We start from the raw sequence: 357,077 nt of genomic DNA on the forward strand, positions 1-357,077 counted from the left end.
TGGCCGGTACGGATCTGATCCTGGCCGCGACCGTCGAGGCGTTGCAGCGAGCCGAGCAGGCCCAGCCGCAGGTCGTGCTGCACGTCGAGGGAGAGGCGTCCCGCCAGCATGCGGCGTCCGTACTGGCAGCCGAACCGGACGAATCCGAGGAGCGCGATGACCGCCGCGATGCCCGCGATGACGCGGGTGGCGGTGGATTGGCCACCCGAGGCGGCGTCGACCGCGACCTTGGTGAGCAGCGGGAACGCGATGTCGATGACCGCCGCCACCGCCGTCACCACCAGCGCCCCGACAGCGGTCCTGCGGTGCGCGAAGCACTCCGCGGTGAGACGTCGTACCCAGCCGCGGCGGTTGTCGGTGCCCGGTGTCGAATCCTGTGTTGCCATCGCGCTCAACGGTAGTCCGGCGCCCCGACAGCGCCGTCGGAGGCAGCGGGACCGTCGATCAGGTGATGTCGCGGCGGCGGGTGGCCCACCACCCGAGCGTGCACGACACCGCCGCCCACAGTGCCAGCGCGACCAGGGACTGCGGCCATCCCGGCGCGCCGTCGAGGGCGCCTTCGTCGACGGCGCCGAGGAAGGCGGTGACGGTGACCGATCCGGGCAGCCACTGACCGAGAGCGTCGAGTCCGAACCCGGACAGCACGAGACGCGCGACGCCCTCGCCGAGTACGTACCAGGCCACGAGTGCGACGGCACTGCCGATCGACGACGCCGTCGCCAGGGCGAGGCCGGCACCGAGCAGCGTCCACAGCGTCGACGCGAGCAGCCCGATCACGAGCACGCCGAGGATCGTCCCGTCGACCCGGAACTCGTCGGGCGCGGCGACGAGCAGAAGCGGCACGCTCACGATCTCGATGACCAGGCAGTACAGGAGCCCGAATCCGGCCGTCACCGCGAGCTTCGCGGCGACGACGCGGTCTCGTCCTCGGGTGGTGAGAAACGTGCCGGCGAAGGTGTTGTGCCGATACTCGGCGCCCGCGTTGACCGCGCCGAACAGTGCGGCGAACAGGAACACCGAGCCGAGCGCGACGAACAGGCCGATGGCGGCGACGGCGACCCCGATCTCGTCGGACTCCGATTCCGCGGCGATCGACGAGACGAGCGGCATGCTGATCGCGCCGGACAGCACACCGATCAACAGCGGTGCGAGGCCCAGTGCCCACCAGGATCGCAGTGAGGTCACCTTGCGGAATTCCGCGGTCAACAGCCTGGTCACCGCGGTCCACCGCCGTTCGTGGGGCCGAACCAGGGTTGGATCGGCGGCGGCGTCGGGGCCTGCGGGTATTCGGGCGGCGGGCCGTATCCCGGAGGTGCGCCGTAGCCGGGCGGCGGCGGGCCGTAACCCGGCGCGGCACTCGGCCCGGGCGCGGCGTACTGCCCCGACGTCATCGCCAGGAACACCTGCTCGAGGTCGACGTGCTCGGCGGCCGCGCCGAACACCGTGACGTCCGCTCCGGCAGCAACGCGGCCCACGGTGGTGGGATCGGATCCGCCGATCGCGATGCGACCGTCGGTGAGGTGCTGGATGTCGACGACTCCCGTCGCCGCGAGCGCGGTCGCGAGGCGGGCGGGGTCCGAGCACGCGACCAACAGCCGAGCCCGGTGGGCGGCGCGGAGTGCGTCCATCGAACCCTGGTGGACGAGGGTGCCGCGACTGACGATCACGACATGGTCGACCATCTGCTCGACCTCGCGCAGCAGATGGCTGGACACCAGCACGGTGCGGCCCGAGCGGGCGAAGCCGATCAGGAAGTCACGCAACCACGCGATGCCCTCGGGGTCGAGTCCGTTCGACGGCTCGTCGAGGACGAGGATCCGTGGATCGCCGAGCAGGGCGGTGGCCAGGGCCAGACGTTGGCGCATGCCGAGCGAGAAGGTGCCGGCCTTGCGGTCGGCGGCGTCGGTGAGGCCGACGAGGTGCAGCACCTGTGCGGCGCGGGCGTCCGGGACACCGATCGCCGACCCGTACACGCGCAGATGGTCGACGGCGGTGCGGCCGGGGTGCAGGCCGCGGGAGTCGAGGACCACACCGACGACGCGTGCGGGGTCCTCGATCGTGTGGAACGGAACCCCGAGGATCCGGGCGTCTCCGCCGGTCGGGCGCACCAGGCCCAGCAGCATCCGCAGGGTCGTCGTCTTCCCGGAACCGTTGGGGCCGAGAAACCCGGTGATCGATCCGAACGGGACCGCGAAGCTCAGGTCGGACACCGCCCGGACGGCCTTGAACCGTTTGCTGAGCCCGCGGGCCTCGATGGCCGGCGTTCCGAACTGCATACTCACGATTCCCCCTCGTGTCGATCGCACCCGATCGAATCACAGCGAGGGTACCGACCGGTCCGGGTCGGAGTGCCCGACCTCGGCCGGGGAGGCCGGGCACCCGGGACGACCGCGGCGACTACTTGTTCAGCAGCGCTTCCATCTGCGTGATCTCGGCCTGCTGGCTGGAGACGATCTGCTGCGCCAGCTGACGCACCTGTTCGCTCTCCCCGGTCTGCAGGATCTCCTCGGAACTGGCGACCGCACCCTGGTGGTGCGCGATCATCAACTCGAGCCACATCTTGTCGAACTCGGCACCCTTCGCGTTCTCGAGTGCCTGCATCTGGTCGGCGCTCATCATGCCGTGGCCGCCGCCCTCCATGCCCGGCATCGAGGACATCGTCGAGCCGGGAGTGGCCGGTACCGAGGTTCCGTGGTCCATCCCGTCGTGCTCGGATCCGGTCGTGGCGTCCGGCGACTGTTCGGCTTTGCTCGGTTCCGGCACGCCCCAGGCCTTGAGCCAGCCCTCCATCTGCTCGATCTCCGGCCCCTGGGCCTTCTCGATCTGATCGGCCAACGCGATGACGTCGGGGTTGCCGCTGCGGCTCGGGACGAGCTCGGCCATCTCGACGGCCTGTTCGTGGTGCGGGATCATCATCTGGACGTACTCGACGTCCGCCTGGTTGTGCGCGCCGCCCTGCTCGGCCGTGCCCGACGCGGTGGCGGAGGCGCTCGTCGTGGCGCTGGTGGTCGAGTTCTCGTCGGACGTGTCGTCGGTGCACCCTGCGACGAGGGCGACGACCGCTGCGGCGGAGCCGACGGCGACGAGCATGCGCTTGCTGTTCATGGTTTCTTCGTTCCTCACGTACTCGGTGATCGGGGTCCGGACTGCGGCCGGGACGGCGACGAGCCGCGCCGCAGTGGCCCTGTCACACCCGCAGGATGCAGAGGGACGAGAGGAATGCCGACGTGGTGCGAGCGAACGGTGGTCCACGGCCGGCCCGGCCGCCCGGTCCTGCCGCTCTGTGCAACCGGACGCGCTGCGCTCGGGCGGTCCGTAACAGCAGCCAGATCGCCAGGGTCAGGGTGGCCGCGACGAGCACGGCGAGGCAGAGGTGGAATGCCCCGTGGTCCGGAGCGTGTCCGGGGTCGCTCGGGTCGCCGGGGGCGGCCGGCGCCGAGTCGCCGCCGGGTCCCGGACCGTGATGGCTGGCCGACCCCGAGGCAGACGCCGAGTCCGCGAGCGTCCCCGTCGTCACGTGGTGCATCGCCAGCACGCCGAGGGCGAGCGCGCACAGGGCCACCAGTCGAGCGAACGTCACTCGAAGCTGGCCGGGCATGGTTCGACTGTACCGACCGGGAGGGCGGGTCACCGGGCGAGGAAGGGCAGTACCTCCGCGAGGAACTCGCTGGGACAGTCCAACTGCGGACAATGCCCGCAACTCGGAATGACGGCGACCGAGCGGTCGGTGGTGATCTGCACTCGTCGGGCCGCCCGGGCAGGGGTGAGCAGGTCGTTCTCGCCCCACAGCAGCAGCGCCGGCACGGTCAGTTCGTCGAGCATCCGGGGGATCGGGAGTTGCGCGATCTCGCGGATGACGACGGCGCCGATCGCGAGCAGATTCGCGACCTGTTGCCGCGTCGCGTAGTGCTCGGCGTACCCGGCGCGGACGGCTGCGTCGGCACGGAGGGGATGACGCAGCGCCAGACCCGCGTACACCGCGCCCATCATCTGTTGCAGGTACCGGTCGGGCAGCGGCGCGGTGAGCAGACGGGTTATCCGGTCGAGGCGTAGCTGGCTGCCGCGAGTCCACGAGCGCGGAATCCGGGTGACGCCCGGCATGTCCGACAGCACGACGTTCGCGACGAGATCCGGACGCCGCGAGGCGAAGGCGAGTGCCGCCACCGACCCGAGCGAGTTGCCGATCACGCTGACGCGTTCGGGTTCGTCGGCGACGAGATCGGCGAGGGTGTCGACGTAGCCGTCGATGAGCGGTTCGCGCCAGTACCCGGCGCTGCGCCCGAAGCCGGGCAGGTCCACGGCGAGCACCCGGTAGCGCTCGGCGAGCGTCGGGATCACCTTCTGCCACGTGCCCCCGTGGTCGGAGTACCCGTGGACGAGCACCACCGTGCGGTCTCCGGCGCCTGCGGACAGGACGTGGGGCGGGTCGGGAGTGGGATTCTCGGGAAGCACGGCGCCCGTCCTTTCCTCGGGTCCGGCCCTCGGTCTCAGCGCCGGATGACGCGGGTCTCGCTGTCGAGCGGTTCGACCACGTGCAGTCGGGCCGCGCCGCGCGCGGCGATGCCATCGTGCCACTGCGCGGGGGCGGTGCCGAACGCCTCTCGTGCATTGTCGATCACACCGCGTCCGATCGCTCGGTTTCCGGCGCCGCCGATGACGGCGCCGACGCCGGCCGGCAGGAGTTTGCCGAGGATCAGCGCGCTGCGCTTGGCGGCGTACTTGGTCACGAACTTGCGGACCAGGGAACTGTTCATCGCCTTCATCGTTCCGGGCGGAATGCGGCCCGTCACCAGGCGTGCCCAGTTGGTCGCGGTGATCCCGGTGGTCCGTTCGACGATCTCCATCCCGGACTCGCCCAGCGCCACCGCCAGCACGAGGGCGCGACGTTGCTGGTGGTCGACGGGGGAGATGCCGTGGACCGAGGCGATCGCGAGCGTCAACAGGGCCGACGCCTCGAGGAAGAACGCGGTTTCGGCGCCCACCGCGGCGATCGACGCGACCGTTCCCACCGCGGGCACCGCCGCGGCCGCGCCGACCGCGCTGCCGCTGCCGGTGACGGCGGTCAGGAACATCTTCTCCATGCGCTCGACGATCTGGGCGGGTGTCTCGTCGGGATGGGCGCGGCGAACGCGCTCGACGTACTTCGCGACTGCGGGTGCCTGCAGTCGACTCGCGTTGTCCAGGACGGAGACGATCGTCGACTCCATTCGGCTCTGCTTCTCGGCCATCGTCGGTCCTCACGTCGGGATCTGGTGTCGGCGGTCCGGTGGGTCGCCACCGACTCTATGGAAACGGACGGGACGGCCGCCGAATTCCCGGTGGAGGAGCCGGCGCCGCGGATAGGCTGGGCGGGTCCGTGACGCCGAGCGGAGGGTGGGTGTTCGTCATGGCCGGTACGACCGGGGTCTGGCCCGCGTTGCGGTACGCGGACGCCCGCGCGGCGATCGTGTTCCTCGTCGAGGCGTTCGGTTTCGAGGAGAAGGCCGTGTACGGCGAGGGCAGCCGCGTCGATCACGCCGAACTGGTGTGGCCCGGAGGCGGGGGCGTGATGCTCGGCTCGCCGCGCGAGGACTCCGTGCTCACCGATCTGCCCAGCGGTGTCGGTGCGGTGTACCTGGTCACGGACGATCCGGACGGGCTCTACGTGCGGGCTGTGGACGCCGGGGCGTCCGTCGTCGACGGTCTGCGCGACGAGGACTACGGTTCGCGCGGATTCACGTGCCGCGACCCGGAGGGCGTGTACTGGAGTTTCGGTACCTACACGGGGGAGTGAGCGGCGTCAGTCCCGCTGCGCGGTGGCCCAGTGCGACAGTGGCACAACCTCTTCCGGACGCGGCGGGTGTGGCGCCGTGCCGTTGCCGAAGGGTCGTCCGCCGAGCGACTCGCGGCCGTGCGGTTCGAGCCAGTGCGACAGGTCCGGGCCCTTCGGCACGATCTGCGTCGGGTTGATGTCGCGATGCACGATGTAGTAGTGCTGCTTGATCTGGGTGAAGTCGATCGTGTCCCCGAAACCCGGTGTCTGGAACAGATCTCGCGCGTAGTTCCACAGCACCGGCATCTCCGACAACTTGCTGCGATTGCACTTGAAGTGCCCGTGGTACACCGCGTCGAACCGGGCGAGCGTCGTGAACAACCGGACGTCCGCCTCGGTGATGGTGTCGCCCACCAGGAATCGTTGCGTCGACAGGCGCTCGGTGAGCCAGTCCAGCCGGTCGAACAGTCGGTCGTACGCGGCGTCGTAGGCGTCCTGTGATCCCGCGAAGCCACAGCGGTACACGCCGTTGTTGACGTCGCGGAACACCAGGTCCGCGACCTCGTCGATCTCGGCGCGCAGATCCTCCGGGTACAGGTCGGGCGCCCCCTCACGGTGGAATTCCTTCCACTCGGTGGACAGGTCGAGCGTGATCTGCGCGAAGTCGTTGGTGACCACCTGGCCGGTCGAGATCTCCACCATCGCCGGCACCGTGATGCCACGTGGGTAGTCGGGGAACCGGGCGAAGTAGGCGTCCTGCAATCGCGGGATCTTCAGCACCGGGTCGACACCGCCGGGATCGAGGTCGAACGTCCAGCTGCGCTCGTCGTGGGTGGGGCCGCAGATGCCCATCGACAGAACGCCTTCCAGCCCCAACAGCCGTCGGACGATGATCGCGCGGTTGGCCCACGGGCACGCGCGGGCCACGACCAGCCGGTACCTCCCGGGCTCGACCGGATAGCCGTCCCGGCCGTCCGCGGTGATCCGGGTCGTGATGTAGCGCGTGTCGCGGGTGAATTCCTCACCGGGTGCCACGAAATCGGCGCCCACGTCGGGGGCGGATGTCGGGTCCGTGTGGTCGCCGCTACCGTAGTCGCTCATCGCACATCAGCTCCGCTCCGTGTGTCGATGTTCCGTCTCACCTGGCTTCCTCACACGGTACTGGCAGTCACCGCGACAGACAGGTGGGTTCCGAGTTCCTCGTAGCCCAGACGTGCGGCCAACCGGCGCGACGCGACGTTGTCGCGGTGGGCCCGCCACTGGGGGATCAGGCCGGCGTCGAGGGCGTCGTTGGTCGCCAGCTGGGCCGCGGTCGCTCCCAGGCCGCGACGGCGGGCGAACGGCACGGTCAGCGCGCCCATGTCGGCGACGATGCCCTGCCATTCCGCGTAGCCGGCGGACGCGAGCGGCCGGTGATCGTCGTCGACGATGGTGTACCACGTGGACTTACCGGTCAGGTCGGCCTCGGCGACGTCGTCCGGCGGGCACAGGCCCTGAAGCTCGACGACGTGATCGCGTTTGTGGGAGACGAGCGGTTCCTCGACAGCGATGCTCTTGCCGAAATCGGCAGCCCAGCCCAGCTCCACGGGACCGGAACAGCGCCCGGCATGGTCCTTCGCGAGGGTGAGCAGCCCGCCCGCGTGAACCAGCTCGTCGTCGTCCTGCTGCCCGGCCCGTTCCACGGCCCAACCGGGGCCGACGAGGGCGCTCGCGCCGGCGACCGTCACGAAGCGGATCCGGTCGGCCGCCTCGTCGACCCGTACGTGACGGGTCCCCGGGTCGCCGAGAGCGCGGTCGGGAAGGCCCAGTTCCCGAGCCCACGCCAGCCGGATGATGTCGATCTGATGGCCGTCCACGCGCTCAACGGTAGTGCGTGTCCGCAGCACGCTGGCCCGGTGTCGTTCGGCGTACCGTCGAAGCAGCAAGCGGATCGAGGGAGCGTGAGTGCTCATGTCGCCCACCGCAGGTAGGAGGAGGCCGGGAAACCTGCCCTCCACGTTGACGACGTTCGTCGGGAGGCGGCGTGACGTCACCGGCGCCAAGCGCTTGCTCGCCGAGTCCCGGCTGGTGACGCTCATCGGGATCGGCGGGGTCGGCAAGACCCGCCTCGCACTGCGAGTGGCGGAGGACGTACGGCGGGACTTCCCGGACGGTGCGTGGTTCGTCGAGCTCGCCGACCTGCACGACCCGCGTCTGGTGCCCGACACGGTCGCGGCGGTGTTCGGCCTCCACGACCAGGCCGCGCAGTCGCCGTCCCATCTACTGGTCGATCACCTCGCGGACCGGAACGTCCTGCTGATCCTCGACAACTGCGAACACCTGTTGGACGCGGCCGCGAAGCTCGTCGACGAACTGCTGCGGGAATGTCCGAGGGTACGGATCGTGACCACGAGCCGGGAGCCGCTCGGCGTCGGCGGCGAGGTCGTCCTGCGTGTTGCCCCGCTGCCGGTGCCCGACCCCGACCGGCCGCCGAGCCTCGATGCGCTGCCGCGGTACGAGTCGGTGACGCTGTTCGAGGAACGCGCCCGCGCGGCCGTACCGGATTTCACGCTCACGGAAGACAACCGGGAGACGGTCGCCCGGATCTGTCACCGTCTGGACGGGCTGCCGCTCCCGATCGAACTCGCGGCTGCGCGGCTGCGGGCGCTCTCGCTCGATCAAATCCTCGACCGCCTCACCGACCGCTACCGCATCCTCACCGCGGGTAGCCGGGTGGCGCCCACCCGTCAGCAGACCCTGCGGCTGAGCGTCGACTGGAGTTACGACCTGTGTACGCGGGAGGAGCGGCGACTGTGGAGCCGGCTCGCAGTGTTCTCGGGAGGCTTCGAGCTCGACGCCGTCGAGGGTGTCTGCGTCGGTGGGCCGGGGGAGAGCAGCATGCTCGACCTGGTTGCCTCGCTCGTCGACAAGTCCATCCTCACGGTCGAGAAGTCGGCGACCGGGGTGCGCTACGGGATGCTCGAGACGCTCCGGGACTACGGGCAGGAGAAGCTCGAGGAGGCAGGTGAGTGCCGACCGGTCCGGTCCCGCCATCGCGACTGGTACCTCGGTCTCGCCGAGCGCTCGCGGGCGGAGTGGATCGGTCCCCGGCAGCCGGAGCTGATCGCCCGCCTCACCCGGGAGCGGGCCAACCTGCGCGACGCGCTCGAGTTCAGTGTCGCCGAGCCCGGCGCGGGTGAGTACGCGGTCCGGTTGGCGAACGCGCTGTATCCGTTCTGGTTCTGTCGCGGGATGCTCGGCGAGGGGCGGCACTGGTTCACGCGGGCGCTCGCCTCGTCGGATTCCGGTCCGGATCGCGCACGGATCTCGGCGCTGTGCCTGGCCAGCCAACTTGCGGGCATGCAGGAGGACTTCGTGGCGGGTGCCGCGCTGGTCGCCGAGGCCGACCGTCTCGCGTCGGCCGTCGGGGATCCGGTCGTCGACGCCATGGTCGGGCATGCTCGCGGGCGTCAGGCGCTGTACCGGGGCGAGCTGTCCGTGGCGATGGAGCTGTTCGAACAGTCCATGGGTCCGTTCCGGAGCCTGACCGATCCGCACCGGCTGATCTGGTCGTTGCAGGCACTCGGGCTCGTGGCCGGGATGGACGGGGACATCGGTCTGGCCCGAGCCTGCCACGAGGAGGTGCTCGCGATCACGAGGTCGCGTGGTGAATCGGAGTACCGCGCGCGAGCGATGTTCCTGCTGGGCCTGACACTGTGGCGACAGCGAGATCACGAGCGTGCGAGCTCCCTGGTCGCGGAGGCTCTCGCACTCACCGTCCAGGTCGACGACCGTTTCGCGGGGTCCGGGTGTCTCGAGTCGCTGGCGTGGGAGGCTGCCCGCACGCGGGACGGCGACCGGGCGGCCGTCCTCTCGGGTGCCGCGCAGTCGCTGCGGCAGACGATGGGGGTGCCGCCCGTGCTGCTGCCGACCATGCTGATGTACCACCAGGAGTGCCGGCGACAGAGCCGCAGCCTGCTCGGTGACCGTGCCTTCGAGGGTGCTCTCGCGCGTGGGGCCACGCTCGAGTTCGCCGAGGCCGCGGACTACGCGCTCGGCCGGAGCGACGCCTCCGGCCTCACCCGGCGCGAGATGGATGCGCCGACGGCACCGATGCGGATCGTGGTACCTACCGAGGAGGCGCCGGCCCTCACCCGCCGGGAACGGCAGGTCGCCGACCTCGTCGCTCGGGGTCTGACGAACCGGGAGATCTCCGAGACCCTGGTGATCTCGCAGCGGACGGCGGAGGGACACGTCGAGCGGGTGCTCGCCAAACTGGGTTTCGGGTCCCGCACCCAGATCGCTGCGTGGGTGGCCGAGCAGGGCCGGGACTGAGCGGAAACACGTAGTCGAAACGGGTAGATCGACCGTCCCGGGATTCTCGGGTTCCGAGAAGTGTGTGACGCATCGCATACCGGAAGTCGAGGTACCCGACGTGCACGACCACGCACCCGCACATCGTTCGATCGCGCCCTCCGCGGACGGAGTCGCCGAGGTTCGTCGACGCATTCGTTGGCGCGACGTCGCCGTCGACGGTCGCGCCGTCCCGTACGGCACTGCGGGTTCCGGCGCGCCGGTCGTGTTCCTGCACGGCTTCGGTCTGGCGCCGCACACCTACGGGGGCGCTGTGGAGCGCCTGGCAGCCACGGGAGTGCGCGTGTACGCGCCGGCGCTGCCCGGTTTCGGCGGCACGAACGCCCTGCCGGCGAGCAGCCACGGATTCGCCGGATACGCGGGGTGGGTCGCCCGTTTCCTCGACGCTCTCGGGATCGACGAGCCGGTCACCATGGTCGGTCATTCGTTCGGAGGAGGGGTGGCTCTAGCCTCCTCCCACGGGCTCGGTGACCGGGTGTCGGAGCTGGTGCTCGTCAACTCGGTCGGCGGCGGTGCATGGTCCCCGAGCGGAACCGTCCGCGAGATCCGGCACCGGCCGCTGTGGCGGTGGGGAGCGTCCGCGATCGCCGACGCGGTCCTGACCGGAACTCCGGCATCGGCGATCGCGTCCATCGCGAGCGCGGGTCTGCGTAACGCGGTGCGGGATCCGGCCGCGCTGTGGCGGATCGGTGAACTGGCCCGATCCGCGGATCTGCGGTCCGAGGCCGCACAGCTCGTCGACCGGGGACTGCCGACCACGCTGGTGTGGAGCAGTGGCGACACCTTCATTCCGCGCGCCAGCTTCGAGTCCCTGCGGACCGCGCTGCGGGAGCCGCCCGTCCATCGCGTCGCCGGCTGCCACGGCTGGCTGATCGGTGACCCGGACGGGTTCGGCCGGGCGATGGGGAGCGTCCTGCGGTCCACGAGGGGTGCCGCGGTCTGACGGCCTGTGCGACGCTGGGGCGATGACCGAGACAACCGGGCAGGCGTCGGGGAGTTCACGTCCCACCCGCCTCGAACGATTCACGACCGACGCCGGTGCCGAGATCGCCGTCCTCACCCTCGACCACGGGCCGCTGAACCTCTTCGATCAGGCCATGTTCGACGCCGTCGTCGCCGACATCGCGGTACTCACGGCGCACCCGCCGCGGGCGGTGCTGCTCCGGGCCGAGGGGAAGGTGGTCTCCGGGGGCGTCGACGTCCACGTGTTCGACGGGCTGACGCCGGAGCAGGGGGCCGAACTGTGGGAGTCGCTGTTCGCGCGGATCTGCCACCCGATCGAGGCGCTGCCGTGCCCGGTCGTGTTCGCGGCGCACGGACTCACCCTCACCGCGGCGTTCGAGATCGCACTGGCGTGCGACATCGTCGTCGCCGGACCGAAGTCGCGGTTCGGCCTGGTGGAGACGGTCGTCGCCCTCACCCCGTCGATGGGCGGCCCGCAGCGCCTCGCGGAGCGAGCCGGATCGGGGCGGGCCCGCGAACTGGTGATGACCGCCGACCTGTACGACGCCGCGACCCTGCGCGAATGGGGCGTCGTCAACTACGTGCACGAGAACGTCGACGCGGAGGCGCGGGCGCTGGTCGCTCGGCTCGCGGACGGCCCGACCCGTGCGCACGCCGCGACCAAGAGCATCGTCGCGGCCTGGCGGTCGGGCGGTGTCGGACACGCCGATTCGGTCACCCCCGAAGTGTCGGGGGAACTCTTCGGCACCGACGACCTGCGTCGCGCGGTGCGCAGCTTCCTGGATGTCGGGCCCGGGCACGCGACGTACGCCGGGCGATGACGCAACGCCGGCCGCGTGGTTCGCTCGCCACTTCTGTGACGGGGGTCATATAGTCGGGGCCAAACCGACTCGGTGGAGGTGGCTATGGCGTCGCTGCTCGAGTACCCGGCCGCGACGGATCCGTCGCTCGGCGACCGGATGGTGCGCCGTGCCGACGGCCTGCTGCACTACACCGGGCTCACGCCGTGCCTCACCGAGTTGCTCGACATCTGCGCGCACCGGTTCGCGGGCCGCGAGGCCGTCGTCGAGTTCGGGGGTGGTCCGCGGCTGACCTACGCCCAGTTGTGGGCGTCGGCGTCGATGGTCGCCGGCGGGTTGCTCGAGCAGGGAGTCGGCATCGGTGATCGGGTCGCGATCCGGATGCCGAACGGGGCGCGGTGGGTGCAGGCCTTCCTCGGGGTGCTGCTTGCCGGCGGCGTGCCGGTCCCGGTGCACCCGGGGCACGAGAGCTGGCAGGTCAGGCACATCCTCGACGACAGTGGCAGCCTGCTGGTGCTCGACGACGCACTGCCCAGCGGGACGCCGTTCATGGACGACGGTGCATCGCCCGGCGATTCGGCCCTGCTGTTCTACACCGGCGGGACCACGGGAACGCCGAAGGGCGTCGAACTGAGTCACGAGAACGTCCTGTCCACCGTCGAGGCGGTGATCGGGTCGTGGGGCGGCGCGGCGGACGGTGTGCGGCACGCGGTGGCGTTGCCGCTGAGTTCCGCTGCCGCGTGTGTCGCGCAGCTGCTGCCCACCCTGGTGTCCGGCGGCACGCTCGTGCTGGCGCCCGATTTCGACGCCGACCGTGTGCTGCACGCAATCGATACCGAAGGTGTGGGCAGGCTTTCGGCTCCCGCCCCGCTCTGCCGGCAGGTGGCGCGTGCCGCTTCGTCGGCGCTCGGGTCGCTCCGGTTCCTCACCCTCGACGACGAGCTGCTGTCGGCGGCCACCCTGCACCGGTTGCGTGAGCGGTTTCCCGCCGCGGAGGTCGTCTCGGGCTGGGGGATGACCGAGACCGGTGGTGCCGGTCTCGTCGTGCGGATGGGTACGGATGCGCATCGCCCCGAATCGCTCCACGGGGGAATGGAATTCGCGGTTGCGGGTACCGAGGGCGGAGTCGGCGAGCTGTGGTGCCGGGGGCCGAGCGTCATGCGCGGGTACTGGGGCGACCCCGCCGCCACCGCGCGCACGATCGCCGGTGGTTGGCTGCACACCGGCGACGTCGTGCGGGTCGGGCCGAGCGGGGACGTGCGGTTCGCGGGCCGCGCGGCCGACGCCGTCGAGATCCCGCGCGGCGTCGTCTACGGTCGCGAGATCGAGGACGTGCTTCTCGACTTCCCGGGCATCGAGGAGGCCGTCGTCGTGGGTGTCTCGACGCCGCGGGGACCCGATCTCGGGGTGGCGGTGGTGCCGGCGCCGGGCATCGTGCTCGACATCGGTGCGGTCCGGGAATACCTCGACCGCCCGCTCGGACACCGTCTGCCGCCTCGGTTGTGTGCGAGCGTGCAGCGCCTGCCGCGGGGATCGACGGGGCGTGTCGATCGCCGGTCGGTGCGTGCGTGGCTGGAAGGCTCGTGTTCCACGAAGAAGGGAAGTGTCGATGTCGGATGAGGTTCTGCTCGAGCGCCGCGATCGGGTGCTGGTCATCACGATCAACCGTCCGGAGGCCCGCAACGCGATCAACGGGGCGGTGAGCCGGGGTCTGGCAGCTGCCGTCGACGATCTGGACGCGGACGACGGCCTGTCGCTGGCCATTCTCACCGGCGCCGGCGGAAACTTCTGCGCGGGCATGGATCTCAAGGCATTCGTGGCGGGCGAGAACATCGTGGCACCGGGTAAGGGGCTCGGATTCACCGAGGCACCGCCCCGCAAACCCATCATCTCCGCTGTGGAGGGCTACGCGCTCGCGGGCGGCACCGAGTTGGTGCTCGCGACCGATCTGGTGGTGGCGTCGAGGGAGGCGCGCTTCGGCATTCCCGAGGTCAAGCGAGGGCTGGCCGCGGGCGCGGGCGGATTGCTGCGTCTGCCCCAGCGGATTCCGTACCAGAAGGCGATGGAGTACGCGCTCACCGGCGATCAGTTCACCGCCGAGGAGGCTGCCGCGTACGGGTTCGTCAACACGCTGACCGAACCCGGCGGCGCGCTCGCGGGGGCTCTTGCGCTCGCGGAACGGATCACGGTCAACGGTCCGCTCGCCGTCGCGAAGACGAAGGAGGTGCTCGTCCGGTCCGGCGAGTGGTCGGCCGACGAGGCGTTCGCCAGGCAGCTCGAGGTGATCGCGCCGGTGTTCGGTTCCGAGGACGCACGTGAGGGCGCCACCGCCTTCGCGGAGAAGCGCGCCCCAGTGTGGAAGGGGCGCTGACGGTCATGGCCACGACACCCTTTGCGGAGTTGCACATGCACATCGAGGGTGCGCTGGGGCCGGAGCTGATCTTCGCGCTGGCCGAGCGCAACCGCATGCACCTTCCGTACAGCGGGCTCGCGGACCTCGAGTCACGGTACGAGTTCACCGACCTGCAGTCGTTCCTCGATCTGTACTACGCCAACATGGCGGTGCTGCGGACCGCGGAGGACTTCGCCGACCTCACCCGCGACTACCTGCGCCGCGCCGCGGCGGCGGGGGTACGGCACGCGGAGATCTTCTTCGATCCGCAGGCGCACGTCACCCGCGGCGTCCCCCTGCAGGAGGTGCTCGACGGAATTCTCGACGCACTCGGGGCGAGTGAGCGCGAGTTCGGAGTGAGCAGCGGTCTGCTCGCCGCGTTCCTCCGTGACCAGCCCGTCCACGATGCCGAGGAGATGCTCGGTGAACTGCTGCGCCTGCGGGCGCCCCTCCTGGGCGTGGGCCTGGATTCGGCGGAGGTCGGATATCCACCGACGCTGTTCGAGGACGTGTTCGCCCGCGCCCGGTCCGAGGGCCTGCATGTGGTGGCGCACGCAGGGGAGGAGGGGCCGCCGGAATACATCTGGCAGGCACTCGACCTGCTCGGCGCCGAACGCATCGATCACGGCGTGCGATGTCTCGAGGACCCGGCGCTGGTGGCGCGCCTGGTCGACGAGGAGATCCCGCTCACGGTGTGCCCACTGTCGAACGTCCGCCTGCGGGTGGTGGATTCGATATCGGACCATCCGCTCCGCACCATGCTGCAGGCCGGCCTGCGCGTCACCGTGAACTCCGACGACCCCGCCTATTTCGGCGGCGATGTCGGCGACAACTTCGCGCAACTGCGCAGCGGCATCGGTCTCACCGATGCGGAAGTGGAGGTACTGGCCCGCAACTCCATCGAGGCGTCGTTCGCGAGCGAGGCGCGCAAGGCCGAGCTCCTGACGCCCTGACCGCACACGTGGAAGTGCCCCGGTCACAACCGTGACCGGGGCACCTCCGTCGGGTGTCAGCGTCGTCCGGTGACGAGCTTGACCAGGAACAGCAGGATGATCGCGCCGAACAGGCACGTCAAGAAGCTGAAGATCAGTCCGCCACCTTCGACGTCGAGGAAGGCGCTGAGGATGAAGCCGCCGAGCAGACCGCCGATGATGCCGACGACGATGTTGAGGATGATGCCCATCTGTTCGTCGGTCTTCATGACCTTGCTGCCGATCCAGCCGGCGAGACCGCCGATGATGATCCATCCGAGAATTCCGAGAGAGAGCATGAGCGGTCCTTTCGAGAAGAGGACGGTCCGGGCGCCCCCGACTGGCCACCCGGACCGGGATTCGTCGGGCTGCGGTTACTGCTCGGCGCGCTGACGCGCCTCCTGCGCAGAGGCCTCGGCGCGGGCCTTCTCGGCCTCGGCCTCCTTCTGCGCGACCTCGCGTTGGGCAGCTGCCTTGTCCTGCTGGGCTGCACCCTCGCGGCGGAGATCGTCCTGGCCGGTCAGTGCGCCTGCGACCTCCTTCACCTTGCCCTTGATACCTTCGACGACGCCCTCGGCGCCTTCGGCCGGTCCACTCTTGTGCTGATCGCTCATCGCGAATCCTTTCCCCTCTGGTGGTCTGTCGGTCGGGTCGATCAGCGGGCTGCGGCCGCCGCCTTCTGCTCGGTGGGCTCGCCCTCGTTCGCGAGCTGACCACCGGAGTTCTCCAGGTGCGCGCGGACGAACCACTGGAACTTCTCGAGCTCGGCCGTCTGGCCGATCAGCATGTCCTCGGTGATCGGGTCGATCTCGCCGACTGTGCGGATGGCGTTGCGGTTGTCCTCGATCAAGCCGGTGTAGACCAGGTCGAGGGCCGCGAGGTGGGCCTGCGCGCTGTCACGGCCGACCGAGTAGTCGTCCCACGAGCGATCCTTCTCGATGGCGCCCGGCGTGCCCTTGGGGGAGGCACCGAGAGCGGCGATGCGCTCCGCCGCGGCATCCGCGTACCCGCGAACCAGTTCCACCTGCGGATCGATCATCTCGTGCACACCGATGAAGTTCGGTCCCACGACGTTCCAGTGGATGTGCTTGAGCGTGAGATGCAGATCGTTGTAGGCGCTGAGCCGGTTCTGCAGAGTCTTGGCGACCTCGGAGCCCTGTTCGGCGGTCAGTCCCGGAACGGTGAAGTTCGTCATCGTCTGTCCTTTCGTCCTCTCCAGGTGTTCCCCTTCGCCGTGGGGTTCACGCATCCGAGTTGCCGGATACGAACTCTTCCTCGGTGAAGCGATGTTGTCGTTTCCAACGGTACTACAAAATCTATGTCTTGCACGGCAGATAAGTTGCCGCAGCTCGAGAGCGTAAACAAGGTCCTCGGCTGAGGGTGCCGCGCGGTGTCAGGATCGACCTGTGGATGTCGACAGGGTGGCCGACGAACTCTACGAACTCGATCCCGCCGAGTTCGTCAGGGCGCGCACCGAATGGGTCGAACGGGCGCGGGCGGAGAAGGATCGCGACGCGGCCAAGGCGGTCTCCGGGCTCAAGAAGCCGACGGTCGTCGGATGGCTGGTGAACCTGCTGGCGCGGGAGCGGCCGGACGAGATAGACGCGATCCTCTCGCTCGGGGATGCGCTGCGAACCGCGCAGCGGCGACTCGATCCCCAGGCGCTGCGCGAGCTGACCGCGCAGCGTCAGCGCCTGGTCCGGGTACTCGCCGCGCGCGCGGGTGAGCTCGCTGCACGGCGCGGTCGAAGCGTCGGGGAGGCGGCGCTGCGGGACGTCGCACAGACCCTCCATGCTGCGATGGCGGACCCGGAGCTGGCGCAGACCGTGCGGCGCGGGCGGATCCTGGGTGCGGCGAGCTACAGCGGATTCGGCCCGGCATCGCTCGAATCCGTCGGCGCGGCAGTCGATTCGGAGAAAGGTCAGGAGGTGGATGACGGAGCAGAGGACGACTCATCGGCGGCGCGTGCCGAACTCGATGTCGCCGCCCGTGCCGAACTCGATGCCGCCCGTGCGGACGAAGCGGCGGCTCGGGATGGCTCCGCTGCCCGCGACCGCGAGCATGCCCGTGCCGCGGAGGATCTGACGGCGATTACCACTCGCCTTGCAGAGCTCGATCGCGAACGGAGTCGACTCGAAGAGCAGGCCGATTTCGCCCGCCGGGCGGAGCGTGCTGCCGGCGAGGCGGCGGAAGCTGCGCGCGAGGAGCTGCGGCGAGCACTCGACCGGGTCGGGGAGGCGGAGGCTGCGGTAGAAGGGCCCTGACGCCCCACCTGTCGAGGGCGCCGTCGGTCTCACGATCGCGACGCTGCACGCGGGCCGGGCCCGAGATGCCACGAAGGCGGCCGTCCCGTTCGGGGCCGGCCGCCTTCGGAGTTCGCTGCCTGAGCTCAGATGCGTTCGTAGATGGTGGCGTTCGCGGTGCCACCGCCCTCGCACATCGTCTGGAGACCGTAGCGGCCGCCGGTGCGCTGCAGGTGGTGCACCAGCGTCGCGGCCAGACGTGCACCCGAGCCGCCCAGCGGGTGGCCGAGGGCGATCGCGCCGCCCAGTGGGTTCATCTTCTCCGACGACGCACCGGTCTCGAGCTGCCACGCCATCGGCACCGACGCGAAGGCCTCGTTGACCTCGAATGCATCGATGTCGTCGATCGACAGACCCGACTTCTTCAGCGCCAGCGCAGTCGCGGGGATCGGACCCGTCAGCATCTTGACCGGGTCGTCGCCGGCGACGACCGCGGTGTGGATGCGAGCCAGTGGCGTCAGGCCCAGCGCCTTGGCCTTCTCCGAGGTCATGACCAGCACCGCGGCGGCGCCGTCGGAAATCTGCGACGCGCTACCGGCGGTGATGACGCCGCCCTCGAGGAACGGCGACTTCAGCTGGCCGAGCTTCTCGGTGGTGGAGCCGCGGCGGATGCCCTCGTCGGCGGAGAACACGGTGCCGTCGGCGAGCGTGAAGGGCGCGATCTCGGCGTCGAAGGCGCCCGAGTCCTGCGCGGCGGCGGCGCGCTCGTGCGAGGCCACCGAGTACTCGTCGAGCTGGGCACGCGAGATGTTCCACTGCTGTGCGATCAGCTCGGAGCCGACGCCCTGGTTGAAGCGGCCATTGAAGCCGGGGGCCTCGAGCTGCGCGGCGTAGCGCTCACGCGCGGGTCCGGCGGAATCGCCCGTGCCCGGGACGTTCGACGAGCCGAGCGGAACCGCGGTCATCATCTCGACGCCGCCGGCGACGATGACGTCGGCCTGGCCCGAGATGACCGATGCGGCGGCCATCGAGATGGTCTGCTGGGACGAGCCGCACTGGCGGTCGACCGTGAGGCCCGGAACGGATTCGGGCCAGCCGGCGCCGAGGACGGCCATGCGGCCGATGTTGCCGGTCTGCATGCCGACGCTGTTGACGTTGCCCCAGTAGACGTCGTCGACGATCGCCGGATCGATGCCGGTGCGCTGGGCGATCGAGCGGAGCACGTGGGCGGACAGCTCCACTGCGTGCACGTCCGCAAGCGAGCCCTTGCGCTTGCCGATGGGGGTACGTACTGCCTCGACGATTACTGCGTCACGCATGTCGCCTCACTCTCTCCGAAGGTAAGTGGATCGAGTGTAATCAGTTCAAGAAATATGCTGATGACCGGCCGTCGGTTTGGATGGCGTGGTCAGGCAGCGACACCGGCTCGGACGAGCCGCGCAACCAGAGTGAGCACGTCGCGGTCCCGCCCCTGCGGGCCGATCACCGACAGCCCGACCGGGAGTCCGCCGTCGTATCGGACGGGCACAGTGGCCACCGGGAGCCCGGCGACGGTCGCCACCGAGATCAGCAGCCCGGTGGTCCGCAGCGTGGCGGCGAGGTGGACGCTTCCCGGATCGTCGGCAGTCGACGGCGCGACCGATCCCGTCGTCGGCAGGAGCAGCACACGCGAGCCCAGGAAGTCGCGGACGATCTGTGCAGCCGCACGCACCTCGGCAAGGCTGCGTTCGTAGGTGGACTCCGAGACCTTGGACGCGGCAAGGAAGTTCACCCGAGCCTCGTCGGTGACCGAACCGGTCGCGGTGGACACCCAGCCGCCGTACTGCTGCCACGCCTCGTACCCCTGGACCGCGGCGACCGCGTCGTACCAGTCGGGCAGCGCGGCGATGTCCAGGTCTTCCTCGGTGAGCGTCGGCAGGCCCGAGCGTTTCCACTGCCCGAGAGCGGACCGGACCGCGGGTTGGACCCCGGCGTCGGCGATCGCGACCAGCGCCGGTGAGGTGACTGCCGCGTCGATCGCAGCTTCCGGTGCGGCCGGCAGCAGGGCGTCGCCGACGGTGGTGAGTGTCGCCGCGTCGGCGCACACCCAGCCGACAGTGTCGAACGTGCGCGAGAGCGGCATCAATCCGGCGGTCGACACGGCACCGTGGGTGGCGCCGAACCCGTACAGCCCCTGGTAGGAGGCGGGGATTCGCACCGATCCCGTCGTGTCCGGGCCCAGCCCCACGGTCGCGGTGCGGCGGGCGACCGCTGCCGACGCGCCCGACGTCGCGCCGCCGGGAACCCGTCCGGTGGCCGCCGGGTTGGGGGGCGTTCCGTAGGCGGTGTTGATTCCGGAGTGTCCGAATCCGAAGCCCACCGTCTGCGCGATGCCGGTGACGGTCGCGCCCAGCGCGAGCAAGCGGGCCACACTGTCCGCGGTCGCCGTCTCCGTGGATGCCTGACCCAGCCACGCCGGGTTGCCGGCGCCGATGCGCTGTCCCTCGATCGCGAAGAGATCGGTGACCGCCACCCGTAGGCCGCCCGCGGGTCCGGAACCCGTTGCGGGAACGAGTGGATCGCCGAGGACGCGCCAGATCGACTTGTCGTCGGGGACGACGTCTCCGCCCGGAAGTGGCGGAACCCCCGGGTCCTTCGGGCCGTCTCCGCAGCCCGCGATCAGTGTGGTCCCCCCGGCGACGGCGGCCAGAGCGCCGGCCGCCCGCAGGAAGGCGCGACGATCGAGTCGTGGTGGCTCCGGTCCGGTCGGCACATCGCTCACACTAGCGATGTGCCGACCGGTAATTCGGTCGATCGGGTGGGTGTCAGGCCAGAACCTGGCGGAGGTACTCGTTGTCGAAGGTGCGTGACGGGTCGTGCTTGTCGCGCACCGTGCAGAAGTCGTCGAACCGGGCGTACGTGGGACGCAGGTCCTCCGCGGTGCGGCCGTGCATCTTGCCCCAGTGCGGACGGCCGTCGGCGGCACGCGCGATGGTCTCGACAGCGTCGAAGTAGGCGCGGTGATCGCGGCGGTGATACTGGTGCACCGCGATGTAGGCACTGTCGCGGCCGTTCGCGGTCGACATCCACACGTCGTCGCCGGGCGCGAATCGCACCTCGACGGGGAAAGCGATGTTGCACCCGGATCGGTCGAGCCAGTTCGCGATCTCCCGCAGCGTGTCCTTCACTGCCTCGACGGGCACCGCGTATTCCATCTCGCGGAAGCGCACCCGCCGTGGCGACGCGAACACGCGATAGCTGCGGTCCGTGAACTGGCGTGCGGACAGCGCCCGTGCGGAGATCTGGTTGATCTGCGGGATCGTGGCCGGGAAGGCCGTCGTCAGTCGGTTGATGCCCTCGAAGAGGGTGTTCGAGGTGAGCTCGTCGTCGAACCAGCCGCGAATCCTGCTCAGCGGTTCGAGTGCGGTGTCTCCGGGGAGCCGGGTGTTGCGTTTCGTCAGTACGCGATTGGTGTGCGGGAACCAGTAGAACTCGAAATGGTCGACGCTCTCGAGGTCGTGTTCGAGCCCGTCGAGTGTTTCGTCGAATCGGGCCGGTCCCTCGGACGCGTGCAACGCGTACGCGGAGGTGACCGCCAGATCGAGCTTGGTGATGATGCCGAGGGCGCCGAGTCCTACTCGGGCCGCCTGGTACAGCTCGGGATTCTCGGTCTCGGAGCAGTCCGCGACGGTGCCGTCGGCGAGCACGATCTGCAGTCCGCGGATCAGTGTCGCCAGGCCGCCGAAGCGGGCCCCGGTTCCGTGGGTACCGGTGCCGAGGGCGCCGGCGATCGACTGCACGTCGATGTCGCCGAGGTTGATCATCGCCAGCCCGCGGTCCCACAACTGCTCGTTGAGGCTGCGCAGGCGTGTCCCGGCGAACACGGTGGCGACCGGGCCTTCCGGCGTCTGCCGGACCGACTCGATGCCACAGATGTTGTCGAGACTGACGAGGATGCCGTCGGTGACGGCTACCCCGGTGAACGAATGGCCCGCCCCCACGGCTTTGACGCGTAATCCCTGCTCGGTTGCTTTCGCGACGAGCATGCTCAGCTCGGCCACCGATCGAGGAGTCTCGAAACGGTGTGGTGTCGACGAGTGGGTCCCCGCCCAGTTGCGCCACGTGTCCTGTGCCATTCCCGCAACTATTCACCTGGACGAGCGTCCAGGCAAATGAGACACGAAAATTCGTCTCCGGGTTTTACGATCATGGGATGTTGAATCGGCTTCCAGCGGAAGAGCGCCGCGCCCAGCTCGTCGAAGCGGCGTTGAACATTGCCGAACGGGGTGGCATTGCGGCAGTGACCATCCGTGCCGTGGCCGAGGAGGCGGGCGTCTCGCTCGGCGTGGTGCACTACTGCTTCGAGAGTAAGGAAGCGCTGGTCGCGGCAATGGCCGAGAGCCTGGTGCTGCAGCTCAGCGGTGGAATGCGTGAGTCTTTCGCGTCGGTCTGGGACGCGCAGGAGCTCAGCGGGCTCCGTGACCTGCGCGAGGTGCTCCACACGGGTCTCACCGGAATGTGGCCGCTCATAGAGGCCACGGCCGACCGCCAGTTGCTCACGTACGAGATAACCGCCTACGCGCTGCGGCACCGCGCCGCGGGCGCGCCGCTCGCCGGGAGTGTCGCGGACGAGCAGTACCGGGTCATGGACATCGAGGCCACCGTGTTCCTCGAGGAGAGCGCTCGGCGCACGGGTTGCACGTGGACCGAGCCGGTGGAGGCGATCGCGCGGTTCGCGCTCGCGGTCATCGACGGAATCGTGCTGCGCTGGCTGGTCGATCGCGACAGTGCCGCGATCCTCACCGAGCTCGACGACCTGGTTCGCATCGTCGGGAGCAAGGCCGTCGAGGAGGGCGCAGACCTGGACAATCGTTCAGGAGAGTGATCGACTGATCCGGACGCCTGCTTCCCGTGTGCCCGGCGGGACCGACGAACGGAACTGATGTGACTGCGACGATCGAGCGACTCACCGCTGCGACCGCGAGCCTGGACCCGCCCTTGGCGGCACTGGATCTCGCGACGCTGCGCACGAACGCGGACGACCTGGTTCGGCGCGCGGAGGGTACGCCGGTACGGGTCGCGAGCAAGTCGGTGCGGTGCCGCGCCGTCCTCGAGATCGCACTCGGCTCCGGTCTGACGGCGTCGGGAGGCTTCCGCGGCATCATGTCGTACTCGCTGCGCGAGGCCGTCTGGCTCGCTCGGCAGGGTGCGGAGGACGTGCTGATGGGCTACCCCACGGTGGACCGGGCCGCGCTCGCCGAACTCGGTTCCGACAGTGCGCTCCTCGACCGCATCACCCTCATGGTCGACGACGTCGACCAGCTGGACCTCGTCCGCGACGCGGTCGGCTCGGACCGGGTGCGGCCGAGGATCTGCCTCGACGTCGATGCGTCGCTGCGGCTCGGTCCCGCGCATCTCGGGGTGCGCCGGTCGCCGCTGCGGGACCCGAGCCAGGTTGCCCGCCTCGCCGCCGCCGCGGCCGATCGGGGATTCGCCGTCGTGGGGGTCATGTTCTACGAGGCTCAGATCGCCGGGCTGCCGGACACCAGCTTCGCGGTCCGGATGGTCAAGAAGTTGTCGGCTGCCGAACTGTCCACCCGGCGAACGGCAGTCGTCGATGCCGTCACCGCCGAGGTCGGCAAACTCGAGATCGTCAACAGCGGTGGCACGGGCTCGCTCGAGGTGAGCTCGGCCGATTCGGTCGTCACCGAGGTGACCGCGGGCTCCGGTCTGTACGTGCCCACACTGTTCGACCGGTACCACTCGTTCTCGCCGCGCCCGGCCATGTTCTTCGCGCTGCCCGCGGTCCGCAAGCCGACCCCGAAGATCACCACGCTGTTCGGCGGCGGCTACATCGCCTCGGGGCCTGCGGGAAAGACACGTGTGCCGGCTCCCGTGTGGCCGAGCGGACTGAAGCTGCTGCGCAACGAGGGCGCCGGCGAGGTGCAGACGCCCGTGACGGGCGCCGCCGCGGCCGAACTCGCAGTGGGGGACCGGGTGTGGTTCCGCCACGCGAAGGCAGGCGAACTGTGCGAGCGCTTCACCGAGGTCCATCTCGTGGACGAGGACGGGCGCGCGACGGCGACCCCGACCTATCGCGGTGAAGGAATGTGCTTCGGCTGACCGAGCCGCATGTCGTCGCGGTCCTCGTCCGGCTCCGGGGCCAACCGCAGGAACGCCCCCAGTTCGGCGAGGGCGGTGGGTGTGGGCGGCAGGTGGTGCGCGAACGTGCGTGAGCGCACGACGACCGCACACCACTTTCCGCGCGATACCGCGACGTTCAGCCGGTTGCGGGACAACAGGAACGACATCCCGCGTGGGGCGTCGTCCGCTGTCGACGCCGTCATCGACACGAGGACGACGGCGGCCTGACGGCCCTGGAACCTGTCGACGGTCCCGACTGGGACGTCGGGAAGCCCAGCCGCGGCGAGATACTGTCGAAGCCGCGCGACCTGCGCGTTGAACGGCGCCACAACGAGGACGTCGGCCTGGCCGAGCGGCCGGGTGCCGTCGAACGCGCTCGGGTCGGTCCACGCCCGGCCGATCAGTGCCCGGATCCGGGTGACGATCGCCGCCGATTCCTCGGGGGAATCGGTCGATCTTCCGACGTGCTCGACGATCTCGGTGTGCACTCCGGGTTCGATGCCCGCGAGGTGTCGCGCGGTCGTGACCGGTTCCTCCGAACGGAGTCGGCCGTCGTACGACAGCCGGGACACCCTTTCGCACAGCGACGGGTGCATGCGCCACGTGCGCTCCAGGAAGTAGCCGCGGTCGCGGGGTAGCGCGTCGTACCCGGCGGCGAGCCATCCGAGGGCGGACTCGTCGACCGTCTCGGGATGGGTGCCCTGGCTGACCTGCGGGAGCTGCTGCGGGTCGCCCAGGAGGAGAAGGTTCCGCGCGCACGCGCTCACCGCGATCGTGTTCGCCAGTGAGAACTGACCGGCCTCGTCGATCACCAGGAGGTCCAGGCTCCCGACCGGCACGCGGTCGGAATGGGCGAAGTCCCACGCCGTCCCGCCGATCACGCACCCGGCGGGCGCGTCGGAAACGAAGTCCGGGTATGCAGTCGCGGGGATCGTGGTCCATCGTCGGCCCTGCGCCGGACCCGCCTTCTTCGCCACCAGGGAGCCGTCGACTCCCGCGTCCACGATCGCATCGAGCATGTTCTCCACCACCGAGTGCGACTGCGCCACCACCCCGACCCGCCAGCCGTGTGCGGCGACGAGGCGAGCGACGACCCTGCCGCCGGTGAACGTCTTGCCCGTTCCGGGCGGACCCTGCACCGCGAGGTACGAGTCGTCGAGGTCGGCGAGCGCGGCGGCAATCGCTGTGGCGGCGTCGGATCCCCGGATCGTCGGCAGCGCCGAGCCGCTACGCAGGCGCGGCGGCACCCGCCGCAGGATGTCCGTTGCCGCGTTCGCGGGCAGACCGGGCAGAGCGTCCGCCGTGGCCCGCGCGAATTCCTCGATGGCGCGCTCGATCCGGACCGTCGCGATCGGATGCCCGGGCGTCAGCGCCATCGGCGTGGCGTCGAACTCGGCGTCGCCGGTGAGCAACTCCTCGATCACCACGACGTCGTCGAAGTTCGCATCCGTGCCCACCGACAGCACGACGGCCGTCGACCAGGCGCGTCCGCCGGGGCGGGCCGCGGTCTTGGCGCCCGGAACCGGAGTGTCGTACAGCGGGAACACTTCTGCGCCGGCCGTCACCGCGCTACCCGTGCGGAAGGTGCCGGTGAGCCGCACGTGCCGACGCTGCTTGCGCTGTTTCGGTGTGCTCTTGTGCCAGCTCTGTACCACCTCGGCGTCGTCCACCACCAGCACGTCGCCGGTGTCGGGCCACTCGTCCACCGGATCGTTCAAGCGGGTGAAGTGCGCCCACCAGAACGGTTTCCGTTCGCGCCGGTGATACCCGACAGCCGCTGCCGCGAGCGCCGCGGCCTGCTGGTCGGCGCTCCGTGCCGCGGCGGGGCCCTCGCCCGCGAAATCGCGCAGGGTGCGTTCGGCGGCGCTGTCCTCCTCGGGTTCGGTTGCCGTCGGCGGGGTGTCGCGCGGGCGGGGGAAGACGCCGTGTTCGGCGGCGCGGGCCAGGAGCCAGTTGCGCAGCTCGCGAGTGGAGACGCAGTCGTCCTCGTTGTAGGCACCGATCTCGCGGAGCACCTCGGCGGCCTCGCCGGACCGGCCCTGATCGCGGAGGTCGCAGTAGCGACCGTATGCGACGACCGAGTCGGCCGCGGTGGTGACGTCGTTGCCGCGCAGACGATCGCCCATGTACAGCGGTTCGAGTTTCTTGATGCTGTACGACCGTTCGCCGATCCGCAGCGACGCGCGAACGATCGGATAGAGGTCCACCAGGACGTCGTCCCGCAGCAGTTCGTCGACATCCTCCTCGCCGACCCCGTGGCGCCCGGCCAGGCGCAGCAACGCGGACTTCTCGTACGCCGCGTAGTGGTAGATGTGCATGTCGGGATGCGCGGCGCGTCGCTCCCGGACGTAGGCGAGGAAAGCCGACAGCGCTCGGCGCTCCTCGGTTCGATCGTGCGCCCAGAACGGCCGGAACAGCGGCGTGCCGCCCGCTGCGGACTCCTCGAGTACGCCGAATAGATACTCCAAACCCCAGTTCGCCGATCCCGATTCGGCCCACAACGGATCGCCCTCGAAGTCGAAGTAGATGTCGCCGGGATCGGGTGGTGGCAGCGCTGCGAGGGCGGCGGGATCGAAGACCTCGTGCTCGGTCGTTCCGGAGGTCTCCTGACGGATCTGGATCGCGGCCTGGGCCCGCAGGGCGCCGAGTGCCGCCGGCGACATGCCCGGAACCGGGGCGTCTGCGGCGGCCAGCGCGTCGATCGTCGTGACCCCGGCAGACACGAGCTTCTCCCGGGTGCTCATCCGAATCCCCGCCACCAGCAGGAGGTCTCGGCGACTGCCGACCTCGGGCGCGCACGTCTCGCACCGACCGCACGCCATATAGCGGTCGTCGCCCCACACGGCGGGAGCGTCGCCGGCCCGGTGTCGGTCGAGGATGCGCTGCAGCGCCGCCCGGCGGGCCCGGTACACCGGGAGGAGATCGGCCAGCGAGTGCACCGAGTCCGTGCCGTCGCCGAGCAACAGGTGCACCTCGGGAGCGGGAGGGATGCCCGCGGCGTCGAGCGCGTCGGCGTACGCCGCCAGTTGCAGCAGTGCGGCGACCTCGACGTGGCGGGACAGTTTGGCGTCGTACACCGTGTAGGCGGGCCCGTTCTCGTCCTCCCGGACCAGGAAGTCGCAGAACCCGAGGAACCTACCGTCGAAGAACGTGCCCTGGTGGATCACCGGGACGCCCGCGAGCGCCGCCGTGATCGTGGCGCGGTGCGCGTCGAACAGGCCGACGGCCGTGTACTCGGGGCGGGCGAGCGTCTCCACCCGTCCGTAGCGGGACTCGAAGTCGCCGAGCACCCGGCGCTCGTGCGCCGCGCCGAGTCGCGACGCGCGCTGCAGCATGGGATCGGCGCCCGGGGCCGGTGACCGGGCGGCGAACCCCAGCAGGCCGTCGAGCCGACGCAGCAGTGCGAATTCGCACGCGGCGGCCGCGGTCAGGTCCCCCGTGCTGTACACGATCGCGTCGCCCTGCAGGAACATCGCGCCCCTTCCCGGTCGGTTCGGGCGATTGTGCCACCGCACCCCGACAGGTGGGGGAGGTGTGCGCGGACGGCGAACCGTGCCGGGACAATGGACGCATGCCGTTCTTCGCCGGGGCTACCGGACAGATCCACTACCGACGCTGGCCGCTCGCCGGCGACCGCCGGCCCCGGGCCGGAGTGGTGTTCCTGCACGGGATGGGGCAGCACACCGGGCACTACCACCGGTTCGCCGCGAGGCTCGCCGACCACGACATCGAGATGTGGGGCATCGATCAGGCCGGGCACGGACTGTCGGAGGGGACGCCCGGCGCGCCCGGTGCTGTCGCCGATCTGGCGGACGACGCCGTCCGGCTGACCGGGCTCGCCGTCGACGACCGTCCCGGCCTGCCGTTGGTGGTGATGGGACACTCGCTCGGCGCCGCCGTCGCCGTCACCCTGCTGCGCCGCGAGCGCGCGCCGTTCCGGGCCGCCGTGCTGTGTGGAACACCCAGGTCCGTTGTGCAGCACCGCGGAACGTCGGACTTCGCGGATTCGGGATTCCCGGTGTTGGCCGTGCACGGCGTCGACGACAGGCTCGCGCCGATCGACGGCGTCCGCGAGTGGACGGTGGGGGTGCCGGGGCTCGAACTGCGCGAGTACGCCGACGCCGGCCACGACCTGCTGCACGAGAAGGTGCACCGCACCGTCACCGACGACGTCGCAGAATTCGTCCTCGGCGCTACCGTGGGTTGATGGATACCGCATTTCTGCTGTCCGCGTTGCGCACTCAGGGTGACCTGCTGGCGGGCACCCCGGTCGACGCCCTCGCCGAACCGGTTCCGACGGTGCCGGACTGGAGCGTCGAGCACGTGCTGCGGCACACCGGCAAGGTCCACCTGTGGGTGGCGGCAGCGCTGCGCTCCGGGCCCGAGACGCCGGTGTCGGAGATCCGGCGGATCGGCGACATGCCCCGTGGTCCGGAATGTGTCGCCGCCTATCGCACCGCGCTGGACCTGGTCCTCGACGAGTTCGATCGGCTCGGCGCCGGTCATCCGGTTCCGACGATGGTCGGCCCCGGCACCGTCGCCTGGTGGATCCGGAGACAGACCCACGAGGTGTCGATCCACCGGGTGGACGTCTCCGATGCGATCAGTGCGGGCGGCGGGCCGGACGCCCCGGCCCTCGATCCGGCCGTGGCGGCCGACGGTGTCGACGAGTGGACCACGACGTTCCTCCCTCGCCTCGGCCGCGCCGGAAAGCTCCCGGACTCGCTCGCCGGCCGCTCGATCCACCTCCACGGCACCGATGCCTCGCCCGCCGAGTGGTATCTCGCGTTCGACGGCGACTCGATCGAGGCGACCAGGGAACATCGCAAAGCCGATGTGGCGCTGCGGGGTTCGGCGCACGATCTGCTTCTGACGCTCTGGCGCCGGCGGCCGATGGACGGTCTCGACATCGTCGGCGAGGCCGCGGTCGCCCGCGCGTTGCTGGGCGCGGCCGCCCTGTAGGCCCCGCGACACGACCCGGGCCCGGACGCGACGGGAATTCGCGACCGGGCCCGGAGACCGTTGCTGCGCTTACGTGTAGATGCGCTCGATCAGCTCGGCGTGCTGCTCGTGGATGATGTTGCGCTTGAGCTTGAGGGTGGGCGTCAGCTCACCGGTCTCGACCGTGAAGTCGACCTCGAGGATCCGGTACTTCTTGATCTGCTCGGGGTTGGACACCTTCGTGTTGCCCTCGACGACGGCGGAGTCGATCTCGGCGATCAGGCCGGGATGCTTGACCAGTTCGGACATCGGCGTGTCCGCGGCCAGGCCGTTGCGTTCCTTCCAACCGGGCAGCGCTTCCGGGTCGAGGGTGATGAGCGCGCCGATGAACGGCTTCGAGTCGCCGACCACCAGACACTGGCTGATCAGCGGGTGCGCACGCAGCGCGTCCTCGAGCACCGCCGGCGCGACGTTCTTGCCGCCGGCGGTCACGATGATCTCCTTCTTGCGGCCGGTGATCGACACGTAGCCCTCGGTGTCGATCGAGCCGAGATCGCCTGTGTGGAACCAGCCGTCGCGGATCGCGTCGGCGGTGGCCTGCTCGTTGTGCCAGTAGCCGTCGAACACGACCGGCCCACGGACCAGCAGCTCCCCGTCTTCGGCGATCCTCGCGGCGTGCCCGTTGATCGGCTTGCCGACGGTCCCGACCTTCTGGTCGCGCGTGGTGTTGACCGTGATGGCAGCGCTGGTCTCGGTGAGTCCGTAGCCCTCGTACACGGGGACGCCGACGCCACGGAAGAAGTGGCCGAGGCGGGCGCCGAGGGCAGCGCCGCCGGACACCGCGCGGTCGCACTCTCCACCGAGCGCGGTCCGCAGCTTCGAGTACACGAGCTTGTCGAACAGCGCGTGCCGCAGACGCAGGCCGAGTCCGGCGCCGCCGTTGTCCTGGGCCTCGCTCCAGGCGATGGCGGTCGCGGCGGCCTTGGCGAAGATCTTGCCCTTGCCGCCGTCCTCGGCCTTCTGCTTGGCCGAGTTGTAGACCTTCTCGAACACGCGCGGCACGGACAGGATGAAGTTCGGCTTGAAGACCGCGAACTGGTCGAGCAGTGTCGTCAGGTCGGAGGTGTGCGCGACCGTCACCTTCGCGTCGAAGGCGCCGAACGAGATGGCGCGGGCGAACACGTGCGCGAGCGGCAGGAACATGAGCGTGCGCCTGCCCTCCTGCATCGCGTCGCCGAGCGCGATCTTCACGGCGGCGGACTCGGCGTAGAAGTTCGAGTGGGTCAGCTGCACGCCCTTGGGGCGGCCGGTGGTGCCGGAGGTGTAGATGAGCGTCGCGGCGGACGTCGCGCGGACCTGGTGCCGACGCTCGTGCAGCTCGTCGTCGGTGACGCCGGTGCCGCGGGTGATCAGCTCGTCGAGCGCTCCGGATTCGATCTGCAGAACCTCGCGCAGCGCGGGTGCGGCCTCGGCGACATCCTTGACGGTCTCCGCGTGGCTCGAGTTCTCGACCACGAGTAACGACGTTGCCGAGTCCTCGAGGATCCATTGGGCCTGATCCGCCGACGACGTGTCGTAGATCGCGACGGTGCAACCGCCGGCGGTCCAGATCGCGTAGTCGAGAACGACCCATTCGTAACGGGTGCCCGAGAGGATCGCGACGCGGTCGCCGAGTTCGATGCCAGACGCCATCAGGCCTTTCGCGACGGCCTTGACCTGCTGGGCGAACTCGGCGGCGGTGACGTCCACCCAGCCGCCGTTGCCGGGCTTCTTGAAGGGCACGAGGTTCGGACACTCGGCTTCGTACCGGAACACAGTGTCGGCCATGGACGCGTCTTCCGGAATGGTGAACGACTGTGGAACCGAATACTCACGCACTTTGACCCCTCCAAGAAAATGACATGATGGATGTGCATTGGATCACATTCGGAGGCGCTTTGCACTAGGTCAAGTGCCCGATTTGCCGCATTGAGTGCGCTCACCTGCGGAAATAGGTGTAACTGTAAGTCCTGCTAACTTTCTGCAGGTAGCGGGCTCGCCGCGTCAGGCGACGGTGTCGCACGCGTCCGCGTGAGCGCACTTCCAGCGCCGTACGGCGTGTTCGAGGGCCGGCGGTGCGACGCCGAGGGATGCGGCCGCCGCGGCCAGGATCTCCGGGGACGGCGCGGCGGGCCCGGCCGCGTCGGCGTCGTTCGCGAGTGCCGAACCGACGAACTCGTCGATCGCACCGGGACGCTGTGTGTGCGGTCCCCCCGCCAGCAGCATCAGGTGTTCCCACGTGGTGTCGTCGTGCGCGCCGCTGCATTCCACCCAGGCGTCGTGCAGGCGGGCACGACCGGGCTCGTCACGGGTGGCGTCGAGCAGATCCCGGACCGAGTCGATGCGCAGTGTGTGCAGTTTCTCGGCCGTCCGCTGGATCTCGGCTGCACGCAGTGGTGCCGCAGCCTCGGAGTATCGGCGCTTGTAGCTACCGATCTTTCCGGCCCACTGGTCGGAGCTGCCGGCTTCCTCGAAGGTTCGCAGTAGTTCGCGGGCGCCGTCGTCCACGGGGCCCGGGGAGTGTGCACGACGGTAGGCCCGGTACCGGTCGATCACCGTCCCGGCATCGGCGTAGCGCGATCCGGCGGCCTGGACGGACTCGATGATGCACAGTGCGAGGCTGCGCCGGTACTCGTCCGGCGGCACCCAGCCCGACGGATCGCCGAGTTGGTTCCGGCATGCACTGGCAACCGCCTGCACTTGATGTTCCGAGACGCTCACGGTTCCTCCCTGACGGAGCGGGGCCTGGCGAAACGTGTATCGCTGGGACCGCCTCGAATGTTGCACCCGTCACGTCCGCTGGTGCCGAGCGCGGGACAGCAGGTCGGTGACCTCGCGGTCGTCGAGTTGATGGAAGTCGACGTACGCCCCGCCCACCCCACCGAGGTCGGCGGGAACGAACGGGCACACCACCTCGTCCGCGGTCACCCGGAGTCGAGCCACCGCTTCGGACGACGCGACCGGCACCGCGACGACGATCCGTTCGGCGCCCTCCGCCCGCGCGGCGACACACGCTACGGCCGCCGTCGCGCCGGTCGCCATCCCGTCGTCGACGAGCACGACCGTGCGTCCCCGCAGCGGTACCCGGGGGTGACCGCCGCGCAGAACCTCGGCGCGTCGCTCCAGCTCGCGGCGTTCGTCGACCCGGACGGCGTTCACGGCCTGCGGCGTCACCCGGGACAGTCGGACGACGTCGTCGTTGATGACCTCGAAGTCGCCTTCGGCGATCGCGCCCATCGCGAGTTCCGGTTGCCAGGGGACCCCCAACTTGCGGACGAGTAGGACGTCGAGTGGTGCGGCGAGAGCCTGGGCGATCTCGAAGGCGACCGGGACACCGCCGCGGGGAAGTCCGAGCACGACGGGATCGGATCCGTGGAGGTGACCGAGCGACTCGGTCAGCGCCCGACCGGCTCTCGCTCGCGTCGCGTAGTGCATTCGCGTGCTCCGTCGAAAAGGTGTGCCCTCCTTCTCGACGATACGCCGATGCGTGGCTACGCTGTCCCGCGCAGCGGGCTTGGCCTCGAAACCCTCGCCGGCGCCGATCATTTCGCACCAGGATGGAGACATCATGCAGTTCGGCAGCTACCAGAACGAGATCTACCTCGCGGCGCTGGGAGGGCGCGTTCCCGAGTTTCCGATGGAATACGGGGCGCTGGAGGCGAGGGCCACCGCCGCGATGTCGGAGTCGCTCTTCTCGTACGTCGCGGGTGGTGCCGGTGACGAGGCCACTCAGCGCCGCAACGTCGAGTCGTTCGAGCAGTGGGGGCTGATTCCGCGCATGCTGGTGGGCGCCGAAACCCCGGACCTGGCGGTCGAGGCCTGGGGCCACACGTTCGCCTCCCCGATCTTCATGGCGCCGGTCGGCGTCATCGGACTGTGCGACCGCGACAACCACGGCGACATCGCTGTCGCCCGGGCCGCCGCACAGACGGGCGTGCCCGCGATGTTCTCGACACTCATGGAGGATCCGCTCGAGGACGTCGTCGCCCACGCCGGCGACACCCCCAGCTTCTTCCAGCTCTACACCCCCAAGAATCGGGAACTTGCCGAGAGCTTCGTCAAGCGCGCCGAGGCCGCCGGCTACCGGGGGATCACCGTCACCCTCGACACCTGGGTCCCGGGCTGGCGCCCACGCGACCTGACCACCGGCAACTTTCCGCAGCTCCGCGGTCACGTTTTGAAGAACTACACATCCGATCCGGTGTTCCGGGAGATGGTCGGCTCCGACGATCCGCAGATGACCGTGCTGCACTGGGTGCAGACCTTCGGGAACTCGCTGACCTGGACGGATCTGGAGTGGCTGCGCTCGCTGACGACGCTGCCGATCGTCCTCAAGGGAATCTCGCACCCCGAGGATGCGCGGCGGGCGATCGACGCCGGCGTCGACGGCATCTACTGCTCGAATCACGGTGGGCGGCAGGCGAACGGCGGAATCGCCGCGCTCGAGACGCTGCCGGCGGTCGTCGAGGCGTGTGACGACCGGGTTCCCGTGCTGTTCGACTCGGGTGTCCGCTCCGGCTCCGACGTCGTGAAGGCGCTCGGGCTGGGGGCCACGATGGTCGGGATCGGGCGTCCCTACGTATACGGTCTCGCGATGGGCGGAGTGCCGGGCCTCGTCCACGTCCTGCGCATGCTGCTGGCGGAGGCGGAGCTGCTCATGGGCGTCAACGGGTACCCGGACGTCGCGGCGGTGCGGGAGAACATCCGTCGTCTCGTTCCCGGAAGTCTCTAGGGCGAAGACGAATTCGGCGTCGTGGGATCGGGAAACCCGACCCCACGACGCCGTCTCGGTCGTGAGGCTACGCGGTCGAGACCAGGTTGCCGTCGATGTGCGACTGGTACGCGGGCAGGTCGAGCATGCCGTGTCCGGACAGGCCGATCACGAGCACCTCGGGCTCGGTCAGGCCGCGCGCGTACTCCGCGGCGGCGGCGATCGCGTGTGCCGACTCGGGGGCGGGCACGATGCCCTGCGTGCGCGCGAACAGCACACCGGCGTCGAAGGAATCGGTCTGGTCGACGGCCTGGCCCGTGACGTAACCGAGTTCGACGGTGTGGCTCAGTAGCGGTGCCATGCCGTGGTAGCGCAGGCCGCCGGCGTGGATCGGGTCCGGGACGAAATCCTGACCGAGCGTGTGCATCTTCAGCAGCGGCGTCAGGCCGGCGACGTCACCGTGGTCGTAGCGGTACTCGCCCTTGGTGATCGACGGGCACGCGGCCGGCTCGGCGGCGATGATCCGGGTCTGCGCCTTGCCGTGCAGCACCTCACGGATGAACGGGAACGCCAGACCGGCGAGGTTGGAACCGCCACCGGCGCAACCGAACACGACGTCGGCGTTGGCCTCTCCCGCGTTCCGCAGCTGCTCGACGGCCTCGAGCCCGATCACGGTCTGGTGCAGCACGACGTGGTTGAGCACGCTGCCCAGCGCGTAACGCGCGTCGGGATCGTTCGCGGCGACCTCGACGGCCTCGGTGACAGCCATGCCCAGCGAGCCCGGGGTGTCGGGGAAGTCGGCGAGCATCTTGCGGCCCGACTCGGTGAGCTCCGACGGGCTCGGATGCACCGTGCCGCCGTAGGTCTCCATCAGGTGCCGGCGGTACGGCTTCGACTCGTACGACGCCCGGACCTGCCACACCTCGAGATCGATACCGAACTTGGCGCACGCGAACGACAGCGCGCTGCCCCACTGACCGGCGCCCGTCTCGGTCGTGATCTTCTTCACGCCGTCCTGCGCGTTGTAGTACGCCTGCGCGACGGCGGTGTTGGTCTTGTGGCTGCCGACCGGGCTCACACCCTCGTACTTGACGTAGATCCGAGCGGGCGTCCCCAGCGCCTTCTCGAACTCGCGGGCACGGATCAGCGGGGCCGGCCGCCAGGTGCGGTAGGCCTCACGGATCGGTTCGGGGATCTCGATGTACTGCTCGGTGGTCGCTTCCTGCTCGATCAGCGCGCTCGGGAACAGTGCGGCGAGGTCGGCCGGCGTGACCGGCTCCTTGGTGCCCGGGTGCAGATGGGGCGGCGGGGCGACCGGCAGGTCCGCGACGATGTTGTACCAGTGGGTGGGGATGGGTGTCGTGTCGGACACTGCTGGTTCCTCTCGGAGAGTGGCAGGACGGTCGTCCACATTGTGATGGCGGTCATTGCCGGGTTGCACTCGGGGTCCGTCGATGCACGTAGGAGGCACTCGGATCGAAGGCCATACCATGCATCGACTAAACTGACTGGTCAAATGAGTGACACCGAGCGCGAGCCGCAGACCGACGACAATCCCATCACCTTCGCCGACCTCCAGATCGACGAACGGGTGCTGAAAGCCCTTTCCGACGTCGGCTACGAGTCGCCCTCGCCGATCCAGGCCGCGACCATCCCGACACTGCTCGAGGGCAAGGACGTCGTCGGCCTGGCCCAGACGGGTACCGGCAAGACGGCCGCGTTCGCGATTCCGATCCTGTCCCGCCTCGACGTCGACCGGAAGGTGCCGCAGGCACTGGTCCTGGCGCCGACGCGTGAGCTCGCGCTGCAGGTCGCGGAGGCGTTCGGCAAGTACTCGGCACACATCCCGGGTCTCCAGGTGCTGCCCATCTACGGCGGTCAGGCCTACGGCGTCCAGCTGTCGGGTCTGCGTCGCGGCGCCCAGATCATCGTCGGCACGCCCGGTCGCGTGATCGATCACCTGGAGAAGGGCACGCTCGACCTCTCCCATCTCGAGTACCTCGTCCTCGACGAGGCCGACGAGATGCTCAAGATGGGCTTCCAGGACGATGTCGAGCGGATCCTCGCCGACACTCCCGAGTACAAGCAGGTCGCGCTGTTCTCGGCGACCATGCCGCCGGCGATTCGCAAGATCTCCAAGCAGTACCTGCACGATCCCGTCGAGATCACCGTCAAGGCGAAGACCGCGACGGCGTCGAACATCACCCAGCGCTGGGTGCAGGTGGCACATCAGCGCAAGCTCGACGCGCTCACCCGCATCCTCGAGGTCGAGTCGTTCGAGGCGATGATCATCTTCGTCCGCACCAAGCAGGCCACCGAGGACCTCGCGGAGCGCCTGCGGGCCCGCGGATTCTCGGCCGCCGCGATCAACGGCGACATCGTGCAGGCGCAGCGTGAGCGCACGATCGGCCAGCTCAAGTCCGGTGCGCTCGACATCCTCGTCGCCACCGACGTCGCGGCCCGCGGTCTGGACGTCGACCGGATCTCGCACGTCGTCAACTACGACATCCCGCACGACAGCGAGTCGTACGTGCACCGCATCGGCCGCACCGGCCGTGCCGGCCGCACCGGCGACGCGCTGCTCTTCGTCGCACCCCGCGAGCGGCATCTGCTCAAGTCGATCGAGCGCACAACGCGGCAGCCGCTCACCGAGATGCAGTTGCCGACCGTCGAGGACGTCAACGCGCAGCGTGTCTCGAAGTTCGGCGACTCCATCACGGCGAGCCTGAACTCCGAGAATCTGGCGCTGTTCCGCAAGCTCATCGAGGACTACGAGCGCGAGCACGACGTTCCGCTCGCCGATATCGCCGCCGCGTTGGCGGTGCAGTCCCGAGACGGCGAGTCCTTCCTGATGGAGCCCGAGCCGCCGGCCCCGCCGCGCCGCGAGCGTGAGCCGCGGGAGCGGCCGGCCCGCCGATTCGACGACGGCGGTCCGAGCGGGCCGCGCGTCGGTCGCGACGGCCAGGAGTTCGCGACGTACCGCATCGCGGTCGGCAAGCGGCACAAGGTCGTGCCGGGCGCGATCGTCGGCGCGATCGCCAACGAGGGTGGGCTGCGCCGCAGCGACTTCGGGCACATCAGCATCCGTCCCGATCACAGCCTCGTCGAGCTGCCGGCGAACCTGCCGAAGGAGACGATGGAGGCGCTGCGCGCGACGCGCATCTCGGGCGTGCTGATCCAGTTGCAGCCCGACCAGGGTGCGCCGACGTCCCGCCCGTCCCGGGGCGGCCGGGACGATCGCGCGGGCGGCAAGTTCGGGCGCGACCGCGGTGACCGGGGTCAGCGCGGCGATCGGGGAGACCGCGGCGATCGGGGCGACCGGTTCCCGAAGCGGCGTCCCCGCGACTGACGCTCACCTGAAGAACGGCCTTCGGAACGGGCGCCGGCGAGTCCTCGACTCGCCGGCGCCCGTTTCTGTGAATGAGATGGATTCTGTGACGGGAGTGAAAGCTGCTCTGTAATGTGCCTCACAGTTTGCGGTCGGGGGATCCGCGCAATCTCATCAAGGAGGCACGAACGTGGCCCACCCGATTCGTCGAGGGTTGATCGCAGCTGCACTAGTCGCCGGCGCATCCGTCGGCCTGGCGGCACCCGCCGCGGCGCAACCGGACATCGTCGGCTCCATCTCCAACGCCGCCGACCTCACCGACAGCCTCGCCGACGTCGTGTCGTCCGTCGGCTCCGGAAGCAGTGGTGGCACCGGAAGTGCCAGCCTGTTCGCCGGAAGCGGCGAGATCGCGATTCCGCTCCCGATACCCAGCCCACGCGGCCTCGCGGCCCTCGCCGCGGCCACCACCCAGACCGGCAAGCCCTACCTGTGGGGAGGCAACGGCCCCGACGCGTGGGACTGCTCGGGCCTGGTCCAGTGGGCGTTCCGCACCGTCGGGATCAACCTGCCCCGCACCAGCCAGGAGATGGCCCGCTTCACCGGCGGGATGCTCGTGCCGCTCTCGGTGCTCCAGCCCGGTGACGTCATCACGATGGACACCTACGACATCGCCGGTCATGTCGGCATCTACGCCGGCAACGGCATGGTGTTCAACGCCTACGGCACCGGAGTCCCGACCGGGCTGCGGCCGTTGTCGGACTTCACGATTCACAACGTCCGACGGTTCTTCTGAGCCGGAGCGGCACAGGGCTCAGTTCAGCACCTCCGTCAGTACCGGGGTTCCGGTGTCGAACTGCGTGCGGTACAGCTGGGCGTAGCGACCGCCGTGGCCGAGGAGTTCGGTGTGGTTGCCGCGCTCGACGATTCGGCCGTCCTCGATCACCAGGATGAGGTCGGCGGCCCGGATCGTCGACAGTCGGTGCGCGATCACGACGGCGGTCCGGCCCTCGAGTGCTTCGCCGAGGGCCTCCTGGACGGCGGCCTCCGACGTCGAATCCAGGTGCGCGGTGGCCTCGTCGAGGATCACGACGCGCTGCTGGGCGAGCAACAACCGGGCGATGGTGAGCCGCTGGCGTTCGCCTCCCGACAGGCGGTAGCCGCGCTCACCGACCACGGTGTCGAGCCCGTCGGGCAGCGATTCGATCAGCTGGGTGAGCCGCGCCCGGCGGAGCACGTCCCACAGTTCGTCCTCGGTGGCTCCGGGACGGGCGAGGAGCAGGTTGGACCGCACGGACTCGTGGAACAGGTGACCGTCCTGGGTGACCATACCGACGGTGCGGCGGATCGAGTCGGACGTCAGGTCGCGGACGTCGGTGCCGGCCAGCTCGATCGCACCCGAATCGGCGTCGTAGAGACGGGGGAGCAGGCTCGCGACGGTCGACTTGCCCGCGCCGGACGACCCCACGAGTGCGACCATCTGCCCGGGTTCGATGCGGAACGAGATGTCGTGCAGGACGGTGGAGCCGCCGCGGCTGTCGAGGGTCGCGACCTCCTCGAGCGAGGCGAGGGAGACCTTGTCGGCCGCGGGGTACGCGAAGCTCACGTCCCGGAACTCCACCGCCACCGGACCGGCCGGGACCTCCACGGCGTCGGGCTTCTCGGCGATGAGGGGCTTCAGGTCGAGGATTTCGAAGACACGCTCGAAGCTGACCATCGCGCTCATGACGTCCACGCGCGCGCTGGCGAGCGATGTGAGCGGCGAGTACAGCCGGGTGAGCAGCAACGCCAGCGACACCACGGCACCGGCCTCGAGCTGACCGCGCAGCGCGTAGAACCCGCCCAGCCCGTAGACGAGTGCCAGCGCGAGCGCGGAGACGAGCGTCAGGGCGGTGACGAACACCGACTGCAGCATGGCCGTCCGCACCCCGATGTCGCGCACGCGCCGAGCCCGCACCGAGAACTCGGCGGACTCGTCGGCGGGCCGGCCGAACAGTTTGACCAGGGTGGCGCCGGGCGCCGAGAACCGCTCGGTCATCTGCGTGCTCATCACCGAGTTGTGGTTGGCGGCCTCACGGTTGAGCCGGGCCAGGCGTGCGCCCATCCGTCGGGCGGGCAAGACGAACACCGGCAGCAGGAGCAGGGACAGCAGGGTGATCTGCCATGAGATGCCGATCATCACGACGAGCGTGATCACGAGGGTCACGACGTTCCCGACGACTCCGGAGAGGGTGTCGCTGAAGGCGCGCTGCGCGCCGATCACATCGTTGTTGAGCCGGCTGACCAGGGCGCCGGTGCGGGTGCGGGTGAAGAAGGCGACCGGCATGCGTTGCACGTGGTCGAACACCGCTCGACGCAGGTCGAGGATGAGGTCCTCGCCGATGCTCGAGGAGAGCCATCGGGTGACGATCGCCAAGCCCGCCTCGACCAGCGCGATCGCCGCGATCAGCAGGGCCAGGCGCACCACCACCGAGGTCTCGTCGCCGGCCACGATCGCGTCGACGACACGGCCGGCGAGGAGCGGTGTGGCCACCGCGAGCGCGGCGGTCACGACGCTCAGCACCAGGTACCACGCGATGTGGCCCCGGTGCGGTCGCGCGTACCCCGCGACGCGACGAAGCGTCGCCCGCGAGAACGGCCGACTGTCCTGCTGCGCGTGCATCGCGTTGTACATCGCGTTCCACGCGGTGACTTCCATGCTCATGGTGTGCACCCTCCCGTCGCCCGGTCACGCTAGGACCGGGGTACGACACGACGGTAAGACCTCGACATTGGTTGAGGTCAATGGGTGCGCGGAAGCCCCAGGTCAGCGGGCGACGTCGACGACCAGGCGCGTGGGGTTGTCCAGGGTGTACACGCGGTAGTCGGCGTCCGGACGGGCCAGCCCGATCAGCGTCTGGTCCGTGCCCTCGAAGATGCCTGCGTCACGGACCTCGGTCACGATGCCGCCCGGCGCTGCCTCGAGCGGGTTGGGACCCGCGTACTCCTCGACCCCGGTCGCGTACGGCATCGACGCACCGGTGATCATGACCTGCAGGATCGCCTGACCGCTCACGGCGAGCGGCTTGCCACTGCCCTGCTGGTTGGCGGTGGAGACGATCTCGGAGCGCCAGCCCGGGGTGCCGGTTCCTCCGAACTCGAACACGACGCGGTCGAAACCGTCGTGGGTGCCGATCCTCATGTCGCTGATCGTGAGCGCCGCATCCGCGGACGCGGTACCGGTCTGGGCGTCCTGCGCGGTGGGCGCCGCGGTCAGCGTGCCCTCGTCGGCCGCCAACGGGGCGGCCTTGACCGGGGAGGACGTCGACGCGGTGATCGACGTCGAGGAGGCGGTGGGCTCCGAATCGGTACTGGAGCAGCCGGCCAGAGCGATCGCCGCGAGAGCGACGGAGGAGATTGCGAGCGTGCGGCGGGACCGAAGGTACGTCATGAGTGGCGATGGTAGGGCTGGGCTGCGACACCGTCGTGGTCCGACGCGGCGTCGTGTCCGTTTCGGTATGTGACGTCGGACGCGTTCAATCTCCGGCGAGGGCGTCGCGCAGGTAGGCGAGGTCGTCCGCGATTCCGTCCGCCGGCGTCTCGAGGATGACGGGGGCGCCGGCCGCGGACACGACAGCGGTGAGCATCGCAGGGTCGATCAGGCCCGTCGCGAGGTTCGCGTGGCGATCGCGCGCGGAGTCGAACTCGTCGCGGGAGTTGTTGAGGTGGACCAGGTCGATCCGGCCGGTGATCGCCTTGACGCGTTCGACGATGCCGAGCAGTTCCTCCCCTCCGGCCCACGCGTGGCACGTGTCGAGGCAGAACCCGGCGTCGAATTCGCCGATCGAATCCCACAGTCGGGCGATGGCGTCCAGGTGCCGGGCCATCGCGAAGTCGCCGCCCGCGGTGTTCTCCACCAGGATCGGCACGGGGAATCCGCCCTTGTCCTGCTGGCGTTCGAAGAGTTTGCGCCAGTTCGCGACTCCGGCGGCCGGGTCCTCGCCGTCGCGCACGTGGCCGCCGTGCACGACGAGGCCGACCGCGCCGATCTCCGCGGCCGCGGCGGCCTGGTCGGCGACGGCCTTGCGCGAGGGCATGCGGAGCCGGTTGTTGAGGCTCGCGACGTTGATGACGTACGACGAGTGCACGACGACGTCGATGGGGCTGGCCAGGATCCGGTCGGTCTGCGGGTGGGGTTCCGGTTTGTCCCACTTCTGGGGGTCGGTGAGGAACAGTTGGACGATGTCGGCACCTAGGTGTTCGCCGGCCCCGATGGGGTCGGCGTCCTGCCGGACGTGGGCTCCGATCCGCATGTCGTCGAGCGTAGCGGCGGAGCGGTCCCGATCAACGGGAAACGCGACCCGAGGGTCGCCCGTTCCTGGTTGTGTGTCGGTCGGCACATCGTTTACTGCGGGAGATTGAAACCACATGGGCAAGCTGGACGGAAAGGTCGCACTCATCACGGGTGCCGGTCAGGGAGTCGGTCAGGGCGTCGCTTTCGCGCTCGCGAAGGAGGGCGCGCGGATCGCGGTGTCCGGTCGGACCGAGTCCAAGCTGATCGAGACGTGCGAGCAGATCGCCGGATTCGGCGGAATCGCGGAACCGGTGGTCGCGGACGTCTCGGACGCCGACGACATCGCGCGCTCGGTCGAGACGACCATCGCGCTGTTCGGCGGTGTCGACATCCTGGTCAACAACGCCAGCCTCAACCCCCTGGGGCCGATCAACGAGTTGAAGGCGGACATCCTCGAGCGTGCGTACACCTCGGGGCCGATCGCGGCGCTGCGCACGATGCAGGCCTGCTACCCCTCCATGAAGGAGCGCGGTGGCGGGGCAATCGTGAACATGGTGTCGTCGGTCGCGGTGCGCTGGGACGCGAGCGGGTACGGCGGGTACGCGTCGGTGAAGGAAGCGGTGCGCTCGCTCACCCGTGCGGCGGCCTGCGAGTGGGGTGTCGACAACATTCGTGTCAATGCTGTTGCTCCGCACGCCATGTCGCCGGGTCTGCAGCGCTGGACCGAGGCTCGTCCGGAGGAGGCCGCGGCTTTCGTCGCGAGCATTCCGATGCGTCGCATCGGTGACCCGGAGACGGACATCGGCAACGCGGTCGCGTTCCTCGTCGGACCGGATTCGGCCTACCTGACGGGTGCGACGATTCCGCTCGACGGCGGGCAGGCGCGCTGGTCGTGACGGCGGTCAAGCGGGCGTTCGCGTTCGCCGAAGCGCTCGGTGCGGTGGACGTCGGTGGCCGGTCGGCTGTCGATGTCCACCGAGCCGGTATCTTCCGCACCAATTCCGTTGCACCGCAGTCGGACGACGTGCCGTTCCGGACCGTCGTGTGGTCGTGGGACGACGAGCCTGCCGGCGTGAGTGTGGATCCCGCTGCGGTGCTGACGCTCGCCGAGTCGGTCCGCTGGGACCGCCGCGGTCCCGCCGTAATCGGGGGTGGCATCAAGCAGGTGTGTTTCGTCGCGCGCCGCGCCGATGTCCCGCGCGCCGAGTTCGAGCGCCGCTACGCCGCGCACGCCGACATCGCGCGGGTGCACCATCCGGCGGTGAGCCGATACGTGCAGAACCTCGTCGTCGATGCCCACGGTGCGGGCGCCGGCGCGATCGAGGCGATCTCGGAACTGTGGTTCGACACCGTCGACGACTACCGCGAGCACTACTACGCGGGACCCGACAGCCCCGATGTCGTCCGAACGGACGTGGTGGACTATCTGGACTTCACCAGGGGTTTCAACGTCATGATGGAGACGCGGACCCAGTAGCGCGAACCTGCCCCGGCGCCTCCCGGTGCGTGTGATGATGAGTTCCTCACGCGCATCGGGAGGACCCGGTCATGGCTGCGGATTTCATCGGCACGGATTTCACGGGCAAGGATTTCGCCGGCAAGGTTTCGGTCGACATCAGGGACTCGACGCCGGACTGGGCGCCGTTCGCCGAGCCGCGGGCGCCCGAGGGCGCGCCCAACGTCCTGTATCTGGTGTGGGACGACACCGGGATCGGTACGTGGGACATGTACGGCGGTCTGGTCGAGATGCCGAATCTCGAGCGCATCGCCGATCGCGGGGTGCTGCTGAGCCAGTTCCACACGACGGCCCTGTGTTCCCCGACGCGGGCCGCGCTGCTGACTGGGCGGAACCCCACGTCGGTGGGCATGGCGACGGTCGAGGAGTTCACCGACGGCTTCACCAACGCGAGCGGCCGGATTCCGGCGGACTGCGCGCTGATGTCGGAGGTGCTCGGTGAGCGCGGCTGGAACACCTATGCGGTGGGCAAGTGGCACCTCACCCCGCTCGAGGAATCGAATCTGGCTGCGACGAAGCGTAATTGGCCGCTTTCGCGGGGGTTCGAGCGCTTCTACGGATTCCTCGGCGGCGAGGCCGACCAGTGGTATCCGAACCTGGTTTACGACAACCATCCGGTGGAGCCGCCGTACTCGCCGGAGGACGGATACCACCTGTCGAAGGACCTGGCGGACAAGTCGATCGAGTTCATCCGCGACTCGAAGGTGATCGCGCCGGACAAACCGTGGTTCATGTACCTGTGTCCCGGCTGCGGCCACGCACCGCACCATGTGTCGCAGGAATGGGCCGACCGATACTCGGGCCGCTTCGACATGGGCTACGAGAAGTACCGCGAGATCGTCCTGCAGAACCAGAAGGACCTGGGGCTCGTTCCGGCCGACACCGAGCTGTCGCCGATGAATCCGTACGCCGACGAGGTGAGCGCCGAGGGGCTGCCGTGGCCGCCGCTCGACACCGTCCGTCCGTGGGATTCGTTGAGCGACGATGAGAAGCGACTGTTCCGCCGGATGGCGGAGGTGTTCGCCGGCTTCCAGAGCTACACCGACGCGCAGATCGGCCGGGTCCTCGACTACCTGGAGGAATCGGGCCAACTCGACAACACGATCGTCGTGCTGCTCTCCGACAACGGTGCCAGCGGTGAGGGCGGACCCAACGGCTCGGTCAACGAGTACAAGTTCTTCAACGGCTACCCCGACGAGGTGGAGGACGGGCTCGCGAAGATCGACGAACTGGGCGGTCCCGAGACGTACAACCATTACTGCCTCGGCTGGGCGATGGCCTTCAACACCCCGTACAAGCTGTTCAAGCGGTACGCATCGCACGAGGGCGGGATCGCGGACCCGTGCCTGATCTCGTGGCCGGCCGGTATCGCGGCGCGGGGCGAGGTGCGCGACCGCTACGTGAACGTCTGCGACATCACACCCACCGTCTACGAACTCCTCGGAGTCGACCCGCCGCTGTTGGTCGGCGGCGTCCCGCAGCGGCCCCTCGAAGGGGTGAGTTTCCGTCCGATCCTCGACGATCCCGACGCGGCCACCGGCAAGGTCACCCAGTTCTACTCGATGCTCGGTACCCGCGGGATCTGGCACGACGGCTGGTTCGCGAACACGGTCCACCCCGCCGCCCCGTCGAACTGGTCCCATTTCGACGACGACCGCTGGGAGTTGTTCCACATCGAGCGCGACCGCAGTCAGGTCCACGACCTCGCGGCCGCGCGCCCCGACAAACTCGACGAGATGCGGGCGCTGTGGTTCGCGGAGGCCGACAAGTACGGCGGACTGCCGCTCAACGACCTCGACATCCTGTCGGCGTTCCTGCGCTACCGGCCGTACCTGACCGGGGCGCGGACGTCGTTCGTCTACTACCCGGACTCGGCGGTGGTCGGTCCGGGGGCCGCGCTCGAGATGCGGGGAAGGTCCTTCTCGCTGCTCGCGGAGGTGACCGTCGAGTCGGCCGACGACGTCGAGGGTGTGCTGTTCGCGCACGGCGGCCGGCTGGGCGGGCACACGTTGTTCGTGCAGGACGGCCGTCTCACGTACGTCTACAACTTCCTCGGCGAGGAGGAACAGGTCGTCGTCTCGACGGAGAAGGTGACCGCCGGCGCCCACGTCCTCGGTGTGCGATTCGAGCGGACAGGCGTGCGGGACGACCAGTTCACGCCGGACGGTGAGGTGACGCTCCACATCGACGGCCGGCCGGTGGGCTCGCGCTCCGGAGTCCGGATGCAGCCCGCGATGTTCTCGGGCGTCGGGGAGGGGATCCGGATCGGACGCGATCCCGGGCAGTCGGTGTCGGTCGCGTATCGCGCGCCGTTCCGCTTCCGGGGCGGGTCCATCGCGAAGGTCACCGCGGACGTGTCCGGCGAGCCGTACCTCGACATCGAGCGTGAGATCGCGCGGGCGTTCTCGCACGATTGACGCATTCGTCGCAGGTCGGGGTACAAGATCAGGGATGTCCCCGATGGTTTTCTGTCGTGTCCACGGGCGAGGATGGTGGGCATGCCAACCGAAACCGAGATGCCCACCGAAACCACCGCGGCCGCGCGCGCGGTCAACCTGACGAAGGTCTACGGGTCGGGGGACACCCAGGTCCATGCGCTCGCGGGCGTGTCCGCGGAGTTCGCGCGGGGGGAGTTCACCGCCATCATGGGGCCGTCCGGCTCCGGCAAGTCGACGCTCATGCACTGCCTCGCCGGTCTCGACGCTGCATCGTCGGGTGCGGTGCTGATCGGTGCGACGGATCTGACCACGCTCTCGGACAAGCAGATGACGCAGCTGCGCCGCGACCGGATCGGGTTCGTGTTCCAGGCATTCAACCTGGTGCCGACGCTCACGGCACTGGAGAACATCACGCTGCCGCTCGACATCGCCGGCCGGAAAGCCGACCAGCAGTGGCTCGACACCGTGGTCGATCGGTTGGGCCTGCGCGACCGGCTCGACCATCGTCCGGGTGAGCTGTCGGGCGGTCAGCAGCAGCGTGTGGCGTGCGCGCGGGCGCTCGCCGGGCAGCCGGAGATCATCTTCGGTGACGAGCCGACCGGCAACCTCGACTCGCGTTCGTCGGGTGAGGTGCTGTCGATCCTGCGGGCAGCGGTCGACGAGTTCGACCAGACCGTCGTGATCGTCACGCACGATCCGCGGGCGGCGAGCTTCGCCGACCGTGTCGTGTTCCTCGCGGACGGCCGGATCGTCGACGAACTGCGCGAGCCCACCGCGGAGTCGGTCCTCGACCGCATGAAGAACCTCGAGACGGTCTGACGCCATGGCTGTGACCAATTCACCGATGCGCAAGGTGTCGTTGCGCAATCTCGCCGCGCACAAGGTGCGGCTCGTCCTGACCGTGCTGTCGGTGGTGCTCGGCACCGCCTTCGTCGCGGGCTCGTTCGTGTTCACGGACACCCTGCAGAAGACGTTCGACAGCATCTTCGACGACACCGCGCAGGGCGTGGACGTCCGGGTCAGCGCCGTGGAGCAGGGTTCGAGCGGTGTCCCGATCGCCGACGTGGACGTACTCCGCTCGATCGAGGGCGTCCGTGCCGTCGCGCCGGCGGTGGACGGACAGATCGTCGTCCTGAACTCGTCCGGCAAGCCGATGCAGAACGGCGGCGCGCCGAGCATGGGCTCGTCGTACCTGCCGCCGGACCAGGCGCTCGGCGAACCGACGACGTTCGTTGCCGGGACGCCGCCGAAACAGACGGGTCAGATCGCGCTCAACCAGGGCGCGGCGACGCGGGCCGGTCTCGACGTCGGGTCGAACACCCGAGTGCTGACGATGCGCGGCTGGAACGACGTCACCGTCTCCGGCATCTACGCGCCCGACACCGACACCGGCGGCTACGTCGGTGCCCTGTTCACCGACGCCCAGGCGCGGGAGTTGTTCACCGACGGCAGCCACGTCGGCTACATCGACGTCGCCGGGTCCGGGGTGTCGCAGGACGAGTTGAGTGATCGGATCGCCGCCGCCCTGCCCGACACCAAGGTCCAGACCGGTGCCGAGGTGAAGCAGGAGACGAAGGACGAGATCGGCGAGGCTCTCAGCTTCGTCAACTACTTCCTGCTGGCGTTCGGCGCGATCGCGCTGCTGGTGGGCACGTTCATCATCTACAACACGTTCTCGATGATCGTCGCGCAGCGACTGCGTGAGTTGGCGCTGCTCCGGGCGATCGGCGCGAGCCGCAAGCAGGTGGGCCGTTCCGTGGTGTTCGAGGCGCTCGTCGTCGGCGTCATCGGCAGCGCGATCGGACTCGCGGCCGGTGTCGGACTGGCCTACGGTCTGCGCGCGCTGCTCAACGCGTTCGATCTCGGCCTGCCCGAGGGGTCGCTGCAGGTGGCGCCCCGCACCGTCGTCGTGGCGATCGTGCTCGGTGTAATCGTCACCGTCGTCAGCGCGTACGCGCCGGCCCGTCGCGCCGCGAAGGTGCCACCGGTCGCCGCGATGCGCGAGGAGTTCGCGTCCACCGGCGACACCCTGCGCGTCCGCACGTTGATCGGTGCGATCGCAGCGGTTCTCGGCGTGCTCGCGCTGGTCGTCGGCGCGCAGTCCACCGGAGGCGGTGCGGCGGCGATCGTCGGACTCGGCGCTCTCGCGCTCGTCCTCGCGGTGCTGCTCGCGGCACCGGCGCTGTCGCGTCCGATCGTCGGCGGTCTCGGTGCCGTCTTCGCCAAGCCGTTCGGTCCGGTGGGGCGTCTGGCCCGCACCAACGCGGTTCGCAACCCCAAGCGCACCGCCGCGACCGCGTTCGCCCTCACCCTCGGGCTGATGTTGGTGTCGGTGATCGGCGTGTTCGGTGCGTCGGCCAAGTCGAGCGTGAACTCCCTCGTCGACAAGGGCGTCGAGGCAGACTTCGTGCTCACCGGGCCGCAGGGCATCGGTGTGCCGGCGGGCGCAGCGGGCGCAGCGGGCCGGGTGGACGGTGTCGCCGAGGCGGTCTCCCTCCACGGGGTGGCCGCGAAGATCGACGACGACGATGTCTTCGGCACCGCGCTGAGCGGCTCCCCGGACGGTGTCCTCGACTACGCGATGAAGGAGGGCTCCGCGTCCGTCGGCGGCACCGACATGATGGTCAGCGAGACCGAGGCCGCCGACCACGGCTGGAAGATGGGCACACCCGTCACGCTCACCGATCGTGACGGCGAGCAGACGACCGTCACGGTGACCGGCATCTACGAGGACAACCAGTTGCTGGGTCCGTGGATGGTGTCGGACGAGGTGTACCGGGAGATGACGCCGGCGAACATGCGGGCCGAATGGGCCGTACTGATCAAGGCGACCCCGGGCGCGGATCTGAACGCGATGGCCACCGACCTCGCGACCGTGACCGACCCCTTCGTCGTCGTGCAGGTCCAGGACCGGGAGCAGTTCAAGGGCGCGCAGGGTCAGCAGATCGACATGCTGCTCTCGGTGCTCTACGGCCTGCTCGCACTCGCGGTCGTCATCGCGATCCTCGGCATCGTGAACACCCTCGCGCTGTCGGTGGTCGAGCGTCGCCGTGAGATCGGCATGCTCCGGGCAGTCGGTATGCAGCGTGCACAGGTGCGCCGGACCATCTACCTCGAGTCGGTACTCATCGCGGTGTTCGGCGCCCTGGTGGGCGTCGTGCTGGGCGTCGTGTTCGGGTGGGGCTTCGTGCGGACACTCGCGGATCAGGGCCTGGACCAGATCTCGGTGCCGTGGGGCCAGGTGATCGCGATGCTGATCGGTTCGGGTGTCGTGGGCGTGCTGGCGGCCCTGTGGCCTGCCTCCCGCGCCGCACGGACCAAGCCGCTCGAAGCGATCTCCGACATGTAGGCCGGCAAGGCCGGAACAGAGGACGGTACCTTCGCGGCTTCGGCGGCGAAGGTACCGTTTTCGCGTGAGCAACCTGCAAGAGATCGGTGATCGTGACGGCTGGCGCTGCTGGCTGTGCGACGAACCCGTCGACCCCGACATGTCCGTCAACGACCCGCGTGGCCCGAGTGTCGACGGCATCGCGACGGCGAAGAAGAGCAAGGCCAAGGCCGTTCAGGAACGCCTGGCGCATCGCGCGTGCAACACCAGGAAGGGTGCGGTCAAGCCCGTCGTGCCGTGGCCGGACCACCTGTTCGTGGTCGATCCGGCGCCGATCGTCGGGGTCGTGGAGCAGCTGAGCCGCAAGGGGGGTCGCGTGGCGGTGGCCCGCTGCCCCGGCGAGTCGGATGCGGAGGCTGCCGCGCAGTGGTTGGTCGACCGGTTGTCGCGCTTCGCGCCGGAGCTCGACGTGACCACTCGCATCGATGCGGGTGGCGGCGGATACCTGCTCGTTCTGGAGACTCGCTGACGCGTGCGCAAAGCCTCCTGTTTGCGTATGCCAGGAGGGTAACGTTCGCACCGAGGACCGGTCCGGATCCGTGCGCGTGGAGGTAACCATCGATGAACCTGGCGTTGACCCCGCAAGAACGTGTTTTTCGGGACGAGATGCGCACGTTCTTCCGGACGGAGATTCCGTCCGACATCCGGGAGCGGGTGGCCTCCGGTGGCACGGTGAGCCGGGACGATCTCGTCGCGACACAGCGCATCCTCAACGGCGCGGGTCTAGCGGTCCCGCACTGGCCGGTGAAGTGGGGTGGACGGGACTGGACGGCGATTCAGCGTCACATCTGGCTCGACGAGATGCAGCTCGCCGCCGTCCCGGAACCGCTCGCGTTCAACGCGAACATGGTCGGCCCCGTGATCGCGGCGTTCGGGTCCGAGGAACAGAAGGAGCGGTTCCTTCCGGCAACCGCGAACCTCGACATCTGGTGGTGCCAGGGCTTCTCGGAGCCCGGGTCGGGCTCGGATCTCGCGTCGCTGCAGACACGGGCGGTTCGTGACGGCGACGACTACATCGTCACCGGACAGAAGACGTGGACCACGCTCGCGCAGTACGCCGACTGGATCTTCTGCCTGGTGCGGACCGACCCGAACGCGCCGAAGAAGCAGGCCGGCATCTCGTTCCTGCTGATCGACCTCACCTCACCGGGCGTCACGGTCCGGCCGATCCGGCTCATCGACGGGAGCTACGAGGTCAACGAGGTGTTCTTCGACGACGTCCGGGTTCCCGCCGAGAACCTCGTGGGAGAGGAGAACGCGGGCTGGAGCTACGCCAAGTTCCTGCTCGGCAACGAGCGCACGGGCGTCACCGGCGTCGGCCGCACCAAGGTTCGGCTGGCCCGGGCCAAGGAACGTGCCGCGCAGACGCCGCTCGGATCCGGAACGCTGCTCGACGATCCGCTGTTCGCGGCGCGCGTGGCCGAGCTCGAGAACGAACTGCTCGCGCTCGAGCTGACGCAGTTGCGGGTGGTTGCCGCGTCCGCGAACGGCAAACCCGATCCGGCGTCGTCGCTGCTCAAGCTGCGCGGGTCGGAACTGCAGCAGGCCGCGACCGAACTGCTCGTCGACATCGCGGGCCCGGACTCGCTGCCCTTCGACGCGGGGGACGACATCGACTCCCCACTGTGGGCGCAGCGGGCCGCACCCACCTATCTCAACTACCGCAAGGTGTCCATCTACAGCGGGTCGAGCGAGGTGCAGCGCAGCATCATCGCGTCGTCGATCCTCGGATTGTGAGGCGGCGACATGGAATTCGATCTGGACGACGAACAGAAGCTGCTGCGCGACACGACGCGCGAGCTCCTGGGTCGCAGTTACGACCTCGAACAGCTCTCGGCGGCGAAGGGGACGCCGCGCGGCTGGCGTGACGACGTGTGGCGAATGCTCGCCGAGACCGGCCTCCTCGGGCTCGGCTTCGACGAGGTGGACGGTGGTTCCGGCGCCGGCCCGGTGGAGGTCGGGATCGTCATGACCGAGCTCGGGCGCCGGCTCGCCCCGGAACCCGTGTTGGACGCCGTGCTGCTGCCCGGTGGTGTGATCGCGGAGGTCGGCAGCGAGGCCCAGCGCCGCAAGATCCTGCCGGGCGTCGTCGGCGGCACCATTTTGCTCGCGTTCGCGCACACCGAGCCGGGGCAACGCTGGCCCTCGCTGGACGTGCGCGCCACCGCTGTGCAGCGGGGGGATTCGTGGACGATCAGCGGAACCAAGAATCCCGTACCGCACGGCGACCGCGCGGACACCGTGGTGGTGTCGGCGCTGCTGCCCGATGGCGGAGTCGGCCTGTTCCTCGTCGACGCCGACACCCCGGGCGTGACCCGGAAGTCGTACGCGACGCACGACGGGCTGCGCGGCGCGCAGATCGAACTGCGCGACGCTCCCGCCGAGCCGTTGGGGGTGGGAGGTGACGCGGTAGTCGCGATCCGGGCCGCACAGGTGCGTGCGCAGGCCGCGCTGTGCGCCGAGGCGGTGGGCGCGATGGAGGAGGCGCTGCGGCTGACTACCGAATACCTCAGGACCAGAAAGCAGTTCGGCGTTCCACTGGCGAGCTTCCAGACGCTGACGCAGCGCGCCGCGGACATGTACGTCTCGCTCGAGCTGGCGCGCAGCATGAGCCAGTACGCCACCATGTCCCTCGCCGACGGAGTGGTCGATCCGGTGGTCGCCTCGCGCGCCAAACTGCGTATCGGGCGGTCGGCGCGCCACATCGGGCAGGAGGCGATCCAGATGCACGGCGGCATCGGCATGACGGCGGAGTATTCGGTGGGCCACTACGTGTCGAGGCTGACCGCGATCGAGCACACACTCGGTTCCGCCGACGATCATCTCAGGGTGCTCGCAGCCGACGTCGCCGGCCACGACATGGTGAACGTGGCCGGGTGACACGCCCACGGAGGTAGTCAGGACCACAGGAGTACCAGGACCGCAGGGGTTACAGGACCACAGGGCGATCTCACCGAAGGGAGCTACCGATGGCGGACGGACTCGAGTTCGCGGTCCTGGGTCCTGTCACGGTGCGTCGCGACGGGAATCCGATCGTGCTCGACGCCCAGCAGCGCGCGTTGCTTGCGGCTCTCCTGGTGGCGTTCCCGCATTCCGTCGACATCGAACGACTGCGCGCCCAGGTGCGCTACACCGGTGCCGCGGCGGCCGGTGACGGGCAGGTCGGCGGGGGTCCCGACCCGCTCGTGCAGGCCCTCGAGGGCCTGCGGCAGCGGCTCGAGGCCGGCGCCGCGGAGGGTGAGCGGAATCTTGTCCGTGACGGGACCCGGGTGCAACTGCTCGTCGACCGATACGCGGTCGACTCCCAGCGGTTCGTCGACGAGGTGCGGCGCGGGGATGCGATGGTGGCGACCGCGCCGGACGCCGCCGCCGACGCGTATCGCGAAGGCTTACGTCTGTGGCGGGGCATCGCCTACGCGGGGATACCGACGACCGCCTTCTTCGAGACCGTGTTCATCGAGACCGAGGTGTTCCGGCTGACCGGTCTCCGATTCGGTGCCCGAATGTCCTTGGCCACAGCGCAACTCGACAGCGGAGCACCCGCCGCCGCCGCGGTCGAGGCGGAGGCGCTGGTGGCGGACCACCCCCTCGACGAGCGTGCGTGGGAACTGTTGGTGCTCGGACTGGCACGCTCGGGCCAGCGGGCGCACGCTCTGGCCGCGCTCCGCAGGTGTCGCGCGATCATCGACGATCGCCTCGGCTGCGAAATCGGTCCGGCTCTGAGGCGAATCGAGACCGCGATCCTGACGAACGATGCGGTGTATCTCGAAACGGCCCGGGTGTCCGAGCCACGGAAGTCTCGCGGATCGAACCTCGTCGCGCCGCGGACCCGCCTGATCGATCGCGAGCGGGACGTATCCGAGCTGATGGAACTACTCGAGACCGGGCAACTCGTCACCCTCGTCGGACCCGGCGGTGTCGGTCGAACGCGGCTCGCGGTCGAGGCCTGCCGTCGGCGTGAGAATTCCGACGGGCCGTGGGTCGTGGACCTCTCCAAAGTCAGCGACGGGGCGCTCATTCCGTCGACGATCGCGACCATGCTGGCGCTGCCCGGAATCGGGTCGGCGACTCACCTCGCCGATGTACTGGCCGCGCGCGCATGCGTGCTCGTCCTCGACAACTGCGAGCACGTCGCCGGCTACGCGGCCGACGTGGCGCGCGCGATCGTCGCCGAATGCCCGGACGTGCGGATCATCGTCACGGGTGCGGATCCGCTCGGGGTGGAGGGGGAGGCGGTGCACGTCGTGACGCCGCTCGAGGTGGACGGTGCCGCCGTCGAGCTGTTCTCCGAACGAGCCGCGGGGGTCACGGCGGGGTGGACGTTGGACTCGCACAACTCCAACGCCGTCCACACGATCTGCCGCGCAGTGGAGGGGCTGCCGCTCGCCATCGAAATCGCTGCGGCACAGCTGCGATGGATGACCGAACAGCAGATCGTCGAGCGTCTCGCCACGCATTTCACGTTGCTGCACGGCACTCCGGATCCAGCTATCGGTCCGCGGGGACGGTTGTGGGACACCATCGACTGGGCCAACCGGCTGCTGTCCGACGGGGAGGCGCGACTGCTGCGTCGGGTGTCGGTGTTCGCCGGCTCGTTCGACGCGGAGGCCGCGACTGCGGTGTGTGTATTGGGCGCACTGGATCGGGTGTCGGCGGTTCTGACGGGTCTGGTTCGGCGGGGCCTGATCCGAGTCGTTCCCGGCTCCTCGCCTCCCCGGTATCGCATGCTCGCGACGGTGCGCCGCTTCGCGCGAGAACAGGCCGACGACGCGGAATCGATCGGGATACGGGCGGCACACCGCGCCTACGTCCTCGCTCGGGTGGAGGCGATCTCGCCGCTGCTGCGCAGTGCCCGGGCCGGACAGGCGGTGGATATGCTCGCGGTCGATCAGGCCGAGCACCGTGCGGCTCTCGAGTCTGCGTTCGCAGTCGACGATGCGCACTATGCGCTCGAACTCGCGGGGCATCTCGCCTGGTTCTGGTACCGCATCGGCAACGTCGGTGAGGGCCTGCAGTTCCTGAGAACCGCACTGGATCTGGTCGCGGGGGATTGGCGGCCGCCGGAGCCGAGGGTGATGGCGCGGGCGCTCGATGGTTTGGCTTCGTTGACGTACCTCACCGGCGATGCGTCGACAGCGGAGGACTCGGTGCGACGAGGTGCCCAGTTGTGGTCGTCGATCGGTGAGATGGGCGAGGTGGCGCGCGACGAGGCGTGGCGGGCCCATTTCGTGGCCATTCAGGGCCGACCCGAGGTCGCGGTCGAAATCTGCCGCCACGCGGTGCAACTTGCGGTCGAACACGATGCGCTGTGGGCGGAGGCCGAGGGGCGGATGTTGCTCGGCATGCTGTTGCGGTCGGTGGGGGAAGTCGAAGAGGCGCGGGACGAGTTGCGGCAGGCGATTCGGATAGGCGAGCGCTGTGGCCATCGCTGGGCCGTCACGTCGTCGACCTGGGCGTTGATGAAGGCGGACGCGGACGCCGGCGACGTGGAAGGCGCCCTGTCGACGATGCGAGTGATGCGCGCCGATCTGGAGGAGGAGGGTGACGTCACGTCGTGGCTGGTGATGATCCATTCGACGGCGGCGGTGTTGGCAGCGTCCGGCCGCCCGGCGGACGGTGCTGTGTTGATGGGGGCGGTCGACGCTCTCGGCGCGCATGCAGGATTTCTGCCGGCCTGGATCGACGCGGTCGATGGGCCGATCGAGGCAGCCGTCGTTCACGACGCACTCGAGGACAAGGAATACGAGCAGTACGCAGCAATGGGCGCCCACTTGACCCGCGAAGAGGTCAACCGGTTGGTGGGTGAACTGGTGGAGGGCCCGGTCTCCGAAACTCGTCGATAACCGCCTCGTTTCGCAGACTCCGATCTGCCCCTATGCGGCGCGGGGTCCTTCTCGGCCGTGGGCGGGGATGGGTTTCTTGTAGGGGTCGACCGAGCTGGGTGGGGTGAACCACGGCTTTCGGTCGGTGCCTATGTGAACGTGCCAGTGACTGTGGTGCAGGAGTCGGTGGTGGTGCCGGCAGAGGAGGGCGAGGTTGTCGAGGTCGGTGGGTCCGCCGTCGGCCCAGTGTTTTATGTGGTGGCCTTCGCAATGTGCTGGTGGTGCTCCGCAGCCGGGGAAGGCGCAGCCGTGGTCGCGGGCTATGAGTGCGCGGCGTTGTTTCTTGGAGACGGTTCTGCTGGTGCGGCCGAGGTCGATGGGGACGCCGTCGTGCATCACTATCGGGGTGAGGTGGCAGTCGCAGGCGAGTCGGCGGGCGGTGGCGATGGTGAGTGGCCCCAAGTGCGGCATGCGTGCAACATCCTTGTCGCCGAACATGTCCGGACTGGTCTTCCGGCCGGAATCCTGGTCGTCACTCTGATCGAACTGGCCATGATCCGCCCCGGAGCGGGCAAGGTCGGCGGCGTTCACGTGCAGCGACAGGTGCGGCTTCTCTCCACCTTCGATGGGTGCGTCGCCGGAGTCGAGGTAGCGGCGCAGGATCTCGGCGAACGCGTCCGCACGTTTGTGTGCCGGGGTGCGCGCCCCGGCGGGGTCGTCGACCGGATTCCTCGGCTTGGTCAACGCAGACAAAGCTGTCAACAGCATCTCCCCGGTCACGGCATCGAGATCGCCCTTCACGGCGACGCGTCCGTTCAGGGTTTTCGAAGCGTGGAATTCGTTGCGTTCGACGTCCTCGCTGGGCGGCAGGTCGTCGGACTCGAAGATCCGCTCGAGCCTCGCGATGCAGGTGCGCACGGTCATGGTGGTCGCGGCAGGCCCAGTGGCGGCGTCCAGCAACACTTTCCGGCACGAACCCAACGCCTCGACAGGCATGCCGCGGGGTGGACTTTCACAGAACTTCCCGATCAACGCCGCATGCTCGGCCGAGACGGCGCCGTCGTTGAAGGCGTCGGCGATCTCGGGTTGCCGGCTCAGCATCCTGCCCAACGCGAGGATCCGTGCCGCGGCCGGTACTTCCAACAACGTGTTCGCAGCCAGCCACTGCTTGACGCTCCGGAACCCGAGGGTGTCGAACGACACTGCGCGCGCGTCGATTTCAGCGACGGCAACCACCCGCAGGGTGTCGAGTTGTTCCATTGCGTGGAAGATGTCGAGCGCGGTCTGCAGCAGTGTGATTTCGGGCAGCGCGCCTATGTCCTCGGGCCGCGGTGCGGTTACTGCGATGCTCGAATTGTTGAGTCCCCCCGGATTCATGATGCGAGTGTAGTTCGAACGGGTGTTCGAGTCAATGGCTCGACGGTTGGTAGACGTAGTTGCGCGAAACACCCTGCGGGGGCGTGTCGGTTGGCTACGCTGCGAACCATGCGCAGATCGAGGATCTTGGCGGCAGTGGGGGCATTTTCGACTCTGGTGGCGGTCTGGGGTGGTGGGGTCACGGCTCCTGCGCTCGCGGATGCCGCTCCGGTGCAGGCGGCTGTCGACGACTTCTATCGTGCGCCGGACGGATTCGAGTCGACGGCGCCCGGCACCATCCTTCGTGACCGGCCCGTGCAACTGGCGTCGTACTCGGCATTGCCGTTCAACGCGCAGGCATGGCAAATTCTGTATAGGACAACGGATCTCGCGGGCGCTCCTATGGCGAGTGTTACGACCGTGATCCTGCCTGCCGGTACACCTCCTCCCGGTGGGCGCCCACTGCTCTCGTATCAGATGGCCACGGACAGTATCGATCCCGGCTGTGCAGCTTCTGTCGCCATGCAGCCCGGATCCGGACTCGAGGCGTTCACCAGTCAGGGGCAGATGACCTTCGTCGGTCAGGCGCTCCAACGGGGCTGGGCTGTATCGGTTCCCGATCACGAAGGGCCCGCGCCGCGTGTGGGTACTCCACGAGAGCCCGGTTATGTAGTGCTCGACGGCATCCGGGCAGCGGAGCAGTTCGCTCCGCTCGGACTTTCCGGCGCGCAGACGCCGGTCGGATTGTGGGGCTACTCGGGCGGCGGGCTTGCATCCGCGTGGGCTGCGCAGGTGCAGCCCACCTACGCGCCCGAACTGAACGTACGAGGATTCGCTCTGGGTTCGCCGTCGCCGGATCCTGCGGCGGTCGTCCACCGTCTCAATGGAACCCCCTGGGCCGGACTGCAGACAATGGTTCTCGCGTCGACACGGGAGATATTCCCCGACGCGGGCCGTGAGATCGATGCACGCCTCACTCCGGAGGGCCGCGCGGCGTTGGCCGCTCCAGCCGATCAATGCCTGGCGTCGACGATTGCCACCAACCTCTTTCGCGACAACACCGGCTACTGGACGGTCCCGTTGACGGAACTGTTGCAGGTGCCGGCGGTTGCCGCCGCCGTCGAGGAGACCAAACTCGGCGGCACTGCACCCACGGCACCCGTGTATCTGTACAGCGGCGTCAACGACGAGATCGTTCCGATCGCCACCGTAGATCGGCTGGCCGACACGTACTGCGCGGGCGGTACACCGCTCACGTACCGCCGAGACGAGACGAGCCTGCACGCCACGCTCATCGTGACCGGCGCCGCGGACGCGCTGAACTGGCTGGGGGACAGGATCGATGGTGTGCCGAGCGCGCCGGGTTGCAACACGCAAACCCTGACCTCGACCCTGCAAGCGCCCGGCGCCGCCGAGACCTACGTGTCGTCCAATCTGGGGACGGCCGAGATCCTGATGGGCCGACCGATCGGGCCTCGATAACTGGGTGAGAGGGCGCTCAGCCGTAATAAGGCGGCTCTACGTCGGGGTCGTCGGCGACGATGTCGACCTGGGCCTCGGCCATGAGTTGGTCGATCGCGGCCGTGCCGGCGCCTATCGTGGCGAAGTGCGGGTCGATATCACACGTCACGCACCACGCGCGATCGGCCGGCCACGCGAAGGCAAGGGTCGGAGCGCCGATATCGTGCAGCAAGGCCTTCATCTGTGCGTCCCAGTCGGCGGCATCGGCAACCGTTCCGTGGAACAGGAAGTAGTCCCGGTTCGGGATCGAAATCTTCGGCATCGGATCGTCGATCGCGAAGCTGGGCCACCCGTCCCAGACGCAGAAGTGGCAGTCGTCGGGCGTGCTCGTGTGACCGGCCAGCGCGGTCAGGACGATGCCGATCTGTGCGTTGTCGGACAACGCATCCGGGCCGACGCTCACCTCGCCTTCGAGCTGTCCGGGATAGGCGGGATCGGGGATGATCCGCAAGCGCGCGTAGCTGTCGTAGCAGCGTGGTCCGCGGGCAGCGAGCCGTCGCCAGTCGTCGTCGCGCTGCTCGAGCCAGCGCGCGGCCGACAGGTCGACACACCGTGTGATGGTCATGGTGAACAGTATGAAGACCGTCAGTCGGCAACGCGGGGGATTGTCCGGCGAGATGCGGACCAGCGCGAGAAGGGAAATTCACATCCTTCCACTATCAACTTATAACGCACTGGGGGCCTTGCGGCAAGGCCCCGGGTGTGGCGCAGAATCGCTGGCCTGAGCCGGAATTCTCAGGTCGAGAATCCGTCCGGCAGGGCCGGTGTGAGCCAGTCGGGGCAGCCGGCCCGGGGAAGGTGAGGGTACGTGTCAACTCGGGAATACGAACACGAACTGCAGGACGAGCAGACATACGTGGCGGGGCTCTACTCGCGACTCGACGTCGAGCGTGCACGCGTGAAGGGCAGGTACAGCGCGACGTTGCGGAGTCCGATCGATGCCGAGAACGGCGGCACGCTGGTGGAACGGGATGCGGGCGTGCGGGCGCTGGCCAGGGAGATCACCCGGCTGGACGTCGCGGATCACGGTCTGTGTTTCGGCCGGCTGGACAGCCTCACCGGTGAGCCCTCCTACATCGGGCGTATCGGTCTGTTCGACGAAGCGAACGAATACGAGCCGCTACTGCTCGATTGGCGGGCGCCGGCGGCCCGGGCGTTCTATGTTGCCACCGCCGCGCACCCCGAGGGCATGCGCCGGCGTCGCCAGTTCCACACGCGGGGACGTGAGGTGGTCGACTTCACCGATGAGGTCCTGGGTCGCCCCGAGGGCGAGGAGCCCGGTGGCGGCGTGGATCGGGTCGACGCGGCCCTGCTCGCGGCGGTCGACGCGCCGCGGGGCGCCGGCATGCGCGACATCGTGGCGACGATCCAGGCCGAACAGGATCGGATCATCCGGCTCGACCACTCCGGGGTGCTGGTCATCGAAGGCGGCCCGGGCACGGGGAAGACCGTCGTGGCGCTGCATCGCGTCGCCTACCTGCTCTACACGCAGCGGGAACGCGTCGAGCATCACGGCGTGCTCGTCGTCGGCCCGAATCCGGCGTTCCTCAGCCACATCGACCGCGTCCTGCCGTCGTTGGGCGAGTCGAACGTGGTGTTCACGACCACCGGCGATCTCGTGCCGGGCCTGCACGTCACCGACGAGGACGCTCCCGACGTCGCCCGTTTCAAGGGGTCGCTGCGGATCCTGGAGGTGCTGGCCGCGGGAATAGCCGATCGACAGCGGCTGCCGGAGGACCCGTTGTCGATCGACCTGGCCGACGTCACGGTGCGGATCGACGCCGAGACCGCGCAGTGGGGCCGGGAGGAGGCGCGGGCGAGCGGACTCCCGCACAACGAGGCACGCGAGGTATTCCGCGACATCGTCACGTACGTGCTCACCGAGCGGGCGATCGGACGCATCGGTCGGGGCTGGCTGACGCGCGCGGATCGCGATGCGTGGGAGCGGCTGCGCGCTGATCTGCTCGCCGAACTTGCCGAGAGCGAGAAGTTCACGGCCGCGCTGGACGACCTGTGGCCGATCCTCGAGCCGGAATCGTTTCTCGCGCAGCTGTTCGCGTCACCGGAGCGGCTGCACGCGGCGGGTGCGGATCCCGCGCTGTGGCGCGCCGACGGGGACGCGTGGACGGTGTCGGACGTCCCGTTGCTCGACGAACTGGCCGATCTGCTCGGCCCCGATCCGTCGGTGGAGCGCGCTGCGGAGCGGAAGCGCAGGACCGAGGCGCAGGCCGACGCGGCGTACGCGGCAGGCGTGCTCGACCTCATGGTCGGCCGCGCGGACCACATGGACGACGACGACCACCTGTTCGCCACCGACCTGCTCCATGCCGAGGATCTGGCCGAGCGCTTCGTCGAGAGAGATACCCGTGAACTCTCGGAACGTGCTGCTGCGGACAGGAACTGGACCTACCGGCACATCGTCGTCGACGAGGCGCAGGAGTTGTCGGAGATGGACTGGCGGGTGCTGATGCGCCGCTGTCCGAGTCGGTCGTTCACGGTTGTCGGCGATCTGGCCCAGCGCCGGTCCGCGGCGGGTGCGACCTCGTGGGACGCGATGCTGGCACCGTACGTGCCGGGCCGCTGGGTCTACCGATCACTGTCGGTGAACTACCGGACCCCGGCGGAGATCATGGCCGTCGCCGCCGCGGTGCTGGCCGAGTTCGCGCAGGATGTGACGCCACCGGATTCGGTCCGCGAGTGCGGCGTGCACCCGTGGTCCCGGCGCGTCACCGCCGATGAACTCGACTCTGTCATAGCAGAATTCGTGCGCGACGAAGAGGGGCGGGAAGGGACCAGTGTCGTCATCGGGCCGCCCGACGTGCCGGGCGCGGTGGCGGCGTCGGAGACGAAGGGGCTCGAGTTCGATGCCGTCCTCGTGGTGGACCCCGATCGGATCCTCGCGGACGGTCCCCGCGGCGCCGCGGAACTCTACGTCGCGCTCACCCGTGCCACCCAACGCCTCGGAGTCGTGCATCGCGGTCCGTTGCCGAACGTTCTGGCTGGGCTCTCCCGAACCGTGCGCGCGTAGGGCGACAGCCGTTCAGGCCGGGCGCACCCACTCGAAGGCGTGTGCCTCCGAGCGGGTGCCCTCGGCGGTCCGGGACCGGTTGGGCTCGCCCAGTTCGGTGAGCATCGGCGTCGCGATGTCGACGAGGGCGGTCAGCGTCTGCGGGGTGAGCCAGTCCGGTCGCGTCGCGAACGCAATGTCCTCGGTCGACGTGTTCCCGCTTGCGCCGGGCGCGAACGGGCACCCACCGAGCCCGCCGAGCGAGCCGTCGACGACGCTCGCCCCGGCACCGATCGCCGCCAGTGTGTTCGCGACGCCGAGCCCCCACGTGTCATGGCCGTGGAACACGATGCGGCGCTGCGGAGATTCGGCTTTCACCCGAGCGACCAGTGCGGCCACCTGCGCGGGCACGGCCTGGCCGAGCGTGTCGGCCAGGACGATGTCGTCGGCGCCGTCACCGCGCGGATCGTTCGCGATCGCCAGCACGCGGTCGGCCGGCACGTCCCCCTCGAACGGGCACGTGAACGACGTCGCGATGCACAGCTGGATGCGTCCGCCCACGGCACGGGTCAGTTCGACGGCGGCCGGCATCGCGGCGAGGCTGTCGTCGGTGGACCGTCCGATGTTGGCGCGGTTGTGGGATTCGGACGCCGAGAAGCAGTACTGGAAGTTGCGGGCCCCGGCGGCCGCGGCCTTCTCGACGTGTCGGGGCGTGGCGACCCACACCCAGCAGTGATCCAGCTCGTCCGGCGTCAGCTCACCGATCAGCTCGAGAGTGTTGGCCATCGGCGGCACCAGATCGGGCCGCGCCATCGAGCCGATCTCGAGTTCGGGGACGCCGAGGGCCAGCAGCCCCCGGGCGATCTCGAGCTTGCGGTCGGTCGGCAGCACCTTGCCGGTCAGCTGAAGCCCGTCGCGCAGGGTGACGTCCCGCAGAATCGACCGGGGCGTAAGCGAGTAGCTCATCAGGACTCCGTCTCCGTGACGATGCGATCGATCTCGGCACCGGACAGTCCGAGCACGGTCGCGAGCACGTCGCGGGTGTGTTCGCCGAGATCCGGGCCGACGTGGTCGATGGGCAGTGACTTGTCGCCGATCACGGGCACGATGCCCGGGAACCCCACCGGCTGCGGTGATTCGGCGCCGGTATCGACGTCGAAGGTCTGGATCATGTTGCGTGCGTTGTACTGTTCGTCCTCGACGATGTCGGCGGCGGTGTAGATGGGCCCGGACGGGACGTGCGCGTCGTCGAGGATGCGCAGGGCCTCGTCGCGGGTGTGGCGCGACGTCCACGCGCCGATGGCGGCGTCGAGTTCGTCGCGGCGCGCCCAGCGTCCGGCGTTGGTCTGCAGGTCCGCATCCGCCGCGAGGTCGGGTCGTTCGATCGTCTCCATGTAGCGCTGGAAGATCGCGTCGCCGTTGCCGGAGATGATGATGCTGGTGCCGTCGTTGCACGGGTACGCGTTGGACGGGGCGATGCCCTCCATCCGGCCACCGACCCGTTCGCGCTTGACGCCGTAGGCGAGGTAGTCGGGAATCAGGGATTCCATCATCGACATGATCGATTCGTTGAGCGCCACGTCGATGGTTCGCTGCGACAGCGCGAGCCGCTCTCCGGCGCGAGACTGCTTCTGGTACAGCGCCATCACCGATCCGAATGCGGCGTACAGGCCCGCGATGGAGTCACCGATCGACACACCGACGCGCACCGGCGGGCGATCGGGGTCGCCGACAAGTTCGCGGAAGCCGCCGAGCGCCTCGGCGACCGCGGCGAATCCGGGGCGTTCGGCGAGCGGCCCGGTCTGCCCGAACGCGGAGATCCGGGTGATCACCAGGTCGGGGTTCACGGCGTTCAACTGCTCGGGCCCGATGCCCCACTTCTCCAGGGTGCCGGGACGGAAGTTCTCCAGCAGGACGTCGCAGTTCGCCGCGAGATCGAGGACCAGGCGGCGCCCCTCGTCCGACCGCAGGTCGAGCACGATCGACTTCTTGTTCCGGTTGATCGTGCGGTAGAGCATCGAGGTCGAGCCCGAATACAGGCGCCAGTTGCGCAGCTCGTCGCCGGTGCGGGGACGCTCGACCTTGATCACTTCGGCACCGAAGTCGGCGAGCAGCCGGCCTGCCGTGGGTGCCGCGATGTAGTTGCCCAGCTCGAGCACACGGATTCCGTCGAGGGGCCGCGTCGGGTTGTCCTGCGTCATGCCTCGATTCAAGCAGTTCCGGGTCCGCCCCGTTTTTCCCGTCCATCGGGAAGTGACATGCACAGGCGGCCGCGCCTACGGTGTGCTGAATGAGACGCAGGCCACACCTCTCGTGTGGTCTCCCGACAAACGGTTGGAGTGGATGGTGGGTCTGAGTTCGGATCGGATCGTGGTGGTCACCGGCGCGAGTCGCGGCGCGGGTAAGGGAATCGCGCTGGCGCTCGGTGAGACCGGGGCCAAGGTGTACGTCACCGGGCGGACGCAGACCGAGGGCGACGCCCCGCTGCCGGGCACGGTGTTCGCGACGGCCGAGGAGGTCACCCGCCGCGGCGGCGAGGGCGTGCCCGTCGTGCTCGACCACAGCGACGACGCGCAGGTCGCGGCGTTCTTCGAGCGTCTGCGTGAGGAGCACGGGCGCCTGGACATCCTGGTCAACAACGCGCTGGCGGTGCCGGACGAGCTGACCACGAAGGGCCCGTTCTGGGAGAAGTCGCTGGCGCTGCTCGACGTGCTGGACGTCGGCATGCGTTCGAGCTACGTCTCGAGTTACTACGCCGCGCCGCTGCTCGCCGCGAACGGTGAGGGTCTCGTCGTCAATACGTCGTCCTTCGGCGGCACCTGCTACATGCACGGTCCCGCCTACGGCGCCGGCAAGGCCGCAGTCGACAAGATGGCCCACGACATGGCGGTCGACTTCCGGCCTTTCGGCGTCGCGGTGGTCTCGCTGTGGATGGGTCTGCTCCTGACCGAGCGCACCAAGGCCGGGTTCGACGCGAACCCGGGCGCATACGACGGCCTGGCGGCAACCGCCGAGTCGGCGGAGTTCCCCGGACGGGTCATCGACGCCCTTGCCCGTGATCCCCAGTTGATGAAGCGCAGCGGCCAGGTGTTGGTCGGCGCCGAGGTCGCGGAGGAACTCGGTGTGAAGGACCTCGAGGGGAAGCAGCCGCCGTCGCACCGCCAGTTCCTCGGCAACCCGCCGTCGTTCTCGGACGCCGTCATCGACTGACGGTCGAATCGCCCGGCACCGATCGGCTGCGGACTCGTATCGGATCGGTACCGGTGCCTCGTTCCCGTCGTGTCGCTCCCACCGGGGGAGCGGCACGACAGGAAAGTGCGCTGCAGTCGATGTCGATCCGGTGAGTGCGTTCCTCGCGGGTCTGGTCGCCGCCGGTGTCGGTCTCGTCGAGTCGCACGTGCACACCACGGTCCGGGCGCTCATCGTCGCGTCGGGTCTCGGGCCTGCTGCTCAGCGCGTCCGCGCCGAGTCGCGCGGACGCCTCGAATCGCGCTGCCCGATCGGCTGACCGCGCCGAGGCGAGGTTTCTGGAACAGTGGTGGGCGGAAACCTCTCCGAGGAGGAATCATGCCCGCATCCGATTCGTTCGCGGCCGAGCGTCGGGCTCGGATCGACGAGCACGTGCGCTACTCGTGCGAGCGCGCGCGACTCGACGGCCACCATCCGCCACTCTCCGATGCGGCGGCCGTGTCGATCGCCGCCGCCCGCGTGGACGCCTCCACCCGAGAGATCCTCGGAGCGCGTCGCCGAGCGGGGCGGACCATTCCCTCGGTCGGTGGATTCGGGGAACTGCGCCTGATATCGGACGAGTACGCCCGGGTCGCGGCCAAGGCGGCGTCCCTGCGCCCGGGCCCACTCCAGTTGGCGTACCGCTATCGGGCCGCTGAACTGGGTAAACGCATCGCCGGCCTGCGATCGGCAGTGACGATGTCCGCCGCGCACTACGGCGGCGGTGTGCGGGCCATCCGTCGCGAACGGCGGGACGGGGTACACCTGGATCCGGCGCAGCGCGACGCCTTGTTCGTGGCGCTGCAGCGCACACCCGCGCCGCTACCGGTGCAGCGCCGGCAGTTGCACGACCTGCGCAATGCGATGCTCGAGTCGACCGCCGAACGTGTGGTCCGGATGTCCGAGCACACCCGGGCCGAGGACGTGGGCCGCCGCGCAGCCGAAGCGTTGGAGCATGCCGTCGAGGCCGACGACGACCGCTTCGTCGACCGCTACGACACGCTGCTGTTTCTCGCCGGGACCCTCTACGACCGCATCGAAGGAGCACCGGTCTGGCACTCCGAGCACTTCGCGATCCAGCGCGCGCAGCTGGATCTGGGGGAGGAACTCACCCAGATCGCCGTCGACACCGTGGCCCTGCACGGCATCGTCGGCGAACTCGACGGCGCACTGCTGTCCAGCCCGGAGGCGCGCGAGCACGTCCAGTCCCGTCGGGACGCGCTGGCCCCCGTGTGGGATCAGCTGGTCGTCCGGGTCGCGGCGCTCGCGCGGATCGGGGATCTGCTGGATCAGGTCGAATCCCATCTGCGCGCGTCGGAGTCGATGCGCTGGGCCACAAGTCTCGACACCCGGATCGACGAGCTCATCGCCCGCTCCGGCGATCGGGAGCTGTCCGCCGACAACACCCACCACGTGGGGGATCAGTTCGGCGGGGTCGAGGAGCTCATGGGCACGTATCGCGCGGCGCTGGGCGGGGACATCGCGGCTCTCACCTCCCGCGGAGAGGGGTAGCCGCCCGCGGCTCCGCCGGGTGTCGCCGATCGACCGTCCCGCGGAGCGGGAGAAGCGCTTCGGGCAGTCATCCTTCCTAACTTTTGCAAGTTAGTATTCCGACGTGGCCCGCCGCGGAGCGGACCACGACTGCTGTCAGCGAACGGAGTCGACATGAACCCCAGTGGAATCGAGGCGTACCGACTCGGCCGCAGCTTCGACGTCATGCCGATCCCGATGGATCCCGCGCACTGCGTCGACGTGCCTGCGGGCCCTCTTGTCTTCGTCGTCGAGTCTCGTCGGCTCACCGACGAGGCGATCAACTCGAACGCGGTCGAGCGCGGTCGCCCGGACGCGACGTACGACAGCGGCATCGACGACGGGGGCGCGTGTGTCCACGTGTTGAGCGCCGCGGACCGATCGGAGCACCTGCGGTTCGACTGCTTCGACAACGAACCGCACTACCACTACATCCGGCAGGAAGACCAGCAGAATGTCGTGGTGCGGTTCGATCAGTTCGCGGAGGGCGACGCCCGGACGTGGACCCTCGGCCGCCTGCGATCGAGGCTGCCGCACATGCTCGGGTCCCTCGGCCTGACCGAACTCGCGGACGCGGTCCGGGCCACGGATCTCGAGCCCGCGGTCGCGGAGGTGGAGCGACTGCTCGCCCGCTAGCGGGCACATGTCACCGGGTCCGACCGTCGGTGTGCCGCTGTCCGTTTGGTGCCGTTTGCATGTCAAGCTGGTCGGGTGCCGATACAGATCCCCGAGAACCCCAGGCTCGTGAACCCCGCCGAGGCCGCGGTGTGGTCCGCGTTGGCTGCTCAACTCGGTCCCGGTGATCTGCTGGTTGCCAACCAGCGTGTGACCGATCACCAGAAGGACCACGAGATCGATTTCGTCGTCGCGACCGAGGGCGGCGGGATCGTGTGCCTCGAGGTCAAGGGCGGACACATCTGGCACGACGGAACCGACTGGTTCCAGCAGCAGCGCAAGGGGCCCCGGGCGGTCCACCCGGTCCGGCAGGTGCGGGAATCGTGTTACGCACTACGCCGATTCGTCGAGGCCGATCCGCGATGGAGTCATGGACGGCTGCGGTGGGACCACATGGTGGTCTTCCCGAACACGGAGATCTCGCAGGATTTCGCGGTGGCCGACTGCCCGCGCTGGAAGGTCGTCGACCGCACCGACCTGGACCGGATCGGGGAGATGATCCGAAAGGTGGTCGCGGGTCAGCTGCTCGATCGTCCCGAGCTCACTGCCACCGGCATCGACAGCCTCGCGGACGCGTTGTCGGGCAGAGGGCTTCCGCAGCGCGACGTCGTGGCGCGGGCGATCGCCAACGAGGACGCTGCGGACGCGCTCACCGCCCAGCAGGCCGCGATCCTCGATGCGATCCGGTTGCTGCGCCGGGTCGAGGTTCGAGGTGGTGCCGGCAGCGGCAAGACCTTCCTCGCGGTGGAACAGGCACGGCGGCTCGCGAAGTCGGGGGAGCGGGTCGCGCTGATCTGTTACTCGCACGGCCTCGCGTCGTACCTCGAGCGGCTCACCGCGACGTGGCCGCGCAAGCACCGCCCGGCGTATGTCGGAGAGTTCCATGCTCTCGGCCAGCGGTGGGGTGCGCCGGTCGGCCCGGACGAGAGTATTCGCAACGACGACACCGTCAGGTTCTGGGAGCACGAACTGCCTCGTCAGATGGCGGCACTCGCCGCGGAGCTTCCGCCGGAGCAGCGATTCGACGCCGTCGTGGTCGACGAGGCGCAGGACTTCGCGGACGCGTGGTGGGAACCGTTGCTGGCTGCGCTGAGCGACGAGGACGAGGGCGGGATCTTCGTGTTCAGCGACGAGGGCCAACGTGTGTTCGACCGGCAGGGCGTGCCGCCGGTTCAACTCGTCCCGCTGGTACTCGACCAGAATCTTCGCAACACCAGACAGATCGCGGGATCGTTCACGTCGTTGGTGGGGCAGCGGATGAAGCTTCTCGGCGGCGACGGTCCGGACGTCCGCTTCGTACCCTGCGAGTCGGCCGACGCACTCGGGGTCGCCGACGACCGGATAGACGCACTGATGGACGAGGGGTGGCGCCCGGAGGACCTGGCCCTGCTGACCACCGGGAGCAGGCATCCCGAACAGGTGTCCCGGCAGCAGCAGGGCAGCGAGGAGTACTGGCAGAGTTTCTGGGACTCCGAGCAGGTCTTCTACGGGCACGTCCTCGGCTTCAAGGGGCTGGAGCGTCGCGCCGTCGTGCTGGCGGTGAACGAGGCTGTGGTGCAGGAGCGTTCGCGCGAGCGGCTGTACGTGGGGTTGTCGAGGGCTCGTGACCAGTTGGTGGTGTGCGGTGACCCCGATCTGATCACGCGCGTCGGCGGTCCCGAACTGGCTCGGCGCCTGGGCATCTGACCGCCGCGCCCGGCCCGGTGGAATGGCCCGCGGGCGCCGCGCGTCGGGGGTTCGCGGCGCCCGCGAGCCGGCTCACATCACCAGCCGCGCTCGGCGAGGCGGTGGGGCTGGGGGATGTCGTCGACGTTGATGCCGACCATGGCCTCGCCCAGGCCGCGGGAGACCTTGGCGAGCACGTCCGGGTCGTCGTGGAAGGTGGTGGCCTTGACGATCGCGGCGGCCCGCTCGGCGGGGTTGCCGGACTTGAAGATGCCCGAGCCGACGAACACGCCCTCGGCGCCGAGCTGCATCATCATCGCCGCATCGGCCGGGGTCGCGATGCCGCCGGCGGTGAACAGGGTGACGGGCAGCTTGCCGGCCTTGGCGACCTCGACGACGAGATCGTAGGGGGCCTGCAGTTCCTTGGCCGCGATGTACAGCTCGTCCTCGGGCAGCGAGGTCAGGCGGCGGATCTCCTGCCGGATCTTGCGCATGTGGGTGGTGGCGTTGGAAACGTCGCCGGTGCCGGCCTCGCCCTTCGAGCGGATCATCGCCGCACCCTCGTTGATGCGGCGCAGGGCCTCACCGAGGTTGGTGGCACCACACACGAACGGGACGGTGAAGGCGAACTTGTCGATGTGGTTCTCGTAGTCGGCCGGGGTGAGGACCTCGGACTCGTCGACGTAGTCGACACCCAGCGACTGCAGGATCTGGGCCTCGACGAAGTGGCCGATGCGGGCCTTGGCCATGACCGGGATGGAGACGGCCTCGATGATGCCGTCGATCATGTCCGGATCCGACATGCGCGAGACGCCGCCCTGGGCGCGGATGTCGGCGGGCACACGCTCGAGCGCCATGACCGCGACAGCGCCGGCGTCCTCGGCGATCTTGGCCTGCTCGGCGGTGACCACGTCCATGATGACGCCGCCCTTGAGCATCTCGGCCATGCCCCGCTTGACGCGCGCCGTGCCGACCTGGGCGAGCGACGCGACGGGGGAGGTGCCGGTGGGTGTGGTGTCGGTGTTGCTCACAGCTGATTCTTCCTTCGCTGTACTGGGGGGGTGGGAACGGTGTGTCAACGGGCCGGGGCGGCCATGCCGTCGAGGAACACCGTGATGCAGTCGTTCGAGAGCTCGTCGATCGTGTAGGGGTCGTCCGGCTTCCGCCAGTAGACGGTGAACCACACCGAGTCCCGGAGGAAGCGGTGGAACACCTTGGACGGAACGTCCTTTCGGAGGACATCGGCGTCCTTGCCGGCCTCGATGGCGTCGAGCCAGACCGTCTGGATCTCGTCCGCGATCGCGCGAGCCTCGGCGAAGTCGCGCAGGCCACGCAGATTGGGAAACTCTGCGTGGTAGACCTTGGTCGCGTCGGGGCGCGCGGCGCCCGTGGCGAGCGAGACGTCGACGATCGCCTTCAACCGCGCCCGGGGCTCGAGCTGATCGAGTTCCATCGCGCGATAGTTCGCGAGCAGATCCGAGAGGAACACCGTCACCAGTTCGGTGACGATGGCGCCCTTCGACCGGAAGTAGTGGTACAACGCGCCGGCGTTGAGGCCGACCTCGTCGCCGATCTCCCGCATCGACGTCCCAGCAATGCCACGCGCCGCGAACAGGGTGGCCGCAGCGTCGAGGATCTCGGACTTCCGGTCGTGGGGTCCCGCCACTTCAGTCCCTTCCGATTTGAACACTCATTCAACAACATTAACCGCGACGGTCGCGTCGCGTCAAAGTGATGCCGCCGCTGCTTCCTGCACCGCCGAACCTGGTGGACGGCGTATCGATTCGGATCGCAGCGCCGCGGCGGGGTGCCGTGTCCCCGTCTTGACGGCTCGCATCGCCCGACCTATATTCGCCTTGAATGAACGTTCAATACGATTTATTCGGGCATGAAGGGCGCCGCTTGACGATGCGGACCCGCGGTCGTAGTGACGCGGTGCCTGCGCGGATGTGACGCCCGCCCATGCTCTTTCCGCCCGGTTCGTGGCGCGAGGCCGCCCGGTATCCGCGCGAACCGCCCATGCGGACACCTTCCCGAAAGCGACGAGGAGATTTCATGACCAGGGTTGTCTACGCCCGCAGTGTTCACGACGAGCGCGAGATCGAGGCCTGCCTCGAGGTCCTGCGTGGTGGCCCGTTCGCGCTGAAGATCGGCAAGAACGTCGCCGAGATGGAGCGCAAGGTCGCCGACCTGTACGGCAAGAAGCTGGGCTTGATGTGCAACTCGGGCTCGTCCGCGCTGTACCTGGCGCTCGAGCTGCTGGATCTGCCGAAGGGCTCGGAAGTCATCACCTCGCCGCTGACGTTCTCGACGGATGTGTCGCCGATCGTGCGCGGTGGCTGGGTGCCGGTGTTCGTGGACGTCGAGCCCGACACCTACAACGTCGACGTCAGCAAGATCGAGGAGCTGATCACCGACAAGACCAAGGCGATCCTGGTGCCGAACCTGGCCGGCAACGCCCCCGACTGGGATGCGATCCGCGAGATCGCCGACAAGCACGATCTCAAGGTCATCGAGGATTCGTGCGACTGCATCGGCACCACCCTGCGCGGTACCAAGACCGGCTCGCGCTCGGACATCACGGTCACCAGCTTCGCGATGTCGCACATCATCACGGCTGCCGGCAACGGCGGCATGGTGTGTCTCGATGACGAGAAGCTGCGCGACAAGGGTCTGATGCTGCGCCGCTGGGGCCGCCGCTCCGAGCCGCACCTGTTCGGGTCCGAGCAGGCGAAGACCGGCCGCGTCTTCCGTGAGGACCTCGACGGCGTCGCGTACGACAACGACTTCATCTTCGACGTCCTGCCGTGGAACTTCGAACCGTCGGAGCTGGGTTCGGCCTTCGGATTGGTGCAGCTCAGCAAGCTCGAGGTCAACTACAAGCGCCGTCACCAGATCTTCGACGCGTTCAGCGCGGCATTCGGCGCCTACCCGGAGCTGTTCCGTCTGCCCAAGCCGCTGGAGGGCTTCTACACCGCGTGGCTGTGCTACCCGGTGACGATCCGTGAGGATGCCGGCTTCGCACGCGGGGATCTGCAGGAGTCGCTCGAGGGGGCGGGCATCGACACCCGCACGGTGTGGAGCGGCAACGTCACCCGGCACCCGATGATGCGTAACGTCGAGTACCGCATCCCCGAGGGCGGTCTGCCGTTCGCCGACGAGGTGTTCGAGCGGGGCATGTCGCTCGGCATGAGCCATGGCATGAGCGACGAGGAACTCGACCACGTCGTCGCGAGCATCCACGCGTTCGCCTCCAAGTTCGCGGCCGCGAAGCAGTAGCACCTCCATCTCTGCACGAGCCCCCGGCCTCCTGGCCGGGGGCTCGTGGCGTTCCGGCGAACGGCCACACTCGGTATGGAACACGGTTCTACACGCTTTCGAGTACACGTCTTGACATGTCCATGATCCGCGCTACTCTCGATGCAAGCGCATAGAACACGGTTTCAATCAAGCCGTCGATCAGGAGTGTCATAGTGACGAACGAAACCCCGTACATCCTCATCTCTGCCGACAGCCACGCCGGCGCCGATCACGCCACCTATCGCTCATACCTCGAATCGAAGTGGCACGAGGAGTTCGACGCGTGGCGCGGGAAGTACAAGAACCCCTACCGCGACCTCGTCGACGACGGCCGAACCCGCAACTGGGACAACGAGCGTCGACTGCGCGAGACGCAGGGAGACGGCACGGTCGGTGAGGTGCTCTTCCCCAACACGGTGCCTCCCTTCTTCCCGAGTGCCGCAGTGCTGGCGGGTCCGCCGCGGGCCGAGGACTTCGACAAGCGCCTCGCGGGCGTGCGGGCGCACAACCGCTGGCTGAAGGATTTCTGCAACGATGCTCCCGCCCAGCGCGCCGGTGTCGCGCAGGTGTTCCTCAACGACGTCGACGAGGCGATCAAGGACGTCGAGTGGGTCAAGGAGAACGGACTGCGCGGCGGGATCCTGCTGCCGAACCTGGCGCCGGACATCAAGTGGGTCAAGCCGCTGTACGACCCCGAGTACGACCGGCTGTGGAAGGTCTGTGAGGACCTCGGCGTTCCGGTGAACAGCCATGCCGGCACGGGCCTGCCCGACTACGGCCGCTACAAGACGTCGTCGCTGCTCTACATCAACGAGGTCGGCTTCTACTCGATGCGTCCGCTGGTGCAGATGATTCTCTCGGGCGTCTTCGAGCGGTTCCCGAAGCTCAAGTTCGCGGTGTCCGAGCAGGGCTGCGCGTGGGCGCCGGACCTGATGCGCCAGCTCGACACCGTCGATCTGCGCGTCAAGCGCACCGGGCGGATCGGCGAGCTGTTCTACAGCGAGGACGAGCAGTTGCCGTTGCGTCCGAGCGAATACTTCCGGCGCAACGTGTGGGTCGGCGTCACGATGCCGTCGGCGCAGGACATGGCCACCCGCGACACCCTCGGTGAGGGCAAGTTCATGTGGGGCAGCGACTACCCGCACAACGAGGGCACGTACCCGTTCACCCGCGAGTGCATCCGTCAGGTCATGCACGATGTGGACGAGGCCGAGCTGCGGAAGCTGTTCGCGGCGAACGCTGCCGAGCTGTACGACTTCGACCTGGACGCGCTGGCTCCGTTGGCGGCGAAGTACGGTCCGACGCCGTCCGAGGTCGCCCAGCCGCTCACCGAACTGCCGGACGAGCCGAACGACGTTCTGCTGCGCGAGTCGTTCGCCAAGCAGCTCGAGGCGGAGCTCAGCGTATGACCGGCCGTCTCCACGGACGGCGTGCGATCGTGACCGGAGCCAGTCGAGGTATCGGCGCCGGGATCGCGCAACGGCTCGCGGCCGAGGGCGCGGCCGTCGCAATCGTGGCGCGCACGGTCGACGAGCCCGATCGCGGATTCGACGGCACCCTTGCCCGGACGGCCGAGGTGATTCGCGCGGACGGGGGCACCGTGGCGATCGTCCCCGCAGCCCTGGAAGATCCCGACTCCCGTGCGCGGATCGTCCCTGAAGCCGAGAAGGCGCTGGGCGGGCCGATCGACATCCTCGTCAACAATGCTGCGGCCGCGATCTTCCAGCCGCTGCGCGACTACCCGTCCAAGCGTGCGCACCTGACGTTCGAGGTGAACGTGCATGCGCCGCTGGACCTCGCGCAGCGGGTGATCCCCGGCATGCGGGAGCGCGGCGAGGGCTGGATCGTCAACATCACCAGCGGCACCGCCCGGATCCGTCCGGTCGAGCCGCTGCCCGAGGGGGAAACCGACCTGGACGCCGACATCCACGGCACCGCGCTGTACGGCATGAGCAAGGCAGCGCAGGACCGGATGACGGCCGGTCTGGCTGCCGAGCTGAACGGCACGGGAATCCGGGTCAACGCGGTGCGCCCGCGCTCGGCGGTCGCGACCGCCGGGGCGATGTCGGTGGCGTCGAACATGGTCGGCTCGCAGTGGTTCGTTCCCGAGTCGCTCGAGGAGATGGTGGAGGCGGTGACGTGGTTGTGCGTCGCCGCGCCGCACCACACGGGCAAGGTCGAGGCGAGCCTGGACATTCTCGAGCGTGAGAAGGTCACGGTCCACGGTCTCGACGGCAGGCCTATCGCGAAGGAGCAGAACGCATGACGCCCTACGACGGCATTCCCATCGTCGACACCCATATCGGCTTCCGGGAGGCCGGCTACGACGAGTACGCGTTCATCACGCAGCAGACGAAGGACCGGGAGAGCCGCGACGAGTTCAGCATGCCGGCGCAGTACATGTTCAAGGGTGTGCCGGACGATCTCGCCACCGACGATCCGATCTCGGTGACGCTGCACCAGATGGACAAGCACGGTATCGAGATCGGCATGGTCAGCATGGCCAAGGAGTCGGGGCAGCGGGCGGTGAAGCTGTTCCCGGACCGGTTCGTCCCACAGGGCTCGGCAGTGGACCCCAACGACATCATGGGCACGCTGAACCGGATGACCCGCGAGTACGAGGAATTCGGCATCGTCTCGGTGAGTTCGTTTGCCGCGGGCACCTTCCCGCAGGTGGCGCTCAACGCGCCGCAGATGTACCCGATCTACGCGAAGTGCGTCGAACTCGACATCCCGATCTTCGCGTGCGCCGGAATCGCAGGCCCGCGAGTCCGATCAGCGGTCCAGCACGTCGAACTGATCGACGATGTGATGTTCGATTTCCCGGATCTGGTATTCGTCACGCGGCACGGCTGCGAACCGTGGGAGGATCTGGCCGTCAAACTAATGATCAAATGGCCGAACCTCTACTACTCGACATCGGCGTTCGCGCCCAAGCACTACCCGAAGGCGATCGTCGACTACGCGAACACTCGCGGCGCCGACAAGATCATCTACGCCGGGTACTTCCCTGCGGGGCTGACCCTGGACCGCATCTTCGGGGACATGCCGGGCGTGCCGTTCAAGGACGAGGTGTGGCCCAAGTTCCTGCACGAGAACGCCCGCAAGGTGCTCAAACTGAAAGGTTGATCGGACATGCCGATCGGTATCGGAGCAGATCACGACGCACTCGCCGACTCGCTCGCGCGGTTCGCGGCCCGCGAGACTCCCGTGGAACGGACCCGCGGGCAGTTCGAGAAGTTCGCGCGCGGTGATCGGCCTGCCTTCTGGGAACAGCTGGTGGGTATGGGGATTCCGTCGCTACACCTCGCCGAGGAGTACGACGGGGCGGGCGCGGGCCTGCTCGAACTCGCGGTGGCACTGGAGCAGTCCGGCTACGGGTTGATCCCCGGTCCGCTGTTGCAGACGGTCACCGCGAGCGCCGTCATCCAGTCCCACGGCACCGACGCGGCGCGCAAGGCGTTGCTTCCGCGACTGGCCGGCGGCGCCACCGCAGCGGTGGCGCTCGGGACGGGGACCGTCACCCTCGACGGTGACGGCGACGAGGTGGTCGCCGGCGGCGAGACGGTTCCGGTTCTCGGTGCTCCCGGTGCCGAGATCCTCGTTCTGGCGGGGCAGTCCGGTGAGCGTCCGGTGTGGTTCGTCGTGTCGGCGAGTGACGCGGGCGTGGAGGTCCTCGCCGAGGAGGGCGTCGACCTCACGCGGGACATCGGTCGGGTGCGACTGTCCGACACCCGGATCCCCGCGGAGAACGTCCTCGGGGCCGGCGCGGAGGAGGTCGCCGCGCTGGCCGCGGTGCTGCAGTGCGCGGAGGCCGTCGGCGTCGCGCGCTGGGCGCAGGAGACCAGTCTCGCGTACGCGAAGATCCGCGAGCAGTTCGGGCGTCCCATCGGTTCGTTCCAGGCGATCAAGCACAAGTGCGCGCAGCTGTTCATCCGGATCGAGGTGATGACCAGCGCCGTGTGGGATGCCGCGCTGGCCGCGGACAGCGGGGACCGGCAGCAGTTGGCCCTCGCGGCGGCTCGGACGGCGACGGCGGTACGCCGTGAGGCGGTCGACGTGGTGCTCGAGGCGCTCACACTGCTCGGCGGGATCGGCAACACGTGGGAGCACGACATCCACCTGTACTGGCGTCGTGTCGTGAGCCTGCTCGCGCTGGGTGGTGCGCCGGACGTCTGGGCGCGTCGGGCCGGTGAGTTGGCTCTGACGACCGAACGGGACTCGGTGCTGGGGGTGCCGGACCGTCCCGAGTTCCGGGCCGGCGTGGCGGCAACGATCGCCGAGGCCGCGGCGCTCGACGAGGCGGCCGCACGGGTCCTGCTCGCCGACCGCGGTCTGGTCGCGCCGCACTATCCCGAGCCGTACGGCCTGGGCGCCGACACCGCCGCGCAGTTGATCATCGCCGAGGAGTTCGACCGCGCGGGGATGGCCCAGCCCAGCACGGTGATCGGTGAGTGGGCGCTGCCCTCGATCCTCCAGTACGGCACCGCGGACCAGATGGAACGTCTCGTCGCTCCCACCCTGCGCGGGGAGATCGTCTGGTGCCAGTTGTTCTCGGAGCCCGGCGCGGGTTCGGATCTCGCGTCGCTGACGACCTTCGCCACCAAGGTCGACGGCGGATGGCGAATCGACGGCAACAAGGTGTGGAACTCCAAGGCGTACGAGGCGCACTGGGGCATCTGTCTGGCACGCACGGACCGGGACGCCCCCAAGCATCGGGGGATCAGTTTCTTCCTCGTCGACATGTCGGCACCCGGGGTGGAGGTTCGGCCACTGCGGGAGGCCAATGGCGACAGCATGTTCAACGAGGTCGCGTTGGACGGGGTCTTCGTTCCGGACGCCGACCTGGTGGGTGCCCCGGGCGAGGGCTGGAAGGTGGCCCGCACGACCCTCGCGAACGAGCGGGTCGCGATGGGGAACACTCCCGTTGCGGGCGGGTACCGCTTCGATCCCGTGGAGGTGGCGCGGTCGCTGGATCCCGACACCCGATACGAGGCGCTGCCCGCGCTCGGCCGGCTCACGTCGACCACCGGGGCTCTCGACGCGCTCGCGCACCGCAGTGTCCTGAAGCGGTTGTCGGGCGTCAACCCGGGCGTCGAGGCGAGTGCGCTCAAAGCCGCGTCCGCACACCACATCACCGACGCCACCGCCCAGGTGCTCGAGTGGTTCGGGCCGGAGGCGGCCGTGGGTGGCCTGGGCGTCGCCGTCGCCGGCGGTGGGCGAGCGGCCAAGGCCTACCTGGCGACGCCGAAGTTGCTGATCGGCGGCGGCACGCTCGAGATCCAGCTCAATGTCATCTCGGAGCAGATCCTCGGCCTGCCGCGGGAGCCGCGATGACCGGTCTGCTGCTGGCCGGCCGCACCGCGATCGTCACCGGAGCCAGCGAGGGTCTCGGCCGTGCCGAGGCCCTCGCGCTCGCGGAGGCCGGCGCCGACCTCGTGATCAATGCGCGCAGTGCTCGCATCGAGGACGTCGCCTCGGAGATCCGCAGTGCCGGTGGTTCCGTCGTGACGTGCGTCGGTGACATCGGTGAGCAGGCCACCGCGGATCGACTCGTCGCACTCGCGGTCGAGCGGTTCGGCCGACTCGACATCGTGGTCAACAACGCCGGCATCATTCGGGATCGCATGGTGTTCAACATGTCTGCGGACGAATGGGACGACGTGCTGCGGGTCAACCTGCGCAGCACGTTCCTCACGACGCGCGCCGCCACCGACCACTGGCGGCGCCGGGCGAAGGAGGCGGGGGCGCCGGTCTACGCGCGCATCGTCAACACCTCGTCGGAGGCGTACGCCTCGGGTCCGCCCGGTGCCGCCAATTACGCGGCGTCCAAGGCGGGCGTGGTCGCTCTGACGATGTCGACGGCGCGCGGATGCGATGCGTTCGGGGTGCGGGCCAACGCCATCTGTCCCCGGGCGCGCACAGCCATGACGAGCGACGTGTTCGGTCCGGGTCCGGAGGCCGGTGAGGATCCATTGTCCGTCGAACACGTTGCGCCGCTCGTCGTGTACCTCGCCTCGCCCGCGTCCGAGAAGGTCAACGGGCGCGTTCTGGTGGCCTACGGAGACCGGATCGACGTGATGACGGCGCCCTCGGTCGAGGCAAGCCTGAGGTCGGCATCGCGGTGGAGCCAGGACGAACTGGACGACGTCCTGGGCGGGTACCTCGCGCCGGCGTCACCGGAGCCGGAGTCGGCGGTGACGAGTTGACGATTAGGCTGCATTCGTGACCGAATCCGTGGCCGTACCGATGAGCCCCGACGACATGACCGACGCGCAGCGTGCGCGGCGGCGGCACCTTCTCGACACCGTGATCGAGATGCTCGGCGAGACGAGCCCCGACCGGATGCAGATGCGTGAGGTGTCGGAGAGGTCCGGGGTGGCCCTCGGCACGCTCTACCGGTACTTCCCCGCGAAGCAGCATCTCCTCGCCGCCGCGATGGTCGCCTGGAACGACATCCTCGCCGAACGGCTGGCGGAGGAACGCGATTCCGGTCGGCGCCGAAGTGCGCACGGATCGGTCCTCGAACGCGTCGTGGACCTGTACACGCGGCAGATGAAGGCGTTTCAGCGAGGACCGAACTTCGCGCGTCTCGAGGTCGAACTCCAGACCTCCGACGATCCGTACGTGCGCGACACACTCGACGAACGCTCCGCCGCGAACCGGAAGTTGCTGTTCGAACTGATGGAAGGCGTGCCCGCCGAGCGGGCACGCCTCGCGTCGCTGTCGATCGGCAGCACGATGCTCAACTCGCTCGTCCTGTGGACGACCGGAAGAATCGGATTTCCCGAGGCGCTGCGCAACGTCCAGGACGTGTCGCGGCTGGTACTCGAAGAACGGTGACGGCCGTCCACCCACGACGACACTGCTGGGAGGGGACCGGTCGCGCGATGCCTCGCGCGGGCGGTCCCCTCCCAGCAGATACTCCGCGCCTCTAGGCGCTCTGCCCCGTCACCTCCCGCTCGGAAGCCGCTGCCCGCCGCTCGATGTTCTCGGCGACCTCGCGCCGCCAGGCCGCGACGGGCTTGGTGGTGTCCATCTCGAACTCGAAACGGTTGGTCATGTCCGGGGTGATGTCGGCGACGTCGACGTAGAACTGCTCGTACCAGCGACGCAGCTGGTAGACCGGGCCGTCCTCCTCGCACAGCAGCGGGTTCTCGATGCGCGTCTTGTTCTTCCAGATCGCGACGTCCTGCTCGAAACCGATCGCGATGAACTTCGCCATACCGGTCGCGAGGGATTGCGCCTTCTCGCCGCTCACCGCTTCGCTCTGCCTGACCTTGATGCCGTACATGAGCACGAACTTGTCGGGTGAAACCGGGTAGTGGCAGTTGATGAGAATCGAGTCGATGTCGAAATCCGGGTAGTGGTAAGTCAACTCGTCGATCATGAAGGACGGGCCGTAGTACGCGGCCACCGAACTGTTGCCGGTCGATTCAGGCTCGCCGTCCCGGCGCGGCCGGGCCATGTCCTCGCGTCCGACACCCTCGTGGAACTGGGTGGCGATGTGGCCCTCGAAGATGTTCTCGAACTTGATCGGGAAGCCGTAGTGCACGTAGAAGAAGTGCGCCATGTCGACGACGTTGTCGATGATCTCGCGGCAGTTGGTGTCGATGGTGATCTGCTTCCACACCCAGTCGGTCCACTCCTCACCGGGAGCGGTCATGTCCGGGATGGTGACCTCCGCCGGCGGCTGGTTGCCCTCGGGGTCGTGCCAGACGAACAGCAGTCCGTCCTTCTCCATCGTGGTCCATGCGCGGGTCTTCGCGAGCGGCGGCACCCGGCGGGCGTAGGGGATGTCGGTACAGCGGCCCTTGCCGTTCCAGCGCCAGTCGTGGAACGGACACGCCACCGAGTCGCCCTTGATCTCGCCCTGGCTCAGATCGCCGCCCATGTGCCGGCAGTACGCGTCGAGGATCTTCAGATCGCCCTGGCTGTCGGCGAACACCACCAACTTGGTGCCGAACGCCTCGACCGAGTGCGGCTTCCCGTCCCTGAAATCCCCGGTGAGGCCGATGCAGTGCCAACCTCGCGCGAATCGCGTCGGAGCCTCGCCGGCCTCGATCATCCGGACTTCGCTGCTGCCTGTCGTTGGTGTCGTCATGTGGTTCCCATACGTTGGTGATACTTCCTGCAGGATCAATCGGCGAGCCCGACCACACGGTCGGTCCCGCGAATGGCGCCGGCCGCTTGTGAGTCACACATCTCTGGGTGGGATACGTCCGGTTCGGACCGATAGCGATGTGGTTGCAGGGCACTGTCACGCGAGAGCGACTCTACAGCAGAGGAATTGAAGATCACGACGACCGATAGGTCTCCGCGACTCCCGGCCCCGGCTCCCAAAGTGCTAGAACCTGCTTCTATTCAGATTCATCGACATGAGCGTATTAGGCCAGATGTCTTGCATATCTGAGCGTCCATGGTGTTCCATGTCACTGGAACGAGATTCTTTCTTTCGGCGAGGCTGCGCGAACGGCCGTCTCGCTCCCGGCCGCTTGTGCTGTTACGAGGGGTGCGGCCGTCAGCTGCGTACGGCGACCGGCAACGTCGATCGGGGCGACGTCACGACGAAGGTCGGTGCAGTCGGCCCGGTGAACAACGAGAAGTCATCACATCGAGAGGACAGATATGTTGCATCGACTGTGGCGCGGTTGGCGCTCGGTAGCTGTCGTGAGCATCGGCGCGCTGGCCTTGACGGCCTGCGCATCGGCTGACGGCCAGGATTCCGGCGATGTGTCGAACGTGAGCGGCGCGTATTCGATCGGCTACGTCGGCGATCGTGCCGACGGGGGAGACCCGGTCGACGGAGGCGTCGTGACCTACGGGTCGTACGGCTTCCCGGCGACGCTGGATCCGACGAAGACGCTGATGGCCGGATCCACGGGGGGCACCGAGCTGGCGGCGATCTACGACACGCTGGTGCGCTTCGACTTCGAGAAGTCCCAGTACGTCCCGCAGTTGGCCGCCGGTCTCAGCTCCTCCGACGAGGCGCAGACGTGGACGGTCACGCTGCGTGACGGGGCCACCTTCAGCGACGGAACGCCGGTGGACTCGGCAGCGGTGAAGTGGAGTCTCGACCGCTATGCCGCGGCCAAACGCGATGTGGCGCAGGTGTGGACGAACTCGGTCGCGAGTGTCGAGACTCCCGACGCGAAGACGGTCGTCATCCGGCTCCAGCGTCCGTGGACCGACTTCCCGGTACTGCTCGCCGCCGGACCCGGTGTGATCGTGGCGCCGAGCTCGGAGGCATCGGGCTCGTTCACGCCCATCGGTGCCGGGCCGTTCACGGTCACCCGGTTCGCGCCCAACGAGGTGCTCGAGCTCGCGCCGCGTGCCGACTACGTCGGTGGCAAGCCGCGACTGGCGGGTCTGCGTTTCGTCCCGACGGCGAACGCCCAGGGCATGTTCGAGTCGATTCGCAGCGGGGAGCTCAACGCCGGTTACCTGTACCGGAACACCGAGGTCATCGACAGCGCCATCGACTCGGGCCTCGAGGGTTACCTCGACCTGCAGGGGCTCGGCGCGATCGGAACGATCAATCAGCGCGAGGGTCGTCCGGGCGCCGATGTCCGGGTTCGTCGGGCAATCGCACTCGGTGTCGACCCGGAGGCCCTGAACCAGCGGGTGAGCGGCGGACACGGGCCCTCCGGCTCGGCGATGTTCCCGGACGGCTCGCAGTGGCACAACGAGGAAGTGCAGGGTGTCGGCTACGACCCGGACGAGGCGCGGGCGTTGCTGAGCCAGGCCAAGGCCGACGGCTACGACGGCAAGCTCACGTACGTGGCCATCAACGAGGAAGCGTCTCGGCAGGGAGCTCTCGCCGTCCAGGCCGCGCTCAATTCGATCGGATTCGACGTCGAGGTCGTGTACGCCAACAGCGTCACCGATCTGACCCGCCGTGTCTACGTCGATCGTGATTTCGACATCGCGAGAAGCGGCGCGTCCCTCATCGACGCCGCACCCCTGCTGCGGTTGTACGGGTCGCTCGGCAGCACGTCGAACAACAATGCGGCCGGCTACAACTCGCCCGAGATGGACGCGTTGTTGGTGAAGCTGCAGACCGCCGGTGACGATGACGCGAAGCAGTCGGCCATCGACGACATCCAGAAGCTCGCCGACGAGACCGTTCCGTACGCGGTGTGGGCGCCGTCCGTCGTGTATACGGCGTGGACGCCGAAGTTGCACGGCGCCAACGTCAGTATCGACAACGTCGTCCTCTTCGACGAAGCCTGGATGGAGCCGTAGCCGATCCTGACGGCCGACGGTTCGAATGCTCACAGTGTCCAAGTTTGGAGGTCTCGATGGCGCGCGTGGATCCCGCCGAGTCGACTGCCGCAACCCGGCGGAGCACCAGGGTCGCACCCTCGATGATCGAGCGAATGACGTTGATCATGGAGGTCTTCGAGGACCGATCGACTCGCCTCACGCTCGAAGAGGTGGGAATCCGGGCGGGGCTGCCTCGTTCGACGGTGCACCGAATCCTGGATCAGCTCATCGGTCTCGACTGGGTGGAGCACGCCTCGTTCGGCTACTGCCTCGGTCGGCGGGCACGCAGCTTCGGCGGCAGCATCGACGGTGAGGTCCGCGCCGCGGCAGCCCCGTTGCTGCACGAGCTGCACATGCGGACCGGCATGGTCGTGCATCTGACGGTCCTCGACGGGCCCGAGTGCGTCTACCTCGACAAGAGGGGCGGTCCCTTCGCGTCCAGCCTGCCGTCGCGTGTCGGTGGCCGCGGCCCCGCTTACGCGACGGCGGGAGGGAAGGCGATGCTCGCATGGCTCGACCCCAGGCGCGTCGACGACCTGTACGGCGAGGGGCTCGTCCGCCGCACCGACCGGACGATCACCGACATCGCAACGCTGCACCAGGAACTCAACAGGATTCGGCAACGCCGCGGCCTGGCCTTCGAAGAGGGGGAGTCGGTCCGCGGTGTCGCGTGCGTCGGCGTCTCGATCCGTGGTGGCGACGGGCCGGTCGCCGGCATCTCGCTGTGCGGGGACGCTCGGACCGCCCACCTCGAGCGTGTCGCGCCCTTGGTGGTCGATGTCGCAGAGGAGGTGTCGCGGATTCTCATCCCGGCACCGGGTGGGCCCACCCGGGGCCGGTGGGTAGCAGGCACCCACGCCGACACCTGGTCGGCGGACGCCCTGGACCGCCTGGTCTCGATCCAGACAGGCCGATGGGTCTGAACGGGCATCGGCTCCGATCGTCACGGATACCAACACTTCTCGACCACACCGAAGGAAGATCGACATGCCGGTGAACACCGTCCACGGTCCGATCGACGGCTCGCAACTGGGCCAGACCCTGATCCACGAGCACATCGTCACGGCCGACTGGTCGATGCGAATGGCGTTCGGAGAGCACTATTACGAGCACGACGTCATCGTCGACCGGGCTGTCGCGCAGTTTCTGCGTGCCAAGCAGAGCGGCGTGCGAACGGTGGTCGACGGGACTCCGGTCAACATGGGACGCGACATCGGTCTCATCCGCGAGGTGGCCGAGCGGACCGGGCTCGAGTTCATCGTGTCCAGCGGCTTCTACTATCAGGAAGAGGTCTTCCTGAACTGGCGCAGCGAGGGCGAGATCCATGCCTGGCTGAGCCGGGAGTGCGAGGAGGGCGTTTCCGGGACCGGCGTGCGACCCGGAATCATGAAGGCGGCCTGCGCGGTCGACGGCATCACCCCGACTCTCGACAGGGTCTTCCGCGCGATCGGCAGGGTCGCGGCCGAGCAGCGCCTCCCCATCTTCTGTCACCATCACATCGAGGTCGGGAACGGCGAAGCGATCCTGGATCTGTTCGAGGACTGCGGCGTCACGCCGAGCCAGGTCGTACTGGGGCACAGCGGTGACACGAACGATCTCGGGTACCTGGAGAAGATGCTCCGGCGGGGCTGCTACCTCGGCATGGATCGATTCGGCCACTGCGCGGCCGGCAACAGCCTCGCGGACCGGGTCGGCACGATCGTCGAGTTGTGTGCGCGCGGGTACGGCGACCGGCTGTTGCTGTCGCACGACCTGGCGACCTACTTCGGGGTCTTCGGCTCGTGGCAGGACTTCAAGGCCGAGGAATCAGCCGAGCCGGCAGTCGATTTCACGTTCATCAATCGTCAGGTCGTTCCGGCGCTCGAGTCTGCGGGGCTCGCGTCGGAGGCTGTGCGTGCGATGCTCGAACGCAATCCGGCAGAATTCCTGGAGGTCGACTGACCCGGTCGACCTCCAGGATCATCATTCAGAGACCCAGGGGAATCGCGGCACCGGAGATCGGGGCCGAGTCGTCCGAGAGCAGGAATGCGATCACCTTGGCGATATCGGCCGGAGCGACCCAGTTGGCTCGGTCCGAGTTCGGCATCGCCACGCGGTTGGCGGGGGTGTCGATCACACCGGGAAGCAGGGCGTTGGACCGAATGTGATCCGCCTTGTACTCGACCGCGATCGACTTGGCGAGCGCGAGGACGGCGGCCTTCGACGTGCTGTAGGCCGTGCCGCCCGGGAACGGCGCGAGCGCCGCACCCGACGACATCGACACGACGGAGCCGCCGCCGAGCGCGACGAGATGAGGAAGACCTTCGCGCAGAACCGCATACGTGGTCCGCACATTCAGATCGAGCTGGCGGTCGATGGCCTCCGCATCGGCCTCGTGGGTGCGCGGGCCCGACTCGAATCCGCCCACGAGATTGACCAGTGCCGTCAGCGGCGCGTCGGCGTCACCGGCGGCGACGGCGACGGCCGCGGAAAGCTCGGTAGGGACCGACACATTGCAGCGGACCAGTTCGAGACGGTCGTGCGCCTCCAGGCGGGAGGCCTCCGACGGCTCGATGAACGGCACCACCACGCGCCAGCCGATCGACAGCAGGTGGTTGGTGACGGCGACGCCGAGTGCGCCGGTTCCGCCGGTGACGAACGCTGTTCCAGTCATGTCGGGGTCCTCACATGTTCGGGGGTCGTGCCGGCCGAGACGCGGCAACGGCATGGCAGGGGCAGTGCACGGCCGGGCTCAGCGGTGCTCGGAGGCGACCCAGCCGTTGAAGAGGAAGTCGACGAATTCGTCGGCGAGCGTGACACCGTCCACGTCGGGGTCGCCGTCACACGTGTAGTTGGCGTTCAGCACGGAGCGGAAGGCGACGGCCGCCAATGCGACATCCATGTCGCGGAACGTGCCGTCGTCGACGCCCGCCTTGATGATCCGCTCCACAGCGTCCGCCCAACGTTGGCGCTTGACCTGCACCTCGGCGAGCTGGGCTCCGTTGAGCCGCATCCACTCCCGCTCGAACACCTTCGCGGCGTCCGGGTTGGCCATGGACCAGCGCAGGTGGATGCGGGCGAGCATGCGGAGCTTGTCGATGGCTCCGACGTCGGACGCCTCGACCAGCTGCAACGCAGCCTCGCCGCTCTCCGCGATCTCGCCGACGATCTGGTAGAGCAGGTCTTCCTTGCTCTTGATGTGGACGTACAGGCTGCCGGCGTGCACGCCGACGAGGGAACCGATGTCCCGCATCGATGTGCCGTTGTAGCCGCTCTCGGCGAACTGACGCACCGCGGCCTCACGAATCCTGGTCAGGAAGGCGGTCTTGGCGTCGCTGGGGCGATCGCTCGCCGACTCCTGATCGAGCTTCGACGGCATGTGCACGGCCCTTCTGCGACAGTGAGCGCGAATGGTCGCGCTCGGTTCCGAGGATTCCCCATCATGTCAGGTGGAGCCGGGGGCTGCAACAAGCGTTTGCTGTACCCCGTGTCGGGTCCCGGTCAGCGGATCGCGTCCACGAGCCCCCAGCCCAACGCGGTGTGTGCATCCAACCGGGCGCCCGTCACGAACAGGTGCATTGCCCGCCACCGTCCGATCCGTCGCGGAATGCTCGCCGTACCACCCGCTCCCGGGATCAGTCCCATCTCGGCCTCGGGCAGGCGGAACCACGCGTCCGCGCTCGCCACGATACGGCCCGCGAACGCCGGAATCTCGATTCCGCCGCCGACGCAGGCCCCGTGGACGCGTACCTCGATCCGCTCGGACAGTTCGTGGACGAGCAGGCCCGCACCCGCGCGGGTGCGGATCAGGTGCGCCAGTGTGAGATCGGGCGTCGTGCCGAACTCGTCGAGGTCGCCGCCCGCGCAGAACGACGGCCCGGCGCCGTCGAGCACGACGTGGGTGATCGACGGATCCGATGTGGCGACCGTCAGTGCGGTCGTGAGTGCGTCACGCAGGCGCGCGCCGTACGCGTTCCGTCGTTCGGGTCGGTTGAGCGTGATCCGCAGTTCGTCGCCGTCGCGGGCCACGAGCACGGGGTCGTACTCCGGTGGTGGAGGCAGCGGTCGCGCTCCGCGATGTTCGAGCCAGCGGGCGAACTCCGGTCCGCCGAGCAGCGTCGAGTACGCCAGCGATTCGATGTCCACGGCCGCGCGGGTATCGACGCCACCGCCGCCCCGAAGGACCTGGCGCAGGACGACCGAGGCCTGCGGGTTGGCGGCGATGCACGACGCGAAATCCTCGACGGCGCGGCCGAGGTCGGCGACCGCGACGGCAGACCGGACCGCGTCCCGGTCGGATTCGGTGTACGTGACGTCCAGTTCGTCCGCCAGAGCCCGCGAGGCGGCCGAGGGGTGGCCGGTGATGCCGAGGAGGATCCGATCGGCCTCGCGCGCCCGCCGGGCCGCGGCCGCGACCACTGCCGGGTCGTCGACCCCGTCCGAGTCGGGAGTCAGATCGACGACGATCAGCGGTGTGTCGATCTCGCCGGTGTCGCCGAGTAGCGGTGCATCGGCGGCGCCGCAGGCGAGCTCGCGGGCGGTGATGCGAGGAGGGTGGAAAGGCATTCGGTCCTCGTAGATCGAAAAGCTTTGTGCAAGTGTAGGTGCGTGGAGTGTAGAACGAGGTTCTCGATGACGGTGCCCCGGCGGTCGTCGCCGCAGGTGGACCGGGTCCGGGACTGGGCGGAGAGCGGGGTGGTGGCGCTGACCGGTCCACCGGACGGCTCGCCGGTCGTGCCACCCGGTCGGGCAGCGTCGTACGCCCGGGAACTCTCCGACTGGATCGGCGCGGCGACGGCCGGCACCGCGCACCCCGTCCGTGTCGACGGTGCCCGGTTGCTCTCCGAGCGCGCCGCGTACACGGGAGGCACTCGCGGCGGGAGCATCTCGGTGGGACGGCACTGCCGGCTACTGCCGACCGCGGACGGGTGGGCGGCGGTCTCGTGCGCGCGACCCGACGACGCCGGGTTGCTCGGCGCGCTCGTCGGTCGAGACGTCGGCGACGACCCGTGGCCCGCGGTTGCGTCGTGGCTGCGTGAGCATTCGGGCGCGGAGCTCGCACAGGGTGCCGACATGCTCGGTATCGCCGGAGGTCCGGTGGTGCGCCGCGCGCCCGCACCGGCCCCGATCGAGGGTCGCCCCCGACCGGTGGAAGGCCTGGTGGTCGTCGACTTCAGCGCGCTGTGGGCGGGGCCGCTGTGTTCGCATCTGCTCGGCGCGGCCGGGGCTCGGGTGATCAAGGTCGAGACACCGAATCGCCCGGACGGCGCGCGGTTCGGGAATCGTGGGTTCTACGATCTGCTGCACTCCGGTCACGAGTCGGTGGTTCTCGACCCGGACACCGATTCCGGGCGACGAGCCATGGCGGGCCTCGTTGCCGCGGCAGACATCGTCGTCGAGGCATCACGCCCTCGCGCACTGGAGCGGTTCGGGCTCGACGCGAGGACCGCCTGCGCCGCCGGGACCACGTGGGTGTCGATCACCGCGCGTGGGCGGGATTCGCCGGCAGTCGGATTCGGCGACGACGTCGCAGCGTCGAGCGGGCTGGTCGCGGCCGACGAAGCCGGCTGTCCGATGTTCGTCGGTGACGCCATCGCCGATCCGCTCACCGGGCTCACCGCTGCCGTCCGCGCGATGAGTGCGCCGCCGGCGGGCCCCGGTCACCTGTGGGAAATCTCGATGTCCGAGGTGGTGGCGACGACGCTCGTCGACATCGATTCGCCCTCACCCCGGGTACGCCGGCGCGGTGACAGCTGGGTGGTCGACGTCGAATCCGGTGAGGTGGAGATCGCCCCACCGCACCGACGGACCGGGTCGTTCGCCCCCGCTCCCGCTTCCGGGCGCGACACCGGCCGGGTGCTGCGCGAACTGGGAGTTCCTGCATGACGGGCGACTGCGTCGTCCGGAACGCGGAGGTGGACGGCCGGCCGGGTGTCGACGTCAGGGTAGTCGGGGGCCGGGTGGCCCAGGTGGGGCCGAATCTGCCGCGCGGCCCGGGGAACTCGATCGATGCGCGCGGCGGGGCGGTGCTGCCGGGACTCGTCGACCACCACCTGCATCTGCATGCGATGGCCGCGTCCCGGGCGTCGGTGCGGTGCGGTCCGCCGGACGTGTGCGGGCCGGAGGGGCTGGAACGAGCACTGGCCGAGGCGGTCTCGGAGCACGGCTGGGTTCGCGGCGTCGGCTATGTCGAGACCGTCGCCGGGGAACTGGACGCGGCGGGGCTGGACCGTCTCCACTCCCGCCGGCCGGTGCGGATCCAACACCGCAGCGGCGCGATGTGGATTCTCAACAGTGCGGCGATCCGCGCAGCGGGTCTGGACTCGGCCGTGCACCCCGGTGTCGAGCGCGACAGCAACGGCCGACCCACCGGGCGCGTCGTTCGTGCCGACGACCTGCTCAGGGCCCTGCTCCCGGCGACCGGTCCGCCCCCACTCGACGCCGTCGGAGCCGAACTCGCCCGCCTGGGTGTCACGGCGGTCACCGATGCCACGCCGGACCTGAGCACCGGTTCACTGAAGGCGCTCGTCGACGCGACGCGATCCGGTGACCTGCCGCAGCGGTTGCAACTGTTGGGTGCGCCGCTCACCGACATCGACGTGCACGCCGACCGGGTCACCGTGGGGCCCTACAAGATCGTGCTCGCGGACTCCGAGGTGCCCGACCTCGACCGCCTGGCCGACACGATCAGGCGGGTACACGCGGGCGGACGCGCGTTCGCGGTCCACAGTGTCAGCCGGGAGTCGCTGGCGGTCTTGCTCGCCGTCCTCGCCGACGTCGGCTGCGTTCCGGGGGACCGGATCGAGCACGCGTCCGTCGTCCCCGCGGAAGCCGTGGCCGATCTGCGTCGGCACGGACTGACGGTGGTGACCCAGCCCGGCTTCGTTGCCGATCGCGGCGAGGACTACCGGGCCCGGGTCGACGCGCGCGACCACGCCGACCTGTACCGGTGCCGCACGCTCCTGGACGGCGGCGTGCCGGTGGCATTGTCGAGTGACGCCCCCTACGGCCCACTCGATCCGTGGGTGGTGATTCGTGCCGCCGCCACCCGCACGACCGAATCGGGTGCGGTGTTCGGCGAGGGCGAGCGGATCGACGCAGCGGCGGCGCTCGCCGCCTGTCTGGCTCCGCCGGATCGGCCCGGAGGCCCGCCCCGGCGGGTCCGGCCTGGTGTCGTGGCCGACCTGGTGATTCTCGATGTACCGCTGCGCGTGATGCTCGATGCCCCCGATTCTGCTGCTGTCGGAACGGTTCTCATCGACGGCCGTGTGGTGTACGCGAGATGAGGGAGAGGTGTATGCGCTTGTTCGCGGTGTTTGACGTGGCTCACATCGGGCTGCCATAGTTGCTTGCAACAAACGTTTGCTCGGACTCTGGACCGGGCTGATCCACGCGGGCAACGACGTCGTCACCGTGTGCCCGCGAGCATCGATCTCGAATTGAACCTCAAGGAGTCAATCTCATGCAGTTGCGTGTCGGAGCAAGATTGCGAAGCACCACGTCGGTCGCCGAACTGATCGTGATCCGGGTCCCCGGACAGGACGTCGACGTCCGTTGCGACGGCGCACCGATGGTCGCACCGGAGCAGGCCGCAGATCCGGTGGGGGACACGAGCGGAGACCTCCAGCTCGGTAAGCGATACTGCAACGCCGACGGCACCGTCGAACTGCTGTGCACCAAGCCCGGAACCGGCGTGCTCACGGTCGACGGCGAGACGTTGGGTGTCAAGGCGCCCAAGGCGATGCCCGCCTCGGACTGAGGGAATCGATGAACATTCTGACACTTCTCGAGATCGCCGCCGGCGCGGACGGTGACCGAATCGCCATCGGTGACAAGCACGACGGTCTCACCTACGGTCGCCTGCTCGAGCTGGCACGCTGTTTCGCGGCCGACCGATCCGGCGCTGACGTGCACACCGTGCTGTACGGATCGACGGCGTCGCCGGCCTTCCCGATCGCACTGTTCGGTGCCGCCTGGGCCGGAATTCCCTTCGCGCCGGTCAGTTATCGGCTGGCCGACGAGCCGCTAAGCGGGCTCGTGGCGGGCCGGGCGCCGGCCCTTCTGGTCGCGGACGGCACCGTCGCCCGGATCGGTGGCCGAGTGGACGGCATCGAGACCGTGGAACCGGACGTGCTGGTCGAGAGTCTCGGCGCTGCGGTCGCGGCCGAGATCCCGCCGGCCGACCAGGACCCCGAGAGCCCGGCGGTCCTCCTGCACACCAGCGGAACCACCGGGACGCCCAAGGTCGCCATCCTGCGTCACCGACACCTGGTGTCGTACGTCCTCGGCGGCACCGAACTGTTCAGCGCGGGGCCCGACGAAGCCGCTCTCGTCAGCGTTCCGCCGTACCACATCGCCGGTGTCGCCGGCCTGCTCACGGGTCTCTACAGCGGCCGCCGGATCGTGCAGATGCCGAACTTCGACGAGCGCGAATGGGTGCGCCTCGTGCGCGAGCAGGAGATCACCCATGCGATGGTCGTGCCGACGATGCTCGCCCGCATCGTGGATGTGCTCGCCGAGGACGGGAACGGTCTGCCGTCGCTGCGCCATCTGTCCTACGGCGGCGGCCGCATGCCGCTTCCCGTCATCGAGCGCGCGCTCGAGCTGCTGCCGGAGGTCGACTTCGTCAACGGCTACGGGCTGACCGAAACATCCTCGTCCGTAGCGGTTCTCGGTCCCGCCGAGCATCGTGCCGCGATCTCGTCGCCGGATCCGGTCGTCCGGCGGCGTCTGGGGTCGGTCGGTCTTCCGGTTCCCGACGTCGAGATCGTGGTGCGCGACGACGACGGCCGTGACGTTCCGGCCGGTGGACGGGGCGAGCTGTGGGTGCGCGGCGCACAGGTGTCGGGGGAGTACTCCGGCGCCTCGCTGCTCGACGCCGACGGCTGGTTCCGGACCCGTGACGGCGGCTGGATCGACGACGGGGGATACGTCTACGTGGAGGGGCGCCTCGACGACGTCATCGTCCGCGGCGGCGAGAACCTGTCGCCGGGTGAGATCGAGGACGTGATCGGCGAGCATCCGTCGGTCGAGGACGTCGTCGTCTACGGCGTTCCGGACGACCAGTGGGGCGAGGTGGTCGTGGCGGCCGTCGTGGCGCGTCCGGACGGTGCGCTCACGGCCGACGAGATTCGCGACTGGGTGGGAGCCAGACTGCGATCGTCCCGGGTGCCGGCATTCGTCGAGTTCCGAGTGGACGTGCCGCGCAACGACCTGGGCAAGGTGCTGCGTCGCGTCCTGCGCGACGAGTTCGTGCCCATCACCGCCTGATCGAGATCGAGAGGAGCCAGAGTGCAACAGCAGAACGCACGTCAATCGTTGCTCGCCGATTTCCGGGTGGTCGACTTCACGACGGGGATCGCAGGGCCGTACTGCACCAAGATGCTCGTGGACGCCGGGGCGGACGTCGTCAAGATCGAGGCCGGACCGGACGGCGACCCACTCCGGCGTCGGGATGAAGGTGACGCTTCCGGATCGTCCGACGCCGCCCTCTTCCGGTACCTCGCAGCCGGCAAGCGATCGGTCCGGGGGACACTGCGCGACAGGCATGTCCGCGATTTCGTCGCGGGTGCGGATCTCGTGGTCGAATCCGGCGAGCTGACGGTCGCGGACATCGAGGAGGTCCGCGCGACCGTGCCCGGTGTGGACGTTTTGTCGATCACTCCGTTCGGGCGCACCGGTCCGTGGGCCGAGCTACCCGCCACCGATTTCACGCTCCAGGCCCTCGCGGGTTCGATGGCGATCCGTGGCCCCGAGGGTCGGGAACCGCTGCAGGCCGGCGGTCGACTCGGCGAGTGGATCGCCGGATCGTTCGCTGCCGCGACGGCGCTCGGCCTGCGTGTCGGTTCCCGGAGCCGTGGCCGTGGTGGCGAATGGGCCGACCTGTCGATGCTCGAATCGATGTGCACCGCAATGGCTCTCTATCACCCGGTGACGGCGACGCTGTCCGGCGCGCCGGGCCGCCGCACAGCGCGGACGGTGGAGATCCCGTCGATCGAGCACTGCCTGGACGGCTACGTCGGTTTCTGCACCATCACCGCCCAGATGTTCCAGGACTTCCTGATCATGATCGACCGGGCCGAGTTGCTGGCCGACGAGTCGATCGTCGACGTGCGGCGACGGCAGGGGCGCTACGCGGAGTTCCAGGCGATGATCGAAGCGTGGACGTCGGCCATGCCGGTCGATGCCATCGAGGAGATCGCCAGCGCGATGCGGATTCCGGTATCGCCGATCGGAACCCCGGAAACGGTCACCGAGAATCCGCACTTCGTCGAACGCGGGGTTTTCGTGGAGAACCCGGCAGGCTTCGTCCAACCGCGGCGGCCGTATCTCGTCGACTCGGTCCTGCCCGGCTCGATCGGCCCCGCGCCCCGGCTCGGAGAGCACGACGGCGCGCTGCCGTGGGCACCACGCGTGCAGCCGGACCGGCCACTCGACGAATCGGACGCCGCGCCCCTCGCCGGTGTCCGGGTCCTGGACCTCACCGCGTTCTGGGCGGGTCCTGCCGCGACGCAGGTGCTCGCCGGGATGGGCGCCGAGGTGATCAAGGTCGAGTCCGTGCAGCGACCCGACGGCATGCGTTTCACGTCGACCCGATCGCCCGGCGAGCCGGCGTGGTGGGAGGCCGGCGGCGTCTACCAGGGCGCCAACGCCGGCAAACTCGGTGTGACACTCGATCTGAGCCGCCCCGAGGGGGTCGACGTCCTGCTGGAGATGGTCCGGCACGCCGACGTCGTGATCGAGAACTTCTCTCCCCGAGTCCTCGACAACTTCGGGCTGACGTGGGACCGCATCCACCAGACGAACCCTGCCGCCGTGTTCGTGCGGATGCCGGCTTTCGGGTTGTCCGGCCCGTGGCGGGACCGCACCGGATTCGCGCAGACGATGGAGCAGGCGACGGGCCTGTCGTGGATGACGGGGTACCGCGACGGCAGTCCGATGGTCCTCAAGGGACCGTGTGACCCCGTGGCGGGATTGCACGCGGCCGTCGCGACGCTGTCGGCCCTCGAGTACGCCCGAGCGGAGGGCCGGGGGTGCTTTGTCGAGGTGCCCATGGTGGAGAGCGCGTTGAACGTCGCCGCCGAGATGGTCATCGAGTACAGCGCCTACGGGAACTCGCTGTCCCGCGACGGCAATCGCGGTCCGGTCGCCGCGCCTCAGGGCATGTATCGGTGCGCGGGCGGGGCGGACGACTGGCTTGCGCTCGCGGTCACCGAGGACGCCCACTGGGCGGCGCTCGCCGCGGTCCTGGGTCTGCCGGACACCGTGCTCGAACCCGATTTCGCCACCGCGGGCGGGCGTCGCCGGCATCACGATCGGCTCGACGAACTGCTCACCGAGTTCTGCGCGGAGCGCGACGCCGAGGAACTCGTCGGCGAACTCTCGGCCCGGGGCGTACCGGCCGCACGAGTGGTCGATCCGAGCCGGATCCTCGACAACCCGCAGGTTCGGTCCCGCGGTTTCGCGGAGAAGGTCGATCACCCGGTCTTCGGGCCGCTCGAGATCCCCGGGCTCCCGGTCGTGTTCGCAACGCGTCCGGGTCAGGCGTTCACGACGGCGGCCCCGACGTTGGGCCAGCACAACGACGAGGTGCTGACCGCGCTGGCCGGTCTGGACGCGTCCCGCCTCGGAGATCTTCACGACAGCAATGTGATCGGCGAACGCCCCCTTCATCTTTGATTCCGACAGGAGTACTCGATGTGAGTGCACATCCCTTCCGCGACGTCGCGATCGTCGCCGCCTACAACACCGAGCAGGCTCGGGTGTTGGAGGGCCACAACAGTTTCACCATCAGCCTCGAGGCTGCCCGCGGCGTCATCGCCGAATCGGGTATCGACCCGACCACGATCGACGGCGTGTACAGCAAGACCGCGCCGCAGCTCATCTACTCGCTGGGTCTGGGCCCGGTGTGGAACGCGAACAACCCGGGCGGCATCACCGGTGTGCTGCACGCGGCGAGTGTCGTGGCTGCCGGACTGTGCGAGACGGTTCTGGTGGCCGACGGCGAAGCCGGCCGGTACACCGAACGCGAGTCCACCGCACCGTGGACGCGGCCGTCCAACGAGTTCGTCGCGCCGTTCGGTCTCTACACCGCCTCGGAATTCGCGCTCATCGCGCGTCGGCACATGCACCAGCACGGCACCACGTCCGAGCAGATGGCGTCGGTGGCCGCCCGGATCCGGAACAACGGCACCGTCAACCCCGACGCGATCTACTACGGCCGCGGTCCGTTCACCGTCGACGACATCCTGACGTCGCGCATGATCGCCGATCCGTTCCACCTGCTCGACTGCGCCATGACCTCCGAGGGCGGCTGCGCGCTCATCGTCACCACCGCTGAGCGTGCGAAGGACCTGCCCGGCAAGCCCGTCTACGTCCTCGGCGGCGGCCTGGACCACATGGGTCCGTCCTATCAGCACGCCCCCAGCTGGGACCTCGGGAGCCGATCGTCGGACATCCCGAACGGGTACGTCGGGCGCCGCGCGGCCCGCAAGACGTTCGCGATGGCCGGGCTGGCCCCGTCCGATGTCGACGTGGCCGAGCTGTACGACCCGTTCTCGTTCGAGATCATCCGCCAGTTCGAGGCTTTCGGCTTCTGCGCCGACGGCGAGGGCGGCGAGTGGGTCGTCGAGAACGTCACCGGAGACGATCCGCGGCTGCCGATGACCACGGACGGCGGTCTGATGTCCTACAGCCACGGCGGCGGCATCGTGCAGCTCACCCAGCGCATCGCCCGGTCCGTGCACCAGCTCCAGGGCGTGTGCAAGACCAACCAGGTCGACGACGCCGAGGTGGTGCTGTGCAGCAACGGTGGTGCGGGCGCCTTCTTCACCGATGTACTGCTACTGGGAAGTGAGCGACCATGAGCGAGAACGCCATCGCAACCGTGCTGGCCCCGCAGCGGGCGGGGATCCCGCTGCCCGAGCCGACCGTGCTCTCGCAGCCGTTCTGGGACGGGTGCGCCCTGGGGGAGTTGCGGTACCAGCGCTGCACCGCATGCGGCCGCGCCGAATTCGATCCGAACCGCCTGTGCCGCGGCTGCGGCAGCGACGCTCTGGCGTGGCAGGTCGGGGACGGACGGGGCACCGTCTACAGCTACACGGAGGTGACCAGGCCGCAGACGCCGGCGTTCACCAGTCCCTACGTGGTAGTCATCGTCGAACTCGACGAGGGCTACCACATGGTGTCGAACATCGTCGGCTGCGCACCCGCCGACGTCCGGATCGGGATGTCCGTCGCGGTCGAGTTCCACGAGGTCGAGCACGGCGTGGTGCTGCCGTACTTCGCGCCGACCGTCGATGAGGTGAAGTGATGATCGGCAACGGCATTCCGCACGTCGCCGTCGTCACGGGCGCCAGCCGCGGCATCGGCCGGGCCATCGCGCGACGGTTCGCCGCCGACGGCATCCACGTTCTCGCAGTGTCGCGGTCGATGCGGGCCGGCGACGGCCGTCTGCAGGGCTCGCTCGAGGAGACCGTCGATCGGATTCGCGCCGACGGCGGCACCGCGGATGCCCTGGTGTTCGACCTCGGCGACCCGACCGCCGACCGCGCCTCCGTGATCGCGCACGCCGAGTCCGTATTCGGCGCGCCGGTCGACATCCTCGTCAACAACGCCGCGGCCACTCGGCACTTCGGCCAGTTGTACGGAGAAATGACCCGGGAGTCCTTCTACGACTCGGTGGAGACGAACGTGTGGGCCGGTTGGGATCTGGCGACCGCGGCCGTGCCGGGCATGCGGCAGCGGGGGGCCGGGTGGATCCTGAGTATCTCCTCGACCCAGGCGGGGCCGCGCAAGGGCCCGCCGTTCGCCCCGAACTCGACGTTCGGCGCCTGCCTGTACGGCGGCACCAAGGCCATGATCGACCGGATCACGACGGGCGCCGCGATGGACCTGTACGACGACAACATCGCGGTCAACACGCTGGCTCCGGAATACTCGATCGCGACCGAGAACGCGCTCACCGTGCCGGGTGTCACGACGGGCAACTCCGAACCGGAGGAGACCATCGCGGAGGCCGCGTTGGCGCTGTGCACCGGGGATCCGAAGGTGTTGACCGGCAAGATCACTCGCAACCTCGGCCTGTTGGTGGAACTGGAACGTCCGGTCCGCACACTGGACGGCACGGCCCTCGTCCCCGGGTGGCAGCCCGGTGACATCGATGCGACGCGGATCCGACCAGGCTATCTCTCCGCCGTCATCTGACGCTCCGCCGCGGTTCCGCGGACACCGCCCACTTCTCTTGCAACAATCGTTTGTTACAGACTTCTACAGGAGGCACGTCAATGCCACTCCAGCCTTGGATGAAGCTCGTCTCGGTCGACGACCACCTCATCGAGCACCCCACCGTGTGGGCCGACCGTCTGCCGACCAAGTTCCTCGACGCCGGCCCGCGCATCGTCGAGGAGCCGTCGCCGTCGGGTGGCGCGCCCATGCAGGTATGGAACTACCAGGGCAAGCGCTTCCCGGCGATCGGCCTCAACGCGGTCGCGGGCAAGAATCCCGAGGACTTCGGGATGGAGCCCGTCCGCTACTCGGACATGATCCCGGGCTGCTACGACCCCAAGGCGCGCCTGGCCGACATGGACCTCGACGGCGTCTGGGCGCAGACCTGCTTCCCGTCCTTCCCGCGCTTCGCGGGGGCTCTCTTCACCGTCGAGAGCACCGACATGGAGCTGGCGCTGCTGAGCGTCAAGGCCTACAACGACTACGTCCTCGACGAGTGGTGCGCGGCCGCGCCCGACCGTTTCGTTCCGGTGATCATCCTGCCGCTGTGGGACATCGCCGAGTGCGTCAGCGAGATCCACCGCACCGCCGCGAAGGGAGCCAAGGGCATCACCTTCCCGGAGGATCCGGTTCCGCTCGGGCTGCCGTCGTACTACACCGACCACTGGGATCCGGTCTTCGCTGCCGCGCAGGAGACGAGCATGCCGCTGTGCATGCACTTCGGCTCCTCCGGTCGTCCGCCGGCTACCGCGGAGGAGGCCCCGTACGCGGTCACCATCTCGCTGTACGCGACCAACATGATGTCGTCCACCTCGCACCTGCTGTTCTCGCCGGTGTTCCACAAGTTCCCGAACCTCAAGGTGGCGCTGTCCGAGGGCAACATCGGCTGGGTGCCCTACATGCTCGAGCGCATCGACGCCGTGTGGGAGCGTCACCGGCACTACCAGAACGTGGTGCAGGACGTGGTGCCGTCGACCTTGTGGTTCCGGAACATGTACGGCTGCTTCATCGACGACGACTTCGGTCTGAAGAACCGGCACGTGGTCGGCATCGACAACATCACGTGGGAGTGCGACTACCCGCATTCGGATTCGTACTGGCCCAACAGCCGCAAGCACGCCGAGTTCCGGTTCCAGGACGTGCCGGACGACGAGGTCGTCAAGATCGTCGAGACCAATGCCCGCCGGCTGTTCAACTTCTACGACGACGGGGCGAAGGCATGATCTCGCCCGATCCGTTCGGCTGGCAACAGCCGCCGATCACCCCGATGACGGCCGAGGATCGGATCGAGGCGGACGACTGGGTCGAGCAGGATCTGCTCACCCGGGACCTCGCGGCCGAACGGCTCGACGCGGTCGTCACACAGGCCACAGCGGAGCTGGCGTATCTGGAGGAGTCCGGAGCGTCGGCCCAGGCGATCGATCTGGTCCGCCGTCGCATCGCGGCTGCCGAGGCGTCCCGCGCATTCGTGGAGGAGGGCTGATCATGGCGTCCGAGGCAACCGCACTGGTACAGACGGGCCCGCGGCAGGTGCGGTTCGAGCAGTTCCCGCTTCCGGTCCTCGAGCCCGGCGCGGCGCTGCTGCGGGTGGAGGCGAACGGACTGTGCGCCAGCGACATCGACTCGTGGGAGGTGAAGCACTCGGCCTACGAACCCGGAGTGTCGCCGTTCCCGCGGATCAACGGTCACGAGATCGTCGGCATCATCGAGGACGTCGGCGGCGGTGCACGTGCGGACGGCGTCCGGGTGGGGGACCGGGTGGCGGTCAACCCGTTCCTCGGCTGCGGCCGGTGCGACGCCTGCCGGGAGGGCGCGACCATTCGATGCGTCGGGTGGCCGTTCCGCCCGAACGCGTACGGGTACATCCCCACCCGGCATGCGCCCTCGCTGTGGGGCGGCTATTCGACGCACGTCTACATCCACCCGAATGCGATCCTGCACCCGTTCCCGGAGAGCACAGACCCGCTCGATGCCACGTTGTGGAATCCGTTGGCGGCAGCGATCGACTGGGCGGTGACGACACCCGGCACGACGATCGGGACGACCATCGCGATCCTGGGTTGCGGCCAGCGTGGTTTGGCCGCCGTCGTCGCGGCGAAGGCGGCCGGCGCCGACACGATCCTCGCGACCGGATTGTCGCGGGACCGGCACAAGCTGGACCTCGCCCAGGAGTTCGGTGCCGCCGTCGTCGTCGACGTCGAGACCGAGGACCTGCGGGACGCGGCGCGCCAGGCAACCGGCGGACGCGGATTCGACGTCGTGCTCGACACGTCGCCGCACGCGACCGGCCCGTTGCTCGACGCCCTCGACATCGTCCGCACCGGTGGCACGGTGGTGTCGGCGGGACTGAAGACCCGGCCGATCGAGAACTTCCCGATCGATCTGTTGACGCTCAGGAACATCCGGTTGATCGGGTGCGGCGGGTCGAGTGTCCAGTCGTACCAACAGGCGGCGACCATCGTCGCGTCGGGCCGATTCCCGCTCAGCCGCATGCGCACTCATGTGCTCGGATTCGATCGCCTCGAGTACGGCATCGAACTACTTCGCGGCGACCGTCCCGAGGAACGGCCGATCAACATCGTGATCACGCCGACCATGAGCGGCGCCTGACCGGTCGGCTTCCGTCCCGCGCGCGAGTTCGCCTCCCGCGCGGGACGACCGTGGGTTACTCGCAGGCGATGCCGTCGTTGTCGCGATCGAGGTGCGGGGCGTATCCGGCCTGCCCGCGGTAGATCGGGGTGACCCCGGCGTTGCGTGCTTCGGTGCAGTTCTTGTATCCGGCCTGCGGACGGGGAGCCTGCGGGGCAGGCGCTGCCTGCGGAGCCGGGGCCGGAGCCGGGGCCGGGGCGGGGGCGGGGACGGAACTCGGCGCTGCGAGCGGCGGTGCCGCGACCGGAGGAAGCATCGGACCGAGCGCGTCGGCGGACCCGGTCGGGATCAGACCGACGATCTCGCGAGGCAGGAAGTCCTGGATCGTTCCGGCGCGCATGACGGGTGCCGGCGGAAGCAGAGGCTGGACAGCATCCGCGACGAACTGCGGAATCGCATTTGCGACGGCGGGCGGGAGGAAGTCGTGAACGGTCGATGCCGACGCGATTGCCGGTGCCGCGACGGAAACCGCCGCGCAGCCGACGAGTGACAGAGTGAGCGTGCGGAGACGCATGTGATCTCGATTCGACGTCGAGGCCACGGGGTACGCGACCTCGTGATGACGGGACAGGACTGTTTACCGCAGAACCTTTCAGTCGGTTTTTTCGGGGTGGCGCAGTGCGCACCCACCTCGGTGCTGTATAACTTCGGCCGTCGACCAAGAGATGCCACCGGGTCGGTGGCCGAACCCGGGGGAGCTTTCGATGAAGACATCACATGTTGCTTGCGTGCGGAGAAACAGCCGTGCGGGGGTAGCGGTCGCGCTGGGGCTCGGCGTGGCCGTCGCCGGATCGCTGGCGGCGTGCGGATCGTCTTCGGACGCGACCACGGAGGCGCGGGCAACGACTACTACCACGAGCTCCGAGCCGGCGGCATCCTTCGCGCCGCCGTCGTCGTCGAGTACGGCCCTCGTCCCGTCCACGACGCCGCCGGCCGCGTCCCCTGCGCCGGCTCCTGCCCCGACGCTCGTGCCGATGCCGAACGTGATGTGCATGAATCTCCAGGACGCGCAGAACCTCATCCAGGAGAACGGAGTCTTCTTCTCCCGCAGCGCCGATGCCTCCGGCAAGGGGCGAAATCAGGTCGTCGACTCGAACTGGATCGTGGTCGGACAGACCCCCTCCGTGGGTGCGCCGATCGGCGAGGGCGACGCCGTCCTGTCCGTCGTGAAGATCGGTGAACCCAACCCCTGCTGACCGCTTGAGCGACGCTACTGGTCGTCGAGGTCGTCGAACAGCGACGGCTGGATGGGTTCCTCGACCGGACGGGGACGCTCGGACTTGTTGTCCGGCAGTTCGTCTCGACGGGGATCCGGTGCCTCGGGGGGTGTCTCGACCGGTGCCGGTGGCGGATCGCCGACGGTGGTGGGAGGCACCGCGGCGAAGTGCAGGACGCCGCCGAAGTGTGACGCGAATTCCTCGTCGACGCCGTTGAGGAAGTCGCCGAGGTGCTCGACCATGTCCGCGAGGTGCTGCGGGACGAACGGGTCGGCGAGCATGTCGATCATCACCCGGAGTCGATCCTCGTAGAGCGCGAAGCGCAGGTACGGCCACCGGCGGTTGAGGTCGGTGACGAGTTCCGCGGCGCGGGTGCGCCCGCTGATGTCGCGTACCAGGGGCGCCCACAGCTGGATCTCGGGCGCCGCCTCGTTGGCGATCACCAGCGCGAGGGCAGCGCCGAACCGGAGCACGATGTCGCCGTCCTGATCGCGCTCGGGTTCGTGGCCGAGGATGTCGGCGACGGTCCGGGCGATCACCTCGCGTAGATGCTCGGTGTCGCGGGGACGGATGGCCAGGTACCGGTCGAGGGGAGTGGGGCGCGGCGTCGCGTCCGGAGTCTCGTCGGGCACCGGCTCGGCGTTCTCGCCGAGGTGATGCAGCCTCAGGAAGCTCGGGTGCGGGACGTCCCAGGTGTCTCGGAAGACCGCGACGACCATCGCCGCGAGCTGATCCGCCCACCGCGCCGGCTTCTCGACCAGGAGCGAAGGTTCGTCCCCGATGTCGAAGTCCTCGAACTGCAACGGCGGCTCGGCAGGCTCCGGTGCGATCCAACCCTGGGTCAGCAGCCGCGCGCGGTCGGCGCCGGACAGGCGTCGACGAGGCGGCAGCTGGAGGTCCGTCGGGATCTCGCACCGAACGACCGGGCCGTCGGAGGATGCCGTCACCCGGCACTGCACGAACGGCAGCCGTCCGTCCGCGTCATCGGTCTCCGACGTGGTCTCGAGCAACAACTGGTCGTCGACGGACGCTGCGGCGATGCGGTCGGCGAGGCGTGAACGGAAGGAACCCCAAGCGTCGTCGAGTGCGCGATCGAAGTCGTTTCCGGCAGAACTGTTCGAGAACTCGGACACAGCAATACGGTATCGCGCCCGTCGAGTGGAAATCGAAGCGGCGGTCCGAGGCCGCCCGTCCTGCCTGATCGGAGCCGAATGTCGGTTTGTCCGCGCCATCGCCTAATGTCCCGAATCGAGTTCGATACTGGGAGGTATGTAATGCGGATGGTTCGCGAGCAGAACTGCAGGAACGGTGGCAGTTCTCCTCGATCGGGTCGAGTAGGTTCGATCGCTGCGGTGGGCGCCGCCGCGATGGCGCTGGTTCTCTCGGCCGGTACCGCGACGGCGGCGGAGGCCGACGGCAGCCTGTCCGGAAGCCTGGGCAGCCTCGGTAGTGTCACCGGCAGTTCGGGCGCCGGGAGCGTCGGCGCGGGATCGTCGATCCCGGAGTCCCTGCAGGAGGACCCGGGTCCGCCGCCGGCGCTGCGCGACGACATCACGGCCGCGGCGATCGTCGGTGAGAAGTCGCTGTCGGCTCAGGCCGTCCAGCTCACGGTCGCGTCTCCGGCGCTCCGCCGCGAGGTGACGGTGCAGGTGCTGTTGCCCGCGGACCGATCCGCGCCACGGCCGACGCTGTACATGCTCGACGGAGTGAGCGCCCGCAACAACGGCAGCGGGTGGATGAGCGCGGGACTCGGTGACGCGCCGGGCTTCTTCGCCGACAAGAACGTCAATGTCGTACTGATCAACGGCGGGCGTGCCAGCCTGTACGCGGACTGGGAGCAGACCGACCCCAAGCTCGGCCTCAACCGGTGGGAGACCTACCTCACTGAGGAGCTGCCCGGTCTGATCGACGCGAAGCTGAAGACCAACGGGGTCAATGCGATTGCCGGTAACTCGATGGGCGCGCAGTCCGCCGTCATGCTCGCGCACCGCAACCCCGAGCTCTACAGCGGTGTGGCGGCGTTCAGCGGCTGCTACTCGACGAGCGACCCGCTGGGACGGCTCGTCGTGCAGACCACGGTCACCTCGCAGGGCGGAGATCCGACGAACCTGTGGTCGGATCCGGACGGCCCCGAGTGGGTGTCGCACGACTCGGTCCGCAACGCCGAACAACTGCGCGGCAAGCCGATCTACCTGTCGGTGTCGAACGGGTTGCCCGGCGAGTTCGAGGAGGGATCCGACGACGTCCGACGGCTGTACCTCGGCGGCGCGATCGAGGGGGCGACAAACGTGTGCACCCGGATCTTCCAGGCGCGTCTCGAGCAGCTCGACATCCCGGTGAAGGTCGACTACTCCGGTGCCGGCGTTCACGCCTGGGACTACTGGCGCGTCCAGTTGCCGAAGGCATGGCCGACGCTGGCGAAGGCCCTCGGCCTCTCCTGAGCCGACCCGATCAGCCGGTGACGGTCTGGACCGACAGCTGGTTCAGGCCGTCGCCTGTCTTCGAGCACCCGGTCGTCGCGTACGGGACGAAGATCGAGCCCGTGTCGTTGGGCGGGTAGACACGCAGGCCGGCGACCGGGGTGGGTGCGCACGTGTCCTCGGGGTAGTTCCGGACCTCGACCGCACGGACCATCGCGGTGGCGGTCGCGTTCGGTGCGAGTGTGACGGGTCCGGTGGTCTCTCCGGAGCGGGTCGCGGCCGCGCCCACCTGGGCGCCGTCAGCGCCACCCTGCACGTAGGAAACTCCTGGGAAGCCGTCGAGCACGCACGTGCGACCACTGACGTTGGTGAAGACGAGCGGCAGCTCGGTAGACCCGGCTGCGCCCTGCGTCTGCCCGAGGGTCAGGCGCAGCTCGCTCGCGACGCAGCCGGCCTGCTGCTGCGCGGCCGCGGTCCCCGCCGCGGTCATCGGGGTCGATGCCGCAGCGGCCTTCGTCGTGGCGGCAGCGGCGGCCGCAGTGACGGAGGTGGCGGTGCCGGCCACCGGTTCGGCGGTGCCGCTCTCGTCGCTGCCGCAGGCCGCGGTGGTGAGCACGACGGCGATGCCGACGGCCCCGAGCGAGCGGATCAGGACGGGATTTCGGGGCATCGCACGCACTCCTGGAAGTCGACGGTTCGATTCCAGTGAATATCGCACGCGGCCGCGTCCCCCGCAGATCGGCTCGCCGAACGGCCGACCGGGCGGGTCGAGATCGGACACGTGATCGTCACGCCGTGTAGCCCGCCTGTAACAGCAGCTCACCTAGCGTATACGGCGACGTATACATGGTTGGGCCGCCTGTGGTGGCCCGTGCGAGAAAGCGGCCACCGATGACGACATTCGACGCCAGCACCCCCACCGATCGCGCGCGGACGGCCCTCGTGCGCATCGCCGACAGTGCCCGCCCCGAGGTATGGATTCACGTGCGGCCCGAGTCGGACGTCCTCGCCGACGCCGCCGCGGTGGAACAGCGGCTCGCGGCGGGGGAGACGTTGCCGCTCGCCGGCACCGTCTTCGCGGTCAAGGACAACATCGACGTGGCCGGTCTGCCGACGACGGCGGCCTGTCCCGAGTTCGCCTACGTCCCCGAGGCGTCGTCGCCGGCGGTGGAACGGCTCGTCGCGGCGGGCGCGGTGCTCGTCGGCAAGACGAACCTCGACCAGTTCGCGACGGGACTCGTCGGTACCCGCAGCCCGTACGGCGTCGTCCGAGCGGCCCACCACCCGGACCGGGTGTCCGGCGGTTCGAGTTCCGGGTCCGGCGCAGCGGTGGGCCTGGGCCTGGTGGACTTCGCCCTCGGCACCGATACCGCCGGCTCGGGCCGTGTTCCGGCCGCGTTCAACGGCGTCGTCGGTATCAAGCCCACCCTCGGATTGGTGCCGACCCGGGGCGTCGTGCCGGCGTGCGCCGACTTCGACTGCGTCACCGTGCTGGCGCCGACGGTCGGCCTCGCGGGGCTCGCGATGTCGATCATGATCGGGTCCGACCCGGCCGATGCCCGTAGCCGAGCGTGGCCGGCCGACGTCGTACTCGCGGCGCCGCAGCGTGCCCGGGTCGGCGTCCCGATCGAGGCGCAACTGGGCGTGCTCTCCGAGAGTTACCGGCGCAGTTTCGCGGCCACCGTGGCTGCGGCGGAGGACGCCGGGCTCGACATCGTGCGCGTCGACATCGACCCGTTGCTCGCTGCTGCGCGCCTGCTCTACGACGGCGCGCTCGTCGCCGAGAGGTTCGACGCGGTCGGGGAGTTCGTCGTCTCCCGTCCCGATGCGGCACTCGACCCGACGGTGGCTGCCATCGTCCGAGGGTCGGCCCGGCCGTCGGCCCACGAGTTCGTCCGCGACGCCGGTGCTCTCGTTGCCGCGAAGCACTACGCCGCGGAGTTGTTCGCCGACGTGGACGTGCTGCTGCTTCCCACGACGACCGAGCATCCGCTCGTCGACGACGTGCTCGCCGATCCGGTCGAGATCAACCGGCGTCTGGGCACGTTCACCAACTTCTGCAACCTCCTCGACCTGGCGTCCGTCGCGGTGCCGGCGCCCGGCGATCCCGGCGAATCCTTCGGAGTGATGACGGTGGCGCCGGCGTTCGGCGACCAGGTCGCGCTCGACGTCGCCGCCCGGATCGTCGTCGGTGACACCGCCGTCGTCGCGCCCGGCGAGGGCATCCTGCTGGCAGTGTTCGGTGCGCACCTGCGCGGACAACCGCTGCACCACCAGTTGGAGGCGCTGGGGGCGCGCTTCGAGCGGGCCGTCGCCACCACGGACGACTACCTCATGGTGCGCCTGGATTCCGAGCCGCCCAAGCCGGGACTGGTGCGGGTGTCCGACGGTGGTGCGGGCCGGTCGCTTCCGGGCGAGTTGTACCGCATCTCGCGCGCCGGTCTCGGGTCCTTCCTGGCCGCGCTGCCGGAGCCGATGGCGCTGACGGCGATGACACTCGTCGACGGGACTCGTGCGGTGGGGTTCACCTGCACCCCCGCGGCGGCCGCGACGGGCGTGGACATCACCGAATTCGGCGGCTGGCGAGCCTTCCTCGCCGGCGTGCCCGCGTGACGCGCAGGTAACGCGGATCGGGCCTCCCGGGTGGATTCGTTAACACTGCGAACACAGCGCGGACCACACCGCGTAATCGCGTCGAACGACAGTATTCGTGAGCGGATACAGCGTCGTATACCGGCTCGCTGCAGTGCATTTCGAAAGCTCTACCCCAGGAGGCCCGCATGCCCCTTCGTCCACCCCGGTGGTTCGCCATCGTCGCCGCCGCGATAGCGGTGCTGTTCACGACGGCGTGCAGCAACATCGATTCGACCTTCGCGGCCCGGCCTGCCGGCGGCGGCGATCGAGCCGCGGTCGTCAAGATCGGGACGCTGCGGGGGCAGCCCCATCTGTTCCATCCGTTCTTCTACGAGCGGTTCGTCCCGGTGGGGACCGCGGTCGACGTGGTCGTCTTCGACAGCTCGCCGGACATCAAGAACGCGCTGGTCAGCGGTGCCATCGACTTCGGTGTCGCCGGGGTCCCCGCCTTCCTCGCCGGATCTGCTGCGGGACAGGATGTTCGACTCGTCGCGTCGGCTGCCGACGGCGGTACGGGTATCGTCGCGGCACCCGGTATCGAGTCGGTCGACGATCTGCGCGGACGGAAGGTCGGGTTCCCGCTCGGGTCGTCGCAGGAGATCCTGCTGCGGCTGACGCTCGCGCAGTTGGGACTCGACCCGGCGCGTGACGTCCAGCTGGTCAACCTTCCGTTCTCGGACATGGCCAACGCCCTCGCCACCGGCCAGATCTCGGCGTTCGCGTCCGCGGAACTCGGACCGGCGACCGCGATCGAGGCGGGCGCGCACAGTCTCGTCTCGCCGTACGACACGGCGGTGGGCCGCGTCAACATCGGTCTGGCCACCACGCAGCGGACCATCGATGCGAAACCCGAACTGGTGCAGTCGATCGTCGACACCCACGTCCGGACAGCCGAGTTCATGGACGGTGATCGCGACGCATGGCACCGGGGCGTCGTGGAGGAGTTCGGACTGAACCCCGACGTCGCGGCGACCGCGATCACGAACATCTGGCCGCGATCGGATCTGTCGGCCGACTACCGCGGCCAGGTGGCGGCGCTGGTCCGTCAGATGGTTGCGCTCGGGCAGATCCCGGTCGCACCCGACCTCGACGAGTTCGTCGACGACTCGTTCCTGAAGGAGTCCGCAGATGCCTGACGCAACCACCGTGAAGAAGAAGGCCGCCGTGCTCTACGGCCTGCCCGCGCTCGTCCTGCTCGCCGGGTTCTGGAGCCTCGGAGTCCGTTTCGGATGGACACTTCCGCTCGGCGTCCAGATGCGTTTCCTGCCACCGCCCGGCGAGGTGGCGGGCCGGATGTGGGATGTCGCGGTCGGCGGCGTCCACGACGACGCCTACAGCGGATCGCTGTGGCGCCACCTCGCCGCCAGTACCCTGCGGGTCCTCAACGGATTCCTGCTCGCGGCCGTCCTCGCGATCCCGCTGGGTGTACTGATGGGTCGGTTCGGTCCGGTGCGCCGGGCGCTCGAGACGACGGTCAACCTGGTGCGCCCCATTCCGGTCACGGCGTGGGCGCCCCTGACGCTGCTCATCATCGGCTACGGCGACCGCTCGACGATCTTCCTCATCTTCGTCGCCGCGTTCTTCCCGATCCTGCTCAACACGACGGTCGGCGTGGCACAGGTGCCGCCCCGCCTGCTCGAGGCGGCCGCGATGCTCGGCACGCCCAAGGCGAAGACGCTCTACAAGGTCGTGATTCCCAGTGCGATGCAGAGCATCACGAGTGGTCTGCGGATCGCCCTGGGTCTCTCCTGGGTCGTGCTCGTCGTCGGTGAGACCGTGGGCATCTCGACCGGTCTGGGCGCCATGATCACCCAGGCTCGCGACATGAGCCGCACCGACCTCATCATCGCGGGCATGGTCTTCATCGGACTCGCCGGCTTCGCCACCGACCGCTTCATGGGGTGGATCCTGCGGGTCGCGACCCGCGGACGTCCCGGGCTGTCCTGACCCGCAGCATGATTCCCACGACGAAAGGATCCTCACCATGTCGTACGCAGTAGCGGATGCCGGAACGAATGCTCCCGCGACGAAGGCCGCCGACATCGTCGTCCGCGATCTCGCCAAGCAGTACGGCGACGGGCCCGGTGCGGTGCAGGCGCTCGCAGGCGTCGACCTCACCATCGAATCCGGTGAGTTCGTGTGCCTGGTGGGCGCGAGCGGCTGCGGCAAGAGCACCCTGCTCCGGATGCTCGCCGGCTTCGAATCGCACAGCGGGGGAGAGCTCCTGGTGGGCGGTACCCCGGTCGCCGGGCCGGGTCCCGACCGCGGCGTCGTGTTCCAGGACTACGGGCTGTTCCCGTGGATGTCGGTGCGCGAGAACGTGGCCTACGGCCCCCGGCAGTGCGGACGCCGCCGCGCGGAGGCGAACGCCCAGGCGGACAAGTACATCCGCGCCGTGCAGCTCGAACGATTCGCCGACCAGTACCCGCACCAGCTCTCGGGCGGTATGCAGCAACGGGTGGCGATCGCGCGCGTGCTCGCGAACAACCCGGCCGTCATGCTCATGGACGAGCCGTTCGGCGCCCTCGACGCGTTGACCCGCACCACGCTGCAACACGAACTGGCACGGATCCAGCGGTCGGAGGGAACCACGGTCATCTTCGTCACGCACAGCATCGAGGAGGCGGTGTATCTGTCGGATCGGGTGGTGGTGATGACCGGCGGCGCCTCGCACGGCGTACCCGGGCACATCCGGGACGTCGTCGACATCGATCTGGGCGACGACCGCGACGTCACATCGGTGGCGTTCAATGATCTCGAACGTCGCATCGCGGCGATGGTGCACGAATCGATCCACTGACGCGAGAGGGAGGCCGAGACATGACCACCGCCGGACAATCCGCCATCGGCCTGGGGGAGAGGGTGTACCGGGAGCTGCGCGAGCAGGTGATGAGCGGCCGGCTACCCGCCCATGCGCGACTCGTCGAGGGACGCCTGTGCGAGGCGCTCGGGGTGTCGCGGACACCGCTGCGCGAGGCGCTCGTTCGGCTGCACTCAGACGGGATCGTCACGCGCCGCGACGACGGGTACTACCCCATGTTCCCCGACCTCGACAGCATCCGGGACCTGTACGAGCTACGGGTGACGCTGGAGTTGCGGGGCATCGCCCGCCATCTGGAGGAACCCGCGAACTCCGAACTCCGCTTCGACCGGCCGTTGCTCGAATCGGTTCGCCGGCGTTGGCTGGAACTGAAGGCGGACCCGCCGGAGCCGTCACCCGACATCGTCCTACTGGACCAGCAGTTCCACCTGGATCTGTCCACGGCGGCGGGCAATCCGGCGCTGACGCGCGCCCTCGCGACCGTGAACAGCCAGATCCGTCTGGTGCGGATGTACGACTACCGGACGCCGGAGCGGGTGGACGCGACGGTGACCGAGCATCTGGGGATCGTCGAGCAGATTCTGGACGGGGAGCTGGCCGGGGCGCTCGCGTCGCTGCATGCGCACGTGGGCGACTCGCTGGACGTCGTCGAACAACGGGCGGTCGGGGCCATCACCGCGCACGCGCTCCACGGTCGGCGCTGATCGCCGACGGGATCTACCCGGACAACGACCGAGCCGCCTCCACCGGCGTGACGGAAGTCACGGGTGTGGAGGCGGCTCGCGGTGTGATCGGGACGTTTCCTACTGGCGTCCCGGGGCCGCCAGACGCATCAGCAGTCGGTCGAATGCGGACCCGTCCGGGCCCAGGTCGTCGAACTGGGAAGAAGTCTCGGAAGGCGCGGCCGCCACCGCCGGGGCGAGGCTGCGCGCCAGCTCGCTGCGTCGCTGCACCGCCTCCAGGATCAGGGCGTCCAGGTCGAGGATCTCCTGCTCGAGCCGGTCGAGCATGGCCGTGTCGGCTTCTCCGGAGGACCCGGTGGCGTGGACGGCGAACGATTCGGTCTGTACGGACACATCGTCTCCTTCGGTCTCGTGCGCGCAGGGCCGCCGCTGCGACGCTGTCTGATTATTAGTCGCGGCAGCGGTCTATACGTTACGTCCGGTACACCGCCGCTGCATGGCGCGACCGTCGGCGTACAGTTGCACTGTGCAACACGAAAGAACGGTCGACCACGTGGCGGCAGTGCACGCCGAACTGGTCCAATTGGCACGCGAATTGGTCGCGGGCGGGCGCGAGTCCCAGGGCGGTCCGTCGTTCGCTCAGCATTCGGTGCTCTCGTTCGTCGCGCGCAACCCGGGTTGTCGCGCCACCGACATGTCCGACGCGTTCGGCGTCAACCGTTCGACCGTTTCGCGGCAATTGCGCGGGTGCCTGGACTCGGGGTGGGTGCGCTCCGAGGTCGGCCCGCTCCGGACCGGCTACCCGCTGCACCTGACCGATCAGGGCACCGCGGTGCTCGCGGCCGCGGACCGTAGGCGCCTGGACGAGGTCCGTGCCCGAGTCGACGGCTGGTCGCCCAACGAAATTTCCCAGTTCGCGAACATCCTGCGGCGGTTCCGCACTGCGCAGACGCCGCCGCAGCTTTCCGAGGCCTTCCACGGAGATGGAGATGACGTACATGCGTGAGTACGGCGCCGAAGCTCGATTCACCATCGGAGCAGAGGAATCGATCGTCCACACCGTTTACGAACATGCGCGCCGCAGCCCGCAGCGCGTGCTGTTCTCCCGGCCGATCGGCGACGAGTGGGTCGACGTCACCGCAACCGAGTTCGCAGACCTCGTCACCGGTGTCGCGAAGGGCCTGGTGGCTTCCGGTGTGCAGCCGGGCGATCGTGTCGTGCTGCTCTCGGCCACCCGGTTCGAGTGGACCCTGTTCGACTTCGCCATCTGGGCCGCCGGGGCGGTGTCCGTGCCGATCTACGACTCCTCCTCGCCCGAGCAGGTCGGGTGGATCGTGGAGGACTCCGGGGCGGTTCTGGCGATCGTCGAGCGGGCTCGTCACGCCGCGGGCTTCGCGGACGCCGGACCGGAACTCACCCGAGTGCTGCAGATCGAGGACCGGGCGGTCGAGAAGCTGATCGCGGAGGGTGCGGGCCTCGCCGACGACATCGTGCGGCAGCGTATCGCCGGGGTGAGCGCCGACGACCTCGCTTCGCTCGTCTACACCTCGGGAACGACGGGTCGGCCCAAGGGGTGCATCCTCACGCACCGCAACTTCCTGTCCGAGGTGCGCGGAATCCTCGTCGCGTCGATCGGCGAGGTGGCGCGGCCGGGGAACCGCATGCTCACCTTCCTTCCCCTCGCGCACGTCCTCGCCCGTGCGGTGTCGCTGGCGATGTTCGAAGCCGGCGGAATCCAGGCGCACTGGTCGAACTTCGGCACCGTCGCCGAACAGTTCCAGAGGTTCCGGCCCAACGTCATCCTGGGCGTGCCGCGGGTTTTCGAGAAGGTACGGGACAGCGCCGCGCACGCCGCGTCGAAGGGCGGTCCGATCCCGCGGGCGGTATTCGCGTTCGCGGAGTCCACGGCCATCGAGTACAGCGAATCCCTCGACGCCGGTGGTCCGTCGTTCGTCCTGAAGGCTCGTCATGCGATCGCAGATCGTCTCGTCTTCCGAAAGCTGCGCGCCGCCATGGGGAACGAGTGCTGGTGGGCGATCTCCGGCGGAGGCGCGCTCATGCCGCGGCTCGGACACTTCTTCCGCGGCGCGGGCATTCCGATCTTCGAGGGATACGGACTCACCGAGTCGACGGCGGCGCACTGCGTCAACGTGCCGGGCGAGCAGAAGATCGGAACGGTCGGCCGGCCCTTGAGCGGCAACTCGGTGCGCATCGCGTCGGACGGCGAGATCGAACTCGCGGGAGGTGTCGTCTTCGGCGGGTACTGGGGCAACGAGGAGGCGACCGCGGACGCCTTCGACGACGGCTGGATGCGAACGGGGGACCTCGGCGAGCTGGACGCCGACGGCTATCTGACCCTCACCGGACGCAAGAAGGACCTGCTGGTGACGGCAGGGGGGAAGAACGTCTCGCCCGGACCGCTCGAGGATCGGCTCCGTTCGAACGCGCTGATCTCGCAGGCCGTGGTCGTGGGCGACGGCAGGCCCTTCATCGGGGCACTGCTCACCCTCGATCCCGAACCGTTCGAGAACTGGAAGGAGACGAACGGCAAGCCTGCTTCGGCCTCCGTCGCGGACCTCGCCGACGACCCCGATCTCCGCAGCGCCCTGCAGTCCGTGGTGGACGACGCGAACACGACCGTGTCACACGCGGAGGCGATCAAGCGGTTCGCGGTCCTCCCGCGGGATCTCACGGAGGAATCCGGAGAACTCACTGCCACGCTCAAGATCAAGAGGAACGTCGTCTCCGATCGCTTCGCCGACGAGATCGCCTCGATCTATCGAGGACGCTGACGAGCCCCGACGGCCCAGCGTAGCCGGGGAAACGCGTTCCAATTGCTGCAATTCGCCCAGTCCGTCAGATTCGCACCGAGCACGCCCTCCTGACGCGCTATCGTCACGTCCGGCATGGGAGAAGAATCACCACTTCGGTCGCCTGTGTTGTGTCGCTAGGTTGACGTGAAGGGTAGTTGGGGTTGGCGTCGGAACGTGTTTCTGCAGGCTTCGTGTCCGCAGAATCGGATGTAACGGGTAGCGGATCGATCGCCGACGCGGGCGTGCTTGCCCTCTCCGCGGCGCAACGCGGAATCTGGTTCGCTCAGCACCTGATCGAATCGGTCCCGATCGCGATCGCCCAGTACATCGAGATCGCCGGTGACCTCGATGTTCATGTGCTCTCGGCGGCCGCGGTAGACAGTGCGCGCGAGTTGGGCACCGGCATGTTCCGGATCGTCGAGATCGACGGTGAGCCCTTCCAGCAGATCGACCATTCGATCAACACCCGCACCACGCACCTGGACTTCCGTGGCGAGGCCGACCCCGCCGCCGCGGCACAGGATTGGATGCGGCGCGAATACAGCACGCCCACCGATCTGCTGTCCGACAGGCTGTTCGAGTTCGCGACCCTGCGGATCGCCGACTCGCATTACTACTGGTACAACCGCATCCACCACATCGCGCTCGACGGCTTCGGCGCCATGACGTTCGTGAACCGGACCGCCGCTCGCTACACCGCGGCGGTCGTCGGCGAGACACTTGCGGACTGGAAACCCAGTGGCCTCCGCGAAATCAGCGAGGACGAGGCACGCTATCGGACCTCCACGCGGTTCGAGACGGATCGGCGGTACTGGGCCGAGCGGACGCGAGACCTGCCGCACCCGATCAGCCTCGCCGGGCGCTCCGCGGACGTCGGCCCCCATTCCCTGCGCGCCACGGGACCGTTGCCGGCCGAAGCCGAGTCGGCCATCCGGCGGCTGCTCGACTCGCACGACGGGATCACCTTCGCCGCGGTCGTGATCGCCGCGGTCGGTGCATTCCTGTCCCGGTTGACCGGTGAGGACGACGTCGTCCTCAGCCTGCCCGTGACGGCGCGGACCACTGCGAAGCTGCGACGTTCGGGGGGCATGGTCTCGAACGTCGTCCCGATCCGCCTCGACACCGGCGGTGGCGTCACGTGCGCCGAACTGTCGCGCCGGGTCCAGGTCGAACTGACCGGCGTCCTGCGGCATCAGCGCTACCGACACGAGGACATGCGACGGGACGCGGGGGCCGGCGGGGGCCGGCGAGGCTTCTTCGGCCCGGCCGTGAACGTCATGATGTTCCACGACGCGGTCCGGCTCGGACCTGATACCGGCCGACTCCACGTGCTCACCACCGGACCGGTGGAAGACCTGTCCGTCAACATCTACCCGGCAGCGGCGGGGGCCGGTGCCCACATCGACTTCGAGGCAAACCCCCACCTGTACAGCCCCGGTGATCTCACCGCGCACCACGAGCGTTTCCTCGAATTCCTCACGGCCTTCGCCGAATCGGCGGCCTCGGCGGTGGGCGAGGTCGACGTCGTGCATGCCGACGAGCGCGCCGCGCTCGTCCCGCTGCGCGGCCCGGCCGCGCCGGCGCCGCAGTTGCTGCCGGACCTCCTGCGGCTCGGAGCCGACCGTCACCCCGACAACGTGGCCGTCGCGTCGGAGTCCGGCGACATGACGTATCGAGAACTCGACGCGACGTCGAATCGGATGGCGCGGCTGCTCATCGCACGGGGCGCGGGCCCCGAGACGTTCGTCGCGATCGCGATGCCGAGATCGGCGGAGGCGCTCATCGCAGTGTGGGCGGTCGCCAAGACCGGTGCCGCGTTCGTGCCGGTCGACCCGCGACTCCCGGATGACCGGATCGTGCACATGCTCGAGGACTCCGGCGCCGGAATCGGGCTCACGTGCGTCGCCGAACGTCCGGAACTCCCCGAGGGCACCGACTGGATCGTCGTCGACGACGATGCGACTTCCGTTGCCGTCGAGTCCTTCTCGCCCGACGCCGTCACGGACGCGGACCGGGCGGCGCCCACCAGGATCGCGCACGCCGCCTACATGATCTACACGTCGGGCTCCACCGGGGTGCCCAAGGGCGTCCTGGTGACCCATGCCGGCCTGTCGGCGTTCGCGTCCGAGGCCAGGCCGGAACTGGGCGTCGGGCCGACGGCGCGTGTCCTGCGCTTCTCGTCGGCGAGTTTCGATGCCTCGGTTTTCGAGATGATCTCCGCATTCAGTGCCGGTGCGACCATGGTCGTGGCGCCCGCCGATGTCCACGGCGGCATCGAGCTGGTGGAACTGCTTCGAGCAGAGCGTGTCTCGCACATCATCTCGGCACCGACCCTGATGAACACGGTCGACCCCGAGGGCCTCGTGGATCTCGAGGCCGTTGTCGTCGGCGGCGACGTGTGCACGCCGGATCTCGTCGAGCGGTTCGGGTCCGTGTGCCGCTTCACCAACAGCTACGGCCCGACCGAGACGACGATCGTGATCACGACCGGCGATCCACTCGGTCCCGGCGACGCCATTCCGATCGGCAGACCGATCCAGGGCGCGGGGGCCCTCGTGCTCGATCGCAAACTGCGTCCCGTCCCGGTCGGTGTCGTGGGCGAGCTCTATCTCACCGGCGTCGGGCTGGCGCGCGGCTACCACCGGCGCAGCGCGCTGACTGCCGACCGGTTCGTCGCCGACCCCTTCGGGTCGCCCGGTACGCGCATGTACCGCACCGGTGACGAGGTTCGGTGGACGGCCGACCATCAGCTCGACTACGTCGGGCGTTCCGACTTCCAGGTCAAGATCCGCGGCTTCCGTATCGAGCTGGGCGAGATCGACGCCGCGCTGCTGGCGCAGACCGGCGTGAACTTCGCCGCCACGGTCGCGCACCAGCGGGCGGCGGGGCCGGTGCTCGTGTCGTACGTGCGGATGGACGCCGGGGTCGACTTCGACGCCTCCGTGCTCACCGCGGGTGTCGCCCGCATCGTGCCCGCGCACATGGTGCCCGCGGCCGTGGTCCGCCTCGATCACGTGCCCGTCACCGCCGCCGGAAAACTCGATCGCCGCGCGCTTCCGGTTCCCGAGTTCCACTCGGCGACAGCAGAGTACGCGCCGCCCACGACGCCCGTGGAGGAGCTGCTCGCGACGATGGTCGCCGAGGCCCTCGGCGTCGAGCGAGTCGGCGTGCACGACTCGTTGTTCGCGCTCGGCGGCGACAGCATCATCGCCATGCAGATCGTCTCGCGGGCGCGCGCGGCCGGTTGGAGTCTCACCGCGCGTGAGGTGTTCGAACACAAGACCGTCGCCGAGATCGCGCGCGTCGTGACGACCCTCGACGGTCCCGCGTCTGCGCTCGAGGAACTTCCGGGTGGCGGCGTCGGCGCCGTCGAACTGTCCCCCGTGATGCACGAGATGATCGGTCGTGGGGACTTTTCCGACTTCCACCAATCCGTGCTCGTCACCGCGCCCGAGGGTCTCGGAGAGACGCTCCTCGCGCGGACCGTCGGCGCGGTCGTGGACCGGCACGACGTGCTCCGCTCGCGTCTGTCCGGTACCGCTCACGGCGAACGGGTCCTGATGGTGGACGCCCCCGGTGTGATCGATCCGGAGGCTCTCGTCACCAGGGTGGCTGTCGACGTCGCCCCCGGCACCCCCGCCTTCGACGACGTCGTGATCGCCGAATGCGACCGTGCCGCACGGCGCCTGGACCCGGAAGCCGGCGTGATGCTCGCAGTGGTCTGGCTCGACGCCGGGGACCGCGGGGCACGGCTGCTCGTCGTCGCGCACCACCTCGTCGTGGACGGCGTCTCGTGGCGCATCCTGCTTCCGGACCTGGCGTCGGCGTGGCTGCAGGCGTGCGCGGGGGAGACGGTGGAGCTTCCGCCCGTCGGAACGTCGTTCCGGCGCTGGTCGCACGCGTTGCACGAGTCGGGACCCGGCGGCCGCTACCGCGACGAGCTCGATCGCTGGCGGGAATGCCTGTCCGGCACCGATCCACTGGTCGGCTCGCGGCCCCTCGACCCCGGTGTGGATCTCGTCGCCGCGTCGGCGCGCGTCCGCATCGATGTCGGAGCGGTCGTCACCGAGACGGTCCTCAATCGCCTTCCCGACGTGTACGGGTGCGGTGTCAACGACGGACTGTTGGCGGCGTTGACGATGGCGATGGTGCACTGGCGTCACGAGCAGGGGGTTCCGGAGCGCTCGGTCCTGCTGACCCTGGAAGGTCACGGACGTGAGGAGGATGCCGCGCCGGGTGCGGACCTCGCCCGCACGGTCGGCTGGTTCACCAGCGTCTTCCCCGTCCGTCTGACGCTCCCGGACGTCGACCTCGGTGACGCGTTCACCGGCGGCCCGGATGCGGGCGCGGTGATCAAGGCGATCAAGGAGCAGTCGATCGCCGTGCCGAGCCGCGGCATCGGTTTCGGTGTGCTCCGGCATCTCGATCCCGCCACCCGCGACGAACTCGCCGCGCTCCGCCGCCCGCAGATCAGCTTCAACTATCTCGGACGGCTCGCCGCGGGACCGGCGGCCGACGGCGACTTCGGCTGGCTCCCGGACCCGTCCGCCCCGGACCTGGTGGCCCGCAGCGGATCGGCGATGGCGGTCGGCGCGGCGATCGACATCAACGCGATGGTCGTCGACGGTCCCGACGGGCCGCACCTGACCGCGACGTTCGCCTACCCGACAGGAGTGCTCGGCGACGCCGAGGTCGCGGAACTGGCAGATCTGTGGCGCCGCGCGCTCGAGGGCCTCGCTGCCCATGCGGCGCTGCCCGGTGCGGGTGGCCTGACGCCGTCGGACGTCCCGCTGGTCTCGGCGACCCAGGACGGGCTCGATCGGCTGCGCCACCGTTTCCCCGGCATGCGCGACGTGTGGTCGCTGTCTCCGCTGCAGGCGGGTCTGCTGTTCCACGCGCGAATGGTCGAAGGCGACCTGGACGTCTACACCGCGCAGATCCGGATGGACCTGGCCGGTGCGGTGGACGCGGAGAGGCTGCGCTCGGCGGTGACGGGTCTGGTCGATCGCCACGCGAGCCTGCGGACCGCTTTCGTGTACGACGACGGGATTCCCGTCCAGGTGGTCGTCGACGCCGCCCCGGTGCCGTGGCGCGAGCTGGATCTGACGTCGCTGCCGGCGGCGGAGGTCGACGGCGAGGTGCAGCGGGTCCTCGACGAGGAACGGCGGGCGCGGTTCGAGATGGACCGACCGCCGCTGCTGCGCGGGCTCGTGATCCGGATCTCGACGGATCGGTACGTGCTGGCGCTGACCAACCACCACATCGTGCTCGACGGGTGGTCGATGCCGCTGCTGGTGCGGGAGCTGTTGGTGCGATACGCCTCCGGGGACGCGATCGGGCTGCCGGCGCCGCGCCCGTACCGCGACTTCCTGTCCTGGCTGTCCGAGCGAGATGTCGCGCAGTCGACCGCGGCGTGGAAGGGCGCCCTCGCCGGCATCACCGAACCGACGCTGCTGGCCCCGCCGACCGACGGCGGCACGGTGCCGGCACAACCGGTCGAGATCGACGTCCCCCTCCCCGCGCCACTCGTCGCGGGCCTCGAACGGCTCGCTCGGGCATCCGGCGTCACCGTCAACACGGTGATCCAGGCGGCCTGGGCAATCCTGCTCTCCCGCATGACCTCCCGGGACGACGTGGTCTTCGGCGCGACCGTGTCGGGTCGGCCACCGCAGTTGCCCGGTGCCGAGGACATGGTGGGTCTGTTCATCAACACCGTCCCGGTGCGGGTGACGCTCGGCGCCGACGACACCGTCGCGGAACTGCTGCCGCGGTTGCAGGCCGCGCAGTCCGCACTTCTCGACCACCACCACGTGGGGTTGGCGGACATCCAGGCCGCGGTCGGCATCGGCGACCTGTTCGACACCCTCACGGTCTTCGAGTCGTATCCCGTGGAACGTGCGGGACTCGACGAGCACACCGACATCGGCGGGATGCGCGTGCGTCGACTCAGCGGTGCCGACGCCACGCACTACCCGATCACACTCATGACGCTGCTCGATCCCGGCGTCCGGATCACACTGCGGTACCAACCCTCCCGGTTCGAGGCGCCGACCGCGACGGCACTCGCGCAGCGGCTGGGGCGGATTCTCGAGGCTGTCGTGGCCGATTCCGCCGTGCGGGTGGTCGACGTCGAGGTTCTGGCGCCGGCCGAACGCGTCCTCGTGCTCGAGACGTGGAACGCGACGACGCACGCTGTGCCGGAGTCGACGCTCGCAGACCTGTTCGCCGAACAGGTCGCCCGGACGCCCGACGCGTCCGCGGTGTCGTTCGGCAACGTCACGTTGTCGTACGCCGACTTCGACGCCCGGGTCAACCGGGTGGCGCGGTACCTCCTGCGCTCCGGGGTCGGCCCCGGGTCGGCGGTCGGGATCGCGATGACGCGCTCGCTCGACCTGCTGGTCGCGGTGTACGCAGTCGTCACCACCGGGGGCGCCTACGTCCCGATCGACCCGGAGCAGCCGGGCGAACGCATCGGCGACGTACTGGGGCAGGCGGATCCTGTTCTGGTGCTCACGGATGCGCGTGGACTCGATGCGCTCCCCGACGGTGTCGGGGTGGTCGTCGACGCGATCCCGGTCGACGACCTCGACTCGTCACCGCTCACCGCCGCAGAACTACCCGGCCCGCGGCGGTCGTCCGACATCGCCTACGTCATCTTCACCTCCGGTTCCACGGGCCGCCCCAAGGGCGTAGCGGTACCGCATGCCGGGATCGTCAATCGGCTGCAGTGGATGCAGCACGCGTACCCGCTGGACACGGCCGATGTGGTGCTGCAGAAGACCCCGGTGACGTTCGACGTCTCGGTGTGGGAGTTGTTCTGGCCGCTGCAGGTCGGCGCTCATCTCGTGATCGCGGAACCGGACGGCCATCGGAACCCGCAGTATCTCGAGCGGGCGATCCGGGACCACGGCGTCACGACGATCCACTTCGTCCCGTCGATGCTCGACGCGTACGTGGCCGGCGCGGCGATCGAGCGGTGCACGTCGCTGCGCAGGATCTTCACCAGCGGTGAGGCGCTGCCCGCGAACACCGTGGACCGCGTACACGAGCGGTGTGCTGTCGAAGTGCACAACCTGTACGGCCCGACCGAGGCGTCGGTGGACGTGACGTACCACCGCACCGTGCCGGGCTCGCGGACGGTGCCGATCGGCGCTCCGGTGTGGAACACCGAACTGTACGTGCTGGATTCACGGCTCCGCCCCGTGCCGGTGGGGGTTGCCGGGGAGCTGTACCTCGCCGGCGTCCAGCTGGCGCGCGGCTACGTCGGCCGGCCCGACCTCACCGCCGACCGGTTCGTCGCCGCCCCGTTCGGCGGTCCGGGCAGCCGGATGTACCGCACCGGCGACGTCGTCCGGTGGACCGAGGCCGGCGAGCTGGAGTACCTCGGCCGCAGTGACTTCCAGGTGAAGCTGCGCGGACAACGCATCGAACTGGGAGAGATCGAGACTGCGCTGCTCGCGCAGCGCGGGGTCGCACAGGCCGTGGTGGTGTTGCGCCGTCACCAGGTCGCGGGGGAGTACCTGGTCGGCTACGTCGTCGCGGACGAGGGTGCGGACCGGTCGGAGACCGATCTGCTCGGCGCGCTGGCCCTCGTCCTGCCCCGGTACATGGTCCCGTCGGCACTGATCGTCCTCGATGCGTTGCCCGTCACGGTGAACGGCAAGCTCGACCGGAGGGCGTTGCCGGATCCGGAGTTCGGACGGACCGGCGAGTACACCGCGCCGATCACGCCCACCGAGTACACGCTCGCGTCCATCTTCGCCGACATCCTCGATCTCGACGCCGCAGCGGTGGGCGCGGGGGACGGGTTCTTCGTCCTCGGTGGCAATTCACTGACCGCGATGCGACTCCTCGCGCGGGTCAACGAGGCGTTCGATGTGCAGGTCGGCGTGCGGGAACTCTTCGAGGCACCGACCGTGGCGGAGTTGGCCGTGGTCGTCGATGCGGCCCGCCGTGACGGCCGGGTGGTTCCGGCACTCGTGCCTGTCGAGCGTCCGACGCGGGTCCCGTTGTCGCCGGCCCAGTCCCGCATGTGGTTCCTCAATCGGTTCGATCCGGAGTCGGCCGCCTACAACGTCGCCATGGCGCTGCGGATGACGGGAGACCTGGACTCGGCGGCGCTGGTCGCGGCGGTGCGCGACATCCTCGAGCGCCACGAACCGCTGCGCACCGTGTATCCGGATTCGGCCGACGGCCCGTACCAGTGGGTGCTGTCGACCGACGAGGCGCTCGACGAACTGGCTCTCGACGAGTTGGACGACGGCGCGGCGACGGATGTCGCCGACCGTATCCGGTCCGCCGTGGCGTCCGGCTTCGACGTCACCGCCGAGATCCCGATCGAGCTGACGCTGCTTCGGGAAAGTGCCGACAGTCATGTCCTGGTCGTCGTCGTGCACCACATCAGCATCGACGGTTGGTCCATCCCGCTGCTGGCTTCCGATCTGGTGCAGGCGTATTCGGCCCGGGCGAGCGGCGCGGCGCCGGCGTGGACCCCGCTGCCCGTGCACTACGCGGACTACGCGCTGTGGAAGCGGGACGTACTGGGCGCGGACGACGACCCGCACTCGGCCGCGGGGCGACAGATCTCGTACTGGTCGGCCGAGCTGGCCGGTGTGCCGGAGCTGCTCGAGTTGCCCGCCGACCGCGTCCGTCCGGCCGCGCCGACGTTCCGTGGCCGCACCGTCGAGACTGTGATCGACGCTGCCACGTACGACGCGATGTCCGCGCTCGCCCGACGCGCGCGGGCCACGCCGTTCATGGTGCTGCACACGGCACTCGCGGTGCTGCTGGCGCGCGCCTCCGGTAGCGACGACATCACGGTCGGTACGCCGGTGGCAGGGCGCGGAGAGGCGGCGCTCGACGGGCTCGTGGGCATGTTCGTCAACACCCTGGTGCTGCGGACCTCGGTGGATGCGGCCGAATCCTTCGTCGATCTTCTCGATCGTGTGCGGGGCACGGACATCGCGGCCTACGCCCACGCCGACGTCCCGTTCGAGCAACTGGTGGAGGTCATCAGCCCGGCACGGTCCACCGCACACCATCCACTGTTCCAGGTGGTGCTGTCCCTCGAGGGGCCGCGGCCGCGGTCGATCCAACTGCCGGGCCTCGAGATTGCGGCACTCGACACGGATTTCGGAATCGCCAAGTTCGATCTCCAGGTCGACGTGACCGAGCGCGTGGACACCGACGGTGCGGCCGACGGTGCGACCGTCGCGTTCACCTACGCGTGCGACCTGTTCGACCGGTCGACCGTGGAGGCTCTCCTGCGCCGCTTCGTGCGACTCGTCGCCGAAGCGGTCGCGGATCCGGAACGTCCGGTCGGTGACCTCGAGCTCCTCGGCGTCGAGGAGCGCGCAACGCTCACGGGCGCTCCGGTCGCGCCGGTGCCGGTCCGGTTGCTGCCGGATCTGCTCGCCGACGCCGCCGCGGATCCGGCTGCCGATGCCCTCCTGTACGGCGACGTCGTGGTGTCCTACGGGGAGCTCGACGCGCGGTCCAACCGGCTGGCCCGCGTGCTGATCGGCCGCGGCGTGGGGCCGGAGTCGTTCGTCGCGGTGTCGCTGTCACGATCGATCGAGTCGGTGGTCGCGCTGTGGGCGGTCGCGCGCACGGGTGCCGCCTTCCTCCCGGTCGATCCGGCGTATCCGCCCGCGCGGATCGCGCACATGCTCGACGATTCGGGCGTCCGGATCGGAGTCACGGTCGGCTCGGCCGTCGACACGCTGCCCGGGTCGGTGGACTGGCTGGTCCTCGACGGCGCGGACGCGTCGGCGGACGTCGAGCGCTTCTCGTCGGACCCGATCGTCGACGCCGAGCGGATCGTGCCGCTGCGACCCGAGCACCCCGCGTACGCGATCTACACGTCGGGTTCGACAGGTCTACCGAAGGGCGTCGTGGTCACTCACGTCGGCCTCGCGGCCTTCGTGGCCGAGCAGCGGGATCACTACGGTGTGGTTCCCGGCTCGCGCACACTGCATTTCGCGTCGCCGAGCTTCGACGCCTCGATCCTGGAGCTGTTCCTGGCGGTCGGGGGACGGGCGGCGATGGTGGTGGTCCCCGTCGGTGTCTACGGCGGCGACGAACTGGCCGACGTGCTGCGCACGCACCGTGTCACACACGCCTTCGTGACGCCGGGTGCGCTCGCGACCGTCGATCCCGAGGGGCTGGACCGGATCGGTGTGGTCGTCGTGGGCGGCGACGCGTGTGACGACGCGCTCGTGCGCCGGTGGGCGCCCGGACGGAAGATGTTCAACGCCTACGGGCCGACCGAATCGACGGTCATGGCAACGCATCACGGCCCCATGGCCGTCGGTGAGCCGGTCCTGATCGGACGTCCGGTCCGGGGCACCGGGGTGATGGTGCTCGACGGGCGCCTGCATCCGGTCCCCGTCGGCGTGGCCGGTGAGCTGTACGTGGCCGGGCAGGGCCTGGCGCGCGGATACCACCGTCGGGCGGCGCTCACCGCGGAGCGGTTCGTCGCCGACCCCTTCGCGGGCGACGGCGCCCGGATGTACCGCACCGGCGACCTCGTCCGGTGGACCGCGTCCGGCGGACTCGAATATCTGGGCCGGACGGATTTCCAGGTCAAGGTCCGCGGCCATCGCATCGAACTGCGGGAAGTGGACGCGGTGCTGGCCTCGGACTCCTCCGTGGACCAGGCGATCACCGTCGGGTACCGCGGTGGCGGGGCCGACGCCCTCGTCTCGTACGTGGTGCCGGCGCCCGGCGCGGTGGTGGACACCCGTGCGCTCGCGGTGCACGCGCGCGGCCGACTGCCCGAGTACATGGTCCCGTCGGTCGTCACGGTCGTCGACACGATCCCCCTCACCCCGTCCGGGAAGGTGGACACGCGGGCGTTGCCCGAACCGGTGTTCCCGACCCGTGAATTCGTGCAGCCGCGCACTCGGACCGAGTCGATCGTGGCGGAGGTCTTCGCGGACGTCCTCGACATCGTCGGTGTCGGCGCACAGGACGACTTCTTCGATCTCGGCGGGAACTCGCTCAGTGCCACCCGCGTCGTCGCCCGCGTGAACACGCTGCGCGGCATCAGGATCGGAGTGCGCGATCTCTTCGAGGCGACGACCGTCGAGACGCTCGCGGCCCGGGTCGATCGAGCGGCCCGGGAGGACGCCCGCCCCGTACTGGCCGCGGGGCCTCGCCCCCAGGAGGTGCCGCTGTCGCTCGCGCAGCAGCGCATGTGGTTCCTCAACCAGTTCGACACGTCGTCCCCCGCATACAACATTCCGCTCGTGGTGCGGCTGACCGGGGCACTCGACGTCGCGGCGTTGCAGGCCGCGGTGCGGGACGTGCTCGACCGCCACGAATCCCTGCGCACGGTCTTCCCGCAGTCGGAGGACGGCCCGCACCAGGTGATCGTGCCGGCCGAGCGCGTCGGCCTCGATCTCGCACCCGTCACGGTGACGGGGGAGCAGGAACTGCGCCGCGCCGTGGCCGGTGTCGTGTCCGGTGGATTCGACGTCACCGCGTCGGTACCGGTGCGCGGCAAGCTGTTCCGGACCGCCGACGGTGACTTCGTCCTGGTGCTGGTGGTCCATCACATCAGTGCGGACGGCGCATCGATGCTGCCGCTCGCGCGGGACGTCATGCTCGCCTACACCCACCGGGCCCGCTCGGAGGAGCCGTCCTGGACGCCGCTCGCGGTGCAGTATGCGGACTTCGCGCTGTGGCAGCGCCGCGTGCTGGGCGACGAGGCCGACCCCCGGTCGATCGCCGCGCAGCAACTCGGCTACTGGCGCGAGCAGCTGGCCGGGGCGCCGGCGGTGCTCGAGTTGCCCACCGACCGGTCCCGTCCGGCGGTGGCGTCGTATCACGCTGCCCGCGTCGACTTCGCGGTCGATCGAATCCTCGCCCGGCGACTCGAGGAGCTCGCCGCGCGGACCGGGTCCACGTTGTTCATGGTCCTGCACGCGGGTCTGGCGGTCCTGCTCGCGAGGCTCGGATCGACCACCGACGTCGCGGTCGGTACCCCGATCGCCGGGCGCGGTGAACGGGCGCTCGACGACCTCGTCGGCATGTTCGCGGGCACCCTGGTGCTGCGCACCGAGGTCGACCCGGCGCACTCCTTCGCAGCTGTGCTCGCCCAGGCGCGGGCGGTCGACCTGGCCGCGTTCGCGCACGCGGACATTCCCTTCGAGCGAGTCGTCGAGGCTGTCGATCCGCCGCGGTCCCAGGCTTACTCGCCCCTGTTCCAGGTCGCGTTGTCGCTGCAGAATCAGGGTGCGGCGGTGCTCGCGCTCCCGGAGGTGACCGTCGCCGTCGAGGATCCGGGCGCCGACGTCGCCAAGGTCGACGTCGAGTTCACCTTCCGGCCCTCGGCGGACACCGATCTCCTCGGATCACTCACGTACGCCACGGATCTGTTCGATCGGGACACGGCCACCACGATGGCTGATCGACTGGTCAGGGTGCTCGAACAGATCGCCGCCGACCCCGAGCAGGCGGTCGGTGACCTCGACCTGCTCGATGCGCGGGATCGGGCCGCGCTCGCCGCACCGGGGCAGGTTCCGGTGCCGGTGCGGACGATGGCGCAGATCCTCGCGGACGGGGCCGCCGTGGACCCGCGGGCGATCGCGGTCCGCGCCGGAGCGACCGCGCTCACCTACGGCGAGCTCGACGACCGATCGAACCGCCTGGCCCGCGTCCTGCTGGATGCCGGCGTCCGCCGTGAGATGTTCGTGGCGCTGTCGTTCCCGCGCTCGGCTGCGTCGATCGTCGCGATGTGGGCGGTCGTCAAGACCGGGGCCGCGTTCGTGCCCGTCGATCCCGCCCATCCGTCCGACCGGATCGCGCACATGCTGACCGACTCGGGCGCCGCGGTGGGACTGACGTGTGCCGAAGTGGCGGCGGGGCTGCCGGATTCGGCGCGTTGGCTCGTCGTCGACGCCCCCGACGTCGAGCACGCGTGCGCGGCGCAGTCGGCCGCAGCGGTCACCGACGCCGAGCGCGGCGGTCCGATCGTCCCCACCGGCGCCGCGTACATGATCTACACGTCGGGCTCGACCGGCCTGCCCAAGGGCGTGGTGGTCGAACACACCGGACTGGCCTCCTTCTGCGCGGACGCGCGCACCGAGTTGGCCGTCACGCGGCAGTCGCGGGTCCTGCGGTTCTCGTCGTCGAGCTTCGACGCCTCGGTGTTCGAGATGCTCGTGGGGTTCAGCGCGGGTGCCACGCTCGTGGTCGTGCCGCCGTCGGTGGTCGGTGGGCACGAACTCGCCGAGGTGATCCGGGATCAGCGGGTCACCCACATCCTCACCGCGCCGGCTGCTCTGGGCACGGTGGAGGCGACCGAACTGGATTCCCTCGAGTCGGTGATCGTCGGCGGTGACGTGTGCCCGCCGGAACTCGTCGAGCGATTCGCGCCGGGCCGCAGATTCTTCAACAGCTACGGCCCCACCGAGACCACGATCATCATCACGATGACCGAGCCGCTCACCGCCGGTGAGCGGATCACGATCGGCACTCCACTCCCGGGCGCCGGGGCGACGATCCTCGACGCCCGGTTGCGTCCGGTTCCGCTCGGCGTGGTCGGGGAGCTGTACCTGTCGGGCCCGGGTCTGGCCCGCGGCTACCACCACCGGCGGGCACTGACGGCGTCGCGTTTCGTCGCGACCGCCGAGGGCCGGCGCATGTACCGCACCGGTGATCTCGTCCGCCGGAACCGGGACGGGCGACTGGACTTCGTCGGTCGCACCGACACCCAGGTGCAGCTGCGCGGGCTGCGCATCGAACTGGGCGAGATCGAGGCCGCGCTCACGAGCGGCCCCGACGTCGCGCAGTCCGTCGCCGTGATGCACAGCGACGCCCGCACCGGCGACCACCTGGTGGGCTATGTCGTGCCCGAACGCGAGGCATCGATCGACCCGCAGGATCTGCGGGACGGGCTGGGCACGTTCCTGCCCGGTTACATGGTGCCGACCCAGATCGTGGTGCTGGACCGCCTGCCGGTCACCGCGGGGGGCAAGCTGGACCGCCGGGCACTGCCCGTGCCGGACTTCGTCTCCACGCGCGAGTTCCGTGGCGCGTCGAATCCGATCGAGGAACGGATCGCCGCGGTGTTCGCGGACCTGCTCGGGCTCGCCCGGGTCTCGGTGGACGACAGCTTCTTCGACATCGGCGGCAACTCGCTGCTCGCGACCCGCCTGGTGGCCCGGGTCAATGCGGCGCTCGGCGCCGCGCTCGGGATCCGCGAACTGTTCGAGAATCCGACGGCGGCGGCGTTGGCGGTCCGGGCGGAGTCGTCGGCCACCTCCGGCGCGCCGGTTCTCGGGTCGCTCGAGCGGCCCGAGCGCATCCCGCTCTCGCCCGCGCAGCAACGGATGTGGTTCCTCAACCGGTTCGACCCGACCTCGGCCGCGGAGAACATCCCGATGGCGCTGCGGCTGACCGGCGACCTCGACGCGGCCGGACTGCACGCGGCGATCACGGCGACCATCGAGCGGCACGAGGCGCTCCGGACGATCTATCCGGACAGTGCCCGCGGGCCGCACCAGGTGATCGTCCCTGCGGCGCAGGTGCTTCCGGAGCTCCGGCCGGAGTCCGTCGCCGCCGACGACGTGCTCCCCAGGGTGCTTGCCCTCGCGGGAGCGGGATTCGACGTCACGGTCTCGGTGCCGCTGCGGGTGGCGTTGCTCCGTCTCGGCGAGCAGGACCACGTGCTGGTGCTCGTGGTGCATCACATCTCGGCGGACGGCTTCTCGCTCGCGCCGCTGGCCCGGGACGTGATGGTGGCGTACGCAGCGTGCCGGCAGGGCCTGGCGCCGACGTGGTCGCCCTTGCCGGTGCAGTACGCCGACTACAGCCTGTGGCAACGGGCGGTGCTGGGCGACGAACACGACCCGACGTCCGCTGCCGCACGCCAGATCGGGTACTGGGTCGACACGCTCGCGGGGCTCCCGGATCAACTGGACCTGCCGGTGGACCGTCCGCGGCCCGCGGCGCAGTCGTACCGAGGCCGCACACACGCGTTCACGCTCGACGCGGCGCTGCATCGGGCGCTGCTGGGGCTCGGGAAGCGCCAGGGCGCAACGCTGTTCATGGTGGTCCACGCGGCGTTCGCGGCGCTGCTCGCCCGGCTCTCGGGCACCGCGGACATCACGATCGGCGCGCCGGTCGCCGGTCGCGGTGAGCAGTCGCTCGACGGGGTGGTCGGCATGTTCGTCAACACCCTCGCGCTGCGGGCCGACGTGCGTCCCGACGCCCCGTTCGCGGACCTCGTCGAGCAGGTCCGGCGCGCCGACCTGACGGCGTTCGCGAACGCCGACGTGCCCTTCGAACGCATCGTCGAGGTACTCGCGCCGGAGCGTTCGACGGCACGGCACCCCCTGTTCCAGGTGGCGTTGTCGTTGCAGAATTTGGGCCGCACCACGTTCGAGTTGCCGGGACTCGGTATCGACGTCGTCGACGCCGGATTCGAGCCGGCGAAGTTCGACCTGCACCTGACGGTCGTCGACCACCACGACACCGACGGGGAACCGGGTGAGATCGCGGCCTCCTTCACGTATGCGGCGGACCTGTTCGACGACGAGACGGTCGCCCGCTTCGCGACGCGGTTCGAGCGACTGCTGCGCGCCGTCGTCGTCGACCGGCGGGTGGCGGTCGGGGACATCGACCTGCAGGGCGAGGCGGAGCGTCGCGCCGTGCTCGTCGAATGGAACGACACCCGCCGGGAGGTGCCGTCGACGACGCTGCCGGAAATGTTCGCCGAGCGGGTGCACGCCACCCCGAACGCGGTCGCCGTGATCGTGGACGGCCGGCAGATCGGCTACGCCGAGTTCGACCGACTCGCCAACGCACTCGCCCGGGAACTGATCGGAAGGGGCGTCGGCCCCGAGACGAGAGTGGCGCTGGCGATCCGCCGGTCGCTGGATCTGCTCGTGGCGATGTACGCGGTCGCCAAGGCCGGTGGTGTGTACGTGCCGGTCGACCCCGACCATCCCGTCGAGCGCACGACGTACGTGCTCGACTCCGCGGCACCGGCAGTGGTGCTGACCACCAGTGACGTGGCGGTGCCCACACCCGACGGCGCGGTGCGCCTGGATGTCGACACCCTCGACGTCTCGGCGCACGGGACGCATCCGATCGTCGACGTCGAACGTCGCGCGCCGCTGCACCCGCACAACGCCGCCTACGTCATCTACACGTCCGGATCGACGGGGCGGCCCAAGGGCGTCACGGTGTCGCACGCGGCTATCGTCAACCAGCTGCTGTGGAAGCAGACGCAGTTCGGGCTCGACAGTACCGACGGGGTGCTGTTGCGCACGGCCGCGACGTTCGACCTGTCGGTGTGGGAGTTCTGGTGGGCCCTGACGGCGGGTGCCCGACTCGTCGTCGCGCGTCCCGGCGGCGAACAGGACCCGGAGTACCTGGCCGGGTTGATGCGTGAGCACTCCGTCACCACAGCGCATTTCGTGCCGTCGCTGCTCACCGCGTTCGTGGCGTCGGTCGGAGCCGAGTCGATGCCGGCGCTGCGCCGGGTGATCTGCATCGGTGAGGCCCTGCCCACCGATCTGGTACGCCGCTTCGCCGACGTCAGTACGGCGCCGGTATTCAACCTGTACGGACCCACCGAGGCCGCGGTGAGCGTGACGCACCACCGCTGCGGTCCGGAGGACGCCGCGACGGTGCCGATCGGTGTCCCCGAATGGAACACACGGGTGTACGTGCTGGACGCACGCCTGCGGCCGGTGCCGGTCGGGGTGCCCGGCGAGCTGTACCTCGCCGGTGCCCAGCTCGCCCGCGGGTACGCCGGACGCCCCGATCTCACCGCCGACCGCTTCGTGGCCGATCCGTTCGGCGAGCCCGGGACCCGGATGTACCGCACCGGCGACGTCGTGCGGTGGCGGACCCGCGGTTCGGGTGCGGTGCTGGACTATCTGGGGCGCAGCGACTTCCAGGTCAAGCTCCGTGGCTACCGGATCGAGCTCGGCGAGATCGAGGCCGCGATCTCCTCGCACCCGGACATCGATCGGGCGGTCGTCGTGGTGCATCGCACCGGCAGCGGCGCCGAGCACCTGGTCGCGTACGCGGTGCCGCACACGGGGGCGTCGCCGAACGAGGCGGAGGTTCGGGACGTCGCCGCGGAGCGGGTGCCGAGTTACATGGTGCCGACCGTCGTGGTGTTCCTCGAGGCGCTGCCGCTGGGCAGCACCGGCAAGCTCGATCGCCGGGCGCTGCCGGCGCCGCAGTTCGTGGGCGCCCGGGACTTCCGGGGAGCCGACACCGCGACCGAGGAGATCGTCGCGGGTGTCTTCGCGGACCTGACCGGAGCCGGCCGGATCGGGCTGGACGACAGCTTCTTCGAAGTCGGCGGCAACTCACTGCTCGCGACCCGCGCGACGACACGGCTCAACGAGGCGTTCGGCACGGACCTGACGGTGCGCGAGTTCTTCGAAACGTCCACGGTGGCGGCGCTCGCGGCGCGGGTCGACGGCCGCGCGGGCCTGGACCGGCCGCGCCTGACCGCGGTGCCGCGGACCGACCGGATTCCGCTCGCGCCCGCGCAGGAACGCATCTGGGTCGCCAACCGCCGCACGCGTGGCGGGGAGTGGAACATTCCGTTCGCGTTGCGGTTGCGCGGCGCGGTCGACGTCGAGACCCTGCGGGCCGCGACCGCGGATCTGGTGGAGCGCCACGAGGCGCTGCGCACTCTCTACCCCGACAGCGAGAGCGGCCCGGTCCAGGTGATCGTCCCGGCCGCCGACGCGATCCCGGAGATGGAGGTCGTGGCCGTGGACGAGGGTGAACTGGAAGCCGCGACGGCGGCGTTCCTGTGGAGCGACTTCGACGTCACGGTGCAGTTGCCGCTACGCATGCGACTGTTCCGGATCGGCGAGGACGATCACGTCCTGGCCGTCGTCGTGCACCACATCTCGGCCGACGGCTACAGCACGGGCCCTCTCACCCGCGACGTGATGATCGCTTACGCCGCACGGGCCCTCGGGGTCGAACCGCAGTGGGACCCGCTTGCCGCGCAGTACGCCGACTACGCGGTATGGAAGCACGCCCTGCTCGGCGGTTTCGACGATCCGGACAGTGAGGCGACCCGTCAGCTCGGGTACTGGACACGCACGCTCGCGGACCGCCCGGACGTTCTGGACCTGCCCACCGACCGGCCGCGGCCCGAGGTCCGGTCCACGGCCGGTGCGGCAGTGCCGGTCCAGGTCGACGCGGACACCCACGCGTCGCTGGTGGCCGTGGCCCGCGCGTGCGGGGCGAGCCTGTTCATGGTCCTGCAGGCGGCGTTCGCCCTGTGTGTCAGCAGGTTCGCGAACGAGAAGGACGTGACCGTGGCGACCTCGATCGCCGGGCGCGGTGAGCCCGAACTCGACGACGTGGTCGGCAACTTCTCCGACGACGTCCTGATGCGGGTGGTCGTCGACGAGGAGAGCACCTTCGTGGATCTCGTCGCGGAGGTGCGGCGTGCGGCACTCGGGGCGTACGCCCACCCGGACGTGTCGAATCCTCGCCTGGAGCAGGCGTTGGGTCTGGATCCCGATGCGGCACACAACCCGTTGTTCCAGGTCACGCTGATCCTGCAGCGGGCCTCGGACGGGCTGACGGCGGACTTCCCGGGACTGAGCATCGCCCAGCATCCGGTGCCGCCCGCGGTGGCCAAGCACGAGCTCGAGTTCAGCCTGAACGACCACTACGACGACGCCGACGTGCCGATGGGCGTGACCGGTGGTCTGCTGTACCAGACGGCGCTGTTCGACGAGTCGACCGCGCGCGGCTTCGTTCGTCGGTTCACCGCGCTGCTCGCGGCGGTGACCGTGGAGACGTCGGCGCCGATCGGAACACTCGACGAAGGTGAGGGCCACAGGTGAGCGGATCGAGGACTCGACCGACCGGGCGGGAGTTCGGGACGCCGTCCGGGGTGTCGGTGGTGATTGCAGCCTACGACGCTCTGCCGGAGATCGACACTCAACTCGAAGCACTCGGAAGCCAGGACTACGACGGCGAATTCGAGGTGGTCGTCAGCGACAACCAGGGTAGCCCGGCACTTCGGAGCCACGTGGAGCAGCATCCGCTCCGTGACGGACTGCGGCTGCGGTGGGTGGATTCGAGTGCGGTCGCGGGGACGTCGCACGCGCGCAACGTCGGCACCCAGGCGGCGCGGCACGAGTTCGTGGCGTACTGCGACCAGGACGACGCCGTGCACCCCGGATGGCTCACGGCGATGACCGTCACCGCCAAGGACCACGGCATCGTCGGTGGGCTGCTCGAACGGGACACCCTCAACGATCCCGTGATCGCGCAATGGCGGGCGCTCCCGCCCCCGGAGAAGCTGCCGCTGATGGCGCATTTCCTCCCGAGCACCTTCGGTTGCAACCTGGGCGTCTGGCGTTCGGTCTTCGACGAGATCGGCGGATGGGACGACACGTATCCGACGGCCGGCAGCGACGTCGACTTCTGCTGGCGGGCCCAGCTGCGCGGGTACGAGCTCGGTTACAACCCGGACGCGCTCGTCGCCTATCGGTATCGGACGACGCGCCGCCAGATGTTCGACCAGGCCGTCGAGTACAACAGGGCCGAGGCACGGCTGGCGAAGCAGTACGCCGACCAGGGCGCCCGTGGTTCCAATCCGCTGATTCTGCTCGGCTACCTCGGGTGGCTGCTGTTCCGATTGCCGGCGCTGCCGTGGAACTGGCCGGCCGGGCGCCGCGGCCAGTGGTACTGGGTGGCCGGTGCGGTCACCGGGCGAATCCGGGGCAGCATCGAGCAGCGCCACCTGTACCTGTAGTGCTCACACGTAGAAGACCCGGTTCCGGATACTCCCGCGGATCCGTCCGGTGAACCCGGCGAGATAGTAGATCCACGTGCCGGTCGGCAGTTTCGTGACGGCCCGGGGCAGTAGCGGATTCCGCAGCACCAACAGGGCCGGCATGGCGAGGGCGAGTAGAGGATTCCGGCGTCTGTGGCCGCGGTCGCGGTACTGCACGTAGATTCCGACCTCGGACTGGGCCCACGCGAACTGCTGGCTCCACAACCCCCGGTAGGACGACTGGACTCGATAGGCCATCATCGCCTCGGGAGCGTGTCCGAAGGTGCAGCCCGCCAATTGGATTCGCAGGCAATAGTCCACGTCCTGGGAGCCCCGCACGTACTTCGTGTCCCACGGGCCGACCGCATCGACGGTCTCGCGCCACATTCCGAGGTTGCAGCTTCCGGCCACGGGGAACATGCCGGGCAGCTCGGTTCTCCGCTCCGGCGGGTTGACCGGCGTCCATGCGGCGGCTTCGACGGAGTTCAGGGTGAAGGTCTCCACCGGGCCGCTGACCGCGTCGAAATCGGCGGCGCGGCGGACGAGTTCGCGGAGCCATTGCGGGTGGGCCTGGTCGTCGGCATCGCAGTACGCGATGAAGTCCCCTGCTGCTGCGGCGGTACCCAGATTGCGGGCATGGGACGGACCCCGGGCGCCGGACGCGTCCACATATCGAAGTCGCAGCCGCTCGGCCAGTGGGTGGCCGGCGATATGGTCCCGCAGATCGTCCGTCGAGCCGTTGTCGCTGACCACGACCTCGAACGGATCCGGATAGTCCTGTGCGGCGAGCGCGGAGAGTTGGACGTCGATCACGGGAGCGGCGTTGTACGCCGGAATGACGATCGACACAAGTCGGGGCGAGCGTGCCTGCACGTGTCCTCCTCGATGGGGTGTGTCTTGATGTTTCATACGTAGAAGACGCCGAGATCGCGACTGCCCGCGACACGTCCGAGAAGCGCGCTCACATGCCAGAGCCATTGTCCGCGTGGAAGTCTCGTCAGGGTCACGGGAAGCAGCGGATTCCGAACGGCGATCAGGGCGATCAGCAGCACGAGATAGGGGACGGGGCGCCCCGACATGCACGTCGCGCGGTGGTCCCGGTACAGCTGTACCTCGCCCCGGCCGTACGCGAACGACTGGCGGCACAGCGAACGAAGGTCGTCGCGCAAGCGATAGTCCACCACCGCTCGCGGCTCCCAGCCCAGCGACCGGCCGCGCAGCTGCAGACGCCAGCTGAACTCCATGTCCTCGAGGGCGTACACGTACGAAGTGTCCCACCCGCCGATCTCGTCGAATACGTCACGCCAGATGCCCATGTTCCCGCCGCCGCCCCACGGGAAGCGGGCGTTGGCCGAGCTGGGCTGGGTTGTCACGGCCGAGAGCGGGCGCCACGCGGCGGAGCGTTCACTCGACAGGGGGCGACCGTCGAGGCCGCCGGCCACGGCGTCGAAACGTGCTGCGGCCTGCGCGAGGTGGCGCAACCAGTCCGGGCGGACGCGGTCGTCTGCATCGCAGAATGCGACGAAAGCGCCCGCGGAACGCGCGACCCCGACGTTCCGCGCGTGGCTGACACCCGGAGCGGTGGACGCATCGACGCACGACATCCGCAGCCTGTCTCGGAGCGGGTGGTGGAGCAGAAACTGCTCGAGCCCGTCGGTCGACCCATTGTCGGCGACGACTACCTCGAAGGCGCCGTCGTAGTCCTGCCGGGCGAGAGCGGTCAACTGGACGTCGATGATTCCCTTGACGTTCTTGGCGGCGATCACGACCGAGACCAGAGCGGGTGCCTTCCGGTCCGAGGCTGTGATTGCGGACGCGGGGCGAGGATGCACGACGCAATCGTATTGGCGGAGAAGTCGTCGCGCTACCGACCGTCGACGACCGCAGTGACGAGTGCCGGCAATCCCTCGGCGGCTGTGGTGCGCCACGAATGCTGTAGGTAGGGAGTCAGATCCGTCGGCTGAGGGTTGATCTCGACGACGGTGGTACCCGACTCGGCCGCGCGCAGCGGTAGTCCGGCCGCCGGATACACCACCCCGGACGTGCCGACGACAACCATCAGATCGCACGCGTCGACGGCGTTCTCGGCCCGCTCCCAGGCGTCCGTGGGCAGCGACTCGCCGAACCACACTGCGCCGGGCCGCACGGAACCGCCGCAGTGCGTGCATCGAGGCGGGGTGATCGGACCGGTGGGTTCCACGTCGAGGCCGCCGTCCGACGGGTGCGCGGTGCCGCAGGCACTGCAGCGCGGGGAGAACAGGCTCCCGTGTAGATGCGCGGCCACCTCGCTGCCGGCCCGCTCGTGCAGGTCGTCGACGTTCTGGGTGACGATCTGCACGTGCGCGTGCCGCGCCCACTCGGCCACCGCGCGATGGCCGGCGTTGGGCTGCACTAGGCGCACCAGTCCGGTGCGCCACTGGTACCACGCCCATACCAGGCCGCTGTCCCGCGCCCAGCCTTCCGGGCTCGCGAGTTGCTCGGGTGCGAACCGCTCCCACAGTCCCGTCCGGGCGTCCCGGAACGTCGGAATGCCACTCTCGGCCGACATCCCGGCACCGCTGAACACGACCACCCTCCGCGCGGCGCGAGCCGCCTCGACGAGCGCTGGATCGACCGGGTGTGCAGGCATACCGTCGATTGTGCGGGTCCGCGTCCGGCTCGTCCGCACCCGACTGGGTCGTGTCCCGCGGATCGGGTTGAATTGACGCATGCCTACCAGCGCGCGGAACCGATGACCGGCGAGTTGCTGCCGCACCCCGGCACCGGAGAGTTGTTCCCGTCCCCGGTGCCGCCCGGTACCGGGTGGCCCGGTGACCCGGCGGACGAGCAGACCCCCGTGGCCCGTTCGGCAGCCGACGTGGTCACGATGGCCGCGGACGCGAAGAACCTGCTCGAGATCGACGCCCGGATCAGCGTGTGCCGGGCGTGCCCGCGGCTCGTCGAGTGGCGTGAGCGGTCGGCCGAGACCAAGCGTGCGTCGTTCGCGAACCAGCCGTACTGGGGCCGCCCGATCACCGGTTTCGGGGCCGACTTCCCGAAGCTGCTGATCATGGGCCTGGCGCCCGCAGCGAACGGCGGCAACCGCACGGGCCGGATGTTCACCGGTGACCAGGCCGGCGACTGGCTGTTCCGGGCGCTGCACCGCGCGGGGCTCGCGACCAGGGCCGAGGTTGAGCATGCCGCCGACGGCCAGAAGCTGTTCGGCGTGCGGATGTTCTCGGCGGTACGGTGCGCACCGCCGGAGAACAAGCCGAGTATCGAAGAGCGGGACTGCTGCGCGGGCTGGCTCGACGCCGAGCTGGCCCGGCTGCTGCCGTTCGCGCGGGCCGTCGTCGCGCTCGGTGGGTTCGGCTGGGATGCGATCCTCGGCGCCGTGCGCCGTTCCGGCGGTACCGTGCCCACCCCCAAGCCCAAGTTCGGGCACGGTGCGGTCGCGGTCCTGAGCACCGCCGACGGCAAGCCGCTCAACGTGATCGGCTGCTATCACCCGAGTCAGCAGAACACCTTCACCGGAAGGCTCACCGAGAAGATGCTCGACGACGTCCTGTCCCGGGGACAGGAACTCGCCGGGCTCGGCTGGGGCTGCGGCGGATCGGGTCGCTGACGGCGCGTCCGGCGCCGGTGCACGCCTGTGACGCGTGCGTCCTCTCAGTGGGACAACAACTTGAATCACACCCGGTAAGGGTGGCTACCATCACACACCACGTCGAATGCCGTTGGAGGTGTGCATGAGTCGCGAGGTCCCCGAACCCGCTGTTCAGATGGGGTATGTGGTGGCAGACCTCGATGCCGCCATCGACCACTGGGTGACGCATGCCCGTGTCGGCCCGTGGACCGTCTTCCGCGGTGTGACGCTGAACGGTCGCTACCTGGGTGCCGACACCGTGGTGACCATGGACGTCGCGATGGGCTACACCGGCGACCTCCAGATCGAGCTGATGCAGATCACGTCCTCGATGCCCTCGCCGTACGCGAACGATTCGGGCGAGCCGCTCGTCGGCCCCCATCACATCGCGTGGATCACCGACGACCTCGAGTCCACTCTCGCCGAGGCCCGCAGTCGCGGGCTCGAGGAGCTTTTCGTGGCGGAGGGGCCGGGAACCCGGGTCGCCTACGTGCATGCGCCCTCCGAACCGGGCGTCGTCTTCGAATACATCCAGAGCGCCGGCATGCGCGAGATGCTCGCCTACGGCATCGAGCAGGCCCGCACCTGGGACGGATCGAACCCCGTGCGCCCGATCGGCTGATCGCGGCGCACTTGCCGGGGCCGCAGGGCCCCAACCTACTTCCGCATCGACAAGGCGGAGAACCCAATCCGGCGGCGCCGGGAAAGGCTGAACGATGGTCAACTGGAACGAAGAATGTGACGTGTTGGTGGCCGGGTCGGGCGCCGGTGGCGTCACCGGCGCATACACCGCGGCTCGCGAGGGCCTGGACGTGATCCTGGTCGAGGCGACGGACAAGTTCGGTGGCACCACCGCCTACTCCGGTGGCGGCGGTTTCTGGTTCCCGTGCAACCCGGTGCTGCAGCGCGCCGGCGTCGACGACACGATCGAGGACGCGCTCGAGTACTACCACGCGGTCGTCGGTGACCGGACCCCGCGCGAGCTGCAGGACACCTACGTCAAGGGCGGCGGTCCGCTGGTCGCGTACCTCGAGGAGGACGACGACCTGGAGTTCGCCACGTACCCGTGGCCGGACTACTTCGGTAAGGCGCCCAAGGCCCGCAACGACGGCCAGCGGCACACCATCCCGAGCCCGCTGCCGATCTCCGAGGTCGGCGACCTGCACAAGCTGGTGCGCGGTCCGCTGGACTTCGACCGCCTCGGCGCGGATCTGCCCGAGATGCTGATCGGTGGCCGCGCGCTGATCGGTCGTTTCCTCAAGGCGATCGGCAAGTACCCGAACGCGAAGCTGAACCTGAACACCCCGCTCGTCGAGCTGGTCGTCGAGGACGGCGCCGTCGCCGGTGCCATCGTCGAGCGCGACGGCGAGCAGGTCGCGATCCGCGCCCGCAAGGGCGTCATCCTGGCCGCCGGTGGCTTCGAGGGCAACGACGAGCTCCGCCAGAAGTACGGCGTCCCGGGCGCCGCCCGCGACACGATGGGTCCGTGGGGCAACATCGGCCAGGCGCACCAGGCGGGCATCGCCGTCGGTGCCGACACCGACCTGATGGGCGAGGCCTGGTGGTCGCCCGGTCTGACGCACCCGGACGGACGCTCGGCGTTCGCGCTGTGCTTCACCGGCGGCATCTTCGTCAACCAGGACGGCAAGCGCTTCGTCAACGAGTACGCGCCGTACGACCGCCTCGGCCGCGACATCATCGCGGGCATGGAGGACGGCTCGGTCACGCTGCCGTACTGGATGATCTACGACGACCGCGCGGGCGAGCGTCCCCCGGTGGGCGCCTCGAACGTCTCGATGGTCGAGACCGAGAAGTACGTCGACGCGGGCCTGTGGCACACCGCCGACACCCTCGAGGAGCTGGCCGCGAAGATCGGCATCCCGGCCGACAACCTGCTGGCGACGGTCGAGCGCTTCAACGCGTTGGCGGCCAACGACGTCGACGAGGACTTCGGTCGCGGTGAAGAGGCGTACGACCGCGCGTTCACCGGCGGCGGCCCGGCGCTCATCCCGATCGAGCAGGGTCCGTTCCACGCGGCCGCGTTCGGCATCTCCGACCTCGGCACCAAGGGCGGTCTGCGCACCGACACCGCGGCGCGCGTCCTCGACACCTCGGGCAACCCGATCCAGGGTCTGTACGCCGCCGGCAACACGATGGCGGCCCCGAGCGGCACCACCTACCCGGGTGGCGGCAACCCGATCGGCACCAGCATGCTGTTCAGCCACATCGCCGCGATGAACATCGCCGGCAAGTAGGCCGAAACGCACTCACGCGCCCCGCTGCCGGTTTTCCGGCGGCGGGGCGCGTGGCGTTTCGACGGCTGTTCGACGGCTCAGCTGTCCGTCACCGTGAAACCCTTGCCGACGGGGTTCGTCTGCGTGGCGATGCTGCCCAGCACCGCGGAGAAGTCGATGAACTCGAACGGGCCCCGGGTCATACCGACCAGTTGCGAACCGTTGACGAACGCGGGGCCGCCGGAGTCGCCGCCGTTCGCCGTGGCGAACGAGTTGATCCGCGGTGCTTCCTGTCCGTAGATCGGCCCACAGGTCAGGCCCGTCCTCACCCCGGCCTTGCACAGCATGCCGTCGGGATGCGACGGCCCGATGCTGTCGATGCGGGCCTCCGGTCCGTCCGAGGAGAGGACGGCGTCCGGGTTCAGTTCGATCACGACGTAGTCGATCAGCGGGTTGCGGTACGCGATGGTGCCGATCGGATCGCCGGTGCCGGACGGACCGAAGCGGTACACCGTCGACCCGTCCGGAAACTCGGTCGCGCCGCCCGCGGCCTCGGAGACACAGTGCCCCGCGGAGATCGCGATCTTGTTGCCGAGCGCGTCGGTGCCGACGACTCCGAGGGTGCAGTACTCCTGGTTCTGCATCGGGTTCGACGGACCGGCGTCGGGCTTCGCCGTCCATCCGATGCCGTTCGACACGGTGCCGGTTGCCGCCGACGCGGTGGGAGTGAGCGCCAGCGCCGGGGCCAGCGCGGCGAAGGTGGCGAGGGCGGTGAGCAGAACGCGTTTCGTCATCGTGAACTTCCTGTCGGGTGCCGACACCCGGGAGACGGAGCGGAGACCGTAGCGAGATCCGGCCGGCGGCGAAGTCGTCGTTTCCGACGCGCCATAACAGAAGGGTAACGGGGATGTCTCGATCCGTCGAGGGTGGCGGGGTGACCGTCTCGATCGCGCATGAACCGACCAGTTCCCTTGGTCGGCAGTCGATTCGGTGAACCCGACGTGGGGACCGTCCGGTACCGGATCAGTCCGCGGATTCCTGTTCCGCCAGCGCTCGGCGGGACTCCTCGTGCAGGACCTCGATGAGTTCGCGCTCGATCGCCGCGAACTCCGGTGACGTCACGATCGGCAGTTCCCTCGGGCGGGGCAGATCCACGACCACCTCACGACGGACGGTCGCGGGACGGGCGGACAGCACGACCACCCGGTCGGACAGGAACACCGCCTCCCTCACGTCGTGCGTGATCATCAGAACGGTCCAGCGGTACTGCTGCCAGACGTCCTGCAGCCAGGTCTGCATCTCGGTGCGAGTGAGCGAGTCGAGGGCTCCGAAGGGCTCGTCGAGCAGGAGGACGGAGCGGTCCTGGACGACGGTGCGGAGCAGCGCGGCGCGTTGCCGCATGCCGCCCGACAGCTGATGCGGTCGGGCGTCCTCGAAGCCCGCGAGCCCGAACCGCGGGAACAGTTCCGCCGCGCGGGCGCGGGCCTGCTTCCTCGGGACCCGCTGCACCTCCAAACCGAGCGCGGTGTTGTCGAGCACCGATCGCCACGGGAACAGCAGATCCTTCTGCGGCATGTGCGCGCATGTGGGAGCGGACACCGCGCCCGAATCCGGAGAGTCGAGCCCGGCGACGATCCCGAACACGGTGCTCTTGCCGCATCCGCTCGGACCGATCACCGAGACGAACTCGCCCGGCCGGACCGCGAGATCGATGCCGTCGAGCACCTGCCTGCTGCCGAAGGTCTTGGTGACGGCGGTCAGTTCGACGACGGGAGACTCAGCCACGACGGTCCTCCCTGCCGGGTGGCTGGATCCAGGGCGCGACGACCCGCTCGATCGCGAACGTGCACAGGTACAGCGCGACGCTGATCACCGCGGTCACCAGCACGGCCGCCAGTACCAGGTCGGTGCGGAACGAGTTCTTCTGGACACTCATGTAGATCCCGAGTCCGGAACTCGCGCCGACGTACTCGGCGAACACCGCACCGACGACGGCGTACGTCACGCCGATGCGCAGTGCGGTGAAGAAGCGGGGGAGCCCGGACGGCAGTCGCACGTAACGGAACTGCTGCCACTTCGACGCGCCCATGCTGCGCAGCAGCGCGCCGGCCTCGCGATCGGCCGAGGCGAACCCCTCGATCAGTCCGATCGCCATCGGGAAGAATGTCGCGAGGGCGATGACGAGGACCTTGGGTAGCAGGCCGAAGCCGAACCAGATGATCATCAGCGGTGCGATCGCAATGATCGGCAGCGTCTGCGACACCACGAACAGTGGCACGAAAGCCCTTCGCAGCCAGGGGGAGAAGTCGACGAGGACCGCGAGTGCCCACGCCACGACCAGCGACACCGCGAACCCGATCAGCGTCACCTGCAGTGTCGCCCAGGCGTGGACGGCGATGTCGTCGCGGTGAGCCCACCCCTGTGCGAGCACGCGTCCTGGCGACGGCAGCACCTGCGGTCGGATCCCGCTGACCGCGACGTAGACCTGCCACGCCGCGACGAGGACGATCGCGACGACCACCGCCGGCGCCAGTCGGCGGACCGGACCGACGGCGGTGGTCGCGTCGCGCTTACGGAGTCGCGAGGTACTCATCGGTGAAGTACGTCGACCAGTCCGGTTCCGTCGTCAGCGGTTTGCCGTCGGGGCCGGCGAGCAGCCCGTGCTCGTACAGGAACCCCGAGTAGCCGGCCCACAGTTCCCGCGTCTGGTTGCCGACGCGTCCCGAGGCGTCCTTCATGTAGTCCGCCGCCAGCATCCGCTGGCTCTCGACGACCAGCTCCTCGTCGCTGAACACCCCCGGATTGGCGGCGATCAGCGCCTGGGCGCCGCGGTCCGGGTCGTCGGCGGCCACCTGGTAGCCGCGCTGCAGCGCCTGGACGAACTTGCGGGCCTGTTCGGGATGCTCGGCGAGCCACTTCTCGTTGCCGTTCACGACGATCGCGTAGGCGTCCGGGAAACCGAAGTCGGTGTAGTGGAAGTAGCGCATCGGGGTGCCGCGACGGGCCGCCTCGACACCCTCCCAGGCGAAATACGACACCGTGAAGTCGGCCTGCCCGCCGTACACCGCCTCGTACGCCGAGGTGCCGAGTACGACGGTCTCGAAATCACCTGTGCCGCCGTTGTTCCGGATCACCTGGCGGAGCGTCTCCCGCTCGCCGGGGTCGCCGAAGCCCGCGTACGTCTTGCCGTCGAGGTCCTTCGGGCTCGCGATGTCGGCGCGGTCGGCCTTGACCCCGATGCCGGTCGCCCAGTGCTGCAGCGGCGCGAGGACCGAGACGGTCTGCGCGCCCGCGGCGCGGGAGAACGTGGCCGAATCCTGGAAGCTGGTGCCGAATTCGGCGTTGCCGGCATCGACGAGGGTGTCCGGCGACGTGTTGTTGTACGGCAGCACCTCGACGTTCAGGCCCGCGTCGGAGAAGAAGCCCTCCTGCAGCGCGACGTACAGCCCGGTGTGGTTGGTGTTCGGCGTCCAGTCGAGCGCGAACCGGATGGTGTCCCCGGAATCGTCGGAGCTCGCGCACCCGGTGAGGATGCTCATCGCGGACGCGACGATCGCCGACGTGGCCAGGACGCGGCGCAGCCGCGACACCGATGTCACGACGCCGGCCAGGGCTGCGGGTTCAGGGCGGTGTCCCAGAACATGAATTCGTACCGTGTCGCGACGACGAACGCGCGGATCATGGCCTCGCGCTGCTCGGCGGTCGCGGCGTCCGCGGCCTCGTCGACGAGACGGCGGGCCGTCGCCACGGACTCGTGGAAAGCCGGGTCGTCGTACGTGGTCACCCACTGGGCGTAGGGGTGCGACGGGTCGGCCGCCAGCACCTCGTGCGCGTCGGCGGCGAGGCGACGTCCCACCTCGGCGTAGATCCAGAAGCACGGCAGGACCGCCGCGGCCGCGACCGGATACGACTCGGTGGACGCGGTCGCGGTCAGGTACGAGACGTACCCCAGGCAGGCCTGTGAGTGCTCGGATGCGCCCGCACCCTCCGGCAGCACGCCGCTGCTCATGAGGCCCTCGTGCAGTTCGGTCTCGACGACCGCGGCGGTCGCGGCGGAGGTCGCCCAGAACGCGGCGGTCCGGGGATCGGGGGCCTTGGCCGCCAACAGCGCCAGGGCCTTGGAGTACTCGGCGAGGTAGAGCGAATCCTGCTCGATGTACGTGCGGAACACGTCGAGCGGCAGGGTGCCGTCACCGAGCCGGCGCAGGAACTCCATGTCGTCGATCGCGGCGCGCAGGACGGCGGTGCGGTCCCACAGCAGATCGGTGAAACGCGCGCCGTCGGTGGCGGCGGAGTGGACAGATGTGTCGTGGACAGGCGTTGTCATCGCCATGACATCCCTTCGTCAGCATTACCTGATGCAGGTTCCCGGGTGTGATCTCAGCCCCGCCCGTGCGGAGCACCCCGTGTCAGTGAACGAGCCGACCTTAGCACCGCAGGATTGGTACCTTGGCAGTCGGTCGGCAGCCCCGGTCGATGGCCTGCCGGCGGTGAGGAGGGCCGTGCGATGGAAGCTGTGGAGATCGCCTCGGCGCAGGCGCCCGGAGGCCTGGTGGTCGAGGCGCCGTGCGGACCGGTCCGCGGGTATGCCGACGGTTCGGTTTTCGCGTGGAAGGGGATTCCCTACGCCGCGCCGCCGATCGGGGACCTGCGGTTCCGCAGCCCGGCGCCGCCGGAACCGTGGGACGACGTGTTCGATGCGGGCGGATTCGGCGCGATGGCGCCACAGGGCCACGACACGTCGGTGCCCCTCGATCCGTCGATGCGTATCGACGAGGACTGCCTGACGGTCAACGTGTGGGCGCCGCGCCCGGACGGCACCCCGCGCCCGGTGATGGTGTGGATCCACGGCGGCGCCTACTGCCTGGGCTCGTCCGCCCAGTCGATCTACGACGGTCGCCTCCTGGCCGAGCGGGGCGACGTCGTCCTGGTCAGCTTCAACTACCGGCTCGGGACGCTCGGGTTCCTGGACCTGTCGTCGTTCTCGACCGCGGACCGGACGTTCGAGTCGAATCTCGGGCTGCGGGACCAGATCGCGGCGCTCGAATGGGTGCGCGACAACATCGCCGCGTTCGGCGGTGATCCCGACGAGGTGACGGTGTTCGGTGAATCGTCGGGCGGCGGGTCCGTCACGACGCTCATGACGGTGCCACGGGCCGAGGGACTGTTCCATCGCGCGATCGCGCAGAGTCCGCCGTCGACGTCGGTGTACGGCGCCGAGCGGGCGGCCTCCGTCGCGGCCCGGTTCCTCGAGATTCTCGACCTGCCTGCGGACCGGATCGGCGATCTCGCCGCGATGCCGGTCGAACACTTGGTGAAGGCCGGTGACATCCTCGTGAACGAGGTGCCGACGAAGGTGCCCGGCACGCTGGCGATGGCGCCGGTCGTCGACCGCGATCTCGTTCCGCACTACCCGGTCGCGGCGTTCCAGAAGGGGTACTCGCATCGGATCCCGCTCATCATCGGCTCCAACCGGGACGAGGCGTCGATCTTCAAGTTCATGCGCTCACCGCTGCTGCCCGTGAGCGCGGAGGCGGTCCAGCAGATGTTCGCCGGTCTCGCCCAGGACAACCCCGGACTCTCGGCGCTGCGGCTCGCGGAAATCGTCGCGGCGTACCCCGACAGCGCGAAAGCGCGAGGTGTCCTGGCGATCTCGCGGGACGCGGCGTTCAGGATGCCCGCCCTGTGGGTGGCGGACGCGCACAGCCGGCACTCGCCCACCTGGGTGTACCGGTTCGATCACGCCACCCCGCTGCTCCGGGCGGCGCGGGTCGGCGCGGCGCACGCGACCGAATTGCCGTACGTGTTCGGCAATTTCGGAACGCTCAATCCGGACCCCACCTTCTGGTTGGGCGGTCGCCGGAGTGCGATCGAGGTGTCCGGCCGCGTGCAGCGGCGCTGGCTGGCGTTCGCGCGGCACGGTGTCCCGGCCGCTCTCGACGGCTCCAAGCACTGGGCGCCGTACAGCGAGGAGACCCGGTCGACGCTGCTGATCGACGCGCACGACCGCCTCGTCGCCGACCCCGATCACGCGATGCGGGTGGCGTGGGGCGACCAGGTGATGGGGTTCAGCTAGCCCGACGGCGCCTCGACGAAGCGGTTCCAGCTGCGCACGTCGTCGACCGGGCGGCGCGACGCGGGCTTGAAGTCGGTGCCGAGCGTGTACGCGACGGGGAACAGCCCGACCTGGGTGTAGCCGTCCGGGATGCCGAGCAGGTCCGCCATCTGCTGTTCGCGCAGCAGGTGCACGGTCGTCCACGCCGAGCCGAGACCGCGGGCCCGCAACGCGAGCATGAAACTCCACACCGCGGGGATGACGGAGCCCCAGCGGCTGGCCTGCATGAAGACCTCCATCCCGCGGGCATCGTCCTTCAGCACCGGGATGGCGAGAGCCGGGACCTCGTGCAGATGGTCGCCGAGATACTCGACGGACGGCCGGATCCGACCGGACTGGGCGGGATCGGGGTTGCGCATGTTCGTTCGCCCCATCGCGTCGGCCAGACCCTCGCGGTACAGATCGGCGACCTGCGCGCGCACCGCAGGATCGTCGACGATCACCCAGTGCCACAGTTGGCGATTGGAGCCGTTGGGCGCCTGCAGCGCCAGACGCAGGCACTCGTCGATCAGATCGCGGGGCACCGGGCGGGAGAAGTCGAGGCGCTTGCGAACGGTCCGAGTGGTCGTGAGGGCGGTATCGAGGTCCACGTCGACGCGATCCTTTCGTCCGTCTGCAACGATCGTTGCAGACGGACGGACCATACCGTCGGCGGCCGGTCAGTGCTCGTTCGGCGCGACGCCCGTCTTCTCGCACGCCGCGCGGTACAGCGCCACCACCTCGGTGCGGATCGACGCCCGGTCGGTGACGGGTCCGAGCCACGGCACCCGCACGGTCCGCTCCACCCCGTCGACGTCGGCGACCCATTCGCCGGACTCGCCGTTTAGTCCCGTCATGCGGGCCGCGGTGGCATTCGGCTCGGCGAACGCCTGCACGATGAGCAGGTTGTCGTCGGTGTGGTCACCGTTCATGTGGCCGGTCACCGCGGCGATCACGCCGGCGTCGAAGGAAGTCATGACGGCGAGCCTAATCTCACCGTCGGCGGCATCCGATCGGCATCGAGCTCGCGTAGCACCGGCAGTGCGAAGCACACAGCCGCGACGGCGACCACGGGGATCGCCAGCACGAAGAACGTGCTGCGGATGCCGAGTTGGTCGATGAGCGGTCCGGCCAGCAGGTAGCCGAGCGGTCCGGCCGCGTACGCGGTGGACGTCATGACGCCGACGACGCGTCCGCGCATGTGCTCGGGGCTGCGGGTTTGCATGGCCCAGTTGGCGATCGGGCCGACGGGTCCGTACACCAGGCCGATCACGACGGACAGGCCGAGCAGCACCCACAGCGGCGGCAGGAATGCCATGCCGATCATCGCCAGGCCGAGGCCGGTGACGGCGACGAGCATCAGATTCCGGCGCTTGAGGTAGGGCGCGAGCGCGCCGTAGGACAGGGCGCCGACGAGTCCGCCGACGCTCATCGCCATCAGCACCCAGCCCAGCTGGGCGGGTTCACTGCGGTCGGTGAAGTACTTGGGGAACAGCACCGATTCGATCGGCATGTACAACGCCACGATCACCATGTCGACGAGCGCGAGCGTGCGCAGCAGGCGGTCGCGCCACACGAACCGCAGCCCCTCGAGCGTGCCGGTCCACATCGATTTCGGCCGCGTCGCGTGGTCGGGTCGGCCGGCGTGCTCGAGGCGCAGGAAGGCGATCGTCACGATCGAGAGCACGAAGCAGACCGAGGTGACCCACAGCGTGCTCTCCGGTCCGATCAGCGCGATCAGCAGACCGCCGACACCGGGGCCGATCAGGTAGGCGACGTTGTAGTTGGCCTCGTACAGGCTGTTGACGCGGTCCAGACGCCACCCGGCGGCCCGCGTAGCGGCCGGCAGCATCGACTCGCGCGCCGAGATCCCGGCGGGGTCGAACGTCGCGCCGAGCGCGGCGAGCACCGCGAGTGCCGGCACCGACAGCCCGATCGTGCCGGCGACGACCGGGATCGCGGCCACCGACAGCGCCGACAGCGCATCCGACGCCAGCGAGGTGGGGCGACGCCCGAACCGGTCGACGACGGTGCCCGAGAACAGGCTGGCCAGCAGTAGCGGCAGGGTGGCGGCGCCCGCGACGATCGCGGCGTCGGTCGCGCGCCCCGTTTGTTCCAGCACCAGCCACGGCAGCGCGACGATCACGATGCCGTTGCCCGTCGCGGAGAACAGTGTGGCGAGGTTGAGCAGGATCAGCGGCGAAAGTTGTCGGCTGCTCGTCTGGTCGGGGGTGGTCACGGCACGGGCCTTCGGTCGAACGGACGTCGTTCCGAAGCTAACAGCGCGGCGGCGGACGGTGCGAGCGGTTTTCGGGCCCGACGCCGCTGCATCGGTGTGGGCCCGGGTTCACACCCGGGCCGGGATGCGATGATCTCGGCGTGTCCCAGAACCGGATCCGAGTGACAGCGTCCACCCTGTGGCGCAGGGCCCGTGCCGTCGTGCGCCGCTTCTCGTCGGTATTCGGCCGATCCAGTCTGGCGCTGACGGGACGCCGTGAGCAGTTCGATCCGGCCCACCCGTGGTTTCTCAGTGCTGCCGAACGCGGCAACAGCGACACCCGCATCCGGGACTGGACGGACGGCAACGACGTCATCCCACTGATCCACGGCAAGGTCTACTTCGCGGCGTTGGCGGAGGCATTGGCCCGCGCAGGTTCTGACGACCTGGTGCTGTTCACGGATTGGCGCGGCGACGCCGACCAGGAGTTGGTGGACGGCGTCACGGTGGCCGATGCGTTCGCCGGCGCCGCCCGCAGGGGCGCGACCGTCCGAGGCATGATGTGGCGTTCGCACATCGAGACGCTGGGCTTTCCCGGTCGCCGCAACCGCAAGCTCGCGGAGGTTCTCGAGGGCGCCGGGGGCGAGGTGATCCTCGATCAGCGGGTTCCCGCGCTCGGCAGCCATCACCAGAAATTCGTCGTGGTCCGCTATTCCGACGCGAACACCCCGGATGTCGCGTTCGTGGGCGGTATCGACCTCGCGCGTGCCCGCCGTGACGACGCCGACCACTTCGGCGATCCGCTGAGCCGGCCGTTTCCACCCGAGTACGGCGAGACCCCGGCATGGCACGACGCACAGTTGCAGATCCACGGCCCTGCGGTGCGGGACGTCGAGGACGTATTCCGGGAGCGCTGGGAGGATCCGGCCGCGCTGTCCCGGCTGCCGTGGCACGCGGTGCCGGACATCCTGCGCGGTCTCACCCGCACCCCGTCCGAGCTGCCCCCTCCTGCCGCACCACCGGAGCCCAGCGGCACCTGCTCCGTGCAGTTGCTGCGAACCTATCCGCGGCGCCGGCCCGCGTATCCGTTCGCGAAGGAAGGCGAACGCAGCGCAGCCAAGGCGTACGCCAAGGTGCTGCACCGCGCGCGGAGCCTGGTGTACGTGGAGGACCAGTACCTGTGGTCCGTGGACGTCGCGCGCGTGTTCGCCGAGGCGTTGCGCCGCGAACCGCGTCTGCGATTGGTGGCCGTGGTCCCGAAGTTCCTCGACGACGACAGCCCCATCACCATCCCGTCCGCCTTGCTGGGGCACTCGTCGGCGCTCGAGACCATCCGTGAGGCCGGTGGGGACCGGGTGCTCGTGCTCGACCTCGAGAACGACCGTGGCATACCCGTGTACGTGCATTCCAAGGTCTGCATCGTCGACGACACCTGGGCCGCAGTGGGCAGCGACAACTTCAATCGTCGCTCCTGGACACATGATTCGGAGTTGACGGCCGCGGTGGTGGATGCGACGCGGGACGTGCGTGCACCCGTCGACCCGTCCGGGCTCGGCGACGGGGCGCGTCGCTTCGCCCGCGATCTGCGGCTCCGACTGGTTCGAGAACATCTCGGCCGAGCCGACGACGACGATGCTGATCTGATCGACCCCGACCGATTCTTCGAGGTCGTCTCCGGCAGTGTCGAGGCGCTGGACCGCTGGCACACAGCGCCGTCGGCGGGCACCCGGCCGCCCGGTCGGCTGCGGCGACACCGCATCGAGGTGCCGCCGCAGTGGCAGCAGCGCGCCGCCGCCCTGGTCTACCGCCTGGTGGTCGACCCCGACGGGCGGCCCGTTCGGATGCGGCTGCGCCGCACCTACTGAGCGAACGGGCCGGTCCGTCCGGTCGACCGGCGCGTCGGCGCGGGACTACTCCCGGGTGCCGATCGCGGTCACCGGGTCCTGGCGCATCGCGGTCCGGGTCGGGATCGCGATGGCGGTGAGCCCCAGCAGGATCGTCACGCCCAGGATCAGGGCGTAGACGACCGGCGAGACGCTCGGGATCGGGCGCCCGGACACCGCCGCCGCGACGCCGGCCAGTGGCGGCAGTGCGATCACCGATCCCACGACTGCCGCCACGGTCACCACGATCACCGATTCGGCGCGCATCATGCCGCGCACCTGCCTACTACTCGCCCCGACGAGCCGCAGCAGTGCGAATTCCCGTCCGCGTTCGGCGGTCGCGAGCACGAGGGTGTTGACGACGGCGACCGCGAGGTAGCCGAGCAGGACGGCGAGCGCGACGATGCTCACCCACGCCTGCGTGCGGCGCTGCTCCTGGCCGGCGGCGGCGAACTCCGCGCGATCGGAGACCGCGACGCCGCCCATCGCGGTGATCGCGTCCCGGGCCTCGTCGAGCCGCCCGGGTTCCGCGGACACGAGCAGCATGTCGGTCAGTCCCGTCGTGGTGTGCGCGCGGACCTGCGCGATCGGCAGCGTCACATCGCCGAAGCCGAGGCCACGGCCGTACGTCGCGACGACGGTCGGCGTGACGAGCGTGCCGTCACCGAGTCGCAGCGGGACCGTGTCGCCCACACGGGCACTCGTTCCGAAGGCCGCGTCGGTACTGAGGGCCACGGTGCCGTCCCCGAGTCGCCCGAGATCGCCGTCGCGTACGTCCAGATCGAGGGTCGATCCCGTGGCCGCGGGATCGATTCCCTGCACCGGGTACGGATCGGTGGACGGCGACTCGCCACCGGTCGTGAACAGGGCCTGACTCCGGGCGATCGGATTGGCCGCGCGCACAGCGGGATCCGCGGCGATCCGGTCGACGAGTCCGGGGGCCAGGCCGCCCGGAGCGGTTACCACCAGGTCGGCCGTGATCCCGCTGCGGGACTGATGGTCGGCGGCCGCGGCGACGGTGTCCTGCGTGAACAGCTGCACCGAACCGATCGCGATCGCCAGGGCCAGCGGGGTGATCGCCGCGGCCAGGCGCCGCGCCCGCGCCCCGGAGTTGGCGGCCGCCAACACGAGTGCCGGTGACGCGCTGCGCCGCAACGGGCCGCCGAACCGGCGGACCGCCCCCGCGACCAGCAGCGGGCCCAGCAGCGCCACCGAGATCACCAGCAGCACAGCCGACGAGCCGGCGCCCGCGAGTGCGGCCGGCCCGGGTAGTACCGCCGGCAGCAGCGACGTGGCCAGTCCGCCCGCGCCGAACACGACTCCGGTGACGAGCCGTCCCTTGCCGATGGACGCGGGTTCCACCGCGGATTCGCGCAGGGCCTCGGTGGGATCCAGACGAGCCGGACGTCGGGCGGCGACGGCAGCAGCGATTCGCGCGGTGCCGACGGCCAGTACCACGCCGATCACGGCGGGGACCGGACTGTAGGCGAGCGCGAAGTCCGACGACAGGACGCCGGCCTCGGCGAACTGGGCGCGCAGGACCTGGGCGAGCGCGTAGCCGGGGCCCGCACCGAGCAGTGCCGCGGCGCCCGCGACGAGCAGTACCTCGCTGCCGATCAGTCGGTGCACCTGGCCGGGTGTCGCGCCCATCGCGCGCAGCAGCGCGAACTCGCGGCGCCGCTGCTGGATCGACAGTGACAGCGTGCTCGACACCACGAACATCGCGATCAGGATCGCCAGTCCCGCGAACGATCCGCACAGCATCATGAGTTCGCTGCGCGCCGCCCCCGCGTCGAGATACTCGACGTCGCCGCGCGCGCTGCCGGTGTAGGTGCGCACGTCGAGACCGGGCAGACGGTCGCGGACCCGATCGGCCAACGCTGCCGCGACGGTGCCGTCGTCGGCGAGCAGGCCCACCGCGGCGACGTGTCCGCCGTGCGGCCACAAGGCTCGCGCCCGGGCGTCCGACACGAACACCGACGACGGCCGATCCACCGGCTCGGCGGTGGGTGCCGAGGCGACGCCCACCACGGTGTAGTCGTCGCCGATCCCGCCGTGCCGCAGGGTGATCCGATCACCGGGTGCGCCGGGGCCGGTCACGACCACCTCGTCCGACGCCGCCGGCTCCCGCCCGGCCGTGAGGGTGTACGGCGCCAGCGCGGCGGACGACCACCCGTGGGCGTCCAGCGCGGCGCCGTCGTCGGTCGTGACGGGCACGCCGATGTCGGCGATCGCCTCGCGAACGCCGGGGACGCCGGACAACTCGTCCGTCACGGTGTCCGGTAGGAGCGCACGCTCGACGTACGGCTGGTCGACGTCCTCGCGCACGTCCAGGGCCTGCGCCGCCCCGACCACGACGTCGGCGCCCGCGTACCGGTGCGGGGTGACGCCGCCGCGGATTCCCGATTCGAACAGCACGCCGAGCGCGCACGTGAGCAGCGCGGCGCAGAACACCGCGACGAACACCGCCGCGAAGCTGCCGCGGCGTTGCCGGATGTTGGCGCGCGCGAGCGTGCGCAGACGTGGCCCGCGCATGCTCACCACTCCCCGAGGTGGGTCATGTGGTCGGCGACCGCGGCGGCGGTGGGGGAGTCCATCCGTCCGACCAGTCGCCCGTCCGCGAGGAACAGGACGCGGTCGGCGTGGGCGGCCGCGACGGGGTCGTGGGTGACCATGACGATGGTCTGGCCCAGTTCGGTGGTGGTGCGGCGCAGCAGATCCAGCACCTGCCGCCCGGTGCGGCTGTCGAGCGCGCCGGTGGGTTCGTCGGCGAACACCGCGTGCGGCTGGGTGATGAGTGCCCGCGCGATCGCGACCCGCTGCTGCTGACCGCCGGACAGCTCGGCCGGTCGGCGGTCGCGCTTGTCGGCCAGGCCCACCGCGTCCAGCACGTGGTCGAGATGCGCCCGGTCGGCGACGCGTCCGGCGAGCAGCAGCGGCAGCGTGACGTTCTGTTCGACGGTGAGGGCCGCCATGAGGTTGTACGCCTGGAACACGAATCCGATGTGGTCACGACGGAACACCGTGCGGGCCTTGGGCTTCAGCGCACTGATCTCGGTGTCGCCGAGCCAGACCGAGCCGCGGGTCGGCTGGTCGAGGCCGGCGGCGCAGTGCAGGAACGTGCTCTTGCCGGACCCGGACGGGCCCATGACGGCGGTGAAGCTGCCGGGCGCGAGGGTGAGGCTGACGGCGTCGAGCGCGGTGACCTGGGTGCGTCCGGATCCATAGGTCCTGCTGACGTCGGCCAGGCGGACGGCGGCCAGCGGTGGGCTCTGTACGAGCGGCGGTGTGGAAGCGAAGGGGGACATACAGAGAACGCTATGGAGTGGCGGATCCCCGGAACATCCCGTGCGATACCCGATCGATGGTGTAGCTGGCTCTACCGTGGCCGGTCTACGACGAGCCCGACGCCGTCCGCGCGTTGCGGGCCGCGAGACGTGCGAAGCCGTCGGCGAGTTCCGGTGGACCGACGACGTCGATGTCGGCGTCGAACCGGTTGAGGGCGGCCGCCAGGGCCACCCAGGACCACGAACCGACTGCGAGACTGCACCGGTCGGGTCCGAGGTCCCCGACGATACCGTCGCCGGCGAAGGGGCGAACCCGGTCGGCCGGAAGGTGGAGGACGACCTTGCCGTGGCACGGCCATCGGTCCGCTCGGGGTGAGCCCTTGAAGTGGGCGGACACGAAATCGGACACGTCCCCGCCCGGGACCTCGCGGGGTGTGAAGCGGGGGCCCGTCGGAACCCGCGGGGTGATGCGGTCGGCACGGAAGACGCGCCAGTCGTCGCGCCCGAGGTCCCAGGCGACGAGGTACCAGCGCCGGTTCGACGTCACCAGGTGATGGGGCTCCACTCGCCGCGGCGCCGGCAGCGGGGGCGCGGCGGCAGGACCGCCGGTCGTGTAGTCGAAGCGCAGTGTCTCGTGGGCGCGGATCGCGGTGGAGATCGCCACCAGCACGTCGGGTGCCACCGACGCGGCAAACCCCCGTCCGGGGACGGCCGGGATCGTCGTGAAGTCGACGGCGTCGAGCCGGTGTCGCAGGCGCGAGGGCATCACCTGTTTCACGGTGACCAACGCGCGAACGGCGGCCTCCCCGATCCCGACACCGGTGACGGCCGCGGCCTGGAGCGCCACCGCCAAGGCGATGACCTGGTCGTCGTCGAAGAGCAGCGGCGGGAGCTCGCTGCCGGCGTCGAGCCGGTAGCCGCCGGTGGGGCCCATCGTCGCCTGGATGTTGTAGCCCATCTCGCGTAGCCGGTCGATGTCTCGGCGGACGGTGCGGTGACTGATTCCCAGCCGCTCCGCCAGCGTGGACCCCGGCCAGTCCCGCCTGGTCTGCAGGAGCGACAGCAGGTTCAGGAGTCGGGACGTGGCGGCGGTCATGCCTCCGATCGTAATTTTCTTGTAGGACGGAAACCGACCTACACCGCTGTGAGGGTGGTGTCGTCGGGGCACGCCCGGCCACCTTCTCAGCTTGGAGCAGACATGAGCATCACGACCACGACGCACCTCAACTTCGGCGGTGACGCCCGCGACGCCCTCGAGTTCTACCGTTCCGTATTCGGTGGGCACCTCACGATCGCGACCTACGGCGACCTCGGGGCGCCGCAGGACGCTCCCGGTGCCGACGACGTCGTCTTCGGGCAGCTCGAGGCGGAAGACGGATTCCGGGTGATGGCGTACGACGTCCCCGGGCGCAGTGGAAGGGTCGGCACGGGCTCGACGCGGCGGGAGAACGGCGCCACCATCACCGATCAGCCGTTCTTCGTCTCCGTGCGGGGCGGGTCCCTGGACGAGGTGCAGACGTACTGGGACGGGCTCGCGGCCGAATCCGAGATCGTGGAGCCGCTCGCCGCCGCGGCCTGGACGCCGGGCTTCGGCATGCTCACCGACCGGTTCGGGGTGACGTGGATCCTCGACGTCGCCGCCGACCGGTAGCTCGTTCGCCGTCGCGGTGCGGAAGACTCGGATCTCCCGCACCGCAAGGGACTTGCAGATCTGGAGACACCGACCATGCGACATGTGACCGACAGCGAACGTCGTGCGCGGCTCGCGACCCGCCACGCGCTCGCGCCCGGGCGGCTCGTCGGCTCGCCCGAGGAGGCGGCCCGGGCCGTCGTGGCCCTGCACGCCACCGAAGCACCGTCCGTCTACCTGTCGACCTGGGCGCGGGTCCCACACGTCGGAATCGAGGACATCGACCGCGCGCTGTACGACGACCGGACGCTCGTCAAGCAACTCGCGATGCGACGCACGCTGTTCGCCTTCCCGCGGGATGTCCTCCCGGCCGCGCTGTCGAGTGCAGCCGCGCGCGTTGCGACGACCGAACGTACGCGAATGGCCCGCGACCTCGAACGCGCCGAGATGGCTCCGGACGGCAATGCCTGGCTCGACCGGGCGCGGTGCGCCGTCACGGCGGCGCTCGCGGAAAGTCCCGTCGCGCTCTCCGCCGCCGAACTACGGCGCGCCGTCCCGCTGGTGGACGTGACCGTTCCCACCACGGCCGGGGAGAGCTGGTCGGCGCCGCAGGTCCTCACCCTGCTCGGCGCCGAGGGCGCGATCGTCCGTGGCCCGACCGTCGGACGGTTTCCCACCGCGCGCCCGCTCTGGGAACTCCCGCAGCGGTGGCTCGGCGCGACTGTCGCCCAACCGGATCCGGGCGAGGGCTACCGCGAACTCGTCCGACGCTGGTTGCGCGCGTTCGGGCCCGGCACGGAGGACGACCTCGTCTGGTGGCTCGGTGCCACGAAGACCGTCGTGCGCCGCGCGCTTCGGGACCTCGACGCGGCCGAGGTGACCCTCGACGGGCCCGTACCCGGTTGGTTGCTCCCGGACGACCTCGACGTGGTGGAACAGCCGGAGGCATGGACGGCGCTGCTTCCACCGCTGGACCCGACCGTCATGGGTTGGAAGGACCGCGCCTTCTACCTCGGACCGCACCGAGCGCAACTCTTCGATACCCGGGGAAACGCCGGCACCACGGTCTGGGTCGACGGCCGAGTCGTCGGGTGCTGGCACCAGGATCCGGACGCCGTCGTCCGGATCCATCTGCTCGAATCGGTCTCGGCGTCGGCGCGACGGTCCCTGGACACCCAGGCGGCGCGCCTCACCGCGTGGCTCGACGGAATCCGGAACCCCACCGGATACCGGTCACCCGCCATGCGGGTGCAGGAACAGGGGTGGCACACGACCGAACGTGCCCGACCGATGGTGTAGCGGGCTGTACCGACATCGGGTGGCCTGTGCGGCATGCTGGACCGATGACGTGGACCGAACGCCTGAAGGTGAGATGGGGCGCAGTCCGCTTCCTCGCGGTGGAGGCCGCGGCCGCGCTCGTGTCGCTGTGTTTCGTGTTCGTCGGCCTCGTGATCGCGTCGACGCTGATCCTCATCGTCGGATGGCTCGCGGTGTCGTGGTACCTGCGGGCGCTGCGCTGGTGGGCAGGCCTGGCGCGGGAGCGGGCCGGGCGGTACACCGGGACCGTCGTGGGGGAGCGGTACCCGCCGATTCCCGATCGCCCCGGTTTCGACGACCTTCGACGGCTGCTCACTGCACCGTCCACGCGACGCGACGTGGGGTGGGTCGCGGTGCACTCCATTGCGGCACCGACCGCCGGCCTGCTGGCGATCGCGCTGCCACTGGCGGCGGTCAACACCATGGCGATTCCGTTCTACTGGTGGGCGCTCCCCGCCGACCAACCGGTGAGCAGCATCTATCCCGTCACGTCGTGGTGGGGCGCCGCGCCGATGCCGCTGTTCGCCGTCGGCTACGCGGTGCTGGCCTGGTGGCTGATCCCCGCGATGGCCCGGGGCATGTGTGCACTCGCCTCGCGACTACTGTCCCCGCGGCGCGAAATCGAACTGTCCGAACGGGTCTCGGCGCTCACCGCGAGCCGCGCGGCCGCGCTCGACGCCCACGCCGCCGAGCTGCGGCGGATCGAACGCGACCTCCACGACGGCGCCCAGAACCGGCTCGTGGCCGTCGTGATGATGCTGGGGCTGGCGGAGCGGTCGCTGCGCGTCGCACCGGAACAGGCTCTGCCACAACTTCTTCGCGCCCAGGACGCCGCGTCGGACGCACTGTCGGAACTGCGGACCCTCGTGCACGACATCTACCCGCCCGTGCTCGACGAGCTCGGTCTCGGCGGAGCGGTCTCCGCGCTCGCCGGCCGCAGTACCGTGCCGTGTGTGCTCGACGTCGACGGCCTGCGCCGGGCCCCGGCCGCGGTGGAGGCCGCCGCGTACTTCGTCGTCGCGGAGGCCCTCACGAATGTCGCCAAGCACAGCGGTGCCGAGCACGTGCAGGTCACCATCGCGACCCGCGACGACGACGGCGGGGCGACGATGGTGATCGACGTCCTCGACGACGGCGTGGGCGGCGCGGTCGACAGACCGGGAGGTGGATTGGCGGGCATCCGCCGCCGCGTGGCAGCGTTCGAGGGGACCGTGACCATGAACAGCCCGCTCGGCGGGCCGACGCGACTCGAGGTGGAACTGCCGTGCGGATTCTGATCGCCGAGGACGACGCGCTGCTGCGGGAGGGGCTCGCGCTCCTGCTCGGCAGCGTCGGGATCGAGGTGACGGCAGCGGTCGACGACGCCGAGAAGTTCCTCGACGCGTTCGAGTCCGATCCGCCCGACGGTGCGGTACTCGACGTGCGGATGCCCCCGACGTTCACGAACGAGGGGCTGAAGGCCGCGATCGAGGCACGCCGTCGGCGTCCCGGGTTCCCGGTGCTGGTGCTGTCCGCGTACGTCGAGGACCGCTACGCGGGTGCCCTTCTCTCCGGCGGGGCGGGCGGGGTCGGCTACCTGCTCAAGGAGCGGGTGGGCAAGGTCGAGGAGTTCGTCGACGCGCTGCGCCGCGTGGTCGACGGCGGCACCGTGATGGATCCCGAGGTGATCTCCCAGCTGATGAGCCGGCGCCGCGCCGACGACCCGATCCGCAGCCTGACGCCGCGCGAATCCGAGGTGCTGGGACTGATGGCCGAGGGCCTGGGCAACAGTGACATCGCCCGCAAGCTGGTGGTCAGCGACACCGCGGTGAGCAAACACATCGGCAACATCTTCGCCAAGCTCGGGCTCGCGGTCTCGGACAGCGGGCACCGCCGCGTCCTCGCGGTGCTCGCGCACCTGCGGTCCTGACCGGAGGTCAGGCGCTCTCGAGCGCCTCACCCACCTCGCGCAGCGCGCGGTGCCGTTGGTCCTCGGCGAGCGCGTGGCCGACGGCGATCGCCACCGCCACGGGCCAGTCGATCACCTCGAACGCCGCGAGCAGGCCGAGGGCCGCGACGTAGGCGAGTTGTTCGGGCTTGGGCACACCCACGTCGCCGATGAGCGGTAGCCGGATCGCGAACCGCGAACCCTGCGTGATGCGCTCGAGGGCGGCGCCGTGCGAGCCCGGACTGTGCGCGTGCGGACGCTGCGCTCGCAGGTCGGCGCCCCGGTCGAGGGTTGCTTCGGTCATCGTTCGCCCCGTTCATCCTCGTCGTTCACCTGTCGTACACCTGAAGCCGTCATCGTGGAAGCCGTGATCGTTTCGTTATCCACGCTCTCCGCGTTCGCCTCGGCCGTCCGCCCCTCCGGGCCCGACCCGTTGACCGGTGTCGTCACGTCCGTGCTGACGCCGCCGTTGCGCCACGCGTACGCGGTGCTGCTGCGGACCGGGGTGCTCGTCGTCGACTGAGTTGTCGGCCGCGACGCCCGGTCGCCGCGGGCCGACCACCACGCCACGGCACGGGGGGCGAGCGCGGCGGCCGCCGTCGCGCCCGCTGCCGGTCCGAGCGCCTGCGCCCACGCGAGAGGGCCCAGCGGCGTGCATCCCAGGAACTGACTCAATCCCGGAACACTGATCACCCCGGCGAGGGCGGCCAGCGACCCGGCCGCCGTCGCCACCACGAGGGGGCTGCGGGAATCGATGAGCGTCTGCCCCAACTGGGTCCCGACCAGTGCGACGAGTCCCACCGTCGACGCCCGCCGGGGGCGTCCGGTGAGGGACGCGATCCCCCACGCGAGGCCCGCGCCGGTCGCGGTCGCGGTACCGCGTATCGCGACGGTCCGCCACAGCGCGGCGCGGTCCGGGCCGCGGCCGTCGTACGAGCGATCCCGACGGGGCGGGCTCACCGCGAGGGCGGCCGCCGGGAGTGCGTCGGTGAACAGGTTCACCAGCAGCAACTGGCGTGCATTGAGCGGTGCCCGGCCGCTGATCGCGCTCCCGAGCAACGCGAACGCCACCTCGCCCGCATTGCCGCCGAGCAGGACGGCGACCGCGGACTGCACCCGCTGCCACAGTTGCCGTCCCTCGTCGACGGCGTCGAGGATCGCGTCGACGTGGCCCCCGATCAGGAGGATGTCCGCGGCGCTGCGGGCCGGGTGGCTGCCGTGCGAGGTCACCCCGATCCCGATGCTCGCCGCCCGGATGGCGGCCGCGTCGTTGGCGCCGTCCCCGACCATCGCGCACACGTGCCCGGCCCGCTCGAGCGTCTGGACGATCTGCACCTTCTGTTCGGGCGACATGCGGGCGAACACCCGCCGCTCGCGCACGGCGACATCCTGGTGCCGATGCGACAGCGCCTCCCACTCGCCGCCGCTCATCACGTCGTCGTGGGCGTCCACGTCGAGTCCGAGATCCCGGGCGATGGCCGCCGCGGTGACCGGGTGGTCCCCGGTGATCAGTCGCACCGAGACGCCCCGGTCCTCGAGTTCCGGCAGCAGTCGCGTCGCCTCGGGCCGGACGGTGTCGGACAGGCCCAGCAGACCGATCGGCTCGAGCCCACGGCCGCAGAGGGACTCGACGGCATCCGGATCCTGTGCGGCGCGTTCGGCGTCCTCGCCGGTGACCGTGCGCCGGGCGACCGCGATGACACGCAGGCCGTCCTCTGCCATCGACTGCACGTCGTCGACGATCGCCTCGAGGGTGTCCGGTGCGGCGCCGGTGCAGGCCGCCAACACCACCTCGGGTGCGCCCTTGAGGACCAGTTCGGTGCCCCGCAGCGCCGCCGCGTAGGGCCGTCCCGCGCGGAACGGCAGCACCACGTCGGAGCCGAGGGCTCCGGCCGCCGCGTCGGCGGCCTCGACGACCGCGCGGTCGGTCGCGTGCGCGGCGGCACGGCCGTCCGGGGTCACCGACGTGCGGGCCGCCGACCGGATCACCCGGGCCCGGTCGTGCGCGCCGATCGGGCGGATCCGTGTCACCCGCAGTCGGTCCTCGCTGAGCGTTCCGGTCTTGTCGAAGCAGGCGACGTCCACACGCCCGAGCGCCTCGACCGAGCGCGGGGTGCGCACGAGCACCGACGCGTGGGTGAGGCGCCGGGCGGCGGCCTGCTGCGCGAGCGTCGCCACGAGCGGAAGTCCCTCGGGGACGGCGGCGACCGCGACGGCGACACCACTCGTGACCGCCGAGCGCAGACCGCCGCCGCGGAGCATCGACGTGGCGGTGACGAGGGCGCCGCCACCGATGCTCACCGGCAGTACCCGGTCGGTCAGGGCGCGCAGCTGCGACTGCAGGCCCACCTTCCGGACCGGGGCGGGGGAGAGCGCTGCGGCCCGGCCGGTCTCGGTGTCGTCGCCCACCGCCGTGACCAGTGCGATCGCGGTGCCGGTCAGGACCGTCGTGCCCGCGAAGAGCATGCAGGTGCGTTCGGCGAGCGGGACGCCGGGTGTCGGGTCGGTCTGCTTGTCGACCGGCATCGACTCGCCGGTGAGCGACGACTCGTCGACCTCGACGCCGTCGGCCTCGATCAATCGGCCGTCGGCGGGCACCACCTCGCCGGGCCGCACCTCGATCACGTCTCCCGGTTGCAGGAGGTGGGCGTCGATCGAGTCGTGGCCGGCGTCGTCGACCAGGCGTGCCGGTGCGTCCTGGACCGCGAGCAGGCGGGTCAGTAGCCGCTCGGCGTGCAGCCGCTGTGCCGCGGACAGTGCGGCATTGCCGACCAGGACGGTCCCGACGAGGATCGCGTCCACCGGCGACCCCAGCACGGCGCTGGCCGCCGAGCCGGTCGCCAGGATCGGGGTCAGCGGGTCGGCCAGTTCGGTGCGCAGCGACCTGCCGAAGTCCCACACGCCGGTGAGCGGGCTGCGGAGGCGGCCGACGGTCGTGCCGATACGACCGGGGCCTGCCGCCGACCCGCGGGGCCGCGGCTCGCCGATCGTCCGGCGCACGCGGTCGACCGTCATTGCGTGCCAGTCGTGTTGCGGGCTCGGTCGCGGCGGCTCGGCGCGGAGCACGCCGCGCGCGAGGGTGTGGCCCGTCCACAGAGCGGCGCCCGCACCGGCGCTGACCGGTCCCGGCCCGCGCCCGTGGGTGCCGGGGATCATCAGCAGTGATCCGAGAAGAGAGGCGCCGGAGGCGATTTCGATACCTCGACGGCTCGCGGTGCGGGCGGCGGGCAGAGCGCGCAGGATCCGCCAAACGGCGGCCAGGTCCGGCACCAGCAGATCGCAGACCTGTGGGGTCGTGGTGGTCGGCAGACACAGACTGACGTCGGCGGCGAGGACGGCGCGCGGACAGTACGCGGCTAGCACCGCCACCGTGCCACCCTCGTCCTGCAGCTTCGCCACGGTCGACGTGAGGTCGGAATCGATTGTTCCGCCGGGTGTTCCGAGGTCGTCGAAGGCGGAGCGCAGCGTCCCCAGCGCGTCGTCGTCGATCGAGTGGACGGTGACGCCGGCCTGGCGCGCCTGTTCGAGCACGGCGGTCGCCAGCGCGTCGCGAACCGGGGAGATCAGGACGGCGGCGTCGGGATCGTCCCCCGGCCCGGTGGCCTCTGCGATGCGGGCCAGCGGATGCCAGCCGGCGTCCAGGGTGCCGGCGTCGATCGCGTTCCGGGCTTGCTCCCACACCGCGGCGCGGCGGTCGTCGCGTACACCCCGGATCCGGCTCACCCGCAGGTCGGCGGTCAGGAGCGCGTGCGGATCGACGACCAGCGCGGTGACACCGTCGAGACGGCGCAGCACGTCGGGGCCGCGGCACAGCACGTGGTGGTCGGCCGCGAGCCCGCGGCCCAGTGTGCTCGCGAACGACTCGCGGGCGCTGCGAGCAGCCTTGGGTGCGGTGACGAGTGCGGCGGTTCCGGCGGCCCGGGCACTGCCGGTGGCGACCCCCACCGCCGCGACCCCACCCAGCTGGGCCCACGCCGCCCGCTCGAGGTGGCGGTCGACGGGCCCGGTAGCGGCTGTGGGCGGTGCCGCTTCGAGGGGCGGCCGGTGCTCGCTGTGCTGCCACGCGCGTCGGTTCGCGAGGACCTCGGCCACCACGGAGGCGCGCAGCAGCGCCTCGATCGCGAGCGGGGGCGGCGCCTGCGCCAGCGCGAAACTCACCGCGGTCAGGGTCGAGACGAGCAGGTCGGCGCGTGGGCGTCCGAGGGCCGATTCGAGCGCCCGGCGCAGCGCCGGTTGGTAGTCGACCAGAGTGATCGGCGCGGCGACTGCCGCCGGCAGTCGTGGCACCCGCAGCAGGCGGCCGGTGGTGGCGAGGCCGAACCCGAGCGAGTGCGCGACGAGCGCCGTGACGCGGGCCGAGAGCGCGGCGTCGTCCCACGAGCGGGGGACCCGCTGCGGAGCGGTGAGCGCGGCGGGCCTCGGGGGAGGTGCGAACAGGCCGGTCAGCACTCCTGCGGTCGCGGCCGTTCCGACGGTGACGCCGGTGATCGCAGCGTGCGCAGTCCGTCCGGGAAGGCTGCGTGCCTGCCCGACGAGCGACCCGACCCCCGGGATTCTCACCTAGTGGCACGTCCCTGCGGTCGGGATACGGTGCTCTTCGCGGTGCCGCCCTTGTGCGCCGCGGGCTCGCCTGCGGGACTCTTGTTCGCGGCCACCTTCGACGCGGGCGGGGTGGTTACCGGCGGCGGGGCAGCGGGTGTCGTCGTGGCTGCGCCGGACTTCGATGCGGGGCCGGGGTCCTGCGCGCTGGGCGCGGGAGACCCGCCGGGAGGCGCGCCGCGTTCGTGGAGTTGCCTCAACACGAGCGCGGCGCCCCCGACGGTCAGGACCACGGGCCACTCGACGAGCCCGACGGCGCCGGCCGCAGCCATCGTGAGCACGGCGGCGGGGGTCGAGTGACTGCCCCGTGCGAGTCCCTGGCGGGTGCCGCCGGCGGCGCCGCTGATCGCGCCCCACACGCCCCCGACGAGACCGCCCACTGCGGCACCGCCGACCGCGCCGATGGACGACGTGGTCACCCCGGCGATTCCCGATACGGTCCGCACCGCGCCGTCGGCGAACGACATCGCGCCGTTGCCGGATCTGTGACCGTTGTGTGAGGTGCTAGCTGTCTGTTCCATCGAACGCCCATCGTTCGGTTCGGAGTGTGCTCCGCGCCCGAGTCCGGCGCGGGATCGATTCACCGCTTGTAGCCGAGTCTAAACCGGACCACTTGTGATGTGAACCTTCGTTGCTCGAGCGACACGAAAAGTCCTGTGTGTCAAGCGTTGTGTTCACGTAAAAGTCAAACGGTGGATTCTCGACCGTCCGGTCCTAATGTTGCTCATCGTCATCCCCGCCCACCCCGTTCGAATCGGTGTGGTGCGTTCGCTTTTCATGTGTTCCCTTCCTCCGAGGAGTGCCCGATGTTCCGTATGCGCCGACTGCCCCGAGCCGCTCTCGCGCTCGCGCTCGTTCCCCTGGCGGGCATGGTCGTCGCGTGTGGCGGCGACGAGGCGGAGGCGTCCGCCGACGCTCCGGCCGGCCAGGAGTTCACGCTCAAGGTGTACGACCCGGGCAACTCCGGGGCGATCGCGGTCGGCAAGCGCGACGGCGACTTCGCCCGTGCGCTCGCACCGCTCGGCGCCAAGATCGAATGGGTCAAGACCACACCGGGATTCAGCTCCAACCTCAAGCTGTTCAACACGGGTGAACTGGACATCCAGACCGGCGCCTACAGCCCGGTGGTCGGCGCGCTCTCCAAGGATGTCGGTGTCCGGATCTTCGCGACGTCGGATCCGTACAACAAGGATCAGAGCGGCATCGTCGCCACCGCCGCGTCGGGGATCTCGTCGCTCGAGGACCTGAAGGGCAAGCGGGTCGCGGTGAACCCGGCCGCGAAGGGCGAGTACATCGTCCTCAAGGCGCTCACCGAGGCGAACATCCCGATCGACTCGGTCGAACGGGTGCCGCTGCAGCAGACCGATGCGGCGTCGGCGTTCTCGACCGGCCAGGTCGACGCCTGGGCGTCGTTCCTCGCGCCGTACCAGGAGGCGAAGGCCAAGGGTGCCAAGGAGATCGTCACCGAGGGCGACATCAAGTCGGTCGACAACACGATCATCGCCGGCCGGACCGTGGTGCTGCAGGAGCACCCCGAGGTGGTGCAGAAGTTCCTCGAGGTCACCAAGGACCTCACCCGCCGCCAGCGCGAGAATCCGGCCGCGTTCGAGAACGTCTTCGAACAGGCAGGGCCCCGCGCTCTGAGCGGGCAGCGCCTCGACGACGCGATCGCGCTCGGCGGCCAGGTCACGGACTTCCGCTATCCGACCGCTGCCGACGAGGCCGACCTGCAGTCCGTTGCCGACCTGTTCTACCGCAACGGAGTCATCCAGCGGCAGCTCACCGCCGCCGACCTGACGTTCGACCTGCAGGGTGCGGCTGCGTCGAAGCCGGGGGCCTGACGGTGACCGCAACGCTGAGGGACACCGGGCGCTCCGGCCCGGTGGCGGGGCTCGACCTCGAGACACCCGCGTACCGCCGCCGGCGCAACCGGCCCGCGTGGCTGTCGCTGCCGTTGCGTCTGCTCGTGCCCGCGGCGCTCATCGCGGGGTGGTGGATCGGCTCCGCCACCGGGCTGATCTCCGAGGCCGTGCTGGCCTCGCCGACGAAGGTGTGGGACGCGTTCGCCGAGCTGTACTCCACCGGCCAGCTGGTCGACTTCTCGCTCGCATCGCTGCAGCGGGCCGCGATCGGTGTCTTCTTCGGCACCGTCATCGGCTTGGTGCTCGGGGTGCTGTCGGGGCTGTCGACGCTCGGTGAGGAGCTCATCGACTCGACGATGCAGATCAACCGGGCCGTCCCCTTCCTCGCGCTGGTGCCGCTGTTCATCGCGTGGTTCGGGATCGACGAGACGTTCAAGGTCGTGCTCATCGCGGTCGCGACCGTCGCGCCGATGTACGCGTACACCTACCTCGGTGTCCGGAACGTGGACCGGAAGATGGTCGAGGCGGCCCGCGGGTACGGGCTCACCGGCTGGCGGCTGGTGGCGGAGGCGATCCTGCCGGCCGCATTGCCCGGTGTGCTGATGGGCCTGCGAATCTGCCTGTCGCTCAGTATCACCGGACTCATCGCCGCGGAACAGGTCGGCACCCGCGAGGGCATCGGCTACCTGGTCACGCTGGCGCAGGAGTACAACCGCACCGACTACATGGTGCTGTGCGTGGTGCTGTACGCGGCCCTCGGTCTCGTGTTCGACGCGATCGTGCGGGTCATCGAGCGGTTCGCGATGCCCTGGCGACGTCTGGCGGTGGTCCGATGACCCCCGCACAGGCACCGCTGCCACCACTCGCGGAGCGTGAGCGGACGGCGACGACCGCGGCCGAGCGCCGCGCCGGGGAACCGGTCGCGGTGCGGCTGCAGGGAGTTCGGAAGAGCTTCGGCGACAAGACGATCCTCGGCAGCGTCGACCTCACGATCCATCGCGGCGAGTTCGTCGTCCTGCTCGGTCCCAGCGGCACCGGCAAGACCACGCTGCTGCGCCTGCTCACCGGCCTCGAACGACCGGACGGCGGCGAGATCCTGGTCCCGCGTCAGCGAACCGTCGTCTACCAGGAACCGCGGCTGATCCCGTCGAAGCGCGTTCTCGGCAACGTCGTCGTCGGGCAGCGCCGGTCCGCGGCCGTCCGTGCGGCCGGGACGAAGGCACTGGACGAGGTCGGTCTGTCCGGCAAGCAGCGGGACTGGCCGGCGACCCTGTCCGGCGGTGAGGCGCAGCGCGTCGCGCTGGCTCGGGCCCTGGTCCGCGAGCCGGAGCTGCTCCTGCTCGACGAGCCGTTCGCCGCGCTGGATGCCCTCACCCGCCTACAGATGCAGGACCTGGTCGGTGATCTGGTCGCCCGGCACCGGCCCGCAGTCCTGCTCGTCACGCACGACGTCGACGAGGCGGTCCGCCTCGCCGATCGCGTGCTGATCCTCAACGAGGGTTCGTTCGCGGTCGATGTCGACATCGACCTCGCACGTCCCCGCGATCGCAACGACCCCGAGGCCCTGCGCTACCGCGCGGCGTTCCTCGCTGAGCTCGGCGTCGGCAGAGACGCCACCCACCACCTCGGAAGGAGTACCCCGTGACCATCGCATCACCCCTCGACACCCTCTGGTACACACGGTGCCCCGTCCCGACCGCGAGCGGGCTCGCGAACTCGCTGGGCTGGTTGTCCGAGACGGCCGACGACGCCGGTCTGCGGTTCGGCATCCTCCAGGACGCCGACGCCGAACTGGCCGGCAGGCATTTCGATCACGGGCTGCCGAGCCTGATCCGGGAGGGCGGCAACGTGCCCGCGCTCGCGGCGCGGGCCGAGGGCGCACCGACCCGGCTGGTCGGGCTGACGTGGATCGACGAATCCCAGGCGATCCTGGTCGGACCGGCCGCGTCCCTGGATTCACCCGCGGAACTGGCCGGGCTGCGCGTCGGTATTCCCGCGTGGGCGGACGACCGGGCCCGCAGCTTCCCGCGGGCGATGGCGCTGCACGGCTTCGCGTCGGCGCTGCGACTGGGCGGGCTCGGCTTCGCCGACGTCGTGACCGTCGAGGTTCCGGCCGACCCGAATCCGCAGGTACGCACCGCCTCCCGGTCGCGGGCCACTACATGGGGCGTCGAGGCACTGTTGCGGGGCGACGTCGATGCGATCTACGTCAAGGGCGCCCGGGCGCAGGAGGTGGCCCGCGAACACGGTCTGCAGGTCGCCGTCGACCTCGACGCCACCGCGTCGAAGCGGTTGCGCGTCAACAACGGCACCCCGCGGCCGATCACGGTGCACGCCGACCTGCTCGAGTCCCGGCCCGAACTGGTGGTCGCGTTCCTCGCGCAGACGCTGCGGGCCGCGGACTGGGCCGCCGGCAACCTCGACGAGGTCCGCGACGTTCTGGCCCGGGAGACGAACTCGGGGGCGGCCGGCGTCGAGGCCGCGTACGGCGACACGTTCCACCGCGACCTGCACCCGACGCTCGACGCCGACCGGCTCGAGCTGCTCGACATCCAGAAGCAGTTCCTCTACACGCACGGCTTCCTGGCCACCGACTTCGATCTCGCATCGTGGGTGGCGCCCGAGCCGTTGGCCCAGGCGCGCGAGCTGCTCCCATCCGATCGGAAGGTGGCATCGTGACCGAGTTCCTGTGGGAGTTGCCGGTACGCGGCGACGGCCGGCACGTCGGCGCCGTCTCCGAACGCCGGGACGGGTTCGACTTCCTGGACCAGGCGATCCTTGCTGCCGAGTTGTCCGGGCTCGACGGCATCGTCGTCCCGTACGACCCCGAGGGCGACGACTCGTGGATCGTCGCCGGGTCCGCACTGCGGCAGACCCGGCACGCCCGCGTCACCGTCGAATTCCATCCGGCGTTCGGCACCCCGGTGTACGCGGCCAAGCTGTCGGCGACGCTGCAGCGACTGTCCGCCGGACGGCTCGACTGGCGAGTGCGGGTAGACGTCGACGACGAGGATGCGCGTGCGCGCGGCGACGGCGTCACCGGCACCGATCGCTACCGTCGGGCCCGCGAGTTCCTTGCGGTCGCACGCGGTGTGTGGAACGAGGAGCAGGTGCTGCCGGGGCGTTTCGGTGGCACGGGCTTCGAGTTCGCGGGCGAGTTCTACGACGTGATCGACGGCGGGTTCCGCGGCATCCTCTCCGGGTTGCCGGTTCCCACGGTGTATCTGTCCGGGACGTCGGCCGAGGCGATCGCACTCTCGGCCGAGCACGGCGACGTGCATCTGTTGGAGGAGCAGCCGCACGGCATCGCCGCCGTGGCCTCCGAACTACGCAGCGTCGCTGCTGGATTCGATCGCGAGGTCCGGATCGGCCTCGAACTTCCCATCGTCGCGCGCGAGGACGCCGACGAGGCGTGGGCGCGCGTGTTGCGGCAGTGGCGCGAGGTGCATCCCGACGCCACCGCGGCGGACGTCAGGGCGCTCGCGTTGGACGGATCCCGTTGGGCCGGTTTCGACCGGATCGGCTATCGGCAGCAGATCGGTCTCGTCGGCAGCTACCAGCAGGTGGCGCAGGCGCTGTCGCGCTACCGGGAGCAGGGCGTCGAGGTGTTCGTCCTCACCGGGCACCCGCATCTCGAGGAACTGCACCGCGCCGGGGAGCACCTGCTGCACCTCGTGGACCCCGCCGGACGCACGCTCGCTGGACAGGAGATCCCCGCATGAGTACCGACTTCTACTGGCGCGTCGGCATGGAGGGCGACCACGCGTCGCTGCGCACCCCACGCCGCTACAACCGCGGGCACGCGGGCGGGCACGGTCCCGGCAACATCGCACCGGCGATCCGCGGCGGTGAACTCGACGGCTACAGCTACATCGACCACATGGCCGCGGTGGTGAAGGCGTCGGAGTCCGCCGGCTTCGTCGGCGGGCTGTTGCCGTCGTTCCCGATCACCGAGGACCCGTGGGCAGCCGCGTCGGCGCTGGCCCGCGCGAGCGACACCTACCGATTCATGGTGGCATTCCAGCCCGGCTTCCTGCACCCCGTGCAGGCGGCGCGGATGTCGGCGAGCCTGCAGCGGGCGACCGGCGGCCGACTCGTCTACAACATCATCAGCGGCGGCGGGGGAGCACCGCAGCTGTGGTGGGGCGACAAGGTCGCGCACGACGACCGCTACGCCCGCACCACCGAGTTCCTCGACGTGCTGCGCGGGGTGTGGGACGGGAAGCCGTTCGACTACGACGGCAGATTCTTCCGCACCGACGGTGCCGCACTGCCACCGCTGCTGGCCGACCAGCCGTTCCCGGAGGTGTTCTTCTCGGGCTCGTCCGGAGCGGCGGTCGCCGCTGCGGGCGCGCACGCCGACTATTACCTGTCGTGGCTCGAGCCGTTCGCGGATCTGCGCGCCAAGTTCGACGGTGTCCGCGAGCATTCCGCGAAGCTGGGCCGCACCCCGAAGTTCGCCGTCCGCATCGACATCGTCGCCCGGCACACCGAGGAGGCGGCATGGGCCGAGATCGAGAAGGGCTGGGCGTTCGTCGACCGTGACGCCGCCAACCGCGCCGCGCAGGGAGATTCGGTGGGCGCTGCCCGCATCTCGGGATGGGTGCCCGAGAACATCACCGGCTATCGCGACCTCGAGGTCCAGCCCAACGTGTGGTTCGGGTTCAGCCTGATTCGCGGCGGGCCGGCGTTCGGCCTGGTCGGCAGCTACGAGCAGGTCGCCGAGCGCCTCGACCAGCTGATCGACCTCGGCGTGGACGCGTTCATCCTCGCCGGCAACCCCCACCTCGAAGAGGCCTACCGCGTGGGCGAGGAGGTGCTGCCGCTGTTGCGCCGCACCACGCCCACCCCGGTCCGTAGTCTTTCCGTCCGATAGGAGCATTCCCATGACCAGCACCGAGATTCGAATCACTCCCGAGATCGAGGCGTTCGTCGACGATGCGCGCCGCGCCGCCGACACCGCCTTCCGGGTGTTCCGCGAGACCGGCACCGTCTCCGCCAACGGCACCGTCAACTTCGTCGAACGCGTGCCCGGCGAGGAACTCGCGGTCGCCCTCAACGAGCCCGGACCGTGGGCCGAGGACCGCAGCGCCAAACCGATCCTCGCGACGTTCGACGGCGAAGTCCTCTCCGGCGACGGCCCGGCCGGCTTCGTCACCGGCTACGCGAAGGTGTTCCGCGAGCATCCCGAGATCACGTCGATCGTGCACGTGCACACCCCGTGGCTGGGCGGGTGGGCCCAGACCCACCGCACGCTGCGGATCAAGTACGCGGCGTCGCAGCGCCTGACGCTCTCGCGCGACATCCCGCCGCACATCGATCGCAGCCAGTCGCCCGGCGACTTCATCCTCGACCGTCTCGTCGACGACCCGGACCTCGTTGCGATCTTCGAGGCCAACGGCGGCGTCAACGTCATCGGCCGCGCCGGACTGCTCGAACTCGCCAAGTTCGTGGTGCTCCTCGAGGAGGGCGCGCAGTACCAGGCGCTCGGCGAACTCGTCGGCGGCACGGTCGATTTCGACGCCACCAACCTCGTCGCCCAGTGGGGACGCAGCGGCCTGCTCGACGAGGCCCGCCGACGCGGACTCGTCTGAGCCCGGACAGTCAGGAGCACTCTCATGACGATTCGAGTCGGGTACTTCCCGAACAACAACTCCCTGTTCGCGCTGCGCCACAACGGCCTGCTCGAACTCCGACTGCCCGACGTCGAGTGGGTGGACCTGCGCGACCTGCCGGCAACCCCGCGGGTCGATCCGCGGGACGGGTTACCGACGCTGCACTCGGACTGGCTCTTCGAGGCGGGCGGCTACGACGTGATCGGCACCGGCTTCACTCCACCCATCACCGGGCTCGGTCAGGGCCGGGACCTGGTGTACGTGGGCATCTCCGGGCCGCGGGTGGAGAACGGCCGACTGGTCGCGCTGTCGGAGTCGGGGATCCGGTCCGCCGCGGATCTGCGCGGCAAGAGGGTCGGTGTCGCGCACGGCTCGTGGCAAACCACGCTCGTGCTGCTTGCCCTGGACCGCGAGGGGCTGACCTGGTCGGACATCGTTCCGGTGGACGTCGACGTCGACCGCGGTGGCGCCGCGCTGCTCGCCGGGGAGATCGACGCCTGGGTGGGCGCCTACCCGGGCCTGGCCGAGGTGGAGGCGCGGGCGAAGGTACGCACCCTGGTCGACACCGACGGTCTCTTCAGCCACCCGTCGCTGTGGTTCGTGCGGCGCGAGTTCGCCGAGAATCACCGGCAGGAACTCGAGGCGGTCGTCGCGGCGCTGCAGGAATCGGACGCGTGGATCGTCGCGAACCCTCGCGAGGCGGCCCGCTTCTTCGTCGAGGATGCCGAAAGGCGCGGAGGCACCGCCGATCTCGATCGGTGGGAGGAGGCACTGCGCGGCCGCCCATTCGGGATCGGCGCTGTCACCGACGAATTCCTGGACGAGCAGCAGCGTGCGGCCGACCTGCTGCATGCCAACGGTCTGCTGCCGCGGCCGGTCACGGTGCGGGACGCAGTGTTGCCGTGGATCGGGGAGGTGGTCGAGGCGAGCCGCCCTGCGGCGGTCTGAGGGGAGGGGAATCCGGCGGCCGCTCCGCTGCGGTCCACCGCTACCCTGGTCTCCGAGCGTCTGCTGAGGTTGCGGCGCTGGTGAGCAGCAGGGATGGCGTCGATGGGCAGGCAGCGGGGCGGCCGCAGGAGCGAGGACCGCGATCCTCGTGGCGGCGGTGGCCCCGTCGCCGGTACCTACGAGATCGACACCGGAACGTGTGAGCTCGAAGAGGACCCGTTCGACCAGCAGAGCTGGATCGTCAAGATCAACGGTGAGCCCAGTTCGCACATCGACCTGGCGGATCCGCAGACTCTGGCTTTCGACTACATGCGATGGATCTCGGAACTGATTCGTTCCCAGTGGGATTCGGCGTCGAAGCTGCGCGTCCTCCATCTGGGTGGTGGTGCGTGCACGCTCGCGCGAGCTTTCGCATCCCTGTACCCCGAGGCGCGGCAGGTGGTCGTCGAGTTGGACGGGCGCCTCGCCGTGCTCGTGCGGGAGTGGTTCGACCTGCCCCGGGCGCCGCTGCTCCGGGTGCGAGTGGGGGAGGCCCGAGCGGTGACCGAGACGCTCTCCGAGGACAGTCGCGACGTGATCGTCCGGGACGTGTTCGCGGGCAGCAGCACCCCGCGTCCGCTGACCACGCTCGAATTCACCGAGCACGCGCGCCGGGTCCTGGCGCCCGGTGGAATCTATGTCGTCAACTGCGGCGACACCCCCGATCTGCGCGGAGCCCGTGCCGAGGCCGCGACGATCGGCGCGGTCTTCGAGCACACCGCGATCATCGCGGACCCGGCGATGCTCAAGGGTAAGCGAGACGGCAACATCGTGATCGCCGGTAGTGATGTCCCGATCGCGACGTCGTCGGCGCTCGCCAGCCGTGTTCTCGGCGGCGGTACCCAGGCGCACGTGTGGCAGGACGCGCAGGTGCGGAAGTTCGCCGAGGCGGCGAAGGTGCTGCGAGACGATGTGGCCCCGACGTCCGAGTGACAAGGATGCTTGACATTCGATGTCAAGCATCCTTTACTTCTTGTCGTGTCCGACAAGCCACGGGAGAACCGCGTTCGTGAGCACCGGAAGGCTGCCGGGATCACCCAGGCCGAGCTCGCGCGTGCCGGAGGGGTGAGTCGGCAGAGCATCGTCTCGGTGGAGGGCGGCGACTATGCCCCCAGCGTCTACCTGGCGTTGCGTCTCGCAGCTGCGCTGGGAACCACGGTCGAGGTGCTGTTCCCGCTGAACGAGGAGGGATGACCGTGAGTGTTTTCGTGAAAGCCATGCGTGTAACGGGTGGCCTCGACGACGAGTTCTATCGCGACGAACGTCAGCGTGATGTGTGGAACGAGGCGTCGGCTGTCGGGTACCAGCTGTTCCTGTGGGTGGGCCTGGTCGCCGCCGCGGTCCTGCCCTGGGCCGCCGGCACCACCGGTGCCTGGATCGGGCTCGGCCTGTTGCTCGAGTCCGTGGTGATAACCACGTGCACACTGGCGTTCGCCCGGCACCGGCGCGTGGATCCGCGCGAGACGGGAAAGCTGTTGACCCCGCGTGCTGTACTCGCGCTGGCGCTCTACCTGACCGGTGCGCTGGGCATCATCGGCAGGCTTCTGACGCCGTCCAGCGACGATCCCTCCGCGACCTGGGCGGGTGTCGCCGTCGGCATGGTGGTGGGTGGTACTGCGGCGGCGATCGGGCTGCGTGCGAAGCGGCGGCGCTGGCTACAAGCGGAGGCCGCGGACGATTAGCGCGACGTGTTTGCCGCCGTGGCCGGCGGCCGTGCCCGCGAGCCTCCACTCGCCTGTACCGACTCTTCTTCCACGCCATGACCCGGCGAATGAGAATCCGCGAGTCGGGCGGAGACGGGAGAGCTACGTTGCGACCAAGCGGACAAGACAGTCGCTCGCTTGAACAATCGACGATGGGAGCACGACCACATGGGCACTCTTGACGGCAAAGTAGCCTTGATTACCGGTGCGGGCCAGGGAATTGGGCAGGGCGTCGCCTTCGCGCTGGCGAGAGAGGGTGCGGATATCGCGGTCGTCGGGCGCACCGAGAGCAAGCTCGTGGACACGTGCGCGGAATTGAGTCGCTTGGGCGTGCGCGCCGAGCCGATCGTCTGCGATGTGAGCGACCACGACGCACTCGAACCACTGGTTGACAAGACGGTCGAATCGCTCGGTGGTGTCGACATTCTCGTGAACAATGCGGTCTCCAGTGAGTTGGGTGATCTGCTGGACATCGATCTCGACAAAGTCGAGCGCTCGTTCATGACCGGCCCACTCGCAGCCCTGCGCCTGATGCGGGCCTGCCATCCCCATATGAAGGCGCGCGGCGGTGGCTCGATCATCAACATGGTCACCTCGGCAGCGGTGCGCTGGGATCAGAGCGGCTACGGCGCGCATGCTGCGTCCAAGGAGGCGTTGCGGTCGTTCAGCCGGACTGCCGCGTCCGAATGGGGAGTAGACGGAATTCGCGTGAACGCGGTTGCGCCCCATGCCCTGTCACCCGCGTTGGCGCGGTGGACCGCAGAACGCCCGGAGGAAGCGAAGGCGTTCGTCAAGACAATTCCCCTCGGGCGCATCGGGGAATGCGAGGACGACATCGGTCGCGCCGTTGCCTTCCTCGTGGGTCCGGATGCCCGCTACCTCACCGGGGCGACCATTCCCCTCGACGGCGGGCAGGCTCGCTGGAACTGACCGACACAGCGGCCGGGCCCCATGGCCGGCTCGCCTCGATACGCCGGGCGGCTGCGCCTCTTTCAGGTGCCGGCGCGCGGGGAGACGGCCTGGTCTCGGTCGCCGCCGGCGTCGCGTGCTGCCCGGACGCCGACCCATGCCCCGCACAGTGTGAATCCGAGTAGGCAGGCGGCGCCGGCGAGCCCGAGCGCCGTGAGGATCGGTTCCGACATCGGAACCAGTGCGCCGAACCCGATCGCAATCGAGAGACCGCCACCGATGTCGGTCCACGTCCTGCTGGCCCGGTGTGCGGCGGACCACGTCTCGTCGCTGTGCATCGTCGTCGGAGTGCGAATGCCCGCCAAGGAGTTTCGGCCCAGGCGGCCGCTTGCTGCCGCCCGCGAGGTCCAGGCGATCGCGATCCCGGCGATCACGAACGTCAGACACAGGGTTATCCGCAAGCCGATCGAGTCCATGCCCCCACGCTAGGCCAGGGGGAGTCGAATCGGGCGATTCGGCTCAGGTCGGCGTCAGGCTCCCGCCGGCAGCTTCGTGAAGTCGGCGGGTCGGCCTTCCGCGAAGGCGGCCAGGGCTTCCCTGTTCGCCGGTCCGCCCAGCATGTCGCGGAAGCAAGCGTTCTCCCTCTCACGGGCGTCGGCGATAGCGGTCCGCAGCGGCTCGGTCATCGTCCGCTTGACCGCGACGAGGCTCGAGATCGGCTTCGAGGCAAGCTTTTCCGCATGCTCGCGGGCGACGGCCATCAGTTCGTCGGGCGCGCACACCCGCCACACGAGCCCCATCTCCTTCGCCTGCTCGGCGTCGATCCACTCCGAACTCATCAGGAGCCAGGTGGCGTTCTGCCGCCCGATCAATTGGGGCATCAGGAAGCTGGACGCGGCCTCGGGGGCGACGCCGAGATCGGTGAACGGGCACTTGAGGCGCGCGGTGCTGGACATGAAGGTGAGGTCGGCGAATCCGAGGATCGTCGCTCCGGCGCCGAGTCCGATGCCGTTGACGGCGCAGATCAGCGGCTTCGGGAAGCTCGCCAGCGCGTCGATCATGCCGTTGAACCCGTGCTTGCCGCGCTGGTAGTTCGGGTCGGTGGTGAGTGCCTGCATCTCGCGCAGGTCGGTGCCGGCGCTGAAGGCGCGTCCGTTGCCGGTGAGGAGCACTACCGCGACGTCCGGATCGTCGGCGGCTGCCAGCAATGCCTCGGTGGTGGCGTCGTACAGGGCCTCGCTGAAGGCGTTGAGTGCCTCGGGGCGGTCGAGTGTGAGGGTGCGGACGCGGGCACGGTCCTCGACAAGGATGCTCATGCCCGAAGACTAGAACCGATTCCAGTCTGTGGGGAGGTCCTTCGCGGGGTGTCGGCAGTTTGCCCAAAAACTGATATCACTTTAATATCTGTTTCGAACGAGCGCGGCGGATCGAGTCGCGCGGACGAGGAGGGCACGCGATGGCATCCGAAACCGAATCCCCCGGCCGGGGCGTGGTGGAAGCGACCGGGGTGGTGGAGCGTCTCGGTTGGTCTGCCAACGGATGGCCCGTCGCGGTCGGCGGGCTGCTCGCGGTCCTCGCCGGCGCCGGCGTGATCGCGGCGGGAATCCTGCTGTGGTCGGACGTGAACATCCCGCTGATCGTGGCCGGTGCACTGGTCGTCGTCGCGGCCCTGGTCTCCCTCGTCGGGCTCGTTCTCGTCGAACCCGGCCAGGCTCGGGTCCTGCAGTTGCTGCAGGGGTCGTATGCGGGAACGCTGCGCCAGGACGGGCTCCGCTGGATCAATCCGCTGAACACCCGGCGGGCCATTTCCACTCGAATCCGTAACCACGACACCGGCAAAGCCAAGGTGAACGACGCCGACGGCAATCCGATCGAGATCTCCGCCGTGATCGTCTGGCAGGTGCGCGACACCCCCCGCGCGACGTTCGACGTCGACGATTTCGAAGAGTTCGTGGCCGTCCAGACCGAGGCTGCGGTGCGGCACATTGCCGGCAGCTATCCCTACGACGGCGACGGTACGTCGATCTCGTTGCGGCAGAACGCCGACGAGATCACGTCCCGGCTGTCGGACGAGGTGGGGGAGCGGGTGCGCTCGGCCGGCGTCCAGGTGATCGAGTCGCGGATCAACCAGCTGGCCTACGCCCCGGAGATCGCGCAGGCGATGCTGCGTCGCCAGCAGGCCGGTGCCGTCATCGCGGCCCGTGAGCAGATCGTGCACGGCGCAGTCGGCATGGTGGCGTCCGCGCTCGACCGGCTCGAGCGTGAGCACACCGTCGAACTCGACGAGGAACGCAAAGCGGCGATGGTCTCCAACCTGCTGGTGGTCCTCTGCGGCGACCAGAGCGCCCAGCCGATCGTCAACACCGGCACGCTCTACCAGTAGGCTGCGTCGTCATGGTCGAACGCAAGAAGGTGCTGTTGCGCCTCGACCCCGCGGTGCACGACGCGCTGGCGCGCTGGGCCGCCGACGAGTTGCGAAGCACCAACGCACAGATCGAGTTCCTGCTGCGGCGCGCCCTCGACGACGCGGGGCGGACGCCGTCCGACGCCGAACGCATGCGGCGCCCGGGGCGTCCGCGCAAGGACGAGGAACAGCAGTAGCCGGCAACAACGATGGGGCCCGGCGGTGAAAACCGCCGGGCCCCAGTCGTATCCGCTCAGCTGCGAGCGAAGCGTGCGGGTTCGGTCCCCGGTACCTCCCCGACCTGACCGCGTGCGACGAGGTGCCGCAGGTGCGCCGCGGCCTCGGACAGGGCCATGCCCTTCGCCATGGGGTGGAACTTGTCCCACGGCCGGTACCACTTCATCCGCTCGGCCACCTGCCACACCGTGATCTCGTCGTCGGCGAACGCGCCGTACAGGTGCTCGAGGCGTTCCTCGTGGTGCTCGATCAGCTCGCCGGCGCGGCCCGCGACATCGACGATGGGAACACCGTGCGCGCCCAGCCCGCGGGTGACGTCCATCTTCTGCACCCGGCGCAGCGAATCCATGAACTCGGCGAGCGCGTCACGCTCCTCGAGCGGGTAGACGAAGTTCCCGACGTGCGGGGTGGTCTTCTGCAGCACGTGGTCGCCGGTGAACATCACGTCGGCGTCCTCGAGGTAGAAGCACACGTGACCGGGCGTGTGACCCGGCGTGTAGACCGCGCGCAGGCTCCGACCGGTCAGGGCGATCAGTTCGTCGTCGACGAGGATCCGGTCGGGCGCCGATTCCGGGCCGACCGGCGGGTCGCCCTGAGCCGCCTGCTGGAAGGCCTCCCGGTCGGCGACCGGGGCGCCGGCCCGCTCGAGGTTGGACAGCTGGAAGTCCATCCACTCCTGGCCCCGGCCCGACGACATCTTCTCGAACATGTCGTGGTCGGCTTCGTGCATCGCGATCCACGCGCCGGACGCTTCCCGGACCCGTCCGCACAGACCCGTGTGGTCGGGGTGGAAATGCGTGAGCACGACACCCTCGATCTCGGACACCGAGTGACCGACCGACTCGAGGCCCGCGGTCAGTCCGTCCCAGCCCTCGTCGCCGTCCCAGCCTGCGTCGACGAGGATCAATCCGCCGGGCGACTCCATCGCGTAGACGAGCGTGCTGCCCAGCGGATTGTGGGTCATGGGGACCGTAATTTGGAAGATGCCATCTCCGATGGCCGAAGCATCACTCATGCGCGCAACCTCGTTGACTAGTTGAAACCCGTTCTCACTATGTCCTCATAGTTACCCCGTGGTGCGAAGCCGCGGTGAGGCAGGTCCCACTCGACGGAAATCCGGGCTACGCGACCAGGTCGGCGTACTCGGGGTGCGACTGGACGTACTTCGCGACATACGAGCACGACGGCACGATCTTCAGTCCCTGCTCGCGGGTTTCGTCGAGGGCCGCCTTGACGACCTGGCCGGCGATGCCCTGACCGCGGAAGTCCGGCTCGGTGACGGTGTGCCCGAAGTCGCGGACCCCGTGTGCCTCGACGTAGTCGGCGTAGCCGGCGAGGGTGTCGTCGACGTAGATCTCGAAGCGGTTCTGGCCCGCGTTGTGCTCGATCCTGTTCGCCACGGCCGGGCTCCTTTCGTTTTGCGTACGATCGCACGTTACCTCGATACAAAGCTGGATCCCGTCCGGTCTATTCCCGCCGAACACCGCTTCGGGGCCGCACGTCGATGCGATACTGGTGGCTGCTGACAGCGCAGCATCGAGGCTCTTCCGTCATCAGGAATCGAGGTCGTGCGGTGGACGACAAGCAGTTGGACAACTCGGAGTTCGATGAACTCGGCCCCATCGACTACGCGGTCGTCGAGTTCCCTGCCGGGCAGGATCCCGACGGATCGGCACTGCCGATCCTGATCGATCTGGTCGAGCGCGGGATCATCCGAGTCCTGGACCTGGTGTTCGTCCGCAAGGGCGAGGACGGCTCGGTGGTCGGTCTCGCGATCGAGGACTTCGGATTCGGCGCCGAGGTCGACATCACGCTCTTCGCGGAGGCGTCGTCGGGTCTGCTCGACCGGTCCGATCTCGACGAGGCCGCGGTCGCGCTCGAGCCCGGCCGGTCCGGCGCGATCCTGGTCTACGAGAACAGTTGGGCCGCGCCGTTCGCGACGGCGCTGCGCCGGCAGGGGGCGCAACTCGTAGCGTCCGGGCGCGTCCCCGTGCAGGGAGTCCTGTCGGCGCTCGACGCGCTCGACGCCACCAGCTGACAATCGAGGAGCAATCATGCCGGGACTTCTCCGAGGCGTAGCCCGCACCGCCGTGGTCGCGGGCACCGCCACCGCAGTGTCCAACAGGGTGTCGCGCAGGCAGGGACAGCGCTGGGCCGCACAGCAGCCCGCGCCCCAGTACGAGTCCGCACCCCAGCAGTATCAGTCGGTGCCGCAGTACGAGGCTGCCCCTCCGCCGCCACCGGCCCAGGCGCCGGCGGGCGTCGACCGGATCAGCGCCCTCACCCAGCTCGGCGAGCTCAAGGCTCAGGGCGTGCTGACGGACGAGGAGTTCGCCGCGGAGAAGGCCCGGATTCTGGCGTCGTAACCGAACCCGAGGAGGAGTCGAAGATGGACAGCTTCTGGAGCGTCGTCGGAGTGATCTTCGCCTGCTTCCTCTTCGGCGCGTACCTCATCGTGCTGTTCGCGGTGTTCGCCGATCTGTTTCGTGATCACAAGATGTCGGGTGTCGCGAAGGCGCTGTGGATCCTCTTCCTGATCTTCCTGCCGTTCGCGTCGACGCTGGTGTACGTGATCTTCAAGGGCGACGACATGGCGCGCCGGGCGCACTCCGATTTCGAGCGGGTCGAACACGCCGAGCACGAGTACGTGGAGCGGATATCGCGGGGTTCACGCGCACACCAGATCCACGAGGCGAAACAGATGCTCGACGCCGGACTCATCGACGACGCCGAATTCCAGGAGCGGAAGCAACGGGCGCTGAGCTGAGCCGCCACGCCTGACGGGCATCACCCGTCGCGCCTGGAATAGTGCACTGGCATGGAATCGGTTGTGGCGCTGATGATGGACGACGCCGGTGAGGTACTGACACTCCAGCGGGCGGCCTACGTGGGGACCTACCGGACGTCCATGCCCGACGGGCGTGCGCTGGCGCATCCTGCGAAAGAGATGGCGGCCGCGACCTCGGAGTCGGTGAGCTGAACGATGCGTGCGCTGAAGGTCCTGGCGGACTGCTTCGGGCTCGTGCTCGGGCTTCTCGTCCTTGCGGTCGTCACTGTCGTCGACTGGATGTGGCTGTCCGGACCCGTCCGGACCAACTTCGCGTACGTCGGCGACGACACGTACAGCGGTGTCTCGGTAGCCATCCAGCCCGCGTCGTTGCTGCCGGCACTCGCCTTCCCCCTGGCGGGCGCGGTGCTCGGGTGGCTCGTGGCCGTCATCGCGATCCGGTCCGGGTGGAGACTCTCGCGCGGCGAGTGAGCCGGGCCTATCTCGAGGCCCGCCGGATCTGGCCCTTCCCGGCAGCGGTGTGCACGGCGGGTGTCGTGGGCGAATCCTCCGATGCCTCGCACGTCGGCGCCGGCAGGCCGGAACCGGCGTTCTTCTGATGGCGCTCGGACAGTGGGTGACCGTGGGCCTCGCCGTGTGGATCGTCGTGTGGGCGCTCGGGTTCGGCACCACCGGGTGGGAGCTTCTGGCACTGCCCTCGTCGCTGCTGGTGGGCCAGGTCGTCGTAGGGGCAGGGTGGCTCACCACCGTCGTCAGCGGACGGCGGCGGTTGCGTGCGCAGTTGCCAGCGGTCGACCGGTGACTCAGTTCGTGGAGGAGACGTGTTCCGCGTCCGGCGTGTGCTCGGCACCATCACTGTCGACGTCGGTGCGGGTGGGCCTGGCCAGGATCTCGAGCACCAGGAGGGCGAGCAGGGCGCCGACGACGATCCAGAACACGACGAGACCGGTCGGGTAGCGCCAGAAGACCAGGAGCAACGCGGCGATCCCGATGATCGTGCAGCGCAGCGGGACCCGTAGCTGGTGCGCCCACCGCTCGACGCCGTTGGGGGTGTGGCCGTGGACGGGGCGATTGACCACGGTGACGGCACGCCCGAACCCCCGCCGCACGGCCACGGCCGACGAGGAACCTCCGACGAGGTACGCGCCGATCGCAACCACCAGCGCCGCGACCGCGACGGCGCGCAGACTCGTGCGCAGCGGCACCAGCACGGTGTCGACCACCGCCGTCGCGGCATCGGGTGACAGGACACTGGTCGGAATGTCGTCGAGATAGAGCGCCCGGGCCACGAGAATCGCGACCGCGAGTACGAGCATCCCGAGCGCGACCGACAGTCCGGCGAGCGACACCGTGCGCAGTCGCCGCCCGCGCGGTGCGAGCGCCACCGCCCCGGCGATGCACGCGATGCCCAGCCACGGCAGGATCGCTGACGCCTTGTCGAGTGCGTTGACCGCGCGCTGCGCCTTCACCAGATTCGGGGACTGGAACAACACGAACTGCTTGTCGACCGCCGGGATGTTCTGGGCGACTGTGAAGCCACGATCGGTCAGCGCGGCCTTCACGTTGTCGATGACGGTCCCGAGCGAGATGCTCACGGTGCCACTCTGGTCGACCTCGACGGAGCTGATCCCGTAGTTGCCGGTCACCACCGACACCAGCGCGCTGTGGGCCCGGCGGTTCGCCTGGATCCAGAGGTCCTCGAACTGTTGGGACTGGACGAAGGTCGCCACCGTGTCCTCGACGAAGCCCTTCGCCTGACTCGCGAGAACGGGCGACAGGCCCACCACGAGTTGGCTCACGCGAGGCGCGTTCTCTGCGAGGTTGGCGCCCTGGGAGATCGCGGTCAGCGCCTCCGCGGTGAGCGATTCGATGTCGACCCGGGAGAAGATCTCGTCGGTGATCTGGTTCGTGACCTCCGCCTGAACCGCAGGATCCTCCCCGAGTGGAGCGACGGTGGTGATGTAGCGGTCGGTGTCGAGGATCTGGCTGCGCACGAAGCGGGACGACACCGAGACGATCGCCAGCACGGCGACGAGAACGAGCAGTACGGTCACCCCGATCCAGCGCAACGTGTGCCGTGGTGGGCGGGCGGGCGCCGCAGTGGCCGAACCCGATTCGGCGACCTGGCCGCGCAGCGTCGCAACCTCGGCACGAAGGCGCCGCAGTTCCGCCCGTTCGTCGTTGTCGAGCAGACCGTTACCGGTGTCGTTCGTCATGGCTGGGAGGTCTCCTCCGGGTTCCAGGTGGCCACCGCCCAGATCACCACCGCGTTCAGCGCGATGATCGAGATCGCCCACATCGGATAGTTCGGCAGCCACACGAAGTTGACGAGAATCGACACCCCGCAGATCACCATGGCCGCCATCCGCGCCCAGGGCCTTCCGGTGAACAGCGCCGCGCCGGCGGCGGCGACGACCAGCCCGAGCACCACGTGGACCCATCCCCATTCGGTCTCGCCGAGCTGGAATCGGTAGTCGGCGTCGAGATCGAGCACCTTGTCACCGGCGACGGCGGACAGGCCCTGAAAGGCTTCGAGCAGGCCGACGGTGACGAGCAGGACCGCGCCGCCGAGCGCGGTCCCCTTCGCCACGGCCTGCTCGACCACCGAGTCGCCCGCAAAAAGCCCGTCGGGCGTCCGGTGGTCGGGCGTGCGGTCGGACATGGCTGCCCCTTCCGTCGGCGCCGAATCATCCACGGAATCTGATTGTGCGCCGAACGGGCCCGTCCGGGACGGTGTTTGCCGAGGTTGCCGCGTCCGTCAGAGGTGGGCGGGACGCCGCCACCCGAGAGACGCCGCTATTCGGCACCCTTCGGTTCGTGGTCGGACGGGTCGCGGGAAGTCGGTGCGTCGCCGTCGAACCCGTCGTCCGGCGAATCGTCGACGATGCGGGCACCGCCGAACCGGGCGGCGAAGGCGGCGTCCACGGATGCCGCGAAACGGCTCAGCTGGTCGAGTGCGTCGGCGAGATGTCGCGGCACGAACGGGTTGGCGGAGACGTCGATCGACGCGTTCAACCGGTCCTCGTCGAGGGTGAAGCGGATGGCGGGCCAGCGCCGGGTGAGGTCGCAGATCAGTTCCGCGGCCCGCGTCCGGCCGGTGATCGAGTGCAGCAACGGCATCCACGCCCGCACGAGTGGCTGATCGGGATGCGCGATCACGAACACCGGCTGATCGTCGAGCGTGACGATGACGTCGCCGTCCTGGTCGAGTCGGGGCGTGAATCCGAGCGCCTGCTCGACGGCCCCGGCGATCAGATCGCGCAACTCTTGCGGATCGTCGGGCACGATCGCGTGGGTGTCGTCCACCTGTGGACGACCGGGTTCGTCGTCGGCGCCGACGTCCGGGATCCCCAGCAGATCTGCTCCGGCGAGCGTGCCGACGATCTCGGGGCGGAGGAAACTCGGATGCGGGACACTCCACACCTCGCGCAGTGTCGTCACCGTCATGGCGGCGCACTGGTCGGCCCATCGCTGTTCGCGGTCGATGAAGAAGGCCGACGACCCCTCGTCCGGATCCTCGTCGGGCCCGTGGGTGGGCGCCAACCAGCCGAGATTGCGCAGGATGTTCTCGGCTGCCGGTGCCAGCTGGTGCCGGGGCGCGAGGTAGGCGTTGGACGACACCTCACCGCGCAGCATGACGTCGTCCCAGACGAGGAACTGCACCCACGGGGCGAAGCCCTCGACCGTGGATTCCTCGGCCCACTCGAGGACGAGGACGTCGTCGTTGCGCATCGCGGCGAGGTGGTCGGCGAGCCGGCGCTGGAAACCGTTCCAGGACCGGTCGATTGCTGCGTCGAAGGTTTCGGAATCGAACATGAGCCCCCTGTCATTCCGGATGGCGCCGCACTGCGGAATCGGTCCTCCGCGTGATGTGGTGATCAACGTAGCGCGGACCTACGACAGGATCGTGGACGGCGACCCCGGCGTGTGGCCGCTCAGCCCGCGAGCAGCGCCGTCGCGCCGGCGGGGAGTTCGGTGCCGGTGCGGCGGAAGATCTCGGCGGGCCGTCCGGCGCCGCCACTGCTGCTCCGTCCGGTGGTCTCGAGGGCCTCGACGACGAGCCGCCGGAACGTGTCCTTCGGGAGCGGCCGCCCGTAGACCGCCTCGTAGAGCCGGCGGAGTTCGAGCACCGTGAACTCCTCCGGCAACAGCTCCGACGGATCGACGTGGCGGGCGTAGCGGGCGCGTAGGTCGTCGACCGCATGGGAGACCATCTCGGCGTGGTCGAACGCGAGCAACTCGCCGGGGCTGCGGTCGTCGATCCGCACCAGTCGCACGTCGTGGGGGAGTCGGCCGGCCGGCAGCGCCGCCCCGTGGGCCATCGACAGCACCCAGCCGCGATCGTCGCGATCGGGTGCGTCGAACATCGCGAGCTGGTGGAAATCGGTGCCGGTGAGCCCGGCCTTCGTGCTCAGGGCCCGGTCGGCGGCGTCGGACAGGCGTTCGCCCGGATGCAGGAAGGTCCCCGGGAGCGCGAGCCCGCGCGGGCCGTCGACCACCACCACGAGGAGTCCACGGTCGTCGACGGTGAGGACCGCGACGTCCACGGCGACCGACGGGCGGGGGTAGTCGGTGAGGCTCTTGTCGTTCACGTTTGCAGATTAGCGCACCCATGATCTAATCTTTAGCGCAACATTGATCTAAAGGGGGTTCCGCATGGAGCTGAACGAAACTCGCGCCGATCGCGTCGGGGGTGTACTGCTGGCCACCGCGGCGGGGGACGCACTGGGCGCAGGATACGAATTCACCACGCCGCGTCCGGACACCGTGATCGACATGATCGGTGGCGGAATCGGGGCGTTCGCGCCGGGAGAGTGGACCGACGACACGTCGATGGCGCTCGCGATCGCCGAGGCGGCCGCCACCGGCGTCGACATCGCCACCGATGCCGGGCTGGATGCGATCGCCGCCCAGTTCGTGCGCTGGTACGACTCCGACCCCGCGGACATCGGGAACCAGACGCGCGCGGTGCTGTCCACGCGCCCCGTCGACGCTGCCGCGATGCGGGAGCGCGCATGGGCGGTGCCGGGGCGCAAGGGTGGCAACGGCTCGCTCATGCGGACCGCACCGGTGGCGCTCGCGTTCCTCGACGACGAGGCTCGCTGTGTGCGGGCCGCGCGGGCGATCGGCCTGCTCACCCATCACGACGAGCGGGCCGTCGAGGCGTGCGAGATGTGGACGTGTGCGATCCGGCACGCCGTGCTGCACGGAACGTTCGACGGCGTGCGCGGCTACCTCGCGGTGGCCGAGCCCGGCACCCGCGCGTACTGGTCGCCGCTGCTCGACACCGCCGAGACCGGCACGCCCGCGGACTTCCCGAACAACGGCTGGGTCGTCGACGCCCTGCTCACGGCGTGGTGGGCGATCACCGGAACGCCGGAGGGGCCCGGACAGCTGCCCGCGGCGCTCGAGCGCGCCGTTCGCGCCGGCCACGACACCGACACCACCGCGGCCATCGCGGGCGGACTGCTCGGGGCCCGGTGGGGCGCGTCGGCGGTGCCGGAACGCTGGCGCGCGATGCTGCACGGCTGGCCCGGCTACCGCGGAGACGACCTCGTCCGGATCGGCCTCGAGATCGCGTCGCGAGCCACCGCGACCACCACTGTGAACGGAGAACAGAAATGACCGTCATCGACGTCGCCGAGGGCGACATCACCACGTTCCGGGTCGACGCGATCGTCAACGCCGCCAACTCGACACTGCTCGGCGGCGGCGGGGTGGACGGCGCCATCCACCGCCGCGGCGGACCGGCGATCCTCGCCGAGTGCCGCGAGCTCCGGTCGACGACGCTGCCCGACGGGCTCGCCGAGGGTGCGGCGGTCGCCACGACCGCCGGAAACCTCGCCGCGTCGTGGGTGATCCACACGGTCGGCCCGCGGTTCTCCCGCCACGAGGACCGGTCCGCCGTGCTGCGCTCCTGCTACACCCGCAGCCTCGCGGTGGCGGACGGGCTCGGCGCGCGGACCGTGGCGTTCCCGCTGATCTCGGCGGGCGCGTTCGGATGGCCCACGGAAGACGCTGTGAAGCAGGCGGTCTCGGCGATCCGGGCGTCGCGCACCACCGTCGACGTGGTGACCCTGGTTGCGTTCGAGTCGCACGTCGCGAATCTGATGCGGCGCGCCGTGGGGTGACTCAGGCGTCGTGGCGCAGGCCCTCGTAGTAGCCGCGGATGTGGGCGACGATCCGCTGCTGCGCGAGGTCGGCGTCGCCGTTCGTGACCGCTTCGACCAGGCCGCGGTGCTCGTGCCGCAGCCGGGTGCACGTGGTGGGCCAGGCGATCCGGTCCACGCCGCCCACCACGTACGACTCGATCGACGCGCGCAGTCCGGCCATCATCGCGGCGATCACCTGGTTGCCGGCGGCGTCGGCCATCGCAACGTGGAACTGGGCGTCGAGCACGAGGAACTCGTCGGACGTCAGCGACGGTTCGTCCATCGAATCGAGCAGTTCGACGGCGGTGCCCAGATCGACCGTCGGCTGGACGGCGAGCGTTCGCATCACCTCGGACTCGAGCACGAGACGGGTCTGCACGACGTCGGACACCGGGAAGCCGTGTGCCGCGACCTGCATGCGCATCAGCATCGTCATACCGCCGGTGGGGCGGGAGACGATCATGGCGCCCGCGTTGGGGCCGGATCCGGTCTGCGCCTTGAGGAGGCCGAGCGCCTCCATGACGCGCAGCGCCTCCCGGACGGACGACCGCCCGACGCCGAGATCGGCGGCGAGGGTGCGTTCGCCCGGGAGGCGCTGTCCCGGTGCGAGCTCGCCCGACACCATCATCTCCTCGACCCTGCTGAGCACGTGCTCCCACGCGCGCGGGTGCGCCGTGACCAGCAGGTCGGGGTGAGTGGGTTCGGACGACATGACACGTCAGCCTAGGCGGTGTCGATCGTCGGCGGTCACGGCAGCATCCAGCTGAGGACCGGCGTGGACTGCAGGTAGACCAGCGTGCACAGGATCACCAGCATGCCGAGGCTGTAGCCGATGACCTTGCGCAGCAGGATCGGTTCGCTGCCGGCCTGGCCCACGGCCGTCGCCGCGATGGTGAGGTTCTGCGGGCTCACCAGCTTGCCGACGACGCCGCCGGAGGTGTTGGCGGCCACCAGCAGCGTCGGGTCGATGCCGGCGGTCTGTCCGGCGGTCTGCTGCAGCTTGGCGAACAGCGCGTTGGCGGAGGTGTCGGAGCCGGTGACCGCGGTCCCGATCCAGCCCAGGATGGGCGAGAAGAACGCGAAGGCGGCGCCGGTGGCGGCGAGCCAGGTGCCGATCGCGACGGTCTGGCCGGACTGGTTCATCACGTAACTCAGGCCGAGGACGGTCGCGACGGTCGCGATCGCGATCCGCATCTTCACCAGCGTGACGCCGAAGGTCGCCGCCGACAGGCGCGGAGTGAGCGGGAAGCGACCGCCGTCGGTCCACAGCGCGTACACGATCGTGACGATGACGCCGCAGATCAACAGCAACGTGCCGGGGTTCGACAGCCACGAGAAGGTGTAGATCGCGCTCGACGCGGGATCGCCGCTGCCGGTCAGCAGGTTGCCGAACAGGCCCGGCCACTCCACCTTCCGGTCGGTGCCCGACAGCCACTTCGGGATGTCGACGCCCACGGTCCACAGCTTGGCGATGCCGAAGACGACGACCACCAGCAGATACGGGAACAGCGCCATGAACACGCGAGACGGGCTCAGCGCTTCGGCCTCGACCTTCGACCGCTGATCGTCGGGAGTCTTCGGTCCCCAGAAGCGGAGCATGATCACCGCGGCGGCCAGGCCGGCGAGGGAGGCGACCACGTCGGTCAGCTCGTAGGAGAAGTGCGCCGAGCACCAGAACTGCGCGACTGCGAACACCGCGCCGGTGACGAGCGCAATCGGCCACACCTGCTTCATGCCGCGCCGGCCGTCGACGAGGAACAGCAGGAGCAGCGGGACGAACAGCGCCAGGACCGGGGTCTGACGCCCGACCACGGCGGCGATCTCGGTCGCCGGGATGTCGGTGAGGTTGCCGGCGGTGGTGATCGGAATGGCCATGGCGCCGAACGCAACCGGTGCGGTGTTGGCGACCAGGACGGTGACCGCGGCGCGGATGGGCGGCATACCGAGGGCGATCAGCATCGCGCCGGTGATCGCGACGGGTGCGCCGAAACCGGCGAGGGCCTCGAGCATGCCGCCGAAGCAGAAGGCGATCAGCATGGCCTGCACGCGCATGTCGCCGCGGCCGATCGAGTTGAACACCCGGCGCAGGTCCTCGAAGCGTCCGCTCACGACGGTCAGTTCGTAGAACCAGATAGCGGTCACCACGATCCACATCACCGGGAACAGGCCGAACGCGATGCCCTGCAGCGCGGACAGTCCGGTGAGCGAGGCCGGCATGTCGAAGCCGACGATCGCGACCAGGGCCGCGGCGGCGAGCGCGCCCAGCCCGGCGTACCAGGCCTTGAGCTTGAAGCCGGCCAGCAGCACGAAGAACGTGGCCAGCGGGACGAGGCCGACCAGCGCCGAGGCGGTGAGGCTGCCGCCGACGGCGTCGGTCGCGGGGGTGAAGGTCACCGCGAGGGTCTCGGTTTCCACATGAAACTCCTGGATTGCGCCGCGGGTAGACGGCGTTCGGGGGCAGGCCGGATATGACCGCTGTGTGGTCAGACCACAGGACCGTACACCATGACCCCGATCACATTCGAGCGCTGCACGAAACTTGCGGCAGAAACGTGTCTGTTGTTGCGTCGAGGCTGTGACCATGCGTTACTGTGGTCAGACCACACCGACGATCGCCTGGAGAATCGCATGCGAATCGCGCTGTTCGCGACGTGCATGGGGGACACGATGTTCCCGAATGCCGTCAAGTCCACCGCACTGCTGTTGACCCGGTTGGGACACGAGGTCGTGTTCCCGCCCGGGCAGACGTGCTGCGGCCAGATGCACGTCAATACCGGCTACCAGCCCGACGCGCTCCCGCTCGTCGCGAACTACGCCGACAACTTCGGCGACGCCTCGATCGACGCGGTCGTCGCGCCGTCGGGGTCCTGCGTCGGGTCGGTGCGGCACCAGCATGAGATCGTCGCGTCCCGCTACGGCAGCACCGCCCTGTGCGGGCAGGTCGAGACCGTGAAGGCGAAGACGTACGAGCTGTCGGAACTGCTCGTCGACGTCCTCGGTGTCACCGACGTCGGCGCGTACTACCCGCACCGCGTCACCTACCACCCCACGTGCCACTCGCTGCGGATGCTCGGTGTGGGCGACAAGCCCCTGCAATTGCTGCGCGCGGTCCGCGAGATCGACCTCGTCGAGCTGCCCGAGGCCGACGCGTGCTGCGGCTTCGGTGGCACGTTCGCGATCAAGAACGCCGAGACGTCGACGGCGATGCTGGCCGACAAGATCCGCAACATCGGCGACACCGGCGCTGAATACTGTTGCGCCAGCGACTCGTCGTGTCTGATGCACATCGGCGGCGGGATGTCGCGGCTGCAGATGGGCACCCGCACGGTGCATCTCGCCGAGATCCTGGCCTCGGTCGAGTCGAGCGTGGAGGTGACCGCATGAGCGACGTCGCACTCGGCCTGCCGGCCTTCCCGCCGCGCGCCCCCAAGGGTGTGGGCTTCCTGCGCGGCACCGAGAAGTTCCCGGCCGCGGCGCACCACGAACTCGCGAACACGCAGCTGCGCAGCAACATCGGCAAGGCCACCCACACGATCCGGGCCAAGCGACTCGCCGTCACCGGCGAGTTGCCGGACTGGGAGGACCTGCGCGACGCCGGAGCGGCGATCAAGACCGACGTGATGAACCGGCTGCCGGAGCTGCTCGAACAGCTCGAGGCCGCCGTCGTCGCGCGCGGCGGCGTCGTGCACTGGGCGGCCGATGCCAACGAGGCCAACGAGATCGTCACCCGGCTCGTCCGCGAGACCGGCTCCGACGAGGTCATCAAGGTCAAGTCGATGGCCACGCAGGAGATCGAACTCAACGAGCACCTCGAGGCCAACGGCATCCACGCCTACGAGACGGATCTCGCGGAGCTCATCGTGCAGCTCGGCCACGACAAGCCGTCGCACATCCTGGTGCCCGCGATCCACCGCAACCGCTCGGAGATCCGGGAGATCTTCCTGATGGAGATGGACGGCGTCGACCCCGCGCTCGACGACAACCCCAAGCATCTCGCGGCCGCGGCCCGGAAGTTCCTGCGGCACAAGTTCATGACGGTGCCGGTCGCGATCTCCGGCGCGAACTTCGGCATCGCCGAGACCGGCACGCTCGGCGTCGTCGAGTCCGAGGGCAACGGCCGCATGTGCCTGACGCTGCCGCAGACGCTGATCACCGTGATGGGCATCGAGAAGGTGATCCCCACCTACCGGGATCTCGAGGTGTTCCTACAACTGCTGCCGCGCTCGTCCACCGGTGAGCGGATGAATCCCTACACGTCGATGTGGACCGGCGTCACGCCCGACGACGGCCCGCAGAATTTCCACCTGGTGCTGCTCGACAACGGCCGCACCGCCGCCCTCGCCGACAGTGTCGGGCGCGAGGCGCTCAACTGCATCCGCTGCTCGGCCTGCCTCAACGTGTGTCCGGTGTACGAGCGCACCGGTGGCCACGCCTACGGGTCGACGTATCCGGGCCCGATCGGTGCGGTCCTGACCCCGCAGCTGGCGGGCATGGACGGCAAGGACGACCCCAACTCGACGCTGCCGTTCGCCTCCAGCCTGTGCGGTGCGTGCTTCGAGGCGTGCCCGGTGAAGATCGACATTCCGTCGCTGCTGGTCGAGCTGCGCCACCAGAAGGTGGAGAAGTCCGGCTTCGGCGCCGAGGCCGCCGCGATGAAGGCGGCGTCGATCGCGATGTCGTCGGCGAAGCGGTTCACGCTGGCGCAGAAGGCTGCCGGGCTCGGACGTGTCGTGGCCGGCAAGAAGGGCAAGATCTCGACACTGCCGCCGCCGCTGAGCGGGTGGACCGACGCCCGGGACATCCCGGCGCCGCCGAAGCAGACGTTCCGGCAGTGGTGGGATTCGGCCGAGGGCCGCGCGGCCATCGCCGACGCACGGAAGGACGGTCAGCGATGAGCTCGCGTGACGTGATCATGGGACGCGTCCGCGACGCGCTGACGCTGGCGCCCCCGAAGACCGTCGAGGTTCCGCGCGCGTACCGGACGGGTCGCACGATGCCCGACGCCGATCGCGTGGAGCTGCTGGTCGATCGGCTGGTGGACTACAAGGCCGTGGTGCACCGTAGCTCGGCTGCGGAGCTGCCCGACGTGCTCGCCCGGGTGCTCGGCGAGGTCGGCGCGCGCCGCGTCGGTGTGCCTGCCGGACTGGACGATTCGTGGCTGTCCCGGTTCGACGGCGAGGTCGTGGTGGACTCGCCGACCGTGCCGGCGCCCCAGCTGGGTGACCTGGACGGTGTCGTCACCGCGTCCGCGGTGTCGTGCGCCGAGACCGGCACGATTTTCCTCGACGGCAGCCCCGACCAGGGCCGTCGCGCCCTGACTCTCGTTCCCGACCTGCACGTGTGCGTGGTGCCCGTCGACAGCATCGAGGTGGGGGTGCCCGAGGCGATGGCACGGTTGGTGCCCGAGCGGCCCACCACGATGATCAGTGGGCCGTCGGCGACGTCGGACATCGAACTCGAACGCGTCGAGGGCGTGCACGGTCCGCGGAATCTGCATGTGGTGATCGTGGGCTGACCCGCGCCTCTGCGGCCGTTCGTTCGAGGCCCTGATACCGTCCCTCTCCAGGGGAAGAAACTCTGGGGGGATGTTTCGATGAAGGTGGATCCGGCGACGCTGAGGAAGTTCGCGGAGATCTCGGCGTCGACGAGTGATGCGCTGGCCGCGGCCGATGTGAGTTCACCTTTCGTGGATTCGCAAGATGCGGTGGAGGGGACCGATTTTTCGAAGCTCGGCCCGGACGGGTACGCGGCGGTAGCGGAGGTTCTGAAGAACATCTGTCTGCGGCTTACCGCAATGTCGCAGATCGCACGGGGATCGGCCGAGAACTACGACGTCAGCGATACCGACTTCGGAAGCCAGCTCGACTCGATGGACGCCCCGTCATGAGTCCGACGGTGTCTCAGGTACTTTCCTGGAACCCGGATGCATTGGCACTCACCGCTGATGGCGTGGACCGTCTCATCGCTGAGCTGGACGACAGGATGGGCGATCTTGCTGCCGGCCAGAACACGCTCGTCGAGTCCTGGGACGGCATTGCCGCCGATTCGGCGACTGCCCGAGTCGAACGAGAACGTTCGACCGGGGGACGTGTGGCCGCCGCGTTGGGTGAGGTAGCGCAGGCGTATCGCGAGGGTGCAGCCTCCATCGCGTCGGTTCGTGAACATCTGACCTCACTGGTGCGCAGCGTCCGAACTCGGGGATTCAAGGTCGCCGACGACGGAACAGTGGATGCCAGCGGGCTCGTCGGCTGGCTCGTTCTTGCACCTCCTGCGGCACGCGACGTTGCGCGCGTGGAGCTCGAGCGAGAGGCAGCGGGGCTGACCATCGCAGTTGTCGATGCGCTGAGACAAGCGGATTCTGCGGCAACGCAGGTGATCGGTCGCGTGCGTGATTCGTTGTCGGCGGTGACTTCCGCAGGGCAGGCGGCGGTACCTGGCCGAATCGAAGACTCTGGTAGCGGTGAGTTCAGTTGGAAGCCGGACGTGCCGGCCACCGTGGCCGCGTCGACAGTGGGTCTGATGGTGGACGCGACGCGGGGAGGACTCGTCAGTGCAGCGGCAGCCTCGGGTGATGATGTGGCGCGGCTGATAGGTCGGGGGATGGGCCCGTTCGGTGTGGTCCTGGGTGCTGTTCCTGCCATTGCGAACGACATCGACGGCGGCATGGATACGACGAAGGCAGTCACAACGGAGGTTGCAGGCGCGGGCTTCGGACTTCTCGCCGGCGGTTGGTTGGGATCTATCGCGGGTGGTGCAGTGGCTGGTTCCGCCGCGGGTTCGGCAGTTCCGGGACTCGGCACGGCTGTCGGGCTGGTGGTGGGTGCGCTCGCAGGTGGTGTGGCCGCCTACGGCGGATCGAAGGGCTTACAGCGGGTATGGGGTTGACGGACGGGATGAAGGCGATGGGGATAGCGAATCGGGTGCCGGCGTGGCCTCAGCGGCTGCGGTGGTTTCCGCTGGCGGGCGCTGTCGTGACCGGGGGTATGACGCTCGTCATGCCAGTGGCGGTTCTCAAAAGCCTGGTTGTCAACGAACCCGCGGCGTTCTTCGTCGGCGTTGCCATGACTCTGCTGGCCGCTTTTGCGACGGTGGGGCTGGTGGGTATTGCCGGAGTACGTCATCTGCGGCTGTCGAAGAGGATCGTCGTCAGCCAGGACGACCTCGGAGCCGGGATCGCCATTCCGAGTCGGCGCCACCTTGCTCCGCTCCTGGTGGGCCTCGGGTCGACGTCAGTGGTCGGTCTCGTTGTCGCAGCAGGCTGGTTCCTCGGTGTCGATGCGGGGCCGCTCGCCGCTGACGACCGCGGACAAGCCCATCTGCTCACCGTGGGAGGCATTGCGGCGTCGGCATTGTTCGCGGCATTCCTCGGGTTCCATTCAGTGAAAGAGGTGCGGTTGTACCCGGGCGGTGTCCGACGGATGGTCACGCTCCGCCGGCTGTGGTCGACGCGGACGGTCGATACCTTCGTCCCGTGGGACGACATCGTTGAGCTCGAGGCCGACGAACAGGTGGTGCGCGGAGTCTTCGAGGTTCGAAATCCCATCATCTGGTTGATCAGTGGGCCAGCGCTTCCGAAATCGAGTCGGCTGCGCTTCGACGAGCCCAACCGGGTGAGAATCGACGCTCATTTGCTCGTAGCGGAACCGAACACTTTGCTGACAGTGATGTTGGCACTGCGGGAATCGGCGCCGCTGCGACGCTCGCTCGCTGATTCTGGTGCTAGCGCGCTCCTGACCCCACCACCACTCCGAGCGCGCCTGTGGGCCCAGACGTCGGCGTCAGTCACCCGGGAATCTTCGGCGCCGCGATGACTTGCGGCGTCAACGACAGTTCGACCGGACGTGGGTCGCTGCAGGATTTCCTGGACGAGAACTGTCTGCGGTGTTCCCCGTGCCGCACCGAGGATCCGAGCGTTCCGGTGGTGACGGTGCCACTCCTGCCCGGATGGACGCGGCTCGCGCCCGAGTTCTTTCCCGGGGCGTGGTTGGTGCTGACGGCGCCGGGTGCCGGGTCCGAGACCTTCACCCCCAACGCGGTCGTACTGCATGGAGAGCTTTCCAACCGTGCGGTGGTCGACGACCTCCTCGAAGCCGCCCGAAAATCGTCCACCCTGTTGCCGGAGTGGCGTGAGGAAGAAGTGTCGTTCGCGGACTTTCAGGGCCGTCGTTCGCTGTTCGTGAGCGGGTCATTTGCCGTCGGCGACAGTATTTTCGCCGCGACAAGTCGATTTGTTGTCGTGGACCGTTGTGGACGCCATTATCTGACGCAGTTGACCGTGACCACGTTTGCGGACACGTCGGAAGCGTTGGCGACCGACGTCATGGTGCTCAATTCCGCTCTCGACATCCAGGTGTGACACGCGCCAATCGGCGACGTCCCCGGATCATCGGGATCAAGCTAGTGGGCGCGTTCAACACCGTGCTCGCGGCCCTGCCGCCGCTACTCGAACGTGGCCGGGTCGATCTGTGCCACCCAGCGGGCCCTCGCCGCTCGACGACGACCTCCGCTGGCGGGCCCACCGCCGCGGCGGTGACCGTGGAACTTAGCGAGGTTCTCCACTGACGATCCACACGTGACCGAACGGATCCTTCACTCGGCCTTGGCGTTTGCCGTAGGGGCGATTCTCGACCGGGATCACCGACTCGGCGCCGCGGCTGACCATGCGGTCCGCCGTCGCGTCCGGGTCGGGGACGGTGATCATCAGCAGGACGGGTGATCCGCCGGTCGCGGCGGGATCGTTCCATCCCCATTCCGGGACGCTCTGGGCGAGGGCGAATGCGGCCGAGTCGACCTCGAGTTCGGCATGGTTGACAATGCCGTCGTCGTCGGCCACCCGCATGACGAGTTCGGCGCCGAGCGCCTCGCGGTAGAACGTGATCGCCGCATCGGCGTCGGATACCAGCAGTTTGGGGAGCAGTTGACTGTTCATGTGCTCCATCGTCACGGCTGAGGGCGGCGCCAGCCTTGTAAATTTCGGCCCTCTTCGTCGAGCCAGGCGGTCGGGGTGGTGTCCATGAGGTCGCGGAAGTCGCGGACCAGGTGACTCTGGTCGTGATAGCCGGAGGCGGCGGCCACGTCGGCCCAGGACGCGGCGCCCGCGCCGGCCCGGTTCACGGCCGCTCCCAGGCGTGCAACCCGGGACGCGAACTTGGGGGTGACGCCCAGCGCCTGCGCCATGACGTCCCGCAGTCGTCGGGGGCTCAGGTGCGCGGCGCGCGCCAGCTCGTCGGCCGACATCGTTCCGTCTTGGGCGTCGATCAGGGCGAGGGTTCGGAAGGCGTCCTCGCTGCCCTGGCTGCAGCCCGCCGACAGCCGCTCGAGGAGGCGCCCGCGCAGCACCGCTTCGCGCTGATGGGCCGGGCGGCCGGCCAACTCCTGGCGCAGCGACTCCAGCCACGGCAGCACCGCATCGGCGCTGACACCGCCCGCATCCAGCTCACTCAGCGGCATCCCGGCGAGCCGTTGCAGGGCGGGTGCCGTCAACTCGACGTAGACCGTCGGCTGCTGCGGTCGGAGCACGGTGGCCGAGGTCGGGACTCCGGGTCGCATCAGCCCCGTCAGCACGGCGTGGTCATGCGTGGTGTGGCCGTCGTAGCGGACCTCGATGGGGGCGCCCAGGCTGACGACGAGGCGGGTGGTCAGGGTCGGGACGGCGCGGTGCACCCGCTCCGGGCCGTCGTGGGTGCTGACGGACACCACACCGATGCCCGCGGCACGACAGGCCTGACGGAGATCCACTCATGCATTGTCACACTTGCCGAGGGCTCGGCCCCAGAGTTCGAGGCCGCCGCGTCGGGCTTACCGCTGGAGGTCCCGCGCCGCCGCCGCGAAGGCGGGGTGCGGGTCGGTGACGATCACGGCGGAGCCGTCGGGTGTCGCGGTGGCGTGCAGCAGCTTCTGCGGCCTGACGGCATGAAGCAACAGCACTGCGACTGGCTGCGCGATCAAGCCGGATACGAAGGCAGTGGTCGCGACGACCCCGCGCAGATCCGCGACCGCGAGGGCCATCGCGACAACGACGAGCACGATCCCGACAGTGGAGACGACTGCCGCCCCGCGCAGGTGTCGGCGTCGTTTCCTCTCGCAGGACTCGCACACCGGCCACTCGGCTCGAACCGCGGGTGCATCGACTAGTCGAGAGAGCGACGTCGCGAGGATCTCCAAGAACCCGCCGAGCAGGTAGCGGCGGAGGTCAATCTCTTCCTTCGGACTGGTCCTCACCAGTACCGCCACACTGTGTCCGGCAGGAGAACCGTGAACCGCACATACGGCGGGCAGCGGTGCGGCGAGCGTGTGCCGCGGTTCGGTGTCCGATTCACGGGTGGCCAGCGTGATGGCTGTCCGGTCGGTCGGTATGGAGTCCGCCCCCGCGGATAATTCTGACAACTCGCCCCCCTGGCTACTACTGTCGCGGGGCAGCCTAGCAACAGGTTCGCACCGTTTCCCGAGCCGTCGGACTCGTCGGATCGGTGTGATAATGCTTGGCCGATGCTGCACAGTCGCCGACACCGTAGGGAGATCCGCACTTGCTGACGTTGCACCGCGCCGAGAGCGCCGGCACGCTCGCGTCCGCGCTCGCTCAGGTGCTGGTCACGCCCCTTGCGGACCCGTTCGAGCGCGAGGTGATCGCGGTCCCCGCGAAGGGCGTCGAACGCTGGCTGACGCAGCGGCTGTCGCATGTGCTGGGTGCGGGTGATTCCGGCCACGACGGGGTCGCCGCCAACATCGACTTCCCGTCGCCGAATCGGCTGATCGACCAAGCGCTCGCCGCCGCCACCGGCTACGACGTCGACGACGACCCCTGGCACCCGTCGCGGATGCTGTGGACGCTGCTGCAGGTGATCGACGACTGCCTGGCCGAGCCGTGGTGCACCGTCCTCGCCCGACATCTCGGTCACGGCGCCGACGACCACCGCGCCGGTCGCCGCTACGGCACCGCCGCGCACCTGGCCGAACTGTTCCGCGCCTACGGCTCGCAGCGCCCGGCGATGCTCGTCGACTGGGCGGCCGGCCGCGACACCGACGGATTCGCTCCGCTCGACGCCGACCTGTGCTGGCAGGCCCAGCTGTGGCGAAAGCTGCGCGAGCGGATCGGCAGCCCCAGTCCCGCCGAGTGCCTCGACGCCGCGTGCGCGCGGCTGCGCGACGAGCCGGGGCTGCTCGAGCTGCCCGAACGGTTGTCGCTGTTCGGTCCCACCCGGTTGGGTTCCGACCAGATCGCGGTGCTGTCCGCGCTCGGCGCCAATCGAGATGTGCACGTGTGGATCCCGCATCCGAGCATCGAGATGTGGGGTGAGCTCGCCGACACCGAACCGCCGCGTCGCCGCGCCGACGACGTGCGCGCGCTCGACGTCGCGCACCCGCTGCTCGCCAGCCTCGCCCGCGACGTGCGGGAGCTGCAGTCGCGGCTCGGTTCCATCGGGATGGTCGACGTGCACCACCCGGGGCCGTCGCGTCCGGCGACGCTGCTGGGACAGCTGCAGTCCGACATCGCCGCGGACCGGGAGCCGTCGTCATGGCCGGTGGACGACACCGTCGAGATCCACTCCTGCCACGGCCCGGCCCGGCAGGTGGAGGCGCTGCGCGAGCGGCTGCTGCACCTGTTCCAGAACGATCCGACGCTCGAGCCGCGCGACGTCGTGGTGATGTGCCCGGACGTCGAGACGTACGCGCCGCTGGTGCGGGCCGCGTTCGGTCAGGGTGTGCAGGGCCCACTCACCCATCCGGGGCACCGGCTGCGGGTGCGGCTGGCGGATCGTGCGCTGCACCAGACCAATCCGGTGCTCGGGGTGGTGGCGACGCTGCTCGACCTCGCGGACTCCCGGGTCACCGTCAGCCAGGTGCTCGACCTGGCCGCGACCGCGCCCGTGCGGCGACGCTTCCGCTTCGACGACGACAACCTCGAACGCATGCGGGAGTGGACCGTGGCTGCGGGTGCGCGGTGGGGGATCGGCCGCCGCGAGCGGGGCGCGTTCGGGCTCGGCGAGTTCGAACAGAACACCCTCAAGGCTGCACTCGACCGTATCCTGCTCGGCGCCGCAGCCGACGACGCCGACGGCGAATGGCTGTCGCTCGCATTGCCGCTCGACGACGTCGAGAGCAACGACATCGACCTCACCGGGCGCCTCGCCGAGTACGTCGACCGGCTCGACGTGTCGCTGCGCGGGCTCACCGGACCGCAGTCGGCCGAGCAGTGGTCGGCGGCGCTGGCCCGGGCGCTGGACCTGCTGGTCGACGTCGCCGAGGCCGACGCGTGGCAGCTGGGACAGGCGCGCCGCGAGCTGGCGGCGGCCGTCGAGCACGGCGGCGACACGCAACTCCGGCTCGCGGACGTGCGGGCGATGCTGCGTTCGCGCCTCGCCGGCCGCCCCACCCGCGCCAACTTCCGTACCGGCGAGCTGACCGTGTGCACGATGGTGCCGATGCGCTCCGTCCCGCACCGGGTGGTGGTGCTCCTCGGGCTCGACGACGACGTCTTCCCCCGCGGCACCGGTATCGACGGCGACGACGTGCTGGCCCGCGATCCGCTACTGGGGGAACGGGATCCGCGCAGCGAGGACCGCCAGTTGCTGCTCGACGCCATCATGTCCGCGAGTGAGAGGCTGCTGCTGTTCTACACCGGCGCCGACCCGGTCAACGGCACATCCCGCCCGCCCGCGGTGCCGCTCGCGGAACTGCGTGACGTGCTCGCGGCGATGGCGGGCGCGGACGTCGTCCAGCGGCACCCGTTGCAGCCCTTCGATCCCCGCAACTTCGACCCGGTGGGCCCACGCAGCTTCGACCACGCCGCACTCGGCGGTGCCCGCGCCGCGCAGCAGCCGTCCGTGCCGGCGCCCGCGTTCCTGCCGGAACCGCTGCCACCGGTCGAGCCCGGCGACGTCGACCTCGCCGAACTGATCTCGTTCCTGGAGAACCCGATCCAGGGATTCCTGCGGCAGCGACTCGGCTTCCGGGTGCCCGACCTCGACGAGGACGTCGCCGACACCCTCGACCTCGAGCTCGACCCGTTGGCGCGCTGGGGGATCGGGGAGCGGATGCTCGGCGCCCGGCTGGCCGGCGCCGACCCGGCGGCGTTCCGGGCGGCGGAGTGGCGGCGCGGCACCTTGCCGCCCGCCCGGCTCGGTGACGCCGCACTCTCGGACATCGAATGGACGGTGGACTCGCTGGCCCGCGCGTCGACGCCGGTGCACGCCGGGCCGTCCGAGGCCGTCGACATCGACGTCGACCTGGGCCGACGACGCCTGGTCGGCACCGTCGACGGTGTGCACGGCGAGGTGATCGCGCGCACCACGTTCTCCCGGCTGGCGCCCAAGCACCGGATCGGGGCGTGGGTGCGGCTGCTCGCCGTCACCGCCACCGGACGGTCCGGGAACCTCACCGCCGTCACCACCGGCCGCGGCAGCGGGCGCACCCCGGTGATGCGCTCGACCTTGGTTGCACCGGAGAACGCGGCCGAGATCCTCACTCGGCTGGTCGACATGCGCGATCGCGGGCTGGTGGAGCCGTTGCCGATGACCGCGGCGTCGTCGGCGGCATACGCGGACCAGCGCTTCCGGGGACGCTCCATCGAGCTGGCACTGGTGGCCGCCGACCGCGCATGGACCGGCGACTTCGGCGACGGCAAGGACCGGCACGCCCGGTTCGTGCACGGGCCGGACGCCGAGCTGGCGGTGCTCACCGCCAAGCCCGCACCGCCCGGGGCGTACGAACCGAGCTGCTTCGGCACCGAGGCCGCGGTGCTGTGGGGGCCGTTGCTCGCGGCCGAGACCCTGGGGGAACCGTGACGGACACCGCGATCATGACCGACACCGCCTTCGACCTGTTCGCGCCGCTGCCGCAGGGCACCACCGTGCTCGAGGCCAGCGCCGGCACCGGCAAGACGTACGCCATCGTCGGGCTCGCGGCCCGCTTCGTCGCCGAGGAGGACATCGACCTCTCGCAGCTGCTGCTGGTCACGTTCAGCCGCGCCGCCACCAAGGAGTTGCGCGAACGCACCCGCGAGCGGTTCGCCTCCGCCGCAGCCGGATTGGCAGACCCGGCCGCGGCCCGCGGCAGCGACGACCCGCTCGTCGCGCACCTGGCCGCCACCGACGACGCCGAGGTCGCGCTGCGGCGCCGACGGCTGATGCAGGCGCTGTCGGACTTCGACGCCGGCACCATCGTCACCACCCACAGCTTCTGCCAGCGCATGCTCGACGGCCTCGGGATCGCCGGCGAGCGCGACCCGGACGCGGTGCTGGTCGAGGAGGCCGAGGACCTGGTCGCGGAGGTGATCGCCGACCTGTTCCTGCACCGCTTCGCCCGCGCCGACTCCCGCACGCTGCGCCCCGCCGACGCCCGCGCCGCCGCCCGGGCCGCGATCTTCGATCCGCAGTCGGTCCTCGCCCCCGAGGACGCCGAGGGCACCCGCGCCGGGGACGCCGTCGCGTTCGCCACCGCCGTCCGCCAGGAGACCCAGCGCCGCAAGCGGCTCGCCGGCATCCGCGACTTCGACGACCTGCCCGCGCTGCTGCACGGTGTGCTCACCGACCCCGAACACGGGGAGGCGGCGTGCCGCCGGGTGCGCGACCGCTACCGGGTGGTGCTGGTCGACGAGTTCCAGGACACCGACCCGCAGCAGTGGGGGATCCTGCGCGCCGCGTTCCACGGACACTCCACGTTGGTGCTGGTCGGCGACCCCAAGCAGGCCATCTACGCGTTCCGGGGCGCGGAGGTGCTCAGCTACCTCGACGCGGTCGGGTCCGCGCACAGCCACCAGGAGCTCACCACCAACTGGCGCAGCGACGCTGATCTGGTTGCCGCACTGGGTCATCTGCACGGCGGCGCCGCTCTCGGGCACCGCGACATCGTCGTGCATCCGGTGTCGGCGGCCAAGCCGGGGTCGCGGCTACGGGGGGCGGCGCCGCTGCGGCTGCGCTACCTGTCCCGGGCGGGTGCCGGACGGCTCAACAACTCCGGCTACCCGGCCGTCGGGGCGCTGCGTTCGCGGGTCGCGGCGGACGTGGCCGCCGACATCGTCGAACTACTCGGCAGCGGCGCCACTTTGGAACTGAATGGCGTCACGCGGCCCGTCGAGCCCGGTGATGTCGCGATCCTCGCCGGCACCAACGCCCAGATCGCGCTGGTCCGCGAGGCCCTGGACCGGGTCGGTGTGCCGTCGGTTCTCGCGGGCGGCACCAGCGTCTTCGAGACCCCGGCCGCCACGCACTGGTTGCAGGTGCTGCAGGCGCTCGAGCAGCCGCACCGCCCCGACCGGGTGAGGCTCGCGGCGCTCACCCCGCTCATCGGCTGGACCGCCGCCGACGTCGACGCCCGCAGCGACGAGGTGGTCGCCCGGGTCGGCGGGCAGCTGCGGGAGCTGGCGACGGTGTTCGCGCAGTCCGGGTTCGCGGCGCTGTTCGAGCGGCTCGCCGCCGAGTCCGGGCTCGAGGCGCGGCTGCTGACCGTGGCCGCGGGCGAGCGCACGCTCACCGACCTGCGGCACATCGGGCAGCTGCTCGGCGCGGTCGCCGTCGACGAATCCCTCGGGCTCACCGCGCTCACCGGCTGGCTCACCGACCGCATCAAGGACCCGAAATCCGGTGGTGGCGATCGCAGCCGACGCCTCGACAGCGACGCCGCCGCGGTGCAGATCGCGACCGTGCACGCCAGCAAGGGCCTCGAGTACCCGATTGTGTACGTGCCGTTCGGGTGGAGCACCGGCCGCTACGCCGACCCCAACCGGCTGCTGCTGCACGACGAGCACGGCCGCCGCATCCTCGACATCGGCGGCGAGGGCAGTCCCGGCTACGGCGACCGCCGGCGTCGGCGCGACGCCGAGGCCGCGGGCGAGGACCTGCGGCTGCTGTACGTCGCGCTCACCCGCGCCCAGTGCCAGCTGGTGCTGTGGTGGGCGCCCGCGTACTCCACCAACGAGGCGCCGCTGCACCGGATGCTGTTCGGGCGCGAACCGGGGGAGTCGGACGTCCCGCAGAAGGTGGGCGTGCAGGAGGATCCGGTGGTCGCCGAGCAGCTGACCCGCTGGGCCGAGGCCGCGCCGGTGACGGTGGAGGTGCAGGCCGTGGGCGCCGATCCGATCCCGCAGCCGTCGTGGACGCCGCCGCAGGAGGAGACCGGGGAGTTGAAGGCGGCCGTGTTCACGCGGGTGCTCGACGCTGGGTGGCGGCGGACGTCGTACACGGCGCTCACCGCGTCGGCGCACGAGCATCCGGGAGTCACCAGCGAGGCCGAGGAACCCGAGATCGAGGACGAGCCGGAGGAGCCCGCGCTCATCGCGGCCGCGCCCGCCCTGGGCATTCCGTCGACGATGAACGACATGCCCTACGGCGCGGTGTTCGGCACCCTGGTGCACGAGATCCTCGAACACGTCGACACCGCCGCCGCGGACCTCGAGGCCGAGCTGGTGCGGCACTGCCGCGAGGCCGTGGCCGCACGGATGTCGCAGGTCGATCCGGTGGCGCTGGCCGACGCGCTGCTGCCGGTGCTGCGCAGCCCCCTCGCGGGCGGCGGCACCCTCGCCGACATCACCCCGCGGGACCGGCTGCCGGAGTTGGACTTCGAGCTGCCGCTCGCCGGCGGCGACGACCCGGCGGTGCTCACCGTGACGCTGCACCGGATCGTGGACCTGCTGCGCAAACATCTGCCGTCCGACGACGTCCTCGCTCCGTACGCGGACCGGCTCGCAACGCTGGATCCGACGCCGCTGCGCGGCTACCTCACCGGCAGCATCGACGCGGTGCTGCGGCGCGAGGGGCCCCGGTTCGTGATCGTCGACTACAAGACCAACCGCATCGCGCCCGGCGAGGTGACCACCGCCGACTTCACCCGGGAGTCGATGGCGGGGGAGATGATGCGCTCGCACTACCCGCTGCAGGCGCTCCTGTATGCGGTTGCGCTGCACCGTTATCTGCGCTGGCGGCTGCCCGGGTACGACCCGGCGACGCATCTGGGCGGGGTGCAGTACCTGTTCGTGCGCGGCATGGTCGGCCCCGACACCCCGGACGGGGCGGGCGTGTTCGACTGGGATCCGCCCGCCGCGCTGGTGGTGGAGCTGTCGGATCTGCTGGCGGCGAGTGCCGAGGAGAACGCATGATCGAGGCACGCGTCGCGCAGCGCGGCAAGGGTGTGCTGCGGGAGTTCAACGAGGCTGGGGTGCTCGAGGCCGCCGACGTGCACGTCGCGCTGCGGCTCGCGACGCTCGGCGGCGAGACCCGCGAGCCCGTGCACTTGGCGACGGCGCTGGCGGTGCGGGCGGTGCGCTCGGGCTCGGTGTGCCTGGACCTGAGCCGGATTCGTGAGGTGACGGTCGACGAGGAGTTCGAGGTCGATCCAGCGGCGCTGCCGTGGCCCGACGACGCCGTCGTCGCCGAGGGGCTGGCGTCGAGCCCCCTCGTCGTCGGTGGCCAGGCCGGTCCGCTGCGCCCGCTGCGGCTGGTGGACGGGCTGCTGTACCTGGACCGGTACTACCGGCAGGAACAGACCGTGCGCCGGATCCTGGACGAGCGCGCGCACGGCCATCCCGTCGTCGACGAGGACCTGCTGTGGGCCGGGCTGGGCGAGTTGTTCCGCGACTTCGCGGACCCGTCACGGCCGTCGGACGCCCCGGACCGGCAGCGCATCGCGGCGGCCGTCGCGGCCACGCACTGGACGTCGGTGATCGCCGGCGGGCCAGGTACCGGCAAGACGCACACGGTGGCGCGGGTGCTGGCGCTGCTCGCGCGGCAGCAGCCGGGGCTGCGGATCGGGCTGGCGGCGCCCACCGGCAAGGCGGCGGCGCGGCTGCAGGAGTCGGTGCGCGAGCAGGCGGAGCTTGTCGGCCTGCGGTCGGAGTTGCCGGCGATGACGCTGCACCGGATGCTCGGCTGGCAGCGGGGGACCAGCCGGTTCCGGTTCAACGAGACCAATCATCTGCCGTACGACGTGATCGTGGTGGACGAGACGTCGATGGTGTCGCTGACGATGATGTGCCGGCTGCTCGAGGCGGTGCGGCCGGAGGCGCGGCTGGTGCTGGTCGGTGATCCGGACCAGTTGACGTCGGTGGACGCCGGAGCGGTGCTCGCCGACCTGGTGGCGCGGCCGGTGACCGGCGTGGAGAACCCGGTGCTGGCGCGGGTGGTGGGCGCGGACCTGTCGGCGTCGGACGATCCGGCCGAGGCGGCGCTGAGTGCGACGGAGCGGGACCGGTTGCGGGGCGGTGTGATTCGCCTCAGCCGCGGCCGCCGGTTCGGTGGGGCGATCGCGCAGCTCGCGGTGGCGGTGCGCGACGGTGACGAGGACCGCACGCTCGAGATTCTGCGCAGCGGGGCGGCGGACGTGTCATTCGTCGACCCGGAGGATTTGGCGGGGCTGCGCGCTGATGTGGTGTCGACGTCGGCGGAGGTGACGGCGGCCGCACTGGCCGGGGATGCGGCGGGCGCGGTGCGGGCGTCGGAGAAGCATCGGCTGCTGTGTGCGCACCGGGAGGGCCCGTTCGGGGCGTCGTGGTGGGCGCGCAACGCGATGACGTGGATCGGCGAGGCGACGGGCGGCCGGCTCGACCCGGACCGCTGGTATGCCGGGCAGCCGCTGATGGTCACTGCGAACGACCACGAGATGCGGATCTACAACGGTGACACCGGGGTTGTGGTCGAGGGTTCGGATGGCGACTTGGTCGCGGCCTTCGCGCGCGGCGAGGAGCCCTATCTGGTGCACCTGAGCCACCTGGCGTCGGTGCAGACGGTGTACGCCATGACGATCCACCGCAGCCAGGGCAGTCAGTACGACGTGGTCTCGGTGATCCTGCCGGGCGAGGAGTCGTCGCTGCTCACCCGAGAATTGCTGTACACGGCCATCACCCGTGCGCGGACGCACGTGCGGATCGTGGGGACCGAGGCGGCCGTGCGGGCCGCTGTGGGTCGGCGGGTGCTGCGGGCGAGTGGGCTGCGGCGGGGCTGACCCTAGTGCTCTTCGGCGCGATCGACGGGCGGGTTTCGTGCGGCGCCGATCGCCACCGCGGCCCGCGCGTACTCGGGGTGGGGTTTGTCGATGATCAGGCGCGCGCCGTCATCGCTGACGGTGGTGCGGGCGAACTCGAGATGCCAACGCGCGGACGCGGCGGTGACAACCAGCATGCCAAGCCCCGTGAAGAGCGACAGGGCTACGAGGCCGTCTTGCGAAGACTCGGCCAGTGCCATCGGCACGGCGATGAGCAGGAGCAGGGCAACTAAAAGCAACGCCATGGACCGGGCGCGCCGTCGGCGGAGCCAGCCTCGGCATTCGGCGCAGCCATGCGTCGTGACGGTGGTCGAGTAGGCCGTCGCCAGCCGGTCCACCTGGCGGAAGATCCGGTCCGAGGTGAACACGAAATCGTGCAGTAGCCGAGATCGACGTGACGTGCGATCGAAGTCGGTCGTGGGCCGTGAGTAGCACCGAAAACCTTTCGACCAAGTCGCAGGCTCTCCGTGTGCCACACAGAGTTCGGGCATCGGTACGGCAGCGAAGCGCATCAGTTTCCGTACCTGGGCGTGATCCTTCCATCGGCCGAGTTCGTCGTCAGACCCCTCACGCAGCGGGAAGGCGACCTGGTCCATCGTTGAGGGAGCCACGATCGGTACGCATAGCCGCCGGTCGTGGCCCAGTGCAAGTTCGTCCGGGGACGAGACCGTGTGCGAGTGGGCCGCAGCAGGGACGGAGTTCGGGTCGAGCGTGTTGTGTACAAAACGCTCGACTTCGTACTAATTGCTCGGTGCCGCAGCACTGCTCAAGTTTTCTTCCGCTGGGAGGGAACCGATCCTGGCGCCCCGCGCACCAAACCAGGTTCTCGACAGTTCCAGGGGGGGGGGGAGATCAGTTTCGCGGCAAAGTTATGAGTGTTACCCGCTGGAATGCGACTTCAGGGCGAGATGGCGCCCGACAAGCCACGGCGATTGGGGCGCGGCACGACCGTCTCGGTGATGATTCAAGTTTCTACACAATCGTCACAACCAGGAACGATGCGTGCCCGCAGCCTCATCCTCGCCCCTGCATGCCCGAGTGTCCGACACCGGGATCCTCGACGCTCTGGCCGAGGAAGTTGCGAGGCGCCATCGGGGTAGCTCCCCGGCGGCGCCCTCACCATGCCCTCTTGACAAACTCTCCTACCTATCAGCTGAGGCGGCTCATTCGAAGCGCAGGTCGGCGACGGACGGCGTCGTATCGGCGTCCCACACATGTTCGAAGGATTGTTCGACCAGTGGCCATAGATGCTGTTCCCCGTCGTACACGGAGTTCACGACGTCAGCCCCGTCTCCGAAGACCACGAATTCGTGGGGGATGACTCGTCCCGCTGCGTCTCGTCGCCCCTGCGGGTCCGGGAATCGCACTGCGACCACGTGACCGTTGCGGCGCCACCCAGAGGGTTCGTCCGCGAGTTCGGCGAATGCTCGCTCGTACTGTGGAAGCGGATCGCCCAGGCCTGCATCGAGCAAGAATCGAAAGCCCCAGTTCCGGCCCCGAGTCGCCCAGATGAGGCGTGACCGTGACACTTCGTCCGCAGTCACTTTTGCTTCCTGAGTACGTTGTCGGTCACCGCTTGGTCGAGGTCGATTTTGAACTGTGTGAGCATGGCCCGCAGGTATTGGTGCTTCGCGCGCGCCTCCTCGTTCATCTCTTTGAGTTTCGGGCCGACCACTTTGATCGCATCACCGAGCATCGGGAGAGCCTTGACCAAGATCGCGGCCTTCGGGTTCTTCTTGGCGAACGCCCACAGGAGCTTCTCGATCACTGCGAAGTTTTCACCTATCAAGGCCGCTGCGATCACGTCCGCCCCGTCAGCGAGCTTGTCAGCCACCTTCCGTGGAAGCTCCATCTTCTTCTCCCACAGGACCCGGCGCTCTAGTGGCAGAAGTGAGGCGATGGGGAGTACCAGGTCGAGGCCGATGCGCTGTTTCAGGTCGATCTTGACCGGCTCTGCGCTTTCTGCCTTGAGTTTGAACTTGGCGGACGAGAGGAGCATGAAGTCCTCGCCAATGGAGAGCGCGTCCGGCGTGTCGATCATGTCCGCGATTGTCGAGTGCAGCTGCTCGATTTCGCCAGCGGCCTTGAGGATGACCAGATCGCGAAACGTGTTCACGTCCCAGTCGGGCAGCAGATCGGCCTTGGACAGCGACAGGATCCAGATCCGGGGGAACTCGATCAGCCGCCCGTTATCGCCGAGGAGAGGGTCCTTGAGCTGAGCCAAGCTCTGGTTGATGTTGTGGAAGAGGGACTTGAGGTACCTCTCTTCCTCCCCGCGGTGATCGAGAAGCTTCTGTCCGTCCACGAGGAGAAGAGCGACATCAGAACTGAGCAGGGTCCTGAAGGTGTCGATCCGGCGCTGGGCCTCTTCCTCGCTGCTTGGATCGTCTTCGAACCACTCGCCCGGGTAGTCATGCCATGCCAGGTGCAACTCGTCGAATGGACGCTTCTCTTCCTCGTCGCTATCGCCGGTCTTGAGCTTGACCGAGAAGTCGTATGTGGTGTTGGCAAAGCGGGTTTGCAGGGGCGTCTGTGCGCTGTTTTTCATGCCGAGGTAGTTCTGGTACAGGCGAACTCCCTGCCCGATCTTGTCGGCAACCAGATCCCAGAGGTCGTTCTTGAAGGAGCCCTCCTGGGTGCGGCCGTAGAACGACGAGACCAGCACGGTCTTACCCGACCCCGACTCGCCGAAGACCGCGATGTTCTGTTGCTGGACCTTGGGAAACTTTGCCATGGGCGGAAACCTATCCCAGCCGTCCGACGCTATCGGTAGGTACGGGTGTACTTCGGCCTGACGCCCAGGGCCCAGTGCCCAGACAAAGTCGCACAGCCGCACGTCAAGCCACATGACGCAGGTCTACCGGCAGGAGCGGGCTGCGGCTGTGATGCCGTAGCGCGGCAGCGATATTGTCGTGGCCGGCCAAGCGGAGGACGCTGACGATGGTGTTGCGGATCGTGGCCATCACCTGCGGACCAGTGCCGGTGCGGACGGCGGAGCGGTCCTCGTCGAGCGTGACATCAGGAACCCCGTGCAGTCGTTTTCGATTGCCCAATGACCCCGAACTCAGGCCGCGACCTGCAGCGGAGAGGCCGACACCATCGGCATCGAAGTGACCAGGTAGACCACCTCCACGCTTCGCCGGCCGCCGCGGGTGACGGTGCGACGGACCTGTAACACCTGCACCGCCTGCGGAAAGCCGAAGCCTCAGGCGACTTCGGTGGCCTTGATCGTGCGTCGTTCCCGCCGCCCGCGACCACGCTCACCGATCGACGATGAGACGGGAACCTCTTTCCAGCGCAACGCCTTCAACAGATTCCGGAGAGCTCGTTGAGTGTTCTTCACGGTGAACACGTAGTCCCCACCACGTCCGACGATGTACTCGGCGGCGGCCCGCTGGCAATGCAGGGCATCCGCGGTCACGGTACGTCGGTGTGATTTGTCCGTCCCGATGTGGGATAGGGGTATTCGGATCGGTTTGCTCGCCTACGACCCTGCCCAGCGGGTCGCGTTGCTGCCCACCTACCGGTTCCGCGACCGTGCGATAGGGCTGATCCGCGGCTTCGTCGGGGGAGCCGGGCGGGTGGTGGGCGTGGAATGGGTGTGATCCGTCCGGTCAGTTCGCCTCGAGCCTTGCATCGACGTCTGGGGTCTCCGACCGCCTCGCCCCCTGCACGCTTAGATTATGACGTTATAATGATTTGGTGACGTTGTATGCCGAGGTGGAGGAAGCACTCGCCGAGCGGATCGGGGTCGAGTGGCAGATCGGTGATCGACTGCCCAGCGAGGAGGAGCTGGTTCGCCAGTTCGGCGTCAGTCGAATCACGGTGCGACGGGCGATCCAGAATCTGGCCGCGCGCGGGTTGGTCGACGTCCGGCATGGTTCGGGCACTTTTGTTGCCGCCCCGCAGATTACGCAGCCGCTGACCGCGCTCACCGGATTCGTCGAGGACATGCACGCGCTGGGACTCGAAGCGAGCGCCGAGGTGGTCAGTGTCCAGACCGTCGCAGCGGCGCGTCACGTCGCGTCTGAACTTGACGTCCCGTTGGGTTCGCCGGTGACTTTCATCGAACGCGTGCGACGGGCGGAGGGGAGGGCGATCTCCTTCGATCAGACCTATCTGGTTCCGGAGGTGGGCCGGCGGATCGCCGAGGACGATCTCGAAGACACGCCGATCTTCACCCTCCTCGAGGACAAGTACAGCCTTCCGCTCGTCGAGGCGACGTACCGGCTGCGGGCCTGCCTGGCCGACGCTGACATCGCTGCGGCACTCGATGTGTCGGTCGGTGATGCTGTGTTCAGGATCGAGCGGACATCGCTCACCACCGGCGGCCGGCCCGTCGATTACGAGGTCCTGCACTACCGCGGCGACGCCGTGACCTTCGAGACACAGTTGCACCGGCACCCGGGAACGCCGTGACGGTCGGTGCAACAGCGGCGCTCCTGATCGCTGCGTTTCTCGCGGCCGGCCTCGGCAGCGCCCTCGGGATGGCGGGCGGAATCTTTCTGGTTCCGCTTCTTACGACCGTGGCTCACCTGTCGTTCGGCGCCGCCGTAGCGATCAGCCTCGTCTCGGTCGTTGCCTGCTCGTGCGCGAGCAGCCCGACGTTGCTCGTCAAGCGGCTGACCAACATTCGGCTCGCCATCGTGCTCGAGATCGCCGCGTCCCTCGGCGCGCTGGTCGGGCTGCTGGCAGTCGGCGCGATCTCCGAACGAATTCTGTACGGACTATTCGCCGCCGTGCTCGTCGTCTCTGCCGGACAGATGCTGCAGACGCGACACCCCAGATCCGCGCCCACAAATGTGGCGCCGACGAGTTGGGCCACCCAACTGCGCCTGCATTCCAGCTTTCCCGGTCCCCAGCGCGTCGAGACGCCGTACATCGTGCATGGACCGGGCGCAGGTTTGGCGGCCATGTTCGGTGCGGGAATGCTCGCCACGCTTCTCGGCATCGGCAGCGGGGTCCTCAAGATCCCGGCCATGGACATGGCGCTGCGGCTGCCGCTCAAAGTTTCGTCGGCGACTGCGAATCTCATGATCGGTATCACCGCAGCCGGCGCGGCCGCCGCGGTCGTCATCCGCGGCGACCTGGACCTCGGGTTCGCTGCCCCCGTCGTGGTCGGATCCGTCCTCGGCTCGGTTCTCGGTGCCAAGGTGCTGGTGCGCGCGAACCCGGCGCACCTGCGGGTCGTGTTCTTCGCCGTCCTCGTCCTACTCGCGGTACCGATGGCGATGACGGCCACCGGCATCACGAATGTGGGCGCGTGATGCACGCGGACCGCGGTCTTGCTTCCCGTCTTGCGCGTCTGCTGCGGGTCGGCACCACCATCGCGGTGACGGTGACGTCGATCGGGATGGTGGCGGGTCATACCTCGTTCACCGGTGTGGCGACCGCCGCTATCGTGTCCGGGCTGTTGATGTTCGCGCTGTTGCCGATCGCGGGACTGCTTGCGGCGATGCAACACTACGTCCGACGTCTCGACTGGACGTACGTGGCTCTGACAGTGGGCGTCCTCGTTCTGGTCGGGGCCAACTTCCTCGTCGGGAGTGCATCTTGAGAGCGGACGGCACCAGCCGCGTCAGTAGGCCTCGAACCGGGCTTCCACGTCGGCCCGGATGCGCAAGGGCTCGGGTCGCAGTTCGACGGTGGGGCTGTCGGCGTCGTGCGCCGGAGCCGACGCGGCCATCGCGCGCATGATCGGTGGGCCGATGTCGGGGCGCTTGCCGGCGTTCAACATGCCCGGGTCGGCCAGGGCGACAGCATCGAAGCGCTTACAGCTCAGGCTTCGGGTGTAGCCCTTGGCTTTGGCGAGGGCGTCTCGGACGGCGAGATCCCGCACGCGCGAGAGCGCTTTCGCGTGGGCCGTCCGGGTGAGCTTCCACTCCAGGTGCGTGATGTTGACGCCCTCGATAGCCGATGCCCGGTCGACGAACGAGGCGACGGCGTCGAGATCGCGGAACGTCACGGCCGCAGTGGCCGTTGACCGGTAGTTCCACGGCAGCTTCCTGCCCTGTGGGTGATACGGGCGGTAGCGGGAGTGCTGCATCTGATCGAGCGACCAGCGGCGCAGCGGCCGGCCCACGTCCTTCTCGAGCGAACCGACGAGCTGCGTGAGGGCGGCGGCTGACGAGATCGCGGCGTCGGCCGCCTCCGCGCGGGTGGCGGCCTCGAACTCGATGTTCAGATGGACCACACCGCGATTGGGTGCGATCAAGCGTTCGGCGTGGCCGGTGACGGTGATCGTGACGGGATTGGTCGGCATGAGGCCAGTGTCCCCGAGAAGTGCTGCAGGGGCTTCAGAACAGCGTCGGTTCGGCGCGGGCGCCGCTGCGTGCCTCCTGCACGCGGGCATTCCAGCGCTGCACTAACCACATCTCGATCAGCTCCGGGTCGGTGCCCACCTGCATCGCCCAGGCGCTGAGCAGTTGCAGATAGCGGTCGTAGCGGCGGAGCGTGAACCCACTGACCGATGGCTCCTCGAGCCAGCCCTCGTGGATGAGCGTCGAGACGCCATGCTGGTCGATCAGCTGGGCGCGGACGCCGTCGCGTCGCACTCCGACCGCCCACATGAACAGCGCCACAAGCGGCACCCCGACGCCGGGCATGTCCGGCCAGCCCGACCAAGCGTCACCCGACGGTTCGGGGATCCGCTTGTCCTTGGCTCACCGGTCCAGCACGTTCTTGATCTTGGCCAGTGGTTCCTGCTCGGCGTAGGGGTTGAAGACGTCGGGCAGGCGGCGGGTCGCCCGGCGGCTGCGGTGCGCGCTGCGCCAGGCCGCGCACAGGAACAGCAGACCGAGGGCGTCGTGCTCGGAGTCGACCAGTTCGCTGCCGAGTTGCAGATCGTTGCGCTGGACGACGGCGATGCCGCGGTCGACCACCCGACCGTCGAGATCCCGTCCGTGCAGGACGATCTCGTGCTTGTGCTCGTGCAGGTGGTGGTTCCACCAGTCGAGGTCGACGTGCGCGCTGTCGTCGAGGACGTGCAGCGGATAGGCGCGGGCGCGACACCACTGCACGCAGGCCTCCGGTGGCGCGAACCCGTCGTCGAGCAGATGCATGTGGCGATGATTGCACCAGGTACCGACAGCGGCGGGGCGCGACACGGTGGCACCCCGGACGATGCGGGCATACCTTTGACGGTGAGGGCTCGATCGCGAGTGGCTACGCGAGGCGACCGGGTCCTCGCAGGTGACCGCTGATGGCTGCATTGGGTGTGTTGGCACTGGTAGTGGGCGTGCTGCTGATCGTGATCGAGGCGCACGTTCCGACCTACGGTGCGCTCGGCGTGGCCGGCACCCTGCTCGCCGGAACAGGGGCATGGCTGCTGTTCACCTCCGGGGGACTCGGACTCGAGATCGCGCTACCCGTGGCGCTGGGTGTCGCCGTCGTCGGACTCGGCGCGGTCGCCGTCACCGGCCGGAAGGTGCTCACTGCGCGGCGCGAGCCCGTGCGCACCGGCGCGCAGTCCCTCGTCGGCTCCGATGCGCTGGTCCGCAGCTGGGACGGCCGCCAGGGCCAGGTGGAGCTGGGCGGCGAATTGTGGCGCGCCCGAATGGAGTTCGGATACACCGAGACGCCTGGCACGGGGGAGTCCGTCGTCGTCGAGGGGGTGCGTGGACTGACGCTGAGCGTGCGTCGTCGTGAACCGTGGGAGTTGCCATGTTGACCACGATCATTCTGGCCGTCATCGTCGTCGCGCTCCTCGCGGTGATCGTGGCGTCGGCCGCCGTTCGGGTGTTGCGGGAGTACGAGCGCGGCGTGCTGTTCCGACTCGGACGGCTCGTCGACCTGCGCGGTCCGGGGCTGGTGCTGTTGATCCCGGCGGTGGATCGGATGGTGCGGGTAAGTCTGCGGACGGTGACGCTGAACGTGCCGATGCAGGAGGTGATCACCCGGGACAACGTGCCGGTGAAGGTCACCGCCGTCGCGTATTTCCGGGTGGTGGATGCGGACAGGGCGATCGTTGGGGTGGAGGACTACTTCGCGGCGACGTCGCAGATCGCGCAGACCACGCTGCGGTCGATACTCGGCAAGGCGGAATTGGATGCCCTGCTGGCGGAGCGGGAGCGGCTCAACGAGGACCTGCAGAAGGTGATCGATCAGCAGACAGAGCCGTGGGGCGTGAAGGTCACGACCGTGGAGATCAAGGACGTGGAGATTCCGCGGGACATGCAGCGGGCGATTGCGCGGCAGGCGGAGGCCGAGCGCGAGCGGCGCGCCAAGATCATCAATGCGGAGGCCGAGTACCAGGCGTCGTCGCGGCTCGCCGAGGCCGCAGACATCATCAGCCGGAATCCGACCACACTGCAGTTGCGTTACCTGCAGACACTGGGGGAGTTGGGTGGGGAGAGCACGTCGACCGTGGTGTTCCCGGTGCCGATCGACCTGATCCGGCCGTTCCTCGCCGGCGACAACGTGCCGGCGCCCTCGACGAGTAGCGAGCGGCCTGCGCTGCGGGGCCGGAGCGACATGGAGTCGCTCATCGCCGGCTGGACGTCGGTGCGAGCCGACGCCCAGCGGGCGACTGAGTAGCGAGCGTCAGTTCGACGGCTTTCCGACTGGGATGGTCTCCCCGAGGTCGCCGGCGTCGTGTTCGTCGCCGCACGCGCAGTCGTCGCCGCAGCCGCCGCAGCCACCGGCGTAGGAGTCGTCGTCGGCGTCGCAGTCGAGGACGCCACCGAGCTTGGCAGCGAAGTCGTCGTCGAGGTCGTGGGTGAGCTCGTGGATCTCGTCGACCAGGTTGATCAGGTGCTGCGGCGCGAACGGGTCGGCGTCGACCAGCGTCGAGACCAGCAGGTGCCCGTCCTCGATCGTGAAGCGCAGACGCGGCCACTCGGCGGACAGTTCCGGCAGGTTCTGTATGGCCGCGGCACCGTCACCGAGTTCCGACAGGATCGACGCCCACACGTGCAGCTGCGGACCGTCCTCGGCGACCGTGACGTAGAGCCCGAAGCCGTGGACCGGGATGGCGATGTCGCCGTCCTCGTCAACCTCCGGCGCGCTGCCGAGGAGTTCGGTCAGCGTGCGAAGGCTCAGGGCCTGCAGCTGCTCGCGGCTGTCGGTCGCGATCGCGAACGCGCCATCGAGCTGCAGCGGCTGGTCGGTGGTGTCGTGCTCGGTCATGATTCCCCTGTCCGGCGCCGGCCGGATCTACGGTTCGGACGCTGCAAAGTCGGGTGGCGGGTGGGTGTCAACGGTATCTCGCTGCGCCTGTGCCGGACGATCGGGTCACGACGCAGTCACCATCCTGCCTGTGTCGGTCGCTAAAGTTCATCCGCTGATGATCTTCAGGAGGGGACGCAAGGTGGCGGAGATGCCGATCGGTGGGGAAGCGGACGTGGTCTCGGACGGCATGTCAGGGGATGTAGCTCGTCGACTCAACCGTCAGCTCGAGGTGTGGCGCCAGGATCTGCTGGCGCTCGATCGACGTCAGCGGCTGCTGTACTTCAAGCACACCAAGAGCGCATCCCTGGAGATCGGTACACCGACCGGGATCGATCTGCTCGAGTTGGTCACCGAGGGCGAGGCTCCGCTGTACGCGCCGGCCACGGATGCCGAGGACCCGCGTCCTCCGGCCGGTGCCATCACGGTGGCGAACAAGACTGCCGACACGTTGAAGGCGGCACTTCGCAGGCTCGATGTGCTGTCGCAGCAGACATACGCCGACAAGGGCGTCTGGACGCTGTATCTCGGTATCGGTGTGCTGCGCTGGGTCGATCCGGCGGACGGTGCTGCGGTCGAGAGTCCACTGTTGATGGTGCCGGTTCAGCTCAAGCGGACCGGAACCGACTCGCCCTTCGTGCTGTTTCGTACGGACGACGATGTCTCACTCAACCCGGCGCTGAAACTCAAGATGGACGAGTTCGGAATCGACCTTCCCGACGTCGATCCTGACACCGCCGATATCGAAGACCTCTGGGACGCAGTCGAGTCCGCGATCGACGGTCGCCCGGGGTGGGCGCTGCTCGAGCGGGCGGTGTGTTCAACGTTCACCTTCCATAAGGAAGCGATCTTCCGCGATCTGCAGAACAACGCGGCGGCAGTGGCCGATCATCCGATGGTCCAGCTGCTCGCGGTCGGCCCGGATGCGCCCGCTGCCGGTGACTTCGCGTTCGACCCGGTGCCGGTGGACCGGCTCGACGACATCAGCCCTCCGGAACAGATGTTCAGCATCCTTGATGCCGACTCGAGTCAGCGCCGGTGCATTCTGGCCGCGGCCAACGGCAAGAGCTTCGTGATGGACGGGCCGCCCGGCACCGGCAAGAGTCAGACGATCGCCAACATGATCGCGGAACTCATGGCGACCGGAAAGTCGGTGCTGTTCGTCAGTGAGAAGGCCGCGGCACTCGATGTCGTCCGCGACCGGTTGCGTGGCGCCGGGCTGGGGCAGTTCCTCTTCGAGCTCCACGGTGCGGCGGCCACCCGCAAGGCCGTCGTGCAGGAACTCGCCGCGACCCTCAAGACCCGGGCCTCTGCAGCACGCACCTTCACCGAACTCGAGGCGGGCCATCTCGTTCGGACACGCGAAGAACTCACCGCGTTCGCGGTGGCGATGAACGAGGTTCGCACTCCCCTGGGGATGTCGGTCTTCCAGGTCGTCGGTCGCATCGAATCGCTGTCGGAACACGTCGACGCCTCCGCAATCGCGGGGTCGCAGCGGCACGACATGACCGCCGAAGACCTCGCGGCGCTCCGCGCGCACGCCCGCTTGCTCGGGAATCTCTGGCATGTCACCGAGCGGGGCGACGACTATCTGTGGCGCGGGCTCGAACGCGACGATCTCGGGTCCCCGGAGGCGCGCGACCTCAAACGGGCGGCAGGTGACTGCGCCGAGGCCGGCTCGGCCCTCTCGACACGCATCGACACCGCTGACGCCGAAACGAATCTCAGGTTCCCACGCAACTCCGAGGGGTTGCAGCGGCGGTCGAATCTACTTCGGCTCCTGGAGAATCGGGTCGATGTTCCAGTCGACTGGTTCACCCGCAACTCTCTGGTCCCGGCGCGAGAGCGTCTCGCGCAGGCACGCTCGGCCGTGGAGCAGATTTCGGACGGCATTGCGGACTTGGAGAGCACGGTTGGTCCGCGATGGGACGATCTCGAGGCGTCGTGGCTCGAGCCGCTGAGGAAAGGCCTCTCGGATCCCTTGCTTGGGATCTCAGCGACGCCGAGCTCGATCGACGCCCTGAACCGCCAGCTCGCCGATGTCACGGATCAGGTGGAACCTCTGGTCTCCGATGCCACTCAGCTGGCGACGTTGCTCGGTCTCCCATCCGCTGGAATGACTGCGCGACGTGCGGGCGAGTTGGTGGAACTGGCCCTTCTCGGTGCCGCTACGCACCGACCAGAGAGCAGTTGGTTCAACGCGGCGTTGCAGAACCAGGTATCCGGGTCGATCGCCGTGATGGAGAGTCTCGTCGAACACGCCCGCCGCCGTGAGGAAGCGATGCGCGGTCACTTCACCCCGGAGGCGCTGGAGCTGGACCTCGCCGCGCTCACCGTGCGGTTCCGCGAGGTGCACACCGGGTTCCGCAAGTTGTCGAAGGCTGCGCGCACGGACAAGAAGGCTCTGCGTGCGGTCACGGTGACGGGCAAGGTCGACAAGGATCTCATCGCGCGCCTCGACGAGGCGGCCAGCTGGCAACAGTCGGTGCGGGAGATGGATGCCGGCGCGAACGCGCACTCGTCTCGACTGGGGGCCTCCTACGCCGGCTTCGCCACCGACTTCGATGCACTGCGCTCGGCGCTCGACAATGCCCGTCGAGCAACGCAACTCGCCGGCGTGGACGTCGACGCCGGCAAGTTGGCACACCAGCTCGGCCGGGACGGCGTGCCGGATCCGGCGTTGGTCCTGATCGCGGAGCGGCTGTCCGGGCTTCTCGACCGGTGGCGGACAACGATGTCTGAGCTGGACGATCGTGTGCCGTTCTCGGCCGTCGAAGACCGGGCCGTGGACGAGGTCGGTCTGTGGGCCATGGAGGCGACCGAGCGGATCGCTCCGGTACGTTCCGCGCTCGTCCAGGTGTGCGCGGTTGCGCAGAACGAGCTCTCGATCGGCCTCGCGAGCGACTACCTCGAGAAGGTGGCGCACGTCCGGGCCAACCTGCTCGAACTTGCGGCGGATTCGGCGGGAGATCGTGCGCTGTTCGGGGGCATCGAGCTCGGTATGGACTCCGACTTCGCCGGGATCGCCGCAAGGCTGGACTGGGCCGAACAGGTGCGCTCGGCGGTCGGCATGCGGATTCCGGACGCTGCCGCGAGCCGATTCGCCTTCGTGACCATGCCGGCGTCCGAGCTGGACGAGGTTACCGAACGGTGGCACCGTGCATGCGGCAACCTCGTGCGGCACTTCACGCCGGCGCGCCAGGCGGAAGTCGAAGTGGATCTGACGGCGGACATCGACGACGCCGTCGAACTGCTGACCGATCTGGAAGCCACCGCGGTGCCGGACATCGAGAGTTGGTGCTCCTACGTGCGCGAGAACAGCTGGGCCGACGAGGCCGGCTTCGGGCCGGTACTCGCAGAGCTCCGGAAGTCGCGTCGATCGGCCGAGACCGTCGCCCAGTCGATCGAGTATGCCGCCCTTGAGGCGTGGATCGACGAGACTGTCCGACGAGACCTGCGACTGGCTGGGTACCGGGCGGACAACCGCGACGGCGCGGTCGAACGGTTCCGGCAGTTGGACCACGCACTCATGAAGGACGCCCACGCACGGGTGATCGAACGGTGCAACGAACGTGCGCCGCGGACGTTGACGAGTCGTGCGGCCCAGGTGATCGTCCGCGAGGCCGAGAAGAAGACCCGGCACAAGCCGGTACGTGTCCTGCTCGAGGAAACCGATTCCCTGGCACAGGAACTCAAGCCGTGCTTCATGATGACGCCCCTCACCGTGTCGCAGTTCCTGTCGCCGAACATGCGTTTCGATGTGGTGATTTTCGACGAGGCGTCGCAGGTGTTGCCGTCGGACGCGGTCAACTGTGTCTATCGTGGGCGGCAGCTGATCGTCGCCGGTGACCAGAAGCAGCTCCCGCCCACGGACTTCTTCTCGGCATCCACCGATATCGCGGACAACGAGGATGGCGACGAGCTCGACGTGTTCCAATCCGTGCTGGACCTCGCGAAGGGTGCCGGTGGACTGACGTCGCTGCCGTTGAACTGGCACTACCGCAGTCGTCACGAGGATCTGATCACCTACTCGAATTACCGTTTCTACGACGGGAAGCTGTTCACGTTCCCCAGTGCCGTATTCGACGCGCCGAACCTCGGTGTGGAGCTGATCCCCGTCAACGGCACCTATCGGCGCGGCACCAGTCGGGACAACCCGGTGGAGGCCGCCAAGGTCGTCGAGCGGGTGCTGTACTTCACCGAGCACCACCCCGGTGAATCGCTCGGCGTGGTGACCTTCTCGTCGGCGCAGGCCGACGCCGTCCAGGCCGAGATCGAGCGGCAGTCCGCGGCGCACCCGGTGCTCGCGGACCTGCTCGGCGACCACGATCGCCTCGACGGCTTCTTCGTCAAGAGCCTCGAGAACGTGCAGGGCGACGAGCGTGACGTCATCATCTTCTCGCTCGGCTACGGCCCGGATGAGAACGGCAAGTTCACGATGAACTTCGGTCCTCTCAACCGGGACGGCGGCTGGCGTCGGCTGAACGTCGCGATCACCCGTGCTCGCCAGCGCGTCGAGATCGTCTCGTCCTTCCGGGCCGCCCACATGTCGGCAACGTCGAACGAGGCGATCCGGCACTTGAAGAACTACTTGGACTTCGCCGAGCGCGGCCAGAAGGCGCTGGCACTCGATCTCGAGGACAGCCTCGGCGACGTCGAGAGCCCTTTCGAAGAGCAGGTGATCGACCGGATTCGCAGCTGGGGATACGAGGTCGTCCCGCAGGTGGGTGTGGCCGGCTACCGCATCGACATGGCGGTGCGGCATCCCGACAAGCCGGGGAGCTACGCGATCGGGATCGAGTGCGACGGTGCCGCGTACCACTCGTCGCGAACGGCACGCGACCGTGACCGGTTGCGCGAAGCAGTGCTACGGAACCTCGGCTGGGAGATCCACCGGATCTGGGGGCTGAGCTGGTGGCGGGAGCGAGAGGTGCAGGAGAAGCGGTTGCGTGCCGCGATCGAGGAAGCGATCGCGGCCGACGGGTCGGTGCCCACCCTCGTTGTGGACCGAACGGTGTCGGTGCCTGAAGTACAGGTCGTCGACGTCGATTTCGATTCGAAGCCCGACTGGGTAACCGACTATCGACGGTACCGGGACTACGGCGGGTTGGTCCGCGACGTGAAGACCGCCGAGGGCAAACGTGATCTGCGGTCCTTCTTCACGAAGGCTATCCAGACGGAAGCCCCGGTCCACAAGGAAGTTCTCCTCGAACGATTCAAGGACGAGTGGGGCATCCAGCGGCTCCGGGCCGCGACCCGGCAGATCGCGGAGGACGTCCTGCGTGCCGTGGAAGTGGACGGGCGTTCCGTGTCGCCCGGCAACGACGACGTGTGCCGTCTTCCGGGCAAGCCACGCCCCGACGTTCGGGTTCCCGTTCGCGGACTGCCGCCCCGCAAGCTCGAGCACATCCCGTTCGAGGAACTCGATCTCGCAGTCGCGCACATCATTCAGGACGCGCGCTCCATCGACATCGACCCGCTTGCCCAGCAGGTCGTGAAGACCTTCGGGTGGCAGCGCGTGACCGAGGAGGCGCGCTCGACTGTCGAGGCTTCCGTCGTGCGGCTAGCTGCGGCCGGGGACGTGGCTCGGTCGGAGACTGGCGAGTTGTCGGTGGTGTTCGACTGACGCCCGTTGGGCGAATGGGTTCGGTAGCGAGCTGCGCCGTATAAACGACGAACGAATCTTGGAAGGTGAGACGGGATCGAATGTTTGAAATCACTTGGACGGGGGGGCAGGATCGCAGATGAGCCGGCCGCGGTAGCAGATGCGTTGGAGTACCTGCTGAGTGTTGAGGCGTCCGAGGCAGCTCAGGAGAACAGGGATGAAATTGAAGCGTTAGCGCGTAGGAGTCATCCCGCGGCGGACGTTAATGTAGACGTCGTACCGGTCAGCCATCACGTGGTGCCCGTGCCGAACGGGAACCAAACCGGGTATCTGGTTACTGTGATCGCCCAGTTGAAAGTCGAGGTCGACTATCACTTCGAACTGGATGACGACGACCTCGACGTCTAGTTGTTGGAGGCGCGTTCGGCTCTGAGAGCTGCGGCCCTGTTGGCGAGCTGCCTGCGGTGAGCCTGCAGCTTTCCTAGCCGGGCGCGCCCGGCCCCGGTGTCGTCCGCGCCGCGCCTTTGCTGTTCTTCGATCCGGATCCGCAGCTCGGCGAGCTTGCGGTTGATTGCGTTGAGGTCATTGGGGTCCGGCTCGGGTAGGACAGGTGCCGGTGATCGCTTCGGCTTGCGATTCTTCGGGGTCTTCACCGGTGCGGGCCCGCCGGCCCGCTTCACCGGCGCATGTGACGATGCCGTCGGCCGGTCAGCACCCGTCTTCTTCTGCGAACGCGTTCTTCGCACTGCGTTCACAACGCGCCGCGCAGCGGCAGCCGTCTCCCGGTAGTGCTTCTCCTCCTCAGAGTCCGATTCTATGGAGGCGCCCAACGGCCGTAGGCCGTTCTTGCTCACGTATCGAGCGGCTGCAGCGATCGTCTCCTCGAGGCCTTTACAGCGACCGCACCGTGCAGCCCTTCCGCTCGCGGGTTTCTTCGCCGCGTTTCCACACCATCCGCACGTGCTCCCGGCCTTTCGTGGTTTCGAGGCCGTCGCACCAGACTTCTTCGGGGTTGGGCGTGGCTCGACATCCGGAATGCCAGCACCCTTCACGTCGCGACCACCAGTGCTAGGTGTGCGCGCCTTCGACATCGGATTGCCGGTGTGCAGAACCACTCCGGTGCGTCGCGTTTGAACCATGCCTACCCCCCAATGGAACTACTGAGTCGAACTCCCTAACAGCTCCGACCGCTTCCCACTCCACGTGACGATCAACTCGTCGCGCGCCCGGCTGGCGGCGACGTACAGCAGCGACCGCTCGCGCAGGAGAGCCTCCGCCTGCTCGTCGTCGGGAACCGACTTGAGCGACGCCGACGAGGGAACATGGGCGTCGTCGACGCCGGCGAGGATGACGCGGGAGAACTCCATGCCCTTGGACCGGTGCATGGTGAGCACCTGGACACAGTCGCCGGCGACCGGCTTGTCGTCGAGGGCGCGGGCCGCAACGTCGCGTTCGCCGAGGGCACGCACGAATTGGTCGCGGACCGCCTCGGAGCGGGTAAGGACCGCAATCGAGGACGGTTCGACGCCCTTGGCGATCCAGGACTTCACCTGGGACGCGACCTCGTCGAGTTCGTCTGCTGCGGAATCGCATTCGACGAGTTCCGGTGCTGGCCCGCGACGGGCTGAACGATAGCCGGCCGTCGATTCGTCGTCCTGTTCGAGATCCTTGTACTCGGCTCCGCTGAGGATGCTGACCGCGAAGTGCAGGTTCTGAGCGGTGGTCCGGTAGTTCAGGGTGAGCCGCCGCGACCGTCCGACGATCTTGATGCCGAGCCGGCCCAGCACCACGGGCTGGCCGTAGATCCGCTGGTGCGAGTCCTCGGAGATGAACAGGTCGTTCGATCCCTCGGCCACAAGGTCCCGTAGCAACGCCCAGTGCGTTGCGTGCAGGTCCTGTGCCTCGTCGACGATGACGTGATCGACCAGGTGGTCCGCACCCGCGTCGGTGCGCAGCCGCAGCGACTCGGCCGCTAGGGCGAGCACCTCGGCGTAGCTGAGGGTTCCGTCCATCCGGGCCTGCCGGCGGTAGGCTTCGACGAGCTTCCACACCGCGATCCGCTGCGGCCGGCTGAGCCGCACGCCGCGACCGGGCCGGGCCACCTTGACGTACTGCTCCAACGTCGTCACCCGGTTCGCGAGAATCACGGCAACGTATTCGTTCTCGAGGAAGCTCGGCGTGGCCATCTTCGGGTCGAGCCCGGTAGCGGCCTCGGCGACTACGTTGCGCCACACCGACGAGCGGGTCCGAGAATTGATCGAATCGGGGCTCGCGTACCCGAGCACGGACTGCGCAGTCTCGGCAAGGTTGGTCGCCTGGCGCAGCACCGCATACCCGAGGGCATCGATACCGCCGACGTATACGCCGGGCTCACCGGGCTTCTCGGCGATTCGCAGCGTGGGGTCGAGCAGCTGGAGATCCGACTTGAGTGACTGCGCGAGGGTCTTGTTGTAGGTGGTCAGCACGATCCGGGCATCGGGATTCGCGTGCGCGAGGTTGCGGGCACGGTGGATCGCGACGACGGTCTTGCCAGTGCCGGCACCGCCGGACAGCCGGAACGCACCGTTGTAGTTCTTCTCCGCGTACGTCCGCTGCTCGGGGTGTAGGAACACGCGCCAGGCCGCGAAGTCGTCGCTCTCGATGGCGCGTCGGAGTTCGTCGTTGTCTTCGATGAAGGCGAACTGCATCTTCGATGCCGGCTGTTCGAGCGCCTTGAGGATCTGCTCGTCCTCGTCGAGGTTCTCGTCGACGGGTGCGTCGGAGAGACCGTACTTGATACGGATGTCGTCGATGCTCGTGCCGGTCGCAAGATCGAGCAGTGCACCGCCCTGCCAACCGACGGCGCGTTCGGCGATCAGCATGACGGCGTCCTCATCGACGGCCGTGAGTGCTTCCGACGCGGCGGCTGGGTCGATGCCGAGTCGGTCGGTGAGGTCCTCGAGCGTGAATCCGAGGCCCGCGAGGTAGCCCTGCGGCGCGGTCTTGAGTGCACGATCCAGTTCACCGCTGTGGTCGGGGACGACGACCCGCTTCTTGCGATCGTCGGTGCCGTCGAGTTCACCGATAATGCCTTCGAGCACACCGTTGATCGGGTTGATCTGGAGCCGGGACCGCTCGGCGAGCTTGTTCGCCTCGTCGTGCGGCCACGTGCCCATGTAAATGAACGTGGGGTCGTCTCCGAATTTGTCGTCGACCTTGAACAGAATCGCGCGGAAGTTCAGATCCACCCGGCCGGTGCGCACCCGCTTGTCGACGGCGCCCTTGATCGGTTCGATGTGCAGGCCGGGGGATTTGTGGTCGGCGGACAGCTTCTCGATGAACGCCCACACCTTGTTCTTGATCGAACCGTCGAGCTTCGGCATCGCCTTGCTGTTCGATGCGAGGACGAGATTCGCCACCTACACCACCCCGTTCTTCTTCAACGCTTCCACGATCTGCCCAGCATCTGGTGGGCACATGGTCCACCCCAGTTCGGCCATCGTGTTTGTCAGCTCCGGCTGCTCTTCGATCACCACACCGATGCGGAGATCGGCCCACGCGAGGTCGAGGACATCGCCGTCATCGGTCTCGTAGCCGAGCGCCGGTGTCGGTACGTCGACGCGGGATTCGGCAAGGGAGACAACGAGTGCCTTCTCAGCGTCGGAGACGGTGGCATCGACCAGACCTTGCCACCGAGGGGCGAGCGCGACCACGCTCGGCGCGCTGGCCGGGGCGATGGCGTTGGGCACGCCGACAGTGGCGCTGTGGTGACGGTCGCTGAACCCCAGCCGGTCCGACGTCAGTACGCTCAGCCATCCCACGACAGTTCCCGAGGCGATCAGGCGGTGGAACTGGGGCATCATGCCCTCGACCTGAAACATCATGCTCAAGGCCGCGAGAATGTCCTCGGCCGTTGCATTTTCGATGAAGCCGTCGGTCTCCAGGTCGGGCAGGTTCTTACCCGGAAGCGCCGACTGGGGGTTCGCGACGGTGAATCGGGCGAACGCCTTGGTGAATTCGTCGCGGAGGTCACGAGTGTCCTCCACGGTGGCGGCAGCGGACGAGAGTTCCTCCATCCGGGGAAGGAACTTGGTCAACTCCGCAAACGGGCCGGGTTGATCCACTGTCTTCTCGGACTCGACGGTTTCCGTGTTGCGGAGCGTGAACACCAGGTCGTCGGTATCGATGTCGAGGTGGTTGAACAGCTTCCGCAGACCTGCCAGCTTCGAACGGGTCGAGTTCGCGGTCATCACCGTCAGCCCCGGAACCACCTGGGATTCCCAGCCGGGTACCTCGTACGAATCCTCGACCACCGTAAGGTCGTTCGATTCGGCCGCGTAGGCGAAGATCTCCTCGCGGCGTTCGTCGACGAGAAGGCGGATCACCTCGACGTAGGCCTCTTTCCAGCTTGCGACCGTCTTACGGGTGTCGCCGAACTCGAACGAGACGATGGTGCGGTTGGTGAATGACTCGTCGTCACCCATCGGCACGGACGGCAGCGGCGGCACGTACGGCTCGAAGTCGGTGGACGGCAGCGGCCAGTACTTCAGCGCGACGGCGGTCAGCGCATGCGTACGTTCCGCGAGCTGCGTCACCGTCCACACGTCGGCACTCTTCAGTAGGGCGTTGAGTCGATAAGGCGAGGCGTCGAACCCATTGTCGCGCTTCTTCTTATCCGCGAACGGGGAGTTGGAGTAGCTGGAGTTGTAGCCGGTCACCGTCAGGTTGCCGATGCGGTTACACCAGGTCGCGTGGATCTCTTCCGCGTCATCACCCAGGTCTTGCCGCCATGCCGAGGTGAGCGTCTGCGGCATGATGTGCTCGATGCTGATCGACTGGCTCTCCAACGCTTTGGCGATGTCGTGGGTGTCGTTGGACGAGTTGTTCTCGAGGCACTCGAACAGGTAACTGCGGTTCTCGCCCTTGATGTTGTAAAGGTTGCGGGAGGCGAAGGACTCCTTGAATTCGTCGTCGGTGGGGAACCGACCCGAGGCGGTGCGTCGGCGCAGGGAGTAAGTCAGAGCATCCGAAAAGCGATCGACCTCGCCGCGAACCCGATGAATCTCGGAGTACAGGGTCGCGAAGACCCTGTTGAGGGATTGCGTGGGGACACCGCAGACGAACCGCCGGAACAGGTAGGAGTCGAGGATCGTGATGACCTCGGTGAAGTCCTCCGGTGACACTGTGCCGGCCTTCACCTCCCCGAGCAAGGGCATGGTCAGTGGCAGCGTCACGTCGTGCTTGACCATGTTGAAGCGACGCAGCCGCTTGTCCGCGGCGGCGATGCCGGTGCTGGCCGTGTTGAGCTCGTGGCTGTACGCAGCGTAGTCGCGCATCTCCGAGAGGATGTCGCGGGTGCTGGCCTTGGCGTTCTTCTGATAGTCGCGGAACGCCTCGTACACACCATCCTGTCGTGGCGTCTTGCCTGTCTTCGAGACCAGGTAGAAGCGGATGAACCAGTCGGTGCGGTAGTCGACCGCCTGCTCGATGCGGTTCCAGTAGTTCTCGTACAGATCCTCTTGCTCGTGGCTCGGCTGGTGCATCAACACCACGTTGCGGATCTTGTCGGCTTCGCTGAGCTCGAGGCCGGTCGAGTTAATGCTCTCGAAGATCCGTTGGGGATCGTCGTGCCGCTGCAGATCCAACGCCATCACTTCCAGTCGTTCGATGGCCTGCCAGATCTGGTCGCCGTCGAGCTCGCGCCCGGCGATCCGCTCGCGGAAGTACCGGTAGTTAGCGGTGACGGTGGAGGACTCTATGGGGGTATCGCCTCGCAGGAGGCGGCTGTAGGCGTCGTTGTCGTTCTTCACTGGTTTGAGCTTGAACTTGACAGCGTCGTGCTTGTCTCGGATGAGGAGGTAACTGTCACGGATCGTCGCCGCCAGGTTGGCGTCCTCGGATGTGGCGGCGCCGTCCTCGAGCGAGTGAACCAACGCCAGCATCAGCAGGCTGCTGGTGGTGAGCCGCTGCTGGCCGTCGATCACGACGTACGTGAAGGACGTTTCGGGGTGGCCGACAATCGCGCCGAAGAAATGCGTTTCGCGGTCCTGGCGGATGATGTCGACCAGATCGTCGAACAATCTTGCGCAGTGCTTGAGCTTCCAGTCGTAGTTGCGCTGGTACACGGGGATCAGCAGGTGCTTGCTGTTGCCGTCGAACAGCTCCGTGATCCGCCTGATACTGCCCTTCACTGCCTACCCCTCCTCTTGAACCGGGTTCGCACCTACGCCACCCCGTTCCTTTTCAACGCTTCCACGATCTGCCCGGCATCAGGTGGGCACATCGTCCACCCCAGTTCGGTCATCGTATTGGTCAGCTCCGACAGGTCCTCCGCCACCACGCCGACACGGACATCCGCCCACGCGAGGTCGATGACGTCGCCGTCGTCGGTTTCGTAGCCGAGCGCCGGCGCCGGCAGTTCGACGCCGGACTTGGCCAGCGCCAGCACGAGTGCCTTTTCCGTATCGGAGACCGCACTGTCGAACACGTCCTGCCACTCGGCGGATAACTCGACGGTTTCCGAGATCGGTTCGGCGACAGGCGCGGTGGCGTCGGCGTCGAGCAGGCTCATGGTGGTGATGCGGTGACGGTCGCTGAGCCCCAGCCAGTTCGACAGCCGCAGCCATTCCTTCCAGGCGCGCCCGTCGTGGATCTCGAGCTTCTCGTCCCGGTCGTCCACGGCGAGCACTGCGTTGATGGTGCGGGTGCCGCTGCGCATGGCGGCGGTGACGGCGACCGGACCGTCGGCATACGACCAGCACATGTCGCTGCCGTCATCGAACAAGGTCGGGTGGGTATCGAGCAGGGCGCGCGCGGCTTTACCGAGCGAGTCGGCGGCGCCCTTCACGCGGTTGTCGCCCCGCACGAACGCCATCGGCAGCCACCGGCCTATGGCCTCCCATGCGTCGACGTCGGGATCGGTGAGGAAGGCGAGCAGCGTGGTGATCGGGTCCGCGGTCAACAGCTTGAGCAGTGCCGGACGCAGGTGCCCCGCCTTCATCGCGTTGGAGGCGGCCTGCTCGGTGTGCCACGGCGGCGGCACGGTCTCGCCGGCCTTGAACCGCTGGAGGTCCTCGTGCCCGAACGACCACACCAGGTGCCCGCTGCCGCGCAGAATCGCCCGCTTTGAGGCGTCGTCGGACACTCGATTGCAGCCGGGTACCGCGTGGAACTTGCGGCCGTCCGCGAACAGCGCGATCCGCGGAATCTCCGGGTCGGTGGTGGCCAGCTCGAAATCCGGCTTGGAATTCGCCATGTGCACCTGAGGCGTGAGCTTCCAGGTGCGGATCTTCTTGCCGGGCAGCGTGATCGTCGCGGACGGGCCGTAGGTACCGGGGGTCTCCTTCACGGTCGCGCCCATCGTGCGCAGCCGCTCGACGAACGCGACGTAGAACTCCTTCTCCAGCGGTGACTCCTCGCTGCCGACGGGCGTGCGAGGTGCCTCCTCGGTGACGGCGTCGATCCACTCGTCGAGGTTAGGGTCGGCGTCGCCGTCCACACCGAGAAGCTGATCGAGCACCCGCAGCGCGGTCTTGCGGGACACCTTGTCCAGCTCGTGGGGCGGCGCGAACGGCAACAGGCACTTGTGGCAGGCGAGTCGGTCGTGGTCGGCGCAGTCGCAGTCGCGGACCACCGTGCGGGCCGCGTCGAGCACCGCCCACACCTTGGCCGGGTCGGCGAACTCGGCGAGATAGCCGGTGCCGCCGGGGACGGTGTCGTGGATCAGCAGCGCCCGCTGGCTGGGGGCGTGCAGCGCGTCGGTAATGGTGGCGACGTCGAGGTGTTCGGGGGAGCCGCCGATCACCTGCCGCAGACCGAGCAGGATCGCCGCGCTGAGACTGGGGTGCGCGAACATGTCGTACTCGAGCGACCGCGGCAGGTGCAGCAGCACACCCTGGGTGCGCAGGGTGCGCGCGAGCGCGATCTCCCGGACGTGCTCGGTGGTGGCGTTGCGGTGCCGGCACCAGCTGCGGTGCTCGTGCCGGCTGTTGCGGCCGGCGCTCTTGTCGAGCTGCCCGCACGACGCGCAGACCCGGAACAGACCCGTGGTGGTCTCCTGCCCGGCAATGGTGCGGCTGCGGCCCTGCGAGGTGCGCTTGCCCATGTTCAGCCAGCGAACGTCCAGGCGGCGCAGGTATTCGGCCCCGAACTCGAGATCGCCGACGAACCAGGACCGGTCCACGTTGACCGGGTCGATGTCGGCGGCGGTGACGACGGTGAACGACTCCTTGTGCCGTTCGTCGCGGGAGTCGTTGATGGACGCCTCGTCGCGGCGGACCTCCGCGGACACCCGCGCCAGCTCGACCACCTGCAGTTGCTGGCTGACGTCGGCGATGCCGCCGGTCTCGCAGCGCGGGCACGCGGTGACCGTCGGCGGTTCCTCGCCGGCGTGGGTGATGCCCGCCCACCCGCACTGCGGGCACAGCCGCCAGGTGTGGATGTTGGATTCACCGGCGCCGAGGTCGACGGCGTCGATCTTCGCCGCCAGGCCCTGCGCGTAGAAGGTGGCGCCGGGGGCGAGTTCGGTGAGCGCGACGCGGGAGCCGCGCTGGTAGCTGGTGGCCTCGCCCATGTACTGGTTGGTGTCTGGGTCGATCCAGGTGACGCCGACGTCGAGGGTGACCGAGTCGTCGAGCAGCGTGTAGTTGGGCAGCACGCCGTACCGCTCGAGGACGCTGATCCAGTAGTCGTCGGTGAGGTCGTGGATCTGCCCACCGAGCAGCCGCAGCGAACCCTTGGCGGTGCGCAGGTCGCGTAGGTCGTCGTCGGTGGCGGCGGGGGAGGATGCCCGACGCTCGAATTCCGGCATCTCGGCTTCGACGGCGGCGCGCCGTGCGGTGAGTTCGGTGAGGTCCCGGTTCCAGCGGTGCACGGCCTCCTGCAGGTCGGTGACGAGTCCGCTCGCGCTGCCGTCCGGGCCGGGAGTTGCCCAGGTGCGCAACGAGTCCCGGGTGTGCTCGTCGAGGACGCCGTCGAACTGGGCGAGGAATTCGTCGACGAGGCGGTCGGCGTCGGTGTCCACTGCGGCGAGCAGGCCGGCCATCCAGCTGCCCGGATCGAAGCTGCCGAGCACGGCGCGGGCGCCACGGGGCGCGACCGTGCCCGGGTCGCGGGCCAGGCGGTCGATCACGTGCGCCACGAACTGGCGCTGCAGGATCTCCTCGGCGGTGAGGAAGGTGGCGGGCGGGCGGACGTCGCCCTGGATCACCGACGTCGGATCGTACAGCTTGGGCAGGTGCTCGCCGCGGCCGCGGACGAACGCGAGGACCAGCGAGTTGCCGGTCAGACGGCCGGCGCGGCCCACCCGCTGCAGGTACGACGAGACGGTGCGCGGCAGCGATCCGAGCATCACCGTGGACAGGTCGCCGATGTCGATACCCATCTCCAGGGTGGGGGTGGCGACGAGGACGTTGGGGGACTGCGGGTCGGCGCCGCCACGTTTGAACGCGGTCTCGTAGCCGAGCCGGGTCGCGGTGGGCAGCAGCGACGTGTGTTCGCGGGCGACGACGCGTTTCATCTCGGCGCTGTCGTAGAGCCGGCGGTAGAAGTTCTGCGCCTTGGGGGCGCGGGCGAGGGTGCCGGGGCAGCGGACGAGCAGGCAGGGAGCGCCGTCGAGCTGGTCGACGACGGTGGCGGTGCCGGCGGTGGGCGTCTGGCAGACGCTGCACACCAGCAGGTGCCGGCCCGCGGCGAGATTGTCGTCGGTGGGGGCGGACACGACGACCGAGGCGGCCGAGAGGCTGTAGGCGGTGAGCCCGGACTCGGTGAGGTCGGCGGTGAGCACCCGCTGCTCGGCGAGGACCGAGAACAAGGAGCGGGCCAGGAAGCTGCCGTCGAACGGGGAGACGTTCAGGCACTGCGACGCCCACCGCGCGTGCCACGACGAGGGGGCGGTGATCGCGTCGAATCCCTCGGGGACGGAACGAGATCCGACAGCCGGGAAGGCGGGCGCCGGGCGGCCCTTCGGGAACGCGGGCATGCCCTCACCCTTGGGGCGGGCACCCCACACCCAGCGCCGGTTGGCGTCCTTGTCGATGTACTTGCGCAACCACGGGTGGTGGATGGCGCCACGGGTGCGGACGCGTTCGACGGTGCCGCGCACCCAGCGGGTGACGGCCGCGGCATCGGGCGGGGTCAGCGACAGCTGGTGTTCGGCGGCGTTGAGGGCGGCACGGCCGAGCCGGACGGGACGCTCCGGCCCGCCGAGGTAGACCTCGGCGACGGCGCTGCCGGTGAGTTCGAGGGTGCGGCCGAGCCGGGACTGCAGGCCGAACTCCAGGTCGATGTCGAACTCGAGGCGGCGCAGCACCTTCGCGGTGGCCTTCTTGCGGGCCACGGTGGACGCGTCCGGCTGCCAGAACGGGGTGAACTCGTCGTGGTCGACGATGTCGGGGGCGAGCAGGTGGTAGCGGCGGGACGGGTCGTCGCCGGCGCGGGCGATCACGGCCTCGCACAGCTCGGGCAGGGTGAGTGTCGACGTGCCGATGGCGCTGCGCAGGGTGGAGCGCAGGCTGAGTGTGTGGGAGCGGGCCTCCACGAAGCCGGCGCGGTGCGCGGCGTCCTGCACGCTATCGGTGAACATCAACGCCTTCTTCTCGTCGGCGTCGAGGCGGGCGTCGCCGAAGAGGTTCGACAGCGTCACCGAGAGCTGGGTGGCGACGGCGCTGCCGAGGAAGCGGATGCCGTCGGCGGCCCCGCAGGCGGGGCACATGTCGTTCTTGGAGTTCTCCTCCACGTCCTCGCCGGTGAGGACGAGGATCGGCAGCACCTTGCCCTCGAGCTGTTCGGTGCTGTCGGGATCGGGCGGGGTGTCGACGATCTCGCGGTCGTCGATGCGGAACCAGCGCAGCCCCTCGACCGGCTCGTCGGGCCGGGCGGCGACGAGCGCCGCTTCGGCGGGCGCGGAGATCAGTGCGCGGAAACGGGAGACGCCGGCGGCGTGGTCGGCGCGGATGGATTCGTCGGTGACGTCGAGGGCGTGACCGGTGGGGGCGAGGCGGGCACCCCAGCCGGAGCGGCCGCAGTGCCGGCAGTACAGCGCGGGCAGGTGCATGACGTCGCCGTCCTCGTCGACGCCGTCGTCCGACCACCGGTAGGTGGTGTTGGTGGCGACGGCCCGGTCGATGCGGGAGAGTTCCCGAATCCACAGGTGCACATCGACGTTCAAAGCGGCGCGGCCGATCTCAGCACGCAAATGTGAGAGCGCGGCGAACAGGTAGTCGAGGAAGCGTTGCTGCGCGGCTCGGACATGGCCGGTCTCGCGGCCGGTGGCCGGGACGTCGAAGAGCGCGTCGGCGAGGTCGGCGAGCGAGATCGCGTCGACGGCGCGGTCTAGCAGGCGGGCCAGTAGCGGGTGCGCCTTGAGCAAGTGCAACTGTTCGACGGGCTCGAGGTGGCGGAGGTCGGCGGGGGTGAGACGGCGGTCGGTGTCGAGGTCGTCGGTGGTGCCGAACAGGTCGGTGCGTTCGAAGATTTCGGGTCGCTCGAACAGCTCGGCGAGCACGGCCGTGGTCAGCGCTGCGTTGCTGGGCGAGCCGGCGGCGAACTCGTCGAGGCGATCGGCGGCGTCGGCGACGGCCGGGGTAATGGGCCGGTACAGCCGATCGAGGGCGGTGTCGCGGTCGACGAGCCAGTCGGCGGCGGTGAGGCGGGTTTCGCCGATGACGGCGTCGGCGTCGAACTGTTCGCCGAAGACGGTGTGCGCGAAGCCGAGCATCGCGGTGGGTTCGGCCTTGGAGCCGAGGGTGGCGGAGGTGGCTACGGCGGTGATGCGTCCGAGGGGGCGGGCTCGGTCCGCGTCGGTGACTGGGGAGGTGTCGGTCCAGTGCACTTTGACGGTGAGGCCGAGGCGGCGCAACAGCATAGCGACGTCTGTGCCTTGTGCGCCGTCATAGGTGTGGAATTCGTCGAGGACGACGTACTGCAGCGAGTCCGCCGACAGGCGCCAGATGTCGGCGCGATCGGGATGCAGCAGCAGGTGATCGAGCATCTTGTAGTTGGTGAGCAGGATGTCCGGGGGAACGGCGTGCATCAACGAGCGGTCGGTGATGAGGCCCTCGTCGGTGACCTTGGTCCGCCCGCCAGTGGACCGCTCACCGGTGTAGAGGCCGGCGGAGACGCCGGACAGTTCACGGTGTTCTGTGATGAGGCGGGCGAGGCGCTCGGCCTGGTCGTTGGCGAGCGCGTTCATCGGGTAGAGGATGAGCGCCTTCATTCCGGTGACGCCGGCAGCCTTCGCCCGCAGTACGTTGTCGAGGATCGGGTAGAGGAACGCCTCGGTCTTACCGGAGCCGGTGCCCGTGGTGACGAGCGTCGGTTGTGGGCGGTCGTGGAACTTCGTCGACAGTCGCTCGAATGCGGCTGCCTGGTGGCCGTAGGGGGTGAATCCCGTTGGCCACCAGTCCAGGTGCAAACTCCAGTTTCCGCCCGCCGGGGCGAACGGCAGACGAAGGCGGACATAGGGGCCTTTGAACATGCCGGTGTCGGGATGGCCGACGAAGTCCGCCAGGGCGCCCTGGGCGTCGGGGTCGGTCAGGGCGAACGTCGTCGCGAGGTAGTCGGTCAGGCCCTCACGAAGGTGGTTGGCCTGGAGGGTGGGAATAAGAGCTCCCATACTCCCTATCTCCTCATCAGTTGCATGCCGGCGGTTGACTGGTAGTCAGATGTCTTTACTACTTACCCTCGTCGGGCGGAACGATAGATGAAATCAACGCCTCTGATTTTCGTTGCATCCTGTTCGCGAGGGTAGAGAGGAAGCGCGCATACCGTTCAACATCGTCCTCGGTTGGTTTACGGCTGATATCGCCATGCGCAATGTCGTTTCGGCATTTCACAACATCCTTGAGTCCGAATCGAATATTGACTGGAGTAGGAGAATCCTCTTCCGCTGAGGGTACGTCGATATCGCCATCGCAAACGGCACGTGGATCGCCCATCAGAGCAAAGAGATTGTCAATTGTCTGACTGTCCGCGTTCGTAACTTCTCGACTGAGAATTGACGCGCTGAGTGTGCCGCATGGGGGCTTGGCTGAGTCATTCCAAAGCTGCGCCATTGAGGGTATCTTTTTGAGTAGTACGCCTCGCTGCTGCGGTTGGTTGCACTCGAGAATCTCCGCCATTCTGGGTAGAGTGTGAAGCTCGCGGATTCCAACAGGAATGCTTCTGGACTGCAGCGCGCCCGAGTCGAGAGCGTCGACGAATTCCTCGGCTAGCATTTTCAGATAGCTCTCGAAGTGGCTGACGAGGAGTACAACGCTCGCTCGCCGAATAGCATTGTTACGTTCTTCTGAATCACTGTCTGGGTGAGATTCGGCGCACAGGCTCAGCAGAAGCCTGACCTCCAACTCCCCGTCCTGGAAGCGTGTAATCGCGCTCAATGTTTGCCTGTTCGTCGTCAGCTGAAGTCAGGAATCAAGCCCGAGATTATCGGGAAGATCCACGGAAATTCCTAGATCGCGGAGTCCATCTGCAACCACGCTGATCCTGTGGAGCATTCGAAAGCGATCGGCAGTTGCGCGGCCAATCGAGGTACGAAAGGACTCGTTTTCGGGCAGCTCTGAGATGAAGTTCCTCACCGAGGCGGCATTTGCGACAACTTGGCCGCGATCCGAGAATGCGACAGGCACCATTATCGCATCAAATAGTGCCTTATTTACCGCGGTCCTTGATCCGGGCATTCGGAACGGGGAGCTGCCAAGGACACCGTGTACGGTTGTACAACATTCTCGAAATAGGTTTACGGAGGCATCGTCAATCACTGACTTGCGATTCGCGCGCATGTATGAGTTTAGAAACTGGCGCAGGGGTGGTCGATAGTCGGCGACGCCTTCGACAAGAGCGAAGAACCGCAGGATGAGCTCCTCTAGATCCATCCGCTTGTTGGAGAATGTTCCTACCAGGTCAGTGAAATACTCCTCCGAAGCGAGTTCTTTTAGCTGCATATTAAACGGCCCGCGATATACGGAATTGCGCAACTCTTGAGCGGTTAGGGTCGCCGCGCCGGTATTCAGGCGCTCAAATACGTCGAACTTGATGTCAGGATGACTATCGGCGGTTATCACAATGCATCTGATGGTACGACCTTCGAGCCTGCGCTGGTCGCGGGGGGCTAGTTCGCTGAAACGTTTTCCCTCTAGCTCTGAAAGCACTGATATTCCGTTTAGGGAAAACTCGTCGTTTAGATAGTTGCGTATCGTGCTCAGTCGCTGCAGTCCGTCGATAACTTCATATACGCCATCGTCGTCTTCTGCGAAGTAGCAAACGGGGATCGGGACATTTAGCAGTAGCGACTCGATTAGCCGGCTCGCCTTTCCCGAGTCCCATACGTACTTGCGCTGGTACTCAATGGTAAGGCTAATTCGACCCTGTCGAATGTCTTCGCTGAGGCTTCTAACTCCCAGGTCATAGGGCTGCGTTACAAGCTTGCGTTCTTCCACAGTGAGATCCAAGGCCTCGGCCTGCTCGCTCGATGCGGAATTTTCGTCTTGGTCATCGAGCTCCTCAAATTCTCCAGGGGGCTCGGGGTTGAAATCGCTTTTCATTGGGACTCCCGGATTTCTCGTTGCATTTCTAGGGGGTGATCCTATTGAGTTCATGTTCGAAATATCGATGCGCGATTTTCATGTCGCGTTCGCGGTCGACGGTAGCGAAGGGTTCCCGGTAGGTGATGCCGTCGACGGTGAGGTCGGTCGGCTTGAGGAAGCCCCTCTTGCGGTACTCGGACGCGAGCTTCGTCGGGAGCTGGCGGCCAGTTGCGTCGTACAGTGCTTCGCGCTCGTACTTCTGCAACACCGGGAACTGAGTACGATAGATCGTTAGCAGCTCCTCGGCAGTGATGCCGAGCATGACCGCGACGATCGCGTCGATTTCGATGAGAGCCTGGCGGCGGTCGGCGCCGCGGCGGAGCGCGGTCTCCCACGCCCATTCGCGGCCGACTGCGCCGATCGGTTCACGGGCGACGTACGCGACGCCTGCGCCCGGAACCCACATGTCGTTTTGCCAGGTGTCTTTATACAACTGCGTCCATAATGGAGCGTATGAGCGGACAAGGCAGTTCAGGCGGAGCGTGCGAAGTATCAGTTGGGACTCGAGGATGTGGTTGCGTACATATGGAATCTTGCCGAGCGTGGAGGTCTTAATGTGACCAACACCCATTACCTTGATGAGGAAGTCTGCAACAAGTGATGCAGTGAACCCAGACATTACCGCCAGGTCTATAGGATCCTCTACAGACAGGGAGAGGATGCCGCCGACATGTGTGGGCGCGGGCGGGATGAGCGCGGAGTGGAGCGTGCGCACGGTTGCAGGATCGCACATTTCACGCCATGCCAGACGGAAATAGTTGGAGCTGGGTTCGTTATGCCACTTTGTATAGCCAGCGATGTAGTCATCATAAGGTTTTGATACCTGATAGTTGGTGCGTGGGACGAAATCGCTGCCGACTGTTTCGAGATCTATCCTGGAGTAGTCTTGATTACTCCGCATCGTTGGGTTTCCTTGTTGGTAAATTGGCGTGGCGACGGTCAGGTGGGGCCCTTGAAGGATGATATCTTCCCAGCGGTCGGGTACTGCTGACCGCAATTCAAAGAATCCAGCTTTACGGTCGCGATCTTCCTCCCAGCCGCGTGTCCATTCGAACTGGGCATCACCAATTCGTCGTGAGGCTGCAATCTTGTCGAGGACTTCGGCGCTCGACCGATTCACTGAGTAGAGCATGCGCGCTTCTGTCGCTGGTGTGGTGGGTGTATCGATTAGGCCAGCCCAGGTTGCGAGCGTGTTATCGGTTACAGTAGTGATCCTGTTGGAGTGTGGCCGCATCTCCCACTTTCCCTTTTCGTCGCGGACGCCTGGCTCGCTGCCGGACCCGTCGTGCTCAAGAGATCGGTCGATGGTGTCTGGGTGGTAGAGCGAAGCTGCCTGAAGAAAGCGCGTTGCTGACGGCGAACCATAAATGTGCACGCCATACTCGCGCGCATGTCCGATTTCAAACAGTCGGAGGCCGTTTCGGAACTGCCAGTGTCGTCGAAGCCTCCGATATGTTTCGCGGCGCAAGCCAGTTGCTCGCAGTTCGGTGAAATGGCTTTCGGGATGTATGAGTGCAACGATTCCGTTGGGCTCCGTTGATCGCCACGTGCGCTCCATAAAGCAGCGATACAGATCGGGTTGCAGTCCAGCGAGGACGGGTCTATCGACGCTGGATCTAAGGTGTTCCTTCGCTCCCGCCTGGTCTGCTCGCTCGGCTAGATGAGCCTTTGCCACGTCAGGTGAGGAGAGAGTTTCGGCTCGCTTTTGCTGCGTGAGGTCTTCGGCAGGCTTATCTGTCAGTTGCCACCACGGATCGAATTCGGCGAGCACGGCGGCCTCGTCCCAGTCCGGCCGAACCCACGGCGGATTACCGACCTGCAGATCGAAACCGCCCCGGGCGAACACCGGTGCGAAATCGAGTTCCCAATGGAAGAAGCCCTGCCTCTCAGCGACGTCCTGCGCAACCGATAGCCACGGGAATTGGTGATACGCACGGCCGACCGCCATCGCCCGCGACAGCAGCAGATCGTTTTCCTCGGCGAAACCGAGTTCCTGCCAACTCGTATCGCGGCCGATGCTCATCTGGCCGCGCCGCTCAGCTGCGGTTTCCTTCACAGGCACGCCGAGTACGGCCTCCAGGCCTCCGAGCCACTGATCCCAATCCGGCGGATCGAACTGCGATGTGAGCGGCCATGACCAGATCGCGCACCACGCGTCCATCACCCGCCGTAGCCGCGGGTACGCACCATTCGGATCGCTCAGAACGGTCTCGATCTCCTCCCGCGTCACCGCTGGGGTGTGCTCGACAGGATCCGAGCCCCACAGATGGATGTCGCGGCGGATCTCCGACTCCGCGATCGTCAACCGACGGAGGGTGAACTCCCACAGCGTCTCCACCCGCTGCGCCAACGCCTGCAAACGCTTCACAATCGCCTTGCTCGGAGACTTGCGGATCTCGTTGCGCCACAGCCGCAGCTCCTCGCGCTTCTCCGGCGCGTACGTCTTGGCTTCGGCGGTGTCGATCACCGCACCCCAACCCTCCGACGGCAGCAGGAAGTGGTGGATGCCGGCGCCGATCTCCTCACCCAGCGGTACGTCCTTCGCCGGCTCCTTGAGCCACTGCTTCTTCGCCAGCAGGCTCGGCGCATACACCGACCGCCGCGCACCGATCAGCGAATTGCCGCGGCGCAGATGCAGGCCGAACCACGGGGCTTGCAGGCCGGCGACCATCGTGTCCAGCCACAGTGAGATCTCCGCCAGCTCCACCGCGGTGGCGTTGAGGTCCACGCCGTAAACCTGGTGCAGTGCGATGTGCGCCTTCACCTTCTGCAGCTCGACCGGGTACTGGTCGGCGTCGATCAGCTCGCCCAGATCCTCCTGCTTTCGCTTCAAATACTCGGCGGCGAGCTGGCGGACCGCTTCGATCGCGAACGCGCCCGAACCCAGCGCGGGCTCGCAGATCGTCAACTCCAGAATCTGTTCCGGCGTGGTCCGCTCGTCGTTCTGGTCCAGCAGCTCCTCGAGGGCCTGCGAGACCACGAACTTCGTCAATACCTCGGGGGTGTAGTACGAGGCCGATTGCTGGCGCTCGCGGCCGGCGAGCCGGAACACGAAGGTGCCCTTGCGGTGCAGCACCGGCTTGTCCTCGCCGGTGGCCTCGTCGACCACGCGGACGAAGTCCTTCTCGTCGAGGTGATCGGAGCGGTCCACCGGGACCACCCACGAGCCCTTCTCCGGGTCACCGTTCTTCGCGACCTCGTACAGGTCCTCCTCCGCGAAGAATCCGGTGTAGCTCATCAGGCCCTCGTACACCGCGCCCAGCTGGTTGATGCCCAGCTCCGCGTACGAGATGAAGCCGCGGTCGGCGCCCCGCCGTCCCTTCGACTCCTTCGACAGCAGCAGGTGTTCGAGCACCCGCTGCGTCGCCTCGTTGCCCAGGCCTACCTCGTCGATCAGTGCCGTGGACTCCGGCTTGAACAGGTCGGCGCGCAGCGGCTGGAACTCGAGGCCGGGCGCCGGATCGTCCGCGGCATCCTCCCGGACGGCGGGGGAGTGGCCGCGATCCACCAGCCGGAACAGCGTCGCCAGCGACTCGTACAGGTGGGTGCCGGTGCGGGACTGTTCCGACACGAGCTCGGTGAGCGTGAGCTCCCGCAGCCGGTCCAGGCCGTAGCCCTCCTCGTACTCGGCGGCGCCGGTCGGCAGCACCCGCATCTCCGGCGACGCCTCCGCATACAGCAGGAACAGGATCCGGTACAGGAACCGCAGCGAGTGCTTCGCCAGATCCTGCCCCTCGATCCCGTCCAGCGTCAGCCCCTGGTCGGCCCGCCGGCGAACCACCTCGTTGGCGATGATCTCGATGGACAGCCGGATGCCCTCGCGCAGGTCCTTTGACACCCCGACGGTGTGCTTGACCGAATCCTCCAGCACCCCCGTCCACCAGATGTTGCCGTCCGCGTCCGGCAGCAACGCCTGCTTACCGAACATCGCGGCGACGCGGTCGATCTCGCCGCCCTTCGCCTCGTGGCGGCGTTCTGCGACCACCAGCAGATCGACGGCCAGGTAGCGTCCCTCCGCCCAGCGTTCTGCCTCCGCGAGCAGCAGCCACTGTCCGGCCTGTACCACCACGAACACCGGTGGGTTGTCCGACCGGAAGGCCGCCGACACCGCCTTGGATGCCGAATCGATCGGCTTGCCGTCCTCCACGGCCGGGGTGATCAGCTGCCCGGTGTCGGGGTCGAGGAGATCCTCAATCGAGGCGACCGGAACCGCCTGCAGGAAAAGCACACTCGTGACACCGTCGAGCAGCGCATCCGGGATCTCCAGCGCGGAGCCGGCGCGTTCGGCGGTGTACGTAGACAGCGCGGCCGGATAGCCGAACGTGGTGCGGGTCAGCGCGTGCGCCGTGGGTGCCGCGTCCGGGTTCTCCGCCAGCGCGGCGAGTGCGGTCTGCAGCTCGCCTGTGGTGGCGAGCAGGTCGTCGCGGACCGTCCTCCTACCGTCCTTCTTCTCCGCGTCCCACAGCTTGCGCAGCTCGAGTACCTTGCCGTGGAACGACTCCTTCGCCGAGTCGGTGGTGAAGTAGTGCTCGCTGATCCAGTCCTCGCCGATGACGATGGAATCGAAAGACGCCACGACTACTGGTCCTTTCCGGGAACGATCAGCAGCAGCGGACGCACCAACTGCTGGGTGGGGGCGAGGGATTCGGCGAGGCGCTGCTCCTCGGTCACGCGGGAGCTGAGCTTCTCCACCTTGGATCGCTGCGCGGCGAACAGCTCCAGCTGGCTGGTCGCTCCGACACGCCAGCGCTCGGCTCGTGCACGCCAGTGGTCGAGGCGTTCGTTCGCCGTGCTCTCCTGCTTGTCGAGCACCAGCCGCATTGCCTTGGTCGCATGGTCTACCGCAGTCGGTATCAGTCGCCGGTAGCTGTCGGCATCGGGGACAGGGCCGGGATTGGCCGATCCCGGTGTCAAACCGGTGTCCGTGGTGAGGAAGTCGAGATTCCCCAAGGTGGTCACCGAACAGAAATCGGGATTGGCCGGGTTCGGGAACTCGGCCGTGGAGAACACGCGCGAGATCAGCTGCCCGCGCCGGTTCATCAGCGTGCCCATCAGCAGCACCGTCGGCGCGTCCACGTCGCCGCGGATCACGAAGATCTGGTTGCGGCCCAACGCACTCAACGCGCGGTCGCTGGCCCAGTCCAGCACCGGGTGCAACGGACCCAGGAAGTGCGCCTCCGGCCACGTCGTGCCCGCTACGCCCTTGCCCTCCTTGGCTGCGGCGAGCTGCGCGTTGCCGACCTCCGGCGAGGTGGCGAGGGTGAGGCGTTCAAGGACCCGGCCATGCTGCAAGTAGTTCTGCGGCAGTTGTCCGAGCCGCTGGCGCAGGTCCCGCGGCGGCGTCAACTCGGCCACCGCATGGTTGGCGTGGATCGTCCAGCCCACGCCGCCGGCCTCGAGGCTCGCGTGGGGCACGTCGTGGAATGCGGCCTTGAGTGCCTCGTCGAGGAAGGTCAGGTCGTCGGCGTACAGGCTCTGCCGAGGCGCCTGGGGCAGCGCCGCCTCCGGTGCGTCGTCGACGGTCTCGTCGTCCAGGTCGAACTGCGCGAAGAACGCGTCCAGGTCGTCGCCGGCAGCCACCTCGTCGATGTCGCGGATCTCCTCGTCGAGGGTGGACTTGCCGATCAGCACGTCGCGGATCGCGTTCTCCTCGTCGGTCACCGAATGCTTGCCCATCAGGGACGCGACGTCGCCGAGGGTGCCGTGCGCCTGGTTCTCGCGCTCCAACAGACGGGACAGCACCCGCAGGTCGCCGGAGAAGTCCGCGTCGGACGGTTCAAGGATCAGCGACGAGATCACCGGTGGATGCTTCTGCCCGTACCGATCCACGCGGCCGTTGCGCTGCTCGATCCGGATCAGCGACCACGGAATGTCGTAGTGGATAAGGTGATGACACTGCGCGTGCAGGTTCACGCCCTCGGACGCGACATCGCCGGTGACCAGCACCCGGATCGGGGAGGTCTCCAGCTTGAAGCTGTCCACGATCTCCTGCTGCTCCACATCCGACAGGCCGCCGTGCAGCATTGCCACGTTCTCGGCCTTGAGCCCCAATGCCTTCGGCAGGTGCTCGGTGAGCCAGCGCAGCGTCGCGACGCGCTCGGCGAACACCACCGCCCGGGTGGTCGACTTCTTGCCGACACCGATGTCCTGTAGCCGTTGAACCAGCGCGGCCTGCTTGCCGGCCGAGTCACCCAGCGCCTTCGAGTTAAGCTCGTCGAGGGTGGACAGCGCGGCCAGCTCGGCCGCCTGCTCAGGATGGCGCGGATCGAGCTTGCCGCGGCGCTGCTTGATCGACTCGGCGAGCGCGGAGGGGGAGGACAGGAACGCCTTCGCCAGCGTCCAAGGGAACAACGCCTTGGTCTGCCCCGAGTACGGGGACCGCCCCGTCGTCGGATGCAGCCAGGTCTGCGAGAGCTCCTGCGCGACGGCGTCTTCCGCCGGTGACGGCTTGACCAGCAGGTGCACCGGCTCGGCCCGTTCGGCCCAGTCACTGCCCACCTCCGCGGCCACCTCCGGATGGTGCCGGTGCCGGCGGATCAACAGCGAGGCCACGTCCTCCTTGGTGAACGTGCCGTCGGCGGCGACCGCCGTCGGGTCGAGCAGCCGCAGCAGTTCCGCGAACGACTCCTCGCGGCCGTTGTGCGGCGTCGCCGACGCCAGGATCAGCGCCTCGGTGTTCGGGGCGAGGACGCGGGCCAACTCGTTGTTCTGGGTGCCGACGTTGGTGAGGTTGTGCGACTCATCGATCACCACCGCATCCCAGTGCTGCCGCTGCAGGTGCGCCTTGTAACGGGGACTCTTGAGGGTGTCGATCGAGATGATCGCCCGCTTGAAGTAGGTGAACGGATTGCGGGTGGCCGGCAGCTTCTGCCGCACCTTCTGGATGCCCGCCGAATCCAGACGGACGAACGGCAACGCGAACCGGCACCACAACTCGTGCTGCATCTGCTCGAGCACGTGCTTCGGCGTGACGATCAGGATCCGCTCGCCGCGCCCGCGGCGCACCAGTTCCGACAGGATCATGCCGATCTCGAGGGTCTTGCCCAGGCCCACCGCGTCCGCGATCAGGATGCGTGGCCGGATGTGCTGCGGATCCAGCGCTTTCGCGACCGCGGCCCGCTGGTAGCCGAGCGAATCGGCGAGCATCTGCGTCGACACCGTCAGCGTCTGGTCGCCGTACGGGAACGGCGTCTTGCGTAGCAGCGCCTCGAGCCACAGCCGCGAATCGCGGTAGCCGGACGACCCGTCGGCGACCACCTGGGCGTCGCGCGGGTCCAGCACCTCGATCCTGTCGAGGCTCGAATAGAACGTCGCGGTGGTGTCGGCGACCAGCTCCGACAGACCGCGGGCCCGCACCAGCCACCCGTCCGAACCTTGCTCGGCGGACGTGACCAGCCACTCCTCGTCGCGCACCACGACGATCGAGCCGGGGGCGACGTTGAGGTCGACGCTTGTGGTCATGCGGGGCGAACTCCTCGGGGTGAACGGTCGGATCTATCAAAATAGCCGCACGGCCTGGAAGAACAGTTATGCCGGGTTCGCGTTCTCTGTCCGTGTCGTGTGGCACAGTCGATCTGTTGCGGTTTGAACAAGGGGGAACGGTCGGTAGTGGCACAGTCGACGTATCTGAACGATCTCGCGGGAGACGAGAACTTCCGCATTGCGCGGGACCTCGACAAGGTCGATCTGTTCTTCGAAGTGAACCTCGACGAGGACGCCATCAGGCGTGCTCAGGAGCTGTTCGGCCGAGTGGCGACTGCGGAACTCCGCACCGGCACGTACGAGGCGCTGATCAAGAAGTACCCGGCATTGACCCTCGTGACGCTGATCGGACACGCAGGGCTGGCATACGAACAGGGTCGTTTCTGGGACAGCTACTGGGAGGAGCTGGCCCTCGAAGCCGACGACGAGTTCGAGCACGTGCTCCGTCACTCCCTCAACGACCTGCTCCGCAAGTTTCGCCTACGTGAGTTCCCCGAGATCGCGGCGAGCAACTACATCCGGTTGATGGCCATGCACGCCGGAATCCCGGTGTACTGCCTGGGGGACCTCGTAGAGGTCATCGAGGAGCACGTGCAGCACGGACGGGACACCACCGGCGCTGCGGTTCTCGAATGGCTCACCGAGCCAGGGATGATCTATCGGCTGAATCGCCTCGACGTGCCGGTCCGCAATTTCCTGCAGCTCGCCGGAGAGATCGCCGTCGACATCCTTGACCGGATCATCGAATTCCTACTCTTCACAGTCGAGCACTCGGACGTGTGGAACGACCTTGCCCTCGACACGTCGACGACCGGCCTTCCGACATTGCTACTCGAAGGACTCATCGAGCGGCTGCGTGAACGCCCCTTCGGTCAGGCAGCCGTCGCGGTTCCGAAGGTCGCGCGCCGGCGCAAGCCGGCTGTCTCCTATTCCGTCGAAGACGACCAAGTGATGGTGGGCGTCCCGTACCCCACCGAATCCCCGGAATCGCCGTGGAAGGTGTCGATCGCCGGAACCACTCGCGAGATCTACGCCGAGAGGGGTTGGGGTGTTGACGACGGAGCCGAACACCCGCACACCCCGATTGCGGTCACCGCGCCGGCGCGCGAAGTACTGATGGTCCACGACGCGTCGGGCGAGAACTTCCGCATCCCAGTCGTCGACTCGGCGGACCCCCTCCTGCTGTTCACCGAGAATGGCCGGCTGATTCAGCGACACACGGCGCTGCCGCGCGGACTTGTGCTGGCCGTCTACCCAAAGGACGGCACGGTCGCCGACGCCGTCAGCGGCGAATCCATCGAGTTCGAGGAAGAAGCCCGGACCCCTTCCGGCTGGAAGGGCTGGCACGCCCAGTTCCTGGACCTCGCAGGCCACAACTCGATCCTGTTTCGCCGGGCCGGCCGACCGGACGGCGCGATTCGCGGGGTGCGGTCGGTGGGGTCGCCGCGGTTCGAGCCAGGCGAACCCGTGCCTGGCCTCCGGACTCCCAATGGGCTTCCCGTCTACGCTGAGCGTCCCGATAGCGTGCTGCCGCCGCACATCGGTTCCGAACCCGAGACATGGCGGGTCCGCGTTCGCCGGGCCGGCGACCGCAGCTGGTTGGCCGATACCGAATGGGACTCCGACACCGAAGAGGCGTACCTCGACCCGTTCGCCGGCGTCCCCGCCGGGCTGCTGGGCTCATACGAAATCTGGGTCAGCGGTGCCATGGGCTCCGACCAGCGGCACTCGATGTTCCTGGCCGAAGGCATCGAAGTCGACCACGGTGTCGAGTTCCGTCGACCCACCACCAGCGGCCTCGAAGAGAGCGTCACTGGGATTACCTGCAGCGCACCGCTGTCCGTCGACCGCGAGTGTGTCGCGTTCGCCTCGGACGAACGCGACAGCCACGTCCGGGTGAGCGCCGGAGGCCACGGCTACAAGCTGGTCGTCACCCCACCGCACTTCGAGGCCCGGGTGGACGTGCTCGGCGCGCCGGCGCAGTGGCGAACGTCCGTGCAGGTGCTCGCGCCGGCCGATCTCGAGGCGCACGCCGTCGTGGCCGCACGCATCCCCGGGGACGTCAAGGTGAGCCTCGCACTCGTCGACGACACCGGCACGACCGTCCAGGACGAGTACCCGGATACGCCCGCCGACAACGTCTTCCAGCTGTCCACACGAACGTTCGTCGACACCGCCCGCCGGATCGGCGCCTGCCGACTGGTGGCGCTCGTCGACGACCACACCGGCACCCACAGCATCACCATCGCGCACATTCGGCCGTCGCGGCTCTGCGAGGACGCGCACCTCGACGGCGGCGACCTCGTGTTCACCGGCCTCGCCGACGAAGACGACCTGGCAGCGTGGGTGTGGGCGGCGACCGCCCCATGGCGGCCGGTGAAGCGGCTCGACATCCGTGGCGACCGCGCGTCGCTTCCGGACACGCTGCGCGACGCCGGTGAGCTGATCGTGCAGGTCTTCGTCGACGATCCCTGGGTCACCATCACGCGGCCCAGCGCGCCGGACAAGGCGGCACTGCGCGTCGCGCAGGCGGGATGGGTGCGGGACGAGAATCCGGCCCTCGACGACCTTGCGCGTTTCCTCTCCGGGCACGGAGGTGCGCCGCTGGTCGCGGAAGCCGCGCCCGGGGCATGGTCGGCTTTGTCGCTGATGGATCCCGGTGCAATGGACTCGGATACCGAGCGCGTCCGTGGTGGACTTATCCGGATCCTCGGGCGGAATCCGCGGGCGGCGCTGGAAGCCCTGGGTAGCAGCACGATCCCCCTGGACGAGAAGATGGCGCTGCTGATCCGCACACAGATCGTCAACCTGCCGTACTCCGCCAGTGAGACGCTCAACGACCTGCACCCGGACCCGTGGGTGGGCTGCATGGTCGAAATCTCGGACCTGCCGTCACTCAACGCACGCCGCGCCAGGGTCGCGAGCGAACGAGCCGAGACACTGGCCTATCTCGAGAACCAGGGTGGCGGCGCGCTGATGGGCCTACTTCGCGACGGACGGCTGCAAGATCCCCTCTCCGGGATGTTCGACAGGGGCGTCCTCGCGTTGGATGCGATGGAACCCGAACAGACCGAGGCACTATTCGAGGCCGTCCACCTCGTGCCCGGTGCGCTACTCGACGTCGATACCCGAACCAGTGCTGTGGCCGACGCCTTCCACCGGCGTTCCGCCTGGAGCCAGGATGCGGCGTGTGCGGAACTCTCGGGGCACGTCGGACGCACTCTGCGTCAGGTCAAGGCCGTCGCGCCGGCCCTCTACGACTTCATCCAGGCCCGCAACGAGGCTCTGCACGGCGTGGACGTCGTCGAACACCCGTGGATGCTGCTGTCGATGCAGTCGCTCACCCTCGCGGCGGTGGCCCGGCTGGACGCACGCGGCGAATTCGAGTACTCGCCGATGACCGCGGACATGCGTACCGCGTGGGCGCGAATGGCCGAGTACTTCCCGGCAATGGTGGCCACCGACTTGCTCATCGCCGACGCAGTCGCTTCCTATCTCGCTCACGATGACCTGATCGGAGAACCCGCATGACCGACCGCCTGGATCCGCTCGCCGCCGGCGCCAGCATCGAAGCCAGCTACAAGCGGTACCTCAAGACGCTTTTGGCGCCCCGGGATCCGCAGCTGGCCGCCGCGTTCGACGCCGCCATCGACGAGTCGACTCTGCTCACCAAGGGGCCGATGCTCGAGTTGACCCCGCCGTACGCGCCCGGTGCCTCGCTGGGCGAACTCGTCGATACCGGGGTGCTGCACCCGGACTTCCGGCTCCTGGACAGCGACGCGTTGCCGATGGGGCGCCCGCTCTACCGCCACCAGGAACGTGCGATCCGGAAGGTGGTGTCCGGGCGCAACCTCGTCGTCAGTACCGGCACCGGCTCCGGCAAGACCGAGAGCTTCCTCCTGCCGATCCTCAACTCGCTCATCGGAGAGCGCGCCAACGGCACGCTCGGGCCGGGTGTGCGGGCGCTGCTGCTGTACCCGATGAACGCGCTGGCCAACGACCAGCTCAAGCGTCTCCGGACGCTGCTGGCCGGGATGCCGGACATCACCTTCGGCCGGTACACCGGTGAGACGCTGGAAGCGGCCGACGCCGCTGAATCGACGTACAGGTCCATGAACCCGGGCCAGGAGCGGCCGCCGAACGAGCTGCTCAGTCGGCAGGAGATGCGGGCCAAGCCCCCGCACATCCTGCTGACCAACTACGCCATGCTCGAGTACCTCCTACTGCGGCCCGCCGACCTCGACCTGTTCGACGGTGAGCACGCCGGAACCTGGAAATTCATCGCCCTCGACGAAGCGCACGTCTACGACGGTGCTCAGGGCTCCGAGGTCGCGCTTCTTCTCCGCCGCCTCCGAGAGCGCGTCGCCCAGGGGCGCCAGCTGCAGTGCATCGCTACCTCCGCGTCGTTGACCGGTCGCACTCCGGAGTCCCAGGGCCAGGAAGCAGTCACGTTCGCGCACCACCTGTTCGATGTACCGTTCGACTACATCGACGGCGAGGACGACATGCAGGACCTCGTCACCGCGACGCGGCAGGAGTGGCGTGAGCCGCCCACATGGACGCTCGACGACGACGAACTCGTCGCGTTGGCCGACGACGATGCGGACCTGAGCGTGCTCGGCCCGCGCAGCGCCAGCGGCGAATGGGCTGACTCTCTGCACGCGGAGAATACGATTGCCAATCTGAAATCGATCCTGGCTCGCGGGCCCGTCGACATCCGAGAACTAGAGAAGCAGCTGTGGCCCGGCGACGCAGACGCGGGAGACAAGCTGGAAGCCCTTGTAGCGCTCGGTTCCAAGGTGCGTGACGGCAGCGGCAATCCGGTGCTGTCGGCGCGTTACCACATGTTCGTGCGGGCGACCGAGGGTTCGTACGTGTCGTTCGCCGATGCCGGACCGAAGGTCCTGCTCGGACGGCACGAGGTGGATCCGGAAACGAACCGTGCCGTCTTCGAGTTCGGAACCTGCCAGCGGTGCGGTGCGGTGCATCTGGCAGGTGACGTCGCCCGGCAGCAGGGGCGTGAGTACTTCCGTCCCGCCAAGAACGAAAGCTCGGTGCGCTGGTTGGTTATCACTGACGCGGAGGAGCAGGGGCTGGTCGACGAGGACGAGATCACGCTGTCGGACGACGCCGACTCTGTGGCCTCGACCGGCGTCCGACACCTGTGCGCAGGGTGCGGTGCCCTCGGCGCGGGTAGCTGTCTGTTGGGGGAGTGCCCCGGTGGCCCCGTCCTCCGGGTACGTGAGCACGCCCAGGCGTCGCGAGTGATGAGCAAGTGCACCGAATGCGGTGCCCGCGCCCGGCAGGTGGTGCGCCGGCTGCGTACCGATGTCAACGCGGCCCCGGCCGTCATCACCACCGCGCTGTACCAGCATTTGCCGCCGGCAGCGGACGACACCGTCGAGGAGGTGGGCGAGGGTCGGAAGCTCTTGATGTTCTCCGACTCCCGGCAGGCCGCCGCGTTCGCGGCCCCGTACCTCGACAAGACGTACGGCCGGATGCTCGAGCGTCGCTACCTGACCGAGGCCCTCACCGACCCCAAGTACAGCGATGACAACCTGTCCGCGAAAGACCTGGCGGCGCTGGCGATGGAGCGGGCCAAGCAGGCGCAGTACTTCCCGGAGGACGCCACGCGCCTTGAGACCGAACGCGTCGTGAACCCGTGGGTCATGGCCGAACTGATGGCGATGGACCAGCGGCAATCCCTCGAGGGGCTCGGTCTGATGCGGGTTTCGATGCTCCGCACTCGGAAGACGGAGCCGCCGCGCGGACTACTCGGGCTCGGGCTCAGCGAGGACGAGAGCTGGGCGCTGCTCGAGGAACTCCTCAAGACCGTGCGACTGCAGGGCGCCATGACGCTGCTCCCCGAGGTCGACATCAAGCAGGAGATTTTCGAACCGCGCAACGCGAAGATCCGGATTCGCTCGATGGGTTCCGATCAGAAGAGGCGCATCATCAGTTGGCTGCCCGGCGGGCGTCCCAGTACCACCAATAACCGCATCCTCCTGGTGCGGAAGGTCCTCGCTGCACTCGGATCCGATTTCGATGCCGCGAAGCTGCTTGGCGGATGCTGGAAGTTCCTCCTCGACTCCGGATACGTGACGCTGGTTGCCGACAAGTTCGCCGGCGACGTGTACCAGGTGGACCACGCGAAGCTGCGGATGCGGTCCGGCGCCGACAGCACGTGGTACCAGTGTTCGTCGTGCCGCCGGCTGAACGTCAACAACGTGCGCGACGTGTGCCCCCACGGCCCGTGCGACGGAACGCTGCAGACCTACGAGGTGCCGGCCGTCGCGGACGACACCAACCATTACCGGAGTATGTACCGGACCATGAACCCGGTGCCGCTGTCCGCCCAGGAACACACGGCACAGTGGGAAGCGAAGGCTGCGGCCAAGATTCAGAAGGACTTCATCGATGGCAAGGTGAACGTGCTCTCGTGCTCGACCACCTTCGAGCTGGGCGTCGACGTCGGCGACCTGCAGTCGGTGGTGCTGCGGAATATGCCGCCCAAGACGGCGAACTACGTTCAGCGAGCCGGTCGAGCGGGTCGCCGCGCTGCATCGGCGGCGCTGGTGCTCACCTATGCGAAGCGCAGTTCACACGACCTGTCGAAGTACCAGAACCCGGAGTCGATGATCGCGGGAGAGATGCGCATCCCGTGGATCCCCATCGACAACGAACGCATCGGCCGGCGGCACGCGCACTCGGTGGCGCTCGCCGCCTACTTCCGGCACCGGTTCGAGGCTGACAGCATGATCTGGAAGCACGCCGGCACCTTCTTCTCCCCAGAAACGGAAGGGCAAGATTCGCCTGCAGCGCAAGTCCGCACGTTCCTCACCCCGGTTCCAGATCGGGTGAACAGTGCCGTCCGTGAGGTCCTTCCTCCGGAGGTGGCCGACGCCATCGGAGTCCACGACGGGAGCTGGGTCGACCGACTGTGCGACCTGCTGTCCATCGCGGAGCAGGACATGCGCAATGACCTCGATACCTTCCGCAACCTCATCGAGGAGGCGAAGGAGAAGAACCAGCTTGCCTTCGGCGGGCGGCTGCAGAAGACATTGAAGACGATCGAGGAGCGGCAGCTGCTCGGCTACCTCGCGAACAAGAACATCTTGCCGAAATACGGATTCCCGGTCGACACGGTGGAGCTACGTACCTCGCACTGCGAAGGCGACATCGGTGCTCGTCTGGAGCTGTCGCGGGACCTCTCTCAGGCCATCTACGACTACGCGCCCGGCAACCAGGTGGTGGCCGGTGGCAAGCTGTGGACGTCACGCGGCCTGCACAAGCTGCCGAAACGGGAACTCGAGGAACTCAAGTACCGGGTGTGCAGGAACTGCGAACAGTTCCAGTGCGCCCGTGAACTCGACGTCTCCGAACGCTGCCCCAGCTGCGACGAGGAGTTCGGGAAGATCAGAACCTTCGTCATTCCGGAGTTCGGATTCGTCGCCGATCGCAAGGTCGAGGACGTCAAACCCGAACCTCCCGAACGTAAGTGGGGTGGTGCCACCTATGTGGAGAACGTTGGGGACGTCACCGAGACGTTCGAATGGCAGTCCACCGGCGGTATCCCGGTTCAGGCTCGTGCCGGGACGCGGGCGCGGATGGCCGTCATCGCGGACGGCGGCGGGGCCGGCTTCCACCTATGCGGGTGGTGTGGCTGGGCGGAAGCGTCGGACGGTAAACCGTCGAAGCGGTCGCACAAGCGTCCGGTGACCGACCAGCCTTGCGAAGGCAAGACCTACGTCGTCTCTCTCGCCCACCGCTACGAGACGGACGTCGCCGAGTTCACGTTCGCGGATCTGTCGTACGACAAGGACTCCGAATCGCGCTGGCTGTCAGTTCTCTACGCACTCCTGGAAGGCGCGTCGGAGGCACTTGAGATCAGTCGCGACGACATCGACGGCACCCTGTCGTGGAGCAAGGACGGCAAGCGGAGCATCGTCCTGTTCGACACCGTCCCCGCGGGCGCCGGTGCGGCGAAGAAGATCGCGGAGAACCTCGAACGGGTCATCCAGTTCGCTGTCGACCGCGTCGGCCGATGTGACTGCGGCGAGGAAACCTCCTGCTACGGATGCCTACGCTCGTACCGAAACGACCGGTACCACGATCGACTCTCCCGGGCGGGAGCCCTCGCGATCTTCGAGAAGCTGAAGATCGAAGGGGTGCGGGCGGCGGTCGATGGACCATGGGGCGAAACCCTCACCCACACATCGCCGTCGGTGGTCGAGCTGCTGCTGGCGTTGTCGATCCGTGGAGTGCCGAAGCCGTCGATCGGGATCGACATCGGCCGGTACTACTGGCCTGCCGAGGCGGCATGGGAGGACCAGCGGATCGTCCTCGTCGAAGGCGAGGATCCGGACCGGGACAAGGGGCTCGGTGCCGACGGCTACAAGGTGTACCGAGTGGAGGACGCCGACATCGATCAGCTCGCCGGCGTGCTCGGGGCCGGCTGATCACTCACCGAGGAGGCGGTCGGCCAGTTCGTCGTAGATCGGAGACGCCTCGGCTGTTGTCGGGTCCGTGGTAGCGGTACCTGGCAACGCCGAGGCGTCGACGGCGCCGAGGGCGGGGAAGGCATCGTAGATGACCTCGATGAGCTGCTTCGCCATCGCGATGTCGATCTGAATGGACTGGCTGCTCTTCGGCTTCGATCTCCGGTAGTCCGAACCGAATGTTGTCAGGTGGAGCAGGGTGTCGCCGTTCTCGTCGGCGACCGTATCGAAGAAGCAATCGACGAGAGTGTCATGCGGGCGAATCGATTGCGTGCCCTTGCTGATCGAGCGAATGCGTGCCATGGGCCGGATCCTATCCGGGACAACAATGCCGCTCGCTCGACGACGTCAAGGTCAACGCGCGAGGCGACAACAGGATTCAGTAAACAGTGTCAGAAGGATTGGGCATCATGTCTTTCGTGAACGAAAGTGACAACGACGACCGCGGCGTACCGCAGACCCCGACCGGAGAGTTGGAGGGCGGTTCGCGGACGGGCGACCTCGCGGTCGCAGTGAGTTCGGACGGTGTGCTCGTGTCCGGTGATCCGGAGCAGGTGTCGACGTATGTCGACAGGCTGCGTGACGCCGCGGCGGGGGCGGTCAGCGTCGCCGGCGTGGATCGGCGGTCACTCGCAGACATGGGGGCGGCTGTTGCCGCTGTGTCGGCTGTCGCGGCCCAGTCCGGGGAATTCGTCCGACTCTCACCGAGCAGTATGGATCTGCTTCGGCAATACAACATCCTGCCCGGGTCCGACGGCTTCAACCTGATGACGGTGGTCGACGAGAGCGGGATCTTCCGCGGACAGCTTCGCTGGCAGAGCGTTGCGCTCGAACCCACCCAGCTGCTGGGGATGCAGATGGCCATGGCGACCGTTGCGCTCAGAACCGCCATAGCCTCGGTGGAGCAAGCCGTCGAGCAGGTGCAGGGCAGCGTGGACACGATCCTTGCCCTCGCCGAGGCCTCGCGAGCAGGAGACGTGCTCGGGCATTACAACTCCCTGGAACACATCGTCGCGACACTCGAGGAATCCGGCTCGCTTCCATCGGCCGACTGGGACTCGGTTGCGGGCCTCGGTCCGCAGCTGGAAGTTGGTGTCGAGCGCCTGCGCAACCATGTCAAACGGACGATCGACGGGTTCGACGGCAGCCAGTCGGTGCAGGATCGGGCCGCCCACATCGGCAGGGCTGTCAAGGACGATCGACTCGGCGAGACGCTCAACTTGCTTGTGGTTGCGGAGGAGTCGCTCTATCTGTGGCAGCGTCTCCGGATAGAGCGGGTCCGGCGGACAGAACCCGAGCACCTCGAGACGGTTGTCGAGTCGGCTCGGGCTGTCCTTGCACAACATGTCGAACGAGACGGCGAGCTACTCGCGCATGCTCGCGCCGAACTTGCCGCCTACGCCGCGCTCAAGCCACTCGAGGTGCTGCGCTGGATGTCGGCGTCGAACGTCAAGCGCGACATGGTGCGGCTGCGGGACGACCTCGAGGAGTTCGCGGTCGCACGGCGTGCTCAGGTGACCGAATGGGTCGAGCACGAGGACCCCACCATCGAGGACGCCCTGACCGAGCTCGGCAATCGGGCGAAGGCCGTGGGCGCGATCGTCGCCGACGTGTCCAAGGCGATCGGGGGGAAGGCATTCGACGCGGGCGCGGCCGGCATCGGATTGGTCGGCGATCAGATGCAGAAGACTGTAGGAGTGCGCCTCGGTTGGGGTCGGCGGAACTCCGGCGAGGATACGTAGACGCGGTCCAAGCTATTCTCTCGCCTGTGTCGTCCAAGATCGATCTCTCCGCCGTCTCTCGTGAATCCGTGCTCGACGCGGTCGCTGAGTTCGACTCGCTCGGTCAGGAGGAGTTTCTCCGGCGTCGAGGGTTCAAGGCGGCGAAGAACTATCGCTTGGTGCACGGTGGGCGGTTCTACGATTCGAAGGCGATCGTCGGGGTGGCACACGGGTACGCAACAGGAGATTTCGTCGATAGCACCGGGTTTTCCGGCGGACTCGCCACAGTCGCGGGATGTCTGTCGGAGCTGGGATTCGTCGTCGACCACGGAGCCAAGAACGCCAGCGGGGGTCTGCTGTGGGAACTCGAAACCAACACTCCCGTGTTCACCGGCAACGGGAAAGCGCCGCTTACAAGTACGTCGTCCTGCTTTGGGCGGTGGTGCGAGAGGGGCGTTCACCCAATCCGGTGTCGTTCTCGACCGTTCGGAAGGAACTGGCTGACTACATAGCTCCGTTCGCTGTAGCCGACTCGCCGCCGGACCCTGTCGATCCGTGGGTGGCACTGCGGAGGAGCGGCTGGTGGACGCTGCATCTTCCGGAAGGGGTCGACAGCGAGCAGGTGACGAACCGGCAGGCCAAGTCGCTGACCAGGTCCGAGGACCTGCGGGCTGGGCTGAGTTTGGCGGTGCGATCTCTGCTCGAGAACGACGTATGGCGTGCGGAGGCGACTGCCGTCTTGCTCAGGCGGATCGACGAACTCGTTGGGCCGGGTCATCGGTAGGGGCCAGTTCAGTTCCCTAGGCCTGCACACAGCTCCGTATCGGTGATGTATCCGGCCTCGCATCCGTGTCGGGTCTGGATTTCACCGGACGTGGGGGCTTCACCGCACTGGGTTCCGCAGCGCTGGTAGTTCGGCACCGGGGAGCCGTCGGGCCAGTAGCAGCGATCGCCCGAGCACGAGTATCCGCGATCGGACGTCGTGCCCACCGGCGGAGTGGCGACGGCATGCGGATCGGGGTAGCTGCCACCCGTGTAGGGATTTCGGCACACCTGGCCGTCGCACTCGAAGGTGTTCGCTTCCCGCTCCCGCCGCAGGTACTCGTTGCCGCCGTGCTGGTCGAAGCACCACTGTGAGAAGGCCATCGACCCGTCGCTCCACCTGGCAGGGCCGGGAGTTCCTTCGAGGCATTCGACAACGTACGGTTCCTGCACCGTCGCGTCGGACGTGACCGCTTCGGCAGAGGTGGTAAGCGCCGGGGCCTCGCTTGTGGGCGCCGGCGGCGGTGTCGTCTCCGAGGTCGTCGTTACCGCTGCGCTTGGTGAAACAGCAGAAGTCGTTGGTTCCGGCGCGCCATTGTCTCCAGCACACCCCGCGACGAACAGGATCGCTGCGCAGGCCCCGACCAGCATCCGTACCTTCATGTTTAACCCCCAGGTTCCGGGACACCACCGATGACTGTTGATGTATCGGAGAACCTCGAGATATCGCTACGCGGCTCGGCGGGTGGCGGTGCAGTCACCAACCTGGGTAGAACGGCTCGATGACTGGCGGTTCGGATTCGGTGCGCGTGGGTGCCGGCGGGTTCGGGCTTCCCCAACGCTGTTCGGCCCACTCAAGGCACGGGGCGCGGCTCTCGGGTGCGGCGCTCATGGCGAACTCGGTAATCATCCAGTCACCGAAGACATCGGCGGTAGGCCGTGCGCTGCGGCCGGACGGGCCTGAGAGCGGATGAGTCTCTCGGGGTACGAGATTCTGTCGCGGAGAAGCGGACCCTGGTTGTTCGGTTGACTGCGTGAAGAGTCGCGCGCTGACACGGTATGCATGCAGAACATAGAACGGACTCTGCTTCGGCAGGACGTATTTGCCGTCGACGAGAGTTGAGACCTGGGTGGTGTCGAGGCACACGAGAGCGTCGATGGCGTCGGGCTCCTGCTCGAGTTCGACGAGTTTCATCGTCAGGGTGCCGATACCGCCCTGAGGGCCCTTCGTTCGGGTGGTGCCGTGCTCACCGGCAGCGTCGATGTAACCCGGATAGGTGTACCGACGTCCGAGCGTCAACGTGATCTCGTCACTCTCGACTGTCGCGCGAACCAGTTGCGCCGCGGGGGAATCGAGGTCGGTTCCCGGCGTGCTTTCCCATCGGAACGACTCTGCCCACAGCAGATCAGGTACGTTCTCGACGGGCGTCTCCCGAGTGCAGGCGGTCAACGACAGCGCGGCCGCAAGCGCGATCGCCAGGCATGCCACGCGCTTCATCGCGCAGAACCTCCTAGGATCCGGCTCCGATAGTGCGCCTCATCCGTGACATAGCCGGCCTGGTTGTCGCGGGCCGAATTGAGTGGCAGATCGAACCGTTGAACATCGAGTCCGCGGCGATGAAGGAATTCCTCGGCGGCGGTGCGCACGGTAGCCGAGCCCCGCTTGTCTTCGCCCATGATCTCTGTGAGTGGCCGAAGGCCTCTTTCGTCGCGCAGGTCCTCGGGGATGGTCGACGTGCCGTCCGGCCCGTCGAGGATGCTCGGGTCCTTGGCCACAACAGCCTCGAGCATCCGATACGCGCGCTGGGTGGCCAGGTTGTCGGCGTTGATCTCGGAAGCCTCTTCAGGAAGCGTCAGCTTCTCACTCCCCATCCCCGCCTGCACCACCGACGACGCGATGTCGAGCGGGATCGTCGCCGGGCCGCCGAGGCCCACCACGGTCTTGGTTGCGACGTCGATGGCGAGTTTCGTTCGGCCGGCAGTCTGTTCCGCCGCGGCGGCGTCGTCGAGCCCGCGGTCGTACGCTTCGGCGCGCAGGCCCTGGTCCATGTAGCCGAGGAGCCGTCCACTTGCCTCCCCGAGCTGGTGCCGGATTACGGTGGACTCGCCGTGCAACTCGCCGAACCGACCGGCGTAGTCGTTGGTGCGTTCGATGATGGCGCCGTTGAAAAGCGCGGACGCGGTTGGGTCGGTGTTCATCAGCGTCGCCAACCGAATCGACCGGACATCCCCGACCTCGCCGAGGGCGGCTTCGCGGTCGAATCCGTGGGTCTGCAGTTCGGGAGCGACCGCGATGTCTCCGAGATAGGGCGTGACCGCCTGTGCGATCTGCTGAGTCAGGGCCGGGTTGACCTCGCCGAGCGAGCGCCCGTCATGGCCAGGCAGGTTCATCATCGACTCGAACTGTCCCGACGTGCCGTCCGTGATCAAGGAGATCAGTCCGGTCGCCGCGCGGCCCGCCTGCTCGGACTGCTCCACGCTCACCTCGGCGCCTTGGATCGCATTCTCTCCGATCCAGCCGAACAGGTTCGGCGCACCGCGATCGTCGGACCAGTCGAACTGCAGGAGAGGCGTCAGGGTGTTCGCGGGACGGTAGTCGCTGTCGAGGGGCACGCGATCGGAGCCCTCGCCGGTGAGCAGCTGGGTGATCGCTTCGTGGTTGCGTCCGGAGACCTCGAGATAGTCGCGCATCGACTGCTCGACCAGCGTCGGGTCGGCACCGGAGAGTGCCGTTCCTTCAGCAAGATTCGCTGCTTGACGGGTCAGTTCACGCGCGAACTCGGTGCCCGGGGCGTAGCCAGGCTCCGACTCCTTCAACAGTCCCCGAGGCGCCGCGTGTCCTCGTGGAAGCGGTACTGGTCACCAAGTGCCCCAGACTCGCCCGGGTAACGAATCGCGTTGGCGTCGTCGCCATGAGTGCGTGTCGAGATCACCTCGCGAAGATCGGACGGCAACTGGTCGTACGAGCCGGGGGAGCGCAGCGACCCGTCCGGGTTGTTGCCGCTGCCGATGTTCTCGTTCGAGACCACCATCAGCCCGTTGGCCAGCGAGTTGAGGGCGCGTCCGGACTTCGGATCACCTCCGGCCTCCTGCGTCCGCAGGTGATCCCCGAGCGCCAGAACGCCGTCCTTCCCGGCCGCGCGGTACAACTCGGCGTAGTAGTCGCGCACCGTCTGCGGCAGTGTGCCGACCTGTCCACCGGCAGCGAGCGTGTCGAGTTCGGCGGCCGTAAGCCCCTGCGCCGGCAGCTGGCCGGCGATGCGGTCCAGGGCAGCGGTGTCGCCGGCGGCGGCGGCGCTCGCGAGCACGTCACCGTCCTCGCGCCCGAGCCGCCCGGCCCCGTCCTCAATCGAGTCGGACAGGTCGCCCCCGGATCCGATCCGGTCACCGCGCGCGCGGATGCGCTGCGCCGCATCCTCGATCAGACGCGCCACCTCGGTGTCCTCCCGTGCGAGCGCCGCGGCGGCCTCCACGACCGCGTCGCGGTGGGCGACCAGCAGTTCCGCGGAGGCGCCCGCGCCGGCGACAACGCTCCAGTCGTCGAGCACGGTGCACCCGTCGGCGAGCGCGGCTTCAACCCGTGCCAGGGCGGCGTCCCGGGCCCAGTACAACCGCTGCGCGCCGTCGTCGAGGATCTTGGCGAGGTTGCGCACCTCGTTGGAGAGACTCTGGCCTGCCGCGCGCTCGGCGTCGACGCGGTCGCGGGCGGCGTCGTAGGCGATGCCGGACCAGTCGTGTCCAAGGTCGTCGATGCCCCGCGATGCGGAAGCCAGTTCGTCGAGGAAGCGGGAGTCGGCGGCGGCAGTGCGGGCGGCGGCGTCGGACAGCAGAGCGGTGTTCCAGGATCGGACCTCGGGCAGGCTCGGCATCAGTCGTCTCCGCCCATCGCAGCGAGTCGAGCGGTGAAGTCGGATTCGGTGACGTCGTACTGGTCGGCGTTCCCTCGCGCGATCACTGCCGTCTGCCGCAACCTGTCGGCGACCCGCAGGTACGCGCCTTCCACGAACTCGGCGGCCTGATCACACGCCGCAGCTGCGGCGGAACCAGGAAGCCCGACACCCGGGCCGATCACATCGAGCGCGTCGACCGCCGCGCCGGCGTCGTCCATGGTCGACGCGAACGTGCGCAGCTGCGCGGAGTCCACCTTCATCCGATTCCCCCTCGGCACCGGCGACCTCCCCTGATCGCCCCGGTTCGATCGTCAATCTACCGAACGGCGCCGGGTGACTCCTCCGACGGTGCGCGGAACTGTGCGGCGCCCGTACAGTGGTCCCGCCGTGCAACGCTCGTCGCCGGCGAAGGGGGAGAGGTGCTGACTTCTGATCGAGTGCAACGGCCGGCTGAATGCCCAGCACGTCGTTCTCGTTGCGCGTGACGGGCGCCATCGCTGTACTCGCCTCAATCGGTTGCGGCGCAGTGGCTATCGGTGTCCTCGGAGGCGTCGATGGCAGGCCGATGATGCTGCGATACAGCGTGGCCTATGGATGCCTGGTCCTTCTCGTCGCGGCGTACGGGGTTCTCACGAGGTGGCCCCGCTCCGGGGGTACGGTGCACTGCGCTCCGGCAGAGGCGGGGACGGCCACGGAGATTCGGCAGTCTCGCGGGGTGTGGGCGATGCTGGTGGCAATCACGGCGTGCTGCGCGGTGCTCACTGCCGGTCCGGCCGTCGAGATCTACCTCAGCGCGGAGACGTCCGGAGTACCCGGCGCGACAGTGGTTTTCGGTGTGCTCGGAACGTTGTTCGGGTCCTTCCTCGTTCTGGTGGTCCTGCGACGGGTTCGACCGGGCTCGGTGCTGCTCACTCCCGGCGGGGTTCGTCATCGCGGCTGGAGTTTCGACTCCTACCTGCCGTGGGAATCGGTGGCCGGGGTGAAAGCCGCGTACAGCGACCACCGCATGGTGCTGTTGATCGGCTTCGCGAACGCGCAGTGGACTCGCCGGTACACCACACCGATCTGGCGAATCGACAAACTGCCCCCGGTTCCGATGATCGAACTCGACTGCCGCAAGTTCGCGATGGACGATGTGCTGCTGCTCCACTTCATCCGCTTCTACGCAGACAATCCCGCGAGGCGCGGAGAGCTGGGGGCCGTCGCTGCCCAAGACCGATTCGCCTTGCGCGACTTCACGTGAGAGCGGTGTCCGGACGGGAGGTCCGGACGGCCGGGCACCCCTCGGTAAGGGTTAGCGCAAATATGCGCTAATGTGAGGGGCGTTGAGCCGAGGAGGAGTGATGATCGATTTTCTGAACTCGACGGCGTTCACCGCATTCGGTGCGCCGACAAGCTGGGCGGAGGTGTTGGGCTTCGTGACTGGAGCCTGGTGCGTGTGGTTGGTGGGCCGTCAGTCGGTGTGGAACTGGCCGATCGGGATCGCGAACAATGTGGTGTGGATCCTGCTGTTCGCTACCGCAGGGCTTTTCGCGGACTCGGCGCTGCAGATCGTCTACATCGTGCTCGCCGTGTGGGGCTGGCGCAACTGGGTGCAGGGGCGCGCGGGGGACACCCTGCCGGTTACCGGCACCACCGGGATCGAATGGATGTGGCTGGCCGGTGCGGGTATCGCCGGAACCGGCGCGCTGATGCTGCTCCTGGATACGGCGACGTCGTCGACGGTCCCGTTCTGGGATGCGGTCACCACGGTGCTGTCGCTGCTGGCGACGTGGGGGCAGGCGACCAAGCGGTGGGAGTCGTGGCTGCTGTGGATCGCCGCGGACCTGATCTACATCCCGCTGTACCTGCACAAGGGGCTGACGCTGACGGCGCTGCTCTACGCCGGGTTCCTGCTGCTGTGCATTCGCGGCCTGCTCGCGTGGCGACGCAGTCGGGCAACCGATCCCGCGTTGGCGGTGGCGTGATGACCGCGCTGTACCGGCACGCTTTGGTGATCGGCAAGTTCTATCCACCGCACCGCGGACACCACCATCTCGTCCGGTCGGCCGCGCGGATCGCGGACCGCGTGACGGTCGTGGTGATGGCATCGGCGGCGGAGTCGATCCCGCTCGCCGACCGGGTGTCCTGGATGCGACAGACCCACGCAGGAGACGCGACGGTGCGGGTCACCGGGATCGCCTGTGACGCGCCGATGGACCTCGAATCGACCACGGTGTGGGCGGCGCAGGTCGCGTGCATGCGCGCGGCCGCCCGGCAGGTCGATACGACACCGATCGACGCCGTGGTCTCGAGCGAGAAGTACGGCGACGAGCTGGCGCAGTGGTTCGGGGCCACCCACGTGTGCGTCGACCCCGACCGGGTCGCGCACCCCGTATCGGGGACCGCGTGCCGCGCCGACCTCGCCGGTAACTGGGACTTACTGGACGAGCCTGCGCGTGCCGGCCTGGCAACTCGCGTCGTCGTGGTCGGTGCCGAATCGACCGGGACCACGACCGTCAGTTGCGCACTGGCGCAGCGCTACCGGGACCGCGGCGGCGTGTGGACGCGAACCGGCTGGGTGCCCGAGTACGGGCGGCAGGCGACCCTGGACAAGCTGGATCGACTGCGGGCGGTGCGCCCCGACGCCGCGATGGAGGAATTGGAATGGACCGGTGACGACTTCGCGGAGATCGCGAGGGAACAGACACGGATGGAAGAACGCGCCGCGGGGGCCGGCTCTCCGGTGCTGATCTGCGACACCGACGCCTTCGCCACCACGGTCTGGGAGCGGCGTTACCTCGGAACCGATAGCGCGCGGGCCTGGGCGGGGGTGGCCGACCGGCCGGCGATCTATCTGCTTACCGATCACGTCGGCGTCCCGTTCGTGCAGGACGGCATCCGCGACGGCGAGCACATCCGGGCCGAGATGGCGCGGTGGTTCGAGGACGCGCTGACGGCGACCGGGCGGTCGTGGGTGTTGCTCACCGGGCCGCTGTCCGAGCGGGTGAGTCTCGCGGAGCGGGTCGTCGACCTCGCTCTGGCGCAGCGCTCGTCGTTCGGGGTCCCGCTGTAGGGCCCTGGGTCAGGACAGCACGGCGCCCGGGTTGAGAATCCCGAGCGGATCGAGCGCGGTCTTGACCCGCCGGTTCAGTTCCATGACGTCCTCGCCGAGCTGCCCGGGCAGCCAGTCCCGCTTGAGTCGTCCGACGCCGTGCTCGCCGGAGATGGTGCCGCCCAGGGCGATTGCCAGCTCCATGACGCGGGCGAAGGCGGTGCGGGCGCGGTCGGTCATGTCGGGGTCGGTGGGGTCGAACACGATCAACGGGTGGGTGTTGCCGTCGCCGGCGTGCGCGACGGTGCAGATCAGGACGTCGCAGTCCTCGGCGATCCCCTCGACGCCGGTGATGAGCGTGGGCAGTTGCTGCATGGGCACGCCGACGTCCTCGAGTAGCAGGCTGCCCATCGCCTGCACCGCCGGGAAGACGGATCGTCGTGCGGCGGTGAAGGCGTCGCCCTCGGTGGGATCGTCGGTTGCGAACACTTCGGTGGCGCCGTTCTTTTCGCACGCCGCCACGATGGTCGCGATCTCCTGCGCCCCGGCGGCACCGGGAGCGTCGGACTGGGCGAGCAGCAGGGCGCGGGCATTGCGGTCCAGGCCCATGCGGACCGCGTCCTCGACCGCGTTGATGGACGCGTGGTCCATGAATTCGAGCATCGCCGGCCGCATGTCCCGGGTGATCGCGAGGACGGCATCGGCGGCTGACTCGACGGACTCGAACGACGCGACCACCGTCGACGCCGGCGGCTGCGCCGGAATCAGGCGCAGCGTCAGCTCGGTGATGATGCCGAGCGTGCCCTCGCTGCCGACGAACAGTTTGGTCAGCGACAGTCCGGCGACGTCCTTGAGGAGTGGGCCGCCGAGTCGGACGGCGGTGCCGTCGGCGAGGACCACCTGCATGCCGAGCACGTAGTCGGTCGTCACCCCGTACTTGACGCAGCACAGCCCGCCGGCGTTGGTGGCGGCGTTGCCGCCGATCGAGCAGATCTCGTACGACGACGGGTCCGGCGGGTACCAGAGCCCGTGCTCGGCGGCCGCCTGCTTCACCTCGGCGTTGAGCAGGCCGGGCTGGGTGACCGCGACGCGAGTGACGGGGTCGACGGTGATCTCCCGCATCCGCTCGGTGCTCAGCACGATCCCGCCGTCGACGGCGCTCGACCCGCCGGACAGCCCGGAGCCCGCGCCGCGCGGCACCACCGCGATCCGATGCTCGGACGCCCACCGCATCACCGCCTGCACGTCCTCGGTGCAGGTCGCGCGGACCACTGCGATCGGGGTGCCGGCGTTGGGGTCGGCGGCCCAGTCCTGGCGGTATCCGGCGGTCATGTCCGGGTCGGTCAGCACGGCGCCGTCAGGCAGCGCGCCGATGAGTTGATCGAGAACAGCCGGATCCACCGTCGTCATGCGTCCATCATGCCCCCGCGTGCCGGAATTGCGACCGAAGGTAACGACCGGGCGATACCGTCGGAGCGACCGCACATCGACGAGGGGGTAGTGGTGGAGGAGTTCGACCGGGACCGGGACCTGCTGATTCGACTGTGGCGGGTGTGGGCGAAGCGGGCCGCGGAGCTGTCGGACGAGCAGTGGACGACCGAGACGCGGCTGCCGGGCTGGACCGTCCGCGATGTCTATGTGCACGTCACCCCCGACCTCCTGATCGCGATGCTGGCCGCGCCCGCCGCCGACGGTGACGCGAAAGTGACCAGCGCGGCGGAGATGCTCCGAGTCTTCAACGCCGACCCCGCCGCGACCGAACCGATGCACGCGCAGCTCGCCGAGATGGTTCGCCAGATGGCGGCCGACATCGACCGTGACAGCGTCGTCCAGCGTTTCGGTTCCGATCTACCCGACGCGTTCGAACGGCTGGCCGGGCTGAGTCGCGACACCGTCATCGCGCACCCGATTCTGGAGTCGGTGTCGCTCGGCGCCTTCCTCGACATGGCGATCATGGAGGCGACCGTCCACTGGCTCGACGTGATCGACGCCGTCGGCGGTGACGAGCCGGAGGCGATGGCCCTCGAGCGGGCGCGGGACGTGCTCGCTGCGGTGCCCGATCCGCTGGCATTCGTCGAGGCGGCGTCGGGTCGCGCGGGCGACCCGGTGTTGCCGGTGATGCGGTGAGGGTCGATAGCCTCGCGGCATGAGGACTGTCGGCATCGACCTTGCGGCCGAGCCCGCGAAAACCGCTGTTGCGACGATCGATTGGGGTGAGCGATCCGCTCGGGTCGTCGGCTTGCGGCTCGGGGCGAGGGACGACGACCTTGTGCAGGCGGTCTTGGGCGCGGACCGATGCGGGATCGACGCACCGTTCGGGTGGCCGGATGCGTTCGTCGACTTTGTGCTGGCGCACCACGAGCGACGGCCCCTACGCGAGCTCGAGCTGAGCAACCGCGCCGGACGACTGCCTCTGGTCCGACGGCGGACTGACCAGTTGGTGCACGAGGTGACCGGCATCGTCCCGCTCAGCGTGTCGGCCGATCTGATCGCGCACGTGGCGCTGCGGTGCGCCGGTTTGCTGGCACGCCTCGCAGTCGAGGGCGTCGACACGGATCGCGTCGCGGGCACCGTTGCCGAGGTCTACCCAGCCGCCGCGCTGCAGCAGTGGCGTTTGCCCTTTCGTGGATACAAGGGATCGACGAATCGGGCGAAGCTGGCGCAGTTGGTGGCGAGCTTCGATGAGGCGACGCCGTACCTGGACCTCGCCGACTTCCGTGGAGCGTGTGAAGCGTCGGACGACGCCTTCGATGCGGTGGTGGCGGCGGTGATCGCGCGGGCGGTCGCGGTGGGACAGACGCGAGTGCCGGACGGCGCCGACACGGAAAGCGCTGGTCGCGAGGGGTGGATTCACTTGCCGACCGTCCCGTTATCGGCGCTCGGGTGACCTGGAGCGGCGAATCGTCAGGATTCTCGCGATGGAGGGGAACCAGAGAGATCGAACCTGCGTCTGTTTAAGGTGAAGCGGTCTGGAACGAGGGGAGGAGGTCCGGATGCGGGGGACTGCTGTGATCGGGCTGATCGGTGCTGGTCTGCTGTTGGCTGGATGCGGGTCGGGAACGGTGTCGGGGGAGGCCGACGCGGAGGGGACGGCGGCGGGGGAGCCAGTTTTTAGTCCTTGTGATGACCTTCCTGACGAGGTCGTCGGGGCCCTCGGAGTCGATCCCGAGACCGAGGAACGCGACATCCTCGGCGTCAAACAGCCCGGCTGGAACGTATGCGGGTGGCGCGGCGCGGAGTATTCGGTGTCGGTGTTTGCGACTACCCGCACGATGAACGACGTGCGCACGAACGAGCGGAACGAAGACGTCGTTCCGATAGAGCTCGAAGGTCGGGAGTCCTTTTCGTACAGGGAAACTACCGACACGAATCGTGAGTCGTGCGATGTCGCGATGGACGCGGCCGGAGGCGCGGTACTGGTTTCGGTCGGATTCCACGTTCTTACGCCCCCGAGCAATCCGGGGGAGCCGTGCGTGATTGCCGAGGGAGCGGCCCGGGCGGTCGGTCAGTACGTTCCGAAGTAAGTGCCAACGATTCCGTTTGGGAGTTGCGTTGAATGACATGACCAGCTGGTCCGGGCTGATCGCAGCGGCAGAGCACGGTGAGCTCGAACTCGAACGTGGTACGGCTTCGAACTGTGCTCGGGCCTGCGAGCGCCTCATTGACCAGCTGACAAGGGTTCTCGACGGCACACGCGGGCTTGCCAAGATTGATGGATTGGGTTCACTGCCATCTGGAGTGACGCTCGCATCAAAGTTTGAGCGGAAGGCGGCGGGCGGCGAGTACTCGCTTGATCAAGCAATCGCCGATCACATCCGCGTGGTAGGCGAAATGAGGGACGTGTTCCGGAAGATCGAGAACCGCTACGCCGCTGCGGAGGAAGCGAATACCGCGGCCGCAGCTGCTGTCGAATCGCAGATCAACTAAGACTTCCGGGGCCGCGCCACTGAGGGGATGGCGCGGCCTCGGATCCGCCTCGGGCGGTGTCGCCGACCGAGGCATGAGACGAGGGGGAGAAGGATGGGACTGCCGGACTTCGGTGGCTGGGTCGAAGGCATCAGCAAGGACATTGTCGAATTCGGCAAGCATCCGGCGAACAAGGTGCTCGACCTCGTCACCGGCTACGACCTCAACGAACGAAGCCGCGTGCGCGACGAACAAGCCGCCGGCAACGCCGAACGGGACGAAATCTACCTGCAGCAGGCCGGGCTCTACGGCCGGTTCAGCGGCAGGTTCGACGACCCGGCCCTCGGCTCACCCGAAGCTTTCGAAGCCATGTCCCACGAGGACATCAAGGCCGCCGTCGACGGAATGAACGGCGGCGCCCTGCGGGCCAGCGCGGAGGGCTGGACCAAGATCGGGCAGTCGCTCGAACAGGCGCTCAACGACTTCCGCGACTTCATCGCCACCGAAACCGACGGCAAATGGGAAGGCGTAGCGAAGGATTCCGCCACCGCCGCGACCGGAAGATACGCCACCGAATCCGGGAAACTCGCCGAAGCGGGCACCCTCATCGGCACCAAGATCACCGAAGCGGCCACCGGCGTCGACCAGATCAAAGCCACCGTGCCGCCCGTCTCCAAACGCTCCCTCCTCGAGGTCGCATTCGACGCAGGAATGCCCGCCGCCGGCCTCTTCAAACGCCTGTTCCACGACCAGGACGAGGCGCACCAGGAAGCCATCCAAATCATGCGGACCGTCTACACCCCGGTGATGCAGCAGGCCGACACCAACGTGCCGAGACTCCCCGAACCTCCCCGTGTCATCGCCGAGACCCAAGGTGCATCGCCCTCGAGTGGTGGTGCACCCGACATCGGCACGCCGGGATCGACAGCGCCCTACACCGGGGGACCGAACTCAGGATCGCCCATCCCGCCCGTGCAGACTCCTGGCAGCCCCATACCCGGCGCAACACCCGAAACGGGTTCAACGCCCGGCGCATTCAACCCCATCGCTCCGGGCGCCCAGTCCACCTCCAACGACCAGTTCACCGCCCCGACCGACGCCACGACAACCCCAGCCGCCGCCTGGACCGCACCCGCGGCCGCCGCAGGGCTGGACGGCAGCCGCGCGGGACAGCCCGGTTACGGAATCCCCGGGATGGGTGGAGGCGCTGGAGCCTACTCGGGCGCAGGCGGCTCGGGATCGAACGCAGGATCGGGCATCGGCGCAGGAGCAGGCGGCGGTGCCGGCGGCTACGGAGGCGGAATACTCACCGGCGGATACGGCTCCAGCGGATACGGCTCCGGCGGAATGGGTTCCGGTGGATCAGGAACCGGAGGCGGCGCCGCAGGATCGACTCCGAGCGCCACCGGAGGCGGAGCAACGGGAACGACGGCCGCCGGCACCGCCGCGCGAGGTGGTGCGGCCGGCGGCGGCATGATGCCGGGTGCGGGAGCACGCGGGCGCGGCGAGGACGACGCCGAACACAAGACGCCCGGCTACCTGGTGAACGTCGACAACGGCAGCGAACTCATCGGCAACCTGCCCTTGGCCGCCCCGCCCGTCATCGGGAGCTGAGGCGGCCGGGGCCGGCGCCAGCTCTAGACGCCGATCAGCTGCTTGGCCGCCGACACCGCGGCCGGGGCGTCCAGCGAGGGCATGTCGTCCCACTGGCCACCGGTGATCGTCACCTTGACCTCGGGCGTCTCGACCAATGTGACGATCACGCCGGCGACAGCGGTCGTCATCGGCAGCGTGTAGGCGACACCGCCTGCCTTCTCGATCGCGGCATCCGGAAGGACCGAGAGCTTGCCGGCCTCGAGGTCGCTCACCGCCGGCACCTCACCGGTGCCCGGCTCGATCATGACCTCGACGGAGCGGATCTCGCTCAGCGAGGTGGCGCCGTCCGGGGTCTCCCAGTTGCAGATCACGCCGTACTCGTCCGCCGCGTTCGACGGGCTCTCCTGCAGCCCCGCAATGTACTGCGCGACCGCCGGCGCGACGTCCCCGCAACTCGAGAACCGTGCCAACACGTCCGCACCCATGTCACCGCCGTCACCCGCGCCCTCACCACCGGAGACCGTGCCGACCGCGGCCTTCGTCGTGCCGGGGGAAGCCGTCTCGGCGTCGTCGGAACCGCAGGCGCTCAGTGCCGCGGCAAGAACGAGAACCACTGGAACAAACCAGGCGTTTCGGATCATGCAGGCACTGTACCTAGGCCTTCACCGGCCCCGCCCGCAGTACGTCGTCGAACCGCTCCCGAACCTCGGCGACGTGCTTGTCGAGGTCCTCCACCTGCCACCCCTCGGTACTGATCGGCTCCAGGACGTCTACGTACACCTCACCGGCATGCGCGACGAACGAGTTGCGCCACATCAGATCCCCGGCGTTGTGGATGACGATCGGCACGATCGGCACCCCCGCCTGCATCGCCAGGTGGAAGCCGCCCTTCTTGAACCGGCCCAGCCGGGGTGTGGGGGAGCGGGTGCCCTCCGGCGCGATCGCGATCGACGTGCCGCCGCGAAGCTTGTCGACCGCCGGCTTCAAGGCCGCCCGCGCCTGCACGGTGTCCGACCGATCTACGTACGCGACATCGAGCAGCGTCCCCACCGCCGCGAACCGCGGATCGTGCGACGCCTCCTTCTTGGCCACCCCGGTGACGTCCCGCTGGATCACCTTGCCGATCACCAGCATGTCCAGCGAACTCTGGTGGTTGAACATGAACACCGCCGGCCGGGCGCTCCAGGCGTTGTCCTCGCCGGTGATGTGCACGTCGATGCCGCACAGCCGCAACGCCAGGTCGGGGCCGAACGTCCCCACCAGATTCGCCGCGGTCCGCCGATTGCCCGAAAGCACCCCCGCCGTCGCCCCCACCGCCGTCGTCGCCATCAGCGCACCCAACGCCATGCCGGTGCGCGCGGTCGCCACAGGTGTCGCGCCCCGCTCCGGCCGCGGCAGCCGCACCGACAACCAGCCCTCGGCCCGCGCGATCCCGGCCAGCCTGCGGTCCGGATTGAGCGCCACCGGGCGCCCCACCGAGTCGAGCATCGGAACGTCCTCGGCACCATTGGAATACGCGAACGCCTCCGACAGCGGTGTCCCCGCCTCCTCGGCGAACGCCCGCACCGCCGCGGCCTTCGCCGGCCCCCACAGGGCCGGACCGGTGAGCTTGCCGGTGAGCATGCCGTCGACCACTTCGGGACGGCTGCACAGGATCTCGTCGATTCCCAGGTCGTACGCGACGTCCTGCGCCTGATACACCGTCGCCGACGTCGCCAGCACGATCCGGTGCCCGGCCCGGCGGTGGGCGTCGAGCAGGCGTCGGATGTCGGGGTAGATCATCGCGGCGATGTCCTGCCGGAACAGCCTTTGACTCCATTCCCGCAGTTCGTCCTCGCGCCGCCCGGCCAGCCCGGTGACCGCGATCTGCATGAGCCGCCCCACGTCGGCGCCCCGGAACTGCGTGTCGAAGGCGGCTCCGGTGGTGCGGAGCAGTTCAGCGACGCTGAGGTCGAAGCGACGCAACCGGTCCCGATACACGACACCGGCGGTGTAACCGGTGATGAGGGTGCCGTCGAGGTCGAACGCAGCCAGCGTCTTCGGTCCCTGCGGGGCGGCCGCGATCGCCGAGTAGATGTCCTCGAGCCGGTTCATCGGCCCGACTCCGCGCCCTCGGTGACCGTGCCGGAGCCGCACACCTGGTCGAGCTTGGCGTGGGCGCGGTCCCGGATCTCCCGCACCCGGCGCACCAACGTGCGGATCTCGTGCGCGAACTCGCGGCGCCCCTCGAGCACCTCGGGGTCGTCGGTCTCGACCAGCCGGCGATTGCGGGCCAACTGCAGGGCGGTCGCGAACAGCTCCGACGAGATCGACTCGCTGCTCGCGATCTGCTGGCGGAGTCGGCGCTGCTGCGCCAGGGCCAGACACTCCGCGATGAACGTCCTCTCGTCGAAGTCCTGCGTCACCGGTGCGTCGAGCAGGTGGTCGGCCACCACCTCGTACGCCTCGAGGAACGGTTGCAGCACGCGGTGCGCGAGATACGGTCGCACCTCGTCGAGGATGTGCTCGACATGCTCGGGGTTGCTCAGATCGCTCTCCCACGCGGGATCGATCAGGCTCAGCTCCGACCGCAGCTCCTCCTGGAACGTCTCCTTGTCGCTGAAGAAGAACTCGAACTTGAGCAGGTCGCGGATGCGCTTGGCCTCGGACCAGCCGTCGGTGAGGGGGTCGGCGAACTTCTCGTCCACGGCCGCGCACAGCACCATCTCCGCGATGGCCCGCACCACCAGGAAGTGAATGGTGTTGTTGCGGTAGAACGCAGCCACCAGCCCCTGATCCTTGCCGAGGTAATAGACACGTTCGTCGCCCTCGTCGAACCGCCGCAGCACTCCGGAATCGAGATGGGTGAACAGGGCCTTCCGGATCACCTGCGGATTGGTGAGGTCGACGTCGCCCGCGGTCGGCAGCTTGCGGGCGGTGATGTAGTCCACCATCGGCCCCAGGATGAAACCGAGCTCGGGGACCGTCAGCGCCCGGTCCTCGATGCCGAGGAACGCGAGCATCACCAGCGACGACGCGGTGATCGGGGTGACCTCGTTGATCCGGTGGCTCACCTCGATGCCGGTCTTCTGGATCGCGAGCCGGAAGTCGTCCTCCTGCGCCAGCGACTTGCGCAGCGACAGTGGACGTCCCACGGTGACGTGCGCGACGCCGCGCCGCTGCCCCTGCGCGCGGACGTAGCCGACCATCCAGCGGAAGCTCTCCTTCCGCTTCTCCGCGCCGTGCGCCTCCGCCGCCATCGCGTTCACCTCGTACAACTGGTCGTACACCAGTGAGACGGGGACCAGGTAGACGTCGGGCGCCTCGGACGACTCGAACGCCTTGGCCAGGTAGGTCAGTAGCCCGTACCGGGGCGGGCGCAGCTTGCCGGTGCGCGAGCGCCCGCCCTCGATGTACCACTCCAGGTTGAAACGCTTGTTCATCAGGAACCGCATGTATTCGCGCAGCGTCCACTTGTAGATCTCGTCGCCGTCGAACTTGCGCCGGATGAACACGGTGCCGCTGCGCTTGCTGATCGGGCCGATCGGCCAGAAGCTCACGTTGAGCCCGCCCATCACGTGGTTGAGCGGCAGATCGTTCGCGAGCAGCGCCGGACGCAGCACCAGCGGATCCAGGTAGGACCGGTGGCTCGGCAGGAACACCAGCGAATGTTCACGGTTGAGTTCGCGCAGTTCCTCGAACCGGGTGGTGTCGACGTCGAGCCGGTACGCGCGGGAGAAGTACCGGCCCAGCTGGTCCCACAACGCGATGGCCCGGCGGCTCTGTGCGGCCACCATCTCGTCGAGGTCCGCGCGGGCCCGGCGTTCGACGTCCACGACGGTGAGATTGAGCTGCGCGGCAAGCTTCTTCACGCCGGCGGTGAAGCGGCTGGTGTCGGTGATCTCTTCGACCACGAACCGTGACACCTTGTACTGCGTGCCCAGCAGATTTCGCTCGGCCCGCTCGAGCGCGAGAGCGGCCTGGCGCCGGATGAACTCCGGCAGCGACCCGCCGCCCCGCTCGGCCAGTCGGTCACGCATCTCGCTCAGCGACGCCGGATCGCCCTCGATCACCCTGCACCGTCCTGGATCGGACCGCAGCACCCGCCGCTGCGCGTTCGCCCCGATGCGCAGCGGGTCCCGCGCGGAGAGCACCTCGCGAAGACGTTGCCCGCGATGACCGTTGGTGGTGTCCGGCATCCAAACCACCCGCACCGGCGTGAGGACGGGGTCGTCGTCGCGCAGCGCCAGCGCCGACAACGCCTGCCCGGTAGTGGCGACGGTGGCCGTCGGGTGACCGGACTCGTTCTCCCGGCGTCCGAGCCACGTCCGCAACACCCGGTCCTCGGTGTCGGTCATCTCCTCGGTGAGATAGATCCGCAGATGCCGCTCCGGTTCGGTCATCGCTGCGCTCCCTCCTCCGCGTCCTCGGCGGCGCCGCCCAGCGCCACCACCTCGTCGAGGCTCTCCTGCAGGCAGCGCATGAACAGCGCGGGTTCGGTGACCGCCGCGGTGTCGATGTTGACGCCGATGCAGCACGTACCGACGTGCGAGACCATCGTCGCCATCACCGCGCACCCCGGCGCCGGCCCGAACGGGAACATGCGCTCGATCCGCGCGCCCGCCAGGTACACCGGGACCGGCACCCCGGCTACATTCGACGCCTGCAGATCCAGGCCCGACGACTGCGACAGGTACCACTCGGCGAGCAGCCGGGTCGGCAACCGCACCAGCAGCGGCGACGCCGCCTCGACGATGTCGAGTGCAGGTTCCTCGCGCAGCGCCAGCACGATCGCCCGCACCTTCCGGATCCGCTTCGCCGCGTCGGGCTCGGTGGCCGGCCCGGCGAAGCGCACCGCGGCGATCCGGTTCCCGCCCGACGGATCCGACGCCGACCGCATGTTGATCGGCATGCCCATGGGGATCTTGCCGACGTCCGCGCCCATCTCCTCGTGATAGCGACGGAACCCGCCGAGCAACGCCGCGATGTACGCGTCGTTGACGGATCCGCCGGCCGCGTGCGCGGCGATCCGCAGCTCGTGCAGGCCCACTTCGAGCACCCCGAACCAACGTCCGAGCCCGCGCTCGCGCAGCAGCGGCGACCCCGTGGCAGGCGGCGGTTGCACGACGCGGCGCAGCGACCCCGCGTAGTCGAGCACTTCACCGGCCGCGTCGAACGGCCGCGTCACGGCGGTGACGGCGGCGCGGACCGACCCGGACACCAGGCCCGTGAATCGCCGCGGCGCCTTCCGGATCCCGGACACCACGTCGCGGCCGAGCGCCCCGAGGTCGGACAGGTGCTCGGGCGGCGCGGGCTCGCGATCGGGCTTGTCGGGGGTCGGCTCCGGGCGGCGGCTGTGCAGCAGGGCCATCATCTGGATGCCGCCCATGCCGTCGGTGATGCTGTGGTGCGTCTTGACGACGTACACCGCGCGGCCGTCGTCGAGGCCCTCGATGAGCATCGCGATCCACGGGGGGCGGGCCTTGTCGAACGGCTCGGTCGCCAGGTGCCGGCACACCCGCAGCGCGTGATCGAGGTCCGTCTTGCCGCCCGGCAGCCGGATCCGTCGCAGGTGGTAGTCCAGGTCGAACTCCGGATCGACCGACCACACCGGATTGCCGAGCCCGAAAGCCGGTTCCACCGCCCGCATCCGGATGCGCGGCACGATGTGCGACGCCCACTCGTGCGCGCGGACCAACCGGTCCCAGTCCGGCGCCTTGTCGAGCACGTCGACCGCGACGATCGGCGTCCGCAGCTCCGGCCGCACCTCCTCCATCCGCCACATGCCGGTCTCGAAATCCGACATGGTGCGGCTCTGACCCCACGCGACCGCGGACAGATCGACATCCACCGCGCTCGGTGGAACGAACGGTTGTCCTTCGGTCATACGCGCTCCTCGGAGATCAGTCCTCGGTTCGATTCGACGTCGTCTCAAGTGTGGACCCGTTCACGCGGCAGCGTCCCCGGATTGGACGCTTCCGGGTCCGGACACCGGGGACAACTCGGATCCCGCGCGGGAGTGCCGCGGGTCCGTTAACGTTCGGGGCACTTCGATCCTTGCCCCGGCGAAAGGACGCGGTCATTCCTCTCTACCAATTCCGGTGCGCTCGGTGCGGTCCCTTCGACCGGCACTTTTCGATGGCGGACGTCCCCGACACCTCCGATTGCCCGCACTGCGCGTCGGACGGGCGTCGGCAGATCACCGCGACCCGGCTCGGCCGGGGCGGCTCGGCGTCGATGCGACTGCTCGACGCGACCGCCCGGTCCGCGAGCGAGCCCACCGTCGTCAGCGGTCCCCGCCCCGGCGCCACGCGCACCCCGCAGAAGGTCACCACCAATCCGCTCCACCGAAAGTTGCCCCGCCCCTGAGCAAACGGCCCGTCCGCGTTAGGAGACTCGATGCCCGAGTTGCTGTTCCCGTTGGATTCGAACAAGAAGTTCACCGAGCAGGAGAAGATCGGCCACAACCGGTGGCACCCCGACATCCCGGCGGCCGTCACCGTCAAGCCGGGCGACTCCTTCCGGGTGCACTGCCGCGAGTGGTTCGACGGCGCGATCCACAACGACGACTCGGCCGACGACATCCTGAACGCGCCGCTCACCACGGTGCACACGCTGTCGGGACCGTTCGCGGTGGAGGGCGCGCAGCCCGGTGACCTGCTGATCGTCGACATCCTCGATCTGGGGCCCATCCCGCAGGAGGATTCGGGTCCGCTGGCCGGTCAGGGCTGGGGCTACACCGGCATCTTCCCGCGCGACAACGGCGGCGGCTTCCTCACCGAACAGTTCCCCGACGCCTACAAGGCGGTGTGGGACTTCGCGGGCCAGACGGCGACCTCGCGGCACGTGCCGCACGTGAAGTTCACCGGCATCGTGCACCCCGGTCTGATGGGCACCGCACCGTCGCACGCGCTGCTGGGCAAGTGGAACACCCGCGAGGCCGCGCTGATCGCGACCGATCCCGACCGGGTGCCGCCGCTGGCGCTGCCTCCGGAACCGCGGGACGCGATCCTCGGCACCCTGTCCGGCGCCGACTTCGACCGCGTCGCGGCCGAGGCCGCCCGCACCGCACCGCCGCGCGAGAACGGCGGCAACCAGGACATCAAGAACCTCACCAAGGGCAGCCGGGTGTTCTATCCGGTGTTCGTCGACGGCGCGAACCTGTCGGTGGGTGACCTGCACTTCTCGCAGGGCGACGGCGAGATCACGTTCTGCGGCGCCATCGAGATGGGTGGCTTCATCGACCTGCGGGTCGACATCATCAAGGGCGGCATGGAGACGTACGGCGTCTCGGAGAACGCGATCTTCATGCCCGGCAACACCGATCCGCAGTACTCCGAGTGGCTCGCGTTCTCGGGGACGTCGGTGACGCTCGACGGGGAGCAGCGCTACCTCGACTCGCAGCTGGCGTACCAGCGGGCGTGCCTGCACGCGATCGACTACCTCACGAAGTTCGGTTACAGCCCGGAACAGGCCTATCTGCTGCTGGGTGCCGCACCGATCGAGGGTCGGTTGTCCGGCGTGGTCGACATCCCGAATTCGTGCGCCACGGTGTATCTGCCGACAGCCATCTTCGATTTCCCGATCGCGCCGTCGGCGAGCGGCCCCGTGAAGATCGATCCGGGGATGGGGGCGCCGCACTCGGCGCGTTGACGCTTCTTTTCTCCGACAGCATCGCCGGCGACCTCCGTGCCGCCGGCGATGCCGTCTGTGCGGGCGCAGGTTACCAGTACAAAGCACATTTTCGGGGTGCTATGAACGGACTTCACCCGAATTCTCTGTACCGCGTTTCGTGCGAATGTAACTGCAGGTGAACGCCAGGTTTCGTTATCTAATCGTGATGATCAAACAGTAACGCCCCAGTCATTCGTCACGTTAGCGTCGATCTCAATCGCCCAGCGCTATCGAAGCGTTACGCGAGGACACAACATCTACATTCTCGTCGCCCGGATCGTGATGTCCGACCGAGCGAGATCGGGCCGTCGGGGAGAAAGGGGCGCGGAGTCGTGAGCGCTTCGTCGAACTGCATCGAGAACTACATCGCGGCCATGTTCGCGTACGAATTCATGGACGGCGGTGTCGACCTCGACTCGCTCGAGCGCATCCACCGCGGCGACGTCCGCGACTGGGTCGGCGCCGTGGCGGGATCGGGTCTGTTCACCAACGCGCAGGTCGCGCGCGTCGATGCCGGTTGGCGTCACGATCCCAAGTCGCTGCTCGACACCCTGCTCTCCGAGGCCGACGAGATGACCGTCAAGCGCTGCGAGATGACGTGGGCCGCCCTGGACCGCATCGACTCGCCCGCCGAGCGCCGCGAGCTGGTGGCCGTGGGCGGCTACAGCAGCGCGGTGGCGTCGGCGTCCACGACGATCGCCTGATCGTCCGTCAGCATTCGATACCGAACCCCGGCAGCGCGGCAGGCCTCGACCATTCGGGCCGCCTCGCTGCCGGGGTTCGTCGTATCCGCGGACCCGTCGGCGCTCGACGCGCAGTGCGGCACGATCGAGAAGTCGACGAATCCCAGCCCGTCCCAACGCGGTTCGATGCCGCACGTGGGCGCCACCTCGTCCGGGTCGTCGGCGCTGTCGATCCCGATCAGTGACGGCGCCATGACGCACGCGCCCGCGCTGTACCCCGCGTAGGTCAGCCGTCCGTCGCGGATCAGCGCGCCGAGCACCGCATCGCCGCCGCTGCGCGCCAACTGTGCGCGCAGCACGAACGTGTTGCCGCCGCGTACCCACACCGCCCCGAACCCCGACAGAGTGTCCGCCAGCCGCTCCGGGGAGCCGACATAGTCGCGCAGATCGACCTCGGTCGGGGCGAACCCGAGCTTGCGCAGCGGGACGACGTCGCTCACCACCGCGGATTCGCGCGCCCGGACGGGCCACGCGTCCGCGGCGTTCGCGATCACCGCGACGGCCCCCGGGCCGCCCACGAGGTCCACGAATCGGTCGACGTGTGCGCCGAAGCGGTACGAGGACAGGAACAGGCGCACGTGGGTGTCAGATCGTGTAGGCCAGGTGGTCGAGGATGCGGCGCCCCACCTCGGTATCCCCACCCAGTTCGAACTCCGACACGTGATCGGCGGCGGCGGTGCGCCCGCACGCCAGCCGGGTGAACAGCCGCGAGTCCATCGCGATCGTCGACGTCGCCGGCCCGGACAGCTCGTCCACCACCGCGGCGCGGCCGTCGACCTCGACGTGGAGGGTGCGGGCCAGCGGACCGGACAGTTCGACCGTCACCCGGGACCCGTCCGGGGCGTGGCCCAGCTTGCCGACGATGAAGCCGAGCGCCCCCTCGATCTCCTGGAACGCGAGGTTGCCGCGCGAGCCGCCCTCGTCGCCCGCGGGAACGTCCAGCGCGTCACGAATGTCGTGTTCGTGGACCCAGCAGTCGAACAGCCGGATCCGCATGAACCGGCCGTACGTCGCCGGCCCGGCCGGGGTGACCGCGGTGGCGTCGAAGTCGTCCTGGGTCATGTCGCCGAGCACCTCGAGCCGGCTGGAGGTGATCTCCCGGAACATCGCGAGGATCTGTGCCCCGGTGTGGGCGCGCAGCCCCTCCACCCAGCGCTCGTTGAGCGCGCCGATCTCGTTGCGCACGTGCGCGAGTCCGTGGACGTCGATCGCGGTCGCCGGCGGTTCGAGCCCGGACAGCATCGACTCGGTCCCGATGATGTGCGAGACGACGTCGCGCACGGTCCAGCCGGGCAACGCGGTGGGCGTCAGCCAGGCGTCGCCCTCGACGGTGGAGAGCACGTCGTCGAGCGCGGCCCACTGCTCGGACAGTGCGTCGACCAGGATGCCCTGGGGGAACTCGCTCATCTGTCACTCTCCGTTTCCGCCACGGGGAGGTCGACGACCTCGCCTCGGTCGACACTCTGCCAGTCGCGGCCCCGCACGTACGGTTCCAGCGCGCGTCCGATGTCCGCGGCGTCCGACGGGCCCTTGATTCGCTGGATTTCGTAGACGTGCGGAAACTCCAGCAGCTCGGTGACGGTGTTCCACAGCCGCACCGCGGCCTCGCCCTCGGGCGGATCGATCAGCACGGGTCCGAAGAACGCGGTGCCCTGGACGAACAGCGTCGGCACTCCGAACCCGCCCGCCGCTACCACCCGGTCGTAGTCGGCGCGGACGTCGTCGTGCGTCGTGGGGTCGGCGAGGGCGGTGTCGAGCAGCGCCGGATCGAGGCCCAGCCCCTCGAGGAGGCCACGGGCAACCATCGGATCGTGCGGTTTGCCCCCGTCGACGTGCAGCAGGTGTCCGGTCGCGAAGTACCAGCGGTCCAACAGGTCCATGCTCTCGCGGCGCAGCAACGCGCCGATCCGCATCAGCGACCACCCGTACGACCACTCGCGCTCCCACGGGTGCTTCTGGTCGTCCCGGCGGTTGATCTCCTCGAGGCTGAAGAAGCGCCAGGAGATGTCGATCGCGGTCTCGGCGCGTACGTGCCGGATCCAGCGCGACGCGTGGAACGCGAACGGGCACATCGGGTCGAAGTGGAATTCGACCGACGTGATCGGCTCGGCTCCCGCGTCCGTGCTCACCCTGTCACTCTATGACCGATCGCCGTCCGGGGCGACGAGTCGGCGCGCAAACATCGCGGCGAGTCGGTCTTTCGCGCGATTCGGGCGAAACCGTCCCCCGGTACCCGGCCGGAGGTGGACCATCGACGCAGACCGTTCGTGCGAATCACCGTTCACATGAGGAGCCGCCGTGTTTCCCGGAAACTTCGTCGCCACCACGCCCGAAAAGGCGGCGGTCATCCGCCCCGCCACGGGCGAGCAGCTCACCTATCGGCAGCTCGACGACCGGTCGCTGCGGCTGGCCCGGTATCTGCACTCGGTGGGGATGCGGCCGGGCGACCACATCGCGGTCGTGGCCGGCAACGACCTGCGGGTGCTCGAGGTGTACTGGGCTGCGCTGCGATCAGGCCTTTACATCACCGCGGTCAACTGGCACCTCACCCCGGCCGAGGCCGCGTACGTCGTCGACGACTGCGAGGCGTCCGTGCTCGTCGTCTCGGCGGACGCCGCCGCAACGCTCCCGACCGATCGCGCCGAGCTGACGAAGGTGCGTGGTCGTTTGGTGTTCGGGGGAGCGGTCGACGGCTATGACGACTACGACGCCGTGCTCGCTCGGCAGTCGAGCGAGCCGCTGGAATCGCAGCCACGCGGGCAGGACATGCTGTACTCGTCGGGCACCACCGGCCGCCCCAAGGGCATCAAGCCGAAGCTGCCCGAGGGGCAGGTGCACGAGACCGTCGATCCCTACACCGCGGTGTTCGCGCCGATGTACGGCTTCGACGCCGACACCGTCTACCTGTGCCGGCGCCGCTGTATCACGCTGCGCCGCTGCGCTTCTGCGGCACGATCAACTCGGTCGGTGGAACCGTGATCGTGATGGACCGGTTCGATGCCGCCGAGGCGCTCGCGCTGATCGAACGTCACCGGGTCACCCACAGTCAGTGGGTGCCGACGATGTTCGTACGAATGCTCAAGCTGCCCAACGAGGTTCGCGACCGCTACGACGTGTCCAGCATGCGGGTCGCGATCCATGCCGCGGCGCCGTGCCCGGTGGAGGTCAAGCGCGCGATGATCGACTGGTGGGGACCGGTGATCCACGAGTACTACGCGTCGACGGAGGGATCGGGAGCGACGTTCATCGACAGCGCCCAGGCGCTGGCGCATCCCGGGTCGGTGGGGTGTGACGGGGTTCTCGGCATCGTGCACATCTGCGACGAGGCCGGCCACGAGTTGCCGACGGGGGAGACCGGGACGGTGTACTGGGAACGGGACCAGTTGCCGTTCGAATATCACAACGATCCCGTCAAGACCGCGTCCGCGCAGCACCCCGACCACCCGACGTGGACCACCGGTGGCGACATCGGTTACCTCGACGACGACCGCTTCCTCTACCTCACCGATCGTGCGGCGTTCACGATCATCTCCGGCGGCGTCAACATCTATCCCCAGGAATCGGAGAACGTCCTCACGTTGCACCCGAAGGTGTACGACGTCGCGGTCATCGGGGTGCCGCACGACGAGATGGGAGAAGAGGTCAAGGCGATAGTCCAACTGGTGGACGGTGTGACCGGAAACGCCGACGTGGAGCGGGAACTGCTCGACTACGTGCGAGAGCGCGTCGCGCACTACAAGGCGCCCCGGTCGATCGACTTCGTCGACGAACTGCCCCGCACTCCCACCGGCAAACTCGTCAAGCACACGTTGCGTGCCCGGTACGTGCCCGCGTGAGGGTCAGCCCGGAATCCCGAGGTCCCGGAAGTGCTCGCGCAGCACTGCCGCGTGACTGTGGTCGAGGTCCGTGGTGGCGGTGAGCAGGACCAGCGGACGCTCCCCGGCGAGCGTCAGGACACGCTCGACGGCGCTGCGTCCCTCCGCGGATTCCAGCTCCGTGAGATAGCGGGAGCGAAACTCGCCGAACTCTGCTACGTCGTGGCTGTACCACCGCCGCAGTTCGGTCGACGGCGCGAGATCCTTCGCCCAGTCGTCGTAATGGAACGAATCCTTGCGCAATCCGCGCGGCCAGAGTCGGTCGACGAAGACCCGGAAGCTCGGCTCCGCAGCCGGATGGTCGTACACGCGTTCGATATCGACGGCACGAGTGGGCATCTCCGAACCTCCGTTTCTTGGGCCTATTCAGACGGTAAGTTACGTCCATGTGAAATAGTGAGCTGTATCACAAAAAAAGCCGCTTACGGTGGTATACCTCTGTTCGGACTCGATTCAGACACTCCCACCGACTTGCGTGTGTTTCCTTGCTCACGGTAGTTCTGCTTACCATCGTGGACCACTTGCATCGGTCGGGTCATCGTCCGTCGATCGCTCGATAGTTGCCGCCCGTCGCGGCAGGCACACCATCTACCGCAGGAAGTCGAAACATTGGATACATCGAAGAGCGCGGCACAGGTGCGCCCATCGGTCGGTGTCGTTCGGGAGACGAGCGACGGCGAGCGACGGGTGGCACTGGTGCCCAAGGTCGTGGCGTCACTGGCCGCCAAGGGAGTCGACGTCGTCGTCGAGCCCGGGGCGGGTCTGGGTGCGCTGATTCCGGACGAGTTGTACAAGGAGGCGGGCGCCACCATCGGTGACGCGTGGACCTCCGATGTCGTCGTCAAGGTCGCGCCGCCGTCGGACGACGAGGTCGGCAAGCTCCGTTCGGGGCAGACGCTGATCGGCTTCCTGGCCCCGCGCAACGCCGAGAACCAGATCGGTGCGCTGTCCGCGGCCGGAGTGGACGCGTTCGCCGTCGAGGCGATTCCGCGTATCTCCCGCGCCCAGGTGATGGACGCGTTGTCGTCGCAGGCCAATGTTGCCGGCTACAAGGCCGTCCTCGTCGCCGCGTCGGAGTCCACCCGCTTCTTCCCGATGCTGACCACCGCGGCCGGCACCGTGAAGCCCGCGACCGTCCTGGTCCTGGGTGTGGGTGTCGCGGGTCTGCAGGCGCTGGCCACGGCCAAGCGTCTCGGCGGCCGCACCACGGGCTACGACGTGCGTCCCGAGGTGGCCGACCAGGTTCGCTCGGTCGGTGCGCAGTGGCTCGATCTGGGCATCGACGCGGCCGGCGAGGGCGGCTACGCCCGCGAACTCACCGACGCCGAGCGCGCGCAGCAGCAGCAGGCGCTCGAGGATGCCATCAAGGGCTTCGACGTCGTCATCACCACCGCGCTGGTGCCGGGTCGTCCGGCGCCGCGTCTGGTGACCGCCGCCGCGGTCGAGGGCATGAAGCCCGGCAGCGTGATCGTCGACCTCGCCGGGGAGACCGGCGGCAACTGCGAGCTCACCGAGCCCGGCCGGACGGCCGTCAAGCACGGTGTCACGATCTGCTCGCCGCTGAACCTTCCGGCGACGATGCCCGAGCACGCCTCGGAGCTGTACTCGAAGAACGTTGCGGCCCTGATCGAGCTGATGCTCGACGAGAACGGCGCGCTGGCGCCCGACTTCTCGGACGAGATCCTCGCCGGTGCGTGCGTGACCGGATCGAAGGAGACCCCCTAGATGTACACCGAACTTCTGGCGAACATCGCGATCCTGGTCCTGGCCGGGTTCGTGGGTTTCGCTGTCATCTCGAAGGTGCCGAACACGCTGCACACGCCGCTGATGTCGGGCACCAACGCCATCCACGGCATCGTCGTGCTCGGCGCGCTGGTCGTGCTCGGCCACCTGCCGTCCGACGCCCCGTGGTCGATCAAGATCATCCTGTTCGTCGCGCTGGTCTTCGGCACCCTGAACGTCGTCGGCGGGTTCGTGGTCACCGACCGCATGCTCGCGATGTTCAAGCCCAAGAAGGACGCCCCCAAGGCAGCTGAGAAGAAGGGGGCTGACGCCTGATGAGCTACCTCGTCACGATCCTCTACATCGTCGCGTTCGCGATGTTCATCTACGGTCTCTCGGGTCTGACCGGCCCGAAGACCGCGGTGCGCGGCAACTACATCGCGGCGGTGGGCATGCTGATCGCGGTCGTCGCGGTCCTCATCGACATCCGCGACACCGACAACTGGGGCCTGATCATCGGTGGCCTGCTCGTCGGCATCGTGCTCGGCGTCCCGCCCGCGCTGCGGACGAAGATGACCGCGATGCCGCAGCTCGTCGCGCTGTTCAACGGTGTCGGTGGCGGCACGGTCGCGCTCATCGCGTGGGCCGAGTTCCTCAACTCGGACGGCTTCACCACCGTCGAGACGGTGCCGTCGGTGCCGTTCATCGTCGGCTCGCTGTTCGCGGCGATCATCGGTTCGGTCTCGTTCTGGGGCTCGCTGGTCGCGTTCGCGAAGCTGCAGGAGCTGTTCAACAAGAACTTCGAGAAGAAGGTCGTCGCCTCGGCGAAGGCGTTCCAGCTGGCGAACATCGTTCTCGCGCTGGTGTCGATCGGCATCGCCGTCTACATCGGTATCCAGGCCGACCCGGCCAACGATCCGACCTCCGCGCTGTGGATCGTCGGTCTGCTGATCGCGGCCGGTGTCATGGGTCTGTTCGTCGTGCTGCCGATCGGCGGCGCCGACATGCCCGTCGTCATCTCGCTGCTCAACGCGCTCACCGGTCTGTCGGCGGCGGCCGCGGGTCTGGCGCTCAACAACCAGGCGATGATCGTCGCCGGCATGATCGTCGGCGCGTCCGGCTCGATCCTGACCAACCTCATGGCCAAGGCCATGAACCGCTCGATCCCCGCGATCATCTTCGGCTCGTTCGGTGGCGGTGACGCCGGCGGTGCCGGTGTCTCGGCGTCGGGCGGCACCGTGAAGGCCACCTCCGCGTCGGATGCGGCGATCCAGATGGCGTACGCCAACCAGGTCATCGTCGTTCCCGGCTACGGTCTCGCCGTCGCGCAGGCCCAGCACGCGGTCAAGGAGATGGCGGCCCTGCTCGAGGAGAAGGGCGTCGAGGTCAAGTACGCGATCCACCCGGTCGCCGGCCGTATGCCCGGTCACATGAACGTGTTGCTCGCCGAGGCCGACGTCGCGTACGACGCGATGAAGGAGATGGACGACATCAACGGCGAGTTCTCGCGCACCGATGTCACCGTCGTCATCGGCGCCAACGACGTCACCAACCCGGCCGCGCGCAACGATTCGAGCTCGCCGATCTACGGCATGCCGATCCTCAACGTCGACCAGTCCAAGTCGGTCATCGTGCTCAAGCGCTCGATGTCGTCGGGCTACGCCGGCATCGACAACCCGCTGTTCACCGCGGACGGCACCTCCATGCTGTTCGGTGACGCCAAGAAGATGGTTTCCGAGGTCACCGAGGAGCTCAAGGCCCTGTAGGCCTCTCGCCACTCAGCTGAAGGGTCCCTTCACGCGCTCCCAGCGTGTGAAGGGACCCTTCCGCCGTTTCAGCCGTTTCCGCCGTTTCAGCCGACGGCGACCGACTGCGTCGCCGGACGTCCGACGATCCCCGCGAAGCGCGACGCCACCAGCACGCACACCAACGGCACCACCATCGCGATCGTGAGCGGCACCAGATGGGTGAGCCAGCCGATGGTCGCCGGTCCGGCGAGGAAGCCGATGTAGCCCATGCCCACCACGCGGGACATGTTCGCGCCCGCGGCCCCGGTACCGAGATTTCCGGCTGCGGTGAAGATCTGCGGCACGCACCCGGACAGCCCGAGCCCGAACAGCGCCCACCCCAGCAGCGTCGTCGGCAGCCACGGCGACACCACGACCAGACCCATCCCGGCCGCCGCGATCAGCGTGCCGTACCGGACCACCTCGACCGGCCCCAGCGCGGCGCTCACCCGGTCCGCGGTGAACCGGCCCACCGTCATCGTCAGCGAGAACGCCCCGAACGCGAGGGCAGCCACGGATGCCGGGGCGTCCAGGTGCTCCTTGACCTGGAGCGTCGACCAGTCGTTCGCGACGCCCTCGGCGAGCATCAGGACGAATGCCACCGCACCCATGGCCAGCACCCGCGACGAGTATTTTCCGCGGGGGCGTCGCTCGTGGTGCTCGGGTTGCGGATGCGCCGACGGCGGCAGCAGCCGCCCCGTGCACAGCGCGATCGCCACGACCCCCAGCACGGACGCGACCCCCAGCGTCGTGGCCGGTGACCACCCGGCCTCGATCGTCACCGCCCCGACGAGCGACCCGGCCACCCCGCCGATCGAGAACATGCCGTGGAACGCCGACATGATCGGACGCCGGTACTCCCGCTCGACCAGGACGGCTTGGGAGTTCATGGACACGTCGAGCGCGCCGTTGCCGAACCCGAAGATCATCAGGGCCAGGCCCAGCTGCCACGCGGTGGACGCCAGACCCGGACCGATAACCGCGACCGCCAGCAGGGTCCCGCTGAGCGCGACCAGCAGTCGACTGCCGTACCGGTCCGCGAGCGGGCCCGCCAACTGCATGCCGGCGATCGCGCCCGCCGCGAGCAGCAGGAGTAGCGAGCCGAGCGTCGAGTGGGCGATGTTCGTCCGGTCCTCGATCGCGGGAATGTGGACCACCCACATCGCGAGCAGAAACCCGTTGATGCCGAACACGCCGAAGATCGCGGCACGAGCCGAACGCAGACGTACGGGCTGATCGGTTCGGGAGTCCACGTATCCCTTTGTACCGAACGACGGTTGTGGCCGAAGGGACCCTTCGTGCGCTGACAGCTACCGAAGGGACCCTTCAGCTGGAAGCCGGTGGGTCAGAGCAGCGTGAGGAGGGCGGTCACGGGGTCGCGCAGCATCGCCCCGAGATCGGCGAGGAACCGCGACGCCTGCTCGCCGTCGACCAGGCGGTGATCCACGGTGACGCTCAGCGTCGTCACGTCCCGCGCGACGATGTCGTCGCCCACCACCCACGGCCGCTTCGCGATCGCACCGAGCGCGAGGATCGCGGCCTCGCCCGGGTTGAGGATCGGGGTGCCGGTGTCGACGCCGTAGACGCCGACGTTGGTGATCGTGACGGTGCCGCCGGTGAGATCGGCCGGCGTCGCCCGTCCTGCCCGAGCGGTGTCGGTGAGTGCGCCGATCGCGCGGCACAGCTCGGGCAGCGTCAGCCGGTCGGCGTCCTTGACGTTCGGCACCATCAGGCCGCGGTCGGTGGCGGTCGCGATGCCCAGGTTCACGTACCGCTTGGTGACGATCTCCTGCGCGCCCTCGTCCCACGCCGAGTTCAGCGCCGGATGCGCGCGCAGCGCGAGCAGCAGAGCCTTGGCGACGAGGGTCAGCGGCGTCAGGTGCAGCCCGTCGAACGCGGCCGACGCGCGCAGTCGCGCGAGCAGAGTCACGGACTCGGTGACGTCGACGGTCAGGAACTCGGTGACGTGTGGCGCGGAGGTCGCGCTGGCGACCATCGCCGCCGCGGTCTCCCGCCGCACCCCCCGGATCGGTGTCCGGGCCTCTCTGGGGTCTTCCGCGGCCCGGCGGGCGTGGACGGGGCCCGACCGAGTTCCCGTCTGCCGGGAAGCGTGCGGCAGGGGCCGCCGCCTGCTGACGGCGGGTGCCGACGGGCCGTAGCCCACCAGGACGGGATCCCGGCGGGGAGCAGGGGGATCCTCGTCGCCGGCCGTCTCGACACGGATGATCACGGTCCCCACCGGCACCGTCGTACCCGGTTGGACGAGCAGTTCCCGCACCACCCCGGCGAACGGCGACGGCAGCTCCACGAGGGCCTTGGCCGTCTCGACCTCGCCGATGGTCGCGTTGAGCTCGACGGTGTCGCCGACGGCGACGGACCACGACACCAGTTCCGCCTCGGTGAGCCCCTCGCCGAGGTCGGGCAGCCGGAACTCCTCGACGCGGCTCATGCGAGCACCTCGTCGACGGCGGCGAGGATGCGGTCGGCGTCGGGCACGTGGTGCTTCTCGAGCTTCGCCGGCGGGTAGGGGATGTCGAAGCCGCCGACCCGGCGCACCGGCGCCTCGAGCCGGTAGAAGCAGCGTTCGGACACCCGCGCCGCGATCTCCGCGCCGAGGCCGACGAACAGCGGCGCCTCGTGCGCGACGACGAGCCGTCCGGTCCGCTGCACGGATTCCTCGACGGTGTCGAAGTCGATCGGCGCCAGCGAGCGCAGGTCGACGACCTCGAGCGACGTGCCTTCCTCGTCGGCGATCTCGGCAGCCTGCAGCGCGGTCGGGATCATCGATCCGTAGGCCACGACGGTGACGTCGGTGCCGGGTCGGACGATCCGCGCCCGGTGCAGCGGCAGATCCGGCGGGGCGTCGACGTCCACGGGGCCGCGATCCCAGTACCGCCGCTTCGGTTCGAGGAACACGACGGGGTCGTCGAGCGCGATCGCCTGCCGGATCATCGCGAACGCGTCGGCCGGGGTGGCGGGGCAGACGACGCGCAGACCAGCGGTGTGCGCGAAGTAGGCCTCCGGTGACTCCGAATGATGCTCGACGGCACCGATGCCACCGCCGTACGGGATGCGAATCGTCAACGGCGCCGTCACGTGGCCGCGGGTGCGGTAGTGGATCTTGGCGACCTGCGAGACGATCTGGTCGAACGCCGGGTAGACGAAGCCGTCGAACTGGATCTCGCACACCGGCCGGTAGCCGCGCAGCGCCAGCCCGAAAGCGGTTCCCACGATTCCGGATTCGGCGAGCGGGGTGTCCATGACCCGCGCGGGGCCGAAGTCTTTCTGGAGTGCGTCGGTGATACGGAAGACGCCGCCGAGCTTGCCGATGTCCTCGCCCATCAGTAGCACCTTGGGGTCGTCCTCGAGCGCGCGGCGCAGGCCGGTGTTGAGGGCACTGCCCAGCGTCATCGTGGTGCTCGTCGTGGTGGTCATGACACTGCCTCCTCGCCGGCGGTCAGAGTGTCGAGGTAGGCGCGGTACTCGGCGCGCTCCTCGTCGATCAGCGGATGCTCGGTGGCGTACACGTGCGCGAACAACTCGTCCGGTTCGGGATCGGGCGCCTCGAGCGTGCCCGCCCGCAGCCGGGTGGCCACGTCGTCGGCCCGCGCCCGCACCTGTCCCTCGAACGCGTCGTCGAACAGGCCCTCGCGTTCGAGGAGGCGCCGCATCCGGTCGATCGGGTCGCGGGCCCGCCACACCTCCGATTCGGCGGCGGTGCGGTAGCGCGTCGGATCGTCGGACGTGGTGTGCGGACCCATCCGGTACGTGATCGCCTCGACGAAGGACGGCCCGCCGCCGCCGCGGGCGCGGCGGGCGGCCTCCCGGGTGACCGCCAGCACGGCGAGCACGTCGTTGCCGTCCACCCGGACCGCGGGCATGCCGTACCCGGCGGCGCGGGCGGCGATCGGGGTGGGGCTCTGCAGGTGGACGGGCTCGCTGATCGCCCACTGGTTGTTCTGGCAGAAGAACACCACCGGCGCCGCCAGGCTCGTCGCGAAGCCGAGCGCCTCCGCGATGTCGCCCTGGCTGGTGGCCCCGTCCCCGAAGTACACGACGGTGGCGATCTCGGCGCCGTCCAGGTGCGCGCCCAGCGCGTAGCCGGTCGCATGCAGTCCCTGCGAGCCGACCACGATCGCGGGGTTGGTCATGTTGACGGTCGCCGGGTCCCAGCCCGAGAACGCACAGCCGCGCCACATCCGGGTCATCACCGCGGGGTCGACGCCGCGGCAGTATGCGACGGCGTGCTCGCGGTAGCTGGTGAAGATGTAGTCGTCGGGGTTCAGCGCGTGGACCGAGCCGACCTGGGCCGCCTCCTGCCCCGACAGCGGAGCCCAGATCCCGAGCTGGCCCTGCCGTTGCAGGGCGGTGGACTCGGTGTCGATCCGCCGCGTCACGACGAGATCCTCGTACAGTGCGCGCAGTTGCGTGGGCCCGATGTCGGACACCAGTGCGGCATAGTCGGGCCGGTGCACGCGCTGTCCGTCCGGTTGGACCAGCTGCACCGGGAAGGCGATCTTGTCGGCCATCGTCGGTCACCTCGTCGCATCGATCCGGGGCCCGCCTCGTGAGCGAATGTCCGGATGGGTGTGCTCTACCTCACAGCATCCACCGTTCCGCGATCTGCGCAAGCGACGTTGCAACGATTCAGCACAATGCACAGTTCGGAGGGGTCGATCACTGGCACACTGCGAAAGATGAGCACTCTGGACGCCACCGACGCCCGCCTCCTGCTGGAGCTGTCGCGAAACCCGCGGGCGACCGGTGTGGACCTCGCGCAGCGGCTCGGTCTCTCGCGGAACACCGTGCAGGCGAGGCTGTCCCGGTGGGAGGGATCGGGAGCGCTCGGGGACTTCGACCAGCTCGTCGATCCCCGGGCTCTCGGCTACCCGCTGGCGGCGTTCGTGTCCACGCGGGTCGACCAGCATCAGCTCGACGCGGTGGTGGAGGCGCTCGCGGACATCCCCGAGGTCGTCGAGGTGTACGGCATGACGGGGTTGACCGACCTCTCGGTCAAGGTGGTCGCGACCGACGCCGACGACCTCTACCGACTGGCCGGGCAGATCCTCAAGATCCCGGGCGTCGAGCGCACCAACATGGCGCTCGTGATGCGCGAGCTGGTCGGGCCGAGAACTGCGCCGCTGCTCGAGCGCGCTGCGGAGGGTCGCGGTGCGTAAACCCCCGCGCGGGGCCACCCCGCCGACTAGCATCGTCGGACGAGCGTCGACCGGGGGTGCGGGATTCGACGGAATTGACCGGCATGACCGATCGATCGATCCGATCGGCGGAAGCAGATGCGGGACACCGGAGGGGAGTGGTGCGCAATGAGTGTTGTCGGCCTCGACGAGGATGCGGTTTCGGCCTGGATCACCGGTCTCGGTGTGGGCGCACTCGCCCCGCTGTCTTTCGAGCGGATCGGTAGCGGGCAGTCGAATCTGACCTTTGCGGTGCGCGATTCGGGGGGTGGCCGCTGGGTGCTGCGCCGGCCGCCGCTGGGGCAGTTGCTGGCGTCCGCGCACGACGTCGGCCGCGAGTACCGGATCCTGGCCGCACTGCAGGGAACCGGTGTTCCGGTACCGAAAATGATTGCGCTGACCGATGATCCGGCGATCACCGATGTCCCTCTCGTGCTGATGAACTACGTCGACGGCATCGTGATCGACGACGAGTCGGTGGCCGAACAGCTCGACCCCGAACGGCGGCGGGCAATCGGACTGTCGCTGCCGAAGGCGCTCGCCAGCATCCACCGGGTGGATCTCGAGAGCGCCGAGCTGCTGGACCTGGCCAGTCACAAGCCGTACGCCGAGCGTCAGCTCAAGCGCTGGTCGGCGCAGTGGGAGCAGTCCAAGACGCACGACATGCCCGAGATCGAGGACCTCGCGGCCCGGCTCGCGCGCAATGTGCCCGCACAGACCGAGACGACGCTGGTGCACGGCGACTTCCATCTCAGCAACGTCATCACCTCGCCCGACGACGGCCGTGTCGTCGCGATCCTCGACTGGGAACTGTGCACGCTCGGCGACCCGCTCGCCGACCTCGGGGGCCTGCTCGCGTACTGGCCGCAGCGCGGCGACGGCGTCCGAGGGCCGTTCATGGCGTCGACGCTCGACGGGTTCCCGAGCCGCGACGAACTGGTCGACGTGTACGTGCACGAGACCAAGCGGGACGTCGCCGCGGTCGGCTTCTGGCACGTGCTCGCGCTGTGGAAGCTCGCGATCATCGCCGAGGGCGTGCTGCGACGCACCCTGGACGACCCGCGCAATCGTGCCGAACGGGGCGGTCCCACAGCGGAACTCATCGACGACGTGGTGCGCCGGGCGGTCCGGACCGCGGACGCCGTGGGATTGAACTGACCGGACGTCAGTCGACCTCGAGCTCCAGCAGGGTTGCGGCGCTGCGGATTTCGGGCGGTATCGGCGCGGGCAGGCGACTGTCGGGCTCGATGTAGACATGTAAGAACCGTCCGGTGGCGGCCAGTTCGAGGAAACCGTCGGGGTCCTCCCGGAAGATAGCCAGTGCGTACACGATGTCGGTGGCGCCGATGCGGTCCACCGACAGCCCGACGTGCAGCTGGTCGGGGAAGGACAGTTCGCGCAGGAACCGGCACGACGCCTCGGCGACGATCCCGATCGCGGGCAGCTCGCGGACGTCGAGTCCGGTGCTGGCCATCAGCCACCCGTTGACCGCGGTGTCGAAGTACGAGTAGTAGGCGATGTGGTCGACGTGCCCGTAGTGGTCGTTGTCGGCCCACCGCGTCGGCACCGGCCACAGCGCCGGATAGGCCTCGGCCCGAGGTTCGGGCTCGTCGGGGGCTGCCATGAAACCGACGATAGCGCCTGGGAATCGGTCAGCGCAGCTGGTCGTCGCGACGCAACAGTGCCGGCACGACGAACCACAGAACGCCGAAGACCAGGGCCGTGCACGCGCCGATGAGCTTGGCCGCCCAGCCCCCGACCGCCACTTCCGCGACGATCAGGACGGTGCCGACCATCGTCGCGGCCAGGAACACCGAGCCGGCCAGGGCGCACCGGTTTGCCTGGCGCAGGATGTCCTCGCGTCGACGGTGCCGGAACAGGATCCGGTGCCACACGGCCGGCGCGATGAGCAGCGCCGACGACACCGCCGCGCACAGCACGGTCACGAGGTGGAGCGTGCGCACGTATGTGGACTGCTCCTCGTAGGCCTCGGTGAACACGATCGCCAGGAGGAACGCGAACAGGATCTGCACGCCCGCCTGCTGCACGCGCAACTCCTGCAGCAGTTCGCTGAAGTTCCGGGCGAGACGCGTGCTCGGCGGCTCGTCGGGGTCGTGCGGCGGCAGGTCGGCCAACGTGGACTCCTAGGACTGCGAGGGGGCCCTCGAGAACTCCGACGCCCGGCGGATCTGCTCGTCGGTCGGGCGCACCCCGGTGTAGAGGGCGAACTGTTCGGCCGCCTGCAGCGCGATCACCTCCGCTCCGGTGATCACGGTCTTGCCGGCTCCCGCCGCGAGCCGGATCAGTGGGGTGTCGGCGGGCATCGCGACGACGTCGAACACCGCCTCGGCCGCGCGGACCGCGTCCTCGGGGAACGGCAGCGCGTCCGCCTCCGCGCCTCCGGCCATCCCGATCGGGGTGGCGTTGACGAGTAGTTGCGGGTGCGCGGCACCGAGATCGGAGAGCCACTCGAAGCCGTAGGTCCGGGCCAGGGCGGGGCCGCTCTCGGCGTTACGCGCGACGACGGTGACGGTGTGGAACCCGCTGTCGCGGAGCGCGGCCACCACCGCCTTGGCCATGCCGCCGCTGCCGGCGACGGCGACCGCGAGGTCCGGGCTGAGCGCGGCACGGTGGAGCAGGTCGGCCACGGCCTGGTAGTCGGTGTTGTAGGCGTGCAGTTCGCCGTCCTCGTTGACGATGGTGTTCACCGAGTCGATCGCCGACGCCGATGGGTGCACCACGTCGACGTGCTCGATGCACGCCTCCTTGAACGGCATCGACACTCCGCACCCGCGGACACCGAGCGCACGGATCCCGGCGATCGCCGCGGGGAGGTCGGTGGTGGTGAACGCCTTGTAGACGAAGTCGAGGCCCAGTTCGTCGTACAGGTAGTTGTGGAAGCGGGTGCCGATGTTGCTCGGCCTGCCCGACAGTGACATGCACAGTCGGGTGTCCTTGGTGACGTCTCCGGTGATCGTTCGGCTCACCCGTCCACGCTAACCGGCGCCCGGGTCTCGTGTCGGCGACTCGTCATCCGCACTCGGCGACGACGTCGGCGACGGCATCCCGGTCGGCCGCGGTGATCGGCAGTCCGTAGCGCACCGCGACACCGAGGTATTTGCCCACGTAGAAGCAGTGATAGGCCGGATCCGACGGCAGCCAACCCGACGGCGTGCTGTCCCGTTTGGCCTGGTTCTCCGGACCGCTGACGGCGAGCAGGTTGTAGGTGATGTCGTTCGCGAAGTCGCGGCGCCGGTCGATCGGCCACTGCGCGGCGCCCATGTCCCACGCCGCCGCGAGCGGATACACGTGGTCGATCTGCACGGCGCTCGCGTCCTGCTTGGTGAAGGCGACAGTCCGCCCCGAGTACGGGTCGGCGAGGCTGCCCGACACGACGACGCAGTCCCGGGTGCCGTCGCGGAACTCGACGGCGGTGAGATCGGCCGCGAGCACGTTGTTGCGGGTATCGCAGCCGTCGTGGCCACCGGGACCGGTGTGGTCGTCGGACCACGACGGTCCGAACACGCAGGCTTGGCCGCGCGTGCAGCCGCGCTCGTAGCCGGGCAGGTTCGGGCGCGAGGGGGCCACCTCGACGCGGGTGAGGAGCTCGCCGAGGGCTGCGCGGGACGGACTGCCGGGCGCGGGTTCGACGGCGCCCGGCGCGATGCCGCACGCCGCAGGCAGGCAGGCCAACACGACGGCCCCCACGCCCAGCAGAATTCGACCACGCCCCACCGCTGCCCCTCCCCGGACGGCTCACTGTCGCGGCCAGTGTGCCGGACCGCCCCGACAGGATCGGCGGGACAGGACCGGTCAGGAGTGCGGGAACTTCGCGGCGTGGATGGATCCGGCGTCGACGCCGTCGTGCCCGATGAGCCACGACCCGCCGTTCTGTCGGCACTCGGCGATCGTGCCGAACACGCTCAGCAGGAAGCCGACGGCCTGCTCCGGGGTGCGGGTGGTGGCCAGGCGATGCGACTCACCCTGCTTGGTGACGTCGAGCCAGACCCCGGATTGACCGTCGAGGCGCATCGCGACGATGTGATCGGCGTCGACGAAGGCGACTTTGCGCTGCTGCCACGGCGTGCTCGGCGAGTACACCTGTTCGAAGACCTGAAGCATGATCGTCATCGGCGCCGACCTTTCCTCCGCGCCCAGTATGGGCCTGGTGGCGGGCCGGAATCCAGGGATGTCGGCGGTGGCTGGTTGGATGGACGACATGCTGCACGGGCTCTGGTCGCCGGGCACGGGCCTCATGCTGTGGCGGGGCCCGGAGTCAGAGCTGCCCGATTTGCCCGAGCCGCTCGCACGGGTACTGCGGCGGCGCTTCCGGCGGCATCACACCGTGCACGTGCCCGCGGCCGTGGGAGTCGAGCAGCAGCGGGTCCCGGTCCTCGCGCTTGCTCCCGCCGAGGCCGCCGACCTCCTGCTCGCGGTGCCGGACGACGCACCCGGTGTGTCCGGCGATCTGCGATATCTGGCGCACGTGGCGCGTGGCGTCGAACGGTGGGCCCGGGCGGGGCGCGTCGTGCCCGAGCTGTACCGGACCGAGGGGCACTGGTGGCCACGCTGGCGTCTGCTCGGCGGCGAGCGGCAGCATGCATGGCTGGCCGAGTTGGCCTCTGCCATGCCGCCGGTGCAACGGTTCGAGGGCACCCCGCGTGAGATCCTCGACGACTTCGTGGGCGAACTGACCGACGCCGTGGTCCGCGACCTGCTGGGGGACCGGGACGCGGAGCACCCGCTGCTGCGGGCGTTGCTGCGCGGCGAACCGTACGAGGGCGGCAACCACCGGATGGCGACCGGACTCGACGCGTGGCGCGGGAGCCTCACGGTCGACGAGCCCGAACTCGTGCTCCGACTACTCGAGCCCGAACCCGAGGCCGGGGACGAGACCGACCTCGCCGACGACGCGCTGTGGCGCCTGCAGGTGTGCCTGCGAGCCGAGGGTGAGGCGCCCGCACCGATCCGGCTGCACCGCACCGAGTCCCGACTCCTCGAGATCGCGGTCCGGAAGCTGGCCGCGGCGGTCTCGGCCTATCCGCGGCTGCGCGACCTGCCCACCGATCCGGACGGTCTCGATCTGCTGCTGCCGACCGCGGTCGTCACCGACCTGGTGCTACACGGCGCGCGGGCGCTCGAGCACGCCGGCATCGCACTGCTGCTGCCGCGCGCGTGGGCGGCGGCGTCGCCGTCGCTGCGTGTGAAGGCGTCGTCGCCGCCGGTGCCCGCGGCGGCCGAGGACCGGGCCGTCGGCATGAACGAGATAGTCGGCTACGACTGGGAGCTCGCGCTCGGCGACGTCGTGCTCACTCCCGACGAGTTGACCCGGCTCGCGGACACCCAGAGCGATCTGGTGCGGCTGCGCGGGCAGTGGGTGCAGGCCGATGCCACCGTGCTGGCGCAGGCGGCCCGCTATGTGATGCAGCGCAACTCGGGGGAGGACGGCACGCTCGGCGGTCTGCTCGGGCAGCTCACCGAGGCCGAGCGGCCACCGGTGCCGGTCGAGGAGGTGCAGGCCACCGGGTGGGTCGGCACACTGCTCGACGGCTCGCTCGATCCGGCCCCGGTGCCGAAGCCCGCCGGACTGCACGCGGAACTGCGGCACTACCAGCAGCGCGGGCTGGACTGGTTGGCGTTCATGAGCGGGACGGGACTCGGCGCGGTTCTCGCCGACGACATGGGACTGGGCAAGACGCTGCAACTTCTGGCGCTGCTCGCGCACGAACGCGCCGACACCCCGACGCTGCTGGTGTGCCCGATGTCGGTGGTGGGCAACTGGCAGCGCGAGGCAGCCCGGTTCGTGCCGGATCTGCGCGTGCACGTCCACCACGGCGCCGACCGGCGGCGGGGCGAGGACCTCGCGGCAGCGGTCGGCTCGTGCGACCTGTTCATCACGACGTACTCGCTGCTGGCCCGCGACGTCGAGGCGCTGGGGGAGCAGTCGTGGCGGCGGGTGGTGCTCGACGAGGCGCAGCACATCAAGAACTCCGCGACCGCGCAGGCCCGCGCGGCCCGCGCGATCCCGGCCGAGCACCGCATCGCCCTCACCGGAACGCCCGTGGAGAACCGCCTCGACGAACTGCGGTCGATTCTCGACTTCGTCAACCGCGGAATGCTCGGCAGCCCACAGGCTTTTCGCGCCCGGTTCGCGGTGCCGATCGAGCGAGAGCAGGACGAGGCGGCGGTGACCCGGCTGCGCGCGGTGACGTCGCCGTTCATCCTGCGCCGCGTCAAGACCGACCCCACCGTCATCTCCGATCTGCCCGAGAAGCAGGAGATGACGGTGCGGGCCAACCTCACCGTCGAGCAGGCCGCGCTGTACCGCGCCGTGGTCGACGACATGCTGAAGAAGATCAAGGACACCGAGGGCATGCAGCGCAAGGGTGCGGTGCTCTCGGCGCTCACCCGGCTCAAGCAGGTGTGCAACCATCCCGCGCACTTCCTGGGCGACGGGTCCGGGGTGCTGCGGCGCGGGCGGCACCGGTCCGGCAAGCTCGGCCTCGTCGAGGACATCCTCGACTCGGTCACCGCCGACGGCGAACGCGCGCTGCTGTTCACGCAGTTCCGGGAGTTCGGCGACCTCGTGGAGCCGTACCTGGCCGAGCGGTTCGGGGTGGAGGTGCCGTTCCTGCACGGCGGTGTGCCCAAGGCGCGCCGCGACCGGATGGTGGAGCGATTCCAGGGCGACGACGGTCCGCCGATCATGCTGCTCTCCCTCAAGGCCGGCGGCACCGGACTGAACCTGACGGCAGCGAATCACGTGGTGCACCTGGATCGCTGGTGGAACCCGGCGGTGGAGAACCAGGCGACGGACCGCGCTTTCCGCATCGGGCAGCGCCGCGACGTCCAGGTGCGCAAGCTGGTGTGTGTCGGAACGCTCGAGGAGCGGATCGACGCGATGATCTCGAACAAGCAGGAACTCGCGGATCTGGCGATCGGCACCGGCGAGAAGTGGATCACCGAGATGAGCGCCGACCAACTGCACGACCTGCTGATCCTCGGAGACGAGGCGGTGGGCGAATGAGTCCGCAGCGCGGTCGCCCCGACTTCAGCGCCTTCGGCAAGCGCAGGCCCGTCGTCGGCGGCGTCGAATCCGCCTCCAAGCGAGGGGCATTCGCGCGTGGGTGGTGGGGCCGGGCGCTGATCGAATCGCTCGAGAAGGTCGGCGACACCGGTCGGCTCAGCCGCGGCCGCACGTACGCCCGTGGTGGACAGGTGGTGGCTCTGGACATCGCCGCCGGACGGGTCACCGGCGAGGTCCAGGGCAGCCAGATCGCGCCGTTCACCGCCGTGCTGACGCTGCGCACGCTCGACGACGAGCACACCGCCGAACTGGTCGAGACCATTCGCGCGACCCCGGGCACCCTCGCGGCACTCGCGTCCGGTGCCGTCCCGCAGGAACTGGCACCGATGCTGCTGCCCGACGGAGGGCGGGAACTCGATTTCGACTGCACGTGTCCCGATCCCGGGTGGCCGTGCAAGCACGTCGCCGCGGTGGCCTACCTCCTCGCCGAACGCGTCGACCGTGAGCCGCTGACGATGCTGACGGTGCGCGGGCTCGATCTCGACAGCCTGATGCGGGCCGTCGGCGGCGAGGACGACGACACCGGCACCACGCACACCGACGACCACTTCGGCGACGGCGCGCGGTACGCGCAGCTGCCCGAGATCGAGTTCGCCGCCGCCCCCGACGACCTGGATGCGATGTTGCTGCGCAAGGTGCTTCGCGCGGGCGTCGAAGAGGAGTCGGAAGTGGCGGTGGCCCTGCGCGACCTGGACGAGGGCTACCGCGCGTTGGGCAGCGGCTTCCGCCGGCGGCGGTAGCGGAGAACGGCCGACTCGGCGCCGCCGCGTCAGCGGGCCGGCTGCAGCCAGGCGCGGGCCGTGGTCACCAGCGCGGCCACACCGATCGGCAGTGTCGGCTCGATCACGGGGGCGTAGTGCGGTGAGTGGTTCGACGGCACCTTCAGCAGCGCCGGATCGGTCATGTCGCCGGTGGTGAACAGGGACGGATCCGCGCCGCCGAGCAGCCAGTAGGACAGCGGAGCGCCGGAACTGGTGGCCAGGATGCCGACATCCTCGCTGCCGGCGCCGGCCCCTGGATCGAGGATGTTGTCCGGCCCCAGCCAGGTAGCGACGGCGTCGAGAGACGTGCGGAGGGCGTCGGGATCGTTCGTGACGATGGGAAAGTGCTCGGTCTCGGTGATCGTCGGGGCCTGCGGCGCCCCAGCGGTCTCGGCCTCACCGCGGACGATGCGGTCGACCCCGTCGAGGATGCGTTGGCGCACGCGCGCGTCGTAGCTGCGGATGTTGAGCTGGAGCACGGCCTCTCCGGGGATGACGTTCGCGGCGTCGCCGGCGTGGATGGAGCCGACGGTGAGCACCGCGGTCGCGGTTCCGGGGATCTCGCGGGAGATGACGGTCTGCAGGCGCAGCACCGTCGCCGCCGCCATCACGACCGGGTCGACGGACGTCTCCGGCATCGACCCGTGCGCGCCCCTGCCGACGAGCCGCACCCGCAGCGAGTCCGACGCCGCGTACGACGGTCCCGGGTGCGCCCCGATCTTGCCTGCCGGCAGGGGCGATACGTGCTGGCCGAGAACGATGTCGGGTTTCGGGAAGCGGTCGAACAGTCCGTCGTCCACCATCGCCTGCGCACCGGCGCCCAGCTCCTCGGCAGGCTGGAACACGAGCATCAGGGTGCCCGCCCAGCCGGACCGGTCGTCGGCGAGTATCCGTCCCGCGCCCAGCAGGCAGGTGGTGTGCATATCGTGGCCGCACGCGTGGGCGACCGGCACGGCGGCGCCGTCGGCGTCGGTGCCTGTCGCAGTGCTCGCGTAGTCGAGCCCGGTCTCCTCCCGGACGGGGAGGGCATCCATGTCGGCGCGGATCAGGACGGTCGGACCGGCGCCGTTCTCCAGGACGCCGACCACCCCGGTCCGGCCCACCCCTGTGGTGACCGCGAATCCCGATTCGCGCAGACGATTCGCCACGATTGCGGCGGTGCGATGTTCCTGGAAGCCGAGTTCGGGGTGTCGGTGCAGGTCCTTGTAGAGGTCGACCAGGCCCGGATCGATCGGGATGTCACTGGGGACGGTCATGGGAATCCCTTCGACAGCGTCCCTCGATGCTCCCAGCTCCCGCGGCGGGGCGAGGCGGGTTCGGTGCCGAGCCGTGCGATCGTTACGTTCGGTGTGGTCCCGTTCCGTCGGCTCGACGTCCCGTGCGGCATGCCGACCGAAACCCGAAGGAGCGTCATGCGTCTGAGCGACACCCCCACCGTCGAGGTCGTCGAGCGTCTGGCCTGCAGTCCCGAGCAGGCGTGGGCGCTGGTCACCGACATCGAACTGCCCACCCGCGCCGACGGCGAACTGCAGCGGGTCGAGTGGCTGGACGGCGCGATCGGGGTGGCCGTCGGCGCCCGGTTCCGCGGATACAACGCGAACCCGCACATGGGCGAGTGGCAGACCGAGTCGGAGATCGTGGAGGTCGAGGACGGTCGCCGTTGGGTGTGGTGCGTCGGCTCGGTGGAGACGCCGCTGGCGGTGTGGGGCTTCGAGGTCGAGCCCGGTCGTGACGGCACCGTCGTGCGGCAGTGGGCCAAGGTCGGCACCGGCCGGTCCCCGCTCACCGAGTTCATCGAGCAGCACCCGGACAAGGAGGGCGCCATCGTCGCGCATCGGATGTCGGTGTGGCGCGACGGGATGGCGGCGAACCTGGCGATGCTCGCGGACCTCGCCGCCTCCCGCGTCCGACCTCCTATGACGCCTGCGCGATCACGTCCGTCGCGCGGTGCGGATGCGCGACCTGGTCGACTATGACGACGGTGCCGTCGGAGTTCCCGGTGCGCAGACCGACGATCTGCTGGTAGGCGCCGAGTGGTACCAGCCCAGCGCCTGCTCACGGCTGGGGAACTGGACGACGACGAGGTCACCCGTCCAATCTCCCTCCAGGACGGCCGTTTCCGATCCGCGACGGCCTACGGCAAAGGAGGACATGATCTTCTCCTTGTCGTCGGGGGCGGTCAGGCGGTGGGGACCTTGTCGAGGAACCCGAGTACGGTGCGCAGCTTCCCGTCCGTGTCCCGTTCGACGACGTCGAATCCGATCACGAGCGGTTCGGCGCCGACCGGGCCGAGCGCCCACGTGAAGCGGGCCTGGTCGTGGTGGGCATCGACGTCGCCGGCGAGATCGAACCGCATGCCGTCGAACTGCTGCTGCACCGCTCCGACGAGGGCGCTGAGCTCGGCGTGTCCCTGGGCGCTGCCGATCGGGTCGACATAACGCCCGTCGGCCGCCCACAGTTCCGCGACCAGGGCGGCGCGCTTGTCGCCGTCGGTCTCGTTCCACACGTCCAGGTAGCGCTGGACCAAGGCATCGAAGTCGTTCATGGTGAAGCCCTTTCGTGATCGGCCACCGGAGTGCGGCCTCTGCGAACGAGCGTGCTCCGTGATCGGCAGCCGGTCGATTACCTCGGAGGTAATGGGGCGCATTCCCCGGGCCGCCTAGGGTCGGAGCATGACGCGGACACAGCAGCCGGTGGGGGACCAGATCAGGTGGTGGCGCGGGCACCGGCGGATGACGCAGCTCGACCTGGCCAATCGGGCGGAGGTGTCCACCCGGCACGTCAGCTTTCTCGAGACGGGCCGCGCCCGGCCGACCCGGGCCATGCTGCTCCGGCTCGGTGAGCACCTGGACATCCCGCTACGGGATCGTAACGCGATGTTGCTCGCCGCCGGCTTCGCCCCGGCATTTCCGGAACACACGCTGACCGACATGCCGATGGCGGTCGTCTCCGACGCGATCCGGACGCTCCTGGCGGCGCACGCCCCGATGCCCGCGCTGGTGGTCGATCGGCACTGGAACCTGGTGGACGCGAACGACACCGTGGCGCTGCTGACCGCCGGCGCCGACGCCCGGCTCCTCGAGCCACCCGCCAACGTCCTGCGACTGAGCCTTCATCCGGACGGGATGGCGCCGCGGATCACGGACCTCGCGCAATGGCGCGCGCACGTGCTGCACCGGCTGGACCGGCAGATCGAGGCGACCGGTGACGACGAGTTGCGACGCCTACGGGTCGAGCTCGCCGGGTATCCGGGCGGAGTCGACACGACCGAGCCGGGCCCGTCGCTCGTCGTGCCGCTCCGGGTGCGCGTGGGGGACCACGACCTGTCGTTCGTCAGTACGACGACGGTGTTCGGGACACCCCTCGACGTCGCGGTGTCCGAACTCGCCATCGAGACGTTTTTCCCCGCCGACGCGGTGACATCCGAGTACCTGGCAACGGGTACGTAGCGGTCCTTCCCCGATCAGGCGAATCGCAACCGGCGCGTCGAGCCTGCCGGCGGCTGCTGCTCGTCGGTCGGTCCGTCCTCCGGCCACGAACGGTGGAATCGGCTCCGGCAGATGGTTCGGAGAATCGCGTTCGCCGCTATCCGGACGGGTGCGGCATGACGGTGATCGGTTTTCAAGTCGCCGACGCGGCCACAGAGCGACAACGCGCCCACCGTGGCCCCCGCCGGGCCGATGGGGACGGCGATACTCACGATGCCGCCTGCGGGAGCCTGACCGACCTCGTAGGCGACGCCGTTCTCCCGGATCGCCCGCAGTTCGGGAGTGAGCCGAGGATCGTCCTCGTCGGAGTGCGCGAATGCGAGCAGAGTTCTGCCGATCGCCGAGCTCCCGGCCGGATACCGCAGCCCGATCCGGGTCGGCAACGAACCGGCCAGGCGACCGCCGACCTTGTCGAGATAGAGGAGATGAGAACCTTCGAGGATTCCCAGGTGGACCACGTGCCCGGTGGCCCGGTGCAGGTCATGGATGATCGGCGTGGCGGACCGCCGTAGGGAATTCTGATGGATGGCAAGCGATCCGAGGTGGATGAGCAGGCTGCCGAGCTCGTACTCGTTCCCCTCACGCCGAACCCAGTTCGCTTCGGCGAGTCTTTCGAGCATCCTGTGCGCCGACGATCGGGGGAGGCCCGTGTGCCGGACGACGTTGGCGAGGTTGAGTCGTCCGCGACCGTCGAAAGCGCTCAGTACCAGAGCGATACGGTCGATTGTCGCGCTGGGAGTGGGTAGTTCGGCCGGCTTCGGTGTCGAGTCGTCGGACACGTGCGTTTCCTCGATTCTGGAAATACTGGTGCGGTCTTCTGCTCGGAAGTGCCGCGATCGACGCGCGGTGCCGCGGCCCTCTCCGACAAGGAAGGGCCGCGACGAGCCGGCGGTCAGGCGTGAGTTCCTCCGTCGATCCGGATTTCGGTTCCCGTGATGAACGAACCGTCTTCGGATGCCAGCATCGCGATGACACCGGCGACCTTCTCGGGACCGGCCATGGGGGCTCCGCCGGATTCGAGGTCGGTCCCCAGGATGGGCGACAACTTCTCGAACAGCGTCCAGTCGGTGTCGCTCGGAAGGTATGTCGCCGTCGTGTCGGTGATTCCGCTCTTGATGCTGCCCGGTGCAACCGCGACGGCACGCAATCCCTGCTTCCCGTACTCGAGGGCGAGGGCGTGGGTGAAGGACTGGATACCACCCTTGCTGGCCGCGTACGCGGCCATGTAGGGGTGTGCGAACGTGGCCGACGTGGAACTGAAGTTGACGACCACACCACCCCTGTTCGAGCCGAGAAGTGCCGGTAGGGCCTCGCGCGTGACGAGGAACATTCCGGTCAGGTTCACGGCGATGGTCCGGTTCCACATCTCCAGGGTCGTCCGATGAGTGTGGGAACCACGCAGAATTCCTGCAGCGTTGACGAGAACATCGAGGCCGCCGAGGGTTTCGAGGATGCGCCGCACGCCGGACACCACCGAGGCCTCGTCCGCGACATCGAGTGTGAAGCTGTGCAGTCGGCCCTCGAGATCGGACTCCTTCGCCAGTCGTGTCGTCTCGGCGAGCCCTTCCTTCGAGACGTCCGCGACGGCAACGAGTGCGCCTTCGGAGAGAAGTCGGAGTGCGGTGGCCTGCCCGATGCCGGATGCGGCTCCGGTGACGAGAACGCGTGCATGGGTGAATCTGTTCACGGCGGAAGATCGCCTTTCATTGTACGAGAAGGGGTTTCGAGTAACCCGAGTCGATTGCGCGTGCACGGACACGTGTAGCCGGCATGCAACACCGGAGATCGGATCCGGGCGGGAGGGCACGGCCCGACGGGTTCACGGTCGTCGCAGAGCTACGTGTAGTCCGACGACGCGGCAGACTCGGGGTGCGGAGGCGGAGAATCCTGTCGTGCGCTCAGCAGCCAGTGCCGCGATCGGGTGAGCCGAACCGCCGGAAACCGGGTGAGGGCAGCAGTCAGCCGCTACCGAGAGATGGAGCCGGCCCCTCGAGTGACGGGGGTTGCACTGGTTGGAGCCGGCCGTCAGGCCTTCGCTCTCTGAATCCAGACCAGACCGGCCGGTCGCCTGTCCAGCGCCCTGCGCCCGCGTCGGAAGGTGGCCCTGCCGAACCGGGCTTCGCGCACAGGATTACCCGTGGCGAGGGGCAAGGGGCGGGCCGACATGGCGTCGACAATAGCGGGAGGGCCTGCTCTCCACAAGATGTGACCGAGACCGGTCGATCAGGGCGTGCGGTGCTCGACCGAGAGTGACGCCCGGTATCCCGCTCACCGGAACAGGTCGTGGCGTCGCGCTGTCGCCGCGGACTGTGATGTGGGCTGTTCGCAGACGAGAAGTCTTCTCTATCAGCATGATCCACATTCAACTCCGATCATCTTCGATTCGCGGGGGTGCCTTACTGCTCCCGTTGCACGAATGTGCTCGCGGATCTCGAAAGGACTGCCCGATGGTTGTCGACGCACGAGACGAAGGTGGCTTCGCGCCCGCCCTGGATGATCGCCACCCCTGGGGATGGACTCCGGGCCTGGTCGTCGCGCTCGTATCTCTCGTTCTGGTACTCGAAGCGCTCACCATGAGCTATCTGATGGTCTCGATGTCCATCCCGCTCGTTGCGGCGCACTACGGAACGGCTCAAGGGGCGTGGCTTCTGACGACGTTCCTGCTGGTGGGAGGGGTTACTGCACCCGTGATCGGCAAGCTTGCCGACATGTACGGGAAGCGGAGGCTGCTCCTGGTCTGCGCCTCGGCCGGTTCACTCGGTGCCGTCATCAGCGCGGTCGCAGGCAGTTACGGCGTCATGCTGCTCGGTCGGGGCGTCTCCGGACTGCTCGTCTCGGTACTGTTCCTGAGCTACTCACTCATTCGGGATATCTTCCCACGCAACAAGGTTGCGTTGGCTGTGAGTATCGCGACGAGTGGAATGGGTCTGGTGTCGATACCGGCCCCCTTCCTGAGTGGATGGTTGCTCGACGCGTACGGGTTCCGAAGCCTCTTCTGGTTCCTCGCGGTGCTCCTGGCTGTGCTGGTCTGTCTGATCGCGGTATCCACCGACGAATCTCCTGTCCGCCTTCGATCCAGGCTCGATCTCCTGGGTGCAGCGTTGCTCGGCGGTGGAGTCGCGGGCGTGCTGATTGCGGTGAGTGTGGGCCCGGGATACGGGTGGACCGACACCCGCACCGTATCGTCCGCGATCGGCGGCACGGTCATGCTGTGTGCCTGGGTGGTATCCGCCCGCCGGGTTCCTGCTCCCCTCGTCGACCTCAGAGTCCTGGGGAAGCGGTCGGTGTTCTCGACGGTGCTCGGCGCGGGGTTGGCATACGGAAGCGCCGGTGTAATCGCCATACTCCTTCCACTGCTCGCGACGACACCGGCGAGCATGGGTCTGGGATATGGATTCGGAAGCACCGCAAAGCAGTTGGCACTCCTTCAGGCCCCCATGGGGATCATGGTGGTGGCCGGGGGTGTCGCGGTGGGGCTCCTGGTCAGCCGCGGGTCTCGCCCCAGGGCCATGCTGGCTGTGGGAATGGCGACGATGACGGCGGGCTATCTTCTGCTGGCATGGAGCCACAGCAGTGAGGGGTTCGTCATCCTCGCCTGCGGCATCCTCGGAGTCGGCATGGGATTCGCCTACGCGGCGATTCCGAACCTTCTCATCGAAGCGGTGGTGCCGGAATTGCAGGCGAGTACCGCGAGCATCGTCGGTGTTTCCCAGAACGTGTTTCCGGCGATCCTGCCGGTAGTGATCTTCAGTGTCCTCAATGGCAACTTCGTTGCTTCGCGGACGCCGGACGGAGTGTTCTACGTCGACGCCGGCTTCCGGGTGGGCTTCCTGATCGGCGCGGCCGCGACCATGACGTGCGTCTTCGTCGCGTTGTCCATCCCCCGATCCATCGTCCAGACAAGTGTCCGGTGAAACAGTGGTCGTCGACGCCCCCGCGGCCCTCTACCGTGGAATCCTGCGATGTCGGCAGGGAGGGATCGGGTGAGGTTGCGTCGGACGGCAGTGTGGACGGGTGCAGCGGTGCTCGGCGCCGGCACGATGGTCGGTTGCAGCGGACCGGCGGTGGACGGCGCCGCTGTAGCCTGGGGGACCTGCGCGGATCTGGCGTCCTACGCGACCGATCTGGGTGTGGACGAGGATGTCGTCGACCACCTGCAGTGCGCCACGCTCGACGTCCCGCTGGACTACGCCGATCCCGGCGGACGGACCGTCGAGCTCGCGCTCAGCCGGGTGCCCGGGACCGACCCGGCCGCCCCCACCCTGTTCGTCAACCCCGGCGGTCCCGGTGTGGAGGGGCGCAGCATGGCCGCCACGGTGGCGTCGGAACTCCGACCGCGCGGCGCGGTGGTCGGGATGGATCTGCGGGGCACCGGTTACTCGTCGAATGTCGACTGCGCCGCGCCTGACGAACCCGACGTCCGGGACGACGCGACCCTCGCCGCCTATGCGGACGAGATATCCGCCGCGAACCGCGCGTGCGTCGACGCCGATCCGGCATTCCTCGGTTCGCTCACCACCGCGAACGCGGCGCGGGACCTCGATGCGGTGCGGCAGGCGCTGGGCCTCGCCACGATCGATTATCTCGGCGTCTCGTGGGGTACCGTCCTCGGCGCCGAACTGCAGTCGCGTTTCCCCGACCACCTGCACCGGATGGTGCTCGACAGCATGGACTACACGGGCACCTCGGCGGCAGACGCGCTGCGGACCCTCGCGGCGGCCGACCCGGACGTCCCGCCGGAAATCGTGCCCGAACTCTCCGACGTCGGCTCCGGGGCCGGCGGCGAGATCGCACCGGACGCGCCCGACGTTCCGCCCGGCGACCCGGCGCCCGACGACAACGACGCCCCGCTCGACCCCGCCACCGCCGACTTCCTCGAGCGGTCGTTCGATTCGACTGCGGGCACCGCCTACATCTGTAACAGCCTCGATCCGGTCGGCGACGGTGCGGTCCAGCTCGCCGAGCATCGAGCGCTCAACGCGGAACTGGACCGAGATCCGCAGCGCCGCATCGAGTTCCCCGCCGACTCCGACGTCCCCGGAGTCAGCCTGTGTAGCGGCTGGCCACTGCCCGTCGAACCGGCAGCCGTCGCCGACACCGGCTCCGACCTGCTGATCATCGGCCATCGAGACGAAAACGTCACCCCGTACGGGTGGGCGCTGGATGCCCGGACCGCCATGGGAGGCCTACTGCTCACGATCGAGGACGGCGTGCACGGGTCGACGGTGGGCTCGTCCTGTGGCGGTCTGGTGATCGAGTTCCTCGCCGGCGGAGGTCTCGGGCAGGACACGTGTGACCCGAACTGACCATTCGGACGCGAGGTGTTTTGAAATCTCCTCCAGGACAGTTCAATTCAGATTCAACCAATCGACCGATCAAGATCATCGGTGTTGGGTTCGGCTGTCCGTGTCGCTGTCGGGGCGCACCTCTACGAAGGAGTGAAAATGCGGAAACGGTTGACAAGTCTCGGAATTGCAGGGGTCGCGGTCGTCGCGATGGCAGTCGGTCCGCCGAGCGCGCATGCGGAGGACACCACCACCACCACCTTCGAGATCGTGGCCGGGGGGCTGACCATCGCACCGCAGGGTTCCGCCTCGCTCAACACTGCGCAGACCGGCGCATCCGATGTCCTCGGGTTGATGGGCGAGGTCACGGTCATCGACAGTCGCGGTAACAACGCGGGCTGGACGGTCACCGTGTCCTCGTCCGAGTTCGCGCTGGCTGCGGAGAGCGGCGACACCACCATCGCTGCGACGCAGGTGCAGTACAACCCGGGCACTGTCGAGCGCACCGGAACGGTGACGACCACGCCCTCGGCGGTGGCGGGTCTCGACACGGCCAAGACGGTGGTCGAGGGCACGGCGGCGCGCGGCAACAACACGGCCACGTGGAATCCGACGTTGACCGTGGGCCTGCCCACGGATGCTCTCGCCGGCGTCTACACCGGCACGGTTTCCACCTCCGTCGCCTGACCCGGAGATCGGTGTGGGTGCGGCGTGCCGCACCCACGCCGATTCCTATCACCGCCCTGGGGGGATCTTTCAGAGTGCGCAGCTCTCATCACTGCACCAGTTTCGTCGCCCGGCGGATCGCGTCCGTCGCGGCTCTGATCAGCGCGTTCGCGCTGCTGGCGTCCGGATCGGCGATCTCCGCGGCCCAGTCGTCGCCGACACAGAACGAAGGCATCGGTGTGCGCCTGCTCGAGGCGCCGTCGAACAACGGAAGCGACCCGCGTGCGAGGGTGTACATCGTCGATCACCTCGCGCCGGGAACGACCATCAGCAGGCGATTCGAGGTTACGAACACCACGGGCGAGGCCGCCGATGTGCGCCTCTATCCTTCGGCGGCGGGGATCGACCGCGGTCAGTTCACCGGCGCGGCCGGCCAGGTGGCCAACCACCTGACGACCTGGACCTCGATCAGCCCCGCGCAGGTGCGGGTGGAGGCGCATTCCGCGACCGAAGCCGTCGCCACCATCGCCGTACCGCAGGACGCGCCGCCCGGGGAACAGTACGCGGTCCTGTGGGCCGAAGTTCGTTCGGCAGTGTCGCCGCAAGCGTCGGTCGCGCAGATCAGTCGCGTCGGAGTACGGGTGTATCTCTCTGTCGGACAGGGTAATCCACCTGCTGCCGACTTCGCCATCGAGTCGCTCACCACGGCGCGGTCCGGCGACGGCGCCCCGATCCTCGAAGCCAACGTCCGGAACACCGGCGGACGGGCGCTGGATCTGCGGGGCACGTTGACCCTGAGTGACGGTCCCGGCGGGCTCAGCGCGGGCCCGTTCTCCGTCGAGGGGACCACCACACTGGCGCCCGGTACCGCCGGAGCGGTGGTCGCGACGCTCGACGCGGGCATTCCTCCGGGGCCCTGGCGGGCGTCGGTCACGCTCGCCAGCGGGTTGGTCGAACGCAGCGCCGCAACGCAGATCACGTTCCCCGAAGCCGGCAGCGCGGAGTTCGCTGTGGAGGGATCGCGCTATCCGATCGCCGTGCTCGTCGGACTCGGCGTTCTGGTGTCTGTCGGGACAGCGATGGTGGTGGTGCGGCGCCGCCGGGGACGCCGGGACGGCGACCGCAGCTGACTCGGTACAGCGTCAACTGCCCACGGGCGTCGGAGCCAGTCCCCGGGCCGGGGTCGTCCCGCAGCGCTCCATCACCTCGAACAGTCTCGCGTGCATCCGAGCCGCCTGCGCGGGGTCGAAGTAGCCGAGGTTCAACGGATTTGCGCGGTTGTGCAGTTCCAGGGGGTCGGTCTGCAGGTCGTACATCTCGAACTGCGGCGGCGCGACCCCGTCGGGGTCGAAGAACGCGGAGTACTTCCAGCGGTGGTCGCGAATGGTGCGCATGTGGTTGGGCTGCGTGACGATGTTCTGGCCGTCGGGCGTCGCGCAGTTCTGGTCGTCGTAGGTGAAGTGCAGGACGTCCTGCACCTCGATACTCGGCGCCGCCGGGTTCGCGGCGGCGTCGGTGACGATCGGCATGAGGTCCACGCCGCGGAAGTCCCACGCGGACCGGTCCGGCACGTCCGCGAGGCTCGCGAGGGTGGGCATGACGTCGATCAGTGACGACAGCGCGCCCGTGTGGACGGGATGGGGAAACAGCACGGGATTGCTGATCACCAGCGGTACCCGCAGCGTCTCCTCGTACGCGTTGAACACCTTCTGCCGCAGGCCGCCGTGCGACATGCCCATCTCGCCGTGGTCCGACATCCGTATCACCACCGTCGATTCCCGCATGCCGGGCCGGGCTTCGAGGGCATCGAGCACCGCACCGATGTGCTCGTCGACCACCTTGTGCATGTACGCGTAGAAGTTCACGTAATTGCGGGCGGCGGTCTGCCCGGGCAGCGGCCCCAGTCCGGCGGCGAGCAGGACCTGGGACTGGACCTGCGCGGTGGGCTTGAAGTTCCGGGCCAGGTCCTCGTCGTACGTCGGCGGCAGGTCGATGCCCTGCTCGAAGATTCCGGGCGCGTCCGAGCCGTAGTTGTCGCACGTGCCGTTGATGGCGTTCCACGTCTGGGGGTACGCGAGCACGTCGTGCGGATTGACGAACGAGACCACGAGTGCGAACGGGCGCTCGTCGTTCGGGTCGAGGTCCTGGAGGAACTCGACGGCCTCCGCTGCGTACCGGCTGTCGAGATCGGCGCAGCCGCCGCCGAAATGGTCCGGGTCGGTGTCCTGACCGCCCTCGGGTGGGATCCAACCCTCGAAGCCGTACGCGGCGACGTCCGCGCTGGACGGATCGCCACCGTCCTCGCCCTTGCTCATGTGCCACTTGCCGCGGTAATGCACGTTGTAGCCGGCCGAGTCGAGGAGCTTGGCCATGTTCTGGATGCCCAAAGGGAGAGTGGGTTCCGTCGGTGAGACGGTGCCGCCCTCGGTCAGTGTTGCGGTGACCCCGTGCTGGGCGGGGTAGAGGCCCGTGAAGAACGTGCTGCGACTGGGCGAGCACATCGCGGCGTTGCAGCAGCAGCCGTCGAACGTGAGCCCGGTGTCGGCAAGGCGCTTGCGGTTCGGCAGGTTCGCCTCGGACCAGCCCTCGGGCCAGAACATCGGCGCCCGCTCCTGGTCCGTGATGACGACGACGATGTTGGGCCGGTGTGGCAGCCGGCCGGGCTGAGCCGCAGGCCCGGGACCGGGCGCGGGCGCGGCCGTCGCCCGCGCGCCCGCCATGCCGGCGATCAGCAGCGCGCCTGCGCCGCCGAGGAAGGCCCGCCGGGAGAACGGGTGATCGAGAGTGTCGAGCATCGGTTCGCTCAGGGAGTCCATCGGCTGATCTCCGTCCGGGAAGCGATGTGCTGACATCAGGCGTTCGAATCGTCATTCTGTCCGAGGATTGGGGCCCCTACCTGGGGTTCGGGCAATTGTCGTGATCGAACCCTGGACTTACATGGACTTCCAACTATAGGATGAGCGATGAATGGCGAGGGTGACGTGCGTCTCCTTCGCGGCTCTGTGACGATCAGCAAAGGACGGGTTCGGGCAATGAGCGTTCGAGAGCTCTCTCACTTCATCGGCGGCAAGCGGATCCCCGGCGCGTCGGGCAGATTCGCCGACGTCTTCGACCCCAACACCGGGCAGGTGCAGGCGCGGGTTCCGCTCGCCGACCAGTCCGAGACCGAGGCGGCCATCGCGAACGCGGCCGATGCCCAGAAGGAGTGGGCGTCGTGGAATCCGCAGCGCCGCGCCCGGGTGCTGATGCGCTTCCTGCAGCTGATCCAGGACGAGATGGATCCGCTCGCCCGGCTGCTGTCGTCCGAGCACGGCAAGACCGTCCCGGACGCGAAGGGCGACATCCAGCGCGGCCTCGAGGTCGTCGAGTTCGCCACCGGTATCCCGCACCTCCTCAAGGGCGAATACACGGAGTCGGCGGGCAGCGGTATCGATGTCTACTCGATGCGGCAGCCGCTCGGCGTCGTCGCCGGCATCACCCCGTTCAACTTCCCGGCGATGATCCCGCTGTGGAAGGCCGCGCCCGCACTCGCGTGCGGAAATGCGTTCGTGCTCAAGCCGTCCGAGCGGGATCCGTCGGTGCCGCTGCGCCTGGCCGAGCTGTTCCTCGAGGCCGGTCTGCCGCCGGGCGTGTTCAACGTCGTCAACGGTGACAAGCGCGCCGTGGACGTGCTGCTCACCGATCCGCGGGTCAAGGCCGTCGGCTTCGTCGGCTCCACGCCGATCGCGCAGTACATCTACGAGACCGCCGCGGCGCACGGCAAGCGCGCGCAGTGCTTCGGCGGCGCGAAGAACCACGCGATCGTCATGCCGGACGCGGACCTCGACCAGGTGGCCGACGCGCTGGTCGGCGCGGGTTACGGCTCGGCGGGCGAGCGCTGCATGGCCATCTCGGTCGCGGTGCCGGTCGGGGAGGAGACTGCGGATGCGCTGGTGGAGAAGCTCACCGAGCGCGTGCGCGGACTCCGGATCGGACGCTCCGACGACGAGACCGCCGACTTCGGTCCGCTCGTCGGCGCAGACGCGCTCGACCGCGTCAACGGGTACGTGCAGATCGGTGTCGACGAGGGCGCCGAACTGGTCGTCGACGGCCGCGGCTTCACCCTCGACGGCCACGAGGACGGCTTCTTCGCCGGCGCAACGCTGTTCGACCGGGTGACCCCGGACATGCGGATCTACAAGGAGGAGATCTTCGGGCCCGTCCTGCAGGTGGTCCGCGCGCACGACTACGAGGAAGCGCTGCGCCTGCCGTCCGAGCACGAGTTCGGCAACGGCGTCGCGATCTTCACCCGCGACGGTGACACCGCCCGCGACTTCTGCTCCCGTGTCGAGGTCGGAATGGTCGGCGTCAACGTGCCGATCCCGGTGCCGATCGCGTACCACACGTTCGGCGGCTGGAAGCGGTCCGGATTCGGCGACCTCAACCAGCACGGACCGGACTCGATCCGCTTCTACACCAAGACCAAGACGGTGACGCAGCGCTGGCCGTCCGGCTTCAAGGAGCACGCGGACCACTTCGTCATCCCGACGATGGACTGACGCGGTGAAGAAGTATGTGCCGGGTTGGCACGACGACGAGGTGCGGGCGCTCTCCGAGCTCGCGGCCGGATTCTTCGAACGCGAAGTGGTCGCCCACAACGACAAGTGGGAGGCGCAGCGCCGCATCGACCGCGACGTGTGGCTCACGGCCGGCAAGCTGGGGCTGCTCTGCTGCTCGATCCCCGAGGAATACGGCGGCGGCGGAGGCACGTTCGCGCACGATCTCGCGGTGTTCGAGGCGCAGGGCCATGCGGGCGACCTCGCGTTCGGCGTCTCGGTGCACAGCGGCATCGTCGCGCATTACGTCAACGAGTACGGCACCGAGGAGCAGAAGCGGACGTGGCTGCCCGGCATGGCGTCCGGCGAGATCCTCGGCGCCATCGGGATGACCGAACCCGGCGCCGGCTCCGACCTCAAGGCCATCCGGACGTCGGCGGTGCGGGACGGTGACCACTACGTCGTCAACGGCTCGAAGACGTTCATCACCAACGGTTCCTCCGCCGACATGATCGTGTTGGCGGTCAAGACCGACCCCAAGGCCGGTGCTCGGGGAGTCTCGCTGTTGATCGTCGACCTGCGGGACTGCCCCGGATTCACGGTGGGGCGGGTGCTCGACAAAGTGGGGCAGCACGCCGCCGACACCTCCGAGCTGTCGTTCGTCGATGTGCAGGTTCCCGTGTCGAACCTGCTGGGTGAGGAGGGCCAGGGTTTCGGCCAGCTCATCGCCCAACTCGTGCAGGAGCGGCTGATCATCGCGGCGCAGGCGTCGGGGGCGATGAACCGGGCCGTCGAGGAGACCGTCGCCTACGTCAAGTCCCGGCAGGCGTTCGGGCACAGCCTCTTCGAGTTCCAGAACACGGCATTCGAGCTCGCCGAGTGCCAGACCATCGCGCGCACGTGCGAGGTGTTCCTCGACCACTGCATCCAGGAGCACCTGCGCGGTGAGCTCGACGCGGCCGAGGCGGCCATGGCGAAGTACTGGCTCACCGACAAGCAGTGCGAGGTCGTCGACCGCTGCGTGCAACTCTACGGCGGCTACGGGTACATGCGTGAGTACCTGGTGGCCCGCATGTACGAGGACGCCCGGGTGCAGAAGATCTACGCCGGTGCCAACGAGGTCATGAAGGGGATCATTGCGAAATCCCTCTGACGACCGCGGTCACCACGTCATCGACGATGACGACGAACTAGGAGCGAAGGCAATGTTCAGACTTTCCGACGACGAGCGCGCGATCAGCGACACCGCACGCGACTTCGCCGCGGAATACTTGGCGCCGGGTGCGATCGAGTGGGACCAGAACAAGCACTTCCCGGTCGACGTACTGCGCAAGGCCGGTGCGCTCGGTATGGGCGGCATCTACATCCGCGAGGATGTCGGCGGTTCCGGTCTCAGCCGACTCGACGGCGTCCGGATCTTCGAGCAGCTCGCCACCGGCTGCCCGTCGATCGCGGCGTACATCTCGATCCACAACATGGTCACGTGGATGATCGACGAGTTCGGCGACGACGAGCAGCGCCGGCGCTGGGTGCCCGGGCTGGCGTCGATGGAGCAGCTCGGCAGCTACTGCCTCACCGAGCCGGGTGCGGGCTCGGATGCGGCGGCCCTGTCCACCAAAGCCGTTCGCGACGGCGACGACTACCTGCTCACCGGCGTCAAGCAGTTCATCTCCGGTGCCGGCACGTCGGATGTTTATGTCGTCATGGCCCGCACGGGCGACGCGGGTGCGCGCGGGATCTCCGCGTTCATCGTGCCGAAGGACGCGCCCGGGCTGTCGTTCGGCGCCAACGAGAAGAAGATGGGCTGGAATGCCCAGCCCACCCGGCAGGTGCTCCTCGACGAGGTGCGGGTGCCGGCGGTGAACCTGCTCGGCGGCGAGGGTGAGGGTTTCCGCATCGCGATGAAGGGCCTCAACGGCGGACGGTTGAACATCGCCGCCTGCTCGGTGGGCGGCGCGCAGGCCGCGCTCGGCAAGGCCGTCGCGTACCTCGGTGAGCGGAAGGCGTTCGGGGCGGCGCTCGTCGAGTCGCAGGCGCTGCAGTTCCGCCTCGCCGACATGCGGATCGAACTCGAGGCCGCGCGCACCCTCCTGTGGCGGGCCGCCGACGCGCTGGACGCGGACAGTGCCGACAAGGTGGAGCTGTGCGCGATGGCGAAACGTTTCGCCACCGACACCGGGTTCACGGTCGCGAACGAGGCGCTGCAGTTGCACGGCGGCTACGGCTATCTGGCGGAATACGGATTGGAGAAGATCGTGCGAGACCTGCGGGTGCACCAGATCCTCGAGGGCACCAACGAGATCATGCGAGTCGTCGTGGCCCGCGCGGTCGTCGGATCGGCGGGCGCGGCGTGAGCGAAGCGAACGAAGCGATCCAGCGCAGCGGCGTGAGCGAACCCGAAGTCCTGGTCGAACGGATCGGCGCTCTCGGCCGGATCACCCTCAACCGGCCGAGGGCGATCAATGCGCTGAATCACTCGATGGTGCGGTCGATGGCGTCGGCGCTGCTCGAATGGGCCGACGACGAGTCCGTATGCGCCGTGCTGCTCACCGGGGCCGGCGAGCGCGGGTTGTGCGCGGGCGGCGACATCGTGTCGATCTATCACGACGCGCGGGACGGCGGCAGTGGATCCGCGGACTTCTGGCGCGACGAGTACGTGCTCAACGCCGCGATCGCCCGCTACGGCAAGCCGTACGTCGCGATCATGGACGGCATCGTCATGGGTGGCGGCGTCGGCGTCTCCGCACACGGCAACGTCCGGGTGGTCACCGAGCGGTCGACGATCGGCATGCCCGAGGTGGGGATCGGCTTCGTGCCCGACGTCGGCGGCACGTATCTGCTTTCACGGGCGCCCGGCGAACTCGGCACCCACATCGCGCTGACGACGGCACGCATGACGGCCGGCGACGCGATCGCGTGCGGCTTCGCCGACCACTTCGTGCCGTCGGACCGGCTCGACGAGTTCGAGCAGGCACTGGCCGGGGTCTCGGTCGAGGACGCTCTCGCGCAGTTCGCGCAGCCCGCCTCGGCGTCGGAGCTGGTGGCGCAGCGGGACTGGATCGACGCCGCGTACGCCGCCGACACCGTCGAGGAGATCGTCGCGAACCTGCGGTCGAGCGACGTCCCCGAGGCGCAGGCCGCCGCCGAGCAGATCCTCGCGAAGTCTCCGACCGCCGCGAAGGTGACGTTGCGCGCGCTGCGCCACGCCCGCACCCTCGACACCCTGGAGGCCGTCCTCGACGAGGAGTACCGAGTGTCGTTGGCGTGCCTGAAATCCCACGATCTCGTGGAAGGCATCCGGGCGCAGGTGGTAGAGAAGGACCGTAACCCCGCATGGTCGCCGTCGACCCTCGAGGCGGTCACCGACGAACTAGTGGATCGATTCTTCGAGCCGCTCGGCGAGGCCGAACTGGGTCTGGCCGCAGCGCTCGTGAGTGGGGAGGAAGTGCGATGAGCACGAACGACATCACCGTCGGATTCGTCGGCCTGGGCCACATGGGCGGGCCGATGGCGGCCAACCTCGCGAAGGCCGGGTACATCGTCCAGGGTTTCGACCTGGTGCCGGCCGCGCTCGAGCAGGCCCGCCGTGACGGGATCACGGTCGTGGAGTCCGCGACGCTGGCGGCCACCGACGCCGACGTCGTGATCACGATGCTGCCCAGCGGTAAGCACGTCCTCGACCTGTACGAGGGTGGGCTGCTCACCGCGGCGCGACAGGGCACGCTGTTCGTGGACAGCTCGACGATCGACGTCGCCGATGCCCGTTCGGCGCACGAACTGGTGGAGCAGGCCGGTCACCGCGGCGTCGACGCCCCGGTGTCGGGTGGAGTGATGGGCGCCGCGGCCGGGACGCTGGCGTTCATGGTCGGCGGCGATGCCGAGGACTTCGAGGCCGCCCGCCCGCTGCTCGAGGTGATGGGCCGCAAGGTGGTCCACTGCGGTGGCCCCGGTGTGGGCCAGGCCGCGAAGATCTGCAACAACATGATCCTCGGGGTCTCGATGATCGCGATCAGCGAGGCTTTCGTACTGGGGGAGAAGCTGGGCCTGAGCAACCAGGCGCTGTTCGACGTCGCGTCCAACGCGTCGGGTCAGTGCTGGGCGCTCACCACCAACTGCCCGGTGCCGGGGCCCGTGCCGGCGAGCCCGGCGAACAACGACTACCAGCCGGGTTTCGCGGCCGCCCTCATGGACAAGGACCTCGGCCTCGCTGCGAACGCACTGCGCGCCAACGGCATCGATGCCGAACTCGGCATGCGGGCCGCCGAGCTGTACCGGCGCTTCCACGAGACCGGGCACGGCGGCGAGGACTTCTCGGCAATCATCAGGGACATCAGAGACAGGTCGAACGGAGAGACTCGATGACGGACTACCAGACGATTCAGGTCGGGCGCACCGGCCGCGTCGGCATGATCACGCTCGACCGGCCGGAGGCGCTCAACGCCCTCAACGCGCAGCTGATGGCGGAGATGGTCGCGGCCGTCGACGACTTCGAGAAGGACCGGAGCATCGGCTCGATCCTGATCACCGGGTCGGAGCGCGCATTCGCGGCCGGCGCCGACATCAAGGAGATGCAGTCCAAGTCGTTCATGGACATGTACCTCGACGACTGGTTCTCGGCGTGGGACCGCATCGCCGCGGCCCGCAAGCCGATCGTCGCCGCGGTCGCCGGGTACGCGCTCGGCGGCGGCTGCGAGCTGGCGATGATGTGCGACGTCCTCATCGCCGCGGACTCGGCCAAGTTCGGTCAGCCCGAGATCAAGCTCGGCGTGCTGCCCGGCATCGGTGGCTCGCAGCGGCTCACCCGCGCCATCGGCAAGGCCAAGGCGATGGATCTGTGCCTCACCGGCCGCACCATCGACGCCGAGGAGGCCGAGCGCGCCGGTCTCGTCTCGCGGATCGTCCCGGCGATCGACCTGCTCGACGAGGCCATCGCGACCGCGTCGAAGATCGCGGACATGTCGCTGCCGATCGCGATGATGGTCAAGGAGTCGGTCAACCGGGCGTTCGAGTCGACGCTGTCCGAGGGCGTCCGGTTCGAGCGGCGCGTGTTCCACTCCGCTTTCGCGACGCAGGATCAGAAGGAAGGCATGGCCGCTTTCAGCGAGAAGCGCGATCCGAGCTTCGGCCACCACTAGGCCGAGCAACCGGAAAGCTCGTCGGCCCCTGCCTCGTACGCGTGGCAGGGGCCGAAGTGCTCTCAGCGGAGCAGGAACTCGAGAGCTACACGCTCGAATGCCTCCTTGGCCTCCAGCATCACCCAGTGCCCGCACTGGGGAAAGACATGCAGCTCGGCACGGGGGACCAGGCGCAGCGGGACGAGCGCCATGTCGGGTGGGCACTGCCGGTCGTCGAGTCCCCACGTGAGCAGTGTGGGGCACTGGATCTTCCGCATCATCGCCCAGTACGGAGGGGCGTCGGACGTCTCGAGCGCCCGCTGCTGGGCGACGGCGGCCTCGGACCCGTACATCGCGGCAAGTGTCTCGTGGGACGACGGATCCTTCGCGGTCTCCCAACGCTCCTCGATGCGTTCGTCCGTGACCATCGCGGGGTCGTACACCATGCAATCGAGCCACCGCACCAGCTTCTCGCGAGTGGGTTCGTCGGCGAAGTCCCGGAGCAGGCGGGTGCCCTCGCTCGGGGCCTGGCTGAAGATGTTCGGCCCGACTCCGCCGATGGTGACGAGTTTGTCGACGCGGACGGGATGCTGCATGGCGACATGTGCACCGACGACGCCGCCCATCGAATTGCCGATGATCGCAGCGGATTCGATGTCGAGCGCGTCCATGAATCTCGTGACCGACGAGGTGGCTGCGATCACCGGGTGGCCGCCCACCGGATCGCTGATGCCGAACCCGGGAAACTCCAGCACATAGCAATGGAAGTGGCGGGCGAAGACGTTCAGATTGTCCCGGTAGTTGCGCCACCCGCTCACACCGATTCCGGAACCGTGCAGCAGTACGAGCGGTGGTCCCTCGCCTGCCTCGTGGTACCGCAGGATCCCCTCGGCGGTGGCGATCTCGCGCCTCGTTCCCTCGAAGGTGACGTCCACTTCCGCGGGGTCGGTCGTTCGTGTCTGCATGTGAGTGCCCCTCCCGTGAGTGTCCGGCGACCGCCGGACACTCGAAAGGTAACAGCATTCTGTCATATCTATGCAGGCTTCTAGATGAACGAATGCAGCGTCAGGCAAACCCGGGCCACGGCGACGCCCGTTTGCGGGCCTCTGGTCAGCCGAAGCTGTTCTCGCAATACTCTGAGACGACAGTGAATGCATGGACAGAGGAGCGGGATCGTTGACGGAGGATGTAGACATCGATCGCCTGTCCCAGGTGCTCGACGACCGGATCGGCACCCACATTCGCCGGATCGCCCAGCTGATCATCGATGCCAAGGCGTCCGCGCTTCGCCCGCTCGACATCACCGTGCCGCAGTATTCGGCCCTGCTGGCCGTCAAACACCTCGAGCCGAGCTCGGCGGCGCAACTCGCGCGAACCGGCCTGGGGACGCCGCAGTCGATCGCGACCATGCTGTCGACCCTCGAGGGCAAGGGGCTCGTCGGTCGCCGGGCGTCGCCGATGCACCAGAAGCTGGTCGAGGTCCGGTTGACCGCACTCGGCGCGAAGACGATCGACGAGGCGGACGAACTGGCCGCCGGAATCGAGGACAAGCTGAGAAAGGCCGTCGGCGAGGACCTCTTCGACGGAGTTCTCCGGATCGAGCGGGCCGCCGCCGAGCTCCTGCAGTAGTACGACGCCGGCCGGGACCGCGCTAGGCGGACCGCGTCAGTGCCACTTGCCCGGCTGGTCGCCGGTGTCGAAATCACCTGCCTGATGGCGTAGTTCGGTGAGAATGCGGATGAGTGAATCGAGCTTGTCCGGTGCCAGTCCGGGGTCTGCGAACACCTTCTCGTTGAGTGACTCCGTCGCGCGGCGCGAGATGTCCCTGCCCTCCTCGGTGATCTCGACGAGGGTGGCCCGGCGGTCGGTCGGATGCGGCACCCGGCGCACCAGCCCGGCGGTCTCGAGGCGGTCGACGGCATTGGTGACGCTCGTCGGGTGGACCTGCAGGCGCGCGCTGGCCTTCGCCATGGGCAGCGCCCCGCTGCGGGTGAACGTCAGCAGCGTCAGCAACTCGTAGCGCGAGAACGTGAGCCCGAAAGGTTTGAGCGCCTCGTCGACCCGTGCCATCATGATCTGCTGTGCCCGGACCACCGACGTCACGGCGGCCATCCCGTCGGCCACCGAACCCCAGCCGTGTTCGGTCCACTGGCGGTGTGCTTCCTCGATCGGATCAAGAGGCAGCGGTGACGGTGACGGCATGCCCCGATCATCCCATGCAGGCCCAGTCGGCCCGCGTACCCGGCACGGTACTTCCGGTGACCGGTTCCCGATACGTGGTCCGGTCGTGAGCGCGGCTAACGTCTGACGTCATGGCGCATACGAGCGAGTCCGGCTCGCCCCGAGTGGAGCCGGCAGTGCCCACCCGAACCCCGTGGTCGCAGCACGCCCTGCTGCAGGCCGTGTTCTTCCTCATGGGCGGCGAGTTGTTCCTGATCTCGCCGTTGTTGCCCACCATCGCCGAGGGATTCGGAACCGGCATCGCGGCCACCGCGCTGGTGGTCACCGCGTACGGCCTGACCTACGCCGCGGTGAGTCCGTTGCTCGGAGCGCTCGCCGAACACCTGCCGCGCCGACGAGTGATCCTTGCCGGTCTGGCCGTCATGACGGTGGGGGGGGTGCTGTGCGCGCTGGCACCGAACCTCCCATTTCTCGTGGCAGCCCGCATGATCGGCGGTCTCGGCGGCGCGCTGATGGGCCCCGCGATCTGGGCGTATCTCGCGGAGACGGCCGCTCCGGCCGAACGTGGCCGCGCGATCTCCCGCGGTGCAGCGGCCTATGCGGGTGGCCAGATCATCGGGGTCCCGCTCGGCACCCTCGTCGCCGCGAACTTCGACTGGCGGTGGGCATTCGCCGGCATCGCCGTGGTGATGGTCGCCACCGGTGCGGCGATCGCGGTCCGGCTGGACGAACCGGAACGCCACGTGGTGCGTCCGAATCGCCGGATCGCTGCTCTGCGTACGTCGTTCCTGCTGTGGCGTCACCGGACGTTCCGGCTCATCATGCTGGGCAACCTGTGTGCGCAGGCGGCCCGCCTGGGTACCTACGCGTTTGCCGGTGCGTTGTTCGCCTCGAGGTTCGGCTACAGCACCGAGACCCTCGGTCTCATCGGTGCACTCGTCGGCATCGGGTCGTTCGTGGGCTCGCTGACGGCGGGACCGGTCGTGGATCGATGGCGGGCGGCCGGACGCCGCGAGCCCGTCCTGTGCGTGGGCTGGGGACTGCTGCTCACCGCGGCGCTGGTACTGGCCGTCTTCGCTCCCACCGGGTGGGCGAGCATCGCCGGGTTCATGCTCGCGTTCGCGGCGGGGTCCGCCTTCTTCAGCACCGGGCAGGTCTTCCTCACGTCGGAACTCGCCGAACGCCGATCCGCCGCCGTGTCGTGGAACAACTCCGCGATGTACATCGGAACCGCTATCGGCACAGCGGTTCTCGGCGCCACCGGATTCGACAGCGTCGGCTTCGGGATCGGCTCGGCGTTGTTCGCGGCGGCGGCCGTGGCGTGCAGTGCGCTGCTCAGCGTGCGGCGCGGGTGACTCGGGAGTCGCAGATCATGTCGGAACGATCTCACCGACGTCTGTCGCGGATGACCCGCGCGACAACACCCGCGCGATGAGGTCTCGGCGAAACGCCTCGGCATCCAACAGCCGCGATCCGATGCTCGACTCCGTACGCAACCGGGTGCGCGGCGGGACTGTGGCGAGCAGTTCCCCCACCTCGTCGAGCTGTTCCGTATAGACGACAAACGCTCCCGCGGGTGCCGCGCGGAGCTGCCACCGCGCGAAATCGATGCTGAAGGCACCCGTCTCCGGTGGGGTCACTGCGTCGTTTCCCAACGCTCGCACCGCAAGCGCGAACAACCCGTGGGCATCGGGAGAGACGACGCGGTGCAGCGCGGTGTGTCCCACCGTCTTGCGCACGCTCATCGATCGCGCGTATGCGTGCAGCTTCCGCGATGCCTCGCCCGCATCTCGCTCCAGAATCGCCGTCAGGCAGCTGAGCAACGCCTGGTCCGCCGCCGTCAGGCGCCGCGGACCGGCTCGGGCGATGTCGCGGCCGAGCGGCTCACTTCGCTCGGTCTCTCCGGCGCGAATCGCCATGATCAGGTTCGTCACAGCCACCGCGAACGGGTGGCCATGGGCCGCCGGCCCCAACTCCGCAGGGAGCAGAGCGTCGCTGCGAGCCTCGTCGTGAACTGCCGCAGCGAGAAGTGCCAGACCGTACAACTGGCTGTGGTCCGCTCCGCCTGCGCGCACCTTGGCGTGGCGGAGGGCCGAGGAATGTCGGAGCGCAGCCGCGAACAGGTCCATGTCGGCCGCCGCGAAAGCCTCGCGATAGCCGGCAGCCAGCGGATCCTCCAGCAGGTCGATCCACAGGCGAATTCGTTCCGCTGGGAGATGACCGGCGACAGTGTCTCGCTGGATGTCGAGGCAGTCGGCCAGATACTCCTCGCGCGACGCGAAGGGCGGATTCAGTTCCGATCCCAGACGCTCGAAGGCCTCCAACACTGCGGTCCGCATCTGCGGATCGTTCACGTCGTCGTCCCTTCCACGCAGTCCTTCACCGCCGGGACCCGTCGATGCGAAACGGGCCGGAGTCCTGGGAATCCGGCCCGTTCGAGGTGTGCCGAATCAGCTCATCGCACCGAGCTGCTGGATGAGGGGGAGGACCGTCTTGACGATGTCGATGACGGCGCTGATGGTGGAGAAAGAGCCCATTTTCAGTCCTCTGGGGTGTGCGGTGGTTGTGGCCCGACGCCACTGGCCGTAAAGCTAGCAGGAGAGTGGTCGGTTTGTGCACTTTACGGAGAAGCCGTTGGACGTTTGTCCAAATGGGGACCGTTGACGCGACACCGGGCCGCCAATACCGTGGCGGTCACACGCTTCGGGGGTCTGGGGGCTCGTATGACGGAACGGATCTCGTCCTTCGCTCGGGAGGGCCTCACCTTCGACGTCCGGGATGCCGGGCCCGGAGACGGTGACGTGGTGGTGCTGCTGCACGGTTTCCCCCAGGACTCGCGCTCGTGGGACCGGCTCGCGCCGTTGTTGCATGCGCGGGGCTTGCGCACCCTCGCTGTCGATCAGCGCGGCTATTCGCCGGGTGCCCGCCCGCGTTCCCGCCGCGCATACCGGCTTTCGGAGCTCACCGCGGACGTCGTCGCGCTGATCGAGCAGCACGGGCAGGGTCCGGTGCACGTGGTGGGGCACGACTGGGGCGCAGCCGTCGCCTGGACCCTCGCCGCGCGCCGACCCGATCTGGTCCGGACACTCACGGCGCTCTCGGTTCCACACCCCGCGGCCTTCGTCCGGGCGCTGCTGACGAGCAGTCAGCTCTGGAAGTCGTGGTACATGGCGGTCTTCCAACTTCCTGTTCTGCCCGAGCACGCGGTCTCGGCGACCGGATTCGGCCGTCGCGCCCTGCTGTCGAGCGGTATGACGGAGGCTCAGGCCGACCGCGACCTCGCGGCCATGCGGGAGCGGAGCCGAATCCGCGGTGCCCTCAACTGGTATCGGGCCATTCCGTTCACGACACCGAAATCTGCCGCGATGCCGGTGACGGTGCCGACCCTGTACGTGTGGAGCGATAACGACATCGCCCTGGGGCCCGCCGCCGCGCGCTCCACCGAACGATTCGTCACGGGCCCCTACACGTTCGAGACGCTCTCGGGTGTCAGCCACTGGATTCCGGAGGAGGCACCCGAGCGCCTGGACGCGCTGCTGGGTGCCCACCTCCGGTAGCCGCGTCAGCCTCCGAGGGGAGTGTTGCGCGCGGCGGCCACGAGCGCCCGGCCGTCCTCGAACCGGAGGAACCCGGTCGTGACGGCGCGGTCGGTGGCCTCGGCGAACCGCGTCAGGTACGTGTCCTGGTCCGGATACAGCGATGCCAGGGTGTCTGCGTCGAAGGCGATGGTCGCGCCGTTGTTCGGGACGTGGACGGTCTCACCGGTCAGTGCCGCGACCGGGACGTCGACGTGCGGCGTGCGCACGCCGCCGCGGGCATTGCCGAACTCGTCGCGGACGATGCCGGTATCGGTGGTCTCGATCGGATCGGCCGACGGGGGAGCGGTACCGTCCGCAACCCACGTGTTGAGCCGACGCAGGGCCGCAGCCACCACCGGTGCCTGTGGACCGTCGTTGACCATCGGAATCACCGCACCGAGGTCCCGAATGGCGCCGAACTGGGCGGTGTACTGCGGGTACAGGATTCGCAGCGAGTGCGCATCGGAGTGCGCCGTGCCGGCGATCTCCCAGGTCCGGATCCGCTCGGTGTCGGGCTGCCGGGCGGAGACGAACGATCCCGGGCCGGGGCCGCCCCCGAGTTCGAACAACTCGGTCTCGGTGACCACCTGGAACACCGGGACGTCGAGATCCGTGCGGACGCGGGCCGGGGACACCACCCGGGGCCGGTCCGGCCCGTCCAGCTTCGGCAGTCCCGTGCCGGAACCGATCGGCGCGCCGAAGCCGGCCCGGCTGTGGACGAACAGGCCGTCGAACACCCGGGCCAGCGGGTGGATCGCGTTGGCGTAGGTCAGCATTCGCATCGCGGACTGGGACTGACCCACGGCGAGCAGGCGCTCGACGACCAGCCCGGCCAGCGGGTCCGCGCCGCACGGTGACCGGAGCGCGGCACCCGCCTGGGAGAAGATGTCGTACGAGTAGGCGTCGCCGGGGTGGTGCAGCGGCCCGTACCGCTGCGGATCCCACGCCTTGAGCCCCACCACGTTCGGGCCCAGCGGGCTGCCGCCGGTGCTGTTGACACCGGCGGCCTGCGCGGACACCCCCACCCACGCGTAGCCCTGCAGCAGCTCGGAGTGCATGTACCCGAAGTCGACGTCCACGTCCACGTTGCCGCTGACGTTGAGCCACTCGACGACGACCGTGCCGTTGAACCGGCTGCGGTCCTCGGGCACGCGCACCAGCAGACGAGTCCGGTACGGAGCCTGCCCGGCCTCCGCGACCGGCCAGCGCCCGTCCGAATCCCACGTGCCGTCCTCGCGATATGCCGTCGCGGTACCGCTCAGGAAGAACTCCCGTTCGGTGTATCCCGCGGCGGCGAGGTCGATGGCGGTCGCGGTTCCGGGCGTGCTGCGCATGCCGTCCGGAAGTCGGTCCTGTTCGGTATCGAATCGTCTTGCGTGCAGGAACATTCGGATCGAGCCTCTCTGACAGGGGTCTGCGCCGTTGCAGTCCCCTTGAAAGGAAAACTAGCCCGGAATGTGGCGTCGATCACACCAGAGTCTCGGTGGGTGAGACTCTTTCTCGGTTCAGCCGCCGGAATAGTCGCCGAACCGCTCGTCGACTTCCTCGGCCGTCAGCCCGTACTCCTCGAGGGTGTACTTGTGCGCCGGCTTCCGGCTTCCCGAGCGGCTCTCGGCGTGCATGTCCTCCATTGCCCGATGGGCCTGGTCGGTCATGGGAATCGAGAAGTGCGAGTAGATCTTCTCGACCGTGCCGAGCGGGTCGCCGACGAAGTCGCCGTAGTCGACGTCGATGAACTGCGCCGGGTCGTACTTCGCCCGCGCCGCGGTGAAGTCCTCGAGCCCGCGCGCCCACAGATCGAGCTGGCTGCGGCCGATGACCTCGCCGCGGAACTTGTTCGACCAGCCCTCGGTGGCCTGCTCGGCCAGGCTGCACACGGACGGGACGATGGTCCGCGGGGGGCGGTGGGTCTGGATCACCAGGGCGTCCGGGTACACCGCCATCAACTCGTCGAGCGCGAACAGGTGGCTCGGGTTCTTGAGTACCCACCGCCGATCCTGATCGGGCAGGCCGATCAACTGCAGATTCTTCTTGTGTCGTGCGTACGCGTTGGTCCAGTCCTGGCCCTCGAGCCAGGTCGAGTAGGTCGGCAGGTTCGCGAGACACTCGTACGACACCGACTTGAAGGTCTGCCGCAGTAGCTGCCAGCACTCTTCGACCTCGCCGGCCGACATGAAGTGCACACCCATGAACTCGGGGTGGTCGATGTGATGCTGACCGAACTGCTGCTCGATCGCCTGGAACACCGGGTTGGACTCCCACGTGTCCCGCGGCGGGCGCGGTTGCGGCATCTCCGTCAGCCACATCTCGAGCCCCTGGTGTCCCGGGTCCACGGTGAGAAGACGGTGCAGCGCGGTGGTGCCGGTGCGGGGCAGGCCGGTGACGAAGATCGGTCGTTCGATCGGAACGTCGGCGTGCTCGGGGAACTGCTTCCACGCGGCCTCGCTGAGCAGGCGGGCGACGAGAGCGCCCCGCAGGAAGACGCGGGAGATCTTGCTGCCGAACGGCGTGAGGTCCTCGTCCCGGGCATACGAGTCGAGCAGGACCCCGAGCGCCTCGGTGTAGTCGTCGGTACCGAAGTCGTCGAGTCCGGTCATCCGGGTCGCGGAGGCGTGCAGGTCCTCGACGGTGCCGACGGAAGTGCGTTCAGTCATGGTGCTCCTTCAGGGCCGAGCTCTAGTGGTGGAACTCGCCGCAGTTGACGTCGAGGCACTGGCCGGTGATCGCGCTCGCCATCGGCGAGGCCAGGAAGATCACGGCGTTGGCGACCTCGTCGGTGGTCGGCAGGCGCTTGAGGTCGCTGTTCGCGGCGGTGTGCTCGTAGATCTGGTCGACGGTGATGCCGAACTTCTCGGCCTGGTGCTCGAAGTACTTCTTCAGCGTGTCGCCCCAGATGTAGCCGGGGGCGACGGAATTGACGCGGATGCCCTGGGGGCCGAGCTCGGTGGCGAGCGACTGCGACATCGCGAGCAGTGCCGACTTGGCCAGCTTGTAACTGCCGTAGCGCTCCTGGGAGTGCCGCAGCACCATCGAGTTCACGTTCACGACCGCGCCCTCGGACTCGGCCAGGGCCGGCGTGAACAGCTGGGTCAGGCGCAGCGCGCCGAGTACCGTCAGCTCGATCGCATCCCGGATGTGTTGGAAGTCGGTGCGGCCGAACGGCTTCATCGACGGCACCGTGAACGCGTTGTTGATCAGGCCGTCGACCCGGCCGAACGCGTCGGTGGTGGCGGCCAGCAGGTGGGCTGCCGAGGCGTCGTCGGTGATGTCGGTCGACACCGTTACCGCGCGGCGGCCGAGGTCGGTGACCTCCTTGGCCACCTCGTCGAGGCGCTCCTGGGTGCGTGCGGCCAGCACCAGGTCGGCGCCGGCCTCGGCGCAGCGCAGTGCCAGCGTCCGGCCGAGTGCCGGTCCGACACCGGAGATGACGATCACTTTGTCCTGCAACAGATTTGTCATTTCCTACCCCAGCATCCGGTCGGCGACGGCGGCCCGCCGTCCCGCGATGCGGGTGGCGAAGTCCTCCGGCGTGATCTTGTTGTGTTCGTGGAACGGCAGTTTCGCGGCGACCTCGTCGAGCTTCACGACCTCGACGGTGGGGCCGTCCTCGGGGGTGAACTGCCGCGACGTCCGCTGCCACCGGAACTGCAGGTAGCCGCGCGGATGACCGAGGGCCTCGAGCCAGTTGGTCACACCCGGGTTCTGCTCGCTGAGGACCATCCGGATCATCCCGTCCGGATCGACCTGCGCCTGAGTGTTGTTCAGCGAGGTCTGGTGATCGATGTAGTCCAGCGAGATGTACCAGAGGCTGCCGAGCTGGAAACCCTGGTACGGCGCATCCGATTTCGGGACGGTGATGATCATCGCCTCGTCGTCGGCGAGTTCGTAGTGGCCCACCGAGGAGTACTGCGTGGCCAGCCCGCCCGGGGTCAGCCGTGGTGCGGTCATCGTGTTGACCGGCAGGTTGTCGTAGAACCACTGCGGGAACTGCAGCCACGTCTTCACCCGGCTGACCAGCGCCTTGCCGGCGCGCGCGAAGCGCTTCTCGGTCTCCTCACGCGTGAGCGGCGGCGCCGGGACACCGATGCGGTCGGCGCGCTCGATCCGGATGGTCCCGCGCCGCTGGCTCCAGTCGCTGTAGACCTCGCGCACCACCAGCTGCGACGAGCCGGGGGCGAGCGTGAAGTGGTTCCGGCGTCCGTCGGCCGGACCGGGCCCGAACGTGGCGACGAAGGTGCCGTCGTCCTCGATGTGGAGCTCGCGGTCGTCGAAGGCGATCTCGCTGCCCGGGACGTTCGCGTTGGTGTAGTTGCCGCTGAGCACCTGGAAGCTCAGGTCCGCGGTGGTGCCGCGGGTTCCGGTGACGATGTACTCGGCGTCGTCGTTGATCCGCGCGCCGAAGTACAGGGTGTCCGGATTGTCGAGCCCCATCTTGGTGAACGGGCCGGTGCCCTGGATGAAGTTCGGATGCGTCTTCTCGGTGGCCCAGGCCGCATGCACGGTCGCGAGGATGCCTCCGGCGAGGTACTGCATTCCCTCGAGTAGGTCCTGCTCCGACCGGATGTGGGGGGCGCTCTCGACGAGCTTCTCGGCTTCGGCGATGGCCTCGGCGAGTGGATCCGTCAGCACACCTTGCTCCTTCGATCCGTTGGTACAAATATGTACCTGGGTGGTAGAACATGCGATGGGTCAGACGATAGAACGTGTTTCAAGGAGTGGTCAATGACTGCAGGCATTGCCGAGTCCGGCGAGTCCAGCGGGCGCCGTTCGCCGCCGACCGAACGGGTCGTCCAGATTCTCGACTTCCTCGTCGCCCGCGAGGAGCAGCGCTTCGGGCTGTCCGAGCTGGCGCGGGCGCTCTCGATCAGCAAGCCGACGTGCCTCGGAATCCTCTCCGAACTGGTCTCGGCGGGCTACCTCACGCGCGACCCGGCGTCCAAGACCTACGGCCTCGGTCCGGCCCTCATCGCCGCCGGACGCGCGGCCCAGCGCGGCTTCGCGATCGGGTCGATCGCGCGGAACCAGCTCGACACGCTGGCCGCCGAGTTGGGTGCGGTGTGCACGGCATCCGCGGTGGTCGGCGACCAGGTGATGATCCTCGAGACGGTCGCGCCTCCCGGGGTGGCGCTGGGGCGCACGGCGGCCCGCGTCGGTCAGGCGTACCCGTTCGCTCCGCCGGTCGGTCTCATGTACGTGATCTGGAGCAGCGACGACGACCTCGAGGCGTGGCTGCGGCGCGACCCCGCGCTTCCGGTCGTCCTCGATCGGGAGCTGCTGGGGCGGGTGGTCGCCGACTGCCGCAATGTCGGTTACCTCGTCGAACGGCTGACCCCGGTCGGGCGCAAGCTGTTCTCGCTCATGGCCGGCGTGGCCGGGCGGGACCTGCCGACGGAACTGCGCGAACTGATCGGCGAGATGGTGTCGAGCCTCGGCGAGCGCGTCTACCTGCACAGCGAGACCGAGCCCGACGTCGACTGCCCGGTGAGCCTGATCGCGGCGCCCGTCTACGACGCCGACGGCCACCAGTCGCTGGTGCTCACCCTCGACGTGGGCGGGTCGGTCAGCGGGGCGGAGATCGCCCGCCGCGGCGCAGCGCTCGTGGCCGCGGCGGATGCGGTGACCGCGGAGGTCGGCGGACGGCGCCCGGTGCGCTCCTCCTGACCTGACCGAATGTCGCATGCGTCCAGTCGGACTGAACCGGTGTGACATTCGGTCACCGGGGGCCGGCCATTGACCGGCGGGTGGAACAGGTTCTATTCTCGGCTCGAAGTCAGTTTTCGAACCGACCCGGTACAAATATGTACCGATGAATCGTCGAGGAGCCGCGCGTGACACCCCTGGCATCCCCGTCCACCTACGAGCTGTCGCACCTGCAGGCGCTCGAGGCCGAGGCGGTCCACATCTTCCGTGAGGTCGCCGCGACCTTCGAGCGGCCGGTCCTGCTGTTCTCCGGCGGCAAGGATTCGGTGGTGATGCTGCACGTCGCCGCCAAGGCGTTCTGGCCGGCGCCGCTGCCGTTCCCGGTGATGCACGTCGACACCGGCCGAAACTTCGACGAGGTCATCGAGTTCCGCGACCGGACCGTCGAACGTCTCGGCCTGCGGCTCGTCGTCGCGAGCGTCGAGGACGACATCGCGGCGGGCCGGGTGGTCGACGAGACCGGACCGCGGGCGAGCCGCAATCGGCTGCAGACGCACTCGCTGCTGCGCGGTATCCGGGAGAACCGGTTCGATGCGGTGTTCGGCGGCGCCCGCCGCGACGAGGAGAAGGCCCGCGCCAAGGAGCGGGTGTTCAGCTTCCGGGACGAGTTCGGGCAGTGGGATCCCAAGGCGCAGCGGCCCGAGCTGTGGAACCTGTACAACGGTCGGCACCGCCGCGGTGAGCACATCCGGGTGTTCCCGCTGTCGAACTGGACCGAGCTCGACATCTGGCAGTACATCCTCGAGGAGGAGATCGAGCTGCCGTCGATCTACTACGCGCACCGCCGCCCGGTCGTCGAACGCGACGGAATGCTGTTGGCGCGCACCCGGTTCCTGACGCTGCTCCCCGGTGAGGAGGCGCGCGAGGAGCTCGTGCGGTTCCGCACCGTCGGCGACGCGACGTGCACCGGCTGCGTCGAGTCGTCCGCCGCCACCGCGGCCGAGGTCGTCACCGAGGTCGCGGCCAGCCGCATCACCGAGCGCGGTGCCACCCGCGCCGACGACCGGATTTCCGAGGCCGGCATGGAAGACCGCAAGAAGGAGGGGTACTTCTGATGGCCCACACCCAGCAACTCCTCCGCGTCGCGACCGCGGGCAGCGTCGACGACGGCAAGTCCACACTGATCGGACGCCTGCTGTTCGACTCGAAGTCGATCTTCGAGGACCAGCTCGAGGCGGTCGAGCGCAGCAGCCGTGAGCGCGGAACCGAGTACACGGATCTGGCGTTGCTCACCGACGGCCTCCGCGCCGAACGCGAGCAGGGGATCACGATCGACGTGGCGCACCGCTACTTCGCGACGCCGCAGCGCAAGTTCATCATCGCCGACACTCCCGGGCACGAGCAGTACACCCGCAACATGGTCACCGGCGCGTCGACCGCGGACCTCGCGCTGATCCTGGTCGACGCCCGCAAGGGTGTGCTCGAGCAGACCCGCCGGCACGCCTTCCTGTCGACGCTGCTCGGGATTCCGCACCTGGTGCTGTGCGTCAACAAGATGGATCTCGTGGACTGGTCGCAGGAGCGCTTCGAGGAGATCAAGGACGAGTTCGGGCAGTTCGCGACCAAGCTCGACGTGCACGACCTCACGTTCATCCCGGTGTCGGCGCTCAAGGGCGACAACATCGTCACCCGCACCGAGAACATGCCGTGGTACGAGGGCTCGTCACTGCTGCACCACCTCGAGGACGTGCACATCGCATCGGACCGCAACCTCATCGATGCGCGGCTGCCCGTCCAGTACGTGATCCGGCCGCAGCGGCAGACCGACGCCGACCTGCACGACTTCCGCGGCTATGCGGGCACCGTGGCCAGCGGAGTCTTCAAGCCCGGCGACGAGGTGGTCGCGCTGCCGTCGGGATTCACGTCGACGATCTCCGCGATCTGGGGGCCCGGCGGCGAGGAAGTGAAGGAGGCGTTCGCGCCGTCCGCGGTGTGCGTGCAGCTGGCCGACGACCTCGACGTCAGCCGCGGCGACACCCTGTGCCGGCCGAACAACCGACCACTCGTCGGTCAGGAGCTCGACGCGATGATCTGCTGGTTCACCGAGCAGTCGTCGCTGAGCCCGGACGCGCGGTACACGGTCCTGCACACCACTCGCGCGACGAAGGCGCAGGTGGTGCGGCTCGACTACCGCCTCGACGTCAACACCCTGCACCGGGACGAGACCGCACAGTCGTTGACGCTGAACGAGATCGGACGCGTCCAGTTGCGCACCCAGCAGCCGCTGCTCTTCGATCCCTACCGCCGCAACCGGGTGACCGGAAGCTTCATCCTCGTCGACGACACCACCGGCAACACCGTCGCCGCCGGCATGATCACCGGGCCCACCCTCAAGGAATCGAAGGTGGTGTGGCACTCGGCGGCGGTGTCCCGCGACGAGCGCGCGACCCGCGGCTCGACGGTGTGGCTCACCGGGCTGTCGGCGTCCGGCAAGTCCACGGTCGCAGTGGAACTCGAACGACGCCTGGTTGCCGCGGGCGTGCCCGCGTATCGGCTCGACGGCGACAACCTGCGACACGGTCTCAACGCGGACCTGGGGTTCAGTGCCGAGGACCGGGCGGAGAACGTCCGACGCGTCGGAGCCGTCGCGCAGTTGCTCGCCGACGCCGGCATGGTCGCGGTCGCCTCGCTCATCAGTCCGTACGGCGCAGATCGCGACCGCGTGCGCCGACTGCACGAGGAGGCCGGCCTGCCGTTCGTCGAGGTGTTCGTCGACACCCCGATCGAACAGTGCGAGGCGCGCGACCCCAAGGGCATGTATGCCAAGGCCCGGGCGGGGGAGATCACCGGTTTCACCGGCGTCGACGACCCGTACGAGGCGCCCGAGCGAGCCGAACTGGTGTTGCGGCCCGAGGACGGCGACCCGGTCGCGCAGGCCGCGAAGATCATGGAGTATCTGAACCTGTGAGCACCGACGCCGAACTGGCCGCCGACCTCGCCACCCGCGCGGGTGAGCTACTGCTGGACCTGCGCGCCCGCGAGCTGGGGGACACCCCGCTCGACAAGGCCGCCGCGAAAGAGTTGGGCAGACGCGGCGACAAGGCCGCCAACGCGCTCCTGCTGGAGGCGCTGGCCGCCGCACGTCCGCTCGACGCCGTGCTGTCCGAGGAGTCCGCCGACGACGCCGCCCGCCTCGACAACGAGCGCGTCTGGATCATCGACCCGCTCGACGGGTCCCGCGAGTACGGCCTGGCCGGACGATCCGACTGGGCCGTGCACGTCGCACTGTGGGAGCGGGGTGCGGGCATCACGGCGGCCGCGGTTGCGCAGCCCGCGCGCGGCGAGGTGTACGTGAGCGGCGCCGCGCGGGCGGTGTCGTCGGAGCGCGAGCGTCCGCGGATCCTGGTGAGCGACAGCAGGCCTCCGGGGTTCGTCGACGCACTGGCGCGACGCGTGGGCGGCACGGTCGAGTCGATGGGCTCGGCCGGCGCGAAGGCGATGGCGGTCCTGCGCGGTGACGCCGACGCGTACGTGCACGCCGGGGGCCAGTGGGAGTGGGACTCGGCCGCGCCGGTCGGGGTTGCGCTCGCGGCCGGACTGCACTGTTCCCGCATCGACGGGACGCCGCTGCGGTACAACGAGGCCCACCCCTATCTGCCGGACCTGCTGATCTGCCGCCGTGACCTCGCGGTGCCGCTGCTGGCCGGCATCGCCGAGGAGACCGGGGGGCCTACCGACAGTCCGCGGGTCGCGATGGCCCGCGAGTACATCGAATCGCTCGTCACGCACGACGCGAGCAAGGTACGCCTCGCCCGGCAGTGCCATCGCTACGAGAACGGCCAGCGCACGGGCAATTCCGGTGACGAGATCCGTTCGATGCTCGAGACCGGCGGGCAGTACCGACCGATCAGCGGCGTTCGCGACCTCGAGTTCCGCGAGTGGGGTTCGGACGTCGTGGCCCGCTTCCTGCTCGACATGACCACCGGCCGGGATTCCCTCACCGTCGCGATCACCGAGCACTTCGCGATCCCCAGCGCGGAGATCGAGGCGATCACGGCGATCATCGAACCCTGCCCGTAGCGCGTCAGGCGTCGGCGGACTCCGCGGCGAGGGCCGTGCCGAGTGCGTCGAGCAACAGATTGGTGCCCTGCTCGCGGGACCCGGCGTCGTCGTAGCCGTCGAGGAATGCGCCCTGCTCGGTCATCACCAGGCGGGTGCCGGCGCCGGACGGGAACAGTTCGATCGTGGCCAGTGACACGGACGTCCGGACGTCGTCCATGTGCATGTCGTACGAATAGACGATGCGTTCGTTCGGGACGATGTCCTGGTAGATCGACGAGAACGAGTGCACAGGGCCGCCTTTCGGGCCGCCACTGACCGTTTCGCGGCCGCCGACCCGGAAGTCCATGGTGCCCTCGTCGGAGGTCCACTCGTCGGGGTGGGTGAACCAGCGGGCCTTGGCCTCCGGGTCGGCGAACGCGTGGAACACGCGGGCGGGACTCGCGTCGTAGACGCGCTCGACGACGAACGTGGAATGGGTGACCGATCGGGTGCTCACGGCGACTCCTCGGCTGCGGGTGCTTCGTCGGCCTCGGCGAGAAACTCGCCGAGTCGGTCGAGGCGACGCTCGATACTCGTGCGCCGCCGAGCAATCCACTGCCCGGCCCCGTCGAGGGCGTCCGGCACCAAGTGGCAGGTCCGGGTGCGCCCGATCTTCTCCGACCGCACCAGTCCGCTGGCCTCGAGCACCTGGAGATGCTGCACGACGGCGGGCAGTGACATGTCGAGCGGGGCCGCCAGCTCGCTGACCGTCGCCGGGCCGCGGCCGAGTCGCTCGACCATCCCGCGCCGACTCGGATCCGACAGTGCGTGGAACACCCCGTCGAGCGGTGCGGAATACTTAAGCACGTTCTTAAGTATTCTCGCTCGTCGGACCGTGTCAAGGGGTCGGCGCGAATTCGACCTGCGTCAGAACCTCAGGGTCATCGGCCCCGGGTTCCACAACCCCGAACGCCGCTCGGTCACGGTCGTCAGCTCGGCCGGACCCGCCGACTCGTCGCGCGGGGTGAATCGTTCCACCTGGCCCCAGTCGCGTCGCCAGTCGTGGTTCAGGTACGACGGGATCGTCTCGGCGGTCAGCAGCTGGTCGGTCCACCCGAGCGGGCCGCCACCGTAGTGGTCCTGCCACCGGTTGGTCGAGACCGCGCCCGGACGGTCGGGAAGAATCCGGTATCCCGGAATCTCGGCGACGCCGTTCGCGTGCGAGAACGGCTGCTGGCACGGGAACTGGAGGCCCACGGCCCAGTCCGCGAGCACCGGGGTGTCCGACCCGACGACGTCCTGGAGGGTGCGGGTCTGCGGAACTCGCGGCGGCGTGACAGCCAGCCACTGGTCGGGGTCGCGGTCCTCGTCGGACGCGACCAGACGAACCGCGTCGGCCTCGGCGGGCAGTTGGTCGAGGGGAACGCGCACGTTCCGCCACGACGGCTCGGGTCCGATGTCGAAGGGGAGCGCCCGACCGAGAACGTCCACCGCACCGTCGGGTCGGCGCACCCCGTACTCGAGTTCCAGGTCCTGGCCGTACTTGACGATGCCGTCACGATCCACCGAGCGGATCCGCCCCGCGACCGCGATCGAGACGATGTCGCCGCGGGTTCCGTCGGCGCCGACGTCCGGCAGGCCGTACCACTCGCTGGTCAGCGATGCCGTGGTCTGTTCGCCGGTGCGGTAGCTGCCGAGCACGGGCGTCGACGCGGGGTCGAGACCGAACGGCAGCGCGACGGTGCTGCCGTTGACGCCCACGGCGCCCTCGCCGCCGCCGGTACCGGCCGTGGTGTCGGTGGAAGTGGGCGCGGTGTCCGGGTCGACGAGGTTCGCGGTGCCCGCCGCGGCTGCCGTCTCACCGTCGGTGCTGAGATCCGACGCGACCCCGCCCGGCCGGAAGCCGGTGGAGTCGGTGCCGGCGAGCGCGGTCGCCACGTTTCCCGAGAGCGGTTGCAGCATGGACGCATTCGGATCGGTCTCGAGCAGCACGTCGTTCGCGAGCCCGCAGTTCTGGCCGCGCAGCGCGTCGAAGTTCGCTCGACCGACCGAGTACGCGGGATACTGGCTCACCGCGCCCTTCGCGAGCGAGAGCACCTCGAATGCCACCATGACAGCGGCCGCGATCGTCAGCGGGGGCAGCGCCCACACCCACCGAGTGCGGGATCCCGGAGCGGGAACGCGCGACTCGCGCAGGTGGCACCACGTCGCGACGCCGACCATGAGAATCGCACCACCGAACAGGCCCGTCGCCGCCCCGGTGCCGGCGAGCGACGGCGGCTTGTCCCACCACGGCACGCCCCACGCCGACACGTACCAGTAGTTGTTCGTCCCGATGAACGTGAACGCCAGCAGGAACAGGAGCGCCGCTGCGAACAGCGCTCGGTTGCGGGGCGAGCGCAGCACGGCGGTGCTCACGGCGACCGCGGTGAGCACCGCGAGTGCACCGGCCAGCCCCGCGAAGACACCGAGGTGGTGCGTCCACTTGGTGGGCGTGAACATCATCAGCGCCACGGCGCCGATCACGACGCCGATGATCCGGCGGGACGGCCCCGCCGAGGTGCCGGGGATGCGTCCGTTCTTGCGCAGTATCGCCAGGATGGTGACGGCCAGCCCGAGGAACATCACGAAGATGCCGAACCGGCGGGAGAGCGAGCCGTCGGCGGTGTCGTTCAACAGCCACTGGTACCGCAGGTTCTCGCTGAACCACTTCTCGCTCGGGCCGCCGGCGACGTGCGCATCCTGCATCGCCGGAACGACCGCGAGCGTCTGGTCGGCGAAGATCGCGACGAGAACGGCGGTCCCGGCCGCCAGCAGCGGCAGCAGCAGTGCCGCGAAGCCCACGGTCCTGGCCCGCGCGATCACGATCCGCAGCAGGGGGCGCAGCCCGGCGAGAAGCGCGGCGAAACAGATGATTCCGGACGGCCCGACCGAGAGCGTCGCCGCGGCGACGAGGATGGCCACCGCCGCCGGCAGGAGACGCCGGGTCGCGATCGCGCGCTCCACCGAGCACCACGTGAGCAGCACTCCTGCCGCGACGATCGGTTCGGGGCGCAGTCCGTTGTTGTACGGCAGCCACACCGCGAGGAAACCCAGCGCTCCGGTCCACAGCGCGATCCGGCTCGTGCGGGCCGCGACGCCGAGCCGGGGCACGACCTCACGGCTGAGCACCAGCCACGTGACGATGCCGGCGAGCAACGCGGGCAGTCGGACCCAGGGGCTGGCGCTCCAGATGTCGTCGAGCAGACCGAAGATGTAGTAGTACGGCGTGCCGAACGGGGTCTCGGGCACACCGAAGTAGCGGAAGTAGTTGGACATGTAGCCGGACGACTGCGCCGATCGGGCCATCGTGTACTGGTAGCCGTCGTCGGCTGTGGTCGCTCCGATGAAGTGCCACAGCACCAACGTTCCGACGACGACGACGTCCAGTGACCCGATGCGCCACCACCGCGCGGGCAGGAAGCGGCGCGCCCGGCGCCCGTCGGTGAGATCGAGTCTGTGCAGCGCGACCAGCGCCAGCAGCGTCGCGAGCACCGCCACGACCATCGCGACCATCTTGACCGGCGTCGGCGTCGTCGAGAAGCGGGTGTCGAGCTCGGCCGTCACCTGCAGGCCCGCGGGTGCGCTGCCGTCGAGATCGCTGAAGACGCCCACCATCTGGGGGCGGACGTCGCCGTCGACGGTCTTCGTCGATTCCTCGACGCCGGGCCCGGTGATCGACGCGGTGGTGCGCTCGGACGTCGACGACACGACGATCGCGCAATCCCTGCCCTGCAGTTCCGACAGCGGCGTCGAGATCAGCGACGAATCCCGCAGGATCACCTCGAGGCGGGCGGGCGCGGAGTCCGAGGCGGCCACCGTCTTGGCGATGAGCCCGTAGCGCTCCGTTCCCGGCGCCCCCGTGGGAATGGTCGTGACGAGGGTGCCGCCGGAGTCGAGGCCCGCGGCCGTCGCGCACGGGATCTGCGCATCGAAGGTGAAGGGGGCGTACGACACCAGCGGTGCCTCGACGCCGCGCGTGGACCCGTTCTGTGGCCACGAGAGCGTCGACTGGTCCTGGTTCACCGGCAGCAGCGGGATCGCCACCGCGCACAGGACTCCGAGGATCCCGGCGACGATCGCGATCAGGCGCGCCCGTCGGACATCCCACCACCCCTGACGTGCGGGTCCGGGATCTCGCACTGCCTTCTTCGCGGATGCATGTTCCGCCCCCACCATGCTGTCGACCACGAGAAGCGATGGTAACGGCAATCACACTCGTCACCGAGCGCCCTCACCGTGCCGCCGCGAAATCCGGCAATTCGCCGGGTAGAACGGACGGATGAAGGTGTACACCGGAACCGATCCCGCCCTGAATCCGAGGGAGGTGGCCGACGTCGCGCGGCGGGCCGAGGCGGCCGGTTACGACGGGCTGCACGTCTCGGAGACGGTGCACGACCCGTTCCTGCTCGCGCTGCCGGCCCTGCTGGCCACCGAACGGATCGTCGTCCGGACGTCGGTGGCCCTCGCGTTCGTGCGCAGTCCGCTGCTCACCGCGTACACCGCGTGGGACCTGTCGAAGATGTCGGGAGGACGGTTCCACCTCGGTCTCGGCAGCCAGATCCGGCAGAACATCGAGGAGCGGTACGCGATGCCGTGGACCGCGCCCGCCGCGGCGATGCGCGAGTACGTCGGCGTCGTCCGGGCCGCGTTCGAGACGTTCCGCACCGGAGAACTCGTTGCGTACGAGGGAGACCGGTACCGGTTCACCCGGATGCAGCCGTACTTCAATCCGGGCCCCGACACGGAGACGCAGGTGCCGCCGATCTACCTCGGCGGTGTCGGGCAGCGCATGTTGCAGGTGGCGGGGGAGTGTGCGGACGGCCTCGTCACGCATCCCACCAACTCGGACCCGCGGTATCTCTCCGACGAATGCCTGCCCGCTCTCGCAGAAGGGGCGGCGACGGCGGGACGGTCGCTGGACTGCTTCGACATCGTCGCGGGACTGCAGGTGATCACCGGCGCCACCGACGCGGACGTCGCCGCGGAACGTGAACGCCGCCGCCGGCTGTTCGCGTTCCTGTACTCGACGCCCGCCTACCGCGGCGCGCTCGAGCGGCACGGATTCCCGGAGCTGCAGGGACGCCTGGCCGACCTCGTCCGCCGCGACGACTGGGATCGCCTGCGCGACATCGTGACCGACGACGTCCTCGCGACCGTCGTCCCGACGGCCCGCTACGACGCGCTCGCCGACGCGGTGCGCGAGCGGATCGACGGCGTCGCGCAGAGTGTCACGCTGGCGCTGCCGGAGAACCCCGATCAGGATCGTCGCATGGCGGACGTGGTCGCCCAGTTGCAAACCGGATAGGGAGTGGAATGAGTCGTCTCGCTCGGATCGTGCCGGTGCTCGCGGCACTCGTGTGCGGTGCCTTGGCCGGTCGGGTGCTGTGGTCGCCGCTGCCCGACGACTTCATCAGGGCGGAGAGCGCGCTGCCCGCCGTTCTCGTGGCGAACGGGACAGGTGTCGCGTGCACCGCTGTCGTCGCGGTGGTCGTCACCGCGGCGCTGGCGCGAAGGCGTTCGATCATGCTGGTGACCGCGGCCGCGGTGATCGGTCTGCTGCTGCTCGTGTTGCCGGACTTGGTGCGATACCCGAGCGACTCGGCGGTGCTTCTCTACTCGAATGCCATTGCGGCCGGTCTGGTTCTGGGCGGGGCCTCGGTGCTCGCGGCCCGCGATGCGAACGCGCAAGCAGCCCTTGCCGCGGGCACGATCGGGGCGTTCCTGATGGCCGGTGCCGTCGTGGACATGCGGCGCTTCGGCGCGAATGACGGCGGGTGGACCGCGTACGCCCCTCTGGAGTCCGTGGAGACTGCAGGTGTGGCGAGTCCGTGGCCGGTCATCGCGGCGGCGGTCCTGATCGTCCTTGCCGCGCTGCTCGACCGTAGAACGTCGTGGACGGCGCATATCGAGACTCGGTGGCTCGCGGTGGCGACCGCGCTGCCCGTCGCGGCCTTCGCGGCGAACTGGATCTTGATCGAGTCGGGAGCCCGGCCCGAATGGTGGTATCCGTACGTCGGTGTGACAGTGGCGCTGGTCGCCTGGCTTGCATGGCAGTTGCCCGGGCGTGACGGCCAGGTGGTGTTCGCGGGGGCGGCGGTTCTCGCGGCGGCCTCGGGAGGATCGCAGTGGACGAGCATCGGTTGGTGGTCCCTCGCGATCCCGGGCGCGTTGATAGCTGTGGGCGTCGTGGCGGGTCGCCGGTGGCCCGTCCCGGTGGTCGGCTTCGGACTCCTGGCTGTCACCGCGACGGCCTCGCTGGTGACATTCGAGGCGCAGGACGTCCCCGCGCTCGCCTACATGTTCCTGCTGCCTGTCGCCGCGGGATACACGGCCGGGTCGTGCCTTCCCACATCGGCGCCGGCTGCCACGGTCGGTCTCGCGCTGCCGTTCACCGTCGGGATCCCGGGCGTCGTTGCAACGGCTTGGATGGTGACCGAGCAGTACGCGGACTACGCGCCCGCGTCCGTCTTCGAGCGTTCGGTGTCGCTCTCCGTGCCCGCCGTTCTGGCCGCGGTCGCCGTCGTCGTCGTGTGTGGTGTGGGCGCGTGGGGGCTCCGACTGCGTTCGGGCGCGCGCTGAGCCCGCGAACGCTCCCCGGAAACGGCCGAAGGCCCCACTCTCGAAAGAGTGGGGCCTTCCGTGTGCCCCCGGCAGGATTCGAACCTGCGGCCTTTCGCTCCGGAGGCGAACGCTCTATCCCCTGAGCTACGGGGGCGCACCGGAAATCCGGTGTGCCAGTGGGCGGAGTTAGCGTAGCGCATTGTCGCCGATCATCCACATCGGCTGGTAGATCGGTGTTTTTCCCGCGCTTCCGGCGCATCTGCGGCAGAAGCAGACGGGGCGGCGCTCCCGCTGGGGGAGCGCCGCCCGGTGACGGTCGACGAAGCGAACTGTCAGTTCATCGGAAGCGGGGTGGCGTTCCGCTCCGTGAGCATGTTCGTGATGAGCGTCGCCTCACCCTGCTGGGTCGAGACCATCTTCTTCGCGAGATTCCGGACGGCCGGGACGTCGGCGTACTGCTCGGCGTATTCCATCATCGGCAGCCCACCCTGGTGGTGCCGCAGCATCAACTGCAGGAACATCACGTCGAGTTCGGGGCCCGTGGCCTGGCCGAGTGCCGCCATCTCCTCGGGGCTCGCCATGCCCGGCATCTTGCTGCTGTCGTGCTCCTCGGCAGCACCGGTCGCGGCGGAGCCGTGGCCCGAATGTCCTCCGTGCCCGCCGCTTTCGGTCATCCAGGTCATGTAGCCGTCGGTGGGCAGCGGAGCCCGGTCCCACAGCGCAAGCCACCCCTGCATCTGACCGACCTGGTTCTGCTGGCTGGTCAGGATGTCGAAGGCGAGGCTCTTGACCTTGGGGTCGGTCGACTTCGTCAGCGCGATCGACGACATGTCGATCGCCTGATTGTGGTGAACGGTCATGTCCTGGGAAAAGCCGACGTCCACCGAGTCCGCGGCGGGAGTCGGGGTGCCCTTGTCGTCGATCGGCAAGCGCGCGAAGAATCCCAGTGCGAAACCGATCGCGAGGACGCCGATCAGGCCCACCACGGCGAGCGCGGTCCGCTGACTGCGCCCGCTCGGTTCCGTCGCGGTCCGGTCCGGGCTGTCGATGTCGGTCATCGCGTCGATCAGCCGTTCCCGCCGACCGCAGGAGCGGGTGCCTGCTCCATCGGAAGGCCCGACGGCACTCCGGCGGCGCCGCCGATCTCGTTGGCATCCGGCGTGATGCCGCCGCCGTCCATCGGCACCGCGTCGGGGCCGGGCGCGGTCGCGTCGAACGGCGGCGGGTTGGCCGGGTCGAACGAGCCGGGGATCGTCGAGCAGCTCGCGCCGACCTCGGGGTACGCGTAGCGGTTGAGGCGCAGCGCCTTGATGAACTGGTCGATGCGCTCGTCGTCGGCGTTGTCGACCTTGAGCTGGTGGCCCCACGACTGCAGCGAGATCGGGGAATCCAGGCCCGGGTACGGCGACATCAGCATGTAGCCGTCACGCGAGCTCGCCCGCTCCTCGAGCTGCTTGCGCTGGCCGTCGTCGAGCTTGTCGGGGTTGTACGCGATCCAGACGGCGCCGTGCTCGAGCGAGTGCACGGCGTTCTCGGTGCGGATCGGGTCGGCGTAGACGGTGCCGGTGCACGTCGCCCACACGGAATCGTGGGGTCCGCCGAACGGCGGCGTCTGGTCGTACGCGACCCGCTGGGTCGACTCGACGTGGACGCCGGCCGGGTAGTCGATCTTGACGACGCCGTCGATGGTCGACGACGGGTCCTGATTGGATTCCGACGGCGTGAACTTCGCCACGGCCTGCTGATCCTGGTACTTCGGGAAGATGTTGACGGCGAGGACGCCGATCAGCGCCACGACTGCAATGACGGCGCCGATGGTCAGCCACGGAATCTGGCGCGACGTGCCGCCTCCGCGCTTGGATGCGGGCACACCACCCTGCTTCTTCTTGGCTGCCTTGATCGCCTTGGCTGACTTGGCCCCCGTTTTGCTATTGCCGGGACCGCGATTTTCCGAACCGCTGGGCATCGATGAGTGCTCTTTCGGTGATGGGATACAGGGCGTCCTCGAGGGGTAGGGAGCCTCCCCGGTCCCCATCAGGCTTCCCCACTGTACGTTCCGACCCTGAGGGAATCCTTGGAGACAGGGTGATACTGGGTAAACGGCGCGCTGGTCCAGGCAATAAGATGGACTCCTGTGACTCCAGCCGACCTTGCCGAACTGCTCCGAGGGACCGCCGCGAAGGTGCTCGCCGAGCACGGACTCGACGTTTCCGTACTGCCCGCGACACTGACGGTCGAGCGTCCCCGCAACCCCGAGCACGGTGACTACGCCACGAACGTGGCGATGCAGGTCGCCAAGAAGGCCGGTACGAATCCGCGTGATCTCGCCACCTGGCTCGCCGCGGCACTGACGGCGTCCGAGGGCATCGATTCCGCCGAGGTCGCCGGTCCCGGCTTCCTCAACATCCGCCTGGCCGCCGATGCGCAGGGCGCGATCGTCGCGAAGGCCCTCGAGGCCGGTGCGGCATACGGTTCGGGCGAGGCACTGGCCGGCAAGCGGATCAACCTCGAGTTCGTCTCCGCGAACCCCACGGGCCCCATCCACCTCGGTGGCACCCGCTGGGCCGCGGTCGGTGACGCCTTGGGTCGCATCCTGGCGACGCAGGGCGGCGACGTGACGCGCGAGTACTACTTCAACGACCACGGTGCCCAGATCGACCGCTTCACCCGGTCGCTGATCGCCGCGGCGAAGGGCGAACCCGCGCCCGAGGACGGGTACGCCGGCGCCTACATCGTCGACATCGCCACGGACGTGCAGAAGCAGGCGCCCGGTGCGCTCGATCTGCCCGAGGCCGAGCGCCACGAGACCTTCCGATCCATCGGTGTCGAGCTGATGTTCGAGCACATCAAGCGCACGCTGCACGAGTTCGGTGTCGACTTCGACGTCTACTTCCACGAGAACTCGCTGTTCGAGTCCGGTGCGGTCGAGCGGGCCGTCGAGACCCTCAAGGGCTCCGGCAACCTGTACCACGAGGACGGCGCCTGGTGGCTCAAGAGCACCGACTTCGGTGACGACAAGGACCGCGTCGTCATCAAGTCCGACGGCAACGCCGCGTACATCGCCGGCGACATCGCCTACTTCCAGGACAAGCGCGCCCGCGGCTTCGACCTGTGCATCTACATGCTCGGCGCGGACCACCACGGCTACATCGGGCGCCTCAAGGCCGCTGCGGCCGCGTTCGGGGACGACCCGGACACCGTCGAGGTCATGATCGGCCAGATGGTCAATCTCGTCCGCGGCGGTGTCGCCGTGAAGATGAGCAAGCGCGCCGGCACGGTCATCACGCTCGACGACCTCGTCGAGGCGATCGGTGTCGACGCCGCGCGCTATTCGCTGGTCCGCTCGTCGGTGGACCAGAGCATCGACATCGATCTGGAGCTGTGGGCCAGCACCACCAACGAGAACCCCGTCTACTACGTGCAGTACGCGCACGCGCGGCTCTGCTCCATCGCCCGTAACGCCGCCGACCTGGGCCTGAGCGCGGCAGACCCCAATCTCGGTCTGCTCACCCACGACCGCGAGGGCGACCTCATCCGCACCATCGGCGAGTACCCGCGCGTCGTCGCGAAGGCGGCCGAGCTGCGGGAGCCGCACCGCATCGCCCGGTACCTCGAGGAGCTGGCCGGCACGTACCACCGCTTCTACGACGCCTGCCGCATCCTGCCCCAGGGCGACGAGGAGGCGGGGGAGCTGAACACCGCTCGTCTGGCGCTGTGCGACGCGTCCCGTCAGGTCCTCGCGAACGGACTTGAGCTGCTCGGCGTCAGTGCACCGGAGCGCATGTGAACGCGCATCCCGCCGGCCCCCGGCACGCCGAGATCCAGCACGCCCCCGGGCTGCCGCCCCGGCCCGCGACGCCGTCCGAGATGACGACGCTGCCCGAGCAGGTGTGGCCGCGCAGCGCCGAGCGCGGCACCGACGGCATCGTCCGCATTGCCGGCGTCCCGGTCACCGACCTGGCCGAGAAGTACGGCACGCCGCTGTTCGTCGTCGACGAGGACGACTTCCGGTCCCGCTGCCGTGAGATGGCACGCGCCTTCGGCGGCGCCGAGCGCGTCCACTACGCGTCGAAGGCGTTCCTGTCCGCCGAGATCGCCCGCTGGGTGCGCGACGAGGGCCTGTCGATGGACGTCGCGTCCGGTGGCGAACTGGCCGTCGCGCTGCACGCCGGATTCCCCGCCGAGCGGATCACGATGCACGGCAACAACAAGTCCGTCGCCGAACTCGACACCGCCGTCGCGGCGGGCGTCGGGCACATCGTGCTCGACTCGATGGTCGAGATCGACCGGCTCGACGAGGTCGCGGCCCGTCACGGCGTCGTGCAGGACGTCCTGATCCGCATCACCGTCGGCGTCGAGGCGCACACGCACGAGTTCATCGCGACCGCGCACGAGGACCAGAAGTTCGGCTTCTCGCTGTCCGGGGGCAAGGCGATGGCGGCCGTCGAACGTGTCTTCGCGACCGACAACCTGCGCCTGGTCGGTCTGCACAGCCACATCGGTTCGCAGATCTTCGAGGTCGACGGCTTCGAGCTGGCAGCGCACCGCGTCATCGGTCTCATGCGGGAGATCGTCGACCGTTTCGGTGCCGAAAGGACCTCGCAGCTGTCGATCGTCGACCTCGGTGGCGGTCTCGGTATCTCGTACCTGGACAGCGACAACCCGCCGCCGGTCGCCGAACTCGCGGCCAAGCTCGCGCACATCGTCGCGACGGAGTCCCAAGCGGCGAATCTTCCGGTGCCGACCCTCATGGTCGAGCCGGGCCGCGCGATCGCCGGCCCCGGCACCGTGACGCTGTACGAGGTGGGCACCATCAAGGACGTCACCCTCGACGGCGGTGCGACGCGCCGGTACGTCAGCGTCGACGGCGGCATGAGCGACAACATTCGCACGTCGCTCTACCAGGCCGAGTACGACGCCCGCCTGGTGTCACGGGACAGCGACGGGGCCCCCGTCGTTGCCCGCGTCGTCGGCAAGCACTGTGAGAGTGGCGACATCGTGATCCGCGACGCCTGGATGCCCGATGATCTAGGTCCCGGAGATTTGCTCGCCGTCGCGGCGACGGGCGCATACTGCTATTCGATGTCCAGCCGGTACAACCTGCTCACCCGCCCCGCGGTGGTAGCAGTGCGGGACGGCGCCTCACGCCTAATCTTGCGTAGGGAAACTGTGGAAGATCTGCTCAGCTTGGAGGTTTCGGAGTGACCAGCGAATCGGCGCAGCGCGCCATCGGGGTGGCTGTTCTCGGCCTCGGGACCGTGGGCAGCGAGGTGGCTCGGATCATCCGCGAGCACTCGACCGACCTCGAGGCCCGAGTCGGCGCACGACTGGAACTGCGCGGTGTCGCGGTCCGGCGCATCGACGGTGACCGCGGCCTGCCGCAGGAACTGCTCACCACCGACGCCGAGTCGCTGGTGCTCCGCGACGACGTGGACGTCGTCGTCGAGGTCATCGGTGGCATCGAGTTGCCGCGCAAGCTGGTGCTGGCCGCGCTCAACGCCGGCAAGTCCGTGGTGACCGCGAACAAGGCACTACTCGCCGAGTACACCGGTGAGCTCGCCGAGGCCGCCGAGCGCCAGAGCGTGGACCTGTACTTCGAGGCCGCGGTGGCCGGTGCGATCCCGGTGATCCGCCCGCTCACGCAGTCGCTCGCGGGTGATCGCGTCGACCGTGTCCTCGGCATCGTCAACGGCACCACCAACTTCATCCTGTCCGCGATGGACGAGACGGGCGCCGACTACGCCGACACGCTCGCCGAGGCCGGCCGCCTGGGCTACGCCGAGGCGGATCCGACGGCCGACGTCGAAGGCTTCGACGCGGCGTCGAAGGCCGCGATCCTCGCGTCGATCGCGTTCCACACGCGCGTCACCGCGGGCGACGTGTACCGCGAGGGCATCTCGAAGATCACCTCCGACGATCTCGACGCCGCCAAGTCGCTCGACTGCACGATCAAGCTGCTGTCGATCTGCGAGCGGATCGTCGCCGCGGACGGCAGCGAGCGCGTCTCCGCGCGCGTCTACCCCGCACTCGTCCCGCGGGAGCACCCGCTCGCCGGCGTCAACGGCGCCTACAACGCGGTCGTCGTCGAGTCGGCGAACGCGGGCCGTCTCATGTTCTACGGCCAGGGCGCCGGCGGTGCGCCCACCGCGTCCGCCGTCATGGGCGACCTCGTCATGGCCGCGCGTAACCGGGTGCACGGCGGCCGCGGCCCGCGCGAGTCCAAGTACGCGCAGCTGCCGATCGCGCCGATGGGTGACATCCCGACCCGCTACTACGTGAACATGCAGGTGGCCGATCGGGCCGGCGTGCTGTCGGCGGTCTCCGCCGAGTTCGCCAATCGCGGCGTCAGCATCTCCACCGTCCGGCAGGAGGGCGCCGGTGACGGTGCGCGCCTCGTGGTCGTCACCCACCTCGCCAACGATGCGGCACTCTCGGAAACGGTTGCCGCCCTTGCCGAACTCGAATCTGTAACCGCTGTGACCAGCGTGCTCCGACTGGAAGGTACCTCCGAATGACCGGCGCCAACTCCAAGGCCGACACCAAGGCGACCCCCGTCCACACCCCGTGGCCGGGACTGATCGAGGCCTACCGCGACCGGCTCGCGATCGGACCGAACTGGAAGACCGTCACGCTGCGCGAGGGCGGCACGCCGCTGCTCCCGGCCGGGCACCTGTCGGAGCTCACCGGCTGCGACGTGTACCTCAAGGTCGAGGGCCTCAACCCCACCGGTTCGTTCAAGGACCGCGGTATGACGATGGCCGTCACCGACGCGCTCGCCCGCGGCCAGCAGGCCGTGCTGTGCGCCTCCACCGGCAACACCTCCGCCTCGGCGGCCGCCTACGCCGCCAAGGCGAAGATGGGCTGCGCCGTGCTGGTTCCGCAGGGCAAGATCGCGATGGGCAAGCTCGCGCAGGCCGTCATGCACGGTGCACGCATCATCCAGGTCCAGGGCAACTTCGACGACTGTCTCGAGCTGGCCCGCAAGACCACCGCCGAGTTCCCGACGATCGGCCTGGTCAACTCCGTCAACCCGGTCCGCATCGAGGGCCAGAAGACCGCGGCGTTCGAGATCTGCGACGCCCTCGGTAAGGCGCCCGACATCCACGCGCTGCCCGTCGGCAATGCCGGCAACATCACCGCCTACTGGCGCGGCTACTCCGAGTACTTCGCCGACGGCATCACCTCGGTGCGCCCGCGTATGCTCGGTGTGCAGGCCGCCGGTGCCGCGCCGCTGGTGCACGGTGCCCCGGTCAAGGACCCCGAGACCATCGCGACCGCGATCCGTATCGGCGCCCCCGCCTCGTGGGCGGGCGCCGTCGCCGCCAAGGAGGAGTCGAACGGTGCGTTCCGCGCCGCCACCGACGAAGAGATCCTCGAGGCGTACCGCCTGATCGCCGCGACCGAGGGCGTCTTCGTCGAGCCCGCGTCGGCCGCGAGCGTCGCGGGCCTGCTCGCTGCCCACAAGGAGGGCTGGCTGGATGCGGGCCAGACCGTCGTGTGCACCGTCACCGGCAACGGCCTCAAGGACCCCGACACCGCCCTCGCGGGCATGCCGGCCGTCCAGCCGATCCCGGTCGACCCGGTCGCCGTGGCCGCGGCGCTCGAGTTGGCATAGTGACCGCGGCTCCGGACACGGCAGTGGACCAGACGATGACACAGACCCTTCCCACCGGGCTCACCGTGACCGCGCGCGTCCCGGCGTCGAGCGCAAATCTCGGTCCGGGCTTCGACACGCTGGGTCTGGCTCTCGGGCTGTACGACGAGATCACGGTCACCACCACCGATTCGGGTCTCGCTATCCGAGTCGAGGGGGAGGGCGCCGACGACGTCCCGTGGGGTCCCTCGCACCTCGTGGTCCGCGCGATCGAACGGGGCCTCGAAGCGGCGGGCCTGTGGGCCGACGGGCTGGATGTGGTGTGCCGTAACGCCATTCCGCATTCGCGTGGTCTCGGCTCGTCCGCGTCCGCTGCCGTCGGTGGGCTGGCCGCAGCCAACGGACTGGCGCTCAAGGCGGCGCCGGAGCTGGCGCTCACCGCCGCGCAGCTGGTCCAGCTGTCGTCGGAGTTCGAGGGCCACCCCGACAACGCGGCCGCGAGCGTTCTCGGCGGCGCGGTCGTGTCGTGGAGCGAGCCGGGCGTCGACGACGCGACGCAGCGTCGGTACAGCGCCGTCCGGCTGCCGGTGCATCCCGACGTTCGCGTCGTGGTGCTGGTGCCGTCGGAGCGTTCGTCGACCGCGCTCACCCGCGGTCTGCTCCCGGAGACGGTTCCGCATCGGGATGCCGCCTTCAACGTGAGCCGCGGCGCGCTCGCGGTGGTCGCTCTCACCCAGCGCCCCGACCTGCTGATGACGGCCACCGAGGACAAGCTGCACCAGACGCAGCGCGCCCCGGCCCTGCCGCTCACCACCAGCTGGATCGCGAAGCTGCGCGATGCCGGTATCGCCGCGACGGTGTCGGGGGCGGGGCCGACGGTCCTCGCACTCACGGACAGGCCGTTCCCCGAGGCGTTGCGCCGCGAGGCCGAGGAAAGCGGCCTGCGCGTGCTCGAACTCGAGGTCGCAGACGGCGTCCAGGTGAACTGACGGAGCCCGCCCGGGATAGTTACTGCTCGGTTCTTGCCGAGTGAGGCATTCGCCGCTATCCTGGGCGTGTCCGTACATCGTGCGCTTCAGACGCCGGTGCTTCACCAGGGCACTCACTCCATTTCTTCGGGGTATTCCTGGCATGATCCTCACGCGCTTTTTCCTGCGCTGATCGATCGACAGCACCCGCCTCCTTCGGTGATGTGATGGGGACAAGGCCGGAATTCCATCCAGCGGATACGGCACATCCGAGTTCAGTCAGTCAACTGAATTGCGGGACGAACCCTCGGCTTTGCGCAGCGCGAGCGAGGGAAGGAAAGGACCTCCGTGACCGATACGGACCTGATTGCCACGCCTGTTCAAGATTCCCCGGCAGAGGCCGCGGGTGCCCGGGCGGGCGATTCTGCACAGACTTCCGACGCGGGGTCGCGCGAAGGCGCGGTCGCTGCGTCCACCAAACGCGCCGATTCCCGGCGCGGCGCCGGGCTGTCCGGCATGGTGCTCGCCGAGCTTCGTACGCTCGCGGGCGAACTCGGCATCAAGGGCACCTCGGGTATGCGCAAGGGCGACCTGATCGCCGCGATCAAGGAACGCCAGGGTGGCGGCGCTGCCGCTGCTGCGGCGACGGCTCCGGCCGAGGCGCCTGCGCCGCGCAAGGAGCGCGCCGCGGCCCGTCCCGAGGCCGAGGCTCCCGCGGCTCCGGCTGCCGGTGAGACTTCTGACGCCGGCGAATCCGAGCAGGGCGGCCGTCGTAGCCGCCAGCGTCGGGGCTCCTCCCGGCGTGCCGGTGCGCCCGAGTCGGCTGCGGCCGACGCCGGTGGGGCCCCCGAGGCCGCTCCCGCCGAGGCCAAGGACGCCGAGAGCAGGCAGGCCGAGACGAAGCATGCCGAGAGCAAGCAGGCCGAGCCGAAGCAGGCCGAGAGCAAGGAAGACGGCCGCGAGCAGGGCAAGGATCAGCCCGCCGAGGAGCGCGGCGGGCGCCGTGAGCGTGGCGACCGCAGCGAGCGCGGAGATCGTGGCGACCGCGGAGATCGTGGCGACCGCGGTGAGCGTGGCGACCGCGGTGAGCGTGGCGACCGCGGTGAGCGTTCGCAGGGCGGCAACGGACCCCGCGGCGAAGGCCGCGGCGAGCGCCGGGACGGCGACGACGAAGAGGGCGGTCGCGGCCGTCGCGGTCGCCGCTTCCGTGAGCGCCGTCGTGGACGCGACCGCGGCGAGGGGGGCGAGGCCCGCGAGGGCCGCGAGCCCGAGATCCGTGAGGACGATGTCCTGCAGCCCGTCGCCGGCATCCTCGACGTCCTCGACAACTACGCGTTCGTGCGCACGTCCGGCTACCTGGCCGGCCCGAACGACGTGTACGTCTCGATGAACCTCGTCCGTAAGAACGGCCTGCGTCGCGGTGACGCGATCACCGGTGCGGTCCGTGTTCCGCGTGAGGGCGAGCAGAGCAACCAGCGGCAGAAGTTCAACCCGCTGGTGCGTCTGGACACCGTCAACGGCGGCGAGGTCGAGGCTGCCCGCAAGCGCCCGGAGTTCAACAAGCTCACGCCGCTGTACCCGAACCAGCGCCTGCGTCTCGAGACCACGCCGAACATCCTGACGACCCGCGTGATCGACCTGGTCATGCCGATCGGCAAGGGCCAGCGCGCGCTCATCGTGTCGCCCCCGAAGGCCGGTAAGACCACCGTCCTGCAGGACATCGCGAACGCGATCTCGGTCAACAATCCCGAGTGCTACCTGATGGTCGTCCTGGTCGACGAGCGGCCCGAAGAGGTCACCGACATGCAGCGGTCGGTGAACGGCGAGGTCATCGCCTCGACGTTCGACCGTCCGCCGGCCGATCATACGTCGGTTGCCGAGCTGGCGATCGAGCGCGCGAAGCGCCTCGTCGAGGCTGGTCGCGACGTCGTGGTGCTGCTCGACTCGATCACCCGACTGGGCCGTGCCTACAACAACTCGTCGCCTGCGTCCGGACGCATTCTGTCCGGTGGCGTCGACTCGACCGCGCTGTACCCGCCCAAGCGTTTCCTGGGCGCCGCGCGCAACATCGAGAACGGCGGCTCGCTGACGATCATCGCCTCCGCCCTGGTGGAGACCGGTTCCACCGGCGACACGGTGATCTTCGAGGAGTTCAAGGGCACCGGCAACGCCGAGCTCAAGCTCGACCGCAAGATCGCCGAGCGCCGGGTGTTCCCCGCGGTCGACGTCAACCTGTCGAGCACCCGCAAGGACGAGCTCCTGATGAGCCCCGACGAGTTCGCCATCGTGCACAAGCTGCGGCGCGTGCTGTCCGGTCTGGACACGCACCAGGCGATCGACCTGCTCGTCGACCGGCTCAAGAAGAGTCAGAGCAACGTCGAGTTCCTCATGACGGTCTCGAAGACGGCTCCGGGTTCTCTCGCGGACTGATCTTCCCGACCTGTTCGACTCGTCCCCGTGCGCCTCGCGTCACGGGGACGAGTCGTATCCGGTGGGAATGATCCGGCGCGGGGGCGCGTTTAGGAGGATGCGTCCGCCTCTGGCAGAATGGGCGATCGCGTGACAACCACCATGTCCGGTTCCGGTTCACGGCCTCGAACGGCGAGGTCGACCCGGCGGCCATCGAAAGGGACACCATGAAGGCAGGAATCCACCCCGAATACGTTGCAACCACCGTCGTGTGCGGTTGTGGCAACACGTTCGAGACCCACAGCACGGCGACCAGCGGACGTATCAACGTCGAGGTCTGCTCGCAGTGCCACCCGTTCTACACCGGCAAGCAGAAGATCCTCGACACCGGCGGACGCGTCGCCCGCTTCGAGGCTCGCTACGGAAAGCGTGCCGGCAAGAAGGCCGCTGCCGACCAGTAGCTGTCCCGCCGACGCCCGTCCTGCGATTTCTGCAGGCCGGGCGTCGGCTTTTTTGTGCCGACCCCGAACCGCGTTTTGCGCACTTGCCGCGCCACGGGGGATCTCGACGACAACGACAAGTGCGCGAAACGCGAAACAGGAGCCAATCATGGCAGGGACGACTCAGCCGTCGGCGATCGACGACATCCTGGCCGAGCACGCGGGCCTCGAGCAGCAGCTCGCCGATCCGGCGCTGCACAATGATCCGTCGGCCGCGCGCAAGGCGGGCAAGCGCTTCGCCGAACTCGCCCCGGTCATGGCCACGTACGCGAAGCTCACGTCCGCGCAGGAAGACCTCGAGGCGGCGCGCGAGCTCGCCGCCGATGACTCGGCGTTCGCCGCAGAGATCCCGGCGCTCGAGGAGACGGTCACCGAACTCGACAAGACCCTCACCGACCTGCTGGCACCGCGCGACCCGCACGACGGCGACGACGTGGTCCTCGAGCTCAAGTCCGGCGAGGGCGGCGAGGAATCGGCCCTGTTCGCGTCCGATCTCGCCCGTATGTACGTCCGCCACGCCGAGCGCGCCGGGTGGCGCGTGGAGATCCTCGACGCCACCGTCTCCGACCTCGGCGGATACAAGGACGCCACGATCTCGATCAAGTCGAAGGGCGACGCCCGCGACGGTGTGTGGTCCCGCCTGAAGTTCGAGGGCGGCGTCCACCGCGTGCAGCGCGTCCCCGTCACCGAGTCGCAGGGCCGCGTCCACACCTCGGCTGCCGGTGTCCTGATCTACCCGGAGCCGGAGGAGGTCGAGGAGGTGCAGATCGACGAGACCGATCTGCGCATCGACGTCTACCGGTCGTCCGGCAAGGGCGGTCAGGGCGTCAACACCACCGATTCCGCGGTCCGGATCACGCACCTGCCCACCGGCATCGTCGTGACCTGCCAGAACGAGCGCTCGCAGTTGCAGAACAAGGCGCGTGCCATGCAGGTGCTCGCCGCTCGGCTGCAGGCCGCGGCGGAAGAGGCCGCGGACGCGGAGGCGTCGGCCGGCCGCCAGAGCCAGGTCCGCACCGTCGACCGCTCCGAGCGCATCCGCACGTACAACTTCCCCGAGAATCGCATCACCGATCACCGCATCGGCTTCAAGGCGCACAACCTCGACGCCGTGCTCGACGGCGACATGGACGCGCTGCTCGACGCGCTCGGCAAGGCGGACCGCGAGGCCCGCCTCGCCGCCGAGTAGTCCTGCGGCGTCAGCTCACGACGGTGGTGGCGACGCCACCCTGCGCGAGCACGCACGGTTGACCTGCGCCGTTGGTGTAAACCCCGTCGAGCACGGTGGTGACGACGCCGGGACCGGTGTGCGCGACGAACTCGGCGCGGGTGCCGGTGTTGGTGAGCGTCGCCGTCCCGTTCGCACCGGTGGAGTTGTTCACCCACACGACCCTGCCGCCTCCGGCGGGTGGGGGCTCGTCGACGCTGATCGCGAGCCGTCCACCGGGCAGGGGAGTGGCATCGGCGACACCCATCCCACCCGGGCAGATCGCGGGCGCCGGCTGGACGTCGAACGGTGCGGCGGAAGCGAGAGCGGGCCCGACGGCGACGGTGACTGTGGTGAAGGCTGCGGCGGTGAGAATGCGCGCCGCTGTGGCGGAGAACATGGGACGTTCCTTCGTCCGACCTCGGCCTGACGATGACCAGACCGGTCGTATTCTATCGCCGCAGCGCCCGGGCGCGACCGTACGCAAGCCGTCCGGCACCTATCCGTGCTGTGGCCGTGACCGACGTGGCAGGCTGTAGCCCGTGAGTCGACAACCCATCCGTCTGGCCATCATCGAGGCAGCCGCCGAGCTCGAGCGTGCCGGTGTGCCCTCGGCGCGAGTGGACGCCGAACTCCTGGCCGCGCACCTGCTGGGCGTCGAGCGGGGCCGCCTGGGGCTGGTGCCGTTGGTCGATCCGTCCGTCATCGACGAGTACCGCACGCTCGTCGCTCGTCGTGCGGAGCGGATCCCGCTGCAATACATCACGGGATCCACTGCTATGGGCAGCATTTCGCTCGAGGTGGGCCCCGGCGTCTTCGTGCCGCGCCCAGAGACCGAACTCCTGCTCGCCTGGGCACTGGCGCAGCTGGAGGCGAGCGGGCTGCGGGCCCCCGTCGTCCTGGATCTGTGCACCGGCACCGGTGCCCTCGCGCTCGCGATCGCCCACGCGAGGCCCGACGCAGTCGTGCACGCGGTCGAGCTCCAACCGCAGGCGCTCGCGTGGGCGCGTCGCAACGCGGACCGTCGGCGCGACGCCGGTGACACACCGATCACCCTCGTCCAGGGCGACGTCACCGATCGGTCGCTCCTCACCGAGCTCGAGGGCGGAGTCGACCTCGTCGTGTCGAATCCGCCGTACATCCCCGAGGGGGCGGTGCTCGACCCCGAGGTGGCCGATCACGATCCATACACGGCACTCTTCGGCGGTGCCGACGGGCTGTCGGTGATCAAGCCGATGATCAACAACATCGCGCGCTGGTTGCGGATCGGTGGTGCCGTCGGTGTCGAGCACGACGACACCAACGGCAGTCAGGTGGCGGAGCTGTTCCGTGCCCGCCGCGTCTTCGACCAGGTCGTCGAGCACCCCGACCTCGCGGGTCGGCCCCGTTTCGTCGTCGCGCACCGTGTCGCGACGGACGTCGAGGCGGCACGGTGAGGGCGCCGACGACGTGAGTGAAAGGATGGGTGCGTGAGCACTGTCTACGACTGCATGCAACCCGACAATCGTGAAGCCGGCCTGACCGCTGCGAAGAACTCGCTCAAGGCCGGCCGCCTCGTGGTCCTCCCGACGGACACCGTCTACGGCCTCGGCGCCGACGCCTTCGACGGCGACGCAGTCGCGAGCCTGCTGCGGGCCAAGGGGCGCGGTCGGGACATGCCGGTTCCCGTGCTGGTCGGTTCCTGGAACACCATCGACGGACTGGTCTACTCGGTGCGTCCGCAGGCGCGCGATCTGATCAAGGCGTTCTGGCCCGGCGGGCTGAGCATCGTTGTGCAGCAAGCTCCTTCGCTCGCATGGGACCTCGGCGACAGTCGGGGCACCGTGATGCTCCGGATGCCGCTGCACCCGGTTGCGCTCGAGCTGCTGCGTGACGTCGGACCGATGGCGGTGTCGAGCGCGAACATCTCGGGGCGCCCGCCGGCCACGACGGTCGACGAGGCCCGCGACCAGTTGGGTGGTGCCGCGAGCGTCTATCTCGACGGTGGGCCCGCGACCCACGCGGTGGCGTCCACTATCGTCGACCTCACCGGTGACGAGCCTCGGATCCTGCGCGAGGGCGCGGTCTCGACGTCCGACGTCGCCGAGGTTCTCGGGGCGACGCCGGAAAGCCTGCTGGGAGGCGCGTGACTGTGAGGAGACTCGTCAATCCCGGCTCCCGGCTCGTCGGCCGGTAGCGTCGTCGCAGTGAGTTCTGCAGATACTGCGGTGCTGGCGCTCGCCCAGGCAGGCAACGGCGCGGGCGTGCCCCTGCGCGAGTTGCTGCTCGTGATGCTGACGGCTGCCGTGGTCACGTTCCTCGGGACCGGCGTCGTCCGCAGGCTCGCGATCCGTTTCGGCGCCGTCGCCGTCCCGCGTGACCGTGACGTGCACGTCGAACCGACGCCCCGGCTCGGCGGCATCGGCATGTACGCGGGCATGCTCGTCGCTCTGCTCTTCGCCGGGCAACTCCCGGCGCTGACGCGTGGATTCGAGTTCTCGCAGGACATCACCGCCGTCCTGGTGGCGGGGTTCGTGATCGTGCTGGTCGGCGTGATCGACGATCGCTGGGGCCTGGACGCGCTGACCAAGTTCGTCGGGCAGGTGACCGCGGCGGGAATCCTCGTCGTCATGGGGGTGAGCTGGTACCTGATTCCGCTGCCGTTCGGTGAGAGCAGCACGGTGATCCTCGACCAGCTCCAGGCGGGGCTCGTCACCGTGGCGGTCGCCGTCGTGATGATCAACGCGATGAACTTCGTCGACGGACTCGACGGTCTCGCGGCCGGCCTCGGATTGATCGCCTCCCTGGCCATCTGTGCATTCTCGGTGGGGCTCCTGCACGACCAGGGCGGCGACGTCAGTGTGTACCCGCCGGCGATGATCGCGGCGGCTCTCGCGGGCGCCTGCCTCGGGTTCCTGCCCCACAACTTCCAGCCGGCCCGCATCTTCATGGGCGATTCCGGCTCGATGCTCATCGGGCTGACGCTCGCCGCGGTGTCGACCAGTGCGTCGGGGCGGATCAGCTTCACCGCCTACGGTTCTCGGGACCTTCTCGGTCTCCTGTCGCCGCTGCTGCTGGTCGGCGCGGTGATGTTCATCCCGATCCTCGACCTGCTCCTCGCGATCATCCGACGGACTCGGGCCGGAGTGAGCCCGTTCAGTCCCGACAAGATGCACCTGCACCACCGACTTCTCCAGATCGGGCACTCGCACCGCCGTGTCGTCCTGCTCATCTACTTGTGGGTGGCCGTTCTCGCATTCGGTGCCGTCGGCTCGTCGCTGATCGACAGACGGGTCGTGGTGCTTCTCGTCGCCGGCGGTCTGGTGTTCGCGCTGGTGGTCACCGCTGTGCCGTCCTGGCGCGGATTACGGCAGGACAGCCGCCGGTAGCCGGGGCAGCGGGGGAGGGGCACTGACGGTGTTCCTCTAACCTGGGTTCCGTGACTTCGACCCCAGAGCCCTATTCGACCGATCCCACGGCAGCACTCCGCCGTGGCCTTCGCTACGGACTGCTCGGCCTGCTCGCGCTTGCCGTCCTCGGCGTGATCATCGCGAGCCTGTTCGCGGGTGTCGCCGGACTGTGGGGTGCGCTGATCGGTGCTGCCGTCGGTGGTGGCTTCATCCTGTGCACGATGCTGGCAGTGCTGCTCACGGCCAAGCTGCCGGCCGTGACGGCCGGCGCCGTCCTGCTGGGCAGTTGGCTGCTCAAGATGATCCTCGCCATCACGGTGCTCGCGATTCTCGATCCCCTGGACTTCTACAACCGCCAGGCGATGGTGATCGTCATCGTGCTCTCGCTCGTCATCGTGTTGGGCGCCGAGACGTACGGGGTGCTCAAGACCAAGGTCCCGTACGTGACGCCGCGCGAATCCGACGGCCGGTCGGGCGCCGCGTGACCCCCGCTGACGGCCCCTCCGTGGAACGTGTTCCAGAGTTACGGGGGTACCCCGTCTACACAACGTCGTAGATGTCTTGATAGTCTCTGGGCCAAGCAAGTGTTCAGACGCCGGGAAAGTCCAGATCACCTGGTGTCCCGGTAACGCTTGCAGGTGACAGAGGTTGTCGGAGTTGTCCCGAATTACCGATTCGGGCGGAGCCGCCTCCAGTTGCCGAGTCGACGACAGTCGCCGACACCGACAGACGCCAGGACCGGTTAGCCCGAGTCTCCAGCTGCTGACGAATAAGCGAGCCGACCTGGTCGACTTGTTAGATCGTCAATGTCCGATCGAACCGCAGACAGTGATGCCTGCGGCCGACTACGGGAGAGACCGCTGAGCGTCACCTTCATGGCCGCGGGTGAATACCATCCGCCGTCACTCGATGATTTCTACCCGCCCGCAGTGCTGTTCGAGGGCACCATCTTCGAACTCGACCGTCTGATGCTGATCCGTCTGTTGATGTCGGCGCTGGTGGCAGTGTTCTTCATCATCGCGATGCGCAGCCCGAAGATCGTTCCGCGCGGTGTCCAGAACGTCGGCGAGTACGCGCTCGATTTCGTGCGGATCAACATCGCGGAAGAGATCCTGGGCAAGGAACAGGGCAAGCGGTTCCTGCCGGTCATCACGACCATCTTCTTCATCGTGCTGGCCAGCAACATCGCGAGTGTCACGCCTTTCCTGAACATCTCGCCGAACGCACGAATCGGTATGCCGCTCGTGCTCGCCGCACTGGCTTACATCACGTTCAACTACGTGGGCATCAAGAAGTACGGCTTCTTCAAGTACGTGAAGTCGAGCGTCGTGGTTCCGGGTGTGCCGCTTCCGCTGCACTTCCTGCTGATCCCGATCGAGTTCCTCTCGACCTTCGTGCTGCGTCCGTTCACCCTGATGGTCCGACTCATGGCCAACATGCTGGCCGGACACATCCTGCTCGTGCTGTTCTTCAGCGCCACGCAGTACTTCTTCTTCACCTCCGGAGGGTTCCAGGCGATCTTCGGCGTCCCGTCGATCATCGCGGGCGTCGCCATGACCTTCTTCGAGTTGCTGGTGATCGGCCTGCAGGCGTACGTCTTCGCGCTGCTCACCGCCGTGTACATCGATTTGGCGCTCCACGCCGACTCGCACTGACCACTCACATCGTTAGACCTGCCCCATTCGCCGACCGGCGGTGGGCAACAGAAAGGGAACGGAACACCACATGAGCGTTGCGCTTCAGGCAGTCGAGGTCCTCGCGCAGGAAGAGACCACCTTCAAGGGTCTCGGCGCTGTCGGCTACGGTCTCGCAGCCATCGGCCCCGGCATCGGCGTGGGTATCGTCGTCGGCAAGGCGATCGAGGGCATGGTCCGTCAGCCCGAGATGGCCGGCCAGGTTCGCACCACGATGTTCCTCGGTATTGCATTCACCGAGGCCCTGGCGCTGATCGGTCTCGTCGCCGGCTTCATCTTCTAAGAACACACCATGTCAACCACCATCGCATTGCTCGCGGCCGAGGGGGAGGAACACAACCCCCTCCTGCCCGCGACGTATGACATCACTTGGTCGATCGTTGCCCTGGTGGTCGTCGGGTTCGTCTTCTGGAAGTTCGTCCTTCCGATGTTCCAGAAGGTTCTCGCCGAGCGCACCGAGCAGATCGACGGCGGCATCAAGCGTGCCGAAGAGGCTCAGGCCGAGGCCAAGGCTGCGCTGGAGCAGTACCATGCCCAGCTCGCCGAGGCTCGCACCGAGGCCGCCCAGATCCGCGAGGAAGCACGTACTCAGGGCCAGCAGATCATCTCCGAGATGAAGGCACAGGCTCAGGAGGAGAGCGACCGCATCGTCGCCGCCGGTCACAGCCAGCTCGTCGCTCAGCGGCAGCAGATCGTGACCGAGCTGCGGGCCGACCTCGGCAAGACCGCGGTCGACCTGGCCGAGAAGGTCATCGGAGAGTCGCTCGCCGACGACGTCAAGCGCGCCGGAACGGTCGATCGCTTCCTCAACGAGCTGGACGCAGTCGGCGCCGATTCCGCAGCAGGAAAGTGAGCACCATGTACGCAGCGAGCCGTGAAGCCCTGACGCAGACCCGTGCTGCGCTCACCGCGGCGTTGGATTCCGTTTCCCCCGGCGCGGCCACTGCGGCCGCGGCGCAGGCCGGATCCGAGCTGTTCTCGGTGGTCGAGGTTCTCGACGGCCAGCGCACTCTTCGGAGTGCCCTGGCCGACGCGTCCACGCCTGCCGCTGGTCGACAGGGCCTGGCCCGCCAGGTGTTCTCGGGGAAGGTCGGCGCCGAGGCGCTGGCAGCCCTCGAGGCCGCCGCGGGCCAGGACTGGTCGAGCACGGCGGACCTTCTGAACTCGCTGGTCACGGTCGGACGTGAGTCCCTGCTTCGTGCCGCGGCGGATCAGAACCAGAGCGACACGGTCGAGGACGAGCTCTTCCGCCTCGGCCGCATCGTTGCCGGTAATCCGCAGCTGGAGCAGGTCCTTTCGGATCGTTCGACGCCTGTCGCCGGCAAGCGAGAGCTGCTGTCGAAGCTGCTGTACGGCAAGGTCACCGCGATCACGGAGGCTCTTGCCATCCAGGCCGCGGGTCGCCTGCGCACCGCCCCGGCGGACGCGTTCGACGAGCTGTCGGCTCTGGCCGCGGCCCTGCGTGACAAGGCCGTTGCGCATGTTCGCAGCGCCTCGACGTTGTCGAGCGAGCAGGTCGAGCGGCTCGCGGCGACGCTGACCCGCACCTACGGCAAGCCCGTCACCGTGCACGTGGAGGTCGATCCGGCACTCCTGAGCGGCATGGTCGTCCGGGTGGGCCACGAGGTCATCGACGGGAGCGCGGCCGGTCGCCTCGCTGCCCTGCGCAAGACCTTCAAGTAGCCGACGACCGAACACATACTCCCGATCTTTTCGAAGACCAGATACCGAGAGCAGGAAAAACATGGCGGAGCTGACGATCTCCTCCGACGAGATCCGTAGCGCGATCGAGAACTACACCGCGAGCTACTCACCGGAGGCCTCCCGCGAGGAGGTCGGCGTGGTGTCCGACACCAGCGACGGCATCGCTCACATCACCGGCCTGCCGTCGGCGATGGCCAACGAGCTGCTGGAGTTCCCGGGCGGCGTGCTCGGCGTTGCCCTGAACCTGGACGCCACCGAGATCGGTGCCGTCGTCCTGGGTGACTACGAGCACATCGAAGAGGGCCAGGAAGTCAAGCGGACCGGCGACGTTCTGTCGGTGCCGGTCGGCGACGGCTACCTGGGCCGCGTCGTGGACCCGCTGGGTCGCCCGATCGACGGACTCGGCGACATCGAGACCACCGAGACCCGCGCTCTGGAGCTGCAGGCCGCCACGGTGCTCGAGCGTCAGCCCGTCGAGGAGCCGCTGCAGACCGGTATCAAGGCCATCGACGCCATGACTCCGATCGGTCGCGGTCAGCGTCAGCTCGTCATCGGCGACCGCAAGACCGGCAAGACCGCGGTCTGCGTCGACGCCATCCTGAACCAGAAGGCGAACTGGGCGACCGGCGACCCAAAGCAGCAGGTCCGCTGCATCTACGTCGCCATCGGCCAGAAGGGCTCCACCATCGCCGGCGTGAAGCAGGCGCTCGAGGAGCAGGGCGCGATGGAGTACACCACCATCGTCGCCGCCCCGGCCTCCGACTCGGCCGGCTTCAAGTGGCTCGCCCCGTACACCGGTTCGGCCATCGGCCAGCACTGGATGTACCAGGGCAAGCACGTCCTCATCGTGTTCGACGACCTGACCAAGCAGGCCGAGGCGTACCGCGCCATCTCGCTGCTGCTGCGTCGTCCGCCGGGACGTGAGGCCTACCCGGGTGACGTCTTCTACCTGCACTCGCGTCTGCTGGAGCGTTCGGCCAAGCTGTCCGACGAGCTCGGTGGCGGTTCGCTGACGGCTCTGCCGATCGTCGAGACCAAGGCCAACGACGTCTCGGCGTACATCCCGACCAACGTCATCTCCATCACCGACGGTCAGGTCTTCCTCGAGTCCGACCTGTTCAACAAGGGCATCCGCCCCGCGATCAACGTCGGTATCTCGGTTTCCCGAGTCGGTGGCGCCGCGCAGACCAAGGGCATGAAGAAGGTCTCCGGTTCGCTCCGTCTGGAGCTCGCACAGTTCCGTGAGCTCGAGGCCTTCTCGGCCTTCGCCTCGGACCTGGACGCCGCTTCGAAGGCTCAGCTCGAGCGCGGCCAGCGTCTCGTCGAGCTGCTCAAGCAGGACCAGTACTCGCCGATCGCGGTCGAGGATCAGATCGTCTCGATCTACCTCGCCGGTGAGGGCGTGTTCGACTCGGTGCCCGTCGGCGACGTCCGTCGCTTCGAGGCCGAGCTGCTCGACGACCTGCACCGCAACGCGGGCAGCGTCTACGAGGCCATCAAGGGCGGCAAGGCCCTCGACGACGCTTCGATCGCGACCCTCAAGGCTGCGACCGAGAAGTTCAAGGCCGGCTTCCTCGCCTCCGACGGCAGCCGTGTCGTGAACGAGGCCGAGGCTCAGGCTCTCGACGCTTCCGAGGTCGGCCAGGAGAAGGTCACCGTCAAGCGCACCACTGTCAGCAAGTGAGCGTGGTCCCCATGACACAGCGTCACCCGAAGGGAGAGTGATCGACCGATGGCAAGCATTCGCGAACTGCGTTCTCGCATCAAGGCGACCAACTCGACCAAGAAGATCACCAAGGCGCAGGAACTGATCGCCACGTCGCGCATCACGAAGGCGCAGGCTCGGGTCGCGGCTTCCAAGCCGTACGCGGAGGAGATCACCAAGGTGCTCTCCGAGCTGGCGAGTGCTTCGGCGTCGCTCGATCATCCGCTGCTGAACGAGCGCACCGACCCCAAGCGGGCGGCCGTTCTCGTGGTCACCAGTGACCGCGGTATGTGTGGCGGCTACAACTCCAACGCTCTCAAGGAAGCGGAGGAGCTGTTCCAGCTGCTGCGCTCCGAGGGCAAGGAGCCGGTGATCTACGTGCTCGGCGCCAAGGGCCTCGGCTACTACACCTTCCGCGGCCGTGAGGTCGGGGGATCGTGGACCGGCTTCTCCCAGGAGCCCGGTTACGCGGATGCCGCCAAGGCGAGCCGTCACCTGGTCGAGCTGTTCATGGCCGGTTCCGGTTCCGAGGTCGAGGCCCCGAACGGCGAGGGCACGATCGAGGGCGTCGACGAGCTCCACATCGTCTACACCCGCTTCGTTTCGATGCTCACCCAGAAGCCGGAAGTCCGGCGGATGGCGCCGCTCGAGGTCGACTACACCGACGACCACATCGAGCTGGGCGAGGACATGCTGTCCAACGGCCAGCACGACGGCAAGTCGGGTCCGACCGCGGTCTACAACTTCGAGCCGGAGGCCGGCACGCTGCTGTCGGCGTTGCTGCCGAAGTACGTGAGCACGCGTATCTACTCCGCTCTGCTGGACTCCGCCGCCTCGGAGTCTGCCGCCCGTCGTACCGCCATGAAGGCGGCGACGGATAATGCGAACGAACTGGTGAACACCTTGAGCCGTCAGGCAAACCAGGCTCGCCAGGCCCAGATCACCCAGGAAATCAGCGAGATCGTCGGTGGCGCGAATGCGCTGGCCTCGAGCGCAGGAAGTGACTAGCACATGACCGCAGCAGTAACCCAAACCAACGCGAACGGCGCGGACACCACGTCCGGCCGGGTCGTGCGGGTCATCGGTCCCGTTGTGGACGTTGAGTTCCCGCGCGGCCATGTTCCCGACCTGTTCAACGCCCTGCACTCGGAGGTCACCCTCCCGTCGGTGGCGAAGACGCTGACCCTCGAGGTTGCACAGCACCTGGGCGACAACCTGGTGCGCACCATCTCGATGCAGCCGACCGACGGCCTGGTCCGCGGCGCGGCTGTCGTCGACTCGGGCAAGCCGATCTCGGTCCCCGTCGGTGACGTCGTCAAGGGCCACGTGTTCAACGCCCTCGGTGACTGCCTCGACGCTCCGGGCACCGGTCGCGACGGCGAGCAGTGGGGCATCCATCGCAAGCCCCCGGCCTTCGATCAGCTCGAGGGCAAGACCGAGATCCTCGAGACCGGCATCAAGGTCATCGACCTGCTGACCCCGTACGTCAAGGGCGGCAAGATCGGTCTGTTCGGTGGTGCCGGCGTCGGCAAGACCGTTCTGATCCAGGAGATGATCACCCGTATCGCCCGCGAGTTCTCCGGAACCTCGGTGTTCGCAGGCGTCGGTGAGCGCACCCGTGAGGGCACCGACCTTCACCTCGAGATGGAAGAGATGGGCGTCCTCCAGGACACCGCCCTTGTCTTCGGCCAGATGGACGAGCCGCCGGGAACGCGTATGCGCGTCGCCCTGTCCGCGCTGACCATGGCGGAGTACTTCCGCGATGTCCAGGGCCAGGACGTTCTGCTGTTCATCGACAACATCTTCCGCTTCACGCAGGCCGGTTCCGAGGTCTCGACCCTGCTGGGTCGTATGCCTTCGGCCGTCGGTTACCAGCCCACGCTGGCGGACGAGATGGGTGAGCTCCAGGAGCGCATCACCTCGACCCGTGGCCGCTCGATCACCTCGCTGCAGGCGATCTACGTCCCCGCCGACGACTACACCGACCCGGCGCCGGCCACCACCTTCGCGCACCTCGATGCGACCACCGAGCTCTCGCGTCCGATTTCGCAGATGGGTATCTACCCCGCTGTGGACCCGCTGACGTCGACCTCGCGCATCCTGGAGCCCGGCATCGTCGGTGCCGAGCACTTCCGCGTCGCGAACGAGGTCAAGCGGATCCTGCAGAAGTACAAGGAGCTGCAGGACATCATCGCCATCCTCGGTATGGACGAGCTTCAGGAAGAGGACAAGGTCCTCGTCGGCCGCGCGCGCCGTATCCAGAAGTTCCTCGGCCAGAACTTCATCGTCGCCGAGAAGTTCACCGGCGAGCCCGGCTCGGTCGTGCCGCTGCGCGACACCATCGAGGCGTTCGACCGCGTCTGCAAGGGCGAGTTCGATCACCTGCCCGAGCAGGCGTTCAACAGCTGCGGTGGACTCGACGACGTCGAGGCCGCTGCCAAGAAGATCGCCGGGAAGTAGACCGACATGGCTGAGATGACCGTTGAACTCGTTGCCGTCGAGCAGCGACTCTGGTCGGGATCGGCGACGCTGGTCAGCGCCCAGACGACCGAGGGTGAGATCGGTGTCATGCCCGGTCACGAGCCGGTCCTCGGCCAGCTCGTCGAGGGCGGCGTGGTTGCGATCACGACCGTCGACGGCGAGCGTGTGGTCGCGGCCGTGCACGGCGGTTTCCTTTCGGTGACCGCCACCACGGTGACGATCCTCGCCGAGTCCGCGGACATGGCGCAGGATGTCGACGTCGAGGCGGCCAAGGCCGTCCTGGCGGAGACCACCGAAGACCTCGAGGCGATTGCTGTCGCCAAGGGTCAGCTGCGCGCCGTCGAGCGCGCGTAGTCAGTCCACGACGAGCCGCGACGGAGCCGACGAGTAGTGACGATCGGAATGGTTGTTCTCATCATTCTGGTTGTGCTGCTCGCGGCCTTCGTCGCGGCTTTCGTGTATCGCCTCACCGTTCTGCGGCGGGGTGGTACCGCGGCGATCCTGCGGGTGACGCCGGCGCCGGGTGGTAGCGGCTGGCGGCACGGTGTCGTCCGGTACGGCGAGAGTTCGCTCGTGTTCTTCAAGCTGTCGAGTCTGCGGCCGGGGCCGGATTCCCGATTGAGCAGGCAGGGGATCGAAGTCGGTTCGCGGCGCGGTCCGGTCGGCAACGAATACGACATCATGACCGACGAGATCGTGATTCTCGAGATCTCCGACGGTGACGACACATACGAGATCGCCCTGGACCGGGGAGCGCTGACCGCGTTCCTGTCGTGGGTGGAGTCGAGGCCCTCGGGGCGTTCGATGCGAGGTCGTCCCGCCTGACGGGCGGTGGCGAAATGAAAAGGGAGGCCTCTCGGCCTCCCTTTTGCGTTCCTGCGGGGGTCACCCCCGGCCGGCGCCGGGCTTCCACAGGACGTCCCCACCCGGGTTGGCGAGGCGGCTGACGATGAACAGTAGATCCGACAGGCGGTTGAGGTACTTCGCCGGAAGTGCGCTCGTGTCCTCGGGGCTGGCGTCGACCGCCGCCCACGCGGACCGTTCCGCGCGCCGGGCGATGGTTCGCGACGAGTGGAGCAATGCCCCGAGCGGAGTGCCGCCGGGCAGAATGAACGAATGCAGCGGTTCGAGCCGCTCGTTGAACTCGTCGCACCAGCCCTCGAGGCGCTCGATGTACGCCTCGGTCACCCGGAGCGGGGGGTACTTGGGGTCCGCGACGATGGGAGTCGAGAGATCCGCGCCGGCGTCGAACAGGTCGTTCTGGATCTGGCGAAGCACATCGACGATCTCCTCGGGGGGAGTGCCGAGCGCGAGCGCGACTCCGATGCTCGCGTTCGTTTCGTCGCAGTCCGCGTACGCGATGAGGCGGGGATCATTCTTCGACACGCGGGAGAAATCGCTCAACCCGGTGGTGCCGTCGTCGCCGGTCCGGGTGTAGATCCGCGTCAAGTGAACAGCCATGGGGCAACGGTACCGCTCAGCAGGTCCGGTGTTCTCCTGGCTAGGCTGTCCGACTGTGAGTGAACGCTTTCTTGTCGCTGGTGGAAACCGACTCGTCGGTGAGGTGCCGGTGGGCGGTGCGAAGAACAGCGTCCTGAAACTGATGGCTGCGGCTCTTCTCGCGGAGGGCACGACCGTCATCGAGAACTGTCCCGACATCCTCGACGTGCCGTTGATGGCCGAGGTGCTGCGGGGTCTCGGTTGTGAGGTGTCCCTGGAAGCGGATGTCGCGACGATCACGACGCCCGCGCAGCCCAAGTACCACGCGGATTTCGCGGCGGTCCGCCAGTTCCGCGCCTCGGTGTGTGTTCTCGGTCCGCTCGTCGCCCGGTGCCGTAAGGCTGTCGTCGCGCTGCCCGGTGGGGACGCCATCGGCTCTCGACCGCTGGACATGCACCAGTCGGGACTTCGACTGCTGGGCGCGCACAGCGAGATCGAGCACGGATGCGTCGTCGCCGAGGCCGACGACCTGCACGGCGCCAACATCCGGCTGGCGTTTCCCTCTGTGGGCGCGACCGAGAACATCCTCATGGCCGCGGTCCTGGCCAGGGGAGAGACGGTCATCGACAATGCGGCGCGCGAGCCCGAGATCGTGGATCTGTGCAACATGCTGAACCGCATGGGCGCAAAGATCGCCGGCGCCGGGTCGACGACACTGACCATCCGCGGTGTCGACCGGCTCCAGCCGACGTCGCACCGGGTCATCGGGGACCGGATCGTGGCGGCGACCTGGGGCATCGCAGCGGCGATGACGAGGGGCGACGTGCTCGTGCGCGGCGTGAATCCGAAGCATCTGAGCCTGGTGCTCGACAAGTTGCGCGCCGCCGGATCGCAAGTCACGGCCGAGGCCGACGGCTTCCGGGTGGTGCAGAACGGCCGCCCACAGTCCGTCAACTTTGCGACGCTGCCGTACCCGGGGTTTCCGACGGACCTGCAGCCGATGGCGATCGGACTCGCGGCCATCGCGGAGGGCACGTCGATGATCACCGAGAACGTGTTCGAGGCGCGGTTCCGATTCGTCGAGGAGATGATCCGCCTGGGTGCGGATGCGCGCACCGACGGACATCACGCGGTTGTACGTGGCGTGCCGCAGTTGTCGAGCGCCCCGGTGTGGTCTTCCGACATCCGCGCCGGCGCGGGCCTGGTGCTCGCGGGACTCGTTGCGGACGGGGTGACCGAAGTTCACGACGTGTACCACATCGACCGCGGATACCCCCGATTCGTCGAGGACCTGGCCGGGCTGGGCGGCGACATTCGCCGGGTGACAACGGAAGAAACCGCACTCTGACGTCCTGTGTGCGGCATCACAAATGGTCGGTTGGTCGAATTGGTGAATTTTTGACCAGTGCGACCTGCGGAAACAATCGTCTGCAGGTCGCCGACCAGGAGGTTTGACGCTCTCTCAACGCTCGCGTAACTTATTCCAGGTCAGAGCGACACGGACACCGACCCGGACGCGATCTTCACAGGTCAGCGAGGGAAAACGAGG

Annotated in this window: 303 protein-coding genes, 1 tRNA gene, 2 pseudogenes and 1 riboswitch (1 of these 307 running past the window's edge); of the genes and pseudogenes, 179 read left to right on the forward strand and 127 right to left on the reverse strand. The window is 68.8% G+C overall.

From position 1 onward, the window contains the following. From ABEU20_RS10125 to ABEU20_RS10155, 7 genes are all read right to left on the reverse strand, one after another. Nucleotides 1–386 carry the start of an ABC transporter ATP-binding protein gene (locus tag ABEU20_RS10125; RefSeq protein WP_420164277.1) on the reverse strand. It extends 3,442 nt beyond the left edge of the window, so 386 of the gene's 3,828 nt are visible here — the first part of the coding sequence; the start codon lies at nucleotides 384–386; its stop codon lies beyond the left edge, outside the window. 58 nt (nucleotides 387–444) lie between these two features. Further along, nucleotides 445–1,218: an ABC transporter permease gene (locus ABEU20_RS10130; RefSeq protein WP_420164278.1), complete on the reverse strand. Its 774-nt coding sequence runs from the start codon at nucleotides 1,216–1,218 to the stop codon at nucleotides 445–447. Next, nucleotides 1,215–2,276, reverse strand: a complete 1,062-nt coding sequence (locus ABEU20_RS10135; RefSeq protein ID WP_420164573.1) for an ABC transporter ATP-binding protein — start codon at nucleotides 2,274–2,276, stop codon at nucleotides 1,215–1,217. The genes ABEU20_RS10130 and ABEU20_RS10135 overlap by 4 nt, the downstream gene beginning before the upstream one ends. Before the next feature lie 121 nt (nucleotides 2,277–2,397). Further along, complete coding sequence (locus tag ABEU20_RS10140) at nucleotides 2,398–3,105, reverse strand: DUF305 domain-containing protein (RefSeq protein ID WP_420164279.1); 708 nt, start codon at nucleotides 3,103–3,105, stop codon at nucleotides 2,398–2,400. A gap of 82 nt (nucleotides 3,106–3,187) precedes the next feature. Continuing rightward, entirely contained in the window at nucleotides 3,188–3,598 is a 411-nt protein-coding gene (locus ABEU20_RS10145; protein ID WP_420164280.1) for a DUF6153 family protein, read from the reverse strand. Between the two features lie 29 nt (nucleotides 3,599–3,627). Beyond that, entirely contained in the window at nucleotides 3,628–4,452 is an 825-nt protein-coding gene (locus ABEU20_RS10150; protein ID WP_420164281.1) for an alpha/beta fold hydrolase, read from the reverse strand. 35 nt (nucleotides 4,453–4,487) lie between these two features. Next, nucleotides 4,488–5,207 (reverse strand): hypothetical protein, encoded by a 720-nt coding sequence (locus tag ABEU20_RS10155; RefSeq protein WP_420164574.1) that lies wholly within the window; start codon nucleotides 5,205–5,207, stop codon nucleotides 4,488–4,490. Nucleotides 5,208–5,386: 179 nt separating this feature from the next. Here ABEU20_RS10155 and ABEU20_RS10160 point away from each other — a divergent pair, with 179 nt between their 5' ends. Further along, nucleotides 5,387–5,773: a VOC family protein gene (locus ABEU20_RS10160; protein WP_420164282.1), complete on the forward strand. Its 387-nt coding sequence runs from the start codon at nucleotides 5,387–5,389 to the stop codon at nucleotides 5,771–5,773. 6 nt (nucleotides 5,774–5,779) lie between these two features. Here ABEU20_RS10160 and ABEU20_RS10165 read toward each other — a convergent pair whose 3' ends face one another. After that, nucleotides 5,780–6,853, reverse strand: coding sequence for a glutathione S-transferase family protein (locus tag ABEU20_RS10165; RefSeq protein WP_420164283.1), 1,074 nt, complete (start codon nucleotides 6,851–6,853; stop codon nucleotides 5,780–5,782). A gap of 50 nt (nucleotides 6,854–6,903) precedes the next feature. Then, on the reverse strand, nucleotides 6,904–7,608 hold the full coding sequence (locus ABEU20_RS10170) for a GNAT family N-acetyltransferase (protein WP_420164284.1): 705 nt from the start codon (nucleotides 7,606–7,608) through the stop codon (nucleotides 6,904–6,906). A 94-nt stretch (nucleotides 7,609–7,702) separates the two neighbouring features. Here ABEU20_RS10170 and ABEU20_RS10175 point away from each other — a divergent pair, with 94 nt between their 5' ends. The 6 genes from ABEU20_RS10175 to ABEU20_RS10200 all read left to right on the forward strand — a co-directional run bounded on the left by ABEU20_RS10175 (nucleotide 7,703) and on the right by ABEU20_RS10200 (nucleotide 15,213). Then, nucleotides 7,703–10,066 carry an ATP-binding protein gene (locus ABEU20_RS10175; protein WP_420164285.1) on the forward strand — a complete coding sequence of 788 codons (2,364 nt, stop codon included), beginning with the start codon at nucleotides 7,703–7,705 and terminating at the stop codon, nucleotides 10,064–10,066. A 100-nt stretch (nucleotides 10,067–10,166) separates the two neighbouring features. Further along, a complete protein-coding gene (locus ABEU20_RS10180; RefSeq protein WP_420164286.1) occupies nucleotides 10,167–11,048 on the forward strand; it encodes an alpha/beta fold hydrolase in 882 nt (293 codons plus the stop codon). 22 nt (nucleotides 11,049–11,070) lie between these two features. Then, a complete protein-coding gene (locus ABEU20_RS10185; RefSeq protein WP_420164287.1) occupies nucleotides 11,071–11,889 on the forward strand; it encodes an enoyl-CoA hydratase/isomerase family protein in 819 nt (272 codons plus the stop codon). An 84-nt stretch (nucleotides 11,890–11,973) separates the two neighbouring features. Then, nucleotides 11,974–13,488 (forward strand): class I adenylate-forming enzyme family protein, encoded by a 1,515-nt coding sequence (locus ABEU20_RS10190; RefSeq protein WP_420164288.1) that lies wholly within the window; start codon nucleotides 11,974–11,976, stop codon nucleotides 13,486–13,488. Beyond that, nucleotides 13,478–14,239, forward strand: coding sequence for a crotonase/enoyl-CoA hydratase family protein (locus ABEU20_RS10195; RefSeq protein WP_420164289.1), 762 nt, complete (start codon nucleotides 13,478–13,480; stop codon nucleotides 14,237–14,239). The genes ABEU20_RS10190 and ABEU20_RS10195 overlap by 11 nt, the downstream gene beginning before the upstream one ends. Before the next feature lie 5 nt (nucleotides 14,240–14,244). Next, entirely contained in the window at nucleotides 14,245–15,213 is a 969-nt protein-coding gene (locus ABEU20_RS10200) for an adenosine deaminase (RefSeq protein WP_420164290.1), read from the forward strand. A gap of 56 nt (nucleotides 15,214–15,269) precedes the next feature. Here ABEU20_RS10200 and ABEU20_RS10205 read toward each other — a convergent pair whose 3' ends face one another. The 3 genes from ABEU20_RS10205 to ABEU20_RS10215 all read right to left on the reverse strand — a co-directional run bounded on the left by ABEU20_RS10205 (nucleotide 15,270) and on the right by ABEU20_RS10215 (nucleotide 16,426). Further along, nucleotides 15,270–15,530, reverse strand: coding sequence for a GlsB/YeaQ/YmgE family stress response membrane protein (locus ABEU20_RS10205; RefSeq protein ID WP_420164291.1), 261 nt, complete (start codon nucleotides 15,528–15,530; stop codon nucleotides 15,270–15,272). A gap of 75 nt (nucleotides 15,531–15,605) precedes the next feature. Beyond that, the gene (gene mbp1, locus ABEU20_RS10210) at nucleotides 15,606–15,845 is read right to left on the reverse strand and encodes a microaggregate-binding protein 1 (protein ID WP_420164292.1); all 240 of its coding nucleotides are present in this window, start codon (nucleotides 15,843–15,845) and stop codon (nucleotides 15,606–15,608) included. 41 nt (nucleotides 15,846–15,886) lie between these two features. Then, nucleotides 15,887–16,426: a Dps family protein gene (locus ABEU20_RS10215; RefSeq protein ID WP_420164293.1), complete on the reverse strand. Its 540-nt coding sequence runs from the start codon at nucleotides 16,424–16,426 to the stop codon at nucleotides 15,887–15,889. A 211-nt stretch (nucleotides 16,427–16,637) separates the two neighbouring features. Between ABEU20_RS10215 and ABEU20_RS10220 the strand changes: the two genes are divergently transcribed. Continuing rightward, nucleotides 16,638–17,495: a hypothetical protein gene (locus ABEU20_RS10220; protein WP_420164294.1), complete on the forward strand. Its 858-nt coding sequence runs from the start codon at nucleotides 16,638–16,640 to the stop codon at nucleotides 17,493–17,495. A 125-nt stretch (nucleotides 17,496–17,620) separates the two neighbouring features. Here the strand turns inward: ABEU20_RS10220 and ABEU20_RS10225 are convergent, their stop codons facing one another. From ABEU20_RS10225 to ABEU20_RS10235, 3 genes are all read right to left on the reverse strand, one after another. Continuing rightward, complete coding sequence (locus ABEU20_RS10225) at nucleotides 17,621–18,793, reverse strand: thiolase family protein (RefSeq protein ID WP_420164295.1); 1,173 nt, start codon at nucleotides 18,791–18,793, stop codon at nucleotides 17,621–17,623. A gap of 89 nt (nucleotides 18,794–18,882) precedes the next feature. After that, nucleotides 18,883–20,226 (reverse strand): amidase family protein, encoded by a 1,344-nt coding sequence (locus tag ABEU20_RS10230; RefSeq protein ID WP_420164296.1) that lies wholly within the window; start codon nucleotides 20,224–20,226, stop codon nucleotides 18,883–18,885. 52 nt (nucleotides 20,227–20,278) lie between these two features. Next, entirely contained in the window at nucleotides 20,279–21,589 is a 1,311-nt protein-coding gene (locus ABEU20_RS10235; protein WP_420164297.1) for a D-arabinono-1,4-lactone oxidase, read from the reverse strand. 77 nt (nucleotides 21,590–21,666) lie between these two features. On the opposite strand from ABEU20_RS10235, the gene ABEU20_RS10240 reads away from it, so the two are divergent. Together ABEU20_RS10240 and ABEU20_RS10245 are read left to right on the forward strand one after the other, a co-directional pair. Continuing rightward, nucleotides 21,667–22,338 carry a TetR/AcrR family transcriptional regulator gene (locus tag ABEU20_RS10240; protein WP_420164298.1) on the forward strand — a complete coding sequence of 224 codons (672 nt, stop codon included), beginning with the start codon at nucleotides 21,667–21,669 and terminating at the stop codon, nucleotides 22,336–22,338. Between the two features lie 59 nt (nucleotides 22,339–22,397). Next, nucleotides 22,398–23,576, forward strand: a complete 1,179-nt coding sequence (locus ABEU20_RS10245) for an amino acid deaminase/aldolase (RefSeq protein ID WP_420164299.1) — start codon at nucleotides 22,398–22,400, stop codon at nucleotides 23,574–23,576. Here the strand turns inward: ABEU20_RS10245 and ABEU20_RS10250 are convergent. After that, on the reverse strand, nucleotides 23,546–27,070 hold the full coding sequence (locus ABEU20_RS10250; protein WP_420164300.1) for a TM0106 family RecB-like putative nuclease: 3,525 nt from the start codon (nucleotides 27,068–27,070) through the stop codon (nucleotides 23,546–23,548). The genes ABEU20_RS10245 and ABEU20_RS10250 overlap by 31 nt on opposite strands. 98 nt (nucleotides 27,071–27,168) lie before the next feature. Between ABEU20_RS10250 and ABEU20_RS10255 the strand changes: the two genes are divergently transcribed. Next, nucleotides 27,169–27,804 carry an alpha/beta hydrolase gene (locus ABEU20_RS10255; RefSeq protein WP_420164301.1) on the forward strand — a complete coding sequence of 212 codons (636 nt, stop codon included), beginning with the start codon at nucleotides 27,169–27,171 and terminating at the stop codon, nucleotides 27,802–27,804. Continuing rightward, a complete protein-coding gene (locus ABEU20_RS10260; RefSeq protein WP_420164302.1) occupies nucleotides 27,804–28,559 on the forward strand; it encodes a maleylpyruvate isomerase N-terminal domain-containing protein in 756 nt (251 codons plus the stop codon). Before ABEU20_RS10255 ends, ABEU20_RS10260 begins: the two co-directional genes overlap by 1 nt. Before the next feature lie 69 nt (nucleotides 28,560–28,628). Here ABEU20_RS10260 and ABEU20_RS10265 read toward each other — a convergent pair whose 3' ends face one another. The 3 genes from ABEU20_RS10265 to ABEU20_RS10275 all read right to left on the reverse strand — a co-directional run bounded on the left by ABEU20_RS10265 (nucleotide 28,629) and on the right by ABEU20_RS10275 (nucleotide 32,012). Beyond that, nucleotides 28,629–30,416, reverse strand: coding sequence for an AMP-dependent synthetase/ligase (locus tag ABEU20_RS10265; protein WP_420164303.1), 1,788 nt, complete (start codon nucleotides 30,414–30,416; stop codon nucleotides 28,629–28,631). Nucleotides 30,417–30,581: 165 nt separating this feature from the next. Next, complete coding sequence (locus ABEU20_RS10270; protein ID WP_420164304.1) at nucleotides 30,582–31,298, reverse strand: heme peroxidase; 717 nt, start codon at nucleotides 31,296–31,298, stop codon at nucleotides 30,582–30,584. A gap of 69 nt (nucleotides 31,299–31,367) precedes the next feature. Next, nucleotides 31,368–32,012 carry a phosphoribosyltransferase gene (locus tag ABEU20_RS10275; protein WP_420164305.1) on the reverse strand — a complete coding sequence of 215 codons (645 nt, stop codon included), beginning with the start codon at nucleotides 32,010–32,012 and terminating at the stop codon, nucleotides 31,368–31,370. 133 nt (nucleotides 32,013–32,145) lie between these two features. Between ABEU20_RS10275 and ABEU20_RS10280 the strand changes: the two genes are divergently transcribed. Then, nucleotides 32,146–33,309 carry an alpha-hydroxy-acid oxidizing protein gene (locus tag ABEU20_RS10280; RefSeq protein WP_420164306.1) on the forward strand — a complete coding sequence of 388 codons (1,164 nt, stop codon included), beginning with the start codon at nucleotides 32,146–32,148 and terminating at the stop codon, nucleotides 33,307–33,309. 67 nt (nucleotides 33,310–33,376) lie between these two features. On the opposite strand, the gene ABEU20_RS10285 is transcribed toward ABEU20_RS10280, so the two are convergent. Beyond that, entirely contained in the window at nucleotides 33,377–34,660 is a 1,284-nt protein-coding gene (locus ABEU20_RS10285; RefSeq protein ID WP_420164307.1) for a TrpB-like pyridoxal phosphate-dependent enzyme, read from the reverse strand. Nucleotides 34,661–34,804: 144 nt separating this feature from the next. Between ABEU20_RS10285 and ABEU20_RS10290 the strand changes: the two genes are divergently transcribed. Continuing rightward, on the forward strand, nucleotides 34,805–36,637 hold the full coding sequence (locus tag ABEU20_RS10290) for a DEAD/DEAH box helicase (protein WP_420164308.1): 1,833 nt from the start codon (nucleotides 34,805–34,807) through the stop codon (nucleotides 36,635–36,637). Between the two features lie 169 nt (nucleotides 36,638–36,806). Continuing rightward, complete coding sequence (locus ABEU20_RS10295) at nucleotides 36,807–37,409, forward strand: NlpC/P60 family protein (protein ID WP_420164309.1); 603 nt, start codon at nucleotides 36,807–36,809, stop codon at nucleotides 37,407–37,409. Nucleotides 37,410–37,427: 18 nt separating this feature from the next. On the opposite strand, the gene ABEU20_RS10300 is transcribed toward ABEU20_RS10295, so the two are convergent. From ABEU20_RS10300 to ABEU20_RS10310, 3 genes are all read right to left on the reverse strand, one after another. Next, entirely contained in the window at nucleotides 37,428–39,317 is a 1,890-nt protein-coding gene (locus ABEU20_RS10300) for an ABC transporter ATP-binding protein (RefSeq protein WP_420164310.1), read from the reverse strand. A gap of 102 nt (nucleotides 39,318–39,419) precedes the next feature. Next, complete coding sequence (locus ABEU20_RS10305; protein WP_420164311.1) at nucleotides 39,420–40,043, reverse strand: AMIN-like domain-containing (lipo)protein; 624 nt, start codon at nucleotides 40,041–40,043, stop codon at nucleotides 39,420–39,422. Nucleotides 40,044–40,128: 85 nt separating this feature from the next. Then, nucleotides 40,129–40,905 (reverse strand): deoxyribonuclease IV, encoded by a 777-nt coding sequence (locus ABEU20_RS10310; protein ID WP_420164312.1) that lies wholly within the window; start codon nucleotides 40,903–40,905, stop codon nucleotides 40,129–40,131. A 115-nt stretch (nucleotides 40,906–41,020) separates the two neighbouring features. Between ABEU20_RS10310 and ABEU20_RS10315 the strand changes: the two genes are divergently transcribed. From ABEU20_RS10315 to ABEU20_RS10355, 9 genes are all read left to right on the forward strand, one after another. After that, entirely contained in the window at nucleotides 41,021–41,782 is a 762-nt protein-coding gene (locus ABEU20_RS10315; protein WP_420164313.1) for an SDR family NAD(P)-dependent oxidoreductase, read from the forward strand. Further along, nucleotides 41,779–42,363, forward strand: coding sequence for a hypothetical protein (locus ABEU20_RS10320; RefSeq protein ID WP_420164314.1), 585 nt, complete (start codon nucleotides 41,779–41,781; stop codon nucleotides 42,361–42,363). The genes ABEU20_RS10315 and ABEU20_RS10320 overlap by 4 nt, the downstream gene beginning before the upstream one ends. Before the next feature lie 71 nt (nucleotides 42,364–42,434). Then, the gene (locus ABEU20_RS10325; protein WP_420164315.1) at nucleotides 42,435–44,819 is read left to right on the forward strand and encodes a sulfatase-like hydrolase/transferase; all 2,385 of its coding nucleotides are present in this window, start codon (nucleotides 42,435–42,437) and stop codon (nucleotides 44,817–44,819) included. A gap of 72 nt (nucleotides 44,820–44,891) precedes the next feature. Next, nucleotides 44,892–45,659, forward strand: a complete 768-nt coding sequence (locus tag ABEU20_RS10330; RefSeq protein WP_420164316.1) for an ABC transporter ATP-binding protein — start codon at nucleotides 44,892–44,894, stop codon at nucleotides 45,657–45,659. 4 nt (nucleotides 45,660–45,663) lie between these two features. Next, nucleotides 45,664–48,189, forward strand: coding sequence for an ABC transporter permease (locus tag ABEU20_RS10335; protein WP_420164317.1), 2,526 nt, complete (start codon nucleotides 45,664–45,666; stop codon nucleotides 48,187–48,189). A 64-nt stretch (nucleotides 48,190–48,253) separates the two neighbouring features. Beyond that, nucleotides 48,254–48,697, forward strand: coding sequence for a hypothetical protein (locus tag ABEU20_RS10340; protein ID WP_420164318.1), 444 nt, complete (start codon nucleotides 48,254–48,256; stop codon nucleotides 48,695–48,697). A gap of 92 nt (nucleotides 48,698–48,789) precedes the next feature. Next, a complete protein-coding gene (locus ABEU20_RS10345; RefSeq protein ID WP_420164319.1) occupies nucleotides 48,790–49,965 on the forward strand; it encodes an acyl-CoA dehydrogenase family protein in 1,176 nt (391 codons plus the stop codon). Between the two features lie 9 nt (nucleotides 49,966–49,974). Then, nucleotides 49,975–51,108, forward strand: coding sequence for an acyl-CoA dehydrogenase family protein (locus tag ABEU20_RS10350; RefSeq protein WP_420164320.1), 1,134 nt, complete (start codon nucleotides 49,975–49,977; stop codon nucleotides 51,106–51,108). 89 nt (nucleotides 51,109–51,197) lie between these two features. Continuing rightward, complete coding sequence (locus tag ABEU20_RS10355) at nucleotides 51,198–54,071, forward strand: AfsR/SARP family transcriptional regulator (RefSeq protein ID WP_420164321.1); 2,874 nt, start codon at nucleotides 51,198–51,200, stop codon at nucleotides 54,069–54,071. A gap of 30 nt (nucleotides 54,072–54,101) precedes the next feature. On the opposite strand, the gene ABEU20_RS10360 is transcribed toward ABEU20_RS10355, so the two are convergent. Further along, complete coding sequence (locus ABEU20_RS10360) at nucleotides 54,102–55,427, reverse strand: HNH endonuclease signature motif containing protein (RefSeq protein WP_420164322.1); 1,326 nt, start codon at nucleotides 55,425–55,427, stop codon at nucleotides 54,102–54,104. Between the two features lie 108 nt (nucleotides 55,428–55,535). On the opposite strand from ABEU20_RS10360, the gene ABEU20_RS10365 reads away from it, so the two are divergent. Continuing rightward, nucleotides 55,536–56,888, forward strand: a complete 1,353-nt coding sequence (locus ABEU20_RS10365; RefSeq protein WP_420164323.1) for a lipase family protein — start codon at nucleotides 55,536–55,538, stop codon at nucleotides 56,886–56,888. Nucleotides 56,889–56,904: 16 nt separating this feature from the next. Here the strand turns inward: ABEU20_RS10365 and ABEU20_RS10370 are convergent, their stop codons facing one another. Beyond that, entirely contained in the window at nucleotides 56,905–57,492 is a 588-nt protein-coding gene (locus ABEU20_RS10370) for a hypothetical protein (protein WP_420164324.1), read from the reverse strand. Nucleotides 57,493–57,735: 243 nt separating this feature from the next. On the opposite strand from ABEU20_RS10370, the gene helR reads away from it, so the two are divergent. Beyond that, nucleotides 57,736–59,955: an RNA polymerase recycling motor ATPase HelR gene (gene helR, locus ABEU20_RS10375; protein ID WP_420164325.1), complete on the forward strand. Its 2,220-nt coding sequence runs from the start codon at nucleotides 57,736–57,738 to the stop codon at nucleotides 59,953–59,955. 12 nt (nucleotides 59,956–59,967) lie between these two features. Here the strand turns inward: helR and ABEU20_RS10380 are convergent, their stop codons facing one another. Next, complete coding sequence (locus tag ABEU20_RS10380; protein WP_420164326.1) at nucleotides 59,968–60,900, reverse strand: hydroxymethylglutaryl-CoA lyase; 933 nt, start codon at nucleotides 60,898–60,900, stop codon at nucleotides 59,968–59,970. Further along, nucleotides 60,900–62,135 (reverse strand): CaiB/BaiF CoA transferase family protein, encoded by a 1,236-nt coding sequence (locus ABEU20_RS10385; RefSeq protein ID WP_420164327.1) that lies wholly within the window; start codon nucleotides 62,133–62,135, stop codon nucleotides 60,900–60,902. The genes ABEU20_RS10380 and ABEU20_RS10385 overlap by 1 nt, the downstream gene beginning before the upstream one ends. A gap of 142 nt (nucleotides 62,136–62,277) precedes the next feature. Here ABEU20_RS10385 and ABEU20_RS10390 point away from each other — a divergent pair, with 142 nt between their 5' ends. From ABEU20_RS10390 to ABEU20_RS10410, 5 genes are all read left to right on the forward strand, one after another. Beyond that, on the forward strand, nucleotides 62,278–63,144 hold the full coding sequence (locus ABEU20_RS10390) for an SDR family NAD(P)-dependent oxidoreductase (protein ID WP_420164328.1): 867 nt from the start codon (nucleotides 62,278–62,280) through the stop codon (nucleotides 63,142–63,144). A 130-nt stretch (nucleotides 63,145–63,274) separates the two neighbouring features. After that, nucleotides 63,275–63,442 (forward strand): hypothetical protein, encoded by a 168-nt coding sequence (locus ABEU20_RS10395; protein WP_420164329.1) that lies wholly within the window; start codon nucleotides 63,275–63,277, stop codon nucleotides 63,440–63,442. Between the two features lie 59 nt (nucleotides 63,443–63,501). Further along, nucleotides 63,502–64,674 (forward strand): hypothetical protein, encoded by a 1,173-nt coding sequence (locus tag ABEU20_RS10400; protein WP_420164330.1) that lies wholly within the window; start codon nucleotides 63,502–63,504, stop codon nucleotides 64,672–64,674. 153 nt (nucleotides 64,675–64,827) lie between these two features. Next, on the forward strand, nucleotides 64,828–65,328 hold the full coding sequence (locus ABEU20_RS10405; protein ID WP_420164331.1) for a DUF7700 domain-containing protein: 501 nt from the start codon (nucleotides 64,828–64,830) through the stop codon (nucleotides 65,326–65,328). A gap of 75 nt (nucleotides 65,329–65,403) precedes the next feature. Then, nucleotides 65,404–67,053 (forward strand): NERD domain-containing protein, encoded by a 1,650-nt coding sequence (locus tag ABEU20_RS10410; RefSeq protein ID WP_420164332.1) that lies wholly within the window; start codon nucleotides 65,404–65,406, stop codon nucleotides 67,051–67,053. Nucleotides 67,054–67,130: 77 nt separating this feature from the next. On the opposite strand, the gene pdxS is transcribed toward ABEU20_RS10410, so the two are convergent. Together pdxS and ABEU20_RS10420 are read right to left on the reverse strand one after the other, a co-directional pair. Further along, nucleotides 67,131–68,063: a pyridoxal 5'-phosphate synthase lyase subunit PdxS gene (gene pdxS / locus ABEU20_RS10415; RefSeq protein WP_420164333.1), complete on the reverse strand. Its 933-nt coding sequence runs from the start codon at nucleotides 68,061–68,063 to the stop codon at nucleotides 67,131–67,133. 44 nt (nucleotides 68,064–68,107) lie between these two features. After that, complete coding sequence (locus ABEU20_RS10420; RefSeq protein WP_420164334.1) at nucleotides 68,108–68,698, reverse strand: TetR/AcrR family transcriptional regulator; 591 nt, start codon at nucleotides 68,696–68,698, stop codon at nucleotides 68,108–68,110. 389 nt (nucleotides 68,699–69,087) lie between these two features. Here ABEU20_RS10420 and ABEU20_RS10425 point away from each other — a divergent pair, with 389 nt between their 5' ends. The 7 genes from ABEU20_RS10425 (at nucleotide 69,088) to ABEU20_RS10455 (ending at nucleotide 77,175) form a co-directional block, all read left to right on the forward strand. Next, nucleotides 69,088–70,311, forward strand: a complete 1,224-nt coding sequence (locus ABEU20_RS10425; RefSeq protein WP_420164335.1) for a DegT/DnrJ/EryC1/StrS family aminotransferase — start codon at nucleotides 69,088–69,090, stop codon at nucleotides 70,309–70,311. 194 nt (nucleotides 70,312–70,505) lie between these two features. Then, nucleotides 70,506–71,741, forward strand: a complete 1,236-nt coding sequence (locus ABEU20_RS10430) for an amidohydrolase family protein (protein ID WP_420164336.1) — start codon at nucleotides 70,506–70,508, stop codon at nucleotides 71,739–71,741. Beyond that, nucleotides 71,738–72,598, forward strand: a complete 861-nt coding sequence (locus tag ABEU20_RS10435) for an SDR family NAD(P)-dependent oxidoreductase (protein WP_420164337.1) — start codon at nucleotides 71,738–71,740, stop codon at nucleotides 72,596–72,598. Before ABEU20_RS10430 ends, ABEU20_RS10435 begins: the two co-directional genes overlap by 4 nt. Beyond that, nucleotides 72,595–73,461, forward strand: coding sequence for an amidohydrolase family protein (locus tag ABEU20_RS10440; protein WP_420164338.1), 867 nt, complete (start codon nucleotides 72,595–72,597; stop codon nucleotides 73,459–73,461). The genes ABEU20_RS10435 and ABEU20_RS10440 overlap by 4 nt, the downstream gene beginning before the upstream one ends. Before the next feature lie 6 nt (nucleotides 73,462–73,467). After that, nucleotides 73,468–75,669 carry an acyl-CoA dehydrogenase gene (locus tag ABEU20_RS10445; protein ID WP_420164339.1) on the forward strand — a complete coding sequence of 734 codons (2,202 nt, stop codon included), beginning with the start codon at nucleotides 73,468–73,470 and terminating at the stop codon, nucleotides 75,667–75,669. Next, nucleotides 75,666–76,541 carry an SDR family NAD(P)-dependent oxidoreductase gene (locus tag ABEU20_RS10450; protein ID WP_420164340.1) on the forward strand — a complete coding sequence of 292 codons (876 nt, stop codon included), beginning with the start codon at nucleotides 75,666–75,668 and terminating at the stop codon, nucleotides 76,539–76,541. Before ABEU20_RS10445 ends, ABEU20_RS10450 begins: the two co-directional genes overlap by 4 nt. Before the next feature lie 40 nt (nucleotides 76,542–76,581). Continuing rightward, nucleotides 76,582–77,175 carry a TetR family transcriptional regulator gene (locus tag ABEU20_RS10455; protein ID WP_420164575.1) on the forward strand — a complete coding sequence of 198 codons (594 nt, stop codon included), beginning with the start codon at nucleotides 76,582–76,584 and terminating at the stop codon, nucleotides 77,173–77,175. A 91-nt stretch (nucleotides 77,176–77,266) separates the two neighbouring features. On the opposite strand, the gene ABEU20_RS10460 is transcribed toward ABEU20_RS10455, so the two are convergent. Beyond that, complete coding sequence (locus tag ABEU20_RS10460; protein ID WP_420164341.1) at nucleotides 77,267–78,436, reverse strand: Rieske 2Fe-2S domain-containing protein; 1,170 nt, start codon at nucleotides 78,434–78,436, stop codon at nucleotides 77,267–77,269. A 524-nt stretch (nucleotides 78,437–78,960) separates the two neighbouring features. Between ABEU20_RS10460 and ABEU20_RS10465 the strand changes: the two genes are divergently transcribed. The 3 genes from ABEU20_RS10465 to ABEU20_RS10475 all read left to right on the forward strand — a co-directional run bounded on the left by ABEU20_RS10465 (nucleotide 78,961) and on the right by ABEU20_RS10475 (nucleotide 82,539). Then, the gene (locus ABEU20_RS10465; protein ID WP_420164342.1) at nucleotides 78,961–80,577 is read left to right on the forward strand and encodes an ABC transporter substrate-binding protein; all 1,617 of its coding nucleotides are present in this window, start codon (nucleotides 78,961–78,963) and stop codon (nucleotides 80,575–80,577) included. Nucleotides 80,578–80,633: 56 nt separating this feature from the next. Then, nucleotides 80,634–81,521 (forward strand): IclR family transcriptional regulator, encoded by an 888-nt coding sequence (locus tag ABEU20_RS10470; RefSeq protein WP_420164343.1) that lies wholly within the window; start codon nucleotides 80,634–80,636, stop codon nucleotides 81,519–81,521. 64 nt (nucleotides 81,522–81,585) lie between these two features. Continuing rightward, nucleotides 81,586–82,539, forward strand: a complete 954-nt coding sequence (locus tag ABEU20_RS10475) for a phosphotriesterase family protein (protein ID WP_420164344.1) — start codon at nucleotides 81,586–81,588, stop codon at nucleotides 82,537–82,539. A gap of 25 nt (nucleotides 82,540–82,564) precedes the next feature. Here the strand turns inward: ABEU20_RS10475 and ABEU20_RS10480 are convergent, their stop codons facing one another. The 3 genes from ABEU20_RS10480 to ABEU20_RS10490 all read right to left on the reverse strand — a co-directional run bounded on the left by ABEU20_RS10480 (nucleotide 82,565) and on the right by ABEU20_RS10490 (nucleotide 85,143). Then, a complete protein-coding gene (locus tag ABEU20_RS10480) occupies nucleotides 82,565–83,251 on the reverse strand; it encodes an SDR family NAD(P)-dependent oxidoreductase (protein ID WP_420164345.1) in 687 nt (228 codons plus the stop codon). A gap of 78 nt (nucleotides 83,252–83,329) precedes the next feature. Then, on the reverse strand, nucleotides 83,330–83,956 hold the full coding sequence (locus ABEU20_RS10485; RefSeq protein WP_420164346.1) for a TetR/AcrR family transcriptional regulator: 627 nt from the start codon (nucleotides 83,954–83,956) through the stop codon (nucleotides 83,330–83,332). 122 nt (nucleotides 83,957–84,078) lie between these two features. After that, nucleotides 84,079–85,143 carry an enoyl-CoA hydratase/isomerase family protein gene (locus ABEU20_RS10490; protein WP_420164347.1) on the reverse strand — a complete coding sequence of 355 codons (1,065 nt, stop codon included), beginning with the start codon at nucleotides 85,141–85,143 and terminating at the stop codon, nucleotides 84,079–84,081. A 66-nt stretch (nucleotides 85,144–85,209) separates the two neighbouring features. Between ABEU20_RS10490 and ABEU20_RS10495 the strand changes: the two genes are divergently transcribed. The 11 genes from ABEU20_RS10495 to ABEU20_RS10545 all read left to right on the forward strand — a co-directional run bounded on the left by ABEU20_RS10495 (nucleotide 85,210) and on the right by ABEU20_RS10545 (nucleotide 97,413). Further along, entirely contained in the window at nucleotides 85,210–86,463 is a 1,254-nt protein-coding gene (locus tag ABEU20_RS10495) for a CoA transferase (protein WP_420164348.1), read from the forward strand. Beyond that, entirely contained in the window at nucleotides 86,460–87,863 is a 1,404-nt protein-coding gene (locus ABEU20_RS10500; protein WP_420164349.1) for an amidohydrolase family protein, read from the forward strand. Before ABEU20_RS10495 ends, ABEU20_RS10500 begins: the two co-directional genes overlap by 4 nt. Nucleotides 87,864–88,039: 176 nt before the next feature. After that, the gene (locus tag ABEU20_RS10505) at nucleotides 88,040–88,336 is read left to right on the forward strand and encodes a hypothetical protein (protein ID WP_420164350.1); all 297 of its coding nucleotides are present in this window, start codon (nucleotides 88,040–88,042) and stop codon (nucleotides 88,334–88,336) included. Between the two features lie 8 nt (nucleotides 88,337–88,344). Continuing rightward, the gene (locus ABEU20_RS10510) at nucleotides 88,345–89,847 is read left to right on the forward strand and encodes a class I adenylate-forming enzyme family protein (RefSeq protein WP_420164351.1); all 1,503 of its coding nucleotides are present in this window, start codon (nucleotides 88,345–88,347) and stop codon (nucleotides 89,845–89,847) included. A gap of 21 nt (nucleotides 89,848–89,868) precedes the next feature. Further along, nucleotides 89,869–92,256 (forward strand): CaiB/BaiF CoA-transferase family protein, encoded by a 2,388-nt coding sequence (locus ABEU20_RS10515; protein WP_420164352.1) that lies wholly within the window; start codon nucleotides 89,869–89,871, stop codon nucleotides 92,254–92,256. A 20-nt stretch (nucleotides 92,257–92,276) separates the two neighbouring features. Beyond that, entirely contained in the window at nucleotides 92,277–93,443 is a 1,167-nt protein-coding gene (locus ABEU20_RS10520; RefSeq protein WP_420164353.1) for a thiolase family protein, read from the forward strand. Further along, nucleotides 93,440–93,889, forward strand: a complete 450-nt coding sequence (locus ABEU20_RS10525; RefSeq protein ID WP_420164354.1) for a Zn-ribbon domain-containing OB-fold protein — start codon at nucleotides 93,440–93,442, stop codon at nucleotides 93,887–93,889. The genes ABEU20_RS10520 and ABEU20_RS10525 overlap by 4 nt, the downstream gene beginning before the upstream one ends. Beyond that, a complete protein-coding gene (locus tag ABEU20_RS10530) occupies nucleotides 93,889–94,782 on the forward strand; it encodes an SDR family NAD(P)-dependent oxidoreductase (RefSeq protein WP_420164355.1) in 894 nt (297 codons plus the stop codon). The genes ABEU20_RS10525 and ABEU20_RS10530 overlap by 1 nt, the downstream gene beginning before the upstream one ends. An 80-nt stretch (nucleotides 94,783–94,862) precedes the next feature. Beyond that, nucleotides 94,863–96,026, forward strand: a complete 1,164-nt coding sequence (locus tag ABEU20_RS10535) for an amidohydrolase family protein (RefSeq protein WP_420164356.1) — start codon at nucleotides 94,863–94,865, stop codon at nucleotides 96,024–96,026. Continuing rightward, nucleotides 96,023–96,286: a hypothetical protein gene (locus ABEU20_RS10540; protein ID WP_420164357.1), complete on the forward strand. Its 264-nt coding sequence runs from the start codon at nucleotides 96,023–96,025 to the stop codon at nucleotides 96,284–96,286. The genes ABEU20_RS10535 and ABEU20_RS10540 overlap by 4 nt, the downstream gene beginning before the upstream one ends. 2 nt (nucleotides 96,287–96,288) lie before the next feature. Beyond that, nucleotides 96,289–97,413 carry a zinc-dependent alcohol dehydrogenase gene (locus ABEU20_RS10545; RefSeq protein ID WP_420164358.1) on the forward strand — a complete coding sequence of 375 codons (1,125 nt, stop codon included), beginning with the start codon at nucleotides 96,289–96,291 and terminating at the stop codon, nucleotides 97,411–97,413. 55 nt (nucleotides 97,414–97,468) lie between these two features. On the opposite strand, the gene ABEU20_RS10550 is transcribed toward ABEU20_RS10545, so the two are convergent. After that, the gene (locus ABEU20_RS10550) at nucleotides 97,469–97,966 is read right to left on the reverse strand and encodes an excalibur calcium-binding domain-containing protein (RefSeq protein WP_420164359.1); all 498 of its coding nucleotides are present in this window, start codon (nucleotides 97,964–97,966) and stop codon (nucleotides 97,469–97,471) included. A gap of 214 nt (nucleotides 97,967–98,180) precedes the next feature. Between ABEU20_RS10550 and ABEU20_RS10555 the strand changes: the two genes are divergently transcribed. Continuing rightward, a complete protein-coding gene (locus tag ABEU20_RS10555; protein ID WP_420164360.1) occupies nucleotides 98,181–98,648 on the forward strand; it encodes a hypothetical protein in 468 nt (155 codons plus the stop codon). A gap of 14 nt (nucleotides 98,649–98,662) precedes the next feature. Here ABEU20_RS10555 and ABEU20_RS10560 read toward each other — a convergent pair whose 3' ends face one another. Next, the gene (locus tag ABEU20_RS10560) at nucleotides 98,663–99,802 is read right to left on the reverse strand and encodes a T3SS (YopN, CesT) and YbjN peptide-binding chaperone 1 (protein WP_420164361.1); all 1,140 of its coding nucleotides are present in this window, start codon (nucleotides 99,800–99,802) and stop codon (nucleotides 98,663–98,665) included. 210 nt (nucleotides 99,803–100,012) lie between these two features. Here ABEU20_RS10560 and ABEU20_RS10565 point away from each other — a divergent pair, with 210 nt between their 5' ends. After that, entirely contained in the window at nucleotides 100,013–101,110 is a 1,098-nt protein-coding gene (locus ABEU20_RS10565; protein WP_420164576.1) for an alpha/beta hydrolase, read from the forward strand. 10 nt (nucleotides 101,111–101,120) lie between these two features. On the opposite strand, the gene ABEU20_RS10570 is transcribed toward ABEU20_RS10565, so the two are convergent. Beyond that, nucleotides 101,121–101,759, reverse strand: a complete 639-nt coding sequence (locus ABEU20_RS10570; RefSeq protein WP_420164362.1) for a DUF4232 domain-containing protein — start codon at nucleotides 101,757–101,759, stop codon at nucleotides 101,121–101,123. 221 nt (nucleotides 101,760–101,980) lie between these two features. On the opposite strand from ABEU20_RS10570, the gene atzF reads away from it, so the two are divergent. From atzF to ABEU20_RS10595, 5 genes are all read left to right on the forward strand, one after another. Beyond that, the gene (gene atzF, locus ABEU20_RS10575) at nucleotides 101,981–103,702 is read left to right on the forward strand and encodes an allophanate hydrolase (RefSeq protein ID WP_420164363.1); all 1,722 of its coding nucleotides are present in this window, start codon (nucleotides 101,981–101,983) and stop codon (nucleotides 103,700–103,702) included. 167 nt (nucleotides 103,703–103,869) lie between these two features. After that, nucleotides 103,870–104,859 carry an ABC transporter substrate-binding protein gene (locus tag ABEU20_RS10580; protein ID WP_420164364.1) on the forward strand — a complete coding sequence of 330 codons (990 nt, stop codon included), beginning with the start codon at nucleotides 103,870–103,872 and terminating at the stop codon, nucleotides 104,857–104,859. Beyond that, entirely contained in the window at nucleotides 104,852–105,670 is an 819-nt protein-coding gene (locus tag ABEU20_RS10585) for an ABC transporter permease (RefSeq protein WP_420164365.1), read from the forward strand. Before ABEU20_RS10580 ends, ABEU20_RS10585 begins: the two co-directional genes overlap by 8 nt. 37 nt (nucleotides 105,671–105,707) lie before the next feature. Beyond that, complete coding sequence (locus tag ABEU20_RS10590) at nucleotides 105,708–106,523, forward strand: ABC transporter ATP-binding protein (protein ID WP_420164366.1); 816 nt, start codon at nucleotides 105,708–105,710, stop codon at nucleotides 106,521–106,523. Between the two features lie 20 nt (nucleotides 106,524–106,543). Continuing rightward, on the forward strand, nucleotides 106,544–107,248 hold the full coding sequence (locus tag ABEU20_RS10595) for a GntR family transcriptional regulator (RefSeq protein WP_420164367.1): 705 nt from the start codon (nucleotides 106,544–106,546) through the stop codon (nucleotides 107,246–107,248). Nucleotides 107,249–107,347: 99 nt separating this feature from the next. Here ABEU20_RS10595 and ABEU20_RS10600 read toward each other — a convergent pair whose 3' ends face one another. Further along, nucleotides 107,348–107,620, reverse strand: coding sequence for a chorismate mutase family protein (locus tag ABEU20_RS10600; protein WP_420164368.1), 273 nt, complete (start codon nucleotides 107,618–107,620; stop codon nucleotides 107,348–107,350). A 103-nt stretch (nucleotides 107,621–107,723) separates the two neighbouring features. Here ABEU20_RS10600 and ABEU20_RS10605 point away from each other — a divergent pair, with 103 nt between their 5' ends. The 4 genes from ABEU20_RS10605 to ABEU20_RS10620 all read left to right on the forward strand — a co-directional run bounded on the left by ABEU20_RS10605 (nucleotide 107,724) and on the right by ABEU20_RS10620 (nucleotide 129,799). After that, nucleotides 107,724–108,233, forward strand: a complete 510-nt coding sequence (locus tag ABEU20_RS10605; protein ID WP_420164369.1) for a MarR family winged helix-turn-helix transcriptional regulator — start codon at nucleotides 107,724–107,726, stop codon at nucleotides 108,231–108,233. Next, nucleotides 108,226–110,019, forward strand: a complete 1,794-nt coding sequence (locus tag ABEU20_RS10610) for an AMP-dependent synthetase/ligase (RefSeq protein WP_420164577.1) — start codon at nucleotides 108,226–108,228, stop codon at nucleotides 110,017–110,019. Before ABEU20_RS10605 ends, ABEU20_RS10610 begins: the two co-directional genes overlap by 8 nt. Before the next feature lie 212 nt (nucleotides 110,020–110,231). Next, nucleotides 110,232–128,882 (forward strand): non-ribosomal peptide synthase/polyketide synthase, encoded by an 18,651-nt coding sequence (locus ABEU20_RS10615; RefSeq protein WP_420164370.1) that lies wholly within the window; start codon nucleotides 110,232–110,234, stop codon nucleotides 128,880–128,882. Continuing rightward, nucleotides 128,879–129,799, forward strand: coding sequence for a glycosyltransferase (locus ABEU20_RS10620; protein ID WP_420164371.1), 921 nt, complete (start codon nucleotides 128,879–128,881; stop codon nucleotides 129,797–129,799). Before ABEU20_RS10615 ends, ABEU20_RS10620 begins: the two co-directional genes overlap by 4 nt. A 3-nt stretch (nucleotides 129,800–129,802) precedes the next feature. On the opposite strand, the gene ABEU20_RS10625 is transcribed toward ABEU20_RS10620, so the two are convergent. Genes ABEU20_RS10625 through ABEU20_RS10635 form a run of 3 tightly spaced genes read right to left on the reverse strand, consistent with a single transcriptional unit; the run spans nucleotide 129,803 to nucleotide 132,449 of the window. Then, complete coding sequence (locus ABEU20_RS10625; protein WP_420164372.1) at nucleotides 129,803–130,693, reverse strand: glycosyltransferase; 891 nt, start codon at nucleotides 130,691–130,693, stop codon at nucleotides 129,803–129,805. A 32-nt stretch (nucleotides 130,694–130,725) separates the two neighbouring features. After that, entirely contained in the window at nucleotides 130,726–131,652 is a 927-nt protein-coding gene (locus ABEU20_RS10630) for a glycosyltransferase (RefSeq protein ID WP_420164373.1), read from the reverse strand. Between the two features lie 32 nt (nucleotides 131,653–131,684). Further along, nucleotides 131,685–132,449, reverse strand: coding sequence for an NAD-dependent deacylase (locus ABEU20_RS10635; RefSeq protein ID WP_420164374.1), 765 nt, complete (start codon nucleotides 132,447–132,449; stop codon nucleotides 131,685–131,687). A gap of 102 nt (nucleotides 132,450–132,551) precedes the next feature. On the opposite strand from ABEU20_RS10635, the gene ABEU20_RS10640 reads away from it, so the two are divergent. The 3 genes from ABEU20_RS10640 (at nucleotide 132,552) to ABEU20_RS10650 (ending at nucleotide 135,700) form a co-directional block, all read left to right on the forward strand. Beyond that, complete coding sequence (locus ABEU20_RS10640; RefSeq protein WP_420164578.1) at nucleotides 132,552–133,424, forward strand: uracil-DNA glycosylase; 873 nt, start codon at nucleotides 132,552–132,554, stop codon at nucleotides 133,422–133,424. A gap of 124 nt (nucleotides 133,425–133,548) precedes the next feature. Beyond that, the gene (locus ABEU20_RS10645; protein ID WP_420164375.1) at nucleotides 133,549–134,067 is read left to right on the forward strand and encodes a VOC family protein; all 519 of its coding nucleotides are present in this window, start codon (nucleotides 133,549–133,551) and stop codon (nucleotides 134,065–134,067) included. Between the two features lie 94 nt (nucleotides 134,068–134,161). Further along, nucleotides 134,162–135,700 (forward strand): FAD-binding protein, encoded by a 1,539-nt coding sequence (locus ABEU20_RS10650; RefSeq protein ID WP_420164376.1) that lies wholly within the window; start codon nucleotides 134,162–134,164, stop codon nucleotides 135,698–135,700. Nucleotides 135,701–135,777: 77 nt separating this feature from the next. Here ABEU20_RS10650 and ABEU20_RS10655 read toward each other — a convergent pair whose 3' ends face one another. The 5 genes from ABEU20_RS10655 to ABEU20_RS10675 form a co-directional block, all read right to left on the reverse strand. Then, nucleotides 135,778–136,473 carry a chymotrypsin family serine protease gene (locus ABEU20_RS10655; protein WP_420164377.1) on the reverse strand — a complete coding sequence of 232 codons (696 nt, stop codon included), beginning with the start codon at nucleotides 136,471–136,473 and terminating at the stop codon, nucleotides 135,778–135,780. A gap of 229 nt (nucleotides 136,474–136,702) precedes the next feature. Continuing rightward, nucleotides 136,703–137,464, reverse strand: a complete 762-nt coding sequence (locus ABEU20_RS10660) for an ABC transporter ATP-binding protein (RefSeq protein WP_420164378.1) — start codon at nucleotides 137,462–137,464, stop codon at nucleotides 136,703–136,705. Further along, entirely contained in the window at nucleotides 137,457–138,272 is an 816-nt protein-coding gene (locus ABEU20_RS10665) for an ABC transporter permease (RefSeq protein WP_420164379.1), read from the reverse strand. Before ABEU20_RS10665 ends, ABEU20_RS10660 begins: the two co-directional genes overlap by 8 nt. Beyond that, on the reverse strand, nucleotides 138,250–139,278 hold the full coding sequence (locus tag ABEU20_RS10670; RefSeq protein WP_420164380.1) for an ABC transporter substrate-binding protein: 1,029 nt from the start codon (nucleotides 139,276–139,278) through the stop codon (nucleotides 138,250–138,252). Before ABEU20_RS10670 ends, ABEU20_RS10665 begins: the two co-directional genes overlap by 23 nt. Beyond that, a complete protein-coding gene (locus tag ABEU20_RS10675; protein WP_420164381.1) occupies nucleotides 139,275–140,012 on the reverse strand; it encodes a TenA family protein in 738 nt (245 codons plus the stop codon). The genes ABEU20_RS10670 and ABEU20_RS10675 overlap by 4 nt, the downstream gene beginning before the upstream one ends. Continuing rightward, nucleotides 140,000–140,096, reverse strand: a riboswitch (TPP riboswitch). (Overlaps the previous gene by 13 nt.) Before the next feature lie 90 nt (nucleotides 140,097–140,186). Between ABEU20_RS10675 and ABEU20_RS10680 the strand changes: the two genes are divergently transcribed. Next, the gene (locus tag ABEU20_RS10680) at nucleotides 140,187–141,755 is read left to right on the forward strand and encodes a carboxylesterase/lipase family protein (RefSeq protein ID WP_420164382.1); all 1,569 of its coding nucleotides are present in this window, start codon (nucleotides 140,187–140,189) and stop codon (nucleotides 141,753–141,755) included. On the opposite strand, the gene ABEU20_RS10685 is transcribed toward ABEU20_RS10680, so the two are convergent. From ABEU20_RS10685 to ABEU20_RS10695, 3 genes are all read right to left on the reverse strand, one after another. Further along, a complete protein-coding gene (locus ABEU20_RS10685) occupies nucleotides 141,752–142,384 on the reverse strand; it encodes a nitroreductase family protein (protein ID WP_420164383.1) in 633 nt (210 codons plus the stop codon). The genes ABEU20_RS10680 and ABEU20_RS10685 overlap by 4 nt on opposite strands. A 69-nt stretch (nucleotides 142,385–142,453) precedes the next feature. Continuing rightward, the gene (locus ABEU20_RS10690) at nucleotides 142,454–142,750 is read right to left on the reverse strand and encodes a DUF2470 domain-containing protein (protein ID WP_420164384.1); all 297 of its coding nucleotides are present in this window, start codon (nucleotides 142,748–142,750) and stop codon (nucleotides 142,454–142,456) included. Further along, nucleotides 142,747–144,012, reverse strand: coding sequence for an MFS transporter (locus tag ABEU20_RS10695; protein WP_420164385.1), 1,266 nt, complete (start codon nucleotides 144,010–144,012; stop codon nucleotides 142,747–142,749). The genes ABEU20_RS10690 and ABEU20_RS10695 overlap by 4 nt, the downstream gene beginning before the upstream one ends. Nucleotides 144,013–144,173: 161 nt before the next feature. On the opposite strand from ABEU20_RS10695, the gene ABEU20_RS10700 reads away from it, so the two are divergent. Then, nucleotides 144,174–145,856, forward strand: coding sequence for a phospholipase D-like domain-containing protein (locus ABEU20_RS10700; RefSeq protein WP_420164386.1), 1,683 nt, complete (start codon nucleotides 144,174–144,176; stop codon nucleotides 145,854–145,856). Nucleotides 145,857–145,901: 45 nt separating this feature from the next. Here ABEU20_RS10700 and ABEU20_RS10705 read toward each other — a convergent pair whose 3' ends face one another. From ABEU20_RS10705 to ABEU20_RS10715, 3 genes are all read right to left on the reverse strand, one after another. Further along, nucleotides 145,902–148,409 carry an ABC transporter permease gene (locus ABEU20_RS10705; protein ID WP_420164387.1) on the reverse strand — a complete coding sequence of 836 codons (2,508 nt, stop codon included), beginning with the start codon at nucleotides 148,407–148,409 and terminating at the stop codon, nucleotides 145,902–145,904. Between the two features lie 2 nt (nucleotides 148,410–148,411). Further along, entirely contained in the window at nucleotides 148,412–149,182 is a 771-nt protein-coding gene (locus ABEU20_RS10710; RefSeq protein ID WP_420164388.1) for an ABC transporter ATP-binding protein, read from the reverse strand. An 85-nt stretch (nucleotides 149,183–149,267) separates the two neighbouring features. Further along, a complete protein-coding gene (locus ABEU20_RS10715; protein ID WP_420164389.1) occupies nucleotides 149,268–150,257 on the reverse strand; it encodes a helix-turn-helix transcriptional regulator in 990 nt (329 codons plus the stop codon). A 102-nt stretch (nucleotides 150,258–150,359) separates the two neighbouring features. On the opposite strand from ABEU20_RS10715, the gene ABEU20_RS10720 reads away from it, so the two are divergent. The 4 genes from ABEU20_RS10720 to ABEU20_RS10735 all read left to right on the forward strand — a co-directional run bounded on the left by ABEU20_RS10720 (nucleotide 150,360) and on the right by ABEU20_RS10735 (nucleotide 154,017). Beyond that, nucleotides 150,360–150,812 carry a VOC family protein gene (locus ABEU20_RS10720; RefSeq protein WP_420164390.1) on the forward strand — a complete coding sequence of 151 codons (453 nt, stop codon included), beginning with the start codon at nucleotides 150,360–150,362 and terminating at the stop codon, nucleotides 150,810–150,812. Nucleotides 150,813–150,887: 75 nt separating this feature from the next. Next, entirely contained in the window at nucleotides 150,888–152,090 is a 1,203-nt protein-coding gene (locus ABEU20_RS10725) for a winged helix DNA-binding domain-containing protein (RefSeq protein WP_420164391.1), read from the forward strand. 44 nt (nucleotides 152,091–152,134) lie between these two features. Further along, nucleotides 152,135–153,385, forward strand: a complete 1,251-nt coding sequence (locus ABEU20_RS10730) for a sensor histidine kinase (protein WP_420164392.1) — start codon at nucleotides 152,135–152,137, stop codon at nucleotides 153,383–153,385. Beyond that, nucleotides 153,373–154,017 (forward strand): response regulator, encoded by a 645-nt coding sequence (locus ABEU20_RS10735; RefSeq protein ID WP_420164393.1) that lies wholly within the window; start codon nucleotides 153,373–153,375, stop codon nucleotides 154,015–154,017. Before ABEU20_RS10730 ends, ABEU20_RS10735 begins: the two co-directional genes overlap by 13 nt. Before the next feature lie 7 nt (nucleotides 154,018–154,024). On the opposite strand, the gene ABEU20_RS10740 is transcribed toward ABEU20_RS10735, so the two are convergent. After that, the gene (locus tag ABEU20_RS10740; protein ID WP_420164394.1) at nucleotides 154,025–154,339 is read right to left on the reverse strand and encodes a hypothetical protein; all 315 of its coding nucleotides are present in this window, start codon (nucleotides 154,337–154,339) and stop codon (nucleotides 154,025–154,027) included. A gap of 150 nt (nucleotides 154,340–154,489) precedes the next feature. On the opposite strand from ABEU20_RS10740, the gene ABEU20_RS10745 reads away from it, so the two are divergent. Then, nucleotides 154,490–154,558: a hypothetical protein gene (locus ABEU20_RS10745; protein WP_354371112.1), complete on the forward strand. Its 69-nt coding sequence runs from the start codon at nucleotides 154,490–154,492 to the stop codon at nucleotides 154,556–154,558. A gap of 58 nt (nucleotides 154,559–154,616) precedes the next feature. Here ABEU20_RS10745 and ABEU20_RS24820 read toward each other — a convergent pair. Together ABEU20_RS24820 and ABEU20_RS10755 are read right to left on the reverse strand one after the other, a co-directional pair. Beyond that, nucleotides 154,617–158,595, reverse strand: a pseudogene (locus ABEU20_RS24820) (HAD-IC family P-type ATPase); the annotation flags it as partial. Further along, nucleotides 158,592–159,155 (reverse strand): hypothetical protein, encoded by a 564-nt coding sequence (locus ABEU20_RS10755; RefSeq protein ID WP_420164395.1) that lies wholly within the window; start codon nucleotides 159,153–159,155, stop codon nucleotides 158,592–158,594. The gene ABEU20_RS10755 and the pseudogene ABEU20_RS24820, both read right to left, overlap by 4 nt. Nucleotides 159,156–159,440: 285 nt before the next feature. Here ABEU20_RS10755 and ABEU20_RS10760 point away from each other — a divergent pair, with 285 nt between their 5' ends. The 12 genes from ABEU20_RS10760 (at nucleotide 159,441) to ABEU20_RS10815 (ending at nucleotide 169,731) form a co-directional block, all read left to right on the forward strand. Next, entirely contained in the window at nucleotides 159,441–160,475 is a 1,035-nt protein-coding gene (locus ABEU20_RS10760; RefSeq protein WP_420164396.1) for an NrtA/SsuA/CpmA family ABC transporter substrate-binding protein, read from the forward strand. Between the two features lie 2 nt (nucleotides 160,476–160,477). After that, the gene (locus ABEU20_RS10765; RefSeq protein ID WP_420164397.1) at nucleotides 160,478–161,332 is read left to right on the forward strand and encodes an ABC transporter permease; all 855 of its coding nucleotides are present in this window, start codon (nucleotides 160,478–160,480) and stop codon (nucleotides 161,330–161,332) included. After that, nucleotides 161,329–162,141, forward strand: coding sequence for an ABC transporter ATP-binding protein (locus ABEU20_RS10770; protein ID WP_420164398.1), 813 nt, complete (start codon nucleotides 161,329–161,331; stop codon nucleotides 162,139–162,141). The genes ABEU20_RS10765 and ABEU20_RS10770 overlap by 4 nt, the downstream gene beginning before the upstream one ends. After that, nucleotides 162,138–163,175 (forward strand): ABC transporter substrate-binding protein, encoded by a 1,038-nt coding sequence (locus tag ABEU20_RS10775; protein WP_420164399.1) that lies wholly within the window; start codon nucleotides 162,138–162,140, stop codon nucleotides 163,173–163,175. Before ABEU20_RS10770 ends, ABEU20_RS10775 begins: the two co-directional genes overlap by 4 nt. Further along, a complete protein-coding gene (locus tag ABEU20_RS10780; RefSeq protein WP_420164400.1) occupies nucleotides 163,172–164,218 on the forward strand; it encodes an LLM class flavin-dependent oxidoreductase in 1,047 nt (348 codons plus the stop codon). The genes ABEU20_RS10775 and ABEU20_RS10780 overlap by 4 nt, the downstream gene beginning before the upstream one ends. Further along, nucleotides 164,215–165,372 carry an LLM class flavin-dependent oxidoreductase gene (locus tag ABEU20_RS10785; protein WP_420164401.1) on the forward strand — a complete coding sequence of 386 codons (1,158 nt, stop codon included), beginning with the start codon at nucleotides 164,215–164,217 and terminating at the stop codon, nucleotides 165,370–165,372. Before ABEU20_RS10780 ends, ABEU20_RS10785 begins: the two co-directional genes overlap by 4 nt. 10 nt (nucleotides 165,373–165,382) lie before the next feature. Next, entirely contained in the window at nucleotides 165,383–166,090 is a 708-nt protein-coding gene (locus ABEU20_RS10790) for a class II aldolase/adducin family protein (RefSeq protein WP_420164402.1), read from the forward strand. Between the two features lie 24 nt (nucleotides 166,091–166,114). Further along, nucleotides 166,115–167,059: an ABC transporter substrate-binding protein gene (locus ABEU20_RS10795; protein WP_420164403.1), complete on the forward strand. Its 945-nt coding sequence runs from the start codon at nucleotides 166,115–166,117 to the stop codon at nucleotides 167,057–167,059. Nucleotides 167,060–167,161: 102 nt separating this feature from the next. Continuing rightward, nucleotides 167,162–168,031 carry a spermidine synthase gene (locus ABEU20_RS10800; protein ID WP_420164404.1) on the forward strand — a complete coding sequence of 290 codons (870 nt, stop codon included), beginning with the start codon at nucleotides 167,162–167,164 and terminating at the stop codon, nucleotides 168,029–168,031. 45 nt (nucleotides 168,032–168,076) lie between these two features. Next, on the forward strand, nucleotides 168,077–168,292 hold the full coding sequence (locus ABEU20_RS10805; RefSeq protein ID WP_420164405.1) for a helix-turn-helix transcriptional regulator: 216 nt from the start codon (nucleotides 168,077–168,079) through the stop codon (nucleotides 168,290–168,292). 2 nt (nucleotides 168,293–168,294) lie between these two features. Next, nucleotides 168,295–168,780: a DUF2029 domain-containing protein gene (locus ABEU20_RS10810; RefSeq protein WP_420164406.1), complete on the forward strand. Its 486-nt coding sequence runs from the start codon at nucleotides 168,295–168,297 to the stop codon at nucleotides 168,778–168,780. A gap of 189 nt (nucleotides 168,781–168,969) precedes the next feature. Then, entirely contained in the window at nucleotides 168,970–169,731 is a 762-nt protein-coding gene (locus tag ABEU20_RS10815; protein ID WP_420164407.1) for an SDR family NAD(P)-dependent oxidoreductase, read from the forward strand. A gap of 62 nt (nucleotides 169,732–169,793) precedes the next feature. Here ABEU20_RS10815 and ABEU20_RS10820 read toward each other — a convergent pair whose 3' ends face one another. Together ABEU20_RS10820 and ABEU20_RS10825 are read right to left on the reverse strand one after the other, a co-directional pair. Beyond that, nucleotides 169,794–170,186, reverse strand: a complete 393-nt coding sequence (locus tag ABEU20_RS10820; protein WP_420164408.1) for an SdpI family protein — start codon at nucleotides 170,184–170,186, stop codon at nucleotides 169,794–169,796. 54 nt (nucleotides 170,187–170,240) lie between these two features. Beyond that, complete coding sequence (locus ABEU20_RS10825; RefSeq protein ID WP_420164409.1) at nucleotides 170,241–171,026, reverse strand: enoyl-CoA hydratase/isomerase family protein; 786 nt, start codon at nucleotides 171,024–171,026, stop codon at nucleotides 170,241–170,243. 140 nt (nucleotides 171,027–171,166) lie between these two features. On the opposite strand from ABEU20_RS10825, the gene ABEU20_RS10830 reads away from it, so the two are divergent. Then, complete coding sequence (locus ABEU20_RS10830; protein WP_420164410.1) at nucleotides 171,167–172,093, forward strand: SPFH domain-containing protein; 927 nt, start codon at nucleotides 171,167–171,169, stop codon at nucleotides 172,091–172,093. Nucleotides 172,094–172,104: 11 nt separating this feature from the next. Continuing rightward, nucleotides 172,105–172,311, forward strand: a complete 207-nt coding sequence (locus tag ABEU20_RS10835) for a hypothetical protein (RefSeq protein ID WP_420164411.1) — start codon at nucleotides 172,105–172,107, stop codon at nucleotides 172,309–172,311. A 56-nt stretch (nucleotides 172,312–172,367) separates the two neighbouring features. Here the strand turns inward: ABEU20_RS10835 and ABEU20_RS10840 are convergent, their stop codons facing one another. Then, entirely contained in the window at nucleotides 172,368–173,366 is a 999-nt protein-coding gene (locus ABEU20_RS10840; RefSeq protein ID WP_420164412.1) for an MBL fold metallo-hydrolase, read from the reverse strand. Between the two features lie 106 nt (nucleotides 173,367–173,472). Then, on the reverse strand, nucleotides 173,473–173,751 hold the full coding sequence (locus tag ABEU20_RS10845) for a GNAT family N-acetyltransferase (protein WP_420164413.1): 279 nt from the start codon (nucleotides 173,749–173,751) through the stop codon (nucleotides 173,473–173,475). A 173-nt stretch (nucleotides 173,752–173,924) separates the two neighbouring features. Here ABEU20_RS10845 and ABEU20_RS10850 point away from each other — a divergent pair, with 173 nt between their 5' ends. From ABEU20_RS10850 to ABEU20_RS10875, 6 genes are all read left to right on the forward strand, one after another. After that, a complete protein-coding gene (locus ABEU20_RS10850; RefSeq protein ID WP_420164414.1) occupies nucleotides 173,925–174,389 on the forward strand; it encodes a DUF6325 family protein in 465 nt (154 codons plus the stop codon). Between the two features lie 16 nt (nucleotides 174,390–174,405). Continuing rightward, complete coding sequence (locus ABEU20_RS10855; RefSeq protein WP_420164415.1) at nucleotides 174,406–174,717, forward strand: SHOCT domain-containing protein; 312 nt, start codon at nucleotides 174,406–174,408, stop codon at nucleotides 174,715–174,717. A 23-nt stretch (nucleotides 174,718–174,740) separates the two neighbouring features. Further along, nucleotides 174,741–175,118: an SHOCT domain-containing protein gene (locus ABEU20_RS10860; RefSeq protein ID WP_420164416.1), complete on the forward strand. Its 378-nt coding sequence runs from the start codon at nucleotides 174,741–174,743 to the stop codon at nucleotides 175,116–175,118. Nucleotides 175,119–175,169: 51 nt separating this feature from the next. Then, complete coding sequence (locus ABEU20_RS10865) at nucleotides 175,170–175,331, forward strand: hypothetical protein (RefSeq protein WP_420164417.1); 162 nt, start codon at nucleotides 175,170–175,172, stop codon at nucleotides 175,329–175,331. Between the two features lie 3 nt (nucleotides 175,332–175,334). Then, nucleotides 175,335–175,610: a hypothetical protein gene (locus ABEU20_RS10870; protein WP_420164418.1), complete on the forward strand. Its 276-nt coding sequence runs from the start codon at nucleotides 175,335–175,337 to the stop codon at nucleotides 175,608–175,610. 127 nt (nucleotides 175,611–175,737) lie between these two features. Beyond that, entirely contained in the window at nucleotides 175,738–175,941 is a 204-nt protein-coding gene (locus tag ABEU20_RS10875; protein WP_420164419.1) for a hypothetical protein, read from the forward strand. 1 nt (nucleotide 175,942) lies between these two features. On the opposite strand, the gene ABEU20_RS10880 is transcribed toward ABEU20_RS10875, so the two are convergent. From ABEU20_RS10880 to ABEU20_RS10895, 4 genes are all read right to left on the reverse strand, one after another. Further along, nucleotides 175,943–177,355, reverse strand: coding sequence for a hypothetical protein (locus ABEU20_RS10880; RefSeq protein ID WP_420164420.1), 1,413 nt, complete (start codon nucleotides 177,353–177,355; stop codon nucleotides 175,943–175,945). Next, the gene (locus ABEU20_RS10885) at nucleotides 177,352–177,801 is read right to left on the reverse strand and encodes a DUF7144 family membrane protein (protein ID WP_420164421.1); all 450 of its coding nucleotides are present in this window, start codon (nucleotides 177,799–177,801) and stop codon (nucleotides 177,352–177,354) included. The genes ABEU20_RS10880 and ABEU20_RS10885 overlap by 4 nt, the downstream gene beginning before the upstream one ends. Nucleotides 177,802–177,935: 134 nt before the next feature. Then, nucleotides 177,936–178,955 (reverse strand): T3SS (YopN, CesT) and YbjN peptide-binding chaperone 1, encoded by a 1,020-nt coding sequence (locus ABEU20_RS10890; protein WP_420164422.1) that lies wholly within the window; start codon nucleotides 178,953–178,955, stop codon nucleotides 177,936–177,938. 119 nt (nucleotides 178,956–179,074) lie between these two features. Then, nucleotides 179,075–179,731, reverse strand: coding sequence for an NUDIX hydrolase (locus tag ABEU20_RS10895; protein ID WP_420164423.1), 657 nt, complete (start codon nucleotides 179,729–179,731; stop codon nucleotides 179,075–179,077). 64 nt (nucleotides 179,732–179,795) lie between these two features. Between ABEU20_RS10895 and ABEU20_RS10900 the strand changes: the two genes are divergently transcribed. Both ABEU20_RS10900 and ABEU20_RS10905 read left to right on the forward strand, forming a co-directional pair. Then, nucleotides 179,796–180,764, forward strand: a complete 969-nt coding sequence (locus tag ABEU20_RS10900; protein WP_420164424.1) for an ADP-ribosylglycohydrolase family protein — start codon at nucleotides 179,796–179,798, stop codon at nucleotides 180,762–180,764. Continuing rightward, nucleotides 180,761–181,270: an O-acetyl-ADP-ribose deacetylase gene (locus ABEU20_RS10905; RefSeq protein WP_420164425.1), complete on the forward strand. Its 510-nt coding sequence runs from the start codon at nucleotides 180,761–180,763 to the stop codon at nucleotides 181,268–181,270. Before ABEU20_RS10900 ends, ABEU20_RS10905 begins: the two co-directional genes overlap by 4 nt. A 1-nt stretch (nucleotide 181,271) precedes the next feature. On the opposite strand, the gene ABEU20_RS10910 is transcribed toward ABEU20_RS10905, so the two are convergent. Together ABEU20_RS10910 and ABEU20_RS10915 are read right to left on the reverse strand one after the other, a co-directional pair. Next, nucleotides 181,272–182,003 carry a FadR/GntR family transcriptional regulator gene (locus ABEU20_RS10910; protein WP_420164426.1) on the reverse strand — a complete coding sequence of 244 codons (732 nt, stop codon included), beginning with the start codon at nucleotides 182,001–182,003 and terminating at the stop codon, nucleotides 181,272–181,274. 35 nt (nucleotides 182,004–182,038) lie between these two features. Then, the gene (locus ABEU20_RS10915; protein ID WP_420164427.1) at nucleotides 182,039–183,706 is read right to left on the reverse strand and encodes an L-lactate permease; all 1,668 of its coding nucleotides are present in this window, start codon (nucleotides 183,704–183,706) and stop codon (nucleotides 182,039–182,041) included. Nucleotides 183,707–183,919: 213 nt separating this feature from the next. Here ABEU20_RS10915 and ABEU20_RS10920 point away from each other — a divergent pair, with 213 nt between their 5' ends. From ABEU20_RS10920 to ABEU20_RS10950, 7 genes are all read left to right on the forward strand, one after another. Further along, the gene (locus ABEU20_RS10920; RefSeq protein WP_420164428.1) at nucleotides 183,920–184,675 is read left to right on the forward strand and encodes a (Fe-S)-binding protein; all 756 of its coding nucleotides are present in this window, start codon (nucleotides 183,920–183,922) and stop codon (nucleotides 184,673–184,675) included. Continuing rightward, on the forward strand, nucleotides 184,672–186,186 hold the full coding sequence (locus ABEU20_RS10925; protein ID WP_420164429.1) for a LutB/LldF family L-lactate oxidation iron-sulfur protein: 1,515 nt from the start codon (nucleotides 184,672–184,674) through the stop codon (nucleotides 186,184–186,186). Before ABEU20_RS10920 ends, ABEU20_RS10925 begins: the two co-directional genes overlap by 4 nt. Beyond that, nucleotides 186,183–186,806 carry a LutC/YkgG family protein gene (locus ABEU20_RS10930; RefSeq protein WP_420164430.1) on the forward strand — a complete coding sequence of 208 codons (624 nt, stop codon included), beginning with the start codon at nucleotides 186,183–186,185 and terminating at the stop codon, nucleotides 186,804–186,806. The genes ABEU20_RS10925 and ABEU20_RS10930 overlap by 4 nt, the downstream gene beginning before the upstream one ends. Nucleotides 186,807–186,884: 78 nt before the next feature. After that, the gene (locus ABEU20_RS10935; protein WP_139810588.1) at nucleotides 186,885–187,178 is read left to right on the forward strand and encodes a hypothetical protein; all 294 of its coding nucleotides are present in this window, start codon (nucleotides 186,885–186,887) and stop codon (nucleotides 187,176–187,178) included. Then, on the forward strand, nucleotides 187,175–188,176 hold the full coding sequence (locus tag ABEU20_RS10940) for a WXG100 family type VII secretion target (protein ID WP_420164431.1): 1,002 nt from the start codon (nucleotides 187,175–187,177) through the stop codon (nucleotides 188,174–188,176). Before ABEU20_RS10935 ends, ABEU20_RS10940 begins: the two co-directional genes overlap by 4 nt. Before the next feature lie 98 nt (nucleotides 188,177–188,274). After that, on the forward strand, nucleotides 188,275–189,102 hold the full coding sequence (locus ABEU20_RS10945) for a hypothetical protein (protein ID WP_420164432.1): 828 nt from the start codon (nucleotides 188,275–188,277) through the stop codon (nucleotides 189,100–189,102). Then, nucleotides 189,099–189,647 carry an LpqN/LpqT family lipoprotein gene (locus ABEU20_RS10950; protein WP_420164433.1) on the forward strand — a complete coding sequence of 183 codons (549 nt, stop codon included), beginning with the start codon at nucleotides 189,099–189,101 and terminating at the stop codon, nucleotides 189,645–189,647. Before ABEU20_RS10945 ends, ABEU20_RS10950 begins: the two co-directional genes overlap by 4 nt. 186 nt (nucleotides 189,648–189,833) lie before the next feature. Here the strand turns inward: ABEU20_RS10950 and ABEU20_RS10955 are convergent, their stop codons facing one another. From ABEU20_RS10955 to ABEU20_RS10965, 3 genes are read right to left on the reverse strand one after another with little or no spacing between them, the layout of a single operon-like run. Continuing rightward, the gene (locus ABEU20_RS10955; protein ID WP_420164434.1) at nucleotides 189,834–190,220 is read right to left on the reverse strand and encodes a VOC family protein; all 387 of its coding nucleotides are present in this window, start codon (nucleotides 190,218–190,220) and stop codon (nucleotides 189,834–189,836) included. Between the two features lie 11 nt (nucleotides 190,221–190,231). Continuing rightward, the gene (locus tag ABEU20_RS10960) at nucleotides 190,232–191,029 is read right to left on the reverse strand and encodes a helix-turn-helix domain-containing protein (RefSeq protein WP_420164435.1); all 798 of its coding nucleotides are present in this window, start codon (nucleotides 191,027–191,029) and stop codon (nucleotides 190,232–190,234) included. 60 nt (nucleotides 191,030–191,089) lie between these two features. Continuing rightward, the gene (locus ABEU20_RS10965; protein WP_420164436.1) at nucleotides 191,090–191,317 is read right to left on the reverse strand and encodes a hypothetical protein; all 228 of its coding nucleotides are present in this window, start codon (nucleotides 191,315–191,317) and stop codon (nucleotides 191,090–191,092) included. A gap of 500 nt (nucleotides 191,318–191,817) precedes the next feature. Here ABEU20_RS10965 and recC point away from each other — a divergent pair, with 500 nt between their 5' ends. The 3 genes from recC to recD are packed head-to-tail and all read left to right on the forward strand — an operon-like array spanning nucleotide 191,818 to nucleotide 200,224. Next, nucleotides 191,818–195,075 carry an exodeoxyribonuclease V subunit gamma gene (gene recC / locus ABEU20_RS10970; RefSeq protein WP_420164437.1) on the forward strand — a complete coding sequence of 1,086 codons (3,258 nt, stop codon included), beginning with the start codon at nucleotides 191,818–191,820 and terminating at the stop codon, nucleotides 195,073–195,075. 14 nt (nucleotides 195,076–195,089) lie between these two features. Beyond that, the gene (locus tag ABEU20_RS10975) at nucleotides 195,090–198,383 is read left to right on the forward strand and encodes a UvrD-helicase domain-containing protein (protein ID WP_420164438.1); all 3,294 of its coding nucleotides are present in this window, start codon (nucleotides 195,090–195,092) and stop codon (nucleotides 198,381–198,383) included. Then, nucleotides 198,380–200,224 (forward strand): exodeoxyribonuclease V subunit alpha, encoded by a 1,845-nt coding sequence (recD, locus tag ABEU20_RS10980; protein WP_420164439.1) that lies wholly within the window; start codon nucleotides 198,380–198,382, stop codon nucleotides 200,222–200,224. Before ABEU20_RS10975 ends, recD begins: the two co-directional genes overlap by 4 nt. Before the next feature lie 2 nt (nucleotides 200,225–200,226). Here the strand turns inward: recD and ABEU20_RS10985 are convergent, their stop codons facing one another. The 3 genes from ABEU20_RS10985 to ABEU20_RS10995 form a co-directional block, all read right to left on the reverse strand. Next, on the reverse strand, nucleotides 200,227–200,631 hold the full coding sequence (locus ABEU20_RS10985; RefSeq protein ID WP_420164440.1) for a hypothetical protein: 405 nt from the start codon (nucleotides 200,629–200,631) through the stop codon (nucleotides 200,227–200,229). A gap of 1,172 nt (nucleotides 200,632–201,803) precedes the next feature. Further along, nucleotides 201,804–202,997, reverse strand: coding sequence for a TRAFAC clade GTPase domain-containing protein (locus tag ABEU20_RS10990; RefSeq protein WP_420164441.1), 1,194 nt, complete (start codon nucleotides 202,995–202,997; stop codon nucleotides 201,804–201,806). 471 nt (nucleotides 202,998–203,468) lie between these two features. Beyond that, the gene (locus tag ABEU20_RS10995; protein ID WP_420164442.1) at nucleotides 203,469–203,684 is read right to left on the reverse strand and encodes a hypothetical protein; all 216 of its coding nucleotides are present in this window, start codon (nucleotides 203,682–203,684) and stop codon (nucleotides 203,469–203,471) included. 55 nt (nucleotides 203,685–203,739) lie between these two features. Between ABEU20_RS10995 and ABEU20_RS11000 the strand changes: the two genes are divergently transcribed. The 4 genes from ABEU20_RS11000 to ABEU20_RS11015 all read left to right on the forward strand — a co-directional run bounded on the left by ABEU20_RS11000 (nucleotide 203,740) and on the right by ABEU20_RS11015 (nucleotide 205,820). Further along, a complete protein-coding gene (locus tag ABEU20_RS11000; RefSeq protein WP_420164443.1) occupies nucleotides 203,740–203,868 on the forward strand; it encodes a hypothetical protein in 129 nt (42 codons plus the stop codon). 97 nt (nucleotides 203,869–203,965) lie between these two features. Continuing rightward, nucleotides 203,966–204,682: a GntR family transcriptional regulator gene (locus ABEU20_RS11005; protein WP_420164444.1), complete on the forward strand. Its 717-nt coding sequence runs from the start codon at nucleotides 203,966–203,968 to the stop codon at nucleotides 204,680–204,682. Next, entirely contained in the window at nucleotides 204,679–205,530 is an 852-nt protein-coding gene (locus tag ABEU20_RS11010) for a sulfite exporter TauE/SafE family protein (protein ID WP_420164445.1), read from the forward strand. Before ABEU20_RS11005 ends, ABEU20_RS11010 begins: the two co-directional genes overlap by 4 nt. After that, nucleotides 205,527–205,820: a hypothetical protein gene (locus tag ABEU20_RS11015; protein WP_420164446.1), complete on the forward strand. Its 294-nt coding sequence runs from the start codon at nucleotides 205,527–205,529 to the stop codon at nucleotides 205,818–205,820. Before ABEU20_RS11010 ends, ABEU20_RS11015 begins: the two co-directional genes overlap by 4 nt. A 21-nt stretch (nucleotides 205,821–205,841) precedes the next feature. Here ABEU20_RS11015 and ABEU20_RS11020 read toward each other — a convergent pair whose 3' ends face one another. Genes ABEU20_RS11020 through ABEU20_RS24830 form a run of 3 tightly spaced genes read right to left on the reverse strand, consistent with a single transcriptional unit; the run spans nucleotide 205,842 to nucleotide 207,324 of the window. Continuing rightward, complete coding sequence (locus tag ABEU20_RS11020) at nucleotides 205,842–206,525, reverse strand: SIMPL domain-containing protein (RefSeq protein WP_420164447.1); 684 nt, start codon at nucleotides 206,523–206,525, stop codon at nucleotides 205,842–205,844. Between the two features lie 34 nt (nucleotides 206,526–206,559). Then, a complete protein-coding gene (locus ABEU20_RS24825; protein WP_456300332.1) occupies nucleotides 206,560–206,868 on the reverse strand; it encodes an 8-oxoguanine DNA glycosylase OGG fold protein in 309 nt (102 codons plus the stop codon). A 57-nt stretch (nucleotides 206,869–206,925) separates the two neighbouring features. After that, entirely contained in the window at nucleotides 206,926–207,324 is a 399-nt protein-coding gene (locus ABEU20_RS24830) for an 8-oxoguanine DNA glycosylase OGG fold protein (protein WP_456300333.1), read from the reverse strand. 140 nt (nucleotides 207,325–207,464) lie between these two features. On the opposite strand from ABEU20_RS24830, the gene ABEU20_RS11030 reads away from it, so the two are divergent. Further along, nucleotides 207,465–207,932, forward strand: coding sequence for an NfeD family protein (locus ABEU20_RS11030; RefSeq protein ID WP_350317225.1), 468 nt, complete (start codon nucleotides 207,465–207,467; stop codon nucleotides 207,930–207,932). Next, a complete protein-coding gene (locus ABEU20_RS11035) occupies nucleotides 207,929–208,798 on the forward strand; it encodes a slipin family protein (RefSeq protein ID WP_420164579.1) in 870 nt (289 codons plus the stop codon). The genes ABEU20_RS11030 and ABEU20_RS11035 overlap by 4 nt, the downstream gene beginning before the upstream one ends. A gap of 6 nt (nucleotides 208,799–208,804) precedes the next feature. On the opposite strand, the gene ABEU20_RS11040 is transcribed toward ABEU20_RS11035, so the two are convergent. Beyond that, nucleotides 208,805–209,389 carry a T3SS (YopN, CesT) and YbjN peptide-binding chaperone 1 gene (locus ABEU20_RS11040; RefSeq protein ID WP_420164448.1) on the reverse strand — a complete coding sequence of 195 codons (585 nt, stop codon included), beginning with the start codon at nucleotides 209,387–209,389 and terminating at the stop codon, nucleotides 208,805–208,807. Nucleotides 209,390–209,546: 157 nt separating this feature from the next. Between ABEU20_RS11040 and ABEU20_RS11045 the strand changes: the two genes are divergently transcribed. Together ABEU20_RS11045 and ABEU20_RS11050 are read left to right on the forward strand one after the other, a co-directional pair. Continuing rightward, nucleotides 209,547–215,054: a DUF4011 domain-containing protein gene (locus tag ABEU20_RS11045; RefSeq protein ID WP_420164449.1), complete on the forward strand. Its 5,508-nt coding sequence runs from the start codon at nucleotides 209,547–209,549 to the stop codon at nucleotides 215,052–215,054. A 144-nt stretch (nucleotides 215,055–215,198) separates the two neighbouring features. After that, nucleotides 215,199–215,441, forward strand: a complete 243-nt coding sequence (locus ABEU20_RS11050; RefSeq protein ID WP_420164450.1) for a hypothetical protein — start codon at nucleotides 215,199–215,201, stop codon at nucleotides 215,439–215,441. Here the strand turns inward: ABEU20_RS11050 and ABEU20_RS11055 are convergent. From ABEU20_RS11055 to ABEU20_RS11090, 8 genes are all read right to left on the reverse strand, one after another. Next, complete coding sequence (locus ABEU20_RS11055) at nucleotides 215,438–215,887, reverse strand: hypothetical protein (RefSeq protein ID WP_420164451.1); 450 nt, start codon at nucleotides 215,885–215,887, stop codon at nucleotides 215,438–215,440. The two genes, ABEU20_RS11050 and ABEU20_RS11055, sit on opposite strands and share 4 nt — an antisense overlap. Nucleotides 215,888–216,190: 303 nt before the next feature. Continuing rightward, entirely contained in the window at nucleotides 216,191–218,431 is a 2,241-nt protein-coding gene (locus ABEU20_RS11060) for a 3'-5' exonuclease (protein ID WP_420164452.1), read from the reverse strand. After that, complete coding sequence (locus ABEU20_RS11065; RefSeq protein WP_420164453.1) at nucleotides 218,432–221,203, reverse strand: DUF262 domain-containing protein; 2,772 nt, start codon at nucleotides 221,201–221,203, stop codon at nucleotides 218,432–218,434. Between the two features lie 32 nt (nucleotides 221,204–221,235). After that, nucleotides 221,236–227,625: a DEAD/DEAH box helicase gene (locus ABEU20_RS11070; RefSeq protein WP_420164454.1), complete on the reverse strand. Its 6,390-nt coding sequence runs from the start codon at nucleotides 227,623–227,625 to the stop codon at nucleotides 221,236–221,238. A 58-nt stretch (nucleotides 227,626–227,683) separates the two neighbouring features. Continuing rightward, complete coding sequence (locus ABEU20_RS11075) at nucleotides 227,684–228,355, reverse strand: MAE_28990/MAE_18760 family HEPN-like nuclease (RefSeq protein WP_420164455.1); 672 nt, start codon at nucleotides 228,353–228,355, stop codon at nucleotides 227,684–227,686. 60 nt (nucleotides 228,356–228,415) lie between these two features. After that, nucleotides 228,416–229,552, reverse strand: coding sequence for a DUF262 domain-containing protein (locus ABEU20_RS11080; protein WP_420164456.1), 1,137 nt, complete (start codon nucleotides 229,550–229,552; stop codon nucleotides 228,416–228,418). A 28-nt stretch (nucleotides 229,553–229,580) separates the two neighbouring features. Further along, nucleotides 229,581–234,170, reverse strand: a complete 4,590-nt coding sequence (locus ABEU20_RS11085) for a DNA methyltransferase (protein ID WP_420164457.1) — start codon at nucleotides 234,168–234,170, stop codon at nucleotides 229,581–229,583. 2 nt (nucleotides 234,171–234,172) lie between these two features. Further along, on the reverse strand, nucleotides 234,173–237,055 hold the full coding sequence (locus ABEU20_RS11090) for a helicase-related protein (RefSeq protein WP_420164458.1): 2,883 nt from the start codon (nucleotides 237,053–237,055) through the stop codon (nucleotides 234,173–234,175). A 147-nt stretch (nucleotides 237,056–237,202) separates the two neighbouring features. Between ABEU20_RS11090 and ABEU20_RS11095 the strand changes: the two genes are divergently transcribed. Then, nucleotides 237,203–240,607 carry a hypothetical protein gene (locus tag ABEU20_RS11095; protein ID WP_420164459.1) on the forward strand — a complete coding sequence of 1,135 codons (3,405 nt, stop codon included), beginning with the start codon at nucleotides 237,203–237,205 and terminating at the stop codon, nucleotides 240,605–240,607. Beyond that, entirely contained in the window at nucleotides 240,604–245,535 is a 4,932-nt protein-coding gene (locus ABEU20_RS11100) for a DEAD/DEAH box helicase (protein WP_420164460.1), read from the forward strand. Before ABEU20_RS11095 ends, ABEU20_RS11100 begins: the two co-directional genes overlap by 4 nt. Here the strand turns inward: ABEU20_RS11100 and ABEU20_RS11105 are convergent, their stop codons facing one another. Continuing rightward, nucleotides 245,536–245,877, reverse strand: a complete 342-nt coding sequence (locus ABEU20_RS11105; protein ID WP_420164461.1) for a hypothetical protein — start codon at nucleotides 245,875–245,877, stop codon at nucleotides 245,536–245,538. 107 nt (nucleotides 245,878–245,984) lie between these two features. Here ABEU20_RS11105 and ABEU20_RS11110 point away from each other — a divergent pair, with 107 nt between their 5' ends. Further along, entirely contained in the window at nucleotides 245,985–247,316 is a 1,332-nt protein-coding gene (locus ABEU20_RS11110) for a hypothetical protein (RefSeq protein ID WP_420164462.1), read from the forward strand. A 26-nt stretch (nucleotides 247,317–247,342) separates the two neighbouring features. Next, nucleotides 247,343–247,807, forward strand: a complete 465-nt coding sequence (locus ABEU20_RS11115; RefSeq protein ID WP_420164463.1) for a hypothetical protein — start codon at nucleotides 247,343–247,345, stop codon at nucleotides 247,805–247,807. 280 nt (nucleotides 247,808–248,087) lie between these two features. Here ABEU20_RS11115 and ABEU20_RS11120 read toward each other — a convergent pair whose 3' ends face one another. The 5 genes from ABEU20_RS11120 to ABEU20_RS11140 form a co-directional block, all read right to left on the reverse strand. Beyond that, entirely contained in the window at nucleotides 248,088–248,441 is a 354-nt protein-coding gene (locus ABEU20_RS11120) for a hypothetical protein (protein ID WP_420164464.1), read from the reverse strand. A gap of 373 nt (nucleotides 248,442–248,814) precedes the next feature. Next, nucleotides 248,815–249,555, reverse strand: a complete 741-nt coding sequence (locus tag ABEU20_RS11125) for a hypothetical protein (RefSeq protein WP_420164465.1) — start codon at nucleotides 249,553–249,555, stop codon at nucleotides 248,815–248,817. Then, nucleotides 249,552–250,874: a TPR repeat region-containing protein gene (locus ABEU20_RS11130; protein ID WP_456300334.1), complete on the reverse strand. Its 1,323-nt coding sequence runs from the start codon at nucleotides 250,872–250,874 to the stop codon at nucleotides 249,552–249,554. The genes ABEU20_RS11125 and ABEU20_RS11130 overlap by 4 nt, the downstream gene beginning before the upstream one ends. Further along, nucleotides 250,871–251,926 (reverse strand): TPR repeat region-containing protein, encoded by a 1,056-nt coding sequence (locus ABEU20_RS11135; protein WP_420164467.1) that lies wholly within the window; start codon nucleotides 251,924–251,926, stop codon nucleotides 250,871–250,873. Before ABEU20_RS11135 ends, ABEU20_RS11130 begins: the two co-directional genes overlap by 4 nt. After that, nucleotides 251,926–252,207: a hypothetical protein gene (locus ABEU20_RS11140; protein WP_420164468.1), complete on the reverse strand. Its 282-nt coding sequence runs from the start codon at nucleotides 252,205–252,207 to the stop codon at nucleotides 251,926–251,928. Before ABEU20_RS11140 ends, ABEU20_RS11135 begins: the two co-directional genes overlap by 1 nt. Before the next feature lie 464 nt (nucleotides 252,208–252,671). On the opposite strand from ABEU20_RS11140, the gene ABEU20_RS11145 reads away from it, so the two are divergent. The 3 genes from ABEU20_RS11145 to ABEU20_RS11155 all read left to right on the forward strand — a co-directional run bounded on the left by ABEU20_RS11145 (nucleotide 252,672) and on the right by ABEU20_RS11155 (nucleotide 255,002). Further along, nucleotides 252,672–253,190, forward strand: coding sequence for a hypothetical protein (locus ABEU20_RS11145; RefSeq protein WP_420164469.1), 519 nt, complete (start codon nucleotides 252,672–252,674; stop codon nucleotides 253,188–253,190). 100 nt (nucleotides 253,191–253,290) lie between these two features. Continuing rightward, nucleotides 253,291–253,914 (forward strand): nicotinamide riboside transporter PnuC, encoded by a 624-nt coding sequence (gene pnuC, locus ABEU20_RS11150; protein ID WP_420164470.1) that lies wholly within the window; start codon nucleotides 253,291–253,293, stop codon nucleotides 253,912–253,914. Then, a complete protein-coding gene (locus ABEU20_RS11155) occupies nucleotides 253,914–255,002 on the forward strand; it encodes an AAA family ATPase (protein ID WP_420164471.1) in 1,089 nt (362 codons plus the stop codon). Before pnuC ends, ABEU20_RS11155 begins: the two co-directional genes overlap by 1 nt. Before the next feature lie 9 nt (nucleotides 255,003–255,011). Here ABEU20_RS11155 and ABEU20_RS11160 read toward each other — a convergent pair whose 3' ends face one another. Next, a complete protein-coding gene (locus ABEU20_RS11160) occupies nucleotides 255,012–256,391 on the reverse strand; it encodes an FAD-binding oxidoreductase (protein WP_420164472.1) in 1,380 nt (459 codons plus the stop codon). A gap of 90 nt (nucleotides 256,392–256,481) precedes the next feature. Between ABEU20_RS11160 and ABEU20_RS11165 the strand changes: the two genes are divergently transcribed. The 5 genes from ABEU20_RS11165 (at nucleotide 256,482) to ABEU20_RS11185 (ending at nucleotide 260,501) form a co-directional block, all read left to right on the forward strand. Then, on the forward strand, nucleotides 256,482–257,108 hold the full coding sequence (locus tag ABEU20_RS11165; protein WP_420164473.1) for a maleylpyruvate isomerase family mycothiol-dependent enzyme: 627 nt from the start codon (nucleotides 256,482–256,484) through the stop codon (nucleotides 257,106–257,108). 19 nt (nucleotides 257,109–257,127) lie between these two features. Then, the gene (locus ABEU20_RS11170) at nucleotides 257,128–257,868 is read left to right on the forward strand and encodes a DUF429 domain-containing protein (protein WP_420164474.1); all 741 of its coding nucleotides are present in this window, start codon (nucleotides 257,128–257,130) and stop codon (nucleotides 257,866–257,868) included. A gap of 106 nt (nucleotides 257,869–257,974) precedes the next feature. After that, nucleotides 257,975–258,505: a DUF3558 domain-containing protein gene (locus tag ABEU20_RS11175; RefSeq protein ID WP_420164475.1), complete on the forward strand. Its 531-nt coding sequence runs from the start codon at nucleotides 257,975–257,977 to the stop codon at nucleotides 258,503–258,505. Between the two features lie 37 nt (nucleotides 258,506–258,542). Then, the gene (locus ABEU20_RS11180) at nucleotides 258,543–258,908 is read left to right on the forward strand and encodes a hypothetical protein (protein WP_420164476.1); all 366 of its coding nucleotides are present in this window, start codon (nucleotides 258,543–258,545) and stop codon (nucleotides 258,906–258,908) included. Between the two features lie 93 nt (nucleotides 258,909–259,001). After that, complete coding sequence (locus ABEU20_RS11185) at nucleotides 259,002–260,501, forward strand: WXG100 family type VII secretion target (RefSeq protein ID WP_420164477.1); 1,500 nt, start codon at nucleotides 259,002–259,004, stop codon at nucleotides 260,499–260,501. Between the two features lie 23 nt (nucleotides 260,502–260,524). Here ABEU20_RS11185 and ABEU20_RS11190 read toward each other — a convergent pair whose 3' ends face one another. The 4 genes from ABEU20_RS11190 to ABEU20_RS11205 are packed head-to-tail and all read right to left on the reverse strand — an operon-like array spanning nucleotide 260,525 to nucleotide 266,349. Further along, nucleotides 260,525–261,124, reverse strand: a complete 600-nt coding sequence (locus ABEU20_RS11190) for a hypothetical protein (RefSeq protein ID WP_420164478.1) — start codon at nucleotides 261,122–261,124, stop codon at nucleotides 260,525–260,527. 13 nt (nucleotides 261,125–261,137) lie between these two features. Then, a complete protein-coding gene (locus ABEU20_RS11195) occupies nucleotides 261,138–262,577 on the reverse strand; it encodes an HAD-IB family hydrolase (protein WP_420164479.1) in 1,440 nt (479 codons plus the stop codon). Next, nucleotides 262,574–264,865, reverse strand: coding sequence for a glycerol-3-phosphate 1-O-acyltransferase (locus tag ABEU20_RS11200; RefSeq protein WP_420164480.1), 2,292 nt, complete (start codon nucleotides 264,863–264,865; stop codon nucleotides 262,574–262,576). Before ABEU20_RS11200 ends, ABEU20_RS11195 begins: the two co-directional genes overlap by 4 nt. Further along, a complete protein-coding gene (locus tag ABEU20_RS11205) occupies nucleotides 264,862–266,349 on the reverse strand; it encodes a wax ester/triacylglycerol synthase domain-containing protein (protein ID WP_420164481.1) in 1,488 nt (495 codons plus the stop codon). Before ABEU20_RS11205 ends, ABEU20_RS11200 begins: the two co-directional genes overlap by 4 nt. A gap of 170 nt (nucleotides 266,350–266,519) precedes the next feature. Between ABEU20_RS11205 and ABEU20_RS11210 the strand changes: the two genes are divergently transcribed. The 3 genes from ABEU20_RS11210 to ABEU20_RS11220 all read left to right on the forward strand — a co-directional run bounded on the left by ABEU20_RS11210 (nucleotide 266,520) and on the right by ABEU20_RS11220 (nucleotide 268,840). After that, nucleotides 266,520–266,831, forward strand: a complete 312-nt coding sequence (locus ABEU20_RS11210) for an FmdB family zinc ribbon protein (RefSeq protein WP_420164482.1) — start codon at nucleotides 266,520–266,522, stop codon at nucleotides 266,829–266,831. Between the two features lie 30 nt (nucleotides 266,832–266,861). Next, the gene (gene fmdA, locus ABEU20_RS11215; protein WP_420164483.1) at nucleotides 266,862–268,115 is read left to right on the forward strand and encodes a formamidase; all 1,254 of its coding nucleotides are present in this window, start codon (nucleotides 266,862–266,864) and stop codon (nucleotides 268,113–268,115) included. A 353-nt stretch (nucleotides 268,116–268,468) separates the two neighbouring features. After that, complete coding sequence (locus ABEU20_RS11220; protein ID WP_420164484.1) at nucleotides 268,469–268,840, forward strand: hypothetical protein; 372 nt, start codon at nucleotides 268,469–268,471, stop codon at nucleotides 268,838–268,840. On the opposite strand, the gene ABEU20_RS11225 is transcribed toward ABEU20_RS11220, so the two are convergent. From ABEU20_RS11225 to ABEU20_RS11235, 3 genes are read right to left on the reverse strand one after another with little or no spacing between them, the layout of a single operon-like run. Further along, nucleotides 268,798–269,457, reverse strand: coding sequence for a Type 1 glutamine amidotransferase-like domain-containing protein (locus ABEU20_RS11225; RefSeq protein WP_420164485.1), 660 nt, complete (start codon nucleotides 269,455–269,457; stop codon nucleotides 268,798–268,800). The genes ABEU20_RS11220 and ABEU20_RS11225 overlap by 43 nt on opposite strands. Before the next feature lie 7 nt (nucleotides 269,458–269,464). Further along, the gene (locus tag ABEU20_RS11230) at nucleotides 269,465–270,286 is read right to left on the reverse strand and encodes a maleylpyruvate isomerase family mycothiol-dependent enzyme (RefSeq protein ID WP_420164486.1); all 822 of its coding nucleotides are present in this window, start codon (nucleotides 270,284–270,286) and stop codon (nucleotides 269,465–269,467) included. Continuing rightward, nucleotides 270,283–270,981, reverse strand: coding sequence for a mycothiol-dependent nitroreductase Rv2466c family protein (locus ABEU20_RS11235; protein WP_420164580.1), 699 nt, complete (start codon nucleotides 270,979–270,981; stop codon nucleotides 270,283–270,285). Before ABEU20_RS11235 ends, ABEU20_RS11230 begins: the two co-directional genes overlap by 4 nt. 196 nt (nucleotides 270,982–271,177) lie before the next feature. Between ABEU20_RS11235 and ABEU20_RS11240 the strand changes: the two are divergent. Next, a pseudogene (locus tag ABEU20_RS11240) lies at nucleotides 271,178–272,715 on the forward strand (AMP-binding protein). A 3-nt stretch (nucleotides 272,716–272,718) separates the two neighbouring features. On the opposite strand, the gene ABEU20_RS11245 reads toward ABEU20_RS11240, so the two are convergent. Further along, complete coding sequence (locus tag ABEU20_RS11245; RefSeq protein ID WP_420164487.1) at nucleotides 272,719–273,093, reverse strand: DUF488 domain-containing protein; 375 nt, start codon at nucleotides 273,091–273,093, stop codon at nucleotides 272,719–272,721. A 270-nt stretch (nucleotides 273,094–273,363) separates the two neighbouring features. On the opposite strand from ABEU20_RS11245, the gene ABEU20_RS11250 reads away from it, so the two are divergent. From ABEU20_RS11250 to ABEU20_RS11260, 3 genes are read left to right on the forward strand one after another with little or no spacing between them, the layout of a single operon-like run. Further along, nucleotides 273,364–274,479, forward strand: a complete 1,116-nt coding sequence (locus ABEU20_RS11250; protein WP_420164488.1) for a Re/Si-specific NAD(P)(+) transhydrogenase subunit alpha — start codon at nucleotides 273,364–273,366, stop codon at nucleotides 274,477–274,479. Next, nucleotides 274,480–274,812 (forward strand): NAD(P) transhydrogenase subunit alpha, encoded by a 333-nt coding sequence (locus ABEU20_RS11255; protein ID WP_420164489.1) that lies wholly within the window; start codon nucleotides 274,480–274,482, stop codon nucleotides 274,810–274,812. Beyond that, nucleotides 274,812–276,242: an NAD(P)(+) transhydrogenase (Re/Si-specific) subunit beta gene (locus ABEU20_RS11260; RefSeq protein ID WP_420164490.1), complete on the forward strand. Its 1,431-nt coding sequence runs from the start codon at nucleotides 274,812–274,814 to the stop codon at nucleotides 276,240–276,242. The genes ABEU20_RS11255 and ABEU20_RS11260 overlap by 1 nt, the downstream gene beginning before the upstream one ends. A gap of 86 nt (nucleotides 276,243–276,328) precedes the next feature. Here ABEU20_RS11260 and ABEU20_RS11265 read toward each other — a convergent pair whose 3' ends face one another. The 4 genes from ABEU20_RS11265 to pdhA all read right to left on the reverse strand — a co-directional run bounded on the left by ABEU20_RS11265 (nucleotide 276,329) and on the right by pdhA (nucleotide 280,792). Next, nucleotides 276,329–277,426, reverse strand: coding sequence for an MFS transporter (locus ABEU20_RS11265; protein ID WP_420164581.1), 1,098 nt, complete (start codon nucleotides 277,424–277,426; stop codon nucleotides 276,329–276,331). Nucleotides 277,427–277,608: 182 nt separating this feature from the next. Continuing rightward, nucleotides 277,609–278,712 carry a dihydrolipoamide acetyltransferase family protein gene (locus ABEU20_RS11270; protein ID WP_420164491.1) on the reverse strand — a complete coding sequence of 368 codons (1,104 nt, stop codon included), beginning with the start codon at nucleotides 278,710–278,712 and terminating at the stop codon, nucleotides 277,609–277,611. Beyond that, nucleotides 278,709–279,698, reverse strand: a complete 990-nt coding sequence (locus ABEU20_RS11275) for an alpha-ketoacid dehydrogenase subunit beta (protein WP_420164492.1) — start codon at nucleotides 279,696–279,698, stop codon at nucleotides 278,709–278,711. The genes ABEU20_RS11270 and ABEU20_RS11275 overlap by 4 nt, the downstream gene beginning before the upstream one ends. Beyond that, nucleotides 279,695–280,792, reverse strand: coding sequence for a pyruvate dehydrogenase (acetyl-transferring) E1 component subunit alpha (pdhA, locus tag ABEU20_RS11280; protein ID WP_420164493.1), 1,098 nt, complete (start codon nucleotides 280,790–280,792; stop codon nucleotides 279,695–279,697). The genes ABEU20_RS11275 and pdhA overlap by 4 nt, the downstream gene beginning before the upstream one ends. A 168-nt stretch (nucleotides 280,793–280,960) precedes the next feature. Here pdhA and ABEU20_RS11285 point away from each other — a divergent pair, with 168 nt between their 5' ends. Together ABEU20_RS11285 and ABEU20_RS11290 are read left to right on the forward strand one after the other, a co-directional pair. Then, nucleotides 280,961–281,440: an Lrp/AsnC family transcriptional regulator gene (locus ABEU20_RS11285; protein WP_420164494.1), complete on the forward strand. Its 480-nt coding sequence runs from the start codon at nucleotides 280,961–280,963 to the stop codon at nucleotides 281,438–281,440. Between the two features lie 147 nt (nucleotides 281,441–281,587). Further along, the gene (locus tag ABEU20_RS11290) at nucleotides 281,588–282,616 is read left to right on the forward strand and encodes a phosphotransferase family protein (protein WP_420164495.1); all 1,029 of its coding nucleotides are present in this window, start codon (nucleotides 281,588–281,590) and stop codon (nucleotides 282,614–282,616) included. Between the two features lie 7 nt (nucleotides 282,617–282,623). On the opposite strand, the gene ABEU20_RS11295 is transcribed toward ABEU20_RS11290, so the two are convergent. From ABEU20_RS11295 to ABEU20_RS11315, 5 genes are all read right to left on the reverse strand, one after another. Continuing rightward, nucleotides 282,624–283,082 carry an acyl-CoA thioesterase gene (locus ABEU20_RS11295; RefSeq protein WP_420164496.1) on the reverse strand — a complete coding sequence of 153 codons (459 nt, stop codon included), beginning with the start codon at nucleotides 283,080–283,082 and terminating at the stop codon, nucleotides 282,624–282,626. 28 nt (nucleotides 283,083–283,110) lie between these two features. Next, entirely contained in the window at nucleotides 283,111–283,593 is a 483-nt protein-coding gene (locus ABEU20_RS11300; protein ID WP_420164497.1) for a DUF6328 family protein, read from the reverse strand. 9 nt (nucleotides 283,594–283,602) lie between these two features. Further along, nucleotides 283,603–284,445, reverse strand: a complete 843-nt coding sequence (locus tag ABEU20_RS11305) for a shikimate 5-dehydrogenase (protein ID WP_420164498.1) — start codon at nucleotides 284,443–284,445, stop codon at nucleotides 283,603–283,605. A 43-nt stretch (nucleotides 284,446–284,488) separates the two neighbouring features. Continuing rightward, nucleotides 284,489–285,193, reverse strand: coding sequence for an HNH endonuclease family protein (locus ABEU20_RS11310; protein ID WP_420164499.1), 705 nt, complete (start codon nucleotides 285,191–285,193; stop codon nucleotides 284,489–284,491). A 78-nt stretch (nucleotides 285,194–285,271) separates the two neighbouring features. Further along, on the reverse strand, nucleotides 285,272–285,589 hold the full coding sequence (locus ABEU20_RS11315; protein WP_420164500.1) for a hypothetical protein: 318 nt from the start codon (nucleotides 285,587–285,589) through the stop codon (nucleotides 285,272–285,274). Between the two features lie 58 nt (nucleotides 285,590–285,647). On the opposite strand from ABEU20_RS11315, the gene ABEU20_RS11320 reads away from it, so the two are divergent. Further along, entirely contained in the window at nucleotides 285,648–288,485 is a 2,838-nt protein-coding gene (locus tag ABEU20_RS11320) for a DEAD/DEAH box helicase (protein ID WP_420164582.1), read from the forward strand. Next, nucleotides 288,482–289,285 carry an SWIM zinc finger family protein gene (locus tag ABEU20_RS11325; RefSeq protein ID WP_420164501.1) on the forward strand — a complete coding sequence of 268 codons (804 nt, stop codon included), beginning with the start codon at nucleotides 288,482–288,484 and terminating at the stop codon, nucleotides 289,283–289,285. Before ABEU20_RS11320 ends, ABEU20_RS11325 begins: the two co-directional genes overlap by 4 nt. A 29-nt stretch (nucleotides 289,286–289,314) precedes the next feature. Here ABEU20_RS11325 and ABEU20_RS11330 read toward each other — a convergent pair whose 3' ends face one another. Continuing rightward, nucleotides 289,315–290,562: an amidohydrolase gene (locus ABEU20_RS11330; protein ID WP_420164502.1), complete on the reverse strand. Its 1,248-nt coding sequence runs from the start codon at nucleotides 290,560–290,562 to the stop codon at nucleotides 289,315–289,317. Between the two features lie 156 nt (nucleotides 290,563–290,718). Here ABEU20_RS11330 and ABEU20_RS11335 point away from each other — a divergent pair, with 156 nt between their 5' ends. Beyond that, the gene (locus ABEU20_RS11335) at nucleotides 290,719–291,282 is read left to right on the forward strand and encodes an SRPBCC family protein (protein WP_420164503.1); all 564 of its coding nucleotides are present in this window, start codon (nucleotides 290,719–290,721) and stop codon (nucleotides 291,280–291,282) included. On the opposite strand, the gene ABEU20_RS11340 is transcribed toward ABEU20_RS11335, so the two are convergent. Next, nucleotides 291,277–291,459: a DUF1330 domain-containing protein gene (locus ABEU20_RS11340; protein ID WP_420164504.1), complete on the reverse strand. Its 183-nt coding sequence runs from the start codon at nucleotides 291,457–291,459 to the stop codon at nucleotides 291,277–291,279. The two genes, ABEU20_RS11335 and ABEU20_RS11340, sit on opposite strands and share 6 nt — an antisense overlap. A 26-nt stretch (nucleotides 291,460–291,485) precedes the next feature. After that, nucleotides 291,486–291,851 carry a nuclear transport factor 2 family protein gene (locus tag ABEU20_RS11345; RefSeq protein ID WP_420164505.1) on the reverse strand — a complete coding sequence of 122 codons (366 nt, stop codon included), beginning with the start codon at nucleotides 291,849–291,851 and terminating at the stop codon, nucleotides 291,486–291,488. 127 nt (nucleotides 291,852–291,978) lie between these two features. Between ABEU20_RS11345 and ABEU20_RS11350 the strand changes: the two genes are divergently transcribed. Further along, the gene (locus ABEU20_RS11350) at nucleotides 291,979–292,755 is read left to right on the forward strand and encodes a helix-turn-helix domain-containing protein (protein ID WP_420164506.1); all 777 of its coding nucleotides are present in this window, start codon (nucleotides 291,979–291,981) and stop codon (nucleotides 292,753–292,755) included. 14 nt (nucleotides 292,756–292,769) lie between these two features. Here ABEU20_RS11350 and ABEU20_RS11355 read toward each other — a convergent pair whose 3' ends face one another. Together ABEU20_RS11355 and ABEU20_RS11360 are read right to left on the reverse strand one after the other, a co-directional pair. Further along, nucleotides 292,770–293,573, reverse strand: coding sequence for an IclR family transcriptional regulator (locus tag ABEU20_RS11355; protein WP_420164507.1), 804 nt, complete (start codon nucleotides 293,571–293,573; stop codon nucleotides 292,770–292,772). 113 nt (nucleotides 293,574–293,686) lie between these two features. Continuing rightward, nucleotides 293,687–294,481 (reverse strand): SDR family NAD(P)-dependent oxidoreductase, encoded by a 795-nt coding sequence (locus ABEU20_RS11360; protein WP_420164508.1) that lies wholly within the window; start codon nucleotides 294,479–294,481, stop codon nucleotides 293,687–293,689. A gap of 760 nt (nucleotides 294,482–295,241) precedes the next feature. Here ABEU20_RS11360 and ABEU20_RS11365 point away from each other — a divergent pair. The 4 genes from ABEU20_RS11365 (at nucleotide 295,242) to ABEU20_RS11380 (ending at nucleotide 299,875) form a co-directional block, all read left to right on the forward strand. Continuing rightward, a complete protein-coding gene (locus ABEU20_RS11365; protein WP_420164509.1) occupies nucleotides 295,242–296,708 on the forward strand; it encodes an MFS transporter in 1,467 nt (488 codons plus the stop codon). A gap of 69 nt (nucleotides 296,709–296,777) precedes the next feature. Beyond that, a complete protein-coding gene (locus ABEU20_RS11370; protein ID WP_420164510.1) occupies nucleotides 296,778–298,100 on the forward strand; it encodes an alpha/beta fold hydrolase in 1,323 nt (440 codons plus the stop codon). Between the two features lie 138 nt (nucleotides 298,101–298,238). After that, nucleotides 298,239–298,766 (forward strand): WxL domain-containing protein, encoded by a 528-nt coding sequence (locus ABEU20_RS11375; protein ID WP_420164511.1) that lies wholly within the window; start codon nucleotides 298,239–298,241, stop codon nucleotides 298,764–298,766. 74 nt (nucleotides 298,767–298,840) lie between these two features. Beyond that, nucleotides 298,841–299,875 (forward strand): COG1361 family protein, encoded by a 1,035-nt coding sequence (locus ABEU20_RS11380; RefSeq protein WP_420164512.1) that lies wholly within the window; start codon nucleotides 298,841–298,843, stop codon nucleotides 299,873–299,875. A gap of 12 nt (nucleotides 299,876–299,887) precedes the next feature. Here ABEU20_RS11380 and ABEU20_RS11385 read toward each other — a convergent pair whose 3' ends face one another. After that, on the reverse strand, nucleotides 299,888–301,561 hold the full coding sequence (locus ABEU20_RS11385; protein ID WP_420164513.1) for a sulfatase-like hydrolase/transferase: 1,674 nt from the start codon (nucleotides 301,559–301,561) through the stop codon (nucleotides 299,888–299,890). 216 nt (nucleotides 301,562–301,777) lie between these two features. Between ABEU20_RS11385 and ABEU20_RS11390 the strand changes: the two genes are divergently transcribed. Genes ABEU20_RS11390 through ABEU20_RS11415 form a run of 6 tightly spaced genes read left to right on the forward strand, consistent with a single transcriptional unit; the run spans nucleotide 301,778 to nucleotide 308,415 of the window. Continuing rightward, complete coding sequence (locus ABEU20_RS11390) at nucleotides 301,778–303,283, forward strand: CoA-acylating methylmalonate-semialdehyde dehydrogenase (RefSeq protein WP_420164514.1); 1,506 nt, start codon at nucleotides 301,778–301,780, stop codon at nucleotides 303,281–303,283. Between the two features lie 4 nt (nucleotides 303,284–303,287). Next, nucleotides 303,288–304,433: an acyl-CoA dehydrogenase family protein gene (locus tag ABEU20_RS11395; protein ID WP_420164515.1), complete on the forward strand. Its 1,146-nt coding sequence runs from the start codon at nucleotides 303,288–303,290 to the stop codon at nucleotides 304,431–304,433. Nucleotides 304,434–304,485: 52 nt separating this feature from the next. Beyond that, on the forward strand, nucleotides 304,486–305,634 hold the full coding sequence (locus ABEU20_RS11400; RefSeq protein WP_420164516.1) for an acyl-CoA dehydrogenase family protein: 1,149 nt from the start codon (nucleotides 304,486–304,488) through the stop codon (nucleotides 305,632–305,634). A gap of 32 nt (nucleotides 305,635–305,666) precedes the next feature. Further along, the gene (locus ABEU20_RS11405) at nucleotides 305,667–306,734 is read left to right on the forward strand and encodes an enoyl-CoA hydratase/isomerase family protein (RefSeq protein WP_420164517.1); all 1,068 of its coding nucleotides are present in this window, start codon (nucleotides 305,667–305,669) and stop codon (nucleotides 306,732–306,734) included. Continuing rightward, entirely contained in the window at nucleotides 306,731–307,642 is a 912-nt protein-coding gene (mmsB, locus tag ABEU20_RS11410) for a 3-hydroxyisobutyrate dehydrogenase (RefSeq protein ID WP_420164518.1), read from the forward strand. Before ABEU20_RS11405 ends, mmsB begins: the two co-directional genes overlap by 4 nt. Then, complete coding sequence (locus ABEU20_RS11415; protein ID WP_420164519.1) at nucleotides 307,639–308,415, forward strand: enoyl-CoA hydratase; 777 nt, start codon at nucleotides 307,639–307,641, stop codon at nucleotides 308,413–308,415. The genes mmsB and ABEU20_RS11415 overlap by 4 nt, the downstream gene beginning before the upstream one ends. 62 nt (nucleotides 308,416–308,477) lie before the next feature. On the opposite strand, the gene ABEU20_RS11420 is transcribed toward ABEU20_RS11415, so the two are convergent. Then, entirely contained in the window at nucleotides 308,478–309,329 is an 852-nt protein-coding gene (locus ABEU20_RS11420; protein ID WP_420164583.1) for an alpha/beta fold hydrolase, read from the reverse strand. Between the two features lie 241 nt (nucleotides 309,330–309,570). Here ABEU20_RS11420 and ABEU20_RS11425 point away from each other — a divergent pair, with 241 nt between their 5' ends. Beyond that, nucleotides 309,571–310,023 (forward strand): MarR family winged helix-turn-helix transcriptional regulator, encoded by a 453-nt coding sequence (locus ABEU20_RS11425; protein ID WP_420164520.1) that lies wholly within the window; start codon nucleotides 309,571–309,573, stop codon nucleotides 310,021–310,023. Between the two features lie 36 nt (nucleotides 310,024–310,059). On the opposite strand, the gene ABEU20_RS11430 is transcribed toward ABEU20_RS11425, so the two are convergent. Beyond that, nucleotides 310,060–310,596, reverse strand: coding sequence for a MarR family winged helix-turn-helix transcriptional regulator (locus tag ABEU20_RS11430; protein WP_420164521.1), 537 nt, complete (start codon nucleotides 310,594–310,596; stop codon nucleotides 310,060–310,062). Nucleotides 310,597–310,751: 155 nt separating this feature from the next. On the opposite strand from ABEU20_RS11430, the gene ABEU20_RS11435 reads away from it, so the two are divergent. Continuing rightward, entirely contained in the window at nucleotides 310,752–311,930 is a 1,179-nt protein-coding gene (locus ABEU20_RS11435) for an MFS transporter (protein ID WP_420164522.1), read from the forward strand. A gap of 15 nt (nucleotides 311,931–311,945) precedes the next feature. Here the strand turns inward: ABEU20_RS11435 and ABEU20_RS11440 are convergent, their stop codons facing one another. Then, nucleotides 311,946–312,929, reverse strand: coding sequence for a hypothetical protein (locus tag ABEU20_RS11440; RefSeq protein WP_420164523.1), 984 nt, complete (start codon nucleotides 312,927–312,929; stop codon nucleotides 311,946–311,948). Nucleotides 312,930–313,298: 369 nt separating this feature from the next. On the opposite strand from ABEU20_RS11440, the gene ABEU20_RS11445 reads away from it, so the two are divergent. After that, nucleotides 313,299–314,132, forward strand: coding sequence for an alpha/beta fold hydrolase (locus ABEU20_RS11445; RefSeq protein WP_420164524.1), 834 nt, complete (start codon nucleotides 313,299–313,301; stop codon nucleotides 314,130–314,132). Nucleotides 314,133–314,137: 5 nt separating this feature from the next. On the opposite strand, the gene ABEU20_RS11450 is transcribed toward ABEU20_RS11445, so the two are convergent. From ABEU20_RS11450 to ABEU20_RS11465, 4 genes are all read right to left on the reverse strand, one after another. Next, nucleotides 314,138–315,541 (reverse strand): alpha/beta hydrolase domain-containing protein, encoded by a 1,404-nt coding sequence (locus tag ABEU20_RS11450; protein WP_420164525.1) that lies wholly within the window; start codon nucleotides 315,539–315,541, stop codon nucleotides 314,138–314,140. A gap of 117 nt (nucleotides 315,542–315,658) precedes the next feature. Next, the gene (locus ABEU20_RS11455) at nucleotides 315,659–316,807 is read right to left on the reverse strand and encodes a sulfotransferase family protein (protein WP_420164526.1); all 1,149 of its coding nucleotides are present in this window, start codon (nucleotides 316,805–316,807) and stop codon (nucleotides 315,659–315,661) included. 22 nt (nucleotides 316,808–316,829) lie between these two features. Further along, on the reverse strand, nucleotides 316,830–317,612 hold the full coding sequence (locus ABEU20_RS11460) for an SDR family oxidoreductase (protein ID WP_420164527.1): 783 nt from the start codon (nucleotides 317,610–317,612) through the stop codon (nucleotides 316,830–316,832). Nucleotides 317,613–317,615: 3 nt separating this feature from the next. Then, on the reverse strand, nucleotides 317,616–318,782 hold the full coding sequence (locus ABEU20_RS11465) for a hypothetical protein (protein WP_420164528.1): 1,167 nt from the start codon (nucleotides 318,780–318,782) through the stop codon (nucleotides 317,616–317,618). 93 nt (nucleotides 318,783–318,875) lie between these two features. Between ABEU20_RS11465 and ABEU20_RS11470 the strand changes: the two genes are divergently transcribed. The 4 genes from ABEU20_RS11470 (at nucleotide 318,876) to ABEU20_RS11485 (ending at nucleotide 323,873) form a co-directional block, all read left to right on the forward strand. Beyond that, nucleotides 318,876–319,814, forward strand: coding sequence for an IclR family transcriptional regulator (locus ABEU20_RS11470; protein ID WP_420164529.1), 939 nt, complete (start codon nucleotides 318,876–318,878; stop codon nucleotides 319,812–319,814). Between the two features lie 167 nt (nucleotides 319,815–319,981). Next, nucleotides 319,982–320,908, forward strand: a complete 927-nt coding sequence (cysD, locus tag ABEU20_RS11475) for a sulfate adenylyltransferase subunit CysD (RefSeq protein ID WP_420164530.1) — start codon at nucleotides 319,982–319,984, stop codon at nucleotides 320,906–320,908. Next, entirely contained in the window at nucleotides 320,908–322,761 is a 1,854-nt protein-coding gene (gene cysC / locus ABEU20_RS11480) for an adenylyl-sulfate kinase (RefSeq protein ID WP_420164531.1), read from the forward strand. Before cysD ends, cysC begins: the two co-directional genes overlap by 1 nt. Next, nucleotides 322,758–323,873, forward strand: a complete 1,116-nt coding sequence (locus ABEU20_RS11485) for a 3'(2'),5'-bisphosphate nucleotidase CysQ (RefSeq protein WP_420164532.1) — start codon at nucleotides 322,758–322,760, stop codon at nucleotides 323,871–323,873. The genes cysC and ABEU20_RS11485 overlap by 4 nt, the downstream gene beginning before the upstream one ends. 4 nt (nucleotides 323,874–323,877) lie before the next feature. On the opposite strand, the gene ABEU20_RS11490 is transcribed toward ABEU20_RS11485, so the two are convergent. Genes ABEU20_RS11490 through ABEU20_RS11500 form a run of 3 tightly spaced genes read right to left on the reverse strand, consistent with a single transcriptional unit; the run spans nucleotide 323,878 to nucleotide 328,052 of the window. Next, nucleotides 323,878–324,351, reverse strand: a complete 474-nt coding sequence (locus ABEU20_RS11490; RefSeq protein WP_420164533.1) for an SRPBCC family protein — start codon at nucleotides 324,349–324,351, stop codon at nucleotides 323,878–323,880. Further along, entirely contained in the window at nucleotides 324,348–324,701 is a 354-nt protein-coding gene (locus ABEU20_RS11495) for an ArsR/SmtB family transcription factor (protein ID WP_420164534.1), read from the reverse strand. Before ABEU20_RS11495 ends, ABEU20_RS11490 begins: the two co-directional genes overlap by 4 nt. A 60-nt stretch (nucleotides 324,702–324,761) precedes the next feature. After that, nucleotides 324,762–328,052, reverse strand: a complete 3,291-nt coding sequence (locus ABEU20_RS11500) for an arabinosyltransferase domain-containing protein (RefSeq protein WP_420164584.1) — start codon at nucleotides 328,050–328,052, stop codon at nucleotides 324,762–324,764. Between the two features lie 103 nt (nucleotides 328,053–328,155). Here ABEU20_RS11500 and ABEU20_RS11505 point away from each other — a divergent pair, with 103 nt between their 5' ends. After that, the gene (locus tag ABEU20_RS11505; protein WP_420164535.1) at nucleotides 328,156–329,181 is read left to right on the forward strand and encodes a TIGR03617 family F420-dependent LLM class oxidoreductase; all 1,026 of its coding nucleotides are present in this window, start codon (nucleotides 328,156–328,158) and stop codon (nucleotides 329,179–329,181) included. Nucleotides 329,182–329,189: 8 nt separating this feature from the next. Further along, nucleotides 329,190–330,455 (forward strand): hypothetical protein, encoded by a 1,266-nt coding sequence (locus ABEU20_RS11510; protein WP_420164536.1) that lies wholly within the window; start codon nucleotides 329,190–329,192, stop codon nucleotides 330,453–330,455. A gap of 63 nt (nucleotides 330,456–330,518) precedes the next feature. Here the strand turns inward: ABEU20_RS11510 and ABEU20_RS11515 are convergent. The 3 genes from ABEU20_RS11515 to ABEU20_RS11525 form a co-directional block, all read right to left on the reverse strand. Then, nucleotides 330,519–330,591: transfer RNA gene (locus tag ABEU20_RS11515), tRNA-Arg, on the reverse strand. Between the two features lie 178 nt (nucleotides 330,592–330,769). Continuing rightward, nucleotides 330,770–331,495 (reverse strand): DUF305 domain-containing protein, encoded by a 726-nt coding sequence (locus ABEU20_RS11520; RefSeq protein WP_420164537.1) that lies wholly within the window; start codon nucleotides 331,493–331,495, stop codon nucleotides 330,770–330,772. Nucleotides 331,496–331,503: 8 nt separating this feature from the next. Next, nucleotides 331,504–332,403 carry a DUF3105 domain-containing protein gene (locus tag ABEU20_RS11525; RefSeq protein ID WP_420164538.1) on the reverse strand — a complete coding sequence of 300 codons (900 nt, stop codon included), beginning with the start codon at nucleotides 332,401–332,403 and terminating at the stop codon, nucleotides 331,504–331,506. 168 nt (nucleotides 332,404–332,571) lie between these two features. On the opposite strand from ABEU20_RS11525, the gene argS reads away from it, so the two are divergent. From argS to prfA, 8 genes are all read left to right on the forward strand, one after another. Then, the gene (argS, locus tag ABEU20_RS11530; protein WP_420164539.1) at nucleotides 332,572–334,224 is read left to right on the forward strand and encodes an arginine--tRNA ligase; all 1,653 of its coding nucleotides are present in this window, start codon (nucleotides 332,572–332,574) and stop codon (nucleotides 334,222–334,224) included. Continuing rightward, a complete protein-coding gene (gene lysA / locus ABEU20_RS11535) occupies nucleotides 334,221–335,642 on the forward strand; it encodes a diaminopimelate decarboxylase (RefSeq protein ID WP_420164540.1) in 1,422 nt (473 codons plus the stop codon). The genes argS and lysA overlap by 4 nt, the downstream gene beginning before the upstream one ends. Then, nucleotides 335,639–336,952 (forward strand): homoserine dehydrogenase, encoded by a 1,314-nt coding sequence (locus ABEU20_RS11540; RefSeq protein ID WP_420164541.1) that lies wholly within the window; start codon nucleotides 335,639–335,641, stop codon nucleotides 336,950–336,952. Before lysA ends, ABEU20_RS11540 begins: the two co-directional genes overlap by 4 nt. Beyond that, on the forward strand, nucleotides 336,949–338,052 hold the full coding sequence (gene thrC / locus ABEU20_RS11545) for a threonine synthase (RefSeq protein ID WP_420164542.1): 1,104 nt from the start codon (nucleotides 336,949–336,951) through the stop codon (nucleotides 338,050–338,052). The genes ABEU20_RS11540 and thrC overlap by 4 nt, the downstream gene beginning before the upstream one ends. 35 nt (nucleotides 338,053–338,087) lie before the next feature. Further along, on the forward strand, nucleotides 338,088–339,020 hold the full coding sequence (gene thrB, locus ABEU20_RS11550; RefSeq protein ID WP_420164543.1) for a homoserine kinase: 933 nt from the start codon (nucleotides 338,088–338,090) through the stop codon (nucleotides 339,018–339,020). Between the two features lie 327 nt (nucleotides 339,021–339,347). Then, a complete protein-coding gene (rho, locus tag ABEU20_RS11555) occupies nucleotides 339,348–341,429 on the forward strand; it encodes a transcription termination factor Rho (protein ID WP_420164544.1) in 2,082 nt (693 codons plus the stop codon). A gap of 206 nt (nucleotides 341,430–341,635) precedes the next feature. Further along, nucleotides 341,636–341,869 carry a 50S ribosomal protein L31 gene (gene rpmE / locus ABEU20_RS11560; RefSeq protein ID WP_005514015.1) on the forward strand — a complete coding sequence of 78 codons (234 nt, stop codon included), beginning with the start codon at nucleotides 341,636–341,638 and terminating at the stop codon, nucleotides 341,867–341,869. Between the two features lie 148 nt (nucleotides 341,870–342,017). After that, entirely contained in the window at nucleotides 342,018–343,097 is a 1,080-nt protein-coding gene (gene prfA, locus ABEU20_RS11565; RefSeq protein WP_420164545.1) for a peptide chain release factor 1, read from the forward strand. A gap of 10 nt (nucleotides 343,098–343,107) precedes the next feature. Here the strand turns inward: prfA and ABEU20_RS11570 are convergent, their stop codons facing one another. Next, nucleotides 343,108–343,515: an amidohydrolase gene (locus ABEU20_RS11570; protein WP_420164546.1), complete on the reverse strand. Its 408-nt coding sequence runs from the start codon at nucleotides 343,513–343,515 to the stop codon at nucleotides 343,108–343,110. Between the two features lie 142 nt (nucleotides 343,516–343,657). Between ABEU20_RS11570 and prmC the strand changes: the two genes are divergently transcribed. The 13 genes from prmC (at nucleotide 343,658) to ABEU20_RS11635 (ending at nucleotide 354,913) form a co-directional block, all read left to right on the forward strand. Beyond that, on the forward strand, nucleotides 343,658–344,551 hold the full coding sequence (gene prmC / locus ABEU20_RS11575) for a peptide chain release factor N(5)-glutamine methyltransferase (RefSeq protein WP_420164547.1): 894 nt from the start codon (nucleotides 343,658–343,660) through the stop codon (nucleotides 344,549–344,551). A gap of 33 nt (nucleotides 344,552–344,584) precedes the next feature. Continuing rightward, nucleotides 344,585–345,244, forward strand: a complete 660-nt coding sequence (locus ABEU20_RS11580; protein ID WP_420164548.1) for an L-threonylcarbamoyladenylate synthase — start codon at nucleotides 344,585–344,587, stop codon at nucleotides 345,242–345,244. A gap of 57 nt (nucleotides 345,245–345,301) precedes the next feature. Continuing rightward, nucleotides 345,302–346,483: a glycosyltransferase family 4 protein gene (locus tag ABEU20_RS11585; protein WP_420164549.1), complete on the forward strand. Its 1,182-nt coding sequence runs from the start codon at nucleotides 345,302–345,304 to the stop codon at nucleotides 346,481–346,483. 41 nt (nucleotides 346,484–346,524) lie between these two features. Continuing rightward, on the forward strand, nucleotides 346,525–346,989 hold the full coding sequence (locus ABEU20_RS11590) for a hypothetical protein (protein ID WP_420164585.1): 465 nt from the start codon (nucleotides 346,525–346,527) through the stop codon (nucleotides 346,987–346,989). A gap of 390 nt (nucleotides 346,990–347,379) precedes the next feature. Continuing rightward, entirely contained in the window at nucleotides 347,380–348,159 is a 780-nt protein-coding gene (atpB, locus tag ABEU20_RS11595; RefSeq protein WP_044990771.1) for a F0F1 ATP synthase subunit A, read from the forward strand. Between the two features lie 70 nt (nucleotides 348,160–348,229). Next, nucleotides 348,230–348,481: an ATP synthase F0 subunit C gene (locus tag ABEU20_RS11600; protein ID WP_005514006.1), complete on the forward strand. Its 252-nt coding sequence runs from the start codon at nucleotides 348,230–348,232 to the stop codon at nucleotides 348,479–348,481. Between the two features lie 9 nt (nucleotides 348,482–348,490). Next, nucleotides 348,491–349,051 (forward strand): F0F1 ATP synthase subunit B, encoded by a 561-nt coding sequence (locus ABEU20_RS11605; RefSeq protein ID WP_420164550.1) that lies wholly within the window; start codon nucleotides 348,491–348,493, stop codon nucleotides 349,049–349,051. A 5-nt stretch (nucleotides 349,052–349,056) separates the two neighbouring features. Continuing rightward, entirely contained in the window at nucleotides 349,057–349,881 is an 825-nt protein-coding gene (locus ABEU20_RS11610) for a F0F1 ATP synthase subunit delta (RefSeq protein WP_420164551.1), read from the forward strand. A 61-nt stretch (nucleotides 349,882–349,942) separates the two neighbouring features. After that, nucleotides 349,943–351,586: a F0F1 ATP synthase subunit alpha gene (gene atpA / locus ABEU20_RS11615; protein WP_420164552.1), complete on the forward strand. Its 1,644-nt coding sequence runs from the start codon at nucleotides 349,943–349,945 to the stop codon at nucleotides 351,584–351,586. 48 nt (nucleotides 351,587–351,634) lie between these two features. Then, nucleotides 351,635–352,615 (forward strand): F0F1 ATP synthase subunit gamma, encoded by a 981-nt coding sequence (locus ABEU20_RS11620; protein WP_420164553.1) that lies wholly within the window; start codon nucleotides 351,635–351,637, stop codon nucleotides 352,613–352,615. Nucleotides 352,616–352,618: 3 nt separating this feature from the next. Next, a complete protein-coding gene (gene atpD, locus ABEU20_RS11625; RefSeq protein WP_225023291.1) occupies nucleotides 352,619–354,067 on the forward strand; it encodes a F0F1 ATP synthase subunit beta in 1,449 nt (482 codons plus the stop codon). A gap of 6 nt (nucleotides 354,068–354,073) precedes the next feature. Then, nucleotides 354,074–354,442 (forward strand): F0F1 ATP synthase subunit epsilon, encoded by a 369-nt coding sequence (locus tag ABEU20_RS11630; protein WP_420164554.1) that lies wholly within the window; start codon nucleotides 354,074–354,076, stop codon nucleotides 354,440–354,442. Between the two features lie 48 nt (nucleotides 354,443–354,490). Then, nucleotides 354,491–354,913, forward strand: coding sequence for a DUF2550 domain-containing protein (locus tag ABEU20_RS11635; RefSeq protein ID WP_420164555.1), 423 nt, complete (start codon nucleotides 354,491–354,493; stop codon nucleotides 354,911–354,913). A gap of 60 nt (nucleotides 354,914–354,973) precedes the next feature. Here ABEU20_RS11635 and ABEU20_RS11640 read toward each other — a convergent pair whose 3' ends face one another. Continuing rightward, nucleotides 354,974–355,549 carry a cob(I)yrinic acid a,c-diamide adenosyltransferase gene (locus ABEU20_RS11640; protein ID WP_420164556.1) on the reverse strand — a complete coding sequence of 192 codons (576 nt, stop codon included), beginning with the start codon at nucleotides 355,547–355,549 and terminating at the stop codon, nucleotides 354,974–354,976. 55 nt (nucleotides 355,550–355,604) lie between these two features. Between ABEU20_RS11640 and murA the strand changes: the two genes are divergently transcribed. After that, nucleotides 355,605–356,876 carry a UDP-N-acetylglucosamine 1-carboxyvinyltransferase gene (murA, locus tag ABEU20_RS11645; protein WP_420164557.1) on the forward strand — a complete coding sequence of 424 codons (1,272 nt, stop codon included), beginning with the start codon at nucleotides 355,605–355,607 and terminating at the stop codon, nucleotides 356,874–356,876. Nucleotides 356,877–357,077 lie beyond the last annotated feature (201 nt).

Origin of the sequence: Rhodococcus parequi (genome assembly GCF_046042785.1) — a bacterium.
GTDB lineage: Bacteria > Actinomycetota > Actinomycetes > Mycobacteriales > Mycobacteriaceae > Prescottella > Prescottella parequi.

What these genes read in the sequence shown, in the direction of transcription:
- ABEU20_RS11295 (WP_420164496.1), bottom strand. Translation starts at nt 283,082, where the DNA reads ATGGCAGCCCCCGACGAGCCCGAACCTCGGGCCGAGGCCTATCCGGCG.
- ABEU20_RS10860 (WP_420164416.1), top strand. Translation starts at nt 174,741, where the DNA reads ATGGACAGCTTCTGGAGCGTCGTCGGAGTGATCTTCGCCTGCTTCCTC.
- ABEU20_RS11390 (WP_420164514.1), top strand. Translation starts at nt 301,778, where the DNA reads ATGAGCGTTCGAGAGCTCTCTCACTTCATCGGCGGCAAGCGGATCCCC.
- ABEU20_RS10610 (WP_420164577.1), top strand. Translation starts at nt 108,226, where the DNA reads ATGCGTGAGTACGGCGCCGAAGCTCGATTCACCATCGGAGCAGAGGAA.
- ABEU20_RS10145 (WP_420164280.1), bottom strand. Translation starts at nt 3,598, where the DNA reads ATGCCCGGCCAGCTTCGAGTGACGTTCGCTCGACTGGTGGCCCTGTGC.
- ABEU20_RS10675 (WP_420164381.1), bottom strand. Translation starts at nt 140,012, where the DNA reads ATGGCGATGACAACGCCTGTCCACGACACATCTGTCCACTCCGCCGCC.
- ABEU20_RS11145 (WP_420164469.1), top strand. Translation starts at nt 252,672, where the DNA reads ATGCTGGTGGCAATCACGGCGTGCTGCGCGGTGCTCACTGCCGGTCCG.
- ABEU20_RS11125 (WP_420164465.1), bottom strand. Translation starts at nt 249,555, where the DNA reads ATGAAGCGCGTGGCATGCCTGGCGATCGCGCTTGCGGCCGCGCTGTCG.
- ABEU20_RS11340 (WP_420164504.1), bottom strand. Translation starts at nt 291,459, where the DNA reads ATGTCCTCCTTTGCCGTAGGCCGTCGCGGATCGGAAACGGCCGTCCTG.
- cysC (WP_420164531.1), top strand. Translation starts at nt 320,908, where the DNA reads ATGGCCCACACCCAGCAACTCCTCCGCGTCGCGACCGCGGGCAGCGTC.
- ABEU20_RS11320 (WP_420164582.1), top strand. Translation starts at nt 285,648, where the DNA reads ATGTCGGCGGTGGCTGGTTGGATGGACGACATGCTGCACGGGCTCTGG.
- ABEU20_RS11415 (WP_420164519.1), top strand. Translation starts at nt 307,639, where the DNA reads ATGACGGACTACCAGACGATTCAGGTCGGGCGCACCGGCCGCGTCGGC.
- ABEU20_RS10550 (WP_420164359.1), bottom strand. Translation starts at nt 97,966, where the DNA reads ATGCGTCTCCGCACGCTCACTCTGTCACTCGTCGGCTGCGCGGCGGTT.
- ABEU20_RS11205 (WP_420164481.1), bottom strand. Translation starts at nt 266,349, where the DNA reads ATGACCGAAGGACAACCGTTCGTTCCACCGAGCGCGGTGGATGTCGAT.
- ABEU20_RS11385 (WP_420164513.1), bottom strand. Translation starts at nt 301,561, where the DNA reads ATGGACTCCCTGAGCGAACCGATGCTCGACACTCTCGATCACCCGTTC.
- ABEU20_RS10835 (WP_420164411.1), top strand. Translation starts at nt 172,105, where the DNA reads ATGGTCGAACGCAAGAAGGTGCTGTTGCGCCTCGACCCCGCGGTGCAC.
- ABEU20_RS10530 (WP_420164355.1), top strand. Translation starts at nt 93,889, where the DNA reads ATGATCGGCAACGGCATTCCGCACGTCGCCGTCGTCACGGGCGCCAGC.
- ABEU20_RS10715 (WP_420164389.1), bottom strand. Translation starts at nt 150,257, where the DNA reads ATGACCGCCGCCACGTCCCGACTCCTGAACCTGCTGTCGCTCCTGCAG.
- ABEU20_RS11070 (WP_420164454.1), bottom strand. Translation starts at nt 227,625, where the DNA reads ATGGGAGCTCTTATTCCCACCCTCCAGGCCAACCACCTTCGTGAGGGC.
- ABEU20_RS10870 (WP_420164418.1), top strand. Translation starts at nt 175,335, where the DNA reads ATGCGTGCGCTGAAGGTCCTGGCGGACTGCTTCGGGCTCGTGCTCGGG.
- ABEU20_RS10570 (WP_420164362.1), bottom strand. Translation starts at nt 101,759, where the DNA reads ATGCCCCGAAATCCCGTCCTGATCCGCTCGCTCGGGGCCGTCGGCATC.
- ABEU20_RS10785 (WP_420164401.1), top strand. Translation starts at nt 164,215, where the DNA reads ATGAGTACCGACTTCTACTGGCGCGTCGGCATGGAGGGCGACCACGCG.
- ABEU20_RS10380 (WP_420164326.1), bottom strand. Translation starts at nt 60,900, where the DNA reads ATGAGCTACTCGCTTACGCCCCGGTCGATTCTGCGGGACGTCACCCTG.
- ABEU20_RS10475 (WP_420164344.1), top strand. Translation starts at nt 81,586, where the DNA reads ATGCCGGTGAACACCGTCCACGGTCCGATCGACGGCTCGCAACTGGGC.
- ABEU20_RS11185 (WP_420164477.1), top strand. Translation starts at nt 259,002, where the DNA reads ATGGGACTGCCGGACTTCGGTGGCTGGGTCGAAGGCATCAGCAAGGAC.
- ABEU20_RS10455 (WP_420164575.1), top strand. Translation starts at nt 76,582, where the DNA reads ATGAGCCCCGACGACATGACCGACGCGCAGCGTGCGCGGCGGCGGCAC.
- ABEU20_RS10465 (WP_420164342.1), top strand. Translation starts at nt 78,961, where the DNA reads ATGTTGCATCGACTGTGGCGCGGTTGGCGCTCGGTAGCTGTCGTGAGC.
- ABEU20_RS10635 (WP_420164374.1), bottom strand. Translation starts at nt 132,449, where the DNA reads ATGCCTGCACACCCGGTCGATCCAGCGCTCGTCGAGGCGGCTCGCGCC.
- ABEU20_RS10855 (WP_420164415.1), top strand. Translation starts at nt 174,406, where the DNA reads ATGCCGGGACTTCTCCGAGGCGTAGCCCGCACCGCCGTGGTCGCGGGC.
- ABEU20_RS11285 (WP_420164494.1), top strand. Translation starts at nt 280,961, where the DNA reads ATGAGCACTCTGGACGCCACCGACGCCCGCCTCCTGCTGGAGCTGTCG.
- ABEU20_RS10640 (WP_420164578.1), top strand. Translation starts at nt 132,552, where the DNA reads ATGACCGGCGAGTTGCTGCCGCACCCCGGCACCGGAGAGTTGTTCCCG.
- ABEU20_RS11610 (WP_420164551.1), top strand. Translation starts at nt 349,057, where the DNA reads ATGTACGCAGCGAGCCGTGAAGCCCTGACGCAGACCCGTGCTGCGCTC.
- ABEU20_RS10365 (WP_420164323.1), top strand. Translation starts at nt 55,536, where the DNA reads ATGCGCAGATCGAGGATCTTGGCGGCAGTGGGGGCATTTTCGACTCTG.
- ABEU20_RS10800 (WP_420164404.1), top strand. Translation starts at nt 167,162, where the DNA reads ATGGGCAGGCAGCGGGGCGGCCGCAGGAGCGAGGACCGCGATCCTCGT.
- ABEU20_RS24830 (WP_456300333.1), bottom strand. Translation starts at nt 207,324, where the DNA reads ATGCATCTGCTCGACGACGGGTTCGCGCCACCGGAGGCCTGCGTGCAG.
- ABEU20_RS11330 (WP_420164502.1), bottom strand. Translation starts at nt 290,562, where the DNA reads ATGACCGTCCCCAGTGACATCCCGATCGATCCGGGCCTGGTCGACCTC.
- ABEU20_RS11605 (WP_420164550.1), top strand. Translation starts at nt 348,491, where the DNA reads ATGTCAACCACCATCGCATTGCTCGCGGCCGAGGGGGAGGAACACAAC.
- ABEU20_RS11080 (WP_420164456.1), bottom strand. Translation starts at nt 229,552, where the DNA reads ATGAAAAGCGATTTCAACCCCGAGCCCCCTGGAGAATTTGAGGAGCTC.
- ABEU20_RS11120 (WP_420164464.1), bottom strand. Translation starts at nt 248,441, where the DNA reads ATGGCCTTCTCACAGTGGTGCTTCGACCAGCACGGCGGCAACGAGTAC.
- thrC (WP_420164542.1), top strand. Translation starts at nt 336,949, where the DNA reads ATGACCGGCGCCAACTCCAAGGCCGACACCAAGGCGACCCCCGTCCAC.
- prfA (WP_420164545.1), top strand. Translation starts at nt 342,018, where the DNA reads ATGGCAGGGACGACTCAGCCGTCGGCGATCGACGACATCCTGGCCGAG.
- ABEU20_RS10910 (WP_420164426.1), bottom strand. Translation starts at nt 182,003, where the DNA reads ATGTCGTCCGAACCCACTCACCCCGACCTGCTGGTCACGGCGCACCCG.
- ABEU20_RS10830 (WP_420164410.1), top strand. Translation starts at nt 171,167, where the DNA reads ATGGCATCCGAAACCGAATCCCCCGGCCGGGGCGTGGTGGAAGCGACC.
- ABEU20_RS10545 (WP_420164358.1), top strand. Translation starts at nt 96,289, where the DNA reads ATGGCGTCCGAGGCAACCGCACTGGTACAGACGGGCCCGCGGCAGGTG.
- ABEU20_RS10730 (WP_420164392.1), top strand. Translation starts at nt 152,135, where the DNA reads ATGACGTGGACCGAACGCCTGAAGGTGAGATGGGGCGCAGTCCGCTTC.
- ABEU20_RS10890 (WP_420164422.1), bottom strand. Translation starts at nt 178,955, where the DNA reads ATGTTCGATTCCGAAACCTTCGACGCAGCAATCGACCGGTCCTGGAAC.
- ABEU20_RS10820 (WP_420164408.1), bottom strand. Translation starts at nt 170,186, where the DNA reads ATGGACTCGATCGGCTTGCGGATAACCCTGTGTCTGACGTTCGTGATC.
- ABEU20_RS10840 (WP_420164412.1), bottom strand. Translation starts at nt 173,366, where the DNA reads ATGAGTGATGCTTCGGCCATCGGAGATGGCATCTTCCAAATTACGGTC.
- ABEU20_RS10345 (WP_420164319.1), top strand. Translation starts at nt 48,790, where the DNA reads ATGAACCTGGCGTTGACCCCGCAAGAACGTGTTTTTCGGGACGAGATG.
- ABEU20_RS10585 (WP_420164365.1), top strand. Translation starts at nt 104,852, where the DNA reads ATGCCTGACGCAACCACCGTGAAGAAGAAGGCCGCCGTGCTCTACGGC.
- ABEU20_RS11600 (WP_005514006.1), top strand. Translation starts at nt 348,230, where the DNA reads ATGAGCGTTGCGCTTCAGGCAGTCGAGGTCCTCGCGCAGGAAGAGACC.
- ABEU20_RS11045 (WP_420164449.1), top strand. Translation starts at nt 209,547, where the DNA reads ATGATCTTCAGGAGGGGACGCAAGGTGGCGGAGATGCCGATCGGTGGG.
- ABEU20_RS10920 (WP_420164428.1), top strand. Translation starts at nt 183,920, where the DNA reads ATGCGAATCGCGCTGTTCGCGACGTGCATGGGGGACACGATGTTCCCG.
- ABEU20_RS11460 (WP_420164527.1), bottom strand. Translation starts at nt 317,612, where the DNA reads ATGACAAATCTGTTGCAGGACAAAGTGATCGTCATCTCCGGTGTCGGA.
- ABEU20_RS10760 (WP_420164396.1), top strand. Translation starts at nt 159,441, where the DNA reads ATGTTCCGTATGCGCCGACTGCCCCGAGCCGCTCTCGCGCTCGCGCTC.
- ABEU20_RS10275 (WP_420164305.1), bottom strand. Translation starts at nt 32,012, where the DNA reads ATGCACTACGCGACGCGAGCGAGAGCCGGTCGGGCGCTGACCGAGTCG.
- ABEU20_RS10160 (WP_420164282.1), top strand. Translation starts at nt 5,387, where the DNA reads ATGGCCGGTACGACCGGGGTCTGGCCCGCGTTGCGGTACGCGGACGCC.
- ABEU20_RS10540 (WP_420164357.1), top strand. Translation starts at nt 96,023, where the DNA reads ATGATCTCGCCCGATCCGTTCGGCTGGCAACAGCCGCCGATCACCCCG.
- ABEU20_RS10405 (WP_420164331.1), top strand. Translation starts at nt 64,828, where the DNA reads ATGAACCCCAGTGGAATCGAGGCGTACCGACTCGGCCGCAGCTTCGAC.
- ABEU20_RS10655 (WP_420164377.1), bottom strand. Translation starts at nt 136,473, where the DNA reads ATGACGAAACGCGTTCTGCTCACCGCCCTCGCCACCTTCGCCGCGCTG.
- ABEU20_RS10200 (WP_420164290.1), top strand. Translation starts at nt 14,245, where the DNA reads ATGGCCACGACACCCTTTGCGGAGTTGCACATGCACATCGAGGGTGCG.
- ABEU20_RS10875 (WP_420164419.1), top strand. Translation starts at nt 175,738, where the DNA reads ATGGCGCTCGGACAGTGGGTGACCGTGGGCCTCGCCGTGTGGATCGTC.
- ABEU20_RS11020 (WP_420164447.1), bottom strand. Translation starts at nt 206,525, where the DNA reads ATGCCGACCAATCCCGTCACGATCACCGTCACCGGCCACGCCGAACGC.
- ABEU20_RS11170 (WP_420164474.1), top strand. Translation starts at nt 257,128, where the DNA reads ATGAGGACTGTCGGCATCGACCTTGCGGCCGAGCCCGCGAAAACCGCT.
- ABEU20_RS10975 (WP_420164438.1), top strand. Translation starts at nt 195,090, where the DNA reads ATGACCGACACCGCCTTCGACCTGTTCGCGCCGCTGCCGCAGGGCACC.
- ABEU20_RS11570 (WP_420164546.1), bottom strand. Translation starts at nt 343,515, where the DNA reads ATGTTCTCCGCCACAGCGGCGCGCATTCTCACCGCCGCAGCCTTCACC.
- ABEU20_RS10720 (WP_420164390.1), top strand. Translation starts at nt 150,360, where the DNA reads ATGAGCATCACGACCACGACGCACCTCAACTTCGGCGGTGACGCCCGC.
- ABEU20_RS11455 (WP_420164526.1), bottom strand. Translation starts at nt 316,807, where the DNA reads ATGACTGAACGCACTTCCGTCGGCACCGTCGAGGACCTGCACGCCTCC.
- ABEU20_RS11290 (WP_420164495.1), top strand. Translation starts at nt 281,588, where the DNA reads ATGAGTGTTGTCGGCCTCGACGAGGATGCGGTTTCGGCCTGGATCACC.
- ABEU20_RS11255 (WP_420164489.1), top strand. Translation starts at nt 274,480, where the DNA reads ATGTACACCGAACTTCTGGCGAACATCGCGATCCTGGTCCTGGCCGGG.
- ABEU20_RS10525 (WP_420164354.1), top strand. Translation starts at nt 93,440, where the DNA reads ATGAGCGAGAACGCCATCGCAACCGTGCTGGCCCCGCAGCGGGCGGGG.
- ABEU20_RS10935 (WP_139810588.1), top strand. Translation starts at nt 186,885, where the DNA reads ATGAAGGTGGATCCGGCGACGCTGAGGAAGTTCGCGGAGATCTCGGCG.
- atpD (WP_225023291.1), top strand. Translation starts at nt 352,619, where the DNA reads ATGACCGCAGCAGTAACCCAAACCAACGCGAACGGCGCGGACACCACG.
- ABEU20_RS10440 (WP_420164338.1), top strand. Translation starts at nt 72,595, where the DNA reads ATGACGCCCTACGACGGCATTCCCATCGTCGACACCCATATCGGCTTC.
- ABEU20_RS10330 (WP_420164316.1), top strand. Translation starts at nt 44,892, where the DNA reads ATGGTGGGCATGCCAACCGAAACCGAGATGCCCACCGAAACCACCGCG.
- mmsB (WP_420164518.1), top strand. Translation starts at nt 306,731, where the DNA reads ATGAGCACGAACGACATCACCGTCGGATTCGTCGGCCTGGGCCACATG.
- ABEU20_RS10140 (WP_420164279.1), bottom strand. Translation starts at nt 3,105, where the DNA reads ATGAACAGCAAGCGCATGCTCGTCGCCGTCGGCTCCGCCGCAGCGGTC.
- ABEU20_RS10595 (WP_420164367.1), top strand. Translation starts at nt 106,544, where the DNA reads ATGACCACCGCCGGACAATCCGCCATCGGCCTGGGGGAGAGGGTGTAC.
- ABEU20_RS10280 (WP_420164306.1), top strand. Translation starts at nt 32,146, where the DNA reads ATGCAGTTCGGCAGCTACCAGAACGAGATCTACCTCGCGGCGCTGGGA.
- pnuC (WP_420164470.1), top strand. Translation starts at nt 253,291, where the DNA reads ATGATCGATTTTCTGAACTCGACGGCGTTCACCGCATTCGGTGCGCCG.
- ABEU20_RS10495 (WP_420164348.1), top strand. Translation starts at nt 85,210, where the DNA reads ATGACGGTGCCCCGGCGGTCGTCGCCGCAGGTGGACCGGGTCCGGGAC.
- ABEU20_RS10425 (WP_420164335.1), top strand. Translation starts at nt 69,088, where the DNA reads ATGACCAGGGTTGTCTACGCCCGCAGTGTTCACGACGAGCGCGAGATC.
- ABEU20_RS10325 (WP_420164315.1), top strand. Translation starts at nt 42,435, where the DNA reads ATGGCTGCGGATTTCATCGGCACGGATTTCACGGGCAAGGATTTCGCC.
- ABEU20_RS11430 (WP_420164521.1), bottom strand. Translation starts at nt 310,596, where the DNA reads ATGCCGTCACCGTCACCGCTGCCTCTTGATCCGATCGAGGAAGCACAC.
- ABEU20_RS10305 (WP_420164311.1), bottom strand. Translation starts at nt 40,043, where the DNA reads ATGACGTACCTTCGGTCCCGCCGCACGCTCGCAATCTCCTCCGTCGCT.
- ABEU20_RS10790 (WP_420164402.1), top strand. Translation starts at nt 165,383, where the DNA reads ATGACCAGCACCGAGATTCGAATCACTCCCGAGATCGAGGCGTTCGTC.
- ABEU20_RS10930 (WP_420164430.1), top strand. Translation starts at nt 186,183, where the DNA reads ATGAGCTCGCGTGACGTGATCATGGGACGCGTCCGCGACGCGCTGACG.
- ABEU20_RS10680 (WP_420164382.1), top strand. Translation starts at nt 140,187, where the DNA reads ATGGAAGCTGTGGAGATCGCCTCGGCGCAGGCGCCCGGAGGCCTGGTG.
- ABEU20_RS11175 (WP_420164475.1), top strand. Translation starts at nt 257,975, where the DNA reads ATGCGGGGGACTGCTGTGATCGGGCTGATCGGTGCTGGTCTGCTGTTG.
- ABEU20_RS10390 (WP_420164328.1), top strand. Translation starts at nt 62,278, where the DNA reads ATGGTGGGTCTGAGTTCGGATCGGATCGTGGTGGTCACCGGCGCGAGT.
- ABEU20_RS11525 (WP_420164538.1), bottom strand. Translation starts at nt 332,403, where the DNA reads ATGCCCAGCGGTTCGGAAAATCGCGGTCCCGGCAATAGCAAAACGGGG.
- ABEU20_RS10400 (WP_420164330.1), top strand. Translation starts at nt 63,502, where the DNA reads ATGCCCGCATCCGATTCGTTCGCGGCCGAGCGTCGGGCTCGGATCGAC.
- ABEU20_RS11040 (WP_420164448.1), bottom strand. Translation starts at nt 209,389, where the DNA reads ATGACCGAGCACGACACCACCGACCAGCCGCTGCAGCTCGATGGCGCG.
- ABEU20_RS11325 (WP_420164501.1), top strand. Translation starts at nt 288,482, where the DNA reads ATGAGTCCGCAGCGCGGTCGCCCCGACTTCAGCGCCTTCGGCAAGCGC.
- ABEU20_RS11400 (WP_420164516.1), top strand. Translation starts at nt 304,486, where the DNA reads ATGTTCAGACTTTCCGACGACGAGCGCGCGATCAGCGACACCGCACGC.
- ABEU20_RS10445 (WP_420164339.1), top strand. Translation starts at nt 73,468, where the DNA reads ATGCCGATCGGTATCGGAGCAGATCACGACGCACTCGCCGACTCGCTC.
- ABEU20_RS10355 (WP_420164321.1), top strand. Translation starts at nt 51,198, where the DNA reads ATGGCGGACGGACTCGAGTTCGCGGTCCTGGGTCCTGTCACGGTGCGT.
- ABEU20_RS11230 (WP_420164486.1), bottom strand. Translation starts at nt 270,286, where the DNA reads ATGAGCGAGTTCCCCCAGGGCATCCTGGTCGACGCACTGTCCGAGCAG.
- ABEU20_RS10535 (WP_420164356.1), top strand. Translation starts at nt 94,863, where the DNA reads ATGCCACTCCAGCCTTGGATGAAGCTCGTCTCGGTCGACGACCACCTC.
- ABEU20_RS10135 (WP_420164573.1), bottom strand. Translation starts at nt 2,276, where the DNA reads ATGCAGTTCGGAACGCCGGCCATCGAGGCCCGCGGGCTCAGCAAACGG.
- ABEU20_RS11450 (WP_420164525.1), bottom strand. Translation starts at nt 315,541, where the DNA reads ATGTTCCTGCACGCAAGACGATTCGATACCGAACAGGACCGACTTCCG.
- ABEU20_RS10770 (WP_420164398.1), top strand. Translation starts at nt 161,329, where the DNA reads ATGACCCCCGCACAGGCACCGCTGCCACCACTCGCGGAGCGTGAGCGG.
- ABEU20_RS11155 (WP_420164471.1), top strand. Translation starts at nt 253,914, where the DNA reads ATGACCGCGCTGTACCGGCACGCTTTGGTGATCGGCAAGTTCTATCCA.
- ABEU20_RS10650 (WP_420164376.1), top strand. Translation starts at nt 134,162, where the DNA reads ATGGTCAACTGGAACGAAGAATGTGACGTGTTGGTGGCCGGGTCGGGC.
- ABEU20_RS10185 (WP_420164287.1), top strand. Translation starts at nt 11,071, where the DNA reads ATGACCGAGACAACCGGGCAGGCGTCGGGGAGTTCACGTCCCACCCGC.
- ABEU20_RS10315 (WP_420164313.1), top strand. Translation starts at nt 41,021, where the DNA reads ATGGGCAAGCTGGACGGAAAGGTCGCACTCATCACGGGTGCCGGTCAG.
- ABEU20_RS11505 (WP_420164535.1), top strand. Translation starts at nt 328,156, where the DNA reads ATGAAGGTGTACACCGGAACCGATCCCGCCCTGAATCCGAGGGAGGTG.
- thrB (WP_420164543.1), top strand. Translation starts at nt 338,088, where the DNA reads ATGACACAGACCCTTCCCACCGGGCTCACCGTGACCGCGCGCGTCCCG.
- ABEU20_RS10385 (WP_420164327.1), bottom strand. Translation starts at nt 62,135, where the DNA reads ATGACGCAGGACAACCCGACGCGGCCCCTCGACGGAATCCGTGTGCTC.
- ABEU20_RS11245 (WP_420164487.1), bottom strand. Translation starts at nt 273,093, where the DNA reads ATGCCCACTCGTGCCGTCGATATCGAACGCGTGTACGACCATCCGGCT.
- ABEU20_RS10255 (WP_420164301.1), top strand. Translation starts at nt 27,169, where the DNA reads ATGCCGTTCTTCGCCGGGGCTACCGGACAGATCCACTACCGACGCTGG.
- ABEU20_RS11315 (WP_420164500.1), bottom strand. Translation starts at nt 285,589, where the DNA reads ATGACGATCATGCTTCAGGTCTTCGAACAGGTGTACTCGCCGAGCACG.
- ABEU20_RS11640 (WP_420164556.1), bottom strand. Translation starts at nt 355,549, where the DNA reads ATGGCTGTTCACTTGACGCGGATCTACACCCGGACCGGCGACGACGGC.
- ABEU20_RS10260 (WP_420164302.1), top strand. Translation starts at nt 27,804, where the DNA reads ATGGATACCGCATTTCTGCTGTCCGCGTTGCGCACTCAGGGTGACCTG.
- ABEU20_RS10795 (WP_420164403.1), top strand. Translation starts at nt 166,115, where the DNA reads ATGACGATTCGAGTCGGGTACTTCCCGAACAACAACTCCCTGTTCGCG.
- ABEU20_RS10710 (WP_420164388.1), bottom strand. Translation starts at nt 149,182, where the DNA reads ATGTCCCCCTTCGCTTCCACACCGCCGCTCGTACAGAGCCCACCGCTG.
- ABEU20_RS10505 (WP_420164350.1), top strand. Translation starts at nt 88,040, where the DNA reads ATGCAGTTGCGTGTCGGAGCAAGATTGCGAAGCACCACGTCGGTCGCC.
- ABEU20_RS10485 (WP_420164346.1), bottom strand. Translation starts at nt 83,956, where the DNA reads ATGCCGTCGAAGCTCGATCAGGAGTCGGCGAGCGATCGCCCCAGCGAC.
- ABEU20_RS10450 (WP_420164340.1), top strand. Translation starts at nt 75,666, where the DNA reads ATGACCGGTCTGCTGCTGGCCGGCCGCACCGCGATCGTCACCGGAGCC.
- ABEU20_RS11190 (WP_420164478.1), bottom strand. Translation starts at nt 261,124, where the DNA reads ATGATCCGAAACGCCTGGTTTGTTCCAGTGGTTCTCGTTCTTGCCGCG.
- ABEU20_RS10925 (WP_420164429.1), top strand. Translation starts at nt 184,672, where the DNA reads ATGAGCGACGTCGCACTCGGCCTGCCGGCCTTCCCGCCGCGCGCCCCC.
- ABEU20_RS10665 (WP_420164379.1), bottom strand. Translation starts at nt 138,272, where the DNA reads ATGAGTACCTCGCGACTCCGTAAGCGCGACGCGACCACCGCCGTCGGT.
- ABEU20_RS11365 (WP_420164509.1), top strand. Translation starts at nt 295,242, where the DNA reads ATGGTTGTCGACGCACGAGACGAAGGTGGCTTCGCGCCCGCCCTGGAT.
- ABEU20_RS10225 (WP_420164295.1), bottom strand. Translation starts at nt 18,793, where the DNA reads ATGCGTGACGCAGTAATCGTCGAGGCAGTACGTACCCCCATCGGCAAG.
- ABEU20_RS10250 (WP_420164300.1), bottom strand. Translation starts at nt 27,070, where the DNA reads ATGTTCCTGCAGGGCGACGCGATCGTGTACAGCACGGGGGACCTGACC.
- ABEU20_RS10740 (WP_420164394.1), bottom strand. Translation starts at nt 154,339, where the DNA reads ATGACCGAAGCAACCCTCGACCGGGGCGCCGACCTGCGAGCGCAGCGT.
- ABEU20_RS10155 (WP_420164574.1), bottom strand. Translation starts at nt 5,207, where the DNA reads ATGGAGTCGACGATCGTCTCCGTCCTGGACAACGCGAGTCGACTGCAG.
- ABEU20_RS10940 (WP_420164431.1), top strand. Translation starts at nt 187,175, where the DNA reads ATGAGTCCGACGGTGTCTCAGGTACTTTCCTGGAACCCGGATGCATTG.
- ABEU20_RS11470 (WP_420164529.1), top strand. Translation starts at nt 318,876, where the DNA reads ATGACTGCAGGCATTGCCGAGTCCGGCGAGTCCAGCGGGCGCCGTTCG.
- ABEU20_RS10815 (WP_420164407.1), top strand. Translation starts at nt 168,970, where the DNA reads ATGGGCACTCTTGACGGCAAAGTAGCCTTGATTACCGGTGCGGGCCAG.
- ABEU20_RS10470 (WP_420164343.1), top strand. Translation starts at nt 80,634, where the DNA reads ATGGCGCGCGTGGATCCCGCCGAGTCGACTGCCGCAACCCGGCGGAGC.
- ABEU20_RS11100 (WP_420164460.1), top strand. Translation starts at nt 240,604, where the DNA reads ATGACCGACCGCCTGGATCCGCTCGCCGCCGGCGCCAGCATCGAAGCC.
- ABEU20_RS10945 (WP_420164432.1), top strand. Translation starts at nt 188,275, where the DNA reads ATGACGCTCGTCATGCCAGTGGCGGTTCTCAAAAGCCTGGTTGTCAAC.
- ABEU20_RS11350 (WP_420164506.1), top strand. Translation starts at nt 291,979, where the DNA reads ATGACGCGGACACAGCAGCCGGTGGGGGACCAGATCAGGTGGTGGCGC.
- ABEU20_RS10755 (WP_420164395.1), bottom strand. Translation starts at nt 159,155, where the DNA reads ATGGAACAGACAGCTAGCACCTCACACAACGGTCACAGATCCGGCAAC.
- ABEU20_RS10290 (WP_420164308.1), top strand. Translation starts at nt 34,805, where the DNA reads ATGAGTGACACCGAGCGCGAGCCGCAGACCGACGACAATCCCATCACC.
- ABEU20_RS10195 (WP_420164289.1), top strand. Translation starts at nt 13,478, where the DNA reads ATGTCGGATGAGGTTCTGCTCGAGCGCCGCGATCGGGTGCTGGTCATC.
- rpmE (WP_005514015.1), top strand. Translation starts at nt 341,636, where the DNA reads ATGAAGGCAGGAATCCACCCCGAATACGTTGCAACCACCGTCGTGTGC.
- ABEU20_RS10350 (WP_420164320.1), top strand. Translation starts at nt 49,975, where the DNA reads ATGGAATTCGATCTGGACGACGAACAGAAGCTGCTGCGCGACACGACG.
- ABEU20_RS10490 (WP_420164347.1), bottom strand. Translation starts at nt 85,143, where the DNA reads ATGCCTTTCCACCCTCCTCGCATCACCGCCCGCGAGCTCGCCTGCGGC.
- ABEU20_RS10240 (WP_420164298.1), top strand. Translation starts at nt 21,667, where the DNA reads ATGTTGAATCGGCTTCCAGCGGAAGAGCGCCGCGCCCAGCTCGTCGAA.
- ABEU20_RS10605 (WP_420164369.1), top strand. Translation starts at nt 107,724, where the DNA reads ATGGCGCGACCGTCGGCGTACAGTTGCACTGTGCAACACGAAAGAACG.
- ABEU20_RS10885 (WP_420164421.1), bottom strand. Translation starts at nt 177,801, where the DNA reads ATGTCCGACCGCACGCCCGACCACCGGACGCCCGACGGGCTTTTTGCG.
- ABEU20_RS10205 (WP_420164291.1), bottom strand. Translation starts at nt 15,530, where the DNA reads ATGCTCTCTCTCGGAATTCTCGGATGGATCATCATCGGCGGTCTCGCC.
- ABEU20_RS11635 (WP_420164555.1), top strand. Translation starts at nt 354,491, where the DNA reads ATGGTTGTTCTCATCATTCTGGTTGTGCTGCTCGCGGCCTTCGTCGCG.
- ABEU20_RS10165 (WP_420164283.1), bottom strand. Translation starts at nt 6,853, where the DNA reads ATGAGCGACTACGGTAGCGGCGACCACACGGACCCGACATCCGCCCCC.
- ABEU20_RS10190 (WP_420164288.1), top strand. Translation starts at nt 11,974, where the DNA reads ATGGCGTCGCTGCTCGAGTACCCGGCCGCGACGGATCCGTCGCTCGGC.
- ABEU20_RS10460 (WP_420164341.1), bottom strand. Translation starts at nt 78,436, where the DNA reads ATGACGACACCAACGACAGGCAGCAGCGAAGTCCGGATGATCGAGGCC.
- ABEU20_RS10435 (WP_420164337.1), top strand. Translation starts at nt 71,738, where the DNA reads ATGACCGGCCGTCTCCACGGACGGCGTGCGATCGTGACCGGAGCCAGT.
- ABEU20_RS11090 (WP_420164458.1), bottom strand. Translation starts at nt 237,055, where the DNA reads ATGACCACAAGCGTCGACCTCAACGTCGCCCCCGGCTCGATCGTCGTG.
- ABEU20_RS10990 (WP_420164441.1), bottom strand. Translation starts at nt 202,997, where the DNA reads ATGGCAAAGTTTCCCAAGGTCCAGCAACAGAACATCGCGGTCTTCGGC.
- ABEU20_RS11620 (WP_420164553.1), top strand. Translation starts at nt 351,635, where the DNA reads ATGGCAAGCATTCGCGAACTGCGTTCTCGCATCAAGGCGACCAACTCG.
- ABEU20_RS11275 (WP_420164492.1), bottom strand. Translation starts at nt 279,698, where the DNA reads ATGACCACCACGACGAGCACCACGATGACGCTGGGCAGTGCCCTCAAC.
- ABEU20_RS11500 (WP_420164584.1), bottom strand. Translation starts at nt 328,052, where the DNA reads ATGGTGGGGGCGGAACATGCATCCGCGAAGAAGGCAGTGCGAGATCCC.
- ABEU20_RS11510 (WP_420164536.1), top strand. Translation starts at nt 329,190, where the DNA reads ATGAGTCGTCTCGCTCGGATCGTGCCGGTGCTCGCGGCACTCGTGTGC.
- atzF (WP_420164363.1), top strand. Translation starts at nt 101,981, where the DNA reads ATGACGACATTCGACGCCAGCACCCCCACCGATCGCGCGCGGACGGCC.
- ABEU20_RS10500 (WP_420164349.1), top strand. Translation starts at nt 86,460, where the DNA reads ATGACGGGCGACTGCGTCGTCCGGAACGCGGAGGTGGACGGCCGGCCG.
- ABEU20_RS10335 (WP_420164317.1), top strand. Translation starts at nt 45,664, where the DNA reads ATGGCTGTGACCAATTCACCGATGCGCAAGGTGTCGTTGCGCAATCTC.
- ABEU20_RS10510 (WP_420164351.1), top strand. Translation starts at nt 88,345, where the DNA reads ATGAACATTCTGACACTTCTCGAGATCGCCGCCGGCGCGGACGGTGAC.
- ABEU20_RS11200 (WP_420164480.1), bottom strand. Translation starts at nt 264,865, where the DNA reads ATGACCGAACCGGAGCGGCATCTGCGGATCTATCTCACCGAGGAGATG.
- ABEU20_RS11375 (WP_420164511.1), top strand. Translation starts at nt 298,239, where the DNA reads ATGCGGAAACGGTTGACAAGTCTCGGAATTGCAGGGGTCGCGGTCGTC.
- ABEU20_RS10370 (WP_420164324.1), bottom strand. Translation starts at nt 57,492, where the DNA reads ATGACCATCACACGGTGTGTCGACCTGTCGGCCGCGCGCTGGCTCGAG.
- ABEU20_RS11135 (WP_420164467.1), bottom strand. Translation starts at nt 251,926, where the DNA reads ATGCCGAGCCTGCCCGAGGTCCGATCCTGGAACACCGCTCTGCTGTCC.
- atpB (WP_044990771.1), top strand. Translation starts at nt 347,380, where the DNA reads ATGGCCGCGGGTGAATACCATCCGCCGTCACTCGATGATTTCTACCCG.
- ABEU20_RS11140 (WP_420164468.1), bottom strand. Translation starts at nt 252,207, where the DNA reads ATGAAGGTGGACTCCGCGCAGCTGCGCACGTTCGCGTCGACCATGGAC.
- ABEU20_RS11270 (WP_420164491.1), bottom strand. Translation starts at nt 278,712, where the DNA reads ATGAGCCGCGTCGAGGAGTTCCGGCTGCCCGACCTCGGCGAGGGGCTC.
- ABEU20_RS10950 (WP_420164433.1), top strand. Translation starts at nt 189,099, where the DNA reads ATGACTTGCGGCGTCAACGACAGTTCGACCGGACGTGGGTCGCTGCAG.
- ABEU20_RS10300 (WP_420164310.1), bottom strand. Translation starts at nt 39,317, where the DNA reads ATGAGCATGGAAGTCACCGCGTGGAACGCGATGTACAACGCGATGCAC.
- ABEU20_RS11630 (WP_420164554.1), top strand. Translation starts at nt 354,074, where the DNA reads ATGGCTGAGATGACCGTTGAACTCGTTGCCGTCGAGCAGCGACTCTGG.
- ABEU20_RS10880 (WP_420164420.1), bottom strand. Translation starts at nt 177,355, where the DNA reads ATGACGAACGACACCGGTAACGGTCTGCTCGACAACGACGAACGGGCG.
- ABEU20_RS10235 (WP_420164297.1), bottom strand. Translation starts at nt 21,589, where the DNA reads ATGGCACAGGACACGTGGCGCAACTGGGCGGGGACCCACTCGTCGACA.
- fmdA (WP_420164483.1), top strand. Translation starts at nt 266,862, where the DNA reads ATGCCCGAGTTGCTGTTCCCGTTGGATTCGAACAAGAAGTTCACCGAG.
- ABEU20_RS10725 (WP_420164391.1), top strand. Translation starts at nt 150,888, where the DNA reads ATGCGACATGTGACCGACAGCGAACGTCGTGCGCGGCTCGCGACCCGC.
- ABEU20_RS11445 (WP_420164524.1), top strand. Translation starts at nt 313,299, where the DNA reads ATGACGGAACGGATCTCGTCCTTCGCTCGGGAGGGCCTCACCTTCGAC.
- ABEU20_RS11110 (WP_420164462.1), top strand. Translation starts at nt 245,985, where the DNA reads ATGTCTTTCGTGAACGAAAGTGACAACGACGACCGCGGCGTACCGCAG.
- ABEU20_RS11105 (WP_420164461.1), bottom strand. Translation starts at nt 245,877, where the DNA reads ATGGCACGCATTCGCTCGATCAGCAAGGGCACGCAATCGATTCGCCCG.
- ABEU20_RS10580 (WP_420164364.1), top strand. Translation starts at nt 103,870, where the DNA reads ATGCCCCTTCGTCCACCCCGGTGGTTCGCCATCGTCGCCGCCGCGATA.
- ABEU20_RS10590 (WP_420164366.1), top strand. Translation starts at nt 105,708, where the DNA reads ATGTCGTACGCAGTAGCGGATGCCGGAACGAATGCTCCCGCGACGAAG.
- ABEU20_RS10705 (WP_420164387.1), bottom strand. Translation starts at nt 148,409, where the DNA reads ATGCGCGGGCCACGTCTGCGCACGCTCGCGCGCGCCAACATCCGGCAA.
- atpA (WP_420164552.1), top strand. Translation starts at nt 349,943, where the DNA reads ATGGCGGAGCTGACGATCTCCTCCGACGAGATCCGTAGCGCGATCGAG.
- ABEU20_RS10955 (WP_420164434.1), bottom strand. Translation starts at nt 190,220, where the DNA reads ATGAACAGTCAACTGCTCCCCAAACTGCTGGTATCCGACGCCGATGCG.
- ABEU20_RS10310 (WP_420164312.1), bottom strand. Translation starts at nt 40,905, where the DNA reads ATGCGGATCGGAGCCCACGTCCGGCAGGACGCCGACCCCATCGGGGCC.
- ABEU20_RS11345 (WP_420164505.1), bottom strand. Translation starts at nt 291,851, where the DNA reads ATGAACGACTTCGATGCCTTGGTCCAGCGCTACCTGGACGTGTGGAAC.
- pdhA (WP_420164493.1), bottom strand. Translation starts at nt 280,792, where the DNA reads ATGGCCGACAAGATCGCCTTCCCGGTGCAGCTGGTCCAACCGGACGGA.
- ABEU20_RS10825 (WP_420164409.1), bottom strand. Translation starts at nt 171,026, where the DNA reads ATGAGCATCCTTGTCGAGGACCGTGCCCGCGTCCGCACCCTCACACTC.
- ABEU20_RS10480 (WP_420164345.1), bottom strand. Translation starts at nt 83,251, where the DNA reads ATGACTGGAACAGCGTTCGTCACCGGCGGAACCGGCGCACTCGGCGTC.
- ABEU20_RS10905 (WP_420164425.1), top strand. Translation starts at nt 180,761, where the DNA reads ATGACCGTCATCGACGTCGCCGAGGGCGACATCACCACGTTCCGGGTC.
- ABEU20_RS10215 (WP_420164293.1), bottom strand. Translation starts at nt 16,426, where the DNA reads ATGACGAACTTCACCGTTCCGGGACTGACCGCCGAACAGGGCTCCGAG.
- ABEU20_RS11335 (WP_420164503.1), top strand. Translation starts at nt 290,719, where the DNA reads ATGCGTCTGAGCGACACCCCCACCGTCGAGGTCGTCGAGCGTCTGGCC.
- ABEU20_RS11260 (WP_420164490.1), top strand. Translation starts at nt 274,812, where the DNA reads ATGAGCTACCTCGTCACGATCCTCTACATCGTCGCGTTCGCGATGTTC.
- ABEU20_RS10645 (WP_420164375.1), top strand. Translation starts at nt 133,549, where the DNA reads ATGAGTCGCGAGGTCCCCGAACCCGCTGTTCAGATGGGGTATGTGGTG.
- ABEU20_RS10900 (WP_420164424.1), top strand. Translation starts at nt 179,796, where the DNA reads ATGGAGCTGAACGAAACTCGCGCCGATCGCGTCGGGGGTGTACTGCTG.
- ABEU20_RS11160 (WP_420164472.1), bottom strand. Translation starts at nt 256,391, where the DNA reads ATGACGACGGTGGATCCGGCTGTTCTCGATCAACTCATCGGCGCGCTG.
- ABEU20_RS11265 (WP_420164581.1), bottom strand. Translation starts at nt 277,426, where the DNA reads ATGTGGGTGGTCCACATTCCCGCGATCGAGGACCGGACGAACATCGCC.
- ABEU20_RS11195 (WP_420164479.1), bottom strand. Translation starts at nt 262,577, where the DNA reads ATGAACCGGCTCGAGGACATCTACTCGGCGATCGCGGCCGCCCCGCAG.
- ABEU20_RS11030 (WP_350317225.1), top strand. Translation starts at nt 207,465, where the DNA reads ATGGCTGCATTGGGTGTGTTGGCACTGGTAGTGGGCGTGCTGCTGATC.
- ABEU20_RS10360 (WP_420164322.1), bottom strand. Translation starts at nt 55,427, where the DNA reads ATGAATCCGGGGGGACTCAACAATTCGAGCATCGCAGTAACCGCACCG.
- mbp1 (WP_420164292.1), bottom strand. Translation starts at nt 15,845, where the DNA reads ATGAGCGATCAGCACAAGAGTGGACCGGCCGAAGGCGCCGAGGGCGTC.
- ABEU20_RS11520 (WP_420164537.1), bottom strand. Translation starts at nt 331,495, where the DNA reads ATGACCGACATCGACAGCCCGGACCGGACCGCGACGGAACCGAGCGGG.
- recD (WP_420164439.1), top strand. Translation starts at nt 198,380, where the DNA reads ATGATCGAGGCACGCGTCGCGCAGCGCGGCAAGGGTGTGCTGCGGGAG.
- ABEU20_RS10865 (WP_420164417.1), top strand. Translation starts at nt 175,170, where the DNA reads ATGGAATCGGTTGTGGCGCTGATGATGGACGACGCCGGTGAGGTACTG.
- ABEU20_RS10175 (WP_420164285.1), top strand. Translation starts at nt 7,703, where the DNA reads ATGTCGCCCACCGCAGGTAGGAGGAGGCCGGGAAACCTGCCCTCCACG.
- ABEU20_RS24825 (WP_456300332.1), bottom strand. Translation starts at nt 206,868, where the DNA reads ATGCCCGGCGTCGGGGTGCCGCTTGTGGCGCTGTTCATGTGGGCGGTC.
- ABEU20_RS10690 (WP_420164384.1), bottom strand. Translation starts at nt 142,750, where the DNA reads ATGACTTCCTTCGACGCCGGCGTGATCGCCGCGGTGACCGGCCACATG.
- ABEU20_RS11180 (WP_420164476.1), top strand. Translation starts at nt 258,543, where the DNA reads ATGACCAGCTGGTCCGGGCTGATCGCAGCGGCAGAGCACGGTGAGCTC.